The following is a 461,373-nucleotide window of genomic DNA, read 5'->3' on the forward strand; positions in this document are numbered from 1 at the left end:
CCTTCAGCAGCCGGTTTCCCTTGCGAGCGTTGCAGGACTCGCAGGCGGCCACGCAGTTGGTGAAGGTGTCGCGGCCGCCGCGGGAGCGGGGGAGGACGTGGTCGATGGTGGTGGCCTTGCCGCCGCAGTACGCGCAACGGTGCCGGTCGCGCTGGAGCACGGCCCGACGGGAGAATGGCGCGGTGCCGCGAAAAGGTACCCGGACGAAGCGCGTCAGCCGGACCACCCTCGGCAGCCGTACGGAACACCGCGCGCTGCGCAGTTCGCCGCCGGACTCGACTATTTCCGCTTTTTCGGCCAACACCAGGACGATCGCGCGCCGGGTCGATACGACGGTCAGCGGCTCGTACGTGGTGTTGAGCACGAGAGTGGTGTGCACGGTGTCCCTCCTTTCTGGCCGTCCGCGCCGGCGCCGGAAGCTGTCTTTGTCCGGCGCCGGCCGTTCTTTTTCAGGCAGCGCTTCGTTTTGGCTCGGTGAGCTGGCCGTCCTCGAACAGCAGGCCGCCCCACACTCCCCACTCGCGGTGGCACAGAGCCCACTCCCCGCAGGAATCCACGATCGGACAGCTCGCGCAGACCGTGATGGCCTCGGCGAACTGCGACGGAGAAATCGGGTCGAAAATCTCCGGGTCCGGGTGATCGCGGCACGCGCGGTGGCGGTCGTGGCGCGGGTCACGCAGCTCCTGGATCGGTGTCATGCCGGTCACCTCCTTCAAGGCAGCACTGAATCGCCGGACGTCCGGCGGGTTTTGGTGCGGAGCAACAAAAAAGCCGCTCCGGTCGGTCCGGAGCGGCTGGCGCGAGCCAGAAAACCTAGCTCGTGGACAGGCGCGTCCGGGTGATCGTCGGGTTGTCCTTGTGGCTGGACGACAACGGTCCCTGGCAGGCCAGGTGACCGAGCACGACGACATGGCGCCGATAGCGCTCCGTCGGTTTCGCGTACGCGGTCACGAGTGATCAGTCCTTAGTCGAAGGTCGGCCCCAACCGAGGCCGAAACCAACTGTACCGCGACCGCGCCAACCGACAACAGACTTTTCCACAGCCAAGATCAGAACGACCGCTGTACGGGATGACGGGCGACGACCCGACGCTGAGCGTCGGAGCCGTTTCGCTGCAGTGGCGCACCGAATTTCCGTGCGCGTACGGCCGCCAATGTGCGTTGAGCGCGCGCGTTGACCGCGGCCGTACGTTGTGACTCCTCTTCCGACAGCGGAAGGTTTGGCAGTTCTTCCTCGACATCGGCGTCCGGCCGTGCGTGCCGGCCGACCCGGGAGGTCGGGCGTGGGGCGGTTTTTTCCGGGTTTTTCAGGCCGACCGCGCGCGCGAGCAGGTCGTCCTGCGCGCTCAGCCGCTGGTCCATCCGCAGGATCAGCTCCTCGTTGCGCTTGAGCTGCTCGGCCTGCCGGTCGATGACCAGGGCCTGGTCGTTGATGATCCGCTGGTAGTTTTGCAGCGTCGCGTCCTGGCGCGCGATGATTTCGTTTTGCTGCTGGATTGTCTGTTGCAGCACGGCAATGTGTCCGGAGAACGCGTCGGGTTCCGGCTCGGCCGCGGCGGGCCTCGTCGCCGACACAGGACGCTGTTGGAAGCCGGCCGGCCATGCCGACGAGACGCCTGGCGCGGTGGCGGAGCCGGCGATCTCGTCGAAGGTCTCCCGCAAGTCGACTCCCTGGGTCGCGGCCCATCCGGTGACCGTGGTGGCCTGTTCGGCGTACGCGATGCCGTGCGGTTCGCCGACGATGTGGACGAAAACGCCGTGCACGCTTTCGGTGCGCAGGCCGGCCGGCAATGCCCTGACGTATTCGCGCAGCCCGCGCGGCGAGGCCATCACCTTCTCGCCGATTCGTTTCCACAGCGGTGCGGCGGCCGCGGCATGCCGCCGGTGCCGGCTCTGCTCCTCGAACGGCACCGTCACAGTGGCTCCAGGAAACCGCACCGGGCCGCGACGATCATCGGCACCGCGGCGGAGAACATCTGCGCCAGTTCTTCCAGCGTCAGCGGCGCCTCCTCGGAGCCGGACATCAGGCCGAGGTCGTACTTGACGATGTCGTCCCAGATCGACGAGGAGTTGTACGAACCGCACCAGAACGTGTAAACGTCCGGCACGACCTCCAGCAGCACCTCGCCGTTTTTGCCGATACGGAAGGTCTCCGGCTCCTCGGCGGTGTTGCCGAGGCCTTCGGCGGTCGGGAAAAGCCGGTGCGTACGCAGAAAATGCAGCGCCGACTCGGCGCCCGGCTCGTACTCGGCCAGTACGCGGCTGCTCAGCAGCCGCTCGACCAGCTCGGTGGTGCCGTCGCCGACCGACGGCTCGGCCAGCTCGACCAGCCGCTCACGGGTGAACGTGAGGTTGGCGTGCGACTCGATGTCGGCGTGCGCGGTCAACCACACCTGGTAAGCGTCGTGTGGCAGCGCGATCGACTGGTCGGCGCGCAGCACCTCGTAGAACTCCGGCTCGGGTCCGCTGCCGATCGCGAACCGGGGCCCGTTACCGAAGCCGACCGGCACGACGATCGCGGTCACCCGACCTCCCAGTCCGGACAAGCACCTGACCATATCCACGGTATCAGCGGGTATGCACGGGTCGGGCCCGAACAAAGCAGTCTGTGGAGGATGGCCGGTACCCTGAGCAGCGCGGGGCGAACCATGCGGGAAGGCGAAACGTGGCACTGGACGACAAGAGCGAGGAGCGGCTGGTCTGGGCCTTCGCCGGGCTGACCGTGTTGGCCATGCTGGCCTGGCTGTTCGGATTCCTGATCTGGGACTCCGGACAGCTCGCCGGCCTGGTGGCGCACGGCCGGTTTCCGGCGTCGACGCCGGGCGACGTGCCCGGCGTGCTGATCCGGATCTGGAGCACACTGGCGGACCCGGCGCAGGCGTGGCCGGTCAAGGCCAGAGCCGGCGTGGGACCCGCGGGCTTGCTCTACGTGTTGTTCGCCGTACAGCTGGTCGTCGTCATCGCGGTCATCCTGCTGATCGTCCGGATGGTGTTCCGGTTTCGCCGGCGCCGCAAGAGCCGCCGGCTGCGGCTCGGCTTCGCCTCGCCGGGTGAGATCGACCGGTTGCTCTCCGCGTCCGCCGTACAGAAGAAGGCTCCGTCCGTACGCCCGTCGATGCCGAAGGCCCGTCCGGGTGACGTCGGTTTCGCGATCGGGAAGGACATCCGGTCCAACAAGCAGTTGTACGGGTCCGTCGAGGACGTCTTCCTGATCGTCGCGCCGCCGCGGCAGGGCAAGGACGTGCATTTCTGCATTCCCTACACGATCGACGCTCCGGGGCCGGTGCTGATGACCTCGACGCGCGCCGACGCGTTCGGGGCCACCGTTTCCATGCGTGAGCGGGTCGGCCAGGTCTGGGTTTTCGACCCCAACAACATGACGTCCTGGCCAAACCGGTTGCGTTGGTCGCCGGTGCGCGGTTGTGAGGAGCCGCTGCGCGCGCTGTCCCGCGCGTCGGCTTTCGTCGCTGGCGCCGGTGTCAGCGAAGGCGTGACCAACGCGAGCTACTGGACCGGCGTGGCGACCTCGATCCTGCGCTGCTATCTGCACGCCGCCGCGCTGGCAAACCGCACGATGGCCGATGTCGTACGGTGGTCGACCCAGCCGACCAATCCGGAACCGGCGAACATTCTGCGCTGGGGCGAACAGCAGGGCATCGCGGCGCCGGGATGGGCCGGTGAGCTCGAGCAGGCCGCCGCGGCGGACTCGGAGTCGCGCGGAAACATGTGGAACGGCGTACGCCGTGCGCTGGACTGCTTCGCCGACCCGTCGGTGCTCGCGTCGTGTTCGCCGGGACCGGACGAATCCTTCGACGTGCAGGCGTTTCTCAACGGCCGCAACACGTTGTACGTGCTGGGCAAGGAAAAGAAGGCCGGCAGCGTGGCGCCGTTGGTGACCGCGCTGATGGAGGACATCTTCGACCAGGCGCGTGCGATCGCCACCCGGATGCCGAACAGCCGGCTCGACCCGCCGCTGACCGTCGAGCTCAACGAGGCCGCGCACATCGCGCCGATGCCCAACCTGCCCGGCTACATGGGTGACTCCGGCGGTTTTTCCATCGCCCTGCACGTGTATCTGCAGTCGCTGGCGCAGGCCAGGTCGCGCTGGAGCGACGACGAGGCGGCGGTCATGTGGGACACCGCCGCGGTCCGCGTCGTGATGGGTGGGTCGGGTCACGTCAACGATCTCGACGACATCTCGCGGCTGATCGGTGAGGTCGACGAGAAGCAGAAGACCAGGACGCGCGGCAACGACGGCCGGTCGGTGTCGGTGTCGCAGCAGGCGCGGCGCGTACTCACCGTCGACGAGCTCCGCACCCTGGAGTTTGGTCGCGCGGTCGTCGTCGCGCGGTCGGCGCGGCCGGTGGAGATCCGGTTGACGCCGTGGTGGAAGCGCGCGGACGCCGAGGCGATCAAGGCCGGTCAGCAGCGGGTGAGCGCGATGCTCGCCGAGCCGGAACGGCCGACGATGTTGCTGCCCGCGGCCAAGCCGAAGCCGGGTCTGCCGCCGGCCGGTCCGCGGCCCGAGTCGAAGCGGCCGGCCGGTGTGGAGCATCGCGGCTATCGGCCTGCGCTCGGCGGCATTCCGGCGTACGGCGGACCGCAGGGCGCGGCACCGTCGGACGAGCCGGCGCAGTTGCCGTCGTGGACCGACGTGCCGCAGATCCCGGGGCCTGAGCCCTCGGAGCCGTCCGCGGCTGCCGAAGCCGAGGTGCCGATCCACGAGCGCGAGACGACGCGGCTGCCGTACGGCCAGTCGAGTGCGGCGCCGGAGACGGCGGCTCCGGCATATCGCGGCATCGACTCGACCACCGAGTGGCGGATGCCGCGATCGGCGCAGCGTCCCGCGGACTCGGCGCCGGTGTCGGCCCAGCCGGCGGAGCCTGAGCCGGCGTCGAGCCCGCCGTACGCGAGGTCGGCGTCCGGCGCGCCGTATGACCCAGCTCAGCAGGCGTCCGCGCCGCCGCGGCCGGTGTCGGCTTCGCCATCGGCGCAGCCGGTGTCGGGGATGCCTTATGAATCGGGTCGGCCGGCGTCGAGCCCGCCGTCCGCGCGGTCGGCGTCCGGAACGCCGTATGAGCCGGCGCAGCAGGCGTCCGCTCCGCCTGAGTCGGCAGTGCCTCAGCCGGCATCGCCTCAGCCGGCATCGGCTCCGCCGTATGCGCAGCCGTCGTCGGTCACGCCATCTGAGCCTGCGTCGAGTCCGCCGTATGCGCGGCCGGTGTCGGCGCAGCCTGCCGCGCCGCCAGCCACGCCGCCGGTCGCAGAGCCGCCTGCGCCGGTCGCACCACCGTTCGGCCAGCTGCCTGCCGACCGACCGGCCCGGCGGGTTCCACCTCCGGTCGCTCAACCTCCGATTGCTCAGCCGCCGGTCGCTCAGCCAGCGCCGCCGGTCGTCCAGCCGGAGCCGCCGGTCGCCACGCCGGCTCCGCCGCTGGCCGGTCCGCTGAACCAGCCGTCGCCACCGGAGACGCACGAGCCGCCGGCGCCGCCGCCAGGCCAGCCGGCTCCGTTGTTCACGCCGGTCATCCCGGTCGAGTCCGGAGCGCAGCAGTCTCCGGAGGCGGCTACCACCGAGCTTCCGCCGCGTTCGGCGGAGCAGCCGGCGCCGCAGTGGGGACCGGTCGGGTCGGCCCGTGACGAGGCGCCGGTGCCGCCGGCGGCCGAGACCCAGCAGATTCCTCGGCCGGCGCCAGCTGCCGCGCAGCCAGCACCCCCTCAGTCCGCGGGGCCGGCATCCGTGCCTCCCGCGTCGGCAGCTCCTCCGGCGTCCGTAGCTCCGCCGGTCGCCTCTCCTGCGTCCGCGCCGCCGTTTCCGGCGCGACCGGCGTCGACACCGCCAGCCTCGCCGTATGTCGGCCAGCCGGTGATGGGACGGCAGGCCGCCGTCCCGCCGCCGGTACGGCCGGCGTCGGCTCCGCCGGTCGCGTCTGCGGCTCCACCGTTCGGCGTACGTCCGACGACTCCGGAACCGGCAGCCGCTCAGCCGGCGGCCGGTCATCCGCCGGCCGCCGAACCGCCGCCCGCGCAGCGGCCGACAGCCGAACCGCCGGCCACACCTCCGCCGCCTGTGCAGCCAACCGCGGAGGCGGCGGACGCGCCCCCTCCTGCCGCACCGCAGCAGCCGATCGCCCAGCCTCCGGCCAGCCAGCCTGGCGCCTCTACGGCTCCGGTGTCGCAGCCGCCGGCGGGTCAGCCTCCGATCGGTCAGCCTGCGATCGGTCAGCCCGCGGTCGCCTCGACTCCGGTGTCGCAGCCGCCGGTCGATCAGCCTGCGGCCGGCGAGCCTGGCGGCGCTACGGCTCCGACGCAGCAGCCGGCCGGTCAGTCTCCGGTCGCTCAGTCTCCGGTCGCTCAGCCCGGCGCGGTGCCCGCTCCGGCACCGTCTGAACAGCCTCCGGTCGCTGAGCCGGCCGCGCAGCCGGCGTCCGCGCCGCCGTTCGGTCCGCCGGCGTCGCTGCCGCCGTACGGCCGGCCGGCGACGCGTACGACCGGTCAGCCAGCTGACCGCACGCCTGGTGTCGCGCCTGGCTGGGGTCCACCGCCGGCGAGCCGCACGTCGTGGCCCGCCGACCAGGCCGACGAGTCGCCGGAGCCGGCGGCGGACGCGTACGAGTGGCCGGCCGAGGCCACGCCACCGGCGCACTGGGGTGAGCCGCCGACGATCCCCGGCTGGGGAGCCGAGCCGGCGCAGACCCCGGAGCCACCACCACCGTCCGGCCTGCCGTCGCGAGTCGTCGCGACACCGTCGCGTCCGGCGGGCGCGCCGAGCGCCGAGTGGGGACCGGCCAGCCAGCTGCCGTCGCGCGTACAGCGCGGACCGGCGCCGCAGAACCCGGCGGGCGGATATCCGGGTGAGCCGGCGGTGCCGGCACCGCCGGCGCGGGTCGACCAGCAGCCGGTCGCGCCATACCGGGTCGAGCCGGCGGCGCAGCCGGCGCCGTACCGCGTCGAGCCGGCCGAACCGGCGCCGTATCAGGTGCTGCCGGTGGAGGAGTCCAAGCCCTACCGGGTCGACCCGGAGGGCTGACCGGCGGACAGGGGTGGCGTCAGCGCGTCACCCCTGCTGCTCGGCCTGGACGGCACCTTCGCGGTTGATGGCGGCGTTGAGCTGCTGGCGTACGTCGTCAGGCATCCAGTGCGTCATCGCATGCGGCACGTGACCGTCGCGGCACGACGACAGCGCACCGGCGACCCGGCTGCGCGTACGTTCCAGCATGTCGTGCCAGAGCACCGGCTGGCCGGCATCGGCCGACGCGTCGTAGGCGATCTCGCGTGCCGAGAAGAGCGCGGTCAGCTCCTCGACCGCGTCGCCGTGCTGCCACCAGCACGGCAGGATCTCGCGCTGGAGGCTGTAGCGATAGACCAGGCCTTCGACGAACCGGACGAGCTTGCGCCAGGCCGTGCCGCGTTCCGGACCGGTCAGGGTGGCCCAGTCGACCGACTTGGGCGCGTCGGGTCGGTTGGCGCGCTTTTCCTCCAGCTCGTCGACGCGTTGCAGCAGCTGGTCGATGACCTCCTGCTGCACCTCGATGGTGTTGATCAGCGCCTGATAGCCGGAACGCAGGTCCATCGGCGGCAGCGCGTCGGGGTCGAGCACCAGGCCGTTGACGCTGACCTCGGGGGGTGCGGCAACCTGCTCCACGCCGTCGGACGCGTCGCCGTCGGGGCCGGTCATCGCACTCCCTCCTGCAGCCGGCGATCTTCACGGATGGTAGCCGACGCGGCCGACGGTCGTACGAACAAAGTCCGCCTTATGCCAACGAGATCGTGGCGCGCTGATCGCTCACTGTGACGTCCCCAGGTAGTCACCCCAGCCACCCTGGATCATCGTCTGGAACAGCCAGCGGCCGTCGCGCCGGACGAGTACGTCGGCATAGCGCACGCGCTGGACCTGGTCGCCGGTGGTGAAGGTGGCGTTGGTGATGACGACGACCAGGTTGCCGGTGAGGAAGATCGGCTCGCGGGTCGAGTCCATCGTCGTGCCGCCGGCGATGACCTGCGACATCGTGGCCAGGTATGTCTCGCGGTCCCACTGGGCGGCCGATCCGTTGCCGGACGGCCCGTCGCTGACCACGTTCAGGGGAAACATCGCCACGTCGGCGCTGGCCGCCGCGTCGCCACGCGCGGCCATCTTGTCGTAGTCGGCAAACCACGCCTCGACGCTCGCGATGTCCTCCGCCGACGGTGTGAAAGCCGCGCTGTCGGTGACCTGTTCTGGAAGCTCTGCCACGTGTCCCCAATCTCTGTACGTTGTACGGAGATTATAGACAGACTTTCCCTGGACCGTAAAGGCAGATAACCTATGCACAGATAATCTATGTAGAGGTTATATGGAGGACGCGATGTGGACGTACGAGCACAGTGTCGAGACGACCGCGCAGCCGGCGGCGATCTGGCGGCTGTGGGCCGACGTGGCGCACTGGGGTGACTGGAACGCGGAGATCGAGGCGGTCGAGATCCACGGACCGTTCGCCGAAGGCACCGAGATCGTCATGACGCCGCCCGGCATCCGGCTCACCCTCGCCGAGGTGGTCGAGAACGACCGCTTCGTCGACGAGGCGCGCGTCGACGGGATGGTGATCCGCACGATGCACCGGATCGGCGACGGCAGGGTCACGTATCGGATGGAGATCAGCGGACCGGCCGGTGCGCAGGTGGGGCCGCAGATCACCGCCGACTGGCCACAGACGATGGCGGCACTGGTGAAGCTCGCGGAGAACGGATGACGCTCAAGCCGGGTGAGAGCCCTGGTTTCCTGCTCTGGCACGTCACGCTGCGCTGGCAGCGCCAGGTGGTCGCCGCGCTGGCCCCGCTCGGTCTGACGCATGTCCAGTTCGTGCTGCTGGCCTGCACGTGGTGGCTCAACGAGAGCGGTGAGCATCCCAACCAGCTGGCGGTGGCGACGCAGGCGGGCACGGATCCGAAGATGACCTCGCAGGTCGTCCGTACGCTGGTCGACAAGGGCCTGGTGGAGCGCGAGATCGACCCCGCCGACACGCGCGCCAAGCGGCTGCGGGTCACCCCGCGCGGAGCCGAGCTCGCACCGCGGGCGATCGCGGTCGTCGAGCAGGTCGACGCCGAGTTCTTCCGAGGCGTACGCGCCAAGGACGCACTCGACCTGCTGACGACGCTTGCTCGCTGAAACTGTCGGTGGCTGCTGGAAGAATAAATTCAGGGGACCTCGTTCCCCCGGGGCCCCTGGAGGCCCCCCGAAATCAATTCTTCGCTTCGGGGCCGACAGTATCGCCGCGGACCACCGCCGGACGCACGCATGGTGGCCATGCGTGCGTCCCGGATCAGGACGGGATGTCGGCCTCGGTTGGCATCAGTGAGATCAGCGTGCGCCAGACCGCGCTCGGTGTGGTCGGCCAGACGACCGAGACGCCGACGGTCGGTTCGGTGATCCACAGGCCGGCGGCGGTGTCGAGTACGCGGATGCCGCGACCGCCTGGCGAGCCGTCCGGCGCGGTCCACTCGATCCGTACGCGCCAGCGGTGGCTCAGCCCGGAGCCCAGCGCCCGCGCGGCCTCGGCGGTGAGCTCGCGTTCGCCCTCTGGGGTCTCGGCGATCAGCGCGTCGACGGCCGTCGCGCGGACCGACTCGTCCGCCGACAGCAGCTCGTCCAGCAGCGTGTTGCGGACCTGCAGCGGCATGGTCGCGGTCCGCGGCCGCGGACCGAGCCGCACGACGCGAGCCAGCGCGGCCGGCAGGAACGTCGGATGTACGGTCACGAACTCGTGCAGCTCGTCCGGCAGGTCGAGCAGCAGCGCGGCGGCGTCGTCGCAGACCCAGCCGCGACCCGACTCCACGTTCCGGCCGGCGTCCTCGATGGTGATCTCGACGGTGCACAGCGGCTCGCCGACCGCGACCAGGCCAGGCATCAGCAGCTCGTGTGGCCGGCCGCGTACGATCACGCCGGCCGCGCGCAGCGGCTCCAGCGCCGCCGGCGTGGTGTCGTGACCGGTCACCCAGCCGGACAGCACGTCGAAAGAGCCCGCGTCCAGCCGCAGCCGCCCAGAGGTGGCGTCGAACAGCACCGGCATCAGTCGTCCTCCCCGTCGAAGCGAACGCTGGTCGCGACATCGGTGAAGAAGTCGGCGCGGTACGCGTACTCCATCGTGCCGACCGACCCGGTCAGCGTGAACCCGCGCCCGGAGCGCAGAAACATCCACTGAGCCATCGTCACCGCGCCCTGGTCGGGCACCAGGTGGTGCGCCAGCCGATACATCGCCGGCCGGCCGCCGATCTCCACCTCGTCCAGGTCGATCAGCAGGAAGTCCGGCATCGCCTCGCGCATCATCGTCTCGGCGCCGGCCTGCCAACCACCGAGGTCGAGGCCCTCCGGCACCACGTCGACGCTGACCACCAGGTTGCAGCGGAAGACGCCGTCGCGGTCCGGCTCCAGCGCCACCAGCGCCACACCTGGCTGCGGATCCTCCACCAGGTCCCAGTTTTCCGGAAGTTTCAAGGAAAACTCGTTGGTCGGATGGTGATAGGTCACCAGCGTCTCGGTCACCGCGCAAGCCTCATCGTCGACTGGATGGTGGTGGCGGCCTGGTTCGCCTTTCCGAACGCCACCTCGAAAACATAGCTGTCCGCGGCCGTGTCGATCACCAGCCGGCGAAACGGCGAGCGATGGAGCACACCGCGCCGTGGCCGGCCGTCAGCTCCAGCGCGTGCCGGCACGACGCGTACGCCGGTGACGGCCGCCGACGGCAACACCAGCACGGTCGGATCCTCGCGCAGGCTGTCCTCCGTACGATCGGCGGCGAACACGACACCTTCAGCGAAGACCTCGACCCGGCCGGACACCGTGCCGCGCCTGGCCAGCGCGTGGTCACGCTCGGCGCGGTCCGGGTCGCGCACGTATCCACCGTCGTACGCGGCGACCGCCTGCGCCTTGGCGCCGAACCGTTCGGTCACCGCGCGCCGGGCCGCCTGCTGGCTGTCGACGCCGCGTCCGCCGACCAGGCTCGCACGTACGGCGGTGACCGGGTCGTCCAGATCCGAGTGCCGCCGCGACGCCGGCATCCGCCGATACCAGCGCGGCCCCCACCACCGCGGCTTGAAGACCAGATAGATCATCCCCATCCCGAACACCGCGAAGGCGACCAGGATGAGTGGCGCGGCGAAGCCGACGGCCGGCTCCGGCAGCATCGCGGCCACGCCGCTGGCGAACAGCACCAGGCCGAGACCGGGGAACAGGCCGAGGATCATCGAGTCCCAGCTGGTCCGCCGGCTCCACCGACGCGCGCGCGTTGAGCGGCCGGCCCAGCACCAGCCGGTGTACGCGAGCAGCGCCACACCGGCCAGTGCGATCCAGAAACCGGCCATGCCGCCATTGAACCAGCGGCGTACAAACCGGACCGCTCTACTCAGCGTCCTGCCAGGAACGCCAGAGGGCCGCGTACGAGCCGCCGGCGGCGATCAACTCCCGGTGGCTGCCGATCTCGCTGATCCGGCCGTCCTCCACGACCGCGACCCGGTCGGCGTCGTGCGCGGTCTGCAGCCGGTGCGCGATGGCGACGACCGTGCGGCCGCGCATGACCGCAGCCAGCGACTGTTCCAGGTGCCGCGCCGCGGTCGGGTCCATCAGCGACGTCGCCTCGTCCAGCACCAGCGTGTGCGGGTCGGCGAGCACCAGCCGCGCCAGCGCGAGCTGCTGCGCCTGTCCGGGCTCCAGCGTCTGCTCACCGGAGCCGACCGTCGTCCGGATGCCGTCTGGCAGTGCGTCGACCCAGGTGTCGGCGTCGACGGCGCGCAGGGCACTCCGCAGCTCGTCGTCGGTCGCCTCCGGCGCGGCCAGCCGTAGGTTGTCCGCGACCGTACCGACGAACACGTGATGTTCCTGCGTCACCAACGCGACGTGTGCGCGCAGCCGGTCCGGTGGCAGGTCGGCGATCGGTACGCCGCCGACGGTCACCTCGCCGGAGCGCGGTCGTGCGATGCCGGCCAGCAGCCGGCCGATGGTGGACTTGCCGGCGCCGCTCGGACCGACCACGGCGAGCCGTTCGCCGGGCCGCAGGTCGAGATCGACGCCGTGCAACACGTCACGGCCGGAGTCGTACGCGAAATGTACGGCGGAGAGCCGGATCCGCTCGTTGGTTGGCTCGGGACCGCCGACGGCTCGCGGCGCGCGCGACTGTGCGACGCCGACCAGCCGCGCCAGCGAAGCCGCACCGACCTGCACCTCGTCGAGCCAGGAGATCAGCCGGTCGAGCGGGTCGGCCAGCGCGATCACGTACAACGTCACCGCGGTCACCGCGCCGAGGCTGGCCAGGCCCCGCGCGTACAGCCAACCGCCCCAGGCCAGTGCGATGACGACCGGCGCGAGGAAGGTGAGCTCGACCGCCGGATAGAAGCGGGTGCGCAGGCCGAGCGTGTATTTCTCGATGTCGAAAGCGTTTCGGATGTCCTTCTCGGAGCGGCGGATCCGCCGGCGGTCGAGCCGCAGCTCCTCGACCGTACGCGCGCCGTCGACGGTTTCGTGGACTCCGGCCAGAAGCCTGGCGTAGAGCTCGCGTTCTTTGAGATATGCCGACGGAGCGCGCTTCAGATACCACCGCGTGGAGACCGACAGCAGCGGCAGCACCAACAGGCACGGCAACAGAATGTGCCAGCCGGCCAACGCGGCGGCCGCCACGGTGAGGACCGTCGTCACGGCCGCGACCATCACCTCGGGCACACCCCACCGGATCACTCGGTTGAGCGACCCGACATCGGTGGTCGCGCGGGTCAGCAGGTCACCGGAGCCGGCTTTCTCCACAGTGGACAGTGGCAGCTCGGTGACCCGCTCGACGAACTCCTCTCGCAGCTCCGCCAACACCTTTTCCCCCAGTGACGAGGAAAAATAGGTCGCGAAGCGGACGAGTGCGGTCTGCGTCAGCAGAAACGCGGCACCCAGCAGCGCGATGAGGTCGATGCCGATCTGCGTGATGCCGGTGCTGACACCGTCGACCAGCGCGCCGAGCAGCCGTGGCCCGGCCAGCCCGGCGATCGCGGCCAGGGCGTGCAGGGCCAGCATGCCGGCGATCGCCCGCGGATGGCGGCGAAACAGTCCGGCCGCGTACCGCCGAGTGTCCACAGTGGACGCGACCGGCAGGATGTGGCTCATGAGGTCCCTCGGGTGACGACCGCGCGATAGGCGGAGTTTTGCCGCAACAGCGCGTGATGGTTGCCGGTCGCGGAGGTTTTTCCGCCATCCGGCAGGAAAACCACCTCGTCGGCGGCGCCGGCCAGCAGCGGACTCGTGCTGAAGACGATGGTCGTACGGCCGGCGCGCGCCGCCGTCAGCCGGCCGGCGATCCGGCTTTCGGTGTGCGCGTCGACCGCGCTGGTCGGCTCCAGGAGGATCAGCACGTCAGGGTCGGCGACCAGCGACCGCGCCAGCACCAGCCGCTGCCGCTGCCCGCCGGAGAAAAACCGGCCCTGCTCGATGACCTCGGTGTCCAGGCCGTCCGGCAGTGCCTCGACCACGTCCTCGGCGTCGGCGACGCCGACAGCCGCCTCGATGGCGGCGCGGCTCGCCTGGCCGGTCGGGTCGAGTTCTTCGGCCAGTGGACCGGAAAACATGTGCGGATGCGGATCGGCGAGCAGGATCGCGGCGCGTACGGCGGCAAGCTCCAGCTCGGCCAGCGGCACGCCGCCGAAACGTACGTCGGCGTCGACGTAACGCGCCAGCCGCTCGGCCAACGCGTCCGCGTCGGCGCGCCGCTCGCACACCACCGCGGTGCGCAGCCCCGGCTTGAATTCCGCTCCGGACAAGGCATCCGCGAGCGTCGCGGTCGCCGGATCCGGCATCGGCAACGGATCCGCCGGCGAGACGATGTCGCGATCCAGCCGCAGCACCGCGATGATCCGCTTGGCCGCGACCACCGCCTTGGTGAGAACCTCTGCCATTTCCGCGAAAGTGCGCAGCGGCAGGACCAGGAAGGCGGCATACGCGTACGCGCTGACCAGTTGGCCGGCGCTGATCTGGCGGTCGAGCGCGAGCCGCGCGCCGAGCCAGGCGATCATGATGGCGAAAAGTCCCGGCAGCAGGATCTGCGCCGCTTCCATCATCGACGCGACCCTGGCCACCCGTACGCCGGCCTGTCGCACCTTCTGCGAGGCCGTTTTGTAGTTGCGTACGACCAAATCCTCGCCGCCGATGCCGCGCAGGATCCGCAGGCCCGTCACCGTGTCGGAGGCGATTGTCGTTGTTTCGCCGAAAAGTTTGCGCTGTTCGGCCTGCCGGCGCTCCAGTGGCCGCATCATCGGGCCGACGATGAGCATCAGGATGGGCGTGCCGACGACCACCACGATGCCCAGCACCGGCGTGGTGACGATCATCAGCGCGGCGACCCCGGCGAAGACCAGCACCGCGCCGGCCGTCCGGTTGGACACCTCGTACGCGTCGCCGATGTGTTCCATGTCGGAGGCGGTGACGGCCACCACCTCACCGGTGGAGATCCGCCTCGGCAGCACCGCACCGAGCCGTGCCGCGTGCTCGACGACCAGCTGCTCGACCCGGTAGGCGGCGGACAGCCAGCTGGACACCGCGAACCGGTGCCGCATCGTGCCGGTCGCCGTCTGGATCACCCCGCTCACCGCCAGCAGGCCGACCCAGAACGCCAGCGCGGCCGGATCGTGCGCGGCAAGGCCGGTGTCGATCGCCTTGCCGAGCGCCAGCGGCATCGCCGCCGCCGACGCCATCCAGAGCACACCCCAGGTCATCCCGCCGGCCGAGATCGCCGCCTGTTTGCGCCACATCCACAACAGAAAAACCGCCGGCGAGCTCAGCGGCGGCCGGCCGGCGTCGGCGTGGGGGAAGGTGCGCACGCGTTCATACGCTACGTCCGATCGCGCCGGCCTCCGAACGATTTTCCGCCCGGTTACCCGCTACGGCGCGAAACTGTCGTACCCCCGTGCCAATCTGGGCCCCCACCCAAAACGGGCGGGGGGTGGGTTCGCGTGGCTACTTGTACACGTTCGAAGTTGATCTTGGTGGGCGTACAGCCAGACTTGCGCCAGCCATGATCCTTCGCCGGGCGAGCGCAGACGGGGGCAGAATGCTGGAGGCCGCTGACGTTTGAACGCGCGCTCGTCGGGGTAACAAGAAAAAACGTCTGTCAGTGATGTTAATCGAGGCCGGAATTACCAACACAATTTCAAGATCATCAATTCCTGGGTGGACCTGTGTTTATGCGTGGTGAGAATCATTGCGTCTGGTGCGCCATTCCTGAAAGGCTGGGCGAGTGACCGACGACGTGTCGATGGGGCCGCTCAGCGAGGAGATCGATCTCGACCTGTGCCTGCTGGGTGACGCGCTGGCCGGCTGGTATCGCGAGGTCGACGCCGGCGAGCTCACCACCGTCGGCCGGCTGGCCGTGCTCAGCTCGCTCGGCGAGCCACTCGTCGACCGCGTTCTGACCGAATGGCACGTCGACCGGCTGGCCGGCTATCTCGTCGGCGAGTGGGCCGGCCTGCGGCTGGCGACGCCGATCGTGCTCGTCGAGCTGCTGCACCGCATGGTCGAGCCGGACGCCGACGGCGAGCCGACGATCGGCTATCTGGCCATCGACGACGCCAACACCAACAGCCGCCACCTGCTCGCGGTCGGTCCGCACGGAGCCGAGCACCTGGCCGAGATGCTCGGCGTCAGCGCCGAGATCGCGCGGGTCGAGCGCGCCGAGGCCACCACCGGCACGCTGCGGCCGGGCATGCGCGTACGAGTGCTCACCGACATCGAAGGCAACGGCCTCGGCACGGTGTCGCGCGTACGGACGACCCTGCGCGTCGGCACTCCGGAGCTGTTCGTCTACGACGTACGCCTCGACGACGGCCACGGCGAGCTGCTCCGCTTCACCGCCGACCGCCTGGAGCTCCAGCAGTAAGTCCGCATGGTCACCATGCGTGCGTCAGGCGCACGCATGGCGGCCATGCGACCATCACGTTCCGGTCAGGCGTTGGCGACAGCGGTCCAGAGGTCGCCGAAGCGCTTGACGAAGCCGTTGGTGTCGACGTCGATGTCGGCGCTGAAGCCGTCGGCGGAGTAGCGCCAGCGGTCCATGCCGATCCGGACGTACGACTGTTGTTGCATCGTCAGCTTCATCTCCGGAAACCGCAGCACGACGACGTTGAGGTCGGCGCGCAGGCCCATGTCGTCGGGGTGGCCGCGGATCAGCCGGCGGATCGGGAACGACTTGCCGATCGGTGAGAAGCCGAGGTCGGCGTCCACGCAGCCGTCGAAGGCCGGGGTGTCCTCGCCGTCGACCCACCAGTGGCCGTCTTCGGTCGCGAACATCGACAGCGGCGGGTGGTGCTCGGAGACGATCGCGACCGAGCGCGTACGCCAGCCGTAGTCGGTCTCGATCCGATAGCGCAGGTGCGCCGGCCTGCCGTCGATGGGGATCAGGACGACGCCGTTGAGCCGGTGGCCGCTGCCGTTGATCGCCATCTCGCAGTATTCACTGCTCGAGAAGCGATCGCCGCGCCACAGGATCGTCGCCATCCCTAGCCCCCAAACGGCCGTGCGAACCGCACGGCGCAATGAGCCGATAATAGGCGGTGACCGCTGGCTCAGGTGGCCGACTTTGGCGTGACCTGCGAAGGATCGGCCGCACCGGACCCGAAACTGACGCCGCGGGCCTCCTTGCCGACGGCCGCCAGCAACACCACCGCCAGCAGTACCGGAACGATCGTAACGATCAGAGCAAACGGGTACCCATGAGACGTGGCTAATGCCTGCTGGATCGGCAGGTTGAGCGCCGCGATCAAATTCCCCAGTTGATAGGTCACACCAGGATAAAAGCCGCGAATCTCGTCGGGGCTCAGTTCGGTCAGGTGAGCCGGGATGACGCCCCAGGCACCCTGCACGACGAACTGCATCAGGAAGGCACCGAGCGCGAGCGCGCCGAGAGTGGTGGAGAGCGCGAACAGCGGCACGATCGGCAGGCCGAACAACGCGGCGACGATGATCGTACGGCGCCGGCCGAAGCGCTCGGACAGGCCGCCGAGCAGCGTACCGCCGCAGATCGCGCCGACGTTGTAGATGATCGCGACCAGGATCGACTGGTTTGCGGTGAAATGCAGGCCTTCCTTGAGAAAGGTCGGATAAATGTCCTGCGTGCCGTGGCTCATCCAGTTGAACGCCGTCATCAGCAGGACCAGATAGACGAAGCGCCGCAACACTGCCGGGTTGAGGAAGACCCGGCCGGGGGTGACGTTGGTCTGGCGTACGCGCTCCCGCGTACGTTCCCACGCCTCGCTCTCCCTGACCTTCACCCGCAGGTAGAGCGCGATCAGCGCGGGGACGATGCTGAAGGCGAAAAGTCCACGCCAGCCGAGGAACGGGTTGATGACGAAGAACGCCACCGCCGCCAGCAGATAGCCGACCGCGTAGCCCTGCTGCAGCACGCCGGAGTAGAAACCCCTTTTCTCGGTGGGAATCTTCTCCATCGCCAGCGCCGCGCCAAGACCCCACTCGCCACCCATACCGATGCCGTAGAGCAGCCGCAGGATCAACAGGATGGTGAAGTTTGGCGCGAAAGCACAGAGAAAACCGACGACCGAATAGAACACGACGTCGACCATCAGCGGTACGCGCCGGCCGACTTTGTCAGCCCAACGACCAAAAACGAACGCGCCGACCGGTCGCATGGCCAGTGTCGCCGTAGTCAGGAAGGCGACGGTCGTCAGCTCGACGTGCAGCGACTTGTGGATCTCGTCGTAGACGAGCACCACGATGAAATAGTCGAACGCGTCCATCGTCCAGCCGAGCAAGGCGGCCAGGAAGGCGTTGCGCTGTTCGGGGGTCAGCCCGCGGGCCTGCTTGACGAGAGAAAAGGCCACGGCATGACGCTATGGCCCAGATCCCCACATCGCACCCAAAGCTTTATTTAAGTGTATTGAGGAAGGTCTCGATCGCGCCGGTGACCTGCGCGGCGTGGTTGTCGGTCAGCAGCGCGACGCCGTGGTCGGAGCCGGACAGGATCAGCACCTGCTCGGCGCCGGGATGCGCGTCGGCGAGCTTGCGAGTGTCCGCGGCCGGCGCGTAGCCGTCGTTTTCCGTGGTGATCAACAGCAACGGGCCTTTGAACCGCGCGATCAGCGTGGTCGTCTGGACGGCCTCGGTGTTCAGGTTGAGCTCGCCGCCGAGCGAGATGACACCGGCCGCCGGCGGCTTCATGTCCGCCGCGTACGCGAGCGAGGTCGCGGCACCTTGCGATGCGCCCATCAGCACGATCGAGGTCGCGCCGGCCTTGCGCAGCGTGTCGTACGCGCTGGCGACGATCTCCTTGTACGGCGAGGCCCACTCGTAGATCGCCACGTGATAGCCGAGCTTGACCAGCTTGCGCGCGTACGGCATCCACTGGCAGATGTCGCCGTCGCTCTGCGGACCGAGCACGACCCCTTTCGGGCCGCTGCCCAGCACCAGCACCAGCGCGCTCCCGCCGGACGGCAGGTTGGCCACCTCCGGCTTGCCTTCGCCGGCCAGCAGGCACTGCGGCGCCGGCAGCGGGTGGCCGCTCCGGTCCGTCAGGTCTGGCAGTTTCACGTACGACGGGCTGGGGGAGGCGACCGGCTTCGGAGCCGAGCCGCAGGCGGCGGTCATGAGCAGCGCGGATGCTGCGACGATGGTCGCTAAGGTCGTTCCGATCCTGTGCACCGCCGCAGAATAGACTCGGCTCCACCGGCCTGACCGGCCATTTGAAAGGATTTGAAAGTCGTGACCAGCCAGCCGACCGACCGACCGGTCCTCGTCGTCGACTTCGGCGCGCAGTACGCGCAGCTGATCGCTCGTCGAGTCCGCGAGGCGCGGGTCTACTCCGAGATCGTCCCCCACACGATGCCGGTCGCCGACATGCTGGCCCGCCGGCCGGCGGCGATCATCCTGTCCGGCGGGCCGTCCAGTGTGTACGCCGACGGCGCGCCGAGCCTCGACCCGGCGCTGTTCGACACCGGCATACCGACTTTTGGCATCTGCTATGGCTTTCAGGCGATCGCGCTGGCGCTCGGCGGCACCGTCGCGCACACCGACAGCCGGGAGTACGGCCGGACGGCGCTGAGTGTCAGCGCCGGCGACTCGGCGCTGTTCCACGGCCTGCCACCGCTGCAGTCGGTGTGGATGAGCCACGGCGACGCGGTGACCGAGGCGCCGGCCGGCTTCCGCGTCATCGCCTCGACCGACCGCGTGCCGGTGGCGGCGTTCGAAGACACCGACCGCGCGATCGCCGGCGTGCAGTTTCACCCCGAGGTGCTGCACTCCGAGCACGGCCAGGCGGTGCTGGAGCACTTTCTCTACGAGGTGGCCGACATCCGTCCACAGTGGACGACCGCGTCGATCGTGGCCGAGCAGGTCGAGTCGATCCGCGCCCAGGTCGGCGACAAGCGGGCGATCTGCGCGCTGTCCGGCGGCGTCGACTCGGCGGTCGCGGCCGCGCTCGTACAACGCGCGATCGGCGATCGCCTGACGTGTGTTTTCGTCGACCACGGCCTGCTGCGCGCCGGTGAAGCCGAGCAGGTGGAGCGCGATTTCGTTGCGGTGACTGGCGTACGGCTGAAGGTCGTGGACGCGAGCGAACGGTTTCTGTCGGCGCTGGCGGAGGTTTCCGACCCTGAGGACAAGCGCAAGATCATCGGCCGCGAGTTCATCCGGGTTTTCGAGCAGGCCGCGCGCGAGGTCGTCGACGAGGCCGGCGCGTCCGGTGACACGGTCGAGTTTTTGGTGCAGGGGACGCTTTATCCGGACGTGGTGGAGTCCGGCGGCGGCACCGGCACAGCCAACATCAAGAGCCACCACAACGTCGGCGGCCTGCCGGAGGACCTGCAGTTCGCGCTGGTGGAGCCGCTGCGGACGCTGTTCAAGGACGAGGTGCGCAAGGTCGGCCTGGAGCTCGGCCTGCCGGAGGCGATGATCTGGCGGCAGCCCTTCCCCGGCCCCGGCCTGGCGATCCGGATCGTCGGCGCGGTGACCGCCGACCGGCTTTCGTTGCTGCGCCAGGCCGACGCGATCGCGCGCGCCGAGCTGACCGCGGCCGGCCTGGACCGCGAGATCTGGCAGTGTCCGGTGGTGCTGCTGGCCGACGTACGCTCGGTCGGCGTGCAGGGTGACGGCCGCACGTACGGCCATCCGATCGTGTTGCGGCCGGTGTCCAGCGAGGACGCGATGACCGCCGACTGGACGCGGCTGCCGTACGAGGTGCTGGCGCGGATCTCCACGCGGATCACCAACGAGGTGGCCGGCGTCAACCGGGTCGTCCTGGACGTGACCAGCAAACCGCCAGGCACCATCGAGTGGGAGTAGCCGCACCCCGGCCGTTACCGGCGGGTAACGACGCAATCGGATTCCGATCGAGTCGTCGCTGGCCCGTTGACCTGCAGTTCTGTCATAAGAAGTGACAATCGGACACAGGGAGGCCGACAAGTGACGCTGGTAGCCGGTGTCGACAGCTCCACCCAGTCGACCAAGGTCGTCGTGGTCGACGCCGCCGACGGCCGGATCGTCCGCACCGGCGGCGCGCCGCATCCGGACGGCACCGAGGTGAGCCCGCAGGCCTGGTGGCAGGCGTTCACGACCGCGGTCGGCGACGGCCTGCTCGACGGCGTCGAGGCGATCGCGGTGGCGGCGCAGCAGCACGGCATGGTCACGCTCGACGCGGCCGGCGAGGTGGTACGCCCGGCGCTGCTCTGGAACGACCTGCGCTCCGCGCCCGCGGCGGCCGACCTGATCGCCGAGCTCGGCGGTCCCGACAGGTGGGCCGCCGCGACCGGGTCCGTACCGGTGGCCAGCTTCACCGTCACCAAGCTGCGCTGGCTGCGCCGCCACCAGCCGGAGCTGGCCGACCGGGTCGCCGCGGTGCTGCTGCCGCACGACTGGCTCACCATGCGGCTGAGCGGCGGCGAGCGGGTCACCGACCGCGGGGACGCCTCCGGCACCGGCTATTTCGATCCCGCGACCTCGACCTACCGGCCGGAGATCCTGGAGCTCGCCTTCGGCAGCCGGCCGGAGGTGCCGCGGCTGGCCGCGCCAGGCGAGGCGGTCGGCCGTACGCCCCAAGGCGCGGTGATCGGCGCCGGCACCGGCGACAACATGGGCGCTGCGCTGGGGCTTGGCCTGCGCACTGGCGACGTCGTCGTCTCCATCGGCACTTCCGGCACGGTGTTCGCGGTCGCCGAGCATCCCACCGCTGACGCGTCCGGCGCGGTGGCCGGCTTCGCCGACGCGACGGGCCGCTATCTGCCACTGGTCTGCACGCTCAACGCGGCGCGCGTGCTCGGCGCCGGCCGCGAGCTGCTCGGCGTCGAGCCGGCCGAGTTCGACGCGCTGGCGCTGGCCGGCCCGTCCGGCGCCGGAGGCCTGACCCTGGTGCCGTATCTGGAAGGCGAACGCACGCCCAACCTGCCGTCCGCCTCCGGCCGGCTGGTCGGGCTGCGGCTGGCGAACACGACACGCGAACATCTGGCGCGTGCGTTCGTGGAGGGGATGCTGTGCGGCCTCGCCGATGGTCTGGACGCGTTGCGTGCGCAGGGCGTACGGCCTGGTCGCGTGCTGCTGACCGGAGGTGCCGCGCGGTCGGCGGCCGTACAGCGGATCGCCGGCGAGCTGTTCGACGTACCGGTCGAGGTGCCCGAGCCGGCCGAGTACGTGGCGGTGGGCGCGGCGCGGCAGGCCGCGTGGGCCTTGTCCGGCGCCGAGGCGCCGCCGGACTGGACCATCCAGTCGCGTGCCGTCGAGGCGACGGCCGGTGCCGCCGGCGAGGTGCGGGCCGCGTACGCGGCGGCGCGCGACCACCTGGCCGCTGAGTTGCCGGACTGATCCGCAAGGTCATCCGCGCGGCGATCCGGTGTCGATTAGGTGATCGGTCCGTTACGTCCCGCCTACTTGATCGTGCGAGAGTCCGATTTCGGACTCTTCCCGCGGAGTGAATCGCGGGTCCACCGGGTACGGAAGATCAACCCGGTATGGCATGGTGGTCATTCGCACCCGGGAGTCCCGCCGACCGGCGGATAACGTGACGAACCCGGGCAGGAGGACGTAAGTGCAAGCACGACCCTGGCGTCGGGGCACCGTCGACCGTCCCCGACCACTGGGCCGGCGGTGGCGGCGGGGGCTGCGTCAAGGCGGCGTACTGGCGCGGCGGGTGCTGATCCGCCGGCCGGGCTCCGGACGTGCGTTCAGCTGGAACTTCATGTCACCGCGCGGCCGCTCGACGGTCCTCGAACGTGCCGCGGACGCGGCCGTGGAGGCGCCGCCGAGCAAGCCGAAGAAGGTGCTGCCGGAGGCCGATGCGCCGGTGGTCGTACCACTGCTTCCCGGGCCACAGACGCTGACCCGCAAGATCAGCTTCCTGGCCGTCACGGCCTGCTCGATCGCCAGCCTGGTCTTCGGTACGAGCGCCGTGCTGGTCGCCTTCAACGGCCTGCCGCGGCTCGCCGCGATGCTGCTGATCGGCTCGGTCATCTGCGACGGTCTGGACGGGCCGATGGCGCGCAAGTTCGGCGTCGCGACGCCGTTCGGTGCACAGCTGGACTCGCTGGTCGACATGTGCTCCTTCGGCGTGGCCGCGCCGGTGATCTGCTACGTGTGGCTGACCCAGGCCGGCGCGCCGGTCCTCCTGGTCGGCCCGGCCTGCCTGGCCGTCGCCGCCGGTGCGGCGCTGCGGCTGGCCAGGTTCAACGTGTCGCCGAAGAACTCGGCGTACTTCTGCGGCGTACCGACCACCCTGGCCGCCGGCATCCTCGCCGTCTTCGCGCTGCTGGTGCAGCACCCGGCGTCGATGTGGTGGCTGTCGCTGCTGGTCATGATGCTGGCGATCCTGATGGTCAGCACGTTCCCGTACGCGAAGCTGGCGCGCGTACTGCGGCTGCCGCCGTGGCTGTGGCTGGCGGTCGTGGCCGGCGCGGTGCTGGTGGATGTCACGGTGACGTTCATCGCGCTGGTGACGGTGTATCTGGTGTCAGGTCCGGTGCTCTGGATGCGGCAGCACCACCAACGCGCTGCCGCCGCTCGCTAGTCGCTGTTTGCGCCTGGCTTGGCCGCGCGGCCACCCTACGTGCGGCGGCTTGGCCGCGGGGTGACCCTACGTGCGCTGGCCGCGCGTAGGGCCACCTTGCGTGCGGCGGTTTGGTCGTAGGGCGACCCTGCGTGCGTCTCAACCGGAACCAAGATCAACTTTCGTACTTATGTAAGTAACCACGCGAACCCACCCCCCACCCGATCTGGGTGGGGGCCAAATTTCGCAGGGGGGTGCGACAGTTTCGCGCTGTAGCAGGTAATCAGAGCCAGCGGGCGATGAGGGTCTCGCCGCCGGTTACCCGGTCGCCTTCGGTGACCAGGGGACGCGCGGCGCCGGCCGGCAGGTACACATCCGTACGGGAGCCGAAGCGGATCAGGCCAAACTTCTCGCCGCGCGCCAGCAACGCGCCGGGCCGCGACCGCTGTACGATCCGGCGCGCGATCAGGCCGCTGCGCTGCGCGACGACGACCGGACCGTGAGTCGTCTCGAGCACGGTGTACTTGCTGTTGTTGTGCTCCGCGTTCGGATGCCGTGCGTCCGCGTAGCCACCCGGCTCGTCGATCACGTCGACGATCCGGCCGGCGACCGGGCTGCGGTTGACGTGTACGTCGAGCACCGACAGGAAGACCGAGATCCGCAGCCACTCGGCCGAGGCGGTGCCGAAGCCGTCGTCGGTCACCTCCTCGACGGAGAGTACGACGCCGTCCGCGGACGACACGATCGCGTCGGCCTCGGCGGTCTCGTCCGGCAGCAGGCGGCGAGGGTCGCGGAAGAACGCCGCGACCGGCAGCGCGGCGGCGGCGGGCAGCAGCCACACCGGCCGGCGGAACAGCCGCTTGGTGAGCAGCGTCAGACCAGCGACCGCCGCGACCGCGACGACACCGTTGACGTCGATACGCATGTCGCGGGTCACCGGGATCCGGGTCGGCGAGTACGCCGGCGCCATCCGTTCGGCCAGCGCCGCCGGCGCCTCGCCAAACCGCAGGTGGTGGACGCGCAGCGGCGGAAGGTTTCTGACGACCGTCTCGGTGCGGAACGCCGACGCCTGCGCGAGCCGGCCGATCTCGGTCGCCGCACCGCCAGGCGCCGGCGGTCCGAGCGGGGTGGCCAGGCTCAGCACGCCACCTGGCACGAGCTTCTCGCGAGCCTGCTCGACCAGCTTGTCGGCACCGGCGCCGTCCCCGGAGAGCGGCTCGGCGATCACCACGTGGTCGTATGTCTCGATCTCCGGCGCGATGTCCGCGTCGAGCACCTGGACGCGGCCGCTCAGCCGGGTCAGCGACCGCTCGCCGGTCAGCCGCCGGCGCAGCCGGTCGGTCCAGTCGGTGCGCGGGCTGGTGACCACCAGCCGGTCGGCCGGCATCAGGTGGTCGAGCACGTGGTCGACGACCCGCGGGTCGATGCCGATCACCAGCACGCGCTTGGGCTCCGGGTGCCGGGTGACCTCGCTGGTCAGCGTCGCGGCGGCGATCCTGCCGAGCGGACGAGGGAAACTGCGCATCAAGCTGCTGCCTTATACGTCGAAAACAGGAGTCCGCAGCCAGAGTAGGTCAGCCGGCGTCCGGTCCGATGTCGGGGCAGCGCGTGCCGTCGGCCGGCGCCGCGAGGCTGAGCAGGTAGTGGTCGACGGCCGCGGTGACGCACGGATTGTCCGGGCCGTAGTTGCCGTGTGCCGAGCCGTCGTACGTGAGCAGCACCGACCGCGAGATCCGCCGATGGACGGCGACGGTCCAGTCGTACGGCGTGTGCGGATCGTGCCGGGCGGCGACCAGCAGGATCGGCGGCGCGTCGGCGACCCGTAACGCGTGCTGCGGATTGCGGACCGCGATGCCGGCACCGAGGCAGTTGACCAGCGAACCCCAGGCCACCGTCGAGCGCCGGATGTGCGACGCGACCCTGGCCAGCTCCGCGCGCCAACCGGTGAGCTGGTCGAAGCCGGACACGGTCAACTGCCAGTCGGCGCAGAAAATCGCCTCGTCCGGATGAAATGTCGGGGCACCCCAACCGCCTGGACCGGTCGGCTCGCTCGGCGCGGTCCGCGGCGGACGGCCGGTGTCCAGGGCCTTGAGCCACTCGGCCAGATAGAGGAAGTTTGGCTCGTAGTCGGCATAGTACGCGGCATTGCTCAGGTCGTCGGGAGCGACCTTCTCGCCTTCGTGCATCGGATCGGTGAGCGTGCCAGCCACCGCTTTGTCATACAGTGACTGGAAAATCCGGCCGACATCCTGTCCGTGCAACGCGCAGGTGGACGACTTGTCGCACCACTGCAGGAAAAACTGGAAGGCATCCTCGCCGGCGACGGTCTGCGAGCGGAGAAATCCCCAGCCGTCCAGGCTGTGGTCCATGTTGCTGTCGAGGACGAAAGTCCTTATCCGGTGCGGAAACAGCTCCGCGTACTGCTGGCCGAGCAGCGTGCCGTAGGAGGTGCCGAGAAACGACACGGTCGGCACGCCGAGCGCGGCGCGTACGGCATCCATGTCCCGCGCCGCCGTCATCGTGTCGGCCTGGTCGAAGACCGGACCGGACAGCCGCCGGCAGTTGTCGGTCAGCTTTTCGTTGTACGCGAGCAGCTTCGCATACTGGCCGGCATCGGCCGGCACGGTCGGCGGTTGCTGACCGAGCAGGTCGCCGTCGCATGTCACCGCGTACGCCTCGCCCGTGCCGCGTTGGTCGAAGCCGACGATGTCGAAGCGTTTCCTGATGTCCGGGGAAAAGTTCTCGTAGTAGTCCTGGTCCCGCAGGTCCTGTGCCGGCGAACTGCCGGGACCGCCCGGGTTGAACAGCAGCACGCCGATCCGCGCGTCCGGATCGGTGGCCGCGCGCCGTGCCACCGCCAACGACATCTTCGGTCCGTCGGGCCGGTGCCAGTCGACCGGTACGGCGACCGTCGCGCACTCGGCCGGCGACTGTCTCGCGCACGGCCGCCAGTCCAGCGCCGGCGCTGGTGGCAGCGGGATTGACAGCGGAATCAGCGTGGTCGCGGCCAACGCGATGGCGAACAGTGATCGCACCCGTCGCAGCCTAGGCTGATCGGCGCCGCCGCGCCTCGCGAGAGCAGGCCGCTATGCGTCGTCGTGCTTGACCAGGTCGACCGGGGTCGCCTCGGATGGCGGCGCGACCGGCGTACGGCGGCGGGGGATCGCGGTCAGCAGGCCGGCGATGCCGATCACCACCAGGGTGATCGCGGCCGCCAGGCTGATCGGGATGCCGGAGCCGCCGACCACCTGGTAGATGGCCCACCAGCAGGCGACCGCCACGAACAGCAGGCCGAAGACCAGCGACAGCCCGTCGAGCTCATGCCGCTTCACGGGTCACCTCCATCTCTCCGGCGCCGACGCTCAGCCGCAGGTTGAGCCTGCCGCCGCCAGGCCCGTCCGAGCCGTGGTCCTGGAACTCGCTGTTGATGTCCAGACCGTCGTACTGACGGCCGAACAGCTGCGCGGACCCGGCGCTGACCTGCGCGTCCAGGTCGACGTCGACCTTCTCCGGCAGCAGGATGCGCAGCTCGCCGGCCGACACGTTGATGCTGGTCGTCACGGCCTTGCCGGTGAAGTCGACCTGCCGCAGGTCAAGCGTCGCGTCGCCATAGCGGCCGCGGTAGGTGGGGCTGATCTGAGCGGTCGTCGTCGGCGTCCAGTGGACCGGTGTGAGCTGCGAGGTCGGCGGCAGGTCCGGCACGACCTGGTTGATGCCGGCGCCGATCAGCAGCGCGACGCTCAGCAGCAGGCCGATCGGGATGAGCCAGCGGGCCCGGCCGTAGCGGCTGCCGATCAGCAGACCGACGCCGATGATCCCCAGCGGGATGGCCAGGTACGCGGTCCAGTCCAGCCGGGTGGTGGCGACGAGTACGGCCACCGAGCCGACCGCGATCAGCGCGAGGAAGAACACCACCCGGCCGAGCCGCGACGGCTCTTTCGGTGGTTTCGGTGGGCGGGACGGCATCGGCGGCGGTGGCGGAGGAGGTGGCTCGAAAGGTCCGTGTGGCGCGTACGACGGCGGCGGTGTGTACGTGGGGGTCGTCATCTGCGGTTCTTCCTGGTCGGTTGCGACGACCGCGATCCGCTCGGTCACCGCGGTGGAGCTCGGCTCGGCGGCCGGTGGAGGCGCGGCGACCGGCTGCGGGGTGCCAGGCGGCCGGCGCAGCAGCAGCGCGAGGCCGATGACGGCGGCCGCGGCCAGCAGCATCGTGCTGGCGCCGCCGTACAGCATCGCGATCGCGAGCAGTCCGGCGACGATCGTCAGCAGGATCGTCCAGGCGGCGTGCAGTGACGCGCGGCCACGGCCGACCAGCGACTCCAGCGGCGACACCTCGTCGCCTTCCTCGGCCAGCAGCAGGATGCCGAGCAGATAGAAGAGCACGCCGACGCCGTTGAAGAAGACGAGTACGCCGAGAATCACCCGCCACAGCAACGGATCGGTGTTGGTGGCCTTGGCCAATCCGGCACATACGCCGAAGAAGATGCGGCCCTGCTTGGGCCTGGTGATGCCGACATGGTCGGAGAACGTGGCGGGCCGCGGCGGCGCGGCTGGCGGCGGTGTGTCCGCGCCGGTGGTGCTGTCCATGCCGACCATCGTCGCGCTCGGCCGGCGGTCCCACTATCCGGTACGACCCTGAGCCGACCCTGATTCGTAACGGTGCGAAAGATCCGTGGCGTGCCCGGTGTCCGGCCGTACGCTCGCGTGTGACCATCGTGGTACGTCCAGGAAACGAGAGGTCCACCGCCAGTGTCCAGCCCCTCCGTCGAGCCGCGCCGGCTCCATCGGCAGCCGCGCGGCTGGCTGATCGCCGGCGTCGCGAGCGGCATCGCCGAGCACCTGAACGTGCCGGTGATCGCCGTACGCATCGCGTTCGTCCTGCTCACGGTGCTGGTCAGCGGCGCTGGAGCGCTGCTCTACGTGGCGTGGTGGATCTTCGCGCCGCTGGCGCCGACCGAGCCGGACGAGCGCCGGCCTCGCGACTTCGGCCAGCTGGCCGCGTTCATGCTGCTCAGCCTCGGTCTGGCCGTCGTCGCGGCGGGAGCCGGCCTGCTCGCCTGGCTGGTCTTCGTACTGCCGGCGCTCGTCCTGATCGTCGGCGCGACGCTGCTCTGGCGGCGGTCGGACCCGGAGCGGTGGCGGCGGATCGTCGCACGGCTGCCGGGGCCGGCCTGGCTCGAGGAGCTGGCCACCAGCCGCGGCTGGCTGCCGCTGGTGGCGCGGATCGGCATCGGCCTGGTGCTGGTCGTGCTGGGAATGGCCGGCTTCCTCACCATCAGCGGACAGCTGCAGAACGTCCAGAGCAGCCTGGTCTTCGGGCTCGTCCTGATCGGCGGCTGCGCGGTGGTCGTCGCGCCGCTGCTGTGGCGGATGTTCGCCGAGCTGCGCGCCGAGCGGGCCGAGCGGATCCGGTCGCAGACCCGCGCGGACGTGGCGGCGATCGTGCACGACCAGGTGCTGCACACGCTCGCGCTCATCCAGCGCAACGCCGAGGACGCGCGCGAGGTGAGCCGGCTGGCGCGCGGCCAGGAACGGCAGTTGCGCAACTGGCTCTACAAGCCGATGGGGTCGCCCGACGAGCGGCTGGCGGCGGCGCTGGAGGAGGCCGCCGCCGAGGTCGAGGACACGTACGCGGTGAGCGTCGACACGGTCATCGTCGGCGACTGCCCAGTCGATGAGCACGTACAGGCGCTGGTGCAGGCGGCTCGTGAAGCCCTTGTGAACGCTGGAAAACACGCGAAGGTCTCGACGGTGTCGCTCTACGCGGAGGTCGAGGACGGCACCGCGAGCGTGTTCGTCCGCGATCGCGGCACCGGCTTCGACCTGGATACGGTGGCAGACGATCGGCACGGCGTCTCCGGGTCGATCGTGGACCGGATGCGGCGGCACGGCGGCTCGGCGGAGATCCGTACGGCGCCGGAGTCCGGCACGGAAGTGAGACTGAAGATGGGATTGGCGCGCTGATGTCCGAGCCTCGGGTTTTTCTTGTCGACGACCACGCGATGTTCCGCGCCGGCGTACGCGCCGAGCTCGGGCGGTACGTCGACCTGGTCGGCGAGGCCGGCACCGTCGCTGAGGCGATTTCGGCGATCCAGGCGGCCAAACCCGATGTGGTGCTGCTGGACGTACACATGCCCGACGGCGGTGGCCGTGCGGTGCTGGAGGCCGTACGCAAAAGCGACTCGTCGATCCGCTTTCTGGCGCTCAGCGTGTCCGACGCGGCTGAGGACGTGATCGGCCTGGTACGCGCCGGCGCGCGTGGTTATGTCACCAAGACGATCTCCGCGGCCGAGCTGGCCGACGCGATCCGTCGCGTTGCCGATGGCGACGCGGTGTTTTCGCCGCGGCTGGCCGGTTTCGTGCTCGACGCGTTCACGCAGCATCCGACCGCGCCGATCCGCGACCCCGACCTGGACCAGCTGACCAACCGGGAGAAGGAAGTGCTGCGGCTGCTGGCGCGCGGCTACGCGTACAAGGAGATCGGGTCGGAGCTCTTCATCTCCGTCAAGACGGTCGAGACGCACGTGTCGTCCGTGCTGCGCAAGCTGCAGATGTCCAACCGCTACGAGCTGTCCCGCTGGGCCGTCGACCGACGCCTCATCTGAGCAGATGGCCGCATGGCCACCATGCTTGCATCCGACGCAAGCATGGTGGCCATGCGAACTTCCGAGCGTTACTTGAGGATCTTGCGCTTGACGAAGAAGGGCCGGATCTTGTCGGCGGTCTGCTTGCCATAGAGCGCACGCGCGGTCGCCACGACGTTGTTCGCGGCGGCGGCGAAGGACGTGTCGGGCGCGTAGTAGAACTGCGACTGGATGATCAGCTTGTCGGCCTTCGTACGACCCAGCGCGCGGTTGATGTCCCAGAGCGCTGCCGACCAGATCTCGCCGTCGTCATGCACCTCACCGGTCTTGTCGTCGACTGTCTTTTTGGTGTCGACGCGACGCAGGCAGTGTGGAGCGTCGGTGTAGGAGGTGGAGTCCCAGTCCATCACGCACGCCGGGTCGTAGCCCTTGCCCTGCGGCAGCGACAGCGTGACGGCCAGGTAGTCGCCGAAGCCCTCGCCGATCGCGCCGGCCTCCTCGCTCTCGCCGAAGCCGGGGACCTGGTCGTCCTGCACGGCGTGGCCGTACTCGTGCTGCACGACCTCCACGTCCTCGGCGTCGTCGACGCCGCCGGTGCCGGTGGTGATCTGGTCGACGCTCGGGTCGTAGAAGGAGTTGTCGTCCGGGATCGTGTCGGTCTCGATCTTCTGCGGCTCGGCGTTGACGTCGGTCAGGCCGAGGCTGCGGATGTAGCGCTGCGCCGTGGTGATGGCGTAGTACGCGGACACCTGCTCGAAACCGGCCTTGTCGCGCGTGTAGACGAAAAGATGCGACCTGGAGCTGACCGCGTCCTTGTTGACGATCTTGGCCCATTTGCCGACCAGGTGCGTCTTGTCGGTCAGGTCAGGCAGGAGCTTGAACTTGTACGCCTTGTGGATCGCCGGGTAGTCGGCGTTGTCCTGGTCGGTGAGCGACTGGTTTTCCAGCGCCACCACGGGATTGGGGTCGAAGACCTGGCCGATGCCGTCGTAGTTGTCCGACAGCGGCGCCACTTTCAGCGTCTGCTTGGTGGTCGCGTCCACCAGCGTCTGGATGCTGCCGCCGGTGCCGCGGCTGGTGACCTGCCAGACCAGCCGCGACCCGGGTCCGCCGACCACGCCGAGCCTGGTCGACACGGCGGTCTGCTTGGCCGTCTTGCGGCCGCCGGTCTTGTCCGCCGCACGCGCGTACTGGGTCGCCGCGTCCTGCGCGGTCTGCGCCGCCTGGCCGGCCGGCACGGTCGCGCTGACCGCGACGTTGGCCGGCACCTGCTTGCGCGCGTCGGTCACCGACGACAGGTGGCCGTCCTGGTCCAGGTGTTTGGCATACCAGCCGTTGACCACCGGCAGCCCGCGATAGGTCTGCTGGAACCACTGGTGCGTGCCGAGCAGCGACGTACGGCTGCGGATCAGGGTCAGGCCGTCGGTCGCCGGCGGCGCGGCCGCGGCCGGCAGGCCGCTCGCGACCAGCGCGGACACGGCCGCCGCCGCGACGACGGCGACGCGGCGGGCAGTGGGTGGACGCATACGGTTTTCCTCTCGGCAGCGGACGGTCAACGCACTTTATCCGCCGGAGGACAGGACAAAGGTTAAGAATTCCAAAAATAACGTCATGAGACGGGGACCGACGCCGGCCATCCGGGCTGAACGGATGGCCGGCGCCGGGGCTGGTCAGCGGACGGTGAAGTCCGCGGTCAGTGCGTCGACGACGACCTGGTAGCCGCCGGGCAGGACGCGTGGCACGCCGGCTCCGTCGACATCGCCGGTCGTCACCGCCAGCTGTTTCGCGGCGAACGGCACGGTCACGGTCTGCGCGGCACCGGGGTCAAGGGTGACGCGCGCGAAGCCGATCAGCTGCCTGGCCGGCATCAGCACCGGACTGACCGGACGGTGCAGGTAGACCGGCACCACGGCCGTACCGGCCCTGGACCCGGTGTTGCGTACGGTCACCGACGCCGTCGCCGTGCCGGTGCGCGAGATCGCCGGGGTGACCGTGAGTCCGGACGTGGCGAAGGTCGTGTATGACAGGCCGAAGCCGAACGGATAGGCCGGGTCGTAGGTGTTGGTGCCGTTGGCCGGCAGGGTCTGGTAGGACATCGGCTCGTCGGCGGCGACCTTCGGCCAGGACACCGGCAGCTTGCCGCTCGGGTTGGCCTTTCCGTACAGCACGTCGGAAATCGCGTGTCCGCCTTCGGTGCCGGGCAGCCACGACTGCACGATCGCGTTGGCGTCGGCGACCGCGCCGAGTGCGCGCGGCCGGCCGGTCATGATCACCACGATCACCGGTTTTCCGGTCTGCTGCAGCGAATCCACCAGCTGCTGCTGTGCCGTCGACAGCGACGGATCGCGTACGTCGCCGGGGCCTTCGGCACCGGGTTTCTCACCGAGCACGACCACCGCCGCGTCGGCGCTCGCCGTCTTGCTGACCGCGTCGGCCGCGTCGGGCGCGTACGTGACGTTGTCGCCGGCGGCCTCTTTGAGCGCCTGCAACGGCGTCACGACCGGCGGCTTCGGCGTGTTGTCGTCGGGGATTCCCTGCCAGCCGATCGTCCAGCCACCCATCTGCTGGCTGAGGTTGTCGGCGCTGTCGCCGGTCAGCACGATCTTGCTGGACACGCTCAGCGGCAGCACGTTGTTTTGGTTGCGCAGCAACACAATTGACTCGGTCGCGGCCTTGCGGGCGAGCGGCCGGTCGGCGTTGAGGACGGTCTGGTTGGCGGTGTTGGGGTCGACGTACGGATGGTCGAAGAGGCCGAGCGTGAACTTCAGGGTGAGGATGTGGCCGACCGCCTCGTCGATCCGCGCCTGGCTGATCCTGCCGGCGTTCACGTTGGCGATCACGCCTTGCGTGAAGGCGGCCGCGTCGGCCGGCTCCATCGCCATGTCGACACCGGCGTTGACCGCCACCGCGATGGCTTCCTGGTAGGTCGAGACGATGTGATAGCTGCTCGCCAGCTGCGCGATGTCGTTCCAGTCGCTGATCACCACGCCGCGGAAACCGAGCCGCTGGCGCAGTTGGTCGGTGAGCATGTATTTCGAGGAATGCACCGGAATGCTGTTGACCGAGCCGGAGTCCGGCATCACGGTGTCCACGCCGGCGTCGATCTGCGCCTGGAAGGACGGCAGGAAAACGTCCTGGAGATAGCGGATCGGCAGCTGCGCCGGCGTACGGTCGTGGCCGCTGCGCGGTTCGGAATAACCGGCGAAGTGCTTGCCGGTCGCGGTCAGCTCGCCGCTGGACTGCATGCCGGTGACCGCGCCCGCGGCGAGCTGGCCGGCGAGGAACGGATCTTCCGAGTACGTCTCGTAATAGCGGCCCCAGCGTGTGTCGCGTGCGATGTCGGAGACGGGCGCGAAGTTCCATTTCACGCCGGTGGCGACCATCGCGTTGGCGGTCGAGACGCCGAGGTCGCGGGTCAGCGCCGGATCCCAGGTCGCGCCGAGCCCGATCTGGTGCGGGAAGATCGTCGCGCCGGAGACGTCGTTGTGGCCGTGTACGCCGTCGGCGCCGTAGATGATGGGGATCCGCAGCCGGTTGTGCGTCAGCGCGTACCGCTGGATCGCGTTGATCGTCTCGGCCCACGCTTTCGGGCTGTTGTCGGGAAATGCCGTGTCGCCGCCGCCGGACAGGATGGAGCCGGCGTGGTTGGTGGCGAGTACGTCGGCCATGCACGAGTCGACCAGCGGCCCGTTGCCGTAGTCGCAGTTGCCGCGCAGCTTGCCGACCCGGATCTGCACCATCTGCCCGGCCTTCTCGGCCAGCGTCATCCGCTTCAGCAGATCAGCCACCCGCGCCGCGACCGGCGCTTTGGCATCGGTGTAGGCGACCGGCGCCGCCGTGGCACCGCTCATCCCGGCGGTGGCCAGCAGGGCCGCGGTGACCGCGGCGGGCAGCAACAGGCGTCTGTTCACGCTCGACATCGGGCCTCTCCCGGCGATGGTGGAAGCAATAGCCGACCGCAATGTGCAACAGTGATCTAGGTTACGTCAATACCTGACGGAAAATCGGCCCGAATGTCGCTTTCTGCGTTCGACTCTCAACTGAAGCGGTTCAGGCTGCCGCAACTACCCGCTGCAGCCCAAAACTGTCGTACCCAGGTGCCAATCTGGGCCCCCACCCAGATCGGGCGGGGGGTGGGTTCGCGTGGTTACTTAGATAAGTTCAAAGTTGATCTTGAAGTTGCGCCTCACAGAGCTCTTTGACCACTTTGGTCTCTTTGGTCACGCTGGCCACACGATCTCATGCACGCAAGGGGGCCTTGCGTGCGCTGGGCGCACGTAAGGGGGCCTTACGTGCATCGACCAAGCCGACAAAAGCTGCATTTAGCGCTCAAACCATGGAACCAAGATCAACTTTTGATGTACGTAAGTAACCACGCGAACCCACCCCCCACCCGTTGTGGGTGGGGGCCAAAATTGCCAGGGGGGTACGACAGTTTCGGGTTGTAGCGGGTAGTTCAGTGCTCGAAGGGCAGTCGTTCGGCGTGTTGTAGGGCCAGGGCGAGGGCGCCCAGAGCTTCGGCGCGGTTGCCTAGTTGGGTGGTGACGACCTCGGCGAGGGAGGCGGCGCTGGGGATGGCATAGCGGCGGACGACGGTGCGCAGGGGGTCGAGGAGGAGGTCGCCGGCCTGGGCGAGTTCGCCGCCGACGACGATGACCTCGGGGTTGAGGAGGTTGGCGAGGTTGGCGGCGGCGACGCCGATGTGGCGGCCCGCGTCGGCGAGTACGCGGACGCAGCCGGGGTCGCCGGCCTGGGCGCGCGCGATCGCCTCCGGCAGGGTCAGCGCGCGACCGTAGGCCTGCTCCAGCAACCGCAACAGGATCGGTACGCCGGCCAGCATCTCCAGGCAGCCGCGGTTGCCGCAGCGGCAGACCGGGCCGTTCTCGTCGATCGTCGTGTGGCCGATCTCGCCGGCGGTGCCGGCCAGGCCGCGAAACAGCTCGCCGGCGATCACCAATCCAGCGCCGATGCCCGTGGAAGCCTTGATATAAGCCGAATCCCGCTTGCCGGCGCTGGCACCCCAGGTCATCTCGCCCAGCGCACCGAGGTTGGAGTCGTTGTCGACCACGACCGGCAGGCCGAGCCGGTCGCGCAGCACGTCCTCGGCGCGTACGCCGACCCAGTTCGGCAGGATCGACGACGAGCCGACCTCGCCGGTACGCACGTCGACCGGCGCCGGCAGGCCGAGCGCGACGGCGGCCAGCCGGTCGCGTCCCGACTCTCGCAGCGCCTCCTCAAGCAGCCGTACGGCCGTGTCGATGCCTTCGACAGCGCTGAGATCCGCGTCCACCTCGACGAACCGCTCGGCCAGCACCGACCCGGACCCGACGACGACGCGGATGTGCCGGTGGTCGAGGTCGATGCCGGCGGCCACCGGACCGCTGCCGAGCCGCACTTCGTGCGCTCGCCGGCCGTTGCTGGTGCCGATGCTGACCTCGACGGACCCGGTCGCGGTGAGCGTGCGTACGATCGCCGACACCGTCGCCGGCGCGAGACCGGTCCGGCGGGCCAGCTCGGCCTGGCTGGCCGGACCGCGGCGCAGCGCGTCGAGCACGCGGCGAGCGTTGGCGGCCCGCAGGGCGGCGGTCGACGCCGGCATCTCGTTCACCTCGTACGCAGCACGACGAAGGTCTCGGCCGCGCGATCGGACCCCAGGATCGCGGCTCGCTCGCGTACGCGCGCCTCCATCGCATCCGGGTCAGGCAGCTGCGACACATGCGACCGCAGCGCGGCGATCTTGGCGTCGAGCGTGTCGGTGATGTCGACGACGAAGTCCGGGTTGGGCGCGTCCATCAGCCACAGCTCGGACACCGTCCACGGCGGCAGGCCGAGCTCCGGATGCGCGAAGGGGTTGCGCGCGTCCGGATAGATCGCCGCGAAGGCCGCCTCGCCGACCGCCTTGTGGTCCGGATGCGTGGTGCCGAGCCGTGAGTAGTCGCGCTCGATCGCCGGCGCCACTACGCGCTGCGGTCGCACCTGCCGGATCACCCTGGTCAGGTCGCGGCGCAGCTCGTGCGTGACGTAGACGGCGCCATCGACATAGCCGTCCAGGAAACGCACGTCCGTCACGCCGACCGCCGCGGCCGCCGCGCGTTGCTCGGCCTCGCGGATGGCCGGCATCCGGTCGCGCGGCGTGTCGTCAAATCCGCCGGAGTCGCCGCGGGTGACCAGGCAGTACGTGACCTCGACGCCGGCCTTGGTCCATCGCGCGATGGTGCCGGCGGCGCCGAAGTCGATGTCGTCCGGATGCGCGGCGATGGCCAGCACCCGCCGTACGTCCGCGCTCGGCTCGGCGGACTTCGGATAGCTCATGCGGACGAGCGTATGCGGTGGTTACAGCGGGCCGCGGCCGGCTTCCAGGACGAGCATCGCGAGCCGTACGCCGATCGCGCCGACGCCTTTGCGGTAGCGCTCCAGGATCTTCTGCTCGCGGGACAGCACCAGCCGCGGTCCGCCGGCGGCGCGTCTGGCCAGTCCGACCTCGGCGGAGATGGCCGCGCGCTCGTTCCACAGCTCGATGATCGCCGCGTCGATCTGGTCGATCCGCTCGCGCCACTGGCCGAGCTGGTCCTGGTAGGTGGTCTCCTGCGTGTTCACCGGTTCTCCTGTCGGGTTGGTTTCCCCTGGCCCGGCAAGAAAAAGCCCCGGGCCGATGCAGCCTGGGGCGGGTGGTCTGTTCGCGCGTCAGTCCACGGCGGCCGAGGCTCGGTCGCCGTAAAAAAATCGTGCACAGTGCGCGCGCATGCCGTCAGTCTGCCACGAAACCGGCGACTCGCGGAACAGGCGTCCCACAGTGCAGGAAACCGCTGGCCAGCGGCCCGCGCGAAACACGTGCTCCTCCTCGAACGTGTGTCCGGCTCCGGCGCCTACACTGGACGGTGATGAGCACCCTTTTCGAGGTTCCGGTCGCTGCCGAGGAGAAGCCCAAGCGCCGCGGGCTCGATCCGGAGCGGCTGCTGGACGGCCTCAACGACGCGCAGCGCGCCGCCGTGACACATGCCGGTGGTCCGCTGCTGATCGTGGCCGGCGCAGGCTCCGGCAAGACCAGGGTGCTGACCCACCGCATCGCCTATCTGCTGGCCGCGCGCAAGGTGCATCCCGGCCAGATCCTGGCGATCACCTTCACCAACAAGGCCGCCGGCGAGATGAAGGAGCGGGTCGGCGGCCTGGTCGGCAACCGCGCCAGGGTGATGTGGGTGTCGACGTTCCACTCCGCGTGCGTACGGATCCTGCGCGCCGAGGCCAAGACGATCGGCATGAAGAGCAGCTTCTCGATCTACGACGCCGACGACTCGCGGCGGCTGATGACGCTGGTGGCGCGCGAGCTCGACCTGGATCCGAAGCAGTATCCGGCTCGTTCGCTGATCGCCAAGGTCTCCAACCTCAAGAACGAGCTGGTCGACCCGGAGACGTTCACCTCGCAGGCGGCCGGTCCGGCCGATCGTGCGCTGGCCGAGGCGTACGCGGCCTACCAGCGCCGGCTCACCGAGGCGCACGCGCTGGACTTCGACGACCTGATCATGACCACGGTCAACATGATGCGCGCGTTTCCGGCGGTCGCCGAGCACTACCGGCGGCGGTTCCGGCACGTGCTGGTGGACGAATATCAGGACACCAACCACGCGCAGTACGCGCTGATCCGGGAGATCGTCGGCGGCCCTGGCGACGGCATCAAGACCGAGGACGGCGAGGAGCTGTCGCCGGCCGAGCTGTGCGTGGTCGGCGACGCCGACCAGTCGATCTACGCGTTCCGCGGCGCCAGCATCCGCAACATCATGGAGTTCGAGCGCGACTATCCGGACGCGAAAACCATTCTGCTGGAGCAAAACTATCGTTCCACCCAGACGATCCTGTCTGCGGCCAACGAGGTCATCACCAGAAACACCGAGCGCAAGCCGAAAAACCTCTGGTCGGACTCCGGCGACGGCGAGAAGATCCGGCTGTACGTCGCCGACAACGAGCACGACGAGGCGGCCTGGGTGGCCGGCGAGGTCGACCGGCTGTGCGACCAGGACGGCGTGCGTCCCGGCGACGTGGCGATTTTCTACCGTACGAACGCACAGTCGCGAGTTTTCGAGGAAGTCTTCATCCGGGTCGGCCTGCCCTACCGGGTGGTCGGCGGCGTACGTTTCTACGAGCGCAAGGAAGTCCGCGACGCGCTGGCCTATCTGCGCGCACTGTCCAACCCGGACGACACGGTGAGCGTGCGGCGGATCCTCAACGTGCCCAAGCGCGGCATCGGCGACCGCGCGGAGGCGTGCGTGGCCGCGCTGGCCGACCGCGAGCGCATTTCTTTTGGTGCGGCGCTGGAAAAAGCGATCGAGGCGCCGGGCATCTCGACGCGCGCGGTCAACGCGATCGGCGAGTTCGTCGACATCATGGCGCGGGTACGGTCCAAAGTGGACAGTGAGCCGCCGGCCGAGCTGCTGGAGGAGCTGCTGGCCGGCACCGGCTACGTCGCCGAGCTGGAGGCGAGCACCGACCCGCAGGACGAGTCGCGGGTGGAAAACCTGCAGGAGTTGGTGAGCGTCGCGCGTGAGTACGCCGACCGCGCGGCCGCCGCCGGCGACGAGGTGTCGCTGGCCGGCTTCCTGGAACAGGTCGCGCTGGTCGCCGACGCCGACTCGGTGCCGGACGCGCCGGAGGACGGCGAGTCCGGCCGCAGGGCCGGCATGGTCACCCTGATGACCCTGCACACCGCCAAGGGCCTGGAGTTTCCGGTGGTGTTCCTGACCGGCCTGGAGGACGGCGTCTTCCCGCACCTGCGCTCGCTGAGCAACATGAAGGAGCTGGAGGAGGAGCGCCGCCTCGCGTACGTCGGCATCACGCGCGCGCAGAGCCGGCTCTATCTGTCCCGTGCCTTCACGCGTACGGCCTGGGGGCAGCCGCAGTACAACCCACCGTCCCGGTTCCTGGAGGAGATCCCGACCTCGCTGATGAAGGTCGATCGCGAGGAGCCGACCCGCGAGGACCGGTCCAGGTGGAACGGCAACAGCGCGCAGCAGCGGCTCGCCAACCGGGGCATGACCTCGTCGTACGCGCGTCCGGCGCGGTCCCGGTCGGCGTCGGCCGGCCCGGGTGGCCGGGAGATCCCGGTGCTGGAGGTCGGCGACCGGGTCACCCACGACAGCTTCGGGATGGGGACGGTCGTCGGCCTGCGCGGCGCCGCCGAAAAGCAGCAGGCCGAGGTCGACTTCGGCAGCAGCGGCAAGAAATGGCTCCTGCTCCGCTTCGCTCCACTGGAGAAGATCTGAGCTGCTACACCTGCGACCAGGAGGTGGCGCTGGCGACCGCGCCGCCGCGTGAGCGGATCGCGTACGACGGACACTGGCGGGTCGCGCACGTGATCACGTCGTCGTTGCCCGGCTGGCTGGTGCTGATCCCGCGGCGCCACGTCGTCACGGTCGCCGAGCTGACCGACGGGGAGGCCGCGTCGCTGGGCACGTGGCAGGTGCGCGTGTCACGGGCGCTGCACGAGGTGGTCGGCTGCGAGAAGACGTACGTGGCGCAGTTCGCCGAGGCCGCCGGCTTCGGCCATGTGCACTTCCACCTGATCCCGCGGATGCCGGGGTGGGCCGCCGGCGAGCGTGGACCGCAGGTCTTCCGCCGTCTGGGCGTGGCGGCCGCAGATCACGTGCCGGAGGCGGAGATGGACCGGCTGTCCTCGCGACTTGCCGCCGCGCTGGTTTGAGCCGTCGCGTACGCGGGTATCCACCGAACGCGATGGTGACCGAGAGGAGTTCTCAGAGGTTGGTGTTCTCGCCGTCCTTGGCGAGGTTGAGGCCGCGAGCGCGCAGCCACGGGATCGGGTCGGTGGGCGTGCCGTCGACGCGGACCTCGAAGTGGCAGTGCGGGCCGGTCGAGTCACCGGTGCTGCCGACCAGCGCGATCGGGTCGCCGGCCTTGACGCGCTGGCCTTCGTGCACGAGCAGCTTGGAGTTGTGGCCGTAACGCGTGCTGATGCCGTTGCCGTGGTTGATCTCGACCAGGTTGCCGTAACCGCCGTACCACCGGGCGATGCTGATCACGCCGTCATGCGAGGCGACCACCGTGGAGCCGAACGGAGCGGCGATATCGGTGCCGGCGTGCAGGACACCCCAGCGGATGCCGAAGCCGGAGCTGAGTGGGCCCTGTGCCGGCTTGAGCCAGAGATCGGCGGCCTTTGGCTTGGGGGCCGCGGTGCGGCGCTGCGAGCGCGAGGCGCGGTCGACGCGCGTGCTGCTTGGCGCCTGGACCGTCGTGTTGGCGTTGCCCGCGTGTAGGTCGACGTTGGTCGGACCGGCGGCGTTGGTGCTGCCGATGGCCGGCAGAGCAGAGCCCGCGCTGAAGGCCACCACACCGGCGCCGACGACGGCGCTGGTGACCACGATCGCGTACCTGCTCCGGGTGTCGATCGGCGCACGATGGCTGCCGCGATGACGTCCGTGTGGTTTGCGATGGTGCACGTGACACCCTTCGTTCCTCACCCGCTCGGCGTTACAGGTGCGTGCGGGCCCATTTCACGCGCGGCCGTGCGGCGTTAACCGTCTGAGCCGGGGGAAGTCGCGGCGCCGGCCCCTTTCACCGGCACCGCGAAACAGTAGCACTCGTCACCATCCGGACCGTCGCGGGCCGTCGGCGTGTCCGGAAAATCCCTGCCTGACCTGCGATATCGGCATGTCAGCGCAGGCATGTCGAGCAAGATCAACGATCATGCGCGTATCGCATCATCGGCAATGTGAAGAAGTCCTGCGGGGATTCCGCATGTGGCCAATGCCATCCGGCTCGCTGAACGCTCGTTAAGCACGTCGCCGTACCGTTAGGCTGGCGTTGCAGGGACTGGCTGGGAGGTGCGCGATGGCCACGGAGTTGCGGAGCCGGATCCGGGTGGTGGTCGCCAAGCCGGGCCTGGATGGCCACGACCGAGGCGCCAAGGTGGTGGCGCGGGCGCTGCGCGACGCCGGCATGGAGGTCATCTACACCGGCCTGCACCAGACGCCGGAGCAGATCGTCGAGACGGTGATCCAGGAGGACGCCGACGCGGTCGGCCTCTCGGTGCTCTCCGGTGCGCACATGACACTGTTCACCAGGGTCACCGAGCTGCTCAAGGAACGCGGCGCCGACGACGTGGTCGTCTTCGGCGGCGGCATCATCCCGGACGCCGACATCGCCGAGCTGCAGCGGCTCGGTGTCGCGAAGGTCTTCACGCCTGGCGCGGCCACCATGACCGAGATCGTCGACTGGGTCCGCGCGAACGTCGCCTCGCCGGTCGGCTGACCCGGCTCGGGCAAATCGCAGCCGTACGGTCGTGGCTGGGGCGATACTCGGCTCGGAGGAGCCGACGATGCCGGGGATCGAGAAGCCACCACCGCCACAGCCATCGCGCGACGCACTCGTGCTTTTCGCGGGACGCCAGACGCCGCAGTCCATCGCGCTGGCCACCGTGGGTGGCGTGCTCGTCCTGGCGCTCGTCGCGTTCACGCTCGGCGATTCGAGTCGCCCGTGGATCTTCCTGGTGTGCGCGGCGGTCGCCGTCGTCTTCGTCGGCGTGATGGTGTTCCGGGCCAGCAGGACCAAGGCCGACCCGGTGCCGGTCTTCGCCGCGGACCGGCGCGGCGTCTGGTATCGGACCAGCGGACCCGAGCTGGAACACGCGCCGTGGCACGCCATCGGGTCGATCACCGCGTACGGCCGCTATCTGATCCTCAACCCGGCGGCCGGACGGCTGCCCGGCAGCGGCATGTCCGGCCAGGTCACCGTCGCGGTGTGGAACGTGACCTGGGGAGGCGTGCCCAACCCGAGCATGCGGTCGGTCCGGTATGCGCTGCGATATCTCGCCGGCGACCGGGTGGAGATGCTTGGCTGGTGGTGACGAGTGCAATCGGCCACAGGACGCCGGTCGCGTGTCGTACGCCCGATGGCGTGTCGATAGTCTCCGGAACAGTCACCGGCGATGAGGACGAGGCGGTACGGCAGTGGATCTGTACGAGTATCAGGCGCGGGACCTGTTCGCCAAGCACGGCGTACCTGTGCTGGACGGCGCGGTGGCCGACACCGCCGCGGAGGCGAAGGCGATCGCCGAGCGGTTCGGTGGTCAGGTGGTCGTGAAGGCGCAGGTGAAGACCGGCGGCCGCGGCAAGGCCGGCGGCGTGAAGCTGGCCGACGACCCGGCCGACGCCGAGGCCAAGGCGGGCCAGATCCTCGGCATGGACATCAAGGGTCACACCGTGCACCGGGTGCTGATCGCGCAGAGCGCCGAGATCGCCGAGGAATACTACGTCTCCTTCCTCCTCGACCGGTCCAACCGTACGTTCCTGGCGATGGCCAGCGTCGAGGGCGGCGTCGAGATCGAGGTCGTCGCGGCCACCAAACCGGAGGCCCTCGCGAGGATCCCGGTCGACGCGCTGAAAGGTGTCGACGAGGCCAAGGCGCGGGAGATCGCCGAGGCGGCCAACTTCCCCGCCGAGCTGGTCGAGCCGGTCGCCGCGGTGCTGGTGAAGCTGTGGGAGGTGTTCACCACCGAGGACGCGACGCTGGTCGAGGTCAACCCGCTGGTGAAGACCAGCGATGGCACCGTGTTGGCGTTGGACGGCAAGGTCACGCTGGACGACAACGCCGACTTCCGGCAGCCGGAGCACGCGGCGCTGGTCGACAAGGCGGCGACCAACCCGCTGGAGGCCAAGGCCAAGGAGCTCAACCTCAACTACGTCAAGCTGGACGGCGAGGTCGGCATCATCGGCAACGGCGCCGGCCTGGTCATGTCCACGCTGGACGTGGTCGCCTACGCCGGTGAGAAGCACGGCGTGAAGCCGGCGAACTTCCTGGACATCGGCGGTGGCGCGTCCGCCGAGGTGATGGCCAACGGCCTGTCGGTGGTGCTCGGCGACGAGGCCGTACGCAGCGTCTTCGTCAACGTCTTCGGCGGCATCACCGCCTGCGACGCGGTGGCCGACGGCATCGTCAAGGCGCTGGGCATCCTCGGCGACCAGGCGACCAAGCCGCTGGTCGTACGGCTGGACGGCAACAACGTGGTCGAGGGCAGGAAGATCCTCACCGACGCGGCGCACCCGCTGGTGACGCTGGTGGACACGATGGACGACGCGGCCGCCAAGGCCGCCGAGCTTGCGGCTGTGGGGGCCTAGGTCATGGCGATTTTCCTGAATGAGAACAGCAAGATCGTCGTCCAGGGGATGACCGGCTCGGAAGGCATGAAGCACACGCAGCGGATGCTTCGCGCCGGCACGACGGTCGTCGGTGGCGTCAACCCACGCAAGGCCGGCCAGAAGGTCGACTTCGAAGGCAACTCGCTGCCGGTCTTCGGCACGGTCGCCGACGCGATGGCCGAGACCGGTGCGGACGTGTCGGTGATCTTCGTACCGCCGGCGTTCGCCAAGAGCGCGGTCATCGAGGCCATTGACTCGGGTATCGGCCTGGCCGTCGTCATCACCGAGGGCATCCCGGTGCACGACTCGGCGGCCTTCTGGGCGCACGCGGTCGCGACCGAGGCTGAGTCTCCGGGGACACCCCGAACCCCGAGGACGCGGATCATCGGCCCGAACTGTCCCGGCATCGCCAGCCCCGGCAAGTCCAACGCCGGCATCATCCCGGCCGACATCACCGGCCCGGGCTCGATCGGCCTGGTGTCGAAGTCCGGCACGCTGACCTACCAGATGATGTACGAGCTGCGTGACATCGGCTTCTCGACGGCCGTGGGCATCGGCGGTGACCCGGTCATCGGCACGACGCACATCGACGCGCTGCAGGCCTTCCAGGACGACCCCGAGACCGAGTCGATCGTGATGATCGGCGAGATCGGCGGCGACGCCGAGGAGCGGGCGGCGGCGTACATCAAGGAGCACATCACCAAGCCGGTCGTCGGTTACGTCGCCGGTTTCACCGCGCCGGAGGGCAAGACGATGGGCCACGCCGGCGCGATCGTATCCGGCTCCTCCGGCACCGCGCAGGCCAAGAAGGACGCGCTGGAGGCGGCCGGCGTCACCGTCGGCAAGACCCCGAGCGAGACCGCCCGCCTGCTCCGCGACCGCGTCAAGGCTTAGAGGCCGCGCGAATAGGGGAACGACTTCTTAACCTTCTTGTACGGCGCGAAAGTGTCGTACGTGGTTGGTGGAATGGCCCCCACCCAGTGACGGGTGGGGGGTGGGTTAGAGGCCTTTCGCCATGACGAAAATTTTGCGCCATGGGCGTGCCTCTCGACCCACCCCCGCCCCGAGCACTGGGTGGGGGCATTTCGTGCGGCACGTGGCGAGCGCCGGCATTTGTGTGGGGCTCGCCGAGTGACGTTATTTGCCCGGCGTTCGCCGAGCGACGCCTTTTCTGTGTCGCTGAGCGGTGAACGACGTACATCAACCGGCGGTCAACGAGCGCCGGCATTTGTGTGGGGCTCGCCGAGTGACGTTATTTGCCCGGCGTTCGCCGAGCGACGCCTTTTCTGTGTCGCTGAGCGGTGAACGACGTACATCAACCGGCGGTCAACGAGCGCCGCACATTTCTCGGCTCTCGGTGAGTGGCGACGTTTGTCCGGTGGTCGCGGCCGTGGCGACATTTGGGCGGCTCTCGGTGAGTGGCGCCGTTTCTGTGACGCCGAACGCCCAACGACGGACGTTAGGCGGCAACCGGCAACCGGCAACCGGCAACTGGCGAGGGCCGGACATTTGGTCGGTGCGTACGACAGTCTCGCGCCGGAGCGGTCGGTGGGAAGGCTGCCAACGGCGTGTCCGGGCCGGGACCGGGGGATGTGGCTGTCAGAGTGGATCGAGTGACGGACGTGCTGGAGCCCGGGACCGAGACCGGCGAGCTGCCGAAGCCGGATCCCGACCGCCGGCCGGTGCCGCTGTGGCTGGCCGCCGCCAGCACGACCGGTTGGGCCGTGCTGACCAGCATGGGGCCGCTGCTCGCGGTCGTCCTGCTCACCTGGGTCGTCGACGCCGGCAACGGCACGAAGGCGATCGACGCCGTACGCATCGGCATCGGCATCTGGCTGCTGGCACACGGCGCCAGCCTCAAGATCGGCGGCCTGCTGGTCGGCCTGGCGCCGATCACGGTGACCGCGCTGACCTGCTGGCAGCTGGTACGCGCCGGCACCAACGCCGGCCGGGCGGTCGGCGCCGACAACCTCAAGCTCGGTGCCAAGGTCGTCGCGACGGTCGCCGCCTGCTACACGCTGGCCGGCGCGATCGCCGCCGCGGTGGTCCTGGGCGGTCCGGCCGAGGTGCCGATCCTGCCGGCGGTCGCCTCGGTCGCCACCCTCGGCCTGCTCGGCAGCGCGCTCGGCGTGCTGCGGCTGGAGCGCGTACGCAAGGACCTGCTCTCGCGGTTTCCCCGGCCGGCGCTGGTGATCGGCCGCGCCGGCCTGGCCGCCGCCATCGCGGTGCTCGGCGCGGGCGCGGTGGCCGCGGCCGCCGGCCTGGTCCTGCACTGGCAGCGGACGGCCGCGCTGATGGGCAGCCTCGACGGCGGTCCGGTCGGCGTGATCGGCCTCAGCCTGGTCTGCCTGCTGTACGTACCGACCGTGTCGATCTGGGGTGCCGCCTATCTCACCGGCCCCGGCTTCATGGTCGGCGCCGGCACGCACGTCGGCCTCTTCGGCGTCAGCCTCGGACCGCTGCCGGCGATCCCACTGCTCGGCGGCATTCCGTCGGCGGCCGCACCCTGGCCGGCATACGTCCTGCTGGCGCTGCCGGTCGCGGCCGGTGTCGGCGCGGCGCTGATCCTAAAGCGGTCGACCGCATGGCCGCGGGAGTGGTCGTGGCGATTCGGTTACGCGGCGCTCACCGGTCTGGTCTCCGGGGTGCTGCTCGCGGCGGCGGCGCTGGCCGCGGCCGGTCCGCTCGGGGCCGCGCGGCTCGCCGCGATCGGTCCGTCCGGCTGGCAGGTCGGCCTGTCCGGTGGCCTGGAGATCGCGCTTGGCGCCGCCGGCCTGGTCGCCTACGACTACGGCCGCGAGTGGTGGCTGGAATATCGGCAGGAGCGTGCCGAGCAGCTCACCGAGCCGCTGCAGACAGAGCCGGCCGCCGAGGACTCAATCACCGAGGACTCAATCACCGAGGACTCAATCACCGAGGAGCCAGCCACCGGGGACCAGTCGACCGAGGCGCTGCCGGCCGAGTCACCGGCCGGCACCGATAGGCCCGACGAGCCGGAAAACTGAAACCGGCCGCGGCCCGAGTCGGGGCCGCGGCCGGCGGGACCAGCGTGCGTGCTGGTCAGTAGCTACTCGTTGCGGCCGAGCCGGCCAGGATGACGACGAAGATGATGTAGAGGATCGTGCACAGGCAGATCAGGCCGTACCAGCACGAACCGATGATGATGTTGATCTTGGCGAGCCGGTTGGCGTTGGCGAACGCCTCCTGCGCGCCGGCCGCGTTGCCCTGCAGTGCGGCGTTCTTGCCCTCGTTGTTCTTGATCAGCACGAAGATCGCCATCGGCCAGAACAGCAGGAAGCAGGCGACCAGCTTGCCGACGCTGACCTCACCACTCGGGCCACCCGGCTGGCCGGAGCCGCCGTAGCCACCGCCACCGGAGTACGGCGGCTGGCCACCGTACCCACCCGCGCCGGACGGCTGGCCGTAACCGCCTGGCTGTTGGCCGTAGCCGCCCGGCTGCTGGCCGTATGGATCCTGGCCGTATGCCATTTCGCAAACTCCTTGGCGGTCTCGACGACGACCCCGTCGGTCGCTCGTCAGTTATCCCTTTACCGGCCGCAGCGTACAGGCCGCTGGCCACCCCCCGTCACGACGGGGCTCGGTCCTCCGCACACCAGTGCACCTGCGGGGACACAGCGTAGCCGCACTGACACCGGTCATCTGACACCGACACACTGGCGAACTTTCTGCGGGTTGTCGCCAGCGGCGGTGGCGCACTGGCCGGCCGGAGTGTTCATGAACAGGAACAGCCCGCCGACAAGTACGGCGCTGACCAGCAGCGCCATCGCGCCGAGAGCGACGCCGGCCAGGGCCCTGCCACGTCCGCGCGCGCGGCCGGCGGCGACCTGCCGGATGCCGAGCACACCGACGACGATCGCCGGTACGCCGAAGTAGAACCCGCCGAACACCAGCGATGTGAGCAGGCTGACTATGCCGAGGAGCACAGCCAGTATGCCGAGCGCGGAGGATGGGCGACGGGTGTCCGAGATTGGCTGCGGCGCTGGCTGTGGGGCTGATTGTGAGGCTGGCTGTGGGGCTGGCTGTGGACGCGGCGGCGTTGAGACCGGCATGCCGTATGCCGACAGCGGCACCCCGGACACCGGCGGTGTCGCGTCCGGTGGGGTGGGGGTGAACGCCGGCGGTGGTACGGGCCGCGCGCTTCCTCTGGCCGGAAGTCGCTGCGGCAGCGGCGGTACCTCGTCGGCTGCCGGGGTCTGGCTCGCCGGTGGTGCGGAGGTCGGTGGCGGCTCGGAGGTAGGTGGAGGTGCGGAGGTTGTCGGTGGTGCGGAGGTTGGTGGAGGCGTGGAGGTTGTCGGTGGTGCGGAGGTCTGTGGCGGCGTGGAGGCTGGTGGTGGCGCGACTGGTACGGCGGCGACGGCGCGGGTGGGCGGTCGCGGCGCTTCTGTGGCTGGTGCCGAGCCTTTCGCCGGATCCGTCGGCGCGGTCGCGACGGGCTGTGTCGTGGACGGCGACGGCGTACTCGTCGGTTCAGCGTCATCCGCCGGCGCTTCGATCGCTGACGTGGCCGGCGTCGGTGCGGCGAGCGTCGGTGCGTCTGCCGGAACTGTGGCCGAGGGTGCGGCTGGCGTTGTCGGTGGGGCCGTGGCCGGCGATGCGTGTGGAGTTGTCGCTGGTGGCGGTGGTACGGCTGACGGCTGCGCTGATGTCGTAGCCGCGGCTGGGGTCGTGTCCGGAGCCGTAGCTGGAGGCGGTGCTGTGGTGGTTGGTGGTGGCGCCGGCTTTGCCGCCGACTGAGATGCGGTCGGCGGTGTGGCCGGTGGCGGTGTGGCCGGAGGGGGAACCACGGCTGGCGACGGGGCTGGCGACGCAGCTGTCGTTGGAGGTGCGGTTGTGGCTGGCTCCGCCTCAGGCGTTGTCGGCTGCGGCTGTGCGGTTGGCTGCGCGGCAGTCGGACCTGCGGTTGGCGACGTGGCCGGAGTCGCGGCAGGCGGAGGCGCGGCTGGAGGGGATGCGGCTGCCGCTGGTTCCGCGGCCGAAGGTGGGGTGGTTGGAGGTGGCGCTGTCGGCGACTCGGTGGTCGCCGGCGGTGTCGCGGCTGGCTGCGAGGTCGCAGGTGTGGCCTCCGGAGTTTCGCTCGCCGCAGGCTGAGTCGCGCTCGGAGGCGTAGCTGTCGGTGGTGCGGTTGGTGGCGCGGCACCAGTTGGAGCCGACGACGCGGGAGGAGCCGGCGGCGTATCCGTCTGCGGCGCCTCGGCTGCTGCTGGCGCGGTCGCCGCTGGCGACGCGGATTTGGCGGCCGTCGTGGGAGGCTGCGGCTCCTCAGCTTGCGGTCGCGCCGTCGTCGGTTGTGTAGGCGTCGGCTGTGTAGCCGAAGCCGGCGGCTCCGAGGTTGCTTGCGCGTCTGATGCCGCGACGCCTGATGACGCAGCGGTCGGCCATGCTGGTACGGGCTGCGCCGCGGCCGGTGGCGTGTCCGCCGGTTCCGCCGGCGACCCGCCGACCGGCGTGACCGGCTCGAACCACGAGGCCGTCGTAGCCGTCGGTGGCGGCGCGCCGGCGGGCAGCACCACGGTCTCCTCCGGTGTACGCGGAGGTGTCGGGCCGGAAGGGATCTCCCACCAGCCAGGTGGACCGGCCGCGGCGGGATCGGGACGTACGACGGTGGTCTCGTCCGCGGACGGGGACGGCTGGTCGGGTTTTGGCGCCGGCCGATTCGGATCGGTCATCGTCGTCTCAAGATCCCTTCCACCGCCACACAAAAGCCGCGACGCGGACGCTACTGCATCCGGGTCGCGGCTTCGCGTACGGCCGTCAGCTGGTCGGCACGGTGGGCCCGAAGGCGATCACGCCGGCGATGTTCAGGATGAGGCCGATGATGTGCAGCACCAGGAAGATCGCGCCGACGATGATCGCCGCCTGCGGCAGCTTGGTCTGCAGGCCGGAGCTGGCTGCCTGGCCCTTCGAGACGAAGCCGAGGATCAGTCCGGCGATCGGCCCGATGATGAAGCAGATGATCGAGACGACGATGCCGATGATCGCCAGGACGTTCGGCGTGTTGCTCTGCTGCGCCGGTTGTGCGTTCATTGCTTCCCTCTCCATTGATGGGTTCCCCGCGTCGCGCGAGCGGTGCGAAACCTCCGCTGCCGACCGCGACGACGGCACATCGTGTCGTGAGCTGTTGTGCCGGTCAAGCGTTGGCGACGGGTTCGGCGAAGGGTTGGGATGAACGGCGGTCAAGTCGACCCGTATGGAGGGCCTGCCGGATCGGACGTTAATCTGAAAGCTGCGGGTTCGGCATTCGGAGGAGCAGCCCTGACCGCGCGACTGGTCGTTCTCGTGTCCGGCTCGGGCACCACTCTGCAGGCATTGTTGGATGCGTGCAGTGATCCGGCGTACGGTGCGCGGATCGTCGCGGTCGGTGCCGACCGGGACGGCATCCAGGCACTGGACCGGGCCGAGCGCGCCGGAGTGCCGACTTTCACCCACCGGCTCAAGGAATTCCCGTCCCGGCACGACTGGGACGCGGCGCTGGCCAAGACGGTGGCCGAGTTCAGCCCCGACCTGGTGGTGTCGGCCGGGTTCATGAAGCTGGTCGGCGAGCCGTTCCTGGCGGCGTACGGTGGCCGGTTCGTCAACTCGCATCCGGCGCTGCTGCCGGCTTTTCCCGGCATTCACGGCGCCAGGGATGCGCTCGACTACGGCGTGAAGATCACCGGCTGCACCCTGTTCGTGGTGGACGCCGGCGTGGACACCGGCCCGATCCTCGCGCAGCGTGCGGTGCCGGTTATGGACGATGACGACACCGAATCCCTGCACGAGCGGATCAAGGTGGCCGAGCGCGAGATGCTCGTCGACACGGTCGGCCGGATGGTGCGGGTGGGGTGGACGGTGACCGGACGAAAGGCAACGATCCCATGACCACCTCTGTGACTGCCGCGCAGAGCCAGCGAGTGCCGATCCGGCGCGCCCTGATCAGCGTGTACGACAAGACCGGGCTGGTCGAGCTGGGCCGCGGGCTGGCCGAGGCCGGCGTACAGATCGTCTCCACCGGCTCCACCGCGGCGACCCTGGTCGAGGCCGGCGTCCAGGTGACCCCGGTCAGCGACGTGACCAACTTCCCGGAGTGCCTGGACGGCCGGGTGAAGACCCTGCATCCGGCGGTGCACGCCGGCATCCTGGCCGACCGGCGCAAGGAGGAGCACCGCCGACAGCTCGCCGAGCTGGACATCGCGCCGTTCGACCTGGTGGTGAGCAACCTCTACCCGTTCCGTGAGACGGTCGCCTCCGGCGCGCGCGGCGACGACGTGGTCGAGCAGATCGACATCGGCGGTCCGGCGATGGTGCGCTCGGCGGCGAAAAACCACGCCAGCGTCGCGATCGTGACCGAGCCGGCCGCGTACGACAGTGTGCTCGCCGCCGTGCGGGCCGGCGGTTTCGACCTGCCGGCGCGCAAACAGCTGGCCCGCAAGGCTTTCTCGCACACCGCGTCCTACGACGTGGCGGTCGCCAGCTGGCTGGCCGGCGAGGAGGTCGACGAGCAGACCGGTCCCGGCGCCAACTGCTGGCCGGCGTTCGCTGGCGTGACCGGCGAGCGTGCCGCTGTCCTGCGATACGGCGAAAATCCGCACCAGGCGGCCGCACTTTACGTCGACCACAACGCTCCTGACGGCATCGCGCAGGCCGAGCAGTTGCAAGGCAAGGAAATGTCTTACAACAATTACGTCGACGGCGACGCGGCCTATCGCAGCGCGTACGACTTCGCCGACCCGTGCGTGGCGATCATCAAGCACGCCAACCCGTGCGGCATCGCGGTCGGCGCCGACATCGCCGAGGCACACCGCAAGGCGCACGCCTGCGACCCGGTCTCCGCGTACGGCGGCGTGGTCGCGGCCAACCGGCCGGTCACCGCCGACCTGGCGCGTCAGCTCGACGGCATCCTCACCGAGGTGATCCTCGCGCCGTCCTTCGACGCCGAGGCGCTGGAACTGTTGGCGAAGAAGAAAAACTGTCGCCTGCTGATCGTGCCGGAGCGCAACGTCAAGCCGGTGGAGCTGCGGCAGGTCTCCGGCGGCATCCTGGCGCAGACCGCCGACCGGATCGACGCTCCCGGCGACGACCCGGCCAACTGGCAGCTGGCCACCGGCGAGCCGGTCGACGAGAAAACGTTGGCAGACCTGGCATTCGCGTGGCGCGCGATCCGCTCGGTGAAGTCCAACGCGATCCTGCTGGCCGCCGACCGGGCCGCTGTCGGCATCGGCATGGGACAGGTCAACCGGGTCGACTCGGCCCGGCTCGCGGTGTCGCGTGGCGGCGACCGCGTTGCCGGATCGGTGGCCGCCTCCGACGCGTTTTTCCCGTTCTCCGACGGTCTTCAGGTGCTGCTGGAGGCGGGCGTACGAGCGGTGGTGCAGCCCGGTGGATCGATCCGCGACGACGAGTCGATCCAGGCCGCCAAGGAGGCCGGCGTGCCGATGTATCTCACCGGGACCCGGCATTTCTTCCACTGACGACGCCGTGCTGTCCGGAGTGGACTGGTCACTGTCCACTCTGGACGGTGACAGCTGGACCGACTGTTCCTTTCTGCAGTCCGATCTTTCCGAGCTGACCGCGCGTCGGTGCGTGTTTTCCAGGTGCGACTTCACCGGCGTACGGTTCAACGGCTCGAAGTTCACCAGTTGTGCCTTTCTGCACTGCACTTTCCGCCGCTCGTCGCTGTTCGCGGCCGAGCTGGTCGACTGCAAGATGACCGGCTCGATCTTCGTGGAATGCTCGATGCGGCCGATGAAGGTCGACGGCGGCGACTGGCGTTACGTGGATCTGCGTGCCGCCGACCTGTCGCGCGCGGACCTGCGCGGTCTCAAGCTCGCCGAGGCCGACCTGTCCAAAGCCGACCTGCGCAAGGCGGACCTGCGTGACGCCGACCTGTCGTACGTGCGGGTCGAGGGCGTCAAGCTGGCCGGCGCCGACCTGCGCGGGGCCAAGCTCGACGGCGTACGGCTGGCCACCATCGACCTGCGGGACGTACGCATCGACATCATCCAGGCCGCACTGGTCGCGCAGGCCTACGGAGCGCACGTTAGTTAGAGTCCCAGGCGTGAGTGCGACGATTCTGGACGGCAAGGCGACCGCGGCTGCGATCCGCGGCGAGATCAAGGCGCGGGTGGCGGAGCTGGCGGCGACCGGCCGTACGCCCGGCCTCGGCACCATCCTGGTCGGCGACGACCCGGGATCGGCGGCGTACGTGGCCGGCAAGCACCGCGACTGCGCCGAGGTCGGCATCGCCAGCATCCGCGTCGATCTGCCTGGCACCGCGACCGAGGACGACATCAACGCGGCGGTCGACGCGCTCAACGAGGATCCGGCCTGCACCGGCTACATCGTCCAGCTGCCGCTGCCGGCCGGCGTCGACTCCAGCCGGGTGCTGGAGCGGGTCGACCCGGCCAAGGACGCCGACGGCCTGCATCCGACCAACCTCGGCCGGCTGGTGCTCGGCGCCGACGGACCGCTGCCGTGCACGCCGCGCGGCATCGTCGAGCTGCTCCGCCGCTATGACGTGGAGATCGCCGGCGCGCACGTCGTGGTCGTCGGTCGTGGAGTCACCGTCGGCCGGCCGCTTGGCCTGCTGCTGACACGCAAGTCGGAGAACGCCACCGTCACGCTCTGCCACACCGGCACGCGCGATCTCGCGTCGTACGTCCGGCAGGCCGACATCGTCGTCGCGGCGGCCGGAAACCCGGGCCTGGTCACCGCCGAGATGGTCAAGCCCGGCGCGGCGGTCCTGGATGTCGGCACGACCCGTGCGCCTGGCGAAGGTGGCAAGACGCGGCTGATCGGCGACGTGACCAAGGACGCGTACGAGGTGGCCGGCTTCGTCGCGCCGATGCCCGGCGGCGTCGGGCCGATGACCCGCGCGATGCTGCTCAGCAACGTCGTCGAGGCCGCCGAACACGGCCGTTAGAGTCCGGCCTCTTGTCCGATTGTCACCCTGTTGACCTGCTGAACCGATCTAGCCGGTCAAGAAGGTCACAGCCGGGCGCCGGATCACGTGTCCGATTGTTCCCTCCGCGGGTAAAGCCGCAGCTCAACCCACGTCCGTCGACGCAATCGGATTCCGATTGTCTTTTGGCTGGGCCGGACCCCAGGCGAGGCGGCACGGGTGTACGGCATAGCCTGGGCTGACAGAGCAGAGACCTGCTGAAAGGGAGTCCAAGTCGTGGGTAAGAAGGTCACCGTCGTCGGTGCCGGGTATTATGGCGCGACCACCGCGCAGCGCCTCGCCGAGTACGACATCTTCGACACCGTCGTGCTGACCGACATCCTGGAGGGCCGGCCGGAGGGCCTCGCGCTCGACCTCAACCAGTCGCGGCCGATCGAGGGCTTCGAGACCAAGGTCGTCGGTGTCGGTGGCGGGTCGTACGACGGCACCGAAGGCTCCGACATCGTGATCGTCACCGCCGGCCTGCCGCGCAAGCCGGGGATGAGCCGGATGGACCTGCTCGGCACCAACGCCAAGATCGTCCGCGAGGTGTCCGGCAAGATCGCCGAGAAGAGCCCCGACGCGGTCGTCATCGTCGTCTCCAACCCGCTCGACGAGATGACCACGCTGGCCGCCGAGGCCACCGGCTTCCCGCGCGAGCGCGTGTTCGGCCAGGCCGGCATCCTGGACACCGCGCGGTTCACGCACTTCGTCGCCGAGGAGCTCGGCGTCAAGATCGCCAGCGTGAAGACCCTCACGCTCGGCTCGCACGGCGACACGATGGTGCCGGTGCCGTCCCAGTGCACGGTCGACGGCAAGCCGCTGGCCGACGTGCTGCCGCAGGAGAAGATCGACGAGCTCGTCACGCGTACCCGCAACGGCGGCGCCGAGGTCAACAACCTGCTCAAGACCGGCTCGGCGTTCTATGCCCCATCGGCCGCCGCGGCGCGGATGGCCAAGGCCGTCGCCGAGGACTCCGGCGCGGTCTTCCCGGTGTGCGCGTGGCTGACCGGCCAGTACGGCATCTCCGACGTCTACCTCGGCGTCGAGGCCGAGCTCGGCGCCGGCGGCGTCAGGAAGGTCGTCGAGACCAAGCTGACCGACGACGAGCTGGCCGGCCTGCAGGCCGCCGCGGACGCGGTCAAGTCCAAGGCCGCCAGCCTCAACGAGCTCTAGCCCTCCATTCGCCGCAACGCCTCGTTACTGGCAGAAAATGCCAGTGACGAGGCGTTGCGGCGTTTCACCGCGGCGGATAGGGCTGCGGCGGGTAGGGCGGATACGGCTGAGGCGGATACGGCTGAGGCACTGGCACCGGTGGTGGAGGTGGCAGCGGCGGGTACGGTCCGGCCGCCGGCATGATGCCGCGCGCATACATCCGCCGGATCTCCCACAACGACAATCCGGTCAGCACCAGCGCGGCGACGACTCCGGACAGGACGTCGAGCCACACCGGCCGTACGCTGCTCTGCCAGATCAGCCGCTGGACCGGGATCCACCAGCCGAAAAGTGTCGTGATGACCGGCGGCAGCAGCAGGTTGGCGTCGATGGCGTTGAGCAGGTGGCGCAGGACCAGATAGATCGTCTGGATGAAGTAGATGATGAACCAGAGCAGGAAAAACGCGAAGAGCAGCTGCGAGACCACCAGGCGGTCGCGGTCGACGTGGAAGGTCGGCAGCTGCGCGGCGATCCAGGCGACCACACCGAACGAGACCGCCAACGGGATGAGCGTCGTCAGCGTCGGCCGCAGCATCAGCCGGATCGCGTCGCCGCGCCACCGCAGCGGAGTCAGCAGGACCACTATCGCGGCCGAGATCAGATAGATCGGCACCAGCGCGATGGCGGTGTTCGGAGCGTCGCCGGCGAACGCGTCGAGATAGACCCAGAAATCCGGGTGCGTGATGTACGGCAGGGTGGTGGCCAGCGCGCCGACGATCGCCACCCACGTACGGATCCGGTGCATGCGCTCGATGACGTGGTCCGGCTTGCCGAGCCGGTAGTCCGGGGTGAACAGATAGAGCGGCAGCATGAACGGCAGGAACGACAGCCAGAGATAGACGCGCTTGCGCTGCCTGCGGCCACGCGGTTGGTACGCGCCGGCCCTGACCAGCCGAGCGCCTTCGGAACCAGGCATCTTTTCCTTCAGTTGACCGGATAAGGACCAGGTGGTGGATACGGCGGATATGGCTGCGGAATCGGTGGTGGCGGCGGCACGGGGACCGGCGGATAGGGTCCGCTGCGGAAGCTGATCCCGCGCTGCGCGAGCCGGCGGATTTCCCACAGTGACAACGAAGTCATCACGAGCGCGGCGCCGAAGGCGAGCAGCAGGTCCAGCCACAGCGGCTTGAACTCGTTGCGGAAGATCAGCCGTTGGATGATCTGCCACCACGCCACGACGGTGGTGAAGATGGGTGGCAGCAGCATGTTTCCGTCGACGGCGTTGAACAGGTGCCGCGCGGCCAGAAAGGCGCTGCTGATCAGGAAAACGATGTACCAGAACAGTGCGAGAATGATCAGCAACGTGACCAGTGGATGAAAGCTGGTCATCTTGTCGATCAGGCCGAAACCCATGGCCGTCCCGAAGATCACGTACGTCAACAGGAAGGCGCCCATGGCCCCGAGCGGCCGGCGCAACTCGCGCAGTGTGTCCGCGCGCTGCCGGTAGTTGGTGACGCCGACCAGGATGCCGCAGGCCACCAGGAACAGTGGGATCAGGAACATCCCAGTGGTGAACAGGTCGCTGAGCATGTCGCTGCCGACCTGCTCGACCTGCGGCGCGCCGATGTAGGGCAGCAGCGTCGAGAAGCCGATGACGACCGCGAGGACCGTACGCCAGCGGTGCGCACGTTCGATGACGTGATCGGGTTTGCCGAGTTTGTAGCCCGGACTGAACAGGTAGAGCGCCAGCATCGGAGGCAGGAAGCACAGCTTCAGATAGAGCCGCTTCCGCTGCCGACGACCCGGTGGCTCGTACACCCCCTGCTTGACCAGCTGTGCACCTGACGGTGCCGACATCCACCACCCATCTTCCCACCTACCCGTGACCAAGATGTCATAACTGGACAACCCAGTTGGTGGCGAGGTCCTGCTCACCCTGGCAGGACGCGCCGGCGGCATTAGCAGTACGCTCGTACCGTTGGGTAGCCGAGTGGAAATGGACGAGTTTCATGGCCAAGATCAAGGTCGAAGGAACGGTCGTCGAGCTGGACGGCGACGAGATGACGCGGATCATCTGGCAGTTCATCAAGGACCGGCTGATCCATCCGTATCTGGACATCAACCTCGACTACTACGACCTCGGCATCGAGCACCGTGACGCCACCGACGACCAGGTCACCGTCGACGCGGCCAACGCGATCGCCAAGCACGGCGTCGGCGTGAAGTGCGCCACCATCACGCCGGACGAGGCGCGGGTCGAGGAGTTCGGCCTGAAGAAGATGTGGCGCAGCCCCAACGGCACCATCCGTAACATCCTCGGCGGTGTGATCTTCCGCGAGCCGATCGTCATCTCCAACATCCCGCGGCTGGTGCCCGGCTGGACCAAGCCGATCATCATCGGCCGTCACGCGCACGGCGACCAGTACAAGGCCACCGACTTCAAGGTGCCCGGCCCCGGCACGCTGACCATCTCCTACCAGCCGGCCGACGGCGGCGAGCCGATGGAGTTCGAGGTCGCCCAGTTCCCGGAGGGCGGCGGCGTCGCGGTCGGCATGTACAACTACCGCAGGTCCATCGAGGACTTCGCGCGCGCGTCGCTGCGTTACGGCCTGGAGCGCAACTACCCCGTCTACATGTCGACCAAGAACACGATCCTCAAGGCGTACGACGGCATGTTCAAGGACGTCTTCCAGGAGATCTTCGACGCCGAGTTCAAGGCCGACTTCGACAAGGCCGGCCTGACCTACGAGCACCGGCTGATCGACGACATGGTGGCCGCCGCGCTGAAGTGGGAAGGCGGCTATGTCTGGGCCTGCAAGAACTACGACGGTGACGTGCAGTCCGACACGGTCGCGCAGGGCTTCGGCTCGCTCGGCCTGATGACCTCGGTGCTGATGACGCCGGACGGCAAGGTCGAGGCGGAGGCCGCGCACGGCACGGTGACCCGGCACTTCCGCCAGCACCAGGCCGGCAAGCCGACCTCGACCAACCCGATCGCGTCGATCTTCGCCTGGACCCGCGGCATCGCGCAGCGCGGCAAGCTCGACAGCACGCCGGAGGTCACCGCCTTCGCCGAGACGCTGGAGAAGGTCGTCATCGAGACCGTCGAGAGCGGCAAGATGACCAAGGACCTCGCGCTGCTGATCGGTCCCGACCAGCCGTGGCTGACCACCGAGGAGTTCCTCGCGGCGCTGGACACCAACCTCGCCGCTCGCCTCGCCTAGCGCTTTTCGGTCGCATGGCCACCATGCGTGCACTGGACGCACGCATGGTGGCCATGCGAACTTTTCTCGATGGGGACCTACGAGCTGACGTTCGACGGATCGACGACGTTGTTGGCTGCTCTGCAGCCGCTGGCCGGTGCGTACGCGCTCAGCGTCGGTCCGCGCAGGACCGCCACGATCGCCTATCTCGACACCGCCGACCGCCGGCTGCGAAAACGCGGCCTGACGCTGTCGTACGAGCGCTCCGCTGGCACCGGTGCGTTGGTGCTGGTCGACGCCGACGGCGCGCGTACGGTCACGCCGTTGCGCCAGGCGCCGACGCTCCCGGCGCTGGTCGACGCGTTGCCGGCTGGCCAGGTCCGGGACCTGGTGGCCGACGCGATGTGGATCCGCGCGGTCGCGCCGGTCGCGCGGTCGAAGCGGTCGTCACGGCAGGTCGCGGTGCTCAACGCCGACCAAAAGACGGTCGTACGCCTCGAATGGGTTGAGTCGAGCGCGGTCGAGCCGGTGCAGGCGCCGATGCCGCCGCGCGTCGAGATCCGGCCGCTGCGCGGCTATGACCGAGACGGCGACGCGGCCTCGCGGCTGCTGTTGTCGGCCAACGGCGCCGGCGGCTTCCGGCCGGCCGAGTCGACCGCCTACGACGACCTGCTCCGCCTCGCGCCGGCCGCCGCCGCGCGGCCGTCGCTGGAGCCGGGGATGCCGGCTGACCTGGCCGTCGCGACCGCGCTCCTCGGCTTCCTCGACGACCTGGAGGCCAATGTCGAGGGCACGATCGACGACGTCGACACCGAGTTTCTGCACGATCTGCGCGTCGCCGTGCGGCGTACGCGGTCGCTGGTGAAGCTGGCCGGCGACGTGTTGCCGGCACGGTTGGTGGCCCGCTGCGGTCCGGGTTTCAAGTGGCTCGGCGATCTCACCACGCCGACCCGCGATCTGGACGTTTACCAGCTGGAGATGCCGAAACTGTCGGCCAGCCTGGCCGCCGGCGATCCGGCGGATCTGCGGCCGTTCGCGGCTTTCCTGCACCAGCAACGCACGTTCGAGTGGCGGAAACTGGTGCGCGGCTTGAAAACGCAGCGCTTCGCGACGTTGTGCGCCAGCTGGCGGTCGGGCCTGGCAGCGATCGGTGGGGCTGGTCGTACGGTCGACGAGCTGGCCGTCGAGCGAGTCGGCCAGACTTTCAAGCGTGTGCTGAGAAAGGCGCGTGCGATTACGCCTGACTCGCCATCGGAGGACGTGCACGCGTTGCGCAAGCGCGGCAAGGAATTGCGTTACGCGCTTGAGGTTTTCGGTCCGTTGCGGGGCGCCGACGCGACCAAGGAGGTCATCAAGGACCTGAAGCTGGTCCAGGACACGCTCGGCGAGTTCCAGGACGGCGAGGTGCAGGCCGCCGCGTTACGCGATTTCGCCGGCAGGATGCCGAACCCGCCGGCCGTCACGCTGCTCGCGATGGGTGAGCTCGCCGCCGGTTTCGCGGCTCAGCAACGAAAAGCGCGCGCGGAGCTGACCGACCGGCTGGCGGCGTATCTCGGCGGTCGTACGCAGGCGCGCATCAAGGCGCTGCTGTCGTGAGAGTCGTCGCGTCGTACAACGTCAAAGGTGGCGTCGGCAAGACCTCCGCCGCGGTGAATCTTGCCTATCTGGCGGCCCGCGACGGCCGCCGTACGCTGCTGTGGGATCTCGACCCGCAGGGCGCGGCGACCTACCTGTTCCGGGTACGTCCGCGGGTCAAAGGCGGCAGCGGCAAGCTGGTGGCCGGCTCTCGCGCCATCGCGGCCGGCCTGAAAGGCACCGACTTCGACGGTCTGGACCTGCTGCCGGCCGACTTCACCTACCGCAACATGGACATCGACCTGTCACACGAGAAAAAGTCGACGCGCGTGTTACGCCGGCTGCTCGACGGGGTCGCCGACGAGTTCGACCTGGTTTTCCTGGACACGCCGCCAAGCCTGTCGCTGGTCTCGGAAAACGTGTTGCACGCGGCCGACGTCGTGCTGGTGCCGATCATCCCGACCGTGCTCGCGGTGCGGACGTACGACCAGCTCGTCGACTTCGTGGACTCCTTCGACGGCCGGCGACCGCGCGTGCACGGATTCTTTTCCATGGTGGACCGGCGCAAAACCCTGCACCGCGAGATCATCGGCACGCTGCCCGCCGACCGTCCGGACGTGAGCGCGACCGGCATTCCGGCCCTGTCCGCGGTCGAGCAGATGGCGGTGCACCGCGCGCCGCTGCCGACCTTCGCGCCGCACAGTCCGGCCACTCGTGCGTACGAGCAGCTGTGGCGCGAACTTGTGCCGCTGCTGTAGGGAAAACCCTACCGCGTCTTCGTCGGCTGACCCTACTCGTCGCCGATCTTTGCCCGTGCCACGCTCCTTTCCGGGATATCACTGCGAAAGGCCTGACACATGTTAAAGGAAATAGCGGTCGCCGCTGTGCTGAGCTTGGTGCCGGCGTCGGCGCCACCGCAGCTGCCGCCGCTCAACGATGCCGTGCTGCGCAAGGCGATCGCCATCCAGCCGACCGACAGGGTGACCGGCGTACAGCTGCGGATCACCGGCACCGCCGGCCACTGGTCCGGCACCTCCGGCGTCGGCGACGTACGCACCGGTGCGCCGGTGCCGGCCAACGGCCGTTTCCGGATCGGCAGCATCAGCAAGGTTTTCACCGCCGCCGTCGTGCTTCAGCTGGCTGCCGAACACAAAGTCGACGTCGGCCAGACCGTGCAGCACTATTTGCCCGGCCTGTTGCCTGACAACATTGCGCCGGTCACCGTCGGACAGCTGCTCGACCACACCAGCGGCCTGCCCAATGACGACAGCCCGTACGAGACGACCGGCGACGCGGCCTGGTTTGTCCAGCACCGCTTCGACAGCTGGACGCCGGCGCAGATCATCGCGATCGACACGCGGCACCCAATGCGGTTCACGCCCGGCACGAAACAACAATATGCCGGCATCAACTACTATCTGGCCGGCCTGCTGATCGAGAAAATCACCGGCGACACGTACGCACACGCCGTCCAGGCGCGGATCATCACGCCTCTCGGCCTGCGCGACACGTCCGTGCCGGGGATGAACGATCCGCGGATCCCCGGACCGCACTCGCACGGATACGTTGAAGTCAAAGGAAAACTCGTCGACATCACCGAGCAGATCCCATGGCCGTGGGCCGAAGGTGGGATGATCTCCAGTGCCGCCGACCTCGACCGCTTTCTCGGTGCGCTGTTCACCGGCCGCGTCGTGCCGGCCAGTGAGCTCGACCGGATGTTCACCCTGCCGGACGTGCCGTACGCGGACAACACCAACTGCCCGGGTGGACGTGCCTGCTTCAGCATGGGACTGATGAAGGCGACGCTGCCGGGCACCGATCTTTTCGCCTGGGGCAAGACAGGATCGAGGCCTGGCTACACGTCCGGGTTTTTCGCCACGCGCGGCCTGGAGCGTCGAGCCGTCTACGTGCTGAACTCGACCGGCAACAAGGACGGCTCGGACATGCCGTTCGTACTAAGGATTGCTTCGGCCACTTTCCTCGGCAAGTGACTGGACGGCCTTCGTGAAGCCGGCCATCGCCGCGCGATAGAAACGCGGTCCGTAGGACACCCTCGCCACCCCCAGCTCCCGCAATGTGGCCAGGTCGAGGTCGTCGCTGGTGTTTCCGTTGACGGGACAGGACAACTCGGTGACCAGGGTGGCGATGGTGTGCTTGTCGCGTACGCCGATCGGATAGACGCAGTCCGCTCCGGCGTCCCGATAGAGCCGTCCGCGTCGTACCGTTTCCTCGATCCGCTTCTCTTCGGAGATGCCGCCGCTCGGAAGGAATGTGTCGACGCGCGCGTTCACCACGATCGGGACGCCGGCGTCGCGCGAGGCCGAGCGTACGCCGGCCAGCCACTCGGCCTGCTTTTCCGCGTCGCGCAGGCCACCTGCCAGGTGGTCGGTGTCCTCCAGGTTGCAGCCGACCGCACCGGTGTCGAGCAGCCGGTCGACCAGCTCGCGCGGCCGCATGCCATAGCCGCCCTCGGCGTCGACCGTGACCGGCACCGGCACGGCTCGCGCGATCCGGCTCGCCGCGGCGAACATCTCCTGCCACGGAGCCTGCTCGCCGTCGGGATAGCCGAGCATCGCCGACACGGCGGCGCTGGCGGTCGCCACCGCCGGAAAGCCGGCGTCGGCCACGATCTTCGCGCTGGTCGCGTCCCACACGTTGGCCAGCACGAGCATTTCGCCGCTGTGCAGTTCGCGAAGCCGGTCCGCGCGTGCCGCGAGGTCGTCAGGCATGTGTGTCCTCCAAAGTTCGGTGTCTCATCACGGGCAGACACCATCGCCGTCGCAAACTAGTCGGTCCGCAGCGTCGACGCGAGCAGGCTCACGGCCTCGGCCATCGATCTTTCGGTGACGTTGGCGTAACTCAGGACGAAACCGCTCCTGCCGTCCGTGTCGCGGCGATAGCGTACGAGGGGAGTCACCGCGAGGCCGCGGGACAGCGCTCTGGCCGCGATCGCGTATTCGTCGAGCTGCCTGGCAAACTCGACCACCAGGTGCAGGCCGGCGGCGACGCCGCGTACGGTGGCGCCCGGCAGCTGCCGGGCGATTTCGGCGACCAGAGTGTCGCGCCGGCGCCGATAGGTGGTCCAGGTGCGCCGCAGGTGGCGGTCGTACGCGCCGGACTCGACCAGCCGGGCGAAGGCCAGCTGCTCCAATGTGGACGGTCGGCTGCCGTCGCGCAGCAGCCGGTCTGTCACCGCCGCCGCGATGGTGGCCGGCGCGACCAGCCAGCCGATCCTGATGGCCGGCGACAGTGTTTTGCTGACAGAGCCGACATAACAGACCCGACCTGGATCCTCCGGCTGGAGCGCGCCGACCGGTTTGTTGTCGAAGCGGTATTGCGCGTCGTAGTCGTCCTCGATCACCAGGGCGCCGGTCTTCCTGGCCCAGGCGACAATGTCGTCGCGGCGTCGGCGAGAAAGCACGACACCTTGCGGAAACTGATGCGCGGGTGACACGATCACCGCCGCTTCGTCGCCGAGTTTGCGCACTCTGAGGCCGTTTTCGTCGACCGGCACCGGATGGGTCGCGAGGCCGGCCTCCGTCACCGCCGCCGGCAGCCGCGGCCAGCCGGGATCCTCGATGGCGACAGTTTTGGCTCCATTGTTGGCAAGCACGTGCGAGAGCAACGACACGGCATGGGTGACCCCGGACGTGACGACCAACTCGGCCGGCCCGACACGGACGCCGCGCGTACGGGCCAGATATCCGGCCAGCAGGTGCCGCAGCTGCGGACTTCCGGCCGGATCGCTGGACCGTAACGTGCCGCGCGGTGTCCCCGACAGAGCCTCGCCCATCGCGGTCAACCAGGCGGCCCGCGGAAAAGCCGTCAACTCCGGCACTCCTGGCCGCAGGTCGAAACGCGGCTCGGTCCTGACCGGTGTTCGCGGCGGTGCGGCGGCGTTTCCGGTCGCCGCGACGCGCGTGCCAGATCCGACGGTCGCGGTCAGCACACCTTCGGCCAGCAGGACCTGATATGCCTCCGTCACGACCCACCGCGAACACGCCAGGTCGGCAGCGAGCGTACGCGTGGCGGGCAGCCGCGCACCGGCCGGCAGCCGGGATTCCGTTATGGCGCCACGAATCGCTTCCGCCAGCCGGAGGTGCAGCGGCCGCCTGTCCCGCGCGATCCGCAGAAAAACCTCGGTCGGCCCCGCCGAAAGCCGTACGTCGCGAGTCAGCTCACACCTCGCTACATGAAGTTTCGGGTGTGCAGCGCGGAAAGCTCGGCGGCCTCGTCGGCGGGAAAGCCCAGATGCACCAGTCGCCGCTGCCGGCCGTCGTCCATCTCGGCCTGAAGTTTGCGTACGGCGTCATAGCCCTTGGCGATCGCGGCCGGTGTCCAGTCGCCGGCGGCGAGGACGACCAGCGAGTCGAACACGTCCTGGTTGAGCCCGGCCGTGTCGACCAGCGCGGCATATCGGCGCTCCACGGCGGCGCGCATGCGCGTACGCACCGACGGGTCTTTCTCGGCCTGGTATCGCAGATGTGCCACACCAAACGCGACATGCCTCGCTTCGTCCCGCCGGGCCAGCCGGGTGATCTGGCGGGTGACCGGATCCGGCGCGTGGTCGTCCAGGAATTCCAGCAGGTTGAGGAAACTTCCCTCGCCGAGCACGGAAAGCAGGAAGGAGGCCATGGAAAACTCGGCCTCGGTGAGCAGGGTGGCGAGCGACTCGCGGCCGCTCACCGACGAGGTGCCGAGCTCGCCGCCGCGCAGCAGCGCCCGCCGGGTGAAGACCTCCAGGTGACGCGCTTCGTCGGCGGCCTGCACGGCCAGCAACTGCAGGACTTCGCGGAAATGCGGATGAACCCTGGCCAGCAGCTTGGCCGGGATGACCAAGGCCGCCTGTTCGTTTTCGATCAGGTAGGTCATGACCTGGACGACAGCGCGCTCGATGTCGTCCTGCAGCGCGAAATCGGCGCGCCAGTCGACCGCCGCGTCCGGGTCCCACTGCGCCGAGGCGGCGTGTGCGTAGAGTGCCGGCGCTATCTCGGCCCACACGAGGTCGCGGTCGGCGATGTCGAAAGGCGCCGATGGTCCGCCGGACTCGACCAGAGCGCCGCGCACGGCCAGACCCCAGTCCGCGCGCGGCTTCGCGACGATGCCGTCCGCTCCGGGACCGCCGGCACGTTGCGCGTCGGCCCACCGGTCGACATCGGCGCGTCCACGGACGATCCGCGCGCGTACGCCCGGCTCGTCCACGTCATGTGCCTGGTGGCCGGCCTGCCGGCACCAGGCTTTCAGGTGCATCGTCAACGCCGGATCGCTGCCGGTGACCCGAAGTTCGTCACCGGGGGCGAGGCGCTGGAGCGCGCGCTGCACCAACAAATGAGCGCCCTGCTCGAAACCGAGGCCCTCCAGGTCGAGAATCACGGTGCGTATTCCACCGCCGTCACCTTTCCGTCCTTGTCGTAGAAGCCTTCTTCGTCGACCGCGGCATCCAGGAGCCCGTAGCCGCTCCTTCGCCCGTCCCGCCAGGCGGTCAGGCCTTCCAGGTCGAGCAGCGGACGGACCTCGGGATCCGCGTACGACATGGAAAGCAGCAGGTCGCCGAAGGTCGTCACCAGCTCGGCCGGAGCCGTGTCGATCACCGTCAGGTTGCAGTGGTCGTACGAGCCGGTCTGTGCGATCACCCGCGTGCTGCCGGCCGGAATGGTGCCTTCGCGGCCAAACAGCAGGTGGTTGCCGTCGATCACGGCGGCCGCCTCGACCTCGCCGGCCAGCAACGCACGCACGGCATCGCGCTCGCCACCGATGTGGTCGCCGTGCAGGCCGACACCGACGTCGAACCGCCGGACTTTCAGTTGGTCGCCAACCGCCTGGCGCAGGTGCGAGCGGGGGATCAGGGTGGCCTGCGGCGAGTCGACCGCGCCGAGGCCCACCACCCGACCGGCCAGCTCGGACGCCGCCTGATAGCTGGAATCGTTGCGTACCAACACAACCGAGGTCAGGTCGCGGTCGGTGTCGCGCATCACCAGCGGCCGCACCTCGCGGCCGGCGGCCTTTGCCAGCCGGTCGGACCGCAGCCAGGCCAGCGGCGAGTTCCAGGCCGCGTGGATGCGGCCGGTGACCAGATCCTCGGCCTGCCGCTCGTAATGCGAGTAGAGGACGAAGTCAAACGGCAGGCCGCGGCTGCGCAGCCAGGCGCGGAAGCCGCTCCAGATCGTCACCACCTTCGGGTCGTACGCGACCGCACCCATCAGCAGCGTCATGAATTATCCCTTCAGGACAACGGAAGCCCGAGGTTAGCCCGGCCGGTGAGGCCGCGCCACGCTCCAAGCTGCCTGCCGGGATTGTCGGCCGACGGGACACGCCGTTGATGCGCATAATTTGTGTGGATTGGCCGAATTCGGTAGCTTTTGCGGCGCACTTACCGTCCGTGAGTGCGAGCGGACTGACTGGATTCGGGGAGCACGTGCGAGGCGACGCGGCAGTGAGCGGAGGTGCGCGACCGCGCCTTCCCATCGCGTTGCTGCGACTCGCGATCCTTGCCGGCCTGGCGCTTGGCGGCTGGCTGCTGATGAGTACGGCCGCCGCGTACGCCGACACAGTCACGCACGATGACGCGCCGCCGCCGATCGACCTGTCCGGAGCGGCGGCTCGGGCCGTACGCCTCGCCGCGGAGATCGACCGGGGACCGCGGGCCAACCAGCTGATCAGCAGGATCACTCGCGAGCTGCCGACGGACGTCGTGGACACCGTGCTGGGGCCGAAGTCGCCGGTGCGGAAAGTGCCGGTGGTCGGGTCCGTGGTCGGCGCCGTGACGCCACCGATCGCCGACCAGCCGGCCAAGCCGGCGCCGCCGACGACCAAACGCCCGGCAACGTCGACGCCGATCGCGCAGCCGGTCAAGAGCTCGTTCGGCGAGCGGTCGTACGTCTCGTTCGTCCAGCGGCCAGTGCCGCATCCGGCGCCTCACGACGCGGCCGCGCCAGTGCCGGCGCCGCCGCACGCCCCGGAAGGTCCGCCGTGCGCGGCCCCGATCGGCACGAGTGCGCCGGTGGTCTCCCCAAACGGTCCGGTCGCGGTCACCGAGTCCGCGCTGCATCTGCTTCCCGCGTCCAGCTGCCGCCATGTCGCGGCGCCAGACCGGCATTCGCCGGCCGACGCGACCCGGCCGGCCGTCTCGCCGGACTAGCGGGCAACGGATTTCCAAGCAGCAGACCGTTTCCTGGCGCGTACGCCAGGCTTTCCACCGATCTCAAAGGAGAGATTCGTGAACATCTGGGTTCGTCGTTCCATCCAGGCCATGATCCTGACCGGCGGCTTTGTCGTACTCGGCGCCACCGCGGCGCAGGCGCACGAGCTGGCCGCGACCGACACGCCGTCGGTGCAGTCGGTCGTGCGGTCCGTCTCGCAGATCGCGCCGGTCAACCTGCCGGCCGCGCACAAGCCGGCGGCGGTCACCCGCAGCCACGGCGGGGGTGGCGCCACCGCGACCGGCGTGACCAGCGGCGCGCACTCGATCCTGGGCGGCAACCAGATCCAGGCGCCGGTCAACGCGCCGGTGAACATCACACACAACGCGGTCGCGGCCGGCGGATTCGCCGCTGCGCCAGGCGGCAGGGCCGCGAAGACGCAGATGGCCGCTGGTGGCGGCGGTGGCGCGACCGCGACCGGCGTGACCGACGGCACCGGTTCGATCGGTGGCGGCAACCAGGTCCAGGCTCCGGTGAACGCTCCGGTGACGGTCTGCGGCAACGCGATCGCCGTCATCGGCAAGGCCATCGCCGGCTGTGACACCGGCAGCGGTGGCGCCGGCAGTGCGACGGCAAAGGGTACGACCAGCGGCGCGCACTCCATCGTCGGTGGCAACCAGGTGCAGGCCCCGGTCAACGCGCCGGTCACCGTATGTGGCAACGCGATCGCCGCGGTCGGCGGCGCGCTGGCCGGTTGTGAGGTGCACGGCGGCAGCGGCTCCGGCGGCGCGATCGCCGACGCCAAGAGCGACGGCACCGGTTCGATCGGTGGCGGCAACCAGGTGCAGGCTCCGCTGCCCGTACCGCTGCCGGTCAACGCCCCGTCCACCACCTGCGGCAACGCCGTCGGCGCACTCGGCAAGGCGGCGGCTGGCTGCAAGGTGAGCGGCTCCGGCAACGGCAGCGCGGTCGCCAAGGCCCAGACCAGCGGCAAGGACTCCGTGGTCGGTGGTAACCAGGTGCAGGCCCCGGTCAACGCGCCGGTCACCGTATGTGGCAACGCGATCGGCAACGCGCTCGCCGGATGCAAGACCGGCGGCGGCTCCGGCGCCGGCGCGGTCGCCAACGGCAAGACGGACGGAACGCACTCCGTGGTCGGTGGCAACCAGGTCCAGGTGCCGGTCAACGCTCCGGTGACCGTCTGCGGCAACGCCGGCGCGGCGCTCGGCAAGGCGCTGGCCGGCTGCAAGGTCGGCGGCGGCAACGGCGGCGCGACCGCGACCGGTGACACCAGCGGCACCGGCTCGGTCGGTGGCGGCAACCAGGCGCAGGCTCCGGTCAACGCGCCGGTCACCGTGTGCGGCAACGCCGTCGCCGCGATCGGCAAGGCGATCGCCGGCTGCCTGACCGGCAAGGGCAGCGGCAGCGGCTCCGGCCCGGCCCTGATGGCGACCTCCTCGACGACCTCCTCGGTCCCTGGTGTCGCCGCTGGCGTGGTGGCGCTGCTGGCGCTGGTCGGCAGCGGGCTGACGACCTCCGTCGTACGCCGCTTCAAGCGGGCCTGACGGCTGGTCGATAGAGAGGAAAGGCCCGGCGCGCGCCGGGCCTTTCCGTGTCTCAGAAGGCGGTGGCGATGGTGACGAGGCCGCCGGTGATGATGACGCCGAGTACGATCCGGCGGAACACGACCGCCGGCAGCCGCGGTCCGATCCAGTTGCCGAGCGCGTTGCCGGCCAGCGCCGCGACGCACCAGAGCGGCAGCTCCGGCCAGAAGACGCCGGTCGCGATCTCGCCGCGCGCGGCCAGGATCACCAGCGAAGCCACGTTGGAAACCAACAGAAAAACCGCCAGGTCGGCGATCATCGTACGCGCCGGCGTACGCTCGTGCGTCAGCAAGATCGCCGGCAGTGCGCCGTTGAGCGACGTGGTCGTGCCGAGGAATCCGGCGACGAGTCCGACCGTCGTCACGCTCGTACGCGGTGGCGGCGACCATTCACCGCTGCCGCCGAAAGCCAGCAACAGAGCCAATGTCACGATCGTCACGCCGGCCAGGATTTTCGTCGCCGACAACGGAAGAAAGCCGATGACCTCGGCGCCGATCCAGCCACCTGGCAGGCTTGCCAGGCACAGCAGGAAAACGCGCCATCGCACGACCTCGTCGCGAAACCTGACCGCGATCACCAGCCGCGTGACGATGCTGACCGCCAGGTTGACGGTGACGATGTCGGCGATCGGCATGCCGAGCAACAAAAGAAACGGGATCGCCGACAGCGCCGCGCCAAAGCCGGTGGCACCGCCGACGACCGCGGCGAAGGCGAGGACGACCGACACCAGGCCGAGATAGGTCATGAGCGGCGGCGGTGAGCTGCGACGCGTACGCGCGTGGCGCAGCGTGAGGAGCAAAACCGGCGCGGACTGCCGTTGCCGGCGTTCACGTATGGCCGCTCGCAGTCGGGCGCGGCGCAGACGCCGCCAGGCAGTGCCTGGTGATCGGCGAGCAGCACGGCCAGCCCCCAGGCCGACGAGGTGATCAGCCAGCGACCCCACGGTCCGTCGTCGTCATCGGCGTCGATGTGGATGTGCCAGCCGGTGTTGCCGTGCGCGGTCAGCCGCGGCGGACCGGCGTGGCCGGCGAACAGGTCGTTCAGCACGCCGGCCGCCTCGTCGACGGTAGCCGACCGGAAAATCCGCGCCAGCCTCACGGACGCGTCGCGCAGCTCGTCGATGTCCTTGTCACTCAAGGAAATCGGACCGACCTCGCCGTGTGTTTCAAGCAGCGCAACGAGTTCGTCGGCCGTCGGCTGACCGCGAAACGCGCCCACGAAGTCGGCGGCGCGGCGGGCCGCGTGCAGCGGGGACGAGCCGGAGGTGACAACTCGGTCGACGGATGACATGCCAACATTGTAACGTGATCTGGATGAGAAGCCGTTACAGACTCGCCGCGTACCTGTCCGGCGCCACCTCGGCGCGGATGGGCGACGAGATGTCCGGACCGGCGTTGTTGCTGCTCGCGCTGGCGATCACCGGGTCGCCGGCGCAGGCGTCGCTGGTGCTCGCGGGCCTGACGATCTCCACCGCGATCGGCGGTCCGGTGCTCGGCGCGGTGCTCGACCGGTCGCGCCATCCCGGCCGGATGCTGGCGTTCGCGCTGGTCTATTACGCGGCGATGGTCGGCATTGTCGGCCTGCTGGTGGGAAAAGTGCCGCTGGCCCTGGTCGTGGCGATCGGTGTCGCCGCCGGGTTCGCCGGACCGGCGCTGACCGGCGGCTGGACGGCGCAGTTGGCCAAGGTCGTGCGGAAAGGTCGGCTGACGCGTGCGTACGCGCTGGACTCGACGACGTACAGCGTCGCCGGCCTGGTCGGTCCGGGGCTGGCCGGCATCGTGGCGACTTGGCTCGGCGTCGGTTGGGCGGTCGTCGCGGCAATCGCGCTGATCGTCGTGGCCGTGCCGATGGCGGTCGGATTTCGGTCCGTACGGCCAAAAACCGCAGCCGCCGAGCCGCTGGCGAAGGCGTTGCCGGCCGGTGTGAAAGTGATCGGCGCGCGCCGGTCGCTGCTCGCCGTCACCATCATGTCGACGGTGTCGTTTCTCGGCACCGGCGCGTTTGTCGTCGCCGTGCCACTGATCGGCGTACAACTGACCGGTCAGGCCGCGCTCGGGACGACCCTGTTGTCGCTGTTCGCGGCGGCGGCGCTGGTCGGCACGGCGATCATGGCGAGAGTCACGCCGCCGATCGGTCCCGACCGGCTGGCGCAGCTGCTGACCGGCGTTTTCGGCCTGGCGCTGTTGATTCCGGTGCTCACCAGCTGGCCACCGCTGGTGGTGGCGGCGTTCGCGCTGGCCGGCCTGGCCGACGGCCCGATGTTCGTCGCCGTACTCGCGGTCCGGCATCGCGAGGCTCCGGAGCATCTGCACGCTCAGGTCTTCACCACCGCGGCCAGCCTCAAGACCGGCATCTTCGCGGTCGGCGCCGCGCTCGGTGGCCTGCTGGCTGTCCATTCCGTGGCGGCTTGTCTGTTGTTGGCGGTCGGTTGTCAGGTCGTCGCTGTCCTCGCCGCGCTAGTCGCTCGGGTCGGCGAGCGTCAAGAGGTCGATCGCGAAATGGCCGTAACCGGTCGTAGTTGAACCTTCTAGTACTTCCTCCCGTGTAGCCATGAAACGCCATAAGACGGCCGACACTGGAGGAAAAGATGGCAAGCATTGCTAATGACGAGCTCACCGAACGGTCGGGGGTGGTCCGCTCGACCGGTCTGCTGGTGTTGCGCGTCATGGTTGGCTTGACATTGCTCGTCCATGGCATCCCGAAGCTCGGCCGGCCCGGCGCGTTCATCGAGACGGTCGCCGGTCTCGGCGTACCGCTGCCGACGGTGGCCGGCATCCTGCAGATGGCCGGCGAAGTCGGGCTCGGCGTGGCGCTGCTGGTCGGCGTGCTGAGCCGCGTGGCCGGCGTACTGGTCGCCGTGATGATGGCGTTGACCTGGGCCATCGTGCACGCGCCGGAGGGTTTGCTCAGCAAGAGCGGCATTTCCGGTGAGAGCGCGGTGCTGCTGGGGCTCGGTGGCGTGGTGATCGCGCTGCTCGGTGCCGGGGCGTACAGCGGTGACGCGTTGTTGGCGAAGCTCCGCAAGAAGGCCTGATCGCCGGCCGGGTAGCGTTGGCGCGTGCTAGTCGCGACTGTGAACGTCAACGGCATCCGCGCCGCCGTACGCAAAGGCTTCGACCGTTGGCTGCTTGAGCGCAAGGTCGACGTGGTGTGCCTGCAGGAGGTGCGCGCGCAGGACGCCGAGATCCCGCCGGAGATCCGCGACGGCTGGCACATCGCGCACGCCGAGGCCGCCGCGCGCGGACGCAACGGCGTGGCGGTGTTCAGCCGGATCGAGCCGACGGCCGTACGCACCGGCATCGGCTCGAAGGAGTTCGACCCGCAGGGCCGCTACATCGAGGTCGACCTGCCGGGGCTGACCGTGGCCAGCCTCTACATGCCCAAAGGCGAGGCGGAGACCGACCGGCAGGTCACCAAGGAGCGGTTCATGAAGCCGTTCCTGCCGTATCTGCGCGCGCTGGCGCGGCGGGCTGAGGCAGCGGACCGCGACGTGATCGTGGCCGGCGACTGGAACATGGCGCACCGCGAGGTCGACCTGAAAAACTGGCGGGGAAACCAGAAAAACTCCGGTTTCCTGCCGCAGGAGCGGGCCTGGCTGGACAAACTCTACGGGCCGCGGTCGGCGTACGTTGACGTCGTACGCAGCCTGCACCCGGACGCGTCCGGACCGTACAGTTGGTGGTCGTATCGGGGCCGTGCCTTCGACAACGATGTCGGCTGGCGGATCGACCACCTCGCGGTGACCCGCCGGCTGGCGGCTCGCGCACGCTCGGCCGAGGTGGACCGCGCGGCGACCTGGGACACGCGCTTCAGCGACCACTCACCAGTAGTCGTCGACTTCGACGTGCCGTAGAAAGACGCAATCGGATTCCGATTGCGGCGTTTGTCGACGGGTCAAGGATCTGGGGGGCTGCGATGGCCGGTTACTCGGCGACGCCGCTGGCGAAGAAGCTTGGCGTCAAGCCGGGCCACACGCTGGTCCTCGAAGACGCGCCTCCGGGATGGAGCGTCCCCGACCTGCCCGACGGCGTGGACGTACGCACCGACGGCGCCGCCGATGTGATCGTCGCGTTTGTCTCCGAGTTGGCCGGCCTCGACCTCGAGCCGCTCGGCGAGCGGATCTTCCCGGACGGCATGGTGTGGATCGCGTGGCCGCGCAAGGCGGCGGGACATGTCAGCGACATCAACGAAAACGCCATCCGCGACGCGGCGCTGGCGCTGGGGCTGGTCGATGTCAAGGTGGCCGCGCTGGACCACGACTGGTCGGGGCTGAAGCTCGTGTGGCGCAAGGAGAACCGTCTTCTACGTCGTGTAGTAGATTGACCGGCGTGACGCCGACTGTCTGGTCCGTGGTGATCGTCCTCGCCTTCGCGATGGCGCTCTGGAGCCTGGTGCTCGCCGCGCGCGACAAGCCGGCCGGCCGCATCACCGTGGCCGGCGTCGCGGTCGTCGAGCTCGCGCTGGTCGTGCAGCTGGTGGTCGCGATCGTGCTGCTCAGCCAGGGCCACCAGGTGCCGCAGTTCTGGACCTTCGTCGGCTATCTGGCGGCATCGCTGGTGGTGCTGCCGGTCGGCACGGTGTGGTCGCTCGCGGAGCGTACGCGCTGGGGAAGCGTCGCGCTGGCGGTCGCCTGCGTCGTCATCCCGGTGTTGGTGCTGCGGCTCAACCAGCTGTGGGGTGGCGGTGCCTGAGCGTCGCGCCACCCGGTCCGGACCGGGCCGGGTTCTTGTTGCCGTGTATGGCATTTTCGCGCTGTCGGCGACCGCACGCGCGACCGTGCAGATCCTCACCAAGTTCTCCGTGGCGCCGCTGGCGTTCTCTTTGTCAGCGCTGGCAGCCGTTATCTACATCCTCGCGACGGTTTCGCTGGCGTTGGACGGAAAAATCTGGCGCCGGATCGCGTTTTCCTCCTGTGCCACCGAGTTCGTCGGGGTGCTCGCGATCGGCACCTACAGCCTGCTCGACCCGGCCGCGTTTCCGGAGGCGACGGTCTGGTCGGATTATGGCCAGGGTTACGGCTACGTGCCGGCCGTGTTGCCGCTGATCGGCCTCGGCTGGCTCTTCTACACGCGCGCACGTCGTGTATAGCACGGCCAGGCCGGGTACCCGCCGGTCATGCCACGTTCAGGGACCGGGGACGAGGAGGCCGCCACCGTCGCGGTGACGGCGGTCGTACGACCGGGCAAGGAGCGCCAGTTCGCCGAGTGGGCCGACCAGATCGACCGCTCGGCCGCGGAGTTTCCCGGCCATCTCGGCGGTGTACGGCTGCACGACGCGAGCGGCCTCAACCACCTCGTCTACCAGTTCGACACCAAGGCGCACCTGCGCGAGTGGGAGGAGTCGCCGCAGCGCAAGGAGCTGGCCGAGAAAGGCGAGGCGTTCTCCGACAAACGGCGTACGGTCGTCGGCGGGCTGGACCGCTGGTTCGAGGTCCCCGGCTCGGATGCCAGCCAGCGCTGGAAAACCTTCCTGCTCACCTGGGTCGCGGCCTTTCCGATCCTGCTGGTCGTCAACACCACGCTGACCTGGCTGTTTCCGGCCCTGCCCAAGCCGGTGTCGCTGGCGTTGACCTCCGGCACGCTGACCGCGCTGCTCACCTTCGTCGTGCTGCCGTTCCTCAACCGCCGCGCGCGGCCATGGTTGTTGCGTGGCGCCAAAGCGGAGCCGTCAGAGGAGTCTGGTGGCGCCGGCTGACGGGACAGCGGTGAACCACTCCGGTGCCGCGAAACCCTTGGCGGCAAAGGCATCTTCGACAGCCCTGGCGGTTGACCCGGCTTTTTCGGTGTCGGTCAACGCGATGATGCAGCCGCCGAAGCCGCCGCCGGTCATCCGGGAGCCGTACGCGCCGGCCCGCAACGCCGCCTCGACGGCGGTGTCGACCTGCGCGACGGTGATCTCGAAATCGTCGCGCATCGACGCGTGCGAGGCGGTCAGCAGCGGTCCGGCCTCGCGTACGCGACCGGCGCGGAACAACGCGACCGCGTCCTGGACGCGCGCGTTTTCGGTGACCACATGGCGAACCCGGCGACGGACCACGTCGTCGTTGATTTTCGCCAGCGCTTCGGGAAGATCGGCGACACCGATGTCGCGAAGCGCGCGTACGCCAAGGATTTCCGCGCCGCGTTCACACGACCGCCGCCGCTCGGCGTACTCACCGTCGGCGTGCGTGTGTGGCGTGTTGGTGTTGAGCACCAGCAACGCCAGCCCGTCGCTGGCCAGGTCGAGCGGCACCTGCTCGACCTCCAGGCTGCGGCAGTCGAAAAACAGCGCGTGTCCGGCCGTGCACAGCAGTGACGCGGTCTGGTCCATCAGGCCGGTGGCGGCGCCGACGTAGACGTTTTCCGTACGCTGCACCAGCTTGGCGGCCTCGATGCCAGGAATGGAGAAGTCGCCGAGACCTTCGACGGCGGTCAGGACCGCGCACTCGAACGAGTGCGACGACGAGAGTCCGGCGCCGAGCGGCACGTCCGACTCCACCGCGAAATCGCAGTCGGGTATGGCGAAACCGGCGTCGACCAGGGCCCACAGGACACCGGCCACATACGCGGCCCAGCCTTTCACCGCGCCGGGCGAGAGGTCCGACCGTCCGATGTGGACGGTCTCGCCGGTCAGCCGCGACCGGACGGTCCAGCCTGGCGCCGCGCGGCGGCCGGCGGCGACGACCGTACGCTGGTGCAACGCGAACGGCAGCACGAAACCCTCGTTGTAGTCGGTGTGCTCACCGATCAGGTTCACCCGTCCCGGCGAGGCCCACACACCGTCCGGTTGCCGGCCGTACGTCTCAACGAAGAGGTTCATGCGGTCAGAAACTCCCAGGCGTCGGTGACCATGCTCTCCAGCGACGCTTTCTCCGGAACCCAGCCGAGATCCCGCCGCGCCGCCTCGGAGGAGGCGACCAGCTCGGCCGGATCGCCGGCGCGCCGGCCGGCCTCCACCACCGGCAGCGGCTTTCCGGTCACCTTCTCGACGACGGTCAGCACCTCGCGGATGCTGAAACCGTTGCCGTTGCCGAGATTGTAGATCGCATGCTCGCCTGGCGTGAGTTTTTCCAGTGCCAGCAGGTGTGCGCGAGCCAGGTCAGCGACGTGGATGTAGTCGCGGATCGTCGTGCCGTCCGGAGTCGGATAGTCGGTGCCGAAAATCGAGAACTCCCCGCGTTTTCCGGCTGCCGCTTCCAACGCCAGCGGAATGAGGTGCGTTTCCGGCGTGTGCCGCTCACCCATCACCAGGTCGCCGCGCCGGTAGGAACCGACCACGTTGAAATACCGCAGGCTCGTCGCCGCGATGCCGAGCCGCGCGACCTCGCCGGAGAGCATGAAGTCCACGGCGAGCTTGTTCTCGCCGTACGGGCTGGTCGGTGCGACCGCAGCGGTTTCCCGGATCGGCACCTCGACCGGGTTGCCGTAAACCGCCGCGGAGGAGGAAAACACGATCCTTCGTACGCCGGCCGCCCGCATCGCGACCAGCAGCGACAGCGATCCACCGGTGTTCACATGCCAGTAGAGACCGGGTTTCTGCACACTTTCGCCGGCGGCGATCAGCCCGGCGAAATGCATGACCGCGTCGAAGCCGGCATCCGGCGTCAGGACGCGCGCGACGTCGGAGATGTCGCACTGGACGAACTCGACACCCTTGGCCACACCGGAGGCGTCCGATGTGGACAGATCGTCGATCGCCACCACGTGGTGACCGGCGTCGACCAGCATCGCCGACACGATCGAGCCGATATAGCCGGCTCCGCCGGTGACCAGGATCCTCATCGGGTTGTCGCCTCTCTGAGCAGCGCCGCGGACCGCTCGGGCGGGATGTCGTTGATGAACACGCCCATCCCCGACTCCGAACCGGCCAGGTATTTCAGTTTCCCGGCCTCGCGCCGGATGGAGAACAGTTGCAGGTGCAGATACGCCAGATCGCGGTCGACCCGCGCCGGTGCCTGGTGCCAGGCCGCGATGTACGGCATTTTCGCGTCGAAAAGCGCGTCGAAGCGCTGCAGCACGTCCAGGTAGATGGCCGCGAAATCGTCGCGCTCGGCGCCGGAAAGCTCCGGAATGCCGGCGACCTGGCGGTGCGGATAGAGATGCACCTCGAACGGCCAGCGGGCGAAGGCCGGCACGAAGGCGGTCCAGTTGTCGTTGCTGGCCACCACCCGCTCGCCGGCGCGCTCGTCGGCCAACACGCGCGCGAAGAGATTTTCGCCGGTACGCTCGCGATGCCGCCGCGCCGAGTCGAGCATCCGGCGCGTACGCGGGGTGACAAACGGATAGGCATAGATCTGGCCGTGCGGATGCGCGAGCGTCACGCCGATCTCCTCGCCGCGGTTCTCGAAGCAGAAAACCTGTTCGACGAACGGCAGAGCGCTCAGCGCCGCGGTCCGGTCGGCCCACACGTCCACCACCGTACGAGCGCGTGCCGGTGTCAGCTCGGCAAAAGAGGAGTTGTGGTCGGAGGTGAAGCAGACGACCTCGCAGCGGCCGGCGCCGGGCCGGCGCGTCACCAACGTGCCGTCGTCGCCGGGCACCGGCTCGTCGGCGGCGCTGCTGGTAAACGACGGAAAGCGGTTCTCGAAGACGACCACGTCGTACGACGAGGACGGGATTTCGGTCAGTCTGTCCGGTGTGGACGGACACAGTGGACACTGCGAGGTCGGCGGCAGGAACGTACGACTCTGCCGGTGCGACGCGATCGCGACCCATTCGTCCAGCAGCGGGTCATAGCGGATCTGCGAGTTTGTGTGTGCCGGCGGCAGATCCCGCTTGTCGGACAGCTCGCGTACGGCGTCGTCGGTCTCGTCGAAATAGATGATCTCCCGGCCGTCGGCCAGCAGGGCTGCGGTTTTCTTCACGGTTGCAGGTCCTCCGCCGCTCCCGATGCCGGCACGATGATCAGCTCTCCCACCTCCGCGGACAGCGTCTCCTGCGCCTCCGCGGGAAGTCCGTCGTCGGAAATCAGCACGTCGGCGTGCGACAGCGGCGCCATCGAGCTGATCCCCACCAGTTCCCACTTGCTGTGGTCGGCGAGCACCACCAGCCGCCGGCCGGCCGCGATCAGCGCGCGGTGCGTGTCGGCCTCGGTGATGTTCGGCGTGGTGAAGCCGGCCACGCTGTCCATTCCATGCACGCCAAGGAAAACCAGGTCCAGGTGCACCGACTGCAGCGCCGCGTTGGCAAACGGGCCGACCAGCGCGTCCGACGGCGTACGCATGCCGCCGGTGAGCACGACCGTCTGGTCGGCGCGTCCCATCGTGTGCAACGCGTCGGCGACCGGGATCGAGTTGGTCACGATGGTCAGGCCGGGGACCGCGCACAGGTGGCGGGCCAGCGACCAGGTGGTGGTGCCGGCGCTGATGCCGACCGCGCTGCCCGGCGTGACGAACCGCGCGGCCCGCGCCGCGATGGCCTCTTTTTCCTGTCGCTGCCGCGAAGACTTCACCGCGAAGCCGGGCTCGTCGGTGCTCCGCTCGGTGATCGCGGTCGCGCCGCCGTGCACCTTCTCCAGCAGGCCGCGGTCGGCCAGAGCGGACAGGTCGCGGCGTACGGTCATGTCCGAGACCTGCAGCATCTCGACCAGCGCGCTGACGGTGGCCCCGCCGTTGCGGCGGACCTCCTCGAGGATCAGCTGTTGGCGCTGGCGGGCTAGCACCCGTCCAGGCTTGCATACCGCCTGAACGCGAGTCAACATTAATCAACAACTTACAACGTTGAAGGGCAACAACACCCGACTGATTCGTACCATTTAAGCGGGGTACGCTATGTTGACTCCGTCACTTTCCTGACGGGTTACGGACGAATCGACAGCTTTTTCTCGCGTTTTGTCGCGAGTCTTGACAGCCCATAGGCCACGGGGTGCAAGATTGGCGAATTCTGGTTGGCTTCGTGCGAACGTGTTCGAAGATTGTGCGACGCTGATCGGGTGAGCGCGGCACCAGGAAGGTCCGATTCTCGGGAGGAACCCATGTCCCTGCAGGAGCCACGAATCGGTGGGGTGAGTCGCCGGAAGCTGCTGGCCGGCAGCCTCGGCGTCGGTGGTGCGCTCGCGCTCGGTGGCGGTCTGGCCGGCTGCGGTGGCGGCTCCGGCTCCGGAAGCAAGACGATCACGCTGGGGTCGAGTGCTTCCGACGCCGTACCGAAAAAGGCCACCGCGGCGATCATGGCCGACTTCGGCAAGAAGAACGGCTACACGGTCAAGATCAACACCGTCGACCACAACACTTTCCAAGAACAGATCAACAACTACCTGCAGGGCCGGCCGGACGACGTGATGACCTGGTTCGCCGGCTACCGGATGCGGTTCTTCGCCAAGAAGGGCCTGCTCGGCGACATATCCGACGTGTGGAGCCAGGTCGGCGGCCAGTTCAGCGACGCGATGAAGAAGGCCTCCACCGGCGAGGACGGCAAGCAGTATTTCATTCCGCTGGACAACTACGCGTGGGCGATCTTCTATCGCAAGAGCGTTTTCCAGCAGCACGGCTATCAGATCCCCAAGACCTGGGACCAGTACGTCGCGTTGTCCAAGCAGATGCAGAAGGACAACCTGCCGGTCGCGTTCGCCGACCAGGACGGCTGGCCGGCGTTCGGCACGTTCGACTACCTGAACATGCGGATCAACGGCTACCAGTTCCACATCGACCTGATGGGTGGAAAACAGGCCTGGGACGGCCCGAAGGTCGCGAAGGTTTTCGACACCTGGAAGCAGATTCTGCCGTACTACCAGACCGGTGCGCTCGGCCGCACCTGGCAGGAGGCGGCGCAGGCCTTGCTGCAGAAGAAGGCCGGCATGTATCTGCTCGGCGGGTTCGTCGCGCAGCAGTTCACCAACAAGGCCGACCTGGACGACCTGGACTTCTTCCCGTTCCCGGAGATCGACTCGACGGTCGGCACCGACGCGGTCGAGGCGCCGATCGACGGTTACATGATGGCGAAGCGGCCGAAGAACGAGGACGGCGCCAAGAAGCTGCTGACCTATCTTTCCAGCGCCGCGGCCGAGGAAAACTACCTGAAGATCGACTCCAGCAACATCGCGGTCAACAAGGGAGCCTCGACCGCGTCGTACAACCCGCTGCAGAAAAAGCAGCAGGAGCTGATCGCCGCCGCGAAGTCGATCTCGCAGTTCCTCGACCGGGACGCCGACCCGACCTTCGCCTCGACGGTGGCGATCCCGAGCTTCCAGGAGTTCCTCAAGAACCCCAACAACATCGCCTCGACCCTGAAGAAGATGGAGCAGCAGAAGAAGTCCATCTACAGCGAGTAAAGGACGCGTACGGTGGTATCGACAACCGCCGAGGCGGACGGTCGCAAGGCCGTCCGCTCGACGGCGCGCTCGAAGGTGCGGCGCTGGAGCCGGCGCGACACGATCGTCGTCGGTTTCATGCTCGGCATTCCGACGATTCTCAACCTCGCGTTCGTCTGGCTTCCGGCGCTCACCTCGGTCGGGCTTTCGCTGACGTCGTGGGACGGCATCGGCCTCGACCAGATCAAGTGGGTCGGCCTGAAGAACTACACCGAGATCTTCACGATCTATCCGCCGTTCTGGCCGGCGCTGGAGCACAACGTGCTCTGGCTGGTGTTCTTCGTGCTGATCCCGACGCCCATCGGCCTGCTGCTGGCGGTCATGCTCGACCGGCAGATCCGCGGCAGCCGGTTCTACCAGGGCGCGATCTATCTTCCGGTCGTGCTGTCGCTGGCCATCGTCGGCTTCATCTGGCAGCTGATCTACTCCAACGACCAGGGGATTCTCAACGAGTTCCTGAAAGGCGTCGGCCTCAACCCGGTCAACTGGCTCGGCGACTCGCACGTCAACCTGTGGGCCGTGCTGGTCGCGGCCAGCTGGCGGCACGTCGGCTACATGATGATTCTCTATCTGGCCGGCCTCAAAGGCGTCGATCCGTCGCTGAAGGAGGCCGCCGCGATCGACGGTGCCAACGAGTGGCAGACGTTCGTACGCGTCGTCTTTCCGTCGCTGCGGCCGGTGAACATCGTCGTCGTGGTGATCACCGTGATCGAGTCGTTGCGCGCCTTCGACCTCGTCTACATCATCAACGGCGGATTCAACGGCCTGGAGCTGCTGTCCGCACTGGTGACGCAGAACATCATCGGTGAGGCCAGCCGGATCGGCTATGGCTCGGCGATCGCGGTGATCATGATGCTGATCTCCACGGTGTTCATCGTCATCTACGTCACCAGGATCATGAAAGAGGAGACACAGTGAGCGCGCCGACCGTCGCCGCGCCACGCAGGGCCGGCCACCGGGCGGGAAAGACCGCAGGACAGCCGAAGAAAAAGCCGATCAGGCCGGCCAGGATCGCGCTGCACGCGTTTCTGATCCTGGTCACCGTGTCGTTTCTTTTCCCGCTGCTGCTGGCCTTCTACACGTCTTTCCGTACGCACGGCGACACCGACCTGCACGGCTATTTCTCGTTGCCGGAGGCGTTGACGCTCGACAACTACGTCAACGCCTTCGTCAACGGCAACATGCCGTTGTATTTCGGCAACACCATCCTGATCACGATCCCGGCGATCGTGCTGATCCTCGGCCTGTCCTCGATGGTGGCCTTCGGGCTGGCGCGGTTCCGGTTGCCCGGCCGCAAGGTGTTGCTGGTGGTTTTCGTGGCCGGCAACCTGTTGCCGCCGCAGATCATGCTGACGCCGCTCTACCGGATCTACAACCTGATCCCGCTGCCGGAGTGGATGAGCGACTCCCAGGTGCTCTACGACTCCTACTGGGGTGTCATCGCGATCCACGTGGCCTTCCAGATCGGTTTCTGTACGTTCGTACTGACCAACTACATGGAAGTGCTGCCGAAGGAGCTCACCGAGTCGGCGCTGGTCGACGGCGCCGGCGCGTGGCGGCAGTTCACCTCGATCATCATGCCGTTGTGCCGGCCGCCGCTCGCGGCGCTGGCGACGCTGGAGTTCACCTGGATCTACAACGACTTCCTGTGGGCCCTGGTGCTGATGAGCAGCGGTGACAAGAGACCCATCACCTCGGCGCTGAACAACCTCAAAGGCGAGTTCTTCGTCGACAACAACCTGCTCGCGGCCGGGTCGCTGATCATCGCGCTGCCGACCATGATCGTGTATTTCGCACTGCAGAAGCAGTTCATCAGCGGACTCACCCTGGGAGCCAACAAAGGATGACCGAGGCTGGCCTTTTCCACCTTCGCGGCGGCGGGACCAGCGTGCTGGTCGAGGCCGGGATCGGCGCCACCACACGGGTTTTGTGGTGGGGTGCCGATCTCGGCGAGGCGGAGCCGGCCGAGCTGCGCCTCGCCACCGGTTCCGCGACCGCGCACGGTGGCGTCGCCTCGCCTTGTCCGGCGCTGCTTCTGCCGAGCTACGCGGAAGGCGACACGGCTCGGCCAGCGGTCGCCGGCCATCGGCTCGGTGCCGATTTTTCGCCGCTGTTCACGGCAAACAGTGTGGACTTCCAGGACGGTCGGTTGGTCGTCGACGCGGCGGACTCGTCCGCCGGTCTGCGGCTGCGCAGCGAGGTGGAGATGACGCCGTCCGGCGTCGTACGACTGCGGCATTCTCTGCGCAACACCGGCGATTCCGCCTATGTGGTGGACGGTGTGGCCGCGTCGCTGCCGATCCCGGGCGTGGCCGTCGAGGTGCTGGACTTCACCGGCCGGTGGGTGCGCGAGCGCTCGCCGCAGCGGCGTGCTCTCGGGGTCGGCGCGATCGTACGCGACAGCCGCCGGGGCCGCACCGGACACGACGCGACCACGTTGATGTGTGCCGGCACACCAGGTTTCGGCTTCCGGCATGGACAGGTGTGGGCCGCGCACACCGCGTGGAGCGGCAACCACAGCAGCTATGCCGAGCGTACGACCTCCGGTCTCGGCCGACTCGGCGGCGGAGAGCTGTTGCTGTCCGGCGAAGTCGTCCTCGCTCCGGGCGAGGAATACGCGTCGCCGTGGCTTTACGCTGCCTATTCGGACGCCGGTCTGGACGGCATCGCGTCGGCGTTTCACAAATGGATGCGCGCACGTCCGCAACATCCGGCCTCACCGCGGCCGGTCGTGCTCAACACCTGGGAAGCCGTCTATTTCGACCACGATCTGGCCACGCTGAAGCGGCTGGCCGACACCGCTGCCGAGATCGGCGTGGAGCGGTTCGTGCTGGACGACGGCTGGTTTGGCAAGCGGCGCGACGATCACGCCGGTCTCGGCGACTGGTATGTCTCCGAGGACGTGTGGCCCGACGGCCTGACCCCGCTGATCGACCACGTACGCGGACTGGGCATGGAGTTCGGCCTGTGGGTCGAGCCGGAGATGATCAACCCGGACTCCGACCTGGCGCGCGCGCATCCCGACTGGATCATGCGCGCGGCCGACCGGATGCCGGCCGAGATGCGCAACCAACAGGTGCTGGACATCGGAAACCCGGCCGCGTACGCGCACATTTTCCAGCGGCTGGACGCGTTGCTGGCCGAAAACGACATCAGTTTCCTGAAATGGGACCACAACCGTGACCTCGTCGACGCCGGACAGTCCGGCGGCGATCCGCACAACCGCGCCGGCGTACACCGGCAGACACTCGCGATCTATCGGCTGCTGGACGAGCTGCGCGCGAGACATCCGGGCGTGGAGATCGAAAGCTGCTCCTCCGGTGGGGCGCGGATCGACCTGGAGATTTTGCGGCGTACGGACCGAGTGTGGGCCAGTGACTGCAACGATGCCCTGGAACGCCAGGCAATCCAGCGATGGACCGGTCTGCTGTTGCCGCCCGAGCTGATCGGCGCGCACGTCGGACCGACCACTTCACACACGACCGGCCGCGTCCACTCGCTGTCTTTCCGCGCGACGACAGCGACTTTCGGTCATCCGGGAATGGAGTGGGACATCGCCTCGGCGTCCGCCGAGGACCAGGAAGCCCTGCGGTCGTGGGTTTCCTTCGTCAAGCAGCGGCGGGATCTGTTGCACAGCGGCGATGTCGTGCACGCCGACTACCCGGATCCGGCCGGCTGGGTCCACGGTGTCGTCGCCACCGACCGGTCGTCGGCGTTGTTCGCGTACGTCCAGATGGCGTCGACGCCGTACGAGAAGCCGCTGCCGGCGACCCTGCCCGGCCTCGACCCCGATCGTAGGTATCGCGTGACAGCCGTTTATCCGGCCGGAAAACCGGGTGCCGTACAGCGTTTCCAGCCGGCCTGGCTGGACGCCGGCGAACTCACCCTGCCTGGCCGCGTGCTCGCCTCGATCGGTGTCGCGTTGCCGACTTTGCAGCCGGAGCAGGCTCTCCTGCTGGAGGTCACGGCCGTTTAGCGGTCAACAGGGCGGCCAGGTCGTGCAGCGTACGGCCGAACCGCTCGGCTTGGCCGTTGCGGATCAGGTGGATGACGACCTCGTCGCTGAGTGACCGCAGCAGGATGTGCGCCTGCAGGTCGGCGTCCAGATCCGGGCGCGCCTCGGCGATCAGCTCGGTCACGTGTTGGTGCCAGCGCTGGTAAACCGGCTGCTCGTGATGTTTGCCGGCGACCGCGGCGCGCTCGTGTGCCGCGATCAGGCCGGAGTTGCGGCTGACCAGGTCGAGCGCGGCGTCCAGAAACGCGGTCAGCCGCTCGGCCGGCGTGGCGCCGGGACCCAGCGGCGGTGGTCCGCTGGTGAACGCCTGCTCCAGCGCGGCGGCGCGCTGCATGACCAGCGCGCGCATCAGGCCATAGCGATCGCCGAACCGGCGAAACACCGTCCCCTTGCCGACGCCGGCGGCCGCGGCGACCCGGTCGATCGACACCTCCTCGGCCGGATGCGCGCTCAGCAGCTCCTCGGTGGCACGCAGGATCGCCACGCGGTTGCGCGCCGCGTCCGCGCGCTCGTGTCGCTGCTCAGCCACGCCGCAACCGTACTTCACCCCCGGTTTTTGGACCCCCCGAGATCGAGCCTGCCATCGGTCACCGACCAAACCGGCGACCGCGACTAGACGGACCGATGGTCCGGATAGTACGGTGAAGCGGACTGTTAGTCCGATTGTGAGGAGTCAGATGAAAGGCGTTGTGTTCCGCGAGCCCGGCGGCCCCGAGGTGCTGCGGGTCGAGGACGTGCCGAAGCCGGTGCCGGCCGACGGTCAGCTGCTCGTACGCACCGAGGCCATCGGCATGAGCTACTACGAGACGATGCTGCGATCCGGCGGTTTTCCTTTTCCGGTGCCACTTCCGGTGGTGTTCGGCTTCGAGGCGGCCGGCATCGCCGACGGGCGCCGGGTCGTCGCGTTCGACATGACCGGCGGTGCGTACGCGGAGTTCATGGTGACCTCGGCGGACAAGGTGACCGACGTGCCCGACGGCCTGTCCGCGGCCGACGCGGTCGCGGTGGCCGGCCAGGCGTCGACCGCGGCGGTCGTACTCGAACACGCCAAGCTGACCGGCGGCGAGACGATCCTGATCGAGTCGGCGGCCGGCCCGGTCGGCGGCTATCTCGCGCAGTTGGCGCGGCGCGCCGGCGTGGCGCGGATCATCGGCACGGCCGGTGGTCCGGCGAAGATCGAGCACGCGCTGAAGGTCGGCTTCGACGAGGTCGTCGACCACAATGTCGAGGGCTGGCAGTCGCGGTTGTCCGGCATCGACGTGGTTTTCGAGTGTATCGGCGGCGAGTCGGCCAAGAAGACGTTGTCGGTGCTGAAAAGCGACACCGGCCGGATGGTCGGCTATGGCCTGATCAGCGGCTCTTTCCCTGACATCGACGAAAACGATCCGCGTTATTCGCGTGCGTCGATGGACAATCTGCCGGCGCGCGAGATGCTTGAGCTCGCGGCAAACGGTGACCTGACGCCGTTGATCGACAGCGTGATGCCGCTGGAGAAGGCCGCCGATGCGCATCGCCGCTACGAGAATCGGCTCGCCACCGGCAAAATCGTGCTGGTGCCGTGATGCGCGCGATCGTGATGCGCGAGCCGGGTGGACCGGAGGTGCTGCGGCCGGCGGAGGTGCCGACTCCGACGCCGGGTGACGGGGAGGTGCTCGTACGCACCGAGGCGATCGGCGCGACGTATTCCGAAACGCTTCTCCGCAACGGCACTTTTCCGTTCGCCGGCACGGTGTTCGGCCTTGAGGCTGCCGGCACCGTGACGGCCGGCGCCGAGGAATGGATCGGCCGCCGCGTCGTCGTCATGGACCCGAGCGGTGGCGCGTACGCCGAATTCATGGCCACCAGAACGGAGTTCGCGTCGATCGTGCCGGCCGGACTGTCCACAGTGGACGCGCTCGCCGTGCACGGCATGGGGGCCACCGCGCTGGCGCTCGTCGACGAAGCCGAGCTGACCGGCGGCGAGACCGTACTCGTCGAGTCGGCGGCCGGCGCCGCCGGCGGCTATCTGATCCAGCTGGCGCGTCAGCGCGGAGCGGGTCGGATCATCGGCGTGGTCGGCGGCGAGGCCAAGGCGGAGATCGCGGTCCGGCGCGGCTGCGACGAGACCGTCGACCACCGCGAGGACGGGTGGCAGTCGCGGCTGTCCGGCCTCGACGTGGTCTTCGAGTGCATCGGCGGCGAGTCGGCTCGGCTGCTGCTCGGCGCGATGACCCCGGGCACCGGCCGGATGCTGGAGTTTGGCCAGCTCAGCGGTTCGTGGCCGGCCATCGCGCGGGAGGACCTGGACGCGCGCGGACTCCGCCTGATCGACTGCGCCCGGCGTGCCGGCTGGTTCGATCGCGTGCTCGCGGCACGTACGCCGGTGCTGGAGCTCGCGGCCTCCGGCGCGCTCACGCCGATCGTCGACCGTACGCTGCCACTCGCCGAGGCCGCGGCGGCGCACCAGCTCCTGGACACCCACCGGGCCGCCGGCAAGATCATCCTCACCCCATGACCGTTTTAGCGCTCATCAGGTCGCCGCCGACCGGCAAAACGTCACCCTCGCGGCGGTTTGGCCGATGGCAGTACGCGCGTCACGGGAAGGGTGAGGGAAGCGACGGGCCGGGCATGGCGGCCTGACAGAATGTCGATATGGCCGACATCCGTCCCCGCGTCTTCTCCGGCATCCAGCCGACCGCCGACTCGTTCCATCTCGGCAACTACCTCGGGGCCGTGCGCAACTGGGTCGGCATGCAGGAGACGTACGACTGCGTCTACTGCGTGGTCGACCTGCACGCGATCACCGCCGGCCACGATCCGGAGACACTCCGCAAGCGTACGCGCGTGTCCGCGGCGCAGCTGCTGGCCGTCGGCATCGATCCGAAGCGGTCCATCCTGTTCGTCCAGTCGCAGGTGCCCGAGCACGCGCAGGGCGCCTGGATCCTGTCCTGCATCACCGGCTTCGGCGAGGCCAGCCGGATGACGCAGTTCAAGGACAAGTCGGCCAAGGGCGGCGAGGCGCAGTCGTCGGTCGGCCTGTTCACGTATCCGATCCTGCAGGCCGCCGACATCCTGCTCTACGACACCGACGCGGTGCCGGTCGGCGAGGACCAGCGCCAGCACCTGGAGCTGTCCCGCGATCTCGCGCAGCGGTTCAACAGCCGCTACGGCCAGACGTTCGTGGTGCCCAAGCCACACATCGTCGCCGACACGGCCAAGATCAACGACCTGCAGGACCCGACCGCCAAGATGAGCAAGTCGGCATCCAGCCCCAACGGCATCATCGACCTGCTGGAAGACCCGAAGCGGTCGGCCAAGAAGATCCGCTCGGCGGTCACCGACTCCGAGGCCGAGGTGCGCTATGACGCCGACAAAAAGCCGGGTGTGAGCAATCTTCTGCGCATTTACGCGGCCCTTTCCGGCCGTTCCATCGCCGATCTGACCGACAGCTTCGCCGGCCGCGGTTACGGTGACTTCAAGAAGGCACTGGCAGAGGTGGTGGTCGAGACGGTGACTCCGATCCAGCGGCGTACGGCCGAATACCTGGACGATCCGGCCGAGCTCGACCGCGTCCTGGCCGACGGCGCCGCGGCCGCGCGGGAGATCGCCGGTCCGGTGCTGGCGCGCGCGTACGACCGGCTCGGTTTCCTGCCGGCCGGCGGGGCCAAAGAGTGACGCAGGCGACCGCACAGCGGACCATCGGCGTCGCGATCAGCATCCCGGAACCGTGGGGGGCCCTGCTCGACGCCCATCGAGCGGCCTCCGGTGACCCGCTGGCGGCCAACGTGCCGGCACATGTGACGCTGCTGCCGCCGACCGAGATCCCGGAGTCCAGCGCCGAGCGCGTACGCGCCCACCTGCGCGGCGTCGCGGCCGCACACAGCCCGTTCGAGCTGCACCTGCGCGGCACCGGTACGTTCCGGCCGGTCACCTCGGTGGTGTTCGTCGGCGTCGCGCGCGGCATCAGCGAGTGCGAGATGCTGGAGTCGGCGATCCGGCTCGGTCCGCTCAACCGCGAGCTGCATTTTCCGTATCATCCGCACGTCACGGTGGCGCACGACGTCGACGAGGCGTCACTGGACCGGGTGTACGAGAAGCTGGCCGACTTCGACGCGCGCTTCCGCGTCGACGGTTTCACGCTCTACACGCACGGCACCGACGGCCGCTGGCGACCGGAGGAGCACTTTCCCTTCGGTACCTAGTGTCGGGGCACTAGCAGAGCAGCAGGGCGGCGTCCCAGTCGGTCGCCGGCGCCTGGCCGTACGCGTGCAGGGCCAGCGCGATGCCGGCCGCACCCTCCAGGAAGCCCGGCCGGTCGGCGGGCCGCGTCATCCCCGGATACCCATAGCGGAAGCCGAAAACCGTGTCCGGGTCGAAGCCGTCGATGATCCGTTGGGCGAGCGGCTCCGGCTCGCCCACCCCGGTGCGCAAGGTCAGCTGCAGCAGCCCGGACCAGCCGTGGCACAGCGCGAAGTCATGGACCCGCGCCGGGTCGGTGCTGGCGAGCGCGCCGAGCATCGCCGCCTCCGCGTCGGCGGCCAGCCGCGGCTCGCCGGCCGCGGCGGCGGCGAACTGCAGGATGCGGGCCAGGCCGGCCGAGCCGTAGCACCACATGTCCCGGCCGCGCCGTCGGACCTGGCCCGGCCGCTCGACGACCGCCGGCCAGTACGGTCCCGCGGTGTCCTCGCGCCTGACCGAGTCGAGGATCGCGACGAGCGCACCCATCGCCTCCTGGTGCGCGTCGACGCGTACGCCGGCCAGCCAGGCGAGCGACAGCAGGCCGAGCGGACCGCCGACACCGTGCGCCACCCCGAGGTTGAGATGTCCGCCGGGGCTGTCGACGCCGCGCAGGTGGCCGTGGCCGACCCACCACGGCGTACGCTCGCCGGCCGGCGCCAACGCGATCGCGACCAGGCTCGTCAGCACCTCACGCAGTGCCTCGTGCCGGCCCCGCGCCAACAGATAGCGACCGACTCCGGTCGGGCCGCTGACCAGGTCGTACGACGACCAGGAGAGCCGGTCGCGGACGGCGTGCGCCTGCTGGACCGCCGACTGCGCGATCACCTCGTCCAGACGCGCCAGCAGTGCCGGCTCGGCGCGGCCCCGGTGGGCCAGGTGGATCGCGAAAGCCAGTGCGATCACGCCGTCGTAGAGCTGGCCCGGCGGCGCGGCCGGCGGTTCGGCCAGGCTGGCCGCGAGATAGGCGTCGAGCTGTCGCCGATATGCCCGATCGGTCGCGGCGAGCTCGGCGAACAGCAGTGCGACACCGGGAAAGGCATCGGACAGGCCGAGCGGTGTCCAGATCCGGTGCGGTCCGTCGAGCGTGTTCACCGCGTCGTCGCTGGCGATCTCGGCGACCCGCGCCGGATCCGCCAGCCGCCGTGCGATCTCAGTGACCACATCGGCGGCGCGATCCCCGGTGGTCACCGTTGGTGCGCCGCGCGATCCAGGTGCGCCTGGACGACGCCGCGCGCGATGGCGTAGGCCCGCTGCTCGGTCTCCGGGTCGATGCCGGCCAACCGGTTGTGGTGCATGTGAAGCAGACCCGAGACCGCGGTGCGTGCGTCCCGCGCCGGCAGCGATCCGATGGCCTGGCCGTACGCCTCGATGGCCGGGCCGCGGCGCGACCAGATCTCGGCCAGCCCGGGCAGCAGCTCGTCGCCGTCGATCAGGTTGGCCTGCCGGTGCGCACGTACGGCCGCGTGCCGCGCCGGGTCTTTCTCGTACGCTCGCACGAGCCACTCTCGCCATCCCGGGCCGCGCAGCCGCCGCGTCAGGTCGATGACATTCGCGGCGGCCAGCAGTTCGATCGGCAGCTCGTCCCGGGTGGGCAGCGCGAGCTGGGCCAACGCGGCGACGGAGTCGGCGTGGAACGCGCGTTCGGCGGCCTCGATCGCGGCCGGACCGCCATAGCGCATGATCTCCGGCCGATAAGTGTCGACGACCAGGTCACCGAGCAGACCGGTGTCGACGAGGCCGGCGGCCCAGTCGTGCACGTCGGCCAGCCGGCCGCGGTGCAGGCGTAACCGCAGGTGCGGCGCGCTGTCCCAATAGCGCAGGAAAAACCACTGGCCGGTGTGCCGGGCGAGCAACTCCGGCAGCCGGACCAGGATCTCCGGCTGGCGATCGCGCGCGGCGTAGAGCTTCAGCGACAGCCACTCGCCGCCTGGCAGATGCACGGAACGGGTGGCGTGTCGCAGCGGTGGCGTGCGGACCGGCGCGGGATCGCGGTGCAGCAGCGGCACGACGATCTCGGCCGCGTGACCGTCGGCCCAACCGGTGCCGGGCCGTCCACCCGCCGGTTCCTCCTGGACGACCAGCCCTTCCGGCGCACGCAGCTCGGCGCGCAGGATGCGCAGGTCGGTGTCGCGGCGCAGGTCCAGCCGTACGCGCCGGTCGCCGACACAGGCCAGCACGACCGCCGGCACCGCCCAGTCGGCCCGCCACTGCCGCAGAACGTCTTTCCACGCAGCGGCATCCAGCCGCTGGTCGGACAGCCGGTGATCCGGTCGCCAGGTCGCCGACGACAGGATGACCCGGCCGACCCGTACGCGCGGCAGATACGGCAGCCGGGAGGCCGATCCCCAGTCCCAGAGCCGATAACGCGGGCTGCGGCTCTCTCCGATCTCGATCAGCAGCCGGACCGCGTTGGTCAGCGTGAGCGCGGGATACAGCGAGTTCAGTGCCAGCGGCACGACTTCCCGGCCGTCGCGGCCGGACACGACGAAGAGCCGGTCCCGGTCGGCGCCCACGAGCAGGTCGTCCAGCGCCAGCACGGCCGGATCGCCGCGGTCGGCGAAGACACCGGTGCGGATCGTCATGTCGACGACCTGTGGCACTCGTACGACGTTGACGTTGCGCGCGTGGACCGGCGCCGCCACGACCTGGACCGCCTGGTGCTCGCCGGCCACCGCCTGGGCGAGCGCACCGACGGCTGGAGCCAGGCCGGGCTCCAGCGACAGGAACCGGCCGAACAACGCGCCGGGCCGGTTGCGGTGCGCGTTTGGCGAGCCGACCAGCAGGAAGTCGCCAGCGGCCAGCCGGTCGGTGGAGTCGGCGAGCAGCTGGAAGCAGGCCTCCAGATAGCGGGGCCGGCCGTCGTCGGTGGCGAGCCGGCCGACGATCTCGTCGGTGAGCACGATCTCGCGCGTACGTTGCGCGGCCGCGCGCTGCGCAAGCTCCAGCAGGACGTCGTCGCGCTCGCCGGGGACGGCCGGCGGGACTTCACGGGTGCCGGGTGGCATCGCATAGCCGGCCGGCGGGCCGAGGCCGATCTGCGGGTCGAGCAGCTCGGCGACCGGCACCAGCGTGCGGCTGCCATAGCGGTCCAGGAACTCCGCTCGATAGCCGGCGAGGTGATCCGACCGGGTCGCCAGCGTCGCCGCTGTGGACACCGCCTGCTCCAGCTCGCTGGCGACCGCTCGCGGCAGCACGATGTCGGCGTCGACGCGCAGGTCGACCTGGACGGGATGGTCGGTCTCGCTCAGCTTGCGCATCGCGGTGGTCGCACGGCGCAGAGCCTCGGTGCCGCCGCCGTACGGAGTTTCGGCATACTGGCGGAGAAGATCGCGGACCCGCGCCAGCGTGGCGCGGTCTGGATGATCGCCGAGACGGTCGAGCAGGTGGCCGAGCGGATCGCCGGTCGCCGGGTCGGGCCGCAGGTCGGTGAGCAGCACGTCCTGCTCGACCAACCCGCTCAGCAGGCCGGTCACTGCTTCCCCGGTCACGTCCGGGAATTCCTTGCGCAGAGCCGAAACCAGGTCGCGGTGGCGGATCGGCGCTGTCGCCGCGGCGACAGCGACCCGGACCGCGCGGGTGTGCCGCACGGACCGCTCGCGGCCGTCGGCACCCCAGCTCGCGTCGTCCTTGCGGACGTACGGCACCACCAGCCGGTCGCCGCGCGCGAAAGCGAGGTCGTTGCGTACCAGCGACAACCCGCCGATCACCGCCGGGTGGCGCTCGTATCGGTGGACCAGCTCGTCGAGCCATTCGCCGTCGGGGAACACCTGGCGGCGGTGCGCCGATCCGAACGAGGTCTTGGGCTCGGCGTCGAAACGTGCCGCCGTCACTCCGGCCAGCAGGCCGAACGGCGTCGGCCGTACGGCCATCCTGGACAGATAGCGCGTCACCGAAGTTGTCGCCCGGCGCAAACGTTTGGGTGTCAGCCGGTCTCCGGCCGCCACTTTCTCCAACAGCGTGTCCAGTGCCGCGCTGGACACCGCGACCACCTCGCGCAGGACCGGATCCGCCGCCACCTCGGCCAGAAACGCCGCCATCGCGCCGGCGTCGTCGAGGTCGGCGGGAGGTGCCGGCAACCTGGCCGTACGTCCCGCGGCTGTCAGCCTGATCAGCGCGAAATCGGCCGCCTGAAAGAAAACATCGCCCACCATGATCCTCTCGTCCGCCCCGCCAGTGAAGCATAGTTAGCGCTAAAATCAAATGGTCGCGATCTTTGACAGCCGCGACCTCTGATGGGAATACTTGCCGACGGCGGCGCCGTCGTACATTCCATGACAACTCCTCAACCGACTGACAACTGGCCTGTTCTTTCGGCCCGAATTGGAAGGAGTGACCTCCCGGATGGATGACTTCAGCCTCGACGCGCGTGTCGACGGCACGGCGGGTTGGAACAACTATCTCAGCGGTGGCTGGCAGGCGGCCGCGGTCGTCGGCCGGCCGGTGCCGCCACCGCGGACCACCGGTGGTCCGCCGTGTATCACCGAAATCGGCAGCTGCGACGTCACCAGTTGCAGCTGCACGTCGTTGGCGCATTAACACTCTGGCCCACTGACAGCACTGCCTGCCGGCACGGCCGGCAGGCAGTGTTTGGCGACCGCCGGAATGCGGTATTCATAAGGGCATGACCCAGGTCGTCGAAAAGGCGCAGCGGCGCATCGAGCGGCTGCGGCGCGAGCATGGCTGGCTCGACCATGTTTTCCGCGCGGCCGAGCGGTTTTCCGCCGCGAACGCCGGTCGGCTGGCCGGCGCCTGCACGTACTATGGCTTTCTGGCCATTTTCCCGTTGCTGTTGTTGGCGTTTTCGGTGCTCGGCTTCGTCTTCGCCGGTCACCCGGAGATCACCGCGCAGGTGTCCAGGACGCTCAGCCAGAACCTGCCGTTCATCAGCGTCGACGACATCGTGAAGGCGCGCGGCACCGCCGGGATCATCGGTCTGGTCGGGTTTTTCTTCGCCGGCCTCGGCTGGGTCGACTGCACGCGCGGCGCGATCCGGGCGATCTGGCAGCGGCCGCAGGAGCCCGGCAACCCGGTCGTACGCAAGCTCGCCGACGCCGGCATCCTGCTCGCGCTGGGGCTGGTGCTGGGCCTGTCGTTTCTGGTCTCGGCCGTGCTGTCCGGCGGCACGCACCTGCTGCTGCAGGCGCTCGGACAGGCCGACTCGACGGCCGGATCGATCGCTCTGCAGGCGGTCGGCATCGTGCTCGGCCTGGCCGTCAACGTGGTCTTCTTCATCGCGCTGCTGTCCGGCCTGCCGCAGCTGCGCATCCCGTTTCGCGTGGTGATCTGGCCGGCACTGCTGTCAGCCGCCGGTTTCACGCTGCTGCGTACGCTCGGCGTGCTCTACATTTCGCGTACCCAGGCCAATCCGGCCTACCAGGCGGTCGCCGTGTCGGTCGGCATCCTGCTTTTCCTGTTCTATCTCAACCAGTTGATGCTGTTCTGCTCAGCGCTGACCGCGACCGACGACCGTGCCAGCGCCACCGAGGTCGATCCGTACGACGCTAAGACCGACGACGAGAAGACCGTCGTAACAACCAAAACAGACCACCAGCAGCAGCCACCGTCACCACTAGGAGCGAGCCCGCGATGAGCGCCGGCAGCGAGCCGGACGGTTGCTCGGCCAGCTGACGAGCGGCCCGGTGGTCGGCCGGCGTGGACGGTGTCGCGCTCGCCCGCGTGACCAGCGTGCCGACGCCTTTCGAGCTCTGGTGCGCGAAACCCCAGTCGAGCAGCCGCGCTCCCTGCTGCCACATCGGCACCGGCCGCTGCTCGCCGTTCATCAGCGTGACGACCAGCCGGTGGCCGCCGCGCTCGGCGACGCCGACGAAGGTGTGCCTGGCGACATCGGTGTAGCCGGTCTTGCCGCCGAGCGCGCCGTGGTAGTTACGCAGCAGCTTGTTGTCGTTCTGGATCTGGTAGCCGGGATAGCTCTTCGGCTTGCCGTGCTCGGTGACCACCTCGGTCGGGATCTGCGCCGTGCGGGTGGCGGTCAGCGCGCGGAAGTCGGCTCGGTCGAAGTCGGCGCGGGCGATCAGCGCCAGGTCGTACGCCGAGCTGAACTGGCCGGCGGCGTCCAGGCCGTGCGGTGTGCGCGCGGTCGTGTCCAGCGCGCCGAGCTGGTGTGCGTACGCGTTCATGTCGGACAGCGTCGCCGGCACGCCACCGGGGCCGCCGGCCAGCCGCGCGAGCATCATCGCGGCGTCGTTGCCGGAGACCAGCAACAGACCGAGCAACACCGTCTGCAGCCGGTATTTCCCGCCGGTGACCAGGCCGGCCGCGCTGCTGCCCGGCTCGATGTCGGTGTCCTGCGCGGTGGCGGTGACCATCTGCAGCGGATCGCCGAGCTTCGGCAGGACCGTACCGATGGTCAGCAGTTTGATGCAGCTCGCCGGCGGATGGCGCTCGTGCGGACCGCAGGCGGCGAGTACGACGCCGGTGTCGAGGTCGGCGACGACCCACGAGGTGGCCGAGAGGCCGGCCGGCAGCGCGCCGCCGTCCGGCGGCATGACCAGACCGGCGGACCCGAGCTGGTCGCCGCCGACCGTCGAGGGCGCGCGCGGCGGTGGCACCGGAGCCGGGGGATGCTTGGCGATCGGCGGGCTGGCCTTGGCGACCGGGCACGGCACCGGTGGCGGGGTCTCGGCCTGGGCCGCTGGTGGCACGGAGAGAGCGGCCAGCACGACCGCGATCAGGAAGGTGACGGCTCCGTACGCTCGCATCTCAGCGGGATCTGGCCTTTCGTCGTGGCCGGCGGCCGGGCAGCAGCGCGATGCCGGCAAGGCCGATGGCGCCGACCGAGAAGCCGCTCTGCAGCGTCACGTTGGGGCCCTCGGGCTTGGCCGGCGGTGCCGTCTGCTGCTCTGGACGACCGGCCATGCTGTTGGCTTTGGCCGCGTTCTGCGCCTCGATCATCGCCTGCCGGGCACGCTGTGCCGCCGCCACGTCGGCCGGCGCCGGGATCAGGCTGCCGACACCGGCGGCGGCTGGCGACACCGAGAAGCCCCAGTCGAGCAGAGCGGCCGCGTCGGAACCGGCCGGACGGTTGTCGTTGAGCATCGTGACGATGAGCGTACGCTCGCCTCTGCGCGCGGCCGCCACGAACGTGTGACCGGCCGGTGTCGTCCAACCGTTTTTCGCCCCGATCGTGCCGGCATATCCCAGATGCCAGAGCTCGTTCTGGCTCTCCAGCCGTCTGGTCGGGCCACCGACCGGTCCGAAGGCGTACGTGGTGCTGGCGAAGTAGCGGACGAACCGCGGGTCGGCCAGGCCCGCCTTGAGCACCAGCGCCATGTCGTACGCGGACACCGCCTGGCCAGGAGTGTTCAGGCCGGATGGGGTGAGCGCGTTGATGTCGTAGGCGCCGAGCGAGGCGGCGGTCGCGTTCATCATCTGCAGCGTCTTGGCGCGGCTGCCGGTCGCTGTGGCGAGCACGTTGGCGACGTCGTTGCCCGAACGCATCAGCAGCGCGTGCAGCAGCGAGTCGACCGTGTAGGACCGGCCGGCGGTCAGGCCGACGCAGGTGCACTCGACGTTGAGGTCGGCCGCGTTCACCACGACCTGCTTGTCCAGCGGCACGTTGCGCACGATCGTCAGCGTCAGCAGCGTCTTGAGGATGCTCGCCGGCTCGTTGCGCCAATGCGCCCGGTTGGCCGCGACGACCTTGCCGGTGGTCGCGTCGGCCACCACGTACGCGGTCGCGCCGACGCTCGGCGGTTGCGAGCCGGCGTGCACCTCGTTGGTGGTGCCCAGCTGCGCGCCGCCGATCGGTCCGGGCTGCGTGTCGGCGGTGGCCGGCCACGGGTAGGCGGCGGCCACCGCGCAGCAGAGCGCGGCCAGCAGCAGGATGGCCCGGCGCCGGTTGAGCCAGGGCTGTCGGGTCGTCATCCTGAGTCACAGTAGCCACTCTTGTCTCAGCGGTCCCGGAGGCGCGCTGTGCCGGGATTGTCCGGATGAAACTTTGGCTGCCTTCTGGATCGTTCCAGTGGGGCAACAAGGTCGCAATTGGAGGCCATGCGGCGTGTCCGAACGGGAGGTGTCGGAGAGGTCGTGCTGGTCGGAGGGGGTGGGACGACGCACTCGGATTCCGATTGCGTCGTCGCGGTTGTTCGACGCCGCGTAGAAGGTGGGCCGCGACGGCTGTCACACTGGGGACATGCGGCTCTCTCGTGGCTGGTCGGTCTTCCTGGTCCTGGTCGGCGTCTGGAACTGGGTCATCTGGCCGCGGTTCGCGGTCGCCATCTGGAACGACCCGCGATCGTTCAGCGGCGGCGCGCCGACCGGCTTCCTGCTCGTACACGTCGCGCTGATCGTCACCTCGCTGGTCGTCGGTACGGTCACCGGCGTCTACGGCATCCGCGGGTTCGTTGCCTCCGCCAAAGCCAAACGCTGACGCCTGTCAAGTACGTTCGTAACTTTTCCTGGAATCCGTGTTGAATTGGCGCGGACCGCGGGGATTCTTTGCCTTTCGGCGTAACCTGAGCGCATTCTTCCGCTCGGGAGCCTCTCATGGACGACCTGCTCGCTGTGGTGGCGATCGCCTTGGCCGCCGTTCTTATCGTCGCCGGAGCCTCGAAACTGGCCGCTCCGGGCCAACTGGCCGACAGTGCGCGCGCGGTGCTCGGCATGAACGCTGAACCGGTTTTGCTCGCGCGTGCCGCCGGTGCGGTCGAGCTCGCCGCCGCCGTACTGGTTTCGTTGCCTGGCCTGGCATTGCCGGGCGCTGTGCTCGGGATGCTCGTTGGACTGGGGATCGCCGGCTGGGTCGCCCTGGCGCTGCGCCGCCGGGTGACCGCGTCGTGCGGCTGTTTCGGTGGTAACTCTAGGAAACCGCTGGGGATGTCCAACCTGCTCGCCGGCCTCGGCATCGCCGCCGGATTCGGTCTGCTGATCGCGGCCGGTGGATTTGTGCCGAGCTGGGGTGCGGCCGCGCAGTTGGCCGCCGCCGCGACCTGCGCCTTGTCGACCGTACTCGTCATGCGGTTCGGCGATTTCTATCCGCTGCTGAAGAAGGGCTTGGGTGCTGGCCAATGACCGTCTTCGAGATCATTGTCGTCGTCGCGCTTTTGTTGCTCGTGGTCGGCATGATCGGCATGTTCGCCATGATGGGCGAGCTCAACGCGAGGGTCAGTACGGCGGACCTGCCGGAGGACCCGACCGCGCTGCCGATCGACGTACGCACCGGTGCCATGCCGGCGCGGTGGCCTGCCGAGCTCGCACCGCTGGCGGCGGAGGACATCGCGGTTTTGCTTGTCGTGAGCCCACTTTGCGCCGCGTGCGCGCGGATTGCGCCGACCGTCGGCACGCACCAGGCGGCCCGGCGCGACGACATCGGATTCGGCGTCGTCGTTTCCTGCTCCAGCACGGAAAACGGCGCGGACTTCGTACGGACGCACCGGCTGGACGCCGGCTCGCCGGTGGCTCTGGACGTCGATGGACGGTGGCTGACCGACGAGTTCGGCGTCTCGATGAGTCCGGTGTTGATGGTCTTCCAGCAGGGCCGTCTGGTCTCGGCTTCCACCATCGCCTCACTGGCAGCGGTGGATGTGGTTGTCCGGCAACTCCACGAGAAGGAGGAACAGGATGGCACGTCAGACACCGAAATCGCAGCTGCTTCGCACCCGCACGGGTAGGCGGCGGTTCATGGCCTGGTTCGGCGCCGCCGGGCTCGGTACGGCGACCGCCGTGTTCGCGCAGAGCACACCGGCCGCGGCGGCCGGACAATGCCTGTGCTGCAATCTCGCGCACTGTCCGGCGAACACCAGCATGAGCTATTGCCAGGCACACCAGAACTACGAGTGGTCGTGCCGGGTGTGCAGCGGCGGCGCATGCGTCACGTGTTTGTGCTGCGAGGCAAACGGAAACTCGCTGTCCGCACTCGACTGCCGGCCGACCTGAGGCCGGTGAGCGGAGTTGTCCGTCTGGCTGACGCTCGCGGTGCTCGGCGGGCTGCTCCAGCTGTTCAGCCCTTGAGGCCGCGCGATGGTCGGCGTGTCCGACCCGGAGCTGAAAGCGGACCGGACCAACGGGGTCCGGCTGCTCGGCGGCCTGACCGCCGGCTATCTGACGGCCACCGTGTTGATCGCCATTCCGCTGATCGGAGTCGCCGCGCTGTCGCAGCAGCTGGTGGATCCGCGGATCACCCGGATCGCCGTCCTTCTGGTCATGCTCGGGCTCGGCATCGCCGACCTGGCCGGACGTACGCCCTACCGGGATCGGCAGGTGCCGCAACGATTCGCGCGTGAGCTGGGCCCGCTGCCGCGCGGCCTGCTCTGGGGTTTCGACCTCGCTTTGCTGGTGACGACACAAAAAACCGCGTCGGTGCTGTGGGCCGCACTGCTCGGCGCCGTCTTCGTCGGCCCGGTGACGGCCGTACCGTCGGTCCTGCTGGCCGCCGGCGTGGTCTATCTGGGCGGTGTCAGCGTGCTGAGTTTCGCCGGAGCGGGGCGGATAACCGGCCTCTGGTTCGGCGTGACGCTGCTGCCGTGGCTCCAGCGAGGCGCCGGTCTGTCGCTGGTCGCGTTGGCCGCGGCGGGACTGATCATGGAGGCGTTCGGATGAGCGGCTTGCGGCGCGACGACGGACCGATCGCGCAACCCGGAGGCGTGGTCGTCGTCACGCTGTTCGACTGCCGGACCCTGCGCAACGTCCTGCGGGTCTGGTGGGCTCATCAGTGGGTGAAACCGGCGGTCCGCCGGCTCGCGCCGGCGTTTCTCGGCGTACGCCTCTACATCGACTGGCCGGCCCGTCGCGTACGTAGTGTTTCCCTGTGGTCGGACGGAAAAGGCCTGTTCGCGATGGGGGAGGTCGGCGAGCACATCCGGGCGGCGCACCTGGTGTCCGGTTGGGGTGTGGCGACCAGTGGCGGGGTCTTCGGCTATGCCGGCGACTGGCGCGAGGTCATGTTCGGCCCCGGCTATCGCACCAACTCTCCGCTCGTCGACGACATGACTGTTCAAGCGAAGGAGTAGTGACATGCCGATTCCAACAGACCGCGGTTACGTGCTGATCCGGCAGAATCCGGAAGGCACCGCCCAGGTCGAGATCTACAACGGCCGTCCGGTGAGCGGCTCCAAGCCGTACGCGGTGCACAGCCGCGTCGGCAAGGTGCTCAGGAAGACCAGCGTCGGCTTTTCGCCGTACCAGGGCGGGGAGCTGTCCCGGCAGCCGATCGAGGTGACCTGGTCGCAGGACGACCAGGCCGTCTATCTGATCTGAGTTGTTGGTCGCATGGCCACCATGCGTGCGCTCGACGCACGCATGGTGGCCATGCGGGCCTCAGGTCGTCAGCGCGGGATTGAACGCCACGATCGCGTACGTCCCGGCCGCCAACGCCGCCACGCTGAGCACGGCCACCACGCCATACCAAAACCGCGGAGCGCGCGCGTAGTCGCGGACGATGATCCGCATGCCGTTGGCGCCGTGCAGCAGAGCCAGCCACAGCATGACGCCGTCGTAGAGCTGCCACCACGGGTTGGACCAGCGCGCCGCCACCCAGGCGAAGCCGAGTCGCTGGACGCCGCCGCCGGACAGGTCGGTCTGGTAGAGGTAGCCGAGCACGAGTACGGCCAGGACGACTCCGGACAGCCGCATGAACACGGTCAGCCGCTGTTCGGTCACTTCGCCGTCCCGAAGATCGTCAGGACCGGATAGGCCAGCAGTTGGTACGCGGCGAACGCCGTGCCGACCAGCCACAGCGCCAGCACCACCTGCAGCGACAGCTTCGAGCCGGCGCCCACCCAGTCGATCAGCGCGATCCGGATGCCGTTGAGCGCGTGATACAGCACCGCGCTGATCGCGATCAGGTCGAGCACGAGCGTCACCGGATGCGTGTAGATCGCCGCGACGGTGTCGTACGACTCCGGCGACACGAGCACCAGCGCGCGGTCGGCGACGTGGACCAGCACCACGACGAAGATCAGGAAGCCGGTCACCCGGTGCGCGTACCAGGACCAGACGCCGTCGCGGTCGGCGTGTCGCGTACCGGCGAGGCTGGCGCGTTTCCAAAAAGCGGAATCCTGGTTCGACACGCCGCACCTCCTCCCGATTATCCGAGTCGGCCCACGGCGGGACCGTCAGTGCGCCACACTAACCTGCGTTACTGAGAGGCCTGGGGGAGCCCGCACCAGATCGATTCAGCAGAGACTGAGGAAAGTAACCGCGACATCACAAGTTCATGGTTTGGCTGTCCGGTGTTGCGGCGACCGCTACAGTCGCCACGGTTCATCCGGCCCACAACGTCGTCGGGTCGGTGTGTGAAGGAAGGAGACTCGGCGTGCGTCGAGCCAGGGGGATGAAGCTGGCCGCGGTGCTCGCGGCCGGCGTGTTGGCTTTGGCCGCGTGCGGTCAGGGCAGTGGCGGCACCGGCGGCGGTGGCGACAAGGAGGTCAAGGTCGGCCTCGCGTTCGACGTCGGTGGGCGTGGCGACAAGTCGTTCAACGACCTGGCCGCCGCCGGCCTGGACAAGGCCAAGACCGACCTCAAGATCACCACCAAGGAGCTGTCCGCCGTCGTCGGCGAGAGCGACTCGCAGAAGGCCGACCGGCTGAAGCTGCTCGCGCAGTCCGGCTACAACCCGATCATCGCGGTCGGGTACGCGTACGCGGCCGGTCTCAAGCAGGTCGCGCCGAAGTTCCCCAAGACCAAGTTCGCGATCGTGGACGGCGCCGCCTCCGACGTCTCCGGCCCCAACGTGACCAACCTGCTGTTCAAGGAGAACGAGTCGTCCTTCCTGGTCGGCGTGGCCGCCGCCAAGGCGACCAAGACCAAGAACGTCGGGTTCATCGGCGGCGTACAGACCCCGCTGATCCAGAAGTTCCAGGCCGGCTACCAGGCCGGTGTCGCGGCCGTCGACAAGGCGATCAAGGTGCAGGTCAAATACCTGTCGCAGCCGCCGGACACCACCGGCTTCAACGACCCGGCCAAGGCCAAGGTCACCGCGCAGGGCATGTTCGACGCCGGCGCCGACGTGGTCTACCACGCGGCCGGCGGCTCTGGCACCGGCCTGTTCGAGGCGGCCGCCGCGGCCAAGAAGTACGCCATCGGCGTCGACTCCGACCAGTACCAGACCGCCGCGGCCAACCAGAAGCCGTGGATCCTCACCTCGGCCACCAAGGGCGTGGACACCGCGGTGTTCAACTTCGTCGAGCAGGCCGGCAAGGGCACCGTCAAGGCCGGTGAGCAGCGCTTCGGCCTGAAGGAGGACGGGGTCGGCTACACCACCAGCAACCCGGCGATCAAGCCCTACCAGTCCGCGATCGACGGCTTCAAGCAGCAGATCGTCGACGGGAAGATCACCGTACCGACAACGCCGTCGGCTTAGAAAAAGTACGAAACAGTGGCTGGTCCAACCTGATCCGGGTTGGGCCAGCCCTTCGCTCAAAGAGGAGCGTCCGTCATTCCAGCACTCACGAAGTCGACCGACAGCCCGGCCGTCGCACCGACGGCGGTGGCGCTGCGCGGGATCACCAAGCGGTTCCCCGGTGTGGTCGCCAACGACGACATCAACATCGAGGTGCGGCGCGGCACCGTACACGCCATCGTCGGTGAGAACGGCGCCGGCAAGTCGACGCTGATGAAGATCCTCTACGGCATGCAGCGGCCGGACGCCGGCACCATCGAGGTGGACGGCGAGACGGTGCATTTCGGCTCGCCGCAGCAGGCCATCAAAGCCGGCATCGGCATGGTCCACCAGCACTTCATGCTCGCCGACAACCTGACCGTCACCGAAAACGTGGTGCTCGGCGCGGAGCGGCTCTATGGCATCGGAGCGCGCGCCAAGCGGCGGATCATGGAGATCTCCGAGGCGTACGGCCTGGGCATCAAGCCGGACCGGCTGGTGGAGGACCTCGGCGTCGGCGACCGGCAGCGGGTGGAGATCCTCAAGGTGCTCTATCGCGGCGCCAAGATCCTCATCCTGGACGAGCCGACCGCGGTGCTGGTGCCGCAGGAGGTCGACGAGCTGTTCGGCAACCTGCGTGAGCTCAAGGCCGAGGGCCTGACGGTCATCTTCATCTCGCACAAGCTCGACGAGGTGCTGGCGGTGGCCGACGAGATCACCGTCGTACGCCGTGGCACGACGGTGCGTACGGTCCAGCCGGCGGAGGTGAGCTCGCGGCAGCTGGCCGAGCTGATGGTCGGCAGCGAGCTGCCGGTGCCGACGTTGCGCGAGGACGCGGTCACCGAGACCACGCAGCTGGCCGTACGCGACCTGACCGTGCCCTCGCTCGGCGGCGGCCGGCCGGCGGTGGACGCGGTGTCCTTCGAGATCCGGCAGGGCGAGATCCTCGGCATCGCCGGCGTGGAGGGCAACGGCCAGGCCGAGCTGGTCGAGGCACTGATGGGGATGCGGCCGTCCACCGGTTCGGTGCGGCTCGGCCACGCGGAGATCTCCGAGTGGGACACGCGGCAGCGGCGCGCCGCCGGCATCGGCTATGTGCCCGAGGACCGGCACCGGCACGGCCTGCTGCTGGAGTCGCCGCTCTGGGAGAACCGCATCCTCGGCCACCAGAACCAGGAGCCCAACGTCTCCGGTCCGTGGATCAACCGCGCCGGCGCGCGCGCCGACACGCAGCGGATCGTCGAGGAGTTCGACGTGCGTACGCCTGGCATCGACGTGCCGGCCGCGTCGCTGTCCGGCGGCAACCAGCAGAAGCTGATCGTCGGCCGCGAGATGAGCCACGAGCCGCGCGTACTGATCGCCTCGCATCCGACCCGCGGCGTCGACGTCGGCGCGCAGGCGGCGATCTGGGAACACCTGCGGCGCGCGCGTACGGCCGGACTGGCCGTGCTGCTGATCTCCGCCGACCTGGACGAGCTGATCGGCATGTCCGACACGCTGGTCGTCATCCTGCGCGGCAAGATCGTCGCGACCGTCGACCCGTCCACGGTGACGCCGGAGGAACTCGGGTCGGCGATGACCGGTGCGACCGACTCAGCGGCCGGCTCGGCGGAGGAGCCGGGCGATGATTAGCGCGATCAGGCGGATGCTGCCCGGCGTGCTCGCGGCGCTGCTGGCGGTCGTGCTGTCGCTGGTCATCACCTCGGTCGTGCTGGCGGTCAGCGGCGCCGAGCCGTTCTTCGCGTTCGGTCAGATGGTGAGCTACGGCTTCCAGCCGGACAGCCTGGCCAACATCGTCAACAACGCCACGACCTACTACCTGTCCGCGCTGGCGGTGGCGATCGGCTTCAAGATGAAGCTGTTCAACATCGGCGTGGACGGCCAGTATCGGCTGGCCGCGATGCTCGCCGCCTCGGTCGCCGGCTTCCTGCCGCTGCCGCCGGTGCTCGCGCAGGTCGTGACGATCCTGGTCGCGGTGCTGGTCGGCGGCCTGTGGGCCGGCATCGCCGGGCTGCTGAAGGTGACCCGCGGTGTCAGCGAGGTCATCTCCACGATCATGCTCAACTTCATCGCCACCGGCATCGTCGCGTACCTGTTGCAGCGCGGCCGGCTGGCGGTGCAGGCCAGCGGCAGCAACAACATCGGTACGCCGACGATCCCGCCGTCCGGGCGCGTACCGGGCCTGTCGCTGATCCCCGGGACCGACACGCAGGTCTTCGGCCTGATCGTGCTGGCGGTCATCGTCGGCGTCGGCTATCACGTGCTGGTCAACCGCAGCCGCTTCGGCTTCGACCTGCGCGCCACCGGCCAGTCGGCGTCGGCGGCGATCGCCAGCGGCGTGTCGGTGAAGCGGATGACGGTCGCCACGATGCTGATGTCCGGCGCGCTGGCCGGCATGGTCGGCCTGCCGCAGCTGCTGGGCTCCTCGTACACCTACTCGCTGGACTTCCCGGCCGGCCTCGGCTTCACCGGCATCGCGATCGCGCTGCTCGGCCGCAACAACCCGGTCGGCATCGCGTTCGGCGCGGTGCTGTGGGCCTTCCTGGACCAGTCGTCGCTGATCCTGGACCTCAACAACATCCCCAAGGAGATCGTCATCATCACGCAGGGGACCGTGGTGCTCTGTGTGGTCGTCGCGTACGAGCTGGTGCGGCGGTTGACGCTGCGGCAGCAGCAGAAAGCGGTCGGCCGGCAGCTGGCCGTCGACTCCGGCCTGCCGGAAGGAGCCTCGGCATGAGCAGCACGGCTCCACCGGCCGGCGGCGCGGTCGCCGACGTGACGCTCTCGCCGTCGCTGGGGACGCAGGAAGGCACGCGGCTCGACTGGCGCCGCGGTCTGCTGCTGGCCGGCGGCCTGTTCCTGCTGCTGTGCCTGATCCGGACGTTCACCGGCGCGGAGGACCTGACCTCCGGCGGCCAGATCAACGCGGCCATCACGCTGGCCGTGCCGGTCGGCCTGGCCGCGCTCGGCGGCCTGTGGTCCGAGCGCGCCGGCGTGGTCAACATCGGCCTCGAGGGCATGATGATCCTCGGCACCTGGTCGGGCGCGTTCTGCGCGCTCAGCTTCCACAGCGCGTGGATGGGGTTGCTCGGCGGCATCGTCGGCGGCGCGCTCGGCGGCCTGTTGCACGCGATCGCCACCGTCACTTTCGGTGTCGACCACATCGTGTCCGGTGTGGCGCTCAACATCATCGGCGCCGGCGTCGCGCGCTATCTGGCCGTACTGGCCTGGACCGGCAAGGGCGGTGGCGCCACGCAGTCGCCGCAGGTGCCGGGGTTCGACACGGTCGGCGTTCCCGGCATCAGCGGGCCGCTGCAGTCGGTGGAGTCGCTGCACTGGTTCCTGATCTCCGACCTGGCCGGCCTGTTGCGCGGCGTGACGACCAACCTGACCTGGCTGACGATCATCGCCGTCCTGATGGTGCCGCTGTCCTTCGCGGTGCTCTGGCGTACGTCCTTCGGCCTGCGGCTGCGCTCGTGCGGCGAGAACCCGGTGGCCGCCGAGACGCTCGGGGTCAACGTCTATCGGATGAAGTACGCAGCGGTGATCATCTCCGGCGGCCTGGCCGGCATGGCCGGCGCGTTCCTGGTCAACGTCGCGTCGATCTATCGCGAGGGCCAGACCGGCGGCCGCGGCTACATCGGTCTGGCGGCGATGATCTTCGGCAACTGGCGGCCCGGCGGCCTCGGCGCCGGCGCGGCGCTGTTCGGCTTCACCGACGCGCTGCAGTCCCGGCAAAACTCGTCGGTACACGCGCTGCTGCTGTTCGTGGCGATCCTGGTGCTGGCGCTCGCGGCCTGGAACCTGTGGCGCCGGCGGTGGTTCCAGGGGATCGCCGGTGTCGTCGTGGCGGTGCTCGTGGTGGCCTGGTATTTCGCCAGCAACACGGTGCCGCAGGAGCTGATCGCGTACACGCCGCACATCACGACGCTGCTGGTGCTCTCACTGGCCGCGCAACGGCTGCGAATGCCGGCGGCCGACGGCGTCGTCTACCGCCGCGGCCAGGGCGGCTGACCACCGCGAGGGGTGACGCTTTGACGGTCGATCCGGCCGTACGGACCGTCAAACGTCACCCTCGGCCCGGTCGGATAGCGTGACAGGCATGTTTGCCAAGGACGGGCCGGACATCGACTGGCCGGCGCTGCGCAAGGCCGCGACCGAGGCGATGCGCAGTGCGTACGCGCCATACAGCAACTTTCCGGTCGGCGCCGCCGGTCTGGTCGACGACGGCCGGGTCGTGGTCGGCTGCAACGTCGAGAACGCGTCGTACGGCCTGGCGTTGTGCGCGGAATGTGGCGTCGTGTCGGCGCTGCACGCGAGCGGTGGCGGACGGCTGGTCGCACTGTCCTGTGTGGACGCCACCGGCGAGCCGCTGATGCCGTGCGGCCGGTGCCGGCAGCTGCTCATCGAGCACGGCGGGCCGGAGTGCCTGGTCGAGTGCGCGGACGGACCGCGTCCGATGGCCGCGGTGCTGCCGGACGCCTTCGGTCCCGACGACCTGGGGAAGGTGAGATGAGCTTCGCCGCGGTCGACGTCATTCGTACGAAACGCGATGGCGGCGCGCTCACCGACGACCAGATCGACTGGGTCATCGACGCGTACACCAACGGGCGGGTCGCCGAGGAGCAGATGTCGGCGCTGGCGATGGCGATCTTTCTCAACGGCATGACCGACGCGGAGATCGCGCGGTGGACCAGCGCGATGATCGACTCCGGCGACCGGATGGACCTGTCGGCGCTGACCCGGCCGACCGTCGACAAGCACTCGACCGGCGGCGTCGGCGACAAGATCACGCTGCCGCTCGCTCCGTTGGTGGCCGCCTGCGGTGCCGCGGTGCCGCAACTGTCCGGCCGCGGCCTCGGCCACACCGGCGGCACGCTGGACAAGCTGGAGGCGATCCCCGGCTGGCGTGCGTCGCTGTCCACCGAGGAATATCTCGCACAGCTGCGAAATGTCGGAGCGGTGGTGTGTGCGGCCGGTGACCGGCTGGCTCCGGCGGACAAGAAGCTGTACGCGCTGCGCGATGTCACCTCGACGGTCGAGTCGATCCCGCTGATCGCCAGCTCGATCATGTCGAAGAAGCTGGCCGAAGGCGCCGGCGGCCTGGTCCTGGACGTAAAAGTCGGCTCCGGCGCCTTCATGAAGGAGCTGCCGACCGCACGCCGGCTGGCCGAGACGATGGTGCGGCTCGGCGCCGCTCACGACGTGCCCACTGTCGCCGTGCTGTCCGACATGTCCACGCCGCTCGGCCGGACGGCCGGACACTCGCTCGAGGTTGCGGAGTCGCTGGAGGTCCTGTCCGGCGGTGGCCCTGCCGACGTCGTCGAGCTGACTTTGGTGCTGGCGCGGGAAATGCTCGGCCTGGCCGGACTGTCCGATGTGGACCCGGCCGACGCTCTGAAGGACGGCCGCGCGATGGACGTGTGGCGGCGGATGATCAGCGCGCAAGGCGGCGATCCGGACGCCGAGCTGCCGGTCGCGCCGGAGAAACACGTCGTCGCGGCCGGCGATTTCGGTGTGGTGACACGGATGGACGCATACGCGGTCGGGGTCGCGGCCTGGCGGCTCGGCGCCGGCCGCGCTCGTAAGGAGGACCCGGTCTCCACGTCGGCCGGCGTGATCATGCACCGCAAACCCGGCGACCGGGTGTCCGCCGGCGACCCGATTTTCGAGCTGCACACCGAAAACGCCGAGCTCATCGACGGCGCGCTGGCGGCGCTGGAGGGCGCCGTCGACATCGGTGCCACGTACGAGCCGGAGCCGCTGGTCCACGACCGCATCACGTGATCAGGCGAAAGACTCGCGCGCTTGCGGCGCAAGACGGCCATTTGGCGGTAGCTCAACCGCCAGGCCTTACCCTGGTCGACAGGCTGACCGGGTGACCGGGCGTCTTTTCACCGCCTGGCAGCCGGATTTTCGCCGGCCACCAGCTTTTCTCGCCGAGCAGCGTGAGCAGCGCCGGCAGGATCATCACGCGTACGACGATCGCGTCGATCAGCACCGACAGCGCCAGGCCGAAGGCGATCTCCTTCATCTCGGTCAGGCCGACGAAAAGGAAGCTGGCGAAGACCGACACCATGATGACGGCCGCGATCGTGACCACGCCGGCAGAGCTGGCGACGCCGTCGTACGCGGCCTGGCGAGTCGGCACGCCGCGCTGTGCCGCCTCGCGGATGCGGCTGACCACGAACACCTGATAGTCCATCGACAGGCCGAAAAGAATGACGAACAGGATCAGCGGCACGCGGTCGCTGATGAAGCCGACCGACTCGAAGCCGAGCAGCTTTTCGGCCCAGTGGTTCTGGAAGACCAGCACGACCGCACCGAGCGCCGCGGTGTAGGACAGCAGGTTCAGGAAAATGCCGGCGATCGCGATCGGCACCGAGCGAAACGCCAGCAACAGCATGCCAAAAGTGGCCAGCAGCGCGAAGCCGATCACCAGCGGCGTACGCTGCCGCTGGTGGCTCACATAGTCGAGCGCACGCGCGATCTCACCGGTAACACCGAAACTGCCGGTGACGCCGGCCTCCGGCAATAGTTTGGTACGCAGCAAGGTCAATGCCTGCGTGGCGCGCGAATCGTTGAGACCGTACGGTGCCGGCAGCGTCAGCGTGCTCGTGTCCCCGGCCGTACGGATTTCCGGTCTGCCGACGAACAACGGGTTTGCGCTGGTGAGCGTGGCGAGTTTCGCCAGGCTGGCGCGTGAGTCCGCGGCTTTCGCGACCACCAGGAAGGAATAGCCCTCGTCCGGGAAGACGGCGACCAGCTGGTGATAGTTGGCGATCGCCGGCAGCGATCTCGGATACGTGTCGGCGCCGGTCTGGCCGATCCGGAACGCGCCGAGTGGCAACGAAAGCGCCACCAGTCCGGCGACGGCCAGCGCGAGCGTGGCGACCGGACGGCGCATCACCGGTCGCAACAGGCCCGGCCAGAAGCCGTTGGCCACGCGGTGCCGGAAACGGCGCTGACGCGTGATGCGCGTGCCGAGTTTGGCCAGGATGGCGGGAAGAACGGTGAGCGAGCTGACCGCCGACACCAGGACGACCAGGATCGTGCCGGTGGCGACCGACGAATAGATCGCGTCGTCGGCGAGATACAGGCCGATCATGGTGACGACGATCGCCAAAGCCGACACCACAACCGCGCGCCCGGAGGTGGCGGCGGCGACCCGCACGGCCGTCTCGTGGCTGATGGTGTCGCCGGCTCGCTCGCGTTCCTCGCGTACGCGTTTGACGTAGAAAAGCGAATAGTCCACACCGACGGCCATGCCGAGCATCAGGACGATGTTGGCGACCGCGCCGCCGGCGTCGGGGAAGACGTACGACGCCGCCGCGTACAGCCCCATGGCGGCGAAAACCGAGGTCAGCGCGAGCACCATCGGCACGCCGGCGGCGAGAATGCCGCCGAAGACGACCAGCAGGATGACCAGCGTCACCGGCAGCGTGATCGTCTCGGCTCTGGCCAGGTCCTTGCCGAGCTGCTCGCCCGGCGCGCTCCCGGTGGAAACCGTGCCGGTCTCGGCGAGATCCAGTCGGGGAAACGCTCTTTGCGCGGCCGCGGTCTGCGCGAGCATCGCCGGCAGCTGTTTGGTGGCCGTCTTGCCGTGGACCCGGAGAGTGACCTTGACCAACAACGCCTTTTGGGTGGCGCGCGTGGTGATCGCGCCGAACGGCGCGAGCCGGCGGCTCAGGTCGGCCGCCGCGGCATCGGCGGCCGACCGGTCCCAAGCCCCGGTTTTCGCGGTGATCAGGACCTTTTCCACCGGCTGCGGGGTGAGACCGGCCGCGTCCGCCAGCGCGGCGGCGCGGCCCTGCTCACCGACCCAGCCGTCTTTTCCCTGCAACTGGTTGGTGCCGGTGACCGCGCCGAGACCGACACACGCGATGATCAGCGCGGCCCAGATCCCGATGGCAGGCCAGGGATGTCGTGCGCTCCAGTTGGCCACCCGTACGGTCGGGGCCGGTGATTTTGGCATCTGCCAAGGACATCAGCAGCGCGACCGAACGGGTAACCCGCTGGAGAGTGGCTGTCGGGACCAGCCGCGAGGACTAGCCAGGTCAGACCGCAGAGCTAGGAAACGTCCACACGGCACGGTTTCCAGGACCGACGACCAGAGTCGATCGGCCGATCTGCTCGCGGTGCTGTGTCGCCACCGGATGGTTGAGCGAGAACTCGACGCCGCGCATTCCGGCCTCGCCGACTGGCACCGTGTCAAGCTGGATGGTCGTGCCGCCACAGGTCGCGACGACACCGCTCGGGATGGTGCGTACGGCGAAACCGCCGGCGCGCAACAGCGGCGTGGTGTTGGCCAGATCGCGTGCGGTGACGGCGATCCGTACGCGCGTCACGTCACGCATCAGGTGCTTCTGGTAGTCGTCCGGCAGATAGCGCTCGCGGCTGACGTCGCCGGGGAAGCTCGGCGGCTCGGTCTTGTTGGCGCGCGGATCGGCGAAATACTCCGGCCGGTATTCCATTCCCCACGCGCCGAACTTGTCATACTGGTCGGTGGTGAACACGCCGTCGAACCACGGCACCGGCGGCGTACCGTCACCGAAGTCGCGAGTTTGCGTGAAGGTCAACGGATTCGCGACGCCGTCGGCGCGCAACCGGTCGACGACGGTGGCCAGCTGGCTACTGCGCTCGACCGACACGCCCATCCCGGCCGAGCCGAAGGTGTCGTCCGGCGCCGGCAGGTCACCGGCGCCAAACAGCTCGAGGTAGGTGTGCTCGCCGTAGACGTAACGGCCGGTCCAGGTGCCCTGGCTGCCGGTGGTCGTACGCACCTCGAAACTGGCGAAATCCCGCAGATAGGTCGAATGTTCGATCGCGTCGGCGGTGACGCGGTCGAAGACGCCGTATGCGTGGTTGAAGAAAAGCAGCTGGTGATCGTCATTTTCGGCCGCCCGCGCCTGGCCGGCGCCGACCGCGATGCTCGTGACCGCGACCGCGAGCACGACAAGAGTTCGGAAGATTCGCATCTGCCGGATCCTACGGTCCGATCGCCGCCAACCGGCGGCCGTTTTCCGAATCGACAACCAAGGCTTGTGCCGGTGCCGGAGTGCCGTGTTATCTTTCCCGTACGGCGTGACCCGCGCCGAACCTCGATAGGCCGTCCCCAGCGCGGTCTTGGTTGGAGGCAAAGGGACTTCTCGTCTCGGGTCGCTGTCGCCAGGTCCGTCCGTTTCGGACGTGCCGGTCGCTGGGGGATCGGAGTTCCGAGGCGTGGGAGACCGGATGACGGCGAACAGGAATTTCAAGCGCCTGGTGCGAGCCCGTGCGGCCAGGACCGGCGAGTCCTACACGGCCGCTCTCCGGCACTTCCGACCGACTCCACGAGGAGAGCACATGAGGTTGGCCGTGGCGCAGACGATCCTGCGCGCAAATCCGGGTGACCGCGCGGAAATCGCGGAGAGTGGACGCGGCGTACGCGCGTTGATGCGAGAGGCGCACGCCGCCGGCGCGCGGTTGGCGCACTTTCCGGAAGGCGCGACCTGCTGGCCGGACAAGCACGTGATGTCCAGCACCGACGGCGTCGGCCCGGCCGACTGGTCGCGTGCGGACTGGGAAGCGCTGCGCCACGAGCTCGCCGAAATCGCCGCACTGGCCGGGAAACTGCGGTTGTGGACGGTGGTCGGCGCGGTCCACCGGTTGACGCCGCCGCACCGGCCGTACAACAGCCTCTACGTCATTTCCGACCGTGGCGAGGTGGTGACGCGTTACGACGAGCGGCTGCTGTCCAACACCAAGGTGTCGTTCATGTATTCGCCGGGTTCGCAGCCGGTCACCTTCGAAGTCGACGGCATGCGTTTTGGTCTCGCCGCTGGCATGGAGGTGCACTTTCCGGAGATTTTCGGCGAATACGAGCGGCTGGACGTGGACGCGGTCCTGTTTTCCACCGCGGGGCCGCCAACCGACGAAACCACGGACGTGTTCGCCGCGGAGGCGTTGGCGCACGCCGCGATCAACAGCTACTGGGTCGGTTACGCGGGTCCGGTCGGCTCCGGCCTGATCTGTCCCGACGGTGAATGGCGCGCTCGGTGCCAGTCGAACGATCCGGCCGTCGCGGTCGCGGATCTGCTGACCACCGAGGAAAATCTCGCGCGGCCGTGGCGGCGGAAGGTGCGCGCGGGGATCTACGAGCCGCATTTGGTCAGCGACGACCCGCGCAGCGACGACCGCCGCGCCATCTGACCGACCCACGCACCTTCCGCGCAGGTCAGGAGGGGTCGACCTAGACTGGAGCCGTGAGCAAACCGGTGATTCCGAACGTCCTGGCCGCGCGCTACGCGAGCGCCGAGATGGCCATGCTGTGGTCGGCCGAGCACAAGATCGTGCTGGAGCGGCGGCTCTGGCTTGCGGTGCTGCGCGCGCAGGCCGACCTCGGCGTGCCGGTGCCGGACGGCGCGGTCGAGGCGTACGAGCGGGTCGTCGACCAGGTCGACCTCGCCTCGATCGCGGCGCGTGAACGGATCACCCGGCATGACGTGAAGGCGCGGATCGAGGAGTTCAACGCGCTCGCCGGCCAGCAGCAGGTGCACAAGGGGATGACCAGCCGCGACCTCACCGAAAACGTCGAGCAGCTGCAGATCGTCAGCGCGCTCAGGCTGGTACGCGGCCGGATGCTCGCGGCGCTGGCGCGGCTGGCCGAGCTCGCCACGACCTACGCCGACACCGCGCTGACCGGCCGCAGCCACAACGTACCGGCGCAGGCGACGACCCTCGGCAAGCGTTTTTCCAACGCCGGCCAGGAACTGCTGGTCGCGCTGCAACGCGTCGACGAGCTGGTCGCGCGTTATCCGTTGCGTGGCATCAAAGGTCCGGTCGGCACCAGCGCCGACATGCTCCAGCTGCTCGGTTCGCCGGAGGCGGTCGACCGGCTGGAGGCGGCGGTCGCCAGGCACCTCGGTTTCGACGACGCGCTGATCAGCGTCGGGCAGGTCTATCCGCGTTCGCTGGATCTGGACGTGGTCAGCGCGCTCGCGCAGGCCGCCGCCGGTCCGTCGTCGCTGGCCACCACGATCCGCCTGATGGCCGGCAACGAGCTGGTCACCGAGGGGTTCAAGCCGGGCCAGGTCGGCTCGTCGGCGATGCCGCACAAGATGAACAGCCGCTCCTCCGAACGCATCAACGGATTCGCCAACATTCTGCGCGGACATGTCACGATGGTGGCGGCGCTGGCCGGAGACCAGTGGAACGAAGGCGATGTTTCCTGCTCGGTCGTACGCCGCGTGGCGCTGCCAGACGCGTTTTTCGCGCTGGACGGCATGTTCGAGACGTTCCTGACGGTGCTCGCCGAGTTCGGCGCGTTCCCGGCCGTCATCGACCGCGAGGTGCACCGCTATCTTCCGTTCCTGGCCACCACGAAACTGCTCGTCGCGGCGGTCGGCGCCGGAGTCGGCCGGGAGACCGCGCACGAGGTGATCAAGGAGCACGCGGTGGCGACCGCGCTGGCCATGCGCGAGCCTGGAGATCCGGGAGATATCGACGGCTCGGCGTTGCTCGACCGGCTGGCCGCCGACGGCCGGCTGAAGCTCACCGGCGAGCAGATCCGCGCGGCGATCGGCGAGCCGCTGTCGTTCACCGGGCTCGCCGGCCGGCAGGTCGCGGCTTTTGCCGACACGGTGGCCAAACTCGTCGCCGCCGACCCGGCCGCCGCGGCGTACCGGCCGGCCGACATCCTCTGATCTCGCGGTGGTCAGGAAAAGGTGAGGCCGAACTCGCGGCGGTTGACGAAGTTGTCGTAACCGTTGGCGGTGAAGGCCTTGATGATGCCGGTGTTGCTGGAGTCGCAGTCACCGACGATCGTTTTTTCGCCCGCAGCCGCGAGAATCGCCGTGCCGCGAGCGACGATCGCGGTCGCGTAACCCTTCCGGCGATGCGCCGGTGTGACGCCGACGTGGCCGATGACCGCCATCGTCGCGTTACGCGCCGGCATGCTGACGCCGACCGGATCGCCGGCCTGGTCGAATCCGATCTCGTACCACTCGGCGGCGTGGTCGAAGCCCATCATGAGATCGAAGATCTTCTCGCCGGCACCGCGTAATCCGCCGGCGTCGGTCATCGCCGCCAGCTCGCTGTCCGCGCTGCCTTCCATGGTCGCGGCCAGGATGTCCACATAGGACTCGCGGCCGATCTCCGGCAGCGTACGGAAAACCAGCCGGTCGTCCGGCACCGGCACGGCTTTTTCGGCGGTCCAGCGCCATCGCATGCCGTCGCGCAGCAGGCCAAAGCCGGCGGCCAGGAATGCCGCCTCGCGCTCGGCCGGATGAGACATGAAACGCGGCGCCGACCGCGGCGTGTCGATCGCGTACGTCAGCTCGCCGGCACCGAGGTCACGCGCTCGGCCACTGACCGCGGCGACCACCTCGGCGGCCAGCGCCGGATCGTGCCACGGCGCCTCGATCAGCACGATCGAGGCCGGCGTCTCGCCACCGGGAAATGCCGAGAGGGCGGCGCTGCCGACCGGCGTGCCGTCGCGCTCGGCGAGCATGCACCAGTCGAGCGTCGTGCTGCCTTTGCGCAGCAGATCATCGAAATAGCCGCGAATGGTGACCGCTTCCGCGCCGTCGCCGGTCGCGCTGACCAACGACGTCTCGTCCGGGCCAATGCTGCGCAAACTGATCAAACGTGCTCCTCGATAGACGGTGTCGCCAGCCAAGCAGCGGCGATGCGCGGCGGTCAATCCAATAACGCCTATGATCTACAGACCGTGACCTCGCCAGCGACCCGTACGCCGCCTCGTGCCGCGGTCATTCTCGGTGGCCTGGCCGCGACGGTCATCGTGCTCGCCGGACTGTACGCCGCGTCCTGGCTGTTCGCGCCGCTGTTCCTGTCTCTGGTCATCGTCATCGCGATCAGTCCGGTGGCCAGCTGGCTGCGCCGGCATTCGGTGCCGTCGTGGATCGCCTCCACCGTCCTGATTCTCATGGCGTACGCGATCATCCTGGCCCTGGTCGCGGTGCTCGCGGTCTCGATCGCGCAGCTGGCCGCACTGCTGCCGTCGTACGTCGGCAGGGCCAACGAGCTGATCAACGAGCTTTCCTCGACCCTGGCGCGGTTCGGCGTGACACCCGACCAGATCCGTACGGCGGTGAGCGGCATCGACATCGGCAGTGTGCTGAGCTATGTCGGCACACTGCTGGCGACCGCGACCAACGTCGGCTCCAACCTGGTTTTCCTGCTGTCACTGCTGTTCTTCGTCAGCCTGGAGACCTCGAGCATGAGTGCCAGGCGAACGGCGCTCACCCTCGACCGGCCGGTGGTGGCCGACGTGATCACCACTTTTCTGCGCGACACGCGCAGATATCTCATCGTCAACACCATTTTCGGCGCGGCGGTGGCGATCCTGGACACCATCGCGCTGGTGTTCCTGGGGATTCCGCTGCCGCTGGTGTGGGGCCTGGTCTCCTTCCTGACCAACTACATCCCCAACATCGGACCGTTCCTGGCGATCGTGCCGCCGGCGCTGCTCGCGTTGCTGACCGGCGGCTGGCAGCTGATGGTCGTGGTGATCGGCGTCTATCTGGTCATCAACTTCATCCTGCAGACCGTCGTACAACCGCGCGTCGTCGGTGACGCGATCGGGCTGTCGCCACTGGTGACATTCCTGTCGGTCGTGCTGTGGGGTTGGGTCCTGGGACCGATCGGCGCGCTGATGGCGGTGCCGATGACCCTGCTCTGCAAGGCACTTTTCGTCGACCTGGACCCGAAAGCGTCGTGGGTGCGCGCGATGCTGGCCAGCGAGCAGGCGCTCAGCGCCCCAGGAACCGATCCGCCACGTACAGACAAAGACAGGGTTTAGGGCTCTTGCTCGCCGCTGTGGAGCCGGTCGGCCTCCTGGAAAACCTTGGAGATCAGTTGGCCCTAGAGTCATTGGCGCGGGCCTCTCCGGCGTTACGGCGTGATCGGGGTCGCTTCCGGTAGGCGGTCGCTGTCCGGTAGCGTTATGTAATGACAACGACGTCTTCCCGGCAGTCACAGCGTCCGACTGCCGACGACATCCGCACGGCGCCGAAAGTGCTGTTGCACGACCATCTCGATGGTGGCTTGCGGCCGGCCACGGTCGCCGAACTGGCTCGCGAACACGGCTACACCGACCTGCCGACCGAGGACGTCGGCCAGCTGCGGCGATGGTTTCGCGACGCGGCCGACTCCGGTTCGCTCGAGCGTTACCTGGACACCTTCAGCCACACCGTCGGCGTGATGCAGACGCCGGACGCGCTCGCCAGGGTCGCCAGCGAATGCGTCGAGGACCTCGCCGAGGACGGCGTCGTCTACGCCGAGGTGCGTTTCGCGCCGGAGCTGCACGTGGAGAAGGGGCTCGCGCTGACCGAGGTCGTCGAGGCCGTACTCGCCGGCTTCGAGGACGGCACCGCGCGCGCGGCGGCCGCCGGCCGGCAGATCCGGGTCGGCGCGCTGCTCACCGCGATGCGGCATGCCGCGCGGTCGTTGGAGATCGCGCAGCTGGCCATCGCCTTCCGCGACAACGGCGTCGTGGGTTTCGACATCGCCGGCGCCGAGGCCGGTTTCCCGCCGACCCGGCACCTGGACGCGTTCCAGCACATCCAGCGCGAAAACGGCCACTTCACCATCCACGCCGGTGAGGCCTTCGGCCTGCCGAGCATCTGGGAGGCGCTGCAGTGGTGCGGAGCCGACCGGCTCGGCCACGGCGTACGCATCGTCGACGACATCACCCCCGGCGCCGCCGGCGGCGCCAACGGCGCCCGGCTCGGCCGGCTGGCCGCGTACGTCCGCGACAAGCGCATCCCGCTGGAGATGGCGCCGTCGTCCAACCTGCAGACTGGCGCGGTGTCGTCGATCGGCGAGCACCCGATCGGCCTGCTGCGCGACCTGTATTTCCGGGTCACCGTCAACACCGACAACCGGCTGATGAGTGACACGTCGATGACCAAGGAGATGGCGCTGCTGGTGGACGCGTTCCACTACGGGTGGCGTGATCTGCAGTGGTTCACCGTCAACGCGATGAAGAGCGCGTTCATCCCGTTCGACGAGCGGCTGGCGATCATCAACGACGTGATCAAGCCCGGCTACGCCAAGCTGATGAACGAATCCTGAGACCAGCCCTGGTTATTTGACCCTTCAACCACCGCGTCGACGCAATCGGAATCCGATTGCGTCGTCTGCGGTGGAGTCGCGGTGACTGGGGTGGCGCTATTCGGACGGGATCATGATCCACAGGATGATGTAGACGACGAACTGGGGACCCGGCAGCAGGCATGAGAGTACGAACAGCGTGCGTACCAGCCCCGCCGGCATCCCGAACCGGTCGCCGAGGCCCGAACACACCCCACCGATCCACCGACGGTCGCGAGGTCTGCGAAGCGTTGACATGACTCCACGCTATTCAGGCCGGCCGCTGGCGGCCTCGGCGCCGGGGATGATCCCGACCGGTAGTGGTCTTAGGGGTTTTCACTGACTCCCACTCCGGCTTGGTAGCTTTTTTACAAAGGAGCACACCAGCAGAGGAGAAAGTCGCGTGACCGAACAACCCCTCGGCCTGGACGGCCGCACCTTCGCGGCCGAGGCGGTACGGCAGATCCAGCGGCTCGCCGACACCCAGTGGGACGCCATCACCGAGGCCGCCGAGATCGTCGCCAAGGTCGTACGCGCCGACGGCGTCATCCACGCGTTCGGCACCGGCCACTCGGAGGCCACCGCGATGGAGATCGCCGGCCGCGCGGGTGGGCTCGTCGGCACCAACAAGGTGTCGCTGCGCGACCTGGTGTTCGTCGGTGGCGTCGACCCCGACGCCGATCCACACCTGGAGCGCGACCCGCAGACCGGCCGCCGGCTCTTCGAGATCACGCCGACCAGTCCGCAGGACGCGGTGGTGGTCATCTCCAACTCCGGCGGCAACGGCTCGATCGTCGAGTTCGCGATCGCGGTCAAGGAGGCCGGCCTGCCGCTGATCGCGATCACCTCGCTGGCACACTCCAGCGGCATCACCTCGCGCCATCCGAGCGGCAAGCGGCTGTTCGAGCTCGCCGACGTGCTGATCGACAACGGCGCACCGTACGGCGACGCGATCCTCGACCTGCCAGGTGGCGGCAAGGCGGCCGGCATCTCGTCGGTCACGTCGGCCACCGCGGCCGAGATGATCAACGCCGAGGCGCTCGCGCGGCTGGTCCAGGACGGCGGTACGCCGCCGGTCTATCTGTCCGCCAACATTCCGGACGCCGACGAGCACAACCACAAGCTGGAGGACCACTACGCCGGCCGCATCCGGCGTGGACCGTTCTAACCTGCCTTATGGAGCCGATCGTCGTCGGTGTGGATGCCGGCGGGACCAACACGCGCGCGATGGCCGCAACGCTCGACGGCGATGTCATAGGCACTGCGGTGAGCACTGCCGGCAATCCGGTCGCCGTAGGACTCGACGTGGCGGCGAAGGCCATCCTCGACAGTGTCATACGCGCACTCGGCGAGACGCCCTTGGCGGCCGTACGCACCGTACTCGTCGGCGGCGCGGGCGGCGGCTCGGAGGAGTTTGACCAGGCGGTCCGCGACCGGCTGGTAGCCAGTGGCGTACGTGCCGAGTCGTTCGTCGGTCCGGACCTGGAGGCGGCTTTCGGCAGTGGTACGCCGGAGCCCGATGGCTATGCCATGATCGCCGGCACCGGTTCGACCACCGGTCGCATCGAGGGACACCGGATGGTGCAGTCGGTCGGTGGCTCCGGCTGGCTGCTCGGCGACGAAGGCGCCGGCTTCTGGCTCGGCCGCGAGGCCGTACGCGCCGCGCTCGAGGTCTGTGACCAGATCGGTCCGGCGACCGGACTCACCGACCGCGTCGTCGAGGCCTTCGGCGGCGCGTACGACCGCGAGGCGATCATCGCAGAGGTCTATCGCCGGCCGCCGATCTGGCTGGCCAGCCTGGCGCCGCTGGTCACCGAGGCGTCCGACTCGGTCGCACAGTCCATTATGGACAGAGCCGCGGACGCTTTGGCTCAGCTGCTGGGGTCCTTGCGTCCGGTGCCGGGAAAGCCGGTCGTGCTGACCGGCGGAGTGGTCGGTCCGGCGTCGCCGATCGGAGGGTTGCTGGACGCGCGGCTGCGTACGCTCGGCCTCGACCCCGTGGTCGTGCGCAACGGCCTGGCCGGCGCCACCTGGCTGGCCATCCTGCAGCACCGCCCGGACGCCGGCCCCGGCGTACACGCTCGCCTGGTCGCGCGCGTCTGACGTCCGCATGGCCACCATGCGTGCGTCGAACGCACGCGTGGTGGCCATGCGACCACGGTGCTACTTGCGGGAGCGGCGCTTCCTGGCGGCCGGCTTCTCAGCCTCGGCCGCGTCCTTGGTGTCGTCGTCCTTGGTGTCGTCGTCCTCGGACGCGGTCTCGCTGGTCTCGTCGGAGTCTGTGGTCTCGTCGGTGTCGGTCGTGTCGGCTTCGGCGGACTCGTCGTCCTCGTCCTCGTCGTCCTCGGGGATCTCGCCGTGCCACTCGACCACCGCGTCGACCTTGCTGATCAGGCTGCGCCAGGCGATCGCGGCCCGCTCCGGGCTGATCTTGCGCATCTTGCGCCTGGCCAGGAAGCCGTTGGCGCGCAGCGCCTCGTCGAGGTCGTCGAGCGGCGAGCCCGGCGCGAGCGCGGTGAGTACGTCGTCGAGCTGGCAGGCGAAGGCGATGTCGCGGGTCACCTCGCCGGCACCGATCAGCAGGTCCTGGTCCCACGCGTCGTGGCCGCCACGCAGGTTCTGCACCACCAGGTCCAGGCCGTACTCGTCCTCCTCGTCGACGACCACCCGCTCGACGGTCAGCGACTCGGCCATCTCCGCGTACGTCTCCAGCTCGCGCAGGTCGTGCTCGGCGTCGCTCTTCACATACTCGACCAGGTCCTCGGCGCTGCGGAACATCTGCAGCTTCTGGTCGTGCGCGAGGAAGACGGCCTCCTCGGCCTCCTCGTCGTCCTCGTCGGTGACCGTACGGTAGTGCCGCAGCGTGAAGCCGGTGCCGGACGGGAAGGAGATCTCGACCGGATCGATCTCGGCCTTCTCCCAGAAATCGTCGATCTCGTCGGTCCGCTCGGACTCGTCGTCCTCGTCAGCGGACTCCGCGCTGTCGTCAGCGTCCTTCTCAGCCGAGTCGTCGGAGTCCTTCTCGGCGCTGTCGTCCTTCTCGGCCGACTCGTCAGCGTCGTCCTTGTCGGACTCGTCCTTGTCGGAGTCCTCCGCGGCGTCTGAGTCCTTCCCAGCGGAGTCCTTGTCGTCCGCGTCGGCCGCTGGCTCAGCTTCAGCGGGCTCGGCCTCGGTCTCCGCGTCGGCCTTCTCCTCGGCCTCCGTGTCCGGCTCGGCCGGGGTGGTGTCGTCCACTTCGGGCACCTCTTCGGCGATGGTGTCCTCAGAGGTGTCCTTGCCGGCCTTCCCCCGCTTCTTCCAGAAAGCCACGGAACCCCTCCGCTGGTAGACGACAGTCGATGCGCCGAGCGTATCGGCCCGACCGTACGAGCCGACCGGTGGGCCGCCAACACGCGTGCGCAGCGGGACGCGGGGTGACCCCTCAATTAGACATAGACTCCGCCTTATGACTACGGTGACGAGCCCACTCGCCGAGGTCGCCGCCTCGGCGGCGTCGCTGCGGCGGTTTCTGCGCGGCCTGCCTGGCGTCGACCAGGTCGGCGCCGAGCAGCGCGCGGCGATGCTGGCCAGCCGGTCGATCAAGACCGACAGCAAGCGGCAGGCCATCGATCTGGCGATCCGGATGATCGACCTGACCACGCTGGAGGGCCAGGACACGCCAGGCAAGGTGCGCTCGCTGTGCGCGAAGGCCAGGCATCCCGACCCGAGTGACCCGACCTGTCCACAGGTCGCCGCGATCTGCGTCTATCCCGACCTGGTGCCGGTCGCGGTCGCCGAGCTGCGCGGCTCTGGCATCCACACCGCGAGCGTCGCGTCCGGCTTCCCCTCCGGCCGCACGTCGCTGGAAGTGAAGCTCGAGGACACCAGGAACGCGGTCGCGGCTGGCGCCGACGAGGTCGACATGGTGATCGACCGCGGTGCGTTCCTGGCCGGCGACTATCTCAAGGTGTACGAGCAGATCGCGGCGATCAAGCAGGCCGCCGGCACTGCTCATCTCAAGGTGATCCTGGAGACCGGCGAGCTGGCCACCTACGACAACGTACGCCGCGCGTCCTGGCTGGCGATGTTGGCCGGCGGCGACTTCATCAAGACCTCGACCGGCAAGGTGGCGCCGGCCGCGACACTGCCGGTCACCATGATCATGCTGGAGGCCGTACGCGATTTCCGCGCCGCCACGGGAAAACAGATCGGCGTGAAGCCGGCCGGCGGCATCCGTACGGCCAAGGACGCGATCCGCTATCTGGTCACCGTCAACGAGTCCGCCGGTCCGGACTGGCTCGAGCCCGACTGGTTCCGGTTCGGCGCTTCCAGCCTGCTCAACGATCTTTTGTTGCAGCGCCAGCGAATGGCGACCGGTCACTACTCCGGTCCCGACTATGTGACGGTGGACTGACATGCGATTCGACTACGCTCCGGCGCCGGAGTCGACGGCGATCGTCGACATCAGGCCGTCGTACGGCCTTTTCATCAACGGCGAGTTCACCGGCGGCAAGGACGGCTCGGTCTTCAAGACAGTCAACCCGGCCACCGAGGAGGTGCTGGCCGAGATCACCGCGGCCGGGCCGTCCGATGTGGACAGTGCGGTGAAGGCGGCGCGCGTGGCCTACGACAAGGTCTGGTCGCGGCTCAAGCCGGCCGAGCGCGGCAAATATCTGTTCCGCATCGCGCGCATCATCGCCGAGCGGTCGCGCGAGTTGGCCGTGCTGGAGTCGATCGACAACGGCAAGCCGATCCGGGAGTCGCGTGACGTCGACATCCCACTGGTCTCTGCACACTTCTTCTATTACGCCGGCTGGGCCGACAAGCTGTCGTACGCCGGCTTCGGTCCGGACCCGAAGCCACTCGGCGTCGCCGCGCAGGTCATCCCGTGGAACTTCCCGCTTCTCATGCTGGCGTGGAAAATCGCGCCGGCACTCGCGTGCGGCAACACGGTCGTGCTGAAACCGGCGGAAACCACGCCACTGACCGCGCTGGCTTTCGCGGAGATCTGCCAGCAGGCCGATCTGCCGCCGGGTGTCGTCAACATCGTGACCGGCGCCGGCGACACCGGTCGTACGCTGGTCGAGCACGCCGGCGTCGACAAGGTCGCCTTCACCGGCTCGACCGAGGTCGGCAAGGCGATCGCCCGTTCGGTCGCCGGCACGCCGAAGAAAGTCACGCTTGAGCTCGGTGGCAAGGCGGCCAACATCGTCTTCGACGACGCGCCGGTCGACCAGGCGGTGGAGGGGATCGTCAACGGCATCTTCTTCAACCAGGGTCACGTCTGCTGCGCCGGATCTCGGTTGCTGGTGCAGGAAAACGCGTACGACGAGGTGCTCGACTCGTTGAAACGGCGGCTCACCACGCTGCGCGTCGGCGATCCGCTCGACAAGAACACCGATGTCGGCGCCATCAACTCGGCGGCACAGCTGGAAAAGATCCGCGAGCTGTCGCAGGTCGGCGAGAGCGAAGGCGCTCAGCGCTGGTCGCCGCCCTGCGAGCTGCCAGACCGCGGTTTCTGGTTCGCGCCGACGCTGTTCACCGACGTGACGCAGGCGCACCGGATCGCGCGCGAGGAGATTTTCGGCCCGGTGCTGTCGATCCTCACCTTCCGCACGCCGGCCGAGGCGGTCGAGAAGGCCAACAACACGCCATACGGCCTGTCCGCCGGCGTGTGGACCGAGAAAGGCAGCCGGATCCTGTCGATGGCCAACAAACTTCGCGCCGGGGTGGTGTGGGCCAACACGTTCAACAAGTTCGACCCGACCTCGCCGTTCGGCGGCTACAAGGAATCCGGTTATGGTCGCGAGGGCGGCCGGCACGGTCTGGAGGCTTACCTCAATGTCTGACCGGTTGGCCGTACGCAAGACATACAAGCTCTACGTGGGTGGGAAATTTCCGCGCAGTGAGTCGGGCCGGAGCTACGTCGTGACTGACCACAAAGGACGGTTCGCCGCCAACGCCGCACTCGGCTCGCGCAAGGACGCCCGCGACGCCGTTTTGGCCGCACGCAAGGCCGTCGCCGGTTGGTCCGGCGCGACCGCGTACAACCGCGGCCAGGTGCTCTATCGCGTCGCCGAGATGCTGGAAGGCCGCCGCGCGCAGTTCGTCGAGGACGTCGTGACGGCCGAAGGCATCGCGCGGTCGAAGGCGGAGTCCACTGTGGACGCCGCGATCGACCGGTGGGTCTGGTATGCCGGCTGGACCGACAAGATCGCGCAGATCGTCGGCGGCGCCAACCCGGTCGCCGGACCGTTCTTCAACCTGTCGACACCGGAAGCGACCGGAGTCGTCGCGATCCTGGCGCCGCAGTCGTCGTCTTTGCTCGGCCTGGTCAGCGTTCTCGCGCCGGCGATCACCACGGGCAACGCCGTTGTGCTGGTGGCCAGCGAAAACCGACCACTGCCGGCGATCACGTTGGCCGAGGTGCTGGCGACCTCCGACGTGCCAGGCGGTGTCGTCAACGTCCTCACCGGTCGTACGGCCGAAATCGCGCCATGGCTGGCGTCGCACGCCGACGTGAACGCGATCGACCTCACCGGCGCGCCAGCGGAACTGGCCGTCGATCTGGAGGTTTCCGCCGCCGACACGCTGAAACGCGTCGTACGCCGGCCGTCCGCCGAGCCGGACTGGACGGCCGAGCCAGGCATCGACCGGCTGACCACCTTCCTGGAGACGAAAACCGTCTGGCATCCGATCGGCGTTTAGGATCCGAAACAGGCCCTAACAGCGGTCACGCAAGATGGCGACGCCGTCGCCTTCGAGGTCGTCGCAGAAAACTTCGCGTCCGGTCATCGCCATGATCAGCGCGATGGTCGGACCGGACACCAGCGGCCCGGAGCCGGTGGCGAAAGGACCGTCGGTCGCGGTGAGCTGGAGGCCGCGAATGCGTCCCTCGGCGAGCACGACCTGGTCGGAACCGCGGTAATAGTGGGCAAGCCGCGTCAGCGTGTCGATCGGATAGTCGCGGCGGATGCCGAGCGGCCGGCGGATGTCCTCGCCGTGCACGATCGTCTCGCCGAGCATCGCCATGACCGGCAGCGGCGGCATGGTGGTGCTGGTGATCACGCGCCGAAAACGCGCCAGCGTGTCGGCCGGTGATGTGCCGAGCTGTTCGGCGAGCCGCATTGCCACCTGTTTGTCGAAGTCGAACCGGCAGCGGATCACGCCGGCGATCCACCGCAGCGGCGTGAGACCGGCCGCCGAGGCGAGGTGCGCGAGCACTTCGCGTACGGTGAATTTTTCGCAAAGCGACCGTGTCGACCACTGCTCGTCGGTCAGCTCGGCCAGGTCGGCGGCCAGCGCGGCGCGCTCGGCGTGGATCAATGACCAGGTCATTTCGGTACGTCCCCTGTCGCATCGGCATCGCTCGTCAACGGTAGGACCGTGCGGATGCGGCAGAATCGTCGGTTGTGGACGAAGATCTCGAACTGGCACGCGACGGCGACGAGGCCGCCTTCACCCGGCTGGTGGAGCCGTTGCGTCGCGAGCTGCACGCGCACTGCTATCGGATGCTTGGTTCGAGCCACGATGCCGACGACGCGTTGCAGGACACGCTTTTGCGCGCTTGGCGGGGATTCGCGCGTTTCGAAGGCCGCAGTGCCGTGCGATCGTGGTTCTACACGGTGGCGACTCGGGTTTGTCTCGACGCGGTCGCCGCGCGCGGCCGGCGCGCGTTGCCGGTCGATCTTGGCCCGTCCAGCGAGGCGGCGGTGGTGGACGACGCGCCGCTGACGGAGGTCGCCTGGCTCGGTCCCTATCCGGACGCCGGCCTGGAGGCCGAGCAGCGCGAGGCCGTCGAGCTGGCCTTCGTCGCCGCTTTGCAACACCTGCCGGGAAACCAGCGCGCCGCCCTGCTGCTTTTCGAGGTGCTCGGTTTCTCGGCGGCGGAAATCGCGGGAATCATGAAGACGTCGACCGCGTCTGTGAACTCCGCTCTTGCCCGCGCACGCAGGGTCGTCGCGGAGAAGGCGCCTTCGCTTACGCAGCAACAAAACTCGCGTGAGATCGGTGACACCCGGATGCGTGCGGTCGTCGCCACGTTCAGCGCCGCGTTGGAGCGCGGCGACGCGGATGCGTTGGTGGCTCTGCTCACCGAGGATGTCACGTGGTCGATGCCGCCGCTGCCGCACTGGTACGGCGGCCGGCAGGCGGTCATGGACTTCGCCGTACGCGTGCCGCTGACCGCCTGTGGAGCCTGGCGGGTGCGGCCGGCCGGCGTGAACGGACAGCCGGCGGTTTGTTGCTATCTCCGGAAAAGTCCGGGCGGCGCGTACGATGCCTGGTCGGTCAACGTGCTGACGCTCCGCGACGACCGGATCGCCGCGATCACGTCCTTCCTGGAACCGAGCTATTTCCCCGACTTCGGGCTGCCGGCCGCGGTTTCCTGAGCCTGTGCCGCCGCATCGACCAGCGTACGCGCCAACTCGGCTGGATGGACCAGCGCTTTGAGGTGGCTGCTCCGGATCGCGCGTACGTCGAACGGATTGTCCGGCGTGAGCCGGTCGGCCTCCGCGATGAACCTGTCCTGCAGCGCGATCGGCACGTCTTTGTCTTCGGTGAGCCGCACGTACGTCCGCGGGATGCGTCCCCAGGTGCCGGCCTGGGCGCGGTCGTCGGCGCCACCAACGTCCAGGTTTTCGTCCGTGTCCATGACATTGATGAACGCCCGCACCTCGTCGTCGGTGCCGTCGGCGAACAATGCCGCTCGCAGCGCCGAAATCTCGTCAGGGCCGGCGGCGCGCCAGTTGATCCGGATCGCACCGATCTCGGCCGGATCCGCGGCGGCCAACGACATCACGCCGACCAGCGGATTGGGGCCGTGTTCCGGCTCCTGCTCGTACTCGCGTGGGGTGAGATCGACACAACACCATGCCGACACGTAGACGATCCGCGAAACCAGCTCGGGGACGGCGTTGCCGACACCGGTGATCGTGAGCCCGCCGCGGCTGTGACCGACCAGGACCACCGGCCCGTGTGCGGCGACCTGGCGGACGGTTTCCACGACGTGGCCGACATTGTCGGCCAGCCGTACGTCTGCCAGCGGCGAGGCGACGGTCGCGAGCACGGCCGGATCCTGCGGCACCTGATATGCCGCCGGTATGGCCGGCGGAAAACCGTGTCCCGGCAGGTCAACGGCGAGCGAACGGTGGCCGAGCAGTGCCAGCTCGCGTTGCAACGGCAGCCAACTGGCGGAATTGCAGAAAGCGCCGTGCACAAGGACAAAAATCGGTGTCATGCCGCCGATCCTATCCGTCGTGTTTCTCGGTCCGTACGGCCCGGAATCCGCGCCGGCGATAGTCTCCAGCAGCCGTCGATTCTCAGTGGCGTCGTGCGAAAAGAATCGCTCCTGGCGTGGGCTTGTCGGGATCCAGCAGCAGTTGCGCCTCGATCTGGAAGCCGGCGTTTCGCAGCCAGTCTGCCACTTTCTCCGGCGGTCGGTGATGGACGTCGATCCTCATCGGATGGCCGCCATAGCCCTGGGTCTTGTGGCGCGTCTCGTCGCCGACGTGAAACCCGATCTGCAGTGCGCCACCCGCGCGCAACACTCGGTGGAAATGTTTCATGACGATCGGCACCTCGTCGTCGGGGACGTGAATCAACGACCACCACGAGATCAGGCCGGCAACCGAGCCGTCGGCGAGATCCAGGTCGGTCATCGAGCCAACCTCGAACCGCACGCCAGGATGTTCGCGTTGTGCTGTCCGGACCATGCCAGGGGACAGGTCGATGCCGAACGCGTCGACACCGAGGTCGCGCAGGTGAGCGGTGATGTGACCGGGACCGCACCCGACGTCGGCGACCGGGCCGCCACCGTCTGCCAGCACTTTTTCCGCGAACAACGCCAAAGCCGCGCGCAGGTATGGCCGGCTGGCCATGGCGTCGCGGAGCATGTCGGCATAGCTCTCCGCGACCGTGTCGTAGGAGTCCCTCGTGTCGGTCAGCCACATGCCGGAAAGCCTAGCCCGGGTGTTTCACGCACCCCGCATGAAACACCCGGGCTAGTCGCCGCAACGCCTCGTTACTGGCATCTGGCGCCAGTAACGAGGCGTTGCGGCAGAATGATGTCAGGACAGGGTGATGTCGTCGGCGTAGTACGTGCCGGTGCCATACCAGCCGTGCAGATAGACGGTGACCGAGCCGGCCGAGCCGCTGTTGAACGACACGGTCAGCTGTTGCCACGCGCCGCCGGTGGTGGCCCAGGTGGACGCGCCTGCGGTGATGCCGAGATAGGTGTTGCTGCCGTTCACCCAGCCCTTCAGCGTGTACGCGGTGTTCGGCTGGACGGTGATGGTTTGCGTACACTGCGCGGTGTCGCTGCTGGTCGGCGTCGCGGACAGCGCGTACGTGCCGCTGTGCTTCGTCGTGTTTTGTACGCCGCCACCTGAACAGGTCCACGGCGACAGGCTGCCGCTCTCGAAGTTTCCGTTGGACAGCACGGTAACCGGCGGCGTCGGACTCGAGGTTGGACTGACGGTCGGACTCGGCGACGGACTGCCGGTCGGTGTTGGTGTCGGACTCTGCGTCGGCGGCGCCGAGCAGTTCGACGGCGCCGATCCGTTGGTCGCGGTCACCGCCGCGTTGAACAGCGTGGTCGCCGGATCCAGGTCATAGAGCGAGAACATCATCGTCCCACCCATTCCGTTGCAGTGCAGGTAATCCGCCTTCGCCTGGATCGACTGCTTGCTCTCGCCCGACCAGAAATTCGTGCCGTCGTAGAAATACGAGGCCTTCGCCGCGTCGTCCCAGTAGGTGACACTCGGATTGTCCACCACACCGGAAAGTTCCTTGTACATCCGGATGCCGGCGACGTTTCCGGAGTTGGGCGCGCCGGGCGCCGGACCGGACGCCGGTTGGAACAGGCCGTGGTTGCCGCCGGCCGCCACGCCGGTCCAGCCGCGGTAATAGAACGGCACTCCCATGTTGAGCTTGGCGGCCGGAAAACCGCCGGGAATGCCATATTGCGCGTCGCCGGCCGTGTACGCCTTGATCGCCTCGTCGATCGAGTATTTGGCGTTGCCTGGCGGCACCGGCGTCATCGGGTCGTTCGGTCCGGAATAGATCGGCGACTGGTGGTTGGTCGGACCGGTCGCCTCCCAGCCGCCGTGCATGTCGTAGGTCATGACATCGGCGAACGTGAGATATTGCCCGATCTTGTCGGTCTCCACGTTCCTGATTTTGTCCTGCCCGGCCGACACGGCCGCGGTCAGCGCGTACGTTTTGCCGTCAGCGGCGCCTTGTGCGTTGAGCTGCGAGCGAAACTCGGCCAGCAGCAAGGTGAAGTCTTGCTTGTCCGCGGCACTGGCGTGATTGCCGAGGTGTCCGCCGCCACCGGGATATTCCCAGTCGATGTCGAAGCCGTCGAACAGCCCCTTGGCCGTGCCGTCACCGCCATAGCCGCCCTGTGCCGGCAGGTTTCCCTTGATGAACATGGAAATGCACGACGACACGAGCTTCTTGCGCGAGGCGTCGGTGGCGGCGGCGTCGGAGAAGAACTTCGAATACGTCCAGCCGCCGAGCGACATCAGGATCTTCAGGTGCGGATATTTCTTCTTCAGCTTGAGCAGCTGGTTGAAGTTGCCGGCGATCGGCTGGTTCCACACGTCGCCGACACCATCGACGCTGATGTCCGCACCGAAGGACTTCTGGTAGTCGGCGAACGCGTCGCCGGCTCCGTCACCGGCGTTCGGGTCGTTTTCGTCCTGCGACGCCGCTTTGGTCGCCTCGAAACAGGTCAGGTCGGTCGGATGGACGTTGGCGAAGTCGTACAACAGATAGTCGAGCTTGCCGGCGATCCCTTGTGTGTCGAGGTTTTTCGGATAGAACGCGTTCTGGTAGATCGACCACTGGTCGAAGTAGGCGACCTTGATGCCGCCGTTGGTCGCCGGCGCTCCGGTGGTGTTGGCGGTCGCTGGTTTCGCGCTGCCCAAGACGATCGTCGTGATGGCCAGCAGCGCGGCGGCGCCAAACGCTGCCGTCGCGATGGCCATGCGTTTGTGCGTACGCATTTTCCGACCTCCTCTTCTCAGCAGGTGCCGTCGTCGGCCCAGACACCGGCGGGACCGCCTGGCGTGTCACCGTAGGTCCACCATTTCGCGTGCCATTTGTGGCCGTTGTACGAAACGATCGCTCCGCCGTTGTATGCGGTGGTCGCGCTCCAGGCCGCCGCGGTGCAGGTGCCGCCAGGCGGCTGCGAGGTCGGCGGTGCCGTCGTCGGTGGCGTGGTCGGAGGTGTGGCACCGGCGAACTGCGTCGAGAATTTGGTGAAGTCCCAGGGATTCTGCGTGACGCTGCTGCAGACACCGGAGGTCTGGCCGTTGTTGTCCGGCGGGTTGCACTGCCGGTCGCGGTTGACTGACCAGAAGGTGAAGCGTGCCAGGCCGTGGCCGGTGGCGTAGCTCAGTACGGACTGGAAATCGGCCTGCCGGAAGTACTCGCCGGTGTCGGACCGGCCGTTCATCAGCGACACACCTTCGTGCGCGTACGCGAAAGTGCTGTCCCAGCCCAGGTGCGACATGAGCAGGCCGTGGAAGTTTTCCGCCGCGGAGATCTGGTCGGCGGCGCCGTTGAAGCCGCCGTCGAACGGCATGATCGAGAAATTGTCCGGCGTGAACGCCAGACCCTTGGCCTTGTCCAGCAGTTGGGTGCCAAACCAGCCGGTCCCGGCCGCGGTGGCCGGCATCGTCACCGAGACGTAAAGGCCGGGGTTGTTGCGCTGCAGGATTTGTGCGGCGCCAAGCTCGTTGTTGACCGCCGCGTCGTTCTCGTACTCCGGCTCCTCCAGGTCGAAGTCGATCGCGTGCAGGCCGTATTTCGTGATCACCTGCTGGTACGCGGAGGCCGTCGCCGCCGGTGTGCCGCAGGTCTGGCCGAGCTTCGTGCCGCCGTATCCACCGATCGACACCGAAACATCTCCGCCTTTGCCGCGGATCGTGCTGATCACCGCACCGGCCGCGGTGTCGGTGGAAATCGGCGAGTTTCCATCCCACGACGGCGTGCAGCCGCCGGAGTCGAGGATGAACGCCAGCTGGAAAGCCTTCTGGCCGGTGGCGTCCATCACCGCGGCGACATCCGGCGGACTGTTGTCCTCCGGCATCACGTACGGCGCGGACGCATACCAGTTGCTGGTGAGCGCGGCGCTGGCCGGCTGGCCGAGGATGACGAGCGCGGTCGCGGCTAACGCGGCGGCCGAGCCCACGGCAGCAGTTTTCCATGCACGCATGGGCTGCTCCTTTGCGGTGGTCGAAGGGTCAGGACGAGTGGCCGCAGGAGTTGTCACAACCTGTTAAGACTGGATATGACAGGTCATACGATCGCACCGATGGCCCTGGTAGAGAAGGGTTCGCATGCTTGAATGGCCGGATCCGGCCAATCGGCCTGTCGCGGTGTCGTCAATCCTGGTGACGACGCGGCGGCATGGTGACTGTCACGATGCCGGCATGAGATTCGAGTCGAAGGTCATCCTCGTCACCGGCGGCAGTTCCGGAGCCGGAAAGGCGATCGTCGAGCGGTTGGCGTCCGAGGGCGCCGCCGTCGTGATCGGCGCTCGTCGCAAGGAAGCCGGCGACGCGCTCGCCGAGCGAATCCGTTCTGGCGGCGGAAAAGCCGTGTTCGTACCGGCCGACGTGACCGTCGAGGCCGACGCGCAGGCCCTGGTACGCGCCGCGATGGACGAGTTCGGACGGCTCGACGGCGCGGTCAACAATGCCGGCGGGGTCGAGGCGATGGGTCCGATCCCCGGCATCTCCGAGCGGGCCTGGCGCGCCGAGCTCGACCTGAACCTGACCAGTGTGTTTTTCGGCCTGAAACACCAGATCCCGGCCATCACGGCGTCCGGCGGCGGTGCGGTCGTCAACAACGCGTCGAGCCTTGCGGTCGTCGGCGCCGGCGGCATGGGTGCCTACACGGCGGCAAAACACGGTGTGGTCGGCCTGACGAAGGTGGCGGCGTTGGAGTCGGCGCCGTCGGTACGCGTCAACGCCATGATCACCCACGCCATCGACACGCCACTTTTCCGTGGCATGGCAGGCGGAAACGAGGAGGTCATCGCGCAGGTCGCGTCGACCATCCCGGCGCGGCGGCTCTGCGAACCGGCCGAGGTCGCGGCACTCGCGGCGTTTTTGCTGAGCGAAGAGGCGCCTTTCGCCACCGGTGCGGCGATTGCTGTCGACGGCGGCTACACCGCGGCCTGACGCAACCACATCTCGCGGGTGATCTCATACTCGACCTCGCCCTGCTCGGTCCCGGGCAGCGGGTCCTCGAAAACGGGGTAGTAGGTGCGTACGTATCGCATGCCGACGGCCTCCATCACGCCCCGCGATCCGGCGTTGACCGCCATCGTCTGCGCGATCACCCGCTGCTGGCCGACCGTGTCGAACGCGTGCCGCAGCAACTCCCGCGAGGCCTCGCTTGCCAAGCCCTGCCGCCAAAACCGCCGTACCAGCCGATAACCCAGGTCGCAGACGGCCGGATCGTCCGGCTGGTCGGGGCCGTGCGCCGGCGGCAGCATCATCAGCCCGACGAACTCGTCGTCCTCGGACTGGCCGCGAAACGCCATCCAGTAACCAAGGCCATCGACCTTGCCGGCCAGCTCCAACCGCCGCGCGTGCGACTCGGCGACCTCGTCCCTGGTCAGCGCCTGTCCGCCGAGATAGCGCTGCACTTCCGGATCGGAGTCGAGCTCGACCTGCAGCCCGAGATGCCGGTCCTCCAGCGGGACGAGAAGCAGGCGCTTGGTGCGCAGGATCGGTTGAGGCACCCGTCGACAATCACATGTCATCGGCGCGAGCGCGACCGAATTTTGCTACGGTGGCTGTCATGCGAACCAGTTGACGGCCTTCATCCGACCTGTGTTCGCCTTTCACGACGGGATTTCCCCGCATGTCAACCGAGCGTGTGCTCGCCTTCGTCAACCGCCGCCACCGTAGGGACTATCGCCTCGTCGGCAAGCTGCCTGGCGGCTTCCAGTCCGGCGCCTACCGGATCCGCGACGCCTCCGGCGGCGCCGTACTCAAGTGGACAACCAAAAAGTCGTGGGCCGGCCGCGTCGTCGGCGCCGCTCCGGTCGTCGCCGCGGCACGGTCCGCCGGGCTGGCCTGGTCAGCGAAGGGCTCGTCGCGGCGCTGCTTCCTCTCATCGAGCTGCAGGCCGGCCTGGCGCCGGATACCCACGCAAAGGTAAACGCGATCCTCGACGTGGAGTCGATCGGTCGCGGCAGCCGTTTCGTGGATGTGGCGAATCTGTTCATGCATTGCTGTTTCTGGGACAGTGAGCCTGGCGCCGCACGACTGCTGCTCGACTATGCCCGGTCGGCCGAGGCCGGTGAGTTCGAGGTTTCGCTGGCGATGTGCATGATCGACAACCTCAGCTTCCAGATCGAAAACGACCCGGCCGCCGCCGACGGGCTGCTGCGGATCGCGGCCACCATCCCCGATCGGTTATAGCGTGAGTGCGTCGGCGATCGCTTCGGCCAGCGGAAGGCCGAGGTCGATCGCGAAGCCGTCCCACCGTGCGCGCGGATCCACACCAGTGAACACCCAGCCGGTGGAGGTGATGGTGAAATGCAAGGCACAGAAGGAAAGGCCGGAACGCATCAGATACTGCCGAGCGCCAGCCGCGACGCCGGCGGGGATGTCGTCGAGCGCGACGTACCGCTCGCCGGACAGGCTGACGCCCGAACATCGTGCCGACGCGGAGGCCGTACAGGTCGGCGAGGTGGCCGTTGGTGGTCAGTATCGCCTGTACGGTGGGAAAACCGCAGCTGGCCGCGACCGCGAGCTGGCGCACCCTGTTGTGCGCCTCGACGGCGGCGGGATGGTTCATCCAACGGTACGCGCGCGACTCCAGGACGCCTTGGATGCCGGCCCGCAACTGCCGCTGGTCGAACCGCGCCTGTCTCGTGCCGGGGACGAGTGGTTCGTAGCTGTGGAAAAACACCGCCGTGATGTCCTCGACCGGCACGCCGTTCATCTCACCGTGCGGCGGCCGTCGAAGCCACTCGCTGAGCAACACGACGAACGGACCGGTCACGACCAGGTCAGGCACGGGCCGGAGACCCAGCCGCTGCCTGGCCAGGTCGCGATCCAACGCGGCCCTTCTTCGTAGTCCTCGTTGTCCGGGTCGGTGCTCAGATCCGCCACCAACTCCTCGACCTTGTCGGCGGTTTTCAACGACCAGCGCGCGATGAGACTCGTCGGCACGCCGATCCGGGACGCGCGATAGATCGCCATCATCTGCTCGATTTCCACGTCCTCCAGCACTCTGCTCAGCTCGCGGATGCGCCGCTCGAGACGATCGCGCTCGGTTGGTGGGGAGGCTGCCGAGTTGTCCGATTTGCTCATACCCGTAGAGTGACAGCATCAGAACGCGCCGTCAATATGATGCGTAGAAGTTACGCGTAACTTTCTGGAGGTTGTCGAAGTGCCCAAAGTGATCGGTCCCACCATCCCGCGCTGGCGGCTCGGTGAGGAGCTGGAGAAATTTCGCAAGCGCGCCGGCAAGACCTTCGACGACGCGATGACCGCGCTCGGCTGCTCGGAGTCGAAGGTCCGCAAGATCGAGGCCGGCGACGTGGGGATGAACCGCGGCGAGCTGATCCTGCTCTTCGACCTGTACGGCATCGATGACGCCGCGGTCCGTGAGCAGCTGCTTGAGCTGCAGAAACTCGGGAAGCAGCGGAGCTGGTGGTCGCAGTACGGCAGCGTACCGGCGCAGTTTGGCACCTTCCTCAGCTTCGAGTCCGCCGCCACCGCGATGCGTATCTACGAACCTCTGATGATCCACGGTCTTGTGCAGACCGAGTCGTACGCACGTGCGCTTACTGAGTCCATCGACGTGGACCCGACGCCCGAACATGTCGATCATCAAACCCGCATCCGGATGGCGCGTCAGGAACGTGTGTTGTCGGGCGACGAGATACCGAAGGTCTGGACAATTCTCGATGAGTGCGCGTTGGATCGGCCAGTTGGCGGCGCGGAAGTGATGAAAGAGCAGCTGAACCACCTCGCCGACATCGCGAAGCAGGTCAATCTGCAGATCCTCCCGCGTTCGCACGGCGGCCATGCCGGTCTTTACGGCGCTTTCACACTTTTCGGATTCGACGAGAACATCCACTCGCCAGTCGTCTATGTCGAGAGTCAAGCCGGCAATCTCTACCTGGAGAAGGAGGCCGATCTCCAGCGTTGCGGCGCGGCGTACGAACAGCTTCAAGCGGCTGCGCTGAGCACGAGGGAATCCGTTAAACTTCTGAGGAGTCTCATCGAAAAGATGGGATAGCCGACCTCAGGGGGAGCATCCCGCGATGAAAAGCGACCTGACCGGCGCAACTTGGCGAAAAAGTTCGCGATCCGGCAGCAACGGCGGATGTGTCGAGGTCGCCGCGCTGACCAGCGCCATCGCCGTACGCGACTCGAAGGACCCGTCCGGTCCGGCGCTGTTCTTCGAGCGTACGGCCTGGTTGACGTTCGCCGGTTTTGTGACAAACCGGGACTGACTGGCGGCGGTCCGCTGCTACCGTGATCGGGTGGCTGCCATCATCGTCCCCGTCGGCTTCGACAACGGCCCGCGCTATGACCCCGACACGCCTGAGCGCGGTCCCGAGTTCTACGCGGTCGTCGAAGGACGCAATGTCGTTGAGCTGCCGCTGGAGGCCTATGAGGTCTGGCAGTCCGCGCACGTCGATGTCCGCAGTCATGCGAGCGGTGACTTCGCTCGCGACCGGCTGATCCAGCTCGGCGAGCGCGAGGGACGTGACACCGCCGGCATCGTCGAGAGGCTTGTCAAGAGTGGACTGCTCGCCGAGTACGAGGTAGGCACGCCGTCGGCGATCCAGTTTCTGCAGACGCACCGCCTCTTTCCGACCGGTGAAGGCATTGGTAACTCGCAGGAGCATCCGGAGCTGTTCCAGATCGGCCGCAACGGCGACGTGTTGCTTGAGGTGGTCAGCGAAGTCTTCACCTTCTGGACGGTCGCGTTCGCTTATCCGTCGATGTGGGACGCGGTGCTCGAAGACGCCAGGACGATCCCGCCGGGTCTGCCGTACTCGAACGCCGAAGAGCTCGGCTATCTCCTCGCGGCTGCTGTGCCGATGATCGTGTCCACGCGCACGGGGATGTTAATGCCGCTATGACTGATCCCGGAGGCTTCGCCAAGTCTGGCGTCATCGGCCGCTACGGTCAGAAGAAGCCATCGTTTTGGCAGCGGCTGAAGAAGGCGCCTGTTGTCGGTACGGCGATCGGTACGACGCAGGCGTGGCAGAAGAAGATGTGGTTCGAGCTTCTTGGCCGGGTGTCGGCGATCGGTACGGTCGCTGGGGTGTCGATGACCGTGGTGCCGCACCTCCCGCCGGCCGCGCAGGCGATCGTCATCGGTGTGCTGTCGACCGGCGCACCGGCCGGTGCGCTCGGCAGCGCCAACTCCGAGGGCCTGAAAACCGCCTGGGACACCTGGCGGAAGAATCACCGCGCTCGCAAGGAGACCAAGCCTGTCCCGGAGCCTGCGGTCGACTCGGTGGAGCGGCGGTTGTCGCGGCTGGAGACGGCCGACATGGACATGCGGCTCAACAATGCCGCCGTACTGGCCGAGCTGGCCAAGCTACGCGAGCAAAACACCGCGCTGCAGCAGTCGAATCATGCCGTACGCTCGCAGAATGTCGAGCTTTTCGACGAAAACGCGCAGCTGCGGGACAAGGTCGCCTCGCTCTGGGAGGTGGTCCAGGCGCATTCGGTGATCCTCAAAGGCCAGGAAAGCCAGCTGGCCGACCACGACAAGACGCTCGGTCGTCAGGACCAGAGCCTGACCCGCCACGACAGCGCGCTGGCCGGTCACGGCGAGACGTTGCTGGGCCACGAAAACCGGCTCAACCAACACGAGGCGATGCTCCGCCGGCCACCGGAGCCACCGACCGGCCCGCCACCCCAGCCGACGCCGCCCTCCCCGGATCCGCTGGTCGACGCGCAACAGGCCTGGGACCTGAACGCCAAGGCTCACGAGTCCTTGGCACGCACCAAAAAACAACCCGAGGAAGAGTCGCTGGCATCTTTCGACCCCAACTATTTCCTCAACCCCAGGATCGACCCCAACCAGGGTCCGCAGCGCTGATCGAGTACGTAACAATTGCCTTGCGGCAAAACTCGTCTAGTGCTCAGGTATGCTGCGCTGCGCTTTCAGGTACGCGCCGCAGGCGAGGCCGATGACGGCGGCGATCAAGTGGCCGATGGTCACGAAGTCGGGGATGCCGGCCAGCCAGCTGCCGCCGACCAGCGGCCACACGAAAAGCAGTGCTATCACTGGGAAACGCCACATCCGCGGCAGGTGCAGCGCGCATGCGGCCAGGCAGGTCTGGGCGCCGTAGCTGATGCCGAAGTCGAGTGCCTCGCGGATGGTCGGCGGATAATAGCCGTCGGCGATGGCGTACGCGATGACCGGCGCGGTCAGCAGGGTCGCGCCGACGTGGCCGGCGGCGAAGGTGGCGACGGCGCGCAGCTGGCCATAACGATGTTCCAGCCAGGCAAGGCAAACCACGATGCCAAAGCCGAGCGTGATGATCGTACCAACGAAATCCAGCGTGTCGATGCCGGTCAGGGTGCCGTCGAAGAAAAACGCGCTGCCAAACAGTGAGCTGATCGGATGGTGGCGCAGGTTGTCGAGGTTGGTGCTGACGGCGAGCAGCAGGCGACGCGCGGTGTCCGGCTCGAGCGCGTGGTCGACGAAGACGTGGACGGCGACGAGCAGCACGAGAAAGCCAGCCGTCACCGGACTACGTCGCGGATAGCTGGCCAGCCGGCGTACGACCCGGAGCGGCACGACTTGAGTCTAGCGAGGATCTATTCTAAAGTTCGTTAGAATAGTGGGGGTGGCGATGGGATTCGTGGAGGAGCCGGTGTACGCGCAGCTCGCGCGGATCGGCAAGGCGGTGTCCTCGCCGGTACGCCTGCGCCTGCTCGACCTGCTTGACCAGCACGAACTCAGCGTCGAGCAGTTGGCCGAGGAGGCCGGCGTGGGGTTGAAGAACACCTCCGCCCAGCTCCAGCACCTGCGCGCTGCGCACTTGATCACCGCGCGCAAGGACGGCAATCGCGTGCTCTATCGGCTGGCCGATCCGGACGTGTCGGTCTTCCTCGGCCACCTCCAGGACTTCGCCGCCGGCCGGCTGGCCGACCTGCGCGACGCGGTCGCCGATCTGCTCGGCGAGCCGGGCGAGTGGCAGCCGGTCACCGCGGAGGAACTGCGCGGTCGCCTCGAGGACGTCGTGGTCGTGGACGTACGCTCGCCCGCCGCGTATGCCGAATGGCACATCCCTGGCGCGATTTCCATCCCTGGCAGCAAAATCGTCGACCGCATCGACGAACTGCCGAAAGGAAGGGACATCGTGGCCTATTGCTCCGGTCCGTACTGTGTCGCCTCACCGAAAGCCGTCCGTCAGCTGCGAGATCACGGCCGGCGAGCTCGCACTCTCGCCGGCGGTGCCACCCGTTGGCGCCGCAGCGGTCAACCCGTCGAAGCGTAGGAGGAGAAATGCGCGTCGTTGCTTTCGATCATCTCGTGCTCGTTGTCGCCGATGTCGAACGTTCTTTGGACTTCTATCTCGACAAACTCGGTCTTGAGCCGGTACGCGTGGACGAGTGGCGCGACGGCAAGGTGCCGTTTCCGTCCGTACGCGTGAGCCCGTCGACGATTATCGACATCGTCAAGGGCGAGCGGTCGGAGTCCAATGTGGACCATTTCTGCCTGGTCGTGGAACCGCTGGACTGGCAGGACGTTGTGGACTCCGGCACCTTCACGGTCGTCGACGGCCCCGGTCCGCGCTTTGGCGCGCGCGGCACGGCGCAGTCGCTTTACGTGCAGGATCCTGACAAAAACACCATCGAGCTGCGCTATTATCCCGCTTGACGCGATCGGCGGTCTCGCTGCTGAGGCTGACTAGCGGCAGCTGACCGGCACGACGGTCAACAGCTTGTCGAGTCCGGCGAAGTCGGCTGGATTGGTCGTATAGATCGGAAGCCGATGCGCGACGGCGACACTCGCGATCATCAGATCGGTCATCCGTCCGCGCGGCCGGCGTCCGGCGGCGAGCACCGCGGCGACGACACGGCCGAAAGCGCGCGCGGCCTCGGTGTCGAACGGCAGCGGGTCAAACTCGGCTTCGGCGCGCTGCAACACATCCAGCCGCTTGGACCGCTCCTCCGGATCGTCCGTGTGGTGCGGTCCGGCGGAAAGCTCGGCGAGGGTGACCGCGCTGATCGACATCGTGTCCGGCAGGTCGGCGTGGTCGATCCGCCGCCGCAGGATCAGGACGTTGGTGTCCAGCAGGCCGCTGCGCTCAGCCGGCATACGGATCGCGCACGTCATTGTCGACCGCCGCGTCCAGGTCGGCGCGGAACCGGTCGGCGTCGACGTACGCCGCGTTCACCGACATCGCGGCGAACTGCTCTCTGGTGACCGTCCGCTGGCGGCGCAGCGGGATCAGCTCGCCGATCGGCTTACCGTTACGCGTCACGACAAACTCCTGTCCCTGCTCGATGGCGTCCATGATCTCTCCCGATCTGTTGCGCAGGTCGCGCTGGCTGATCTCTTCGGCCGCCATGGCACTACGGTAGCACCGCGTGCTACTGCGTGCCACATGCCAGGCTGGCCGCCGATTTCGCGAAAATGCACGGTCGACATCGGACATATCCACTGGTGGGCGGGGCAAATTTGCGAAGTCAGGAAAGCGGTGCACCTCGGTACGAGGTGATGCCGCGCAAGCGTGGACACGGATTGCGTGGCGGGACGGTGACGTGCAGCGATCCGTCGTTTGTCAGCTCACGCGGCAACGGACCGCCGAAAAGGCGCAGCGCCGTCGTATGGCTGACCACCGTCCCGGCGGGAAAAGTCGCCACCAGCGCTCGCGCCCAGCTCCAGACGTCGGTGAGGTCGCACTCGAATGCGAGCTTTCCGTGTGCCAGTCGAGCAATCCGTCGGCCGCGGAGCTGCGCTCGGGTCACACCGTGCCGCAGTGCCTGCCGGCGGCTGAAGCCACCCGGGAGGTCCGGCGGCAGCGGCTTTTCCTTGGTCATACGGCAAGCTTGCTCGCTGCGAGCCGTACGACCACGACCACCGACCAAATCTGTGGACAGCGGATCGCTCTGTGGAAAAGCCGCCACCCGCGGGTTTTCGTGCTAGGGCATGCTTCGAAACAGACCCTAACCGTGGACCGTACGCCGTGGACCGAAGGTGTTGTCGTGGCTGAACGGCTTGCCGTCCAGGTTCCAGCTCCACGAGATCGTCGGCGTGATCCGGATGGTGTCCGCAGACGGAAACCGGCTCTGGCGCTCGACCAGGTCAGCGGTGCCGTAAATGCGTACGAACCGCGGAGCCCACGGATCGGTGGAGGCGAGGTCGTCGACGACCAGGCACACTTTTTCGTTGCCGGCGGCGATGTTCTTCCACTTGCGGGTGGTCGCCGGGTCCATGCCGCCGACATAGACGTACGGCCCGTCGACCTCGAAGCCCACCGGCGCGTTGTCGGGCTGGCCGTCTGTCGCGACCGTGGCGAGCCGGCCGAGTGGTTGCGAGCGCAGATAGGCGAGTTCTTCTTCGGTGAACGACATGCGCGCAAGAGTACAACGCTCGCGGCAACAGTTAAAACGCTAACTGCAAAGCAGTGCGGTCCCCAGCGGCGTACGGCTGTGCAGCATCGAGTTGCCGGCGCGGCGGCTGACGATCAGGCCGGCACGGCGCAGCACCGTGGCGTGCTGGCTGGCCGACGCCAGCGAGATGCCGAGGCGGCGCGCGAGCTCGCTGGTGCTGCAGCCGGCCTCGTCCAGCTGTCGCAGCACCTCGCCGCGCGTGGAGCCGACCAGCGCGGCCAGCGCGTCCTCCGAGCTCGCGACGCGCGAGTCCAGACCGGCGTCGTGCTCGACCGGATAGACCAGCGTCGGTGGCAGCGTCGGATCGAGCAGCGTGACCGGATAGTGCCAGCAGAAGACCGACGGCACCAGCAGCAGGCCACGACCACCGAGCCGCAGCTCCTGCTCGACCGGATATTCGACCTCCAGCGTCGGCGGCCGCCAACGCGCCATCGGTACGAGCGACTCGAGCAGGGCCTCGGCGCCGCCGTCGAGCAGCGCTCGCGCACGTATGGCCCGGTCGGCGTCGACGAGCGCGTGCATCCGTTGCGCGTACGGTCCGATGGCCGCGCGGTGATAGCTGGCGAGCGCGTTGGTGACGTTGTGCATGGTGTCCGCGCGCCAGGTCGGCAGGTCGCGCCGCATGTCGGCCGGCTGCTCGGCGGCGAGCAGCTCGACCTCGTCGGCGAAGCGCTGCCGAGGCGTGCGCGCGACCGCGGCCATCCCCTCGGCCACCGGCCCGCTGTAGGCCGGCGTCAGAAAGTCCGGAAAATAGCCTTGTGTCGGGATGAGCGGCCGCAGCGTACGCAGCACCTCGGGCGACACCGTCGACGCGACCCGCGCCGCCGTACGCTCGCGCCACCGCGCGAAGGTCGGTCCGCCCTGCCGCGTCCGCAGCATTTGCAGGCTGAGGACCGTCTCCCACAGTGCCTGTGGCTCCCGGGCCACGCGCAGTCGACCGAGGTCCTCGCCGTCGAACCAGATCCGCAACACGCCGCTCACCCGCCTCGTGGGGTGTTGACAAACCGCATCGGAGTTTTGGCCAGCGATGAAAGATGCGGCGCTTCCACCGCATCCGATCCCATTCTGGACGAAGCGTGATCACTGTAAAGGGGAAAGAGGGAGAAAAGTGATGATGCGACGAATGACAGCGGCGATCGCGGCGGCGGTCGGGCTCAGTTTGAGCCTTTTTGCCGGGCTGGATGCGGCCTCCGCCTTCGCCGTCACACCGACCGGCGCGGTGCTGAGTCCGGTGCCGGCCGCCGCGAAGACCCTCAGCTACACGTGGCAGGGCCAGGAGCGCTATTACTACTGCGGTCCCGGCGCCGTACGGATGGCGCTGAGCGCGCGCATCTCGCCACCGTCCCAGACCACCATCGGCGACTACATGGGGACGGACGAGAACGGCACCGACGACACCGCCAACACGGTGGCCGCTCTCAACCACTTCCTCGGCACCGGCTGGTACGAGCGGAAGCCGGTGAGCGATCCGCCCACCCAGGCACAGCGCGACCTGCTCAAGTATGACCTGGTCTTCGACGTCGACCGCGGCTACGCGATCGTCGCGAACGTGGTCAGCGGCTGGCGTCCGCCGGGTTACCCAGGTGGCACGATTTACCACTACGTCGCGGTGGTCGGTTATGCCGACGACGGTGACACCGCGATCATCGCCGACCCGGCCGGCGCCGGCGCCGGTGGCTCCAGCTGGGGCAACGTGCCGCAGCAGTACGCGATCAGCACGTACGACCTCGGCACCTGGATCGGCGTGAAGGCGTACGCCGCCTGACACAGCGAAAAGGTCCGGCTCGTCAACGCGAGCCGGACCTTTGCCGTCTACTTCACCGCGTACGCACGGATTATGGTGGCGCTGCTGGTGTTTCCGGCCGTGTCGACCGCGTTCGTACGCAGTGACACGAATCCGTTGGCCGGATTGTCGACCACGGTGACCCAACGGCCGTCGCCGGCCGGCACGGTCAACGCCTTGCGCCAGGTTTTTCCGTCATCCACGGAGTATTCGACGGTCGGCAGCGTGACCTTCGGCTTGCTCGCGCCGACCTGCCAGTTGAGGTTGACCGGCAGCACGAACCTGCCTTTTCGTGCCCGATCCACATCAGCTGCGAACCGCAACGTGAACAACGGCAGGAAAACGCCGCGATAGTCGGTCGTCTTCTGGGTTGTGAACGTCCAGGATGCGCGTACGTCCGTGGAGGTCGGGATGGCGGTCTGCGCCAGCTGCGCTTCCAGTCGGAAGCTGGCCTCACCCGACGGTCCCTCGTAGCCGAGGCCGTCCGCGCCGCGTTCGGCGATTTTCACGCCATTGCGGTAAAGAACGCTGGAGTCGGCGGTCGCGCCGGCCGCGATGCCGCCGTGATGCGGATCGCCGTCGGACATCATTTCCAGCGGCACGATCATGCGGTCCGGATAGACGCGGGCGCTGCGGATCGCGTCGGTGACACTCGGTCCCATGATGCCGCCGAAGAACGTCTCGTCGTGTTTTCCAGCCTGGTAAAGCTTTCCGTCGGTCCACTGCTGGAAGTCACCCTGTACGTCGTAGAGCAGCCATCTCATGCCAGGCGTCAGATACTGGACGTAGTCGGCCGTGGGGTTGGTGTCCTGCCCGAAAGACAGGCCGGCGGTGGTGAGCGTGCCGTCCGGGAACATCGCCGTCCCGGTGCGCGAGGTGTACGGATCGGCGCTGACCTTCTGTTGCCGGTTGTGGACGACCGCCAGTCGCGAGGTCTTCACATGCTGCGTGAACCCGTCGTACATCGTGCCATGCCGCTGGTCGCTCAGGTGATAGGCGTACGGCGAGTTGACGAAGTCGCCGTTGGGGCCCGGCTCGGCGAAGGTGGTGGACACCGCGGCCTCGAAACGGTCTTTCGGGCCGGCGCCGCCGAGGCTCGCGCTGCGCAGGCCGTCCAACGTGGCGCCCTGGGAACCGACGCCGACATCCAGCGCATTGGTCCGGAAAAACGCGTCAACCTCGGCCGAGGACAGGCGCGCCGTCGGGTTGTCGACGGTCACGTCGAGCGGTTTGGCCTGGCGCGCGTCGGCGTGCAGCGTGATGTCGTGGTCGAGGTTGACCACCGGTGCGGCGAAAACCGACGACGGATCGGGGGATCCCTTCGGTCCGACCAGGAACATGCCGAATCCGTAGGTGCCTTTCGGGACGCGTACGGTCATTTTCCCGGTCTCGATGGCGCTGGGGCTGAAAAAGCCCGGCTCGGTGGCGTTGTAGTCGGCGAGCACACCGACCATCGCGTACGGAGTCCTGCCGTGCACATCGATGCCGGTGACGGTCAGTGTGTATTTTTCGGCTTCCTTGTTGACCGCGATCGGTGTGCCTACGGTCTGGTCGCCACTGGTCGCGACGATCCGGCCGGTGTACTCGCCGATCGGTGCGTCGCCCCTGGTGTTGGTGGTGACGGTGACGCTGGCGTCGCCGCCGGCTGGCACCGTCAGGTTTGTGGTCGACAGCGCGAAAGTGCCGTCCGGTGCCGGCTGGCCGCCCGGGCTGGTGGCCTCGACGGAGAGCGTCAGCAGCAGCGGACTCTTTCCGTAGTTGTGATAGCTGACCTGACGATCGACCGGTGTGTCGTCGTTGTGTGGCCACAACTGTGTTGGTACGGAAACGCTCGGCGGACTGGCGACCAGGTTTTGGCTGACCGCCCTGCCGATGTCGACGCGCCCGGCGCCTTGGCTGAAAACGCCGATGCCGTCGAGGGTTTTCGCCGACGCCATCAACGCGGTCTTGATCTGCTGGCCGGTCCAGTCCGGATGCTCGCCGGCCAGGATCGCGGCCGAGCCGGTGACGTGCGGTGTCGCCATCGAGGTGCCGTCCAGCGACACGTACCGAGGATTGTCGGCCGGCGTGCCGATCACGCCGTTTTTGGCTCTGGCGGCCACGATTCCGACGCCAGGTGCGGCGAGGTCCGGCTTGATCGCGTCGTCCTCGGCGCGCGGTCCGCGGCTGGAGAAGTTGGCGAGCTTGTCCTGCTTGTCGACCGCACCCACGGTCAACGCGGCGGCCGCCGTGCCTGGCGAGCCGACGCAGCCGTCACAGCCGTCGTTTCCGGCCGCCACGACGAAAAGCGTGTGCGTGCTGGCGCTGAGATCGTCGACCGCCTGCTCGATCGGGTCGATGCCCGGTGAGTCGGAGCCACCGAGGCTCATGTTGACGACATCGGCGTGTACGGTCTGCGCGGCCCAGGTCATGCCGGCCAGGATCGCCGAGTCCTCGCAGTACTGGTCGCCGCAGACTTTGCCGATGGCCAGTTTGGTGTCTGGTGCGACGCCTTTGTATTTGCCGTTGGAGGCTGCGCCGGATCCGGTGATGATGGATGCGACGTGCGTGCCGTGGCCGACTTTGTCGTCCAGGGTGGTGTCGGTGAAGTCCTTGGTTTCGCTGATCTTTCCGGCGAAGTCCGGGTGGGTGGCGTCGATGCCGGTGTCGAGGATGGCGGTGGTGGTGCCTTTGCCGGTGAAGCCGGCGGCCCAGGCGACCGGCCCGCCGATCTGCGGCACGCTCTGGTCGAGGGTGACTTTTCGCTTGCCGTCAAGCCAGATCCTGGTGGCTCCGGACTTGTCGGAGGAGGACCAGAAAGTGCCGGTCTTGCTGGCGGTCGCGGCGGTCATGCCCAGCGCCGGCAGGTCGCGGCGTACGGTGGCGCCGGCGAAGCTGGTTTTCCGGTCGTGGCCGACGATCAACGGCAGGTCGGACCGGTGCGCGTCGTCGTATCCGTCCGCGACCAGGGTTGGCACGTCGAACAACCGCCGGTCGAGCGAGCCGCCGGCGATCATCGGCATCGCGTCATTGGGGATCACGTATTTGTGCTGGCCGGCGGTGATGGTGCCAAAACTCACCTTCTCGCGGCCTATCCCCGGCCGTACGCGCAACTGGCCGTTGGCCAGCACGGTGACCCTGTCGCCGGTGACGAGCGTGACGGTCTTTCCGTGGGAAGTGGCCGGTGGAGCGGCCGAAACCGCTCCACCGGTCATCGAAAGGGTGGCCGCGACGGTCATCGCCACCGTGGCGATGACCAGCGGCCGGCTGGTTCGATGTCGCATCCTGAAGTCGCTCCTTCGTCGTTGCCCCTAACGCAGACGCGTCGGCGAGGCAATCGCTTGCAGCGACGTCCGGATGCGGTCAGCCGATGGCGTACGCGCGGATGATGGTGGCCGCGCTGGTGTTTGCGGCAGAGTCGGTCGCGTTCGTCCGCAGCGACACGAATCCGCTGGCCGGATTGGTGACTTTCACCGTCCACCGGCCATTTCCGGCCGGCGCGGCGGCTGTCTTTTGCCAGGTCCTGCCATCGTCAGTGGAATATTCGATGGTCGGGTTGCTGACGGTCGCCTTCGCGGCGCCGTCCTGGCGGTCGACGGTCACCGGGATGGTGAACGCGCCGGCCGGTGCTTTGTTGCTGTCACTGAGTTTCGGCGTGAACCGCAGCGCGAACAACGGCAGCACGTCGCCCTGGTGGTTGGTGGTTTTCCTGGACGCGAAGGTCCAGGAGGCATCCACCGTCGTCGACACCGGCATGAAGTGCTGGACCTGGTGTGCCTCCAGCTTGTACGTCGCATCCGTCGCCGGTGCCTCGTAGGTCAGCAACGTGCCGTCGTCGCTGTGCGCGACTTTGGTGCCATCGCGGTAAAGCGTCGCGGTGTTGCTGTCAAACGTACGCGCCACACCGCTGTGGGTGAGGTCGCCGTCGGAAAGCAGCTGTGGCGCGGCGAAAATCCCGTTCGGGTATTGCACTGTGCGAGCGTCGACCGTGTGCGTCACGAACCGGAATCCCGGACCAAAGACACCGCGGTCGAAGTCCACCGTGTGCTCGCCACGCGGGTACGTCCGAGCCTGGCTGGCCTGCATGATGTCGCTGGACAGGTGGGACGCGCCGACCGTGTTGACCAGGCTCCACGGTGCACCGGGGGACAGGTACTGGTCGATGGTCGCCGGTCCGCCGTAGACGGTGCTCGAGCCGGCCGGAAGGCCGTCCGGCGTGGACAGCCACACGAAGCGATCGATGACCGCGGCACCACCGGGATTCAGTTCGCGGTTTTTCACGTGTGCCAGCTCGCTGGTCTTCGCGTGGATGGTGACGCCGTCGAACATCGCTCCGGCCTGCGCACGGCCGAGATGATAGGCGTACGGCGTGTTGGAGATGCCGCCGTCGGCGTCCCTTTTCGCGTATCCGGCCGAAACCGACGCGTAGTATTGCTTGCCGCCGCGTCCGTTGCTGCCGGTGAAAAGGCCGGCGCCGTCGCCGAAGCTGAGGATGCCAGATGAGAAATAGCCGCCGGCGTAGTAAAACTTGCCGCTGATGTCGACGCCGGAAGCCGAGGCGTCCGGCCGGTCGACGGTGATGTCGACCGGCTTCGCCTTCCGCGCGTCGATCGTGAGCACGGTGTCGCGGGTGAGGTTGATGACCGGCGTGTCGATGTCGGTGCCGGTGGAGCGGTCGGCCGGGGCGAGGTAGACACTCAGTCCGTACGTCCCCTTCGGCTGGCGGATCGTGAAGGTGCCGTCGCCGTCGGCATCTCCGCCGAACTGCGGACCACCGACCGCCGCGTAGTCGACCAGCATGGTGCTGACGATGCCCGCCGGAGCTCCGGTCCGGTCGACGCCGACGATCGTGAGGTTGTAGCTCTCCACCTCTTTCTCGACCGCGATCGGGGTGCGTACGGCCTGGTTGCCGCCGGTCGCCACGATCTGGCCGGTGTACCTGCCGTCCGGTCCGGCAACCCTCGTGTCGGTGGTGACCGTGACGCTCGCGTCGCCGCCGGCCGGCACGTCGATCGTCTTGGCGGACAAGGCAAACATGCCGGCCGGCGCCGGTTTCCCGCCCGGTCCGGTGACGGTCGCCGACAGTGTCAGCGATACGGCGCTCTTTCCGCCGTTGTGATAGCTGACCTCTTTCGCGACCGGCTTGTCGTCGTTGTGCGGCCAGTACTGTTTCGGCACCGACACGCTCGGCGGGTTGGCGGTCAGCTGCTGGCCGACCGCCTTGCCGACATCGACACGGCCGGCGCCCTGGCTGAAGACGCCGATGCCGTCGAGCTGTTTCGCCGACGCCATCAACGCCGCCTTGATCCGCTGGCCGGTCCAGTCCGGATGCTCACCGGCGATGATCGCGGCGGAGCCGGCGACGTGCGGGGTCGCCATCGACGTGCCGTCCAGCGAGACGTACTTCGGGTTGTCCGACGGCACCCCGATCACGCCGTTCTTCGCTTTGGCGGCAACGATGTTGACACCTGGCGCGGCGATGTCCGGCTTGATCGCGCTGTCACCGATGCGTGGCCCGCGGCTGGAGAAGTTGGCGAGCTTGTCCTTCTTGTCCACCGCCGCGACGGTCAGCGCCGAGTCGGCGCTGCCTGGTGAGTTGACGCAGCCGTCGCACCCGTCATTGCCCGCGGCGATAACGAAAAGCGTGCCGGTCGCGGCGCTGAGGTCTTCCACCGCCGTCTCCAGCGGGTCGAGGCCAGGAGTGTCGCCGCCGCCGATGCTGATGTTGACGACCTTCGCGTGTACGGTCTTGGCGGCCCAGGTCATGCCGGCCAGGATCGCCGAGTCCTCGCAGTACTGGTCGCCGCAGACTTTGCCGATGGCCAGTTTGGTGTCTGGTGCGACGCCTTTGTATTTGCCGTTGGAGGCTGCGCCGGATCCGGTGATGATGGATGCGACGTGCGTGCCGTGGCCGACTTTGTCGTCCAGGGTGGTGTCGGTGAAGTCCTTGGTTTCGCTGATCTTTCCGGCGAAGTCCGGGTGGGTGGCGTCGATGCCGGTGTCGAGGATGGCGGTGGTGGTGCCTTTGCCGGTGAAGCCGGCGGCCCAGGCGACCGGCCCGCCGATCTGCGGCACGCTCTGGTCGAGGGTGACTTTTCGCTTGCCGTCAAGCCAGATCCGCTGGATGCCGGCCGCCGTACGGCCAGAGGTCGTGGCGCTCGACCAGAAACCGGCCTTCTTGTCCGCGCGTACGGTCGTGAAGCCGGCCGTCGACCGGTCCTGTTTCACCGTGGCACCGGCCACTTTTGGCTGCGCGCCGGTGGTGTTTTGCAGGATCAGTGGGATGTCCGGCCGGTGCGCGTCGTCATATCCGTACGACCGCAGGGTCTGCAGGTCGAACAGACGCAGGTCGAGCGTGCCGGCGCTGACCATGCGCAGCGCGTCGGCCGGGATGACATATTGGTGGTCGCCGGTCCGGTCGTGGCCGGACCGGACCGTGAACGGCATCTTCTCGCGGCCCTTGCCGGGGCGTACGCTGACCCGCCCGCCGGCCAGCAGGGTCACCGTGTCGCCGGTGACCAGCGTTATCGTCGTCTTTCCGGTGGATTGCCTGGCAGGCGCGGCCGAAGCCGGGCCGGTCGACGCCGTCGCGGCCAGTGCCAGCACCGCGGTCGTCGCGACCAGTGCGCGATTTCTCAACCGATGACGCATATGTTTGCTCCCGTCTCCGGGACGGTCGTGCCGGTATGCCGGCAAAGTCCCGGTAACGACTCGACTTCGGCCGGGCGCGCCCGGGTTGCCCGTTGGCCGCAACAGGTCATTGCCGGCGGGACGGCCGGATGAAGTCTCGGCGAAGAGTCGGTGCCCGGGCCGGGCCCGGAGAGCGGACCGACGGCAGTGGCCGTACGGTGTGATTTGTCCGATTGTCCGTGCTGTCTGGAGCTTGCCGATGTCGTTGCGGATCGCTCACTTCACCGACACCTGGCTGCCGCGCCGCGACGGCGTCGTCACGAGTGTCCAGACCCTCGACCGGCAGCTGCGCGCGGCCGGCGAGCAGAGCCTGGTCGTCGTGCCGCGGCACCGGGACGCGGTCGCCGAGGTCGGCCAGTCGTTGCACACGCTGCGGTCGCTGCCGTGCGGAGTGGCCGGCCTGCGGCTCGCGACGCTGCCGGGACGGCGGCAGGCCGACGCGATCGGCGAGTGGTCGCCGGACGTGATCCACGCGCACACGGTCGGACCGGTTGGGCTGCTCGGCGTGTACGCGGCGAAGCGGCTCGGGTTGCCGTTGGTGCTGACCTACCACACCGATCTGCACGCGTACGCCGATGCTTATCGCGTGCCGACGCGCGCGTTGCAGGTCGCGGTCGCGGCCTACCGCCGGCGTCTGGGCGCTGGACCGCGGCCAGCCGCCGACTCGCGGCGGGCGCTCGTCGACGAAGGCCTGCGCATCCTTATGGAGCGCGCGGATGCCGTCGTGCTGCCAACGCGCGCGATCCTCGACCGCGTACGGCTGCCGGTGCCGGACGAGCGGCTGCACGTGCTGCCGACCGGAGTGGCCGGACGGTCCGTACGGTCGGCGGAGGTGGCGGCCTTTCGGCAGTGGCACGGCCTGTCCAGCCGCGACCGGCTGGTGCTGACGGTCGGCCGGGTGACCGCGGAGAAAGGCATCGACCTGCTGTTCCGGTCCTTCGGGCAGGTGCTGGCCACGCAGCCGCGCGCGCGGTTGCTGCTCGTCGGCAAGGTCTATGACCTGCCGGCGCTGGCCGAGCTGGTGCGGTCACACGGCCTCGGCCGGCGCGTCGTCTGCACCGGTGAGCTGCCGCCGGAGCGGGTCGCCGCCGCGTACGCCGCCGCCGTACAGTCCGGCGGAGCGCTGGCCTTCGCGTCGCAGACCGACACGCAGGGGCTCGTGCTGTCCGAGGCGGCACACGCCGGCCTGCCGTGCGCGATGGTCGACGCCGGCCTGCTGGCCGCTGGTCCGTTGGCCGGTGCGGCGTTGTGTACGCCGGCCGAGCCGGTGGCCTTCGGCGCGGCGATCGAGCGTCTGCTCGCTAACCCCGTGCTGGCGACCGCTCTGGCCGACCGCGCGCGTCGGGCCGTGCTGGCGCACACGCCACAGGCGTACGTGTCGTCGATGCTGTCGGTCTACGCCACTGCCTCCGGCCTCCGTACGCCCATCGCCGCCTGAAAGCCTGGAGGTGGCCCTGTTGCACGTGGGGAGTCCCCGCGGCCAGCCGGTCGGATACGGTGCACGTCGTGAGCACTGACATGGAGACCCTCGTCGTCGACCATCCGCTGGCCGCGGCTCGGTTGACCACGATGCGCGACGCGCGCACCGACTCGGCCACCTTCCGCGCGGCGCTGGACGAGCTGACCGTGATGCTGGTGTACGAGGCGACCCGCACGCTGCCGGTGGACCGCTATCAGATCCACACGCCGGTCGCGCGTACGAACGGCTATCGGCTGGCCAACCCGCCGCTGCTCGTACCGGTCCTGCGTGCCGGCCTCGGCATGGCGCGCGCCGCGCTCGGCCTGCTGCCGGAGGCGGCGATGGGGTTCGTCGGCCTGGCGCGAAACGAGGAGACGTTCCAGCCGCGTGCGTACATGGAGTCGCTGCCGGCCGACCTGACCGGCAAGCCGGTCTTCCTGCTCGACCCGATGGTCGCGACCGGCGGCTCGGTGGTGCACGCCGTACGCCTGCTGACCGACCGCGGCGCCGACGACGTGACGGTGATCTGCGCGCTGGCCGCTCCGGAGGCGCTGCACACGCTGGCCGACGCGAAGTTGCCGATCCGGCTGATCACCGCGAGCGTCGACGAGCGGCTCAACGACTCGGCATACATCGTGCCGGGTCTCGGCGACGCCGGCGACCGGCAGTTCGGCGCCGTATGAGAATCTTCGCCGCCGCCGCGATCGCGGCGGCGCTGTTGGCCGGATGTGCCGCGCCAGGACCAAAACACGTCGTCGTGCTGTCGGTCAGCGCGCAGGATCCGGACACCTCCGCGGATGTCACGTACGCGGTCGGCGCCGGCGCCGAGTCGCACCAGGAGTCCGATGTGGACACTCCGTGGACCGCCACCGTCGACGACACGTCGAAGGGCGTCGCCAAAATCGTACTGACCGCCGCGCTCGCGGCAAATCCCGACGCGGTCGTCGCCGGTACGGTTTTCACCTGCAAAGTGACTGTCGACGGCAAAGCCGTTGTTACCAGGTCTGGCAAGGACAAAGTCAGTTGCACGGTCGGCTAACATCTCGGTCGGGGTAGGCACGGACCGAGTGAGGAGCCAATGCGCAAACCGATCACCGCCGCCTGCCTTCTTGCCGCTTTGACGCTCGCCGGCTGCGGCGGCGGACCTGCGGGACCCGCTCCGGCGCAGTCGAGTGCGGCGGCCAAAAAACATACCGTCGTCCTGAGTTTGCGCGGATATCAGGCCGGCGACCACGCCGACCTCAACTACAGCGTGCTCGCCGGCGAGTCGCAGCAGGTCCACGACGCCGCGCTGCCGTGGACGCGTACGCTGCAAAGTCCGTTGGAAGCGCTCGATGATCCCGAGCTGACCGCGACCGGCGTCATCGCCGGCGGACACAATCCGCAGCTGGAATGCTCGATCAGCGTGGACGGCAAGGTCGTCGACAGCCACAACGCCGAAGGTGTGGTGTCGTGCAAGTACACGGTGCCCCTGGAGGGTGTGTCGCAGCCGGCTTCATAGTCCAAGAGCTGTCCCGATTTCGCCGCGCAGGCGCGTCATCGCGTCACCGGTGAGCTCGACGGTTTCCAGATATGCCTTGAGTTTCGGCTCGGTGCCCGATGGCCGGACGACGACGCGTACGCCGTCGGCGCGCAGCGTGACCACGTCGGCGTCCGGCAGCAGGTCGACGTTTCCGGTCACCGGCCGGCCGAGCAGGGCGGCCGGTGGATGGGCGCGCAGCCGTGCCATCGCGGCGGCGATCTCCGCGACATCCGTTACCCGTACGGAAAGCTGGTCGGTCTGGTGCCGGCCGTGCACGCGCGCCAGCTCGTCGAGGCGGTCCAGCAGCGTCGCGCCGGCGGCCTTCAACCGAGCCGCGAGGTCGGCGATCAGGATCGCCGCGGAAATGCCGTCCTTGTCGCGTACCAGGTCAGGCGCGACGCAATATCCCAGCGCTTCCTCGTATCCGTAGGCCAGCGGCTCGCCGGCGCGGACGATCCACTTGAAACCGGTCAGCGTCTCCGCGTACGGCTGGCCGGCCTTTTCCGCGATCGAGCGCAACATCTGCGACGAGACGATGGTGGTGGCGTACGTGCCGGTGCGGCCGAGCCGGATCAGGTGGTCGGCGAGCAGCACGCCGACCTCGTCGCCGCGCAGAATCCGCCAGGAGTCCGGATCCGACGCGGGACCGCGCGCCGGATCGGCCACCGCGACCGCGCATCGATCGGCGTCCGGATCGTTGGCGATCGCGATGTCGGCGCCGGTTTTCGCGGCCAGCGCGCGTACCAGATCCATCGCGCCGGGCTCCTCCGGATTGGGGAACGGCACGGTGGGGAAGTCGGGGTCGGGGTCGTGCTGCTCCGGCACCGAATCCGGCGGCCGGAAGCCGGCCTTTGCGAAGACCCGAGCCAAAGTCTCGGCGCCGACGCCGTGCATTGCCGTGTACGCGACGCGGAGGTCTTTTGGTGCGTCGGCGTCGACCAGCGCGGCGACGGCGTCCACATAGGACTCGACGAGCGACTCGTCGATGATTCTCCAACCGTGGCCGAGGCGTACGTCCGCGAGCGGGCCGACCGCGCGTATCGCGGCCTCGATGCCCCGGTCGACCGGCGGCACGATCTGTCCACCGCGTCCGTCCGCGCCGCCGAGATAGACCTTGTATCCGTTGTCCGCCGGTGGATTGTGGCTGGCGGTCACCATCACGCCGGCCGTCGCGTCCAGCGCTCGCACCGCGTACGCGAGCAGTGGTGTCGGCAGCAGTTTGGGCATCAGCAACGCTTCGCGGCCGCTGCCGGTCACCACGGCCGCGGTTTCCTCGGCGAAATCACGAGATCCGTGCCGCGCGTCGAAGCCGATCACCACCGGACCGGTGCGGCCAGCACTGTCCAAATAGGACGAAAGGCCGGCCGCGGCGGCGCGTACGACGGCGCGGTTCATGCCGTTGGGGCCGGCCCGCAGCACTCCGCGCAGGCCGGCCGTACCGAAGGCCAGGGGTTGCGCGAAACGGTCCTTGAGCTCGGCTGCGGTCCGCGGCAGGCCGTCGATCAGCGCCTGCAACTCGGCGCGCGTGGCCGGGTCGGGATCGTCGTCACGCCAGGCGGTCGCCGCTGCCGTCAGGTCGTCGTGCTGTGCCATGCTGCCATCGTGCCCGATGGCCTCAGGTGGCGATGATGGTGTCGGCGACCACAATGTCGAAGAGTGGTTGGTAGCGGCCGAAGTCGGCGTCCGGCGCCAGTGTGGCGAGCTGCCACGACTTGCCGTCCGAGGTCACCGCGCCGTAGAGCACGTTGTGCCGCTTGACGCCCTGGTCGAGCCAGGTGAACTCCCAGCGCGCACCGTTGTCCACCCCGGCGAAGCGCACCTTCTTGATGCTGACCAGCTGATAGCCGGACAGGTGGGAGCTGCTGCCGGTGTCGGCGCGCGCGTCGCTGCCGGCCTGGAACTCGTCGACCGCCGAGCCGCGTGCCTGGCCTGGCTGGGAGAACTGGACGCGGATCTTCTTGCTGTCCGGCTGGTCCGGCGGACCGTACGCGAACAGCTTCGGGTCGGTCGGTTTGCTGACCCAGCCGACCGGGACGGCGACCTTGAAGCCTCTGATGTCCTCCACCGTGACGGTCGCCGGTGGCGTACTGCTGGCGCTGCTGGTCGGGGTCTTCGGTGACGGAGTGCCGGTTGGGCCGGTGGAGCCGTGGCTGAGCGTCCAGACGACGGCCGTGCCTGCTCCGGCGGCTACGACGAGCGCCAGGACGATGACGACTATCGCGATCGGCCGGCGGCGTTTGGTCGGTCTCGGCGGCGGTGGTGGTGGCGCTGGCCGGACCGGTGGCGGCGGTGTGGCCGGTCGGCCGTACAAGGTGCCGGATCGCGGTGGCGTCGAGACCGTGGCGCGGCCGATCGGTGGGCTCATCGGCAGGACCTGCGTCTGGTGCACCTGCACGGTCGACGCTTCCGGTCCGGCCGGCGGTGGCGGCACCGGGATCGGGTCGGCCGGCGCCGGTGCGGTCGGCATGCTGGTCGCCGGCAGGGGTGCCGCGCCTTCGGCTGCCTGCTTGAGGGCTTTGAGCGCCGCGTCGGCGTCGAGGCGGCGGGTCTGGTCCTTGTCCAGGAGGCCGGCGAGCAGGGGTTGGAGGGGGCCGGCGAGGCGGAAGGGGTCCGGCGGCTCGTTGAGGATCGCGGCGAGCGTGGGCAGCGGGCCTTCGCGGTCGAACGGAGGCCGGCCTTCGACGGCCTGGTAGAGCGTGGCGCCGAGCGAGAACAGGTCGCTCGGCGGTCCGATGGTCTCTCCGCGTACGCGCTCCGGTGCGATGAACGGCGGTGAGCCGATCATCAGCCCGGTCGCGGTCAGCGAGGTCTTGTCCAGCTCGAAGGCGATACCGAAGTCGGTGAGGCTGACCGCTCCGTCGGCGCCGACGATGACGTTGGCCGGCTTGACGTCGCGGTGCAGCACGCCGGCCTTGTGCGCGGCGGTGAGCGCGCCGAGCAGCGCGATGCCGATCTCGGCCACCTGCGGCGCCGGCAGTGGACCGCCGTCCATCACCAGGTCGTCGAGGCTCCTGCCGTTGATCAGCTCCATGACGATCCAGGGGCTGTCGTCGACGGTGAGTACGTCGTACACGCTGACGATCGCCGGATGCCGCAGCCGCGCGCCGAGCCGGGCCTCCTTGAGCAGCCGGTCGGACATCTCCCTGCGTACCTCGGCCGCCATCGACGCCGGCAGCAGCAGCTCCTTGAGCGCCACCTCCCGATCCAGGATCCGGTCGCGCGCTCGCCACACCCGACCCATGCCGCCCTGACCGATCGCCGACACCACGGTGTAGCGATCAGCAATCACCCGGCTCTCGCCGGCCGGCGCCCCGACCACCCCGCCAGGTTAGGGCCCGACGCCACCACCCGTGAATCATCCAGCAGTCCACCACCCCACCCTTGCCCCAAAAGGCAACCGCCGACTACCCGCTACAGCGCGAAACTGTCGTACCCCCCTGCCAAATTTGGCCCCCACCCAGATCGGGTGGGGGGTGGGTTCGCGTGGAAACTTACCTAAGTTCGAAATTTGATCTTGAAACGTGCGTTGAGCGCTAAATGCCCTATTTGCGCAAATGTCAGATGCACGCAAGGCCCCCTTGCGTGCATCCAGCGCACGCATGGAGGCCATGCGTGCATGGCGCCATGTGTCAGGAGTGACTTCTGTGATCACAGTGGCCATTGAGTCACATGAGGCTAGCGACCAAGATCAACTTCTATGTATGTGAGTTTCCAACGCGAACCCACCCCCCGCCCGATCTGGGTGGGGGCCCAGATTGGCAGGGGGGTACGACAGTTTCTCGCCGTAGCGGGTAAGTCAGAGTTTGGCGACGATGGCGGCCAGGACGTCGCCCAGGGAGGTGGCGGCGGCTTTGCCGGCGGCGAGGACTTCCTCGTGGTTGGGGGGTTGGTCGCTCAGGCCGGCGGCGACGTTGGTGACCATCGACAGGCCGAGTACGTGCAGGCCGGCCGCGCGCGCGGCGATGGCTTCCAGGGCGGTCGACATGCCGACCAGGTCGGCGCCCACGGTGGCGAGCATGCGGATCTCGGCGGGCGTCTCGAAGTGCGGACCCGGCAGCGCGGCATAGACGCCCTCGACCAGGCTCGGGTCGATCTCTCGCGCCAGCGACCGCAGCCGTGGCGAGTACGCGTCGACCAGGTCGACGAAGTTGGCGCCGACCAGCGGCGAGCGTGCGGTCAGGTTGAGATGGTCGCTGATGAGGACGGGCTGGCCGACGTGGTAGCCGCGGTTGATGCCGCCGGCCGCGTTGGTCAGCAGGATCGTGTGACAGCCGGCCGCCGCCGCGGTGCGTACGCCGTGCACGACCGGCTCGACGCCGAGGCCCTCGTAGAGATGCGTACGACCGAGGAACACCAGCACGCGCTTGTCCGCCACCGTCACCGAGCGGATCTTGCCGACGTGGCCGAGCGCGGTCGGCGGCGCGAAGCCCGGCAGGTCGGTCAGCGGCACCTCTGCCTCGGCGGAGCCGATCCGGTCGGCGGCCGGAGCCCAGCCGGAGCCGAGTACGACGGCCACGTCGTGCCGGTCGGCACCGGTGGCGCGTACGAGTGCGGCGGCGCTGTCCGCCGCGAGCTGCGTGGGATTGGTGGTCACGGACGCCGAGGCTATAACAGACCCTAGGAGCCGAGCTTGAAGGTGGCGGCGACCTGGTCGAGCACCGGCCGCCGCGCGGCGAACTGGCTCTCCGGCGCGGACAGCGCCAGCTGATAGCTGCGGCCGTCCACCACGACGCCGCGATAGAGCGCGTGCCGCCGCTCCGCCTCGCCGTCGCGCTGGTAGGTCCATTCCCAGTCGACCGAGCTGAACGACCCCATCTGGGTGTTCTGGTAGCCGACCAGCTGATAGCCGGAAGTGCCGGCCACCCCGCGCTGCTGCCGCCGCGAGCCGGACTCCCAGACCTTCTTCTGCTCGGAGCTGCCGGCGTGTTCGGAGTAGACCTGGATCCACACCTTGCCGGTCGCGTCGTAGAACCGCACCGGGCTGTTGCCCTGCTGCTTCCAGCCGGCCGGCACCTTGACCTGGAAGCCGTCCTCGTCGGTGTAGAGCGTCAGCGGGATGGCCTGCGCGGACGCCTTTGGCTCCGGGTTGCCGCGGCTGAGGTTCATCCCGACGACGACGCCGGTGATGCCGATGACCAGCACGATCACCAGCGCCGCGACGCCGGCGAGTACGAGCGTGCGGCGGTTGCCGGGCTGTCGCGGCGACAGCGACGGCGCGGCCGGCGGCAGTGGGGGCGGCGGCCCGGACGGCGAGACCGGCGGGTGGTAGGTCACCTCGGTCGGCTGCTGCGGCGGCAGCTGGTATGCCGTCTGGCCCTGCGTCGTGTCGATGACCTGGTACGACCGCGGGTCGGCCACGCCGTACGAGAAACCCTGCTGAGGCGTGACCGGCAGCGCGGTCGTCGGCGACGGGGTCAGCTGCGGTTCCGGCGCCGGAGCCGCCGGCTCGGCGGCCGGCAGCGGCACCTGCATGGTCGCGTCCGGGGGTGTCTCTGATGGCGCGGTCTCGGCCAGCGGCGTCACGCCCGGCAGGACGGCCGGCACCGCCGGCACCTCGGTCGCGCTCGGCTGCGCGCCCGGCAGCGGCGACGGCGTGTGCTGCACGGTCTGCGCGACCAGCGCGGCACGCCGGGCCGCGTCGCTGTCGGTGTCGCTGTTCAGGCCGGTGCCGAGCACCGACAGCAGGCCCTTACGCGCCTGCGCGTGCGTGAACCGCTCGGTGGGGCTCTTGACCAGCAGGCCGGTCAGCACCGGCTCCAGCGGACCCGCCTGCGGCATCGGGTCGGGGTCCTCGCCGACCACCGCGGTCAGCGTCGGCAGCGGGTCGCCGCGATCGAACGGCGGCTTGCCCTGCACCGCCGCGTACAGCGTCGCGCCGAGCGAGAACAGGTCGCTGGCCGGCCCGAAGGCCTGGCCGCGTGCACGCTCCGGCGCGATGTACTGCGGCGAGCCGAGCAGCAGGCCGGTGCTGGTCAGCGACGAGTCGCCGGGCGCCGAGGCGACGCCGAAGTCGGTCAGGGTCGTACGGCCGTCCGGCGCGACCATCACGTTGCCTGGCTTGATGTCGCGGTGCAGCACGCCGGCGACGTGCGCCGCCTCCAACGCGCCGAGCACCGCCAGGCCGATGGCGGCGACCGTACGCGGCGGCAGCGGACCGTCCTCGCGGATGATGTCGGCGAGGCTGCGCGCCTCCAGCAGCTCCATCACGATCCACGGCCGGTTGTCGTCGTTGACCACGTCGAACACGCGGATCACCGACGGATGGTTCAGCGCGGCGGCCGCGCGCGCCTCGCGCAGCGTGCGCTCGCAGAGCATCTCGCGCTCGGCCTCCGGCAGGCCGGGCGGCAGCAGGACCTCCTTGACGGCGACGTCGCGGCGCAGCAGCTCGTCGCGAGCACGCCAAACGGTCCCCATGCCGCCGGCGCCGATCGTGGTACGCAGTACGTAGCGTCCACCGATGCGCCGCTCGCTCGTGGGGTTGCGGGTGTCCCGCTCGCCGGGGTGTGCGGTAGTCACTTCCATCCGTTCTACCCGATGCACCCTACCGTTAGCGAACCGGTCGGCGACCGCGAAACTCGGCCATAAAAGCCGCAAAACCGAAGATACACCGCAGTTGTCCGGCGTACTGCGCGGATTGCCGTAATTGACCGCATGAGTACGGTGTGCGGACAACGGGGAAAGGAAAGGCCGTGACTGGTCCGCCGACCCACCTGCGGCTGGTGGCCCGCCGGCGCGCGGTCGCGCCGCTGCAGAGTTTGGCTGCCGGGGCGGCGTTCTACGCGCTTCTGCAGGCGTATTCGGCCGACTACTCGACGATTGTCGGTCCGGTCGCGCTGATCGCGGCGGTCGTCCTGGTCGTGCTGGCGCTCGGGCTGGCGGGTTTCGCCGTGTTCCTGCCGAGGCCGGTGGTGACGGTGGAAAGTCGAGGCGTACGCGCGAAAGCGCCGTTCGCGGCGGAGCTGCGGATCGGCTGGGCCGGCGTCCACGGCTTCCGGGTCGTCCGTACGTTTTCCGGATCGCTGCTGGTTTTCGACATCTCGCCGGAATTCTGGTTCGTGCCAGGCGTGAAGCGGTGGGTCGGCCGTGGACCGTACGCCAACGCCATCACGATCGTGCCGGCCGGCATGGACGTGGCCACCGCCTTCGCGGCGACAGCGGAATTGGCGCCAGAGACGGTGGCGCGCGCGACGGCACCGGCTCCATCGGTGTGGACTCGCGCGCTATTCGCCGGACTTCTCGCGTTTGTGTGCGGACTGTTGTTCGCGGCGCAACCAGCGCTCGGCCTGTCGGTGCGCAAGCCGCCGGCCCAGCAACCTGCCGGCATCGCCGCCAATCCGTGTACGCGACTTTCCGCGCGTACGCTGCGCACCGCCGTCCCGGCCGCCGGAGGTGTCGTCAGCACCGGCAGACAGCAGCTCTCCGACTCGGTCAAGTGGACGTGCGGCGTGAGCTCGGAGAGCGAGCAGCCGTACGGCGAGCTGAACATCTCGGTCACCAGGCTCGGCTCGGCGTTCCAGCTCAGCGCCGAGCGGCGAGCCCAGGAGCAGTATGTGAACTATCGCAACAGCTATCTTGTCGACCTGACCAGCGACGGCCGGGCCATGGTGGTCACCGGTCTGGGCGATGAGGCGATCGGCATCGTACGCAACAGCTACGTCCATATTTTCGTGCGGCGTGGCGCCGATCTGGTCGACGTACGATACACCGCCTCGCCGTCCACTGTGGACAGGATGTTGGCCACCTCTGCCGCCATCGTCGGTGAAGTGTTGGCCGGGCTCCTGAGATAACGGGGAGGAAACCGGGTGGAGTGCGACTGGCCGGTCGCGGTTTTGGCGGACCGATGCGGCGGCTGCCCCACATCTTCCTCATTTTCGATGTGGCGCCACGGTTCTTGCCGATGCTGGCTATTCGTGGTGCGCCGGTGCGGAAGCCGGCCGCCATCGACGCCGGTCGAATCGGCCGAACGAAACGCTCGGGAGAAATACATCGAGGACGGCATTCGCGCCTTCGGTGCGACCGAGGTTGTCCGTACGGTCGCGGTCACGGGCATCGGCGACGAGGCCGTCGCCGCCGTGCGGGAAAACGGTCCGCGCACGTCGTCGTTCGCCGTGGGACCGACCTGGTGACCGTCGACTACAGCGCGGTCCCGTCCACCGCGGACGGCCGGCTCGCCGCCGCGGCCGGAATCGCTCGTGAGGTGCTGGGAGGTCTGCGATGATTCGCTGGCAGATCGTCGTCGCCGTCATCGCCGGTCTGCTGCCGGCGATCGTCCTGCTGGTTTTCGCGTGGAACGTGGGAAATCCCGATCCGTTGCCGACGCCGAGCCCGGTGTGGTCGACGTATCACGCGCCGGCACCAGGACCGGTGCCGGACCCGTTCGTGTCCGGAAAATGACCGCCGTGGCCACTGGGCGTCGACGCCGTGGCGCGTACGGTCCGGCCGGTCCGCCGGCGCGCGAAGACCCGGGAGACGGCTGGCCTCGTGCGGACATTTGGCCGATCTGCCGACCAGATCGCTGTGATGCCTGGCTCACTAACTGTCACGCACCTAGGCTTGTGTTCTCACAGACACCGGTGTGGCGCCCCGGCGCCGCGCTGGTGTCTGTAGAAATTCCAGCGCCTTGGAGGTCGCATGCGCATCGAGTTCAGCTCGTCACCGCGGGCCAGCCTCGGCGTGGAATGGGAGCTGGAGCTGGTCGACCTGGACACTCGGCAGCTGCGCTCCGGCGCCAGCGAGATCCTCGCCGAGATCCGGCCGGAGGGGGCCGACGACCACCCGAAGGCCAAGCACGAGCTGCTGGAGAGCACCGTCGAGGTGATCACCGGTGTGTGTACGACGGTGGCCGAGGCGCGCGCGGACCTGGCCGAGACCGTGTCGCAGGTGCAGGCCGCGGCGGCCAGCCGCAACCTCGGCGTGATGTGCTCGGGCACGCATCCGTTCACCGACTGGTCGACGCAGGACATCAGTCCGCACACGCGCTATCAGCGGCTCATCGAGTCGATGCAGTGGCTGGCGCGGCGGCTGCAGATCTTCGGCGTGCACGTCCATGTCGGCGTACGCGCGCCGGAGAAGGCCATCCCGATCGTCAACGCGCTGACCCAGTACATCCCGCACTTCCTGGCGCTGAGCGCGTCCAGCCCGTACTGGCTGGGCAAGGACACCGGCCTGGCCAGCGCGCGCAGCAAAGTCTTCGAGGGGCTGCCGACCGCCGGTCTGCCCTACCAGCTGTCCGGCTGGGACCAGTTCGAGGCGTACATGGAGACGCTGATCTCCACCCAGACCATCCAGACGATCCGCGAGGTCTGGTGGGACATCCGGCCGCATCCCAACTTCGGCACCGTCGAGCTGCGGATCTGCGACGGGCTGCCGACCTTCGACGAGATCGTCGGCGTGGCCGCGCTGTCCCAATGCCTGGTGGAGCGGCTGGATCGCGAGCTCGACCGCGGCTACACGCTGCCCCTGCCCAAGCGCTGGGTCGTCGAGGAGAACAAATGGCGTGCCGCGCGCCACGGGCTCGACGCGGAGATCATCGCCGACGAAAAGGGCACGGTCGTGCCGTTGCGGCAGGCGATCACCGACCTGCTTGAGGACCTCACGCCGGTGGCGCGCAGGCTCGACTGCGTCGCCGAACTGTCCACTGTGGACCGCATCCTGAAAGCCGGTGCGAGCTATCAGCGCCAGCGCGAGGTCGCCGCCAGGAACAACGGCGACCTGACCAAAGTCGTCGACGCGTTGCTCGGCGAAATGCGCGACGGCCTGCCGGCCTGACCCCGTCGTCCACAGCCCGGTGGACTATGCGCGCGTGGCATTTGCGACCGGAGTACGCTGGTTGGTCAAGGCCGTTGTGGCAGATTCACCCAACGGCTGGGGGGCCTCACCAGGGTCGGACCCACGTTTTCGTTGGGGTTGAGCGCGGCGACACCGCTCCCGGGGTCAGCGGGTCAAAAGGGGAGACGTGTGTCGTGAGCACATTCACAAGCAAGGGACGCGGTTTTTGTGACGACAACGCAGTCCGCCGGAAATAGCCGGTTGGTTTCGACAATGGCGTCGGATCAGGAGTTGCGTACGCAGCTGGACCGGTGGCTGGTCAGCCACGGTGCCGAGCTGGTGGCGCTGCGGCGGGACCTGCACGCGCATCCGGAGCTGTCCAAGCACGAGCTGCGCACCACCGCGACGGTCGCCGGCCTGCTGGAGGCGGCCGGCCTCAAGCCGCGGCTGCTGCCGACCGGCAACGGCATCATCTGCGACATCGCTGGCGATCCGGCCGGCCCGATGGTGGCGCTGCGCGCCGACATGGACGCGTTGCCCATTCCCGACGCCAAAGACGTGCCGTACAAGTCCACTGTGGACGGTGTGTGCCACGCGTGCGGCCACGATGTGCACACCAGCGTGGTGGTCGGCGCCGGCCTGGCGCTGGCCGAGCGTGGCGGACTGCCCGGCACCGTGCGCCTGGTGTTCCAGCCGGCCGAGGAGGTCTTCGACGGCGGCGCGCCGGAGATGATCGACGCCGGCGCGCTGGACGGCGTCTCGCGGATCTTCGCGGTGCACTGCGACCCGCGGATCGCCGCCGGCGAGGTCGGCGTACGGGTCGGTCCGCTGACCGCGTCGGCCGACTCGATCCGGGTCTCGCTGGCCGGTCCCGGCGGCCACACCGCCCGGCCGTATCTGACCGCCGACGTGGTCGAGGCGATCGGCCGGGTGATCACCGAGGTGCCGGCGCTGCTGGCACGCCGGACGGACCCGCGCTCCGGCGTGTCGCTGGTCTTCGGCGCCGTACACGCCGGCCAGGCCGCCAACACCATCCCGCAGGCCGCGTACGCGCTGGGGACGGTGCGGATCCTCGACCGCGAGGCGTGGGCCGGCGCTCCGGCGCTGATCAGCCAGCTGGTGCACGAGGTCGTGGCGCCCACGCGCGCCACCGCGGAGATCACGTACACGCGCGGCGTGCCGCCGGTCGTGAACGAGCCCGGCGCCACCGGCGTGCTGGCGGAGGCGGCTCGCGCCGGGCTCGGCGCCGACGCCGTGGTCGGCACGCCGCAGAGCATGGGTGGCGAGGACTTCTCCTGGTATCTGGAGCACGTCCCTGGCGCGATGGCCCGGCTCGGCGTCGGCCGTCCCGGCGAGCAGCTCGACCTGCACCAGGGGACGTTCGACGTGGACGAGCGCGCGATCGCGACGGGCGTACGGCTGCTGGCGCACACCGCCGTCGCCGCCCTGCGTACGTAAGTTCGCATGGCCACCATGCGTGCGCCCAACGCACGCATGGTGGCCATGCGAGCGGACCTCAAGTGGCCAACCCGATACGAGCCGTTCCTGATAACTCGACCGGTACATTCAGACATATGGGGCAAGGCCTTGATCGTCACGTTACGTAGTGTCTAGACTACTTAACGTGAACGAGAGTGCGGTAGTAGAACTCAGGGTGCACGGGGTGGCCGGCACGCCGCCGGACGAGCTGCTCGACCGGGCGCTGGTCATGCGGGTGGCCGGGGACAACCGCGCCGGCTTCTACCGGCCGGCGCTGGCCGACGAGAGCACCGACGACGCGCCCGGTGCCGTGCCCGGCTCCGGACCGCTGCTGGAGGGCTACAGCTGGGGCGGCCTCACCTCCGGCGCGGCCGCGCGCGCGTTCTGGCTGCTCCTGTTGCCGTTCACCATCGCCAATGTGGCGCCGCGGCTGCGGCCACCGGGACCGAGCCGGCTGCTGTGGTGGCTCTCGCGGATCTTCGCGCTCGGCCTGACCGCGCTGATGCTGCACACCGCGACCGGCATCGGCGCCGGCGAGATCGGCTGGCGCTGTGGCGTGCTGCCGGCCGGTGGATGTCCCGGCCTGCCGACCGTCGTCGACACGTTCGTACGCGCGGCGGCGCCCGGCGAGCGGCTGCTGATCGGCTCGGTCCTGCCGTTGCTGCTGCTGATCGTGCTGATGCTGCTCGGCCGGAGCACGGCCGGCCGGTACGAGCGCGCCCAGGCCGATCCACGCGCCGCGTACTCCGGCGACGACCCCGGTGGCGACCCGGACGTGCCGCCGCTGACCCATCCCGACCTCTGGCGCGGCGAGCACCTGGTGCGCCGCCTGCGCCGGCTGCACCTGCTGGTCGCCGCCGCGGTCTGCGTTTCGACCGTCGCTCTGCCCGCGTACGCCCGTGACAGCGGTGCGCTCGGCTGGTTGGGCGCGGCCATCCTCGTCGGTTGTGCGGTCGCCGTGGCCGGCGTGGCCGTGCTGCTGGCTTTTCCCGCGGTGACCAGCCGCCAGCCGACCACCGGCACGGCGGCCGGCCTCGCCGACCGCGCACACCAGCCGGCGTACGCACTCGCACTGCTGACGGTCGCCTACCTGCTGATCCCGCGGCCCGGCTGGCAGCCGGCCGGCGGCCTGCCCGGCTACAACGAGTTTTCCGTGCTGCTGTTCGGTTTTCTCGCGGTCGTCGCGCTGCTGTGCGCCGGCTCGGTCGCGCTGATGTGGCGATCGGCGAAGCTGCCGGACGGCCAGCCGAAGCCGGCGCTCGGCGGATACGGGTCGGTGTTCCTGACCGCCGCGGGCCTGCTGATCGGCGCGGGTTTCTCCGCCGGAGTCGCGATCTATTCCGGTGCGTTTCTGCACACTGGCAGCCTGCGACCCGGCTTCGACGACGTGCAGCGTGCCGTCGCCGCGCTGAACACCGCGCCGGCGGTGCGTACGGCGAGCCTCGCGTTTGCCCTGATGCTGGCCTGGCTGGCGGTCGTCGTGCTGGCCGGCGTCGCGGTGATCGCGTACCGGATGATCTGGCCGGCGAAATGGACCGGCGGCCGGCGGCTGCTCAACCAGCAGTATCCGGAGGTGCGCCGGACGGCCGCGCGCGACGAGCAGATCCTGCGCGCGTTCTGGCTCGGCCGGATCGCCGATGGGGCCGGCGGCTGGATCGTCGCGGTTTTGCTGCCATGGATGGCATTGGCCGCGGTGGCGACCGGTTTCGTACTGGCCGCACTGTTTTCCGTCGATGCCGCTCGGTTCTTGGCCGCACTGTTGGACAGCGCCGGCCCGCTGAGCACGCTCGGCGCGTACGGCACCGTCCTCGCGTTGCTGCTGTTGGTCGCCGTCGGCGCTGCCGCGTTCCGCGCTCGTAAGACTCGGCGCGTGGTCGGCGTGCTCTGGGATGTCGGCGCTTTTTGGCCCCGTGCGGCACATCCGCTGGCCGCGCCCTGCTATGCCGAGCGGACCGTGCCCGACCTGGTGCAGCGGCTGCGCTGGTACGCCGCCGGCGCGCCGGCCGGCAACCGGGTCGCCGAGGACAGTGTGCCGGTCGTCGTTTCCGGGCACAGCCAGGGCGGCGTCATCACCGCCGCGGTGGTGCTGCAGCTTGACCCGCCGGTCCGCGACCAGGTCGCCTTCCTGGCCGTCGGAACGGTTTTACGGCGGATCTACGCGCGCTATTTCCCGGCGTATTTCGACCTGCCCGCACTGGACGCGGTCGCCACCCGGCTGACCGGCGCGTCCGGGCGCCGGCTGCGCAGCCTGTGGCGTACGACCGACTACGTCGGCGGCGCGATCGGCACCGGACCGCGCGACACCGATCCACCGGCCCCGGCCGGCAGTCCACTCGCCGGCGCGGACCGGCAGCTGATCGACCCGCAATACGCGGCGCCGCCCGGCGATCCCGTGCCGCCGCCGGTCTACGCACACAACGACTATCCGGCGGATCCCATCTATCACAGCGAACTCGCCGATCTCGCACACCAACTGCCCAACCAGCCACCACGTCCAGAACGCCGCCTCCGGCTCATCCACTGACCGCTCAGGCGTACGTGCGGACCAGATCCAGGACGGCTTCGGCGTCTGGTCCTTCGGCGCGCAGGGCGACCTCGCTCGGCAGAGCGCGCCGGCCGGCGACGTTGCAGAGGTCCTCGGCGGTGCCGCGTACGACCGTGACGGCGTTGTCCGACGCGAAGGTCCACGGCTCGCCGGACGGACCGGTGAGCTCGAAGGTGACCGGACCGGTCAGCTCACGGCCGGCGCGGCCGAAGGCGTACGGAATGGTCCGCCAGGCCAGCCGCGCGATGTGCCAGAGCCGGTCGGTCGGTGCGAGCGGCTGGCCGATGGCGGCGGCGACGTCGCCGGTGTGGATCCAGCACTCGGAAATCCGCGTCGCGACGAGCGTACGCACGCTGAGCGTGCCGGCGACCCAGCTGAGCCGGCGCAGCGAGTCCGGGTCGATCGCCAGCAGCGCTTGCCGCAGCGCGACCGTCCCTGCTTGCCAGCGCTGGAAAATCTCCGCACCGGCCGGCCCGCGCTGGCGCGCGACCATCCGGTCGGCGGCGTCGTCCACGGAGCTGGCGGTGGAGTCGCCGAACATCTGCGCCGACACCTCGGCGAAGCGGTCGGCCGCGCTCGCGACCGCCAACTCGTCGGTCTGCGACAGGTGCAGGACAACGTCGGACACCGACCAGCCTTCGCAGCGCGTCGGCCGCGACCAGCCGGATTCGTCAAGCGGCGCAAGCAAAGTGGCGAGCTCGTCGTGCTGCGCCGCGAGCGCGCCGACGAGCGATCGCAGGTCGGACTTCATGCGGTCGGCCGGCTGCGCAGCTCGGTCACGTAGTCGTTGGGCGCGCCGCCGGCCTCGGCGGCCTCGGCGAGCAGGTTGAGATACTGCGGCGTCGGCAGGCCACCCTCGTACGACGGCAACACATACCACCAGGCCAGCTGCGAGCCCTCCAGCGTCTGTACGCGCACCTTCAGCTTCTGCTCCATGCCGGTCTCCGCCTTCTCCCAGGCGTCCAGCGTCGGCTCGTCGAGCGGGCTCACGTCGTACAACCCGACGAAGACCTGCGCGCCGGTGGCCTCCACGACCGTCGCGACCGCCGGGTCGCCGCCGAAGGTCAGCCGCCAGCCGGTGACCCAACCGGAGCCGGCCAGCGGCGACAGCGGGCAGCGCTCCAGCATGCGGGCCGGGTCGAGGTTCAGGCCGTAAGCGGCGTACAGCGGCATGCCGTCACCCTAACCGTTCGGCCCGGTCGGCCGGTCCGACCCGCCGGTCCGCCGGCGAGTGCGCGAGGATGGAAGCGGAAGCGGAACGAGCGAGGTGGGAGCCCGAGTGACCCGGATCGTGATCATCGGAGGGGGACCGGCCGGGTACGAGGCCGCGCTGGTGGCGGCGCAGTTGGGGGCCGAGGTCAGCATCGTGGAGGCGGACGCGATCGGCGGCGCCTGCGTGGTGGCCGACTGCGTGCCGAGCAAGACGTTCATCGCCTCCTCGGACGTGGCGACGACGCTGCGCGAAGGCGCGCCGCCGCTGGGCATCAAAGGCACGCTCGACGGGCGCGTCGAGGTCGACCTGGCGATGGTGCATGCGCGCGTACGCGACCTGGCGAAGGCGCAGTCGCGCGACATCGCCGGTGGCCTGGTGGCGCACGGCGTACAAGTGCTGTCCGGCACCGCGCGGCTGCGCACCGGCAACCCGCACCTCGTCGAGGTCGATGGCGGCGCGTCGTTGGAGGCCGACATCGTGCTGGTCGCCACCGGTGCGACGCCGCGCGTGGTGCCGGGCGCGGAGCCGGACGGCGAGCGGATCCTGACCTGGCGGCAGGTGTACGAGCTCAAGGAGCTGCCCGAGCACCTGGTGGTGATCGGCTCCGGCGTCACCGGCGCCGAGTTCGCGAGTGCGTACCTCGCCATGGGCGTGCCGGTCACGCTGGTCTCCAGCCGTGACCGGGTGATGCCGCACGAGGACCGCGACGCCGCCGAGCACATCGAGGAGGTGTTCGCGCGGCGCGGCATGTCGATCCTGTCCAACGCGCGCGCGGATGCGGTGCGCCGCACCGAAAACGGCGTACGCGTCGAGCTGCAGGACGGTCGCACGGTCGAGGCCAGCCACGCGCTGATGACCGTCGGCTCGGTGCCCAACACCGCGGGCCTGGCGGAGGCCGGTGTCGCGTTGGACGAGCGCGGTTTCGTTGCGGTGGACCGGGTTTCGCGTACGTCCGTGCGCGGCGTTTATGCGGCTGGTGACTGCACCGGCGTGCTGATGTTGGCGTCGGTGGCGGCGATGCAGGGCCGGATCGCGATGTGGCACGCGCTCGGCGAGGCCGTCCAGCCGCTGCGCCGGCAGACCGTCGCCGCCAACGTCTTCACCGACCCGGAGATCGCCTCGGTCGGCCTCGGCCAGTCGTCGGTGGAGGCCGGTACGGTGCCGGCGCGTACGGTCACGCTGCCGCTGGCCACCAACGCGCGGGCCAAGATGATGGGGCTGACCGACGGCTTCGTGAAGCTGTTCTGCCGGCCGGCATCCGGCCTGGTCATCGGTGGTGTGGTGGTGGCGCCGCGGGCGAGCGAGCTGATCCTGCCGATCGCGATGGCGGTGGAGAACCACCTGACCGTCAACCAGATCGCGCAGTCGTTCTCGATCTATCCGTCGCTGTCCGGGTCGATCACCGAGGCGGCGCGCCAGCTCATGCAGCCGGAGTTCGAGTGACCGAGGTGCCGCTGGTCGGTGGTTTCGTCAACGAGGTCGTACGCGTCGGCGACACGGTCCGGCGGGTGCCTGGTGAGCGGGCCGGCTTCGTACACCGGCTGCTGCGGCATTTCGAGGAACGCGGCTGGGAGGGCGCTGCGCGGCTGCTCGGCATCGACGAGCGCGGACGCGAGGTGTTGTCCTATGTGGACGGTCACGTCGCCTGGCGGTCGCCGACCGACGGGGTGGACGCGCTCGAGACGCTGGAGCAGGTCGCTCGGCTTGTACGCGAGTTTCACGACCTGACCGCCGGCACCGCGCTGGCCGGTGACCAGGAAGTGGTCTGTCATAACGATTTGTCGCCGCGGAACACGGTTTATCGCGGCCGTGTGCCGATCGTGTTCCTCGACTGGGACATCGCCGCGCCGGGGCAGCGTATCCACGACGTGGCGCATGTCTGCTGGCAGTATCTCGATCTCGGTCCGTCGGTGGCGGATGCCGGCGCGGCCGCGCGGCGCGTGCGCGCGATCTGTGACGCGTACGGCCTGGCCGACCGGAGCCGGCTGGTCGAGACGATCCTGTGGTGGCAGGACCGCTGTTGGCGCGGGATCGAGGCCAGCGCCGCCAACGGCAACGCGGCGATGATGCGGCTGCGCGACTCGGGCGCGGTGGCGTCCGTACGCGGTGCGTACGACTGGGTCAGCGCGCACCGGGCCGCGCTGGAGGCGGCGTTACCTTAGCCGCGCCGAAACTGTCGGTGCCTGCTGGAAGAATGAGATCAGGGGTGCTTCGTCCCCTTGGGGGAAAATGGCCCCCCGACATCAAGTCTTCCGGCAGGCACCGACAGTTTCGCGCCGTACGCGGTCACCAGCCGTGGCGGCGGGCCCGGCGTCGTTGGCGGCGGTCGCGGTCATCGCGGTCGTCGTCGTCCGGATACCAGATCTTGCCGGCGAAGGCCGACAGTCCGATCGGGATGAACATCAGCCACCACAGCGACCAGTGCGACACGACCGCGAGCGGGATCCACAGCATCCAACTGGCCGCCGAGATGCCGGTCACGATGCGTTTGGCCAGCTCGCCGCGCTCGACGCGAGCCACTGGCCGCTCCGGTCGCTTCGCCAGGTCGACGGCCGGCGCCGGCGTCTCGAGCGTCGGATGGGGTGCCGGCAGGTCCTTGAACAGCGCCAGCAGGTCGCCGCGGGTCGTCGCGCTGGTCGCCTCGGCGCTGCGCGTGCCGTACTCGTCCAGCGTGAGCCGTCCCGCGGACAGGTGCTCACCCAGCGCGGCGATGGCGGCCTCGCGTTCGGCGTCGCCGATCCGCAGCTCGTCAGTCATGAAACCGATGGTACGCAGCCGACCGGCCGGCATCCGGTACGAATGTCACGTCAGGACTTCTTCTTTTCCTCCGGCCACACCTGGCTGGCGAAGACGAAGAAGATCACCGGTACGAACACCAGCCACCACATGTTGCCGTGACCGGTGACCAGCAGCGCGAGCCAGCCGACGAAGCTGACCGCGCCGAGGCCGCGGACGATCCGCGGCGCCAGGTGGCCGGCCCGGCGAGCCGGCGCCGGTGTGTCCGTCGTCGGCGCCAACGGACCGGATTTCACGATTTCCCGGCCTTTACGCGGATCGGCCGCGGCCGGATGCGGTGCCGGCAGGTCCGCGAAAAGCGCCCGCAGTTGCTCGTTCGTACGCGCGGTGGTCGCTTTCGCGGTGCGCTCCCCGTATTCGTCCATGGTCAGCCGGCCGGCCGACAGGTGCTCACCGAGCGCACCGATGGCCGCTTCGCGCTCGGCGTCACCGATGCGAAGGCCGTGGTCGCGCGGCTCGCTCATCGCTGACCACGATACGGTCGAACGCGCCACCGTGACGGTGCTTTACGGTGTTGCGTGAAAGCTGATGGTTTGCCGTGCCATCAGTCGGCGATCTCGCAGATGACCGTGCCGCTTTGTACGGTGCTGCCCTGTTCGGCCGCGAGGCCACGTATGGTCCCGTCGCGGTGTGCGGTGACCGGGTTTTCCATTTTCATCGCTTCCAGCACGACGATGAGGTCGCCGGTCGAGACCTGGTCGCCGTCGCTGACCGCGACCTTCACGATGGTCCCCTGCATCGGCGCGGTCACCGCGTCGCCGCTCGCCGCCGCCGCGCCGCCACCTGACGACTTGCGCTTCGGCGCCTTTTTCGTCGCCACCCCGGCGGAAGCCGCCGCGAGGTTGCCAGGCAGCGAGACTTCGAGCCGCCTGCCACCGACCTCCACCACGACGGTCTGCCGCGGCTCGGCGTCGTCCTCGGCCGGTACGGCACCGGCGTACGGCGGGATCTGGTTGTCGAACTCGGTCTCGATCCACCGCGTGTGCACCGAAAACGGCTCGCTGGTGAAGGCGGGGTCGGCGACGATCGCTTGGTGGAACGGCAATGCCGTCGCCATGCCGTCGACGACGGTCTCGGCGAGCGCGCGCCGCGCGCGTTCCAGCGCCTGCCGGCGGTCGGCGCCGACGACGATCAGTTTTGCCAGCAGGGAGTCGAAATTGCCGCCGATCACGGTCGCCGTCTCGATGCCGCTGTCGACGCGTACGCCCGGCCCGGACGGCCACTGCACGGTCGTCACCGTGCCCGGCGCGGGCAGGAAGTTGCGGCCGGGATCCTCGCCGTTGATCCGGAACTCGATGGCGTGGCCGCGCGGCTCCGGGTCCTCGGTGATTCGCAGTTTTTCCCCGTCCGCGATGCGAAACTGCTCGCGTACCAGGTCGATGCCGGTGGTCTCCTCGCTGACCGGATGCTCGACCTGCAGCCGGGTGTTGACCTCCAGGAAGCTGATCGTGCCGTCCGCGCCGACCAGGAACTCGACCGTGCCGGCGCCGTGATAGCCGGCCGCCTTGCAGATCGCCTTGGCGGCGGAGTGGATCTCCGCGCGCTGCGCGTCGGAAAGAAACGGTGCCGGCGCTTCCTCGACGAGCTTTTGGTGCCGCCGCTGCAAAGAGCAGTCGCGTGTGCCGACGACGATCACGTTTCCGTGCGTGTCGGCCAAAACCTGCGCCTCGACATGCCGCGGCTTGTCCAGATAGCGTTCCACGAAGCACTCGCCACGGCCGAACGCGGCGGTCGCCTCGCGTACGGCCGAGTCGAACAGCTCCGGGATCTCCTCCTTGGTGCGCGCCACTTTCAGGCCCCGGCCGCCGCCGCCGAAGGCCGCCTTGATGGCGATCGGCAGGCCGTGTTCCTCGGCGAAGGCAAGCACCTCGTCGGCATCCGCGACCGGGTCTTTCGTGCCCGGCACGAGTGGAGCGCCGGCGCCGGTGGCGATGTGTCGCGCCTCGACCTTGTCGCCGAGCGCGCGGATCGCCTCCGGCGACGGACCGATCCAGGTCAGGGCGGCGTCGATCACCGCGGCGGCGAAGTCGGCGTTTTCCGACAGGAAGCCATAGCCGGGATGTACGGCGTCCGCGCCGGCCTTCGCCGCCACGTCGAGCAGCTTGTCGATGCGCAGGTAGGTCTCCGCCGCGGTGTCGCCGCCGAGCGCGAAGGCCTCGTCGGCGATCCGCACGTGCATCGCGTCGCGGTCGGAGTCGGCGTACACCGCGACACTGCCCAGACCGGCGTCGCGGCAGGCCCTGGCCACCCGTACGGCGATCTCGCCGCGATTCGCGATCAGCACCTTGTGCACCTTCGGCTCCTTCCGTTCGGTCGGAGTCTATGCGCGTACGGCTGAGTGCACCGTTTCGTGTGAGAAGGTGCGCAGTGACCTGTGTCTACTTGATAAGAGTCGCCAGCTCACGCCATTGCGCGCGTGGCAGTTCCTGACCCTCCGTGAGCACCTGGACGCAGACGTGGTCGGCGCCGGCCTGGTGGTGCTCGGCGATCCGCTTGGCGATCGTGTCCAGGTCGCCCCAGGCGATCGTGGCGTCCACCAGCCGGTCGCTGCCGCCGTCGGCCACGTCCTCCTCGGTGAAGCCGAGGCGCAGGAAGCTGTTGCGATAGTTGGACAGCTGCAGATAGAAGCCGAGCGTCTGACGGCCCAGTGCGCGCGCCGTCTCCGGGTTGGTGTCCAGGATGACCTTCTGCTCGGGAGCGAGCAGCGGACCGGCGCCGAGGATCTCGCGGGCCTGCGCGGTGTGCTCCGGCGTCGTGAAGTAGGGATGGGAGCCGCGGGTGCGGTCGCCGGCCAGCTTGGTGACCTTCGGGCCGAGCGCCGCGAGCGCCTGGTCCTCCTGTGGCACCTTCGCCGCGTCGACCTTGTCGAGGTAGTCGACCAGCGCGTCGTACGGCTTCTGGTATTCCTTCACCATCTCGCGGTGGCCGATGCCGATGCCGAGCAGCAGCCGGCCGGGATGCTTGGCGGCGACGCGGTGGTACGCGGCGGTGGTCACGTCCACCGGCTCGGTCCAGACGTTGATGATGCCGGTGGCCGCCACCAGGTTCTTCGTCGCGTCCAGGATCTGCTCCGGCACCTGCAGGTCGGCCTTGGCGGTGCCGAGCCAGAACGCGCCGTAGCCGAGCTCGTCCAGCTCGGCGACCGCCTCGTTGAGCGCACCGGGGTCCTCGCCGAGCGCGAACACCGACCGCCAAACCCCGATCCGACCCAGGTCGGCAACCATCGTCACGTACCTCCAGTTTTGTTCGTCACTCCCTCTCTCCCGATCCCAACTCCTGGCCCCACCGCGGTGTTCCCGGCCGGTCAGTTGGCCAGCAGCCGCACCTGTGTGCCGTCCGGATGCACTTTGGCGACATGCCAGAAAATCCTGCTCGGCCCACCGATCAGGCCGTTGTCGTCGAGGAAACTCCGCAGCTTCTCGAATCCTTCCGCGCGGATCTGCTTCAGGTGCGGGTTCTTCCTGGCCGCCCTACGAGCCTCGCGCACGTCCAAGCCGGCGCGTTCGTACATCTCCGGCCGCGCCAGCACGGTCTGCAGCAACACCGCGCCGACGGCCGCGACGATCCGGGAGAACTCGCGTCCCCACCAGGTCGTGGTCGTCATCCGGCGTACGGTGTCCTCGCGCGCATAGCGGATGTGCCGCGCCTCCTCGATGACGTGAATGCTCATCACCTGGCGTACCAGCGGCTGCAGCTCCTCGTCGTGCATCGTCGCGCGCTGGATCGCGTCGAAGATCTCCTCGCCGATCAGCGCGGCGACCCACACCGACGGTCCACGCAGCGTGAACGGCAGGATGCGGCCGAGGTTGTGCAGCACGAACCCCTGCCTGTATGGCTTCTCGCCGAGCCGGTCGATCAGCTTGCCGAACATCGTCATGTGCCGGCACTCGTCGGCCAGCTCGGTCAGCGCGTAATGCACGTGCTGGCGGGTCGGATCCAGCTCGTATGTCATGCGCAGCAACAGCTGGTTGAGGATGTTCTCGAACCAGATGCCGACGCTGATCGCGTTGACCGTCTGCTGGCGGGACAGCTCGACGCGCTGCTCGTGCGTCATCCGGTCCCACATCGGCGTGCCGTAGAGGCTCAACGTCTTTGGTGGCGCGAAAAACTTGCCTTCGACCAGCGGCGCGTCCCAGTCGATGTCGACGTCCGGGTCGTACGAGCGCCGGACCGAGCCGGTGAGCAGGCGCTGCGCGGTGGTTTCCCGATCTGCGACCATACGCCTCAGTGAAACGCATGTAACAAAGACAGTCAAGTTGTAAAGCAGTAATCTGGAGCGATGGCGGATGACCTGCTGCGACGGGCGTACGCGGCGGATCTGCCCACCGACGAGACCGCCGAGCGGATCCTCGGCGCGGCCATCCAGCAGGCCGAGGACTTCGGGTTGCGCCGGTTCACCATCGACGAGGTGGCCCGCCGGGTCGGCATCTCGCGGGTCACCGTTTACCGCTATTTCCCCAAGAAAGACCAGCTGCTCAACGCGTTGCTGATGCGCGAGCTGCGGCGCTTCCTGACCAAGGTCGACGCGGTGATCGCCGCGCAGCGTACGCCGGAGGACAAGCTGGTCGAGGGTTTGGTGTTCTGCCTGGATTTCCTGCGCAACCACCGCGTGCTCAACCGGCTGCTGCGCACCGAGCCGGAGCTGATCCTGCCGCTGCTGACCACCAAGGCCGGCAACGTCCTCGCCGCGGCCCGCGGCTGGATCGCCGGCCACATCCGCACCGAGATCGCCGCCGGCCGGCTGTCGATGCCGGACGAGGACGTCGAGGGGATCGCCGAGCTGATCGCGCGCAACGTACTGTCGCTGGTGCTGACGCAGGACACCACGCTGCCGATCGACTCACCGGACTGGCGGCAGCGGGTCAGTGACCTCTACCTCGGCCCGATCGTCCGAGCCCTGCGGCCCTAGGGTCTGTTTCAAAGTCGTAGCCACTCGTTGGTGGTCGCTATGTGGACTGTTGCCTCGTAGCGAACAGCGAGTTTGTCATAGCGAGTGGCGACGGCACGGTTGCGTTTGAGTCGGTTGATTCCGCATTCCACCGCGTGACGTTGCTGGTTTGCCAGGTGTGCGAGTGCCGGCTCGTGGCGGCGGTTCATGCGAACCGACGCGAGAGATGCCATTCCGACCGCGGACGAACACGTTTCCGGCTGCCGTAGGCAGCGATGTCCACCGTGAGCGTGATGTGCGACGCAGGGGTCGGCTCAGCATTTCATGCTGTAGCGCGCGTGCCGTATCGGCGTGCGGGTCGGGTCGATGAACGCTGGCGGGATGAAATACGGGATCCCGCCGCGCATTATGATTTTCCATTGCGAATGGTGCACGATTTGGTGATGTGCGAAGCACAGCAGCACGAGGTTGTGGAGCTTGGTTTCTCCGCCGAAACGGCCGCGTGTCATGCGGCAACACACCAGCACAGGTGATGCCATGGAGAATCAGCTCCGCCAACCGCCCATCATCATCATCGTCCTCCGGCGGCGGTGTTTCCTGCTCGATCCGATCCGCGATCACCTTGCCCAGCTCTTTGACATCCTCCGGGTAGCCCGACCGCGCCAACCCCGCCAACGACCGATCAAAACCCTCACGATCCGGCCAACCCGGCGGCACCACCGACATCGCCTTCACGATCTCCCGCACATGCCCCGGAGTGATCCCAACCTCAGCCAAAGCAACAGCGGTGGCCGGCAACTCCGCATCAGCGAAACACGAGCCGCCGGTAGCGCGCTGACTGGTCAACCGCGCGACCTTCACCAACCACCGGCAATCACCAAGCGACTGACGGGTCAACTGCTTCACCAACTGCGCCGTCTGCCGCGGCAGGTATCCATCCGCGGCCGCGATACACTGTCGGACAGCGCGTCGACCAGGCTGATCGCATCACCCATAGTCGAACGCATGTTCCCACGATATCACCCCGCGAACACCGACTCCAAATCGATTTTTGGCTCTCCGCCTCGAAAGGTCGACGGCTTGTGGGCCTCCGCCAGCTCATCGAATCGGTCTTCGACGCCGGCAAAGGTCAGCTCCCCCTGGAACACTACGGCCATGAACCCCGACGGCCTCTACGCGTCGGGACATTTGTTGTTGACCACGGGGTTTTCGCGCACGTCGAGGTCAAAACGTGCGTGATAATCCCATGGTCAACAAACGCGGATCTAGGAGCGGCGCGCGCGGCTGACTACGGCATGCGCGCGGTTGGCGCATCTGGTCGAGCAAAACTGGCGGCGGCCTGGCCGGCTGCGGTCCAGGAACACGTCCTCGCAGGGCGCCGCCGCGCAATGATGTACGCGATCCCAGTCGCCCGCCGCGGCGATCTCCAGCAACTCACGCAACGCGCGTACGCCGAGGCGAGCCGCCAGGTCTTCGGAGGTCGCGACCAGCTCCAGTCGCGGCACGTCGTCGCCGGCCACGACCGCGGCATGTGGCAGACCGGACGACAATCGTACGAGCGCGGCCGTCCGTTCCTCCGCCGACCCGATCACCGCCGGCCGCAGCCGATCGCGCAGCGCCCGTACGGCCTCCAGATCGCCGGCCGACACCACGGAAGGCTCGCCGAGCTCACGACAAAACCGCCGCAGCTCGACGTTGTTGGTCAGCCGCTCGGGGTCGGGCTCATACACGTCCCAGGTGTTGACGAGGTCCAGTGCCACCAGGCCGGTCTCGGCGAACTCTCGTACGTCCACACCGGCCATGGTAGCGTCAGGAGTATGAGCAAGTTAATCACTGACATGGCCATCCTCGACGCACCGTCCAACCTGGGCCTGCGGCCGCCGGCGACCGATGTCGTGCCGGGTTGCTACAAGGCGCCGTGGGCTCTCCGCGACGCCGGCATCCTCGACAAGCTCGACGCGCGCGACGCCGGAGCGGTGGTGCCGCCCCGGTACGTGGCGACGTGGCGGCCTGGCGACGGTGTCCGCAACGGCGAGGCAATTGCCGCGTACACAAGGAAACTCGCCGACCGGGTCGCCGAGATCCGTGCGGCCGACGAGTTTCCGGTGCTGCTCGGCGGTGACTGCTCGATCCTGCTCGGTCCGGCGCTCGCGCTGCGCCGGCAGGGCCGCTTCGGGCTCGCGCACGTGGACGCGCACTCCGACTTTCGCGAGCCGGCCAACTCCCCGCACGTCGGCGCCGCCGCCGGCGAGGACCTGGCGCTGGTCACCGGCCGCGGCCACGATTACCTGACCGACATCGACGGCCTCAAGCCGTACGTGCGCGACGCCGACACGATCCAGCTCGGCGTCCGCGACCAGGAGGACCTCGCCGACTTCGCCGACACCGGCATCCGCTATCTGACCAGCGCGGACATCCACTCCAAAGGCGCGCCCGCCGCGGTGGAAGCCGCCCGCGAGGTGCTGGTACGCGACGACCTCGACGGCTTCTGGATCCACCTCGACGCCGACATTTTCGACCCGTCGCTCGTGCCGGCGGTCGACACGCCGACGCCCGGCGGGCTCGACGCCGAGCAGGTGCGTGACCTGGTCCGCGGCCTGGCCCGGCTGCCTGGCGCCGCCGGCCTCCAGATCGCCATCCTGGACCCCGACCTCGACCAGGACGGCCGGCAGGCCGCGCTGATCGTCGACGTGCTCACCTCGGCGCTGGCCTGACATCTGTCACCAATCGCTGGCCGGCTTCGGCGTAGCGCGGCCAACATCTGGCGTTCCGGGATTTTCCACGGTTTTATACGTATCTCGGAAGGAGCGTCACGATGAAGTCGATGCTGCTGTGTCTCGCGGTCACCGCGACCGTGCTCGGCGCGACCGCGCCGGCCGTCCACGCGGCGACGGTCGGTCCGTCGCTGGTCATCAACCAGGACTTCCCCGACCCGGACGTTTTGCAGGTCGGGTCGACCTTCTACGCCTATTCCACCAGCAGCGGCGCCGGTCGTACGCCGGTGGCGTCGGCGCCGTCCGCGACCGGCCCGTGGACCATCCGCGGCGATGCCCTGCCGACGCCACCGAGCTGGGCCGGCGGCGGCGGATTCTGGGCTCCTGACGTGTCGAGGCGGTCCGACGGCACCTACCTGATGTATTTCACCGGACCGAGCGCGGCGGTCGGCCGCATGTGCGTTGGCGCGGCGGTGTCCACCAATCCGCTCGGACCGTTCACGCCGGTCGGCGACGCGCCTTTGGTGTGCGACGGCGGCGAAGGCGGCGACATCGACCCGTCGAGTTTCGTCGACACCGATGGAAAGCGTTACCTGCTCTACAAAAACGACGGCAACGCGATCGGGCAGGCGCCGGCGCTCTGGCTGCAGCCGGTCGCCGCCGACGGCGTCACCTTTACCGGCTCCCGCACGGCATTGCTGCGCGCCGACCGCGCCGACGAGGCCAACGTGATCGAGGCGCCGGTGTTGGTGCACCGGCCGTCGCAGTACGTACTTTTCTATTCTGCCGGCAATTACGGCGGCAGCGGTTACTACACCTCGTACGCGGTCTCGCCATCGATCACCGGCTCGTACTCGAAGGCTTACCGGCCGCTGATCACCACCGACAGCGTCGACGGCGCGGTCGTCGGACCCGGCGGCGAGGATGTCGTGGGGGACAGGATTTTCTTCCACGGCTGGCTCAACGGCGGGCGGGACGCGCGCGGCATGTACGTCGCCGATCTTGGCTGGGCCAACGACTATCCGGTCGTACGCGGCAGCCGCGTACGCTATGAGGCCGAGCGCGGCACGCTCAACGACTGCCGGGTGCGCACCGGCGCGGCCGGTGCGTCACAAGGTGCGGTCGCCGCGTACATCGACAACGACGACTCCTGGGTCGACATCACCGTTTTCGCTCCGACAGCGGGGAATTACACGGCCCACGTCGCGTACGCCGCCGGATATGGCGACGCACAACATCAGCTGACCGTCAACGGCTCGGCGCAGCAGGTCGTCGACTATCCGGACCATGGCTGGGACAACTGGACGCAGGTCGGTGTCGGCGTCGACCTCAACGCCGGCTGGAACACGTTGCGGTTCCAGCATCTGACGCGCTGGGCCGAGCTCGACTTCGTGGAGATCGCCTGACGGTGGCCGTGTCCTCGACGCCGAGGACACGGCCGGCTTTGTCAAACGATCGTGGTGAAATTGTTCCAACCGTGACCGATTTCGCTGTGTGCGCTGTAGGGCACGGCGTGGTTTGCCTTGTAGTTTCCGGGATATAGCTCCATCTCGCCGGTCGACCTGATGCCGAGCAGATCGGTGTAGCCGTCGCCGTTGGCGTCGGCGGCGACAATCCGGCTGTAGGCATTCCAGCCGTGGCCGATCTCGATGTGCGCGCTGTATGGCACGGCGCTGTTGCCGCGGAAGTTGTTGGCGTACAACGACATGTCGCCTGTGCTGGTGACGCCGAGCAGGTCGGTGTAGCCGTCGCCGGTCACGTCCGCGGCGATGATCCGGCTGTAGGAATTCCAGCCGTGACCGATCTCCAGATGTGAGCTGTACGGCGCGGCGTGGTTGGCCTTGTAGTTGTTGACGTACATCGTCATGACGCCGTCCGGCGTGAGTGCGAGTAGGTCGGTGTAGCCGTCGCCGTTGACATCCGCGCCGAGGACCCGGTCGAAAGCGTTCCAGCCGTGGCCGATTTCGCTGTGTCCGCTGTAGGGAATGCCGTCGTTTGCCACGTAACTGTTGGCATACAACAACATCGTGCCGTCGGTCTGGAAGGCGACCAGGTCGGTGTAGCCATCTCCGGTGACGTCGGCCGGCACCAGTCGTTTCATGTCCTGCCAGCCGTGGCCGATCTCCTTGACCACGCCGTACGGCACGTCGTTGATGAGGATGTTGTCGGGATACAGCAACATCGTGCCGTCGGACTTGACGCCGAGCAGGTCGGTGAAGTTGTCGCCGGTGACACTGTGACCGTCCGGCGAGCCGACGACGGCCCACACAGCGTTGGCGATCGCGATGCCGTCCGCCGTCGCGTCGTAATAGCGCTGCGGAAAGGCCGACCCCTGGACTTTCTGGCAGATCTCACCGATCGGCGCGGTCCGCCAGTCGCTGATCCGCAGCATGTGGTCGACGAACTGGTTGGTCGCGTAGATCGGATCCATGATCTGTTCCGGCGTACCCCAGCCGGCCGACGGCCGCTGCTGGAACAGGCCGAGGCTGTCCAGGTCGCCGTAGGTCAGATTCTGGATCAGCGACTCGACGATCACCGTGGTGATGGCGATGTGCGCCGCACGCACCGGCAGGCCGCGCTGGTGGATCCGGTTGGAGATGACTCGCGCGCACGACACGCGATAGGCGGTCATCACGCCCTTCATCGAACCGGTCAGGCTTTTGTTGAGAGAGCTGGCGATCGAGGCGTCCGAGGCGGTCGTGCCGGCCGGGTCGCACGGTCTGGTGCTGGCGGCCTGAGCCGGGGTGGCGCCGAGCGCCGCGGACGCCAGCACCACCGCGCTGGCCGCCACCGCCAGCCGGAAGAACAGTCTTTTCATGTCGTCACGGTTCCGTTCGGCTAGACGATGGTGGCGAAGTTGTCCCAGCCATGGCCGATCTCGCCGTGTGCGCTGTAGGGCACCGCGGCGTTGGCCTTGTAGTTTCCGGGATAGAGCTCCATCTCGCCGGTCGGCCTGATGCCGAGCAGGTCGGTGTAGCCGTCGCCGTTGGCGTCGGCGGACAGGATCTGGCCGTAGGTGTTCCAGCCGTGGCCGATCTCGGCATGTGCGCTGTACGGCACGGCGCTGTTGGCCTTGAAGTTGTTGGCGTACAAGGACATGTCGCCTGTGCTGGTGACGCCGAGCAGGTCGGTGTAGCCGTCGCCGGTCACGTCCGCGGCGATGATCCGGCTGTAGGAATTCCAGCCGTGACCGATGTCGATATGCGAGCTGTACGGTGCCGCGTGGCTGGCCTTGTAGTTGTTGACGTACAACGTCATCACGCCGTCCGGCGTCAGCGCCAGCAGATCGGTGTAGCCGTCGCCGTTCACGTCGGCGCCGATCACCCGGTCGAATGCGTTCCAGCCGTGGCCGATTTCGGTGTGTCCGCTGTAGGGAATGCCGTCGTTTGCCACGTAGCTGTTGGCGTACAACAACATCGTGCCGTCGGTCTGGAAGGCGACCAGGTCGGTGTAGCCATCTCCGGTGACGTCGGCCTGGACGAGTCGTTTCATGTCCTGCCAGCCGTGGCCGATCTCCTTGACCACACCGTACGGTATGCCGTCGTTGATCAGGATGTTGTTGGGATACAGCAACATCGTGCCGTCGGACTTGACGCCGAGCAGGTCGGTGAAGTTGTCGCCGGTGATGCTGTTGCCGTCGGCCGGACTGGTCGTTTCAAGGACGTTCTTGTAGCGCAGCGGCTTGTAGTCGCCGGTCGGATGGCCGGACAACGTGGCCTGGCTGAACGACGCGCCGGTCACCTTCCTCAGCGGCGTCGAGCCGAAGCTGTAATACCAGAAGGTCGTCTTCGCGCTGTTTTCCCAGCCGCCGAAGAGGATCGCGTGATAGGGATAGCCGCTCTCGTGGTCGACCGTGTCGTCGAGCAGGTCGCCGGGCAGCAGTTGAGCGCGGGTGATCGACGTGGTGTACGTCGAGTCGTCGAGCCCGCCGGTGTTCGGGTCGGCGCCCAGGTGCCAGGACATGTCGACATATCCCGAGCAGTCGCGGCGATACTGGCGCGAATGCGTGCCGTCCCAGGTGTAGGCGCTCTGGTCGTAGGTCAGGTCGGAGTCGTTGCGGCGCAGATACCAGTTGGTCGCGCGCTGGATGATCTCGGTGCGAGTGATCTTGCCGCCGATGGTCGAGGCGGCCTGAGCCGGTGCCGGCGCGACGGTGGCCACCAGCGCTGTGCTGGCCAGCAGTCCGGCGACGGCGAGCAGTCCGGTGACGGCGGACCGGCGCCGTCCTGAGCGAGTTCTCCGCATGCCGATCTCCATCTCTGTACGCGGAACGCGCACGTGTGGACGGCGGCTTTGGCCCTGGTCGGGACAAGGTCCGCCGAGATGCACGACGGTTGGTCGTGTGGAAGGGTCGGAACTCAGGCGTTCGCGCGACGCGCTGGTGAGCATGGCGACCGGCGCTATGTCGTCACTATGTCGTCACTATGCGTCCGTCACCCCAAAGCGGCCATCGTCGCATATGGCAACTTTCGTTACATATATCGAAAATCTAGGCCAACCGCCACAGATCGGTGATGCGTACGCCGACCTCGGCGAACAGCTTGCGCAACAATGGCAGCGAAATGCCCACGACGTTGTGCGGGTCGCCGTCTATCCCGTCGATGAACGTGCCGCCGAGGCCGTCGATGGTGAACGCCCCTGCCACCGCGAGCGGCTCGCCGGAGCCGACGTAGGCGTCCAGCTCGGCCTCGGTCGGTGTGCCGAACCGTACGGTCGTCGTCGCGGTCTCGGCGCTGGACTTGCCGGTCGACGCGTCGATCACGCAGTGACCGGTGTGCAGCAGGCCGGTGCCGCCGGCCATGATCGACCAGCGCGCCTTGGCCACCTCGGCGGTCCCCGGCTTGCCGTACGCCCGGCCGGCCAGTTCCAGCATCGAGTCGCAGCCGACCACCAGGCCATTGTCCACAGTGGACGCGACGGCCTCGGCTTTGGCGCGCGCCAACGCGAGGCAGAGCTGCGCCGGCGTCGGCTCGGTGAGCGTGGCGGCCACCGCGTCCTCGTCGACCCCGGAGACCAGCACGTCCGGCGCGAAGCCGGCGCTGCGGAGGGTGGCCAGCCGGGCCGGCGACGCGGACGCGAGGATCAGGCGAGCAGTCACAACCGTCACGCTAGTGGCTGCGCCGGACGGTGCCGTTACCGGTCACGCCAATAATTGCCAAGGCGAAGAACATGTCTGGACCTTTTTACCGGCCGCGTCTACTCTTGCGCTCGGTTTTCACCGGGGCAGGTCGGGAAAAGGAGGAACGGATGAGCTTCAGGCGGATCGCCGTGACCGTTTTCGCCGGTGCCGCGCTGGCCACCGGCGCGCTGGTCGCCACGGCCGCGCCGGTCGCCGCGTTGCCGGTGCCGGGTTGGGACACCATCGACTCGTATCCGACGCACGCGGAGTGCGACCAGGGCGCCATCGACCACGGCGTGCAGGACAACTACCGGTGCGTCTTCTTCGAAGGCGTCTGGGACCTGAACGTCCCGGCCTAGCGCCGAAAAGCCGCAGGGTCGCCCTACGCACGCAGCGCGACCCCGCGGCTGTCAGCGCGGCAGGCCCGATGCGCGCCAGGAGCCCTTGCCCGGCAGCAAAGGCGCGTGCAACAACGCCGTCCGGTCCGTCCACAATGGACGCGCGCGCGGCGGTGGCGGAGACGGCACAGCAGCGAGTGCCGCGACCACCGCCGTCACCGCGGCCAGCTCCTCGTCCGTCGGCGTGCCGCGTACGATCCGCAGCAGCGGTCGCTCGCTCACAGCGGGATGTTTCCGTGCTTCTTCGGCGGCAGCGTCTCGCGTTTTCCGCGCAGCGTACGCAAACCCCTGATCACCGCGGTACGCGTGGTGCTCGGCGGGATGACCGCGTCGACATAGCCGCGCTCGGCCGCGATGTAGGGGTTGGCCAGGTGGTCCTCGTATTCGGTGACCAGCCGCGACCGCAGCTCATCGGGCCGGTCCGCCTCGCGCAGCTCCGAGCGATAGAGGATGTTCACCGCGCCCTGCGCACCCATCACCGCGATCTGCGCGGTCGGCCAGGCGAAGTTGAGGTCGGCGCCGAGGTGCTTGGACCCCATCACGTCGTACGCGCCGCCGTACGCCTTCCGCGTGATGACGGTGACTTTCGGGACGGTGGCCTCGGCGTAGGCGTAGATCAGCTTCGCGCCGCGCCGGATGATGCCGTTCCACTCCTGGTCGGTGCCGGGCAGGAAGCCAGGCACGTCAACGAAAGTCAGCACCGGGATGTTGAACGCGTCGCAGGTGCGGACGAACCGCGCCGCCTTCTCCGACGCGTCGATGTCCAGCGTGCCGGCCAGCTGCAGCGGCTGGTTGGCCACCACACCGACCGAATGTCCGTCGACGCGGCCGAAACCGCAGAGGATGTTGGGCGCGAAAAGCGGATGGATCTCCAGGAAGTCGCCGTCGTCCAGGACGTGCTCGATCACCGTGTGCATGTCGTACGGCTGGTTCGGCGAGTCCGGCACGAGCGTGTCGAGCTCCAGGTCCTCGTCGGTGACCGAGAGGTCGCTGTCGACCTCGTACGACGGCGGCTCGTCCAGGTTGTTGCTCGGCAGGAATCCGAGCAGCTGCTTGACGAACTCGACCGCCTCGTCCTCGTCCGGCGCCATGTGGTGCGCCACGCCGGACTTGGTGTTGTGCGAGCGCGCGCCGCCGAGCTCCTCGAACTCCACGTCCTCGCCGGTGACGGTCTTGATCACGTCGGGACCGGTGATGAACATGTGCGAGGTCTGGTCGACCATCACGGTGAAGTCGGTGATCGCGGGCGAGTAGACCGCGCCACCGGCGCACGGGCCCATGATCAGCGAGATCTGCGGGATGACGCCGGACGCGCGTACGTTGCGGAAGAAGATCTCGCCGTAAAGCCCGAGCGACACCACCCCTTCCTGGATCCGCGCGCCGCCGGAGTCGTTGATGCCGATCACCGGGCAGCCGGTCTTGGCGGCCAGATCCATCACCTTCACGATCTTCTCGCCGAACACCTCGCCGAGGCTGCCGCCGAAAACCGTGAAGTCCTGCGCGAAAACCGCCACCGGGCGGCCGTCGACGGTGCCATAGCCGGTGACCACGCCGTCGCCGTACGGCCGCTCCTCGGCCATCCCGAATGCGGTCGACCGGTGCCGCGCCAGCGCGTCCAGCTCGACGAACGAGCCGTCGTCGAGCAGCTGCTCGATCCGCTCGCGCGCGGTCTTCTTGCCTTTCTTGTGCTGGCGCTCGATCGCGCGCTCCGAACCGGCGTGTACGGCCTCGTCGTCGCGGTGCTTGAGGTCCGCCAGCTTGCCGGCGGTGGTGTGGATGTCGATGCCGGCCGGCACTTCGGCCGCTCCGACCGCTTCGGCGGGGCTGTCCGCCACCGGTTCCGCGCTCACAGGCACCCCTTCCTACTCCGCGGTAAGACTAGTCGTGACCGCCAGCGGACGCGCCGGCCCGCGACTTTTGCCACACTCGCGGGGTGAGCAAGTACGCCGACCTGGATCGGCCGCCGCTGTCCGAGACAAACCTGCGCCGCGCGCTGCAGCGCGACTTCTGGACCGACGTACGCGTCGTCGCCGAGACCGGCTCGACCAACGCCGACGTCGCAGCGCTCGCCGACACCGGCGCGCCCGAGGGGTTGGTGGTGCTCGCCGAATACCAAGGCGCCGGACGCGGCCGGCGCGACCGTACGTGGGTCAGTCCGCCGCGCGCCGGCATCAGCGTCTCCATGTTGTTGCGGCCAGCCGCTCCGGCGCCGCGGTGGGGATGGCTGTCGCTGCTGGCCGGCGTCGCCGCGGCGCGGTCGGTACGTGAGGTCGCCGGCCTGGAGGTGTCGCTGAAATGGCCGAACGACCTGCTGGCCGGCGCGGGGAAGGTCGCCGGCATCCTGGCCGAGGCGCACGGCGCCGCGGTCGTGCTGGGGATCGGCCTCAACGTCACCAATACGGCCGCTGAGCTGCCGGAACGCGCCGGCGCACCGGCCAGTTCGCTGCGGCTGGCCGGTGCGACCTGCACCGACCGGGACACGATCGTGCGCGCGCTGCTGCGTGCGGTCGCCGAGGACTATCGCGACTGGTCCGACGCGCACGGCGATCCGGACGCCAGTGGCCTGCGGGTCGCCTACCGGACGATGTGTCGCACGGTCGGGCAGCGAGTCAGCGTCGAGCTGCCTACCGGCCGTACGTTGGACGGCGAGGCCACCGACATCGACGCCGACGGCCGGCTGGTCGTACGCACCGCCGACGGCACTCTCACCCCGGTCGCCGCCGGCGACGTCACGCACGTCAACCCGGCGCGAGGGTGAGGTCCTGACGGTGGCCGCCGGCGTGTCGACCGGCAAAACGTCACCCTCGCGGCGGTTGAAAAGCGTTAGCGTGGTGCGTGCGGTTTCCGGAGAAATTGCTGGATGAGGACGAGCGGCTGGTGCTGCATCTGCATCCGCACTGGAAGACGCTGGTGCCCGCGGTCTTCGTGCTGCTGCTGACCGTCGGCTTGGCGTCGTACGCGATCGCGGCCTGGCCGTACACCTCGCTGCGCGTGCTCGTCGCGATCATCGCGGCCGCGGTGATCGTCTGGTACGTCGGCCGGCGGCTCGTCCGCTGGCTCACGACGCACGTCGTCTTCACCAGCGAGCGGGTCATCGTGCGGGTCGGCCTGATCCGCCGGCACCGCTGGGAACTGCCGCTCGGCGCCATCACCGATGTCGCGTACGCCGGCTCGATCGTCGGCCGCATGGTCGGCTGCGGCACACTGATCGTGCAGGCCGCCGGTGACGACGAGAACGAAGGCGGCCAGCTCACCCTCGTCGATCTCCCGCGCGCTCGAGAAATCCAAACAATTCTTTATGAATTGATGGAGGAAGAAGACGAGCGCGCTTTGGCCGAGGATGAAGAAGAAGACCTGGGTGATAATGGTGACGATGAGTTTCCGCACTTCGGGAATCATCGCGGGCCTTCACCCGTCGTAAGGCTCGACCAACCAGAATGATCGGCGGAGCTTCCAATGATCACCTACGAACGTGGGGTGTGACCGTGTCCACCGTGCTGCTGGCGGAGGATGACGCCGCCATCGCTCAACCGCTGTCCCGTGCGCTCGAGCGCGAAGGACACGACGTCATCGTCCGGTCGGACGGTCCGTCCACGCTGCAGAGCGCGCTCTCCGGTGTCGCCAACCTGCTCGTCCTGGACCTCGGCCTGCCGGAGATGGACGGCCTGGAGGTCTGCCGCCGGCTGCGCGGCGCTCGCTCCACGCTGCCGGTGCTGATGCTGACCGCACGCCGCGACGAGGTCGACTATGTGGTCGGCCTGGACGCCGGCGCGGACGACTACGTCGGCAAGCCGTTCCGGCTGGCCGAGCTGCTCGCGCGCGTACGTGCGCTGCTGCGGCGCTCGGCGGCCGGCGAGCTCTCGGCCGCCGGCGTACGCGTCGACGTCGCCTCCCGCCGCGCATACGTCGACGGCGAGGAAGTGCACCTCACCAACAAGGAGTTCGCTCTGCTGCAGCTGCTGCTGGAGCACGCCGGTGAGGTGGTCGGCAGGGAGACCGTCGCCGAGCAGGTGTGGGGAGACGCCGGCGCGGCCTCCTCCAAGACCATGGACATGCACGTGTCGTGGCTGCGCCGCAAGATCGGCGACGACGCCAGCGCTCCGCGCCGGCTGGTCACCGTACGCGGGGTCGGCTTCCGGTTCGAGCGGGACGCGGAGAAGTAGCCTAGGAGCATGCGTCGGCGCATTGTCGCGGCCACTCTGCTGGTCGCGCTCGTTGCGATCGGCATCCTTGGCGTACCACTGCTGGTCATCACGCAGCAGGAGATCACCACCTCAGCGCAGGACCGGCTGACCACGGATGCCTATCGCTACGCCATCGCGATCGAGCCGTACGTGGCGGACGGGACGCTGACCGCCAAGCGGCTCGACGACCTGGTGACCGACACGCCGTACGTCGAGGTGATGCTGGCGGACGGCCGGCGGCTGGCCACCGGCGCGCGTCCCGGCGGCAATCCACTGCGGGCCACGATCAGCATGACCGGCGGCCGGCTGCTGGTCGAGCGCTCGCCGGGCGACTACTACACCGAGCGCGTGGAGTCCGCGGCCGTCGTCATCATCGCGGCTGCCGTCGCCATCGGCGTGGCCGTGCTGCTCGCCGGCCGCGTCTCGCAGCGGCTGACCACGCCGCTGTCCCGGCTGGCCGACGACGCCGGCCGGTTCGGCGACGGCGACCTGCGGCCGTCCGGTCAGCGCTATGGCATCCCCGAGCTGGACGATGTCGCGCGCGTGCTTGACGGTGCCGCGTTGCGGCTGTCCGACCTCGTACGCCGTGAACGCGAGTTCGCCGGTGACGTGTCGCATCAGCTGCGGTCCCGGCTCACCGCGCTGTCGATGCGGCTGGAGGAGGTCAGCACCTCTCCCGATCCGAACGCGGCCGGCGAGGCCAACCTGGCGTTGGAGCAGGTCGACCGGATGGTGTCGGTCATCGACGACCTGCTGGAGCAGGCACGCAACGAACGCGCGCGTTCGGCCGTACCAGTCAATGTGACCGAGCAGCTCGACAGCGTCTATCAGGAGTGGGCGCCGCAGCTGTCCAGCCTTGGCCGCAAGCTGCGGATCCTGCCCGCCGACGGACTGCGCGCACACGCCACACCAGGCCACCTGCAGCAGGCCATCGGCGTACTGGTGGAGAACGCCATGAACCACGGCGGCGGCACGGTCGACGTACAGGCGTTCCGGCACGGCGAGCACGTCGTCGTCGAGGTCACCGACGAAGGGCCTGGCATCGCCGACTCGCTGGTCGGCTCGGTCTTCGCGCGCGGCGTCTCCGGTCGCGGCGGCACCGGCCTTGGCCTGCCGCTGGCCCGCGCGCTGGTCGAGGCTGACTCCGGCCGGCTGGAGCTCGTACGGCCGAAGCCGGCCACCTTCGCTATTTACTTGCCTGGCCTGCCAAATGAGAACTGAATGAAAAAGGGCCGGATCTCCCGGCCCTTTCGTGATTCTCGTTTTGCTGGGTCTTTCTAGACCGGAGTCGGCTCTTTCTCTCGCTCCGCGGTTTCCTCGGCCGGCGGTGCCTGCAGGAACACGAATTTGCTGAAGGCCCAGAAGCGGAAGAACATCGCCACCGCGACGCCCATGATGTTGCCGAGGTTGGCCCAGAAAATATTGTCAAGTCCGAGCACGAACTTGAACATTCCGAGGAATCCCCACTGGATCAGCAGGCCGGCGGCGCTGAACACGATGAACAGGATCACCTCGCGGCGCCGGTCGTTGTCGTTGCGGCCGCGGAAGGTCCAGTGCTTGTTCATGAAGTACGAGCTGGACGCCGACAGCACGGTCGCGAAACCGCGCGCGGTCAGCGACGGGATGCCGAAAACCCCGTAGAAGAGGTTGAACAGCAGCAGGTCGAGGAGGAAATTGACGCCGCCGATCACACCGAATGCGGTGACCTCGTGAAGGCGACTCTGCCAGCGGTCATAAAGACTGCGAACGAGATTCACCCGACCGAGGATACGGACCGCGCGCACGTCGCCGTGCAGCGGCACGGCGAATTACGTTTTGTCCGGTACGCTCGCCGGCTCGCGGTCGCTCTCCGTCGACGATTCCTCGCTCTGCTCGTACAGCGCGTCATCGGGATGCAGGAAGACCCACTTGCTGTAGGTGACGAAACGGAAAAGCGTGCCGAGCACGAGTCCGATTGTGGCCGCGACGTTCACCCACAGTGGGGTGTCCAGATGCAGCACGTACTTGAACAGCCACAGCACCGCCGACGAGATGGCCAGGCCGATCGCGTTGAAGATGAAGAAGAGCGTGTATTCGCGCCGCATGCTGCTGCGCGCGCGGTGCCGGAACGTCCAGTGCCGGTTCATGAAGTACGAGCTGGTCGCCGAGATGACCGTGGCCAGGCCATTGGAGGTCAGCAGGCCGACGTGCAGCCAGAAGTGGAAGGCGTTCAGCGCGACGTACTGCACGCCGGTGTTGACCACGCCGATGATGCCGAACGCCGTCATCTCCTTGATGAGCCGGTGCCAGCGCTCGACCAGGCGGCGGATGAGTCGCATACGGCTCAGCGTACTGACGGCCGGGCGGTCGGCGTCGCCAAGGTCACCTTTGGTGGCCTTTCGGTCCGCAACTTGTCACCCGGATGCGCCCTCCTCGTGTCGGCTCTGTGACGCGCGACACGTGCCCGTTTTGATGTCTTGTCAAACTTGTATTGCACGGACGGACCGCCTCGCCTGTATCGCCAGTCACATGAGTCACAATTCCACCAAGAGTGTCCAAGATCGGTTTTGGGGCACGCTTGGCGTCCCGGTAAGTGGCGAGACGGTCCAGTATGTGGGACGAACTGACATGTGTAGCGATAAATGTCGACCTTGAGCGGTTTGCGAATGGTGTGAATGTCGAGTCACTAGCGCTGGACGCAAGGAACAAGGCCTTCATGCCGCCGTGATCATCGGATGCTGTGACGGGTGTGACTACTGAGGCTGACAATGCTGTTGTGACTACTGGCCTGCAACAGATGTCCGTTTTGATGTCTTGTTAAACAAGTATTACGCAGTCAGCCGCTACAGCACGATCGTTGGGCGTCCACGCCGACGGGTTGCTTCCCATACGTGACCTGGCTTGCTCGTTCTCCCCGTCGGCGGGCGCAGCCAACCACATTTTCGGAGGGGCCGCCGCCCACCTGACGCAACCACCCTCCCAAGCTCGGCGGCCCCTCCGAAAATGTGGTTCCCTCCGGGCGCCGACGGGGAGAACGAGCAAGCCCAGAAAACCCAGCCCCGCCCACAAACCGCCACCCGCACCCCCATGCACACCGATTGGCGTCCACGCGCCCCTCCCTTGAGGCCGCCCGCCGCGCAGGCGCGCCCGCCGCGCAGGCGAAAACCACCACCCACCCACGCAACAAACAAGAGACGCAACCACTCTCCCAACGCACCAATTAGAAGACTCAACTACTCGCCCAACGCACCAACCAGCAGACCCACCACTCGCCCTAACCAGAGCCGGCCCAGCCACCCCACCGCAGACGAAGAAGCCGCACCACCCGCCCGCCGCACAGGACCTTCAAGCCACCCCGCCGCCGCATTCGGACCCCGATTGCACCACCAAGATCAACTTCGAACTCAACTAAGGAAACCTCTCAGACCCACCCCCCACCCGATCTGGGTGGGGGCCAACATTGGCGGGTGGGTACGACAGTTTCGCGCTGTAGCGGGTAGGTCAGGACTGGTTGGCGATGGCGAAGGCCCCAAGCGTGACCGCGTCCTGCACGGATGTGCCGGCCAGGTCGGCCGTACGGTTCAGCTGGCCGCCGCTGGCCGTCCAGGCGTCGGTGCCGAAGGTGTTCCAGTTGCGTTCGACCGTGTCGTCGGCATGACTGCAGAAGGCGTTGTCGGCGCCGCACAGCCGGTCGCGGCCGGCCAGCGGGTGGCCGTTGATCGCCACCCGGTCGCCGGGCAGGCTCGCGTCGCCTTCCCAGGCCACGGCGCCGACGACGCTGTTCACGCCGACGGTCTCCAGCGGCAGGTGCAGGGTCGCCGAGCGGCGGCCGGTGCCGATGTCCAGGTTCACGTCGAAGACGGCGATCTGGCCGTACGGTGCGGCGGTGTCGCTGGTGACCACGATCAGGGCCCAACCGGCGTACGCGCGCACGCCTGGCGCGGGTCCGGTGTGCCAGCCGACCGTCCAGGTGCCGAAGCCGCCGGCGCGCACCAGGTGGGTCACGTCGGCGTAGGCCTGGAAGGTGCTCGGGCCGGCCGGTCCGTCGACCAGGCTCGGCGTGACCGGCGTACGGACACCGTTGGGGCCGCTCAGCAGCGCGGGCGGCACGCCACCGGCCGGCCGCGCGGACGCCGACCAGAACAACCCGGCATAGAGCACCTGTCCCGACCCCGCCACACGACCTGACGATGAGACGCGCGTGTAGCTGTCGTGGTCGGAGTCGTAGGGAAACATCTTCTGCCGGTCGTTGTCCACGCCGTACGGGTTGAGCTGCCGCTGCCGCGCCGCCGGACAGCCGGGCGCGCGCCACCAGCAGGTCATCAGCGTGTTGCCGGTGACCTGCAGCCGCGCCTTGCCGTTGACCGCGTAGAGCGTCCCCCAGTCCTGCTTGACCGGCGTCGGCAGGCTCGCGGACGCGCTGGTGGCCGCGCCGCCGCCGCCGGACACCGTCACCGGGATCCGGCCAGTCGCGTTGGGCGCCACGTTCACGCGGATGTACGCGGTGGTGACCATCCCGGGGGTCAGCGGACCGTGCGTGCACGTACGCCCGCCGACCTGGCAGAACCAGCCGTCCGCGGCGTCGGTGTTGCTGACCGTCAGCGCGTTGCCGAGACTGAGCGTCAGCGGGCCGGAGTCGAGCCGCGGGAACAGCAGCGGTACGGCGTTGCCGCGACCGCCGCCGGCGGCCGGCGTGGCGACCACCGCCTTGATGACCGCCGGCCGCCCCGGTGACAGCGGTCCCACGCTCGACACCGCCAGCGTCGGTCGTACGGCCGGCGCGCTCGGAGCGGGTCCGGACGTGCCACCAGGCTGACCAGCCGGACCGGTGCCAGGCGTAGCGCCAGGACCAGCGCCAGGACCAGCCCCGGGACCGGCCCCAGGACCGGCCCCAGGAGTGCTGCCGGGAGCGCTGCCCGGCCCAGGAGCGCCGCCACCGCCAGGAGCGCCGCCACCACCCGGCGTACCGCCACCGCCGCCGCCACCAGGAGCGGGTTTGTTCGGGCCGGCCGCTCCCGGTGGCTTCGCCGGCTCCTCCTTGCCACTGGTGAGGACGAAGGCGCCGGCGGCAGCGGCGATCACGACGACGAGGACGGCGGCCGCGGCCGCCATGCCGGACGGCTGCTTGAGGAAATCCTTGAGCCGCTGGAGGCCGGCGAGGATCCACTGCCACAGGCCGGCCAGGCCGCCGCCGACCGCGGCCACCGCGGCTGCTGGCTTGAGGAAATAGCCGCCGACCGCGGCACCGAGGATGAGCGGAGCCAGTACGCCGCGCAGGCCACCGTTGAGCTCGCCGAGCTCGGCATAGAGCACGCTGCACTTGGCACACTCCTGTACGTGCGCGTCGACCTTGGCGGCCTCGCGTTTGCTGAGGCCACCGCGTACGCGCGCGCCGAGCCGCTCGGCCGTCCAGCCGCACGTCGTGCCGGCGACCATGGTCGTCTGCGGCGCGTCGGCGACGTGTACGGACAGGTACGCCTGCCGCAGCCGCTCGCGCGCGCGATAGGCCAATGCGGCGACGCCGTTGGGGGTGAGGCCGAGCAGCGGCGCCACCTCGGCCGGCGAGTCGCCTTCGACCTCGGTGTGCCAGAGCACCATCTGCCAGCGCTCCGGCAGCGTCGCGAAGGCACGCGCGGCGAGCGTACGCTCCAGGCCCTCGACGACCGTGTCGGTGAACGCGACGCCGCGGTCGTGCCGGGTCATGTCGTCGGTGATCTCCAGCCGCTTGTCGCGGCGCGTGCGGTCGTAGAAGGCGTTGCGTACGACCGACAGGAGATAGGAGCGGAAGGCGAGGTCGGGTCCGCCGCCGGCGCGCAGCGTCGAGAGCACCTTGGCGAAGGCCTCGGAGACCAGGTCGTCGCGGTCGGTGGGGTTGCCGGTCAGGGTCATCGCGTAACGCTGTGCCGCCTCGGCGTGCCGGCGATAGAGCACCTCGAAGGCACCGGTGTCGCCCGCGCGCGACGCGGTGATGAGCTCAGCGTCGCTGGGGCCGGCCGGTGGCTCTCCTGAGCTCAGCTGCCGGCCGGCGCCGGTGCCGCCAGACATCTGCTCGAAACAACCCCAATCACGGACATTTCAGGCAATTCACGCGGTACGCGCAAACAAGTTGGAGAAAAGATTACGGATAACCGCGTCATGACTCCCGTACATCCGCGTCACTCTTGAATCCGCTGGTCAGAACTTCGACACGGCCGGCGACCGAGGAAGCGGGAGAGCCGAAGTGGCAGATGCGCGCGCCTTGTCACTGGTGCCGCAGGTGCAGCAGCGCACGAACGAGCCGCCGATGGACGACCGGGCGGACCGGCTGCGCCGGCGCTGGCGCGAGGCCAGTGCCGATGCCGGCTGGTCCTGGCCGGACGACTGGCAGTGTGCCGAGGTCGAGGCGGTGACCGAGCAGCTGGTCCACCCGACCGGGCAGTTCCTGCCGGCCTGCGCGCGGCTGGGACGCGCTCGCGCGGCCTCCGGCGTGTGGTTGGACGAGACCTTGGAGGATGTCGCCGCGCTGCTCGCGGTGACGCGGGAAGTAGTGCCAGTGTCGCCGGGGACGGTTATCCGAGCGGTGGCGGAAGCCTGGGCCGACGAGGGGGCAGCCCAGTTCCGCACGATCTCCGTCGAGGATCCGACCACCGGCCTGGCGACACTGGCCTACCTGCGTACCCGGCTGGCCGAGGTCTATCGGGAGGCCGACCGGTCCGGCGAGCGCGCGTCGGCCAGCCACGCCCTGGTCGTGGTCAACACAGGTGTCCGGCAGCAGCCGCAGAGGGGTCGGCTGCTGCGCGGAATGGCACTGGGGGAGTGCCTGCGGTCGGTGTTCTCCGGTGGGGAGACGCTGGCCGCCGCGGGGACGGAACGCGCGCTCGGGCTGGTCGCGCGTACGTCCCTGCTGCCCACCATGGTCCAGATGGTGCAGCGCGAGCTGAGCCGGCTGGACGTACCGGGTGCGACACCGCGGGCCTGGATCGAGCGGCTGCCGGAGGCGTTGCCGGCGGCCATCGACCTGGTCGCGGACCTGTCGCGCTGAAGTTCACCTACACGCGGGTGGGCTTCTGCAGTCGTGTCCGCGAACCGGCGCCGGCGTCGGTTCGCGGGCCGGGCCCGAGGGGGCCGGTGGTAGCTGGGCGAGGGGGCCGGCTGCCACTGGTGGGTCGCACGAGGCCGTACGGGCTGGACGGGCTGCCTCCGTCCGGTCCGTACGGCTGAAGCTCGGCCGGAAAATGTCGCAGGGGGCGAGGAAACTCGGATCGGGGGCGGCATTTGGCGGCCGTACGGCCGCATGGCCACCATGCGTGCGACCAACGCACGCATGGTGGCCATGCGACCACTTGAGGGCTACGGCTTGACCAGGGTGAAGTTCTTGGTCGTCACCTGACCCTGCTTGATCGACACCGTCGTCGTCTGCGGACGGAAGCCGTCCTTGGCGACGATCAGCGTCAGCGGGTTGTTGCGATAGTCCAGCCACAGGCCATAGTTGCCCTGCGCGTCGGTCTTCAGCGTGTACGACGCCGTCCAGCTGTCGACCTCCACGGTGGCCCCGGCCAGCGCGACGAGGTTGCCCGAGGCATCCTTCACCGTCACCTTGCCGGTCACCTTCCCCCAGGTCGTCGGCGGTTTCACCGTCAACGAGACCGGGACGGCGGCGTTGCCGTACGGCGTGTTGCCGTTGACCGCGAGACCGGCGGTCAGCGTGCCGGGCTGGGTGATCTCCTGGACGCTGGCGTCCAGGGTGACCGCGATCGTGGCGCTCTTGCCAGGTGCGAGCGTGCCGCTGGTCGCGCTCTCCGACAGCCAGGACACGTCCTGGTTGTCACCCTGGTCATAGCCGGGCAGCACCTCGGCGGTGGCCACCGGCGGCACGAACTGGCCACCGGGGTTGCCGCCGATCTTGTAGAACCCGAGCGCACTGCCGGTGCGATAGAGCGAGGTGTTCGAGTTGGGCAGCGCGGTCCAGGCGTTGGCGCCCGGGTCGTACGCGTAACCGGTGTTGGTCACCGTGGTGCTGCCGCTGACCACGCCACCGCTGACCACCAGCTTGCCGTTGGCCGCGGCGTAACCGGCACCCCAGAAGTCGTTCGGCAGGTCGGCGACGGCCGTCCAGCTGTCACTGCTCGGGGTGTACGCGTAGGTCTTCTTGCTGGTCGCCGAGCCGGTGTTGCCGCCGGCGCAGTAGAGCACGCCGCCGATGCCACCGCAGGACAGCCACGACGTCTTCTCCGGATAGTTCGCGGCCTTGGTCCAGCTGTTGCCGGCGATGTCGTAGACCTGCACGTCTTGCGCGCCGCACGCGGAGGCGGTGCAGCCACCGACGACGTAGAGCTTGCCGCCGAGCAGCGCGTGTCCCGATCCCGCGTACGGGGTCGGCATGGACGCGCCGGTCGACCAGCTGTTGGACGCGGTGTCGTAGATCGACGTCACGCCGAGCGGAGCGCCGGAGGCACCCCAACCGCCGGAGGCGTAGATCTTGCCGTTGAGGAACGCTCCGGCCGGTGCCTCACGCGTGCCGGCCGGCGAGGTGCCCAGCTTGCTCCACGACCCGGCGGTCGGGTCGTACGCGTAGAGGTCGGCGGTGTCGTCGCTGCCGGTGTAGCCGAACTCCGAGTAGAGCTTGCCGTTGCCGGCGACCACCAGGTTGTCCTGGACGGCGGTCGGATAGTTCGGCAGCCCGGTCCACGGCGCCGCGGACGGGTTGGCGTCCTTCGGCGTGGCGGCCTTCTTGCCCTTGGCGGCCGCCGCCTTCATCGACAGCGCCTGCGGCGTGGCGCGTACGTTGTGCACCGCCGCTCCGCCGGCCGTCTGCTGCGTGAAGCCACCGGGCGCCTCGGCGATCTTGTACGTCGCCGGAGCGGTGCCGGTGTTGGTGATCTTCACGTTCGCGGTCGCCTGGCCAGCCCACGGCACGGTCTTGTTGATCGCCGCCGGCGTCACCGTCAGCCGCGGCGCGGTGAGGGTGAAGTCGGCCTTGGTCACGCCGTCGGTGGCGATGTCGACGTTGCTCGACGCCGCCACGTAGCCGCCCTTGCCGGCGGTCACCTTGTGCGAGCCGGTCAGCGAGGAGAAGAACCAGTAGAAGCCGGCGCCCTGGTCGGCGTCGCTGGCCGTACCGGCGTTCTCCGCCGGCTTGTCCGTGCTGGTGACGGTCGCGCCGTCGACACCGGCGCCGGTGTTGGCGTCGGTCACGTGACCGACCACCAGGCCGCCGTGCGTCGCGACGCATGCGCGGTTGCCGACGAACACGTCATCGAGCTGCCAGTGGTAGGCGTAGGTGCCCTGGTAGTGGAACCGCAGCCTGACGTTGTTCTTGCCGGCCGCGGTCGCCAGCGCCTGGTCGATCTTCGCCGGTCCGAGCAGGCTGGCGGTCGTACGGTGCCAGATGTTGGTCCAGGTCGTGCCGCCGTCGACGCTCAGGTCGACGTCGGCGGTCGAGTTCGAATACGCCTTGTATTCGGTGTCCGCGGTGAGCACCGGGGTGGTGGCCGCGGTCAGGTCGTACGCCGGCGTGGTCAGCACGGTGTCCTGGTGCTTGCCGCTGCCGAGCTTGTCGGAGTCGATGATCGCGAAGGCACCGGTGCCACCGGTCTTGTTGCCGCGCTTGCCCGGGTCGTCGAAGACCCAGCCGCCGTCGGCGGTCGCGTTGGTCACCGTCCAGCCGTCCGGCGGCGCCGCCGTCGAGTCGAACGTCTGCGTCGTGCCGGTGGTCTGGAAGGTGTAGCCAGGAGCCGTGCAGTTGGCCGACGCCTTCAGCTGGATGTCCTTGTGCAGGTCGGAGCCGGCGACGGTGACCGGGATGTCGGCCGCGTCGTAGCCCGGGACCTTCGAGGTCACGTGCAGCGTGTACGTGGCGTTGGCCGGCAGCTGGACGCTGTAGCGCCCGGTCGTCGGGTCGGTGCTGCCGGACAGGGCCGTGCCGTTCACGCTGAAGCCGGCGTAAAGCGGCCAGCCGTGACCGGAGCCGTCGATGACGGTGCCGCTGACCGACACCTTCGGCACGGCCGCGAGCGCGAAGTCCTTGGTCACCTTGCCGCCGTCGGCGATGACCACGCCGGACGCCGTCTGCGTGGTGTAGCCGAAGGCGGTGGCGGTCAGGTCGTACGTCCCGGCCGGCACGGTCAGGTCGTACTTGCCGGCCGCGTCCGTGGTGGCGGACAGGTCGCCGGCGGTCACCTTGGCGCCGGCAACCGGCGCGCCGGAAGCGGTGTCGGTGACGGTGCCGAGCAGCTCACCGTGTGGGCCGGTGCCGAAGGCGCTGACCCCCTTCGGCGTGCCGAGGCCGGTCGGGCCGTCGTAGCCGGCGCCGGCGGTGCACAGGTATGCCGGTGTGCAGGTGCCGTTGTTGCCGGTCGTCACGTCGTTGAAGGCGGACGGCTTGGTGTAGGGGTAGGAGTTGGGGAAGCTGCCGGCCGCCGGGGCGCCGGCCACCGCGTACGCGCCGGCGATGATCGGTGCCGAGGCGCTGGTGCCGCCGTACACCTCCCAGCCACCCGCCTGGTAGGTGTTGTAGACCGCGACGCCGGTCACCGGGTCGGCGACCGCGGAGACGTCGGCGACGGTCCGCTTGGCGCAGCCGGTGTCGGTCTGGAACGCCGGCTTGGGCTCCACCGAGGAGCAGCCGCTGCCGGGGCCGCCGTACTGGTTGTGCCAGACGCTCTCCGACCAGCCGCGCGTGCTGCTGTCGCGCACCAGTGCGGTGCCGCCGACCGAGGTCACGTACTGGGACGCGGCCGGGTAGGAGACGCCGTAGTTGTCGTCGCCGGAGCTGGCCGTGATGGCCACGCCGGGATGCTTGTAGTAGAGGTCGTCCAGCTCCAGCTCGGAGGCGTCCTCGCCGTCGGAGCCGTAGCTGTTGGACACGAACTTCGCGCCCAGGTCGACCGCCTTGTTCACGGCCAGGCCCAGGTTGTCGAAGGAGTTGTCGTCGGCCTCGACGAGCAGGATGTTGGCCTGCGGTGCGATGGCGGACACCATGTCGATGTCCAGCGCGATCTCGCCGGCCCAACCGGCGTTCGCCGGCGGGTACGGGCCCTGGTCGCCGCGCTGGTTGACCTTCTTGAAGCAGCCGTTGGCGGTGGTGCACGGCGGCAGGCCGTACTGGGACCGGTAGACGGCGAGGTCGGCCTCGGCGTTGGGGTTGTCGAAGGCGTCGACGACGGCGACCGTCTGGCCGGCGCCGCCGTTGGCCGGGATCTGGTACGCCGAACCCAGGTCGGCCGGACCGAAGCCGCTTGGCGTGTCGGTCAGCGGCCGGATGCCTTTCTTACTCGGAATATCGGTACGCTTCAGCGCGAAGCACCGCATTCCGGAGATGCCTTTTCCTTTGGCCGTACTGCCACATAGGGCCGATACGGCCGGTTTTGTGCTTGCTGGCTTGGTCGGCGCGGCAGCGGCCGGCTGCATCACACCGAGGACCAGAGCCGCCGCGGCGGCTCCGGCTGCGAACAGGTTTCCTGGTCTGAACAGGCGATCGCGTCTTCTCGTCATGCTTCTCCCTGAACAGGACGGACGTCGGCGCCGACGACGTTATGGATCGGTCAGGTAATGCATAAGACGGGGAAACCCTTGAAATCCCCTTGCCGAGTTGGGGGGAATACGTCCCTATGTGGCCATCCAGTCGACATTGATGGGCCAGCGTTACCTGGACTCACCCTTATCAATCTTTTGGTGGGCATCATCGGCCAAACGGTCGTTGTCCCGGCCGAACCGGCAGACGAGCCTTAACACGTGTTTCCCGGCCAGCCCGTGGGGCGGACAGAGCTGCTTGAGCGGTGTTGGTCCGGGCTGTCCGCCGGGGGCCTGGTGTTGTACGGCCCTGCCGGCATCGGCAAAACTACGGTCGTACGCGCGCTTGCGAACGTTGTTCGCAGCGCCGATCCGGAGACGGTCGTCCTGCAGTGTGCGCCGGTCGAGCCGGATCGCCAGCTGCCGCTGGCCGCGCTCGCCGACCTGCTGGCCGGAGCCGATCACGGTGTGATGGCCGCGCTTCCGGCGCGCCAGCACGAGGTTCTGGACGCGTTGAGCCGCGGCGAGCTGACCGGCCAGGCCGACCGGCTGGCCGTACGGATCGCCGTTCGTGACTTCCTGGTGGAGCTCGGGCGCGCGCATCCTGTCGTGCTGGCGCTGGACAACGCGCAGTGGATCGACCCGGAATCGGCCGCCGTGCTGGAGTTCGCGATCGCGCGGATCGGTCCGGCCGGCCTGCGAGTGGTGGTCGCCGAGCGGGTCGCCTATGGCGGTGCGCCGGCAACGACGCTTTGTCCGGATGGCGGCGCCGAGTTGGAGGTGTCGCCACTGCCGGCCGGCGCGCTGATCGCGCTGGTCCGCGCGCGGGTCGGTGACGCGCTGCCCGGCTGGGCCGTACGCCGGATTTGTGCGGTGAGCGACGGAAATCCGTGGTTCGCGGTGGAGATCGCCACGGCCGCCGCGCAACGCGACCGGCCGCCACAGCTCGGCGAGCCGCTGCCGGTGCCGGCGCGGCTGCGCGGGCTCGTAGTGCCGCAGTTGGCCGCGCTTTCCGCCAGTACGCTGGAAACCCTGTTGTTCGCCGCCGCCAGCGATCGGCCGACGGTCGAGCTGTTGCGGCGTGCCGGACGTACGTGCGTCACCGAAGAGCTGGCCGAGGCGGCCGGTGCCGGAGTCGCCGATCTGGACTACGACGGCGTCGTCAGCTTCGCTTTTCCCTTACTTTCCGCGGTTGTCTACGACCGCGCGCCAGGAATCCGGCGCGCCGCCGTACACGCCGCATTGGCCGGCGTCGTCGATGATCCGGTCGCCCGTGCCCGGCATCGCGCGCTTGGCGACACGGCGAACATCCGCTTCGCGGCAGCTGAGCTCGATCGCGCCGCCGAGCTTGCGGCGGCTCGTGGCGCGCCGGCGGCCGCGGCTGAGCTGGCCGCGCTGGCCGCGCGTCGCACGTCCACAGTGGACACCGCGCTGGTCATCCAACGTGCGTTACGTACGGCCGAATTCGCCGCCAACGCGGCGATGTACGACCTGGCGCGGCCGGCCGCTGAGAACGTTCTCGCCATCGCCACCGCACCGGCCGACCGGGTACGCGCCGGCCTGGTGTTGCTCGACACGGTCGGCCAGGGACTCGTGCATGCCGCCGGACTTTTCAACCGGGTGCTGGTGGATGCCGGCAACGACCCGGTCTTGCTCGCGCCGGTGCGGGTGTGGGTCGGCATCCGTTGTCTGTTGGAAGGCCAGCTGACCGAGGCGCGGGCCGAGGCGGAGCGCGCGTTGGCGCTGGCGGAAGCGGCCGGCGACAGCACGGTTGGCGCCGTCGCGCTGCAGGTTTTGAGCATGGCGCAGCTTTATCTCGGCGATCCGACCGCCGAGCGTACGATCGAGCGCGCTTTCGTCGACACCGCTGGCACTTTTGGCGCGCGTGCGAAAAGAGCGCGGCTGTGGCTGCTGTCCGGCCGGCTCGTACCGGCGCGCAACGAGCTCGCGCAGCTGGCTGTCAGCGCGGACCGGTTAGGGTTGCCGAGCCAGTTGTGGCTGGTGTTGCCGGACCTGATCGATGCCGAGGTGCGACTCGGAAACTGTTCTTCGGCGCTGCAATATGGTGCGCGCGGTCTGCGGTTGGCCGACGAGGCCGATCTCGGTCGCGGCCCGGTGCTCTTCTCCGCGGCGCTGGCCGAGGCGGCCGGTGGCTCGTTGCAACGGGCCGGAGAGCTTGCGCGGAGTGCTGTCGCGGCGTCGGAGGCGGACGCGGATCGGTTGATGCAGCTGCGATCCACCGCGCTGCACGGTCACGTCTCGCTGCTGGCCGGCCGTCCGGCGGAGGCGCTGGTGCCGCTCCGGCAGGCCGCCAAGCTGTCCGAGTCGATGAGCTTGGCGGAGCCGGCTTTGAGCGGTTGGCAGCCTGATCTGGCTGAGGCGTACATCCGGCTCGGCAACGACGACCGCGCGCACACCGTCATCGAACGCGCGGTCGAGCAGGCCGAGCGGCTGGACCGGGCCGGCGTCCTCGCCGCCCTCGGCCGCGCCGAAGGCCTGCGCCTCGCGTCGATCGGCCAGCCCGACCGCGCCGCCGCCGTCCTGCAGGTCTCCGCCGACCGCTTCGGCACCCTGTCGATGCCCCTCGAACACGGCCGTACGCTGCTGGAACTCGCCCGCCTCGAACGCCGTCGCCGCCACCGCGCCGCCGCCGAACGAGCCCTCGGCGCCGCCGTGGAAATCTTCGACCGCGCCGGCGCGCAGGCCTGGCTGCAACGAGCCCGCTCCGAAGCCGGCCCCACCGACCCCAGCCCCTCCGCCGGCCCGGTCCTGACCGCCGACGAACGCCAAGTCACCGCCATGGCCATCGCCGGCGCCACCAACGCCGAGATCGCTCGTACACTTTTCGTCAGTGTGAAGACCGTCGAGGCTAAACTTTCCCGTATCTACCGGAAAATCGGCGTACGGTCGCGCCGGCAGCTGGCCCTGAAGCTGGGAAGCGCGGCCGGGGAGTCCGATGCCCTGGACACGGTCGCTGGATAGTGGTTGCGTTGCGACCTCAAGGGGAGGGGCGCGCGGGGTTTCGCTGTTGGTCCGGTTGAGTGCCGCGTGTGCGGTTGGGTGGGTGACCAGGAGTATGGCTGGGTCGCCGGAGGTGCCGCGGCGTCCCGGTGGGTGGCGTGAGGGTCCACTATGTGGGATGCGAAGGCATGTGGAGCGCTAAATGTCCGGCTTGCGAGTTCCGCGGATGGCATGAATGTCGAGTTACTTGCGCTGGACGCAAGAAACAAGGCTTTCATGCTGCCGCGATTACTGGAGGCTGTGACGGGTGTGACTACTGAGGCTGATAATACCGTTGTGACTGCCGAGCTGCAACAAATGTCCGTTTTGATGTCTTGTTAAACAAGTATTACGCAGCCAGGTCGCCCCACCGGCATTGCCAGCCACAGTAGCCACACCAGCACCACTCCGGACGCTGTGATTGGCGTGCATGCCGACGGGTTGCTTCCCATACGTGACCGAGCAAGTCTGGAGAACCCAGCCCCGCCCGCAAACGCGCAGCCGCACCCCCATGCACACCGATTGGCATCCACGCGCCCCTCCCTTCCTCCCCGCCGCACCATCCCCACTCCACCGCCGCCCCCTCCACCACCGCACCTCCACCCGCCCACCACGACCCCACCCGCTCCAGCAGCACCCCTTACCCCCTCCTGACCAGCCACTTCTAAACTGGACCCATGGATTCGCGGACCGGGCTGCCGGTGGTTGGCGTGGTGGGGGCCGGACAGTTGGCCAGGATGACCCATCAGGCGGCCATCGCGCTCGGGCAGTCGCTGCGCATCCTGGCAGCGCACCCCGACGACGGCGCGGCTCTGGTCGCCGCGGATGTCCACATTGGACACCACACCGACCTGGACGCGTTGCGGCGGTTTGCCAAGGGGTGCGAGGTGGTGACCTTCGACCACGAGCATGTGCCGCCGGAGCATCTGCGTGCGCTGGCCGGCGAAGGTGTGGTGGTGCTGCCGGGGCCGGAGGCTCTGTTGTACGCGCAGGACAAGCGCGCGATGCGCGAGAAGCTGACCGATCTTGGCGTGCCGGTGCCGCGCTGGTCGCCGGTGTCCACAATGGACGACCTGACCGGGTTCACCGACGGTCCGGCGGTGGTGAAGGCCAGTCGCGGCGGGTACGACGGAAAAGGCGTGTGGGTCATCGAAAAACCGGTGGACGCGGCCGAGTTGGTCGCGTCTGGTACGCCGCTGATCGTCGAGGAGAAGGTGCCGCTGAGGCGTGAGCTGGCCGCGTTGGTGGCGAGGTCGCCGTTTGGTCAGGTGTCGGCGTGGCCGGTGGTGGAGACCGTACAGCGCGACGGCATCTGCGTCGAAGTGCTGGCGCCGGCGCCGGGGCTGAGCGACGAGCGTGCCGTGCAGGCGCAGGAGTTGGCGATCCGGATCGCCAAGGAGCTCGGCGTGGTCGGCGTGCTGGCGGTCGAGCTTTTCGACACTGGCAACGACATTCTGGTCAACGAGCTGGCGATGCGGCCGCACAACTCCGGTCACTGGACGATCGACGGTTCGGTCACCAGCCAGTTCGAGCAGCATCTGCGGGCGGTGCTCGACTATCCGCTCGGCGCCACCAACGCGATCGCGCCGGCTGTCTGCATGGCCAACGTGCTCGGCGGCGCCGATGGCGGCATGCGGTTCGACGAGCGGCTGCACCACCTGTTCGCCGCGGAGCCGCGTGCGAAAGTGCACCTGTACGGAAAAGCCGTGCGGCCGGGCCGGAAAATCGGTCACGTGACGGTCGTCGGCGGGTCGTTCGAGGACGTGCGTCCGCGTGCCGCGCGTGCCGCTCGCTGGCTGTCCGACGGAGAGGGATGACGTGGCACCACTGGTTGGGATCGTGATGGGCAGCGACTCGGACTGGCCGACGATGCGCGCGGCCGCCGAGGCGCTGGAGGAGTTCGGTGTCGGGTACGAGGCGCAGGTCGTGTCCGCGCACCGCACGCCGCAGGCGATGCTCGACTACGCGACGGCGGCGGCCGGACGGGGGCTGCGGGTGATCATCGCCGGCGCCGGCGGCGCTGCGCATCTGCCTGGCATGGTCGCGTCGGCGACGGTGCTGCCGGTGATCGGCGTCCCGGTGCCGCTGAAACACCTGGACGGCATGGATTCGCTGCTGTCGATCGTCCAGATGCCGGCCGGCGTACCGGTCGCCACCGTCTCGATCGGCGGCGCGCGCAACGCCGGCCTGCTCGCGATCCGCATCCTGGCCAGCGACGACCTCGCGCTGCGGCAGAAAATGGCCGACTTCCAACAGTCCCTTGTGGACATGGTCGCGGCGAAGAACGCCGCCCTGCAGAAAGAGACGGGGAACCAGGTCGCGGGGTCGTGACTCATCCCCGGCATGGACGGTTCGAGCGAGCGTGACCAGCTCGAGGACATCTTCCGGACGTGCCACGCACGCCTGCTGGTGGCCGCGTACGCGCTGACCGGCGACGTCACCGAGGCGCAGGACGTTGTCGCGGAGGCCTTCATGCGTGGCGTGGCGCGAAAGTCGACGCTGCTGGCCGTCGACAGTCCGGAGGCCTGGCTGCGTACGGTCGCGCGCAACGTGGCGCGCCGCCGCTGGCGCCGCTCACGGCAACTGGCCACGCTCCTGCACAAAACCGCCGCCGGAGCGCCGAAAGCCAACCCCGAGCTGTCGCCCGACCGCGTCGCGATGATGGTCGCGATCCGCCGGCTGCCGGTCGCGCAGCGGGAAACCGTCGCGCTGCACTACATCGCGGACCTCTCGGTCGACGACGTGGCGCGTACGCTCGGCGTCTCGCCAGGCACGGTGAAGTCACGCCTGTCGCGCGCACGCGACACTCTTTCCACCTATCTGTCCACTGTGGACACCACGGCCGGACGGGAGGAGGCACGATGAACCCGACCGATTTCCGTGACGTACGCGACCAGATCACCGCGGCCGCCGAGGTGCCTGACCTCGACATCGTCTATCGGATGGGAAAACGCCGCCGCTCGGCCGTACGCACCGCCACCGCCTTGGCCGTCGTCATCGTGTTGGTCGCCACCGCGCTGATCGGCGTGAACCTGCTCGTCGGCCGGCAGGACCGGCTGCCGCTCGGCCCCCGGCCGACGCTGCCCGCGCCGGTGCACGGGTCGCTGCGCGGCAGCGTTTTCGATCTCGAACAGCCACCTCCGCTGTGGAAGGTGGCGACGGTCAACGCGTATCAGTCGTACGCGTTGATGATGAACAATGCCAGGCAGATGCCGGTCATCGCGCGAACCTTCGACGCCGGCAACAGCTGGCGGGCCTGGCGGCTGCCGTCGGTGATGACCGAGGTGACGGCCATGAGCCCGATTTCCGGCCAGCTGCTTTATGTCGCTGCCAGGACCGCCGACAACAGGTTCGCGGGCTACCTGAGCCGCGACGGTGGCGAGAGTTGGGCACCGATGCCGGCCGAAGGCAGCCGGATCGCCGTCGTGCCGGCGGGTTGGACCCTGATCCGCTATGGAAGCCCGACGGGCGGCGTCAGCAAGGACGACGCGTATTTCGGCATCGACCCGACAGGCGTACGACACCGGTTGCTGCGGCAGCCTCCGCAGCCGACGAAGGAACCCGGCCGATCGACCGGCGTCGTCGTTGCCACCGACGGATCCTGGTGGGTGCACGGCGGCTGCGCCGATCTCACCTTTCCGGCGGTCAGCCGCGACCGCGGCGCGAGTTGGCACAGCTTGCGGCGCCCGGTCCCGGTGCCGGACGTGTACATCGACATGAACGAGCAGGATCGGGCCTCGCCGGACGCCAATCTCGATGTCACCAGGACCGCCTGTGTCGACGGCTTCGACAGCCTGGACGGGCAAACCGGCTATGCGACGGCGGAAGTCGACACCCGGACCCATGAGACGACGGCGTCGAGGCTCTACGTGACACGCGACGGTGGAAAGTCGTGGACGTACGTCGCGCAGAGCCACCCGCGGCTGCTCGGCCCGGTCCTGGTGGCACCGGACGGCGCGCTGTTCGCGCTGGACCGTACGGACAGCAGGGCTCAGGTCGGATCTCCGGTCGGCCGGCTCGTGGTCAGTCGCGACGGCGGCCACACCTTCCAGACGGTCGACGGCATCGACCGTGCGCGGGACCTGCGCCGGTCGCCAACCGGCCAGCTGCTGGTCAACTCGATCTTCGGTGACAGCGCGAATGCGTACTGGCCGATGTTTTCGCGGGACGGCCTGAGTTGGTCGCGCGCGGCCATGCCGCCGAATGCTCGCTGGGTTCAGTGAAGCAGATCGCGGTAATAGGCGATTTTCTCGCGGATGTGGGCGCGCTGCGCCTGGAGCTCGGTGATCTGTTTTTCCACCGCCTCATCGTGTTCCTCGAGCAGCGCGATCCGCTCCGGCAGCGTTTCGTCGCCGCCGCGCGCCAAATCCGCGTACGTCTGCATGCGGCTGATCGGCATGCCGGTGTCGCGCAGGCACCGCAGGATGCCGAGCCAGCGGATGTCGGCGTCGCTGAAAACCCGCTGGCCGCCGGACGTACGGCCGATGTCGGACAGCAGCCCGATCCGTTCGTAATAACGCAGCGTGTCGATGCTGAAGCCGGTGCGTTCCACGGCCTGCGCGGGCGAATAGCGATCCATCTCCCCATCTAACCCTTGACCTGGAGCGCGGTCCAGATCGCAGGCTTTGTCGCATGACGATTTTCGTGTTGGGTGCGATGTTCTTCGGTACGAAGCTGGACGAGCGCACGTCCTTCGAGCTGCTCGACCGGTTTGTGGACGCTGGCGGGACGACGATCGACACGGCCAACTGCTATGCGTTCTGGGTGCATCCGGACGGTCACGGTCGTACGAGCGAGGAGCTGCTCGGGCGCTGGCTCAAGGCCCGGCCGGGGATGCGCGACCGGATCCAGCTGAGCACCAAGGTCGGAGCGGAGCCGACGACCGACAGCTGGCCCGCCGGCCGCGAGGGCCTCAGCGCGCCGGTGATCAAGGCCGGCATCGACGGCAGCCTGCGGCGGCTCGGCGTCGACCGCGTCGAGACCTACTGGACGCACATGGAGGACCGGTCGGTGCCGCTGGAGGAGACGGTCGGCGCGCTGAACGAGCTGGTCACGGCCGGTCTGGTCGGCCGGCTCGGCGCGTCCAACCATCCGGCCTGGCGGGTCGAGGCGGCCCGCCGGATCGCCCTGGCCAACGGCTGGAAGCCGTACGAGGCGGTGCAGCTCTGGCACACGTATCTGCAGCCCAGGCCGGGTGCGAAGGTGCCGGGCAAGGATCACGAGTTCGGTCGGACGACGCCGGAGGTGCTCGATCACGTCCGCACCGAGGGGCTGGAGCTGTGGGCCTACAGTCCGCTGATGGAAGGCGCGTACGCGCGGCCCGAGCGGCTGGCCGAGGCGTACGACCACCCTGGTACGACCGCCCGGCTGGCCGCTCTCGACGCGGTCGCCGCCGACCTCGACGCGACCCGCCACCAGGTCGTCCTCGCGTGGCTGGCCGCCGACCCGGTCATCCGCCCGATCGTCGGCGTCAGCTCGGTCGCGCAGCTCGACGAGGCCATCGGCGCGTGCGACCTCACCCTCACCCCGGACCACCTGACCCGGCTGTCCACTCCCACCTGAAATTAGCGGAGGGTGACGTGTGAGGGGTTGAGCTCCCCGACGGAGTTGACCCCGAGCAGAGCCATCGTGCGGCGCAGCTCGGTCGTCAGGATCTCGGCGGCCCGGTCGACGCCCGCCTCACCGCCGGCCATCAGGCCATAGAGGTATGCGCGGCCGACCAGCACCGCCTTCGCGCCGAGCGCCACCGCCGCGGCGACATCGGAGCCGGACGTGACGCCGGTGTCCAGGAAGACCTCCGTACGGTCGCCGACCGCCTCGGCCACCGACGGCAGCAGCTCCAGCGGCACCGGCGCCTTGTCCAGCTGCCGGCCGCCGTGGTTGGACAGGACGATCCCGTCGGCGCCGGCGTCGACGACCCGCCGCGCGTCCTCCAGCGTCTGGATCCCTTTGATGACAAGCTTTCCCGGCCAGGCGTCGCGGATCCAGTCGAGGTCCTTGAGCGTCACGGTCGGGTCGAACATGTGGTTGATCAGGTCGGCCGCGGTGCCCTTCCAGTTGGACAGCGACGCGAACTCCAGCGGCTCGGTGGTGAGGAAGTCGAACCACCAGTTGGGGTGCATCGCGCCGTCGAGGAAGGTCTTCAGCGTCAGCGACGGCGGGATCGTCAGGCCGTTGCGTACGTCCCGCATCCGCGCGCCGGCGACCGGCACGTCGACCGTCAGGATCAGCGTGCTGAAGCCGGCTTTCCGGGACCGCTCAAGCAGTTCCTTGCCGCGCTCGTGGTCGGACCAGATGTAGAGCTGGAACCACTTGTCCGCGTCCGGCCCGGCCGCGGCGACCTCCTCGATCGAGGTGGTCCCCATGGTGGACAGGGCGTACGGGATGCCCCATTTCTGCGCTACGCGTACGACCGCGCGCTCGCCTTCGGTGTGCATCATCCGGGTGAAACCGGTCGGTGCGAAGACGATCGGGTAGGCCGACGGCCGGCCCTGGATGGTGGTGGAGGTGTCGATCTTGGACACGTCGCGCAGGATGCTCGGGTTGAACTGCAGCCGCGCGAACGCGCGCCGGGCTCGCCACAGGCTGGTCTCCGCCTCGGCGGCGCCGTCGGTGTAGTCGAACGGCGCGGTCGGCGTACGCCGCTTGGCGATCCGGCGCAGGTCGGCGATGGTGTGCGCGGCGGCCAGCCGCCGCCTCGTCCCGTTCCACTCGAACTTCCTGGTCTGCAGCAGCGGTTTCAGCTCCGACCACCGCGGGATGCGTCGCGCAGTCATCCGGCGATCCTACAGAATATTGGCCGCCCGGACGGTGCTCCCCAGATCACACCCGCTTTACCTCGCTGGCACGATTAAGTTAGCATTAGACAACTAACGAATACGCGCTGCTGGAGGTCAATGCGGTGGCTGTGCAAGAGGTGACCCGGCATCGCGGTCCGCGCAAGGTCGAGGAGCTCGGCCCGCACTACAAGTGGATCGCGCTGTCGAACACCACGATCGGCATCCTGATGGCCACGATCAACTCGTCCATCGTGCTGATCGCGCTGCCGGACATCTTCCGCGGGATCAACATCAACCCGCTGGAGGAAGGCAACACCAGCTATCTGCTGTGGATGATCATGGGGTTCCTGGTGGTCACCGCGGTGCTGGTGGTCGGCTTCGGCCGGCTCGGCGACATGTACGGCCGCGTACGCATGTACAACATGGGTTTCGCGGTCTTCACCATTTCCTCGATCCTGCTCGCCGTCACCTGGATGCAGGGCGCCGCGGCGGCGTGGTGGCTGATCGGCTGGCGGATCATCCAGGGCATCGGCGGCGCGTTCCTGTTCGCCAACTCCAGCGCGATCCTGACCGACGCGTTTCCGGTCAACCAGCGCGGCATGGCGCTGGGCATCAACAGCGTGGCGGCGATCTCCGGCTCGTTCATCGGCCTGGTGATCGGCGGCGTACTGGCGCCGATCAACTGGCACCTGATCTTCCTGGTCTCCGTGCCGGTCGGCATTTTCGGCACTGTCTGGGCATACCTGAAGCTCCACGACACCAGCGAGCGCCGCAAAGCCAAGATGGACTGGTGGGGCAACGTCACCTTCGCGATCGGCCTGATCGTGCTGCTGATCGGCATCACCTACGGCATCCAACCGTACGGTGGCTCCAGCATGGGATGGACCAGTCCGCTGGTGCTGTCCTGTGTCGGCGCCGGTGTGGTGTTGCTGGTGATTTTCGGCATCATCGAAACGAAAGTCCAAGCACCGCTGTTCAACCTGTCGCTGTTCCGGATCCGCGCCTTCGCCTTCGGCAACATCGCCAACCTGCTCGCCTCGCTGGCCCGCGGCGGCCTGCAGTTCATCATGATCCTGTGGCTGCAGGGGATCTGGCTGCCGCAGCACGGGTTTTCCTTCGCCGAAACGCCTTTGTGGGCCGGCATCGCGATGTTGCCACTGACCGTTGGCTTCCTGGTCTCGGCGCCGGTCTCCGGCATCATCTCCGACCGGATCGGCTCGCGCTGGCTGACCACCGGCGGCCTGGTGATGACCGCGGTGACTTTCTTTTTGCTGGCCTACATCCCGGTCAACTTCGACTACTGGCAGTTTGCCGTGCTGTTGTTCGTCAACGGCGTCGGCATGGGCCTGTTCAGCTCGCCCAACCGCGCCGACGTGATGAACAGCCTGCCGGCCAACGCGCGCGGCGCCGGCGCCGGCATGACCGCGACCTTCCAGAACTCGGCGATGGTGCTGTCCATCGGCGTCTTCTTCAGCCTGATCATCGCCGGTCTGTCGCAGAACCTGCCGCATGCGCTGAGTACGGGCCTGCAGGCGCACGGTGTGTCCGCGGGGGACGCCACCCGGATCGCCGGCCTGCCGGCGGTCGCCGTACTCTTCGCCGCTTTCCTCGGCTACAACCCGATCCAGCAGCTGCTCGGTCCGGTGCTGAGCTCGCTGTCGCACGACCAGGCGGCGTTCCTGACCGGCCGCGGATTCTTCCCGCAGCTCATTTCCGGTCCGTTCTCCGACGGTCTCACCGCGGCCTTCTGGTTTGCCATCGCCGGCTGTCTGATCGCCGCCGTGGCGTCCTGGTTGTGCGCGCCGAGCAAGCGATCCAGCCAGCTGCCGAAGGAGTCGCTCGCCGCCGAGCTGGCCGAGGTCGCCGGCGAGCCGGTGACCGATCCCCAACCGGCGCCGGTCGCGGCGAAGGAGCAGAATGCCGTCATGACTGCATCGTTGTCCGGCGGCGTGCGTACGCCGGGTGGCGCGCCGGTCGCCGGCGCGGTCGTCACCGTGACCGGCCTGGACGGCGGCCAGATCGCGCGTGCGCAGGTCGACGCGAGCGGCACGTACGCGATCGCCAGCCTGCGGCCGGGGCCGTACACGCTCATCGGCACCGCGCCAGGTTTCCGTCCGGAAGCGGTCGCGGTGGTGGTGCGCGACGAGGTGCCGGTGACACAGGACTTTGTGTTGAGCGGCAATGGAACGGTGACCGGTTTCGTACGCTCGACGGCCACCGGCCAGCCGGTGAAAGGCGCCGCCGTGCTGGCCATCAACCCGCACGGCGACGTGCTGAGCCACGCCACCACCAATGACCTCGGCCATTTCTCGGTGACCGGGCTGCCGGCCGGTGACCTGACGATCACCGTGAACGCCGAGCATTTCCAGCCGATCGCGGCCGCCGTCGCGGTGTCGCTGTCCGAACCGTCCACTTTGGACCTGAGGATCGCGCCGGTCGGCGGACTTTCCGGCCATGTCTCGGCTCCCGGCGGTGGCACGGTCGAAGGAGCGATCGTGACGGTGATCGATCCGGCCGGCCAGGTGGTCGGCACGGCGCGTACCGACTCCGAGGGCTCCTACCGGATCCCGGACGTGCCGTCCGGCGACTACACCGTGGTCGCCAACCTCTACCAGCCAGCGGTCGCCACGATCCGCGTGAACGGCGGAGTCACCAGCGCCGATCTCGCGTTTTCCGCTCCCGCGCAACAGGTTTCGTAATGCCGGCGGCGGCGGTCGACCAGGACGTGGCCGGACGTCTGCGGATCGCGATCAGCCGGATCTCGCATCGCCTGCGGCTGCAGGCACAGTCCGACGACATGACGCCGACCCGGTTGTCGGCACTGGCGATCGTCGCGAAGAACGGGCCGCTGCGGCTGGGCGATCTGGCCGCGCGGCTGGGCACCAGCGCGCCGACCATGTCGCGGATCGTGGATTGGTTGCTGCAGCAGGGATTGGTGGATCGCTGGCCGGATCCGGACGACCAGCGCGCCGGGTTGATCGGCATGGCCGACCGCGGCACCGCCTGGCTGGACGAGATCCGTACTCGAAACACCGGTTATCTGGCCGAAAAACTCGCCATCCTGTCCGAACGGGAGCTGGCCGCGCTGGCCGCCGCGGTGCCGGTGCTGGAGAGGATCGCGGCCGAGTCGGAAAACAGCTGACCTTCGATCGAAAGCGAAACGCCATCGGTTCGCGTTTCGTTCGTTGACGCTTCGCCTTCGTGGTGATTAGGGTCACCGGAATGCCGGGGATCGCGGAACACGAGCGGCAGCAGGAGGTCCTGCGGCTGCTGGAGACCGACGGACAGGTGACCGTCGGCGAGCTGACCGAGCGGTTCGGCGTTTCCGCGGTGACGGCACGCAAAGACCTGGAGAGCCTGGAGCGCCGCCGGCTGCTGCGGCGCGTACGCGGTGGCGCCGTACGCTCACATGGCGCCGACGAAGGTGCCTTCGAAATGCGGCTGCGCCATCGCGCGGAGGCGAAACGCGCGATCGCGCGCGCCGCGGCCACGGTCGTAGGCGACGGCGACGCGATCGCGCTGGATGGCAGCACGACGTGTTATTACCTGGCACTGGAACTGCGCGAGCGGCGCAGCCTGATCGTTGTCACCAACGGACTGCGCACGGCCGACGTGCTGTCCGAATCGGATTCGATCACCGTCGTGTTGCCGGGCGGCACCGTGCGCCGGTCGTCGTGGTCGCTGGTCGGCGATTTCGGTGACGTGCTGGCCAGCCGTGGCCAACTCCAGCACGGGTTCTTCGGCGTCCGGTCGCTGTCGAGGCAGGCTGGCCTGATGGAGTTGTCCGTCGAGGAGACTGCTGCCAAGCAACGGATGGTCGCCGCCTGCAGACACGTCTACGGGTTGTTCGACTCGTCGAAGGTGGGTCGTTTTGCCTTGCACAGCTTCGCCGAGCCGGGTCAGGTGACGCGGCTTTTCACCGATGACGCGGCCGGTGACGACCTGGTGTCGGAATGGGGCGTGCCGGTGACCAGGGTGGCCGCCGATGGCTAGCCGCAACGTCGTCGCCGTCGACCTCGGCGCGGAGAGCGGCCGGGTGATGCTGGCCAGGTTCGACGGCTCGACACTGAGTCTTGAGGTGGCGCACCGGTTTGCGAACGGCGCGCGGATGTCCGACGGTCTGCTGCGCTGGGATGTGGCCCGGTTGCTGGACAACATCTCGGACGGGATTCGCCGTGCGGCGTCGCTGGTCGACCGCGTCGACTCGATCGGCGTCGACACCTGGGGTGTCGACTACGGTTTCTTCGACAGCGAAGGAAAACTGCTGGCCGAGCCGGTGTCGCACCGCGACGAGCGTACGCGCGGGATGATCGCGGCGGCGGCTGGCAAGGTCGGCCGCGAGCGGTTGTACGACAGCACCGGCATCCAGCTCAACGACATCAACACCATTTACCAGCTGCTCGGCGAACGGCAGACGCCCGCTGGCCGGAAGTTGCAGTCGCAGGCCGCGATGTTGTTGCTGATGCCCGACATCGTGCATCGGCAGCTGTGTGGGTCGAGTGTCACCGAGTTCACCATCGCGAGCACGACCGGCGCGTACGACATGGTCGACCGCAGATGGGCGACCGAGCTGCTCACCGATCTCGGCATTCCGCCGCATTTCCTGCCGGAGGTGGTCGATGCCGGCACCGACCTCGGGCCGCTGCTGTTTTCCGGCGGTGGCGCGCTTTCTCGTACGCGCGTGATCGCACCTGGTTGCCACGACACGGCTTCCGCGGTCGCCGGTGTGCCGTTCGCCGATCCGGCCGCCGCGTACATTTCCTCCGGCACCTGGTCGCTGGTCGGCGTCGAGACGCTGGAGCCGGTCATCACGCCGGTGACGCGCGCCGCCAACCTGGCCAACGAAGGAGGTGTGGCCGGCACGATCCGGCTGCTGTCCAACTGCACCGGACTGTGGATGTTGCAGGAATGCCGACGAAAATGGCACGAGGACGGCTCGTCGTACGACTATGCCGAGCTGGTCGGGCTGGCCAGGCAGGCTCCGGCCGGCGGCAGCCTGGTCAATCCGAACCACGGCGATTTCCTGCGGCCCGGCGACATGCCGGCGCGGATCGCCGACTACTGCCGGCGCACCGGGCAGCCGGTGCCGGACGGTGTCGGCGCGACCGTCCGATGTGTACTCGAGAGCCTCGCGCTCAGTTATCGGCTCACCGTCGAGAACATCGCCGCCGCCGCGGGCCGGCCGGCGCCGCTGATCCACGTGGTCGGCGGTGGCTCCAACAACGACCTGCTCAACCAGCTGACCGCCGACGCGGCCGGCGTTCCGGTGCATGCCGGTCCGGTGGAGGCGACCGCGTACGGAAACGCCTTGGTGCAACTTGGCGCGCTCGGTGAGCTCTCGGGGTTGGCCGAGATGCGTGACGTCGTACGCGCCAGCGACCGGCCGCGGGTGACCCCGCCGAGCGGGGATGCCGGCTGGTCGGAAAGATATCCGCAGTTCCGCGATTACGTACGAGCTGATGCGCTCACTTGAGTGGCCTCATTGGACAGTTGAGCCGCGCTGCGATTTGATGCACCGGCGAACAGGGAGGTTTGCAACATGCGATCGACGGTTTCACGTGGCATGGCGGTGTTCACGGCGGTCCTGCTGGTCGGCGCGGTCGCGCTGACCGGCTGCAGCAAGAAAAACGCCGGCACCGGAGCCGGCGGCGGCAAGAAGATCACCGTCGCGTTCGTGCCGAAGCTGCAAGGCATCCCGTATTTCGAGGCGATGAACACCGGCGGCAAGAAGGCCGCCGCGGCGCTCGGTGTCAACTGGATCTACAAGGGTGCCACCACCGCCGATCCCGGCGCGCAGACCGACATCGTCAAGTCGCTGATCCAGCAGAAGGTCGACGTGCTGGTGGTCGCGCCCAACGACCCCGACTCGCTCGCGCCGGTGTTGCAGGACGCCAAAAACGCCGGCATCCACGTGATGACCTCCGACACCGACGCGCCAAACTCCATCCGCGAGGTGTTCGTCAACCAGGCGACCGCAGAAGGCATCGGCATGAGCCTGACCGACAACCTGGTGAAGGCGATGGGTGGCAAGGGTGAGTACGCGATCGTCTCATGTGGACAGACGGCGGCCAACCTCAACTCCTGGATCGCCGTACAGAAGTCCTATGGCGCGCAGAAATATCCCAACGTGAAGCTGGACGGCATCGTCTACGCCGGTGAGGACCAGGCGAAGTCGGTGACGATGGCCAAGCAGCTGATGGCGGCGCATCCGACCCTGACCGGCCTGGTCGGCGAGTGCACCGCGTCCGCTCCCGGCGTGGCGCAGGCCGTACGGGAATCCGGCAAGATCGGCAAGGTGTTCACCGTGGGCCTGGGCACTCCGCAGTCGATGAAGCCGTTCCTGCAGGACGGTTCCAGCAGCAGTGCGATCCTGTGGGACGTGGAAAACCTCGGTTATCTGACCGTGTGGGCCGCCAAGCAGGTCGCCGACAAGAAGTCGTTCGCCGCCACCAACAACGTGAGCGGCGCGCTGCCCGCGGTGAAATACTTCGCCGACAAGAAGATGCTGCTGCTCGGTGACCCGCTGGTGATCACCAAGGCCAACGCGGACAAGTACAACTACTGATGGACCTGCTCGATGTGGCTGGCGTGCACAAGCGCTATGGCGGTGTGCACGCCCTGCGCGGCGTCGACTTTTCCGTACGCTCCGGCGAAGTGCACGCGCTGGTGGGGGAGAACGGCGCCGGCAAGTCGACGCTGATCAAGATCATCTCCGGCGCCGAGACCCCGGACGCCGGCCAGGTTTCGCTGGCCGGCGCGCCACTTTCGCTTGGTCGCACGGCGGCCGCGCTGGACGCCGGCATCGCCACGGTTTACCAGGAGCCGCAGCTTTTCGGTGAGCTCACCGTCGCCGAAAACGTGTTCATCGGCCGGGAGCTGCGCCGGTTTGGCCGCGTCGACTGGGGACAGCAGCGTTCCCGGGTCGCCTCCCTGTTGGAGCAGCTCGGCCTGGACCGGCGGCTCGCGGACGTACGCGTCGCGGACGTGCCGGTGGCAGAACAACAACTCGTGTCGATCGCCAAGGCTTTCGCACACGACGCGAAGGTGCTGATCCTCGACGAACCGTCCGCGATCCTCACCGACCGCGAGATCGAGACGCTTTTCTCGGTCGTCCGAGGCCTGCGCGACTCCGGCATGGGGATCGTCTACATCAGCCACCGGCTCGACGAGCTTTCGCAGGTGGCAGACCGGATAACCGTGCTGCGAGACGGCCAGGTGGTGGCGAGCAGGGCGGCCGCCGAGGCGACCGTGCGGCAGGTGGCCGAGCTGATGGTCGGCCAGCCTTTGTCGGAGCTGGCCGGCAAGTCCGCGACCTCGGTCGAGGATTCCGTGCCGGCGTTGGCGGTGAGCGGCCTGTCGCACGGCGAAGCGTTCAGTGACGTGAGTTTTGACGTACGATCCGGCGAAGTCGTCGCGCTGTATGGCCTGATCGGATCCGGCGCCGGCGATGTCGCGCGTGCGCTTTATGGCATCGACACGGCATCAGCCGGCACGATCAGCCGAAACGGCCGGGTCGTCGAGTTACGCGATCCGATCGACGCCGTGCGGCACGGGATCGCGATGCTGCCGGCCAACCGCAAGCTGCAGGGCGTGTTCTCGCCGCAAAGCATCGCCTTCAACATTTCCAGCGCGCACCTGAAACACCTGTCGCGGCTGCGGTTGTGGGTCGACCGCAAGCGCGAGCAGTCGGTGGCCGGCGGCCTGATCTCGCGGATCGGCATCAAGACACCCGGCCCGCGTACGCCGGTCGGCGCGCTTTCCGGTGGCAACCAACAGAAAGTCGTGCTCGCGCGGCAGCTGGTGGAGCGGCCGGACGTGCTGGTGCTGCAGGAGCCGACCCAAGGCGTCGACGTCGGCGCGAAAGAGGAAATCCACCGCACTATCGCCTCGCTGGCCGAGGCCGGCAGCGCCGTCCTGCTGGTTTCCTCGGATCTGCAGGAAGTCCTGCTGCTCGCCGACCGGTTGCTGGTCGTACGCGCCGGCCGGATCGCGGCGACGTTTGACCGTGATGCCGCACAGGCGGACGTGCTCGCGGCCGCCGCCGGAGAGGTGGACAGCGAGTGACCACCGTGGACATTCCGGTGCGGCGCCGACCGACCGTGCGCGCCATCGAGGGCCAGGAACTCGCGCTGGTCGTCGTCATCGCGGTGTTGTGCCTGGTCCTTTCCTTGACCACACGCACGTTCCTGACGTCGTCGAACCTGTCCAACATCCTGTTTTCAGTCGCACCGATCGCCATCATGGGGATCGGCATGACGGCCGTCATCGTGACCGCCGGCATCGACGTCTCGGTCGGCAGCGCGGTCGCGCTGGTGATGGTGATCGTCTCGCTCGCCGTACGCGACTCCGGCCTGCCGTTCCTGCCCGCGCTGCTGCTGGCGCTTGTCCTCGGCCTGATTTTGGGGACAGTCAACGGATTGCTCGTCGCGTACGGACGTGTGCATCCGATCATCATCACCTTCGGCACACTGAACCTCTATCGGTTCGCCTCGTTGCAGGTCTTCAATTCCAAGGACGTCAACGGCGTGCCGCCGACGCTGCAGTTTTTCGGCGGTGGAGAAGGTGGCAGCACGCTCGGTGTGCCAAACGCGTGGTGGCTCGCGATGGTGCTCGGCGCGATCATGTGGATCTACATGAGATATTGGGCCACCGGCCGGCATTGGTATGCGATCGGCGGCGACGCCGACGCGGCCCGACTGGCCGGCGTACGAGTGGCCCGGCGGCGGGTCGCGGCGTACGCGATCACCGGTCTGCTCGTCGGGCTGGCCGCGTGTTGCCTGATCGGCAGCGGCGGCCTGATCCAGCAGAACATCGGCACCGGCCTGGAACTCCAGGTCATCGCGGCGGTTGTCATTGGTGGCACGAGCATTCTCGGCGGTCGCGGCACGGTTTTGGGGACATTGCTGGGCGCGCTGCTGGTCGGCATCGTGTCCAGCGCAATCACGCTGCTGGGCTGGCCGAGCGAGCTCACCGAGCTGTTCATCGGCCTGTTCATCCTGCTGGCCGTCGGCGTCGACCTGGTCCGCCAGCGGCGCCGGCTGGCGGCACGGTTCGGACGCCGGAAGGTGGCCTGATGGCAACGCAAACCGCCGCGCGGACCGAAGGTGTCGTCGGCAAGGTCGTGCGGATCATCCTCACCGAACGAGTGGCGCTGCTGGCCATCCTGCTGGTGATCATGTTGGTCTGGCTGAAAATCCTGGAGGCTGGCGACTATCTGACCGCGCCGTACGACCTGGCCTACCTGGCGTCGGCGCTGGAGTCGGTGGTGCCGCTGTGCCTGCTCGCCATCGCCGAACTGGTCGTGATGGTCTCCGGCCGCGGCGGCATCGACCTGTCGGTCGGCGCGATGGTCAGCCTGTCCGGCATGGTTTTCGGCTTCCTGGTTGGCAAAGCCGGCTGGCCGGTGCTGCCGGCGATCGTCGTGTGCCTGTTGTGCGGCGCGGTCTTGGGGGCCATCAACGGCTTCCTCATCGCATACCTGCGTTTTCCGGCGCTCATCGCGACGCTGGCGACCTATTACGCATACAGCTCGATCGCGCTGGTCAGCAGCGGCAACGAGCCGATCTCGGACAAGCCGGTGCAGGGGCTGCACTCGCTGACGCAGGCGGTCGACCTCGGCTTCCTGCCGCCGTTTCCGTTGCAGGTGCTGACGTTTCTGCTGCCGTGTGTCGTCATCGCCTGGCTGGTGCTGAACCGCACGACGTACGGCCGCAAGCTCTATGCCGTCGGCACCAACGACGCGGCCGCGACGTACGCCAGCATCCGCGTCGCGAGCGTACGATTCCGCGCGTTTCTGGCCGCTGGCGTCATTTCCGCCGTGGTCGCGATCGTGACGGTCGGTCAGTTCGCCTCCGCTCGACCGGACGCCGGCACGGTCGGCAACGGCATGGCGCTGCCGGCGATCACCATCGCCGTACTCGGCGGCGTCGCGATTTCCGGCGGTGTCGGCCGGATCGGTGGTGTGGTCGCGGCCTCGGTTTTGGTGGTGTGGCTCAACGCCGGCATCCTGCTGATGTTCACCGGATCGCAGGGAAGCCAGTTCCAGCTGCTGGCGCTCGGCACGGTCCTCATCGGATCGGCTCTGCTGAACGCTTTCACCCTCCGCCGCTACGGCTCACTCCACTAGGGTCCATGCGACCATCCAGCGGCACGTAGGGCGGCCGAAAGGTTTAGGCCCTAGGCGGTGAGGATGGCCATGGCGGCGTTGTGGCCGGGGATGCCGCTGACGCCGCCGCCTCGGATCGCCCCGGCGCCACACAGCAGGATCCGGTCGTAGGAGGTCTCCACACCCCAACGGCCGACCTGAGCCGGATCTCGCGCGTACGGCCAGGAAAGGTCGCGGTGGAAGATGTGGCCGGCCGGCAGGCCGAGCTCCGTCTCCAGGTCGAGCGGCGTTTTCGCCTCGATGCAGGGATTTCCGGACCCGTCGCGGAGCAGGCAGTCCTCGATCGGCTCGGCGAGCACCGAGTTGAGCGAGGCGATGGTCGCGCGCAGAGCCACGGCTCGGGCGTTGTCGTTGTCGTCAGCGAAAAGCCGCGCCGGCATGTGCAGTCCGAAGAGCGTGAGCGTCGCGAGGCCGGCTTTCTGCTCGGCGGTGCCGAGAATCGACGGGTCCGTCAGCGAGTGGCAATAGATCTCGGCCGGCGGCAGCGTCGGGATCTGACCGGCCGCGGCCTGTGCGTACGCGGTCTCCAGCTGGTCGAAGGTCTCGTTGATATGAAAGGTGCCGCCGAAAGCGTCGACTGGATCGAGGTCACGCTGCCGCAGCCGAGGAAGTCGCGACAGGACCATGTTGACCTTGAGTTGCGCGCCTTCCGGAGCTTCGGCCGGCTCCTCGCCGAGCAGCCGCGCGAGAGTTTGCGGCGCGACGTTGGCGAGCACGTGGCCGCCGTGCACGACGTGTTCCTGATCGTCGTGCCGATAACGCACCTCGCCGTCCGGTGTGATCGACAGGGCCTCGGCACCGGTCACCAGCTCGGCGCCGGCCGACCGCGCGACAGCGGAAAGCGAGCCGGTGACCGCGCCCATGCCGCCGACTGGCACATCCCAGTCGCCGGTGCCGTTTCCGATGAGGTGATAGAGCAGGCAGCGATTCTGTTTCAGGCTCGGCTCGCCGGCGGAGGCAAACGTGCCGATCAGTGCGTCGGTCAGCACCACGCCGCGTACGGTGTCGTCGCCGAAGCGGTCCGTCAGCGTCTCGCCGATCGGCCGCTCGAAAAGCATCGACCACGCGTCCTCGTCGTCGATCCGAGCGCGCAGCGCGTCTCGACTCGGCAGCGGCTCGGTGAGCGTGTCGAAAATCCGCTCGGCGACTCGTCCGGTCTGCCGATATAACCGTTGCCACGCCGAGAAATCCCGGTCGGATCCGGTGATGGAGCGAAACGACGCGGCGGTCCGGTCGGTGTTCGCCGTGTCGACGAGCAGGCCGTCGTCACCGGTCGGCGTGTACGAGGAGATGCGTCGCCGGCGCAGCGTCACGTCCAGGCCGAGGTCGGCGATGACCTTGCGTGGCAGCAGGCTCACCAGATACGAATAGCGCGACAGTCGCACGTCGACGCCGTCGAAAGCGCGAAACGACACCGCGGCGCCACCGACGGCGTCTTTACGCTCCAGCACCAAAACCGACCGGCCGGCGCGGGCCAGATAGCTCGCCGCGACCAGGCCGTTGTGTCCGCCACCAACGATAACCGCGTCGTATCCAGTCATGTTTCGACAATAATCAGTGCATGGAGCGACTGGAAGGTGGCAACGCGGCGGGTGCCGTCCGCATCGGCGATACGGTACGCCGGCCGATCGGTCCGTGGACGCCGTCGGTGCACGCGCTGTTGGCACACCTCGAAGACAAGGATTTTCCCGGTGCGCCGCGCGTCCGCGGGATCGACGCGGAGGGCCGTGAGGTGCTGACCTTCCTCGACGGCGAGACGATCGGCGACCGGAAGCCGTGGCCGCGCTGGGTCCACGCCGAGGAAACGCTCGACCAGGTGGCGACCTGGCTACGTGCGTATCACGAGGCGGTCGCCGATTTCGTGCCGCCTGACGCGGCGATGTGGCGCTATAACCGGAAATGGCGGCCTGGCCTGATCGTCGCGCACAACGATGCCGCACCATACAACGCCGCCTGGCGCGACGACCGGCTGGCCGGCTTTTTCGACTGGGATTTCGCCGGACCGGTCAGCAGGGCCGCCGATCTGGCTTTCGTCGCCTTCAGCTGGGTCCCGCTGCACGCACGTCAGGTCGTGGCGGCGGAGGGCTTCACCGATTTCGCCGGTCGCCGCCGGCGTCTGGAGCGTTTCCTGCGATCGTACGGCTCGCCGTGGGAGCTGGCCGAGATCGTCGAGATCATGCGTCAGCAGATACGCGCGCACGCCGATGACATCGCGGCGGGCGGCGATCCGCTCTCGGTGAAGATGGCGGGTCAGGGCGTCGCGGACAACCTCAACCAGGCGATGGCCGAGCTCGACCAGCTCTGACAGGGTAGTTTTGGAGAGGTCTTGCGTATGTGAGAGGGGCGTCGGTGGAGGCGAGCAGCAGTCCGGCGTTGTTGCGGGAGATCAACAGTGCTCGAGTGCTGTCCGCCTTGCGTCAACACGACGCACTCCGGCTGACCGAGATCGGCGAGCTGACCGGCCTTTCCCGGCCGACCGTGGCGCACGCGGTGGAACAGCTCGCGAAAGCCGGGCTGGCGCAGTACGTTGAGGCCGAGCAGGGCCAGATGGGCCGGCCGGCTCGGGTCGTACGGTTCTGCCGGCGTGCCGGTTATGTGCTGGGCATCGACATCGGTCCGCACAAGATCCTCGCGATGCTGGCCGACCTGACCGGAAACGTGATCGCGCGCAACCGCCGCGACGACGACTACGCGCGCTCCGGCCAGGAGGTTTTGGCGGCCGTACGGCAAACCGTCACGTCTCTGCTGCGGGACGCCGACGTGGCGCGCAACCAGGTGTGGTCGGTGACGGTTGGCACGCCGGGCATCGTTGACACGCGGACGAAATCGGTGACCTTCGCGCCGAGTTTGCCGGACTGGAACCAGATCCGCCTCGCCGAGGTGCTCAAGCGGTCGTTTTCCGCGCCGATCCAGGTGGAAAACGACGTCAACCTCGCGGTGATCGCCGAGCGGTGGCGCGGTGTCGCGACCGGTGTCAGCACGGTCGTGTTCATCCAGTGGGGTGCGCGGATCGGTGCCGGCCTGGTGATCGGCGACCGGTTGCACCGCGGTGCCGGCGGGATGGCCGGCGAAATCGGCTATCTGAGCGTGTTGGACGGCCAGGGCGGCGTGACCCCGGACGAGTCCGGGATGGGGCCGCTGGAAAGCAAAGTCGGCGCCGGGGCGATCATCGACGCGGTCGGCAACCGGCGGCGGCGCGGCCGGCGAGCGGACCGGCGGTCGGAGGAGTTGGACGCCGCGGCGGTGTTCGCCGCCGCGCGCGAAGGGGATTCCGCTGCCGCACAAGCGATCGACGAGGTCGCGGCACGGTTGGCTCGCGGACTGTCGGCTCTGTTGCTGGTGTTGGACCCCGAGATGGTGGTGCTCGGCGGTGGCGTCTCGACCGCCGGCCAGCCGCTGCTGGCCGCGATCGAGCGGCACCTTGAACCGCTGGCATTGGCGCGGCCGGCGCTCGCCTTGTCGGCACTTGGCGACGAGGCGACCGCGCTCGGCGCCGTACGGATGGCCCTGACCGACGTGGAAAGCCGGCTGCTGCCGGCGATGCCGGCCAACCTGTCCAGCTGAGGTCACCGGCTTGACCCGCGTACGTGCTGATGGATGAATGACTTACGAAAGGTGTCTTCAATAGTCGGCGTTGGGGAATCGACATGCGCGCCAGGTCAGCGGTCATCGCTCTGTTTCTCCTGCTCTGCCTCGCGCCCGCCCCGGCCACGGCGGCGAGTCCGGCCGGTCCGGCCGCTCGCGCGCTCGCCCGGCTGGTCGGCGCCTGGCACGCCAGCCAGGTCGACTTCCGGCCGATGGCGAAAAGCAACGGCAAGGACGTCTTCCGGATCTCCACCAGCTATGGCCGGCTGGTGGTCGCCGGCAGCACGCCGGCCGTCCAGTTGACCGGCTTCGGCTGGTATCTCCAGCACGTGGTGCATGCCTCGGTTTCGCTTGAGGGCAGCCAACTCCGGCTGCCGGCGCGGCTGCCGCTGCCGGTCGCGCCGGTCGAACACGCGGCCGTCGTGGCGAACCGCTTCGCTCTCAACGACACCAACGAGGGTTACGCCAATCCGTATCTCAGCTGGCAACAGTGGCAGCACCGCATCGACGTGTTGGCGCTGCTCGGCATCAACGAAGTGCTGGTGTACGAAGGCCAGGAGGCCGTCTACCAGCGCGCGTTCCAGCAGTTTCATTACACCGCCGCGGAAATGCGCGGATGGATCCCGCAGCCCGGCCACCAACCGTGGTGGTTGCTGCAAAACATGTGTTGCGTGTCCAGCCCGATCTCGCAGCAGCTGATCGACCGCCGGACCGTGCTCGGCCGGCGGATCGCCGACCACCTCCGCGAGCTCGGCATGACGCCGGTCTTCCCCGGCTATTACGGCACTGTGCCGCCACGGTTCGCCGAGAAGAACCCCGGTGCGCGTACGGTCCCGCAGGGCACGTGGGCCGGACTGGAGCGACCCGACTGGCTCGACCCGACCAACCCGTTCTTCGCCAAGGTGGCGGCCGCTTTCTATCGGGCGCAGACACAGCTTTTCGGCGCCAGCGCGATGTACAAGATGGATCTGCTGCACGAAGGCGGCACAGCTGGTCCGGTCGACGTGGCGGCCGCGTCCAAGGCCGTCCAGCAGGCGCTGGAAACCGCGCATCCCGGCGCCATCTGGGCCATCCTCGGCTGGCAGAGCAATCCGCGCCAGGACACGCTGAAGGCGGTCGACAGATCGAAAATGCTGATCGTCGACGGTCTCTCCGAGCAGGCGAACGTGACCGATCGCGACCGCGACTTCCTCGGCACACCGTATGCCTTCGGCACCATCTGGAACTTCGGCGGGCACGCCAACCTCGGCGCCAGCCTCGCCGCGTGGAACCAGAAGTTCCACGCCTGGCTGGCCAAACCCGGCTCGGCGATGAACGGCATCGCGCTGATGCCGGAGGCGATCGACAACAATCCGGCCGCCGTCGCGTTCTTCGCCGACCTGGCCTGGCAACCCGCCGCCGTCGACCTCGACGCATGGTTTGACGACTACGCGACCTCGCGCTATGGCGGAGTCGACGCGCATGCCAGAGCTGCCTGGCGGATCCTGGAAAACACCGTCTACAGCATTCCTCCGGAGACCACGACCAAATATCCGACCGCGCTCTACGACGACGAGCCGAGCCTGACCGACACCGGCTCACCGCTCGGCTACGACCCCGACACGTTCGCGTCCGCGCTGACCGAGCTGCTGCAGGTCGCGCCGGAATTGCGAGCGAGCAGCGCTTATCGTTACGACCTCGTCGATGTCGGACGGCAGGCGCTGGCCAACGACAGCCGTGTCCTGCTGCCGAAAATCCGGTCCGCGTACGCGGCACGCGACCTGACGACATTCCGGCAGCTGACCGCACAATGGAACCAGCGCGTGCAGCTGATGGACAAGCTGCTCGGCACCGACCCCAACTTCCTTTTCGGCAGCTGGCTTTCCGACGCGCGGGCACAGGCGTCCTCGCCGCAGGAGGCGGCGACGCTGAACTACGACGTACGCTCGCTGGTCACGCTTTGGGCCTCCGAAACGGATCTGCAGGACTACGCGCGCCGTGAGTGGAACGGTCTGGTCGGCGACTATTACGCGAACCGCTGGAAGAAATACTTCGCCAGCCTCGAAGGCGCACTCACCTCCGGCCAGCCGCCGGCGAAGATCGACTGGCACGCGGTGGCCGAGCAGTGGTCACGCAGCTCGACGCGCTATCCGGACCGGCCGCACGGTGACGCGTACGCGCTGGCCAGCCAGGTCGCCGACATTCCCTCCGGTGCTTTGTCCCTGACCGCGACGCCCAAAGGCGTGGCGCCAGGCGGGTCCGTACGCCTCACCGCGACTTTCCAGAACCAGAGCCAACTTCGCGCCGCGCGGAGGGTCCAGCTGAAGATCGCCGCACCGGCCGGCTATGCGGTCACGCCGGTCACGCCGACCAGCCAGGACGTGCCCGTCGGCGGGACGTTCGCCGCCTCGTGGACGATAACCGTGCCGGCTGACGCAAAGGCAGCCGCGACGCCGACGATAACCGGCTCCGCGTCATGGACATCCGGTCAGCAGGTCGCGTCAGAATCCGCGTTGACACATCTGCTCGTCACCGGTGACCTCGGTCAGCCGTATGCCACGGTGTCGCACAACGACGCTGGTTTCGCTCAGTCCGCGGACGGTTTCCTGATCGCCGGCGGCGGCGCGGACCTGTGGCTCGACCGCAACGAGTTTGGCTCCATCTATCGGAAACAGGCGCTCACCGACGGCCAGGCGGCGATGACTCGGGTGACGGCACAGGAAAACACGTCTCCGTACGCTCGTGCCGGCCTGATCGCGAGCAATGACCTGGCCGGCGGCCTTTCCGGTGGTTACGCGAACATCGCGGTCACTCCGGAGCGCGGCTGCGTCTTCAGCTGGGACTCCGACGGAAACGGCACGCTGGACAAGCATCTGGAGGCCGGCGGTTTCACGGCGCCGGCGTACGTGCGGCTCGGCCGCAGCGGCGACCAGATGAGTGGTTCGTGCAGCAGCGACGGGAAAAACTGGACGGTCGTCGGGGTGGCGACGGTGCCAGGCGGTGCCGCCGCGGAAGACGTCGGCATGTTCATGAGCGCGGTCAACGCCGACACGAGACAGACCGGCATCGCGCAGTTCAGCGGCATCGACCTCGGGCCGTACGCGCCGCTGCCGACCACGCCGGCGACGGTTGTCAGCCTGAAGAAACCGGTGACCGCGCTGTCCGAGGAGGCCGGCAACCCGGCGGCCGCCGCGAACGACGGCAGCAGGTCCAACTATCCGTACTGGGGAAGCCGGCTGGAGTCGGACGGCACCTGGTGGCAGGTCGACCTCGGCACGGTTTCCGATGTCTCCAACGTCAACATCCGCAACTACGTGGACGGCAGGCGGTTCTACACCTACCAGGTGCTCGGCAGCCTGGATGGTAAGGTCTACTTTGTCATCGGTGGCAAGGAAAACACCGATCCGGCGACCGACGCCGGTGACACCTTCCGCACCGAAGCACACGCGCGGTATGTGAAAGTCGTCGGCCTCGGCAACTCGGCCAACTCCAGTTTCCATCTCACCGAGGTGACCGTGTCGGCCCGATAAGGCACCAAAACCAGTGCTGGCGCGCACCGCACTGGAAACCGTCCCCCCGCCGCTGCTACAACGGCAGAGAAGGGGAGACCATGAAATCCACACTTGTTCAGACCGCGCGCGCCCTGGTGCCGCTCCTGCGCGAACACGCGGCGGCCGCCGACCGGGATCGCCGGCTGGCGGCCGAAACCGTCGCGGCGCTGCGTGATGCTGGCCTGTTTCGGCTGGCGGTGCCACGAAAGTACGGCGGTCACGAGGCGGACATCCGGACGATCGTCGGCGTCACCGCCGAGCTCGCGCAGGGATGTGCGTCGGCGGCGTGGGTCACCATGATCCTCGCCGGTGCGAGCTTCGTCGCCGCGCATTTTCCGGCGCGTACGCGCGAGGAGATCTGGGCCGCCGGCGCCGACACCACGGTCTGCGCGAGCACGTCGACGACCGACGGCGTGGCTCGGCGCGTGGACGGCGGCCTGGTGGTCAGCGGACAGTGGCATTACGCGTCGGGTGTGCATCAGGCAACATGGGCCCTGCTGGCTGGTGCGTCGCTGAAAGGCACCGACGACCGCGTCGTCTCGATCGTGCCGGTTTCCGAGCTGCGGATCAAAGACACCTGGCAGGTCGCCGGAATGCGTGGCACGGCAAGCGACACGATGGTGGCCGACGAGATTTTCGTGCCGGAGCACCGGCAGTTTTCCTTCGCCAGGCTGATGGCCGATTACCTGGACGAATACGCCGACGAGCCGCTTTACCGTACGCCCACGCCGTCGTTGCTGGCGATCCTGCTGACCGGACCGATGTTGGGAATGGCCGAGGCCGCGCTCAGTCACGTTTTGGCCGCTGCCAAGACAAAACCGCTGATGTTGACGACGTACGCGCGACAGGCCGACGCGCCGAGCGTCCAGCTCGCCATCGCCGACGCGACCGCGCTGATCGACACCGCGCGGCTGCACGCGTTCCGGTCCGCCGGCGACCTCGACCAGGCCGCGCGCGACGGCGTACGCCTCGACACGGTCGTCCGCGCGCGAATCCGGATGGACACCGGCTATGCCGGCCAACGACTGCGTGACGCCGTCGACCTGCTCCTCAACGTCAGCGGTGCCGGCAGCTTCGCCGAGGCCAATCCGCTGCAGCGCATCTGGCGCGACCTGGAAACCGCGTCACGCCACGTGCAGGCCAACACCAACGTCAGCCGCGAGATCTACGGCCGCGCCCTGCTCGGCGTCGAAGAGAAAGCTGTCCTCGTCATCTAACGAGGGCCGTGCGCGGACCATTCGATGGCCGGACAGTGGTCCATCACCACGTCCAAGCCGGCGTCGAGCGCGCGATCGGCGGCGGCCTCATCGATGACGCCGAGCTGCATCCACACCGCCGCGGCCTTGATGTCCACGGCTTCGTCGACATGCGCGCCGGCATAGCGCGCATTCCGGAAAATGTCGACGACATCGACAGGAAACGGAATGTCGGCGAGCGTACGATAACCGTCCTCGCCGAGCACCGGCGCGCCGGTGGGATTCACCGGTATGATCCGCTTTCCTTGCCGCTGCAGGAAAGCCGCCACACCGTACGCGGCACGGCTGCGCGTGCCGGTCAGCCCAACCACGGCCCACACCTCACGCCGGAGCACCCGTTCGATCGTTTCCGCGTCACCTCTGGCCACGTACGACACAACAACGCAGGCCACGCCGGGATTCCGGTAGGGAATCGGTGCGGACTCAATTAGGTTGAACCTCATCATGGTGACTTCCGAACGCGTCGACAGAGCCAGCGTCGGGTTACGTTCGGAACGGGGCCCGGTCCTGCTCGCGGTGATGCTGAGCGTCGGCCTCGTCGCGATCGACTCGACCGTGCTGGCGACCGCGGTGCCGGCAGTGGTCAGGGATCTCGGCGGTTTCACCCAGTTTCCGTGGCTGTTCTCGATCTATCTGCTGGCGCAGGCGGTGTCGGTGCCGATCTACGGCAAGCTGGCCGACCTGCGCGGCCGCAAGCCGATGATGCTGGTCGGCGTCGGCCTGTTCGTGGCCGGCTCGATCCTGTGCGGGGTGGCCTGGACGATGCCGGCGCTGATCGCCTTCCGGCTGGTCCAGGGCCTCGGCGCCGGCGCGATCCAGCCGATCGCGATGACGATCGTCGGCGACATCTACACGGTGGCCGAGCGCGCCAGGGTGCAGGGCTATCTGGCCAGCGTGTGGGGCCTGTCGGCGGTGATCGGGCCGACGTTGGGCGGCGTGTTCTCCGACTACATCTCGTGGCGCTGGATCTTCTTCGTCAACATCCCGCTCGGGCTCGCCGCCGCCTGGATGCTGGCGCGCCGCTTCCACGAAAACGTCGAGCGTACGGTCTCGCACCGGATCGACTACGCCGGCGCCGTCCTGCTCGCGGTCGGCGGCTCGCTGCTGCTGCTCGGCCTGCTGGAAGGCGGCGTGATGTGGGCCTGGGACTCGCCGGTCAGCGTCGCGGTGCTGGTGACCGCGGTCGTGCTGCTGGTCGCGTTCATCCTGGTCGAGCGGCGCGCGGCCGAGCCGGTCATGCCGCTGTGGGTCCTCGGCCGGCGCGTGCTCAACTCCGCCAACGCCAGCGCGCTGCTGGTCGGCGTGCTGCTGATCGGTCTCACGACGTACGTCCCGTTGTACGCGCAGGGCGTCCTTCACACGAGCGCGCTGGTGGCCGGGTTCGCGCTCGCCGCGATGACGCTCGGCTGGCCGCTCGCGGCGTCGCTGGCCGGCCGGCTGTATCTGCGGCTCGGGTTCCGTACGACCATGCTGCTCGGCGCGGTCATCGTCACGATCGGTGCTGGCATCCTGCTCACCGTCACCGCGGCCAGCTCGGTGCTCCACCTCGCCTTTGCCTGTTTCGTCGTCGGCCTCGGCCTCGGCTTCGCCTCCTCACCGAGCGTCGTCGCCGCGCAGGCATCGGTCGACTGGCGGAGCCGCGGCGTCGTCACCGGCGCCAACATGTTCGCGCGGTCGGTCGGCAGCGCGGTCGGTGTGGCCGCGTTCGGAGCCGTCGCCAACAGCATGGTCGCGGCGAGTGTCGGCAGCGGCCATCCGCAGCTGGAGCACCTGTCCGGTGAGGTCCTCGCGCCGGCGGTCCACAGCGTCTATTACGGCGCGGCCGGTGCCGCGCTGGTGCTCATCGTCGCCGTCGCCTTCATGCCCAACCACCCGCAACGCGATCAGCCGGCCGAAGCGTCCTCGTAGTGTGACCACCTCATCAGATGACGAGAGTTTCGTGGCTTTCGTCGCCGAGCACTCGGCGGCGTTGCTGCGTACGGCGTACATGCTGGTCGGTGACCGGGGCAAGGCCGAGGACCTGTTGCAGACTGCGCTGACCAAGACCTACCTGCACTGGGGACGCATCCACGACCGCGGCGCTGCGGTCGCGTACGTACGACGGGTGCTGGCGAACACCGCGACCTCCTGGTGGCGGCTGCGGTCGTCGTCCGAGCAGCCGGTCGCGGTGTTCCCTGATCACGCGGCACCGGATCCGATCGGTGCGCGGGACGACCAGCTCGAGATGTGGCGGCACCTTCAATCGTTACCCCGACGGCAACGGACGGTGCTGGTTTTGCGCTACTACGAGGACATGACCGAGTCGGACATCGCCGACGCGATGGGGATTTCCCCCGGTGGGGTGAAAAGCCTGGCGTCGCGTGCGTTGGCCCGGCTGCGCACCCGGTTTGGCGACGCGAGCGCGAACCTCGTTCCCGGGGAGGTGTTCTGATGGCCGACAGGACGGAAACGTTGCTGCGTAACACGATGGTCGAGCGCGGAGCCGAGGTGGGCGGTCCGCCGCTGGACGGGCGGGACATCGTACGGCGTGGCCGGCGTGCGCGGAAAACGCGGATCTACGCGGCGATGAGCAGCATCGTCGTGCTGGTCGTCGCGGTTCTCGCCGGCGCGATGACGCTGGCCCCCTCCGGCGGCACGGACATCCAGCCGGCGCACCTGCCGCTCACCTCCAACCCGAAGATCGTCTCGATCCTGAAAGGCACGCTGTTCCTGCCAAGCGGAACCAAGGTGACACTGCCCGCGCAACAGCAGAGCGAGAGTCCCTGGGAGATCGCACCGGTCCGGGGCGGCTGGCTGGTCAGCTCCTCCAACCGGATTCTCCTGGTGGACACCGCGGGCAAGGTCAGTCCTTTCGCCTCCGGTCCCGCCGAGGTGTACCTGAACGCGGTCCCCTCGCCGGACGGACGTGAGGTCGCGCTGTCACAGGACAACGGGCAGGGCAACGCCTTCGTCAGGGTGTACGACGTCGCCACCCACAAGGTGCGAGGGGCCACCTCCGCCGATGCTCCGGTCTCGAATGGCTCTCGGGCGCATGTCTTCGGTTGGTACGGGGACTCGGTGATCCTCGGTGTCGCGCCGTACAAAGGACTGCCGCGCGTCGGTCTCTGGGATCCGAAAGCCGGTCCGTGGGACCGTACGATGACCGACCAGCACATCGGGATCGTCCAGGGCATCGCGGCCGGCAACCGGGTGCTTGGCTACACGTGGCAGCAGGACAACGGCACCGCCTGCGTCGGCTTTCTCGAGCCCACCAGCCAGGGGTTCGTCCTGTCCAACTCCGTCTGCATCCCGGATGTCGTGACGCAGGCCGATATCGCCCCGTTGGTTTACCTTGCTCCCGGCGGAAAACGGCTGGCCGTCACGGCGGTGTCGGAGTCGAAGGCGACGGTCGTGACCGTCGACGGTGACCGGCTGACCGTCGGGGAAACCCTGAGACTGCCGGACCGTTTCCAACAGACGAAGCTGGTCTGGGAGGACGGGACGGACCTGATCGCGCTGGGAAACCCAGCGTCGACGCCAAAAGACGCGGTGTGGCGGTGCTCCGGCGAGACGGGTCAGTGCGCGAGCGCGGGTGTCACGGTGCCGCCTGACGCCGACCTCGGTCAGTTCACCGCCGCTCCGGCCAGACCCTAGGGTCTGTTTCGAAGTCCCACGTGGATGAGAGCCGAGATCCAAACGCCGGCAGGCGGCCCGAGAAAGATGTGACAGCGGCTCGGCTGTCGCCGCGTGGGACTTCGAAACAGATCCTAGTAGTGTTGGGACGAGGTAAGGGTGGATGATGTCGTGTTGAACGGACCGCCGGCCGGCGTCGAGACCGCGTGGTGGTGGTATCGGATCGCCCGCGATCCCCTTGGCACGTACGGAAAACTCGCGCGCAAATATGGCGACGCGGTGCGGCTGCGATACGGCCTGAAACAGTCGGTGTTGCTGTTGTCCCGGCCGGAGTTCGCCGAGCACATCCTGGTCGCCAACCAGGACAACTACGTAAAGTCCTTCACCTACCGGCCGCTGCGGACGTTCCTCGGCTCTGGCCTCCTGACCAGCGAAGGTGAGGTGTGGCGCCGGCACCGCCGGCTGGTGCAGCCGGTCTTCGCGCACCGCCGCATTTCCGCGTTCGCGCCGGCGATGGTCGAGGCGACCGACGCGGCCGTCGGCCGCTGGCGGGCCGGGCAGGCGCTCGACTCCGCCGCGATGTTACGCAGGCTGACGCTCGACATCGTCGGTCGCGTCCTGTTCGGCGCCGATCTCGGCGGTCACGCCGACCGGCTCGGGGTGGCGCTCGGTCAGCTGCAGCACCGGGTTTTCGTCGCCATGTTCCTGCCGTCCGGTGCCGAGCCGGCGTTGCGCGCGGCGGCTCGCCGGCCGGCCGGCGAGCTCGACCGGTTGGTGCGTACGGTCATCGCCGAGCGCAAGCGCGACGGTGGCGGGGATCGCGCTCCGGACCTGCTCGACCTGATGATGTCGGCGGGGGACGGCGGTGGGCTGACCGACGCCGAGCTGCGCGACGAGGTGCTGACGCTGATGCTCGCCGGCCACGAGACGACGGCGGCCACGCTGACCTGGACTTTCCTTCTGCTGTCCCGATTTCCGGCGGCGCGCGAGCGGTTGGAGGCCGAGGTCGACGCGATCGGCCGGCCGCTGCGGGCCGACGATCTGGACAAGCTGCCGTGGACGCGCGCGGTGCTGTCCGAGTCGATGCGGCTCTATCCGCCGGCCTGGACCGTCGAGCGCGATGCCGTACGCGCCGATTCCGTTTCCGGCATTGACATCCCAGCCGGCGCGACGGTGGTCACCTCACCGTATCTGATCCACCGCCGGCCGGACCTGTGGCCCAATCCAGAAGGGTTCCAGCCGGAGCGTTTCCTTGAGAAAACGCCAAAATACGCCTATCTGCCGTTTGGTGGCGGCAAGCGGATCTGCGTCGGCGCCGGATTCGCGACGCAGGAGTCGATGCTGGTGCTCGCCACCATCGCGCGCACGCACCGGCTGGACCTGCTGCCAGGTGTGACGGTGACACCGCGGGCGGAGATCACCCTGCGTCCGGCCGGTCCGGTGCCGATGCGCGTCTTAGCTCGTTAGAGCTTGGGCAGCACCTTCGCTGCGACCGCTTTTTCGCCGGCCAGCTGGATCTGCGGATGCGCGGTCTCGCTGTATTTGACGGTCACCAGATACGTGCCGTGCAGCACCCGCAGGTCGCCGTCGCCGCCGTAGTACGACCCGTCGCCGAGGCCGTCGACCGGCTTGGCCGAGGAGTCGAGTTTCTGCGCCGAGGCAAAGGCTTCCTTCGTCGTGTGCGCGAGCGTCACGCGTACGACCAGGAAAGCCGGGTCGAGCGTCCACTCGCACGACACGATGTCGCCGTCGTTCGCTGGAAAATGCTTGGAGACCGGCTTGCCGACCGCGACGCTCACGTCGTTGTCGGTGACGAGCGCACAGGGGTCGACCGGGGCGGCCTGACTGGCCGACGACTGCGCCGAGGCCGGGCCGGTCTTGGCCGGCTGGGGGACCGCTTCCAGTGGTGGCTTTGGTTGCAGGAGGCCGCATCCGGCGAGCGCGACCGCGGCCGCGCCGACCAGGAGATGACGAGGTTTCATGACCGAAAACGCTAAGGCCGAACACCGCTCACCCGGCAAGCCAACGGTCCCAGCGGCGGGCACCTTCCAGGTCCCGGCAATCGCCCTTTCAGGCACCCGTACGCGAAAGCGCCCCTTCCCGTGCATCCAGTGCACGGAAAGGGGCGTTCGGAAAAGCTGGGGCTACGGCCGGCCGAGGCCGCGGTATTCCCAGTTGGCGGCCCGCCACAGCTCCGGGTCGAGGCAGTTGCGGCCGTCGACGATCCGCGGCTTGGCGACCACCTGAGCGAGCGCGACCGGGTCGGCGTGCCGGAACTCCTCCCACTCGGTGAGGACCACGACGACCTCGGCGTCCTTGGCGGCCTCGTCGAGCGATGCCGCGTACGACACCTCCGGCAGGTCGCGGCGGGCGTTCTCGTTGCCCTCCGGGTCGTACACGACGACCGAGGCGCCGGCGTCGTGGATCTTCCGGGCCACCGCGAGCGCCGGCGAGTCGCGTACGTCGTCGGAGTTGGGCTTGAAGGTGGCGCCGAACACCGCGACCTGCTTGCCGGCGAGCTTGCCACCGACCAGCTCGGCGGCCAGGTCGACGACCCGCTGCCGGCGGCGGTTGTTGATCTCGTCGACCTCGGACAGGAAGTTGAGCGCCTGGCCGACGCCGAGCTCCTCGGCGCGAGCGCGGAACGCGCGGATGTCCTTGGGCAGGCAGCCGCCGCCGAAGCCGACGCCGGCGCGCAGGAAGCGGTTGCCGATACGCGCGTCGTAGCCGATCGCGCGCGCGAGCTGCGTCACGTCCGCGCCGGCCGCCTCACAGACCTCCGACATCGCGTTGATGAACGAGATCTTGGTGGCCAGGAACGAGTTGGCCGAGACCTTGACCAGCTCGGCGGTGGCGAAGTCGGTGACCACGACCGGGACCTCGCGGTCCTCGGCGGCGGCCAGCTCGTACACGCCGCGGTAGGTCTTGTCGAGCATCTCCTTGGCCCACTCGGTCTTCACGCCGAAGACCAGCCGGTCGGGCCGCAGCGTGTCCTCGACCGCGAAGCCCTCGCGGAGGAACTCCGGGTTCCAGGCGACCTCGATCTCTGCGTGCTCGGGCGCGTGCTCGGCGATGAGCTGCTCCACCCACTCGGCGGTGCCGACCGGCACGGTCGACTTGCCGACCACCAGCGCGCGGCCGTGGATGTTTTTCACCAGAGAGGTGACCGACGCCTCGACATAGCGCAGGTCGGCGGCCAGCGACCCCTTCTTCTGCGGGGTGCCGACGCAGACGAAGTGCACGTCACCGAACCGCGCCGCCTCGGCGTAGTCGGTGGTGAACCGCAGCCGGCCGGTGGCCAGGTTGCGCTGCAGCAGCTCGTCCAGACCGGGCTCGTGGAAGGGCACCTGACCGTCGGACAGCTTGCCGATCTTCGCCTCGTCGACGTCCACGCCGAGGACGTCGTAACCCAGCTCCGCCATCGACACGGCGTGGGTGGCACCGAGATAGCCGGTGCCGAGGATGGTCAGCCGAGGGCGCTGGGGTGTGATGGGTGGCACGCTGGGGAACCTCCGTTGGCTTCAGCGTCTAGGGGAGCCTGGCGTGGCGGTTGTGCCGCTGCTGGTAGGCGCCGCTGGTTGGAACGTGGTGTCGCCGGACGAGGATAGACGCTGCCGCTCGAGCCATCCGAGCCCGGGAGTGTTACTTGCCGGTAGTCTGTGACCTGAGTCATCGACTTGTCGCACTGCGTGGGGCTTATCGTCACGCTAGTTTCAGATTCTCGCATATTGGTTGAAGAGGAGCCTCCCGTGGATCCGTCCTTCCCCACGTACACCCTGACCGACGACCACGAGGCCGTACGCGAGGCCGTGCGGGAGATCGCCGAGAAGGCCATCGAGCCGTACGCCGCCGAGGTCGACCGCGACGCGCGCTTTCCGCGGGAGGCGCTGGACGCGCTGACCTCGTCCGGCTTCCAGGCCGTGCATATCCCGGAGGAGTACGAGGGCGCCGGAGCCGACTCGATCGCCACGGTCATCGTGATCGAGGAGGTGGCCAGGGTGTGTGCTTCGTCATCCCTGATCCCGGCGGTCAACAAGCTCGGCTCGATGCCGGTGATCCTGTCCGCCTCCGAGGAGCTCAAGCAGGAGGTGCTGCCGCCGGTCGCGCGCGGAGAGGCGATGTTCTCGTACGCGCTGAGCGAGCGCGAGGCCGGTTCGGACGCGGCCGGCATGCGTACGCGCGCGCGTCTGGACGGCGACAGGTGGGTGTTGAACGGCACAAAGTGCTGGATCACCAACGCCGGTGTGTCGACCTATTACACGGTCATGGCGAAGACCGACCCGGACGCCGGCGCGCGCGGCATCTCGGCTTTCGTCGTCCACAAGGACGACCCGGGCTTTTCGGTCGGTACGCATGAGAGCAAGCTCGGCATCAAGGGCTCGCCGACCTGCGAGATCCACTTCGAGAACTGCGAGATCCCGGCCAACCGGATCATCGGTGAGCCCGGCACCGGTTTCGCCACCGCGATGCGTACGCTCGACCACACGCGGCTGACCATCGGCGCCCAGGCGGTCGGCATCGCGCAAGGCGCCATCGACGCGTCCATCGCCTACATCAAGGAACGCAAGCAGTTCGGCAAGTCGATCAGCGAGTTCCAGGGCGTGCAGTTCATTCTCGCCGACATGGCCATGAAGACCGAGGCGGCGCGGCAGCTGATCTACGTGGCGGCGTCCAAGGCCGAGCGGCAGACGCCCGACCTGACCTTCTCCTCGGCCGCGGCGAAGTGTTTCGCCTCCGACACCGCGATGGAGGTCACCACCAACGCGGTGCAGTTGTTCGGTGGATACGGCTACACGACCGACTTCCCGGTCGAGCGGATGATGCGCGATGCCAAGATCACCCAGATCTACGAGGGCACCAACCAGATCCAGCGCATGGTGATGGCCCGCCAGTTGCTGCGCAAGTAGCCCAACAAATCGAACGTCCTCGCGCTTCCGCATCTGCAACCACTTATGGTTTGATAAGTGCTCATCAGATCGTAAGCGAGGTGGGGCGATGGCTCATCCGACCCGGCTGCTGCAGGACCTGGTCCACCAGCGCGTACGCCTGGGGATCCTGGTCGCGCTCTCCGCCGGCCACCGCCTCGGCTTCACCACGCTGCGGGACATGCTCGGTCAGCCGGACAGCGGGCTGAGCCGCCACCTGGGCGTGCTCGAGGGCGCCGGGATGGTGGCCACCGAAAAGGTCATCGAGGACAACCGGCAGAAGACGTGGGTGTCGCTGACCGAGGTCGGACGGCATGCGCTGCGGGCGGAGCTGGCGGCGCTGCGGTCCATGATGGAGGGCATCGCGGAAACCCCGGAGGCCGGCGATTTGGAGCTTTTCGCGGCACTGCTGGGTGATCGTCCGCAACGGGAGCGAAAGCCTGGCCTGACGCCGGCGGAGTTGATCCTGCCCGATGGGCCGGAGGGCTTCGAGGTGCTCCGCGACCTGCCGATCGACGACCAGTTCCAGCTGTCCGGCGTACGTGACTGGGGCAGCGCCGAGGCACAGCGGCTCGCGTTTCGCAGCCACGGCCTGACCGGCGGGCACCTGCGCAGCTGGGTGCGCGATGGTGAGCGCAGCGCGCACATCATGTTGGTCGAGCTGGGAGGTGCGCAGGCGCCGCCGGCGATCGTCGGCTGTTTCGCACCCTCGACGCTGAATGTCCCGGACATCCCGGAAAACCGCGGCTATCTCCTGCATCGTGGCGGCCAGCTGCCGGTGGCGGCGGTCTGCTGGTTCTGGCATGGCCGGCACCTGCTGTGCGTGACCGCGCGCGGCGAGGAGGAAACGGCCAAGGCGCTCTGCCGGGAAACCGCGCAGCGCCAGTTTCGCCGTATCGACAACGCCAATCCATATCTCAAGGAGACGTGATGTGGCCGGAGGCCGACGGCTATTTGCACAGGGGCAACGGAAAACGGACGCTGGAAGCGGCCACCGGCAGCGGCACGCGCGCCATCGTGGTCGGCTCGACCGGCCCGTACGCCCAGCTGGCCGGCCGGAAAGTGCTGGAAACCGGCGGCAGTGCGGTCGACGCGGTGATCGCCACCTCGCTGGCGCAGATCGCGCTGGCCGCCGGCTCCTGGGTTTCCTACGCCGGCATCTTCAGCCTCGTGCATTTTGCTAGTTCCACCGGAAAAGTCGACTCGCTGAGCGCCGGCTTCCGGACGTTCGAAGGTGAGACCGAGCCGGCGACCATCCCCGGCCGGCCTGAGCCCAGCGGCCGTACGGCGCTGGTCCCTGGGTTCATGGCCGGCATCGCGGCGGCACACGAAAAGTTCGGCAAGCTGCCCTGGGCCGACCTGTTCCAGCCGACGCTCTACGTCGCAGAGCGGGGCTTTCCGGTCGGCTCCGACCGGCAGCGGCAGTTTGACCTGCGCGCCGACGTGCTGGCGCGTACGCCGGAAGCCCGCGCGATCTTCCCGAAACTTCCGCGTGACGGCGAGGTTTTCCGCCAGCCGGCTTTGGCCCGTACGTTGACGTCGATCGCCGCGGAAGGCGTCGGCTGGATGTACGACGGGCCGTGGGCGCGCGATTTCGTGCGGATCGTCAACCGTGAGGGCGGCCGCGCCAGCCTCGAGGACCTGCGCGCGTACGCGCCGATCTGGGCGGAGCCGGTGCGAGCTTCGGTGTACGGCCACCAGATTCACGCCGCCGGCCGGCCGGATCGCGGCGGTTTCCAACTGCTCGAAGCGTTGCAACTGGCCGAGGACGTCGGCGATCCGACCACCGATCCGGAGGCGCTCCACCGGCTGATCCAGATCACCAGGCACACCGGCAGGCCGGGCAGCCACTCGGATTTCGTGCTGGCCGTCGACCAGGCCGGCAATGTCGCGGCGGCCTGCCATTCCATCAACACCGGCCTGTGGGGATCGACCGGAATCTTCGTCGGTGGCGTGTCGATCCCGGACGCGGCCTGCTTCCAGCAGCGGACGCTGGCCGCGATCCCGCCCGGCGGACACCTGCCTTTCCCGGCGAATCCGGCGATCGCCATGAAGGCCGGCCGGCCGGTGCTGGCGTCGAGCAGCATCGGCGCCGGTCTGCACGTGACCACCCTGCAGTGCGTGCATGCCGTGCTGGCGCTTGGCAAAACCGTCGGCGAGGCGGCCCGGCGGCCGTTGTTCCACGGACCGGACTTTCTCGCCGGCGATTCGGTCAGTGGACCGGTGACCGACCGGCTCAACGGTCCGGGTGTCGGACCGCGGTGGACCGAGGCCGTGCGCAAAGCCCGCGACGCCGGCGTCCCGCCGGAGCGGATGTGGGACACGGTGATGGCCGGGATCCCGCAGGTCATCGAGGACCGCTTCGACCCGGATGTCCTTGCGGCGGTGGAAAAACGCGGCCTGCAGCTGTCCGTACGACCGCTCGACGACGCCACCATTCCGCGCGGCTACTGGGGTGGCATCGGCATCGCCGACGGCCTGCTCACCGGTGCACGTACGCCGTTCGTGCATGGCGAGGTCGAAGGCCTGTGACTCATGGAGTCTTTAGTGATGGCGGAGGAATTCCACCGCCACCTGCTTGGCCGCCTCGGAAGCGCTGATGTCGCTGGTGTCCACCACCAGATCGGCCACCTCGGCCATCCAGGCCCGGTTTTGCGCATATTGCTCAAGATGGGCCACCCGCCAGCGGCGTACGCCGGCGCTTGCCACCGGATCGTGCGGAAACTCCATGCTGTTGGCGACCCGCTCGGCCAGCACGTCGTCCTTCGCGTCCAGCAGCACCATGAAGGTCGCGACGCCTTCTTCCCGGAACCGGCCGAAAATCTCCCGGTGGTATTCCTCTCGCAGCAGCGTCTGCGGCACGGCCCACGGGCTGTGCGTGTAACGGGCCAGCTGGATGGCGCCTTCGGCGACCAGCGGACGCCACGGCGACCAGTCCTGGAAGTCGTCGACCGGCATGTCGGACAGCGTGCTGCGCAGCAGCACGCCGACCAGCTCCGGGTCGTAGACCCGGCAGTCCGGCAGCACCTTGGTCAGCTCGTTGGCGGTCGTCGTCTTGCCGGCGCCGAACGTGCCGTTCAGCCAGATCAGCACGCCTTCGACATTAGCCGCCGGCAGGCGCCGATGATCATGCGCGACGCGTTTGACGACGATTTCACGGCACCGGCCGCAACCGCGGATTCCAGCCGATGACGCTGGTCGTCACCGGTCCTTTCAGCACGGTCGTACGCCAACCGCGCGGCAGTGACGAAGCACACGACTCCGCATTCGCCGACACGCACAGCACCGCGTCGACATCGGCGTTTTCCGGTCGTACGGCTGGCAAGGCCGGGACACTGCTGGAGGTCACCACGATCTCGCGCTCGCCGCGGGACGCGCCGCTGAGCACCCACACGCCGAACTCCGGAAATTCCTCCCAGCCGGCGATGCCGATCCGCCGCGCGCCGGCCGCGGTCAGTTTTTCCACCGCTGTGGTGACATCCGGGCTCTGCGGCAGGACCTGCTGGTCGACCGGCCGGTCGCGAAACAGGATCGACAGCGATCGCGGCGAGCCGGCGGTCAGCGTACCGATGCCGACCAGTGCGACCAGGACCACGATGCCGCCGGCGATGGCGCCGCGGATGCTGGCGATCGCCGGCCAGCGCGACCGCAGCCGGGTGACGGCGACCGGCACCAGCGGTATGCCGGCCAGCACCGCACCGAGCAGCAGCCGGTTGATCCACGGCTGGTACGAGACGTACGAAACGAAGGCCACGCAGGAAAAAGCGAGCGCGACGGCGTACGCCCGATGCATGGCCAAGCCGATCGCCAGCAGCGCGAGGACCGCGCCGATGATCAGCAGCACCTGCAGCGGCGCCGGCGCGTAGGCTTCGTCGTAGCCGTAATTGCAGATGTAGCGGTTGTTGCCGAATTCGGTGCGCGGGTCGTAGACGTCGCGGTGCGCGAGCTTGTGGATGGCGCGGTTTCCGCCGCAGACCAGCTTTTTGCCGACCGGGCCGGGGACGAACAGCTCGGCGCTGGCCATCTTCGACGCGTTCATCGCGACGGTGACCGGGTCGTGGCTGTCCAGCGTGATCGAGTCGACCTGGCTCGGACCGAACGGCGACCCCCAGATCGCCGTCTCGATGGCCAGATACGGCCCGGCGACGGCGATCGCCACGGCGGCCGCCATCGCGGCGCTGCGCACCCCGGTCCACCGCCGCCGAAACAGGATCCACATCCACCACAGGCCAAACCCGGCGGCCAGCGGGATCGCCGTGCTTTTGGTCAGAACGGCCAAACCGAGCGCCGCTCCGGCGAGCGAGGCGAGCCACCAGCCGCCGCGCTCGCGCGACTCCAGGACCAGGCTGATGAACGCCAGCAGGAAAAACGCCGCGGTCAGGTCGTTGGAGGTGCCGGACGCCTGCAGCACGGCCATCGGCATGGTGCCGGCGACCACCGCGGCGAGCATCCGCCCGGCGCGGCCGGTCCCCAGCTGGCCGGCGATCCGATAGACCGCCGCCGCGCTGCCGATCCCGGCCAGCCACTGCACCAGCGGCGCGGTCCAGTACGTCCCGGACAGCACGCGCAGCGTGAAGCCGAGATATTCGGCGCCGGGAGCGAAGGTCACCTGCCGGTAAACCACGCTCGGATAAGGGAAAACCGAGCCGTTGGCCCACCAGTGCTCGATCCTGGCCAGGTGATAGGTCAGGCTGTCCTGCGTGTTTGGCAGCCAGCGCAACGCCACCGCCAGCTCGCCGGCCGCCAGCAGGACGAGCAAGGCCAGGCCGATCCATTCGTACGCCTGGAGGCGCGCCAGCCGCGGTCGCGGCCGTGGCCGGCCGGCGCGATGCCAGCGTACGACCAGAAAAGCGGCCAATGCCACGACCACCGCGGTCCACACCAGCGCCACCAACGGCTGTCTGGCCAACCGTGCCACCGACAACAGCTCGACGATGCCGACCGCGGTGACCGCGGTCAACAATGCGGCGTGAACCGCCTTTCCGACTGTGTCGGTTTTCGTGTTTGCGAACCAGAGAAAATAAAGTGCCCCCGCGACGGCAGGCAGCAATGCCTCAATCACGGGGGCGAGCGTAGCCGCGAATTCACCGGAAAAATATCAGCCTTTTTCCGTGCAACCTTTTCGCGCGCCAGCGCGTCATAACTCCCGCTTTTTCGCCTGACCAACAATATCGCGGAATTTCGGCGGCGGCCGCAACCTTTCTCAATTGATGGCGCGTCTTATTCTAATGGCCACATCACGTCTCTGAGATTCTGGATAAATCTCGACCGCTGCCGCAACCTTTTCGACCGTTCGTGCGTCCGGTCGCCCGGCCTTTGGGGAGCGGAAAAACTTTGGCCGTACGCGCAACCTTTCCGGCCACCCGGCGCGTCATCGGGTCATGACGCTGTTTATCGCGGGCTACGCGGCCAGTTGATGGTGTTCTCGCCGTCGTATCCGGTATTGCCCGGCATCCGCAACGTGTCGCCGTATTCCGGCTCCGCGGTGCCGGCCAGCGGCGAGCCGGTCGGACCGCCGACCGGCGACGGCTGTCCGCCGAAACCGGGGTCGGCCGCACCGCCGGCTGCCGGACGCGCGCGCCAGCGGCGCCACTGCGACGGGATCAGCACCGGCAGCACGCCGGTCAGTCCGATGATCAGCGCGGCGCCGCTGATCGCCAGCGACAGCAGGCCGGTGCTGACCGCCGGCCACACCGAGATCGCCTTGGTCAGCACCGTCGGGATCGCCACGAGTACGCCGAGCACCAGGAACGGCAGGCCGACCAGGAACGACGCGATCGGTGAGATCCGGCTGGCGATCAGCAGGGCGAAGACGATCGCGCAGACGAGCAACACGGCCAACGGCAGCCAGAACCTGGTCGGGTCGGAGAGGCTGAAGGCATACTGCGCGTACGCCTCGCTCACGCGTGTCGAGCTCCATCCCACGCCGATCAGGATCGCGGGAGCCAACAGGATTCCGAGGATCAGACCGATCACATGCCGCACAACGGGCCTCCAGCCAACGCCGGGTGTGGTGTGTGGCCGCGACCTTAGCAAGGTTGCGCTATGCGCGCGGATCGTCGAGCAATGCGGCCAGGTGCCGGAACTGGCCGCCGCGCAGCCACTCCTCCCAGCCCGGGCGGCTGCGTAGCTGCGCAAACGCCGATCTGGCCGAGGTCAGGTCGCCGCGCCTGGCCGCCTCCATCATCGCGTACACGTCCCGCGGTCCGTCCGGGCCGAGCAGCGCCAGCGTCGCCGAGTCGGACTGCTCGTACGCGCGCTGCAACAGCAACAGCCGGTGCAGCTCGCTGAGCGGGTCACGTGAGTCGTCGACCCGCAGGTCGATGCTCACCTCGTCCCACGGCTCACCGGTGCGCCGCGCGCTGACCTGCAGCAACGCGGCCGACTGCCGGCCGCGCAGGTCACCGCCGGCGCGCTCGCCGGCCAGCAGCGCGCCGACCAGCCGCTCGGCCAGGCCACCGGACTCCAGGCCGGACGGCGCGCTCATCGTCATCGCGTTGGCCATCGCCGGCAGCACGGTCGGGTTGGCCAGCATGTTGCCCTGCACCGACCAGCCGTCGCCGGTCAGGTGGCCGGCAACGGCCAGGCAGCCGGTGCCGGTGTGGACGGCCACGCGGCCGTCCGCGTCGACCATCGCCACCTGGCGTACGGCCGGATCGGGGTCGCGGTCGAGTAGCGTACGCAGGACCGTGTCCGGCGACTCGGCGGCCAACCCGTCCAGGCCGACCGGGCCATAGCCGCGGCGGGTCTGCGACTGGGTGGCGACCGCGCCGACGCCGGCTCTGGCCCAGCTCACCGCGCGGCCGACGGCGAGCACGCAGGACGCCACGGCGACCGCGAGCTCGCCGGTCACCGGGTCACGGGCGACGACCGAGTACGTCACCGGAGTCAGAACACCGGCCGGTGCATCGTGCAGACCGCGTCGGCACGTGCGTCGAAGGCGGCCATCTGCGCGAGCGTACGAGTGTTGGTCCGCGCCGGCGGCAGCTGGACCTCCTTCACCAGATACGGTCCGAGGCCGGCCAGGCCGGCGCAGTCGTACACCGAGACCCGCGCGATCGCGAACGGCGCGAGGTTGTGGTGCTTCTGCCACTGCGCGATCCGCTTCTGCGTCGCCGCCTTCGCGAGCGCCGGATCGGTGACCGCGAGTGCGTCCATGTTGGTGCCGTTGTGCGGCTCGTCCTGCAGCACGCCGGGTTTGCTGGTCGACTGGTATGGCCAGAGACCGGTCGCGGTGTCCAGCTTCTGCTTGTTGGTCGCGGCCATCGCGGCGGTCAGCTGGTCCTGGCCCGGCCGGTCGATGCCGGCCTTCCTGGCCTCGGTGAGAAACCAGGCGACGCCGGCCACCACGTTGTAGACGCACGGACCGACCGCGTCGTACTTCGACATCGAGTACGCCACGCAGGTGCCGTCCTTGATCCGCGGCAGCTTGATCACCGCGTCGACCAGCTTGACCAGCCACTCCTTCGGGATGGCGCCGGCACGGTAGGCGGCCAGGTAGAGCCGGCCGACGTGGTCGGTCGAGGTGATCGTGTAGGTGTCGTCGGCCGGGTTGAAGGTGCCGTCGCCGAAGGTGTCCGACTCCTGCCCGAGACCGAAGCCGCCGTCGGGGTTACGGCGCTGCTCGACCTGCTGGATCAGCGCCTTGACCTTGGCGTCCTTCCAGCCGTAGTAGGTCGCTCGCGCCAGCGCGACCAGCGCGTACGTCTGCGCCACGTCGGTGTTCTTGTCGGCCGCGAGGATCCGGTCGGTCGCGTACTCGGCCGCGTCGCGCAGGTCGTTGCCGGTGCTCTTGAACGGGATCAGCGCGGCCGTCGGGATCGGCTTGTCCTTGCGCTTCGGCGTCGACGTGCCGGAGCAGCCGCCGACCAGCAGGACTGCCGCGAGCCCCACGGCGACAGCCTGGAGGATGCGTGTGCGACGACGGTGGCTCACGCCTGCCGACTCTAGCCGTCGGTGGCGTCTGGTCCGTTTGCGGCCCGCGTACGCGGAGCTGAGGAGCGGCACACCATGTTTGACGCCTGCGGGGTGGGTCGAGGTTGCACGGGTCAGCACCTCATCAGCCTGGCGGTGGGTTGGGGACCGGCGGCGGCAGCTGCGCGAGGCAGCTGCGCCGGGAGGGCAGGCCGGTCGCCGTGCCGGTCGACGGACCCGGATAGAGCAGGTAGGCGCCGGTCTGCGGGCCGGCCGGCAGCGCGCGCTCGACGCGACCGTACGGCTTGAGGGACGCCGGCAGGCCGGCATCGGCGTACGGCCGGTAGTCGTGGTTGTTGATCACCAGCAGCCAGACGCGCTTGGCGCCGGACAGCAGTGGCTCGACCGGATGCGCGACGCAGGTCTCGTCCGGGGGCCGCAGATAGACCACCGCGCGGACCTTGGGGCTGTCCGGCGTACGCCAGTAGAGCCGCGTCCAGCCGTAGGCCCAGCTGTCCACCAGCACCACGTCACCGGGCTGCAGCCGGGCCTTGACACCGTCCAGCAGCGGATGCAGGTCGGGGATGACCGCGGCGCGTTTGGCCAGGTTGGCCGGCACCGTCAGCACGTTGTAGCCGACCGCGGAGAGCAGCAGGATCGCCGCGACCAGGCCGAGCAGCAGCCGGGTCGGCGGTCCGGCGACCTCCGGCTCGTCGAAGTCCGGCGAGTCGGCGTCCGTACGCGCGCCGCCGACGGCCGCGCCGAAGAGCAGCAGCACCAGCGGCACCGTCCACAGCGCCGCGCGTTCCCACAGCGGATAGATCCCCAGCACGGTCGCCAGCACGCCGGCGCCGAGCGGAGCCAGCACCAGCAGGCCGTCGAACGGTCGCCGCCACAGCAGCCGCGCGACGCCGAGGGCGGCCGCCAGCAGCACGGCGATCGGCACCGCGGCGTCGATCGGGTTCGTCGCGAAGTGCGAGAACAGGTTGCTCCACCACTGCGTGCTCATGCCGGTCTTCGGCGGAAAGGCGCCGAGATCCAGCCAGTACGTGCGCAGGTAGCTGTTGGCCGCACTGTGTCGCAGCGACAGCACGTAGTCCAGCGCCAGCGCGGCCCAGAACAGCACGCTGGTGACCGCGAACTCGGCCAGCCGGCGCCACTGCGAGCGCAGCACCAGCTCCAGCACGAGCACCGCGGCGATGGCCGGGATGGCGAAGACCGCGGCCTGGCTGAAGGCGAGCGAGATGGCCGCGAGGCCCCACCAGCCGAGCACCGCGCGGCGGTCCTCCGCCTGCCGTACGACCATCGCGGTGCCGACCAGCAGCACGGTGAACAGCGCCTCGAAGGCGTACTGCTTGACGTTGTAGGAGTAGTAGATCAGGAACTGGTTGGTGGCGCCGAGCGCGACCACGGTGAACGTGCCGGCCAGGCCGAACAGCCGATACGCGAGAACGCCGAGCAGGGCGAGACCGGCCAGGTCGGCGACCAGTTCGGGAGCGTGCATCAGCCGCTCGTTGACACCGCCGGAGATCTGGAGCAGCAGACGCTGCAGATACAGCCAGCCGAGCGGCGCGGACTGCAGCAGGTCGGGGCCGTGCTCGATCCAGCCGCGTACGCCGCCGCCGATCGCCGACCAGGCGATGCTCTCCTCGTCGGCGCTGAGGACGCGCGCGTTCCACCAGCCGTCGACGCGCAGCCAGAGGCCGTACGCGGCTGGCACCGCCAGCAGGATCCACAGCCAGCGGCCGACCGCCGGCGGGATCCGGAAGCGGGGTCTGACCGGCTCCGGCTCGACCTCGCGAGCCTGTCTGGTCGGCACCAGGCCCGCGCTCTAGCCGCGCTTGCGGGCTCGGATCTTACCGAGGATCCACAGCGCCTCGACGCCGTCCTTCCAGGTGATCTTCTTGCCCTGCTCGCGACCGCGGGCCTTGTAGGAGATCGGCACCTCGTACGGCCGGACGCCGCGCTTGAGCAGCTTGCCGGTGACCTCGGCCTCCATGCCGAAGCCGGGCTCGCGGATGTTGAGCTTGCGATAGAGCTCCAGCGGCATCAGCTTGAAGCAGGTCTCCAGGTCGGAGATGTAGGCGTTGTAGAGCACGTTGGCGGCCATCGTGACGCCTTTGTTGCCCATCACGTACCAGAACGAGTACGCGGAGTGCGAGCCGAACGTGCGGGTGCCGTAGACGACCTCGGCCTCGCCGTCGAGCACCGGCTCCAGCAGCGACGGGATCTCCTCCGGCGCGTACTCCAGGTCGGCGTCACAGATGATCATGTAGTCGCCGGTGGCGGTGGCCACGGCCGTACGGATCGCCGCGCCTTTGCCGCGGTTGACCGGGTGGTCGCGGCGTACCAGTCGGGAGTCGCTGATGTCGTCGAGCACCGCGGCGGTGGCGTCGCGGCTGCCGTCGTTGACCACGACCAGCTCGATCTCGCAGGGGTATTCGACTCCGAGCACCCGCTTGACCGCTGCGGCGAGGGTGCGTTCCTCGTTGAACACAGGCATCAGGACGGACAGCTTCATCTAGCTCGAGCTCCCTGGGTTTGTCGTCTCGGCACCGGACCGGAGCATATCGGCGTCCGGCCCCACCCCTGACCGCCGGCCCTGCGCACCGGCTGTGACAGTCGTCGTACGGTCCGCCTCTGAGGTTGTTTTTTCCTGCTGGCCGGCCGATTGAGGGGCATCGTCGTCGATGTCCGCCGCGCTATGCCGCTGCCGGCGGCTCAGCCAGCCGACCACCAGCGGGCTGCCGGTGATCGGGTCGCGGCCGAGCAGCTGCGCGCGGCTGAGCGTGATCGCGGCGGCCAGCAGGAGGAACACGGTCGCCGGCAGGAACAGCCGCAGGCGGGTCGAGTACGGCGAGAGCAGCAGCGTGCCGAGATAGCCGACCAACACGCTCGCGGCCAGCCACGGCACGATCGTGCGGCGCAGCGTGAACGCGCCGATGCCGGCGACCAGCACCAGCAGCAGCATCGCCGCGTCGCTGTTGAGCAGCCAGCGCCCCTCGCCGGCCAGTGCCTTGCCGAAGAACGCCGGATAGCGCAGCAGCGCGTCGTGCATGTTGGTCATGACCTGCGTGTTGAGCTTCAGGAACTGCCAGAGCGTGAGGTGCGAGATCAGGCTGCCGAACACCGTGGTGGCGACCAGTCCGGCGAACGACACGCCGAGCGCCTTCCACCAGTCGCGGCGTACGTCCTCGGTCTGCAGCCAGGCCCAGATCGCCACGAACACGATGAACGCGCCGGCGAACGCGATCAGCTGCCGCGTGACGCCGGCCAGCAGCATGGTGCCGAAGCACCAGCCGAGCCGCTGCCAGGTCATCACCGGACCGGTGGCCAGCCCGGAGCGCCACGGCAGGGTGAACAGCCAGCAGGTGATGGTGACCACGGACAGCGACTCGGCCAGCGGCATCACCAGATAGATCGCCGGCGAGCTGAACAGCAGCAGCGCCATCACCGCGACCGCCGGCAACGGCTGGACCAGCCGGCGCAGCAGCAGATAGACCAGCGGGACCATCGCCGCGTACGCCAGGAACGGCACGACCAGCAGGCCGTTGGGTCCCAGCAGCGCGACGAACGGCGCCGACACCAGCGAGAACAGTGGCCGGCCGCCGAAGGACGGATAGTTCAGCGCCTCCCACAGCGGAAACGGGGTGGGCAGGTTGATCACCGTCGCCGACAGCTCGCGCACCTGGTGGTCGGCGACGCTGGGGTCGACGCCGAGAAAGCGCAGGGAGAAGTAGAGATAGAACCGCGAGTCGGCCAGCCACAGGTTGCGGCCGGCGAACAGCAGAGAGCTCAGGTGGATGCCGGCCGACAGCACGCCGAGCGCGCTCACCAGCACCAACCAGGGAGCCTCGCCGCGCCTACGGCCGCCGCTCCTGTCTGGTTTCGCGGTCTCGCCAGCGGGGTTGCCGGCCAGTGTGCCGGCCTGGTCTGCCATCGGTGCGTCACACCCGTCTTCCGGCGGTGCGCTGCCGGGGGTCACCCGACAGCGCCGAACCGGGACGATGTTACCCAGCGACCTTCGTCAGAATCGCGGCCGCCTTGTCCGCGCCGCCGGAGCCGAGCGCCGCCTCCCGCATCTTCGCGACGCGTTCGCGGTATTCCGGCGTGTCCACCGTCGCGACCGCGTCGGCGAGCCGGTCGGCCGTCGCCTCCTCCGGCGGCAGGTGGATCCCCAGGCCGAGCTCGGCGACCCGTTTCGCGGTCATCTCCTGCTCGACCATCTGCGGCACGACCACCAACGGGACGCCGTTCGCGATGCCTTCCATGGTGCTGTTCATGCCGCCGTGCGTGACGAAGACCCGGCTGTGCTCCAGTACGCGCAGCTGCGGGACGTGCGAGGCGATCGTGAAGTTCGCCGGCACGTCAGGAAAGTCCGCGTCGCTGAGCCGGCTGCCATAGGACAGCACCACCGGACCGCTGTCGGCGAATGCCTTCATGGCCGTACGGAAAAACTCCGCCTGCTGGTTGAAGACCGTGCCGAGCGAGATCAGCAACGTGCCGTCCCGCACCGGGAAGTCGGCGACCTCCTGGCGGCCGGCGAAGGTCGGGCCGACGAAGTGGAAGCGCTCGCCGAGCTGGTCGCTGTCCGGGTGGAACTCCTTCGGCATGAAGACGAGGTTGGTTGGTGCCTGGTGGAAGAAAAACTCCATGGTGTTGTCGATGGAGACGCCGTATTTCGCCGCCACCGCACGCAACCGCTCCGGATCGACGACCGGGCGTCCCAGCTTTTCCGCCATCTGGCGCATCAGCCGCGCCGCCGACGAGCCGGGTGCCATCGCGTACGACGGATAGATCAGCGCCGAGCGGGCGCCGCTGTCCATGACCGCGAACTTTCCCCACAGACACATGCTCTCGTAGACGATCAGGTCGGGGTCCACAGTGGACAGGAAGTGCTGCAGGTCGTCGGCGACCTGCTCGGCGGTGTCGAGCATCCGCGTCATCAGCCGCTCGACCGGCGGCGCCGAGCCGGTTTGCGGCTGCCAGCTCTGCTCGGCCAGGCCGGTGCTGTAGCCGCGCACCTCGGCGCCGGTCGCCTCGACCGCCGCGCGGAAGGTCTCGTCGATGTAGTAGATGACGCGGTGACCGTCGGCGACGAGCTTGCCGGCCACCGCGAGCGTCGGATTCACATGTCCGTACGCGGGCATCGGGATGAACACGAACGTACTCACGTTTATCTCCCAAGTCGGTTTTTGACCTGTCGGCAGGTTAGGAAACTTACTAGCCGGCCGTCAAGGAGATATGTCCGCCTCCTCAGCTCACCCTCAGAAACCGGTCACTTAGGCTGGACGCTTGTCCAAAGCGCCGGTGAACGCATCCCAAAGCTCCGCATACCGACCGTTCGCCGCCAGCAGCTCGTCATGCGACCCGATCTCCACGATCTGGCCGCCGTCGAGTACGACGATGCGGTCCGCACGTGAGGCCGTGGTGAGGCGGTGCGCGACGACCAGCGTCGTACGCCGGCGTGCCAGCGCGTCGGTCGCCCGGTTCACCGCCGTCTCGCTGGCCACGTCGAGCGCCGCGGTCGCCTCGTCCAGCAGCAGGATGTCCGGGTTGACCAGCTCCGCGCGCGCGAGTGCGATGAGCTGGCGCTGGCCGGCGGACAGGCCGCGGCCACGCTCGCCGATCGGATGGTCATAGCCGCCGGCCAGACCCGCGATCATCCGGCTCGCCCCGACCGCGCGAGCCGCGCGTGCGATGTCCTCCTGTGTCGCCGACGGCCGGCCGTACGCGATCGCCTCGCCGACCGTGTCGCCGAACAGATACGGCTCCTGCGGCACCAGGCCGATCCGGTGGCGGTAGGCGGCCAGGTCCAGGTCGCGCAGGTCGACACCCTCGACGCGTACGGCGCCGCCGGTCGGGTCGTAGAACCGCGCGACCAGCTTCATCGCGGTCGACTTGCCGGCACCGGTCTCACCGACCAGCGCGACCGTCTCGCCGGGCGCGATCCGCAGGTCGACGCCGGCCAGCGCCTCGGTTTCCGCGCCGGCATAGGAAAAGTGCACCTTGTCGAAGCAGATCTCGCCGGTCAGCGCCGGCACCGGTCGCGGGTTTTCCGCCGCCGGCGTCGAGGTCGGCGTACGCAGCAGGTCCGACAGCCGGCGGATGCCGACGGCGGCCTGCTGGTAGGAGTCGAAGACCTGCGAAAGCTGTTGCACCGGCGCGAAAAACAGGTCGACGTAAAGCAGGAAAGCGATCAGCACGCCGGCCGTCAGCACATTGCTGTGCACCTGCGTGGCGCCGACCCAGAGGATCAGCGCGGTCGCCGCGCCGGACAGAAACTCCACGAACGGAAAGTAAATCGAGATGTAGCGTTGCGTACGCGCCCGCACCTGCCGGTATTCGTCGCTGCGTGACTGGAAAATCTCCATGTCGTACGCCTCGCGGCGATAGGCCTGGCTGACCGACAGGCCCGCCACGTCCTCGGCGAAGGCCGCGTTGACCGCGCTGACTTTCTCCCGCGCCAGCGTGTATGCCGGCACGCTGAGCCGGCGAAACCAGACCGTCGCGACCGCGAGCACCGGCAACGCTGCGGCCAGGACGTACGTCAGCTTGGCGTCCAGCGCCAGCATCGCGACCAGCACGCCGCCGAGGGTCAGGATGCTCACGAGTACGGTCGCCAGGCCCGCCTGCAGGAAGTTGGACAACGCGTCCACGTCGGTCGTCATCCGGGTCAGGATGCGGCCGGACAGCTCGCGCTCGTAGTAGTCCAGGCCGAGCCGCTGCAGATGCGCGAAGGTCTTGACCCGCAGCGTGTAGAGCAGCCGTTCGCCGGTGCGGCCGGTGATCCGCTGCTGAGCCGTGGCGATTCCCCAGTCGACCAGCACGATCACCAGGGCCGCGGCCGCGCAGGCGAACAGGACGGTCGTCGACTGCCGCGTCACGCCGTCGTCGACTCCGGTGCGTACCAGCGCTGGTACGAGCAGGTTGGCGACCGCGTCGGCGAGCACCAGCGCGAGGCCGGCGACCAGCGGCCAGCGCAGTGGCCGCAGCAGCCGGCGGAGCGTGAACTGTGGGTCCGCCTGCCGGGCCGCCGGCTCGTCGACCCTCGGGTCGGTCTCGGTCGGCAGCGTGGCCAGCCGCGCCGCGTCCGCGTCGTCCAGCGTGCCGGCCGCGAACAGGCTGGTCCGGGCCGGCCGCCTGCCGTTGCCGCTGGCCGCCACGGTGGGGCGCCGGCCGTTCGTGTCCGATTGGGCCGGTGCGGCCTCCGCCACGCCGGGAAATCGATTGCCGTCGACGCAATCGGAATCCGATTGCGTCGTACCCGTCAGTAACTCCACGAACAGCGGGCACCGCTCGTCCAGCTCCGCCTCGGTGCCGATGTCGACCAGCCGGCCGGCGTCGAGTACGGCGATGCGGTCTGCCAGCGCGAGGCTCGACCGCCGGTGCGCGATGACCAGCGTCGTACGGCCCTCCAGCGCCGGCCGCAGCTGCGCGTGGATGTCCGCCTCGACCGACGCGTCGATCGCGCTGGTCGCGTCGTCCAGCACCAGGATCCGGCTGTCACAAAGCAAAGCGCGCGCGAGCGCCACCCGCTGCCGCTGGCCGCCGGACAGCGTCAGGCCCTGCTCGCCGACGACCGTGTCATAGCCGTCCGGCAGCTCCCGGATGAAGTCATCGGCCTGGGCGACGCGCGCGGCGGCGACGATCTCGGCCTCGGTGGCGTCCGGCCGGCCGTACGCGATGTTGGCGCGGACCGAGCTGGAGAACAGGAAGCTTTCCTCGAAGGCGATCGCCATCGACCGGCGCAGCGACTCCATGGTCGTGTCGCGTACGTCCGTGCCGCCGATCCGGATCGTGCCGTGCTGCACGTCGTAGAACCGCGGCAGCAACTGCGCGATCGTCGACTTGCCGGAGCCGGCCGTGCCGACCAGTGCGAGCGTTTCGCCTGGTCGTACGGTCAGCGAGACGCCGTCCAGGACCGGCCGCCCGGCGTCGTACCCGAACCGCACGTCGTCGAGCTCGATGGACAGCGGACCGTCCGGCAACGGCTTCGCGCCGGCCGCCTCGGTCAGCGTCGGCCGCGTGTCGATGACCTCCATGACCCGCTCGACGCTGGCGCGGGCCTGCTGGCCGATGGTCAGCAGGGTCGCGAACATCCGCACCGGTCCGACGAACTGGCCGAGATACGTGGTGAAGGCGAGGAAGGTGCCCAGCGTGACCTGGCCGTTCAGCGCCAGCCAGCCACCGAGCGCCAGCACGCCGACCTGGCCGATCGCCGGCACCACCTGCAGGATCGGCGCATAGCGCGCGGTCAGCCGGATCGACCGCATCCGCGCGCTGAACAGCGTCTTCGCATGGTCGGAGAGCCGGTCGAGCTCGCGCTCCTCCTGGCCGAACCCTTTCACGACGCGCACGCCGGTGATCGCCGCCTCGACGACGCCGGCGACCTCGCCTTCCTCGTGCTGCGCGAGCCAGTTGGCCGGGAACAGGTCGCGGCGGCTGCGGTAGGACACGATCCACAGCACCGGCGCGATGGCCAGCGCGATCAGCGTCAGCAGCGGCGACAGCCAGAACATCGCCGCCAGCGCGACCACGAACAGCAGCACGTTGCCGATCACCATCGGCATGAACGCCAGCAGGCCCTGCACCATGGTCACGTCGGAGATCGACCGGCTGACCACCTGGCCGGTGTTCATCTGCGCCTGCCGCGCGCCGTCCAGTCGCTGCAGCGCCGCCAGCAGGTCGTTGCGCAGGTCATATTGCACGTTCAGCGACAGCCAGCCGGCGTGATAGCGACGCAGATACGCGCCGGCGAAGCGCAACGTGCTGGCGATCAGCAGCAGCACGATCCAGCCGGTCACCGAGACCGCCGCGACGCCTTTGTCGGCGACCACGGTGTCCACCACGTGTTTGGTGATGAGCGGCATCAACGCCGCGATCGCCGCCGCCGCCAGCGCGCCGCCGAGCGCCACGTACATCCGCCGGCGGTGCCGGAAACAGTACGCCAGCAGGCGCCTCAGCCAGCCAGATCTATTCCCCGAGGAGTCACTCACGCGGTAATCACGTAAGCAATCCTAACGAGCGCGTACGACAACTCCGGCCTGGTTTTCCGCCCGGCCCCGGCCGGTTACGGCAACGGCCGCAAGGACCCCTTGCGTGCGTCTGGCGCAAATGCCAGGAACCTGACGTCGGCCTCGGTTGGGTCGCGGTCCGGGGCCTGTGGTCGAACCCAAGGCGCGCACGTAAGGGGTCCTGACCCTGCGGCGGCCGGGACAATCGGGGCCCGAATGTAACGAGCTGATTTTGCCGCCCGGAGCCAGAGTCCTCGCCAGACCCTAGGTCCGACATTTTTCGGCTAGCGGCGTCAGATGATCGCGGCGACCTTCTCGTCGGCGGCCAGCTTCTCCAGTCGTTCGTCGTCGGCGTTGCGTACGACCACCACGGAGCCGCCGACCGCGAGCGGCGCCAGCAGCCATTCGGCGATCGGCGTCTGGTCGTGGACGGCCATGAGTACGCGCGCGCCGGCCCTCAGCTCGAACGCCGCGGCCCGCGCGCCGGCGGCCTCGACCAGCGCCGCGTGGCTCAGCTCCGGAGTCGCCGGATCGGTCGGCCCGACCGGCGCGACCGGCGCGAAGTGGTCGCCGTGCGTGCGCACCTCGGTGACGAAGTCCAGGCCGTCGGCGACCGAGCCGGTCAGCGAGTCAGGCGAGAACAGGTAGGCGCCGTCAGGGCCGGTCTCGGCGGCGAAGGTGACCTCGCCAGGAGTGCCGATCGACAGGCCGGCCGTCCAGGCGCCGAGCGCGATCGCGGCGTGCAGCCAGTGCGGCGGGCCGCTGATCGCGGCCTGGTCGCCGGCGCCGAGACCTTCGCCGTCGACCAGCAGGTTGGCGGTCTTGCTGACCCAGTTGTCCAGCGTGGTCGCGGACAGCTCGATGCGGAGGCCGGTGGCCTCGTCGTAGTACGTCAGGAACGGACTGCCGGGGTCGGCGGCGACGCGCGCGGCGAACAGGGACGGAACGGTCTGCGGGGTCATGCGTACAGCTTCGCAAACCTCCGGTTGACCGTTTTGTGGAGAGATGGTGCACTTGATGCTCGTGTGACCGGTGGGGAGGGTGACATGTATCGAGCCGTGGCCGCGCTGGTGTTGCTGGTGAGCGGCCTGCTGCCGGTCCAGAGCGAGCCGGCCGCGACACCGTCCAGCGAGGTCGACATTCCGCTCGGCGCCGTCAAACGCGCTGGTGCGATGCCGCCGACCGTGCACCTGACGCGCACCGGCCTCACGCCGTTTTCGCTGGTCGGCGTCACCTGGAGGGCCGATCCGGCGGTCACCGGTGTGTCGGTCGCGGTGCGTACGCGCGCCGGCGACGCGGCCTGGTCGGACTGGCAGACCGAGTCGGCCGAGGACGCCGGCCAGGTCAGCGAGCGCACCGGCACCGGACCGATCTGGACCGGCGCGGCGGACGCGATCGAGGTGGCGGTGCGTACGGTCGCCGGCCAGCCGCCGCGCGATCTGCGGCTCGCGCTGATCGACCCCGGCACCTCACCGGCGGACGCGAAACCACAGCCGACGCTGATGAAAGCGGGCCGGCCGGCGATCTATCCGCGCTCTGGCTGGCGCCCGGACCCGCGGCTGATGACCTGGCGGCCGAGCTTCTCGCCGCGGGTGAAGGCCATCGCCTTCCATCACACCGCGACCAGCAACTCGTACACGCGCGCGCAGGTGCCGGCGATCCTGCGTGGCATCTATCGCTATCAGGCCGTGACGCTGAAGTGGGGCGACATCGGCTACAACGCGATCGTCGACCGCTTCGGCCGGATCTGGGAAGGCCGCTTCGGCGGTCTCGACAAGGCCCCGATCGGCGCGCACGCCGGCGGCTTCAACTACGAGACGCTCGGTGTCGCTCTGCTCGGCGACTTCTCCAAGGCGGCGCCGCCGGTCGCGATGCGCAACGCGGCGGCTGCGTACATCGCCTGGGAACTCGGTCGCTATCACGTGAATCCGACCGGCACGACGACGCTGACCGGTGGTCCGAACACGCGTTACCGGACACGGGTGACCGTACGCGTGCCGACGGTTTTCCCGCACCGGCAGACCAGTGTCACCGAGTGTCCGGGTGACGGCGGCACGCGCGTCTTGCCAGGGATTCGTTACCAAGCGTCGCGCCGGATCGGATAGCACTCGGCGTTTACGCGTCAATGCGACGTCCGTCACCAATGCGCAGCGCAGTCGTCGTAGGGTGGGCCGTGTGGAGCCCACCAAAGAGCCATGGCAGACCTACGGCGCGGGTGCGTGATCGGCAGTGATTGAGTCGGCCTCGATGCAGGCAAGCAGTTTCGGCCGGGTCCTCATCGACGCGACGGCCGTACCAGCCGACCGAGGCGGTGTGGGCCGCTACATCGACGGTCTGGTGCCGGCGTTGGACGCCATCGGCTGCGATCTCGCGATCGCCTGCCAGCGCTCGGACGCCGAGCGCTATGGCCGGCTGGCGCCGGCGGCGACGGTCGTGCCAGGCCCGGCCGCGGTGAGCCGCCGGTCGGCGCGGCTGGCCTGGGAGCAGACCGGCCTGCCGCTGGTCGCGCAGCAGGTCAACGCGAAGGTCATCCACGCGCCGCATTACACCGCTCCGCTGCGGTCGGCCTGCCCGGTCGTGGTCACCGTGCACGACGCCACCTGGTTCACCGAGCCGGGTCATTATGAGCGCGCCAAGGGGACGTTCTTCCGGTCGGCGATCCGCACGTCGCTGAAGCGCGCGGCGCGCGTACTGGTGCCGTCCAAGGCGACCCGCGACGAGCTGATCCGGCTGCTGGACGCCGATCCGACCCGGCTGGACGTGGCCTATCACGGCGTCGACGCCGACCTGTTCCACCAGCCGTCCGAGGCCGAGCGTGCGCGCGTACGGTCGCGGCTCGGCCTGGTCGGGCCGTCGTGCCCGTCCGGCTATGTGGCCTTCCTCGGCGCGCAGGAGCCGCGCAAGAACGTGCCCAACCTGATCCGCGGCTGGGTGAGCGCGTGCGAGGGGCGCACGGACCCGCCGGCGTTGGTGATCGCCGGCGGCTCCGGTCATGACGGCGAGATCGACCAGGCGATCGCCGAGGTGCCGGCGCGGCTGCGGTTGCTGCGGCCGGGTTATCTGCGGTTCGCCGACCTGCCGGGCTTCCTCGGCGGCGCCGACGTTGTCGCGTATCCGTCGCACGGCGAGGGTTTCGGCCTGCCGGTGCTGGAGGCGATGGCCTGCGGCGCGGCGGTGCTGACCACGCCGCGGCTGAGCCTGCCGGAGGTCGGCGGCGACGCCGTCGCGTACACCGGTGAGGACGCCGCCAAGATCGGCGCCGACCTGGCCGCACTGCTGGACGACGAGCCGCGGCGGCGTAGGTTGAGCGAGGCGGCGCACACCCGCGCCGCGCAGTTCACCTGGGCGTCCAGCGCCGACGCGCATGTCGCGGCGTACGCTCGCGCGGCCGCCTCGTGAGTTTTCACGCGGTCATTCCGGCCGGCGGAAGCGGTACGCGGCTGTGGCCGCTGTCGCGCGCGTCGTCGCCGAAGTTCCTGCATCCACTCGGTGGAAGTGAGCGCAGCCTGCTGCAGTCCACTGTGGACCGTCTGCTGCCGTTGACCTCCGACATCCTGGTCGTCACCGGCGTGGCGCACGCGGCCGCTGTCGCGCGGCAGCTGCCGGACGTACCGGCCGGCAACATCCTGGTCGAGCCGTCGCCGCGCGACTCCGGTCCGGCGATCGGCCTGGCGGCGGCCGTGTTGGCGCGCCGCGACCCGGACGCGGTGATGGCGTCCTTCGCGTCGGATCACGTGGTCGTGGACCAGGCCGCCTTCGTCACGACGATCCGTACGGCGATTTCGTTGGCGGAGACCGGATCGCTGGTCACCGTCGGCATGACGCCGACGCGTCCGGAGACCGGTTACGGTTATCTGCGGCGCGGTGGTCCGCTGGCGGTCGACGGCACGTACGTCGTCGAGGAATTCGCCGAAAAACCGGCGCTCGAGGTGGCTCGGTCCTATGTGGACTCCGGCCAGTATCTGTGGAACGCCTCGATGTTTGTCTGGCAGGCCGCGGTTTTCCTCGCCGAGGTGGAGCGCGAGCTGCCTGACCTGCACGCTGGTCTGCTGGAGATCGCGGCGGCCTGGGACGGTCCGTCCGCCGACCAGGTCCTTGGTCGGGTTTGGCCGCAGCTCAAGAAAATCTCCGTCGACCACGGCATCATGGAGGCCGCCGCCGCGCGCGGCCGCGTCGCGACCGTACCGGCTGACTTCGGCTGGAGCGACGTCGGCGACTACGACTCGGTGGCCACCGTCTCCGCCGCTGGCGACGGTCCGGTCGTGCTGGGGGACGCCGACCAGGTGCTCACCATCGACAGCTCCGGCGCCGTCGTCGTACCGTCCTCGGACCGCCTGGTCGCCGTCCTCGGCATGCCGGACACCATCGTCGTCGACACCCCGGACGCCGTCCTCGTGTGCCCCCGGTCGCGCGCCCAGGAAGTCAAGACCATCGTGGAAACTCTCAAGTCCACCGGCCGGACCGACCTCCTCTAACTACCCGCTACAGCTCGAAACTGTCGTACCCCCCTGCCAATCTGGGCCCCCACCCAGATCGGGTGGGGGGTGGGTTCGCGTGGAAAACTTACATAAGTTCGGAGTTGATCTTGGTGCGCCGCGGTCTCCGCGCGCGAACTCGACGTTCTGGTGGTTTTACAACGATATAGACGACCAAAACGTCGAGTTCGTGAGTGCGCGTCTCCATCGGCGCATCGTGTAGCGCTAAATGCACCTTTTGCGCGCTTGGCGTACGCACGCAAGGCCACCATGCGTGCGCCAGACGCACGCAAGGGGTCCATGCGACCATCCGGCCGGTGGCTCGCGTGGCTCATGTGGCCAATGTGACTGACGGGGCCAAATTTTCGCGAAATTGCTTGCAACCTCTCAGACCCACCCCCCACCCGATAGGGAGGGGGCAATTTACCCACACACGTACGACAGTTTCGGGTTGTAGCAGGTAGTTGGAGGGGCGGCGGGGGACTGTCGGGGTCAGGCGGACAATGGGGGAGAGCTGAAGACGAGAGAGGATCGACCGTGCGGATAGCGACCTGGAATGTCAACTCGGTGAAGCAGCGGGTGCCGCGGTTCCTGCCGTGGCTCGACCAGCGGCAGCCCGATGTGGTGTGCCTGCAGGAGACGAAGCTGACCGACGAGGCGTTCCGCAAGCTGCTCGGCGACGAGATCACCGGCCGCGGATACGAGATCGCGTACGCCGGTGAGGTGCAGTGGAACGGCGTCGCGCTGCTGTCGAAGGTCGGCATGGAAGACGTGACGGTCGGCGTCGAGGGCGCTCCCGGCTTTCCGCATCAGGAGGCGCGCGCGGTCGCGGCCACCTGCGCCGGCGTACGGGTTCACTCGCTGTACGTGCCCAACGGCCGCGAGCCGGATTCCGAGCATTACCAATACAAACTCAAGTGGCTGGCGGCGCTGCGCGAGGTGGTGGCCAACGGTCCGGCGGAGGTCGTGCTGTGCGGCGACATGAACGTGGCGCCGGCCGACGCCGACGTGTTCGATCCGGCCGCGTACGTCGGCCAGACGCACGTCACCGAGCCCGAGCGCGCCGCCATCGCCGCCTTCGACCTGCATGACGTCGTACGCGACCGCTGGCCGGACGAGCGCGTTTTCACTTACTGGGACTATCGGGCCGGCATGTTCCACCGCGACCTGGGCATGCGCATCGACCTGGTGCTTGCCGGCGAGCCGGTCGCCGGCCGGGTGAAGGCGGCCTGGGTCGACCGGCAGGCCCGCAAGGGCTCCGGTCCGAGCGACCACGCACCGGTGATGATCGACCTGGACGAGGCGCCGGACGGCGACATCGGCCCGATGGTGCCGCCGCCGTCGGCGCCGGCCGCGCGCAAGGGATCGGTGAAGCTGCCGCAGTCCGCGTTAAAGCCGCCACCCGCCGGGTAACCCGTCCGCATACGGAGGTGATGCGGCATGGGTTCGACCGGCGAATACCTCGCTTTTCTCGCCATCGGCGTCGTTCTGGTGGTCATAGATGGCCAGCTGATCATGCGCAGCGGCAGGCAGTATCTGCGTCAGGCGTACGGTCCGGAGGCAAGCGCGGCCGCGCCGATCACGCGGTTGGTCGTTGTCCTGTTCCACCTGATCGTCCTAGGTGTGCTGGCACTGATCTCGGCCATCAACTTCGGTGGCTCCGATCCGCTGGTACGCGTCGTCAGCAAGCTCGGCATCATCCTGCTGCTGATCGCGGCGGCACACGGCCTGACCATCGCCGTGCTGACGCGGATTCGTGAGCGGCAGCGCCAGCTGCGGCTGCTCCAGGAGGTCACGCCGGACGAGGACGCGGCGCCGGAGATCGAGCCGGAGCCGGTGTCCCGGCGGCTCATTCCGCGGTCGCCGCACCGATATTCCGAAGACGACATCGAGCACGTCCAGCGCGTCTCCGACGACTAGCCCGCATGAAACACCCGGGCTAGCCAATGTCGGACGGGTGGCGCGCCAGTGCCGTCACCGTGATGCTCATGTACGGGAAAAGCGGCAGCTGCCAGAGAATGTCGTGCAGCTCGTCGACCGACTCCACGTCGAAGACGCTGATATTGCTGTAATGGCCGGCGATCCGCCACAGGTGCCGCCATTTTCCAGCCCGCTGCAGCTGTTGCGCGCGTACGCGTTCGGCGGCGACCAGCTCGTCGCGACGCGCCGGGTCGAGATCGGGTGGCAGCGTGACATCCATGCGTACGTGGAAAAGCATCTCAGTCCCTCGCCAACGCCTTGACAACGGTCATGTCGAGTTCGACGCCGAGACCGGGACCGGTCGGCAGGTGCAGCTCGCCGTCGGCATAGCGCAGCGGACTGGTCACCAGGTCCGCGGTCATCAGCAATGGTCCGAAAAGCTCGCTCCCCCAGGTCGCGGCCGGAGCGGTGCAGGCCAGCTGCAGCGAAGCGGCCGTGCCGACCGGTGTCTCGATCGACGTGCCGACATGGCAGGCGACACCGGCCGCCGCGGCGATGTCGGCGATGGCGCGAGTGTGCCGCAGACCGCCAGATTTCGTGGTCTTGAGCGAAAAAACGTCGGCCGCGCGGAGACGGGTCAGCAGGAGCGCGTCGCCGGGCGTACGCAGGCTTTCGTCCGCCATCACCGCGATCGGCAGCGGTGATGCGGGCGGCCTGCGAGCAGGCCGGTTTCACGCCGCGCGTACGACAGATCGTGCCGGACAGCGCCACGCTCGTCGCGCTGGTCGCCGCCGACCTCGGCATCGCGATCGTGCCGGAGTCGCTGCGGCAGCTCGGCGTCAATGGCGCGACTTTCCGGCCGTTACGCAGCCCGCGGATGACCGTACCGCTGGCGTTGGCCTATCCGGAGTCGGCCGACAATCCGCTCGTACGCCGTTTCCTGGAGACAGCGCACGCGGTCGCGGCCTAGACCGCCTTCGTGATGACCACCGGATGCTGGCGCGGATCGAGCCAACGCAGCAGCTGCACGATCGAGTCATGCGGTCCGGCAACGCAACCGGCGGTCGCGTTTCCGTTGGTGACGTGGATGAAAAACGCCGAACCCTTGCCGGGGATCGCCGGCCAGCGGTTGTAGTCCATCACCACCGCGTAGTCGTAGACCGGTCCGGCGTGGCCGAGGTTCTCGCTCTTGTCCGTGTCGAACGGACACTTCGACGCCTCGCAGTAGTACGGCTGGTTGTAATAGCGACTGTCCACATCGGACACCCACCACCAGCGGTCGGACGTGCCGACATAGCGATAGGGCAGCCGGCTGCCGGGATTGTGCTGGCGGCCGAAGGCCTCGGTCAGCGTGAACATGCCTTCCGGCGTGTAGCTGACGTATTCGCTGGCGTCCTTGGAAATCCCCGGCGGACCGACGCGCGCGTCGACGCTGGCCAGCCGCGACCAGCCGTGCCAGGTGCGCTGCCAGTACTGCATGGTGGCGTACGAGGAGCCTTTCGGTGCGGAGACGTACACGACCTGCGATCCCGGCACTGCCTTCGGATCGAACGGCGGCTGCGTGGCCGCGGCGGCCGGTGTGGCCATCGCCGCGAGCAGTCCCAGCAACGTGATCACCGCGGCGCCAACGGTCCGCAGCCTCTTCTGGCTCGTCATTGTCGGAATCTTGCCGGCAGTCGCAAGGCGCCGCAATTCATTGTCGCCGACTGGCCCGAATCGGCATCGGTCGTTCTGGCCGCCGGGCCACCCTGCGCGCACCGGGCTTGAGTTTAACCTCTGGGTTGCATGTAGCGCTAAATGTCTGCCTTGTGAGGTTTACCGGTGGGGTGAATGTCGAGTTACTGGCGCTGGATGCAAGAAACACGGCTTTCACGCCTGCGTGACCGTCAGCCTCAGTGGTGGGTGTGACTCCTGAGGTGAGTAATGCTGTTGTGAATGCTCGCCGGGCTGGGCTCGATGCCTGGGGTGCCAATTGCCCGGTTTGATGTCTTGTTAACCAAGTTTTACCCGGTCAGGCTGTCTCACCTGCATGGTTGGCCACAGCAGTCACATGCGGCTGCGGTCCTCCGGCACCGACCGCAAACAGACAGCCCCCGCGACCGCCAGAGCCAAACAGGTTAAAACTCAAGCCGGGCGCACGTAGGGGACCCCGCGGCGAGCCGCGCGAGGGCCGCGGTGACCAGCGTGCGTACGGACGCGTCGTCGCCAGGCAACGCGTCGACCGGCCACCAGCGCAGGTCGAGCGACTCGTGGCTGCGTACGGCCTCGGCGCCGGCCGGCGCGACCGCGACGAACTGCACGTCCAGGTGCCGTGTCGGCACGCCGAGCGAGCAGGTCACCGCGTGCGCGTCCAGCTGGACCGGTGCCGGGTCCAGGACCAGGCCGTCGATGCCGGACTCCTCGGTGGCCTCGCGCAGCGCCGCCGCGGCGAGCGTCGCGTCGTCCTCGCAATGACCGCCGAGCTGCAGCCAAGCGCCGACCCGCGGATGCAGCGTGAGCAGCGTTTTGCTGTGATCGTACGAGAAAACCGCGGCGCTGGCGGTCAGGTGGCCAGCCGCGCAGGATCGCCGCAACGCGTCCTCGCGACCGGCGAGAAACGCCAGGTAGCTCTGCCGCAACGACTCCTGCGCGTGCGACTCCGGGCGCCACTCGCCGAGTGTCGCCACCGCATCGGCATGCAACGCGGTGGTCACAGCTCGATCACGAAGTCGGCGGGGTCACGCGGCGGACGCGGCTTGGCCGGCGCGGCGGCGCGGCCGACCGCGACCGTGCCCATCGGTTCCCAGCCGGGCGGCAGGTCCAGCATCGAGCGCACCAGGTCGGCGCAGAACAGCGTCGAGGAGACCCAGCACGAGCCGAGGTCCTCGGCGGCCAGCGCGACCAGCAGGTTTTCCACGCCGGCCCCCATCGCGACGCTGAACATCGTCCGCTCGGCCTCGGCGCGCCGCGCGTCCGGATACGGGTGCGCGCCGTCGCGTACGACACATGGCACGATCAGCAACGGCGCGCGCCGCAACAGATCTCCGCGGCGCAGCCGCCGGGTGATCGCGGCCTCGTCGAAGCCGTCGCCGCGCAGGTCCTCGGCCCACTGGTCGCGCATCGCGTCGAGCAGCTTGAGCCGGCGCTCAGGATCGGTCAGCACGGCGAAGCGCCACGGCGTCGTGTGATGCGGCGCCGGCGCGGTGACCGCGGCGGCGATCGCGCGGCGCACGGCCGAAAGATCGACCGGCTCGTCGGTGTAGTCACGCACCGACCGGCGCAGGTGTACGGCCTCACGCCGGCCCTGAGCCAGCGCCTCGTCGGTGCCCAGCGAGAACATGTCCGACTCGATGTCGCGCACCATCGCCGACGCGCCCCGGCCATCGTCCACAGTGGACAGTCCGGAGATCACCGCGACGGGTACGCCGGTCGTCTTGCCCTTGGCCAGCTCCGCCGCGGACGCGATCTGGTCGGCGTCGGCCACCTCGGTCATCTGCAGCTGGTTGCCATAGCTGTCCGACTCGCCGCGGTGGTCGCGCAGCGGCGACAGGCCGGCGACACCGATCGCCACGTCGACGACACCGATCCGCCAGGCCCGTCCCATCGTGTCGGAGATGACGACACCGACCGACACGCCGAGTCTTTCGCGCAGTCCATCGCGCAGTTTCCGCGCCGAAGCGTCCGGATCGACCGGCAGCAGGGCGATCGCGTCGGTCGACACGTTGCTGGCGTCGACTCCGGCGGATGCCAGCACCAGACCGCGCGTGTCGGCGACGATCTTGGTCGGTCCGCGGGTCGCGACCACGCGTACGGTCTCGGCGTCGATCGCCGCCTGCCGAGCCCGCTCACGACCCCGCTCGTCGGCCGGAGTCGAGATCAGCCGGCCCTCGGCCTTGCTGATGATCTTGCTGGTCACCACGACGATGTCACCGTCGGCCAGCCACGGAGCGGCTTCGGCGATCAGGGCGGCGACGTCGTCGCCGGGCCGGACCTCGCCGAGGCCGGTGACCGGCCGGATCCGCAGTGGCGCCGGATCGCGGTCAGGCACCGCGCACCTCCTGAGCAAGCTTGATGGCCGCGCGCACCATCGCCGCGGTCGCGTCCACGTCGTGCATCCACAGCGGCACGGCCCGGACTTCTATTCCCTCGGCCGACGCGCCGGCGTCGGTCTCGTCGACCAGCCAGCCGTCCAGCAGGCCGCCGCCGCGCCGCGCGCCGTACAACCGCGCGACCCCGGCCGCCGACACCTCGGCACCGACCACCGGCAGGCACCGCTCGGCCATCCCGCGTACGGCCGCGCCGCCGATGATCGGCGAGATGCCGACGACCGGCGCGGAGGTCTGCGCCAACGCCGTACGGATGCCGCCGACCGACAGGATCGTGCCGATGCTGACGACCGGGTTGCTCGGCGCGATCAGCACCAGGTCAGCGGACGCGATCGCCTCGACGACCCCGGGCGCCGGCGCCGCGTCCTCGGCACCGGTCGGCACGAACTTCTCCGCCGGCAACTCGGCGCGGTGGCGGATCCACCACTCCTGGAAGTGCATTGCGCGCCGGTTGGTTCCGTTGTCGTCGTCGGCAACCACGACGTGCGTCTCGACGCGGTCGTCGGTCATCGGCAGCACGCGTACGCCCGGCCGCCACCGCTCGGCGAGCGCGTCGGTCACCGCGGACAGCGGATAGCCGGCGTTGAGCATCCGCGTGCGGATCAGGTGGGTCGCGATGTCCCGGTCGCCGAGGCCGAACCAGGTCGGCTCCGCGCCGTAGGCGGCCAGCTCGTCCCTGACCGTCCAGGTCTCCTTGGCCCGGCCCCAGCCGCGCTCCGGGTCGATGCCGGCACCGAGCGTGTACATCACGCTGTCCAGGTCAGGACAGATGCGCAACCCGTGCAGGGTCACGTCATCGGCGGTGTTGATAATGGCCGTCACCGGTTCGGCGGAACCCCCGGCGACGGCGCGTACACCCAGCAGGAAGCGGGACCCACCGATGCCGCCGGCGAGCACGACAATGCGCATGCGTCTATCCTCGCCGACCTCGCACCAAAGCCGCCGGCCGGGTCACGGGGTGAAGGGTTTTGCGCCATGTGACAGGCTTGCGGCCGGAAGACCTGGCGAATCCGAGGGGGAAACCCGTGAGCACAGAAAGTGACGCCAGTCGCCCAGCTGACGTCCGAGCAGATGTTTTGGGACCGTTTCGCTTACCGATCTGCTTCGCGTTGCTCGCGGTCAACGCGGTCGCGCTGCTGGTGGCGATCGAGCAGCTGATCATCCCGGCCGGCACCGGTTCGTCGTTCAGCTTCCGCGCGGTGAGCACGTTCGAGCAGTTCGTCGGCTTCGAGGTGCTCAGCCTGCCGCTGGTCGCCGTGCTGGTCGCCGCGTACGCCGGACCGAAGCTGCGGCTCACGCAGGTCATCGGCTTCGTGGCGCTCGGCGAGTACGCGCTGGCCGCGCTGTTCGGGCTGATCACCTTCGTCGCCGGCTTCTTCGCCGGCACCGGTGCCGGCGCGGACGGCGGCCCGGCCGTCTTCGACCTGCGTGCGACCGTCGAGACCGCGTTCCTGCACCTCGTACAGCTGGTGCTGCTGGCGGCGGCGATCCTGGTCGTCCTGAAGGTCGGTGGCTTGCTCGACCAGCAGAAGAAGGTGCCGTCCTCGGCTTTCGCGCCCCCCGGCTATGGCCAGTTCGGCCAGCAGCCGCCGGTGCAGGTCGGTGACCAGCAGCCGCAGCTCGACCAGTTTGGCCTGCCCGTACAGTCCGGCGACCCGCAGGCTGGCGCGTCCGTGTCCGGTGCGCCGTCGGCGCCGTCGTCCGGCGTGCCTGGTGCGTCGGTCTCCGGCGCGCCGGCTCCGGTCAGTGGCGCCGGCCAGGCCGTACCAGTCGTGCCCGGTCCGCCGAGCGGTGGTCCGGGCGGACCGTGGCCGTCCAGCGCGCCGCCAGTGAGCGGTCCTGGTTTCGGCGGTCCTGGCGGTGGCTCGGACGACCGCCCGGAGGGTGGCCGTACCGGTGAGCCGGTGGGGGCCGGCGCGTCCGGTGGCCCGTCCGTGGGTGGTCCTGGCTCCGGTGGTCCTGACGCTGGTGGCTTTGGTCCGCTGCCAGGTCCCGGCACCTTCGGTGCTGGTCCTGGCGGTCCTGGCTCGATCGGGGTGGCCGCTCCGCCGCCGGCCGGTCCAGGCGGTGAGCCTGGCGGCTTCGGTGGTCCCGGCGCGCCCGGCAGTCCGGTGAGCGTCGGCGGCCCGAGCGGTCCGCCCGCACCGGGTGGACCCGGCGGTCCGCCGCCGTATCCGCCGCCCGGCTTCGGCGGTCCGAGCGGCCCCGGTGCACCCGGATTCGGTCCCGGCGGTCCCGGCGGGTTCGGTCCCGGTGCGCTTGGTGGCCCGGCCGGTCCCGGTGGCCCCGGCGGACCCAGTGGCCCCGGTGGCTTCGGTGCTCCGCCGGTGCCGCCTGGCCCCGAGCACGGCGGTCCGTCCGGCTTCCCGCCGCAAGGCCCTCCGCAGGGTCCGCCACAGGGCTTGCCTCAGGGCCCGCCACAAGGCCCGCCACAAGGCCCGCCGCAGGGTCCGCCGCAGGGTCCGCCTCCTGGTGGTCCCGGCGGCTTCGGCGGTCCCGTTGGCCCTGGTGGACCCGGTGGACCCAGTGGACCCGGTGGACCTGGCGGTCCGCCTCCTGGATTCCCGCCGCCACCACCCGGCGGTCCGTACGGTGGTCCGCCGCCGGAGGGTCCGCCCGGATACGGTCCTCCGCCCGGTGGCCCGCCGCAGGGGCCTCCACCGGGCCCACATCAAGGCCAACCGCAAGGTCCGCCCCAGGGCCTACCACCAGGCCCGCCGCAGGGTCCGCCTCCTGGCGGTCCCGGGCGCCCGGCCGGTCCCGGGTTCGGCGGACCGGCCGCCGCGCCCGGCTGGGGTGCGCCGAACGAGCCGCGCAGTGGTCCACCGGTGCCGCCGTCCAGCGGTCCGCCCGGACCCCTACCACCGGCCGGCCCCGGCGGCCCGCCACCGACGCCGAGCTGGGGTCCGCCGCACTCGTCGCCCTATCCGGCGACGCCCGAGCCGCCGCGCGGTCCGAGCGACGACGACTCCAGCGCGACCCGGTTGTGGTCGGTGCCCGGCAGCGGTGGCAGCGCGCCGGAGCCGCCGAGGTACGGCGGTTCCACGCCGCCGTCACCGTCGCTGCCGCCTGGCCCGCCGCCGGGTCCGGCGCCGAGCTCGGTGTGGGGTGCGCCACAGTCCACGCCGGAACCGTCGTATTCGCCGACCGATGACGACGATGACCAGCACACGCAGGTCATCTCGCCGGAGATGCGTGACGCGGTCGAGCGGGCGCGCCGCGAGGCGGAGGGTCGCAACTCCGACTCGTGAGGCATATTCGCAGGTCAGAGGGCTGGTCGGCGGCGCGCCGGCCGGCCCTTCGGCTGGCCGTCGAGGCGGCCGGCCAGGGGTAAAGCTGGGCTTTATAGCAGATCTCGGCTTGACGTGGGGTGCATTACACGCGTGTAATTTGTTACGGGGACCAAGTGAGGCTTCCGCCGCAAGGGGGTCGCAGCACCGCGGAGAACGGACTCCGCCGGTGTCAAGGCGAGGAGGCAGAGTGACATGGACAGCAGCGAAGACGTAACGCAGGGCGGGATCGCCGAGGGCGGAGCGGAGCTGGAAGCGGCTCTGCTGGCCGAGACGTTCGTGGAGGACGTGCCGGAGTGGCAGGACCGCGCGCTGTGCGCGCAGACCGACCCGGAGGCGTTCTTCCCGGAGAAGGGCGGCTCGACGCGGGAGGCCAAGCGGATCTGCACCGGCTGTGAGGTGCGGGCCGAGTGCCTGGAGTACGCGCTGGCGCACGACGAGCGGTTCGGGATCTGGGGAGGCCTCTCCGAACGCGAGCGTCGCCGTCTGAAGCGCCGCGCGGTCTAGGTCTACTGCCCCGTGAGGTTGGGTGCGCTCTGACGCACCGCTGAACCTCACCCTCGACGTGGTCTACGGCTTGTTGTCGGGGCCGCGTTCGAGGTCTTCCGGGTTGATGCCGAGCAGGTTGGCCACCTGCTCCACGATGACGTCGTGCACCAGGTCCGCGAGGTCCTCGCGGTCCATCGCGCGCACCTCCAGCGGCCGCCGATAGAGCACGATGCGTGCCGCGCTGCGCCGGCCGCGGCTGGTCGGCACCGGTGGCAGCAGCCGGGCCAGCGGCACCTCGCCGTCCTCCAGCACGTCCGAGTCGTACGCGGGCAGCTCCGGCGGCACGTCCTCCACCGCGAACTCGACGCGGCGCAGCTGGCTGGACCACCGCGACTCCAGGTGCTCGACGGCGTCCAGCACCAGATCGTCGAACTGCTGTGAGCGGCTGCGGGACAGCGGCACCGACACCGGCGCGAGCAGTCCCCGCATGCCGCGGCCGCGCCGGTCGCGTCGAGCGCCGCGAGTCCGATGGCGGTGCGTGGCAGTCACTCCGGCAGTGTATTCCGTCCAGCCGACAGAGCAGCTAACAGAGACGCGCCATCCAGGTTGGCGTCGGACTGTCGGGGGGTGGTGGGAGGATGGGTAAGGCTCAACTCGACGGTTAGCGTGTGCGTGTCGGACGGCTGAGGTGTGCGAGGGATGACAGACAGGTCAGGCGGGATGCCGCTGACGTGCGGGATTGGTATCTGCGGCCGCGGCGGGCTAACGTGCCCGGCGTGAGGTCACACCGCAGCTGCTCGAGATCGGGCTGCCCGCTGCCCGCGGTGGCGACCCTGACGTACGTCTATGCCGACTCGACCGCCGTCGTCGGTCCGCTGGCCACCGCGCACGAGCCACACACCTACGACCTCTGTGCCGAGCACGCCAAGCGGCTCACCGCGCCGCGCGGCTGGGAGCTGGTCCGCCCGGACGGCGACTTCGACGCGCCGCCGGCGCCGACCAGCGACGACCTGTCCGCGCTCGCCGACGCCGTACGCGAAGCCGGCCGCCCGACGCCGCCGGCCGACCCGCCGCCGCCGGACCCGACCGACCCGCCGGGCCGCCGCGGCCACCTGCGCGCTCTGCCGACCCCTCCGTAGGCCTCAGAGGGCGTCTGGAAACTGTGGCAACCGATAGCCGAGCCCAAGACGCCGTCTGCCGGCACCGGACGAAAACCCACCATGGCGCTGTTGTTTGGGCTTTCGTCCGGCACCGGCAGAGCGACGTTTGGATCTCGACTCTCTGCCACCACAGTTTCCAGACGCCGTCTCACGGCACTTTCACACCGGCGCGCCGACAATCGACGCCGCAGACACAGGCTCGACACGGGATCCGAGGGACGACATGAGCCAGCAGGCCGGTGTGCCGACAGCAGTCCAGCCGTCCGAGCGGACCAGGTCGAGCCAGATCCTGGTCGCCGGCATCGTGCGTACGGCCGGCGTGCTGGTCGTCGGCGGCATCGGTGTCGCGATCTGGCGCGCGCTGGCCGCGGCCGGACCGACCGCGAGCGTACGCGGCGGCTCGGCACAGCCGGGATATTCGGTCGTCAACGGGGTGCCGGCGCTGCAGTTGGTGACCGAGCGGCTCGGCTCCAGCCTCGGCACGCTGGCGATCGCGTTGCTGCTCGGCGCGGTCATCGGGTTCGGCGCCGCTGGCCTGCGCACGATGCTGCCGTCCGATGCCGGCCGGGCCGGCGGTGCGGTCGGCTGGCTGATCGGCACGCTCTGGACGCCGCCGGCACCGGTCGCCCTGCCGATCATCCTGCTGGCGTCGAGCGCAGGCGCCGGCCTTGCCGGCGCTGGACGCGCGGTCGTCGTCGCGCTCGCGTTGGCCGGTGTCGTCGCGGTGCTGGTCGCGGTCGCGGCCGGCGAGCCGTGGCAGCGGCGGTCCTGGCTGCCGGGCTGGCTGGCCGGCGTGGGCGCCGCCGGCCGCGCGCTCGCGGCGTTGACCGGTGCGTTGGTGATCGTCGAGCCGCTGGTGTCGCAGCCTGGCATCGGTCAGCTGTTGGTGCGGTCGCTGGTCGGTCAGGACGGCGCGGTCGTCGCCGCGGCGGTGACGACGTTGCTGCTGTTCGCGCTGGTCGGACAGCTGCTCGGCGCGGTCGCCGGCACGCTCGCCGAATGGCTCGACCAGCCGGCACCGACGGCCGTCGCGGAGCGGTCCATACTGCGTACGGTGCTGAGCATCGCCGCGCCGGTGACGCTTGCCGTGCCGCTGCTGGCCCTGGTGGGCTCGTTGTTCGCCGGCAGTGGCACCTCGCTCGACATCTCGCAGTCCGCCGCCGGCCCTTCGCTGGGACACCTGCTCGGCACGGACATGCTCGGCCGTGACGTGCTCGCGCGGCTGGTGACCGGCTTTCGCAGCGCCTGGCTGGTGACGCTCGGCGGTGTCGCGCTCGCCGCGGCGGTCGGCCTGGTCTGGGGTGGCGTCGCGGTCCTGCTGGAGCAGCGGCTGCCGCGTGGTGGTCGTACGGTCGCCGAGGCGTTGTTGGTGCCTGGACGGCTGGTGACGGTCGCTCCACTGCTGCTGGCCGGCGTCACGTTGGTCGGCGCGGACCGCTGGCTGGCAGTGCTCGCGTTCGCGCTCCTGCTGGCGCCGCGGCTCGCGGCCGCCGTCGTCAGCGCCGCGCGGCCGCGGTTGGAGTCGCCGCTGTCGGCCATCCGGTCCGCCGGCGGTTTGCTGCTGGTCGCCTGGGGTGTGGCGCTGGCCGTGCTCACCGGCCTGCAGTTCGCCGGAGTCGGCGCCGAGCCTCCGGCGCCAGCACTTGGCGCGGTGCTCTCCGAGCTCACGCAGCGCCTGGTCATCGCCGCACCGACCGGCATCCTCACCGCGCTCGCGACGCTGGCTTTGACCGCGCCGTTCTTCCTGGCCGGCTGGTCGTTGCTGCGCCAGCCGCGAGCCGACGCGCTGGCGACGCTGGACACCTGATGTTGCTGCGGCAGCTGGAATATCTGACCGCGCTCGCGGCGAAGCGGCATTTCGCGCGCGCGGCGGCCGAGTGCCATGTGTCGCAACCGTCGTTGTCCGATGCGATCCGCAAGCTGGAGGAGGAGCTCGGCGTGCCGCTGGTACGCCGCAGCCGCCGTTTTGCCGGTTTCACGCCGGAAGGCGAGCGCGTTGTCATGTGGGCTCGCCGCATTCTCGCCGAGCGTGACGCGCTGCAGGACGAGATCGGCGCGATGCGCGAAGGTCTCACCGGCCAGCTGCGGGTCGGCGCGATCCCGACCGCGTTGAACGCGACGGCGCTGCTGACCACGCCGCTGTGCGTCGAGCATCCGCTCGCGCAGGCATCGCTGGAAGCGCTGTCCTCACGGGACATCCTGCGCCGGCTGGCCGACGCCGACCTGGATGTCGGTGTCAGCTATGTCGACGGCGAGCCGGTGCCGGGCGTACGCACCGTGCCGTTGTATGAGGAGCACTATCTTTTCCTCACCCCGCTGGACAGTGAGTTCGCCGGACGGACTTCGGTGACCTGGGCCGAGATGTCGCAGACCCCGCTGTGCCTGCTCCAGGACGTCATGCAGAACCGCCGCATCCTCGACTCGTTTTTCGCCGAGGCAGGCGTGAAAGCGTCGCCGACGATCGAGACCGACACGATCTCGGCGTTGTACGCGCACGTCGCGACGCATCGCTGGTCGAGCGTCATCGCGCACGCCTGGCTCTATCCGCTCGGCGTACCGGACGGCCTGCGTGTCATCCCGGTCGCCGGCCAGAGCTGGCTGCCGCAGGTCGGCCTGCTGGTCGCCGACCGTGAGCCGCAGCCGATGATGGTGACCGCTCTGCTGGACGTGGCCAGGCGTACGGACCTGCGCGGCCGCCTCTACGCCCTGGCCGCCCGCCACGGTGTCCTGCTTCCCCGATAACTGTCGTTCCGCAAATACCTGAGTGGGATGCCGGCCAGCCGGCGTAGATCCTGAGAGGGGGATGAGGCTGGACCGGCGGTTGAGGCCGGGCCCGATCCGGCGCGGGTACGCTCGGCGGCGACCAGAGCTGGCCAAGCAGCAAGAGGAGCGTACGTGCCGTCGCAGACCCGCCGCGATCTGTCCAGGACCGTGAAGGCGTACGACGTGCGCGGTGTCGTCCCTGACGACCTCGACGAGGCGGTGGCGACCGCGCTCGGCGAGGCGTTCGCGCGGCTCGTCGGCAAGGACGGCGCCACCAGGGTGGTCATCGCGTACGACATGCGCGAGTCGTCGATCCCGCTGTCCAGAGCCTTCGCCGACGGCGTACGCAAGCGCGGTCTGGACGTGCTCGACGCCGGGCTCGGCTCCACCGACATGCTCTACTTCGCCTCCGGCCACCTCGACGCGCCGGGTGCGATGTTCACCGCGAGCCACAATCCGGCGCGCTACAACGGCATCAAGCTGTGCCGCGCCGGCGCCGCGCCGATCGGCCAGGACAGCGGGCTCGCCGAGATCCGCGAGACCGCCGCCGAGCTGCTCGCCAACCCCGGCGACGACAGCAAAACCGGCACCATCGAGCAGGTCGAGATCCTCGATGCGTACGCGCGCCACCTGCGCTCGCTGGTCGACCTCGACGGCTGCCGGCCGCTGAGGGTCGTGGTCGACGCCGGCAACGGCATGGCCGGTCACACCGTGCCGGCGGTGTTCAAGAGTCTGCCGATCGAGATCGTCCCGATGTATTTCGAGCTGGACGGCGACTTCCCCAACCACGAGGCCAACCCGCTCGACCCTGCCAACCTCGTCGACCTGCAGAAACGCGTGCAGCAGGAGCACGCGGACGCCGGCTTGGCCTTCGACGGCGACGCCGACCGCTGCTTCGTCATCGACGAGCGCGGCGAGTGCGTGTCGCCGTCGGCGATCACCGCGTTGGTGGCCGTACGCGAGCTGGCCAAGCATCCCGGCGGCACGATCATCCACAACCTGATCACCTCCAGGGCCGTGCCGGACATCGTCAAGGAGCACGGCGGCGAGCCGGTGCGTACGCGCGTCGGCCACTCGTTCATCAAGGCTGAGATGGCGCGTACGGACGCGGTCTTCGGCGGCGAGCACTCGGCGCACTACTACTTCCGCGACTTCTGGCGCGCCGACACCGGCATGCTGGCCGCGCTGCACGTGCTGTCCGCGCTGTCCGAGCACGGGGGTCCGCTGTCCGCGCTGACCGCGCGCTTCGACCGTTACGCGAGCTCCGGCGAGATCAACTCCACCGTCGATGACCAGGCAGAATGCACCGCCAAGGTGGCGCTCGCGTACGAGGGCCGGCCCGGTGTGGTGACCGACCGGATGGACGGTCTGACGGTGACGCTGGCCGACGGCTGCTGGTTCAACCTGCGGCCGAGCAACACTGAACCCCTGCTGCGGCTGAACGTCGAGGCACCCGATGCTGACAGGATGGAGGTGCTACGCGACGAGGTGCTGTCTTTGATCAGGGAGTGACCGTGACACTGGACAAGACGCTGCTGGACATCCTGGCGTGTCCCGACGACCATGCCACGCTGGCGTACGACCCGGCCGCCGCGGGCGGTGCCGGTGAGCTGGCCTGCACGTCCTGCGACCGGGTCTACCCGATCACCGACGGCATCCCGGTGCTGCTGCTCGACGAGGCCCGCCGCACCGGCGCGCCGGCGCAGAAGTGAGCGCACCTGGCGCGTTCGTCGCCGAACGCCTGGACAATCCCGACGGCCTGCTGGAGTTTGACTCCGCGCAGCTGCTGCGCGGCATCGCCGGCGCCGGCGCTCAGCTACGCGAGGCCAGCCAGCTGACCGCCGAGGCCGGCCTGCACCAGCTCGGCGACGAAGGCCGGCCGCGATCCGTTGTCGTCGCCGGTGTCGGCACTGCGGCGCGTACCGGCGACATCCTCGCCGCGGTCGCCGGACCGCGCTGCCCAGTGCCGGTGTTGGCGCACCGCAGCGCCGGCATCCCCGGCTGGGTCGGTGCCGCCGATGTCGTCATCGCCGTGTCGGCGTCCGGTCGTGGCCCGGAGGCCATCGCCGCCGCGGACGCGGCGGCCGCGCGCGGTGCGCGGCTGGTGGCGATCGGAGCGCCCGACTCGGAGCTGCAGTCGTACGCCGAGCGTGCGCGCGCGCCGTTCGTACCAGTGCCGCGCCGCCGGCCCGCGTGGGTCAGCCTCTGGGGCCTGACCGCGCCGGTGCTGCTGACCGGCCGCGCGCTCGGCCTCACGTCCATCACCGAGACCGACATCGCCGAGGCGGCGACGCGGCTCGACGCCGATGCCGACCGCTGCCGGCCCACCGCGGAGACGTTCGTCAATCCGGCCAAGACGCTCGCGATGGACCTCGCCGGCACCATCCCGGTGGTCTGGGGCTCGTCGCGGCTGGCGACCGTGGCGGCCAGCCGGATGGCCGACTCGCTGGCCGCCAACGCGCGTTATCCCACGTCGTCAGGCGGTCTGCTGGAGGCCAGCCGGGGCAGGGTGGGCCTGCTGGACGGCATCTACGGATCGGTCGCCGGGCCGAAGGACATCTTCGCCGACCCGTTCCTGGACGAGGAGCAGAAGGGTCCGGACCCGACCCGGCTGCGGGTCGTGCTGCTGCGCGACGAGCCGGACGCCGGTGTGGAGCCCGAAGGTGCCGAGCCGGTACGACCGGACTCCGCTCGTGCGGACGTGGTCGAGGAGCTGGCGCGCGAGCGCGGCGTCGGCATCAGCGTCATCAACGCCGAAGGCGTGTCGCTGCTGGAGCGGCTGGCGTCGCTGGTCGGTCTCGCCGACTTCGCCTCGCTGTATCTGGCGCTCGGCCACGGCATCGACCCGGTGGTCGTACCAGCCGTCACCGAGCTCAAGGAACGGTCCGCGCGGAGGCCGGCATGAGCACCGAGGGCGGCGCACGCGCCATTGTCGCCGCGTTGCTGGCCAACCTCGGCATCGCGCTGACCAAGCTGGTCGCCTTCTTCCTGACCGGCTCGTCGTCGATGCTGGCCGAGTCGATCCACTCGGTCGCCGACTCCGGCAACCAGGTTTTGCTGCTGATCGGCGGAAAACGCTCGCGGCGCGCGGCGACACCGGAGCATCCCTTCGGCTATGGCCGCGAGCGATACGTCTACGCGTTCCTGGTGTCGATCGTGCTGTTCAGCGTCGGCGGACTTTTCGCGCTGTACGAGGGATATCACAAGATCGAACATCCGGAGCCGATCGAGTCGTGGCAGTGGGTCCCGGTGGTCGTGCTGCTGGTGGCGATCGGTCTGGAGGGTTATTCCTTCCGTACGGCCATCAAGGAGTCCAACCACACGCGCGGCAACGCGTCCTGGATCAACTTCCTGCGCCGTGCCAAGGCACCGGAGCTGCCGGTCGTCCTGCTGGAGGACACGGCGGCTCTCGTCGGTCTCGTTTTCGCGCTTTTCGGTGTCGGCCTGACGCTGCTGACCGGCAACGGCGTGTGGGACGGCATCGGTACGCTCGCGATCGGTGTGCTGTTGGTCACGGTGGCGGTTTTCCTCGCTGTCGAAACGAAAAGCCTGCTGCTCGGCGAGTCGGCGTCGGCGGAGGCGGTCCGCCGGATCGAGGACGCGATCGGCTCGGTCGAGCACGTGGAAGGCATCATCCACATGCGCACCATGCACCTGGGTCCGGAGGAGTTGTTGGTGGCGGCCAAAATCGCCGTGCGCCACGACGACACCGCCGCCGCGGTGGCGGCCGCGATCGACGCCGCCGAGGCGAAAATCCGCGCCGCGGTGCCGATCGCGCGGGTCATCTACCTTGAGCCGGACATCTCTCGTACGCCGTCGAAAGGCTGACGATGCAGCGACTGACCGGCCCGATCCGGCCGTACGACTGGGGCTCGCACGAGGTCATCGCGCGCGTACAAGGCCGCGATTTTCCCACCGCGGAGCCGGAAGCCGAGCTCTGGCTCGGTGCGCACCCGGCTGATCCGGCCACTGTGGACGGTCGCGGCCTGGACGCGGTGATCGCCGGCGATCCGGATGCCGAGCTCGGCGCGACGGTCGTACGCCGGTTTGGCGCCAAGCTGCCGTTCCTGCTCAAGTTGCTGGCCGCGCAACGGCCACTTTCGTTGCAGGTGCACCCAAACCTGGCGCAGGCGGCGGCCGGCTTCGAGGCCGAGGAAGCCGCCGGCGTGCCCGTCGACGCGCCGCAACGGCGTTACAAGGACGCCAACCACAAGCCGGAAATGCTGGTCGCGGTCGGACGGACGCAGGCTCTGGCCGGGTTCGCCGATGACGCCACGGTTTTCCTGCGCAAGCTGCAGTGGCCGCCGGGCCTGGGGTGGGCCGACCGGCTGGAGGCCGGCGATTTGCATGGAGTGGTCAGCGACATCCTGCGCGGCGCGCCGGATTTCGATGACCTCGCTGACCTGTGCGCGGCCGAAGGCTCGGCTCGCGCGCTGGCGATCGCCGATCTCGCCGCGCGTTATCCCGGCGATCCAGGCGTACTGGTCGCGATGCTGCTCAACCACGTCGAGCTTTCTCCTGGCGACGCGATCTACCTGGCCGCCGGCAGTCCGCACGCCTACCTTCGCGGCGCCGGCGTGGAGATCATGGCAGCGTCCGACAACGTGCTGCGCGGCGGCCTGACGAGCAAGTTCGTCGACGTCGACGAACTGCTGCGGATCCTCGCCTTCGAGCCGGGTCCGCCGCCGGTCGTGACGCCGGTCAGCGCCGGTCCGTCGACCGTACGGTGGCCGACTCCGACCGCGGAGTTCACGTTGTACGAGATCACCGTCGGCGGGTCGCCCGTCGCTTTGCCGGCAGTCGGCTCACCGCGCGTGTTGTTCTGCCTGGAAGGCGAGGTGCGGGCGGCGGACCTGTCGTTGCGAGGCGGCGAGTCGGCCTGGTCGCCGGCCTCCGACCCCGAGCTGACCGCGCGCGGCACCGGCCGTCTCTTCGTCGCCACCGTCGGAGGCTGACCCCAACCGGCGCGAAACTGTCGGACCCCCTCTCGACGCTGGAGGTGTCCACAGGACGCGAGACGGGAGGGGACATGGGGACGAAGGTGTGTCCGGGTTTTCCGGAGGAGCCCGAGAGGTGGCGGCGCGACGAGCCGGCCGGTGACCGGCCCGGTCCGGCCGAGTGCCTGCCGTGTTACGTGCACCGGATGCTGGCCGCGCACGACTGTGACCAGGACTTCCGCTGGGTGCGTTGCTGGCAGCGCGCGCACCGCGACCGGCCGGAGCTGGTCGGCTGGCTCAAGCGGCACGGCGCGTGGTGTGACTGCGAGGTCCTGCTCAACGTCTACGACCTCGACGCGGACGCGCCGCCGCGGCCGTGCGACCACGGCCCGGTCAACGGCCGTTAGCGGCTGATTTCGCGGTTGCCGCCGAAGTTCCTGGACGGCTCGGCGGCGACCGCGTACAACGTGAGCATCCACAGCGAGGGGAGTACGTATGCGTCGCGTGATCAGGGCCCTTGTCGCCGCGTTCCTGGTGGTCGCCTGCCTGGCCGCGCCGGCGCAGGCGGCGCCGGCCTCGACCACCTTCCGCAACCCGCTCAACGCCGGCCCTGACCCGTTCCTGACCTGGTACCAGGGCAACTACTACCTGTCGACCACGCAGGGAGACGCCATCCGGATCTGGAAGGCGCCGTCGCTCAACCAGCTGCTCGCGGCGCCGGCCAACACGGTGTGGCGGGACAGCGACGGGTCGCGCAACCAGCAGGTGTGGGCTCCGGAGTTCTACTTCCTCGACGGCCACTGGTACGTCTACTACACGGCCGACGACGGGGTCGACGCCAACCACCGGATCTATGTGGTGGAGTCCGACGGCACCGACCCGCTGGGTCCCTACCATTTCAAGGCCAAGCTGCAGCCGGCCAACCTCGACGTGTGGGCCATCGACCCGACGATCCTGCAGCTCGGCGGCCGGCTCTACCTCGGCTTCTCCAGCAAGCACAGCGGCAACAACTCGCTCTACATCGCGCCGATGAGCAATCCGTACACGCTCTCCGGCAACGGCGTCTACCTGCCGGCCAGTGGCTGCACCTCGGACACCGTGCGCGAGGCGCCGGAGTTCGTGCACAGCGGTGGCAAGACCTGGATGGTCTATTCGACCTGCGACACCGGCAAGCCGGACTATCAGCTGTGGGAGAAGTCGCTCAACGACGGCCTCGACCCGCTGGTGGCCGGCAACTGGGTCCAGCACTCTGGCGCGGTGTTCAGCCGCAACGACTCCACCGGTGTGTACGGCCCTGGCCACCACGCGTTCTTCACCTCGCCAGACGGCGCCGAGCAGTGGATCGTCTACGCCGCCAAGAACACGTCGGCCTACACATACGACGGCCGCACGACCCGAGCGCAGCGGATCGGCTTCAACGCCGACGGCAGTCCCGACTTCGGCAGTCCGCTCGCGGCCGGCGCCACCCAGAACCTGCCGGCCGGCGACCCCGGCAGCCAGCAGGGCTGGATCAACGACGACGGCCGCACCAGCGGCGACGGCGCCATCGCGTACGCCGGCGACGGCTGGCTGAGCGGTGGCGGCTGCGGCGTGCAGTGCTTCTGGAGCGACGACCACTGGAACGGCACCGCCGGCGCGACCGCGACGTACTCGTTCACCGGCACGCAGATCGCGCTGCTGTCGGTGCGCGACACCAACTACGGCTATGCCGCGCTGTCCATCGACGGCGGGCCGGAGACCACGATCGACCTGTACTCGTCGATCAGGATGGGAGAGCAGGTCAACTACGTCAGCCCGCGGCTCGCGGCCGGCAGCCACACGTTGCGCGTACGCGTCACCGGCGACAAGGACGGTGCGTCCAGCGGCACCCTGGTCGAGATCGACCGCGCCGAGATCTACGGCTAGCCGCAGCGCGAAGGGTGACGTTCTGTCGGTCGCGTGACCGACAAAACGTCACCCTCGGCGTGGCGTTACGGAGTGGCGGAGGAGGACGGCGCAGGCGTCGACGAGTCGGACGGACACGGTGCCGGCGACGACGGCGGCGAGGATGGCGGCTCACCGCTCGGACTCTCGGTCGGCACCGGGCTTTCCGTCGGGTCGGCGGCCACGGCGGCCTTGGCGACCACCGGCACCGGGCTGGCGGTCGGCGGCTCGCTCGACGGCGGCTCACTGGCCGGCGGCTCGCCGCTGGGGCTCTCGGTCGGTGCCGTCGAGCCGCTCGGCGTCGGACACGGGTTGCACGGCTGCCCGGTCGGCGCCGGCGACGACGGCTGTTCCGTCGGTGCTGAGGTCGGCTCTGAGGTCGGCTCTGAGGTCGGCTCTGAGGTCGGCTCTGAGGTCGGGTCTGCCGCTGGCGCGGCGCTGCCGGATGGCTCACCGGTCGGCGAGACCGTCGGTGTCGGACACGGGTCGTAGGCGGCCCCCGCGTGCGCCATGCCGGCGCCGACGAGTGCGCCGAGGACGACGACTGCTGATGCTGTGACGGCCACGGAGGCCAGAATCCGCGACCTTCTGTTCCCCGTAGCCTTGGCTTGCTCCGTCCCTTCCATCAATCCTCCTGTTGCCTAGTCCGTGAGCGCGTACGAGCAGGTCATCCGCGCTCTTGACCTGCCGAGAATCCCATTCGTCCGGTTATGTGGCAAGTTGACTGATTTGGGACTGGTGGGATCGGCGCGGGCCGGCGGCTGGTTTTGCCACGATGGACCCATGCCTGATCTGTTGCTCCGCCGCGCGCGCGTGCTCCGCCTCGCCGGTCCGGCCGGATCGGTCGCCGAGCCGGCCGACATCCTGGTCTCCGATGGCCGCATCCGCGTGATCGGCGACGCCAGCGCGTACGCGACGGGCGCGGAGCAGCTCGACCTCGACGGCCGGTATATCCTGCCGGGCCTGTGGGACCGGCACGTGCACTTCACCCAATGGGCCATCTCGCGCCAACGGCTTGACCTGACCGGCGCCGGCAGCGCCGCGGACGTCGTCGCGCTGGTCGCCGCGCGCGTCGCGGCCAGCGACGAGCCGGTGGTCGGATACGGCTTTCGCGACGGACTGTGGCCGGACCGGCCGCATCGCGACGACCTCGACAGGGTCGCGCCGCATGTGCCGGTCTTCCTGGCCGCCAACGACCTGCACAGCGGCTGGTGCAACTCGGCCGCGCTGCGGATCGCCGGCTTCGCCGGCCACCCGACCGGGCTGCTCCGCGAGACCGACTTCATGACGGCGCTGCGATCGGTGCCGGTGTCGGCGAAGCTCGACGCGGCCGTACGTGACGCCGCCGAAGCGGCCGCCGCGCGCGGTGTCGTCGGCATCGTGGACCTGGAGTTCGGCGCCAACCTCGACACCTGGATCCAGCGCCAGACTCCGCTCCTGCGCGTGGAATGTGGCGTCTACGCCTCGCAGCTGGACGACGCGATCGAGCGAGGCGTACGCACCGGTGACGTCCTGCCGGAGACCGGCGGCCTGGTGACGATGGGGCCACTCAAGGTCATCACCGATGGCTCGCTCAACACGCGTACGGCCTATTGCCACGACCCGTACGCGGACGGCGGCCATGGCGAGCTGATCGTGCCGCCGGACGAGCTCGTGCCGCTGATGCGACGCGCCGCCGCGCACGGCATCGACGCGGCGATCCACGCGATCGGCGACCACGCCAACCGTCTCGCGCTCGACGCCTTCGCGGCGGTCGGCTGCCGCGGCTCGATCGAGCACGCGCAGCTGCTCGCGCCAGCCGATGTCGGCCGGTTCGCCGAGCTCGGTGTCGTCGCCAGCGTGCAGCCACAGCACGCCGTCGACGACCGCGATGTGGCGGACCGTTATTGGCACGGTCGTACGCACCGCGCCTTTCCATACCGCGACCTGCTCGATGCCGGAGCGGAGCTGGTGTTCGGCTCGGACGCGCCGGTCGCGTCGCTCGACCCGTGGATCTCGGCGGCGGCCGCGGTCGAGCGCCGCGACGACGACCGGCCCGCGTGGCATCCGGAGCAGGAGATCACCGTCGCCGAGGCGCTGGCCGCGTCGACCAACCGGCGCCGGAGCATACGCGTCGGCGACTTCGCCGACCTGGTCATCACCGACGACAACCCGCTCGACGGCCGGCTTCGCGGCATGCCGGTTCACGGGACACTGTTAAGTGGACGCTGGACGTACGCACCGAAGTGACCACCCAGCGGAATGCGGCGGGCCAACCTTGACAATGTCCTGCTAAGGTTGAGGCGATGAACCTGCTCACCATCCAGGAAGCCGCGGAGACCACCGGTTGGTCGCCGCGGATGCTCCGCTACATCGAGCAGGCCGGCCTGGTGGCCGCCGGCCGGTCCGACTCCGGCTATCGGCTCTATGGCCCCGAGCAGCTGCAGCGGCTGCGTACGTTGCGCGAGCTGCTCAACGACTACGGCGTCAGCCTCACCGAGGTCGGTTTCGCGCAGCGGTTGCGCACCGATCGCGAGCTGGCCGCCGCCGTACACAACTGGTTCACCGCGGAGCCGGCCCGGCCGGCCGAGGTGCCGCCGGCCGACTGGCTGGCCTACGAACAGCGTAAACACCAGAACCTGCTGGAAAGCCTGGCGACCACGTCCTAGAGGAGAGCGCAGCTTTGACCACGACCACGGGTGACTTCAAGGTCGCCGACCTGTCCCTGGCCGACTTCGGCCGCCGCGAGATCAAGCTGGCCGAGCACGAGATGCCCGGCCTGATGGCGATCCGCGAGGAGTACGCCAGGACCCAGCCGCTCAAGGGCGCGCGGATCACCGGCTCACTGCACATGACGATCCAGACCGCGGTGCTGATCGAGACGCTGGTCGCGCTCGGCGCGCAGGTCCGCTGGGTCTCCTGCAACATCTTCTCCACGCAGGACCACGCCGCCGCCGCGGTCGCCGTCGGTCCCAACGGCACCGTCGACAACCCGCGGGGTGTGCCGGTGTTCGCCTGGAAGGGCGAGACGCTGGAGGAATACTGGTGGTGCACCGACCAGGCGCTGACCTGGCCCGGTTTCGACGGTCCGAACATGATCCTGGACGACGGCGGCGACGCCACCCTGTTCGTCCACAAGGGCGTCGAGTTCGAGAAGGCCGGCGCGGTGCCGTCGGCGGACGAGAACGACCCGGAGGAATACGGCATCATCCTGGAGACGCTGCGCAGGTCGCTGGCCGCCGACCCGCAGCGGTTCACCAGGATGGCTCCGGGCATCAAGGGAGTCACCGAGGAGACCACGACCGGCGTACACCGGCTCTACGAGATGCAGCGCGACGGCACGCTGCTCTTCCCGGCGATCAACGTCAACGACTCGGTCACCAAGTCCAAGTTCGACAACAAGTACGGCTGCCGGCACTCACTGATCGACGGCATCAACCGGGCCACCGACACGCTGATCGGCGGCAAGGTCGCGGTCGTCTGCGGCTACGGCGACGTCGGCAAGGGCTGCGCCGAGTCGCTGCGCGGCCAGGGCGCTCGCGTGATCATCACCGAGATCGACCCGATCTGCGCGCTGCAGGCCGCGATGGACGGCTACCAGGTCACCACGCTGGAAGACGTCGTCTCCGTCGCCGACATCTTCGTCACCACGACCGGCAACAAGGACATCATCACCGCCGCGCACATGCAGGAGATGAAGCACCAGGCGATCGTCGGCAACATCGGCCACTTCGACAACGAGATCGACATGGCCGGCCTGGCCAAGCTGCCCGGCATCAAGCGCGAGGAGGTCAAGCCGCAGGTCCACACCTGGACGTTCGCGGACGGCCACTCGATCATCGTGCTGAGCGAGGGCCGGCTGCTCAACCTCGGCAACGCGACCGGCCACCCCAGCTTCGTGATGAGCAACTCCTTCGCCAACCAGACCATCGCGCAGGTGGAGCTGTTCACCAAGGAGGGCCAGTACGCCAAGGAGGTGTACGTGCTGCCCAAGCACCTCGACGAGAAGGTCGCGCGGCTGCACCTGGACGCGCTCGGCGTCAAGCTGACCCAGCTGAGCAAGGAGCAGGCCGACTACATCGGTGTGCCGGTCGAGGGACCGTACAAGCCGGACACCTACCGCTACTAGGAAGTCTTCCCCTCCACAGGGCCTCCGTGCGTACGCATGGAGGCCCTGCGGCCGTCATCGCGCACGTACGCGGGGACAATCGGATTCCGAATGTAACCGCGGCAGGCGGGAAAGACCGCCTTCAGTAACAATCGGACAGGTGGGTGAGCCGGTGACCAGACAGCGGCTGCGGTCCGACATCGCCGACCCGGCGCTGGCCGACGACGGCGCGGCGCGGATCGCGCGCAGCGAGCGGTCGATGCCGGTGTTACGCGCCATCCGCACCGACTTCGCGCAGCGCCGGCCACTGGCCGGCCTGACGGTGGCGGCCTGCCTGCACGTCACCGCCGAGACCGCCAACCTGGTCGGCACGCTGACCGCCGGCGGCGCGAGCGTACGGCTGGCGGCCTCCAACCCACTGTCCACACAGGACGACGTGGCGGCCGCTTTGGCCGCACAGCGGGAAGTCGCGGTGTACGCGCGGCGGGGTGTGCCGCCGGCCGACTATCACGAGCATCTCAACGCCGCGATCGGTCCCGGTCCCGACCTGGTGATCGACAACGGCTGTGACCTGTCGGTGGCGCTGCACACCGACCATCCGGACCTGGCCGCCGGCGTACTCGCCGGCTGCGAGGACACGCCGACCGGCGTGCTGCGGCTGCGCGCGATGGCCGCCGACGGCGCGCTCGGCTATCCGGTCGTCGCGCTCGACGACACGCCGACCCGGCGGCTGGCCGACCACCGGCACGGCACCGGCCAGTCGTGCGTCGACGCGATCCTGCGGTCGACCAACATGCTGCTGGCCGGCCGTACGGTCGTCGTCGCCGGCTTCGGTTCGGTCGGACGCGGCGTGGCCGAACGAGCCCGCGGCATGGGCGCCAACGTGGTGGTCACCGAGGTCGATCCGGTGGCCGCGCTGGACGCCGTGCTGTCCGGCTATCGCGTGCTGCCGATGGCGTTGGCGGCTCCGGAGGCGGACGTGATCGTCACCGCGACCGGCAACCGCGATGTCGTACGCGGTGAGCACCTGGAGGTGCTGCGGTCCGGAGCGGTGCTCGCCAACGCCGGCCACTTCGACGTGGAGATCGACGTGCGGTGGCTGCGCGAGCACGCGGTCGGCGTACGCGCACCGCGGCCGGCGGTGCAGGAGTTCACGCTGGCCGGCGGCCGTACCGTGTCGTTGCTGGCCGAGGGGCGGATCGCCAACCTCGGCGCGGCTGACGGCAACCCGGCCGCCGTCATGGACCTGGCTTTCGCCGAGCAGGCGCTGACCGTCGCGTGGCTGGCCGGCCGCTCGCGGCTGGAGGTCGGCGTGCACCGGGTGCCGGCCGATGTCGGCTCACAGGTCGCGACGCTGGAGCTGGCCAGCCTCGGCGTAGGCATCGACGCGCTGAGCGAGGTGCAGCGGCGCTATCTGTCCGCCTGGCGCCAGGGCTCCTGGGACTCCTGAGCTGGCCGCGACGCCGGTTGCTGTCACCTGGTGCCGGTGACGAGGCGTTGCGGCCCTCAGGCGGCGGGGAGGTGCCTGCCTTCCAGCGTCCAGCCGGCCGGGCCATGCACCCAGTGCAGCTCGTCGGCCCACGGGCGGTGCGCGGCCATCATCCGGTCGTGCATCCGCACCTGCTGGGCCACCACGCCGCGAATCGACCGCAGGATCTTCGTGGTTGCCTTCATGACCTCATGATCGGCGCCTGGCCAGGTCATGTGAATGGCCAATCGATCGCCGGCGGCCCCCGTTTCCCGCGGATTCCTCGTCGGATCGGTGGTCAGGCTGGAGGTCGATAGCCGGTGGCGGCGGCCGGCTCGGTCGAGGCCGGCTTGGCCCACACCGCTGGATCGTCCGGCATCGCCGGCGTTTCCGGTGTGGCGGCGGGAAAAGCCGCGGCGGCGACTGCCGCGGTCTGCTGGCTGAACTTCGCAGCTGCCGCTCGGCGCTCGGCGCTGCGTTGGAGCGTACGGCGGCGCCGCTCCGCCAGCACCGACACCAGAAAGACCGCTGGTGGCGTGCCGGTCGGTGGTGGCGGCGCGGTCACCTCGGCGACCTCGGCGACCAGCTCGGCCTCCAGCTTCAGCAGTGCCGGCAGACGCAGGTCGCTGGCTCTGGTGATCAGCCGGCGCATGGCCAGCGCCAGCTCGTCGTCGAGTCGGGTCAGGTCGAGCGTCTGGGCCCATGGCTGCAGCTGCGGCGGCACGTCCGGGATGCGTACGCCGCGGTCGGGCAGCCGTTCCTGCAGCACGATCGTGCCGGCGGCGATGTCGCCGAGCCGTTTGGCGCGGCCGTTGAACAGCAGCGTGATCAGCCCGATGATCCAGGCGATGGGGCCGAGCAGGACGCCTGGCCACTCCAGCGCGAAGCCGACCAGGCCGCGTACCAGCGCCTGCCGGAACCGGATCGGCCCGCCGTCGTCGCGGACCACCCGCAGGCCGAGCGCGAACTTGCCGGGGCTCCTGCCGCGGGACAGCGTCTCGAAGGCGATCGGCCAGACCAGGAAGACCAGGATGATCGTCAGCAGCAGGCCGACCAGATATGCGGCGGTGTCGCCGCTGATCAGCAGGCCGGTCATGGCGAACTGCGCGACGTAGACCAGGCCGTACTGGCAGGCCGCGTCGATGGCGATGGCGAGCGTACGCGTGCCGAGCCTGGCCACCGGCAGCTCGATGGCCACCGCCTCGCCGGTGAGCAGCAGCCCACCGGCCGGAGTGCCTTCGGTCTGCTCGTCCGCCGCCATGCCACCAGTCTGCCAGGGCCGGTCTCGTGCGCGCGGTCGTTACGCTGGCCGGGTGGACATCGACGCGTTCGTCATGGAGCACTCCGGTGAGTGGGACCGGCTCGCGGCGCTGTCCAGGAAGCGGCGACTGACCGGCGAGGAGACCGACGAGCTGATCGGCCTCTACCAGCGCGCGGCGACGCATCTGTCGGTCGTACAGAGCCGGTCGCCGGACGCGGCGCTGATCGCCAGGCTGTCCCGGCTGGTCGCCGCCGGCCGCGCGGCCGTCACCGGCAGCACCGCGCCGGCCTGGTCGGACGCGGCGCGGTTCTTCACCGGCTCGTTTCCGGCGACCGTGTTCCGCGCGTGGCGGTGGTGGTGCTCGGTCGCGACGGTCTGCAGCCTGGTCGCCTTCGGCATCATGGCGTACGTCGTGCTGAACCCGTCGGCACAGTCGCGGCTCGGCACGCCGGAGGAGATCCGGCAGCTGGTCGACCACGACTTCGCCAGCTACTACAGCGAGCATCCGGCGCAGGTCTTCGCCGCGCAGGTGTGGCTCAACAACGCGATGCTGACCGCGGCGGCGCTGGTGGCCGGCATCCTGATCCTGCCGGTCGTCTATCTGCTGCTGCAGAACATCCTCAACGTCGGCATCGTCGGCGGTGTCATGATCGCCAACGGCAAGGCGGATGTGTTCTTCGGCCTGATCGTGCCGCACGGCCTGCTTGAGCTGATGTGCGTGTTCGTCGGCACCGGCATCGGCCTGCGGATCGGCTGGGCCTGGATCGCGCCCGGCCCGTTTCGTACGCGCGCCCAGGCGGTCGCCACCGAAGCGCGCGCCGGCGTCACCGCCGCACTCGGCCTGGCCGGCGTACTCGCCGTGAGCGGCGCGATCGAGGCCTTCGTGACCCCGTCGCACCTGCCGACCTTCGCGCGTATCGGCATCGGCGTGGTCGCCTTCGCCGGCTTCCTCACCTACATCATCTTCTTCGGCCGCCGCGCCACCCGGGCCGGCGAAACCGGCGACCTCCACGTCGGCGAACGCGAGGACTACGCCCCCGTCGCCTGACCGTTGCGACTGCTCACCATCTCCACCCCCTCACCCAAACTGTCGTATCCTCCCGCCAATCTGAACCCCCACCCAAGACGGGTGGGGGGTGGGTCCGAGAGGTCTTCTTACCTACATAGAAACCTCATCAGCCACAGAAGTCACACGGGTCACAGGCGGCGGTCGGCGGGATGGTCGCATGGCCACCATGCGTGCGCCAGACGCACGTAAGGGGTCCATGCGACCATCGGCGAGCCTCGCAAAAGGTGTATTTAGCGCTCCACTTCGCTCGTCGCCGCGTCCTGGCGGCCGATGGCGGCGTCACGCGCTCGCGAACTCGACGTTGTGCTCGTTTACATCGTTGCAAAACCACCAAAACGTCGAGTTCGCGATCCGGCGTGACCAAGATCAACTTCTAACTTGGGTAAGTTTCCACGCGAACCCACCCCCCGCCCGTTTTGGGTGGGGGCCCAGATTGGCGCAGGGGTACGACAGTTTCGCGCCGTAGCGGGTAAGTCAGAGGAGGCCGGCCGCCTTGAGTTCCAGGTAGGCGTCGGCGACCTTGGAGGCGAAGATGTCGGCCGGGGCGTCGACGACCTGGACGCCGGCGCGGCGGAGTGCGGAGACGATGCGGCGGCGTTCGCCGAGCGCGCGTTCGGCGGCGGCGCGTTGGTAGACGGCTTCGGAGCCGGCGCGCCGGCCGCTCGCCGGTTGGATCGGGCCGGCCATCGCGGCGACGGTCGGGTCGCTGGGGGTGGCGAGTACGACCGTGTGCCGCGCCGTCAGGCCGCCGAGCACCGGCAGCAGTCCCTGCTCGAGCGCGGCCGGCTCCAGGGCGGTGAACAGCACGACCAGCGAGCGCTTCCGCTCGGCGTGCAGCACTTCGCTGACCATCAACGAAAAGTCGCTCTCCGCCAGCCGCGGGAACAGCCGCGCCATCGCCTGCACCAGCGACGGCAGGATGTTCGCGCGGTGCGCGCCGGTCACCCGCGCCTGTACGTCGGTGTCGACGGCAAACATGTCGACGCGGTCGTCCGCGCGCGCCGCGACGGCGCCAAGAAGCAGGCAGGCGTCCAAGGATGCGTCCAGCCGTGGAATGTCGGCGATACGCGCCGCCGACGTACGACCGGTGTCGACAACGCACACGACCTTGCGGTCGCGTTCCGGACGCCAGGTGCGTACGACGACCGTGTCGCGCCGAGCGGTCGCCCGCCAGTCGATCGACCGCACGTCGTCGCCGTCGACATATTCGCGCAGTGAGTCGAATTCCGTGCCCTGACCGCGGCCACGCACCGCCAGCTGGCCTTCCAGCTGCCGCAGTTTCGACAGTTTCTCCGGCAAAAACTTGCGCGAGGTGAAGGGCGGCAACACCAGCAGTGTCCACTGTGGAGTGATCCGCCGCGCGGTTTTCCGCCTGGTCTGGCGAAAGGCCAGCCGCAGCGGACCGTAAGCGCGGATCGTCACCCGGTCGGTCCTCCGGTCACCGCGGCGGGTCGGCGTCAGTGTCGTCGTGACCGTGCCATTTTGGCCTGGCCGCAGCGAAATCCGGTGTGCGTACGGTGCGGCGCCGGCGGACGGGACCCACGCGTCGCGGACCATCCCGCGCAGCGGCCGCCTGCCGGCGTTGGTCATGTGCAGGTCGACGGTGACGGTCTCGCCGAGCCGCGTCTGCAGCGCGCCGTCGCGGTGCATCCGCACTTTCCTTGGCGCGGCGGCAAAAGACCAGTCGACCACGACAAGCACCAGCACCACCGCGGCGCAGATCAGGAGTCCGATCCACGGCGACGGCCACAGCGGCGCCGACAGCACACCGATCGCGAAGAGCGCGACCCCCCGACCGCTGATCATGTCAGCGTGGCGCCGGGACGCTGGCCAACACGGTGTCCAGTACGCCGTCGGCGGTGACACCTTCCAGCTCGGCCTCCGGACGTACGGCGACGCGATGCCGCAGCGTCGGCCGGGCCAGCGCCTTCACGTCGTCAGGCGTCACGTACGACCGGCCGGACAGCCAGGCCCACGCCTTCGAGGTCGCCAGCAGCGCGGTCGCGCCACGCGGCGACGCACCGAGCGACAGCGACGGCGACGACCGCGTCTGGCGGCAGATGTCCACCACATACGCGAGCACCGGGTCGGCGATCCGCACCTGGCGTACGGCCTCACGAGCGGCCGCCAGGTCCTCCACACCGGCGACCTGCTCGACACCGGCCGCGGCCAGGTCGCGCGGGTCGAAGCCGGCGTTGTGCGCCTGTACGACCTTCAGCTCCTCGTCGCGGGTCGGCAGCGGCACCGTCAGCTTCAGCAGGAACCGGTCGAGCTGCGCCTCCGGCAGCGGATACGTGCCTTCGTACTCGATCGGGTTCTGCGTCGCCGCCACCACGAACGGGTCCGGCAGCGGCCGCGGCTCGCCGTCGACCGACACCGTCCGTTCCTCCATCGCCTCCAGCAGCGAGGCCTGCGTCTTGGGTGGCGTCCGGTTGATCTCGTCGGCGAGCAGCAGGTTGGTGAAAACCGGCCCCGCACGGAAGGAAAACTCGGCCGTACGCGCGTCGTAGACCAGCGAGCCGGTCACGTCGCCAGGCATCAGGTCAGGGGTGAACTGGACGCGCTTGTGGTCCAGCCGGAGGGCGTGTGACAGCGTGCGTACGAGCAGCGTCTTCGCGACGCCCGGCACGCCTTCCAGCAGCACGTGTCCACGGCAGAGCAGGGCGATCACCAGGCCGGTCACCGTCGCGTCCTGGCCGATGACGACCTTGCCGACCTCGGCGCGCAGCCGGGTCAGCGCCTCGCGAGCCGCCTCGCTGTCGGCGGACTCCTCCGGAGGTTGCGCGTACGCGGTCGCCGGCACCTCGCCGTTGGAACTGGCCGGCTGTGGTGGCGGCACCGGCCGCGACGGCGGTGGCACCGGAGCTCCGGCCGGAGGCCGAGGTGGGAAGAACTCGAAGTTCTGGCTCACTGTGGGGTTCCCTCCGCTGTGGTGCCTCGACCGGTGCGGCCGGCCGTCAGATTGGCGAGATAGTCGTCGACCGCCTGGTCGAGGTCGGTGGCCAGCGCGACCAGACCCTGGTCGTCGGTCGGCGACGAACCGTAGAAGAGCAGCTGGAGCTCGTCGACGCCGCGGCCGGGCCGGCCGATCCGCTCGGCGAGCGCGATCGCCAGCGCGCGCTGGTCGGGATCGGGCCCGAGGCCGAGGCCAGGCGTGACCCGCGCGAGCGCGCCACCGCGCAGCGACGCGGCGGCCAGCTGGCGAGCTCGCGCCTTGCGATAGAGCCGGGCGCGGCCTTCGACGGTCTCCGCCGACCGTACGACCACCGGCAGCGGCTCCGGCACCGGCGTGCCGAGCCGGCGCGCGCGCCACAACGCCGCCAACCCGCCGGCCACGAGCAGATAGACGAAGGCGACCGTGACCCAGCGCGGAAACAGCGGCTGGCTGTCGGCGTCACCGGCCGGCGCCGTCTCCGACTCGTCGAGATAGAGCCAGTCGACGCGGTCGTGGGTGGAGAGCAGGTTGACGCCGAGAGCGGCGTTGCCGTTCTCGGCGAGGTGCCGGTTGGTGAGGATCTCCGCGTCGGCGATCAGGACGTACTGCGGACCGGTCGGCCTGGTGACCAGCAGGACGCCGCCGTCGTAGCAGCTGGTGACCGTGGCGTTCGTCAGCTCACTGGCGTCGTATCCGCGGCTCTGGATGCCGGCCGGACCGGCCGCGGTCGCCTCCGGCGCCGAGCACTTCGGCGACACCGGCGGCTCCGGCAGGTCGTCGCGGAACGTCAGTCGCGGCAGCAGGGCCTGGAGGGCCTGCGGGTCGGGTTCGGCGAGTACGACGCGGGTCGAGGCCGGCAGCGAACCGAGTGCGCGGATCGTCCGCAGCGCCAGCGGCTCGGTCGACGACACGAACAGCGTGTCGTCGCCGGCGCGCGCGGCTTCCAGCGCGGAGGCGCTGTCGTCGTGAGTGCGTACGGGCGTGCCGTACTTCTCGGTGATCACGCGCAGAGCGTTGGCGCCTTCGGGCCGGTAGGAGCGCGGGTTGAGTGTGCCGACCTCGCTGCTGCTGACATCGATCAGGAAGACGATGCTCGCGCCGAGCACCAGGACGACGACGATCAGCAGCGGCAGCCTGGCCCACCGCCAGGCGCGGCCGGTCGCGGCGCCGGCGCTCGGGTCTTTCAGCTGGCCAGGGGGTGGCGGTGGCGCGAGGGTCGTGGTCACTTCGGTTCTTCCGGCAGGGCCCAGCCGGCGGTGACCGGCTCCGGCTCCGCGTCGGCCGGTTTGGCTGCGGCGACCGCCTCGTAGACCTGGCGCATGGTCGTGTCGTCGCGGCGGCTGGCCACCTTCGTGCCATACCAGATGTCGCTGAAGAGCTGCGCGCCTTTGGTCAGCTGCGCGGTGGCATCGGGCAGCGAGCGGCGTACGGCGGCGACGATCTCGGTGACCGTACGACCTGGTCGCGGGTCGAGCAGGTCGCGCTCCTCCAGCGAGCGGACGATGGCTCGGAGGCGTTCGCGTACGGCCTCGGCATAGCGGCCGTCGGCGGCGTACTGGTCGGCGAGGTCGTTGTGGCTGGTCGTCGTGCCGGTGCCGAGTCGCAGTTTGGGTTCCGCGCTGGTCACTGAGCGGGACGGCAGGCCGAAGCGCCAGACCAGCAGGCCGATCAGCAGCAGCGCCGCGATGACCACGACCACGAAGCCCCAGTTGGCGCCGGCGTCGCCGCCGCTGAGTGCGTTGAGATGGCGGTCGATCCAGTCGAGGGTGTCGCTGGCCCAGCGCTCCAGCACGCTGTCCTGGTGCTGCTGGTAGGGCTGTTTGGCCAGCTCCTCGGCGGCCGACCGGCGCGCGTCGTCGCCACCGACCGGCGGACGCAGCAACAGCGTGGTGATCATGAGGCCCCCGTTTTCCGCGTACGGCGTCGCCGGCGGTTGGCCAGCAGCACCTCGATGTCCAGGCCCTCACCGCGCATCCGGCGGTCGGCGTAGAGGATGCCGGCGTTGTATGCGACGAACGGCGCGATCAGCGCGTTGGTCGCGAGCACGATGACCTCGAGCGCGAAGAGCAGGCCGAACAGCAGGCTGGTGGACGGGCCGAAGAGGCTGATCAGCAGGATCGCCGCGGCGCCGACGAAGCTGGTGACCGCCACCGTGAGCAGGGCCTGGACCAGGTAGGCGAGCAGCCGGATCAGCAGTACGCGGCCGCTGTCCTTGCCGGAGAGTTGGGTCGCGCGCCGGATCGCCGCGAAGGGCCCGATCTTCTCCAGCACGACAGTCGGACCGGTCAGTGCCACCACCGGCTGCACGGCGGCCCATCCGACGAACGAGAGCAGCAGGCTGGCGACCGTCTCGATCACGCCGACGATCGCGCTCAGGCTGAGCAGCGCCAGCCACCGGCCGCGCATGCTCTCGCGGATCCGCCGGAACGACGCCGTACGCCCGCCGACCGCGTCGTCCGCGACCGGCGCGAGCAGGCCGGACAGCGCGGCCGTGCCGATGTGGGTGAGCGTCTGCACCGCGTACGAGGTGGCCGCGAAACCCAGCAGGATCAGCAGCGTGCCGACCGCGCTCTGCGTACTGACCTGGCTCAGCAGCAGGGCGAACAGGGCGGCCAGCGGGATCGCGACGACCTGGATCGCCACCGCCACCGCGACCCCCAGCGACAGGCTGATCCGCGGCCACCGGCGCACCAGGTCCCAGGAGAAGTCGATCACCTCGCCGATCGCCAGCGGCCGCATCGGAATGCTCGGCGTACCCCCGCTCACCGGCACCTCGGCAGCATCGAGCCGCGAGGGGCTGACGGCATCCACGGCTGCGGCCATACCCGCCATCGTGTCACGCCCCGTCAGCACCCGACGGCATCCCTGCCTCCCCGGCCCCCCAACCGTTGCCCATGCTTCCCATCCGACACCCCACCGCCAAACTGTCGCACCCCCCTGCCAATCTGGGCCCCCACCCAGATCGGGTGGGGGGTGGGTTCGCGTTGGAAACTTGGATAAGTTCGAAGTTGATCTTGGTCGCCGCGAACTCGACGTAGTAGTGGTTTTGCAACGATGTAAACGACGACAACGTCGAGTTCGCGGGCGGATGGGGCCGCCACCGGGACCCCCGCTGCGCTATGGAGCGCTAAATGCTCCTTTTGTCAGACTTGTCGCTGGTCGCATGGCCACCATGCGTGCGTCAGACGCACGCAAGGGGTCCATGCGACCACCCGGTTGTGACGCATGTGACTGGTGAGTTTTCGATGTAGGTAAGGAAACCTCTCAGACCCACCCCCCACCCGATAGGGAGGGGGCAATTTACCCACACGGGTACGACAGTTTCGTGCCGTAGCAGGTAACTCGAGGACGTTCGTGGCGAATCGGCGTTGTGGGGTGGGGGCAGCCGATACGCTGCGGAAAAAGTGATCGGAGTGGGTGAATGGCGCTGACCGTGGTGGAGGACCACCGTGAGCTGCTCGAGCCGGTCGTGGCCGAGCTGGCCGCGGTGTCCGACTGGTCGTCCTGCTGGCGGCCGCTCGACCAGCCGTTCGGCGCCGAGTACGCCAACCGGGTCGCCGCCGAGACCGGATGGCGGCCGGTGCCGCCGGTCCAGGTGCTGTCCGGCCAGCCGTTGCGGTCGATGCGGTTCACGCTGGCCAGCGGCCGGCACGTCGTGGCGGCGCCGGCGGCGGTACGCCCGGCGCTGAGCTGGGTCTGGGCCGCCGAGCTCGACAAAGACGCCGGGCTGGCCAAAGAGGCCGCGGCAGAGGCACTGGTCAACGACGGACGCATGGCGGCGCGGCAGGCGCTGGACGACATCGCGGGCCGGCTCGCCACACAGCTCGGCAGGCCGGGCGAGCCGACCTGGGTGACACCGGACGACGACCCGCGGATGAGTCACCCCGGCTTCGTCGTCAGCTGGCCGCGCCACCGCGCGGTCGTGCAGCTGGACGTCTGGGAGGACGGCGGCTATCTGGCCGAGCCGTGGACCTGGGAGGTGCACCTGTGGGTCCGGCCGGAGGCGGCGCGGTGAGCTGGCACGGGTACGCCGGCTGGACCGGTGGCGTCGAGCTCGACACGTTCGGGCACCGGCACTGGCTGCGCGACAACCTGCCGTCGCTGGCGACCGTGTACGTGGCGGCGCTCAACGCCGCGCAGATCGCCGAGCCGGCACAGCCGCCGCCGGCGCGCATCGCGGCAGCGATCGCCAGGCTGCGTGCTCGCGGCGTGCTGGTCGGCAACCGCCGCGACCTGCTGGCCTGGCTCGCCGACGGCGTCGACGCCGGCTTCACGCTGACCGCGCCGCCGATGGCGACCCGCGTCTTCGCGACCGGCTGGCCGGCCGGCGACGGGCCGTACGTGCCGGCCAAACACCTGGCCGAGGCGGTCGCCGACCACCTCAACAACCTGCTGCCACCGGTGCCGGCGGTCGCGCTCACCAACCTTGCGGACGCGCAGCTCATCGACCGGCTCGACCTGTTCGCACCGGACGGCATCGAGGACGAGCTGCGCCGGCCGTTGCTGCGGCTGCTGGACGAGCGGCCGGAGCTGGCCGACCGGCTCGGCCGTCCGCAGCTCGCCGCCTTCGCCGCACTCGTCTGGCGTGACGGCGTCGCCAAGCAGTACGCGCGTGAGGCCGGCGGTGAGGTCGTGGTGGTCGCACCGGCACCGTACGAAGGTGAGTCGCTGATCGCCGTCGACCTCCCGGAGCTGGCGGCCAGCCGCGCCGTCGTCGCCGCCGAGATCGCCTGCCTCGGGTTCACCCACGAGCTCTACCGGATCGAGCACAAGCTGGCCGACGACCAGCGCGTACGCGAGGCCCGCCGGCATGCCGCCGCGGCCGGCCTGACCGGCGACGACGTACGCCGGGCCGGCACGGCCGCGCGCCGCGGACCGGTCGCGCTGCCGGTCGTGGAAGACCGCGCGAGCAGCTACCGTGAGGCCGTCGAGGCCGGCCACCTGCCGGCCGCTCGACCGAAGGCGGGTCCGGAAGCGGTCGTCCGCGGGTACGAAAGGTCACCATAAGGACGCGCAACACCGGCTTCGCAGCGGTTTGCTGCGCCTGACTGTGGCGAGAGTGTCACGATGTCGGCATGAAAGCACGCGTACTGGTGGTCGACGACGATCCCGCGCTCGCCGAGATGCTCGGCATCGTGCTGCGCAACGAGGGTTTCGTGCCCTCGTTCGTGGCCGACGGCGAGCGCGCGCTGGCGGCGTTTCGCGAGGACCGGCCGGACGTGGTGTTACTCGACGTGATGCTGCCGGGGATGAGCGGCATCGAGGTGTGCCACGCGATCCGCTCCGAGTCGGACGTACCGATCGTCATGCTCACCGCGCGCGGTGACACCGGTGACGTCGTACGCGGCCTGGAGTCCGGCGCCGACGACTACGTCGTCAAGCCGTTCAAGCCGCAGGAGCTGATCGCGCGCGTACGGGCCCGCCTGCGCCGTTCCGACGACGGTCTGCCGGAGCAGCTCACCATCGGACCGCCGGAGTCGCCGGTGATCATCGACGTGCCGGGCCACAACGTGACCAGGAACGGCACCAAGATCGGCCTCACGCCGCTGGAGTTCGACCTGCTCACCGCGCTGGCCCGCAAGCCGCGCCAGGTCTTCACCCGCGAGGTGTTGCTGGAGAAGGTGTGGGGCTACCGGCACGCCGCCGACACCCGGCTGGTCAATGTCCACGTCCAGCGGTTGCGTGCCAAAGTGGAACGGGACCCGGAGCGGCCGGAGGTCGTGCTCACGGTCCGCGGTGTCGGCTACAAGGCCGGCCCGCAGTGAGGTCCAGGCTATGAGGTTGTGAGTTGGGTCGAATCCGCCGCGCCGCCGGCCGGTTGAGCCACGCCGTGGGCGCGGCCGCCGGTGGCGTGCTGCAGCTGTGGCGGCGCTCGCTGCAGTTCCGTATCACCACGACGACGCTGCTGGTCTGTGGCGTCATCGTGCTCGTCCTCGGGTTCGTCCTGATCAAGCAGATCACCGACGGACTGCTGGAGAGCAAGGTCAACAGCGCCATCGACGCGGTCGAGAGCGGTCAGCGGTCGGCGGCCGCGCAGCTGGGTACGCTCGGCGGCTCCGGCGACCCGGAGCTGCAGTCGACGGTGCTGGAGATCGACGAGCTGCTGTCCGCGCGCACCGGCACGACCGGCGAGTTCGGTGTGCTGCTCAAGCCTGGCGACACCGACGTGGCGGCCGCCTCCTCACGCTTCCTGGACGGCATCAACGTGCAGATCCCGCCGGGTCTTGAGCACGAGGTCGTCGACAACAACAACCTGACCTACCAGTACACGCGGCTGACCGCGAAGCTCGACGGCAGCAGCGCGCCGTATCTGGTCGTCGGTACGCCGGTGGTGACAGACTCCGGCTCCTTCGCGCTCTACTACTACTTTCCGCTCGGCGACCTGCAGCAAACCGTGAGCCTGGTGCAAAACGCGGTGCTGGCGATCGGCGGCCTGCTGGTGCTGCTGGTGGTCGGCCTGGCGGCGCTGGTGACGCGGCAGGTGGTGCAGCCGGTACGGGTCGCGGCGCGTACCGCCGAACGGCTGTCCGCCGGCCTGCTCGCCGAGCGGATGCAGATCGACGGCGAGGACGACCTGGCCCGGCTGGCCACCTCGTTCAACCAGATGGCGGTCAACCTGCAGCAGCAGATCCTCGCGTTGGAGGACCTGTCCCGGCTGCAGCGCCAGTTCACTTCTGACGTGTCGCACGAGCTGCGTACGCCGCTGACCACGATCCGGATGGCCGCGGAGGTCCTGCACGACGGCCGCGCCGGCTTCGACGAGCAGACGCGGCGCTCGGCCGAGCTGCTCTACAACGAGGTCGACCGGTTCGAGCTGTTGCTGGCCGACCTGCTGGAGATCTCCCGCTACGACGCCGGTTTCGCCGTGCTGGAGGCGGAGCCGCACGATCTGCGGCAGCTGGTCAACCGCGCGGTCGGCACGATCGCTCCGCTGGCCGCGCGCGCCGGCAGCGTGTTGCGGATCGACCTGCCGCGGCAGCCCGCGATCGCCGACGTGGACGCCCGGCGGGTCGAGCGGGTCCTGCGCAACCTGCTCGGCAACGCCGTCGAACATGGCGAAGGCCGGCCGGTGGTGATCGCGATGGCGCAGGACGCGCACGCGGTGGCGGTGACCGTACGCGACAACGGCGTCGGCCTGGCGCCGAAGGACGCCGAGACGGTGTTCGAGCGGTTCTGGCGCGCCGATCCGTCGCGTGCCAGGCAGACCGGCGGCACCGGACTGGGGTTGTCGATCGCGCTGGAGGACGCACACCTGCACGGTGGCTGGCTGGAGGCGACCGGCCAGCTCGGTGTGGGAGCGGTGTTCCGGCTGACGCTGCCGTTGCGCGCCGGCGAGGACCTGCGGTCGTCGCCACTGCCGTTGGAGATGACCGATCAGGCGACGGAGGTGGCACGTGGCTAGGTCGCGGATTCTCGTCGCACTGGTGGCGCTGGTCGTGCTGCTGGCCGGCTGCGGCATCCCCGACTCCGGCGCGCCGATCGTCTATCGAGCGGTGCCGCCGGGCGGCGGCGACCGGCCGGACCCGCCGGACGCCAGGTCCAACCCGCAGGGGCCGCAGAAAGGCGGCACGCCGATCCAGACCGTCGAGGGCTTCCTGGTGGCGGTCGGCAGCAGCTCCGAGCGGTCGTACGCGACGGCCCGCACGTATCTCAGCGCGCCGGCGGCCTGGAAGCCGGCCGGCTCGGTGCGCGTCTTCACACTGAGCTCGGTCACCGCGGTCGGCCGGCCGGACAGTGGTCGGGTGCGGATCAGCGGCCAGCAGATCGGCCTGATCAACGCGGACGGCTCGTTCACACCGTCGGTGCAGGCGATCGACCGTACGGTCCAGCTCAGCCGCACCGGCGACGTGTGGCTGATCGACAACCCGCCGGGCGACATCCTGTTGCGCAGCGACTTCTTCAGCCAGATCTACGTGCCGGCGACGCTCTATTTCCTCGACCCGACGGCACAGCGGCTGGTGCCGGACATCCGCTACATGGACGCGTCCGGCTCGTCGACCGACCGGTGGACGGCGGCCGTACGCCTGCTGCTCGGCGGTCCGTCGCAGTCTCTGGGCGGCGCGGTGCGTACGGCGATCCCGGCGAACACGCGCCTGCACGGCAACGTCGTACAGGACAACCAACACGTGGTCGCCGACGTTTCCTCGGAGGCGCTGGATAGTCCGTCACTGTGGCCGGCGATGGTCGCGCAGTTCATCTGGACGATCAAGAAGGTGACCGGCGGCGAGGTGCGGCTGATGATCGACGGCCGCGAGGTGAGCACGATCGGCGCCAGCTCCGGTGCCAAGGTGGACGACATCGTCGACCAGTTCGACCCGGACGCGCTGACCGCCAACCTCAGCGCCTACCGGGTCGCCGGCGGTGTCGTCCAGCCGGCGCTGGCCGGTGGCCGCCAGGTGCCGGCCGCGTTCTCGGTGACCACCGGCGTGGTCGCCGCGTCGATGTCGGCCGACGGCGGTGCGGTCGCCAAGGTCGGCCAGGCCGCCGGCCAGCAGACGCTCTATCTCGGTCCGTCCGCCGGACCGCTCACGCCGGTGCTCACCGAGCCGAAAATCCTCACGCCGACCTGGGAGTTCGATCACGGCGGCGCGATCACCGCGATCAACGACCGCGAGCTGGTCTACGCGCAGCTGAACAGGCCGGTCACCCCGATCCGCTCGCCGGAGCTGGCCGCCATGCTCGGCAAACGCGGCCGGATCGTCTCGCTGCGGCTGGCGCCGGCCGGCGTACGGCTCGCGATGGTGATCAGCGACGGCTCCGGCGGCTCGCACATCGTGGTCGGCGTCGTCAAGCACAACGCCGGCGAGTCGGTGTCGGTCGGCAACCTGCACGTCGTCTCGAGCCAACTCATCGACGCCGCCGACGTCGCCTGGAACAACGACAACGGCCTGGTCACCCTCGCCGCGACCAGCCGCGGCGAGGTCGTGCAGTACCAGATCGCCGCCGACGGCTCCAACGAACAACAGTCGCCGTCTGGCCTGCCGACCGTACCGACCCGGATCGCCGCGGTCCCCAAACAAAGCAACCAGTCCACCCTGGCAGCCGTCGGCGGCCGCCTCTACCAGTTCTACAAACCCGGCTGGCGTCCCCCGGCCGGCCACAACGGCGAAGGCCTGGTCATCCCGGCCACCAGCGTCTTCTACCCCAGCTGACGGTTACCCGCTACGGCGCGAAACCGTCGTACCCCCGTGCCAATCTGGGCCCCCACCCAAAACGGGCGGGGGGTGGGTTCGCGTGGAAACTTACGTAAGTTAGAAGTCGATCTTGGTCGTACGGAGACTGGTTGAGCGCTAAACGCGGGCATCAGGCGCCGCGACTCAGGCCTCGGTCGAGGCCGCCAACCAGGTCTTGTCCGCGGTGAGCCAACGGATCGCGCCAAACCGGGATCGGCACAGCGCGGCGGAAAGGTCGTCCACGGACAGCCGGCGTGCGGTGAAGGTCTGCGTCCAGCGGTGCTGGTCGAGACCGTAGTGGACCTTGGCACGTACGGTCTCGGCTTGACGTTCCAACACCTCGATCGAGATCGACAGCCGGTCGCGGGTCGACGTCGACGGACGGAGGTTGTCGAACCACTCCGGTGGATGCCACTGGATGACAACGGATCCGCGCCGGCCCGTGTGGCGGCGGGCGACCTCCAGCATGGCCTGCCGGGCCACGTCGTCCGGAGTGTTGACCAAGGTGCTGGCCAGCAGGACGCAGTCGAAGGTCCGTCCCAGGTCGAGCGTCAGGATGGAGTCGCGGACGGTCGGCAACCGGCCGCGTGGCTGAGCATCTCGGCGGACTCGTCGACGCCGACCACGTCGTGTCCCATCGCCGCGAGCGGACGCAGAATCCGGCCGGTGCCACAACCCAGCTCCAGTACGCTGCCGCCGGGCGGGATCGCGGCGTGCACGATCTCGGGCTCACCGGCCGGTGGCAGCTGTGCGTATAGGTCGACGGCGCAACCGTCTGGCGTGATCGGGCCTTGACCGGTGCCGACATTGGCGGCTGTCATCCCAAAACGTTGGGCCTCGAATGTCGGGACGGCCAATCGCATAACACGAAGAGCCGCGATTTCGTGGTCGTCCACAGTGCGAGTTTCTGTCCACAGATTCCAGCGCTCCAGCCGAAACCGTACGGCACACGACGGAGAATGACGTCGTGGCCACGACCGCCCGGGACCTCGCACGGTCGCTCGCGGATCTGGTCCTGCCGGTACGGTGCGCCGGCTGCGGGTTGCGCGACGTGCCGCTCTGCGACGCGTGCCGGTGGTGGCTGGAGCGGCCGGCGCGTCAGGTCGTGCCGACGCCGTGTCCGCCGGACATGCCGGTGTGCTTCGCGGTGGCGCCGTACGCGGGTCCGCCGCGGCAGACGCTGCTGGCCTACAAGGAGCGCGGCCGGCACCGGCTGGCCAAGCCGCTCGGCGGCGCGCTGACCAGGGCCGTCGGCCAGGCCGGCGGCGGCCGGCCGGTGCTGCTGGTGCCGGTGCCCTCGACCGCGGCGGCGGTCCGAGCGCGCGGTGGCGACCATCTGCGGCCGCTGGTCGAGCAGGTGCTGCGCCGCGTCGACGGCCGGCTCGCCGAGGTGCTGACGGCGCGGCCGCGTCCCGACTCGGCCGGCCTGTCGTCGGCGGCGCGCGCGGCGAACCGCGTCGGCGCGTTCGGATTCCGTACGAAGGGCAGGCGGCTTCTCAGCTCCGCGGTACGCGATGGTTACGCGGTAGTAATAGTCGACGACCTCGTCACGACCGGCGCGACTCTCGCCGAGATCAACCGCGTACTCACCGCGGAGGGCGCACCGCCGAGCCATTCCGCCGTCATCGCCGCCACCGTCAAACGCTCCGCGCATATCCGGTCACCGGGGCGATCTCGCAGGTAGAAGGAAAGTGGCCAGCTATTGAACGTCGGGGACATGTGGATGACACTCGAAACGAACAGCGGATTTACGGCTAGGGGGTGACGTAGGGCCGAATACCCGTTAGCGTCATTTGTCCGGAACTACTTCAACCGGAGGTGCCACAAACCCCAATCCCCGCTGCGTGTTCCGGGGGGAGCCGCAACGTCTTTGCCAGAGATCTGGCACTTATCAGTTGGGAGGTCACGCGTGGACATTGTTGTCAAGGGCCGTAACGTCGAGGTTCCTGACCATTACCGCCAGCACGCCAGTGACAAGCTCGAAAAAGTCGCACGATACGACCACAAACTCTTCAGGATCGATGTCGAGCTGTTCCACGAGCGCAACCGCCGCCAGTCGGCGTCCTGCCAACGAGTCGAGATAACCGTCAAGTCGCGCGGCCCGGTGGTACGCAGCGAGGCCTGCGCCGGTGACTTCTATTCAGCCCTCGACCTGGCGATCGGCAAGCTGGAGGGACGGCTGCGCCGGTCCGCCGACCGCCGCCGCGTGCACCGCGGCCGCCGCTGTCCGGTCTCGGTCGCCGAGGCGACCGCCGGCGCGCGCGAGCTGCTGCCGGTCGGCCAGCCGACGGTCGGCCCGGACGCGAGCGCGTACGCCGCGGCCGGTTTCGTACCCTCCGCCAACGGATCCGGCGGCGTCGGCGTCATCGACGTCACCGACGACGACCTGGAACAGCCGGACGGCCCCGGCCAGATCGTGCGGGAGAAGGAGCACAGCGCCGAGCCGATGACGATCGACCAGGCTCTCTTCGAGATGGAGCTGGTCGGCCACGACTTCTTTCTCTTCCACGACAAGGATTCCGGCCAGCCGAGCGTGGTCTACCGGCGGAAGGGCTACGACTACGGCGTGATCCGCCTGGTCGAGCAGGCCGCCTACGCACCCGCCGGCCGGATGTAGCCGCGCCGGACGTACGCGCAGGTCAGCGCGCATCCGACGACGCAATCGGAATCCGAATGTAACGTGACGAGGCGCCGGTCCAGCCCGGTCGGCGCCTCGTCGCGACCGGTCAGTCGCGTACGCGCGCGCTCTGGCCAACGTCCCAGCGAGGGCCGTCTGGGTTCGGCAGATAGCCGCGCAGCACGCCCTCGTAGCGGAAGCCGGCTTTCTCGATGACCCGCAGGCTGGCCGCGTTGCCGACCACCGCGCTCACCTCGACGCGGCTGACCGCCGGCAGCGACAGGGCCCAGTCGGCGGCCAGCCGCGCCGCGCGCGTGGCCAGGCCGCGGCCGCGGTAGGCCGGGTGGATCATGTAGCCGAGACCGGCGATCCCCAGCACGGCCGACTGCAACCGGACCGTACAGTCGCCGCACGGCTGCCCGGACTCGACGTCCACCACGGTGAACTGCGCCTGCCGGCCGGTCAGCAGGTCGGCCTGGGTCCGCCGGACACGGTTGCGGACGAAGTCCACCGAGCGGGTCCTCTCGTTGGTCTCCCAGCGCCGGGTTTCCTTGTCCTGGAAGCATTCCACCAGCACCTGCAGATCGTCCTCGACGGACGTCCGCAGAGCGACCACGCCGTCGGTCAGGCGGCCGCCGGGCAGGTCGGGGAAGGTACGCGGCGACGGCCCGGCCGGGTCGTCCGGCAGCCGCCGCCAGACGAACATGTCGCCGCGGCTGCCGTCGCGCCGCCGGCCGCCGGAGACCTGGGTCGCCTCGTACGTGAAGCCGGCCGCGATCGCGGTCCGCTGGCTGGCGGTGTTCAGGCAGTCGGTCAGCAGCTCGACCCGTCCCGCTCCCTGCTCGAAGGCATAGCGCGCCGCCGCCGCGGCCGCTCGGCTTGCGACCCGCTGCCGGCGGGCCCACGGTGCGACCCAGTAGCCGACCTCGGCGACGCCGTTCATCGCCTCCCAGCGCGGCAGCCCGACGTTGCCGAGCAGCCGGCCGGTCGCCGCGTCCAGCACCGACCACGTCCGGCCACCGCGCTGCCACAGCTCCGGCGCCATCCTGGTGACGAAGTCACGTGCGGCGGCCTCGTCGTAGGGCGACGGCAGTCCCGGCAGCCACAGCTGCGTCGACGGGTCGGAGCAGCCGCCGACGATGTCCGGGATGTCGGCTTCGGTCGGTGCTCGCAGGATCAGGCCGTCGGTTTCGATACGTACGTCCTCCACCTGACGCATCCTGCACCCCAACGTCGGGCTTGTCGTGCGAGTTCCCGTCCGGTCCGAGTTGGGGCCGAATTGTCAGTAGGTTGTCCATCGGCCGTAGCCACGCGCCGCCTTCGGCATACGATGGGACCCGAGCGCACCCTCTGTCGGGGGTGCTGAGTGCTGTCCACGATGTGAGAGCTGAGCAACCCGTGCCAATCCTTGAGAGAATCCTCCGCGTCGGCGAAGGCCGCATCGTCCGCCGGCTCAAAGCCCTGGCCGACACCATCAACGCCATCGAGGACGAGTTCGTCGATCTCACCGACAAGGAGTTGGCGGAGAAGACCGACGAATACCGCGAGCGGTACGCGGAGTGCGAGACCGACAAGGAACGCGAGAAGTGCCTGGACGACCTGCTGCCGGAGGCCTTCGCGACGGTACGCGAGGCGGCCAAGCGGGTGCTCGGCCAGCGGCACTATGACGTGCAGCTGATGGGTGGGGCCGCGCTGCACTACGGCAACATCGCCGAGATGCGCACCGGTGAGGGCAAGACGCTGGTCGCCACGCTGCCGGCCTATCTCAACGCTCTGTCCGGCAAGGGCGTGCACGTCGTCACGGTCAACGACTATCTGGCCGCCCGTGACGCCGAGTGGATGGGACAGGTGCACCGCTTCCTCGGCCTGTCGGTCGGCGTGATCCTGGCACAGATGACGCCGGACGAGCGCCGCGCGGCGTACAACTGCGACATCACCTACGGCACCAACAACGAGTTCGGCTTCGACTACCTACGCGACAACATGGCCTGGTCGGGCGACGAGCTGGTGCAGCGCGGCCACAACTTCTGCATCGTGGACGAGGTCGACTCGATCCTGATCGACGAGGCCCGTACGCCGCTGATCATCTCCGGCCCGGCCGAGCAGTCCGGCAAGTGGTACACCGAGTTCGCCAGGATCGTGCCCAAGCTGCAGCGCGGCGAGGCCGCCGACAACGTCAAGAAGACGGTGGAGACCGGCGACTACTCGGTGGACGAGAAGAAGCGGTCGGTCGGCATCCACGAGTCCGGCATCGCCAAGGTGGAGGACCAGCTCGGCATCGAGAACCTCTATCAGGAGGACCTGACGCCGCTGGTCGGCTATCTCAACAACGCGCTGAAGGCCAAGGAGCTCTACAAGCGCGACCGCGACTACGTGATCATCGACGGCGAGGTGCTGATCGTCGACGAACACACCGGCCGCATCCTCGCCGGCCGCCGCTACAACGAGGGCATGCACCAGGCCATCGAGGCCAAGGAAGGCGTGGCGATCAAGGACGAGAACCAGACGCTCGCCACCATCACGCTGCAGAACTACTTCCGGATGTACGCCAAGCTGTCCGGCATGACCGGCACGGCGATGACCGAGGCGGCCGAGTTCAACAAGGTCTACAAGGTCGACGTCGTACCGATCCCGACGCACAAGCCGATGCAGCGCAAGGACAACCCGGACGTCATCTACAAGACCGAGATGGCCAAGTTCAACGCGGTCGTCGAGGACATCGTCGAGCGGCACGAGCAGGGCCAGCCGATCCTGGTCGGCACGGTCAGCGTGGAGAAGTCCGAGCTGCTGTCCAAGCTGCTGCTGCGCCGCGGCGTGCCGCACGAGGTGCTGAACGCGAAAAACCACCTGCGTGAGGCGTCGATCGTCGCGCAGGCCGGCCGGCTCGGCGCGGTCACCGTGGCGACCAACATGGCCGGTCGTGGCACCGACATCCTGCTCGGCGGCAACGCCGAGGCGCTGGCCGACGCCGAGCTGCGCAACCGCGGCATCGACCGCGACTCGGACAACTACGACGAGGCGTGGGAGAAGGCGCTCCGGCGGGCCAAGAAGGAGGTCACGCTGGAGGCCGAGGAGGTGCTCGAGGCCGGCGGCCTGTACGTGTTGGGCACCGAGCGGCACGAGTCGCGGCGGATCGACAACCAGCTGCGCGGCCGGTCCGGCCGGCAGGGCGATCCCGGCGAGTCGCGGTTCTATCTGTCGCTCGGCGACGACCTGATGCAGCGCTTCAACGCCAACGCGGTCGAGGCGATCATGGAGCGGTTCAACATCCCCGAGGACGTGCCGATCGAGTCCAAGCTGGTCACCCGGCAGATCCTGTCCGCGCAGACGCAGATCGAGCAGCAGAACGCGGAAATCCGCAAGAACGTCCTGAAGTACGACGAGGTGCTCAACAAGCAGCGCAAGGTCGTCTACGCCGAGCGTAAGAAGGTGCTCGACGGCGAAGACCTGCACGAGCAGATCCGCGGCATGATCGACGACGTCATCGAGGCGTACATCGTCGGCGCCACCAGCGAGGGCTATGCCGAGGACTGGGACATGGACGCGCTGCTCACCGCGCTGAAGCAGCTCTATCCGATGTCGGTCACGCTTGAGCAGCTGGAGGAGGAGGCCGGCGGTCCGGAGGCGCTGGACGCCGAGTTCCTGACCGCGCGCATCCGCGAGGACGCGCAGGCCGCGTACGACCGGCGCGAGGCGCAGATCGGCGAGGAGCCGATGCGTGAGCTGGAGCGCCAGGTGCTGCTGTCGGTCTTCGACCGCAAGTGGCGCGAGCACCTGTACGAGATGGACTACCTGCAGGAAGGCATCGGCCTGCGGGCGTACGCGCAGCGCGACCCGCTGGTGGAATACCAGCGCGAGGCCTTCGACATGTTCGCGACCATGATGGACGGGATCAAGGAGGACGCGGTCGGCTTCCTGTTCAACGTCGAGGTCCAGGTGCAGCAGGACGAGGCGGAGGCCGAGGACCGCAGCGAGGCCGGCCGGATCGAGGCGCTGAAGAACATCGCCGCGCCGCGGACGCCGCAGCGGCTGGAATACTCCGCGCCGACGCTGGACTCCGAGGCGCCGACGCAGATCATGCCGGTCATCCAGGACGAGCCGGCGGCCGGCGCACGCCGCAGCGGGCCGCGGTCGACGGTCGCGTCCGGGGGCAAGCAGGTCGCTCCCGGCCAGAAGGTCACCGGCAAGCAGACGCCGCGCAACGCCCCCTGTCCTTGTGGCTCCGGCAAGAAATACAAGCGCTGCCACGGCGCGACCGAGGCCAGCTGACCGTACGCGACCGTTGTCCGCATGGCCACCATGCGTGCGTCCAGTGCACGCATGGTGGCCATGCGGCCATCAGCTCTCGAAGCGATAGCCGAGGCCCGGCTCGGTGACGAAATAGCGCGGATGCGTGTGGTCGGGCTCGAGTTTTCGGCGCAGCTGGGCCAGATAGACGCGCAGGTAGTTGGTCTCGGTGCCGTACTGGGGACCCCAGACCTCGCGCAGAAGCTGCCGCTGGCCGACGAGTTTTCCCCGGTGGCGCACCAAAGTCGTGAGGATGTGCCACTCGGTCGGGGTCAGCCGCACCTCGCCGGCCGCGGTCGTCACGCGTTTCGCGGCCAGATCGATGGTGAAATGCGGCGTGGTGATGACTGGGGTTTCCTCGCCGGCCGCGCCGCGGCGTAGTGCGGCTCGCATTCGCGCCAGCAGCTCGTCCATGCCGAAGGGCTTGGTGACGTAGTCGTCGGCGCCGGCGTCCAGCGCGGACACCTTCTCGGCCTGCTCGGTGCGCGCCGAGAGCACGATGATCGGCACCGTCGTCCAGCCGCGCAGGCCGCGTACGACGTCGACGCCGTCGATGTCCGGCAGGCCGAGGTCGACGATCACCAGGTCCGGCTGCCGCTTCGCGGCCAGGTCGAGCGCGGTGCGGCCGTCCTCGGCGACCTGCACCTCGTAGCCGCGGGCCTTCAGGTTGACCCGCAGCGCGCGGCGCAGCTGCACCTCGTCGTCCACGACCAGCACCGTGTCCATGCCAGCCATTGTGCGCGTCACCAGAGCAAACGGCGCCAGTGGCCATCATCACCAGGGGCCCGGCGTACGCGCGGGCGCCGGTTAGGGCAGGCTTAGTTGGTGGCTACGGGTACGGAGCGGGACAACGAGTCGCTGGTGTCGCTCCTCGGAGGTCGTACGGCGTCGATCGACGCGACACTGCCGGTCGTCGCGTTCGTCGTCGGCTGGCTCGCCGGTGGCCGCTCGGTGTGGGTCGGCGCGATCGTGGCGATCGCCGTCGGCGTCGCCGTCGCGGTCTTCCGGCTGGCTCGCGGCAAGCGCCCGCGCGCCGTGCTGATCGGCCTGCTCGGCGTCTGCGTCGCCGCGCTTATCGCGCTCTACACCGGCCGTGCGGCCGACTTTTTCCTGCTGCAGCTGGCATCCAACGCGGCGAGCGCGCTCGTCTGGATCATCAGCATCGTGCTGCGCTGGCCGCTGCTCGGCGTGATCATCGGCTTCGTCCTCGGCCAGAAGACCAGGTGGCGCAAGGACCGTGCGCTGGTGCGCGCGTACTCGCTGGCGTCGTGGATCTGGGTCCTGCAGTATGCGTTGCGCGTCGCCGTCTTCGGTGTCCTCTATTACGCGAACGCCGTTGTCGCGCTCGGTGTCGCGAGGGTGGCGATGAGCTGGCCGCTGGTGGTGCTGTGCCTGGTGGTCAGCGGCTGGGTGCTGGCCAGGTCGCTGCCGGCCGGACATCCCGGCTTTCGGCGGCCACTAGATGAGCTGTAGGTAGGTGCAGCGCCAGCGGCCGTCGTAGCCTTCCAGGCGCAGTGCGATCGCGCGACTGCGGCCGTGATGCGTCACCACGGCGCAGGCCTCGGCGACGCCGTCGGCCGGCTCGTCGACCCGTACGGTGCTGACCTGTCCTGGCACGCGACTCTGTCGTGGCTGTCCCGGCACCGGTGCGGCCGAGGTGGCCGCGAGGCGGGTCAGCAGCGCGGCGTAGACGCGCTCGGAGGTCACCGGCATCAGCTGCTGGACCGGCCGGCGGCCGGCCATCACCTCGACGATGGCCTGGGTCAGCCGCTTGGCGACCGTACGCGGACACGGCAGTTGCCGTCGCGGTGTCGGTTGCGGCGCGAAGACCGGATCCTGCTTTGGCGTGGTCCGCGGCTCGTCGGTCTCGAACGGCAGGGGATCGGCGTACGCCTCGATCGGCGGCGCCGGCCGTCCGACCAGGCGCAGGTGGCGTTCTTCGAGGTGCTCGACCGGAGAATATGGCGGCTCGGTGCACGGCGCTCTGCGCACCTCGATGCGGCGCCGGTGCCTGGCCGGACGGCAGACCTGCGGCGCGGCGACCGCGCTGCTCGTAGTCATCTGGTCCTCCCCGGCCATGCCACCCACGGTTGCGTGTCCATCACAGGTTGGACGCGCGTGCTCGGCGGTGATGACGCGGAAACGCCGCTTTGGTCCGTTGTTCCGATCGATGCCTTGACCATGTTTACCCCCCGATTCATTCGTTTGCTTCCATTTGCATTTGTAAGCTATCGATGACGCTCGGTCAAGTGGTTCGCCGGAAAAGCCAGGTACGGTGTGTCTGTGCGCGAATCGGACGCGAGTCGCTGGGAGGGCTTGTTCGCCGACCTGGAGGCTCAGGCGGCCGCGCTGGGGCAGGCCGACGCTGATGCGGAGTTGGCCGATCTCGTCCGGTCGCGCGTCGGTGAGCTGCGGTTGTATGACCGGTTGCGTGCCGCGTGGGGACAGTCGATCGCGTTGACCGTCTGCGGCGCTGGCCGTGTCGACGGCGTGCTGCGCGAGGCGGGCGTCGACTGGTTGTTGTTGGCCGACGCGTACCGCCGCGAGGTCCTGGTGCCGGCAGCCGCGGTCACCTCGGTCGCCGGTCTCGGGCCGCATTCGCTGACGCCAGGCTCGGAGGGCCACGTCGCCGCGCGGTTGACACTCCGCTGGGCCCTGCGCCGCATCACGCGCGACCGCTCACCGGTGGCGGTCACCTTGACCGACGGCGGTCAACTCTTCGGCACGCCGGACCGCGTCGGCGCCGACTTCCTGGACCTCGCCGAACATCCCGCCGACCAACCCCGCCGCGCCACCGCCGTACGCGGCATCCGCGCCATCCCACTGGCCGCCCTGGCCCTGCTCCGCCGCGCTTGACCCCGTCATTTACCCGCTACGCCGCGAAACTGTCGTACCCAGATGTCAATCTGGGCCCCCACCCAGATCGGGTGGGGGGTGGGTTCGCGTGGAAACTTAGATGAGTTAGAAGTTGATCTTGGTAGCCGCCTCGGGTCGCGAACTCGACGTTTTGGTGGCTTTGCAACGATGTAAACGGCCAAAACGTCGAGGTCGTGAACATGTGCATCCGCCGGTCGGTGACTCATGCGGTCCTGTAGCGCTAAATGCCGCTTTTGTCGCACTCGTCATGCGCATGCATGGACCCCTTGCGTGCGTCAGACGCAAGTAAGGGGTCCATGCGATCGATCGCGCGACGCCAGGCTGTGACTCATGTGACCAATGAGGTCAGCGAGGCGAAATTTTTGCGAATTGCTTGCAACCTCTCAGACCCACCCCCCACCCGACAGGGAGGGGGAAATTTACCCACACAGGTACGACAGTTCGTGCGGGGAGTGGTCGTTGGTGAGCATGGCGAACGAGGTCAGGGGGACTCGGCGTCCTCGCGTTCGATGAGGGGGTTCTCGCGGACCCACTCGGCGGTCTGGGCGTACTGCCGCTCGATGTATTCCTCCAGCTTCGAGCGCTCGACTCGCCACTGCCCGCGGCCGCCGACCTTGATGGCGGCCAGCTCGCCGCTGCGGACCAGTGCGTAGGCCTGCGAACTGGAGATGTTGAGCAGGTCGGCGACATCGGACAGCAGCAGAAACCGTTCCGAACTCATCGCGTCACCACCTGACTGCCTTCGACAAGCTCAGTGTGCCAGTGTTCGCCACTGTTTGCGCGCACTGACGCGCGGCGATTTGCCTGGTGACGAGAAGGGGAGAAATACGGCAAAATGGCACGACGCGGTCAACTGGTCGCGCTGCGTGTCTGCCGAGGAGAGTGGATGACCGAGTCGCCGCCGGCCAGCCGGTTTCGCCGGCCGTCGTGGTTGGATCCGCGGCTCGTCGTCGGCGTGCTGCTGGTGCTGGTGTCGGTGCTGGTCGGCGCCCGTGTCATGGCGTCGGCCGACCAGTCGGTCGAGGTGTGGGCCGTGAGCGCGGATCTGGCGGCGGGTACGACGCTCAGCGCCGCCGACCTGCGGACCGTACGCGTGCAGCTCTACGAGTCGGCCGGCGGCTATCTCGCCGCCACGGCCTCACCGGTCGGCCGGACGCTCCTGCGTCCGCTGTCGGCCGGCGACCTGTTGCCGCGTGGCGCACTCGGAGGCTCACCGGCCGGCAGCCTCGTCTCGATCGCCGTGTCGCCGCAGCACGTGCCCATCTCGCTGCGCGCCGGCCAGCGGATCGACCTCTACGCCACGTCCAAGCCGGTCAACGGCGCGGCCGCCAAGACCGTGCGCGTACTCGCCGGCGTCCCCGTCCAGCAGGTGCGCGTGCCGGACGCCGGCGTGCTGTCGAGTACGGCGCAGGTCGCGGTGGTCGTACGCGTCGACGACACCTCGGCGATGACCGTGGTCGCCGCGATGCGTACGGCCGACCTGGACGTCGCCATCGCCCCGTCCGACCGGCAAGGCGCGGTCGCGACCGGGCCGGTGCCGGTGGCGCCGACACCGGAGCAGCCCGACTACGGGCCTCCCGAGCCGACCGAGTCACCGTCGGGCCAGCGGTGAGCCTGCCGATCGTCACGGCGGTCACCGACGCGGCCGTCGAGGCGGAGCTGGTCGCCGCGCTCGGCCGTGGCGACTACGGCGTCACCGTCGTGCGGCGTTGCGTCGACGTGGTCGAGCTGCTGACCGCGGCCGGCGCCGGCACGGCTCGTGCCGCCGTGGTGTCGGCCGACCTGCGCCGCCTCGATCGTGACGCACTCACCAAGCTGGCCGCCGCGCGAGTCGCCGTGGTCGGCCTGGTCGCGGCCGACGACCAGTGGCACCAGCAGCTCCTGCAACACCTCGGCGTGCGGTTCGTCCTGCCGGTCGACTCAAGTCCCGATGCCATCGCCGGGATGCTGCTGACAGCTGTGTCCAGCGCGGCGGCTGGACCGGCCGGCGTCGCCGATCCGTTGTCCGGTCACCGCGTGCCAGCCGTGCCGCAAAGCGATCCGGGACCGGCCGGCGCGGGACGGATCGTGGCGGTGTGGGGCCCGACGGGTGCGCCGGGACGGACGACGGTGGCGGTCGGACTGGCCGACGAGGCGGCCCGACTCGGCGTGGCCACCTTGCTGGTCGACGCCGACCCGTACGGCGGCGTGATCGCGCAGGTCCTCGGGATGATCGACGAGTCGCCGGGGATCGCCGCGGCCGTGCGGCTGGACAACCAGGGCCGGCTCGGCATGGCGGAGCTGGCCGGCCTGGCGCGCAGCCTGTCGCCGACCCTGCGCGTACTGACCGGGTTGGTGCGTGCCGACCGCTGGCCGGAGCTGCGGGGCGAGTCCGTCGGCGGAGTGCTGGAGTGTGCGCGCAAGCTGGCGCCGCTGACCGTCGTCGACTGCGGCTTTTGCCTGGAGGCGGACGAGGAGATCAGCTTCGACACCGTCGCGCCGCGGCGAAACGGCGCCACGCTGGCGGCGCTGGAGGCGGCGGACGTTGTCGTCGCGGTCGGTGCCGGGGATCCGGTGGGGGTGCAGCGGCTGGTACGCGGACTGTCGGAGCTGGCCGACGCGGTGCCTGGCGTCGAACCGATGGTGCTGGTCAACAAGGTCCGCTCGACGGTGATCCCCGGCAATCCGGAGCGCGAGATCGCCGCCGCGATGCAGCGCTTCGCCGGTGTGGCGCGGATCCGGACGTTGCCGTACGACCGCGCTGGCCTCGACCGTGCGCTGCCGCGCGGTCAGACGCTGGCGGAGGCCGCGCCCAAATCGCCGCTGCGGCGCGCGCTGGCGGAGGTGGCGGAGTCGCTGCTGCCTGTCGCCGTACGCGCGCGTTGAAGGTCGTTCTTTCTTATTGTATGTGGAGCCTCTCAACCCACCCCCCACCCGTTTTGGGTGGGGGTTCAGATTGGCGGGGTGGTACGACAGTTTCGCGCCGGACCGGGTGTTTTTGTGTCGTCGTACGCGGAAATCGACAGTTCGGCCGACTGCGGCGAGGCATTGACCGGCACCTGTCTGTGGCAGTAACTTCCTGCCGTCCTGTGGATGCGCGGTGAAAATTTGCGAATCCAGTCAATTCGGCTCAGACGGGAGGCGCCATGGCCGCGCCTAACAGATCCAGGCGACGCTTCCGGGTGGTGGCGGTCGCGGCGTCGGTCGCGATGGTGCTGACCGCGGCCGCTCCGGCGCAGGCGGCGCCGGGCGGTTCGGTCACCGACCTGGTGCTCAAGCAGCTGATCAAGCACATGACGCTGGAGGAGAAGGTCGGCCAGCTGTTCGTCACGCAGGCCTGGGGCGAGTCGGCGACCAACCCGTCGGACGCGGACAAGGCCAAGAACCAGGAGTACTTCGGCCTGGACACCGCCGCGCAGATCATCCAGAAATACCACCCGGGCGGTGTGATCCTCTTCCAGATCAACAACAACACCAACAACCCGCAGCAGATCGCCGGCCTGACCAACGGCCTGCAGAAGGCCGCCATCAGCAGTGGTACGCACCTGCCACTGCTGATCAGCACCGACCAGGAGCAGGGGATCGTCGCGCGGCTGCGCGAGCCGGCGACCCAGTTCCCCGGCAGCATGCCGGTCGGCGCCAGCCGTAACACGACCGACGCGTGCACCGCGGCGTCGATCACCGGCCAGGAGCTGCGCGCGGTCGGCATCAACCAGAACTACTCGCCGGACTCCGACGTCAACGACAACCCGGCCAACCCGGTCATCGGCGTCCGGTCGTACGGCGCCGACCCGGCGCTGGTCGCCTCGATGGCCTCGACGGCGGTCCGGTGCTCGCAGAAGTACGTCGCGGCCACCGCCAAGCACTTCCCCGGTCACGGCAACGCCGACAACGACAGCCACACCGGCCTGCCGATCATCCGGCGGACCGCCGACGACTGGCACAAGATCGACCAGCCGCCGTTCACCGCGGACATCGCCGCCGGCATCGACTCGATCATGACCGCGCACATCGAGGTGCCGTCGCTGGACCCGGCCGGTGACCCGGCCACGTTGTCGCAGCCGATCCTGACCGGCATCCTGCGCAACCAGATGCACTATGACGGTGTCGTCGTCACCGACGCGCTCAACATGGATGGCGTACGCATCAAGTACGGCGACGCGCGGGTGCCCGTACTGGCCCTCGAAGCCGGTGTCGACCAGCTGCTCATGCCGCCGAAATTCGACCTCGCGTACAACTCGGTGCTCGACGCCGTCCGCAGCGGTGAGCTCTCGGTGTCCCGGATCGAGCAGTCGGTCCTGCGGGTCCTGCGGCTCAAGCTGAAGAACCGCGTGCTGACGCAGCCGTTCGTCAACGAGCAGGCGGTCAGCCGTACGGTCGGCACGCCGCAGCACCTGGCCGCCGCGCAGACCGTCGCCGACCACGGCATCACCCTGATCCGCAACGACGACAAGGTGCTGCCGCTGGCCAAGTCCAAGAAGGTGCTGGTCACCGGCTGGGACAACGGCGTGACCTTCCCGACCAGGGCGATCGCCGCCGGGCTGACCAGCGCCGGGATAGCGGCGACCGCGTTGCCGACCGGTTCGGTGCCGAACGCGTCCGCCGTCGCGTCGGCTGTCGCCGCGGCGCAGCAGAACGACGTCACTGTCGTGGTGACCCGCAGTAGTCTCCTCGCGCTCGGTGCGAGCCAGGTGGCGCTCACCAACGCACTGATCGCCACCGGGAAACCGGTGGTCGTCGTGGCCGTGCAGAATCCGTACGACATCGGCTATGTGCCGACGGCCCGGAATTACGTTGCGTCGTACTACTACGGAGCTGTCTCAAGCGCATCGCTCGCGCGCGTTTTGGCGGGTACGGTGGCGCCGACCGGCAAGCTGCCGGTGCGGATCCCGTCGCCGGCCGACCTGAACACGACGCTCTATCCGATCGGCTACGGCATCGGTTACTGACCCCCGGAGGTTGGACTTGCTCGACGCGGCCGTAGCCGTCATCAACGCCGCGGTCGCGTCGAGCCCGGCGGTCTTCCCCTCGGCGGTGCTCGTCGTCCGGCGTGACGACGAGCAGCCGCTGCGCTATGCGACCGGCGACGCCGTACGCTTCGGCGTCGGGGGCAAGCTCCTACCGGCCGACGAGCGCGTGGCGGCGACCGCCGACACGATCTACGACCTCGCCAGCGTCACCAAGCTGTTCACCGCGGTCATCGCGATGCAGCAGGTCGAGATGGGGTGGCTCGACCTCGCCGCGCCGGTGGTGCATTACCTGCCGGCGTTCGCGACGCCGGAGATCACCCTCCAGATGCTGCTCAACCACACCTCCGGCCTGGAGCCGGAGCTGCCGCTGTGGCGCGACTGGGGAAGCGTCGACGAGCGGCTTCGCGCCGTACTGACGCGCGCGCCGGTGAACCCGCCGGGCTCGACGCACACCTACTCCGACCTGAACATGATCACCCTCGGCGTGGTGCTGGAGACCGTCGCCGGCCATCCGCTCGACGAGCTCGTACGCGCCGGCATCACCGAACCGCTCGGCCTGACCTCGACCGGTTTCCGGCCGGCCGCGGTCGACCGGGTGGCGGCGACCGAGGACGAGTCGTACGCCGGCCGCGGGATGGTGCGCGGCGAGGTGCACGACGAAAGCTCGTGGTCGCTCGGCGGCGTCGCCGGCCACGCCGGCCTGTTCGGCACCGCCGACGACCTCGCCACCTTCGGCCAGGCGATGCTGGCCGGCGGCGGGTCGATCCTGTCCGAGTCGTCCGTACACCTGCTGACCAGCGGCACCGGCGCGCACGGCCTCGGCTTCGAGCTGGCCGCGCGCCGCTACATGGGGGCTCTGGCCGACGGTGGCGCCTACGGCCACACCGGCTTCACGGGCACGTCGCTGGTGGTCGACCCCACCACGCGCGCCGTCGTCGTGCTGCTGACCAACCGCGTCCACCCGGACCGCCACGGCCCGTCCGTCAACCCGGTCCGCGCCGCCATCGGCGACATCGTCGCCGGCGCACTCCGCTGAAAGCCCGCTTGGCCGACGGCCGCATGGCCACCATGCTTGCGCTGGATGCACGCACGGCCACCATGCGTGCATCCGCGACCAAGATGGGGGCCGAGATCGACACCCAGGTACGACAGTTTCGCGCCGTAGCGGGTAAAGCTAGCCGGCCGTCAGGTGCTGGTAGGTGTCCGCGTCCAGCCGGCCGGCCGATCGCAGGGCCAGTGCGACCGCGCCGAGGGCCGCGTCCAGTGCGGCGACCGGAGTGACGCCGGTCAGCTCGGTCAGCCGAGCGCGTACGCCGTCGGCCACCGGCCCGTCGGTGGTCAGCACCGAGCCGCCGAGCACGACGGCGGGCACCGATGGCGAGCCGGCCCGCCGCAGCACCGCTTCGACGGCGAGCATCAGAGCCGACACGGCGTCGGCGCAGATCGACGCGGCGATCTCGTCGCTGTCGGCGAGGTCGCGTACGGCCGGAGCGGCGCGCCCGAGCTCGGCCGGCGCGGCGGCATAGACGGCCGCCAGGACGCGCTGCGCTTGTTCGTCCGGCCCCAGCGCGTCATCGGGTTCGTTGCCTGTTAGGGCAGAGATCACCGGAGTGGTCAGCGCGGTTTTCGGTCCACGGCCGTCCAGGCCGGCGAGTACCGCCTCGACGGCACGCCGGCCCTGCCAGACCGCCGAGCCGGCGTCGCCGAGCAGCCAGCCATAGCCATCGGCGCGGTGCCGCACCACGCCGTCCTCCAGCCAGGCGGTGATCGCGCCGGTGCCGGAGATCAGCAGGAGCCCGCGCTCGGCGGCCGTACCAGCCGCGTACGACGTCTCCAGGTCGGTGACCAACTCAGGCGTACGCGGAAGGCCTGATCGGCGCGCAGCGTCGGCGAGCGCGGCCAAAGCGGCCGGCCGACGGCCGCTGCCGGCACCGGCCATGCCGACCACCGCCGTGACGACCGCCGAGGCGGGTACGTCCGCGTCGGCCAGCGCGGCCGTGATGGTGCCGCTCAGGGCACCGGCCGGATCAGCGGACGACTGCGTACTCGCACCTGGTCCGCGGCCGCGGCCGAGCGGCCGGCCGTCGAGCGTGGTGATGACGCATCTGGTGGACGTACCACCGGAATCGAGCCCCAGGGCCACATCTGGACAATTGGTGGATCTTTCCCGGAAAGCCGTTTTCGGCCTATTCTCGGCGCTCTGAGCTGGCACGTTGGCTACCGTAGCGAACGGCATTGCCGGACGGTCCGATTGACGTTGTTACCGAAGTGCAAGTAACTTTCCGACGTGCCCCGTAAGACGGTAAGTCAACTGAGTGGCGACGCGGGCCAGTCGAGCCATGCCGCCACCGCTGTCCTGGTGCGTGCCTTGCTGCCGTCGTTGTCGCCGGCGGAGAGACGTGTCGCGCAGGCCGTGCTGGACGATGCCGCCGGCGCGTCGTCGCTGACCATCTCCGAGCTCGCCACCCGCGCGGACACCTCGGAGACGACGGTGATCCGGTTCTGCCGAGCGCTGGGTTTCTCCGGTTACCCGGAGCTGCGGCTCACACTGGCCAAGGAGGCCGGCCGAGCCGAGAGCGGCGCCGCCGGACGACGCATCGTCGGCAGCGACATCGGTCCCGGCGACGAGCTGTCCGAGGTGGTCGACAAGATCTCCTTCGCCGACGCTCGCGCGGTCGAGGAGACCGCGGCGCAGCTGGACGTGTCGGTGCTGGAGACCGTCGTCGAGGCGATCGTCGGCGCCGGCCGCGTCGACGTGTACGGCGTCGGCGCGAGCGCGTTCGTGGCGATGGACTTCCAGCAGAAGCTGCACCGCATCGGACGCGTCTCGTACGCCTGGTCGGACGTACACATCGCACTGACCAGCGCGGCACTGCTGCATGCCGGCGACGTGGCGATCGGCATCTCCCACACCGGCATGACCAGCGACACCGTCGAGGCGCTCACGGTCGCGCGCGAGCACGGTGCGACCACGGTCGCGGTGACCAACTTCCCGCGCTCGCCGATCACCACGGTCGCCGACCACGTGCTGACCACCGCCGCGCGCGAGACCACCTTCCGGTCCGGTGCGATGTCCAGCCGGATCGCGCAGCTGACGGTCGTCGACTGCGTGTTCGTGGGCGTGGCGCAGCGTACGTACAACGACACCCGCGCAGCTCTTGAAGCCACTAGGGACGCGGTGGCGCGCCGCCGCCTGTCGTCGCGGACAGGGAGACCATGATGACGGCAGCGCCTCGTATTGACCCTGAGGCACTGTCTTTTGCCAGTCCGACCGAAATGCGCAATCCGCGTACGGTCGACATCGACCGGCTCGAGACGCTGGACATGCTCCGGCTGATCAACAGCGAGGACGCGACCATCGCCGGCGCGGTCGCCGAAGTCTTGCCGCAGCTGGCCAAGGCCGTCGACTACGCGGTGGCGTCGCTGCGATCGGGACACCGCGTGCACTACGTCGGCGCCGGCACGTCCGGGCGCCTCGGCGTACTCGACGCGGCCGAGCTGCTGCCGACCTTCACGCTGGAGCCGGGCCGGGTCGTCGCGCACATCGCCGGCGGTCCGGCGGCGATGCTGCGGGCCGTCGAGGAGGTCGAGGACGACGCCGCCGCCGGTCGCGCCGACGTCGCCGGCGTCGAGCCTGGTGACCTGGTGATCGGGCTGACCGCCAGCGGCCGCACGCCGTACGTGATCGGAGCGCTGGCCGCGGCCGCCGAGGTCGGCGCCGGCACGGTGCTGATCTCGGCCAACCCGCTGGCCGACTACCGGGACAGCGTGGACGTGAACGTCGCGCTGGACACCGGGCCGGAGGTGATCGCCGGCTCGACACGGATGAAGGCTGGTACGGCGCAGAAGCTGGCGCTGAACGCCTTCTCCACCGCGGTGATGGTGCGGCTCGGCCGCACGTACTCCAACCTGATGGTGCACGTCGCCGCCACCAACGACAAGCTGCGGGGCCGGCTGATCCGGCTGCTCGTCCAGGCGACCGGGCTGGCCGAGGACGTGTGCACGGAGGCGCTGGAGACGACCGACGGCGAGGTCAAGACGGCGCTGGTGGTCCTGCTGACCGGCAGCGAGGTCGGGGCCGCCAGGGAGGCTCTGGGGACCGCGCACGGCGTCGTACGCGACGCGATCGCCGAGCTCACGCGCTGAGGCCCGCCGAGGCGGCTGCACGCATGGCCACCATGCGTGCGTTGGGCGGTCGCATGGCCACCATGCGTGCATCCGGCGCGGCGACCAAGATCAACTTTGAACTTGTGTAAGCAGCCACGCGAACCCACCCCCCACCCGATCTGGGTGGGGGCTCAGATTGACAGGCGGGTACGACAGTTTCGCGCCGTAGCGGGTAGTCCGTGACGCAATCGGGTCCCGATTGCGTCAGACGGTGGTGACGACCTCGTCGTGGTCCAGTCGGGGGCTGCGCGGGAACCAGGCGTTCTCGCCCGGCTTGCCGATGTTGACGACGACCAGGCTGCGGTGCCGGCCGTCCGGGAAGAACTCGCGGTCCACGGCCTCGGTGTCGAAGCCGCTCATCGGGCCGGCGGCCAGCCCTGCGGCGCGTACGCCGAGGATGAAATAGCCGATCTGCAGCGTCGCGTTCAGCCGCGCGTACGGCTCGCGGTCGATGCCGTCGAAGAGCTCGCGCGCGTCCGGCTTGTGCGGGAACGTCTTCGGGAACTCCTCGTGGAAGTCCAGGTCGGCGGCCAGGATGGCGACCAGCGGCGCGCTGAGAGTCTTGGCCTGGTTGCCTTCGGCCATCAGCGGCACCAGCCGCTGCCGGGCCTCCGGCGAGCGGACCAGCACGATCCGCAGCGGCTGCTGGTTCATCGACGTCGGACCCCATTTGATCAGGTCGTAGATGGCCTGGACCTGCTCTTCGGTGACCGGCTCGTCGGCGAAGGTGTTGGCCGTACGGGCCTCGCGGAACAGCAGGTCAGCGGCGTCCTCGCTGATCTTGAGAGGCGATTCCAGGGTGGTGCCGGACATGTCTAGGCTCCTCGGTGAGTGGTCCCAACTGCTTGATCGAACAATAGTTATCGCAGAAGTTGTTTCCATGGAAGATATGGGGTCGATCACAGATGCCTGACCGCTTGTCCGCGCTCGACGTGACGTTCCTCTACTTGGAGACACCGACGACCCCGATGCACGTCGGCAGCGTCGCGGTCTTCGAGCCGCCGGACAGCTTCGACTACGACCGGCTGGTGTCGCTGGTCGACCAGCGGATGTCCCTGGTGCCGCGCTATCGCCAGGTCGTACGGCACGTCCCCGGCCACCTGGCCAAGCCGGTGTGGGTCGACGCGCAGGACTTCGACATCGGCTATCACGTACGCCGGTCCGCGCTGCCGCGTCCCGGCACGCCGGACCAGCTCGCCGAGCTGATCGCACGGCTGATGAGCCGCCGGCTGGACCGCAGCCGGCCGCTGTGGGAGATGAACTTCGTCGAGGGCCTGGCCGACGGCCGGCTCGCTGTGATCACCAAGACCCACCAGGCGCTGGTCGACGGCGTCAGCGCGGTCGACATCGGCCAGGTGATCCTGGATGTCGACAAGACCCCGCGCGACGTACCCGAGCAGCCGTGGGTCCCGCGCCGCGAGCCGGGTCCGGTCGGCCTGCTCGCCGGCGCGGTCACCGAGTTGGTCAGCCGGCCGTCTGCGGTCGTCGACACGCTGCGGCTCGGCATGATGGACGCCGCCGCGACGGCGTCGTCGGTGGCCGGCGCGGCGACCGGGTTGTTCGCCGCCGTGCGTACGGCCGCGCGTCCGGCACCGGAGAGCCCGCTCAACGTGACGATCGGCGAGCAGCGCCGGTTTGCGATGGTGCGTACGGAGCTGGCCGACTTCAAGCGCGTCCGCGCACGGCATGGCGGCACGATCAACGACGCGATGCTGGCGACCATCGCCGGCGCGATGCGCGCGTGGCTGCTGACTCGGGGCGAGCCGGTGCGGTCGTCGTCGGCGATCCGCGCGATGGTGCCGGTGAGCGTACGCGCGGAGGGGACCGATCCGGACGAGGACGAGACGGCGGTGGCCGCCGCCAACCGCGTGTCGACGTATCTGGTCGACCTGCCGGTCGGCGAGCCGAGCGCGGTGATCCGGCTGCACCAGGTGTCCTTCGCGATGCAGGCGCACGCCGATGCCGGCCAGTCGGTGGGCGCGTCCGCGCTGATCCGCGTGTCCGGCTTCGCGCCGCCGACCCTGCACGCGCTCGGAGCCAAGGCCGCCAACGGCCTGTCCCGGCGGCTCTTCAACCTGGTGGTGACCAACGTGCCGGGGCCCCAGTATCCGCTGTACGCGGCCGGTGCGCGGATGGCCGAGGTCTATCCGGTCGTGCCGCTCGCGCGCGGCCAGGCGCTGTCCATCGGCATCACGTCGTACGATGGCGGGGTTTTCTTCGGGCTCAACGCGGACCGTGACGCGATGTCCGACGTGGACGTGATCGCCGACCTGGTGGTCGAGTCACTGGCCGAACTGGTGGAGACGACGCGATGAGAATCTACCTGCCGGCGACGCTGCCGTCGCTGCGCGAGTTTTCCGAGAGCGGGACGACGACCGCGCCGACCGCTTTCGCCGTCACGCCGGCGCTGCGCGAGTGGTATGTCGACGACGACGTCGAGGAGCTCGAATACGCCGCGTTCACCGAGGCGGCGCGTGCCTCGCTGCGGCTGATCGACCACGACCCGACAGCGCCGCGCCGCCGCGTGGTGATTTCCGTTGACGTGGACGAAAAAGCCGTCCAGTCGCGGCCGGAGCTCGACCGCGCGGTCATACGCGTCAACGAACCCGTTCCGTTCTCCGCGGTCGCCGCCATCCACGTCGACGGCGTGGCGGCGGTGGAAGACGTGACGGCCGCCGTGAAGGTCGTCATCGAGGCCGACCTCGGCGACGAGGACGCCCAGTTCGTCGTCGACGGTGCCGAGGGCCACGAGCTGGAGTGGTACGACGTCACCGAGATCGGCGACCTCGTCAAATAACCGCTACAGCGCGAAACTGTCGTACCCAGGTGGCAGTTTTGGCCCCCACCCAGATCGGGGTGGGGGGTGGGTCAGAGGCCTTTCGCCTTGACGAAAATTTGCGTCATGGTGAGCCTCTCGACCCACCCCCCACCCGACCACTGGGTGGGGGCAACTTTGGTCGAGGGGTACGACAGTTTCGCGCCGTAGCACCTATCGAGACGCCTCATAAGGTGGAGCCATGCATCCGTACGTGATCACCGACGTCTTCACCGACACGCCGCTGGAAGGAAACCCGCTCGCCGTCTTCACCGCCGGCGACCGGGTCCCCGAGGAGCGCATGCAGCGGCTGGCCAAGGAGCTCAACCTGTCCGAGACGGTCTTCGTGCTGCCGGCCGAGCGTGGCGGTGACGCGCGGATCAGGATCTTCACGCCGGCCGCCGAGCTCCCGTTCGCCGGCCATCCAACGCTGGGCACCGCGCTGTTGCTGGCCGACGGCCGCGACGAGATCACGCTGGAGACCGGTGCCGGCGACATCAGGATCACCATCGACGCCGGCGGCGAGGGACAGATGGCGCAGCCGATCCCGACCTGGCAGGCGTACGACCAGGCCGGCGAGCTGCTGGCCGCGCTCGGCGTCGGCCAGGCCGAGCTGCCGGTGGAGATCTACCAGAACGGACCGCGGCACGTGTACGTCGCGCTGCCGTCGGCCGACGCGGTGGCGGCGCTCGCGCCTGACCTGACCAGGCTCGGCCGGCTCGGCGCGATGGGGGTCAACTGCTTCGCCGGCTCGGCGCAGGAGTGGAAGACGCGCGTCTTCTGCCCGGGCCTCGGCGTGCCGGAGGACCCGGCGACCGGTTCCGCCGCCGGGCCGTTGGCGGTGCACCTGGCCAGGCACGGCCGGATCGGCTTCGGCCAGCGCGTACGGATCAGCCAGGGCGCCGAGATCGGCCGACCGTCGACGCTGTATGCGCAGGTGGACGGGTCCGGTGACGACATCGAGCGGGTGCTCGTCTCCGGTTCGGCGGTCGTCGTCGCTCGCGGCGAGTTTTCCTAGGCCCTAGGCCCGCTTCGGCCGGCTGATCGCGGCCACCAGGATGCCGACGAGCAGGCCGGTGAACGCCCCGATCAGGCCGTACATGGAAAACGCGAAGCCGGTGAAGAAGATGTCGATCGGCTTGCCGCCCTCGGTACGGAAGATCAGCAGCGGAATGCACGACAGGCCGGCCGAGACGAACCGGATCAGGCCGGGGATCACGCCGACCAGCACGCCGGCGCGGATCTCGTGGCCGCTCACCATGCCGGTCCGGATCAGGCCAGGCACGATCGCCGCCACCACGATCGCGGTCAGCACGATCTCCTCGGACGAGTTGAAGATGACCGCGAAGGCGATCAGCGCCGAGTCCTGCCACCCGAGACTCCAGATCAGCCAGTGCAGGACGACCTGGGAGATCAGCGTGTTGACGAACCGGATGACCAGCGCGACCACCGCGGCGGTCATGGCGGCGGCGATGAGCGTACGCGCCGGCCGGATCAGCACGAACAGCCCACAGAGCACCGATGACACCAGGACGGTCAGCATCACCGCGATGCCGTGCACCGCGTCGTCGTGGAAGATCACCACGCCGCCGGAGATCACCGCCGGCACCAGACCCGTGGCGAAGGACACCAACACGACCGCGACCGGCAGGGGCAGCTGCCGCAGCCGCGCCGCCACCAGCGCCGTCACCGCCACCGCCATGATCGAGGTCGCGCCGGCGATGCCGGCGACGCTGGTGATGGTGAGGTCGCGGTCGCTGAAGAACGGGAACGTGTAGAGCAGCAACAGCGTCAGCACCACGTTGAGCACCGAGAGCACCGTCGCGACACCGGCCGACCGCGAGGTCTGGCGCATCTGCCGCATGTCCGGCTTCGGCTGGCCGGGCGGCGCGCTGGCCGGATGGCCACTGACCGGATATCCACTGACCGGATAGCCGCTCACGGGATAGCCGCTGACCGGTGCGCCGGTGACCGGATAGCCGCTGGTCGGCGCGCCGGTCACCGGGCCGGTCGGCGGCTGGGCCGGATAGCCGGCTGGCGGATAGCCCGGCGCCGGTCCGCGGTTGGGCTGCTGTCCGTACGGCGGCATTCCACCGGTCGTCATCTATGGCCCCCAGTTCCTGGTCGCTTCGGCGAACGAGCGTACCGATCGTCAGCCACTCATCCTCCAGCGTGCCAGGATGGTGGGACAACTCGATCGAAGCGTCCACAAGACGCGCGCTGAGGAGGGGAAATGGACGCGGTCACGAACGTGCCGGTGCCGCACAACGAGCCGGTGCGGACGTACGCTGCGGGCAGTCACGAGAGGGCTACGCTGGCGCAGGCGCTCAACGGGCTCGCCGCCGAGCGACACGAGCTGCCGCACTTCATCGGAGCGCACGAACGCCACGGCGACGGCGCCGACATCGAGGTCGTGCAGCCGCACAAGCACTCACACGTGCTCGGCGTGGCACAGCAGGCGACGGAAAAGGACGTTGCCGACGCGGTGGCCGCCGCGAAGGCCGCCGCGCCGGCTTGGCGTGAGCTGCCGTACGACGAGCGGGCCGCCGTGCTGTTGCGCGCCGCGGACCTGCTCACCGGCCCGTGGCGCGACACGCTCAACGCGGCGACGATGCTCGGTCAGTCCAAGACGGTGCAGCAGGCCGAGATCGACGCGGCGGTGGAGCTGGCCGACTTCTTCCGCTTCAACGCGCACTTCGGCCGGCAGGTGCTGGACAACCAGCCGATCTCCTCGCCCGGTGTGTGGAACCGGTTCGACCACCGGTCGCTGGAGGGTTTCGTCCTGGCGATCACGCCGTTCAACTTCACCGCGATCGCCGGCAACCTGCCGACCTCGCCGGCGTTGATGGGAAACACGGTCGTCTGGAAGCCGTCGCCGACCCAGGCGCTGGCCGCGCACCACACCATGAAGCTGCTGAAGGCGGCCGGCCTGCCGGACGGTGTCATCAACCTCGTACACGGCGACGGTGCCGCGGTGAGCAAGGTCGCCCTGTCCGACCCGGACCTGGCCGGCATCCACTTCACCGGCTCGACCAGGACGTTCCAGCATTTGTGGCGTACGGTCGGGGAAAACCTGACCACCTACCGCACTTATCCGCGGCTGGTCGGGGAAACCGGTGGCAAGGACTTCATCATCGCGCACTCCAGCGCCGACCGCGCGGCGCTGGGCACCGGCATCATCCGTGGCGCTTTCGAATACCAGGGCCAAAAGTGCTCGGCGGCCTCGCGTGTGTACGTGCCGCGGTCGCTGTGGAACGGTGGTCTGCGCGACGACGTTGCCGCGACGACCGAGCAGCTGACCTACGGGAACGTCACCGATTTCGCCAACTTCGGTGGCGCGGTGATCGACCGGCGGTCCTTCGACAAGCTGGCCGGCGTGCTCGACCGCATCAAGAACGACGCGGCGTGCAACGTCATCGCCGGTGGCAGTGCCGACGACAGTGAGGGTTTCTTCGTACGGCCAACCGTCGTCGAATGCAGCGACCCGACCAACGACGTCTTCGTGTCGGAGTATTTCGGGCCGATCGTCGCCGTGCATGTCTTTGACGACACCAAATTCGACGATGTCGTCGGCCAGGCCGCCGACGTTTCGCCGTACGCGCTGACCGGTGCGGTCTTCGCCAACGACCGCGCGGTGATCGACCGCGCATCGAAGGCTTTGCGTTTCTCCGCTGGAAACTTCTACATCAACGACAAGCCGACCGGCGCGGTCGTCGGCCAGCAGCCGTTCGGCGGTGGCCGCGCCTCCGGCACCAACGACAAGGCCGGCAGCATCGGCAACCTGCAGCGCTGGGTCAGCCCGCGCTCGATCAAGGAAACCTTCGTGCCGCCGACCGACTACCGCTATCCGCACATGGCATAGCCCGGGCTAGTGACTGGTGTGCTGTTCCAGGTCGTTCAGTACGGCCTGGACCGGCCCCCAGCAAAGCCGGACGCTGTCCGCGTCGAAGGCCGGCTGCTCGGCAAGCTCCTTTCGTGGATGCACATAGTTGCGGTAGTCACGGACCTTGTGCATGAAGTCTTTCGCGTCGAGCTGGATGAGATTACGGGCGTGGGCCGTGTCGATCAGCTGTTCCAGCGTCGGACGGCTGGACGACACGGCCTTTCCGTTCCGGTCGACATACGTCTGGTCGGCCGGGCCGTGCTCCTGTAAGACCGCCATCAGCACACCCTCAATGAGACTGCCGATGCCGATGATGGCCATGGTGTGCGCGCCAACCTGTTCACAGGCGACCGTTTCGGCCGCCCGCCTGCTCAGGACGGCAACCGTTCGGTCGTCTCGGATGATCGACCGAATTCGTTGTTCCAGATCCGGTGGCGCTGAGAAGAACGGGGTCAAACCGTCGTGGCCGAGTTCGGCAACGACGGGCTGGCGACCGACAAAGACGACCGCCAGGCCTTCGAGCTCCAGAATGTCGTTGAGTACGTTACGGAATTCTTCCGCACTGGCCAAGCCGTCGTCGTACTCGCGTGGATCGCAGACTCGACAGAGCAGCCTCTCGACCAAAGCACGTTCGTCTCGCCGGCTGGCCAGTTCGTCGGCCAGCCACCGTACGCGCGCCGAGCCGTCGTATTCCACCGAAGCCGGCCAACCGGCTCGATGAAGCAACTGTTCCAGCTGCCATCCCTTCCGTTCGTACGAGCCGTCCGGATCGACGATCACGCGCGCCAGCCGTTCTTCCGTTGCCGGGTCGAGTGGAAACATCACGGTTCTCCACGGTCGGTCCGGCGCTGGGCGACTTCCGCGGCGCGGTCCAGGCGCTCGGCGATCCGCGTGCCTCTCCGGCGGAAATGAAGGTCCCGCATCGCCTCGTCGATCCGCGAGTCACGGTCTCGCTGCAGGCCGTCGCTCATCAACCACATCATGATCGAGATCAACTCCCCATCGCTGTACTCGGTGATTGGTTGGCCGGGTCGGACATTCGGTCGCGGGCCACGTCTTCTCGTGGCCGGTGGCGGTGTCACGACCGGCGGGACAGTGGTTCGTGGTTGGGCCGACGACCTCATGGCGGCCCGCCATGCCTCGACGATCCGCGCCGTCTCCGCCTCTGGATCGGAAAACCAGGACGAGGCCCACACGCGGTGGAATCGCCAGCCGAGCCTTTCCAGATGTTGTTGGCGAAGCCGGTCACGGTCGCGCGCACTCCTGCTGCGATGGTAGGCGTCGCCGTCCGCCTCGACGGCCATCACCATGCGGCCCGGGTCGTTTTCGTCGGCAAGCGCGAAGTCGATGCGGTAACCGGAAAAGCCCCATTGCGGATGTACGGGAATCCTGGCCTCGGTCAGTCGTCGGCGGATATCTTCCTCGAATCCGTTGAGCGGCACGTTAGAGCTTCGGCCAACCCGATCGACGTCGCCATCGTGGTCGATCATTTCCAGATATCGGCGCAGCATCTCGGTGCCGTTGGCCACCGGGCCCGGCGCGATCGCGGCGGGACCAAAGCAGCTGACCACGGTCATCCGCCGTCTGGCCCTGGTCACGGCGACGTTGAGCCGCCGTTCACTTCCCTCACGGTTCAGCGCGCCGAATCCGGTTCGCGACACGGTGCCGTTGGCGCGTCGCGCGACACCGAGACTCAGAATGATCGCGTCCCGTTCATCGCCCTGCACGGTCTCGATGTTCTTGACGAAGAAACGATGCGTCGGCCCGGTGTCGTCGGCGAAGAAATCGTCGAGCTCTGGCCGATTGGCGCGGGCCTGCCTGATCTCGTGCTCGACCCGTGCTTGATGTTTCGTCCCGAGAGTGATCACCCCGAGACTTTCGTGGGGACGCTGGCTGGCATGTTCCAGCACCAGTTCGGCGACCTTGCGGACCTCCTCCGGAGACGAGCCATCCTGACCAGGAGAGGCGGTGCCGTCGACGGGCACCAGTCGCAGCGGACTTTCCTTCTGCGTACCGGGAAAGGTGACAAGACCGCCGTTGTAGATCTCCTTGTTGGAGAACGCGATCAGTCGCTCGTCCTGGCTGCGGTAATGCCAGCGCAGCGGGTAGCAGTGGGGAATGATCGGCCGCATCGACGTGAGGATGGATTCGAAGTCGCTGAGCTGCGCATCGGAGCTGTCATCGGACGGATCGTCAGCCAGCATCCGGTTGAACCATCGAGACGGCGGCAGCTGTCGGTCGTCGCCGGCCAACACGAGCCGACGGCCGCGCATGATGGACGTCATCGCGTCGTGCGGCTCAATTTGGCTCGCCTCGTCGAACACGACGAGATCGAAGAGCTCGGTGGCCGGCAACATCTTGCTCGCCACCAGCGGTGACATGGCCTAACACGGGTGCAGCGCGAGCAATACGTTCGATGCCTTGCCGACGAGCTCACGCATCGGCAGGTGTCGAGCCTTCTTGCTGGCCTCGGTCTTCAGCAACCGTGCTTCCACCGGAAACTGGTCGTTGGCCTTCCGGGTGCGTACGGCCACCGCTCGACGAACTCGTCGAGCGTTGGCCGCGAGATGTTCCTCGTCGACGCGGCCAAACTCGTCGACCAGGCGGTCCTGCCGCTCTCCGGCGAAATCCCGCAACGTCGCGCTACCTAGCCGGAATTCCTCGTCCAGGGATCTCAGCCAGGCATACCGGAGTTGCCGAGCGGCCTGTTCGGAGGAGCAGTTTTTCCTGGCGATATCAGCGAGCAGATCGTCCAGGCCAAACCGGGAGAACGTGCGACGAAGGCGGGAGATCTCGGGAAGTTGGAAAAGCATGTCCCGATCGCCTTGCAGCTTTTCCAGGGTCGAGCGCACCACCGGCTGCGTCTGCTTTTGCAGGTCGGGGATCCTCGCGCACATGGCGACTGCGGCAAGCTGACGCCTCGCGGTCTGGTAGGTGGACATCACAGCGGCGAGTCCGGCAACCGTCCGCGGGCTGGAGTTCGCGCCACCGATCCTGTGCCATTCACGCTGTTGATGGACGATCTTGGTGAGTTCGGCGTGTAGGGCGGCTTTGGATCGAATGCCGAGGAGGCAGTTGGACCGCGCCAGCTTGACCAGCGCCCGTCGTTGCAACCATGGCAATCGCTGACCCAGCTTCGCGCGTTCACCACGCGATGCGGTAGCCGCGTGCATGCCGTTCACATCCAGCGAAAAGATCGCCTCGGAAAAAGTGCGTACGCTGTTCGCGACGCCGTCGAGCAGGGCGAGCAGATGGTCCCATCCCTCGATGGTCGTGGGTTCAGGCAGGCCGGCCTGCCCGGCGACGTAGCGGACCTGGTCGTTGCTGTCTTGCAACGATCGCCCGGCGAGCTCGTCGAGTTCGAGGAGCACAGACCGGATCGCATCTGTGTCTGGCAATTCAGCCCGCCACCAGGGCGTGTCCTCGCGGAGGACTCGAGGACCACCGATCTCCACGAATTTCCTGAGGTCGTCCTCCAGTTGGCCGATGACGTTCGCGTCGACAGCTTCCAGGTGCGGTTCGCGGATTTTCTTGCTGGTGGCGGCTGTTGGCCCAAGAGCCAGGATCCGCTCGCGCACCTCGAAGGCGCTGACGTTCCACGGCGGCCGTTTCTCGTGGAGTTCCTTGACGTGGTTGTTGAGTTGAGCTCTGCGATCGGCCAACCGTCGATGGCAGTCGGACGCGTCGACCGGCGGCTCCGAGGTCACTCGTTCCAGGCCGGTCAGCAGCCGCTTCGCGACGTCTCGCTTGCTCAGCCGCGATTGATGCAGGTCGAACACCAGGCCAGACAGCTCGACCGCGGCCAGTCGATCGGTGACGGCTTCGATCGCCGCTCTCTTCTCCGCGACGAAAAGGACACGTTTCCCTGTCGCGGCGGCGCCGGCGATGATGTTCGCGATGGTCTGGCTCTTGCCGGTCCCGGGCGGTCCTTCGATGAGTACGTGCTGATCGGCCAGGGCCGCGTAGATGGCGTGGTGCTGCGACGAATCGGCATCGTGGACGAGGAACTCGTTCTCCGGTCTGAGCCGGTCAGCGCCGGGTGGCTGAAAGCTCCCGGCGTCCGCGAACACCTGGTCGATCGCGGGTTGATGTCCGGCGATCGCCGCGATCAGGTCATGTCGGGCCAAGAGCGCTCGGCCGTCGACCGATCGCAGGTCGCGGACCATCGGGAGTTTCTCGTAGTTGAAGAGGCCGACCAGGACATCTCTGTCCACGTCGAGCCGTATTCCCTGCCGGGAGGCGATGTCTCGGAGCTCGGCGAAGACCCGTTCGACCTGTTCCTGCGGGTCGACTACCTCGGAGAGCAGATTCGCGATTTTGGCGGTGAACGCGTCGGAGTCCAACTCCAGGCCGTATTCAGTCTCCAGAGCGTAGAGCAGCACCTCGTTCAGCTCGGGATCCGTGCCGGCCTGCAGACTGAAGTCTGCCTCCGTGCTGCTCTTCGCGGTAATCGTTATGCCGCGAAGGAGAAGCGGAGCGTGCAGCTGCAACGTTGCTGAGCGGCCCGTTGAGCTTGGTGTGGTGACGAAACCAGCGGCCATGCGGCCGATCTCGATCCCCTGCTCCTCGGTGAACTCCCGGATCCTTCGACGCAGACCGCGAGCTCGCGTGCAGGCGTCGCGGTGCGCGGTCTCCTCCGGAAAGAGCCTTACGAGCCCAGTTTTCTGGCCGCCAAACAAACTTGTCATGCCGACGGCATCGGCGGTTGTCAGGTCGAGGCAGGTCGTCTTGGTGATCCGGAAGTTCAGCAATGTGTTTCTGCTGCTCAGATCGATCAGCTCATTGGCCCAGACGTCAACCATCCGGTCCATCAGCTCCGAGCGTCGAATATCGCTTCCAGGCATGACCGTCTCCCCTCGACGATGCTGCGCTGGCTTCCGTTACCGGCACCAGGCTCACCGATCGAGGCGAGCTATTTAGTATGCACAGGGAGTAGCGGCCGTGTCACCCTACAATTATCCAGTCCGGTAGGGGACAATGACCCGCTTCGGTTCGACCGAACGGTGAAAAGGTTGCTTTCCTTCCGTGGCGATCTGGGATTTTTCTCCGTTCAGCTGTGGGCGTCTGGGGTGAGGCGGTCGTTGAGGAACTGGAAGGTGAGGGCCCAGCGGAAGGCCAGCTGCTCGTTGTCGGCGGCGGCGCCGTGGCCGCCTTCGATGTTCTCGTAGTAGGACACGTCATAGCCGTGCTCGCGCAGCAGCGCCACCATTTTCCTGGCGTGGCCGGGATGTACGCGGTCGTCGCGGGTGGAGCTGAGGAACAACACCGGCGGATACGGCTGGTTGGCGCGTACGTTCTGATAAGGCGAGTACGTGCTGATGAAATCCCAGTCGGCCGGCTCGTCCGGATCGCCGTACTCGGCCATCCACGACGCACCGGCCAGCAGCAGGTGATAGCGCTTCATGTCCAGCAGCGGCACGGCGCAGACGATCGCGCCGAAATGCTCCGGATAGCGGGTGAGCATGACCCCCATCAGAAGCCCGCCGTTGCTGCCGCCGTTGATGCCGAGCCGGTGCGGCTCGGCGATGCCGCGCTCCCGCAGATCCTTCGCGACGGCGACGAAATCCTCGTACACCTTCGGCCGGTTCTCGCGGATCACCGACTGATGCCACTGCGGTCCGTACTCGCCGCCGCCGCGGATGTTGGCCACCACGTACGTGCCGCCTCTGGCCAGCCAGCCGCGCCCGATCACCCCGCTGTAGGCCGGCCGCATCGAGATCTCGAAGCCGCCGTATCCGCTGAGCAGCACCGGACCGGTCGGAGCTCCAGCCTTTCCCACCACGAAATACGGGATCTTCGTGCCGTCGGCCGAGGTGGCGAAATGCTGGCGTACGGAAATGCCGTCGGTGTCGAAGAACGCCGGGGCCTGCTTCAGGACCTCCGGATTTTCACCGACCCGGCCGTAAAGCAGCGTCGACGGTTGTGTGTATCCGGTGGAGTTCAACAGAAACTCGTCGTTGTCGTCCGGGTTGGTGTCCATCACGTCGATGCTGCCGGCTTCGGCAAGGCCGGACAGCGGCTCGCGTTTCCAGCCGGATTCCGACGGTGTCAACACCTCGATGCGGGTTTTCACGTCCGACAAGGTGGTGAGCAGGAGGTGGTGGCGGGTCCAGGAATGATAGGTCAGCGACGTGTTCGGTGTCGGTTCGAAAAGCATTTCCAGGTCGCGTGAGCCGGCCATGAAGTCGTCGAACCTGGTGACCAACAACGCGCCGGCTGGAAAGGTCATCCAGTCCGTACGCAGCTGGATCGTCAGCCATTCGCGATGCACGTCGATCTCGGTGTCGTCGGGGACCTCGATCTTGACGAGATCGTCCGGCGTACGAAGGAACTTCTCGCTGGAATAGAAGTCGGTCGAGCGGATGACGAAATCCCGTTCGAAGCCCTCGGTCGGATCGTGGCTGGCACTGACCGCGATGTCCTCCGGCTTGCCCTCGAAGACGGTGACCGCCTCCGACAGCGGGGTGCCGCGCCGCCATTCCTTGACGATCCGCGGATATCCGGAGGCGGTCAGCGAGCCGGTGCCGAAGTCGGTGCCGACGTACACCCGGTCGATGTCGATCCAGCCGATGTTGCTTTTGGCCTCCGGCAGGGTGAAACCGTCGGCGACGAACGTACGCGCGTCGAGGTCGAACTCGCGCACGACGACGGCGTCGGCGCCGCCGCGGGACAGCGAGACCAGTGCGCGGCGGTAGTCGGGTTTGAGCAGGTCGGCACCCTGCCAGACCCATTTCTCCGACTCGGCCGCGCCGAGCGCGTCGACGTCGATCAGCACGTCCCAGGCCGGCTCTGCCTTGCGGTATTCGGCCAGCGTGGTCCGCCGCCACAGGCCACGTGGATGGTCCTCGTCCTGCCAGAGGTTGTAGACATGGTCGCCGCGGCGCCGCACGTACGGGATGCGGTCCCTGGCGTCCAGTACGTCGCGGATCTCCCGGTTGAGCGCGTCGAAGCCGGGGCGGCCGGTCAGCGCGGCGGTCGCCTCCGCGTTGCGCTCGCGTACCCAGTCCAGCGACCGGTCTGCGGTCAGATCCTCAAGCCAGAGATGCGGGTCAGTCATGCCGAAAGTCTGCCTGCCAACGCCCCCGAACGGCAGCGCGGGTCGCCAACTACCCGCTACGGCGAGAAACTGTCGTACCCCTGTGGCAATTTCGGCCCCCACCCAGATCGGGTGGGGGGTGGGTTCGCGTGGTTACTTACATAAGTTCGAAGTTGATCTTGGGTTCGCGATGTAACGCTAAACGCCCCATATGTACGATTGTCGGATGCACGCAAGGCCCCCTTGCGTGCGTCCAGCGCACGCATGGCCCCCATGCGTGCATGGAGGCTGTGGCGGCTGAGACCCATGTGACTGGCGGGGCTGTTGTTTTTCGCCATTGCTTGCAACCTCTCAGACCCACCCCCCACCCGGTCTGGGTGGGGGCCAACATTGGCGGGTGGGTATGACAGTTACGGCGCGGGGGTGCGGTTGGTCAGCATTGCCAACGGTCAGGCGGCCGGGGTGGTCCAGTCGACGCTGTCGAGGAGTTCGGTGACCACCTCGATGATCGCCGGCTCGAGTTGGTCGGTCGGTGTGTCCTTCATGCTGAAGCGGCTCAGCTGTACGGAGAACAGCGCGACCCGGATGCGCAGCTTGTCGGCGATCGACGCGTCCGGCGGGGTGAGGGTGTTGACCAGTTCGATGAGCTTGTCGCGCATCTGCTCGCCGACCTTGAGCTCGCGCATGGCCGGCTGGTTCTCCTGGTAGAGCCGCATCACCAGGGTGCCGCTCCTGGAGTTCTGCACATAGCGCTCGGCGATCGCGCGGCGGCCTTCGCGGGTGCGCGGCTGGTCCTTGGCCCATCGGACGAAGTCGTCCATGCCGTCGTACATGTCCTCGAAGACGGACGCGACGATCGCCTCTTTGCTCTTGAAGTGGTAATAAAGCGCGGCCTTGGTGACACCGAGCCGCTCGGCGATCTCGCGCAGCGACGTCTTGTCATAGCCGTACTCACCGAACAGCTCCAGCGCGACCTGCTGGATCCGCTGACGGGTGCCTGACCGCGTCGCGGTCGACGTGTCGTCTGTCACCACACTCACCTTACTTACTTGACGACCGGCTAGTAGCAGCTTACCGTACGACTAGTAAGTGAGCTAGCCGGCCGACAAGTAAACATCGTCTTTACTGGAGAATACTGATGACAGCCAACACCACGCACGCGGCGCCGCGACGCCGTGGTGGCGCACACGAAGCGCCGGAGGACGCGACGCCACCCTCCAGGGGGCGGATGTACGTCATCCTCACCGGCGTCATGCTAGCGATGCTGCTGGCAATGCTGGACAACATGATCGTCAACACCGCGCTGCCGCGGATCGTCGGTGACCTCGGTGGCCTCAGCCACCTGTCCTGGGTGGTGACCGCGTACGTGCTCGCCTCCACGGTGGCCACGCCGATCTGGGGGAAGCTCGGCGACCTCTACAGCCGCAAGGGTACGTTCATCGCCTCGATCCTGGTCTTCCTGGCCGGCTCGGTGCTCTCGGGCGCGGCGCACAGCATGTTCGAGCTGATCGCCTTCCGCGCGCTGCAGGGGCTCGGTGGCGGCGGCCTGATGGTCGGCGCGATGTCGATCATGGGTGCGTTGGTGCCGCCGCGTGAGCGCGGTCGCTACCAGGGTCTGATGGCGGCGGTCATGCCGCTGGCGATGATCGGCGGTCCGCTGCTCGGTGGCTTCATCACCGACCACCTGGACTGGCGCTGGGCCTTCTACGTGAACATCCCGGTCGGCATCCTGGCCCTGGCGGTCGTGGTCCTGACGCTGAAGCTGCCGAAGTCGACGGTCAAGGCCTCGATCGACTACCTCGGCGTCGCCGTACTGAGCGTCGGCATCACCGCGTTGGTGCTGCTGACGACGTGGGGTGGCACCGAGTACGCGTGGGGCTCGTGGCAGATCATCGGCCTCGGCGTCCTCGCGGTCGTGTCGCTGGTCGCCTTCGTGTTCGTCGAACGGCGCGCGAAGGAACCGATCATGCCGCTCAGCCTGTTCCGCAACCGCAACTTCGCGCTCGCCTCGGTGCTGGGTTTCCTGGTCGGCTTCGCGATGTTCGGCGCGACCACCTTCCTGCCGCAGTATCAGCAGATGGTGCAGGGTGACAGCGCCACCCAGAGCGGTCTCGCGCTGATCCCGCTGATGCTGTCGTCGGTGATCGTCGGCCTGATCGTGGGCCAGGTGACGACGCGTACGGGCCGCTATCGCGCGTTTCCGATCATCGGTGGCGCGGTCATGACGATCGGCATGGTGGCGCTGGCGCAGCTGACCGTCGACACGACGCACACCATGGCCAGCCTGCTGATGATCCCGCTCGGCCTCGGCATGGGTTTCCTGATGCAGACGACGATGCTGATCACGCAGAACAGCGTGTCGGTACGCGACATGGGGGTCGCCTCCTCGGCCGCCACGTTCTTCCGGCAGATAGGCGGCTCGATCGGTGTGTCCCTGTTCGGCGCGATCTTCAGCTCGCGGCTGACCGCCTCGCTGACCGACAGCGTCGGCTCGGCGACCGCGGAGAAGCTGACCGGCGGCGGTGCGCGGCTCAGCCCGGCGCTGCTGGACAAGCTGCCGGACGCGATCCACCACGCGTACAGCGCGGCCATCGTCGACGGCGTGCAGACGCTGTTCTGGTGGGCCGTGCCGATCACCGCGATCGCCTTCGTGGTGGCGTGGTTCATCAAGGAGGTCCCGCTGCGCGGCGGCGACGCTCCGAAGGCGCCGGCGATCGTCAAGCAGCGCGAGCCAGCCGACGCGCTCGTCGCCGCCGTCGACTGATCGTCGGCCGCAGGGTCGCCCTACGTGCACCAGTCGCACGCGGGGCGACCCTGCGACCGAACCGCGGGTGACGGACTGTTGTCTTTACGCATTCTTGACAGATAGGTTGTTACGCGACAAAAGAGACAGGCGGCTACGGGGGCGTGGCGGTGGACGCGGCGACCGGGATCCTCGGTACGGAGGTGCGGGAGCTGGTCCGCCGCCGCGGCCTGGATCCGGTCCGCGAGCCGGCCGCGGTACGCCGACTGATCGAGGAAGCGCTGTCCGACTACGCCGACCGCGCGCTTTCCGGCGGGCTGCCGCCGCTGCTGGACGCGCCGGCGGCCGCTCGTACGATCTTCGACGCGGTCGCCGGAATCGGTCCGCTGCAACGGTTTCTGGACGATCCGGAGATCGAGGAGGTGTGGGTCAACGGCCCCGGCCGGGTGTTCGTCGCGCGCCGCGGCCGCAGCGAGCTGACCAACACGATCCTGTCCGCGGGCCAGGTCCGCGACCTGGTCGAGCGGATGCTGAAGGGCACCGGCCGGCGGATCGACCTGTCGATGCCGTTCGTGGACGCGACGCTGGTCGACGGCTCGCGGCTGCACGTCGTCATTCCGGACATCACACGCGAACACTGGGCCGTCAACATCCGGAAGTTCGTCGTACGGGCCAGCAGCCTCGAACAACTGTGCAGCCTCGGCACGCTGAGCGCGCCGGCGGCACGTTTTCTGGAGGCGACGGTCGCCGCCGGCCTCAACGTGATCGTCAGCGGTGGTACGCAGGCCGGCAAGACGACACTGCTCAACTGCCTGGCGGCCGCGGTTCCGGCCAGCGAACGGATCATCAGCTGCGAGGAGGTCTTCGAGCTGAAGTTCTCCGCCGCCGACTGGGTCGCTTTGCAGACACGGCAACCCAATCTGGAAGGCACCGGTGAGATTCCGTTGCGGCGGCTGGTGAAAGAGGCGCTGCGGATGCGGCCGAGCCGGATCATCGTCGGCGAGGTGCGCCAGGCCGAATGCCTCGACCTGCTGATCGCGCTCAACAGCGGCCTGCCCGGAATGGCCAGCATTCACGCCAACTCCGCGCGTGAGGCGGTGACCAAGCTGTGTACGCTTCCGTTGCTGGCCGGCGAAAACGTGACGACCGGTTTCGTCGTGCCGACCGTCGCGGCCTGTGTCGACGTCGTTGTGCACATCGAGTCCGACGGCAGTGGCCGGCGGCGCGTACGCGAGATCGTCGCGGTGACCGGCCGCGCCGAGAACAGCGTCGTGGAAACGGCGGAGTTGTTCGCGACCTCGGACGGGCGGCTGACCCGGTCGAGCGGTTATCCGCCGCATCCGTCCCGATACGCGCGTGCCGGCTTCGACCTGGTCCGGCTGCTTGGCGCCGGCTGATGGCCGCGCTCGGCGCGTTTCTCGGTCTGGTGCTGGGGATCGGCATCCTGTTGTGCTGGCGCTCCGGCCGGCGCGCCCCGGCTCGGCGGCGCCGGTTTGCCGGCTGGCTCGACCGGCGTACGGACGTGTTGCGGCAGGCCGGCATCGACGGTGTGACCGGCGGACAGCTCCTGGCGATCCAGCTCGGCGCGGCCGTTTTCACGTTTTTGTTGGTGTTGCTGACAAGTCGCAGTTTCTCCATCGCCGCGTGTTTCGGTGTGTTCGCGTTTTTCGGTCCGGTGGCGGTCGTACGACGGTCGCGCAACCGGCGGCAGGCCGAGCTGCGCGAGGTGTGGCCGGAGGTCGTCGACCACCTCACGTCTGCCGTACGCGCCGGAATGTCGTTGCCGGAAGCGGTCGGCGCGCTCGGCTCTCGCGGACCGGAACAGCTGCGGCCGGCTTTTGCCAGGTTTGCCAGCGACTATCGGGCCAGCGGCCGGTTTTCCGAGTCACTGGACGCATTGCGGGAGGCACTGGCCGATCCGGTCGGCGACCGTGTGCTCGAGTCGTTGCGGATGGCGCGCGAGGTTGGCGGCACGGAGCTAGGCACGTTGTTGCGTACGCTTTCGGCATTTTTGCGAGAAGACGCGCGTACGCGCGCCGAGCTGGAGACGCGCCAGTCGTGGACGATCAACGGCGCCCGGCTGGCCGTCGCGGCTCCGTGGATCGTTTTGCTCATGCTGGCAACGCAAAGCAGCACATTGTCCGCGTACGACTCGACCAGCGGGCGGCTGTTGTTGGCCATCGGCGCCGCACTGTGTTTTGGTGCGTACCGGCTGATGCTGCGGATCGGCCGGCTGCCGGTGGAGAAGCGGGTGCTGCGATGATTTTCGGGATGCTGCTGGGGCTTTTCGCCGGCTGCGGGCTGGTTTTGGTGCTGGCTGGTGGAATGCGCCGGGTGCGGCTGGTCGACCGGCTGACGCCGTATCTGCGTGACGCGCCCCGGCCGTCGCGACTGCTGGAGGTGAAGGCGCCACTTGGCGCGCTCGGCCGGTTGCTGCGGCCGGTTTTGCTGGAGGCGGCGGGGTTTGCCGATCGGCTGGTCGGCGGCAGCCGGTCGGTGCGGCGGCGGCAGCTCGCGCTCGGCCGGCCGGCCAGTGTCGAGGAGTTTCGGGTCGAGCAGCTGCTGTGGGCCGCGATCGGTGCGGTAGCCGGGATTCTCGGTGGTGTCGTGCTCGGGCTGTTGGCCGGTCAGGTGTCCGCGATCGCGGTGGTGTTGATGGCCTTCAGCGCCGCGCTGGCCGGTTTTCTCGGCCGTGACTGGTGGTTGTCGGTGCAGGTGCACCGGCGGACCGAGGCGATCCTGGCGGAGTTTCCGGTGGTCGCCGACCTGCTCGCGCTCGCCGTCACGGCCGGCGAGGCCCCGGCGCCAGCGCTGGAGCGCGTGTGCCGGATGTGCCGCGGCGAGCTGAGTGCCGAGCTGTCGCGTGCGCTGGACGAGGCACGTGCCGGTGCGTCGTTGCCGGCGGCGCTGGAAAATTTGGCGCAGCGTACGACCATCGACGCGCTCGGCCGTTTCGTCGACGGCGTGCTGGTCGCTCTGGAGCGCGGTACGCCGTTGGCGGCCGTGCTGCGCGCTCAGGCCGACGACGTACGCGAGGCGCGCAAACGCGCGCTGCTGGCAGCCGGCGGCCGGCGCGAGATCGCCATGCTGGTGCCGGTCGTTTTCCTGGTCCTGCCGGTGACGGTGCTGTTTGCGCTCTATCCCGGCCTGGTGTCGATCACCCTGCTGACACGGTGACCGTGCACGAACAGGCTTTCACGCCGTCGCGATCACCAGAGGCGGTGACGGGCGTGACTACTGAGGCTGACAATGCTGTTGTGACTGCTCACCAGACCGGATCGGACTCCGCCGACACCAAACGTCCGTTTTGATGCCTTGTTAAACAAGTATTACGTAGTCGTCCGCCTCATCTGCATTGTCAACCACGCCAGTCACACCAGTACCACCCCGGCAGCCGCTCAATGTTCGCAAGGCCCCCATGCGTGCGTCAGGCGCACGTAAGGAGGCCTTACTACCAGAACACAAACCGGCAAGACGGACATGCAGCGCTACAGCAAAGATCGTTGGCGTCCTTGTCGACGGGTTGCTTCCCATACGTGACCGAGCAAGCCCGGAAAACCCAGCCCCGACCGCAAACCGCCGCCCGCACCCCTATGCACACCGATTGGCGTTCCCGCGCCCCCTCCCTTGAGGTTGCCCTCCGCGCAGGAGCGCCCGCCGCGCAGGCGAAAAACCCAACCACCCACCCAACGGAACAAGGGAAGACGCGCCACCTCCCGGACGCACCAAACGGACGAACCCCACCACCTCCCCGGACCGCACCCAAACAGATGAACCCCTCATCTCCAACACCCCAAGCTGTGGATAACTAACAGGCATCGATGTCCGATTTCCCGCTAATTAACACCATTGGCACCAGCACCTATCCCCAGATCCATCGAGTTGTCCACAGCTTCACTCACTTCCGATTCAGAAGGTGAAAGAAGCGCTACCCTAGGTGATAAGGGGACAAAACGGGGAGGATGCCATGGCGGTCTGGGCCTGGCTCTGCGTACGGCTGGTCGATCTCCGTGACGAGGCGGGGGACGTGCCCGGCTGGGTGATGGTCACCGTGATGACGGCCGGTCTCGTGGTCGCGCTGTTCGCGGTCTTCCGCGGCGCGATCATCGGTGCGGTGCAGGACGCGATCAGCAACGTGGTGTCCAGCACCGGAGGCTGACGTGCGCGACGACGAAGGCGCCGCGGTCGCCGAGTTCGCCTTGGTGTCGGTGCTGCTCATCTTCCTGTTTCTCGCGGTCGCGCAGGTCGCCGTCTATCTGCACGTACGCAACGTCGTGACGGCCAGCGCCGCCGAAGGTGCGCGTTATGCGGCCAACGCTGACGTGCCGCCCGAGGCAGGGGGACCGCGAGCGGAAGCGCTCATCCGCGCGGCGGTCAACCAGGACATCGCCTGTACGTCCAGACCGCAGGCGCCGGTCGTGGTCGTCGAGTGCGCCGGCGCCATCCCGGTTTTCTTCGCGCCGCTCGGCCGTGTCATTCCGTTGCGTACGTCGGCGCGCGCGATCGAGGAGGGGACGTGAAATCCGACGATGGCTCGACGGTCGTCGAGTTCGTGTTTCTCGCCGTTGTCATCCTCATCCCGCTGATTTACGTCGTGCTCGTCGCGTCCGCTCTGCAGCGCAATGCCTTTGGTGTCACCGAAGCGGCGCGACAGGCCGGCCGCGCGTACGCGACCGCCGGAGACGAGACCAGTGCGCGTTCCAGAGCCGCGTACGCGATGCGGCTTGCGTTGGAAGACCAGGGATTGTCGACGGATGCTACCCAACTGCGGTTCGTTGCGGCCGGAAACGACTGCCAGGGACCGGAAACCACGCCGAGCCTGGCGCCGGGATCAGCGTTCGCGGTGTGTGTCGTCCGCGCCTTCCGGCTGCCGGCCGTGCCGTCCTTTGTGGACGGTGGACACAACACCGTGACCGGTGTTTTCGTTGTCAGGATCGACCGTTTCCGCGGCGCATGAGATCCGACGACGGCAGTTCCGTGCCGCTGATCCTGCTGTTCTTCCTGCTCGGCCTGGTCCTGGTCGCCGGCACGGTCGCCGCGTCGGCCGCATTCCTGGCGCAGCGCGACCTGCAGTCCGACTGCGACGGCGCGGCGATCGTGGCCGCCAACGCGCTGGACGCGGCCGGTTTCTACGGCTCCGACCACGCCGGCGACTCCCTGCCGCTCGCGGCCGGTGCCGCGCAGTCGGCGGTCGACGCTTACGCCGCCGACGCCGCCCTGGCCGAGACCTCGTTCGCGGTCGCGGTCGCGGCCGGCCGGGCGCAGGTGACCTGCTCACGGGTCGTACGGCTGCCGTTCGGCCCCACCTTCGGCTATGGCGACGGGCTGCGGCGTACGGCGGTCAGCGACGCCCGGTCGCCATACCAACGGTAAATGCTGGTACAGATTTAACGACCGTACTAGTACGCTTGGCTCATGTGGGTTGCGCCCGAGCATGCCGTCAGCGATCCGGAGCAGCTGCGCCGGCTGGTCCGCGACCATCCGTTCGCCACCCTGCACAGCGCCGGTCCCGTCGGCCAGCTGGCCTCGCACCTGCCGATCGTCATGGACCCGGACGGGCCGGCGCCCGGCGAGGCCGTCACGACGCGGCTGGTCGGGCACATGGCCAAGGCCAACGAGCACTGGAGGGCGATGCCGGCCGGTACGCCGGTGCTGGCGATCTTCACCGGTCCGCAGGCGTACGTCACGCCGACCTGGTACGGCCCCGGACCGAGCGCGCCGACCTGGGACTACACCGCGGTCCACCTGCATGGCCGGATCACGCTGATCGACGACCCGGCCGAGGCGTTGCGCATCATCGGCGTGACGATCGCGGCTCTGGAAGGCGGCCGCGAGCCGGCATGGGACCCGGCGCCGTCGGCCGATTTCCACCGCAAGCTGGTGGCCGGCATCCGCGCCTTCCACATCGAGGTCGGCCGGCATGAGGCGATCTTCAAGCTCAGCGGCAACAAGCCACGGGAGGTGCAGCGAGCCGTACGCGACGCGCTCGCCGCCAGCGCCACCGGCGGCGACCGCGACCTGGCCGCCTTCATGGAGCGCGAGCTGCCGCTTCCGTAGCCGCGTCAGCCGGCGCGGGTGGCGCGTGCGCGTACCGGCGCGGCGGTCGCGTTGAGCACAGCGGCGACGTGGTCGGCCAGCTCGGCGCCGTCGGATGGGTCGAGCGCGGCCGTGGTGACGCGGATGAACGGCCGCGAGGCCAGTCGGTAAGGCTCGCCGGCCTGTACGGCCCAGCCGCGGTCGAACAGCTGCCGCACGACCGGCACCTCCTCCGGCACCGGCACGTAGACGTTCAGGCCGGACCGGCCACGCGCTGGCACACCACGAGCGGCCAGCGCGGCCAAAAACGTCTCGCGCCGCTGGGAATACGCGCGCTGCGCCGCACGCAACCGGTCGGCGGTCGACTTTTCCCGCCACAGCTGGACGGTCAGCTCCTGGATCAGGTGGCTGACCCAGCCGGTGCCGACCTGCTGCCGGCCCTCGACCCGGCTCGCGGTGGTCGGATCGGCGCCGATCATCGCGATCCGCAGATCGGGCCCGAGCGACTTGCTCATCGACCGGATCAGGGCCCAGCGCGGCCGCTCGCCGAGCACGCTGACGTACGGCGCGTCCGCGGCACCGCTCGCGTGGTCGTCCTCCACGACCAGCAAATCCGGATGTGCGGCCAAAACCTCGGCCAGCTCGGCACCGCGCGCCGCGTCGATCGCCGATCCCATCGGATTTTGCGCGCGTGGCGTGATGATGCAGGCGGCGATCGGCCGCACGAGCGTTTCCGCCAGCGCGTCCGGCAGCATGCCGGCGTCGTCGATCGGCACGCCGACCGGCACGAAACCCATCGCGCGCAACAGGTCCAGAACCCCGGTATAACCGGGATCCTCGACCGCCACCTGGTCGCCGGGCTTGAGATAGGCCGAAAGTACCCGCTCCAGGCCGTCCATCGCGCCGCCGGCCAGGCAGATCTGGCCGCGGCTGACCGGCACCGGATGCAGCTCGTGCACGGCCATCTCCAGCAGCTCCGGCAACACCGTCGCGTCGGTGTAGAGATAATGCCTGCGGTGCAGCCTGGCGGCCACTTCCGGCAGCGACGGCAGGAAGGCCGGATCCGGGTTTCCGCTGGCCACATCGCGTACGCCGGCCGGCAGGGGAGTCAGCGACCGGCCGGTCAGCGGCGGCCGCGGACTGACCCGCGTACGGCTGCCGGCGCTGCTGGTCAGCACGCCGCGGTTGCGCAAAGTCTTGTATGCCGCGGCAACGGTCGCCGGGCTGAGGTGGATGGCGCTGGCCAACGCGCGTACCGACGGGACCGCGTCGCCGGGCAGCAACCGGCCCTTGGCCACCGCCAGCTCGATCGCGGCGACGATCCCGGCGGCGTTCGGCTCGGTGACGGTGAACGGCGCATCCACCCCACCACTGTACTAGAACAGTCTGGGCGGCGACGGAAGATCCGCGCAGCCGAGGCGAAACGCCCGGCCGGTTGATCACAAGCGTGCTAGTACGGCCGGACAGTCCACAAGGGACGGTCGGCACCCTCCACAGTGGACACGCTGGCACTACTACAAAACGTCACCGCCGGCGGGCAGAAAGTCCACATTGGATCGCCGGATTCTCTGGACCCCGGCTGAGATACATGGCAACGTCATCTGCTATGGCGGAAACAGCTCTCAACGCGACCGCGGCGGCACTGCTCGGACTGCTGCACGACGGACCGAAAACCGGGGGCCAGCTGGTCGCGGAGGCGACCGGCCGGCTCGGTCCATTCTGGACGACCACCCGCTCCCAGGTGTACAGGGAACTGCCCAGCCTCGCGGCCAAGGGCTACGTACGCGCCGGAAAGGCCGGCGCGCGTTCGGCCCAGCCGTACACGGTCACCGCGACCGGAAAGCGCGCGTTCTCCCGCTGGCTCGGCGAGCCGGCCGGCCACGACCAGTTACGCAATCCGTTGATGCTGCGGGTCGCTTTCGGTGGCCTGCACGGCAAAGGTCAGCTGGACGAGCTGTTCACGGAAAAGCGGAAGGAACACACCGAGGCGTTGGACGTGGCCCGCGAGCGGCTCAAGGAAGCCAAGCGGGACGGCGACAAGTACGCGGTCGCGACGCTCGACTTCGCGGTCACCTACCACCGTGCCGTGCTCAAGTGGCTGGACGCGGCCCCCGACGCGTGACCGACCGGCCCGGTAGGCTCGACCATTGTGGCTGATGTAGATCTGCGTGGCCGGCTGGAGGCCCTGAGCGCCAAACTGCGCACCATCGAGTCGGTGCTGCGGCCGGACGCGATGCGCGAGGAGCTGGCCAGCCTCCAGGAGCAGGCGTCCGCGCCGGACCTGTGGGACGACCAGGAGAAGGCGCAGGAGGTGACGTCCCGGCTGTCGTTCGTGCAGAGCGAGCTCGGCCGGCTGGACGGCCTGCGGCAGCGGGTCGACGACGCCGGCGTACTGCTGGACCTGGCCGAGGCCGAGGACGACGCCGGCACGCGTGCCGAGGTCGGCACCGAGGCCGACCAGCTGACCAAGCTGATCGACGAGCTGGAGGTCCGCACGCTGCTGTCCGGCGAGTACGACTCGCGGGAGGCGGTGGTCACCATCCGCGCCGAGGCCGGCGGCGTCGACGCCGCGGACTTCGCCGAGATGCTGCTGCGGATGTATCTGCGCTGGGCCGAGCGGCACAAGTACGGCACCGAGGTCTACGACACCTCGTACGCGGAGGAGGCCGGCATCAAGTCGGCGACCTTCGCCGTCCACATTCCCTACGCGTACGGCACCCTGTCCGTCGAGCAGGGGACGCACCGGCTGGTGCGCCTGTCGCCGTTCGACAACCAGCACCGCCGGCAGACCAGCTTCGTCGGCGTCGAGGTGCTGCCCAAGGTCGAGCAGGCCGACCACATCGAGATCCCCGACGACGACCTGCGCGTCGACGTCTACCGGTCGTCCGGACCCGGCGGCCAGGGTGTCAACACGACCGACTCGGCCGTACGCCTCACCCACCTGCCGACCGGCATCGTCGTCTCGTGCCAGAACGAGCGCTCGCAGCTGCAGAACAAGGCGACCGCGATGGCCGTCCTGCAGGCCAAGCTGCTGGAGCGGCGCCGGCAGGAGGAGCAGGCCAAGATGGACGCGCTCAAGTCCGGCGGCTCCAGCTGGGGAAACCAGATGCGGTCGTACGTGCTGCACCCGTACCAGATGGTCAAGGACCTGCGCACCGACCACGAGGTCGGCAACCCGCAGGCCGTACTCGACGGTGACATCGACGACTTCATCGAGGCCGGCATCCGGTGGCGCCGGCAACAGGAGAACCCGGCATAACGGCTCCTTTGGTACGGCCGCGTTAACGGCAATTGCCGGTAAAACGGCGCCAATCTCACGGTCGCGGTGTGTTGTCAACCGGACGTCAACGGTCGGCCACCCAACCGGCGGCGGTAGACTCGGCGGCCGTGATGAGCCAGCAGCAAAGTCCCATGCCGGTGATGAACCAGGCAGGCGGCTCCAGTGCGATCACCATGGAGCACGTCACCAAGAACTACTCCAGGTCCGGCCGGCCGGCACTCGACGACATCAACGTGCGGGTCAGCAAGGGTGAGTTCGTCTTCTTCATCGGACCCACCGGCTCGGGCAAGTCCACCTTCATGAAGCTGCTGCTGAAGGAGGAGAACCCGACCCGCGGCAAGGTCACGCTGGCCGGCCGGGACCTGTCGCAGGTGCGCGGCTGGAAGGTGCCGCGGATGCGGCGCAGCGTCGGCTGTGTGTTCCAGGACTTCCGGCTGCTGCCGACCAAGACCGCCGCCGAGAACGTGGGCTTCGCGCTCGAGGTGATCGGCAAGCCGGCCAACGTCGTACGCCGGGTCGTACCGGAGGTCCTGCAGCTGGTCGGCCTGGAAGGCAAGGAGGGCCGGCTGCCGCACCAGCTCTCCGGTGGTGAACAGCAGCGCGTGGCGATCGCGCGGGCGTTCGTCAACCGGCCGCTCGTCCTGCTGGCCGACGAGCCGACCGGAAACCTCGACCCGGACACCAGCATCGAGATCATGCGGCTGCTGGACCGGATCAACCGGACCGGCACCACCGTGGTGATGGCCACCCACGACTCCAACATCGTCAACCAGATGCGCCGGCGGGTGGTCGAGCTCGACCGCGGCCGGATCGTCCGCGACCAGGCACGCGGGGTCTACGGGTAGATCTCCCGGCTCACCCGTTGCTCAGCGACCCCACGTTCTGAGGAAGAAATGCGCGCGAAATTCGTACTGTCCGAAGTCGGCGTCGGCTTGTTCCGCAACGTCACCATGACCATCGCGATGGTCCTGACGACGGCGATCTCGCTCGCCCTGCTCGGCGCCGGTGGTCTCATCTACAACCAGGTGGGTGAGATGCAGGACTACTTCTACACCCGGCTGGAAGTCTCGATCTTCCTCAAGGACGGCGTGACCCCGGAACAGCGCAGCACGCTGGAGAGCGCGCTCAAGAGCGACGCGCTGGTGGAGAACAGCATCCACGAGACCAAGGCCGACGCGTATTCCCGCTTCCGTGAGCAGTTCAAGGACTCGCCGGAGCTGGTCGCCAACGTACGGCCGGACGCGCTGCCGGAGTCCTACCGGGTGAAGCTGAAGGACCCGGCGAAATACCAGGCGGTCGCCGACAAGTACAAGACCTTCGCCGGCGTCGACCAGGTGGTCGACCAGAAGCGGCTGGTCGAGCGGCTGTTCAACGTACTGGACACGTTCAGAAACGCGGCACTGCTGGTGGCCTTCGTCCAAGGCATCGCGGCGCTCCTGCTGATCGGCAACACGATCCAGGTCGCCGCGTACTCCAGACGCCGTGAGGTCTCGGTCATGCGGCTGGTCGGCGCCTCGAACTGGTATATCCAGCTGCCGTTCGTCCTGGAGGCCGCGATGGCCGGCCTGGCCGGCGCGGTGGTCGGCTGGCTGACCCTGCTCGGCGCCAAGTTCCTGCTGGTCGACAAGCTGCTCGACTCCGGCACGTTCGTCGGCGTCATCCCCACCTGGGACATGCTGTCGATGATCAACATCCTCGGCATCATGGTCCTGGTCGGCATCGTCCTGGCCTCGGTCGCCGGCTGGTTCACGCTGCGCTTCCAGATCAAGTACTGATCTACCCGCTACGGCGCGAAACTGTCGTACCCCCCTGCCAATCTGGGCCCCCACCCAGATCGGGCGGGGGGTGGGTTCGCGTGGTTACTTACCTAAGTTCGAAGTTGATCTTGCATGAGGCGTTTAGCGCTAAATGCCTCATTTGCCGGAATGGTGATCGCAAGCATGGCCCCCATGCGTGCGCTGGACGCACGCATGGGGGCCATGCTTGCAACCGCCGAGTGACGCATGTGACTAATGCGACCCCCGAGGCGCCAGATCAAGATCATTTTCGATGTAGGTAAGTAAACCTCTCAACCCACCCCCCGCCCGTAATGGGTGGGGGAAATGTACGCCTACACGTACGACAGTTTCGCGTTGTAGCGGGTATTTGGGTGCCGGATGTGACACGCTGATACTGCTGTGGCGTTTGTGATTTGCGCATAACAGTCGTACCCTCACCCTCGACTTGAGATTGAGGGAGTGCGTTATGCGGCGCGCACAGGTGGCGGTGGTGGCTGCGGTGCTGGTCATCGCGGCGATGGTCTGGACCCAGCCGGCGCTCGGCGACAAGAAGCCGACGCCGAGCGACAAGCAGGCGGTCGACAAGCAGCTCGCGCAGGCGGCGGCGGTGCTGGAAGGCGTCACCGGCAAGGCTCAGCAGGCCGCCGCAGCGCTGGCCAGGGCCAACGCGATGCTTCCCGGCGCCAAGTCGGCCGTCGCGCGTACGCAGGGCCAGGTGGCCGCCGCGCAGGTGGTGTCGGCCGCGGCCCAGCGTGCGGCGGCGCAGGCCAAGGCGGCCCTGGCGGCCGCGGCGCAGCAGGTCAGCGCGGCCGACAAGGCGGTGACCGACGCGCGCGACACGGTCGGTACGTTCGCGGCCGACGCATACAAGGGCATCAGCATGGTCAACCTCGGCGCCATCCTGGAGGCCGAGTCGCCGTCGCAGCTGGCGACCAACATCGCCTATCTCGACCAGGTGTCGGCCAAGCAGCGCCGCGCGCTCAACGCGGCCACACAGGCACGGCAGTCAGCGACCGAGATCCGCAACGCGTACGCGCTCAAGAAGCAGGCCGCCGACGCGGCCGCCAGCCAGGCAGCGGCGGCCGTGACGGCCGCGCAGGCGGCGGCCGCGGCGGCGACAGCGGCGCAGACGCAGGTGCAGACGCTGATCACCCAGCAGACGAGCGCCACCCAGGCCGTCAACGCACAGCGTGCGAACGTGTTGGCGCAGGTCAACCGGCTGCAGGCGGAGTCCAACCGGATCGCGGCCCAGCTCAACCTGGTGCCGACCTCACCGATCGGCCGCGGCGTGAGCGGCGGTGGCTCGCTGCTCTCGTGGGGTTACCTGATGAAGCCGGTGAACGGCTGGAAGTCCAGCGACTTCGGCTATCGGTACGACCCGTACTACCGCGTCTGGCAGCTGCACGCGGGCACCGACATCGCCGCGCCGCACGGCACACCGATCTACGCCGCGGCTCCAGGACGGGTGGTGCGCGCCGGCTGGAACGGCGGCTATGGCAACTACACGTGCATCTATCACGGCCGGCTGCGCGACGGCCGCGGCGTGACCACCTGCTACGGCCACCAGTCGGCGATCCTGGTCGACACCGGCGACTACGTACGCCGTGGCCAGGTCATCGGCCGGGTCGGCACCACCGGCGCCTCGACCGGCAACCACCTGCACTTCGAGGTGCGCCTCGACGGCACGCCGGTCAACCCGCTGCGTTACCTGGCGATCTCATAGCTGGAGATCGAGAAACAGGCCTCGTCGTCGATCGCGTTCGCGTTCTGGTCGATGGTGATCCGTACGGGATGGCCGTCGGTCGGGTCGTGGTCGATCGTGGCGACATGCGCGCCGTGCTGCCGCGCACGCGCCAGCTCGGCGAGCAGCCCGCCGATGGTCGGCACCGGATCGCCGTGCGACGGATGCGCCACCGCATAGCGGCCCGCCTGGTCCAGCCCGGTCGCACGGGTGACGTGGTGACCGGCGACCTCCACTCGAAACCGTCCGAACAGCGGTCGCTCGCCACAAGTCGAGTCGAGGACGTATGCATAGCTCGCCGGCTCCGTCCACTGGCTCGGTGACGGGGTCGCGCGTACGAGCTGCTCCGGCTGGTGAGCGCAGCCAGCCAGCAGGGCGACCGACAGGAACATGGCAGCTTTCATGGCCGTTGGATGTGGCCGGCGGTCGTACGGTTCCCAAAAAATCGTTTCGGCGGCTCACGTAAACTTGCCGTTCGGATCATCTGGAGGTGTGCTGTGCCGCGCGAGACAGGTCGCAAGGTCATCGCGTCCAACCGCAAGGCGCGGCATGACTACGCGATCATCGACACGTACGAGGCCGGTGTCATGCTGACCGGCACCGAGGTCAAGTCGCTCCGGCTCGGCCGTGCGTCGCTGGTCGACGGCTTCGCATTGATCGAGGACGGCGAGGTCTGGCTGCACGGCGTCCACATCCCCGAATACCTGCAGGGGACGTGGACCAACCACGCGCCGCGCCGCAAGCGCAAGCTGCTGTTGCACCGCGGCGAGATCGAGAAGCTGATCGGCAAGACCCGCGAAGGCGGGCTGACGCTGGTGCCGCTGTCGCTCTATTTCGTCGACGGGAAGGTCAAGGTCGAGCTGGCGCTCGCGCGAGGCAAGCGCGCGTACGACAAGCGCCAGGATCTGGCCCGCCGCGACGCCGACCGCGAGGTGCTGCGCGCGCTCGGCCGGCGCACGAAAGGGATGGGTTGACCGAGCCGCCGGCCATCGACGCCGACATCCCGGCGTACTGGCGGTCGCTCGGCCTGCCGGGCCTCATCGACACCCACACGCACTTCCTGCCGCGGCGGATGCAGGAGAAGGTGTGGGCCTACTTCGACCGGGGCTCGGCCAACTACGGCACCGAGTGGCCGGTCGTCTACCGGCTGCCGGAGGCTGCTCGCGTCGAGTTGCTGCGGTCGTGGGGCGTACGCGCGTTTCCCTCGCTGCCCTATCCGCACAAGCCGGGGATGGCCGCCTGGCTCAACGACGAGGCCCTGAAGTTTGCCGCCGGAGTGCCCGAAGTGCTGCCGTCGGCGACGTTCTTTCCGGAGCCTGAGGCGCTGTCGTACGTGACGGCCGCGCTCGACGCCGGCGCGCGGATCTTCAAGGTCCACGTGCAGATCGGCGGCTTCGACCCGCGCGACGAGGTGCTGGCGCCGGTCTGGGGCCTGCTCGCCGAGGCATCAGTGCCGGTCGTCGTGCACTGCGGCTCCGGTCCACTGCGTGGCGCGTACACCGGCCCGGGACCGTTCGGCGAGGTGCTGGCGGCACATCCGGCGCTGGTGGCGGTCATCGCGCACGCCGGCATGCCGGACTACGGCGCGTTCCTCGACCTGGCGGCGGCGTACCAGCGTGTCTACCTCGACACCACGATGGTGGCGACCGACTTCACCGAGTCGCTGATGCCGCTGCCAGCGCCCGTAGCCGCACGTTATGCGGACTTCGGCGACCGCATTCTGTTCGGCTCGGACTTCCCGTCGATCCCGCACTCGTACGCCCACCAGCTCGCATCCATCCACCGCCTCGGCTTCGGCTCCGCGTGGCTGCGCGCCGTCCTCCACGACAACGCCGCCGCGCTCTTCGGCATCGGCTGAGGACTAATTCGCTTGGCCGACGCGTTATGCTTGGTGTCTGTCCGTACAACCAGGGGGTGAATGGTCTCGACTCCGGACGTCGAGTCAGGGGAAGCGTGTCGAGGAAGCCGACGATCATCTCGTTAACGACTAACGTCGGAAACCAATAAGCGCCGCTCCTAAGCAGCGCCAGCTCGCTCTCGCCGCCTAGGCCAGAGCGACTGTGTCAGACCGGGGATGTCTCCGACCCGGATCCTGGCATCGACTAGGGGACTCACCGGTCCAGCCGGCCACGGGTTGGATCGGGACATCGCACAGTGGCTGGGCCTGTCGCACCAGCTTGCTCGCGTGACTGGTGAGGCCAAGTAGGGACACCGCGAGCTGCACACGGAGAAGCCCTGGCAAGCCGCCGGAGGACCCGGGTTCAATTCCCGGCACCTCCACTCCTGGATGGCTCGTGCTCGCGGAGAGCACGAGCCATCGTCGTTTCGGTATCGCCATGGGGGCGGAGCCCCCAGACCCCGGCCCGGGGGGCAAGCCCCCGGACCCGCAGGTGTGGTGACGTCGTTCTCGTGTGTTGCGCTGCGTGTGGCGTCGTACGCTCGGCGCATGTTTCATCTTGATCATCTCTGCCTCGGTGTCCGCGACTTCGAAGACGGCGTCCGCAGAGTGCACGAGGAGACCGGGCTCGCCCACTACTACGGTGGCGTCCTGGCTGGCAGCATCGCCAACACGATCTTTCCGCTCGGCGAGGACGTCTACCTGGAGGTCGAGGGTGTGACCGGTCCCGACGCGTCCAGCTCCGAGGCGGCCGGATGGTTCGACGGGCTCCTGGCCGACGGCGCCGACCGCTGGATGTTCTGGAGCTTGCGCGCCGACACCCTTGAGGAGATGACCGCGGTCGCGCAGCGGCTCGGCGGCGAGGTGGCGCGGGTTCCCGGTCGCGTCCAGCCCGACGGCACACAGCGCATCATCACCACCGCACCCGGCCCCGGCCGCGTCTTCGACACCTGTTGGCGCCGCGGCCTGCCAAACTGGTTCTACCGGGACGACCCGGCAACCAACCCGGACCGTGCGGCGGCCGCGCACGGTGAGCGTGGGAGGGTCGTGACCCGGCTGGAGATCGGCGCTGACGCGGAGAAACTGCGCGAACACATCGGCGCCGAGACCTTCGACCGGCTGCCGTTGTCAGTCGTATCGGGCCAGCCAGGCGTGCACGCGGTCACGGTACGCACCGCGTCCGGCCGCGAGGTCACGCTGCGCAGGGATCCGGCCGACCTGTAGAAGTCCCGATGACTTTTGGACTCGGCTCGAGTCGACATAGTCGACACCCGTACGCCGAAGGGACACCCATGAGCGCACTACCGCCTGTCGTCGACGCGGAGACCTGGCAGCGACAGCTCGACGACCTGCGAAAGCGGGAGAAAGCCGCCACCAGAGAGCTCGACGCGATCGCCGCGCAGCGCCGCCACCTGCCGATGGTCGAAATGCCGGACTACACGCTGGAAGGCGAGAACGGTCCGACGCGGCTCGTCGACGTGTTCGACGGCAAGTCGCAGCTGATCGTCTACAACCACATGTGGTCGCCCGGCGAGGAATGGCAGTGCGGCGGCTGCACCAGCCTGACCTCGCAGTACACCCGGCTCGACTTCCTGGCCAAGTACGACGCGCGGTTCGTCATCGTGACACAAGGGACGATCGAGGAAGCGGTTGCGTACAAGCGCAAGGTCGGCAACACGATGGCCTGGTATTCGACCGCCAACAGTCCGTTCGGCGCGGATGTCGATGCGCCGGCCGGCGGCGGTTTCGCGGTCAACGTGTTCCTGCGCGACGGCGACACCGTCTATCGGACCTGGCACACCAACGGCCGCGGCACCGAGCAGCTGGCCTACACCTTCGCGCTGGTCGACGTGCTGCCGTACGGCCGGCAGGAGGAATGGCAGGACTCGCCAGAAGGTTGGCCGCAGTCGCCGACCTACAGCAGGTGGAGCAGCTCGCAGGAAATCGCCGCGCTATACGGAAAAGCCTGACGCGACATCCGGCGGCCGGTGGCCGGCCGCCGGATATCTCACGTCAGGTGTGCCAGGCGCCGGACTCCGCGCAGTCGTCCGGCCAGTTGTTCACTTCGGTGCAGACCTTGACGAATATGTACGGATGCGTGTTTTCGTCGAAGTCGAAGTTGTATGTCTCCGGCGCGCCGGCATATCCGTTGTAGTTCCAGTGTTTCGGATGCCAGTCACCGTTGGGGTAGCGCCACTGGAAATAGGTTGGATGGCCGTCTGCGGCCAGGTCGTGGAGCACGAAGATGTCGCCGGTCTGGTGGAAGTCGACACGCGCACTTTTCGCGCTGTTCCACAGATAGTGCACGGTGTCCGCGCTCGCCGGCGTGCCGGTGGCGAGCATTGCCGCGCCGGTCGCGCCTGCGACGGCCGCGCAAGCGATGCGGCGTAACGAGTGGGTCATGTCAGGTCCTCCTTGTACGGTCAGGTGGTCGAGTCGAGGTAGTAGAGGTTGGCCATCCGCTTTCCGGGATGTGTTCCGGAGGCGAGTCCGATCGCCAGCCGCGCCGGTTTTCCGCCGGCCGGCAGCCAGATCGACAGGCCCTCCGGTTCGCGGTATTTCCGGCCGCTGCCGGCTGTCATCGGCACGTCCTGGACAACCGCTCCGCCGGCTTCCAGGTCGAAGGAGAGCAGCCGTGGCGGATCCGACGTGTGACCGCTGGCGTCTTCGCCGCGTCCGGTCAGGTAGTAGCCGTAACGGCCCAGTACGGCCCATCCCTGCGCCAGTCGCGCTGTGGTCGTGCCGGCGACTTTCGGCGTCGGCATGGGTACGTTGCGGTAGATTGGCGCGCCGAAGTCGCCGGCACGTGCACGAGTCAGGTCGAAAACCGATATGTCAAAGGCTTTCACCGCCGGTCGGTAACAGCGTACGAACAGCCGGTTGTTGACCGGATCTATGCCAGGAGTGAATTGCTCGGCTCCGGTCACCGGCAGGTAATGCGGCAGTCCTGCCGAGCTCCTGGTCAGCGTTTTCCCGGCGCTGAACCGGAATCGAGTGATGCGCGTGCCACGGCCGGTTTTCTTGCCGTCACTGGTCTTCACCTTGTTGTCGATCTCGACCCACAGATACGCGCCGGTGCCGGCCGGCTCCACCGCGATGCTGGCGCCGTGGCCGAATCCCTTGAGCAGCATCCAAGCCGCGCCGGTCCGGTGCGGATCGGCCAGGTCGACCCTGGTGATCGTCAGGTTGCCGGCTTCTTCGTCCGCTGCCGCGGTGTCCGCGACCTGCGCGGTGTAAACGTGGTTGTTGGTGCTGTCGAAGGCGAAACCCTGCATGACGGAGCCGGCGTGCAGGTGCACCTTCTCGAAGACGGTGTGCGGCTGGCCGGCCAGGTCGAAGCGACCGGCCGCTTCTGGCTTGGCAAAACCAAACGCCGCTCCGGCGGCCAGGCCGGCGCCGGTGGTCAGCAGTTCACGTCTGCTCAGCGTCGGCATCGTCACAGCTCCGGGCTGCCGTGGACGTAGACGGCGCCGAGCCAGCTTTTGCCGTCGTTGTTCTTGTTCCAGTCGAGCCAGCCATCGGTGGTGAGGCCGGCGGTGCTGCTGGCCCTGTACGTGACCTCGCAGCTGACGCTGCCGGACGCTGCCGCGTTGACCGCGGCCTTGGCGGAACAGCCACCTTCCACGACCGTACGATCGACGTGCTGGATCTGGACGTGTGTGCTGAACCCGTCGAACTTGGCCGTGCCGATGGTCTGGCTGTCGTCGCTGCCGGTCGACGGCTTCCAGCTGAGCACCAGCCAGCCGTGCAGCGTGCCGGCGTCGTCGCGGATGCACGTCACCGTCGTGATGTCGAGGTTTCGTACGCCTTTCAACGAAATCGTACGCGCCGGCGTGGTGGCGCAGTGGTCGCCGGCCGCCAGCGTGCCAGCCGTGCCGGCGGTGGCGTCCATGATTTTGTTGTAGCGATAGGCGTCATAACCGGAATAGCTGCTCAGCGACGCGGTGTCGTGGTTCATGTCGGTGGCTGTGCTGCCTTCGCTGTAGTAGGTGAACCGCGTGTGCGCGCTGTCGGCCCAGCCGGCGAAAAGCACGGTGTGGTGACCCGGATCGTCCAGGATGTCACCGGGCTTGAGGTTGGCCTTGCTGATTTTCGTGGCGTACTCCGGCAGGCTCACGGTTGTCGGCGAGCCGAGACCGGTTTTGGCCAGGTGCCAGGCCATCGAGACGAAACCGGAGCAGTCGGTGCGGTAGGTGTGTGCGCCATCCGGGTCCGTGGCGGTGGCGCTCTGGCTGTACGGCACGTTGCGCGCGAACCAGTTTTCCGCGCGAGCGATCACCTCGGCTCTGGTGATGTACTTGCCGGGCTGGTCGCCGGCCGCCTGCGCCGGACCGGTCAGCGCCAGCGCGCCGACCGCCGCCGCGGCGGCGACAACCGCGACCAGCCGTGAAATCGAGCGTATTCGCATGTGCTGTGATCCTTTCTGCTGCCCGGTCACAGGCCGGGATCGGTGTAGGAGCGGTGATAGGTGCTGCTGGCGTCTTTGGCGACCGCGACCACGGGAGCCGACGAGGACGGCGTCGGCGACGCTCCGCCGCCGGCGGAGTCGTACCAGGAGAAGACCACGGCCGACGGCCGGCCGCCGCTGCCGTGGCTGGCCGCGAAGTCCAGGTGGTCGCGGACCCAGCGTGCCTTGTGTCCGGCGTCGTTCGGGTCCTCCTTCGCGCCGATTTCGTAGACACCCCAAGGAATGTCGTGCTTGACCGCGTACGCGTAGACGCCGCCGTACTGGCCTGGTGCCGCCGCGACCGGCCAGTCGTCCTCGCCGTACGCGTCGACCGTCACCGCGTCCAGCACTCCGTCGCCGGGCCACAGCGACTCCGGCTCCGGACCGGCGTTGTTGGTCTTGTTGAACAGAAACCCGGTGACGTTCATGACCAGATACACGTGCGGATGGCCGTGCGCCCGCGCCGCCCGCACGATCGGCGCGTACGACCGGATCATCCGCACGTAGTCGGCGGCGGTCAGCTGACCGCGCCGCACCATCGCGTCAATCTCGTGGTCTGGTGTGAGAAACGCGGTGTGGCCGCTCGGAATCGACGCGACCAGGCTGCGAAACGCGGCCGTGCTGTCCACGCGAGGCGCCGGGTGGAAGCTGTAGAGCGACGCGCGGCTGCCGACATCGGAGGCCGCCGGCGTCTTGGCGAAGTCAGTCGGCACGCCGGCGCCCGGCGTCGAATAGCTGCGCCGCGCGGTCAACGGACCATAGCGGCTGTTCGCGGTCCGCCACTGGGCATCGGCGTTGCCGCCAGCCTCGGCGTCTGGCGCGGCGCCGATCAGGAAGGCCGGCGTCGCCGCCGCACGCAACGCCGCCGCCGGATGCAACAGCGACAGCACGACGAGCGCGGCCATCACGAGTTTGTGCATGGAGGTCCTTTCCGCTGCTGACCCGGCCGAGATTGCCGCCGCGGCCGCCGCGCGGACCAGGGGTTTCCCGTTGCCAACCGGAACGGGAAACCCCGAAACGGGGATATTCCGACGGGAATTGCCGGATTCGTCTACGCTCGCGACGGGGCAGGTCAACCACGGGTTTCGGCGCCGGTCACGGCGACCGATCGGACGGGGGTGACCGCTCACATGGACGGCGTACGGACTGGCGACGGTGAGCCCGCGGTCGGCGCGGAGCTGCGCCGGCTGCGTACGGATCGGCAGCTCTCGCTGGCGCAGCTGGCTCGCCAGGTGCACTACAGCAAGGGCTATCTGAGCAAGCTGGAGACCGGCGAGAAGCGCATCACCCCCGACGTGGCGCGCCGCTGCGACGAAGTGCTCGACACCGGAGGCGCGCTGGCCGCGCTGGTGCCGACGCGTACGCGCCGGTCGGAGCCGATCGGTGAGTGTCCGTATCGAGGCCTGGCGGCCTTCGGCGAGCGCGACGTGCGGTGGTTCTTCGGCCGCGAGCGGGCCACCGCCGACCTGTTGTCGCTGGTCGCCGACCGTCTCGGTGGCGGCGGGCCGGTGGCCGTGGTGGCGCCGTCCGGCGCCGGCAAGTCGTCGCTGCTGCGCGCCGGTCTCCTGCCGGCGCTCGCTCGCGGCGCGCTGCCGGGCTCGGCCGACTGGCCGGTGGCGGTGTGTACGCCGACCGCCGAACCGCTGGCCGCGCTGCGGACCGTGCTCGACCGGCTCGCTGGCTCGGAGCGATTCGCGCTGGTCGTCGACCAGTTCGAGGAGACGTTCACCGACTGCCCCGACGAGGACGAGCGGCGCGCCTACATAGACGCACTGTGCGCGGTGGCCGAGCGTCCGCACGCGGTCGTCGTGCTCGGCGTACGAGCCGACCTGTACGGGCGCTGCCTGGACTATCCGCGGCTGCTGGCCGGACTGCGCGCCGGCCAGCTGCCGCTGGGACCGATGACCGCCGACGAGCTGCGCGACGCGATCGTACGGCCGGCCAAGGCCGCCGGGATCGAGCTCGAACCAGGCCTGGTCGAGCTGCTGCTCAGCGATCTCGAACCGTCAGGAGCGCTGCCGCTGCTGTCGCACGCGCTGCTGGCGACCTGGCAGCAGAGCGACGGACGGCGGCTGACGGTCGACGGCTATCGGCGCACCGGTGGCATCCGGCAGGCCGCGGCGACCACCGCGGAGCGCGCGTACGGCCAGCTGGACGCCGAACATCGACGCGCGGCCAGGCAGCTGTTGCTGCGGCTCGTACGCGTCGAGGAAGACGGCGAGCACCTGCGCCGGATCCACCGCGACCGGCTGCTCGGTGGCGCGACCGAGCAGGTGCTGGAGGCTTTCAGCGCGGCTCGGTTGCTGACTGTCGACGCCGACCACGTGCGGATCGCGCACGAGGCGATGCTGCGCGCGTGGCCGCGGCTGCGCGAGTGGATCCAGGCTAACCGCGCCGACCTGCGTACGCACCAGCAGCTCGCCGACGCCGCCGAGGAATGGCGGCACGACCAGGCGATGCTCTATCGCGGTGCGCGGCTGGCGCTGGTCCGCGACTGGATCGCCACACCGCCGTCCGAGATCGAGCTCAGCGCCGCCGAGCGCGCGTTTCTCACCGCGTCGATCGACGCTGACGAAGGCCAGCGCCACGCTGAACGCCGGCGTACGCGGCAGCTGCGTCGGCTGGTTGCCGCGCTCACCGTCCTGCTGGTGATCGCCGTCGCGGTTGGCGGGCTGGCCGTCTACCAGCGCGACGAGCTCGGACAGCAGCAGCGCGCGGCGCTGGCCAACGCACTGGCCGCACGCTCGGCGGCGCTTGCGGCGAAGCAGCCGGACGCGGCCATCACGCTGGCGCTGGCCGGCTATCGGCAGGCGGCGACGGCACAGGCGCTGAGCGCGTTGCTGAGTGCTCAAGGGCAGTATTTCGCCGGCCGGCTCGCCGGCCACACCGCGAGCGTGCGCGACGTGGCGGTGAGCGCTGAGGGGCGTACGGTCGCCACCGCGAGCGACGACGGCACCATCAGGCTGTGGAATCCGGTCGATCACCGCCAGACACGGTTGATCGCGCCGCATGCCGGTCGCGTGCGCGCGCTGGCGCTGCGGGGATCGACGCTGGCGGCCGCGACCGAGGACAACGTCGTGCGCCTCTGGGACCTGCGTACGCAGGCGGCGCCGGTGGTCGTACGCGCAGCGGCCAACGACGTCGAGCTGTCGCCGGACGGCACGCGGCTGGCGACCGCCGGCCGCAGCGGCACGCTGACCTTGTGGAGCACCGCTGGCCAGCAGATCGCCGTCGTCGGCTCGCAAGGCGCGCCGGTGACCTCGATCGCCTTCAGCCCAGACGGCAGGAGCGTGGCCACCGGCGGCAAGGACGGCACGGCGCGCGTCTGGAAGGTCGGACAGCCGCTCGTCGTCGACGCGCACGCTGGCTGGATCCGTGCCGTCGCGATCAGTCCGGACGGTCGTACGCTCGCGACCGGCGGACCGGCCGTACAGCTGTGGGACCTGGCCAGTGGTCGCCGCATCGCCACGCTGACCGGCCACACCGCGGACGTGACCTCGGTGGCGTTCAGCCCGGACGGCCGTACGCTCGCCAGCGCCAGCCTGGACGAGACCGTGCGGCTGTGGGACCTGCCCTCGGCACAACCGGTCGCCACGCTGACCGGCCACGGCCAGGCCGTCAACGCGGTCGCGTACGCGCCGGACGGACGCACCGTCTTCAGCGCCAGCGGCGACGACACCGTGCTGCTCTGGGACCTCGCCGGCGCCACGGTCACCCCGCGGCCGGTCGACCAGCGGTTCGCCGTCGATCTCAGTCCGGACGGTCGGCTGCTGGCCAGCACCGGCGGCGGACCGACCGTGACGCTGACCGACGCGCTCCGGCATACGCAGGTCGCCGTGCTGTCCGGCCACACCGACCGGGTCGGCGCGGTCGCCTTCGCACCCGACGGCCGTACGCTCGCGACCGGCAGCTGGGACCGCACGATCAGGCTGTGGGACGTGGCGACGCACCGGCCGGTCGCGGTGCTCGCCGGCCACACCGGTCGCGTGCGGTCGCTCGCGTTTTCGCCTGACGGTCGTACGCTCGCCAGCACCGGAGCCGACGGCGCGCTGCGGTTGTGGAACCTTGCCAGCCACCAGGCCAAAACCGTGTTGTCCGGCATCGACGTGGAGCGAGTGGCCGTCAGCCCGACGGGCCGTACGCTCGCGGTCGCCGCCGCTGACGGCACCATCCGGCTCGTCGACACCGCCTCCGGGCGGCTCGTCGCCACGATGGCGGCGCATGTCGCCTCTGGCCGGCTCGCGTACGTCGACGAAGGGCTGCTCGCCGCGAGCGGACCGAACGACTCCGTCCAGCTGTGGTCCCTCACGACACATCGCGTCGTCGGCACACTCGCCGGCCACGCCGGTGTCGTCAACGCGATCGCGGTCAGTCCGGATGGCCGGGAGATCGCCACCGGCGCCAAGGACGACAGCACGCAGATCTGGGATGTCGGGTCGCGCACACTCGTCGCGACTCTCACCGGGCCGACCGCGCCAATCTCCGATGTGGTCTTCGGCCATGACGGCCGTACGCTGGCCGCCACCAGCAGCGACACGACCGTACGACTGTTTGATCTGGACGCGGCGCGGGTGGCGGCGCAGCTGTGTCAACGTATCGATCCGATCCAACCGGGCCGGGTGGCCGACCTCGACCTCGGCCAACAACTCGATCTCTGCTGAGTTCGCGGATGGATTTACCTCTCCGACCACGTTGCGCACGTGCACCTGCATATGCATTATTCATTGGAGGGATAGAAAATCCAGCACGAGGGCTTCCGATTCGGCGGGTGGCCTTGCTATGGTCGCAGGACATCGGCGCGCTGGCCGATGCCCCGGCTAGAATGTGTTGGCCTGGGGAAATGGCGATGGGGCTGACACTCAGGGGTGTGTTGTGCCCAAGCTCGTTGTTCCTGTCGGGTTCGAAAACGGCGCGCGTTGGCGCGACGGCGACCTCACCCATGAGGTGATGTTGCCGAATGCCGCCGCACAGCTCCCACCGGACACGCACGCGGTGTGGCTCGCCGCGTTCACCGATGTCGATGCGGTTTCCGAGCTTCGGTTCACGCTGGCGGAGCTGGTCGGATTCTGCAAGCGTCTTGGCGTCGCCGGTGTCGACGAGATTGTCGGCAACCTTCTCGAGTCGGGCCTGGTCGCCGAATTCGATCCGGACGCGCCGGAGGATTTCTTTGCGCGGCACCGGTTCTATCCGTCGGCGGACGCGCTGGGCAACAGCGAGGATCGGCCGACCGTGTTTCGTATCGCCCGTGAAGGCCGCGTGTTGTTCGAGGTCAACGTGCATGTCTTCGGCGTATGGTCGACCAGCGTGTACTTTCCCTCGTTGGCGGAGGGAATAGCGAAATACGCCGCTGGCGTCGACATTCCGGCCGCGGAGATCGGGCGCAGGTTTGCCCTGTCTCTGCCGGCACTTGTCGCCAACAGGTGTGGCTTTCTCCAGCCCGCATGAACTACCTCGGCGACCAGTTCGCCAGGTTCGGGGACAGGACGCTCGACGGTGCCGGCGTCCACGAAACCGCTGCCAAGAAAGGGCTGATCAAGCAGACGCGCGACGGCGTCGCCAATTTCGTACGGGTGACCATCGGTGGTGCGATAGCGCAAACTCTTTTCACGCCGAGTGTGTGGACCGACGTACATGCCAATCTCGCAAGCAGATTCAACGATGCTTTCGCGAGCGGCGTACCGCCGATGGTCGGCGGTGCCTTGGCCGGCTACGCGATCCTGGTGGCTGAAGACATCCGCGGTGCGCGGAGAACGTCTGCGAAGAACGAGCGGCTGCGCCAGTTGGGCATAGAGCCGGAAGCGGATCCACTCGAGGAAATCAAGAAGGTCAAGGACAATGCCGCGACACTGGACGACCTCGCGAGTCTCGCCGCCGAGGTTCGTAGTGGGATCGCGAATATGAAACTCGGCGTACATCAGGCAAACGCCCGGGCGGACGCGGCAGTGCACCGCGCCTTGGTTGCCGAGCAACGTACAGCCGCAGTCGAAGCCGTTTGCGAGCAGCTGACCAGCCGTTTGGCGCGGGCCGAATCCGTTATCAACAACCTGCATTTTGGGCTGCGCGACGCTCACGACCGGCAGGATCATCTGGATCGCGTACTGGCGACCAACCAGGAAACCCTGAGCCGCCACGGCCAAGACCTGGCCGAGCACGACCACATCCTCAACGACCACGCCACCCGTCTCGACGAAGACGTCCAACTGCTGCGGGCCCGCCGCCGCCCAGCCGTACCGGACACTCGAGCCGGCCCTGCCGCACGCCCAACCCCGCCACCGACTCCAGCACCACCGCAACCTCCTTCCGGGTCCGGACCAGCGCCAGGCTGGGGACCCGCACAAGGCGGCGTACACGGCCCACTACCGCCTCCGACGCACAACAGCCGGTCGCCGGCACCGCTGCCAGACCAGTCCCATTCTCGTACGCCTCAACGCCGCCAAGGACCCCGCCGCACCTGACCGAACGCGACTACACGGACGATTTCTGGGTGCCCGCGACGAAATCGAAACCAAGCTCGCCGCACGGATCGAGGCTTTTGGCGGTCGCTTCGCTGAAGCGTTGTTGAAAGTGCCGCCTGGACCAGGGTGTGTTTCTGTTCGATCCTGGGCGGCTGCTAGCCGAACAACACTCTTGTGGTGGCAACATCGACATGCATCCGGTGCTTGTTGCTCTGTCACCAGATGTGATCGAGCCGCAGTGTGGTATGACCATACTGTCGGCTCGACGATGGGGATCGGACAGAGCTTGCGCTGGTGGTCGGCCGTGCTATTTGCGCGGCACTACAGGCGTACGCCCGCACACCACTAGCCCCGACCGCGAGCAAAGAGGATCGCGAAGGGGACGCGAGGTATGGTCGGTCAACTGTCTGCAGCAGGCATCGTCGACATCGATCTGGCCCAATCCAGGCTATTGGGGATGCTGGATGTATATCGGTATGCGCGAGGCGCCAGCCCGGTCCAGTTCCTCGTCGATGGATATCCCAACTATCATTACGTCACTGCGGTTCCTGGCGGCAACAAGCCAAAGTTGATGCTCGAAGCTGGCATCAATCCGTCTGCGGTGGTCAAACCTTCAGATGGACCGCGATGTCCGGTGATCGCCATCCGATCTAGTCCGTGGAAGGCCGGCCACGCCTCCAATCCTTGGCACGATGAGTTCGACCTCGATCACGGACACGTACGCTATTACGGCGACCACAAACCAAGCACAGTCGGTTTGCCTGGTGCGACGCCGGGAAATCGAGCGCTCATCGATGCCTGGAGATATCACGCTGGGACCAATTCGTCCATCCGTGCAATGGCCCCGCCTTTGCTGCTCTTCCGATCCACTACGGTGAGCAGAGGTGGCCGAAATCTCGTAAAGGGCCACGTCCAGTTTTGCGGGCTCGCACTGATCGAACGCCTTGAGCATGTTGTGCAACGTGATACGAAGACGGGTCGCAGTTTTCCGAACATCGTGCTGGACCTCGCCGTGCTGGACTTGGCCGACCGCGGCGACACGCTTGACATGCAATGGATCGATGATCGACGCAATCGCGCCTACACTGCGGTCCAAGCGAACCAGCGTGCGCCGCGATCCTGGCAACAATGGATTGCGGAAGGAAGAGCTGCCATCCCGAGAGTTCGACGTCGGGTGGTTTCCTCGCGCGTCAAAACGAGTGCGGAACAGGCGCCACCCGTCGACTCCACGGAGGAACTGGAACTTGCCCGCCTGTATCAGTTCTTCGATGGCAAGAAACATGCCTTCGAGCTCCTTGCCGCCCGCGTTGCCGCCCAATTGTTGGGCGTGTCCGGTGCAGTTTACAGAGAAGGCTGGTTGACCAGATCAGGTGGCGACGGCGGGATGGATTTCGTCGGTCGACTCGACGTTGGCTCGCCAGGCTCGACAACCCCGCTCGTCGTTCTGGGGCAAGCCAAATGCGTCCAACCCGGCACGTCCATCAGTCCCGACCAGGTGGCCAGGGTTGTCGCGCGACTCCGTCGAGGTTGGATCGGGGTTTTCGTCACGACAGGAACATTTTCGCGACAGGCCCAGATTGAAGTGATCGACGATCAATACCCGCTCGTGCTGGTAAGCGGTCGCACTTTGATCGACCAAGTGCTCAAGATGGCAGCCGCGGACTATGACGGAGACCTCGACGCGCTTCTCCAGGCAATCGCAGCTGGTTATGAAGCCTCGGTGACACACCGGCGGCCAGAGGAAATCCTCTTCGATTAGCAAGTTTTACCTGGCCGTCGGTCATGGTTTGGCGCCGCTCAGGTCGGTCAACAACGTGTCCAGGACGAGGTCCTCTTCGACGGCTTTTCCGGCCGTACGCATGACATCGGCCAAGTCGGGGTCCCAGGAGGCGGCGACAGGCGAGCCGCTGAGCGGATGGCCGGCGGAGCAGACGGAGACGTACGTGGCGGTGTCGAACTGCCACGGTTGTACGGTCAGGCGGCCGAAAATGGTGTTGGCGATGCGGATGCCGCCCCAGTCGAAATCGCCGTGATAGTGCAGCTGCGCGCCGGCGGAAGCGAGCAACCGCAACAGAACCATGACTGCGGCGCGGGGTTGGCCGTTGGTGCAGACCAAAGGCGGGCAGGAGGAGCCGAGGCGGTCGGCGGCGGCGGAGACGACGGCGGGGTTTTCGCAGATGTAGACGGCGGAAGCGGACAGCGCCGGCGGGTTTCGTACGAGCTGGCGCAAAGTGAGGACGACCGGCTGACCGACGGACTGCCAGGCGGTGAGTGCCCGGCCGCAGGCGGTGAAGGCGTCGCCGGGCAGGCCCAGGGTGAGCACGGTGCTGGCCACGTCGTCACGCAGCAACCCGACCGAGGCCCAGACCTCGCAGCGCCATTCGGCGCCTTCGCCGTCTGGCAGGTCTGACAAAGCGCGGGCCGCGCTGAGGACGAGTGTCGACAGTGGACGGTTGTCGTCCAGGGCGTCGGCGCTGCCGGCGACGCGTTTGGCGAAGCTGCCGATCGGTTCGCCGGAGGCCGGCAGCCGGGCCAGTACGGCGGCCAGGGCGGAGAACAGCTCGGACGACGGCGACCCGGCGAGGCGGCGGAGCAGACCGGAGGAGCGTACGCCGGCATACCAGTCGGCATATTCTGGCTGCCGCTCGACAAACTCAGTCAGCGGCGCGAAAGCGTCCTCCCAGGCGGTGCCGAGGTTGGTGGATCGCGCGGCGATCGGTCCGGTGAGTGCGATGACGGCCGCGCCGAGACCGTCCGGTGACACGCCGGTACGCCGCAGCATCTCGTCGATCGCCGGCAAGGACACGCTGACCGCGGCGCCAGGCCGGGAGCGGCGGCCGAGGAGCTGCGCGACGGCGGCTCGTTGATAGGTGGTGGCGTCGGGCAGGGTGACGGTGATGTCCAGCGTCTCGCCGCGCTCCAGGCGCTTGCGTACGCGCGTCACCAGCCACGCCAGATCAGGACCGCCGAGCACTCGGCGAAGCCGGACGGTGTCCACCTATGACCACCGATCCTGTGTGAGCGGCTGGCAGTCCGTCGTCACCGTGCTCCTTCCCTCTGGCAGAGGTTACGGCAGTGGCCTGGTCGTTCCGCGCACCGGCCCAGGCATGTCGGCATACGCGCGCGATCGGGTCTCGACCGGCCGCGTGATCTGCGCGGAATCGCTGGCGAGGCCCATTTGTCACCTTGTTGACCGGTTTTGCCGCTGGACTGGGCAAGAAGGTGTCAATCGGACGCCGAAGTTGGTGTCCGATTGACACCTCCGGTGGAAGAAGCGCAGGACACAGGTCGTTGGTGGGACTTCGAAACAGACCCTAGGGTGGCGGAGGTGACGGCCACCGCGATCGACACCCGTGAGCGCATCCGGCGCCGGCCCGTACGCACCATCGCGATCCTCGCTGGCATCTCGGCGTTTGGTCCGCTCACGACCGATGTCTATCTGCCGGGTCTGCCGCAGGTCGGCCACACGTTCGCGACGACCGCGTCCAACGTCCAGCTGACGCTGACCGCCTGCCTGGCCGGCCTCGCGCTCGGACAGCTGGTCGCCGGGCCGCTCAGCGACCGGTTCGGCCGCCGGCGGCCGCTGCTGGTCGGGCTCGCGCTTTTCGTGGTGGCGTCCGTCGCGTGTACGGTCGCGCCGACGATTTATGCCTTGGACGCGGCGCGTTTGGCGCAGGGGCTGGCCGGCGCGGCAGGCATCGTGATCGCGCGCGCGATCGTACGAGACTTGCACACCGGCAAGGCGGCCGGACGATATTTCTCCGCGCTGGCCGCCGTTGGCGGTGTGGCGCCGATCGTCGCTCCGCTGCTCGGTGGACAACTGCTGCGGATCATCCCGTGGCAGGGGATTTTCTTGGTGCTGGCGGCGATCGGGGTCGTGCTGTTCGTCGCCGTCGCGGTCGCCATCCCGGAGACGCGTGCTGCCACGCAAAAGGCCGCTTTCGTGGTATTGCTGAAAGATCGCCGCTTCGTCGGCTACGTGCTCGGCGGTGGGCTCGCCTTCGCCGCGATGTTTTCCTATATTTCCGCGTCTTCCTTCGTGTACGAGGGCCAGTTTGGCGTCTCACCACAGGTCTACAGCCTGCTGTTCGGCCTCAACAGCCTCGGCCTGACGATCGCCAGCGTCCTCAACGGCCGGCTGCTCAGCCGCTTCAGCATGACCAGACTGCTCGCCGTCGGCCTGGCGATGACGGCCGGCGGTGGCATCGCGCTGCTGGTGTGCGTGGTCGCCGGAGCCGGCATCGCCGGCATCGTGCCGACGTTGTTCGTCGCGGTCTCCGGCATTGGCATGATCTTCCCGAACAGCGTGGCATTGGCGATGAGCGCGCACGGCGAGCGGGCCGGCAGCGCGTCCGCGGTGATCGGTGTCGTGCAGTTCACCTGTGGCGCCGCGATCGCGCCGGTGGTCGGCATCGCCGGCGTGAGCGCGGTGCCGATGGCGGTCGCGATGGCCACGCTCGGGATCGCCGCGATCGTGGCCGTACGGCTCGGCGAATTCGCCGCCAAACGCGGATAGGCCTTGTCCGATCGCCGCGACTGGCATACCGTGCGGCGGCGGTTTCCTTCCGAAGGACGGATACGATGAGGCTCGCGGTCGCGCTGTCGGTTTTGTTGTCCTTGCTGGTCACTCCGGCGTACGCGGACGCCGCGCCGGCGCCGTTGATCGCTCGGGACTTTCCCGATGCCGACGTGTTGGTGGACGGCGGCAATTACTACGCGTACTCGACGAACAGCTCGTACGGCGGCCGGTTGGTGAACGTGCCGATCGCGACGGCGGCGAGCGCGGCCGGGCCGTGGACGGCAAGCGGCGCGGATGTGTTGCCGACGCTGCCCGGCTGGGTCACCACGGATCCGTCCAACGGTACGAAAAACGTGTGGGCTCCGGACGTTTCGCGCCGCGACGACGGCGTTTTCCTGATGTATTACACGGCTCGGCACAGCAGTGGGCTGCAGTGCATCGGCGCGGCGACCGCGTCGACGCCGACCGGCCCGTTCACCCCTGTCGGAACGCAGCCGCTGGTGTGCAACTCTCCCGATCACGGTGACATCGATCCGTCGAGCCTGGTGATCGACGGCCATCGCTACCTGGTCTACAAGGACAACGCCAACAGTGCCGGCCAGCCGGCTTCGGTGTGGATCAACGAAACCGCCGCCAACGGCATCAACTGGGTCGGCGACCGATTCCAGCTGCTGACCGCCGACTCTGCCGGCGACGAGCACACCGTCCTGGACGCGCCGACGATCGTACGGCATGACTCGCAATACGTGCTGTTCTATTCGGCGGACGCGTGGAACGCCAGCTATCACGTGAAATACGCGGTGTCGTCCACGCTCACCGGTCGATACACGAAACAGGGCACGGTCCTGGACTCGGCGACCTGGCCCGGTGTCGTCGGCAATCCCGGCGGCCAGGACGTGGTCGGCGACCGGATGTTCTTCCACGCCTCGAAAAGCAACGGCCGGAACCTGTACGCGGCGCCGCTGAGCTGGCCTCATGGCGTGCCGACGGTAGCAACCGCAACGATCCCCGCTGGCGACTATGTGCTGACAGCGCAACACAGCGGCCAGTCGCTCGACGTGTTCAACGGGTCCACTGTGGACGGTGAACGGGTCATCCAGTGGCCGTATCACGGAAAGACAAACCAGGAGTGGCACTTCGCGCCGCAGGCCGACGGGTCGTACGCGATCACCGCGTCGCACAGCGGACTCGCGCTGACCGCCACCGACTCGCAGGTCGTCCAGTCCGCCGATCGCGGGCTTTCCAGCCAGCGCTGGTATCTCGACGAGGATCTGGCCGGCGGCTGTCGCATCGTCTCGGTCGCGACAGGCAAGCTGCTCGACGTGTACGACGCGTCGATGGACAACGGCGCCAACGTCATCACCTGGCCGAACAACGGCGGCGCCAACCAGCATTGGAGACTGGAGAAAGTCGCGTCGATCATGCCGCTCGGCGACTCGATAACGTACGGCAACGGCGACGCCAACGACGCGACCTCCTATCGCACTGGCCTGTGGAACCGGTTCATGGCCGCGCCGGGCGTCAAGCCGGACTTCGTCGGATCGGTCCTGTGGGGAAACATTCCGGACTCCGACAACGAAGGCCATCCAGGTTGGCGGATCGATCAGATCGCCGATGGCATCGCCAACTCTGGTTGGCTGGCCAGCCAACCGAAATACGTGCTGCTGCACATCGGCACCAACGACGTGAACCAGGATTATCAGCTGCCGACCGCGCCGGATCGGCTGCGCGACCTGATAAATCTCATCAAGTCCAAGGACCCCGGTGTGACGATCCTGGTCGCGTCGATCATTCCGGCGCGCGACGCCACGCTCAACGCGCGGGTCAACGCCTACAACGCGGCGATCCCCGCTATTGTCCAGCAGGCCGGCGCAAACGTACGGTTCGTCGACATGAACGCGCGGATCACCATCGACGACCTGTCACCGGACGGCATTCATCCGTCCGACGCCGGCTATCTGAAGATGGGTGACGTCTGGTACGACGCTTTGTCACCGGTTGTTCGCTAGCGGAATGCTGACCTCCATGCCGACCGCCTGACCGTCCTCGATCACGCCGATCTGCCGCAGCCGCGACAGGTCGAGGTCGACACCACGCCGCTCGGCTTCGGCGAGCAGAGCGATCACCGGCGGATGCGTCGCGCCGTCGACGACCGGCATCGGATCATCGTGCCGCCAGCGCACCGCCGGCTCCGGACCGGCCGGAGTCTCGCCGACCGTGACCGTCCACTGTGGAATCGACCAGTCCGGCGGTAACGCGCGGGGCACTGGCCAGCAACAGAGCAGCTCCACGCGATCGCCGTTCGCGGACGTACGCATGGACGACCAGAACGGCCCGATCGGTGCGTTTTCCGCCGCTGACAACGCTTTCCAGAGCGCCGCGAAGGCGTCGTTGGCCTGGTCGGTGTCGGCATCGACCGGCAGCACGACGGCCACCCACGGTTGCGCGCTGACCGTACGCTCCACGATGTCCCAGCCGGCATCGTGTTTCATCATCAGCTCAAGTGCCTCCAGCGCCGCGTCCTGCCGTGCTCGCTCGGCGGCCAGCCGTTCGCGTTGGGTGGCCACAATGGACACCTCCCCGCGCAGCACCTGGTCGGCGTCGGCCAGGCTGATGCCGGCGGCCCTGGCCGCCTTGAGGCGTACGGCCGCGTCCAGCTGGCCGGCGGCATAGCGGCGATAGCGCGACCATTCGTCCACCTCGGCCGGCCGCAACAGGCCCTGCTCGTCATAGATCCGCAACGCCTTGTTGCTCAGCCCGCTGAGCTGCGAAAACTCTCCTGTGGTCAACATGGCTCAAGTGTGGACCCGGCCCCGGGGGCGAGGTCAAACCGGACCTGGCGCTGTCCGTTAAGGGCCACTCGACTGGTCCACTGCATACAGTTGACGGACACTGCTGGTCAGCACTGGGAGGGTTCATGAGCCTGCGTACGGATGCCGCCGAGCTGAGCGCCGAACTGGTCGCGCTGCGCCGCGAGTTGCACCAGATCCCGGAGATCGGCCTGCGGTTGCCGCGTACGCAGGAAAAAGTGCTGGCCGCGCTGGACGGCCTGCCGCTGGAGGTCACCACCGGCAAAAACGTGTCATCGGTCGTTGGTGTTCTCCGCGGCGGCAAACCCGGTCCGGTCGTGTTGTTGCGCGGCGACATGGACGCGTTGCCGGTCACCGAGCGCTCCGGCGAGCAGTTCAGCTCGCGGCACGAGGGCGCGATGCACGCGTGCGGACACGACCTGCACGCCGCCGGCCTGGTCGGTGCGGCGCGGTTGTTGGCCGCCCGCAAGGAAGAACTCGCCGGCGACGTGGTTTTCATGTTCCAGCCCGGCGAAGAGGGCCACGACGGCGCGCGGCACATGGTGGAGGAAGGAGTCCTCGACGCGGCCGGACGGCCGGTGGAACGGGCGTACGGACTGCACGTCATCTCCAACGAATATCCGCTCGGCGCGTTCCGCACTCGGCCGGGTTCGCTGATGGCGGCCTCCGAAGGCCTGTTTGTACGCGTGATCGGCGCCGGCGGGCACGGCTCGAGTCCGCACCGCGCCAAGGATCCGGTGCCGGCGGCTTGTGAGATGGTCGGCGCGCTGCAGACGATGGTGACCAGGAGCATCTACATCTTCGACCCCGCCGTGCTGACGGTCGGCTATTTCCGTGCCGGTACGCGCCGCAACGTCATCCCCGACGACGCCGTCTTCGAGGCGACCATCCGGTCTTTTTCCAGGGATGCCAGGGAAACCATCCGGGCCGAGGCGGTGCGCGTGTGCGAGGGCATCGCGGCGGCGTACGGCCTGGACATCGAGGTGCGCTGTGAGGGGGAGTATCCGATCACCGCCAACGATCCGGCCGAGTACGAGTTCGTCGCCCAGACCACGCGCGAGGTCTTCGGCGAGGATCGCTTTGAGCGGCTGGAAAACCCCGTCGCCGGCTCGGAGGACTTCTCCAGGGTGCTCGACCGGGTCCCCGGCGCGTTCGTCTTTCTCGGCGCGACCACGTCCGCGGATCCGTTGACGGCACCAGGAAACCACTCGCCGATCGCGGCCTTCGACGACAGCGTGATCGCCGACGGCGCCGCGTTGTTGGCCGAGCTCGCCACGCGAAGGCTCAGGTAAACCGGGAGGCGCTGTGCGTCCGTACTATCTCATCCCCGCTGTGCCGGCACTGGCACTGGTGTTGACGCCGGTGCTGCCCTTCCTGAACACCACCGGACTGTGGCTGGGGATGCCGCGGATCATGGTCTGGTCGGTGGTCTGGGTGGCGCTGCTGACCCCGGCGCTGTTGCTCGTCGAGCGGCTGACGTTTGCCGGAAAGGACGAGAAATGATCCTCGCGTTCACGTTCGCCGGAATCGTCCTGATCGGCGTGCTCGGCTTCGTCGGCCGCCGCCGGCCGGCCGCGGATCTCACCGAATGGACCGTCGGCGGCCGGAAAGTCGGCGCGGTCAGCATGTGGTTTCTGCAGGCCGGCGAGATCTTCACGACCTTCACCTTTCTCGGCATGGCCGGCCTGGCGTTCACTGGCGGTGTGGCGGCCTTTTACGCGCTGCCGTACGTGCCGATCGCTTATGCCGTGCTGTATTTCATCGCGCACCGCCTGTGGTCGCTCGGCCGCGAACGCGGTTATCTGACCCAGGGCGACTATCTGGAGGACCGGTTCCAGAGTCGTACGCTTGGCACGCTGTCGGCCGTGCTCGGCGTGATTTTCGTGTTGCCGTATCTGCAGTTGCAGATCACTGGCCTCGGCCTGATCGTCAAGCTGGTCACCGGCGACGCGGCGTCGAGCACGCTGAGCATGGTGATCGGCTTCGTGCTCGTCGTCGCTTTCGTGCTGTGGGCCGGATTGCGCGGCGTCGCGGTCACCTCGTATTTCAAGGACGCCATCATGCTGGTGGTGCTCCTTGTCCTGCTGATCGCGATCCCGGTGCATTTCGCCGGTGGCATCGGCGCGATGTTCGAGCGGATCCAGCAGCTGCACCCGGACAAGCTGGTCCTGCACGCCGGTCCAAACGACCAGGCGTGGTTTGCCAGCAGCATGATCGTGAGTGCGATCGGTGTCGCGTTGATGACGTTGCCGCACCAGTGGGCTCCGCTGCTGTCGGCGCGCGATCCCAAGGTGTTGCGCCGAAACTACACCTGGATGCCCTTGTACGGTCTGTGCATCGCGTTTCCGATGGTCGTCGGCTTCGCGGCGCTTTTGGTGCTGTCAAAGGACAGTTCCTCCAACGCGGTGCTGTTGACGTTGACCAAGCAGGTGCTGCCGGGGTGGGCCACCGGGTTGATCGTGGTCGCCGCGATCGCCACCGCGATGGTGCCGGCCGCCGGCATCCTGATCGGCATTTCCTCGCTGGTGGCGCGAAACATCGCGCGCGTACGCAACGAGCGTGGCCAGTTCTGGATCAACCACGGCACGATCGTCGGCGCCTGCGGATTGGCTCTGGTGCTGGCGATCGTACGGCCGGACCTGCTGGCCAACCTGCTGCTGCTGACCTACAGTGGCACCGTGCAGCTGGCGCCGGCCAACCTACTTGGCTTGCTGCGCAAGCGATGGGTGAGCAAGGTGCCGATCCTGGTGGCGTTGGTCGTCAGCGAGATCGTGGTCATCTACCTGACGTTCTGGGCTCCGCACCTGTTCGGCAACGTCAACATCGGCATCGTCGGGCTCGTCGTGAACCTCGTCGTGTTGGTGGTCGCCGGCGTCATCGAGCGAGCCGTCGGTCGCGCGCCGTCGGCGTCACCGGTGCCGGCGGCTGAGCGTACGCCGTCGTAAGAATCAGTGCGCCGGACAGGATTTGGCGACTGGCACGTTGGCGACACCGGCCTCGGCGGCGGTGACTTTGTTGTCAGCGCAGACGATGTTGCCCGGCCCTTTCGCGTCGATGCGAAAGCCATAGCCGGTCGCGTCGCCGAGATCCGCGGTGTTTCCGGTGAAAACATTCATCCGGCCGTAGGCGCCGGCCTTGTCGACCACGTGGGTCTGGAATCCGTCCCCGCCGTCCGGCAGTGCCGGCAGATAGCTGCCGCGGTTGGCCGCGATCACGTAGGCGTTTCCTTTGACGTCAATCCAACTGTCCGCGTGGTTCTCACCGGCGATGCCGTGCCCGTCGAAGGTGTTGCCGCGGATCTCGCCGTTGGACGTGCCTTCCTTGATGTCGATTCCTTCGGCGCGTACGTCCGGTCCGATGTGGTTGCCGATCACGCGGTTGCGCAGCGAGGCGTCCGGCTGTCCGCCACTGATCTTCTTCCAGTTGCTTTCGGCGGAGCCAAGGTAAATGCCTTCGCCGAAGGCCGCCCGCCGCAAGCCGGTGTCGCTGACCGACGAGCCTTGGACGACGTTGTCGGAGCTGAAATCGCGCAGGTGGATCGCTTCGTCGCCGATGTGTCGTACGGTCACCGCGTCGATCGTGCTGGACGACGTGTGGTCGACGACGATCCCTTTCTGTGCGTTGGTGACGGTGAATCCCTGCAACACGACGAAAGCGCTGTCCATCAGGTGAAATCCATAGCCGCTCTTGACGCCACCGCCGTCGAGCACGGCTTTTGCCGAGCCGGTGACGACGATCGGCCGCTGGCTGGTGCCTTTCGCGCTGAGGACGAACGTGCCCGCGTACGTGCCGTCGGCCAGCCGGATCACGTCACCGGCTTTGGCGTTTTTCAATGCAGCCGTCAGGCCGCGGCTGTCGCTTACGGTCACCGTCGGCTGGTACGACCGCTGCGGCATCGCCGCCGGCACGGCGTGGCCGGCCGTGGAGCCTTTCGGCTCTGTCGCCGTACATCCGGCGACGAGCAGTGCGGCACACAGCAGGGCAATCGTCGGAATCCGCATGCTTGGCAGCGTAGAATCACCGCGCAAGGTCTAGTGGTGTGTTTCCGAACCGGCATCCCATTCCAGAAACACACCACTAGGATGCGGCTTATGGCCAGGATCAACGATGTCGGCGGCATGCAGGGGTTCGCGCCCATCGACACCAGCGACGACGGCGAGCCGTTCCACGCCGACTGGGAGGCGCGGGTCTTCGGCCTGAACAGCACGCTGGTCCGCCAGGGCGTCTACAACCTGGACGAGTTCCGCGACGCGATCGAGCAGTTACCGCCGCGGCTCTATCTGCGCTCGTCCTATTACGAGCGCTGGTATCATGCGATTTGCGCGCTGTTGCTGCGAAAAGGCGTCGTGTCGGCCGGTGAGCTCGATGGCTGACCGGTTCGCGCCAGGCGCGCGCGTACGGACCCGCGCCGTCGATCCCGCGCACCACACGCGGCTGCCGCGTTACGCGCGCGGTCAGTGTGGTGTCGTGGTCGAGCGGGAAGGCCGCCATCCGCTGCCGGACGCGCGCGCACAGAGCCTGCCGGACGCGCCGGTCGAGACGGTCTATGCCGTACGGTTCACCGCAGCCGATCTGTGGGGCCGCGGCAACCACAGCGTTGTCCTTGATCTGTGGGAAAGTTATCTGGAGGAGGCGACGTGAGCGGCGACCACTCCGATGCCGAGATCTCGCGCCGGGTGCGCACTTTGGAGACGCTGCTCGAAGAACGTGGCCTGGTCGACGGCAGGGTGCTCGACGAGGCGCTGGACGCCTACCTGAAACGAGCGACGCCCGCCAACGGCAAGAAGCTCGTCGCGCGTGCCTGGCTCGACGAGGGTTTTCGCACGCGGTTGCTGGCAGACGGCAACGCGGCGATCGCCGAGCTGGGGATGTCGATGGGTGGCGGCCTGCAGGACCAGCGGCTCAGAGTCGTTGCCAACGACGAAAAAACCCACAACGTCATCGTTTGTACGCTGTGCTCCTGCTATCCGATCGCGCTGCTCGGTCCTTCGCCGAGCTGGTACAAGAGTGAGGCCTACCGGTCGCGGGTGGTCCGCGACCCGCGCGGCGTGCTCGCCGAGTTCGGCACCGACCTGGATCCCGGTGTGGAGGTCACGGTTTGGGATTCCAGCGCGGAAACGCGCTATCTGGTCGTGCCGCGCCGGCCGGAGTCGACGGCCGGTTTCTCCGAGGAACAGTTGGTCGACGTGGTGACCCGCAACGGTCTCATCGGCACGGCGCTCGTCTGAGTCAGCGGCCGGCTCGTGCCGCGTACGACCGCAACGCGCGGAGAAAGTCGATCTGCCGGAACGCCGGCCAGTATGCGTCGCAGAAGTAGAGCTCGGAATATGCCGACTGCCACAACAGGAAACCGGACGAGCGCACCTCGCCGCTGGTGCGGATGATCAGCTCCGGGTCCGGCCGGCCGGCGGAGTAGAGATAGCGGCCGATGTCCTCGGCGGTCAGCGTCTCGGCCAGCTCGGCAAGCGACTTTTCGCTGTCCAGCAGCAATGCCCGTACGGCGTCGACGATCTCCAGCTGGCCGTCATAGCCGACCGCGATCGTGACGTGGCCGGCGTCGGCGCGGTCGCGGGTCGCGTCGACGGCGCACTTCAACGCGTGCGCGGTCGAGTCGGGCAGTGCGTCGACCCGGCCGGCGATGTGCACCTGCCAACGGCTTTCCGGACGCGAAAGCAGGTCGGCGACCACGGTTTCGATGAGCTCAAGCAGATATCTCACCTCCGCGTCTGCGCGTGAGGTCAGATTGTCAAGCGAGGCGACGAAAACCGTCACGTGGTCGATGCCCAGACCGGCGCACCAGGCCAGCAGGTCCTCGACGTGCTCGGCGCCGTAGCGGTGACCGACACTCGGGTTGTCGAAGCCGGCCTGCCTGGCCCACCGCCGGTTGCCGTCCATGATCAGGCCGACGTGCCGCGGCAGCGGACCGCCGGAAAGCTGCCGCAGCAACCGTCGCCGATAGATCTCGTACGCCGCATCCGTCAGGCCCATAAACCAAACCCTAGCTATGAGGCCGTCCAAAAGCTGTGGCGGCCGATAGCCGAGCCCAAACGCCGCCTGCCGGCACCGGCAGACGACGTTTGGATCTCGACTCTCGACCACCACAGCTTCCGGACGGCCTCTAAGGTCTGATCATGGAGCTTGGACTTGACGGCAAGGTGGCGCTGGTCGGCGGCGCGTCCAGCGGCATCGGTCTCGGCATCGCGACGGCGCTCGCGGCCGAAGGCGTACGCGTGGCGCTCGGTGCGCGGCGAGCGGACCTGGTGCGCGCCGAGGCGGAGCGGCTCGACGGCGCGATTGGCGTCGACCTGGACGTACGCGACGCGGCCAGCACGAGCGCCGCGGTCACCGAGGTCACCGACCGGCTCGGACCGGTCGACATCCTGGTCCTCAACGGCGGCGGACCGCCCCCGGCGACCGCGCTCGAGGTGACCGAGGAGATGGCGCGCGATGCCGCTGAGCTGCTGCTTTACGGCCATCTGCGGCTGGTGGCCGGTTGCCTGCCGGGCATGCGCGAGCGCGGCTGGGGCCGGATCGTCGCGGTCAGCTCCACCTCGATCGACCAGCCGATCGAGAATCTCGCGACCTCCGGCATGTTCCGCAGCGCGCTCGCCGCGTACCTGAAGATGCTCGCCGACCAGCTGGCGACCAGCGGCGTGACCGTCAACCTCCTGCTGCCCGGCCGCATCTCCACCGCTCGTGTCGACGACATGGACAAACGCGCTGCTCAGGCGCACGACATCACGGTCGAGGAGGTGCAGTTCCGGTCGCAGCGGTCGATCCCCGCTGGCCGCTATGGGACCGTCCAGGAGTTCGCGTCGGCGGCCGCCTTCCTCTGCTCGGCCTCCGCCGCGTACATCACCGGCCAGCGTCTGCGCGTCGACGGAGGCCTCGTACGCGGCGTCTGATTTCAGTTGTGACTGAAACTTGTAGCGACTAATGTAAGTCGGGTGGGCGAACCTGACCTCGAAGAGTTGCGCGCGTGGTCCGAGCAAGTGGCCACGTTCTTCGCCAGCATGGCCGGCTGGCCGCCGATCACCGGCCGGGTGCTCGGCTGGCTGATGGTGTGCGACCCGGCCGAGCAGTCGGCCGCCGACATCGTCGAGGCGACCGGCGCCAGCCGCGCGTCGCTGACCTCGACCATGCGGATGCTGGTCGCGTCCGGCATGGTGCGGCGGCTGACTCGCGCCGGCGGCCGTACGACGTATTTCCGCATCGACGACAACGCGTGGTCGCAGGTCCTGCGTCAGCGTTTCCAGTTGGTCGCGGCTTTCGCGAAAATCACCGGCGACGGCGTCCAGCTGCTCGGCGAGGGCTCGCCGCGATCCGCGCGCGTACGCGCCGCCCACGACATTTTCCGTTGGTTTGACCAGGAAATCGAACCGCTGTGGCGGCGTTATGAGGCAGGTAGATGAAAATCGTCATCGTGGCGGTTGGATCGCGTGGCGACATCGCACCTTTCACCGGACTGGCCATGCGGCTGCGATCGGCCGGCCATGACGTGGCGATCGCGACGCAGCGGATCTTCGCCGACACCGTACGCGCGACCGGATGCGAGTTTCGCGTTATTCCTGGCAACATCCAGGAACTGCTGGCCGCCAACGCGGAGTGGGCCGAGGCCGGCGGGGGACTGCGCGGCATAAAGGTGAATCTCCAGCTGAGCCGGCAGTTGATGGACGACGTGGCCGCCGGCATCGTGCCGGCCTGCGAAGGCGCCGATGTCTTGTTGCTGCAGCGGGCGGCGCAGGTGCACGGCTATCTGGTGGGTCGGGCGATGAGCATCCCGACGATCGGGCTGGAGCTGTTTCCGGGAGCGCCGACCGAGGAGTTCGCGCCGGCCGCGTACGGTGCGCGTTCGCTCGGAAAATGGGGAAACCGATCGCTGATTCGGCTGCTCGCGCGTATTCCCAACAATCTCGACGGACCGCTCAAGGATTTCTGCCGTACGCTGGGACTTCCGGCTCGCGGCGTCGGCGCGGTCCGGATCGAGATGACCGACGATCGGCACTGGCCGCTGCTGCATGGTTTCAGTCCCGAGATCGTGCCGCGACCGGCGGACTGGCGGCCGGGGATAGAGGTGGTCGGCTATTGGTGGCCGGCCGAGTCGTCATGGACGCCGCCGGCCGAGCTGGTTTCCTTTCTGGCCGCCGGTCCGGCGCCGGTCTTCGTCGGTTTCGGCAGCATGGCTGGTGGTCACGGCGGCAGCATCGGCGAAGTCGTTGCCGCGGCGGTGAGATCCGCCGGCGTGCGCGCCGTCGTCCAGGCTGGCTGGGCCGGGCTGGATGTGGCTGGCGACGACATCCTGCGGATCGGCAGTGCGCCGCACGACTGGCTCTTTCCACGGATGGCGGCGGTCGTGCACCACTGCGGTGCCGGCACGACCGGAGCCGGCGTACGGGCCGCGGTGCCGGCCGTCGGTGTGCCGGTGATCGCCGACCAGCCGTTCTGGGCCGCACGGCTCGGCCGGTTGGGGGTCAGTCCCGGTGCCATCCGGCTCAGGGACCTGACCGCCGAGCCGCTGGCCGCGCTGATCCGGCAGGCTGTCGAGGATCCTTCGTACGCGGTCACGGCAAAAGCGCTGGCGGCGCGGGTCACCGCCGAGGATGGCGCCGCGGCGGTCATCGCCGCGGTCGACCGGGTGACCGCCGCGGCCTAGAACGGTCGATCCTATTGCCTATCGGATCTTTCCGATCGAAGATGGCTCAATGGTGTCTCGGCGTACGTTCCTCGGTGCGACCTCCGCGCTGGTCGGTGTGGCAGGCGCTGGCCTGCCGGTGCGCTGGCCAGCCGGCGTACACGCCGACATTGTGGCCGATGCCGCGATGGTCTGGAAGCGGCCGCCGGCCAGCTGGCAGGATGCTCCGTTTCTCGGCAACGGTTTGCTCGGCGTGCAGGTCTATCGAGGTGCCGGCAACAGCCTGACTTTCATGCTCAGCCACACCAAAGTCATCGACCAGCGCCCGCAGTGGGTCGCCGCCGTCGGCCTGTCGCGGCTGCCGATCGGCTCACTTGCTCTCATTTTCCAGGGAAGCATCACGGCGGTCGACTGGACCCTCGACCTGTGGAATGCCGAGCTGACCGGCACGGTGACCACGACGCGGGGAAGCACGTCTTTCGCGGCACTGGTGCAAAACGACCGCGGCATCCTGCTCGTCGAGCTGGTGCCGAGCGATGGCGAACGAGACGCCGCGTGGACGTTCACGCCGTTGCCGGCGGCCACGACCCGCAACCCCAAGCCGCCGGACTATGCCGGCAATCCGCCGGTGAATCTCGGCGACGGCTATGCCGAGCAGCCGCTGTCGGCTGGCGGCGGCTACACGACTGCTTGGCAAGAAAGGCAGATCGGTACGCGCCGCCTGCTGGCCGCGACAGTGAACTACGGGTTTCCGTCCACGACAGGCAAAGCCCAGGCGATCGCCAGCGTACGATCAGCGCTTTCCACGTACGAGCCGCTGATCGTCAAGCACCGGCGTTGGTGGAACGCCTTTTACGTGCGCAGCCTGGTGTCGGTGCCCGACAAGAAGATCCAGCGGTTCTACTGGATCCAGCTCTACAAGACGGCCGCGGCGACCAGAGCCGATGCGCCGGTGGTCACCGAGTGGGGACCCTGGTTTCCGGCCAAAGGCAACAACTGGACCGCCGTCTGGTGGAATCTCAACGTCCAGATCGCATACTGGCACATCCAGGGCTCCAACCATCACGAGCTCGACGCGGTCACGAACACGCTGTACCGCTCGCGCGAGAACCTGGCGCTGTCGGTGCCGGAGGAATATCGCGACGGGCAGTCCTACGCACTCGCGCATCCGTCCGACTGGCTGCTGCGACCCGGCGCGAAGACCGTCGGAATCCCCGGTACGAGCACGAAAACCGACAACACCGGCAACCTGATCTGGGCTGTGCACAACGTCTGGCTGACCTATCGGCACACGATGGACCGGCGGATCCTGGGTGAGATCATCGTGCCGATCCTGAGCAAGGCGGTGAACTTCTACGCGCATTTCCTTTCCCCGCAGGCAGACGGATATCTGCATTTGGCGCTGACGAGGTCGCCGGAGTACGCCGACGCCGAGGACTGCACGTACGACCTGTCGCTGATCCGCTGGGCCTGCCGGACATTGGTGGCCGCTGGCGCTGAGCCGATCCAGCGATGGCGCGACATTCTGGTGAAGCTGGTGCCATATCACCGCGACGCGACCGGCGTGATGATCGGCAAGGACGTACCGCTGTCGAGCTCGCATCGGCATTTCTCGCATTTGTTGTGGCTCTATCCGCTGCAGGAGGCGAGCGATCCAGCGCTCATGCGGCAGAGTTTCGACCACTGGGCCGGCATGCAGAGCCTGTGGCACGGCTACAGCCTGGCCGTCGCATCATCGATGGCGTCGGTGATGAACTCGCCGGAGGAAGCACTGCGATATCTGCGTGCCTTCATCGACGGCACGGTCATCGGCGACACACAGATCACGCCGAACACCATGTATCGCGAGGGCAACAACTTCGCGCTGGAGAGTCCCCTCACCGGCGCGCAGTCGCTGCTGGACATGGTGTCGCAGAGTGCACACGGCGTCGTGAAGGTCTTTCCGTCGATATCGGCGAGCTGGCCGGAGGCCAGCATCCAGAACATCCGCTGCCAAGGTGCGTTTTTGCTGGATGCGTCGAGGAAAGCCGGCGCTACGGAGTGGGTCAGGATCCGCAGTGAGGCCGGCGCAGCGCTCGTCCTGCAGCACGGCATAGCCGGCGACATCGACGTACGCGACGAAAACGGCCGCCGCCTGCCGTGGAAACCGGCTGGCGACGGCCGGATTTCGGTGCCGCTGCGGCAAGGCCGCAGCGCGGTTGTCAGCCGTCGAGGCGAGCGGCCGGATCCGCGACCCCGTGACGTGCCGGCGTCGGAGCCGGCGCCACCGTGGGGCCTGCCGTAGCGACGAAGTCCTTCGTACGGATCAACCCGAAGGCGGCGACGCCGCTGACGACGGCCACGACGCCGCTGGTCAGCAGAAGTTCGTTGAGAGCGGTCGGAAAACCGCTGCCGGTGCGCATCGAGGCCGAGAACATCGTGCCGTACAAGGCAATGCCGACCGCGATGCCGAGCTGTCGGAAGGTCTGGTTGATGCCGGAGGCCATGCCGGAGCGGTGCACCGGCACCACACCGACGGCGGTCGAGCTGAGCGGCGGCGCGACCAGACCGATGCCGACGCCGGAAATGACGAGTCCTGGCACCAGATGTGTCCAGTCGGAGCGCGCGTCCAGGCCGAGCATCGCCAGCAGGCCGATGCCTTCCAGCACCAGGCCCGGGCCGATCAGCCAGCGCACCGGCAGCTGGCTGGACAACCGGCCGGCGACCGTCGCGGCGATGACCGAGCCGGCCGACACGATCAGCAGCCGCAGGCCGGTGCCGAACGCGCTGATGCCGAGGCCGCTCTGCAGGTAGAGGACGATGTAGAGAAACATCGCGTTCAACGCGCCGTTCATGGCGAAGGCGGCGACCGAGCCGCCGAGAAATGTGGGCGTACGCAACAAAGACAGGTCGAACATCGGCTCGCGTACGCGCGACTGGATCACCACGAAGGCGGTCAGGAAGACCGCGGCCAGGCCGAAACAGACGATTACGCCGGCCTCGGTCCAGCCGGTGTCGGTGGCGCGGATCAGGCCGTACACGAGGCTGAAAAGGCCTGCGGTGAAGGAAACCACACCAGGCCAGTCGATCCGCGCGGCGTGCGGCGAACGTGACTCGTCGACCATGAACGCCGCGATGGCGATGGTGAGGGCACCGATCGGCAGGTTGACGAGGAAAATGCCACGCCAGCCGATGCCGGTCGCGATCGCGCCGCCGACGAGCGGACCGAGCGCGGTGGCCATGCCGGCCACCGCACCCCACACACCGAAGGCCATGCCGCGTTCTTTACCCTGGAACGTGCTTGCCAGCAATGCCAACGAAGTCGGAAACACGATCGCCCCGCCGACACCCTGCACCGCACGCGCCGCGATCAGCATCAACGGACTGCCGGCGACGCCGCAAATCAACGACGCCAGTGTGAAAATCGCCAGCCCGACAAGGAAAACTCTGCGCCGGCCACACCGGTCGGCGAACGAGCCGGCGGTCAGCAGCAACGCGGCCAGTGTCAGCGCGTACGCGTCGGTGACCCACTGCAGGTCGCTCAGCTTTGCCGTCAGGCCGTGCTGGATGTCCGGCAGTGCGACATTGACGATCGTGACGTCGAGCAGCAACATGAAAGACGCCGCGCAGACGACCGTCAACGTCCACGATTTGCGGCTCATTTGGCTTCGATGCTCCACAGCCGGCCGTCCGGGTCGCGTACGGTCATCCGCTTGGCGCCGTAATGCGTGTCCTCGAACGGCGTCACCACGTCCACGTCCGGCTGGAACGAGCCGGGATCGGTGACCTTCAGCACGAGCTGCATCTGCGGTTGCTGACTTTCCGGCACCTCGACCAACACCAGGTAGGGCGCGGTGCCGTTCTGCAGCACGCCGGAGCCGTCGTCGGACGAGAACCGCACCTCATAGCCGAGCTTCTGGAAGAACTTCGCCGACTTTCCCCAGTTGTGCGTCTCCAGGAAAACGCCTTCGATGCCTTCGGTGGTCATGTCATTTCTCCTTGTTCGAGGTGGTGGCGAGATAGCCGCGAAGAGCGTCGGTGACCAGCGCGGAGAGTGACATCTCCGCCTCGATGGCGTGGTGCTTGAGCTGCTTGATCAGCTCCACCGGCAGATACACCTTGAACTGCTTCACGTCCTCGGTCACAAGGTCCAATGCTAGCATCCTATGTCAGTACCGTAAACGGGGCGGCGGGTTTCCGGTCGCGTTGGGACTGATCGAGGCCGGCGCTACGACGGTCGCTCGGCGCCCGTGGGACTCGGCCCGAGGTTGCGGGGAGGTCGTCGAATTTGTCCAGTGCAGGTGTCAAAAGCGGAAAGTCGTGGTGGAGCGCGCCGGCCAGAATCCGGTCCAGCGGAACGCGCCAGCCATTCACGCTGGTACTGGGCAGTCAAGCATTACCTGATCACGACCGCCTATGGCATGTCAGGATCGCCGTGTTGTGCGCATGACGATAGGCCGGCCGTGGATGCGCCGCTGGCGTACCAGTATTGAGGTCGCCAGGTGTGCAACGGGACTGGCTGGTGGCGGTGGCTACCGAGAACCGACGCGAGGGGTCGCTTTTCGGGTGCGGACAGGCGCAGGCAAGATGCTGGGTCGGCTCAGCATTTCATGCTGTAGCGGGCGTGCCGTATCGGCGTGCGGGTCGGGTCGATGAACGCTGGTGGGATGAAGTACGGGATCCCTCCGCGCATTTTGATTTTCCATTTGCGAATGGTGCACGATTTGGTGATGTGCGAAGCACAGCAGCACGAGGTTGTGGAGCTTGGTTTCTCCGCCGAAACGCACAAAGCGTACGTGGTGGCCTTCGCACCAGTGCGCCTGGCGATCGCACCCCGGGAAGGCGCATCCGACATCGCGCAGGATCAGTGCGCGCCGTAGCGCGGGGCTGATGGTTCGTGTGCTGGTGCCGATGTCCAGCGGCATGCTGCGTCCGCCGATCACCGCCGGGTCGACCAGGCTGATCGCATCACCCATAGTCGAGACGCATGTTCCCATGATATCACCTGCAAACGGTGATTCCAAACCAGGTTTCGGCTCTCTGCGTAAGAAAGTCGGAGCGGTTTTGGTTTTGGCCCACTTTCCGAGATGGATTCCGGCCCTACAGCCATTCCCTGGAGGAGATCGAAGTTCGCCAGAATCGACCCGCTCTCTAGGCGCCACCGGTTGGCCACCTGCACCGCTGTTGGAGCCCTCGTCCTCGCGCCGCAGCGTACGCGCCGGCGGTCTCTGCAGATCAGTTCGGTCCCAGGGTGTTTGCGCATCCAGTCGGCGAATGTATCCGCTTCCCGGTCAGGAAGCAGATCGACCGGCATCCCCAGTGTGTCGGTGAGCCGGGCTCTGGCGCAGTAACGGTGTCGACGCAGGTCCGCGCCGGACAATCGTTGTTGTCACAGAAGACCAGGCACCCCCGGCTCAGGCTGCCTCCAACGTCACTTGCGGGCGGCGGGAGTGGGATTTGGCGGTTAGTGGTACGAGACGGTGGTGTGCGTGCCGAGGTTGACGGTGAGCGTACGTGCGTCGGCGTTCCACTGCCAGGCGGTGGTTGGCCGGCCGTCGACGAGCACCAGTCGTGGAGCGGTCGCGCCGAGAAAGCGTACGGTCCAGGTCCGCTGCCGCGCTGGCGCGATTGTCAGCCGGTGTGCGGCATCCGCGTACGAGACGGCGGTCGTCGCGCCACCGTCCTCGGCGAGCGCGTACCTCCCGTTCGCGCCGACGGCCACGTCGAGGGTTGCCGCGGTCAGCGGGTTCTGTACGTCATTGGCCACATTGGTGCTGCGCAACGAAAGAATGCCGCCAGCGCGTACGAGCACCGGCATCGTCGACCAGTCCGTCTTGACGTCCACTGTGGACGGTCCGGTGTAGGTCCTGCCGGTGAAATAGTCGGTCCAGCTGCCTGGCGGGACCCACACCGAGGTCGTCGCGGTCGTCCCCGGATCGGTCGCCGGCGCCACCAACACGTCCGGGCCGTAGAAATACTCGCCGCCGGCCGCCGCGTAAGCGTCGGGATCGTTGGGATACTGCAGATACGTCGGTCGTACGATCGGCACGCCGGTGCGGTTTGCCAGTCGTGCCAACGAATAGGTGTACGGCACCAGCCGCTCGCGCAGGTTCATCGACTTCTCCACCGAAACCCGCGCCGCGTCGCCATATTCCCACGGCAGCCGGTTGCTGTGGTTGCCGTGAAATCTGAAGATCGGCTGGAAGACCGCCAGCTGCGACCAGCGCACGTAGAGGTCGTCCGGCAGGTTTGCCTGGTTGGCGTTGAAACCGCCGATGTCGTGGCTGGTCGCCGACAGGCCGGTGGACGCCGCCTCGCCAGGTGTGTAGCCGACCTCGAACCGCAGCGTGTCCCAGCTCGACGTGGTGTCGCCGGTGAAGTGTACGGTCGTCCGCTTGTCAGCCCATGGTCCGGTCGGCAGGCCCTGCTGGCCACTGTAGCCACCGGCCTGCAACGAGCCGAAGGCACGCGAGAAGGCGAAACCGTTGCGGTTGGCGTATTGGTAGTTGATCCAGGCGTCCGGTGTCACGCCGGCGGCGGAATACCGCGACGGCTCGCAACACCAGTCCAGCCACCAGAAGTCGACGCCCTGCCGCTCCATCCCCTTGTGCAGGTCGAAATACGCCTTGAGCTGGTCGGGATCGGACCAGTCGAAGACATAGCAGTCACCCTGGTGTGAGGTGTCGGTGTAGCAACCGGAGGCGGCCTTGGTGAGTTTTCCTTTCGCCGTGGCCATCGCCTGGGCAAACTGCGGATCGGTGCTCAGTACGCTCGGATGGATGTTGATCGTGTTGTGCAGTCCCATCGACGCCGACCAGTCGAAGAATCCGGTCGGATCGGGAAACTTCGTGGTGTCGATCTGCCAGCCGTCCCAGGTGTCCGGCGACTTGATGTCGGTGTCGGTGACGAGTACGTCCAGCGGCACGCCTTCCGAGCGAAACTTCGCCAGCATCGCTCGATAGTCGCTTTCGTGGTAGTCGTAATATTTCGAATACCACACGCCGTAGGCCCAGCGCGGCAACAGGATCGACGGTCCGGTCAGCGTGGCGAGGTCGCTCAGACCATGCTGGAAATCCGTGCCGTAGCCGAAAAGATAGCCGTCCTGGTATGGCGTGCCGCCGTGACCGGGTCGTGGACTGACCGCCGCGCCGTCGAAGATGGCCGACGCGGTGTCGTCGAGGAGATACCAACCGTCCTGGTAGAGCAGGCCGGGCGTGGTACGCGCCGAGCCGTTCACCCCGTCGAGGCCACGCCGATATCCGCCGAGTGGCGCGTGCGGCAGCAGCTGTGCGGCGCCGGCTGTGGTGACCGCCACGGTGTCGAGGTTGAGGTGGCACGAGTCGGCGTCAGGACAGCCGATCGTGACGGTGTTGTCGCCTTTTCGCAACGAAACCGGCACGGACACGATCCGCCACGAGTCCCAGCTGCTGGTCGGCGCCAATGTGACGCGCGACTGGTCGACGGAAACAGAGCGCGGCGTCCCGACATTCGCATAGCGCAGCTGCAGATCGTACGCGCCATCCGCCGGCAGGCCGGTGATCCGCACGGCATCCGAGGCGCCGGCAACCGTCAGGCCAGCCGCGAAACCGTCACCGGAAAATCCGTTGTGGTCGGTCTGCGCCGACGCGCCACCGGAAAGATTTCCGTTCTCCGCCTCGCAGATCGCGCCGTACGTGCACGACTTGACCAGTTGCCCAGGAGGATATCCGGCATCTGGCGCGGTCACCGCCAGGCTGTCGAGGTTGACATGGCCGGAGTCCGCGGCGGTTTTGCTGACCGAGATCGAATGTTTGCCCGCCGTCAACGACAGGTCGGCGCTGGTGAAACCCCAGGTGTCCCAGCTGCCGGTGACCGGAAGCGTGAGCGTGTGCGCGGTGCCGTCGACCGTCAGTGTGAGCGTACGCGTGACGCTCTGGCCATCGCCGCCGACCGCATTGGCATAGCGGGCGCGGAAAACGTACGGGCCGGCGGTCGCGACCTTGAGCTGGTAGGTCAGCGAGCCGCCGTTCTGCTCGAAGCCGGCGACAAACCCGCTGCCGGTGTAGCCACTGTGGTCGGCAGCGACCGAGACTCCGTCGAGGCTGGCGTTTTCCGCCTCGCAGAGCGCGCCAGCCGCGCATTCGGCGGCGGCGGGAAAGGTCGGCCGCGCGGTCACGCCGTTGGCCAGCCGCACGGCGACGTTGTCGGCGGTGAACGGACCGGAATCGAGCTTGTATCGCAACGAAAGCGCGCTCGTACGGATCGTCAGCCAGCCGTCTTTGCGCTCCGTGCTGAAAGCGGGAGGCCGAAAGCTGGCCCGACCGATCGCGTTGAAGGTCGCCGCGTCGACGAACTTCGCGTCACCGGCGTATTCCATCCGTACGAGCGTCGGCGACAACACCTCGAAACGCGCGTCGCCAGCGACGACAGACGCACGATCTGGCGGTCGTGCCACGACCGGTGTCGGATAAAGGAGAGCCAAAGCGGTGACGGCGGCGGCGATTCGAGTACGCATGCAGACTCCTCGCGCAGACGGCAAAAGGACTCTACAGCGGCAATATCGCCAATTCGTGGCCGAAACAGGTCAGCGGGTGACCAGGCCGGCGTCGTAGGCGAGCAGGCCGGCCTGCGTGCGGTTGGCGCAGTCCAGCTTCACCAGCATCCGCGACACATAGCCTTTGACGGTCGCCTCGGACAGGAAGAGCCGCTCGGCGATCTGCGCGTTGGACAGCCCTTCGCCGAGGCAGGTGAGCACGTCGATCTCGCGTTCGGTGAGGCCGCGCACCAGTTTCCGGGCCCGGTCGCGCACGTCCTGCTCACCGGCGGACGCGGCGACGAGCCGGCGCGCGGCCGCCGGAGACAGCACGGTGTGACCGTCGGCGGCGACGCGTACGAGACCGATCAGGTCCTCGGGCGGCGTCGATTTCACCAGGAAACCGGCCGCGCCGGCGCGCAAAGCCCGTACGACATACTGGTCGGCGTCGAAGGTCGTCAACGCGACCACCGCTGGCGGATCCGGCAGCTGTTTGATCCGTTCGATGGCGGTCAGGCCGTCGACGCCGGGCATCCGCAGGTCCATCAGCACGACGCGCGGCCGCTCCCGTACGACCGACTCCACCGCCGCGGCGCCGTCGTGCGCCACGTCGACCACCTCGATGTCATCGGCCGAGCCGAGAATTGTCCGCAGGTGCGCACAAACCATCGGCTCATCGTCGACCACCACCACGCGGATCATGCCAATTCCTTCACGTCGATACGCAAAACGCCGATCATGTCTCGCAACTCCTCAAGTGCCTCACAGCCGACGGTACGCAGCCGCTCGGCCGCTTCGCGCACCTCCGGGTCCACAGTGGACATCCGGATCGCGCCAGCCTGCAACACCATCAGGCTGATCCGGTGCGTGACCACGTCGTGCAGGTCGGAGGCGAGCCGCATCCGCTCCTGCGCGCGGGCCAGCTCGGCCGCCTGCTCCTGGTCGCGCTCGGCCTGCTCGGCGCGCTCGCGCAGCTCCTGGACGAGCCGGCCGCGCGCGGCAAGGTACGCACCGACCAGCGCTGGGGCGCTGATCAGCGTGAGACCACCATAGACAGAGCCAAAATGTGGATCCCACGGCCGTGCCGCGACGACCGTGACCACGGCGAGCAGTCCCCAGATGATCCACACTCGGCGCGTACGTTTGCCGTAATGCACCATGCTGTTGACCGTCACGCTGGTGGAAATCTGCATCCACACGTTCACCGACAGGAAAACCGACAGCTGGCCGGTCTCGGCCGGCGGTGACAGCAGCACGGCCAACAGCGATCCGAGGGTGCCGACGACTCCGGAGAGAATCGGGATTTCCTTGCGCCACAGGAAAATCGGCGAGATCATCGCCTCGATGGCGAGCGCGATCCAGGGTCCTGGCGTGTCGAAATGGCCGACCCACGGCAGTGCGCCGACAACGCCGGTCGCGACAACGAGGACGAGCAGGACGATCACCGAACCGATGTCCCAGCGGTCGGCCGGCGGCGGCCACCTCATGCGTGTGCCGCCGTCGGTACGTACGCCGGCAACGTCACCTCGACGGCGAACCCGCCTTCGCCGTCGGGGCCGGCGTGGAAGGCGCCATGCACCAGCTCGACGCGGTGGCGCAGGCCGGTCAGTCCGGAACCAGAGCCGCTGCGGCTGAGCGCCCTGTCGGGCGACGCGGCGCTGTTGCGTACGGTCAGACGCACCTGATCGGCGCCGTAGTGCACACGAATACGCACGTCAGCGTCCGGAGCGTGCTTGTGGACGTTGGTCAGGGCCTCCTGGACGACGCGATACGCCGTACGCGCGACCGCCGGTGAGGTCATGAGCGGGTTGCCGGCCTCGGTCAGCGTCACGCGTACGCCTGCGGCTTCGGAGTCTGCCACGAGCGCCGACAGATCAGGCAGCGAAGCCGGCGTCTCCGGTCGTTCCGGCTCCTCCATGCGGGCGGTCTGCAGCACGCCAAGGAGCTCGTGCAGCTCAGAGAGCGCCTGGCGACCGGCTTCGCTGAGGTCGGTCGCGGCGGTCCTGGTCGCCTCGTCGGCGGCGACACTCAACGCGCCGGCCTGCAACACCATGAGGTTGACGCGATCGCTGACGACGTCATGCATCTCCGAGGCGAGACGTCGGCGTTCCTCCGCGCGCGCTTGCTCGGCGAGCCGGTGTTGCTCGCGTACGGCCCGCTCGGCGCGGTCTTTCAGCGCCTGGATCAGCCGGCGGCGCGCCGACACGTAAAGGCCGAGCAGCGCGGGGATCGCGGTGAAGACGAGGCCACCGGCGATCGCGTTGACCCCCGGCTGCCATGGACGTACGGCGATGATCGTCATGATCGCGATCGATCCCCACGCATATGCGCGCTTGCGGCCGCTGGTGTACGCGATCGCGGCGTAGCAGACGAACGGCGCCTCGAGCGTGGCCCATGCGCCGTTGAGCGTGTCGCCGGAGACGATGAGCGTGCCGGTGGTGACCAGGAAGTATGCCGGTGTGAACAGGAAGGCGATCAGCTGGAGGCCGCACAGCAGCACCGGCACGCGCCGGCGCAGGAGCAGCGTCGCCGACTCGACCACGTGCGTGACCAGCAGAAACCACGGAATTTCCAGGACCAGACGCTGCTGGTCGGCATGCCACGAGACGATGCCGATCAGCACCGGCACGCCGAGCACCGCAACGCCGGCGGCCAGCAGGATGTCGGTGACCGCATCCCGGCGCGAGTCCCAGAACGGCCGCCTGAACATGTGCTTCACGCTAGCCGCGGCGCGTACGCCAACGACAGCGCTGTGCGACGACACGATACGAAAGTCGCACCGGTTACCTACGTACGCAACTGCGACCTCTCAACTCTCGCGCAGGTCGGCGCGGGACCGGGCGCCGGACTTGTGCAGCACCCGCGCCACGTGATGCTCGACCGTACGCGGAGACAGGAACAGCACCTCGGCGATCTCGCGGTTGGAGTGGCCGCGCGCGAGCAGCCGCGCCACGTCCTTCTCGCGCGGCGACAGCTCGTCGCCGTAACCGCGCCGGCCGCGCCGGGACCGTACGACGTTTCCGTGGCCGCGCAACGCATGCTGGCACCGTGCCGCGTCGCGTGTCGCACCGAGAGCGGTGAACGTCTCGGCCAACGGCCCGAGCTCGTGCGCCGCGTCCGCGCCGCGTACGACCACCGCTCGCTCCGCCGCCAGCGCGGCGTCATAGGGCGCGGGCAGCGCCGCGTAGGCGTCGGCCGCGGCGGTCAACCGCGCGACCGCCGCTCGGCTTTCTCCTGAGTACGAATGCAAAATCCCGAGCCCGTGCAGCAGGCCGGCGTGCGCGAGCGGCGCGCTGCGGCCGACGATGCCGCTGCCGTACGAGTCGACCAGCACGCGTGCCGCCGGCACGTCCCCGGACCGGCAGAAGGCCTCGACCGCGACCGGCAGCAGCTCGGCGGCCCAGACCCACACGCCTTTGCGGCGAGCCAACGAAATCGCGCCGCGTACGGCCAGAACGGCCTCCGCCACCTCGTCGCGGGACAGGTGCAGCCGCGCTCGCGCCGCCGCCGCGCTGATGACCATCGGCGCGCACGACTCCGCCGCACTGCGCAGGCCCGGCCGGTCGAGCCGGGTCAGCGCGCTGTCCCACTCGCCGGCCGCGATCGCCAGCGACGCCAACACCAACGACAGCTCGTCGGCGACGATCTGTACGTCGATGTAGCGCTCAAGCAGGTCCTCGGACCGCTGGCTCAACCCCTGCCACTGACCAGTCCACCAGTCCAGGTGCGCGCCGGTCGCGTCGCTGACACTGCACACGTACGGCACCCCGCCGCCGGCGTCGGCCAGCTCGCGGCTGATCCGTAGAAACCGCCGCGCCGGACGGAAATAGCCGACCCAGCCGCATGCGTCGGCAACGTTCGCATGAGCGCGCGTCAACGCTCGCCGTTCCTCCGCGTCAGCGGCCCGCTCCGGCAAGTCCGCTGCCAGGTTGAGGCCATCGGGGTCGCCGAGCTGGATCAACGTGTGCATGTGGTTGGCCGAAGCGCTGAACCGTACGGCCAGATCTGCCGTTTCCTGGATGCCCCGCGCGACCTTCGGCAGCCACCGCTCGGCCTCGCGCGCCGGAGTCTCGCCAAACTGGGCCACCGCGAGCACCGACATGCCCAGCAGCGCGGACGCCGGGTTGGAGTCGGCCATCTGTGCGACCGCCTGCTCCAGGTCGGCGCGGCCGGCGTCCAGGCTGCCGGATCGCCGCAGGGCCAGCAGGCCACGGTGAAACCGCAGCTCACCGCGGGTCGGACCGGTCAGTCGCGGGTCCTCCAGCAGCTGGCCGAGAGTGGCGATCATGCCGCCGCTGCCGACCATCCCCAGCGCGTACGCGCCAAGGGACCGCGCGACCCGGTTGACCTGGTCACCGGAGATCGTCGGCTCGTCGATCAGCTCCAGCAGCAGCTCACACGCCAGCGCCGAGTCGCCGTTGTCGTGTGCGGCCGCGGCCGCGCGCTCGGCGGTCGCGAGCCACTCGCCGATCTGCTCGGCGGCGCGCAGGTGCTTGGCGATCTGTACGAGCGGCAGCTCCGGCTCGCCGCGCAGCACCGACGCCGCGCGCGCGTGCAGGCCGCGGCGGTATGGCCCGTCGAGCGCGTCGTACACCGCCTGCCGCGCCAGCGCGTGCCGGAATCCGTATCGGTTGGGCGAGGCCTCGACCAACACGCCCGCGCGCAACGCGGCGACGATGCCTTCGTCCGTGTCCATTTCCGACAGGTCGGCCACCGCGCCGACCAGCGCTGCCGACGCCGGCACCGCGAGCACGGCGGCGGCCTGCGCGACGAGTACGGCCTCCGGCGACAGCCGGTCGAGCCGGTCGGCCATGCCTTGGCGCAGCAGCGTCGGCACCTCGACGCTGTCCAGCAGCGACTCGGCGGCACTGCCCGTGCTGCGTACGGCTCCGGCCGGATCGCGCAGCGCGTGCAGAGTTTCCTCGACGACGAAAGGAATTCCGGCCGTACGGTGGAACAGCCGGCCGGCGAAGTCGGAGGAGACGTCGGGTTCGCCGACCAGCGCGGCGGTCAGCCGCGAGACGTGTCCCTCGTCCAGCGGCGCCAGCCGGATCACCGCGGACGTCGTGCCGGGTCCCTGCCGGTGCGCGCCGGTCAGCGGCACCGCCGCCGGCTCCTCCGGCCGGTAGGTGGCGAGCACGCAGACGTTGTCGGCCGGCTGCGCCACCAGGAAGTTGAGCACGTCGCGCGTGCCCTCGTCGGCCCAGTGCAGGTCCTCGACGACCAGCAGGGTGGGGCCACATGTGGACAGAAGCTCGCGGATCGCGCGGAACATCCGGTGCCGCTCGGCGCGCGCGTCGCCCAGCGACTCGGGCATCGGTGGCAGCTGGTCGGCGATCTCGTCGAGCAACGGACGCAGCGCGCCGACGACCGGATTGAGCGTACGGCCGGCGCGTTGCAGCCGGTCGAGCTGCTCGGCCGCGTTGCCGAGCGCGTCGACGATCGGGCCGTACGGGAAGGGCTCGCGCAGCGGCTGACACCAGCCGACCGCGGCCCAGTGCCGGCGCAGCTCCGGCTGCTGGAGCAGCTCCTGGACCAGCCGGCTCTTGCCGATGCCGGCCTCGCCTTCCAGCAGTACGACAGCGGGCGGCTGGCTCGCCACGTCGACCAGCGCACGCAGCTCGGCGGACCGGCCGACCAGCACCGGCGACGTGGCACGCACGACGATCGCCGAGCTACCGGTGACCAGACCGGCCGGGCCGGCAGCGTGCGGTGCTGCGATGACCTGCTCCTGGTGCATATAGCGTCCTCGTTCGGTCGGAAACGAGTGGCCGATGCTGGACTTTGCGTGACACCGGCCGTTTCGTACGCGCGGCACATTTGGCGATAAAAGGCGTGTTACTACCCAGTATAACCCCGACTACGTCACGGAAGGTAACGGTTTGCCGAACCGGCTTCCTGGCTGGCGGAGGTATCGCATCAATTCCTACCAATTCGGACGACGATCGCGGGATGAGCTGTCCTGTCCATCAATAGTGCCGGATGATCCCAACCTCCGCAGTCTGGCGAGAGCCGGCATGCATCCACCAATACGCGGCAAAAAGACAGCATTAGTCAAGCATTAGTTAGGTGGGGCCTACGCATTGTTTCGGCGGCGGCCGGCACCGAAGGTGATGGGAACGCGGCCGCGTGATCTTGATTCCCCGCTCCGTACGCCGACCTGCCCGGAAACCGGATTTCCGTGCGCTCGGTCGGTTACGGACAGTGACCTCGCGTGCCCCAAGGAGGCAGCCGTGAAACCGATCGCTCGACGCCTGTTACTCGCTGCCGTGGTGGCCGCGACGGCCGCAGGCACGTCCCTGGCCGCTGTGCCGGCGCACGCCGCCGGCGACCGCACCGCTCCGGCGCCGTACACCGCGCACGGCGCGAAAGGCGTGGCCGGCGCGTACATCGTCAAGGTCGCCAACGGCAGCGACCCGGCCGCGGTGGCCAGCTCGCTCGGCGTCAAGCCGGACCACGTCTACTCGGCGGTGCTGCACGGTTTTTCCGCCCACCTGACCGACAAACAGCTCAACAGTGCGCGAATGAAGCAGGCCGTCGCGGCGGTCAGCCAGGACGCGAAGATCAAGGTCACCGACGTGGCCTCGTGGGGCCTGGACCGGATCGACCAGCCGAAACTGCCGCTGGACAACTCGTACAAGGCCACCTCGACCGGTGAAGGCGTCAACGCGTACGTCATCGACACCGGCATCGACACCGCGCATCCGGACTTCGGCGGCCGCGCCTCGATCGCGTACGACGCGACCGGCGGCGACGGCAAGGACTGCAACGGCCACGGCACGCACGTCGCCGGCACCATCGGCAGCACCACGTACGGCATCGCCAAGAAGGTCAGCCTGCACGCCGTACGCGTGCTCGACTGCAACGGCTCGGGCACGTACGAGAACGTCATCGCCGGCATGGACTGGGTCGCCAAGAACGCCAAGAAGCCGGCCGTCGCCAACATGTCGCTCGGCGGACCGAGTGACTCCAATGTGGACAGTGCGGCCACCGCGCTGGCCAAGTCCGGCGTCTTTTTGGCCGTGGCGGCAGGAAACGACGGCGCCGATGCCAAGGGCCACTCGCCGGCCGAGGCCGACGGCGTGTTCACCACGGCGGCCAGCGACAAGACCGACAAGAACGCGAGCTTCAGCAACTTCGGCTCGCTGGTGGAGGGCTACGCGCCAGGCGTGGACATCAAGTCGACCTGGCTCAACGGCGGCACCAACACCATCTCCGGCACCTCGATGGCCACCCCGCACGTCGTCGGTGTCGCGGCGCTTTACAAGGCCGCCAAGGGAGACGCGTCGACCGCGGACGTGATCAAGTGGCTGCAGGACAACGCGTCGAAGGGTGTCATCTCCAACGCGCCGGCCGGCACCACCAAGGATCTGTTGCAGACCGCGGGTTTGTAGGTCCCTCCTGGGGGATGCCGAGGCGCCGGGCGAGCCTTCCGTCCGGCGCCTCGGTTTTTCATTCGACAGAGCGGAAAGCGCGGCGATAGTCGGTCGGTGTGGTGCCGACGACGGCGGTGAAGTGCTGGCGCAGGTTGGCGGCCGAGCCGAGGCCGCTGCGCTCGCTCACCTGGTCGATGGACAGCGTCGTGGACTCCAGCAGCTCGCGGGCGCGGTTGAGCCGCTGGCTGAGCAGCCACTGCCGCGGTGTCGTGCCGGTCGCCTCGCCGAACCGCCGGACAAACGTCCGCTCGCTCATTTTCGCCTGCCTGGCCCACAAACTGACGGTCACCGGCTGGTCGAGCCGGGCCAGCGCCCAGTCCAGCACCTCGCCGAGCCGTTCGGTCGGTGGCAGCGGCTGGGCCACATACTGTGCCTGTCCGCCGGACCGGTGTGCCGCGACGACCATCGTACGCGCCAGGGAATTCGCCACGTGCGCACCGAAATCCTGGCGTACGACATGGAGGCAGAGGTCGAGCGCGGCGCTGCGGCCGGCGCTGGTCAGCACGTTTCCGTTGTCCACATAGAGAACCGACGGATCCACTCGTACGGCCGGATGGCGGGCCGCGAGCTTCGCGCATTGCTGCCAATGCGTGGTCGCGCGCATTCCGTCCAGCACGCCGGCGGCCGCGAGCACGAACGCGCCACTGCACAGCGACACCATCCGAGCGCCCGCCGCCGCGGCCGCCGCCACGGCCTTGACCAGCGGCGCCGGAATCGGCCGGTCGGCCATGCAGGCATGCGGCAGCGCGGGGATGACAACCGTGTCCGCCTCGGCCAGCGACCGCAGCGGATGTCCCGGCCGTACGGTGAAACCCGACTCGATACGGACGCGGCTGGCTCCGCACAGCCGCAGCTCGTAGAACGGCTCGTAGAACACCTCGCAGGCGATCCCCAGCTCGTACATCGGCATGTCCTCGACCACCGCCACGGCCACCGTCCTCATGCCGCCAGCCTACGGCAGGAAAGTTGCGGACATCGGCAGATCCGCCACTCGATCGCCGGCCTTCCGGTCGCCATGCTGGGACGCATGAGCGAAGTCGTGGAACTCCGGCAGTACACCTTGCGTCCCGGCCAGCGCGACACGCTGACCGAGCTGTTCCTGCGCCATTTCGTCGACAGCCAGGAAGCGGTCGGCATGCGGATCCTCGGCGTCTACCACGACCTGGACCGTGACGACCGCTTCGTCTGGCTGCGGAGTTTTCCCGACATGGCCGTACGAAAGTCCGCACTCAACCGCTTCTACTTCGAGAGCGAGGCGTGGAAGACGTACGGTCCGGCCGCCAACGCCACCATGCTCGACGTGTCGGACGTGTTGTTGCTGAATCCCCTGACCGCACTCGACCTGCCGCGAACGCCGCGACTGGTCGCGACGATCCATCCGCTGGAGACCGCTCCTGACGTAAAAGCCGCTGTGTGGCTGGAAACCGATCCGTCCGAGAACGACTTCCCGCGGCTGCCGGTGCGCACCGACGGGCGGAAAGCGGTGTGGTTCAACGGCTTCGAGACGGACGCGGACGTGGAGGCGTACCTGACCGAGCTCAACCTCAACCGCACCTGGTCGATCCGCCTGAAACCAGTTGGCTAGTAGTACTACTAGGCCGTGTTTGAAACTGTGGCGGTTATCGTTGTGTCGCTGGTGTGTCCGAGCTGTTAAACGACCGCGGGTGGGCCGCCGTGGTGGGCGGCACCGGAAGTTCGCAGACAGAACACCGATTCCGCTCGATGGACGGCGTCCGCCGCGACCGCCGTGTGATCCGGTCCGTTTACCCACTGGTGATATCTGAACACCGTGAGTGGCAACAGCGTCGGCCGACTATCGTGACTATGGAAAACGAGGATTCAAGGAACAGAGTGCCGGGCGCGACCCGGAAGGCGGTCGAACTCGCGGCGATCTTCCTGGCCGCGGGCGCCGTTCATACCCTGGTCAGCGTCGCCGGAGAACAGGCCTACGGGCCGCTCGTCCTCATTGTCATCGGTCTGGCGACAGTCGTCGGCGCCTTCGTCTTCAGATGGCGTCCGCGTCGACACCTACCACCTCCGCGACAGGGAAACCTGTGGCTCGTTCGCGCGACCATCGACGACCGACCGGGCCGGCTGGCCGTGCTCGCCGGTGCGATGGGTGCGCTTGGTTGTGACATTCAGTCGCTGGACGTACAACCAAGCCCGGCCGGCGTGGTGGACGAGATGCTGGTGGCGGCTCCTCCGAACACCGCTGAGAGCGCCATCGAACGAGCCGCTCGCAGCGCGGGTGGCCGCGAGATAAGCATTGCGCCGGCCGACGTCCACGAGTTGACCGATCCGTCGTGTCGATCGCTGGTCCTGGCCAGACAGCTTGTCTCCGGCCAACTGGAGCTCCCCGCGGCCGTTTCCGCGTTGCTGAGCGCGGACGTACGCTGGCAGGCCGAAGCGAATCCGTTGCGTCGACCCGGTTTCACCCATCGCGAACGGCTCCTGCTCAATCATCCACGCAGCGGGATCATGGTCGTACGCCGGCCGCATCGTCCGTTCACCGCGACAGAATACGCACGCGCCCGTTCACTGACCGACGTCGCCGCCGCGCTACACAGCAAGGATTTCGCCGAACCAGACAGGCAGAAGTGAGACGGCTGCCGTAGGTCTGCTCCGAGAGTCGATCCGGCACGCACGATGCGTGACGGAGGGCCGATCGTGTCGTCAGCGGGCCTGCAGGGCGGCTGGAGCGTTGGTGGGGACGGCTGGTGAACGGGGAGCGACGAACGGCACCGGCTGGTACGGCGCGTCCTGTGGCGGACGCTGGTCGGCCTCGCCTTTGTTGGGCCACATGGAAAACGCGCGCTCGGCCTGCGCGGTGATGGTCAGCGACGGGTTCACGCCGAGGTTGGCGGTGATCGCCGAACCGTCCACAATGGACATCGTCGGATAGCCGAAAGCGCGGTGATACGGGTCGATCACGCCGTTGTCCGCGCTCGTGCCGATCGGGCAGCCGCCGATGAAATGCGCGGTGAGCGGGATGTTGAACAGCTCACCCCAGGTGCCGCCGGCCTGTCCGTCCATGTGCTCGGCGGCCAGGCTGGTCGCCTGGTACGCGGCCGGGATGAACGCCGGGTTCGGCTCGCCGTGGCCCTGCCGTGAGGTCATCTTGCGGCCGAGCAGCCCGCGTTTGGTGTAGGTCGTCAGGGAATTGTCGACGCTCTGCATCACCAGCAGGATGACCGTCCGCTCACTCCAGCGGTGCACGGAAAACAGCCGGAGCGTCTTGATCGGATGCCGGCCGAGGAAACTCAGGAACTGTTTCCACCGCGGCACGTCCGAGTCGCCGTCGGTCGCCAGCGTCTGCAACATTCCCATGGCGTTGCTGCCGGGGCCATAGCGTACGGGTTCGATGTGCGTGTGGTCGTCGGGGTGGATCGACGAGGTGATCGCGACGCCGGAGGAGAAATCCTCGGACGGGTCGACGGACGTACGGCTGGCGCCGGTGATCGCCTCGGAGTTCGTCCGCGTCAGCTCACCGAGCCGCGGCGACAGGCCGGCGAGCGCGCCGGAGTCCTTCATCCGGTGCAGAAGTTGCTGCGTGCCCCAGGTGCCGGCGGCCATCACGACGTGGCCGGCGGTGAACGTACGCCGGTCGCGGCGCAGCTTCGAGCCGGTACGCAGCACGTCGATGACCCACGAACCGTCGTCCCGGCAACGAAGATGGGTGACGGTCGTCAACGGCATCACCCGCGCGCCGGCTTTTTCGGCCAGATAAAGGTAGTTCTTCACCAGCGTGTTCTTGGCGCCGACGCGGCAGCCGGTCATGCAGGAGCCGCACTCCGTGCAGCCGGTACGCGCCGGCCCGGCGCCGCCGAAATACGGGTCGGGCACGGTTTCGCCTGGCTTGCCAAAGAAAACGCCGACCGGCGTCGGATGGTAGGACTCCGCCACACCGAGGTCGGCGGCCACCTTGCGCAGCACCTCGTCCGACGGTGTGGTCGTCGGATTCGTGACGACGCCGAGCATCCGGCTCGCCTGCGCGTAATGCGGCGCGAGCTCGCTCTCCCAGTCGGTGATGTGCGACCACTGCGGATCCTGGTAGAACGGCCGCAGCGGTCGATACAGGGTGTTGGCGTAGACCAGCGATCCGCCGCCGACGCCGGCGCCGGCCAGCACCATCACGTTACGCAGCAGGTGGATACGCTGGATGCCATAAAGCCCCAAATCCGGCGCAAACAGATAATTGCGCAGATTCCACGACGTACGCGCGAAATCGTCGTCGGAGAACCGCCGGCCGGCCTCCGCGACCGCGACCCGATAGCCCTTCTCGGTCAGCCGCAGAGCGGCCACGCTTCCGCCGAAGCCCGACCCGACGACGAAGACGTCAAAGTCGTGAGCTTTGTTACTCGCGAGTTGGGACATGGAGGACAGATTAGGGCTACGCCGCGTATCACACCAGGTGTGCGAACGTTTTCCCAGTCAGGGGGCCAGTTGGCCTCCGGCTTAGGTGGCCCTATCCTAAGGCAGGCTTGCCTTGCCTTAGGAGATGGTCATGCTTCCCACGTTCGTGATCGGACTGCGTGAGGGCCTCGAAGCTTCCCTGATCGTCGGCATCATCGCCGCTTTCCTCGTGCAGAGAGGAAAACGCGACGCGCTGCGGTCGGTGTGGATCGGGGTCGTCATCGCCGTGCTGATCTGCCTCGGCATCGGGATCGCGCTGCAGGTGATCACCGCGGAGCTGCCGCAGGCGCAGCAGGAAGGCCTGGAAACCGTCATCGGGCTGGCCGCTGTGGTCATGGTCACGTACATGATTGTCTGGATGCGCCGGCATTCGCGCGATCTCAAAGGCGAGCTGGAAGGCTCGGCCGGCGCCGCGCTGGCCTCCGGCTCGGCGTGGGCCCTGATCGCGATGGCCTTCCTGGCCGTGCTGCGCGAAGGCTTCGAGACCTCGGTCTTCCTGCTCGCCGCGTTCCAGGCCAGCTCCTCGGCCATCCTGCCAGGCATCGGCGCGCTGCTCGGCGTGCTCGTCGCGGTGGCGATCGGCTATGGCATCTATCGCGGTGGCGTACGCCTCAACCTGAGCCGGTTCTTCCGCGCCACCGGTCTGGTGCTGGTGTTCGTCGCGGCCGGCCTGGTGATGAGCGCGCTGCACACCGCGCACGAGGCTGGCTGGCTCAACGTCGGCCAGCAGCAGGTGGTCGACCTCACCTGGCTGGTCGGGCCGGGCACCATCCAGGCCTCGCTGATCACCGGCGTGCTCGGCATCCAGCCGCGGCCGGTGGTGATCGAGGTGATCGGCTGGCTGGTCTACCTGATCCCAGTCGGCATCTACGTCGCGTGGCCAGCCGCCAAGCGCCAGAAGGCCGTCCCAGCAACCACAAACGCATAGGGAGAACGCACAATGCGCACAGTCCGCTCACCTCTCGCGCTGGCCGCGGTGGCAGTCGCGGGTCTCGCTCTGATCGCGGGCTGCGGAGGATCGCCGGCGGCGACCGGTGGCGCGTCCTCGAACAAGATCAAGGTGACGCTCACCGACGACGGCTGCACGCCGGACCGTACGACCGTGCCGGCCGGCTCGTACGTCTTCTCGATCACCAACCAGAGCGCGACCAAGTCGACCGAGGTCGAGCTGCTGGACGGCGAGCGGATCATGGGGGAGAAGGAAAACCTCACCCCGGGACTGTCCGGCGAGTTCACCCTGGCGCTGACCGCGGGCACCTACAGCCTCTACTGTCCCGGCGCGAAGACCGACACCGTCAAGTTCACCGTCACGGGCGCCGCCGCCGGGTCGAAAGACCAGGCCACCGCTGCGCTGCTGAAGACGGCCGTGCAGCAGTACGCCGCGTACGTGAAGACCGAGGTCGGTGCGCTGGTGACCTCGACGAAACCGTTCGTCGACGCGGTGAAGGCCGGCAACGTGGCGCAGGCCAAGCAGCTCTACGCCGCCGCGCGCGTGCACTACGAGCGCGTGGAGCCGGTCGCGGAAAGCTTCTCCGGTCTCGACCCGGCGATCGACGCGCGCGAAAACGACGTGCCGGCGGCGCAGTGGACCGGCTTCCACAAGATCGAGCAGGCGTTGTGGGTCAAGAACTCGACGGCCGGGATGGCGCCGGTGGCCGACAAGCTGCTGGTGGACGTACAGAAGCTCAACACCCAGGTGGCGGCCGCGACCTACCAGCCGGCGCAGCTGGCCAACGGCGCCGGCGAGCTGCTCAGCGAGGTGTCCAAGAGCAAGATCACCGGCGAGGAGGAGCGCTATTCGCACATCGACCTGGTCGACATCCGGGCCAACGTCGATGGCGCGAAGCAGGCGTACGCGCCGCTGGTGCCGGCGCTGAAGCGGGTCGACGCGACCCTGGCGAACACGGTCAGCGCCAAGTTCGCCGCGGTCGACACACTGCTGGACAAATACAAGGACGCCGGCCAGCCGGGCGGCTACAAGCTCTACACGCAGCTGGCGCAGACGGACACCAGGGCCATCGCGCAGGCGATCGACGCGCTGGCCGAGGCCGAGTCGAAGGTGGCGGGCAAAGTTGTCGGAAAGTAGGCGGATCTCGCGGCGCGGACTGCTCGGCGCGGCCATCGGCGGCGGCGTCGCCGTCGGCGCTGGTGGTTACGCGCTCGGCCACACGCTGAGCTCCACCGCCGCGGCGGCCTCGACCGGCTCGCCGGCCGTACCGTTCTACGGTGAGCACCAGGCCGGCATCGCGACCCCGGCGCAGGACCGGCTCGCGTTCGCGGCCTTCGACCTGACCAGTACGAGCCGCGACGACCTGCGTGAGCTGCTGGTCACGTGGACGCAGGCGGCGGTGAAGATGACCGCCGGCCAGCCGGTCGGGCCGACCGAGACGCTGCCGGACGAGCCGCCGGTCGACACCGGCGAGGCGATGGGCCTCGCGGCCGGCGGCCTGACGCTCACCATCGGTTTCGGACCGTCGCTGTTCGACAAGCGCTTCGGCCTGGCCGCGAGGAAACCGGCGGCCCTGCAGCCGCTGCCGCCGCTGCCCGGCGACGAGCTGCGGCCGGAGATCAGCAACGGCGACATCGGCGTACAGGCCTGCGCCGACGACCCGCAGGTGGCCTTCCACGCCATCCGCAACTTCGCCCGGCTGGCCCGCGGTGTGGCGGTGCTGCGCTGGTCCCAGCTTGGGTTTGGCCGTACGGCCACGACCAGCAGCAGCCAGGCGACGCCGCGCAACCTGATGGGTTTCAAGGACGGCACCAACAACATCAAGCTGGAGGACGACGCCGACCTGCGCGACTTCGTCTGGGTCGGCGACGAGACCGACCAGCCGTGGCTGCGCGGCGGCAGCTACCTGGTGACCCGGCGGATCCGGATGCACATCGAGTCGTGGGACCGCGACCGGCTCGGCGACCAGGAGGCGGTCTTCGGCCGGGTCAAGACGACCGGCGCGCCGCTCGGCGGCAAGGACGAGTTCGACCCGGTCGACCTCGGCAGCCAGTCGCGGGTCGCCGCCAACGCGCACATCCGGCTGGCCGCGCCGGCCAGCAACGGCGGCCGGAAGATCCTGCGGCGCGGCTACTCCTACACCGACGGCATCGACGCGCGTACCGGTGAGTTGGACGCCGGCCTGTTCTTCATCTGCTACCAGCGGGATCCGGCCAAGCAGTTCGTTCCCATCCAGCGCAAACTCGGTGCCAACGACGCGCTGAACGAATACATCACGCACACCTCCAGCGCCGTCTTCGCCTGTCCGCCAGGAGCGTCCGCCGGCAAACCGTGGGGTGCCGACCTGTTCCGGTAGGCCTTTAGCGCTAAATATGTTATTGGTACTCACGAGTCGGGAAATTTTCCGCCGCTGCCGGCTCGCGTATTGCGCCGCCAACCGGCGGCGGCTACATTCCGCGCTGTCTCCACCCGGGTACGCCGCCGGCAGCGTACCCGGGCTCATCACGGCATCCTGACGAAGAGAGCTGATGGCATGGTGGCAACGATCAGGGACAGAATCGAGCGGCTGAGCGACCGGATGCTCGGCCGTCTCGTTCCGAAGATGACCGCGGACGCGGTGGTGTGTACGTGGGCGAAGTGCGGCTGTGGCTACGGATTTCCGCCGACGATGTATCTCCGGCAGGCCTACCAGCTGCGCGACGAGCTCCACGACACCGCCTGCGGTGACTGCGCGCTGAGCAACGACCGCTGCTGACCGAGGTCCGACGATCGCGGTGGTGCCGATTCTTCGGCATCACCGCGGCTTTTCCGGTGTCCCTTTCTCGACGAGGCGGAACTGATGGCCGTATTGATCGCGATCGTGGTCCTGGTCGGTGCGCTGTGCCTGCTCGACCTTGTCCTGACTTTTGGTGTGGTGCGGCGGTTACGTGAGCACGCCGAGACCCTCGAGCGGCTCCTGGAACGGCGTAGCAGCGCGAATGTCCCGGCGGCGGGCCGGTCGGTCGGTCAGCTCACCGCCGCCACGGTCGACGGCGAGCGGCTGTCGTTCGTCGGCGCCACGGCCGTGGTTTTCGTGTCCCCGGAATGCGAAAGCTGTCGTACGGACCTGCCTGACCTGGTGGCGTGGGCCGGCGACCGCGACCGTGAGCGCGTACTCGTCGTGGTCGACACGACCTATTCCGACGGCGCTGATTTCGTGGCGGCGTTGGAAAAAGTCGCGCAGGTCGTGCTCGACGGAGCTGACTCGGGAATTCGCGAGACCTTCGGAGTGGAGGGCTATCCGATGTCCTGCGTCGTCGTGGACGGCGTGGTCACCGAGTTCGTGCCGCGCTTCTCCCGACTGCCGGCATTGGTGTGACCGCCGCGTTCCGGCTGACCGGCCTGGTCTGGCGGTCGGCTCCATGGCATGCCGTCGCGTACCTGCTGGTGACCCTGCTCGGCGGCCTCACGCCGGTGTTCGTGGCGTGGCTGACGAAGCTGGCACTGGACCGGTTGGTGAGGCCAGGTCCGGTCGGTGTGCTGCTCGCGCTGGCAACCGGCATCGCGGTCTGGGGACTGGCCGGCGCGCTCAACCCGCAGATCGCCGACTATCTGCGCGCCGAGCTCGACCGCCGCGCGAGCCTGCGTGCCAAGGACACGCTTTTCGCTGCCGTGGAACGGCTTTCCGGCCTGTCGAGGTTGGAGGATCCGGAGTTCCTGGACCGGCTGCGGCTGGCCGAGCAGAGCGTGATTAACCCGGGTCAGCTGATCGACTCGACGCTCCAGCTCGGCCGCGGCGGCATCACCCTGATCGGATTTGTCGGCTCGCTCGCGATCGTCAGTCCGTGGTTCACCGCCGTCGTGCTGGCCGCGGCCGCACCGGCTCTGCTCGTCGAGCTGCGGTTGGCCAGGCAGCGTACGGACATGATGCTCGCCCTTACCCCAATCCAGCGCCGCGAGCTGTTCTACGCGACGCTGCTCGGTGCGGCGCCGGCGGCGAAGGAAATCCGGCTCTTCGGCATCGGCGCGTTCCTGCGCGAGCGCATGATCGCCGAAGTGCGGCGCGGCAACGCCACTCGTCACCAGATGGACCGCAGGGAACTGGTGCGCCACGGCGCACTGATCGCGCTCGCCAGCACGATCGCCGGTGGCGGTCTGCTGTGGGCCTTGTTGTCGGCCGGCCGCGGCGAGCTCACCGTCGGCGACGTTTCGTTGTTCGTCGCGGCAACCGCCGCCGTGCAGGGGGCCGTGACCGCGATGGTGAGCGCGGCCGCGCGTACGAGACAACAGGCGTTGCTTTTCCAGCATTTCGACGCTGTCGTGTCGGCCGGACCGGACCTGCCGGTGTCGTCGCGCCCGTGCGAGATTTCCGAGCTGCGCAACGGAATCGAGCTGCGGGATGTCTGGTTTCGTTACTCCGACTCGCATCCCTGGGTCCTGCGCGGTGTGAACCTTTTCCTGCCGCACCGGTCGACGGTCGCGCTGGTCGGTCTCAACGGTGGCGGCAAAAGTACGATCGTGAAGCTGCTGTGCCGGTTCTACGATCCGACGCGCGGTCAGATCCGCTGGGACGGCGTCGATGTCCGCGACCTTCCGGTCACCGAGCTGCGCGGCCGGATGGGGGCCGTTTTCCAGGACTTCATGGCATACGACCTCAGCGCGACCGACAACATCGCGGTCGGTGACCTGTCCGCGATCGCCGACCCGAGCCGGATCGAACTCGCGGCTCGACGCGCCGGCGTACACGACGCGATCCAGGCTTTGCCGCGCGGCTATGACACGTTGTTGACCAGGGCCTTCTTCAGCGCATCCGGCGACGGCAAGGAGACCGGCGTGATGCTGTCCGGCGGTCAATGGCAACGTGTCGCGCTGGCCAGGGCGTTTCTGCGTGAGGATCGCGACCTGGTGATCCTGGACGAGCCGAGCGCGGGCCTGGACGCCGAAGCCGAGCACGAGGTGCACTCGCGGCTGCGCGAGATCCGGTCGGGACGTACCAGCCTGCTGATCTCGCACCGGCTCGGCACGATCCGCGACGCCGACCTCATCGCCGTACTCGCCGACGGCGTCATCGCCGAGCAGGGCACGCACGCCGAGCTGCTGGCGGCGGGCGGCGCGTACGCGCGGCTGTTCAACCTGCAGGCCGAAGGGTATGCGGCGGCGACCGCGTGATCGCCGTCGTCGCGTTGCTGGCGTTGGCGGTCGGCGGAGTTTTCTGGCTGCGCGCACGATATGCGATGATCACCGTACGCGGCCAGAGCATGAGTCCCGCGTACGCGCACGGCGACCGCCTGCTCGTAGTGCGCCGTAAGCGCTGCGGCGTCGGCCAGTGCGTGGTGTTCGCCGACCGGCGGCGTGAGGGCCGTAACGGCTGGATCCTGAAGCGCGTCGCCGCGGCGCCAGGTGATCCCGTGCCCGCGCAGGTCCGCGCGGCCGTACGCGACGAGCGGGTGCCAGCCGGACAGCTGGTCGTACTCGGCGACAACGCGGCTCACTCCACCGACTCGCGGCAGTTTGGCTATGTGGCGGTCAGCCGCGTACTCGGAGTCGTGCTGCGGCGGCTGTGACGCCGTGGCTTAGTACGGTGTACGCAGAGGAGGACGCGTATGCCGGACAACCAGGTCCCGTCGGTGTGGATGCGACCGGAGAAGTCCGGCCGCGGCCCGCATCCGGGGCTGAGCCGGGCGGAGATCACCGCGGCCGCGATCCGGCTCGCCGACGCCGAAGGTCTGGAGGCGGTCTCGATGCGCCGCGTGGCGGCCGAGCTCGGCTCCGGCACGATGTCGCTCTATCGGTACGTACGCCGGCGGGACGAGCTCGTCGAGCTGATGTACGACGAGGTGCTCGGCGAGCACGAGCTGCCGGCCGAGCCGTCCGGCGACTGGCGCGCCGACCTGCGGCGGCTCGCTGTGCAGAGCCGGCTGGTCATGCTGCGTCACCAGTGGATGGCCGCCCTGTTCATCGCCCGGCCGTCGATCGGGCCGCGGTCGCTGCGGCTGATGAACTTCGAGTTGTCCACTATGGATAGCCTTGGCCTCGATATCGACAGGGTGATGGGTTTCGCCGGCATGGTCAGCGCCTTCACGCGCGGGTTCGTGCAGGCCGAGCTCGCGGAGTCCGAGGCGGTACGCCGGACGGGGCTGACGGAGGACGAATGGCGGACGGCGACGGCGCCGTACATCGGACAGGTGATCACCCCCGACCGCTATCCGGCCCTCTATCGCTTCATGGTGGAGGCCGACGACAACCCGGATCTGGACCAGGCTTTCGAGGCCGGTGTCGACATCGTGCTGGACGGGATCGAGCTGGCCATCCAACGTCACTCTCGGTAGTGACAGATGTGACCAGTCGGGCCAATGTGGTGTACTCTCTGTACATGAGAGGCGACGGACAGTGACGATTGACTGGTGGCGGCGTAACTGGCTGACGCTGACCCTCACCGCGGTGGGTGTCGGCGCGGCGGTCGGCGCCTTCGTCATCGGCATCCAGGCCGGCGCCGCCTCCGGCCTGCGGCAGGTCCTGCTGGTCACCGCCGGTGCCGTGCTGACCGGCCTGGGGATCGTCGTCGCCGCGCTGGAGAGCTATCGGCGCGAGCGCGCGCGGCGCAGTGCCGAACAGGTCGCCGAGGCAGCGCAGGAAAGCCTCATGCTCACGCTCAACGGCACGCTGGCGCCGATCACCAGCTATCTCGGCGAGCTGGCCGTCACCCGCGACAAGTCCGACCGGCGGTTGCTAGTCGGTCAGGTGCTGCAGGCGGCCGTCGATGCCGCCGTACGGCTCACGTCGCCCAACGCGCGCAGCACGTACTACGAGTACGACCCCGGCCACAACGTGCTCACCAGGGTCGTCTGGGGTGGCCGGTCGAGCCAGCCACGCGAGCGTTTCCTGCCCGGCACCGACGACGGTGACCTGGTGCTTGGCCTGGTCCGCAGCGGCGACATGGTGTTCGTCAGGGACATCGACGCGGAGACGACCGTGCTGCCGCGGTCGGACTATCGCACCCTGATCGCCGTGACGGTGACGGCCGGGCCGGCTCGGCTCGGTCTGCTCACCGTCGACTCGCTCATGCCGGGTGAGCTCACCGAGATCGACAAAGAGCTGGTCAGAGTGCTGGGGAACCTGCTCGCCGGCGGTATCGCTCAGGTCTGATGACGAGTAAACTCGTGGATCGGGTTTGTGAGGGGGAGTCGGATGGTCCGCGAGAAGGTCTCCCAGGAGTCTGGCCGGCGCTGGATCAAGGGCGAGCTGCCGGCCGCGGAATACTTCCGCAGAGCGAAGAATGTCGCCGCCGAGACCGCGAAGAAGACCGTGCAGGCACGGATCGCGCGTACGTCCAAGCTGTCGCTGCTGGCGTTTTGGCGCTAATCACACTTGAGTCTCCAGTAGCTGGAGAGTGCACGGTGGTCGCATGACCTCTGGCGACACCCTGTACTCGATCGGCGAGCTGTCCCGGCGTACCGGCCTCACGGTCCGGACGATCCGGTTCTACTCGGACGAGGGCCTGGTGGAGCCGACCGACCGGACTTCCGCCGGTTACCGCCGTTACGACATCACCGCGATGGCGCAGCTGGACCTGGTCCGCACCCTGCGTGAGCTCGGCGTCGACCTCGACACGATCCGCGGCCTGCTGGCCGGCGAGCGGACCGTCGGCGAGGTGGCCGCCGCGCACGCCGAGGCGCTGGACGTGCAGATCCGTACGCTGCGGCTGCGGCGAGCCGTGCTGCGCGCGGTGGCCGCGCGGGGGTCAGCACCCGAGGAGCTCAAGCTCATGCACAAGCTGGCGCGCCTTTCCGAGCAGGAGCGCAACCGGATCCTGACCGACTTCATCGACGAGGTGTCGGAGGTGGCGCCGACCTCGGACTTCGCCACCATGATGCGTACCGTCACGCCGGACCTGCCGGACGACCCGACGCCGGCGCAGGTGGACGCCTGGGTCGAGTTCGTCGACCTGGTCTCCGACCCGGACTTTCGCGCTCGTATCAAGGGAATGTTCGTACGCGGCGCGACGAACCCGGACGCGCCGAAGGTCTCGGCGGAGGCGCAGAAGGCAGTGCTGGAGGCCGCACACCTGGCCCGGCAGGCGATCGCCGACGGCATCGCCCCGGAGTCGGCCGAAGGCGGCCGGCTGGTCGGCGGCATGGTCGTACGCATCGCCGGCGACGACTCCGCCGAGGTGCGCGCGAAGCTGCTCGACGACATGGCCGCCGGCACCGACGCACGCGCCGAGCGCTATTGGCAACTGCTGGCGGTGATCCGCGGACAGCAGCCATGGCCGGAAACCACGCCAGCCGCCACCTGGATCATGGACGCCATCCGCGCGCATCCGCAGCCGTAAGCCCGCTGCGCGGCCGGCGGTCTCGGCGATCAGGGGTCGCCGAAACTGTCGGCCAGCGCTGCCGCCTCCGACCGACATTTCAGCGCCGGCCGGAATATCAACCGGCCGGCGATGTTGGACGGGACATGAGCGAAGACGCGCTGACCAAACTGATCGCCGGGTCGCACCACGGCGTACTCGTGACGCTCAAGCGGGACGGCAGGCCGCAGCTGTCCAACGTCTCCTACGCGTACGACGCCGGCGTCATCCGCGTGTCGGTCACCGACGACCGGGCCAAGACGCGCAACCTGCGCCGCGACCCGCGCGCCAGTTTTTACGTCACCAGCGGCGATTTCCGCTCGTACGTGGTGGCTGAAGGCGACGCCGAGCTGTCCGCGGTCACCACCGACCCGCACGACGCGGCGGCCGACGAGCTCGTCGAGGTCTATCGGTCGATCGCCGGCGAACATCCCGACTGGGACGAGTTCCGCGCGGCCATGGTCGAGCAGCGCCGGCTGGTCGCACGCATCCCGGTCGGCCGCGTGTACGGCATGTGAGTCGAGGCCGCCGCGAGGCAGCGCGGCTAGCCTGCCAGCCATGTGGGATGACGACGTAGCCGGCGTGTACGACCTCGTCTACCAGGCTCGCGGCAAGGACTATCGGGCCGAGGCAAAGGAAATCGCCGACATCGTACGCGGCCACAACGCGGCCGCCGACTCACTGCTCGACGTGGCCTGCGGCACCGGAGCGCACCTCGCCGCGATGGCCGAGCTGTTCGGCCACGTCGAGGGACTCGAGCTGTCGGAGGGGATGCTCGGCGTCGCCAGGGCAAAGCTGCCGCAGGTGGCGATCCACGCCGCCGACATGTGTACGTTCGCGCTGGACCGCGGTTTCGACGCCATCACCTGCCTTTTCAGCTCGGTCGGCTATCTGCCGTCTCTCGACGCGCTCAACGCCGCGATCGGCCGGATGGCCGCGCATCTCGCGCCAGGTGGCGTGCTTGTCGTGGAGCCGTGGTGGACGCCGGACCGCTACGTCGACGGCTACGTCTCCAGCCAGCTGATCCAAGAGGACTGGGGATCGATCGCGCGGCTTTCCCGCACCCGACGCGAAAATCAGCGTTTCGTCCGGATGGACCTGCATTTCCTTCACGCGACAGCCGATGGCATTCGGCATTTCCAGGAAAACCACCGCATCGCGCTGTTCAGCCAGGCCGAGTATCTGGCCGCCTTCGACCTTGCCGGTTGTCCGGCCACTCTGGTCGAGGACACCTCGACCTACCTCGGCCTCTACGTGGCGGTCAAATCCGGCTAGCCTGCTGTCCGATGAGCAGAACACGCCAGCCGGGCACGTTTCCGACCGACAACGGGACCGCCGAGCTGTCCAAGGACCTGGATGTCGCCGACGGCTGGCTGCTCCGCCTCGACGGCGTCCCCAACTCCTACGTCGACCTCGACGATCCGACCCGGCTGGAGTTCGAGTACGTGCGGTGGATCGGCGACGTGCTCGACGCACTTCGGCCGGCCGGCGAGTCGCTGGACACCGCGCATCTCGGCGGCGGCGGCTTCACCCTGCCGCGATATGTGGCCGCCACCCGGCGAAACTCGATGCAGGTGGTGTTCGAGTACGACGAGCAGCTGGTCGCCCTGGCGCGATCGGAGCTCGGACTGCGTACGACTCCACGGCTGCGAGTGCGGGTCACCGACGCGCGCCGCGGCGTCGAACGGCTGCCGGCGGCGCGCTATGACGTGGTGATCCGCGACGCGTTCGTGGGCGAGCTGGTGCCGGATCACCTGACCACGGTCGAGTTCGCCGAGCAGGTACGCCGGGTGCTGCGCGCCGACGGCACCTACCTGTGCAATGTCGCCGACCGGCCGCCGCTGCCGGTCGCCCGCCGGGAAATCGCCACGCTGCGCGCGGTTTTCGAGCACCTGCTGGTGATCACCGAGCCGGCGATCCTGCGCGGCCGGCGATACGGCAACCTCGTGCTGGTCGGCTCGAACGCGCCGCTGCCGGAGCAGGCCGTGACGCGCGCCGCCGCTCGCGGCGCCGTCGCCGGCCGCGTGCTGGGGACCGAGCGTGCGATGGAGCTGGCGGGCTCCGCGGCCGTACTCACCGATCCGCTGGAACCCGCCTGACGGTCCGCTCTACCAGCGGTCGCGATGGATGATCGTCTCCACCGGCGGCCGCTTTGCCGGCTTGAAGGTGTCGCCGGTGTAGTACGCGGTCGGCAGCAGCACTCCGGTGTAGATGTTGTCCGGGATGCCGAGCAGCTTCTTGATGTCCTCCTCGTACGGGAGGTGCAGCGTCGTCCACGCGGTCCCCAGGCCGCGAGCGCGCGCGGCCAGCGCGTACGACCATGCCGCCGGCAACAGCGAGCCCCACAGACCGGCCTGGGTGCCCGGCGGGAGCGTGCCGCCCGGCACGTGGATCGCGGCGATCACCAGCGCCGGCACCTCGTGCATGTGGTCGGCCAGGTAGGTCGCGCTGTCGACGACCCGGCCCTGCTGCGCGATCCGGTCGTCGTCGCCCTTGTAGAGTTCCTCGGCCGGCTTGCCGGCGCTTCGGTAGGCGTAGAACGACTTCCGGTAGTAGTCGGCGATCTGCTTGCGCAGCTCCGGATCGGTCACGACGATCCAGTGCCAGCCCTGCGAGTTGGAGCCGGTCGGGGCCTGCGTGGAGATCTCGATGCATTCCCTGATGAGCTCTTCGGGCACCGGCCGGGTCAGGTCCAGCCGTTTGCGTACGCTGCGCGTCGTGGTGAGCAGTTCGTCCAACGTGAGTTCGCTCGTCATAAGCCCCATCCTGACCGCTGATCGACGTTTTGTAAGAAGCGGTCGAGATGCATTCGGCGGCCGGCAGGACACAGGGCCGTCCCGCTTGGCATGATCTGGACCATGGCGGACAGACAGCTGACGGGACGGCTGCTGGTCGCTACGCCTGATCTGAAGGATCCGCACTTCGAGCGTACGGTCGTGCTGCTGGTCGCCGACGAGCCAGGCGGCACGCTCGGCGTGGTGCTCAACCGGGCGACCGAGGTGCCGGTCGCCGACGTACTCGACAAGTGGGCTCACCTGGTCGGCACGCCGCCGGTGCTCTTCGAGGGTGGTCCGGTGCAGCCGGACGCGGCGATCTGCCTCGCGCTGGCCAACCCGGAGGGCTCGCCGTCCGACGGCTTCACGCGTATCGACGGACCGGTCGGCACCGTCGACCTGTCCAGCGACCCGGACGACCTGGCAGCCGGCGTACGGCAGCTGCGGGTCTTCTCCGGCTATGCGGGCTGGGAGCCCGGTCAGCTGGAGCGCGAGATCCGCGAGGGCTCGTGGTTCGTACTCGACACGCTGCCGGGCGACGCCTTCGTGGAGGCGCCGGACGACCTGTGGTCGATGGTGCTGCGCCGGCAGGGCGGCATCATGGCCGCGGTCGCCGTCTATCCGTCCGACCCGACACTCAACTGACACTGGTCCGGGATTTCCGGCCGAAACTGGCGCGGTTCAGCAGACCAGATCGTGCGTACGGTCGACGCATGACCACATTGACAACACTGCTTCACGAGGTGCCGCCCTTCCTGCCGGACAACGGCGAGGTGATGACGGCGATCATCGAACTGCCGCCAGGAGACTCCGGCACACCACCGCACCGGCACAGCGGACCGGTCTTCGGATATCTGCTCGAAGGCGAGCTGCTCTTCGAACTGGAAGGCGAGGCGCCGTACGTCATCCGCGCCGGCGAGGCCTTCTGGGAACCTGGCGGCGACGTCATCCACTACCAGGCGGCCAACAACCTGCCGGACGCCTGGACACGGTTCGTCGTCGTCATGGTCGGCATGCCAGGCCAACCGATGCTCACCCTGGTCGACGAGGCCGAGCTTCGCGCGCGAGCGGATCGGCGGGTCGTACGGTGAGGCGGTGCACCGTGGACGACGCTTCGTACTGACCCTGTCGTGTCCCGACCGAGTCGGCGTGGTCGCCGAGGTCGCCGGCCTGCTCGCGCGGCACGGCGGCTGGATCGTGGAGGCGAGCCATCACTCCGACAGCGAGTCGGGACGCTTCTTCATGCGCCAGGAGGTGCGCGCCGACTCGCTGCCCTTCGACGCCGATGGCCTGCGTGCCGCGTTTGAGCCGGTGGCCGCGCGATTCGACATGGACTGGCAGGTCACCGACACCGCGCGTCGCAAGAAGATGGTCGTACTCGTGAGCCGGCAGGAACACTGCCTCTACGATCTGCTGGCCAGCTGGCGCTCCGGCGACCTGGAGGTCGACCTGGCCGCGGTGATCAGCAACCACGACGTGCTCCGCGGCGTCGTCGAATGGCACGGCGCGCCATACCACCACCTGCCGATCGCCGACAAGGCTCAGCACTTCACGGCGATCGGCGACCTGCTCGAACGCATCCAACCGGACTGCGTCGTGCTCGCGCGCTACATGCAGGTGCTGCCGGAGTGGCTCTGCCGCGCGTACGCCGGCCGGATCGTCAACATCCACCACAGCTTCCTGCCGTCCTTCGCCGGCGCGCGGCCGTACCACCAGGCATACGAGCGCGGCGTCAAACTGATCGGCGCGACCTGCCACTACGTCACCGCCGACCTCGACGCCGGCCCGATCATCGAGCAGGACGTCGTACGCATCGACCACTCCGACTCGCCGGAGGACTACGTACGCTATGGCAAGGACGTGGAGCGTACGGTGCTGGCGCGCGGCGTACGGCTGCACCTCGAGGACCGCGTGCTGCTCAACGGGAACCGTACGGTTGTCTTCAGCTGACCCCCTCTCGTACGGGGGGCGTACCGGTGCATGTAAGCTTTCTCTTGCGTGTCCGGCCGGTGAGGCCAGGCATGGGGCTGTGGCGCAGCTGGTAGCGCACCACACTGGCAGTGTGGGGGTCAGGGGTTCGAGTCCCCTCAGCTCCACAGAGGTAGGACCTTTGACAAGCGGCATTCCCGCAGGTCAGAGGTCCTTTTCTGCTTCTAAACGATCTTGCTAACTGTCCACAGTAGACACTTAGCAATGCTTTGTTCATATTTTTGGGAGGATTCATGGGAGCGAAAGGTGTGGGGGTCACCCTCTCGCGCAGTGATCTACATCACGCCGCGTCGCTGATCTCTCGCAACCTCCGTCAACTGCTCTGAACGGCACCCAACGCCTTCAGGTTTTTCCTCGCGAGCAGCGCCCAGTCGGAGTTCGTGGCACCAGATCTCCTTGAGTCGATGACGCCGGGTCTGGGGGTCACGACGACCGCGCTCGCGTGCAGTCGCTTTCGCGGCCGAGAATGGGCGCCGATGATGAACGATGAGTGCATGAGCGGATCATCGGAGCCGTGGGTTTACGACGGCCGCTACTACCAGGTCGTCAAGTTCAGTGATGTCAACGATCGGGACGGGTATGGGTGGGAACTGGAGGATCTGGCCCCATCGCCGGTTCGGGGTCCTCTGCTTGAAGTCTTCCTGGATGACACCAGTCGTGCATTCACCTTCAGAGCCTTCACCGACCAGCCGTTGCCGGTCGACCTCGTCCATCGCCTTGTCACCGAGGCCATGCGCGACGTCTCATTGATGGAGTGATTGCTAGCTTCGCTCGGTCGACCTCCGCCGTTTGGGCACCCTGTCGGTAAGCCCGCCAGGTCAGAGACGACATCGGCGTAGGGTCCACCGCATGGAGAGCGTTGTCGGTAGCGCGTCCGAGAAGGACGGTTGCCAAAGTAGCCGGCCGTGGTGACCGGCGCGCCGCCAGCGAGTCCGGCCGAGGCTGCTCAATTGGCGGGTCGGCACGGCAACCAGGTTGGCCGACTATTGGTGAGTGAGTCACGAGGTCATCATGCACCCGGAAAATGCGAATGGGACCTCGTGGCAATGGTTGGCCTCTCCGCCGACCGTCGCAGCGCAGTCGCGTGGATAATCGCAGAGGCGATCATGGAGTTCCGATGTGGAAAGTCACGGGCGTTTCCTTGTTGGCGAGCCGCAGCCCTGTCCGAGAACGCGGTATCCGTCGATGATCGAGAGCTCGTCTTATCATTTGTCGCATCTGTTTTTGGCCGACCCGAAGCGGTTGAGCCCTGCGACGCCGAGGTAAAAAAGAGCAAGAGTCACAACCATCTAGAGGGGTTCGTTGCGGAGTGGTTGTGGCATCTCATTATGAAAGAACAGCAGGCTGCACATCGTGAGCGTAGATACCTGAGTGAACCGAGTTACTCTGTAACAGAACAAGGCGAAGATGGCTTCGTGGTTTATGCACCGCCAGGCGCGAACGTATCGCTCTTCTTCAGGCTATGGGAGATAAAGAAACACAATACAGAAAATACAGCAGTCACTGCGACCGTGCGGCGCGCTTCGGACCAGCTCAATATTAGGGGTCTGCAGTATCTTGCCAAGCTCACCAGCGCTCATCGCCAGACAGACGGTGATCTCGGGCGGCTCTTCGCTGAACTGGGTGATCTGTGGATCAACGCAGACCCACGAGCGGGAGCCGGGGTCGGGGTTGCCACGAACACGTTAACACCTCCCGCTACGTGCTTCTCGCCGCTAGAGACCACCCTCGATCGGTTCGTCAATGCAGGGCAGCTTGAAGGGCTGCTTTGCGTGATCGAAGACTTCACGGAGTTCGCCGACGAAGTCAGGAGGATGGTATGGAGCGCGCTCTGAACCTGCCGGACCTCGTTGAGGCGCTTGGTGAACACCAGACGGACGTCTTGCCCTCGCCGCAAGAGTTGGCGAGTCTGATCGCCGACGTCGAAATACGGGCCTTCCGGGGAGATTTCGCCGTTGACGAGAGCCTCGAACGTGCCGCGTGGTACCTCCACGCTGTCGCCTCGGCAGCGGAAGCCGCCGAGCTGTACACACCTGCACGACAACGTCGGGCTTTCGCCGTAAGCGCACATGTCTTCGACTTGACCTTGGCAGACCCCCGTCATGATGCACGTCAACGCCTGAATCTCGCTTTCGGTGCACAGGTCGGCTACCGGCGGGCGGACCTCGACCCGAACGCGACAGCCGTGTATCGCCGTGTCTCGGATCTGCTGATCCGCAACGCTCCACTGGTCGATCACGTCGACACGCTGGCGATCGAGGCCGGTGTCGCCTTCCTCGGCCTCGATACGAGATTCCTGTTCCCCCTACTTCGCAGTTGGCGACGCCAACTCACCGAACTCGCCGCGACAGTCGAACTCGACGACCTGCAGACGACGATGTTTGGTCCGGCACAACAGATAGTGCGCGCGGTGTGGTCGCTGCTTCACTTCCTGGCGTTCGGCACCAGCAGCCAGCTTCCCGTAGCGCGAGCGGCCTTGGTGTCCGTCCTGGACGGTACTGCGGGAACCGGAGACCTCGACGCTCGCTGGGTCGCCGCGCACCTGTTGTCGATAGCCGATGGCCTTGAAACTGGCAGTCTCTACTCGATCCTTCCTCCCGGAACTCCGAACGCGGTGGCGCAGGCGTTTTGCCTCGCTGACCCACCGGTCCTGACTCTGTGGCCGCCTCAAAGGGAACTGCTTGAGCGGCCAGGAATGAATCCTTTGGATTCAGCCACCCGCCGGCTGCTCTTGTCGGTACCTACCAGTGCTGGGAAGACATTGCTCGCGCAGCTGATCATCTGCACTCACATCGCAACGCAGCCGGGTGGAGTCTGTTACGTCACGCCGTTGCGCAGCCTTGGACGGGAGATGCGGAAGGCGCTGTCGGCACGGCTCCGGGTCCTTAACCGCGAGTTGAGTGATGACAGCGACCTGTTCGACATCTCGTCCTTCTCGCACGACCCCTCCGATGTCGAGGTCACGACCCCCGAACGACTGATGCACTTGCTGCGCCATGACGCTGACGCCGTCATGCAGCGCTTTTCATTGTTCGTCATCGACGAAGCACACCTACTCGCGCAACCGGGGCGGGGGTTCACCGTCGAAGGACTGCTCACGTACCTCATGGCGGCAGACGTAAATCCGCGGATCGTGCTTCTGTCCGGCGTACTCGGGAATGCCGCCTCGCTCGCGTCCTGGCTTGACGCCGAGCGCCCAGAAGTACTGTTCACGTCTGATTGGCGGGGACCTCGCCGCCTCCATGCACTACTGAACACTCAGCCAGTCTGGGAAGCTGAAGTACGGAGTTCTCGCAATTCGGCCCAGTGGCCCATACGCGTTACTGTGCCACAGGTAGCGCAGTTCCGACTACGTCCCGCCGAGGCTGGGCCAGTTACAACACTGACGACGCGCCCTGAAGACCCACTTGGAAACTTGGTCCTCAAAGAAGACCTCCGCGGCAAACTAAGCAAGGACAGCGGTGGCACACCGGCGTACAAGATCTTCGCCGCAGCAGCATCAATACTGACGCACGCAGGCAGCTTGCTGATGATCGTCTCGTCGCGGACGATGGCTCGTGATGCCGCCAAGGCTTTGACAGACTATCTACCTCCGCGTGAATCCACGCGTGAGCTAGTCGAGTTTCTTCGCGAGCGGCTAGTACTCCAACCGCACTTCGTGATTTAGGCCTGTAGCGCCTGTTGTCGCTGGTAGTGGGCTTGCTTGGCGGTGGCTTGATGGTGTCGACGCCAGAGTGACCAATGGAGAACTTCGTTGACTGTTTGGCGGATGTGGATGACGAACGCGTTGAAGAGGCGGCGGATCTCGGCAAGTGTTAAGGGAATGACTGGCTTTCCGTTGACGATCGGCGACTGGGGAGCGGTTGCCGCGAGCGCGGTGAGGAATGCGTGCGCGAGCATGACCAGGACTGTCCATCGGTACCAGGAGATCCAGTGCCGGACCTGGTGGGCGTCCAGGCCGGTTTGCCCTTTACTGGTTTGGAAGTTCTCCTCTATTGGCCAACGCTGGCCGGCGACACCGACCAGAGTGGCCAGTTTGACCGGACGTGGTGAATAGCAGTGGTAGTAGGCCAGTTCCCCGGTGCTGATGCTGCGACGCACCAGCAGCCATTGGTGACCATCCTCGGCGGCGATGGGGACTCTGGCCCAGTCGTAGAGGCGCTGCCCTTTGGCGCCATCACCGGCCGAGTAGCGACCCCACCTGGAAGCGTCGAGGCCGGCGATCAGCGCGTCAGCGCGAACTCGCCGGCCATCTCCGGTATCTGCGTCAGTGGTCGGCACCAGATAGGAGCACGGCACGGCGAGCACGTAGCCGATCCGGGCCGCGGACAGGGTCTCACGCAGACCAGGATTTTGCCCGTACACCTCATCCGCTGTCGCCCATTTCGCCAGAACACCGGCATCCAGCGCGGCCAGGATCATCATCCTCGCCAGCTCCGGCTTGGTGGCGAACTCGATGTCCTCGGGAACCCCGGCGACAGCTCGACGGCCCTGGCAGCTGGGATCGTCGTCCATCCAGCTGCGCGGCAGATACAGTTCGCGATCGATGAAAGCGTGCCCACGTTTGGTGACGTAGCTGAGATAAACGGCGATCTGGCAGTTCTCGATCCGTCCCGCGGTGCCGGAGTACTGCCGCTGCACCCCGACTGTCTTATTGCCCTTCTTCAGATCTCCAGTCTCGTCAACGACCAGCACCGCGTCGGCATCAGCCAACCGGTCCACCACATAGGCACGCAGATCATCACGCACGCCATCCTGATCCCACGCCGCGTTGGCCAGCAGCCGTTGCATCCCATCCGGCCCCGTCTCACCTGCATGCTCGGCGATCGTCCAGCAGTTCTTCACGGGCATATCCGACAACAAACCAGCCAGGAACCGTTGGACCCTCAGACGAGGCTCCACCCGAAAGAACCGCGGCCCGATACTCGCGACCAGCTCATCGAACTCCGCCTGCCATCGGACCGGGTCCACCCCGTGTTCTACGCTGTGACCAGCGGCCACCGCAAAATCATTGGTTGTCTTCACAAACACTGCATGATCACGCGGTGGCCGCGCCATCTCACCACGCCACGCCGACGGCCCTCAAACCAAGATCACGAAGTGCGGCTGGAGTACTAGGTGACCAGCATCCGCTCATTTCCTGCGCGAAGCACGGCGTCGCCTACCACCACGCCGGGCTGCCTATAGATGTCCTTGACGCGATCGAGGAGGCGGTCCGGACCGAGATCGTCTTGGCGATCGTTTCTACGAGCACGTTGACCGACGGAGTAAACCTGCCGGTTCGGACCGTCGTGATCGCCGAGACTCGATTCGAAGGTCAGCATCCCGGAGCTCAACTCGGCGCCGCACGGCTCATGAACGCCATCGGACGAGCTGGGCGAGCCGGCCGCGAGTCCGAGGGCTGGATCGTGCTTGCGCTGCAGAAGCAGTCCGACCTCAAGGATTTCGACGAGCTCCGCCCCAACGACGAGGCACTCGAAGCCAACTCGACCCTTTTGGCAGAGGAGTCCCTTGCTGCACTGGCTGGTGCCGAAGAGCTCGTCGCCACCACATCTGACGCGATCTTTCGCCTCGCGCCGGACACGGCTGCGTCTGACTTCGTGTCGTACACCTGGTTTGTTCTGACGATGCTGCAGCCACTGTGGACACCGTTCGACGATCCCATCCAGATGGATATTGTCATCGGCAACCTTCTGGCCTTCCAACAGATGGACCCCGTGCTGCGGCAACGTTGGATGCAGCTCGCCGAGCAGGTTCGAGCCACGTATGAACGTACGAGCCCGGAACAACGGAGGCGTTGGACAGCCGCTGGGACATCGCTCGGTACTGCGGCGCGGCTCGATGCGATAACCCGCGAGGTAGTTGACGCGGTAGCCACGCGCGAAAGCGAGCTTCGCCAACTCGGGTCTACCATGCTCGATGACGTGTGGTACTGGCCGCTTAATGACACTATCCGTCTGCTGTCACAACAAGAAGTGCTCACGCGGCTACTGGCGCAACCGGAAGCAGGCAACTGCTGGAAGTTCTGGTCAACGAGAGCCAAGGGAGATGGAAACCTTATCCGTGTGTCCATTGTGGATGGACTGACGGGATGGGTAGATGGTCTTGACGTCCCCGCCCTTGCTGAACGGATTCTTCCGGGCCTGGCCGTCGAATGGCAGCTGGAACAGACTGTCGATGCCATCAGTTCGACATTCGAACACTACTTGGCTTGGACTGTCGGGGTGCTCATAGAACAAGCCAACGCTCGCCTTCATGAGATCGGTCTGGTAAGCCGCATTCGGCCAGACACTGCATGGTGTATCCGACACGGCGTCAACACCCCACATGCCCTGGCACTGCTCAATAAAGGAGTGCGTTCTCGTCGACTGGCGCATGTCATAGGAAGTGAGGCGCAGCGCCAAGGTGTCGAAGTCGACGACATTCGGTCCTGGCTTGCAGATATGCATATCCGAGGATGGCGAAGCACATTTGGCGCGGCGGCGCGCGAGGTGCTCGATCTCTTGCAGTTCATCCGGGCTCGCCGTAACAATGTTCTGCGGTCCCTGCTTGAGACAGGACAGGCCCAGGTGACGCTTCGCAGCGATCTTTCAATTGCCTATCAGACGCCGGAAACCGTCTATATTTCGCCAACGACCGACACGACCTCCGAACTGCAGATCGTAAGTGACTCTGGTCAAGCGGTCGCAGTTGTCGATGTCGATCTACATGCAGATGTCGATGCTGTCCTCATGAGCGGGCTTGACATCGTCATAACCATGCAAGGCCATGACCTGAACTTTATGGCTTCTGAGATCGTGGCGTCCGACTAGCAGGTGAGGAGGTTGATCGTTGATCGTGAAGAACCTGGCAAAGGGCAACTGTCCCTGCGGGGTCGCAGCATGCCGCAGCGACTGCAAGTCCGCGGTCGGTACGCTCCACAGCATTGGGCGCGCGGCGATTTCCTCCGTGTGCATGTCCGGTCGCGTGGACCTGGCAGCTTCCACCGAGGGCGGCTCACGCTCGACCTTTTCTCAGGGTGCACGATGAGGGTCACGGTGAAGACGGCGTACTCGTCGAGTCAGGTGAAACCGATCGCATTGACGCGACCGGCTGGGCCTGATGCTGTATCCACTTGCTGGTCCGGGGCTGGGGTCTGAGATGACAGCCGACCCGACTGAGGGAGATATCGATACTCACGACCTGGTCAGAGAGCTTGTGTCAAGTCTGCACCATCTCCGGCACGTCGACCTGGACGCAGTCGGGCCGGCGTTGGGGCTGGCCATCCCCCCGCAGCATCCGGATCCGTCGCAGGCCGGTGAAGTGAAGTCGTTGTCCAAACAGGAGCGGCTCGACCTGGCATTCGACGCTCTCGCACAGAATAACCACGAGGCCGTGTGTGCTCGCTTCCTCCAGCGCAGCGATCTGGCCATCGAATTGAGGCACCGAGTCGAGGATCTAATCTGGGAGCGAGAGAACTGGCCGCAGATCACCACCCGGACACGCCGCGACATCGCCGAAGCGCTCGACGCTTTCGATGCGATCTGGTTGGAGGCCGACGGGCTTCTCAACCTGGTCAAGCGGCACTGGGTGCCGCGCTCGCACGAGTGGTCGTTCGACCCCAAGGACCCTTACGAGCCGGTCGTGCGGCACATGTTCCGTTTCCCCAACGACTGGACGACGGTCGAGTTCTTCAAGGAAATCGGTGCTCTCGACGGTGGAGATCGCCGGTTCGCGCTGTTCCTGGAGGGATTGCTGTCCGGCTCGGTGAACCCGAGCGAGGCGCGACAGCGGAAGATGGCCGCGGCGATCTCGCCAATCCTTGCCCGTGCGGGCCTAAAGATCACGGAGTCCGGCTCGACTGACGGCTACCCAGCATTCGCGATCGTTGCCGCGGGAACCCGACCTCGGCCGGCTCAACTCATCCTCTTTGCCAGCCGGCACGGCAAGCCTGCGCTGCGACTGCGCGATGTGCTCGATCAGAGCATCGAAGTATTGACTGGAGATGACACCGTGCTCGCCTACGACGTCCCCGTCAGCGACCGCGGCCTGACCTGGCGGGACGTCGAGTCGTGGTGGTCGCACCGCAAGGGCATCTCCGCTGACCAGGCCAAGCTTGAGCTCTGGCGGCGCCTGGTGACAGTTTGCGCTGACGTGTCCCCCGTTCAGCATGCTCTCTTTACCACGTATTACGACTACGCGAAGGACCATGACCCACTGTTCGCGCTGCTGCCGGAGGTTTGGCTGCACTGGGACCCGGTCTCACGACGACAGCGCGGGGAGAACGCCTTCCTTGACCAACGCATGGACTTCCTAATGCTGTTGCCGGGGCTCAGACGAGTCGTGCTTGAGGTCGATGGGGAACAGCACTACGCGACCTCCTCCCGCCAACCAAGCCCCCGTATTTACAGCGAGACCACTCGCGGCGATCGCGACCTTCGCCTGACCGGATACGAGGTCTACCGCTTCAGTGGATACGAACTCAGCGAAGATCGAGCCACCAACACCGTCGCGGAGTTCTTCAACCGGCTCCTGGCTAGAATATGAACGGAGCATCAACGACCGGTTTGCTTTGCACAGCAGCCCTCTTTAACCCGATGACCTTGAGGAAGCGATCCAGGCAACGGATCACAAAACCGTGGCACAGCACGCCGAAGGACAGGGCATGACCTGCGGAAACGTCAACGCGATTCGATGTTGTGCCCCCAAATTCCGGGAAATCGACTCCGCATGTGCTCGAGCCAGCCGCCCTAACGATAAGTGATGGACGCCGATTCGCCATTTTCGCCTTGAAACAACCGCATCAGGTGTCTAACTGCGCTGAACGGCGGCGTGAAATCGCTACTCGATGTGATATCGGCAGGGCAATGGACTTTTAATCCGTTCAGGTAGGTTCAGGTACGTTGAGCGAACTCACGATCAATCTCCTGACCTGCGATTATGTGTCTCCGGTTATATATCCAACTCTGCTCGGTGTGCTCCGTCGCCGAGCAGTAGGCGGTGGCGTGAGTGCCGCCTTGTGTCGGGCAGTGTCGCTGAGGCGCCAATCATCTTCGCTGGACAGGTGATAGGGCCGGTGCTGTCGTGACGGAGAGCGCAACGGATTCTTCGGGATCGGAATCCGTTGGTGTGGGCTGAATGTAGTGCGGCACTTGCGCTGCCATAAGTTCGGCTGCCTGGATTGCGAGGTCGGGAATCGTGGTGCCGTAGCAGTCTTCGGTGAAGGCGTAGGTGGCGTGGCCGAGCAGTTCTTGGATCTGCCGGGTGTCGACGCGTGCTTCCCGGTTGCGGGTGGCGACGCCGTGCCGTAGGCCGTGCAGGCGGATGGGCGGCAGTTCGGCGGCGTTGGTGATTTCGTGGAATCGGATGCTGACTTTGGCGGGGGAGAGGGCGGTTCCGTCGGGTTGGGTGAAGACGAGGCCGGTGTCGGTCCATTCGTTTCTCGTGGTGCGTTGGCGTTGTTGGATGTGATGGCGACGTCGGAGGGCGGTGTGTGCGGCGGGGCCGAGGGGGATGACGCGTGCGCCGGCGCGGCTTTTGGGGGTGTCGATGATGATGGTGGAGCCGTTCTGGATGATCTGCTGGCTGATGGTTGCGGTCTGAGCGGTGTCGTCGATGTCGATCCAGCGCAGTCCGCAGGCTTCACCGCGGCGCAGGCCGCGGTAGGCGAGCAGGACGAACAGTTCGTACAGCGGGTCCTCGCGCGCGGCGTCGAGGAATCTTCCGGTGTGTCGCGCGGTCCACGTCATGACGGGCCCGGGAAGAGTTCTGGTTTGCTGCCAGGCACGGACACGCTCTGCGGTCCATTCCAGAGGTTTGGCTGGTGCGGCGGATGGTAGCTCGATGAGGGTGGCGACGTTGACGGTGATGAGCCGGTAGACGCGGATAGCATCGTTGAGTGCTTTGCGCAGGGTGGAGTTGATGCGGTGCATGGTTGCCGGCGCGGTGGCTCGTTGACCGCGGACGGCGGCCTTCTGCTCGGGTGTCCCGTTGGCTCGGACGCGTCGGACGTAGTCGCTGTGTTCGGTGATGGAGTCGAACATGGCCATGAGGTGTTCGGGTTGGAGCGTGTCGAGGAGATAGTGGCCAAGGTGAGGGATGAGGTGTACGCGGATGTGGCTGCCGTAGGAGGTTCGGGTGTTTTCCTTGATACGGCGCCGGTTGGCGATCCACATGCGTAGGTATGCCTCGACGGTGACGGAGGCGTTCAGCGCGGCGCCGGTGCTGACGCGGCGGCGTAGCTCCTCCACTGTCGGCAGGACCTGGCGCCGGCGTAGTCGTTCCTGGACGGTGTCGGCGATGGCGAGCGCGGTGGCGAGGTCGTTGGTGCCGAGTCGGAGCAGGGCGATGATGTGGTCGCGTTGTTCGCGTGCGGCGTCGGCGATGGGGAATCCGCATCGCCGCTCGTAGCGGCGCTTGCCGCCCATGCTGTGCGGGAGTTCGAGTTGGTAGCCCCAGCTTCCGTGAGCGCGGCTCCATCCGCCGCCTGGCCGTCGTAGCTTCGGGCATCGTGCGCCGAGCGGGATGCCGGTGGTCGCGTTGCAGCAGCCGCACTTTTTCATGATCGATCCGGGCGCCACCGAGTACCTCTGTGGCGCTGCAGATGTCGCGTACAGCAGTGTCGAGGCAGGCGGCGGAACGGCAGCCATCGTATGTGGAATCGCCGGCGTCGACGCTCGGGCTGGTTTGATGCGATTGGAGCTAGTCAGTTTGGTTCCGTTCCCTGAACGGTCGCGCGGACTCGATGTCGTCTTGTGGGTGCGAGTAGTGCGTGTTTCATGCTCGGGGCTGAAACGTGTCGACGATGAGACCGCTGCTTGCGGCCGGAGATGAGGATGGTGTGGTCGGTGGCGCCGGTTCGATGCCGATTGCCTGGAGGAGCGAGGGTACGGATACGCGGTATTTCCGGCTGAAGCGCAACACGGCGGCCGGGAATTGGTTGGTGCGGGCCAGTTCGTAGGCTTTGGTTTGCCCGATGCCGAGTATTTCGGCCGCGGTCATGAGGTCCGTGGTGACGCCAAGGGCGGTAATTCGGTCGATTGTCCAGCGCGGGACTTGGTCGGTCGGTGAGATGCCGGCTGTGGGATCAGGCATTGGGGTGAGGTGACTGCTGGTGCGTGGCATGGCGATTTCTCTTTCGTAAGAATAGATACAGGGTCGGCGCGGTCGGGATTGAGCATGTGCGTTGCTGGGGGTGCCGCGCGTTGTGGTCGTGAGAGATCCATTTGCGGCACCGTTGGAGACAATGAGGTTGATTCAATGTGCCGCCACGCGGGGCCTGCAGAATGCGAACCGCAGCGCCTGCGCGGCTCCACAACATTCTGGTGACGTGGCCGATATGCATCTGCGTTGACCCGATGGGGTTCGCCGACGGGTCATTCGCAACACGCCCTTCAACGTGATGATGCCACTGGTGAGCCGCTGCCGCAAACAGTGTTCCGGATGTAGGGCGACCACTGACGTGCCTGTACGCGCCGGGGAGGGAAACGGCGATACTGGACGATACGAGACGGCAGTAGTCGGCTTTTCTGTTTCGATACAGAACAAATCCGGTATTTTTTCGCTTTCTAAATCGCGGATCCGATCGCTATTAGGTCAGTGTCCGGGTCCTTACCCATGAGGAGTGACATTGACTATCACCACCAACCCCAACGTCCAATCCCGCATCGCCCCTGCGACGAGAGCAGCTACTCAGGCCGCGCGAGCAACCGTCGCGCGACGCTTCCACGGCGGCAGGTCGCGTAGCCGGTCCGTGCTCAGCCCGACAAGAGTCGACTGGTGACGCCGCCGCAGCGCCGCTTCGAGGACCATCCCGACGCTGAAGGCCGCCCGGCCGCGGCGACAGGCGGCGCCGACGAATCGGGTCTTGCTCCAGTGTTGCTGTTGCTGCCTTCTGAGGCGGCGCAACGACTGCGCGTGCTGGAGTCGTGGCTGCGCAGAAAAGCGGCCGCTGGCGCTGTCCCGTGCACGTTCGTGGGTAAGCATCTTCGGTTCTCCGAAGCCGACCTCCGCCAGATCGCCGCTTTGGGAGCGCGCCCCGCGCGGCCGGGTCGCGGGCGACCGCGGCAATGTGACCTGCCGCGTTGACGTTGACAGAGGTTGTCTGGTGGCTCGCATCGGTCGACTTGATCTTCGCCGCCGAGTTGAGCTGGATGGACGGCAACGCCCGGCCGGTTGGCCGACGTGTGAAGGGCAGCAGCGAACGGAGGCTGGCGGTCGATGGGCTGGGCTGAAAAACGAGGTCCAGGAAGCTATCGTGCCCGGTACACCAAGCCCGACGGCACACTTGGCTCCAAGAGCGGTTTCCGCACTCGTGGCGCGGCGCTGGACTACGCCAACGGCAGGGACAACCCCGCCGCAGGGGACGACGACCGTGACGACACCGCTGATCGGTTGCTGGTCCGGGTTTCCCGTCCTGCCAACAACAGGGAGTCGGTGATCCTCACGTTGGCCGAGTGGGCTCCGACCTGGCTGGACTCGATGGACGTGGCGATTCGGACCGAGGAAGGCTACCGGACCCGCCTGAAATGCCACATCCTGCCGGACTGGGGCGATTACCCGCTTGACGCGATCACCAACAGCGGCGTACGGGCCTGGGCAAAGAAACTCCGTGTCGCCGGGTACTCCCCGGTCACCGTCTCTGGGCTGACCAAAGCTCTTCGGTTGATGCTCAGCGACGCCGTCGACGAAGGCATTTTGAAAGCAAACCCAGTCCAACTGCGCCGCCGCGGTCGCCGGGAGCACGTATCCGTGACCGAACGCGTCTGGGCTACACCCGAGCAGGCGATGCGGTTCGCCGTCAACGCTGCGATGTTGGACAGCCCGACCGCCGGCGTGTTGGCGCTGACGGCTGCCTGGACTGGCGCGCGTTGGGGCGAACTCGCCGGGCTACAGCGAATGAACGTCCATCTCGACGAGGACGGCAGTGGTCGCATCGTGATCGATCCCAAGATCGGTTCGCTCCATGAAACCGACTCCGGCAGGCTCATGCTCGGCCCGCCCAAGACCGCCAAATCGGCCCGTACGATCGCCTTGCCACCCACGCTGGCGAAGGTGCTTCGCAACCACCTTGATATGTGCCGAGGCAGTTTCGTTTTCACTGGCCGTGACGGCGGGTTGTTGCGGCGCAGCAACGTCTCACGCCGGGTCACTCGTCCAGCAGTTGACGGCACCCTGCATCTCACGCGTCCCCGTATCAAGATCGAGGGCGCCTGCCCTGGGCTGACCATGCATGGTTTCCGACATGGTCACAAGACATGGATGATCGCCGACGGCATACCCGAGGCCGCGCAAGGCCTGCGTCTCGGTCACGAACAAGCCGACCAGATCCGCGAGGTCTATTCACACGTCGAAGAAGCCATCGAACAAAAGCTGCTCGACTGCCTAGAAAACCGGTGGAGCAGGGCCATCGCGGCTCTTGGCGAGAATATCAATCTCACTCATAGATGGCTCAATGCCGCCTGAATATCTGCTCGCGCCGCTCCGGTGCTTCGACGTTTCGGAATCAGCCAAAGCTTTGTCCTGCACGGAGCGGTGTCCTCGAGGCCATGGTGAAACATGACGGCTCTAGGCTGGGGCGTATGGCGATGACGGCGCGGGAACGACTGGCGCGAGAGCTCGGTGGTTCCGAACAGGCTGGGTCGTTCAGCGCACAAATGCTGGCACCTGCTCATCTTCTGCAGCTTCAGGTGTCGGGTGTCGGGCCGGTTAGTCTTCCGATCCGAGCGGCTCTGGCGAAGAAGCTGATCGCGGCGGCGCGACCGGCGATGTTCGGGCGGGGAGAGGAGACGCTGACTGACACCAGTGTCCGCGATACGTGGGAGCTCACCCCCGATCAGGTCGCGCTTGGCGGGTCTGATTGGGCGGCGTTGATGGCTCGTGCGTTGGAGCATTTTCGTGATGAGCTTGGCCTTCCTTTGACGACTCGCTTGCGGGTCGAGCTGCACTCGATGTTGGTTTACGGCAAAGGGCAGTTCTTTCTTCCCCACCAGGATTCGGAAAAAGACGATGCCATGGTGGGCACGTTGGTGGTGTCGCTGCCATCTGTCCATACCGGCGGTGAACTGGTCATCGACCACGCGGGGGAGCGCAAGACGTTTCGCGCGTCGAAGGAGGAGTTGACCTTCGTCGTGTTCTACTGTGACTGTCGTCATCAGGTGATGCCTGTCCGGTCCGGGTATCGGGTGACGCTGACATTTAACCTTCTCGCTGATGCCAGGGTGCCGGCCGCGGAGGTTGGCCCGATCGCCGAGGTGACGCATTGCCTGACCGAGCACTTCAGCGGGCCGGCGACCCCTTCGTACGGAGGCCGCGACCTTGCCCCACCGAACCGGTTGGTCGTACTGCTCGACCATGAGTACACCCAGCGAGGGTTGAACTGGCGCTGCCTCAAGGGCGCCGACGTGGGACGTGCTGCTCTGCTGCGAGCGGCAGCGGAGCAGGCCGGGTGCGACGCGGTGCTGGCGCTGGCCGAGGTCAAGGAGACCTGGGACGCCCTGCCCGTCGGCGACGATCCATGGGATGGGTCATGGGATGGGTCATGGGATGGTGACTACGACGAGACCGAGCCAGGCGAGGGCGCCGATGACTTCGAGCTCAATGAGCTGATCGACGACGAGATCACCCTCACGTGGTGGACCGCCCCGGACGGCGCCGGAGGCGAGCCGATCTCGCTGTACGTCCCCGACCACGAGGCGTGTGCTGCCACCTCAAGCGCGCATCTGGAGCCGTATCAGTCGGAGTACGAGGGTTATATGGGCAACTACGGCAACACGCTGGATCGGTGGTACCGGCGGGCCGCGATTGTCCTGTGGCCGCGGGAACGGGCCTTCGCGGCGCGCGCCGAGGCCAGCTCGCTGTGGGCTCTGCAGCAGCTCCGCGACCGCATCGAAGCCGGAGATCTGGAGGGTGCGAATGCGGCCGCTGAGTCGCTCGCGCCGTTCTGGACAAGGACGGCAGCGCAGGCCGGCCTACTCGGCCTTTGTCTGCAGGTAGCGGCGGGCTTGAGCGTTGCCGAGACGGCATCAATGCTGCTGGAGCCGTTCCACATTGAGATGATCACGCACGAGCAGGTGGCCGGACTGGTAGCGGTGGCCCGCCGATACGGCGATGAGTGGACGCGGAACGTCGTCGATGGATGGTTCGGGACGCACCGCTACTACGGAGCCGACCGTGGCGAGTGGGTCAACAAAAAGTTGGCGGAGCTGTGCGCGACGTTGCGTACGGCCGGCAGTCCGGGCGTGGCGCGGCTGCTGGGTGCCGGTGCGTGGCGCTGGATGGATCGCGAGCTGCGGCGCTGGACGACCACCGCGGGAAGCAAGATCCGGCAGCCGCAGCTGGAGATGCTGAGCACGCCGTTTGCGCGACTGGTGGAGGCGGCGGACGACAAGCTACGCGACGAGATCATCGGCGCGCTGCGCGAGTACGACGACAGCGTCCTGGAGTGCACGTTTCCAGCGCTGCGGCTGGCCGGCGCGTCGCCAGCTGTCGGGCTCGACGCGGTTGCGCGGGACTGCGCGGGTCGGCTCGGCAAGATTGTCGCGCGGCCGCTACGTGAAGACGACGATTGGTCGATCGAATGGACCGGTTGTGGGTGTGAGCTCTGCGCCACGCTGGCGACGTTCCTCGGCTCTCGTACGCGCCAGACGCTGGAGTGGCCGCTGGTCACAGCTGGACGCCGGCATGTGCATTCTCAGATCGACGCGGCAGAGCTGCCGGTGCGGCACCAAACCCGGCGGCAGGGGCGACCGTACACGTTGGTTTTGGTGAAAACCGACGAACTGTTCAGTCGGGCCGTGGAGGCGCGGCATAAGGCGGTAATGGACCTGGCGTGGCTGGCCTCGACCTGGGACAACGCCACGCTGCGGACGTAACCACGGCTCAAGCGTGCCTCTTGGGTGGGTTCGTTCAGGTGACGAGCGGGTTTCGTACGGCAACGGCGGTGCTGAAGCGCCCGAAGTCGCGGTCGGCTGACCACAGTTCGCGTACGCCATGCGCGGCACAGAGCGCGGCGATCCTCGCGTCGTGAACCATCGGGCCCACGACCTTGCCGTTGGCGAGCAGGGCCTTCAGCTGTTTCCAGTACCCCGCGGGCTCGGCCAGCAGCGTCAGTGTCGGTGCCGCCAGCCAGGCGTCGAGTTGGTCGATGGCCTGGTCCCGCGTGCTGGGTGGGTCGTAGATCTTCGGATGGGTGGCGATGGCGAAGAACTCGTGCACGCACGGCCATGGGATGGCCCAGCCGGATCGTCCTTCGGCGAGGCTTTTGACCAGATCGGCCGCGGCGGCGTGGAAGTCGGAGTCGCAGCGATGCGCGTAGACGAGGATGTTGGTGTCGACGGCGATCATGCCGGCTGCTGGTAGATCTCGTCGCGGATTTGCTCCCAATGCGCGCCGCGGAACTCTGGCTGCAGGCCGCGGCCATCCACACTCGCATCCGTCAAGACGAATGGCGGCTCGCCGGTGCGCTGCCTGATCACGGTGCGCAGTCCAGCCTCAATCAGCGCCTTCAGTGTCGTGTGCTGCCGTTGCGCGAGCTCCTGCGCCTCCCGTATCAGCTCATCCGGCAGGTTCACGGTCGTCTTCATATGGCGGACCATACCATGACAGCCGTACGCCCATACAGCTGTCAGATGCCTCGACGTTAGCGTCGATTTCTTCGAGTACGCCTTGGTCTTGTTTGAAATCGACGAGCTTTCAGCCGCGCTGTGGGCGCGCGGCGCAGGCCGATGCCGCCCCTGCGTGGCTGACCTCGACGTGAGGCGGCACCACGCTCCGAACCTAGCCATGGCCAGGCCTGATGGCGCGCCCTCGCCTCTGTTGTTCCGTCCAGCGGCGTGAACGGCCCGGTCATGAACGGCAGCAGATCTGCCGCATGGTGGACTGGCGCGTCATGGTCGACACATCAAGTGCCGGGAAGCAAGGTCACGTGAGCCGCACGCACGCTAAGTTATGAGCGAAGAGTGACCGGGCGAGTTGAATGAGTGTTGGAACGAGGAGCGACAAGGCGCATGAGCGGTCCACCCGCGCAAATAGGCCGTTACCTGGTGGAACGTCAACTGGGTTCTGGCGGTATGGGCGAGGTCTACCTGGCGTACTCACCAGCCGGCGATCCGGTCGCTGTCAAGTTGATTCGGACTGATCGATTGGACCCTGTCACGCGGGCACGATTCGAGAAGGAGGCTCAGATCGCTCGCACCATCATCGGTACGAACCGGGTAGCCAAGTTTCTCGACGCGGACCCGTACGCCGATCGTCCGTGGCTGGCAATGGAATACATCGCCGGCGACACGCTGCTTGCTCATGTCGACGCACATGGTCCACTGTCAGCACCTATGATCGCGAGCTTGGGAGCCCTGCTCTCCGAAGGACTGGCCGCGGTCCACGATGCCAAGCTGTTGCACCGGGACATCAAGCCGCAGAACGTAATCATGGGTGAGTACGGCCCGATTCTGATCGATTTCGGTCTCGGAGCGTTCCTGGATGCGGGCAAGGAGTCAATTGCCAGCAGCGGCATGATCATCGGAACCGTACGTTGCATGGCTCCTGAACAGGCAACTGGCAATTCGAGCGACGTCACCACTGCCGCAGACGTGTATGGCTTGGGTTCCGTCTTGCTCTACGCGGCGACCGGACACTACCCGTACGAAGGTCTGCGTTGGGAGGCCATCGTCGCCCAGGTGCGGGACCCAACCGAGCTCCCCGACCTGCATGGGCTACCAGACCCGCTGCTGCCGATCGTTTCTTCGATGCTTGCGTACGACCCGGATAGTCGGCCTCACCTGGCTGCAGTCACCAGCGAATGCGCGAGGTTGCTCACGGAGTTCGGGATGTCGCCGGCAGATGCCCGCTACGCCTTGCTTGACCGGACGACCAAGGGGCCGGGAGCCGAGACCCGGAACTCCCCATCGGCAGCGCTGCCAGAACGACTGGGCGTACCCGCGATTGGCCTCGCCGCCGCGGTGAGCATCGACAGCCCACTCGATCGTCCGGTCCAAGCATACGAGGATGCCGACGACGCGACATCGGTCGACGCCCTCATCGAAAAAGGAGCGCCGAGAGACGTGGTACGGGGCGAACCGGAGCCGTTCGCGGCCTCGGACTCGCGCCGCCGCAGGCAACCGGCCTCGGAACGTGTCGCAGAGGAACTGCGGAAGAAGTACGACGTACAGCCTGGCTTGTAGGAAAAGTCCGATCTCCAGGTCCGGCGGTCAGGTGAACAGGAGAAGCCGTGCGTTGCGGCTGGTGAGGAGCACAGCGGGGTGACGGGGCATACGGAGACTCACATCGAGCGAGACGTTGCCGAGCATAGGGGCGGGGACATGCATGCGGTCGGCGGAGCTCCGCCGTGTGCGCCGGGTGCTCAAGTTCGAATCCGGGACGAGCAGTGGTTCGTCAAGAAGATCAGCCAGGTTCGACCCGGCAGTTGGATGCTCGAAGTTACGGGCGTCTCCGCTTTCGTTCGAGGAATTGACTCCACCTTCTACGACGAGCTCGACGAAATTGAGGTGTTGGATCCGGAGAAGACCCGGCTGGTCGGCGACAACTCACCGAACCACCGCCGTGCCCGTTTGTATCTCGAGGCGATGATCCGCAAGACCGCTCTGCCGCAGACCGAGCACGGGTTGGCACTCGCAGGTAGCTTTCTGATGGACCAACAGACCCACCAGCTACGTCCGGCAGAGCTCGCTCTATCAATGAAGAACCCGCAGCCGCGCATCCTCATCGCAGACGTCGTCGGCCTCGGTAAGACCTTGGAAATAGGCCTGCTGCTCGCCGAGCTCATCCGAAGGGGACGCGGGGAGCGGATTCTGGTCGTCACACCGGCGCACGTACTTGAGCAATTCCAGCGAGAACTGTGGACCCGCTTCGCCATTCCGTTGGTACGGTTGGACTCTACCGGCATTCAGCGTGTCCAACAGGACATTCCCGCCGGCCGCAACCCCTTCGCCTATTTCAAGCGGGCCATCATTTCGGTAGATACGCTCAAGAGTGACGTTTACGCGCACCATCTGGACAGCACCGACTGGGATGCCGTTGTTATCGACGAGTCGCACAACCTGGTCAACCGCGGCACCCGCAACAACGCGCTCGCTCGGCTACTCGCACGACGCACGGATGCGCTGATCCTGGCCTCCGCGACCCCACACAACGGCAACGCCGAATCCTTCGCGGAGCTGGTCAAGCTGCTCGACGAAGCCGCGATAGCTGATCCTTCAAACTATGCTGTAGAAAACCTTGAGCACCTCTATATCCGTCGTACAAAGGCCTCCCCGGAGGTCCGGGACTCCCTCAAGGGCGCGTGGGCAGACCGAGGCCCATCTCTGCCAATTGAAGCCAAAGCGACAGCCAAAGAGCTGGCCGTCTTCGAGGAGCTCGCGTCCAGCTGGATTCCCCGCGACCAGGACGAACGGTCCGTCAGTGGCCATCAACTCTTTCCGTACACGCTCTTCAAGTCCTTCCTCTCTTCTCACAAGGCGATGCAGGAGACGATTGCGACACGCCTTCGCACCATAGATAGGCAGGCGGCCGGCAAGGAGTCGCCCCGTAAAGCCGAGCAAGAGGCTCTGCTGAGCCTGCAGAGCCTGGTAAGCGCCATTGATGACACGGACTCTGCGAAATTGAAGGAACTTCTGGTTTTACTGCGCCAGATCGGAGTCGGACCCAAATCCAGTACCCGAGTGGTGGTATTTTCCGAACGCATTCCGACCCTGAAATGGCTTGCGGAAGTGGTGCCCGCAGAACTGGGGTTCCGCAAAGGCGGCAGCGAGGACAGGAACAAGCCTTGGCTGGCGTACGGCGGTACCGTCCAGGTGATGCATGGTGAAGCCACCTCTGACGATGAGCAGAAGAACATCGTCGAGAAGTTCGGCCTGCGAGATGACCCTGTCCGCGTCCTCTTCACCGGCGATGTCGCGTCCGAGGGTGTGAACCTGCACCAGCAGTGCCATCACCTTGTCCATTACGACCTGCCGTGGTCACTCATCAGGATCGAGCAACGCAACGGTCGTATCGATCGCTACGGGCAACGTGAAGCACCGGAGTTTCGAGCGCTAATCCTCTGTAGCGACGTCGAATGGCGCGATGACGAAACCGGGCAGGCGCGTACGTTGGACGACCGCTTGGTTGGAGCCAAGTTGTTGCGACGCGAGGAGGAAGCCAACCAGATTGAAGGGTCGGTGGAGACCGTCACCGGCCTGTACCGGGCGGCTGAGGAGGAGAACCGGCTGACCAGGGACATACTCGCGGGTCGCACCGTCGAGCAGTCCATCAAGCAGTCACGCCAGGAAGGCGACGGCTTCCTCGCCAACCTGATGGGAACAGTTGGCACGGTGTCCGCGCGAACCGAGGTGGCAACCGCGTCCGTCCCCACCCTCTTCGAGTCGAAGGCCGCCTATTTCGATGAAGCCTTGCGGCAGATTTGTCCCACGAGCCCGGAGAACGATCTTTCCCTCCGCCGCGACGAGAACGGTACGATCGCCTTCGACCCGCCCGCTGACCTGCAGTACCGCCTGAAGGCACTTCCTAAATCGTACTTGGATGAGCAGGGCATTCTGACCAACCGGACGCGTCCTGGTCGGCTTCGAATCACCTTCTCCAAGGATTTGGCGGAGAAGCGCCTCAAGGCCGCGTTGGACTCCTCCAAAACCCAATGGCCGAACGTCAGCTACGTGTCCGACGTTCATCCAGTGCTGGACTGGGTGACTGACAAGGCCTTGGCGTCCCTCCGGTACGACGAGGCATTCGTCTTGGCGTACGCGCCAGATCTGGAACGAGTCGGCGAGCTCGATAGGTCGCTTGCGTCGTACCTCAACTACCCGATCTTTCTTATTCAGGGCAGCTACAGTAACGCGCTTGGCAGACCCACTGTGGTCGAATGGATGGCGGTCCTCGGACTCTCCGACAAACCCTGTGTGGTCGCAATGGATGGACGTTTCCTGGATATCTGCGGGGTAGGACCGAAGATGCCCGGCCGAACGGCAGCGGCACAGGATCTCGAGGAACTGCGGAAGCTCGTGCCACGCGCAATCTACGAGGCGCGGCGGCACCTGCAGAACCGTAGGGGCGAATACGACGAACGCACGAGGCGGATTCTCGAGCCGTATAGCACCCGAGTGCGGAAATGGCATCAGGATGCCCTGATCGCACCAGGCCGTCCGGATACAAAGGCTGTGAACCAGACGGCAAGTCGTCGTCAGGATCTGGTCAACTCACTGGAAACATCGGGAGCACCGATGCTACGTCTGCTGGCCGTTCTCCAGCCTCAGTTCACCGTCGGAGATAGTGTCCAATGACTGCTGACTTCGATTCGTTCACCAACCGCGGTGAGTACATTGCCGCACACTATTTCGCCGACCAGCTTGACACGGATCTGAAGAGGGGCATCTTCGACAAGTGGGCGGTTCGTGAAGGCGACAAGCACGACCCGCGAAGAACTCCTCGACAGCTACTCCGTGACCTGCGGGGCGACTACCTTTCGGGAAAGTTCCGTAGCTATTTTGCCGAATGTGCCGATTTCGACATATCGGAGGACGCTGCGAACAGCCAGAACAGGCTAAGGCTACGGACGTACAACAACCCTGATTGGGTCGGGCGTCTCGGTGAATGGCATGGGAAGGTACTAACCGCTCTCGGCTTCGAAGCTGAGTCGACCGAGCCACTCACACTCTCCGTCCGGCACGCTGGACGGGACAACGCGGTGACTGTCGCTTGGTCCGGCGATGGAATCGTGGCCATCGAATGTGGGTGGGCCGCGGTCACCGACACGACACTGGACGCCGACGGCTCAGGACGGCTGCTCCACCCGCTGAGGATCAGTGCCAGCGAGGCGTACGAGACTGGGCCAGCGCTGGCTACGTGGCTCTTCCAGAGCGAGATTCACGATCTCGGCGACGTGCCGCCGCGCTTCATTCTGCTGCTGTGCGGTGGAGTTATCGTGCTCGCAGACCGCCAGGCGTGGTCCGAGGGCCGCTTCCTGGCGGCGAACCTCGATGCGGCGCTGGAGCGCAACGATCGCCGGCAGCTCGGTGAGCTAGCCAGCATTGCGGCTCTCTTCAGCCGCGAGATGTTGGCTCCCAGCGATGACGGCAAAGGGTCGCCAATCGACGCCATCCTCAAGGCTTCCCGTGACAATGCCGTCGGTGTCTCCGGAGACCTTCGCGACGGGCTCCAGCGTTCGGTGGAGATCATCGCCAACGAGGTGTTAGCTCGGCTCGACGACGCCAAAATCTCGCCGCGGCAGATCGAGGATCCTAAGCTAGCCGTTGAAAAGGAGCTCACGCGGGAATGCCTGCGGTATCTCTATCGCATCCTATTCCTTTTGTATGCAGAAGCGCGGCCGGAGCTAGGTATCCTGCCGGCGGATGACGGCACCTATGAAGCCGGCTATTCGGTCGCTCGGCTGCGGGAACTGGTTGAGCGTGACGAACAGCTTGTCGAAGAGGAAGCCAGGAATGGCTTCCACCTGTTCGCTTCGCTGGAAGTCCTTTTCGACAAGGTCAACAACGGCCACCGTCCCTACGGCACGGAAGCTGATGACGTACGTCTCGAAGATGACGAGGAGACCCGAAAGCTCAAGGAGAAACTTCGCAGCGAGAACCGCGGCCTGCGATTTGAACCGCTCCGGAGCGAGCTCTTCGAGCCCAAGGCCATTCGGCTCATCGGTCGCGAGGTCGTCGACCCCCGGTCCGAGGAGAACGGCAACGTCCGCCACCTAGATCTGCGACTACGCAACTCCGCCCTGCACGAGGTCTTGCGCCTGCTGACCATGAAGAAGGGGGCCAGGTCCGGTGACCGCGGCGGCTTCATCTCTTATCGCAACCTAGGGATCAACCAACTCGGTGCTGTCTATGAAGGCCTAATGTCGTACACCGGCATCATCGCCACAGAAGAGTTGTGCGAGGTGGCCAAAGGCGGCGATCCCGAGAAAGGCTCCTGGCTGATCCCTGCCCACCGGCAGACGGCCTATCCGGAGAACACCGTCGTGATGTACGACGAGGTGGACATGCGTAAGGGTCTACGTGGTCCGAAGCGGTATAAACCCGGCTCATTCGTCTATCGACTGTCCGGCCGCGACAGGGAGACCTCTGCCTCGTACTACACGCCAGAGTCGCTGACCAAGGTCACGGTCGAGCTAGCACTTAAGCATAGGCTCGATCAGGAACACGACAGTGATGGCAATGTCATCAAGACGCGCGCATCGGAGCTTCTCAACTACAAGATCTGCGAGCCAGCCCTCGGTTCGGGTGCCTTCCTCAACGAAGCCATCAACCAAGTCGCCGAGGAGTATCTTCGCCGTCGCGAAGGCGAGCTTGGCACCTCGATTCCGACGGCCGAGGCCTTGACTGAGAAACAGCGAGTCAAGGCGTACATCGCCCTGCACAACGCCTACGGCGTGGACCTGAACGAGACGGGCGTTGAGCTGGCCGAGGTCTCGCTGTGGCTCAACACCATGCACCCCGGGATGCGGGCACCATGGTTCGGTCTGCATTTGCGCCGTGGCAACTCGCTCATCGGTGCTCGCCGAGCGGTTTACGCGGGCAAGGACGTCTTTTCAAAGGCCAAGGCGTGGCAGAAGGCCAGTGACCCTCTTGGGCCGACGCCCCTGCCGTTCCTATCCGACGGCAACGAACAGCTGCTGCCGACGGACGCGGTCCACCAGTTCCTCCTGCCAACACCGGGCTGGGCCGCCGTCGCACGATCGACCGAGGCCAAGAAACTCGCACCTGACGAAACGCGGACGCTTGGGGCGTGGAAGAAGGGCCTTCTCCATCGCCCTACGACGGCCCAATATGCGCGGCTGCGGGCAGCTGCCAAACGGATAGAGTTCCTCTGGTCGCTCGTGGTCAAGCGCATGGAGCTCTCGGAAGCAGCGATCTCCCGCAAGATCGATGTGTGGGGTGCGGACCCGACCGATCCCGAGTACTCATTCCTGCGACAGCCAGATCAGCCTGAGACGAAGGAAAAGGTCTTCGAAGATCTTTTCGACGCCGTGGACACCCCGTACTGGCGGCTGAAGACTGTCATGGACGCGTGGTGCGCCCTGTGGTTCTGGCCAGCTGACAAAGCCCCACTGCTCGACGGCTCCGACACCGTGTATGACAGCTCTCTGATGCCGACGGGAGCGGACAGCCTGAGCGCCCTACTCGACAACGCACCCGTGCTCGACTCCGACGAACTTGGCAACCCACACGAATTCCCTTCGGCCAACGCCACAATCCCGCCGACGCAAGAGTCGCTGTTCGGCTCTGACCTCGACGTCGCGCCGCGCAATAATGAGTCGTCCGTGGGCCGCCCACAGCGCCAAAAGAACCCGCCAAAGTCGAAGCGCCGGCTGCTTCGGCAACACATTCCACTGAAAGACCTCGATGACTGGCTGGACTTCCTAGAGGCAATGGTTGGAACCAGCGAGGTCGACGCGGATCAGCTCATCGAGCACTTCAACAGCCTGGACGCCCTCAAAGACTACGAGGATGCGCTCCCGAAATTCATGGGCATGGACACCATGGATCCAGAGCAACGCTTCCCCTGGCTGCACACGGTCCGCAACATCGCTGCGGAACAGGGCTTCTTGCATTGGGAGCTCGAATTCGCCCTCATCTTCGCTCGCACCGGCGGCTTCGACCTCCAAGTCGGCAACCCGCCCTGGGTCCGACCCCGCTGGAACGAGTCCGAGGTCTTTGCTGAATACGAACCCTGGTTCGAACTACAAGAGAAGGCATCCGTCAGGGAAAAGGAGAGCAGACGTCGCGAACTCCTGCAGAACCCCACGGCGTTTGGGGGCGCACTCCAAGAACTAACAACAACAAGTGCGCACGTCGGATTGTTTGGATCGCCGCAGGTTTACCCTCTTTTAGTTGGAACCCAGCCCGACCTCTATCGGGCATTCATGTGCCAGACTTGGACACACAGTGCGCCTTCAGGAACTGGTGGTCTTCTGCACTCTGATTCGCATTTTTATGGCGATAAGGAGGGTGCGCTGCGAGAAGCTGCGTATCAAAGGCTTCGTATTCATGGAGACTTCGTCAACTCAGGTCAGCGTTTCTTCCCTGAACCTGTTGGTCACGCAACCCATTTCGGAGTGCACATATATGGCGCTTCGAAAGATGTCGGGTTTGACCATCTTTCTTGGTTGGTCTCTGCAGATGCACTGCGATTCTCTGGAAGTCATGATGGCTCAGGCGAGGTGCCGGGCGTTCGATATAGAAATGCAGAGTTTGATGAACGACCGCATCGGACCAGAGTCATCAGGGTTGACGATCGAGTGCTCGGCGTTTGGCAACGGCTATTGGGTGAGAGTGATCAACCTGTCACGCAAGCTCGCCTTCTATTTCCCGTGAGCACGGCTGAAGCCTCTGCAATCGCGGCACTGGCTGACTATCCTTTGCGTCTAGCAAACCATGAGATGCAGATCTCTGCTGGTTATCATGAAAGTGGTTCAAAACGAGTCAATATTATTGACTATAATCGCCGCGACGAATTGACGGGCCGCGAATATCAGCCGAACCATTGGAAAGACGTGATACTTAAAGGTCCACAGCTAAGCGTTGCTACCCCAGTCTTTAAGCGCCATGATGCCAACAGCAACGATACTTATGGCGCTGACTTAGTCAGTCTGTCGGTGAATTTTGTGCCAGACACTGCGTACGTCCGAGTGGCGAGCGAGACCCGTTCATATTTGGCGGCGCAGGATCGGTGGATAAATTTCAAGATTCTCAATCAGCTACGAGTCGACTCTAATGTGGTGGCACGAGCTCGCTCCACCATTGCCGAAGTCGAGCAGATTCCCGAAGAAGATGTCGCCCCGGAGAAGGTGGACGAGGCCCTGGTCTTACGCTCGCGTAGACGGTACACGACATTTACACGCCTTGCGTGGCGTAGGATGATCTCGCCGAACAGTGAGCGGGCTCTGTATGCGGCACTTTTTCCTCCCGGGCCTGCACATATCCACGCAATCCATAGTATGGCCATGCCTGACAACCTGCAGACAGCTATTGTGGCAGGATTCTGGGCGTCGTTACCTCTCGACTATTTCCTCCGGACGACTGGACGTGGCGATCTCCAGGTTAGCGGGGCCAAGGCGATGCCTGCCCCGGGCCTAGTAGATCATCCTCTGGCATCCAGTCTGCTCATTCGCACACTACGTCTGAACTGCCTAACGCAAGCCTACTCTAAGTTGTGGGCCGAATTGTACGACCCGGGGTGGTTGAGATTAGAGGGATGGGTATGCGATTGGCCTGGGCTCGGCGCACTTCAGGATGTAGCCGCGGAGTGGCAGCCTGAAACACCGCTGCGGTCTGAGCGTGCAAGACGGTCGGCGCTCGTAGAGATTGATGCATTGGTGGCCGTATGGGTTGGTATGAGTGCTGACGCCCTCATCGCGGCGTACCGTGGCCGGTTTCCGGTGCTACAGAAGTACGAGGCAGCGACCTGGTTCGACGCTGATGGTTGGAAGATTGCGAGCTACGCACGGACATTCGGTCAACGCCAAACAAAGGCAAGTTGGGTTCAGTTCGAGGCCTATCGCGAGGATCCGGAGAATGTTCCACCGCCAGATGGATACACCGCGCCGTTCTATAAGGCGGATCGGGAGAAGGAGATGCGGGAGGCGCACGCTGTTTTTAAGGCTCGGTTGGATGCGGCGGTAGAGCGTGGCGAGTGGGATCCGGTCAAGCAGGAGGTGTCGAACGCATGAGGCCGACGCTGGAAGCGCAGGGACTCAAGGAAAGCCTCCTGCAATACCTGTCAACCACGTACGCACTGACCGACGAAGGCGCGCGCGAGTCGCTACACCGGTTCCTGGGGGACGAGACCGCTGGCATGTTTCGCGGTCCCTTCCTCCGTATCCGCGCGCCGTTTGTTACCGCCGACGCCAGCTGGCGTGACAGCCTGGACTGGCGGCCAGACAACTGGACCCCGTACGCGCACCAAGCCGCCGCCTTTGCCCGCCTGACTTCGGCACACGACCACACTCCACAACCGACACTCGTCACCACCGGTACGGGATCAGGGAAGACGGAGGCGTTTCTATATCCGGTCCTTGACCACTGCATACGTGAAAAGGCGGCCGGCCGGGACGGAATCAAGGCGGTCATCCTCTATCCCATGAACGCTCTGGCCGCTGACCAGGCACAGCGTCTCAACGATCTACTCGTCGAGCACCAGGAGTTAGCCCGACTCCGCAGCGGTCTCTACATCGGCGAAAAGGCAGCGACGACGTACGAGAAGGTTTACACAAATCGCTCGGACATGTGGCTGTCGCCGCCAGATATCCTGCTCACTAACTACAAGATGCTCGACATGCTGCTTCAGCGCTCATACGACGCTCCATTATGGACCGACGCTGATCTGCGCTATGTCGTTGTCGACGAGTTCCATACATACGACGGTGCGCAAGGTACCGATGTGGCAATGCTGCTTCGACGGCTGGCGGCCGCGGTCGGAGCATCCGAGCCCGGTCGGCCACTCGGCCGAATCTGTCCGGTGGCGACGTCCGCAACACTGGCCTCCGGTAGGAGTCAGGATGATCAGACCAATCTCCTCGAAGTCGCGACCCAGATTTTCGGCACCGAGTTCACCGCTGACGCCGTCATCGGGGAAGACCGGCAATCTGTCGAGGAGTTTATCCCAACCGAAGGGTTCGACCCACTTCTTCCAATGCCGTTGCCCGAACAATTAGCTGCGCTGCCCGATCCATCGAAGAACCCAGATGCAGCCGCCGATCTCGTCGAAGCGGTTACAGGCGAACGTGGCTTGGACCCGTTCGAGCTTGGCAAGAAACTGAAGAAGCACGTTCTTACCTCCGCCGTCCTGCATTCCCTCACAGATGGAGTGCGGACTAACGCGGAGATATTGAATAGAATGTGGCGCGCCAACGCGCAGTCGTGGGTGCAGACGATCACTCGCCAGCCTGACGTGGCGGCCACAGCTTTGGCTCGCTTCGTGGCATTACTTTCAATAGCTCGCGATCCCGCCTCCAAAGCGGAACATCCGCGACCATTCGTTCACGTTGAGGTCCATCAATGGGCGCGGTCGGTGTCTCGACTGGTACGTGGGGTTCAACCCTGGCCCGAAGCCGAGTTCCGATGGGACTCGCCGGGAGCTACCGATCTGCAGAGCTCGATCCACGCCCGTACGACCCCGGTCACCGTGGCGACCTCCGGCCAACCAGCAAACCTGTTCCTCCCGGCGATCTACTGCCGGGAGTGCGGCCGCTCCGGTTGGGCAGTGTTCTCTCCGGAGAGCGACGATCAGGAAGTCGAGTTCGACACGCACAAGACTCGGCTGGCGTCGACTGGTCGTGACAAGGTCCGGGTACGGAACTTGATCGCGGCAACCAACCACGAGGCGCGTGAGGTCTTCACAACGGCGCCAGTCACCGGACGAAGCGATACCGGCGCACTTGGGCAAGGCGCCGGCGGTGCACTGATGGTGCTGGATGGTCTACGCCACAGGCTGCGGCCACCTGATCCGGGCAATGACTACAGCCCGCAAGGCGAGCCGCGGCTAGCTGCCCGAGACTCAACGTTCGTTCTGGTCAACCTCGGCCCGACAGCGAATACGGCAGCGTCGCAGGACTGGTGCCCTGCATGCGGTGAACACAATGCGATCCGCTATCTCGGCACCGGCGCCGCGGCGCTCGCCGCGGCTTGTGTTACTCAGCTCTTTACGGGCGGCGAGCTCGACCCTGAGCTGGGCGAGGAAAAGACGCTGATGTTCAACGACTCCGTGCAAGACGCCGCCCACCGGGCGGGGTTCGTCGCAAGCCGCTCATACACCTTCTCCCTCCGCGCGCTCTTCAAGAAACACCTCTTCGAGGAAGATCAGACCCCACTCAATGACCTAATTGCCGATGTTGTTGCGGCAACAACAGACCCTCAAACGTTACGTGCCGTCGTGCCGACTGATCTTCACGACCTCAGAGGTGTCAGCAAGCTGCTTTCCGGACAGGGTGGTGGCCGCAACCTGCCCACCTGGCGGCTCGTCGGTGAACGGCTCGCTTTCGAAGCCCTGATGGAGTTCGGCTTTCGATCGCGCAATGGCCGCACGCTCGAGTTGACGCGTACCGCGGCCGCGCACGTACGTATCCCCGACGCCGAGCTTGCGATCGAGCTTGTTAAAGCCACACACCTAGAACCGACAAAGGCCGACGTGCCGCTGATCATGCAGGACGACGCTCGGTACCTAGCGTTTCTCCGCGTATTCCTGGAGCGGCTGCGGACGCGCGGTGCGGTCAAGCATCAGTGGCTAGCGAACTACCTACGCGAAGCTGGTACCAGTCGATACCACATCTGGGGCGGCAGGCCCGAGGGCATGCGGGCCTTTCCTCGGGGGATCGCCGCTCCTATTTTCCTCATCAATCAGCCCAAGGCGGGAAGCGAGTTCGATTTTGCGACTGGGAGGCTCTCTTGGTACGAGCGCTGGACCCAACGCTGCCTGGAACTGCCGCGCGAGATGGTTCCTGACTTCTGGAACCGCCTGCTCCCGCAGCTCGCTACCGCGGGGGTGCTGTCGGTTGCCACACCCAATGACAGCTCGGTTCGGATCTACGGCCTACAGCCTGGCAACATCGGCATTCAGCTGTTGACGGATGACGCGGTAAACGTCGCGTTCGTACGTTGCCCGGTCTGTTTTTGGGAACAGACGGTGCACCCAACGCTGCTCGACCAGTGGCATGGCCAGCCTTGCCCCTCATACCGGTGTCGTGCTGGCCGGCTGATCGCCGGCGACCGGCCTGAAGAGCTAGGAGTCCACCACCGGGACCGAGACTACCGCAACGACTACTACCGGCACCTTTACCGGAAAGCCGGCACGTATCAAGTCATCACCGCCGAGCACACCGGCATGCTCAGCCGTGCGGAGCGGGAACGCGTGGAGGCGGCCTTCAGACACGGCACCGGATTCAGGGATCCTAATGTGTTGTCCTGTACGCCGACCCTCGAAATGGGTATCGACATCGGCGATCTGTCTGCCGTGGTACTGGCCGCGCTGCCACGGCGGCCGGCAAATTACGCACAACAGGTCGGACGGGCCGGTCGTCGTACCGGCAACGCCTTCTTGCTAACGATTCCCGACCGCCGGCGCCGAGACCTGTACTTCCTTGAGCAACCTCAAGAGATGATTGCGGGACAAATCATTCCTCCTGGCTGCTATCTGTCTGCGATCGAGATCCTTCGCCGTCAGTATCTTGCACACCTGCTGGACCTGGCCGCTCGTGGACGGCTCATACGCGGCGACGGCATTCCGTTGCGCGCCCTTCCCTCGCACGCACCCGCGCTTTTCGGTCCGTCTGGGTATCTGAGGGACCTCGTCGAGCTGGCCGTTGCCCAAGGAGATAGGCTCGTCGAAGATTTCCTCGGGCTCTTCCCTACTGGAGTGACCGATGAAGCTAAGGCGGACCTACACGCATTTGCCACCCGAGGGCTTCGCGGCAAGGTAGAGGAAGCTGAACGTGCATGGCGCGACGCAGAAGAGGTCCTGCGCACCAGGCTGAAGTTGATCGACGAGGCGCACGATGAGCTCCACGACTCAGATCCAGAGCAACTTCAGCAAAAGAAAGAACTAGATGGCGAGCGCCGAGCAGTCAGCAAGAAACTTACGGGATTAGGATTGACACTTGCCCAGAACGCGATGTGCGATTTAGGACTGCTGCCAAACTATGCGTTGATCGATGCCGTAACGACCTTGAATGCGACACTCTACTGGCCGGAGGTCAACGAGCGAACTGGAAAGAATTGGTACACCTCCGCGCTCCGCTCATACAGCCGACCGCAACGCTTTGCGTTGTCCGAACTCGCGCCTGGCAATACGTTCTACGTGAACGGCTACAAGCATGAGATAGGCGGTTTGGAGATCGGTACGGCTGCTCGTCCGCAATGGCGGAACTGGAGGTTCTGCCAGGACTGCGGCTACGTCCGAACGGAAAATGCAGTCGACGACCGATCACCATGCCCACGCTGCAACAGCACTCGAATCGCCGATGACGGTTCGTGCCTGCACAAGGTTGTCGAACCCTCGATTGTTACCTCACGCGACAAGCGCGAGGACGCTCGGATCGGAGACGACCGGGACGACCGAGATCAACGGCTGTTCAGCGTCATCGATGCGGTCGACATTCCGCTAGAGGCGATCGACCCGGGTACGTCCTGGCGACACGCAACCCAAACATTCGGCGTTGACTATTGCCGTACCACTGTCATTCGACGGGTGAACGTGGGCGAGGCTCGATTCGACCGGCAGGTAGAAGACGATCTCGCCGGCCAGTCCGTTCGGTTGAGCCCGTTCTATGTCTGCACCGGTTGCGGCGCAGCGACGGCGGACGGAAGGCCGGTCTTTGACCACCATCCGGACGCACTGAACTCCTCAGCAGCCAGGAATCCGCAGCTCAAACATCATCTGCCTTGGTGCAGGTTGCGACGAGGAAAGAGCCCAGAGAGTGTTCCTCAGGAACCGGTCCTGCTCGCTCACGAACTGCGTACGGAGGCCCTACGGATCCTGTTGCCGGCCGTTACCGTTCTGGTAGAAGAGAAGGTCCACTCGTTCCGCGCCGCTCTGCGACTTGGCGTTGACAAGCATTTTGGTGGTGACCCACAGCATCTCGACACCACGCTAGCCTCCATGCCGGACGCGGCCAGCGGTGAACGGCGCTATTTCCTCGTCCTCTACGACCGTCTTCCCGGCGGCACCGGCTATCTGCACCGGCTGACCGGAGCGGACGCGATGAAGGCGACGCTGTTAGAGGCGCGTCGGGTCCTCCTGAATTGCCCCTGTCAAGACGAAGGGCGCCGCGCCTGCCATCGCTGTTTGCACCGCTACACCGACGAGCGCTACCAAGACATTGTCTCGCGTCGTGAGGCTCTGGAGATCCTGAACGACCTGCTGGGACCCATCGACGAGCGCGGCAATGTGCTGGACGACACCTGGGTGACTGACAAGGTTCCCACCACCGACCTGATCGGATTGGACGGCCAGGTCGAGTCGGACCTCGAAGCACGCTTCCTTGCGGCTCTGCGGCAATGGGTCACGACTGACGGCACCGCTGCGCTGGACGAGGATGGCAGAGCCAGCGGCTACCTGCGGTTCGCCGACTCTGCCGGCATCGTGAGCTGGAGGTTAACCGCACAACGGAGCCACGGGTACACGCGCACTGACTTCACCTTCGAGCGTACCGACGGCCCAAGGCAGACGGTAACCGTATACGTGGATGGCTACAATTTCCACGCAACCGGCGAGCGGAACCGAGTCGCAACCGATGGCAATAAGCGCAATCAGCTTCGTGCTGACGGAGGAATAATCTTCCAGGTGACCTGGACGGACCTTGACCTTTTCGAGAATCGGAAGACTGACGCTGAACCGGTCTGGCCGCCGTACCGGGGCAACGCCCAGAACCAGGCCAAAGACGTGTACGAACAGCTCGGCGGACGGCGGGCAGACCTGGCCGATGCTGTGTTCGTCAACCCGATCGAAACGCTCTTGGCGTACTTGCGCCAACCCGATGGCGCGATCTGGGCGCGAGGAGCGAAGGCGCTCGTTTCTGGCTTGATGACATCTGCGTCTCCGATTGCACAAGGTGTGAACCGCACTGGCGCGCGTCAGGCGCTACAGGCCGAACTCGCCTCCAATAGAGGCAATTCCCCGGCGAAAGCGCTTGAAGCGAGCAACGGTCCTGTTCATATCATGCGTAGCACTGACCTTCACGGCCTGTCACTCGTGTTCACTCTCGACTCGGCAAATGGTACGTCCGCTGCTGACGTGCGTTGGAGCGCCATCGCCATTCTTGATGACACAGCTGACGCAATGGATGCCGACGACTATCGGCTGCGTTGGCGTTCCTGGCTCTACTGGTCGAACCTGCTGCAGTTCCTCGGCTATGCCGGAGGTGACGGGATCCAGCTGGCCACAAGCAGTGCCGCCGGCTATCCGGTCGAAGTCCTTGCCGTATGCGGTGGCGTCGGCGAGCTCGGATCCTTTGTCGACAAGGTTAAGCCGCGAAGTCCGGCTGGGCCGGCGGGTGGGTCGAAGCGCCGACTATCGGAGGTCGCGAGTATTTCGGCCAGCGCCGAGCCCGTGTTGCGTAGCCTCGTTCGGGACTCCCGTTGGGACAAGGAAATCTTGCCCATCCTTGAAGTGGATGAGCCCGACTCTGAGCTCACTGAGCTCGCGAGGGAACTCGCCGCGCAGGGCAAGCAGGCACCGGTCTTCGGCTACGAGCTCGGCGAACGAGGCTGGCAGGTGGACTTTGGTTGGGAAGTCTTGAAAGTCGCTGTGGTTCCGAAGGTTCACGAGAGTCCGGACGAAGAAGCGCGCAAGCGCGACGAAGCGTACGAAGAAGCAGGGTGGACGGTCCGAACAGCCGCCGACTGGCTGGACGACTTCGACATGCTTCTCCAGCTGCTTCCCGACGCGGAAGGGACTGTATCCCCATGACAGCTCGCCTCAGTCTCTACCAGAAAGCCGAGCAGGAGCTATACAAGCTCGACCGCACCGTGAAGGCCAAGTTCTACGACTTCTGTCACCTCTTTCGCGATAATCCTGACCATCCCGGCCTTGATCTCAAGCCACTCAAAGGCGACAAGCGAGTCTTCAGGGCCAAGGTCGACCAGTCCTACCGTGCCCTGCTCGCTAAGACCGGCATCGATGCGGACGGCCAGGAAAGCTGGCTCGTCATCGCCGTACGTCACCGCAGACACGTCTATGAGGAGCTGTCGGTCGCCATCAACCGGATCACCGGGGAGATCGAGTTCGTGGACCTGGCGGTAGTCGGGGGCAGTATTCTGCAGCGTGCCGGCATCACGCTCACGCCGACCGAGCCTGAGGGCGAGGTTCACACTGAGTCCGTGCCGTCACTGCAGGTATCGACCAAATCCGTCCCGCTCCTGGCTGATGTCACGGCAGCGGATCTACGTGCTCTCGGTGTCAACGACCAGCTCATTGATCTTGCGTTGACGGTTACCGATAGCGATGAGCTCTATCAGCTGGTTGATGGTGCGCCATTGCTTTCCAAAGATGTACTCATCGGGCTCGGCGCGGGCATGAGCATTGCGGAGGTACGAAAAGAAATCACCGCTCCGGTCGAGATCGAGTTCGACAAGGACGACACCGAGAATCTGGCTGCAGCGCTCTCGAGGACCACCGTTACCACCGTGGACAAGGACATAAAGTCCGTCCTCGAAGAGGGAGACTTCCGTGCATGGAAAGTCTTTCTTCATCCGACCCAAGCTAAACTCATCAGTCGTAACTACAACGGTCCAGCCCGCGTGTCCGGCGGTCCAGGCACCGGCAAGACGATTGTGGCCTTGCATCGCGTAAAGCATCTCGCAGAACAGTTGCCACCCGGTCCCGGTATGCCGATTCTGCTGACGACCTTCACCAAAAACCTCACGACAGACCTGCGTGCTCGCCTAGCATCTCTACTCGAGCCAGACCTGTTAGCTCGCGTAGAGATCACGCACATCGACCAGCTCGCTGCGCGCGTACTCAGCGAAAACGCCACCGGCAGCAGCAGGCAGCGTATTTACGACACTGTCGCGCTCGACCACCTGCGTAATCTGCTCGCAGAAACCGGGCCCTCCCGGTGGTCACCCACCTTCCTTCTTGAAGAATGGGACCAGGTCATCCTTGGGCAGTCCTTAAGCAACCGTCGGGGCTACTTCGAGGCCCGGCGCGCCGGCCGTGGACGTTCACTTACCCGTCCTGAACGGCACCAGATCTGGACATTGCTGGAACAGTTCACCGCACGTCTGGAGAAGGACGGTCTTGAAACCTGGGGTCAAGCTGCCGAGCGCGCCGCCCGGTTGGAAATGGAACGGGCAAGAAAGATTGAGGAACGACGGACGCATTCGGCGGCGGGTGACAGGCGAAGCGTTGACGACGACAGTTCCAGTGTCCAGTATGCCGACTACCGATACCGGCACGTTGTTGTAGATGAGGCGCAAGACCTGCGCGCCGCGCACTGGAAGATGCTGCGGGCAATGGTTCCGCAAACCTCGAGTGATCTGTTCATAGCCGGCGACACGCATCAACGTATCTACGATCACCAAGTCACCCTAAGTACGGTCGGGATTAGTATCCGCGGCCGATCGTCACGGCTGACTCTTAGCTATCGCACGACCCGGGAGATCCTTGCCCGTGTCGTAGGTATCGTTGCTCCCGAGCAAATATCGTACGATAATCTCGACGACGGAACGGACACCCTTGACGGTTACCGCTCCGTTCTTCATGGCTCCGCCCCTGAATTCGTTGGCTTCGACTCGCTGGACGATGAGCTTGCTGAGCTGGCCGGCGCTCTGCGGCGTTGGCGTGAGGAGATCTCCAACGCAAGCGATGGCACCCGGCTGGATCCTCGCGGCACGATGGCCGTTTGTGTGCCGGACCGGGATACAGCCGCGAAGGTCGTACATTACCTTTCCGCGAAGGCCGGTATCACTTGCGCCGAGCTTACGAAAGACGGCCCTAAAGGCGATGGTGAGGTTCATGTCGGGACCATGCACCGGTTCAAGGGCCTGGAGTACCAAAAACTTGCCATCGTCGCTGCGAGGGATGGCCTCATCCCTCGCGCCGGGCTCATTGAGTCCTACCGGAAGGAGGATCCTCAACGTTACGCCCGCGAGGAGCGTAAGGCCCGCTCCCTGCTGTTCGTCGCGGCCACCCGCGCTCGTGACACTCTTCGTATCAGCTGGCATGGTAAACCCAGCCCGTACCTACCGGTGTGATCCGCAAAGAGGCACCAAGACCTACACGCACGCCCGAACGGACCATTTCGCTAGATGGCGGTCCCAGGCAAGATGATCGGAATGACGAACGCTGGGGAGAAAGCGCAAGTGGCCATGAACGAGACAGGGCGAGGGCTGTTTGATGGTTACGAGGCGTATCAGACACCCACGGACGCCGATTTCCGGAAGGTTTTGATCAACGGGATCGTCGTCGTCGACACAAATGTTCTCCTAAATCTATATCGCTATAACCTGCAGGCGCGCGACGACTACCTGGCCGTTCTCATGAAACTGAAGCCGAATCTCTGGATCCCGGCCCAGGTTGTTCAGGAGTTCTGGAAGAACCGCGAGGCCATACTCATGGATCCGCGTAAGACCAGCGAAACCGTCCGGCTGCTCGGCGAGCAGCGAGGCAAAGCACTGGTCCAAATCAGGCAATGGGCCAAATTGGTATCCCTTTCACGTGCCGGACTTGCCGACCTGACGCGCGTTCTCGATGACGCGTTCGAGGCTGTCACGGCTAGCGTAGAAGAGCACGAAAAGAACGAGTTCGAAGTATTCGTCAAAGACACAAACCAGGACACGATACTCGCTCGGCTAGCGCGGATCCTGCACCATCAGGTCGGTCCGGAGTTCGACGAGGACGAACTGGCGAGGCTGACAATGGAAGGCACTCGACGCATCGAGGCGGAGATTCCACCTGGATTCGCTGACGTCCGGAAGAAGGGGGTCGACGGCGCTCTTGGTGATTTCTTCGTGTGGGAACAGATCCTTCGGCAGGCAGAGAGCCGGCGACTGGATATACTTTTTGTGACGGCGGACAGTAAGCCCGACTGGTGGCGGACCTCGCGCGGGGAGCTTCGCGGACCACGTCGCGAACTCGTCCGAGAGCTTCGTGACCGAGCAGGCACCATGCTGTACATGCTGACACCGGACCGGCTGCTCGAGCATGCGAAGGCGGCGCTCAAAGTCGCCGTAAGCGATGAGTCGGCGGCGTTCGTAGCTCAAGTAGGAGACTCCCTAGCTGCACAAGATGACCTGTCGGCAGGTGGCTGGGATGAATCTGGAATGGCAACGTTGTTAGGGCGGCTAGCCACGGAGGCGCCAGTTCAGAGACTAGCCGTTACGCATGCTGCGCGGCATAGCGGATTCGTCAGCCGCGATGCTGTATACGCGCTTGGGAACTATGACCCAACTCGCAAGCTGGTGGGTTTCACCAGACCTGTCAAACGCATTGCTCAGGAACTCCGCGACCACGGCGCGGTTGCGGAAGAAGCGATCGAAGTATTCGAGACCACCTACGATGGTGCTGACCAGTACGGATGGGCGACCGGCTTCTCAGTGCCCAAGACACTGATCCCGCTCATCCTCAGCCAGGAAGGATGACTCGTCGAGCGGCGCTGGGACTTGGGTATAGGGAGCGTCGGGTCGTCGCCACATCGCAGGGAACAGTCGCATCGGTGGTGCGTACAGATGTAAGCACTCCTTGAGAACCTGCTCAGCGATACTTAGCGCGCTCGAGGATATTGTATACTCTTTTCCGCTGGCAAAGAGCCATGTCGAGGCGTCATCCGCGGTTGTGGCACCGGTGCTCCAGCGGAACTGAATCTGCTGCCACGGAATGCTGCGGTAGTTCTCACCGTCGTGGGTCCTCACATCAGCGACTGAGATTGGCTGTGTCGCTCGGGGGCGACGAGTTTTCGCACCTTCGGGATCAAGCCAGGTTGCGCGCCGACGATCGGCGTACGGGGCGGCAATGTAGCCGTTCGGCAGCATTCCGAGTAGGACCTTTTGAACTCCGTTGGTTGGTTGTAGGTTGGCATTATGGCAATTGCTGCCGTCACCATGGCGGCGGGCTGATGGGTCGCGCGGGTCGCGCGGGTGGCCTGCCGCTGATAAGCTGCTAGGTTTGCCCGAGGCAGGCATCCACGGTGCGGTGGGGGTGCTCGTCAGACACGGGGAGATGGATGATGGCCTATTTTCTCGGCGCTGCATTCGTTGTCGCAGCTGACGTTGCGATTGACGGCGTGATGCACATGCGTTCGGTTGCCAGGCAGAATCGCGCGATCGCGCTCTGGAATTCGCCGCTGAGCCGGCTCGGCCGCTGTGGCATCTACAGTCTCAGGGCGACGACAGCAGTCGAGGAGGCCTTGACGGAGATATACGAGATCGAGCCGTACGGCTGGACGTACACCAACGGGCTCTACTTCGCCGGAAGCCGCGTTCCTGAGCGAATCGTGGTGTTCGCCTCGGCGGCGGTGGCGGTCATCGATGTCATCTTGTATGAGGACTACGCCTTTGCGGTGCGATACGTGGATGAGGCGGCTCTGGAGCTCACGGACCGCCTGTGTCTTCCTCGGATTCCCGTTTTTGGCTTCGTCTGTCGCGCGGGCCTCGATGAGGAGCCGCGTTATCTCCCTGCGGCCTCGGGGCGCCCGGTGGGGGTGACTGGCCGGCCGTGGCTTCCAGGCCTCCTGCGGGCTCGTCTTGGGGACAGCGATGAGGGCTCGTGCCTTCCTGATCACTTCGAGCCTGCCTTTCAAGCCGCCTCATGGGCGTATGAGCAGCAGTCCAATCTTTTTTGGGACATGTTGCGTGAGTTTCCACATTGGTGGACGATCATGAATCTTCGCCTCGACGATGAGCAAGATGAGACCGTGGATCTCGTCTGCGCTGGCCCTAACGCGGTCTTCGCGATAGACGTGTCCAACGTGGATCCTGACGGTAGCGTTAAGCGGATCTCACGACACATTCATCGGCTCCGCGCCTATTTGCCCTGGGCAAATTTGGTTCCAGTCATCATCACTGACTCGGTGCGGCGAATGGAGTTTGGCCCGCACGTCGATACTGCCGGCAACAAGATCGCCTGGATTAACCCGGACTGCTTCACCGAGTTCGCCCGGAAGGTTCGGCTCCGCGGGCTGAGTGCAGCCGAGATCGCGTTTCTCAACGCACCTGCTCCAGGGTGGAGGCGGACGGTCGGCTTCGGTCCCGATGGGCCTGAGGTGAGCTGGGGCTGGACCGACGAATGAACGATCCCGCAAGGCGTGCCGCGCAAGTGGGCGACAAGGATTGACGATTTGTATCCGTCATTGCGATCGGGCCGCTATTCTGCCCTGTTCGGTCAACCCGATCTCTTAGGTGAGTCATGAATGAAGAGTTGTCAGCACTGGTGGACGCCTCGCCGAACTTTCGTTTCATCGCTGAGCCGGAGCTGCTGTTAGCGGGCGACGCCGCGCTCGCTGAGCGATACGTGGACTCCGATCCGGACGGTGCCATGTTCAAGGCCCGCCACTTCGGCGAGACGCTTGCGAAGATTCTCGTCCGGCAAGCGGCGATCCAATATCCGGAAAAGGCTAACCAGTTCGGTCGAGTCGCCGCGCTGGTCAACGAAGGAGTGATCCCGGGGCGCCTTCGGCCGGTCTTCGACACCCTTCGTAGCGAGGGAAACGAAGCCGTTCACGGTTTCTCCGGCGACAGGCAGAAGGCAAGGACGTTGGTGAAGGCGTGTCATCGGCTCGCTGTGTGGTGGTACGAGAGACAAAGCGGCAAGCCGCATCACCACCCGTTTCAGCCTCCGCAGGCAGAAGAGAGCACGTCGCTGCGGGACCTGTTTGAAAAAGTGGAAGAGCAACTCCAATCGCTGCAGACTGTGTTCGACGGCGCCGTTGGTCGGCCCGAGCCGAGGATCGTCATCAAGACGGCTCAACCGGATGCGCACGACTGGCGCGGCGGCTCGACTGTCGTCTGTGGACAGCGGTCGTACCTTGTCCACCACCCGGTACAGACGATGGAAGCCGATGACCGGTCCTGGAAGCTGATGCAAGCACGCGCTCACAGCCTCGATTCCCACGCTAACCAGGTTTGGTTGCGCGGTCTGCTCATCGCATCAGGCAGCCGAGGACAGGTGGCCGAGATGGTCGACGGGCTGGCTGCACAAGCCTCATATTTGACCGATGCACGCCACCGAAATCGTTCGGCGGCAGGTTCTTCGCTGCACAAGGACGGCGATCTGCACGTTCTGGTGACCGCACTGCCGACGGGGTCGAGCTGGACCGAGGTGTTTGGGCCTGGAGACTGCCCGCTCGACCCGCTCGTACTCCCGCGGGTGCTGGAGGTCCTCGTCGCGGTGGCGGAGGTGCTTGCCAACCTGCACCGCGCTGGCCAAGGGCATCGTGCCTTGGACGGCGAGTCGATCCTGGTATCCAAGACTGGGAGTAAGGGTGCGTTGCGTGACCTCGGCCTGGCGTGGTGGCCGCGGCTGACTCACGAGGGCCGGCCGTATCAGGCTCCCGAGCAGCAGGCGATTGCTCGTGGGCTGCCCGGACCAGCAACGGACGTGTTTCAACTCGCGACGCTGCTTCAGCATGCGTGCGCGGGGTATCGGCCCACTGCGGGCATGACGATCGCGCTCAAGGCGTTCATCTCAAATTTCCCGGAGCGGCTCGACGAGCTGCTGGGACGGGCTCTTGATCCGAATCCGTCGAACCGCCCGGACATCGCCACTTTTGCTGCGGAACTGAGGCTTGGAAAACAGCACCTTGTCACGGAGGCAAACGCATGGCCGTAGGGGAGGTCGCGGTCGGCGGCCCGATCACGCTCATCTACTCGAACAGATTCCTGACGGACATAGACAACCGGGTCACGCCGTTCGTCCAGGAGATCAGCCAGCTGGCCGGGATGGGGCAGCTGCCGATCACCTTGGAGGTGATGGATCGTGATCCTGGCTGGCGTATGGCCGTCTATTCCAGCCGATACGTGGCATGGTTGTATCCGACCAAAGGCGGCGATGTCTACAATCTTGGCCACGCCGCGCGGCGGCAGTTCCGGGACGAGGACCGTCTGGTCAAGGGCGCCCTGCTGTTGCGTTGTCCGTACCAGCTTCGGTTGTTCCCTAACCTACCCAGCTTCAACCAAGCAGTGCGAGCGGGGCATACGCCGCGCACGTCGTCCCATGCGGACCTGCTTTGGCGGGCGTGGCATGGCCTTCCGGCCATGGACGGCAAGCGCGCGCGACCGCCGTCGTTGCTAACACCTCATACCGACTATCTGGATCTGCTGGATACGGTGGTCGAGGCGAGCCGCCAGATCGAGACTGACCGGCAGACGTCCATGCCACCGCAGCATTATGTCGCTCGCGAGGCCGCCAAGGAGAAGCGCTATTCGGCACGCGGTGTCTACCGTTTCCGCCTGGCTGGGCGCGGGGAGCTGACCGCGAACACGATGGTCTGCCTTGGGGAGTACGCCGAAGCGCGGGGCAGGGTGATCCGCGCCGATGGCAACACCGCGACTGTCCGGTTCGAGCCCGGCACAGATTACGACCGTATCCCGGCTCAGGGAACGCTGAAGATTCTTCTGAGCGACCGGGTCTTTCGTGCGCAAAAGGACGCGATCGCGGTGCTGCGCAACGGGCAGTCGAGCAACCCGAGACTGCTGGACAACCTGGTCTCGACTACCTTCCTGCCGTACCAGCCCACAGCGTCCGGCACGCCGAAGCCGTCCCTCGACCTCGATCCCGACCAGCTGGAGGCATTCCGGCGCGCGCTCACGGTGCCGGATGTGCTGTGCGTTCTTGGTCCACCCGGCGCGGGCAAGACCACCACCATCGTCGAGGTGGTGCAGGCCAGTGTGGCCCTTGGTCGCCGAGTCCTGATCACGTCGCATACCCACCGCGCGGTGGACAACGTGCTGGAAAACCTGCCCTCGGACGTCAACGCGGTCCGGATCGGCAACGAGGACAACATGAGCAGCCGGGTGAAGGCGATGTCCGCGGAGAGCCGGGTCGAGGAGGTACGCGCTGGAATCGTTGCTGGCTCAGGCCTTTTCGACACGCTCCAGGAGGTGGCGCGGCAACGACCGTTGCTGGATAGGTATCTCAGCCATCTCTCATCGAATCTCGACGCGGTGGAGGCGGCGCAGCGCGAGCTGGTCGGCATCACGCCGCCCCTTGCCGAGGCGGTCAGGCGGGCCAGCGCCTCGATCCAGCCGCAGCTTCGCCGGGCCGAGGTGATGCTGGCGCGGCAGCAGTCTGTAGTCGTCAAACAGGACTCCGTTGCGGCGCGCCGCCGCCAACGGCTCAGTGCCGCGGAGTCAAGAGCCGCCTCGGGCTCCGCGACTGCTTTTGTCCACCGCTGGGTCGCCGGCTGGCAACGCGGTCGGCTCGCCCGGTTGGGGCAATTGTTACCGACTGCGCGTACGGCGCTGGAAGCGGCTGAGTCTGCCGCTGCATCCCTGCGGGACCAGGCCGAGGCGATGGCGGCGCACGATCCGAGGGTCGTCGAGCTGATCGCGCGGCGCGACACCGCCAAGCGCAAGCTGGAGGGCGGATGGCCGGATATGGAGCGGATCGGTGCGCTGATCGAGCAGATGCTGCGGCCGGCGATCTCGATCGCGCCGCCGCTACGGCACGAAGTGGTGGACTGGGCCGAGTTTCACCGCCGATGCGTTGCGGGGCTTGGGCTCCTGGAGAACCGGCGTGCACTGCTCGCCGAATGGCGGGAACGGATCAGCGACTTGAGTGCGGGGCTCGAGCGCGAGATCGCCCGCTATTCCGATGTCGTCGGTGCCACCTGCGTTGGCACGGATACTTCGGCGCTGATTTCGGGCCTTGAGTTCGATCTTGCGATCGTCGACGAGGCCGGGCAAATCTCCACTCCGAATCTTCTGATACCCCTCGTACGCTCCGAACGCGCGATGCTGGTCGGCGATCACAAGCAGTTGCCGCCATTCCTGGACGAGGAAGTCAGGAAGTGGGCCGATAGTCTGATCGGGCAGCAGACCTCGCTGACCGCGCAGGGTGTCGCCGATGTGAGTGCGCTGCTGGCCAAGAGTGGCTTCGAGTTGCTGTTCCCGCGGGCTCCACGGTCGAACGCGGTGTGGCTGAAGACTCAGCGGCGGATGCCCGAGCAGATAGCGAAGTTTGTTTCTGACACGTTCTACTCTGGACAACTGCGTACCGCGCATCGCGGTGTCGCGCCGAATTCCTTCTTCCTATCTCCGTTCGCAATGGTGGACACCTCTGACCGGCCGACCGGCGAACGCAAGGAAACCGCTATGCGTCAACTAAAAGGTGCACAGCGGCACGGCTACCGCAACGACCTCGAGGCCGCGATCATCGTCAGCCTGCTGCAAGCCCTCGCCGGGCAGTATCGCGACTGGGCGGTCATCGTGCCGTTCAACGCACAGAAAGAGCTGCTGATCGAGCGCCTCTCGGCCGCGAGGAGCACCTCAACGCAGGTCGCTGACCATGTTGGGAGCGTAGATTCGTTCCAGGGAGGGGAACGGGATCTCATCATCTTCGGGTTCACCCGCAGCAATCCGAACGGCGATATCGGATTCCTCAAGGAGTTGCGGCGGTTCAATGTCGCTATTACCCGCGCAAAGCAGCAGTTGGTACTCGTCGGCGACCTCATGACCTTGTGCAACGCGAAGAATCGAGATTTCCAGGACACCATGGTTGCCATGACCGAGCACCTTCGACGGGTTGGTCACCTGCGCCGGTCGGGGGACGTGATGGCGGCGCTTTCGACCGAGAGCCGGCGTGCGTGATGAGGCGAATCATCTATCCGGCCACTCGAGCCGTGGAGAGTGTGAAGGCACTCCCGGGCATTACGCCCATCAGGATGTTCCCGGTGCTGTGGCCGCTGTGGCAGGTCGATACCAGCGCTGAGATCTATGACCGGCAGGAATTCGAGATAGTCGACCACTTCGTGGTCCGCGCCATCGAAGAGGCGCAGATCCGCGAGAGCGGCGAACTCGCCCGTTTCCTCAACGTGCCCGCAGGCCTGATTGACCGGTGCCTGGCCTTCCTCAGCCTGATTGGCCATGTCACTACGTACGGAAAATTGCTCCAGCTGACTGAGCTCGGTCAGCGGTCGGCTCAGGATGGTGTGCGGTACGTGGCCTCCAAGAGCAGGCAGACCATTCTGATCGAGCGCCAGTCGGGGTCGCCGCTGCCGCGCGAGTATTACGATGCCAACGTCCCGGTGCTCGACACACCAGAGATTGAGGAGGGGCAACTAGCTGACCGTACCCGCTTTCTGCGAGTCTTCACCACCGCCCCGTATCGGCCTGAAGTGCTGCGGTGGCTGGAAAGCAACCCGGAACGGGTCAAGTACAACCTGCCCAGTCAGCTGCGCAACCTGACCGATGAGGGGCACCGCGAGGCTTTCCTGCCCAGCTACCTGATTGAGACGGCCGATCACAGGATTCTGGCCTTCACCAACGCTTCCGAGCAGCGTGACGAGTTCTTGGAGCGGCTCTGCACTCGTACGTCAATCGAAAATCTTATCGAGGCCAGGGGAGTCAGCCGCCCAGAGCAGATCTGGCGCAAGTGGTTGGCGCAGTCGAAAACCTTCGGCAAGGGTCGGCTTCAAGAGTCCGCAGGGGGCTGGCGGGTGGTCCTTGACGCCGACGCCTTCGGTGATTCGCCGAAGCTTCCGTTCCGTCGCCTGGGGTCGTACCAGTTCTACGACAACCACTTCATTCAGGTGTGGTGCGCCGATACGGCCGTGCGCCGGCGCGCGCTGATGGAGCGCTCGCTGGGCATCGCCACTCTTCCGGAGGTCACGACCGAACGGGATCTCCAGAAGAGGATCCGGCAGCTGGCGGGCAGTCTTCGGGTTGCCGAGTTCGCCGTCGCCGACCTGCGCGCGCACGCCGCGAGCACCGGCGACCAGGACCGGCTTCATCGGCTAGAAAACCTCACGTAGAGGCGGTGACTTACGCTCTCATTGGCGAACGCCGGCAGTCCTCAGCAATTGATGTGTTACCCGTAGCGAAATCGTGATGTCGATAAGGCCCGATAACGCGATCCGCGTGAGCCTCCGAATTGGGTAGGGCCGCGAATGTATCGGTCGAGTCGGTCGACATGCTGGCCGATGGATACCTGCTCGACGGCGTCTGAGTGATGCGGCTGTCGATCGTGCCGGTGCCGGTGCCGGTGCTAGCGGCTACCGCTCAACGCGGCCAAGAGAGTCTCTTGGACGTATGTCCACGGTATTCGTTCCTGTTCCAGTCGCAGCGGGTTGCCGTCGTTCCTGAGCGCGGCGAGCGTTTCGCGCTCTGGGTTGGTGAGCGTGCGGTCGGGTGGGTCGACGCGACCGGTGGGGTCGTTGACGGCGAGGCTGATGTACTTATCGAGCGTGTTGGAGTCCATCATGATGGAGGTGATGTCGAGAATGCGGGTTCGTGCCCGGGATAGCAGGGTGAATCCGGCGCGGTCGAGGTCACCCCAGTACCAGGTCTGTGCTGCGGATACCCACGGGATGGCGGAAAGCGCGCCGAGGTAGTTGCCGAGGGAATGTATGACGATCAGGCCGGGTAGATCGGCGATCGGTAGTGCTGATTCTTTGTTCTCGACGATGAGTACCTGGTGAGGACGCAGCGGGAGGTTGGCGATCTCTTCCAGCGGTGCGTTGAGGTGGCGAATGCCGGCGAGTCGGTGCTGGTCGCATGGATCGGTGAGGATGACGTTGATGGTAATTGGCAGCGGTCGTAGGCCGAGCAGATCAAGGTCGCGGTCTGTTAGCTCAACGTGTCCGATCGCCGTTTCTGGCGGTGCGCTCTGATCGCTGCTGATGCGCAGGAGGGCATGGACGAGTCCGCGGTGACGCGCGAGCCACTTGGTGTGCATGCCGACGACGGGAACCTGGCGGATGGTCAGTTCTGACCGCGGGTTTTCGTTGAACCATCGGATGACGCGCAGGAGCAGCGCGAAGTCGTCGTCGCTGAGGTTGGTGATGGCCTGGAGATGCGGCTTGAACTGTTCGCGCGGACCACCAAGGTCGACCAGCCGCGGATAGCGACGTGTCGCCGTGTGCCAATGCGCTTGGGTCTCAGGATCGACGGCTGCCAAGGCGTTGGCGTCGGGCAGGTCGAGGTGGGTGTAGATCTGCTGTGGTCCGATCACTGTCCGGCGAGTCGCGGTGCGTAGGCGGATCGTCGGATGGGTTTCCACCCAGGAGCGCCACGTTCGCAACCATGCTGCGACCGTCGTTGCGTCACGCGCGATTGTCTGAGCATTCGGAGGTGCGAGCGGGAAGGAGAGGCCGTCGGGAGGCGATGTGAGCCAGTCGCGCCAGGAATATTCATAGCGCGTTCGGATCTGGCCCAGAATCTCGTCCGGGGTACGCATCAGGACGCTCTCTCGTCATCGAGTTGGAGCGCTTCTTCGATGGTCATCGGAAATATTCGCACGCTGTCACGGTCGTCCGGGTCGGAGTTGATGTACGCGACGGTCTCAACGTAGTCCTCGAACGCGGTTGCCTTTTCGCGCGGCGCGGCGACGATGAGCTGGAATCCGAGAGCGCGAAGTGCGGCCAGGGATCGTCCGGTGTAGTCGCTGTCGGCTTTGACGAAACCCTCGTCGAGGAGGATGGACGCGTAGGTGGGTGGGCCGTCATCGCCTTCGCCGAGCCGGTAGCGCAGCGCAGCGCCGAGGATGAACGCGATCAGCTCTTGGCCTTCTCCGCCGCTCATCCCCGAGACGCCTTCGTGAATGAGCTCCGTTCCGTCAGTCTTTGTCTCGATGGCTCGGAATTCCACCTGCTCGCGGGCGTCGAACACGCGTCGTCGCCAGGCTTCACCAGTGCGGGAGAGGTCATCCAGACGCTCGAGGCTGCGGTGGAGGCGGACAAACGACTTCTCGATCTGTTCGGCATCGCGTGCGGGGTCCTGCGCGACGGTATTGCTGGTGTAGCGGCTGATGATATCTCGAAAATCCTTGTGGTCTGAATTGGGCCGGTCGGAGGAGTCGATGGCCAACGTCGAGCCTTCCCGGAAAGAGACTCCTTTCAGGACCGTGTTGATCGGTTTCAGGCCATGTCGGATCTGGCGTCCGTCCTCCTCGATCTGGACCAGGACAGCGTTCAGCTGGCGGTTCATATCCTGGTCAACTTTCTGCAGCCATTTTTGTTTGGCGCGAGGCAGATCGTCGTCAAGGAGCTGCTGATGGATCGCCAGCAACGCGGGCAGGCTATCGATCGTTCCATCGATCTCGCGTTCGGTGCGATCGTCGATGTTCCGGTAAGCCTGAATCGTAGCGAGCACGGATTGCTCGTGTGCTTCGCGGTCCTTTCGGTGTTGCTCTATTTGACCACCGAGATCAACTTCGGCGCCGCGTCGGCTGGCGTTGACGGCTGTGTGGTCGGGGCTGGTGGGTACCTTGAAGGGCAGGCTTGCGAGGGCTCCGCGTTCGTCGTCATCAAGCGGCGGCTGGCTGTCGACCAGCGTGGTCGCGGTGTCCTGGATCTCGATGAGGCGCTCCCACAGTCGGTCGAGGTCTTTTTGCCGTTCTTCAAGGCTTGCGGCAGCCGCGCTCGTCTTGCCGGCGTTGGTACGTGCCTGTTCCAACTGCTCTCGCAGTTGGCGTGCCTGCGGCGTGTCGGCACGGGCCAGCTCTTCCTCTAGCTCATGCACTCGTTCTTCGAGCGGTGTCGTATCGATGCTTGACCACGTTATTTCCTCGCCCAGATTCGTGAGACGTTTGATGCGGTCGCGGCATACGTCGCGTGCGTCGGTCGCCGCCTCAGCCTTGGACTCGAGCGAGGGCCGTTCGCGCATGAGGGAGGCGATCTGGTCGGCCAGTTCGGCGCGCAGTTGTTGGTTGTCCCAGCCGATCCACTTGTAGGGGCTCCTACGGTCGTTCTTGATGAACCTGCCGCGGGCGCCGGTGCGCATGCCGGCGCGTGTGACTGCTCCGATGGTCGCAGCGGGTCGGTGGGACTGCAGCTCGGAGTCGCGCTCTACGCACCAGTATGAGAAGTGCTCGATGAGCTCCTTGCTGAGCCAGTCGGCGTAGGGCGACTCGGCGATATCGAGAAGAGCGGGGATCGTGTTGTCGATAGGCCGGGCGCCTCTTCGGGTGTCCGGTACGCCGACCAGGGTGATTCTCTCGCCCATGTCGTGGTCGTTGACATAGCGACGTACGGCGGGCAGGTCCCGTTCGGCGACCAGGAGGTCGCTGGCGAGTCCGCCCAGGACGCTGAGCACCGCGGGCTCCCAACGCCGATGCTCGGGTTTGACCTGAATGAGCTCGCCGGCGTAAGAGAGGCGGTCGGTGGGAACGCCGGTGTCGCGGGCGATGCGGGTGCGGACGGCGTCGGCGGACGGCGGTATGTTGCTCCGGCGCTGCTTGAGCTGTTCGATCTCACCAGCAAGAGTCTGGATGCGGCGCTTCAGATTGACAAACTCCGCCTGCTTGTCGTACGCAGACTGATCAAGGTCATGCTTTTCGTTTTCGAGACCGTTGCGGACATGCTTCATGCTCTCGTGTAACAGGGTCAGATCCCCTTGAGAGGTGGGAAGGCGCATCTCGAACTCTTCTAATCGGCGCGCCAAAGCCTCGCGGTGCTTCTCAAGTGCGTCGAGGTCCTTTTTCTCCCTCTCCAGCTGAACGGTCAGCGTTTGGGTCGGATCGCCACCGGCGGCGGTCAACCTGTTCAGGATGTCGTCAAATCTGTTCTGAGCCGTATTGTCGTCCCGCTTTGCTTCCTGCAGCTGTTCGTCCAACTCGGCGCGGTCGAGCCTGTTGGTGTCGATCTCGTGGTCTGCCCACTCGTAGAGCTTTTCGGCATGCCAGATCGCCAACCGCGACGGCTGATCGGTAGCGGGAAGGTCAAGTAGATGTTGCTTGGCGACATAGTCATTCCCTGCCGTCCTGTATTTCTCGGCGAGGTCGGGCAGGCGGGTGAGCGTGCTCAACCGCTGCCGGGCGTACTCGAACTCGTGGTAGAGCCTGGAGGCCTCTCGGTAGGCGTCCAGTGCTGTGTCCCATCGGGTCAGCGCAAGCGGCTCGGTGAGGACGAACTCCTTGAATAGGGTGTTGATGTTGAAGATGCCTTTCGATGCATGGGCGCGGCGCAGCAGATCCATCGCCAGCTGCTGGGACTCGTCGGTGTGTCCCATGTGCATGACGGTGCGCATCTTGGCGTGGATCCGGCTCTGCGACGGGTCGATAATGTCACCGCGCGCAGCGTCGATCAGCCCGCCGAGGGTTGCCTTCGATATTGGCGGGGCTCCAGCTCGTACGCTGGACAGTCCGTTTAGTCGCGTCAGGTCGAAAAAGCCGTGTACGAATCCGTACACGGTGCTTGCCGCGATCGCGTCGGCACCGATCGTGTCCGGGCCAACCCAGGCGAGGCGAAGAGCGGTTACTCGGCGGCCAGCCTCATCGGCCCATGTGATCGCGGCGCCGCTGGCGAATCCTCGCCCACCAGGTGGCCGTTTGTAGCTTGCCGTGCCGGAACGTTTGTTCTCGTCTCGCCGTTGGTCGGTCTTCCCACGCGCATAGCTGTAAACCGTGCGCTCTCGCTTCTTCCCCTTGTCATCCCGGGCCGCCTGATTGAACTCCTGCGGATTGGGCATGATCACCGACGCCATCGCGTCAAGCAGCTGCGACTTCCCGCGACCTGACGGACCCAGGATCGCGGTACCGGCGCGGCCCACATGCATCACCTGAAGACCGGCGTACCCGCCCCAGTTCAGGATCTGGACCGTATCGATGCGGAACTGCCCGCGAGCGTCGCCTACCATGCCTACGCCTCCCTCTCCACCCTGTCGTTCTCAAGATCCGGCGGCGCTGAGCCGACCATGTCCAGCTCGCGGCGGTACGCGGCCTCGAGACGAAGGACCTCGTCGACACCGATCAGCGGAACGACCACGGGCGAGACCGTGAACAGATAGTCGGCGTCCGGGTCGACGGTAAGCAGTTGCAGATCTGCGAGAGCGCGGATCGCCGCGTTCACGCGGCTCTGAAAACGTGCCCCGTCGCCATCACCCTCCTCCCGGTAGGCGCGCAGAAATTCGTCGACCTGCGATCGGTTAACCACCACCGGCCCGTCAGCGGCGTCGGTGTAGGCATATTCTTGACGCAGGAACAGCAACACAAAGGACGCGTCGCGAGACAGCGGCTTCTCACGTCGCAACAGCCGCGGGACGTCCTCCTCAACCTCCTGCCGCTTGAACGCGACCTCCAGGTCCCTATCGATGACGAGCCGTAGGAACAGGTCCGCGAGCCGTTCACGGATCTCCTCCTCATACGCGAGGAGCGCATCCCATACCTGCCTCTGCCGGGCCCGCGAGACGAACCGGGACCTGAGCAGCGACACCAAAGCCCGCCTGGCGTCCTCCGGCAGCCCCGGCTGGTCAGCGTCGGCTCCATCCAGCCCATCGACATCTGAGGACTCCTCGTTGTCCCATTCCGCGTTCACGATGCCTCACCACCCTCGATCGGACGGTCGAAGATCAAATGCGGGAGCACGACCCGCAAAGCCTGCTCACGGTCACCAGCGAGCGCGACGTACTCGCGGACATCAAGCCGTACGTGCCCGTGGTCGATCGCCAGGTCGAGCAGGGACACCACGGCGCCGAGTCGTTGGAACTCGGTCGGGGTCGCCGCGAACACCTCCGCCGCGGTGACGATATGCCGTCCTCTCAGCAGTGTATTGACCGTCCGCGCCATCACCCGCCGGCTCGTACCCGCTGCCAGGCGCAACGCAGCCCGATCCGTCTCCGGAAGGACCGTCGCCTGCGGGACCGCCTCAACGATCACTCGCTGTGGCCCCAGGTCCCGCCACAATTGAGTCTGCGAGATGTCCGCGACCGCGATCCGGCCGATTCCCAGCACGTCATCGTCGATGCTGCGCGCACCGGGGGAACGTTCAACCCACTCCGCGCCGGCATGCAATGCCCGCTCCGCCAATGTCACCAGACGACGGTGTCGAGCGTGCGCGGACCGGGTGAGGAATCTGCGCAACGACGCAGTCCAACGCAAGTACACCTGCTCGACCGCAAGCTCAGCCCTCATCAACGTCGAGAGCATCGTCTCCAACTGCTCACGTTGCGCCACCGTCATATGATCGCCGGCGAAGTCTTGGGCGAGGATCTGCTCGATATCCTCGCTGATAGAGCGTGCCTGCTGCGAAGAGGCCAGCATGCGCGAAAACCCCTGATAAGCAATCCCTTCAGGCGTACGTGCGAGCAGATCATTCTCCTGCAAGTACTCCTCGACCAAGTCGGCTTTGCTCGGACCGTCCGCCATCGCACGCCGCGCCACTTTCTGGTGCCGGTCTTCCACTAAGGTGCGCAACTGCCGGAAGTCTGCCGGCAACGAACGCGTCATCGCCAGAATTTCGCGTAACTGCTGCCGCATCTCCTCCACGGTCGCCAAACGCGCCCGCCCGGTAGCGATTTCCTTTCTGCGGTTGCGCAGCTCCGCTATCTGCGCGTCGATCCGACGCACTTGTATCTCGCGATCCGGGTTCGTCATGTCAGCCAAGAGGCGGACGGCATGGGCAATGCTCCCCAGCCTCGCACCGGAAACGCTACTCTCTCCCTCAACGATCTCCCGCACGATTCGCAATGCGCGCAATGAGTACGGCGACAACCGATAACGCAGCCTTCCGGCCTCGATCTCCGTCTCCAGCCAACGCGCCTCGACCCACCTGCGGCAATGCTCCGCAGGAGAACGGTCACCGTGCCAGTCTGGATTATTCTCAAGAGCCTCAGCGATGCGCTCGTGGAACCATTCCGCAGACACCGACTCGTCGACCGCCTCCAAATGCTCGGCGAACAACGGAAGAACCCAGTCACGGCTACGGGCGCTCAGCAACCGTAGCGTCGCGTTGCCGAACAGGGCACTCTTGATCTCGCTCGGGGTCACTCCTGCGGCCATGGACCTCACCTCCCCGCTCAACGCGGCGAGCCAACGACGCTCTGGATGTCCTCGATCGCCTACGATCGAAAGAATCCTTCGCGACGCGATCGGCTCGCGTGAATATTCCAGTCGACAAAGCCTCCTGCGCTCACCGATACGGTACGGCGAAGGTGCGCCAAAACCGTGCCTGTCGGACCCGCATCGGCTGAACAGCCCGGCTAGCATCACCGACTGGCCATCGTCGCTCACCTGGACAGATCCTGGACAGATCAGATACATCGACCAAGACATCGCATCTGTAGGTCGGGCTGGTCGACCGTTATTGGCGATGAGTTTCACGACGAGATCACCAGCAATCCAAGGGCGTTGACCACGATGCGCCCTTGAGCCCGGCGTCGGCGTCCTGGTGACCAAGGAGGCTCGGATGTACGACTGCGGCGCTGACGGCCCGCAGGGGTGAAACCTCATACGCCACGTAGCAGCCAAGGCCGTACCAGATCTCGCCCCTAGCATGCCGGCGCGCCTGATCGCAGGCGTTTGAGGGTCCTGTCTGCCCTAATCGTGCCGTCAGTTGTCCGCTTCGCATGGGAGTATTGGTGGGAGCAACTGGGAGCAGAACTGTGTCGAACCGGTCTTAACCGCCTTGAATGGCTCCCACGTGACCTGTGGAAACGGTGTTTGTGCTGGTCAAGGCCGATACATCGACTGGACTGGCAGTGTGGGGGTCAGGGGTTCGAGTCCCCTCAGCTCCACAGAGATAGGACCTTTGACAAGCGGCATTCCCGCAGGTCAGAGGTCCTTTTCTGTTTCTAAATGATCTTGCTAACTGTCCACAGTAGACACTTAGCAATGCTTTATTCATATTTTTGGGAGGATTCATGGGAGCGAAAGGTGTGGGGGTCACCCTCTCGCGCAGTGATCTACATCACGCCGCGTCGCTGATCTCTCGCAACCTCCGTCAACTGCTCTGAACGGCACCCAACGCCTTCAGGTTTTTCCTCGCGAGCAGCGCCCAGTCGGAGTTCGTGGCACCAGATCTCCTTGAGTCGATGACGCCGGGTCTGGGGGTCACGACGACCGCGCTCGGCACTGGCCGAGCAGGCTGGGCTGTCGGATTTGACCCAGCGGAACGTCAAAATCACTGATGCGCCGATCGCCTCGACGGGAGCGAACCCGGCAGGGAAGATTCCCGCGATTGTGGCGGGAATGGTCACCGGCGCTGATTGCATCGATGACTTGGACGTGATCCGCCACGGCGGCATGAAACACCTGTTCTCGGACGTGTACGCACCTTCCACGTTGGGATCGTTTCTGCGCGCGTTCAGCTATGGACACGCGCTGCAGCTGATCACGGTGTTGACCGGGATGTTGGTCACATATCGCGGATCTATTCGCGATCGCGCACGTGCCGCTTCCTGATGGACTCGGTCCAGTGGACCCGAAAGCTGGGTGGATCGTCCCCAGGATCGTCCGGATTGCCATGCGACTCCCGCGAGAGCGAATCATTCAGTTACGCCATGATGTTCAGTCAATGCCTCGCCTTGCCGGCCCGCCATCAACGATCAAGCTGCCAAGCCGAGAGTACCCACCCGGTAGCGGCGCCGTATTGTTGGCAATGCTCGGGAACCGAAACCTAGACCGGTCGGACTCAGCAAAAGTACTCTCTCGAATGGGTGGTATTCATCTCGCAGCCTCAACGATCGGAATGATCGGCGACGGGCGCAAAGATCTGACCAGTGACTTGCTTGCGGCCTTCGGGACAGTCTTCAACATCTATAGGTAGTTTCGTCGCTACACGGATAACGTTTCTCCGTAAGCGTTTGCCCAGCCGGCGCGCGCACAGGCGCCCCGGCGACGGACCACCCCTACGGGCGTGAGGACGACACCCCCCGGGACTGGCCCAGCGCCCCTGATCGGACCACCCCCACGGTCGTGGGGACGCCCGACGCACTCGGCCTGTCCGTTGCTACGTGAGCGGACCCACCCCCACGGGCGTGGGGACGACGGGTGTCCCCGGTCCAGTCGCCAACCTTGAGAAGGACCACCTGGTATTTCGGCTGGATCGCCGGCGTCGCCGCGGTCATCGCCACCGTGCTGCCGCTGACGCTGGACGTACCGTTCGCCAGCAGGATCGCCACGGCGATGATCAACCTCTCGGTGGCACTCGCGATCGGCATACTCACCAGCAGCGGCGCGCGAGCGGCCCGGCGCGATCGCGAGCCGTGGCCACCGACGTTCGAAGATCAGGACCTGGAGGAGAAAGCGCCGGACGTGCCTCCCATCCGCGACCAACGGCACGCCGGCGGCAGTCGCTGATCCCCACCGGTCGTCGCGTCGGAATCTTCACGGTACGGGTCCAACCCGAACGCGGAAACGGCGTGGTTAGGCGAGCAACGCCGGATCACCGAGCAGTTCATCGCCGCTTGCGCCGGCGGCGACCTGGAAACTTTGGTACGGCTGCTGGATCCTCAGGTGGTCGGCGACGCGGACGGCGGCCCCTCGGTGCCGGCGGCCCGCATCAGGGTCAGCGGCCGGGACCGGATCGCGAGGGTGGGTCTCGGTTACTGCCGCCGAGCCGGCACGACGGTGACCGGCGCGACCATCAACGGCGAGCTCGGTGTGGTGATCAGCCAGCGCGGCACGACCCTGGCCGTCCTGTCACTGACCACCCGAGATGGCGTGGTGCAACGGATCCGCGCCATCGTCAACCCGGACAAGCTCCGGCATTTTTCAGGCACTGCCTTCGGCGAGCTTTCCTAGTACACCGATTTTTCGTTGCAGCGCCTGGAGTTCGCTGCGCGCGGAGGTCGCGCCGTTCGGGGTGAGCCGGTAGTAGCGGCGCGCCGGCCGGCCGGCGGCGGCCGGATCGACGTCCTCCCAGTGCGCCTCGACCCAACCGGCGTCCTGCAGGCGTACCAGGATCGGATAGAGCGTGCCGCTCGGCAACCCGGTCGCTCGCATCAGCTCAAGACCGTAGTGACCTTCCTCGGGATCGGCCAGAAAGGCCGCGAGGACCGATGCGACCGACGTGGTGATCCGCATGGGTTTCCTCTCGTTCATGCCGGCTCGGTCCCCGCGATCGAAACGGTCCGCGGCACCCGCAAACGTCGTGCCAGGCCGCGAAAGGTGACGGTGAAAAGGAATGCTACGCCGGCGCTGACGATCACCGAGCCGGTCGCCAGGGGTACGCCGTCGGCACCGTACGCATATCCGGCGATCCGCATCAAAGCGGGGCTCACCAGGGTCGAAACTCCGAAGACGATCATGAGCGCCGGCGTCGAGCCGACCACGACCGCCGCCACCAGACCGATACGCGCGAGGACGACCCGTACGCCTCTCCACGACGACCACCGCGCCAGCGCGAAGAAGTACGTGGCAATCACCAGTCCGCCGTAGAAGATGAACACCAGCCACCAGGCTCCGCTCGAAAGCTTCGCGGTCACCGCCGAGCAGCCGTACAAAATCACCGGAAGTACCGCGAGGAGCGTCGGTTTCCATGTCATGGCAACGGGTCTGGCCAGCAGCGCGCAACAGGAGGCGAGGACGAACAGAGCCGCGCCGACGACGTACGTGCCGGCCAGCAGGTCCACTGGAATCGCCGATACCGGGGCACTGCTGACATTGAACAATGTGATCGGCGCGCAAAACCCGGCGACCATGGCGACCCTGGTGAATCGCGCCGCGCCGTTCGCCTGCTCGGCGCTGCCGAATCCGGCCCGCCGGCACAGCTGGACCGCGGCGAGCACGAGCGCGGTGGCGAGTGCCGCGGCGAAGACCAACGCCGGCCAACCCTCCATGTTCACCCGGTCAATCAATAAATCGGCCACGAAAATCGCCGCGGCGACCAGTGCAGCCGCCGGAGCGGCGCCTCGATAACGCCGCAATGCCAACGAAAGACCGAGACCGACGAGCAGGATCGCGAGCTGCCGGATTTCCTGGATCCACAGGTGTACGGTGTCCGGCGCGTCACCGGCGGCCGCCTCCACCC

414 protein-coding genes, 1 tRNA gene and 1 other RNA gene (2 of these 416 running past the window's edge) are annotated in these 461,373 nt (G+C 67.9%); 248 read left to right on the top strand and 168 right to left on the bottom strand.

Features of this window, described 5'->3' with window-relative positions:
* The 5 genes from GNX95_RS18285 to GNX95_RS18305 all read right to left on the bottom strand — a co-directional run.
* Positions 1-379, bottom strand: the 5' portion of a protein-coding gene (locus GNX95_RS18285; protein WP_246281669.1) for an HNH endonuclease. 110 nt of this gene lie to the left of the window's left edge; only the first 379 of its 489 coding nucleotides appear in the window; it begins with the start codon at positions 377-379; its stop codon lies off the left edge, out of view.
* Between the two features lie 70 nt (positions 380-449).
* Positions 450-698 (bottom strand): WhiB family transcriptional regulator, encoded by a 249-nt coding sequence (locus tag GNX95_RS18290; RefSeq protein WP_163508618.1) that lies wholly within the window; start codon positions 696-698, stop codon positions 450-452.
* A gap of 115 nt (positions 699-813) precedes the next feature.
* Positions 814-951 carry a hypothetical protein gene (locus GNX95_RS18295; protein ID WP_163508619.1) on the bottom strand — a complete coding sequence of 46 codons (138 nt, stop codon included), beginning with the start codon at positions 949-951 and terminating at the stop codon, positions 814-816.
* Between the two features lie 98 nt (positions 952-1,049).
* Complete coding sequence (locus GNX95_RS18300; RefSeq protein ID WP_163508620.1) at positions 1,050-1,916, bottom strand: hypothetical protein; 867 nt, start codon at positions 1,914-1,916, stop codon at positions 1,050-1,052.
* Positions 1,913-2,524, bottom strand: a complete 612-nt coding sequence (locus GNX95_RS18305; RefSeq protein WP_163508621.1) for a hypothetical protein — start codon at positions 2,522-2,524, stop codon at positions 1,913-1,915. Before GNX95_RS18305 ends, GNX95_RS18300 begins: the two co-directional genes overlap by 4 nt.
* Positions 2,525-2,664: 140 nt before the next feature.
* Between GNX95_RS18305 and GNX95_RS18310 the strand changes: the two genes are divergently transcribed.
* Positions 2,665-7,029 (top strand): type IV secretory system conjugative DNA transfer family protein, encoded by a 4,365-nt coding sequence (locus GNX95_RS18310; RefSeq protein ID WP_163508622.1) that lies wholly within the window; start codon positions 2,665-2,667, stop codon positions 7,027-7,029.
* A 27-nt stretch (positions 7,030-7,056) separates the two neighbouring features.
* Here GNX95_RS18310 and GNX95_RS18315 read toward each other — a convergent pair whose 3' ends face one another.
* On the bottom strand, positions 7,057-7,677 hold the full coding sequence (locus tag GNX95_RS18315) for a hypothetical protein (RefSeq protein WP_163508623.1): 621 nt from the start codon (positions 7,675-7,677) through the stop codon (positions 7,057-7,059).
* Between the two features lie 108 nt (positions 7,678-7,785).
* Positions 7,786-8,232, bottom strand: coding sequence for a nuclear transport factor 2 family protein (locus tag GNX95_RS18320; protein ID WP_163508624.1), 447 nt, complete (start codon positions 8,230-8,232; stop codon positions 7,786-7,788).
* A gap of 112 nt (positions 8,233-8,344) precedes the next feature.
* Between GNX95_RS18320 and GNX95_RS18325 the strand changes: the two genes are divergently transcribed.
* Both GNX95_RS18325 and GNX95_RS18330 read left to right on the top strand, forming a co-directional pair.
* Entirely contained in the window at positions 8,345-8,728 is a 384-nt protein-coding gene (locus GNX95_RS18325) for an SRPBCC family protein (RefSeq protein ID WP_163508625.1), read from the top strand.
* Complete coding sequence (locus GNX95_RS18330; RefSeq protein WP_163508626.1) at positions 8,725-9,144, top strand: MarR family winged helix-turn-helix transcriptional regulator; 420 nt, start codon at positions 8,725-8,727, stop codon at positions 9,142-9,144. The genes GNX95_RS18325 and GNX95_RS18330 overlap by 4 nt, the downstream gene beginning before the upstream one ends.
* 154 nt (positions 9,145-9,298) lie before the next feature.
* On the opposite strand, the gene GNX95_RS18335 is transcribed toward GNX95_RS18330, so the two are convergent.
* Genes GNX95_RS18335 through GNX95_RS18355 form a run of 5 tightly spaced genes read right to left on the bottom strand, consistent with a single transcriptional unit; the run spans position 9,299 to position 14,822 of the window.
* Complete coding sequence (locus GNX95_RS18335) at positions 9,299-10,045, bottom strand: hypothetical protein (RefSeq protein WP_163508627.1); 747 nt, start codon at positions 10,043-10,045, stop codon at positions 9,299-9,301.
* Positions 10,045-10,518 (bottom strand): DcrB/PsbP domain-containing protein, encoded by a 474-nt coding sequence (locus GNX95_RS18340; RefSeq protein ID WP_163508628.1) that lies wholly within the window; start codon positions 10,516-10,518, stop codon positions 10,045-10,047. The genes GNX95_RS18335 and GNX95_RS18340 overlap by 1 nt, the downstream gene beginning before the upstream one ends.
* Positions 10,515-11,336, bottom strand: a complete 822-nt coding sequence (locus GNX95_RS18345; RefSeq protein WP_163508629.1) for a hypothetical protein — start codon at positions 11,334-11,336, stop codon at positions 10,515-10,517. Before GNX95_RS18345 ends, GNX95_RS18340 begins: the two co-directional genes overlap by 4 nt.
* 37 nt (positions 11,337-11,373) lie before the next feature.
* Positions 11,374-13,116, bottom strand: coding sequence for an ABC transporter ATP-binding protein (locus GNX95_RS18350; protein WP_163508630.1), 1,743 nt, complete (start codon positions 13,114-13,116; stop codon positions 11,374-11,376).
* Positions 13,113-14,822 carry an ABC transporter ATP-binding protein gene (locus tag GNX95_RS18355; protein ID WP_222853737.1) on the bottom strand — a complete coding sequence of 570 codons (1,710 nt, stop codon included), beginning with the start codon at positions 14,820-14,822 and terminating at the stop codon, positions 13,113-13,115. The genes GNX95_RS18350 and GNX95_RS18355 overlap by 4 nt, the downstream gene beginning before the upstream one ends.
* Before the next feature lie 416 nt (positions 14,823-15,238).
* Between GNX95_RS18355 and GNX95_RS18360 the strand changes: the two genes are divergently transcribed.
* On the top strand, positions 15,239-15,877 hold the full coding sequence (locus tag GNX95_RS18360; RefSeq protein WP_163508631.1) for a hypothetical protein: 639 nt from the start codon (positions 15,239-15,241) through the stop codon (positions 15,875-15,877).
* Between the two features lie 65 nt (positions 15,878-15,942).
* On the opposite strand, the gene GNX95_RS18365 is transcribed toward GNX95_RS18360, so the two are convergent.
* From GNX95_RS18365 to GNX95_RS18375, 3 genes are all read right to left on the bottom strand, one after another.
* The gene (locus GNX95_RS18365) at positions 15,943-16,494 is read right to left on the bottom strand and encodes a putative glycolipid-binding domain-containing protein (RefSeq protein ID WP_163508632.1); all 552 of its coding nucleotides are present in this window, start codon (positions 16,492-16,494) and stop codon (positions 15,943-15,945) included.
* Between the two features lie 68 nt (positions 16,495-16,562).
* Positions 16,563-17,834: an MFS transporter gene (locus tag GNX95_RS18370; protein WP_163508633.1), complete on the bottom strand. Its 1,272-nt coding sequence runs from the start codon at positions 17,832-17,834 to the stop codon at positions 16,563-16,565.
* Positions 17,835-17,877: 43 nt separating this feature from the next.
* The gene (locus tag GNX95_RS18375; RefSeq protein WP_163508634.1) at positions 17,878-18,651 is read right to left on the bottom strand and encodes an alpha/beta hydrolase; all 774 of its coding nucleotides are present in this window, start codon (positions 18,649-18,651) and stop codon (positions 17,878-17,880) included.
* Positions 18,652-18,711: 60 nt separating this feature from the next.
* Between GNX95_RS18375 and guaA the strand changes: the two genes are divergently transcribed.
* From guaA to GNX95_RS18390, 3 genes are all read left to right on the top strand, one after another.
* Positions 18,712-20,289: a glutamine-hydrolyzing GMP synthase gene (gene guaA / locus GNX95_RS18380; RefSeq protein WP_163508635.1), complete on the top strand. Its 1,578-nt coding sequence runs from the start codon at positions 18,712-18,714 to the stop codon at positions 20,287-20,289.
* 120 nt (positions 20,290-20,409) lie between these two features.
* On the top strand, positions 20,410-21,801 hold the full coding sequence (gene xylB, locus GNX95_RS18385; protein ID WP_163508636.1) for a xylulokinase: 1,392 nt from the start codon (positions 20,410-20,412) through the stop codon (positions 21,799-21,801).
* A 223-nt stretch (positions 21,802-22,024) separates the two neighbouring features.
* The gene (locus GNX95_RS18390) at positions 22,025-22,999 is read left to right on the top strand and encodes a CDP-alcohol phosphatidyltransferase family protein (RefSeq protein WP_163508637.1); all 975 of its coding nucleotides are present in this window, start codon (positions 22,025-22,027) and stop codon (positions 22,997-22,999) included.
* 262 nt (positions 23,000-23,261) lie between these two features.
* Here the strand turns inward: GNX95_RS18390 and GNX95_RS18395 are convergent, their stop codons facing one another.
* The 4 genes from GNX95_RS18395 to GNX95_RS18410 are packed head-to-tail and all read right to left on the bottom strand — an operon-like array spanning position 23,262 to position 27,565.
* Entirely contained in the window at positions 23,262-24,503 is a 1,242-nt protein-coding gene (locus GNX95_RS18395; protein ID WP_163508638.1) for a phosphatidylserine decarboxylase, read from the bottom strand.
* A gap of 49 nt (positions 24,504-24,552) precedes the next feature.
* On the bottom strand, positions 24,553-26,013 hold the full coding sequence (locus GNX95_RS18400) for an alpha/beta hydrolase (protein WP_163508639.1): 1,461 nt from the start codon (positions 26,011-26,013) through the stop codon (positions 24,553-24,555).
* A 51-nt stretch (positions 26,014-26,064) separates the two neighbouring features.
* A complete protein-coding gene (locus tag GNX95_RS18405) occupies positions 26,065-26,310 on the bottom strand; it encodes a hypothetical protein (RefSeq protein WP_163508640.1) in 246 nt (81 codons plus the stop codon).
* Positions 26,297-27,565, bottom strand: coding sequence for a PspC domain-containing protein (locus GNX95_RS18410; protein WP_163508641.1), 1,269 nt, complete (start codon positions 27,563-27,565; stop codon positions 26,297-26,299). Before GNX95_RS18410 ends, GNX95_RS18405 begins: the two co-directional genes overlap by 14 nt.
* Positions 27,566-27,727: 162 nt before the next feature.
* Between GNX95_RS18410 and GNX95_RS18415 the strand changes: the two genes are divergently transcribed.
* Positions 27,728-28,942 carry an ATP-binding protein gene (locus GNX95_RS18415; protein ID WP_163508642.1) on the top strand — a complete coding sequence of 405 codons (1,215 nt, stop codon included), beginning with the start codon at positions 27,728-27,730 and terminating at the stop codon, positions 28,940-28,942.
* Entirely contained in the window at positions 28,942-29,583 is a 642-nt protein-coding gene (locus GNX95_RS18420) for a response regulator (RefSeq protein WP_163508643.1), read from the top strand. The genes GNX95_RS18415 and GNX95_RS18420 overlap by 1 nt, the downstream gene beginning before the upstream one ends.
* 68 nt (positions 29,584-29,651) lie before the next feature.
* Here the strand turns inward: GNX95_RS18420 and GNX95_RS18425 are convergent, their stop codons facing one another.
* From GNX95_RS18425 to GNX95_RS18445, 5 genes are all read right to left on the bottom strand, one after another.
* Positions 29,652-31,088, bottom strand: a complete 1,437-nt coding sequence (locus GNX95_RS18425; protein WP_163508644.1) for a M36 family metallopeptidase — start codon at positions 31,086-31,088, stop codon at positions 29,652-29,654.
* Between the two features lie 144 nt (positions 31,089-31,232).
* Entirely contained in the window at positions 31,233-33,473 is a 2,241-nt protein-coding gene (locus tag GNX95_RS18430) for a glycoside hydrolase family 3 N-terminal domain-containing protein (RefSeq protein ID WP_222853738.1), read from the bottom strand.
* Positions 33,474-34,018: 545 nt separating this feature from the next.
* The gene (locus GNX95_RS18435) at positions 34,019-35,161 is read right to left on the bottom strand and encodes an ROK family transcriptional regulator (protein ID WP_163508646.1); all 1,143 of its coding nucleotides are present in this window, start codon (positions 35,159-35,161) and stop codon (positions 34,019-34,021) included.
* 5 nt (positions 35,162-35,166) lie between these two features.
* Positions 35,167-35,874 carry a PIG-L deacetylase family protein gene (locus GNX95_RS18440; RefSeq protein ID WP_163508647.1) on the bottom strand — a complete coding sequence of 236 codons (708 nt, stop codon included), beginning with the start codon at positions 35,872-35,874 and terminating at the stop codon, positions 35,167-35,169.
* Positions 35,875-35,895: 21 nt separating this feature from the next.
* Positions 35,896-36,159 (bottom strand): chorismate mutase, encoded by a 264-nt coding sequence (locus GNX95_RS18445; protein ID WP_222853739.1) that lies wholly within the window; start codon positions 36,157-36,159, stop codon positions 35,896-35,898.
* 284 nt (positions 36,160-36,443) lie between these two features.
* On the opposite strand from GNX95_RS18445, the gene pcrA reads away from it, so the two are divergent.
* Both pcrA and GNX95_RS18455 read left to right on the top strand, forming a co-directional pair.
* A complete protein-coding gene (gene pcrA, locus GNX95_RS18450) occupies positions 36,444-38,816 on the top strand; it encodes a DNA helicase PcrA (protein WP_163508648.1) in 2,373 nt (790 codons plus the stop codon).
* Complete coding sequence (locus GNX95_RS18455) at positions 38,777-39,253, top strand: HIT family protein (protein ID WP_222853740.1); 477 nt, start codon at positions 38,777-38,779, stop codon at positions 39,251-39,253. Before pcrA ends, GNX95_RS18455 begins: the two co-directional genes overlap by 40 nt.
* A 52-nt stretch (positions 39,254-39,305) precedes the next feature.
* Here GNX95_RS18455 and GNX95_RS18460 read toward each other — a convergent pair whose 3' ends face one another.
* A complete protein-coding gene (locus tag GNX95_RS18460) occupies positions 39,306-39,929 on the bottom strand; it encodes a M23 family metallopeptidase (RefSeq protein ID WP_163508649.1) in 624 nt (207 codons plus the stop codon).
* Positions 39,930-40,398: 469 nt separating this feature from the next.
* Here GNX95_RS18460 and icmB point away from each other — a divergent pair, with 469 nt between their 5' ends.
* The 5 genes from icmB to GNX95_RS42215 all read left to right on the top strand — a co-directional run bounded on the left by icmB (position 40,399) and on the right by GNX95_RS42215 (position 45,709).
* On the top strand, positions 40,399-40,818 hold the full coding sequence (icmB, locus tag GNX95_RS18465) for a coenzyme B12-dependent isobutyryl CoA mutase small subunit (RefSeq protein WP_222853741.1): 420 nt from the start codon (positions 40,399-40,401) through the stop codon (positions 40,816-40,818).
* A gap of 67 nt (positions 40,819-40,885) precedes the next feature.
* Positions 40,886-41,413, top strand: coding sequence for a hypothetical protein (locus GNX95_RS18470; protein ID WP_163508650.1), 528 nt, complete (start codon positions 40,886-40,888; stop codon positions 41,411-41,413).
* 103 nt (positions 41,414-41,516) lie between these two features.
* Positions 41,517-42,683 (top strand): ADP-forming succinate--CoA ligase subunit beta, encoded by a 1,167-nt coding sequence (sucC, locus tag GNX95_RS18475; protein ID WP_163508651.1) that lies wholly within the window; start codon positions 41,517-41,519, stop codon positions 42,681-42,683.
* 3 nt (positions 42,684-42,686) lie between these two features.
* Positions 42,687-43,598 carry a succinate--CoA ligase subunit alpha gene (gene sucD, locus GNX95_RS18480; protein ID WP_163508652.1) on the top strand — a complete coding sequence of 304 codons (912 nt, stop codon included), beginning with the start codon at positions 42,687-42,689 and terminating at the stop codon, positions 43,596-43,598.
* A 719-nt stretch (positions 43,599-44,317) separates the two neighbouring features.
* Positions 44,318-45,709 (top strand): cell division protein PerM, encoded by a 1,392-nt coding sequence (locus GNX95_RS42215; protein ID WP_187369662.1) that lies wholly within the window; start codon positions 44,318-44,320, stop codon positions 45,707-45,709.
* A 55-nt stretch (positions 45,710-45,764) separates the two neighbouring features.
* On the opposite strand, the gene GNX95_RS18490 is transcribed toward GNX95_RS42215, so the two are convergent.
* Together GNX95_RS18490 and GNX95_RS18495 are read right to left on the bottom strand one after the other, a co-directional pair.
* The gene (locus tag GNX95_RS18490; RefSeq protein WP_163508653.1) at positions 45,765-46,193 is read right to left on the bottom strand and encodes a CD225/dispanin family protein; all 429 of its coding nucleotides are present in this window, start codon (positions 46,191-46,193) and stop codon (positions 45,765-45,767) included.
* A 167-nt stretch (positions 46,194-46,360) separates the two neighbouring features.
* Positions 46,361-46,648, bottom strand: a complete 288-nt coding sequence (locus GNX95_RS18495) for a DUF4190 domain-containing protein (RefSeq protein ID WP_163508654.1) — start codon at positions 46,646-46,648, stop codon at positions 46,361-46,363.
* A 404-nt stretch (positions 46,649-47,052) separates the two neighbouring features.
* Here GNX95_RS18495 and GNX95_RS18500 point away from each other — a divergent pair, with 404 nt between their 5' ends.
* Positions 47,053-47,376, top strand: coding sequence for a hypothetical protein (locus GNX95_RS18500; RefSeq protein ID WP_163508655.1), 324 nt, complete (start codon positions 47,053-47,055; stop codon positions 47,374-47,376).
* A gap of 39 nt (positions 47,377-47,415) precedes the next feature.
* Complete coding sequence (locus GNX95_RS18505) at positions 47,416-47,832, top strand: hypothetical protein (protein WP_163508656.1); 417 nt, start codon at positions 47,416-47,418, stop codon at positions 47,830-47,832.
* Between the two features lie 152 nt (positions 47,833-47,984).
* Here the strand turns inward: GNX95_RS18505 and GNX95_RS18510 are convergent, their stop codons facing one another.
* A complete protein-coding gene (locus GNX95_RS18510; RefSeq protein ID WP_163508657.1) occupies positions 47,985-48,284 on the bottom strand; it encodes a hypothetical protein in 300 nt (99 codons plus the stop codon).
* Positions 48,285-48,476: 192 nt separating this feature from the next.
* Positions 48,477-48,749, bottom strand: coding sequence for a hypothetical protein (locus GNX95_RS18515; RefSeq protein ID WP_163508658.1), 273 nt, complete (start codon positions 48,747-48,749; stop codon positions 48,477-48,479).
* A 228-nt stretch (positions 48,750-48,977) separates the two neighbouring features.
* Here GNX95_RS18515 and purN point away from each other — a divergent pair, with 228 nt between their 5' ends.
* The 5 genes from purN (at position 48,978) to mdh (ending at position 53,817) form a co-directional block, all read left to right on the top strand.
* Positions 48,978-49,583: a phosphoribosylglycinamide formyltransferase gene (gene purN / locus GNX95_RS18520; protein ID WP_281356955.1), complete on the top strand. Its 606-nt coding sequence runs from the start codon at positions 48,978-48,980 to the stop codon at positions 49,581-49,583.
* Positions 49,580-51,172 (top strand): bifunctional phosphoribosylaminoimidazolecarboxamide formyltransferase/IMP cyclohydrolase, encoded by a 1,593-nt coding sequence (gene purH / locus GNX95_RS18525; RefSeq protein ID WP_163508660.1) that lies wholly within the window; start codon positions 49,580-49,582, stop codon positions 51,170-51,172. Before purN ends, purH begins: the two co-directional genes overlap by 4 nt.
* 7 nt (positions 51,173-51,179) lie before the next feature.
* Positions 51,180-51,749: a pentapeptide repeat-containing protein gene (locus tag GNX95_RS18530; RefSeq protein WP_163508661.1), complete on the top strand. Its 570-nt coding sequence runs from the start codon at positions 51,180-51,182 to the stop codon at positions 51,747-51,749.
* Between the two features lie 10 nt (positions 51,750-51,759).
* Positions 51,760-52,623, top strand: a complete 864-nt coding sequence (locus tag GNX95_RS18535) for a bifunctional methylenetetrahydrofolate dehydrogenase/methenyltetrahydrofolate cyclohydrolase (RefSeq protein ID WP_163508662.1) — start codon at positions 51,760-51,762, stop codon at positions 52,621-52,623.
* A 255-nt stretch (positions 52,624-52,878) separates the two neighbouring features.
* On the top strand, positions 52,879-53,817 hold the full coding sequence (gene mdh / locus GNX95_RS18540; protein WP_163508663.1) for a malate dehydrogenase: 939 nt from the start codon (positions 52,879-52,881) through the stop codon (positions 53,815-53,817).
* Between the two features lie 64 nt (positions 53,818-53,881).
* Here the strand turns inward: mdh and GNX95_RS18545 are convergent, their stop codons facing one another.
* Together GNX95_RS18545 and GNX95_RS18550 are read right to left on the bottom strand one after the other, a co-directional pair.
* Positions 53,882-54,772, bottom strand: a complete 891-nt coding sequence (locus tag GNX95_RS18545; RefSeq protein WP_163508079.1) for a hypothetical protein — start codon at positions 54,770-54,772, stop codon at positions 53,882-53,884.
* Between the two features lie 8 nt (positions 54,773-54,780).
* Positions 54,781-55,653 (bottom strand): hypothetical protein, encoded by an 873-nt coding sequence (locus GNX95_RS18550; RefSeq protein WP_163508080.1) that lies wholly within the window; start codon positions 55,651-55,653, stop codon positions 54,781-54,783.
* A 152-nt stretch (positions 55,654-55,805) separates the two neighbouring features.
* Here GNX95_RS18550 and GNX95_RS18555 point away from each other — a divergent pair, with 152 nt between their 5' ends.
* The 4 genes from GNX95_RS18555 to GNX95_RS18570 all read left to right on the top strand — a co-directional run bounded on the left by GNX95_RS18555 (position 55,806) and on the right by GNX95_RS18570 (position 60,565).
* Complete coding sequence (locus tag GNX95_RS18555) at positions 55,806-57,020, top strand: NADP-dependent isocitrate dehydrogenase (protein WP_163508664.1); 1,215 nt, start codon at positions 55,806-55,808, stop codon at positions 57,018-57,020.
* 69 nt (positions 57,021-57,089) lie between these two features.
* Positions 57,090-58,595, top strand: coding sequence for a CYTH and CHAD domain-containing protein (locus GNX95_RS18560; RefSeq protein ID WP_163508665.1), 1,506 nt, complete (start codon positions 57,090-57,092; stop codon positions 58,593-58,595).
* Positions 58,592-59,332: a ParA family protein gene (locus GNX95_RS18565; RefSeq protein WP_163508666.1), complete on the top strand. Its 741-nt coding sequence runs from the start codon at positions 58,592-58,594 to the stop codon at positions 59,330-59,332. The genes GNX95_RS18560 and GNX95_RS18565 overlap by 4 nt, the downstream gene beginning before the upstream one ends.
* Positions 59,333-59,431: 99 nt before the next feature.
* Positions 59,432-60,565: a serine hydrolase domain-containing protein gene (locus GNX95_RS18570; RefSeq protein WP_163508667.1), complete on the top strand. Its 1,134-nt coding sequence runs from the start codon at positions 59,432-59,434 to the stop codon at positions 60,563-60,565.
* Here GNX95_RS18570 and GNX95_RS18575 read toward each other — a convergent pair.
* From GNX95_RS18575 to GNX95_RS18590, 4 genes are read right to left on the bottom strand one after another with little or no spacing between them, the layout of a single operon-like run.
* Positions 60,530-61,303: an isocitrate lyase/PEP mutase family protein gene (locus GNX95_RS18575; RefSeq protein ID WP_163508668.1), complete on the bottom strand. Its 774-nt coding sequence runs from the start codon at positions 61,301-61,303 to the stop codon at positions 60,530-60,532. The genes GNX95_RS18570 and GNX95_RS18575 overlap by 36 nt on opposite strands.
* Positions 61,304-61,359: 56 nt before the next feature.
* Positions 61,360-62,751, bottom strand: coding sequence for a MocR-like pyridoxine biosynthesis transcription factor PdxR (pdxR, locus tag GNX95_RS18580; protein ID WP_343034984.1), 1,392 nt, complete (start codon positions 62,749-62,751; stop codon positions 61,360-61,362).
* Between the two features lie 11 nt (positions 62,752-62,762).
* Positions 62,763-63,947: a ferritin-like domain-containing protein gene (locus GNX95_RS18585; protein WP_222853742.1), complete on the bottom strand. Its 1,185-nt coding sequence runs from the start codon at positions 63,945-63,947 to the stop codon at positions 62,763-62,765.
* Positions 63,944-64,786: a phosphate/phosphite/phosphonate ABC transporter substrate-binding protein gene (locus GNX95_RS18590; RefSeq protein ID WP_163508670.1), complete on the bottom strand. Its 843-nt coding sequence runs from the start codon at positions 64,784-64,786 to the stop codon at positions 63,944-63,946. Before GNX95_RS18590 ends, GNX95_RS18585 begins: the two co-directional genes overlap by 4 nt.
* A gap of 221 nt (positions 64,787-65,007) precedes the next feature.
* Between GNX95_RS18590 and GNX95_RS18595 the strand changes: the two genes are divergently transcribed.
* Positions 65,008-65,712: a hypothetical protein gene (locus tag GNX95_RS18595; protein ID WP_163508671.1), complete on the top strand. Its 705-nt coding sequence runs from the start codon at positions 65,008-65,010 to the stop codon at positions 65,710-65,712.
* Positions 65,713-65,790: 78 nt separating this feature from the next.
* The gene (locus tag GNX95_RS18600) at positions 65,791-67,278 is read left to right on the top strand and encodes a chaplin (RefSeq protein WP_163508672.1); all 1,488 of its coding nucleotides are present in this window, start codon (positions 65,791-65,793) and stop codon (positions 67,276-67,278) included.
* A 52-nt stretch (positions 67,279-67,330) separates the two neighbouring features.
* Here GNX95_RS18600 and GNX95_RS18605 read toward each other — a convergent pair whose 3' ends face one another.
* Together GNX95_RS18605 and GNX95_RS18610 are read right to left on the bottom strand one after the other, a co-directional pair.
* Complete coding sequence (locus GNX95_RS18605) at positions 67,331-68,062, bottom strand: sulfite exporter TauE/SafE family protein (protein ID WP_163508673.1); 732 nt, start codon at positions 68,060-68,062, stop codon at positions 67,331-67,333.
* Entirely contained in the window at positions 68,059-68,607 is a 549-nt protein-coding gene (locus GNX95_RS18610) for a CGNR zinc finger domain-containing protein (RefSeq protein WP_163508674.1), read from the bottom strand. Before GNX95_RS18610 ends, GNX95_RS18605 begins: the two co-directional genes overlap by 4 nt.
* A gap of 23 nt (positions 68,608-68,630) precedes the next feature.
* Here GNX95_RS18610 and GNX95_RS18615 point away from each other — a divergent pair, with 23 nt between their 5' ends.
* The 7 genes from GNX95_RS18615 to GNX95_RS18645 all read left to right on the top strand — a co-directional run bounded on the left by GNX95_RS18615 (position 68,631) and on the right by GNX95_RS18645 (position 73,011).
* Positions 68,631-69,839: an MFS transporter gene (locus tag GNX95_RS18615; protein ID WP_163508675.1), complete on the top strand. Its 1,209-nt coding sequence runs from the start codon at positions 68,631-68,633 to the stop codon at positions 69,837-69,839.
* A 65-nt stretch (positions 69,840-69,904) separates the two neighbouring features.
* Positions 69,905-70,351, top strand: coding sequence for a DoxX family protein (locus tag GNX95_RS18620; RefSeq protein WP_163508676.1), 447 nt, complete (start codon positions 69,905-69,907; stop codon positions 70,349-70,351).
* A gap of 24 nt (positions 70,352-70,375) precedes the next feature.
* Positions 70,376-71,170, top strand: coding sequence for an exodeoxyribonuclease III (locus GNX95_RS18625; RefSeq protein ID WP_163508677.1), 795 nt, complete (start codon positions 70,376-70,378; stop codon positions 71,168-71,170).
* A gap of 62 nt (positions 71,171-71,232) precedes the next feature.
* The gene (locus GNX95_RS18630; RefSeq protein WP_163508678.1) at positions 71,233-71,640 is read left to right on the top strand and encodes a DUF3052 family protein; all 408 of its coding nucleotides are present in this window, start codon (positions 71,233-71,235) and stop codon (positions 71,638-71,640) included.
* 5 nt (positions 71,641-71,645) lie between these two features.
* On the top strand, positions 71,646-72,008 hold the full coding sequence (locus GNX95_RS18635; protein WP_222853743.1) for a hypothetical protein: 363 nt from the start codon (positions 71,646-71,648) through the stop codon (positions 72,006-72,008).
* Positions 72,001-72,405 (top strand): hypothetical protein, encoded by a 405-nt coding sequence (locus GNX95_RS18640; protein ID WP_163508679.1) that lies wholly within the window; start codon positions 72,001-72,003, stop codon positions 72,403-72,405. Before GNX95_RS18635 ends, GNX95_RS18640 begins: the two co-directional genes overlap by 8 nt.
* A gap of 27 nt (positions 72,406-72,432) precedes the next feature.
* A complete protein-coding gene (locus GNX95_RS18645; RefSeq protein WP_163508680.1) occupies positions 72,433-73,011 on the top strand; it encodes a putative antibiotic biosynthesis monooxygenase in 579 nt (192 codons plus the stop codon).
* Here the strand turns inward: GNX95_RS18645 and galK are convergent.
* From galK to GNX95_RS18665, 4 genes are read right to left on the bottom strand one after another with little or no spacing between them, the layout of a single operon-like run.
* Positions 72,985-74,115, bottom strand: a complete 1,131-nt coding sequence (gene galK, locus GNX95_RS18650) for a galactokinase (RefSeq protein ID WP_163508681.1) — start codon at positions 74,113-74,115, stop codon at positions 72,985-72,987. The genes GNX95_RS18645 and galK overlap by 27 nt on opposite strands.
* A complete protein-coding gene (gene galE, locus GNX95_RS18655; RefSeq protein WP_163508682.1) occupies positions 74,112-75,077 on the bottom strand; it encodes a UDP-glucose 4-epimerase GalE in 966 nt (321 codons plus the stop codon). The genes galK and galE overlap by 4 nt, the downstream gene beginning before the upstream one ends.
* Complete coding sequence (gene galT, locus GNX95_RS18660; protein ID WP_222853913.1) at positions 75,074-76,138, bottom strand: galactose-1-phosphate uridylyltransferase; 1,065 nt, start codon at positions 76,136-76,138, stop codon at positions 75,074-75,076. Before galT ends, galE begins: the two co-directional genes overlap by 4 nt.
* 17 nt (positions 76,139-76,155) lie before the next feature.
* Entirely contained in the window at positions 76,156-76,956 is an 801-nt protein-coding gene (locus tag GNX95_RS18665) for a DeoR/GlpR family DNA-binding transcription regulator (RefSeq protein WP_163508684.1), read from the bottom strand.
* Positions 76,957-77,268: 312 nt separating this feature from the next.
* On the opposite strand from GNX95_RS18665, the gene GNX95_RS18670 reads away from it, so the two are divergent.
* Genes GNX95_RS18670 through GNX95_RS18685 form a run of 4 tightly spaced genes read left to right on the top strand, consistent with a single transcriptional unit; the run spans position 77,269 to position 82,579 of the window.
* Positions 77,269-78,564 carry an ABC transporter substrate-binding protein gene (locus GNX95_RS18670; protein ID WP_163508685.1) on the top strand — a complete coding sequence of 432 codons (1,296 nt, stop codon included), beginning with the start codon at positions 77,269-77,271 and terminating at the stop codon, positions 78,562-78,564.
* A gap of 12 nt (positions 78,565-78,576) precedes the next feature.
* Positions 78,577-79,521 (top strand): carbohydrate ABC transporter permease, encoded by a 945-nt coding sequence (locus tag GNX95_RS18675; RefSeq protein WP_246281671.1) that lies wholly within the window; start codon positions 78,577-78,579, stop codon positions 79,519-79,521.
* The gene (locus GNX95_RS18680) at positions 79,518-80,450 is read left to right on the top strand and encodes a carbohydrate ABC transporter permease (protein WP_163508686.1); all 933 of its coding nucleotides are present in this window, start codon (positions 79,518-79,520) and stop codon (positions 80,448-80,450) included. The genes GNX95_RS18675 and GNX95_RS18680 overlap by 4 nt, the downstream gene beginning before the upstream one ends.
* A complete protein-coding gene (locus GNX95_RS18685; RefSeq protein ID WP_163508687.1) occupies positions 80,447-82,579 on the top strand; it encodes an alpha-galactosidase in 2,133 nt (710 codons plus the stop codon). The genes GNX95_RS18680 and GNX95_RS18685 overlap by 4 nt, the downstream gene beginning before the upstream one ends.
* On the opposite strand, the gene GNX95_RS18690 is transcribed toward GNX95_RS18685, so the two are convergent.
* A complete protein-coding gene (locus tag GNX95_RS18690) occupies positions 82,566-83,147 on the bottom strand; it encodes a TetR/AcrR family transcriptional regulator (protein WP_163508688.1) in 582 nt (193 codons plus the stop codon). The two genes, GNX95_RS18685 and GNX95_RS18690, sit on opposite strands and share 14 nt — an antisense overlap.
* 148 nt (positions 83,148-83,295) lie before the next feature.
* On the opposite strand from GNX95_RS18690, the gene GNX95_RS18695 reads away from it, so the two are divergent.
* The 4 genes from GNX95_RS18695 (at position 83,296) to GNX95_RS18710 (ending at position 86,799) form a co-directional block, all read left to right on the top strand.
* On the top strand, positions 83,296-84,180 hold the full coding sequence (locus GNX95_RS18695; RefSeq protein ID WP_163508689.1) for a quinone oxidoreductase family protein: 885 nt from the start codon (positions 83,296-83,298) through the stop codon (positions 84,178-84,180).
* The gene (locus GNX95_RS18700; RefSeq protein WP_163508690.1) at positions 84,180-85,112 is read left to right on the top strand and encodes a quinone oxidoreductase family protein; all 933 of its coding nucleotides are present in this window, start codon (positions 84,180-84,182) and stop codon (positions 85,110-85,112) included. Before GNX95_RS18695 ends, GNX95_RS18700 begins: the two co-directional genes overlap by 1 nt.
* A gap of 137 nt (positions 85,113-85,249) precedes the next feature.
* The gene (gene trpS, locus GNX95_RS18705) at positions 85,250-86,272 is read left to right on the top strand and encodes a tryptophan--tRNA ligase (protein ID WP_163508691.1); all 1,023 of its coding nucleotides are present in this window, start codon (positions 85,250-85,252) and stop codon (positions 86,270-86,272) included.
* Positions 86,269-86,799, top strand: coding sequence for a 2'-5' RNA ligase family protein (locus tag GNX95_RS18710; protein ID WP_163508692.1), 531 nt, complete (start codon positions 86,269-86,271; stop codon positions 86,797-86,799). The genes trpS and GNX95_RS18710 overlap by 4 nt, the downstream gene beginning before the upstream one ends.
* A gap of 10 nt (positions 86,800-86,809) precedes the next feature.
* On the opposite strand, the gene GNX95_RS18715 is transcribed toward GNX95_RS18710, so the two are convergent.
* Together GNX95_RS18715 and GNX95_RS18720 are read right to left on the bottom strand one after the other, a co-directional pair.
* Complete coding sequence (locus GNX95_RS18715) at positions 86,810-88,024, bottom strand: lanthionine synthetase C family protein (RefSeq protein ID WP_163508693.1); 1,215 nt, start codon at positions 88,022-88,024, stop codon at positions 86,810-86,812.
* The gene (locus GNX95_RS18720) at positions 88,021-90,987 is read right to left on the bottom strand and encodes a lantibiotic dehydratase (protein WP_163508694.1); all 2,967 of its coding nucleotides are present in this window, start codon (positions 90,985-90,987) and stop codon (positions 88,021-88,023) included. Before GNX95_RS18720 ends, GNX95_RS18715 begins: the two co-directional genes overlap by 4 nt.
* A 190-nt stretch (positions 90,988-91,177) precedes the next feature.
* Here GNX95_RS18720 and GNX95_RS18725 point away from each other — a divergent pair, with 190 nt between their 5' ends.
* Positions 91,178-91,372, top strand: a complete 195-nt coding sequence (locus GNX95_RS18725; protein ID WP_163508695.1) for a hypothetical protein — start codon at positions 91,178-91,180, stop codon at positions 91,370-91,372.
* 85 nt (positions 91,373-91,457) lie between these two features.
* Positions 91,458-92,426 (top strand): YihY/virulence factor BrkB family protein, encoded by a 969-nt coding sequence (locus GNX95_RS18730; protein WP_163508696.1) that lies wholly within the window; start codon positions 91,458-91,460, stop codon positions 92,424-92,426.
* On the opposite strand, the gene GNX95_RS18735 is transcribed toward GNX95_RS18730, so the two are convergent.
* Positions 92,338-93,555: a D-alanyl-D-alanine carboxypeptidase family protein gene (locus GNX95_RS18735; protein ID WP_163508697.1), complete on the bottom strand. Its 1,218-nt coding sequence runs from the start codon at positions 93,553-93,555 to the stop codon at positions 92,338-92,340. The two genes, GNX95_RS18730 and GNX95_RS18735, sit on opposite strands and share 89 nt — an antisense overlap.
* A 1-nt stretch (position 93,556) precedes the next feature.
* Positions 93,557-94,720 (bottom strand): D-alanyl-D-alanine carboxypeptidase family protein, encoded by a 1,164-nt coding sequence (locus GNX95_RS18740; RefSeq protein ID WP_163508698.1) that lies wholly within the window; start codon positions 94,718-94,720, stop codon positions 93,557-93,559.
* A gap of 268 nt (positions 94,721-94,988) precedes the next feature.
* Between GNX95_RS18740 and GNX95_RS18745 the strand changes: the two genes are divergently transcribed.
* The 7 genes from GNX95_RS18745 (at position 94,989) to GNX95_RS18775 (ending at position 98,050) form a co-directional block, all read left to right on the top strand.
* Positions 94,989-95,225 (top strand): SCO4848 family membrane protein, encoded by a 237-nt coding sequence (locus GNX95_RS18745; protein ID WP_163508699.1) that lies wholly within the window; start codon positions 94,989-94,991, stop codon positions 95,223-95,225.
* 116 nt (positions 95,226-95,341) lie between these two features.
* A complete protein-coding gene (locus GNX95_RS18750; protein ID WP_163508700.1) occupies positions 95,342-95,866 on the top strand; it encodes a MauE/DoxX family redox-associated membrane protein in 525 nt (174 codons plus the stop codon).
* Positions 95,863-96,465 (top strand): hypothetical protein, encoded by a 603-nt coding sequence (locus GNX95_RS18755; protein ID WP_163508701.1) that lies wholly within the window; start codon positions 95,863-95,865, stop codon positions 96,463-96,465. The genes GNX95_RS18750 and GNX95_RS18755 overlap by 4 nt, the downstream gene beginning before the upstream one ends.
* Before the next feature lie 10 nt (positions 96,466-96,475).
* Positions 96,476-96,730 carry a hypothetical protein gene (locus GNX95_RS18760; RefSeq protein ID WP_163508702.1) on the top strand — a complete coding sequence of 85 codons (255 nt, stop codon included), beginning with the start codon at positions 96,476-96,478 and terminating at the stop codon, positions 96,728-96,730.
* An 84-nt stretch (positions 96,731-96,814) separates the two neighbouring features.
* Positions 96,815-97,393, top strand: a complete 579-nt coding sequence (locus tag GNX95_RS18765) for a hypothetical protein (RefSeq protein ID WP_163508703.1) — start codon at positions 96,815-96,817, stop codon at positions 97,391-97,393.
* On the top strand, positions 97,390-97,803 hold the full coding sequence (locus tag GNX95_RS18770) for a hypothetical protein (protein WP_163508704.1): 414 nt from the start codon (positions 97,390-97,392) through the stop codon (positions 97,801-97,803). Before GNX95_RS18765 ends, GNX95_RS18770 begins: the two co-directional genes overlap by 4 nt.
* Positions 97,804-97,807: 4 nt before the next feature.
* On the top strand, positions 97,808-98,050 hold the full coding sequence (locus GNX95_RS18775; RefSeq protein ID WP_163508705.1) for a hypothetical protein: 243 nt from the start codon (positions 97,808-97,810) through the stop codon (positions 98,048-98,050).
* A 60-nt stretch (positions 98,051-98,110) separates the two neighbouring features.
* Here the strand turns inward: GNX95_RS18775 and GNX95_RS18780 are convergent, their stop codons facing one another.
* Both GNX95_RS18780 and sdhC read right to left on the bottom strand, forming a co-directional pair.
* Entirely contained in the window at positions 98,111-98,452 is a 342-nt protein-coding gene (locus GNX95_RS18780) for a succinate dehydrogenase/fumarate reductase transmembrane subunit (RefSeq protein WP_222853744.1), read from the bottom strand.
* The gene (gene sdhC, locus GNX95_RS18785; RefSeq protein ID WP_163508706.1) at positions 98,449-98,862 is read right to left on the bottom strand and encodes a succinate dehydrogenase, cytochrome b556 subunit; all 414 of its coding nucleotides are present in this window, start codon (positions 98,860-98,862) and stop codon (positions 98,449-98,451) included. Before sdhC ends, GNX95_RS18780 begins: the two co-directional genes overlap by 4 nt.
* A gap of 245 nt (positions 98,863-99,107) precedes the next feature.
* Between sdhC and GNX95_RS18790 the strand changes: the two genes are divergently transcribed.
* The 6 genes from GNX95_RS18790 to GNX95_RS18815 all read left to right on the top strand — a co-directional run bounded on the left by GNX95_RS18790 (position 99,108) and on the right by GNX95_RS18815 (position 105,959).
* Positions 99,108-100,154, top strand: a complete 1,047-nt coding sequence (locus GNX95_RS18790; protein ID WP_163508707.1) for a BMP family lipoprotein — start codon at positions 99,108-99,110, stop codon at positions 100,152-100,154.
* Between the two features lie 126 nt (positions 100,155-100,280).
* Positions 100,281-101,804 (top strand): ABC transporter ATP-binding protein, encoded by a 1,524-nt coding sequence (locus GNX95_RS18795; protein ID WP_246281672.1) that lies wholly within the window; start codon positions 100,281-100,283, stop codon positions 101,802-101,804.
* Positions 101,797-102,909: an ABC transporter permease gene (locus GNX95_RS18800; RefSeq protein ID WP_163508708.1), complete on the top strand. Its 1,113-nt coding sequence runs from the start codon at positions 101,797-101,799 to the stop codon at positions 102,907-102,909. Before GNX95_RS18795 ends, GNX95_RS18800 begins: the two co-directional genes overlap by 8 nt.
* Complete coding sequence (locus GNX95_RS18805) at positions 102,906-104,186, top strand: ABC transporter permease (RefSeq protein ID WP_163508709.1); 1,281 nt, start codon at positions 102,906-102,908, stop codon at positions 104,184-104,186. The genes GNX95_RS18800 and GNX95_RS18805 overlap by 4 nt, the downstream gene beginning before the upstream one ends.
* An 88-nt stretch (positions 104,187-104,274) precedes the next feature.
* Positions 104,275-104,688, top strand: a complete 414-nt coding sequence (locus tag GNX95_RS18810; protein ID WP_163508710.1) for a cytidine deaminase — start codon at positions 104,275-104,277, stop codon at positions 104,686-104,688.
* Positions 104,685-105,959, top strand: coding sequence for a thymidine phosphorylase (locus tag GNX95_RS18815; RefSeq protein WP_163508711.1), 1,275 nt, complete (start codon positions 104,685-104,687; stop codon positions 105,957-105,959). Before GNX95_RS18810 ends, GNX95_RS18815 begins: the two co-directional genes overlap by 4 nt.
* 52 nt (positions 105,960-106,011) lie before the next feature.
* Here GNX95_RS18815 and GNX95_RS18820 read toward each other — a convergent pair whose 3' ends face one another.
* The gene (locus GNX95_RS18820) at positions 106,012-108,147 is read right to left on the bottom strand and encodes an MMPL family transporter (protein ID WP_163508712.1); all 2,136 of its coding nucleotides are present in this window, start codon (positions 108,145-108,147) and stop codon (positions 106,012-106,014) included.
* Positions 108,148-108,229: 82 nt separating this feature from the next.
* The gene (locus tag GNX95_RS18825) at positions 108,230-109,150 is read right to left on the bottom strand and encodes a DUF5829 family protein (protein WP_163508713.1); all 921 of its coding nucleotides are present in this window, start codon (positions 109,148-109,150) and stop codon (positions 108,230-108,232) included.
* Between the two features lie 367 nt (positions 109,151-109,517).
* Between GNX95_RS18825 and GNX95_RS18830 the strand changes: the two genes are divergently transcribed.
* Complete coding sequence (locus GNX95_RS18830) at positions 109,518-110,363, top strand: carbon-nitrogen hydrolase family protein (protein ID WP_222853745.1); 846 nt, start codon at positions 109,518-109,520, stop codon at positions 110,361-110,363.
* Positions 110,364-110,416: 53 nt separating this feature from the next.
* The gene (purB, locus tag GNX95_RS18835; RefSeq protein WP_163508715.1) at positions 110,417-111,856 is read left to right on the top strand and encodes an adenylosuccinate lyase; all 1,440 of its coding nucleotides are present in this window, start codon (positions 110,417-110,419) and stop codon (positions 111,854-111,856) included.
* Positions 111,857-111,867: 11 nt separating this feature from the next.
* On the opposite strand, the gene GNX95_RS18840 is transcribed toward purB, so the two are convergent.
* Positions 111,868-112,797 carry a GNAT family N-acetyltransferase gene (locus GNX95_RS18840; protein WP_163508716.1) on the bottom strand — a complete coding sequence of 310 codons (930 nt, stop codon included), beginning with the start codon at positions 112,795-112,797 and terminating at the stop codon, positions 111,868-111,870.
* Positions 112,798-112,881: 84 nt separating this feature from the next.
* On the opposite strand from GNX95_RS18840, the gene GNX95_RS18845 reads away from it, so the two are divergent.
* Positions 112,882-113,973, top strand: a complete 1,092-nt coding sequence (locus tag GNX95_RS18845) for an AI-2E family transporter (protein ID WP_222853746.1) — start codon at positions 112,882-112,884, stop codon at positions 113,971-113,973.
* Positions 113,974-114,122: 149 nt separating this feature from the next.
* A complete protein-coding gene (locus GNX95_RS18850) occupies positions 114,123-115,247 on the top strand; it encodes an adenosine deaminase (protein WP_163508718.1) in 1,125 nt (374 codons plus the stop codon).
* A 96-nt stretch (positions 115,248-115,343) separates the two neighbouring features.
* Here GNX95_RS18850 and GNX95_RS18855 read toward each other — a convergent pair whose 3' ends face one another.
* Positions 115,344-115,523 carry a PspC domain-containing protein gene (locus GNX95_RS18855; RefSeq protein ID WP_163508719.1) on the bottom strand — a complete coding sequence of 60 codons (180 nt, stop codon included), beginning with the start codon at positions 115,521-115,523 and terminating at the stop codon, positions 115,344-115,346.
* A 145-nt stretch (positions 115,524-115,668) separates the two neighbouring features.
* Here GNX95_RS18855 and GNX95_RS18860 point away from each other — a divergent pair, with 145 nt between their 5' ends.
* Positions 115,669-116,433, top strand: coding sequence for a sugar isomerase domain-containing protein (locus GNX95_RS18860; RefSeq protein ID WP_222853747.1), 765 nt, complete (start codon positions 115,669-115,671; stop codon positions 116,431-116,433).
* An 8-nt stretch (positions 116,434-116,441) separates the two neighbouring features.
* Complete coding sequence (locus GNX95_RS18865) at positions 116,442-117,368, top strand: N-acetylglucosamine kinase (RefSeq protein ID WP_163508720.1); 927 nt, start codon at positions 116,442-116,444, stop codon at positions 117,366-117,368.
* A 60-nt stretch (positions 117,369-117,428) separates the two neighbouring features.
* Here GNX95_RS18865 and GNX95_RS42555 read toward each other — a convergent pair whose 3' ends face one another.
* On the bottom strand, positions 117,429-118,574 hold the full coding sequence (locus GNX95_RS42555) for a hypothetical protein (protein WP_222853748.1): 1,146 nt from the start codon (positions 118,572-118,574) through the stop codon (positions 117,429-117,431).
* 136 nt (positions 118,575-118,710) lie between these two features.
* On the opposite strand from GNX95_RS42555, the gene deoC reads away from it, so the two are divergent.
* The 3 genes from deoC to GNX95_RS18885 are packed head-to-tail and all read left to right on the top strand — an operon-like array spanning position 118,711 to position 121,952.
* Positions 118,711-119,658, top strand: coding sequence for a deoxyribose-phosphate aldolase (gene deoC / locus GNX95_RS18875; RefSeq protein ID WP_163508721.1), 948 nt, complete (start codon positions 118,711-118,713; stop codon positions 119,656-119,658).
* 1 nt (position 119,659) lies between these two features.
* The gene (locus GNX95_RS18880; RefSeq protein WP_163508722.1) at positions 119,660-121,093 is read left to right on the top strand and encodes an aldehyde dehydrogenase family protein; all 1,434 of its coding nucleotides are present in this window, start codon (positions 119,660-119,662) and stop codon (positions 121,091-121,093) included.
* Positions 121,086-121,952 carry an aldehyde dehydrogenase family protein gene (locus tag GNX95_RS18885; protein WP_163508723.1) on the top strand — a complete coding sequence of 289 codons (867 nt, stop codon included), beginning with the start codon at positions 121,086-121,088 and terminating at the stop codon, positions 121,950-121,952. The genes GNX95_RS18880 and GNX95_RS18885 overlap by 8 nt, the downstream gene beginning before the upstream one ends.
* Before the next feature lie 15 nt (positions 121,953-121,967).
* Here GNX95_RS18885 and GNX95_RS18890 read toward each other — a convergent pair whose 3' ends face one another.
* The gene (locus GNX95_RS18890) at positions 121,968-122,582 is read right to left on the bottom strand and encodes a maleylpyruvate isomerase family mycothiol-dependent enzyme (protein WP_163508724.1); all 615 of its coding nucleotides are present in this window, start codon (positions 122,580-122,582) and stop codon (positions 121,968-121,970) included.
* Between the two features lie 74 nt (positions 122,583-122,656).
* Here GNX95_RS18890 and GNX95_RS18895 point away from each other — a divergent pair, with 74 nt between their 5' ends.
* On the top strand, positions 122,657-123,634 hold the full coding sequence (locus GNX95_RS18895; protein ID WP_163508725.1) for a sigma-70 family RNA polymerase sigma factor: 978 nt from the start codon (positions 122,657-122,659) through the stop codon (positions 123,632-123,634).
* Here GNX95_RS18895 and GNX95_RS18900 read toward each other — a convergent pair.
* From GNX95_RS18900 to GNX95_RS18915, 4 genes are all read right to left on the bottom strand, one after another.
* On the bottom strand, positions 123,595-124,482 hold the full coding sequence (locus GNX95_RS18900) for an alpha/beta hydrolase (protein WP_163508726.1): 888 nt from the start codon (positions 124,480-124,482) through the stop codon (positions 123,595-123,597). The genes GNX95_RS18895 and GNX95_RS18900 overlap by 40 nt on opposite strands.
* Before the next feature lie 82 nt (positions 124,483-124,564).
* Positions 124,565-125,194 carry a class I SAM-dependent DNA methyltransferase gene (locus GNX95_RS18905; RefSeq protein ID WP_163508727.1) on the bottom strand — a complete coding sequence of 210 codons (630 nt, stop codon included), beginning with the start codon at positions 125,192-125,194 and terminating at the stop codon, positions 124,565-124,567.
* 117 nt (positions 125,195-125,311) lie between these two features.
* Entirely contained in the window at positions 125,312-127,252 is a 1,941-nt protein-coding gene (locus GNX95_RS18910; protein WP_163508728.1) for a glycosyl hydrolase family 18 protein, read from the bottom strand.
* Positions 127,253-127,269: 17 nt separating this feature from the next.
* Complete coding sequence (locus tag GNX95_RS18915; protein ID WP_163508729.1) at positions 127,270-128,466, bottom strand: chitinase; 1,197 nt, start codon at positions 128,464-128,466, stop codon at positions 127,270-127,272.
* 217 nt (positions 128,467-128,683) lie between these two features.
* On the opposite strand from GNX95_RS18915, the gene GNX95_RS18920 reads away from it, so the two are divergent.
* Positions 128,684-129,436 carry an SDR family NAD(P)-dependent oxidoreductase gene (locus tag GNX95_RS18920; RefSeq protein WP_163508730.1) on the top strand — a complete coding sequence of 251 codons (753 nt, stop codon included), beginning with the start codon at positions 128,684-128,686 and terminating at the stop codon, positions 129,434-129,436.
* On the opposite strand, the gene GNX95_RS18925 is transcribed toward GNX95_RS18920, so the two are convergent.
* The gene (locus GNX95_RS18925; protein WP_163508731.1) at positions 129,421-130,002 is read right to left on the bottom strand and encodes a GNAT family N-acetyltransferase; all 582 of its coding nucleotides are present in this window, start codon (positions 130,000-130,002) and stop codon (positions 129,421-129,423) included. The genes GNX95_RS18920 and GNX95_RS18925 overlap by 16 nt on opposite strands.
* A 122-nt stretch (positions 130,003-130,124) precedes the next feature.
* Here GNX95_RS18925 and GNX95_RS18930 point away from each other — a divergent pair, with 122 nt between their 5' ends.
* Together GNX95_RS18930 and GNX95_RS18935 are read left to right on the top strand one after the other, a co-directional pair.
* Positions 130,125-130,424, top strand: coding sequence for a hypothetical protein (locus tag GNX95_RS18930; protein ID WP_163508732.1), 300 nt, complete (start codon positions 130,125-130,127; stop codon positions 130,422-130,424).
* A gap of 14 nt (positions 130,425-130,438) precedes the next feature.
* Positions 130,439-130,687 carry a hypothetical protein gene (locus GNX95_RS18935; RefSeq protein ID WP_163508733.1) on the top strand — a complete coding sequence of 83 codons (249 nt, stop codon included), beginning with the start codon at positions 130,439-130,441 and terminating at the stop codon, positions 130,685-130,687.
* Here the strand turns inward: GNX95_RS18935 and GNX95_RS18940 are convergent.
* Positions 130,682-130,837 (bottom strand): hypothetical protein, encoded by a 156-nt coding sequence (locus GNX95_RS18940; protein ID WP_163508734.1) that lies wholly within the window; start codon positions 130,835-130,837, stop codon positions 130,682-130,684. The genes GNX95_RS18935 and GNX95_RS18940 overlap by 6 nt on opposite strands.
* Before the next feature lie 432 nt (positions 130,838-131,269).
* Positions 131,270-131,584: a hypothetical protein gene (locus tag GNX95_RS18945; protein WP_163508735.1), complete on the bottom strand. Its 315-nt coding sequence runs from the start codon at positions 131,582-131,584 to the stop codon at positions 131,270-131,272.
* A gap of 79 nt (positions 131,585-131,663) precedes the next feature.
* Here GNX95_RS18945 and GNX95_RS18950 point away from each other — a divergent pair, with 79 nt between their 5' ends.
* Genes GNX95_RS18950 through GNX95_RS18965 form a run of 4 tightly spaced genes read left to right on the top strand, consistent with a single transcriptional unit; the run spans position 131,664 to position 134,342 of the window.
* Positions 131,664-132,518, top strand: a complete 855-nt coding sequence (locus GNX95_RS18950) for a helix-turn-helix domain-containing protein (protein ID WP_163508736.1) — start codon at positions 131,664-131,666, stop codon at positions 132,516-132,518.
* 25 nt (positions 132,519-132,543) lie between these two features.
* Positions 132,544-132,735, top strand: a complete 192-nt coding sequence (locus GNX95_RS18955; protein ID WP_163508737.1) for a DUF397 domain-containing protein — start codon at positions 132,544-132,546, stop codon at positions 132,733-132,735.
* Positions 132,736-132,765: 30 nt separating this feature from the next.
* The gene (locus GNX95_RS18960; RefSeq protein ID WP_163508738.1) at positions 132,766-133,371 is read left to right on the top strand and encodes a hypothetical protein; all 606 of its coding nucleotides are present in this window, start codon (positions 132,766-132,768) and stop codon (positions 133,369-133,371) included.
* Positions 133,368-134,342, top strand: coding sequence for a hypothetical protein (locus tag GNX95_RS18965; RefSeq protein ID WP_163508739.1), 975 nt, complete (start codon positions 133,368-133,370; stop codon positions 134,340-134,342). Before GNX95_RS18960 ends, GNX95_RS18965 begins: the two co-directional genes overlap by 4 nt.
* Positions 134,343-134,378: 36 nt before the next feature.
* Here the strand turns inward: GNX95_RS18965 and GNX95_RS18970 are convergent, their stop codons facing one another.
* Positions 134,379-135,047, bottom strand: a complete 669-nt coding sequence (locus GNX95_RS18970) for a rhomboid-like protein (RefSeq protein WP_163508740.1) — start codon at positions 135,045-135,047, stop codon at positions 134,379-134,381.
* A 55-nt stretch (positions 135,048-135,102) separates the two neighbouring features.
* Between GNX95_RS18970 and GNX95_RS18975 the strand changes: the two genes are divergently transcribed.
* Complete coding sequence (locus GNX95_RS18975) at positions 135,103-135,750, top strand: ArsR/SmtB family transcription factor (protein ID WP_163510108.1); 648 nt, start codon at positions 135,103-135,105, stop codon at positions 135,748-135,750.
* 8 nt (positions 135,751-135,758) lie between these two features.
* Positions 135,759-136,133, top strand: coding sequence for a VOC family protein (locus tag GNX95_RS18980; protein WP_163508741.1), 375 nt, complete (start codon positions 135,759-135,761; stop codon positions 136,131-136,133).
* Positions 136,134-136,163: 30 nt separating this feature from the next.
* Here GNX95_RS18980 and GNX95_RS18985 read toward each other — a convergent pair whose 3' ends face one another.
* The 5 genes from GNX95_RS18985 to GNX95_RS19005 all read right to left on the bottom strand — a co-directional run bounded on the left by GNX95_RS18985 (position 136,164) and on the right by GNX95_RS19005 (position 138,853).
* Positions 136,164-136,574 carry a type II toxin-antitoxin system VapC family toxin gene (locus GNX95_RS18985; RefSeq protein ID WP_163508742.1) on the bottom strand — a complete coding sequence of 137 codons (411 nt, stop codon included), beginning with the start codon at positions 136,572-136,574 and terminating at the stop codon, positions 136,164-136,166.
* Positions 136,564-136,827, bottom strand: a complete 264-nt coding sequence (locus tag GNX95_RS18990) for a type II toxin-antitoxin system Phd/YefM family antitoxin (protein ID WP_163508743.1) — start codon at positions 136,825-136,827, stop codon at positions 136,564-136,566. The genes GNX95_RS18985 and GNX95_RS18990 overlap by 11 nt, the downstream gene beginning before the upstream one ends.
* A gap of 118 nt (positions 136,828-136,945) precedes the next feature.
* A complete protein-coding gene (locus tag GNX95_RS18995; RefSeq protein WP_163508744.1) occupies positions 136,946-137,299 on the bottom strand; it encodes a hypothetical protein in 354 nt (117 codons plus the stop codon).
* 126 nt (positions 137,300-137,425) lie between these two features.
* Positions 137,426-137,833, bottom strand: coding sequence for a PPOX class F420-dependent oxidoreductase (locus tag GNX95_RS19000; RefSeq protein ID WP_163508745.1), 408 nt, complete (start codon positions 137,831-137,833; stop codon positions 137,426-137,428).
* 39 nt (positions 137,834-137,872) lie between these two features.
* Entirely contained in the window at positions 137,873-138,853 is a 981-nt protein-coding gene (locus GNX95_RS19005; protein WP_222853749.1) for an ArsR/SmtB family transcription factor, read from the bottom strand.
* A gap of 142 nt (positions 138,854-138,995) precedes the next feature.
* Between GNX95_RS19005 and GNX95_RS19010 the strand changes: the two genes are divergently transcribed.
* The gene (locus GNX95_RS19010; protein WP_163508746.1) at positions 138,996-139,637 is read left to right on the top strand and encodes a C39 family peptidase; all 642 of its coding nucleotides are present in this window, start codon (positions 138,996-138,998) and stop codon (positions 139,635-139,637) included.
* 47 nt (positions 139,638-139,684) lie between these two features.
* Here GNX95_RS19010 and GNX95_RS19015 read toward each other — a convergent pair whose 3' ends face one another.
* Both GNX95_RS19015 and GNX95_RS19020 read right to left on the bottom strand, forming a co-directional pair.
* The gene (locus GNX95_RS19015; RefSeq protein WP_163508747.1) at positions 139,685-142,918 is read right to left on the bottom strand and encodes a S8 family serine peptidase; all 3,234 of its coding nucleotides are present in this window, start codon (positions 142,916-142,918) and stop codon (positions 139,685-139,687) included.
* A 79-nt stretch (positions 142,919-142,997) separates the two neighbouring features.
* Positions 142,998-146,285: a S8 family serine peptidase gene (locus GNX95_RS19020; protein ID WP_163508748.1), complete on the bottom strand. Its 3,288-nt coding sequence runs from the start codon at positions 146,283-146,285 to the stop codon at positions 142,998-143,000.
* Positions 146,286-146,523: 238 nt separating this feature from the next.
* On the opposite strand from GNX95_RS19020, the gene GNX95_RS19025 reads away from it, so the two are divergent.
* The 4 genes from GNX95_RS19025 (at position 146,524) to GNX95_RS19040 (ending at position 149,284) form a co-directional block, all read left to right on the top strand.
* Entirely contained in the window at positions 146,524-147,762 is a 1,239-nt protein-coding gene (locus tag GNX95_RS19025; protein ID WP_163508749.1) for a glycosyltransferase, read from the top strand.
* Between the two features lie 80 nt (positions 147,763-147,842).
* Positions 147,843-148,466, top strand: a complete 624-nt coding sequence (gene upp, locus GNX95_RS19030) for a uracil phosphoribosyltransferase (RefSeq protein ID WP_163510110.1) — start codon at positions 147,843-147,845, stop codon at positions 148,464-148,466.
* Positions 148,463-148,822 (top strand): immunoglobulin domain-containing protein, encoded by a 360-nt coding sequence (locus GNX95_RS19035; protein WP_163508750.1) that lies wholly within the window; start codon positions 148,463-148,465, stop codon positions 148,820-148,822. The genes upp and GNX95_RS19035 overlap by 4 nt, the downstream gene beginning before the upstream one ends.
* A gap of 39 nt (positions 148,823-148,861) precedes the next feature.
* Positions 148,862-149,284, top strand: a complete 423-nt coding sequence (locus tag GNX95_RS19040; protein ID WP_163508751.1) for an MmpS family transport accessory protein — start codon at positions 148,862-148,864, stop codon at positions 149,282-149,284.
* Here GNX95_RS19040 and GNX95_RS19045 read toward each other — a convergent pair.
* The 4 genes from GNX95_RS19045 to GNX95_RS43240 all read right to left on the bottom strand — a co-directional run bounded on the left by GNX95_RS19045 (position 149,279) and on the right by GNX95_RS43240 (position 155,827).
* The gene (locus tag GNX95_RS19045) at positions 149,279-150,898 is read right to left on the bottom strand and encodes a phospho-sugar mutase (protein WP_163508752.1); all 1,620 of its coding nucleotides are present in this window, start codon (positions 150,896-150,898) and stop codon (positions 149,279-149,281) included. The two genes, GNX95_RS19040 and GNX95_RS19045, sit on opposite strands and share 6 nt — an antisense overlap.
* A gap of 22 nt (positions 150,899-150,920) precedes the next feature.
* The gene (locus GNX95_RS19050) at positions 150,921-152,624 is read right to left on the bottom strand and encodes a serine/threonine-protein kinase (protein ID WP_163508753.1); all 1,704 of its coding nucleotides are present in this window, start codon (positions 152,622-152,624) and stop codon (positions 150,921-150,923) included.
* Between the two features lie 477 nt (positions 152,625-153,101).
* The gene (locus tag GNX95_RS19055; protein WP_246281673.1) at positions 153,102-153,899 is read right to left on the bottom strand and encodes a purine-nucleoside phosphorylase; all 798 of its coding nucleotides are present in this window, start codon (positions 153,897-153,899) and stop codon (positions 153,102-153,104) included.
* Positions 153,900-153,922: 23 nt separating this feature from the next.
* On the bottom strand, positions 153,923-155,827 hold the full coding sequence (locus GNX95_RS43240) for a serine/threonine-protein kinase (protein WP_163508755.1): 1,905 nt from the start codon (positions 155,825-155,827) through the stop codon (positions 153,923-153,925).
* A gap of 167 nt (positions 155,828-155,994) precedes the next feature.
* Between GNX95_RS43240 and GNX95_RS19065 the strand changes: the two genes are divergently transcribed.
* The 6 genes from GNX95_RS19065 (at position 155,995) to GNX95_RS19090 (ending at position 163,076) form a co-directional block, all read left to right on the top strand.
* Positions 155,995-157,092, top strand: coding sequence for a hypothetical protein (locus tag GNX95_RS19065; RefSeq protein WP_163508756.1), 1,098 nt, complete (start codon positions 155,995-155,997; stop codon positions 157,090-157,092).
* A 123-nt stretch (positions 157,093-157,215) separates the two neighbouring features.
* Positions 157,216-157,431 carry a hypothetical protein gene (locus GNX95_RS19070; protein WP_163508757.1) on the top strand — a complete coding sequence of 72 codons (216 nt, stop codon included), beginning with the start codon at positions 157,216-157,218 and terminating at the stop codon, positions 157,429-157,431.
* An 88-nt stretch (positions 157,432-157,519) separates the two neighbouring features.
* Positions 157,520-157,699, top strand: a complete 180-nt coding sequence (locus GNX95_RS19075; RefSeq protein WP_163508758.1) for a hypothetical protein — start codon at positions 157,520-157,522, stop codon at positions 157,697-157,699.
* 237 nt (positions 157,700-157,936) lie between these two features.
* Positions 157,937-159,073: a glutamate--cysteine ligase gene (locus GNX95_RS19080; protein ID WP_163508759.1), complete on the top strand. Its 1,137-nt coding sequence runs from the start codon at positions 157,937-157,939 to the stop codon at positions 159,071-159,073.
* A 291-nt stretch (positions 159,074-159,364) separates the two neighbouring features.
* The gene (locus tag GNX95_RS19085; RefSeq protein ID WP_222853914.1) at positions 159,365-160,531 is read left to right on the top strand and encodes an amidohydrolase; all 1,167 of its coding nucleotides are present in this window, start codon (positions 159,365-159,367) and stop codon (positions 160,529-160,531) included.
* 166 nt (positions 160,532-160,697) lie between these two features.
* Positions 160,698-163,076, top strand: coding sequence for a hypothetical protein (locus GNX95_RS19090; RefSeq protein ID WP_163508761.1), 2,379 nt, complete (start codon positions 160,698-160,700; stop codon positions 163,074-163,076).
* A gap of 4 nt (positions 163,077-163,080) precedes the next feature.
* On the opposite strand, the gene GNX95_RS19095 is transcribed toward GNX95_RS19090, so the two are convergent.
* A complete protein-coding gene (locus GNX95_RS19095; RefSeq protein WP_163508762.1) occupies positions 163,081-163,848 on the bottom strand; it encodes a maleylpyruvate isomerase family mycothiol-dependent enzyme in 768 nt (255 codons plus the stop codon).
* The gene (locus GNX95_RS19100) at positions 163,845-164,270 is read right to left on the bottom strand and encodes a gamma-glutamylcyclotransferase family protein (RefSeq protein WP_163508763.1); all 426 of its coding nucleotides are present in this window, start codon (positions 164,268-164,270) and stop codon (positions 163,845-163,847) included. The genes GNX95_RS19095 and GNX95_RS19100 overlap by 4 nt, the downstream gene beginning before the upstream one ends.
* Positions 164,271-164,376: 106 nt before the next feature.
* On the opposite strand from GNX95_RS19100, the gene GNX95_RS19105 reads away from it, so the two are divergent.
* Complete coding sequence (locus tag GNX95_RS19105) at positions 164,377-165,753, top strand: NAD(P)H-quinone dehydrogenase (RefSeq protein WP_163508764.1); 1,377 nt, start codon at positions 164,377-164,379, stop codon at positions 165,751-165,753.
* The gene (locus tag GNX95_RS19110) at positions 165,750-166,472 is read left to right on the top strand and encodes a phosphotransferase (protein ID WP_163508765.1); all 723 of its coding nucleotides are present in this window, start codon (positions 165,750-165,752) and stop codon (positions 166,470-166,472) included. The genes GNX95_RS19105 and GNX95_RS19110 overlap by 4 nt, the downstream gene beginning before the upstream one ends.
* Before the next feature lie 124 nt (positions 166,473-166,596).
* Here the strand turns inward: GNX95_RS19110 and GNX95_RS19115 are convergent, their stop codons facing one another.
* The 5 genes from GNX95_RS19115 to GNX95_RS19135 form a co-directional block, all read right to left on the bottom strand.
* Entirely contained in the window at positions 166,597-167,067 is a 471-nt protein-coding gene (locus tag GNX95_RS19115; protein ID WP_163508766.1) for a DUF1707 SHOCT-like domain-containing protein, read from the bottom strand.
* Positions 167,068-167,117: 50 nt separating this feature from the next.
* Positions 167,118-167,570 (bottom strand): DUF1707 SHOCT-like domain-containing protein, encoded by a 453-nt coding sequence (locus GNX95_RS42560; RefSeq protein WP_222853750.1) that lies wholly within the window; start codon positions 167,568-167,570, stop codon positions 167,118-167,120.
* Between the two features lie 80 nt (positions 167,571-167,650).
* A complete protein-coding gene (locus tag GNX95_RS19125) occupies positions 167,651-169,399 on the bottom strand; it encodes an acetyl/propionyl/methylcrotonyl-CoA carboxylase subunit alpha (RefSeq protein WP_163508767.1) in 1,749 nt (582 codons plus the stop codon).
* 85 nt (positions 169,400-169,484) lie between these two features.
* Entirely contained in the window at positions 169,485-170,330 is an 846-nt protein-coding gene (locus GNX95_RS19130) for an LLM class F420-dependent oxidoreductase (protein ID WP_163508768.1), read from the bottom strand.
* 80 nt (positions 170,331-170,410) lie between these two features.
* Positions 170,411-171,325, bottom strand: coding sequence for an AurF N-oxygenase family protein (locus tag GNX95_RS19135; protein WP_163508769.1), 915 nt, complete (start codon positions 171,323-171,325; stop codon positions 170,411-170,413).
* 60 nt (positions 171,326-171,385) lie between these two features.
* Between GNX95_RS19135 and GNX95_RS19140 the strand changes: the two genes are divergently transcribed.
* Entirely contained in the window at positions 171,386-172,015 is a 630-nt protein-coding gene (locus tag GNX95_RS19140; protein WP_163508770.1) for a TetR/AcrR family transcriptional regulator, read from the top strand.
* Positions 172,016-172,308: 293 nt separating this feature from the next.
* Here GNX95_RS19140 and GNX95_RS43250 read toward each other — a convergent pair whose 3' ends face one another.
* Positions 172,309-172,533 (bottom strand): hypothetical protein, encoded by a 225-nt coding sequence (locus GNX95_RS43250; RefSeq protein ID WP_187369703.1) that lies wholly within the window; start codon positions 172,531-172,533, stop codon positions 172,309-172,311.
* On the opposite strand from GNX95_RS43250, the gene GNX95_RS43255 reads away from it, so the two are divergent.
* Positions 172,532-173,233, top strand: coding sequence for a hypothetical protein (locus GNX95_RS43255; RefSeq protein WP_187369704.1), 702 nt, complete (start codon positions 172,532-172,534; stop codon positions 173,231-173,233). The genes GNX95_RS43250 and GNX95_RS43255 overlap by 2 nt on opposite strands.
* 26 nt (positions 173,234-173,259) lie before the next feature.
* On the opposite strand, the gene GNX95_RS19155 is transcribed toward GNX95_RS43255, so the two are convergent.
* On the bottom strand, positions 173,260-173,787 hold the full coding sequence (locus GNX95_RS19155) for a CGNR zinc finger domain-containing protein (RefSeq protein ID WP_163508772.1): 528 nt from the start codon (positions 173,785-173,787) through the stop codon (positions 173,260-173,262).
* Between the two features lie 24 nt (positions 173,788-173,811).
* Here GNX95_RS19155 and GNX95_RS19160 point away from each other — a divergent pair, with 24 nt between their 5' ends.
* On the top strand, positions 173,812-174,708 hold the full coding sequence (locus GNX95_RS19160; RefSeq protein WP_222853752.1) for an arginase family protein: 897 nt from the start codon (positions 173,812-173,814) through the stop codon (positions 174,706-174,708).
* Positions 174,709-174,809: 101 nt separating this feature from the next.
* Positions 174,810-176,114 (top strand): family 43 glycosylhydrolase, encoded by a 1,305-nt coding sequence (locus GNX95_RS19165; protein WP_163508773.1) that lies wholly within the window; start codon positions 174,810-174,812, stop codon positions 176,112-176,114.
* A 41-nt stretch (positions 176,115-176,155) separates the two neighbouring features.
* Here the strand turns inward: GNX95_RS19165 and GNX95_RS19170 are convergent, their stop codons facing one another.
* The 3 genes from GNX95_RS19170 to GNX95_RS19180 all read right to left on the bottom strand — a co-directional run bounded on the left by GNX95_RS19170 (position 176,156) and on the right by GNX95_RS19180 (position 179,806).
* A complete protein-coding gene (locus GNX95_RS19170; protein WP_163508774.1) occupies positions 176,156-177,526 on the bottom strand; it encodes an FG-GAP-like repeat-containing protein in 1,371 nt (456 codons plus the stop codon).
* Between the two features lie 20 nt (positions 177,527-177,546).
* A complete protein-coding gene (locus GNX95_RS19175) occupies positions 177,547-178,953 on the bottom strand; it encodes an FG-GAP repeat domain-containing protein (protein WP_163508775.1) in 1,407 nt (468 codons plus the stop codon).
* A 244-nt stretch (positions 178,954-179,197) separates the two neighbouring features.
* Positions 179,198-179,806 carry a Maf family protein gene (locus GNX95_RS19180; RefSeq protein WP_222853753.1) on the bottom strand — a complete coding sequence of 203 codons (609 nt, stop codon included), beginning with the start codon at positions 179,804-179,806 and terminating at the stop codon, positions 179,198-179,200.
* Between the two features lie 149 nt (positions 179,807-179,955).
* Here GNX95_RS19180 and GNX95_RS19185 point away from each other — a divergent pair, with 149 nt between their 5' ends.
* Positions 179,956-180,186, top strand: coding sequence for a hypothetical protein (locus GNX95_RS19185; RefSeq protein WP_163508777.1), 231 nt, complete (start codon positions 179,956-179,958; stop codon positions 180,184-180,186).
* 51 nt (positions 180,187-180,237) lie between these two features.
* Here the strand turns inward: GNX95_RS19185 and GNX95_RS19190 are convergent, their stop codons facing one another.
* Both GNX95_RS19190 and GNX95_RS19195 read right to left on the bottom strand, forming a co-directional pair.
* Positions 180,238-180,447, bottom strand: a complete 210-nt coding sequence (locus GNX95_RS19190; protein ID WP_163508778.1) for an acyl-CoA carboxylase epsilon subunit — start codon at positions 180,445-180,447, stop codon at positions 180,238-180,240.
* Positions 180,444-182,060 (bottom strand): acyl-CoA carboxylase subunit beta, encoded by a 1,617-nt coding sequence (locus tag GNX95_RS19195; protein WP_425483915.1) that lies wholly within the window; start codon positions 182,058-182,060, stop codon positions 180,444-180,446. The genes GNX95_RS19190 and GNX95_RS19195 overlap by 4 nt, the downstream gene beginning before the upstream one ends.
* A gap of 98 nt (positions 182,061-182,158) precedes the next feature.
* On the opposite strand from GNX95_RS19195, the gene GNX95_RS19200 reads away from it, so the two are divergent.
* The 4 genes from GNX95_RS19200 (at position 182,159) to GNX95_RS19215 (ending at position 185,630) form a co-directional block, all read left to right on the top strand.
* Positions 182,159-182,983 (top strand): biotin--[acetyl-CoA-carboxylase] ligase, encoded by an 825-nt coding sequence (locus tag GNX95_RS19200; protein ID WP_163508779.1) that lies wholly within the window; start codon positions 182,159-182,161, stop codon positions 182,981-182,983.
* A gap of 77 nt (positions 182,984-183,060) precedes the next feature.
* Positions 183,061-183,666, top strand: coding sequence for a PH domain-containing protein (locus tag GNX95_RS19205; RefSeq protein ID WP_163508780.1), 606 nt, complete (start codon positions 183,061-183,063; stop codon positions 183,664-183,666).
* A 44-nt stretch (positions 183,667-183,710) separates the two neighbouring features.
* Positions 183,711-184,388 carry a response regulator transcription factor gene (locus GNX95_RS19210; protein ID WP_222853754.1) on the top strand — a complete coding sequence of 226 codons (678 nt, stop codon included), beginning with the start codon at positions 183,711-183,713 and terminating at the stop codon, positions 184,386-184,388.
* Positions 184,389-184,397: 9 nt separating this feature from the next.
* Positions 184,398-185,630, top strand: coding sequence for a sensor histidine kinase (locus GNX95_RS19215; protein ID WP_163508782.1), 1,233 nt, complete (start codon positions 184,398-184,400; stop codon positions 185,628-185,630).
* A gap of 56 nt (positions 185,631-185,686) precedes the next feature.
* Here GNX95_RS19215 and GNX95_RS19220 read toward each other — a convergent pair whose 3' ends face one another.
* The 3 genes from GNX95_RS19220 to GNX95_RS42570 all read right to left on the bottom strand — a co-directional run bounded on the left by GNX95_RS19220 (position 185,687) and on the right by GNX95_RS42570 (position 190,433).
* Positions 185,687-186,166 (bottom strand): GtrA family protein, encoded by a 480-nt coding sequence (locus GNX95_RS19220; RefSeq protein WP_163508783.1) that lies wholly within the window; start codon positions 186,164-186,166, stop codon positions 185,687-185,689.
* Between the two features lie 51 nt (positions 186,167-186,217).
* Positions 186,218-186,727: a GtrA family protein gene (locus GNX95_RS19225; RefSeq protein ID WP_163508784.1), complete on the bottom strand. Its 510-nt coding sequence runs from the start codon at positions 186,725-186,727 to the stop codon at positions 186,218-186,220.
* 1,162 nt (positions 186,728-187,889) lie between these two features.
* Positions 187,890-190,433, bottom strand: coding sequence for a sigma-70 family RNA polymerase sigma factor (locus GNX95_RS42570; protein WP_222853755.1), 2,544 nt, complete (start codon positions 190,431-190,433; stop codon positions 187,890-187,892).
* Positions 190,434-190,608: 175 nt separating this feature from the next.
* Here GNX95_RS42570 and GNX95_RS19235 point away from each other — a divergent pair, with 175 nt between their 5' ends.
* A complete protein-coding gene (locus GNX95_RS19235) occupies positions 190,609-191,409 on the top strand; it encodes a hypothetical protein (RefSeq protein WP_163508785.1) in 801 nt (266 codons plus the stop codon).
* Between the two features lie 308 nt (positions 191,410-191,717).
* Here the strand turns inward: GNX95_RS19235 and GNX95_RS19240 are convergent, their stop codons facing one another.
* Complete coding sequence (locus GNX95_RS19240) at positions 191,718-195,860, bottom strand: carboxypeptidase regulatory-like domain-containing protein (protein WP_163508786.1); 4,143 nt, start codon at positions 195,858-195,860, stop codon at positions 191,718-191,720.
* Positions 195,861-196,118: 258 nt separating this feature from the next.
* Between GNX95_RS19240 and GNX95_RS43835 the strand changes: the two genes are divergently transcribed.
* The 5 genes from GNX95_RS43835 to GNX95_RS19265 all read left to right on the top strand — a co-directional run bounded on the left by GNX95_RS43835 (position 196,119) and on the right by GNX95_RS19265 (position 203,101).
* Positions 196,119-198,860 carry an AAA family ATPase gene (locus tag GNX95_RS43835; protein ID WP_163508787.1) on the top strand — a complete coding sequence of 914 codons (2,742 nt, stop codon included), beginning with the start codon at positions 196,119-196,121 and terminating at the stop codon, positions 198,858-198,860.
* 695 nt (positions 198,861-199,555) lie between these two features.
* Positions 199,556-200,695 (top strand): 5-(carboxyamino)imidazole ribonucleotide synthase, encoded by a 1,140-nt coding sequence (locus tag GNX95_RS19250; RefSeq protein WP_163508788.1) that lies wholly within the window; start codon positions 199,556-199,558, stop codon positions 200,693-200,695.
* A 25-nt stretch (positions 200,696-200,720) separates the two neighbouring features.
* Positions 200,721-201,209 carry a 5-(carboxyamino)imidazole ribonucleotide mutase gene (gene purE / locus GNX95_RS19255; RefSeq protein ID WP_222853915.1) on the top strand — a complete coding sequence of 163 codons (489 nt, stop codon included), beginning with the start codon at positions 200,721-200,723 and terminating at the stop codon, positions 201,207-201,209.
* Between the two features lie 12 nt (positions 201,210-201,221).
* On the top strand, positions 201,222-201,743 hold the full coding sequence (locus GNX95_RS19260; RefSeq protein WP_163508790.1) for an RNA polymerase sigma factor: 522 nt from the start codon (positions 201,222-201,224) through the stop codon (positions 201,741-201,743).
* Positions 201,740-203,101 carry a beta propeller repeat protein gene (locus GNX95_RS19265; RefSeq protein WP_163508791.1) on the top strand — a complete coding sequence of 454 codons (1,362 nt, stop codon included), beginning with the start codon at positions 201,740-201,742 and terminating at the stop codon, positions 203,099-203,101. The genes GNX95_RS19260 and GNX95_RS19265 overlap by 4 nt, the downstream gene beginning before the upstream one ends.
* Here GNX95_RS19265 and GNX95_RS19270 read toward each other — a convergent pair.
* The gene (locus GNX95_RS19270; RefSeq protein ID WP_163508792.1) at positions 203,095-203,457 is read right to left on the bottom strand and encodes a MerR family transcriptional regulator; all 363 of its coding nucleotides are present in this window, start codon (positions 203,455-203,457) and stop codon (positions 203,095-203,097) included. The two genes, GNX95_RS19265 and GNX95_RS19270, sit on opposite strands and share 7 nt — an antisense overlap.
* Before the next feature lie 53 nt (positions 203,458-203,510).
* Here GNX95_RS19270 and GNX95_RS19275 point away from each other — a divergent pair, with 53 nt between their 5' ends.
* Positions 203,511-204,440: an aldo/keto reductase gene (locus GNX95_RS19275; protein WP_163508793.1), complete on the top strand. Its 930-nt coding sequence runs from the start codon at positions 203,511-203,513 to the stop codon at positions 204,438-204,440.
* 2 nt (positions 204,441-204,442) lie between these two features.
* On the opposite strand, the gene GNX95_RS19280 is transcribed toward GNX95_RS19275, so the two are convergent.
* Positions 204,443-205,654 (bottom strand): alpha-hydroxy acid oxidase, encoded by a 1,212-nt coding sequence (locus tag GNX95_RS19280; protein WP_163508794.1) that lies wholly within the window; start codon positions 205,652-205,654, stop codon positions 204,443-204,445.
* Between the two features lie 230 nt (positions 205,655-205,884).
* Between GNX95_RS19280 and GNX95_RS19285 the strand changes: the two genes are divergently transcribed.
* The 8 genes from GNX95_RS19285 (at position 205,885) to GNX95_RS19320 (ending at position 215,783) form a co-directional block, all read left to right on the top strand.
* Positions 205,885-208,356, top strand: coding sequence for an MFS transporter (locus tag GNX95_RS19285; RefSeq protein WP_163510113.1), 2,472 nt, complete (start codon positions 205,885-205,887; stop codon positions 208,354-208,356).
* Positions 208,356-208,799: a MarR family winged helix-turn-helix transcriptional regulator gene (locus GNX95_RS19290; protein ID WP_163508795.1), complete on the top strand. Its 444-nt coding sequence runs from the start codon at positions 208,356-208,358 to the stop codon at positions 208,797-208,799. The genes GNX95_RS19285 and GNX95_RS19290 overlap by 1 nt, the downstream gene beginning before the upstream one ends.
* 80 nt (positions 208,800-208,879) lie before the next feature.
* Entirely contained in the window at positions 208,880-209,650 is a 771-nt protein-coding gene (locus GNX95_RS19295) for a DeoR/GlpR family DNA-binding transcription regulator (protein ID WP_163508796.1), read from the top strand.
* Entirely contained in the window at positions 209,643-211,130 is a 1,488-nt protein-coding gene (locus GNX95_RS19300; protein ID WP_163508797.1) for a rhamnulokinase, read from the top strand. Before GNX95_RS19295 ends, GNX95_RS19300 begins: the two co-directional genes overlap by 8 nt.
* 66 nt (positions 211,131-211,196) lie before the next feature.
* A complete protein-coding gene (locus GNX95_RS19305) occupies positions 211,197-212,222 on the top strand; it encodes an autoinducer 2 ABC transporter substrate-binding protein (protein ID WP_163508798.1) in 1,026 nt (341 codons plus the stop codon).
* Entirely contained in the window at positions 212,222-213,721 is a 1,500-nt protein-coding gene (locus GNX95_RS19310) for a sugar ABC transporter ATP-binding protein (RefSeq protein ID WP_163508799.1), read from the top strand. The genes GNX95_RS19305 and GNX95_RS19310 overlap by 1 nt, the downstream gene beginning before the upstream one ends.
* Positions 213,718-214,731 (top strand): ABC transporter permease, encoded by a 1,014-nt coding sequence (locus GNX95_RS19315; protein ID WP_163508800.1) that lies wholly within the window; start codon positions 213,718-213,720, stop codon positions 214,729-214,731. The genes GNX95_RS19310 and GNX95_RS19315 overlap by 4 nt, the downstream gene beginning before the upstream one ends.
* On the top strand, positions 214,731-215,783 hold the full coding sequence (locus tag GNX95_RS19320) for an ABC transporter permease (RefSeq protein WP_163508801.1): 1,053 nt from the start codon (positions 214,731-214,733) through the stop codon (positions 215,781-215,783). The genes GNX95_RS19315 and GNX95_RS19320 overlap by 1 nt, the downstream gene beginning before the upstream one ends.
* Positions 215,784-215,833: 50 nt before the next feature.
* Here GNX95_RS19320 and GNX95_RS19325 read toward each other — a convergent pair whose 3' ends face one another.
* Positions 215,834-217,363 (bottom strand): phytoene desaturase family protein, encoded by a 1,530-nt coding sequence (locus tag GNX95_RS19325; RefSeq protein WP_163508802.1) that lies wholly within the window; start codon positions 217,361-217,363, stop codon positions 215,834-215,836.
* Positions 217,364-217,383: 20 nt separating this feature from the next.
* Here GNX95_RS19325 and GNX95_RS19330 point away from each other — a divergent pair, with 20 nt between their 5' ends.
* The 4 genes from GNX95_RS19330 (at position 217,384) to GNX95_RS19345 (ending at position 224,154) form a co-directional block, all read left to right on the top strand.
* Positions 217,384-218,127 (top strand): phosphotransferase, encoded by a 744-nt coding sequence (locus GNX95_RS19330; RefSeq protein WP_163508803.1) that lies wholly within the window; start codon positions 217,384-217,386, stop codon positions 218,125-218,127.
* A 44-nt stretch (positions 218,128-218,171) separates the two neighbouring features.
* Positions 218,172-219,386: an ROK family transcriptional regulator gene (locus GNX95_RS19335; RefSeq protein ID WP_163508804.1), complete on the top strand. Its 1,215-nt coding sequence runs from the start codon at positions 218,172-218,174 to the stop codon at positions 219,384-219,386.
* 83 nt (positions 219,387-219,469) lie between these two features.
* Positions 219,470-222,916, top strand: a complete 3,447-nt coding sequence (locus tag GNX95_RS19340; RefSeq protein ID WP_163508805.1) for an alpha-N-acetylglucosaminidase TIM-barrel domain-containing protein — start codon at positions 219,470-219,472, stop codon at positions 222,914-222,916.
* 80 nt (positions 222,917-222,996) lie between these two features.
* On the top strand, positions 222,997-224,154 hold the full coding sequence (locus tag GNX95_RS19345) for an acyl-CoA dehydrogenase family protein (protein WP_163508806.1): 1,158 nt from the start codon (positions 222,997-222,999) through the stop codon (positions 224,152-224,154).
* On the opposite strand, the gene GNX95_RS19350 is transcribed toward GNX95_RS19345, so the two are convergent.
* Entirely contained in the window at positions 224,151-224,504 is a 354-nt protein-coding gene (locus tag GNX95_RS19350; protein WP_246281674.1) for a CoA-binding protein, read from the bottom strand. The genes GNX95_RS19345 and GNX95_RS19350 overlap by 4 nt on opposite strands.
* Positions 224,505-224,637: 133 nt before the next feature.
* On the opposite strand from GNX95_RS19350, the gene GNX95_RS19355 reads away from it, so the two are divergent.
* The 4 genes from GNX95_RS19355 (at position 224,638) to GNX95_RS19370 (ending at position 229,272) form a co-directional block, all read left to right on the top strand.
* Positions 224,638-226,101, top strand: a complete 1,464-nt coding sequence (locus GNX95_RS19355; protein WP_163508808.1) for an MDR family MFS transporter — start codon at positions 224,638-224,640, stop codon at positions 226,099-226,101.
* Position 226,102: 1 nt separating this feature from the next.
* A complete protein-coding gene (locus tag GNX95_RS19360) occupies positions 226,103-226,624 on the top strand; it encodes a SigE family RNA polymerase sigma factor (protein ID WP_163508809.1) in 522 nt (173 codons plus the stop codon).
* Positions 226,624-227,826 carry a hypothetical protein gene (locus tag GNX95_RS19365; protein ID WP_163508810.1) on the top strand — a complete coding sequence of 401 codons (1,203 nt, stop codon included), beginning with the start codon at positions 226,624-226,626 and terminating at the stop codon, positions 227,824-227,826. Before GNX95_RS19360 ends, GNX95_RS19365 begins: the two co-directional genes overlap by 1 nt.
* A gap of 138 nt (positions 227,827-227,964) precedes the next feature.
* Positions 227,965-229,272, top strand: a complete 1,308-nt coding sequence (locus GNX95_RS19370; RefSeq protein ID WP_222853757.1) for a cytochrome P450 — start codon at positions 227,965-227,967, stop codon at positions 229,270-229,272.
* On the opposite strand, the gene GNX95_RS19375 is transcribed toward GNX95_RS19370, so the two are convergent.
* Together GNX95_RS19375 and GNX95_RS19380 are read right to left on the bottom strand one after the other, a co-directional pair.
* Entirely contained in the window at positions 229,269-229,787 is a 519-nt protein-coding gene (locus GNX95_RS19375; RefSeq protein WP_163508811.1) for a DUF3558 family protein, read from the bottom strand. The genes GNX95_RS19370 and GNX95_RS19375 overlap by 4 nt on opposite strands.
* A 162-nt stretch (positions 229,788-229,949) precedes the next feature.
* Complete coding sequence (locus GNX95_RS19380) at positions 229,950-231,275, bottom strand: UDP-glucose dehydrogenase family protein (RefSeq protein WP_163510115.1); 1,326 nt, start codon at positions 231,273-231,275, stop codon at positions 229,950-229,952.
* A 279-nt stretch (positions 231,276-231,554) separates the two neighbouring features.
* Between GNX95_RS19380 and GNX95_RS19385 the strand changes: the two genes are divergently transcribed.
* The 3 genes from GNX95_RS19385 to GNX95_RS19395 all read left to right on the top strand — a co-directional run bounded on the left by GNX95_RS19385 (position 231,555) and on the right by GNX95_RS19395 (position 235,262).
* Entirely contained in the window at positions 231,555-232,712 is a 1,158-nt protein-coding gene (locus GNX95_RS19385; RefSeq protein ID WP_163508812.1) for an acyl-CoA dehydrogenase, read from the top strand.
* An 88-nt stretch (positions 232,713-232,800) separates the two neighbouring features.
* Entirely contained in the window at positions 232,801-233,661 is an 861-nt protein-coding gene (locus tag GNX95_RS19390; RefSeq protein WP_163508813.1) for a transcriptional regulator, read from the top strand.
* A complete protein-coding gene (locus GNX95_RS19395; RefSeq protein ID WP_163508814.1) occupies positions 233,661-235,262 on the top strand; it encodes a gamma-glutamyltransferase in 1,602 nt (533 codons plus the stop codon). The genes GNX95_RS19390 and GNX95_RS19395 overlap by 1 nt, the downstream gene beginning before the upstream one ends.
* Positions 235,263-235,274: 12 nt before the next feature.
* Here the strand turns inward: GNX95_RS19395 and GNX95_RS19400 are convergent, their stop codons facing one another.
* The 11 genes from GNX95_RS19400 to GNX95_RS19450 all read right to left on the bottom strand — a co-directional run bounded on the left by GNX95_RS19400 (position 235,275) and on the right by GNX95_RS19450 (position 250,623).
* Positions 235,275-235,823: an AAA family ATPase gene (locus GNX95_RS19400; RefSeq protein WP_163508815.1), complete on the bottom strand. Its 549-nt coding sequence runs from the start codon at positions 235,821-235,823 to the stop codon at positions 235,275-235,277.
* A 61-nt stretch (positions 235,824-235,884) separates the two neighbouring features.
* Positions 235,885-237,792, bottom strand: a complete 1,908-nt coding sequence (locus GNX95_RS19405; RefSeq protein WP_163508816.1) for an ArnT family glycosyltransferase — start codon at positions 237,790-237,792, stop codon at positions 235,885-235,887.
* Positions 237,793-238,121: 329 nt separating this feature from the next.
* Positions 238,122-238,715, bottom strand: coding sequence for a hypothetical protein (locus GNX95_RS19410; protein WP_163508817.1), 594 nt, complete (start codon positions 238,713-238,715; stop codon positions 238,122-238,124).
* Between the two features lie 58 nt (positions 238,716-238,773).
* Positions 238,774-239,613, bottom strand: a complete 840-nt coding sequence (locus GNX95_RS19415; RefSeq protein WP_163508818.1) for a DUF1028 domain-containing protein — start codon at positions 239,611-239,613, stop codon at positions 238,774-238,776.
* Between the two features lie 5 nt (positions 239,614-239,618).
* Positions 239,619-240,623 carry a hypothetical protein gene (locus tag GNX95_RS19420; RefSeq protein ID WP_163508819.1) on the bottom strand — a complete coding sequence of 335 codons (1,005 nt, stop codon included), beginning with the start codon at positions 240,621-240,623 and terminating at the stop codon, positions 239,619-239,621.
* Positions 240,624-240,789: 166 nt separating this feature from the next.
* Positions 240,790-242,463, bottom strand: coding sequence for a hypothetical protein (locus GNX95_RS19425; RefSeq protein ID WP_163508820.1), 1,674 nt, complete (start codon positions 242,461-242,463; stop codon positions 240,790-240,792).
* 12 nt (positions 242,464-242,475) lie between these two features.
* Positions 242,476-243,165: a glycosyltransferase family 2 protein gene (locus GNX95_RS19430; protein ID WP_163508821.1), complete on the bottom strand. Its 690-nt coding sequence runs from the start codon at positions 243,163-243,165 to the stop codon at positions 242,476-242,478.
* A complete protein-coding gene (locus GNX95_RS19435) occupies positions 243,166-244,584 on the bottom strand; it encodes a hypothetical protein (RefSeq protein WP_163508822.1) in 1,419 nt (472 codons plus the stop codon).
* A gap of 70 nt (positions 244,585-244,654) precedes the next feature.
* Positions 244,655-245,818, bottom strand: a complete 1,164-nt coding sequence (locus GNX95_RS19440) for a macrolide family glycosyltransferase (RefSeq protein ID WP_163508823.1) — start codon at positions 245,816-245,818, stop codon at positions 244,655-244,657.
* Positions 245,819-245,926: 108 nt separating this feature from the next.
* A complete protein-coding gene (locus tag GNX95_RS19445; protein WP_246281675.1) occupies positions 245,927-249,643 on the bottom strand; it encodes an ABC transporter ATP-binding protein in 3,717 nt (1,238 codons plus the stop codon).
* 311 nt (positions 249,644-249,954) lie between these two features.
* Positions 249,955-250,623 carry a TIGR03089 family protein gene (locus tag GNX95_RS19450; RefSeq protein ID WP_163508824.1) on the bottom strand — a complete coding sequence of 223 codons (669 nt, stop codon included), beginning with the start codon at positions 250,621-250,623 and terminating at the stop codon, positions 249,955-249,957.
* An 84-nt stretch (positions 250,624-250,707) separates the two neighbouring features.
* Here GNX95_RS19450 and GNX95_RS19455 point away from each other — a divergent pair, with 84 nt between their 5' ends.
* From GNX95_RS19455 to GNX95_RS19475, 5 genes are all read left to right on the top strand, one after another.
* On the top strand, positions 250,708-251,766 hold the full coding sequence (locus tag GNX95_RS19455; RefSeq protein ID WP_163508825.1) for an N-acetylmuramoyl-L-alanine amidase: 1,059 nt from the start codon (positions 250,708-250,710) through the stop codon (positions 251,764-251,766).
* 142 nt (positions 251,767-251,908) lie between these two features.
* Positions 251,909-253,060, top strand: coding sequence for a glycosyltransferase family 4 protein (locus GNX95_RS19460; protein WP_163508826.1), 1,152 nt, complete (start codon positions 251,909-251,911; stop codon positions 253,058-253,060).
* Entirely contained in the window at positions 253,057-254,136 is a 1,080-nt protein-coding gene (locus GNX95_RS19465; RefSeq protein ID WP_163508827.1) for a mannose-1-phosphate guanylyltransferase, read from the top strand. Before GNX95_RS19460 ends, GNX95_RS19465 begins: the two co-directional genes overlap by 4 nt.
* A 537-nt stretch (positions 254,137-254,673) precedes the next feature.
* Positions 254,674-255,549 (top strand): exodeoxyribonuclease III, encoded by an 876-nt coding sequence (locus GNX95_RS19470; protein WP_163508828.1) that lies wholly within the window; start codon positions 254,674-254,676, stop codon positions 255,547-255,549.
* Positions 255,550-255,576: 27 nt separating this feature from the next.
* Positions 255,577-256,056, top strand: a complete 480-nt coding sequence (locus tag GNX95_RS19475; RefSeq protein ID WP_163508829.1) for a DUF2157 domain-containing protein — start codon at positions 255,577-255,579, stop codon at positions 256,054-256,056.
* A 19-nt stretch (positions 256,057-256,075) separates the two neighbouring features.
* Here GNX95_RS19475 and catC read toward each other — a convergent pair whose 3' ends face one another.
* Both catC and GNX95_RS19485 read right to left on the bottom strand, forming a co-directional pair.
* Positions 256,076-256,354 (bottom strand): muconolactone Delta-isomerase, encoded by a 279-nt coding sequence (catC, locus tag GNX95_RS19480; RefSeq protein ID WP_163508830.1) that lies wholly within the window; start codon positions 256,352-256,354, stop codon positions 256,076-256,078.
* A gap of 1 nt (position 256,355) precedes the next feature.
* Positions 256,356-256,742, bottom strand: a complete 387-nt coding sequence (locus GNX95_RS19485; protein ID WP_343034899.1) for an enolase C-terminal domain-like protein — start codon at positions 256,740-256,742, stop codon at positions 256,356-256,358.
* A 17-nt stretch (positions 256,743-256,759) separates the two neighbouring features.
* On the opposite strand from GNX95_RS19485, the gene GNX95_RS19490 reads away from it, so the two are divergent.
* Positions 256,760-257,026, top strand: coding sequence for a LysR family substrate-binding domain-containing protein (locus GNX95_RS19490; RefSeq protein WP_163508831.1), 267 nt, complete (start codon positions 256,760-256,762; stop codon positions 257,024-257,026).
* Here GNX95_RS19490 and GNX95_RS19495 read toward each other — a convergent pair.
* The 4 genes from GNX95_RS19495 to cofD all read right to left on the bottom strand — a co-directional run bounded on the left by GNX95_RS19495 (position 257,023) and on the right by cofD (position 261,050).
* On the bottom strand, positions 257,023-257,712 hold the full coding sequence (locus tag GNX95_RS19495; protein WP_163508832.1) for a L,D-transpeptidase family protein: 690 nt from the start codon (positions 257,710-257,712) through the stop codon (positions 257,023-257,025). The genes GNX95_RS19490 and GNX95_RS19495 overlap by 4 nt on opposite strands.
* A gap of 461 nt (positions 257,713-258,173) precedes the next feature.
* A complete protein-coding gene (locus GNX95_RS19500) occupies positions 258,174-258,749 on the bottom strand; it encodes an NUDIX domain-containing protein (protein WP_163508833.1) in 576 nt (191 codons plus the stop codon).
* A complete protein-coding gene (locus tag GNX95_RS19505) occupies positions 258,746-260,083 on the bottom strand; it encodes a coenzyme F420-0:L-glutamate ligase (protein WP_222853759.1) in 1,338 nt (445 codons plus the stop codon). The genes GNX95_RS19500 and GNX95_RS19505 overlap by 4 nt, the downstream gene beginning before the upstream one ends.
* Positions 260,076-261,050 carry a 2-phospho-L-lactate transferase gene (gene cofD, locus GNX95_RS19510; RefSeq protein ID WP_163508834.1) on the bottom strand — a complete coding sequence of 325 codons (975 nt, stop codon included), beginning with the start codon at positions 261,048-261,050 and terminating at the stop codon, positions 260,076-260,078. Before cofD ends, GNX95_RS19505 begins: the two co-directional genes overlap by 8 nt.
* A 167-nt stretch (positions 261,051-261,217) precedes the next feature.
* On the opposite strand from cofD, the gene GNX95_RS43840 reads away from it, so the two are divergent.
* Positions 261,218-263,392 (top strand): hypothetical protein, encoded by a 2,175-nt coding sequence (locus tag GNX95_RS43840; RefSeq protein WP_163508835.1) that lies wholly within the window; start codon positions 261,218-261,220, stop codon positions 263,390-263,392.
* 234 nt (positions 263,393-263,626) lie between these two features.
* A complete protein-coding gene (locus GNX95_RS19520; RefSeq protein ID WP_246281676.1) occupies positions 263,627-263,938 on the top strand; it encodes a WhiB family transcriptional regulator in 312 nt (103 codons plus the stop codon).
* Positions 263,939-264,001: 63 nt separating this feature from the next.
* On the opposite strand, the gene GNX95_RS19525 is transcribed toward GNX95_RS19520, so the two are convergent.
* Positions 264,002-264,469 carry a metallopeptidase family protein gene (locus tag GNX95_RS19525; protein ID WP_246281677.1) on the bottom strand — a complete coding sequence of 156 codons (468 nt, stop codon included), beginning with the start codon at positions 264,467-264,469 and terminating at the stop codon, positions 264,002-264,004.
* Between the two features lie 227 nt (positions 264,470-264,696).
* Between GNX95_RS19525 and GNX95_RS19530 the strand changes: the two genes are divergently transcribed.
* From GNX95_RS19530 to ahcY (GNX95_RS19600), 15 genes are all read left to right on the top strand, one after another.
* The gene (locus GNX95_RS19530; RefSeq protein WP_163508836.1) at positions 264,697-265,059 is read left to right on the top strand and encodes a DUF3499 domain-containing protein; all 363 of its coding nucleotides are present in this window, start codon (positions 264,697-264,699) and stop codon (positions 265,057-265,059) included.
* A 244-nt stretch (positions 265,060-265,303) separates the two neighbouring features.
* Positions 265,304-266,887 carry a hypothetical protein gene (locus GNX95_RS19535; RefSeq protein WP_163508837.1) on the top strand — a complete coding sequence of 528 codons (1,584 nt, stop codon included), beginning with the start codon at positions 265,304-265,306 and terminating at the stop codon, positions 266,885-266,887.
* Entirely contained in the window at positions 266,887-267,822 is a 936-nt protein-coding gene (locus tag GNX95_RS19540) for a LysR family transcriptional regulator (protein ID WP_163508838.1), read from the top strand. The genes GNX95_RS19535 and GNX95_RS19540 overlap by 1 nt, the downstream gene beginning before the upstream one ends.
* A 153-nt stretch (positions 267,823-267,975) precedes the next feature.
* Positions 267,976-269,355 (top strand): phosphomannomutase/phosphoglucomutase, encoded by a 1,380-nt coding sequence (locus GNX95_RS19545; RefSeq protein ID WP_163508839.1) that lies wholly within the window; start codon positions 267,976-267,978, stop codon positions 269,353-269,355.
* A 2-nt stretch (positions 269,356-269,357) separates the two neighbouring features.
* Positions 269,358-269,555, top strand: a complete 198-nt coding sequence (locus GNX95_RS19550) for a Trm112 family protein (RefSeq protein WP_222853760.1) — start codon at positions 269,358-269,360, stop codon at positions 269,553-269,555.
* Entirely contained in the window at positions 269,552-270,748 is a 1,197-nt protein-coding gene (locus GNX95_RS19555) for an SIS domain-containing protein (RefSeq protein WP_163508841.1), read from the top strand. Before GNX95_RS19550 ends, GNX95_RS19555 begins: the two co-directional genes overlap by 4 nt.
* The gene (locus GNX95_RS19560; RefSeq protein WP_163508842.1) at positions 270,745-271,671 is read left to right on the top strand and encodes a cation diffusion facilitator family transporter; all 927 of its coding nucleotides are present in this window, start codon (positions 270,745-270,747) and stop codon (positions 271,669-271,671) included. Before GNX95_RS19555 ends, GNX95_RS19560 begins: the two co-directional genes overlap by 4 nt.
* Positions 271,672-271,673: 2 nt before the next feature.
* On the top strand, positions 271,674-272,798 hold the full coding sequence (manA, locus tag GNX95_RS19565) for a mannose-6-phosphate isomerase, class I (protein WP_163508843.1): 1,125 nt from the start codon (positions 271,674-271,676) through the stop codon (positions 272,796-272,798).
* Positions 272,799-272,872: 74 nt separating this feature from the next.
* Positions 272,873-273,187: a DUF2695 domain-containing protein gene (locus tag GNX95_RS19570; RefSeq protein ID WP_163508844.1), complete on the top strand. Its 315-nt coding sequence runs from the start codon at positions 272,873-272,875 to the stop codon at positions 273,185-273,187.
* An 88-nt stretch (positions 273,188-273,275) separates the two neighbouring features.
* The gene (locus GNX95_RS19575) at positions 273,276-274,685 is read left to right on the top strand and encodes a glycoside hydrolase family 43 protein (protein ID WP_163508845.1); all 1,410 of its coding nucleotides are present in this window, start codon (positions 273,276-273,278) and stop codon (positions 274,683-274,685) included.
* Positions 274,686-274,718: 33 nt separating this feature from the next.
* A complete protein-coding gene (locus GNX95_RS43275; protein WP_246281678.1) occupies positions 274,719-275,195 on the top strand; it encodes a hypothetical protein in 477 nt (158 codons plus the stop codon).
* Positions 275,196-275,486: 291 nt separating this feature from the next.
* Positions 275,487-276,932 (top strand): amidohydrolase, encoded by a 1,446-nt coding sequence (locus tag GNX95_RS19585; protein WP_163508847.1) that lies wholly within the window; start codon positions 275,487-275,489, stop codon positions 276,930-276,932.
* Between the two features lie 56 nt (positions 276,933-276,988).
* Complete coding sequence (locus tag GNX95_RS19590; protein ID WP_163508848.1) at positions 276,989-277,351, top strand: MerR family transcriptional regulator; 363 nt, start codon at positions 276,989-276,991, stop codon at positions 277,349-277,351.
* Positions 277,352-277,365: 14 nt separating this feature from the next.
* Positions 277,366-278,811 (top strand): adenosylhomocysteinase, encoded by a 1,446-nt coding sequence (gene ahcY, locus GNX95_RS19595; protein WP_163508849.1) that lies wholly within the window; start codon positions 277,366-277,368, stop codon positions 278,809-278,811.
* Between the two features lie 151 nt (positions 278,812-278,962).
* A complete protein-coding gene (ahcY, locus tag GNX95_RS19600) occupies positions 278,963-280,240 on the top strand; it encodes an adenosylhomocysteinase (protein WP_222853761.1) in 1,278 nt (425 codons plus the stop codon).
* Between the two features lie 56 nt (positions 280,241-280,296).
* Here the strand turns inward: ahcY (GNX95_RS19600) and GNX95_RS19605 are convergent, their stop codons facing one another.
* Positions 280,297-280,464 carry a hypothetical protein gene (locus GNX95_RS19605; protein WP_163508850.1) on the bottom strand — a complete coding sequence of 56 codons (168 nt, stop codon included), beginning with the start codon at positions 280,462-280,464 and terminating at the stop codon, positions 280,297-280,299.
* Positions 280,465-280,556: 92 nt separating this feature from the next.
* Complete coding sequence (locus GNX95_RS19610; protein ID WP_163508851.1) at positions 280,557-281,519, bottom strand: RDD family protein; 963 nt, start codon at positions 281,517-281,519, stop codon at positions 280,557-280,559.
* A gap of 52 nt (positions 281,520-281,571) precedes the next feature.
* Between GNX95_RS19610 and GNX95_RS19615 the strand changes: the two genes are divergently transcribed.
* Complete coding sequence (locus tag GNX95_RS19615) at positions 281,572-282,567, top strand: stage II sporulation protein M (RefSeq protein WP_163508852.1); 996 nt, start codon at positions 281,572-281,574, stop codon at positions 282,565-282,567.
* A 495-nt stretch (positions 282,568-283,062) separates the two neighbouring features.
* Here the strand turns inward: GNX95_RS19615 and GNX95_RS19620 are convergent, their stop codons facing one another.
* The 5 genes from GNX95_RS19620 to GNX95_RS19640 are packed head-to-tail and all read right to left on the bottom strand — an operon-like array spanning position 283,063 to position 288,346.
* Positions 283,063-284,394 (bottom strand): DUF58 domain-containing protein, encoded by a 1,332-nt coding sequence (locus tag GNX95_RS19620; protein WP_163508853.1) that lies wholly within the window; start codon positions 284,392-284,394, stop codon positions 283,063-283,065.
* Position 284,395: 1 nt separating this feature from the next.
* Entirely contained in the window at positions 284,396-285,499 is a 1,104-nt protein-coding gene (locus GNX95_RS19625) for an AAA family ATPase (RefSeq protein ID WP_425483905.1), read from the bottom strand.
* Complete coding sequence (locus tag GNX95_RS19630) at positions 285,496-286,749, bottom strand: DUF4350 domain-containing protein (RefSeq protein WP_163508854.1); 1,254 nt, start codon at positions 286,747-286,749, stop codon at positions 285,496-285,498. Before GNX95_RS19630 ends, GNX95_RS19625 begins: the two co-directional genes overlap by 4 nt.
* Positions 286,746-287,420, bottom strand: a complete 675-nt coding sequence (locus GNX95_RS19635) for a DUF4129 domain-containing protein (RefSeq protein WP_163508855.1) — start codon at positions 287,418-287,420, stop codon at positions 286,746-286,748. The genes GNX95_RS19630 and GNX95_RS19635 overlap by 4 nt, the downstream gene beginning before the upstream one ends.
* Complete coding sequence (locus GNX95_RS19640) at positions 287,417-288,346, bottom strand: hypothetical protein (protein WP_163508856.1); 930 nt, start codon at positions 288,344-288,346, stop codon at positions 287,417-287,419. Before GNX95_RS19640 ends, GNX95_RS19635 begins: the two co-directional genes overlap by 4 nt.
* Before the next feature lie 598 nt (positions 288,347-288,944).
* Here GNX95_RS19640 and GNX95_RS19645 point away from each other — a divergent pair.
* The 5 genes from GNX95_RS19645 (at position 288,945) to GNX95_RS19665 (ending at position 294,675) form a co-directional block, all read left to right on the top strand.
* Entirely contained in the window at positions 288,945-289,538 is a 594-nt protein-coding gene (locus GNX95_RS19645; RefSeq protein ID WP_163508857.1) for a hypothetical protein, read from the top strand.
* Positions 289,535-290,530, top strand: a complete 996-nt coding sequence (locus tag GNX95_RS19650; RefSeq protein WP_163508858.1) for a hypothetical protein — start codon at positions 289,535-289,537, stop codon at positions 290,528-290,530. The genes GNX95_RS19645 and GNX95_RS19650 overlap by 4 nt, the downstream gene beginning before the upstream one ends.
* Positions 290,531-290,598: 68 nt before the next feature.
* Complete coding sequence (gene mtrA, locus GNX95_RS19655) at positions 290,599-291,288, top strand: MtrAB system response regulator MtrA (protein ID WP_163508859.1); 690 nt, start codon at positions 290,599-290,601, stop codon at positions 291,286-291,288.
* Between the two features lie 23 nt (positions 291,289-291,311).
* A complete protein-coding gene (mtrB, locus tag GNX95_RS19660; protein ID WP_163508860.1) occupies positions 291,312-292,925 on the top strand; it encodes an MtrAB system histidine kinase MtrB in 1,614 nt (537 codons plus the stop codon).
* Positions 292,918-294,675 carry an LpqB family beta-propeller domain-containing protein gene (locus GNX95_RS19665; protein ID WP_163508861.1) on the top strand — a complete coding sequence of 586 codons (1,758 nt, stop codon included), beginning with the start codon at positions 292,918-292,920 and terminating at the stop codon, positions 294,673-294,675. Before mtrB ends, GNX95_RS19665 begins: the two co-directional genes overlap by 8 nt.
* Before the next feature lie 165 nt (positions 294,676-294,840).
* Here GNX95_RS19665 and GNX95_RS19670 read toward each other — a convergent pair whose 3' ends face one another.
* Positions 294,841-295,275, bottom strand: coding sequence for a hypothetical protein (locus tag GNX95_RS19670; RefSeq protein WP_163508862.1), 435 nt, complete (start codon positions 295,273-295,275; stop codon positions 294,841-294,843).
* Positions 295,248-295,517 carry a class I SAM-dependent methyltransferase gene (locus GNX95_RS19675; protein WP_163508863.1) on the bottom strand — a complete coding sequence of 90 codons (270 nt, stop codon included), beginning with the start codon at positions 295,515-295,517 and terminating at the stop codon, positions 295,248-295,250. The genes GNX95_RS19670 and GNX95_RS19675 overlap by 28 nt, the downstream gene beginning before the upstream one ends.
* Positions 295,518-295,663: 146 nt before the next feature.
* On the opposite strand from GNX95_RS19675, the gene GNX95_RS19680 reads away from it, so the two are divergent.
* Both GNX95_RS19680 and hpf read left to right on the top strand, forming a co-directional pair.
* Positions 295,664-296,380, top strand: coding sequence for a ComF family protein (locus GNX95_RS19680; protein ID WP_163508864.1), 717 nt, complete (start codon positions 295,664-295,666; stop codon positions 296,378-296,380).
* Between the two features lie 186 nt (positions 296,381-296,566).
* Positions 296,567-297,313: a ribosome hibernation-promoting factor, HPF/YfiA family gene (gene hpf, locus GNX95_RS19685; RefSeq protein WP_222853762.1), complete on the top strand. Its 747-nt coding sequence runs from the start codon at positions 296,567-296,569 to the stop codon at positions 297,311-297,313.
* 109 nt (positions 297,314-297,422) lie between these two features.
* Here the strand turns inward: hpf and GNX95_RS19690 are convergent, their stop codons facing one another.
* Positions 297,423-298,523, bottom strand: coding sequence for a GNAT family N-acetyltransferase (locus GNX95_RS19690; RefSeq protein WP_163508866.1), 1,101 nt, complete (start codon positions 298,521-298,523; stop codon positions 297,423-297,425).
* A gap of 194 nt (positions 298,524-298,717) precedes the next feature.
* Here GNX95_RS19690 and secA point away from each other — a divergent pair, with 194 nt between their 5' ends.
* Positions 298,718-301,582, top strand: a complete 2,865-nt coding sequence (gene secA, locus GNX95_RS19695) for a preprotein translocase subunit SecA (protein WP_222853918.1) — start codon at positions 298,718-298,720, stop codon at positions 301,580-301,582.
* Positions 301,583-301,651: 69 nt separating this feature from the next.
* Here the strand turns inward: secA and GNX95_RS19700 are convergent, their stop codons facing one another.
* Positions 301,652-302,326 (bottom strand): response regulator, encoded by a 675-nt coding sequence (locus GNX95_RS19700; RefSeq protein WP_163508868.1) that lies wholly within the window; start codon positions 302,324-302,326, stop codon positions 301,652-301,654.
* A gap of 99 nt (positions 302,327-302,425) precedes the next feature.
* Here GNX95_RS19700 and GNX95_RS19705 point away from each other — a divergent pair, with 99 nt between their 5' ends.
* Positions 302,426-303,073, top strand: coding sequence for a DUF3159 domain-containing protein (locus tag GNX95_RS19705; RefSeq protein ID WP_163508869.1), 648 nt, complete (start codon positions 302,426-302,428; stop codon positions 303,071-303,073).
* On the opposite strand, the gene GNX95_RS19710 is transcribed toward GNX95_RS19705, so the two are convergent.
* The gene (locus GNX95_RS19710; RefSeq protein WP_163508870.1) at positions 303,059-303,661 is read right to left on the bottom strand and encodes an Rv3235 family protein; all 603 of its coding nucleotides are present in this window, start codon (positions 303,659-303,661) and stop codon (positions 303,059-303,061) included. The two genes, GNX95_RS19705 and GNX95_RS19710, sit on opposite strands and share 15 nt — an antisense overlap.
* A 222-nt stretch (positions 303,662-303,883) precedes the next feature.
* Here GNX95_RS19710 and GNX95_RS19715 point away from each other — a divergent pair, with 222 nt between their 5' ends.
* Positions 303,884-304,456 (top strand): hypothetical protein, encoded by a 573-nt coding sequence (locus tag GNX95_RS19715; RefSeq protein ID WP_163508871.1) that lies wholly within the window; start codon positions 303,884-303,886, stop codon positions 304,454-304,456.
* A gap of 502 nt (positions 304,457-304,958) precedes the next feature.
* Here the strand turns inward: GNX95_RS19715 and GNX95_RS19720 are convergent.
* Positions 304,959-305,198, bottom strand: a complete 240-nt coding sequence (locus GNX95_RS19720; RefSeq protein ID WP_163508872.1) for a helix-turn-helix domain-containing protein — start codon at positions 305,196-305,198, stop codon at positions 304,959-304,961.
* Between the two features lie 165 nt (positions 305,199-305,363).
* On the opposite strand from GNX95_RS19720, the gene GNX95_RS19725 reads away from it, so the two are divergent.
* The 4 genes from GNX95_RS19725 (at position 305,364) to GNX95_RS19740 (ending at position 310,462) form a co-directional block, all read left to right on the top strand.
* Positions 305,364-306,089: an SAF domain-containing protein gene (locus GNX95_RS19725; protein WP_163508873.1), complete on the top strand. Its 726-nt coding sequence runs from the start codon at positions 305,364-305,366 to the stop codon at positions 306,087-306,089.
* A complete protein-coding gene (locus GNX95_RS19730) occupies positions 306,086-307,342 on the top strand; it encodes a CpaE/TadZ family protein (RefSeq protein ID WP_163508874.1) in 1,257 nt (418 codons plus the stop codon). Before GNX95_RS19725 ends, GNX95_RS19730 begins: the two co-directional genes overlap by 4 nt.
* Before the next feature lie 260 nt (positions 307,343-307,602).
* On the top strand, positions 307,603-309,405 hold the full coding sequence (locus GNX95_RS19735; protein ID WP_163508875.1) for a glycoside hydrolase family 3 protein: 1,803 nt from the start codon (positions 307,603-307,605) through the stop codon (positions 309,403-309,405).
* A gap of 10 nt (positions 309,406-309,415) precedes the next feature.
* A complete protein-coding gene (locus GNX95_RS19740) occupies positions 309,416-310,462 on the top strand; it encodes a serine hydrolase domain-containing protein (protein ID WP_163508876.1) in 1,047 nt (348 codons plus the stop codon).
* A gap of 138 nt (positions 310,463-310,600) precedes the next feature.
* On the opposite strand, the gene GNX95_RS19745 is transcribed toward GNX95_RS19740, so the two are convergent.
* On the bottom strand, positions 310,601-311,569 hold the full coding sequence (locus GNX95_RS19745) for an N-acetylglucosamine kinase (protein ID WP_163508877.1): 969 nt from the start codon (positions 311,567-311,569) through the stop codon (positions 310,601-310,603).
* A 144-nt stretch (positions 311,570-311,713) separates the two neighbouring features.
* Here GNX95_RS19745 and GNX95_RS19750 point away from each other — a divergent pair, with 144 nt between their 5' ends.
* Both GNX95_RS19750 and murQ read left to right on the top strand, forming a co-directional pair.
* Positions 311,714-312,646, top strand: a complete 933-nt coding sequence (locus GNX95_RS19750) for a MurR/RpiR family transcriptional regulator (RefSeq protein WP_163508878.1) — start codon at positions 311,714-311,716, stop codon at positions 312,644-312,646.
* A complete protein-coding gene (murQ, locus tag GNX95_RS19755; protein WP_163508879.1) occupies positions 312,646-313,572 on the top strand; it encodes an N-acetylmuramic acid 6-phosphate etherase in 927 nt (308 codons plus the stop codon). Before GNX95_RS19750 ends, murQ begins: the two co-directional genes overlap by 1 nt.
* Before the next feature lie 225 nt (positions 313,573-313,797).
* Here murQ and GNX95_RS19760 read toward each other — a convergent pair whose 3' ends face one another.
* On the bottom strand, positions 313,798-314,406 hold the full coding sequence (locus GNX95_RS19760; RefSeq protein ID WP_163508880.1) for a malonic semialdehyde reductase: 609 nt from the start codon (positions 314,404-314,406) through the stop codon (positions 313,798-313,800).
* Positions 314,407-314,498: 92 nt separating this feature from the next.
* Here GNX95_RS19760 and GNX95_RS19765 point away from each other — a divergent pair, with 92 nt between their 5' ends.
* The 3 genes from GNX95_RS19765 (at position 314,499) to GNX95_RS19775 (ending at position 317,426) form a co-directional block, all read left to right on the top strand.
* Positions 314,499-315,908, top strand: a complete 1,410-nt coding sequence (locus GNX95_RS19765) for a WS/DGAT/MGAT family O-acyltransferase (protein WP_163508881.1) — start codon at positions 314,499-314,501, stop codon at positions 315,906-315,908.
* Positions 315,905-316,390 carry a DUF6912 family protein gene (locus GNX95_RS19770; RefSeq protein WP_163508882.1) on the top strand — a complete coding sequence of 162 codons (486 nt, stop codon included), beginning with the start codon at positions 315,905-315,907 and terminating at the stop codon, positions 316,388-316,390. The genes GNX95_RS19765 and GNX95_RS19770 overlap by 4 nt, the downstream gene beginning before the upstream one ends.
* A 220-nt stretch (positions 316,391-316,610) precedes the next feature.
* On the top strand, positions 316,611-317,426 hold the full coding sequence (locus GNX95_RS19775; RefSeq protein WP_163508883.1) for a PhzF family phenazine biosynthesis protein: 816 nt from the start codon (positions 316,611-316,613) through the stop codon (positions 317,424-317,426).
* A 3-nt stretch (positions 317,427-317,429) separates the two neighbouring features.
* On the opposite strand, the gene GNX95_RS19780 is transcribed toward GNX95_RS19775, so the two are convergent.
* A complete protein-coding gene (locus tag GNX95_RS19780; protein WP_163508884.1) occupies positions 317,430-318,512 on the bottom strand; it encodes a YML083C domain-containing protein in 1,083 nt (360 codons plus the stop codon).
* Between the two features lie 129 nt (positions 318,513-318,641).
* Here GNX95_RS19780 and pruA point away from each other — a divergent pair, with 129 nt between their 5' ends.
* Positions 318,642-320,270 (top strand): L-glutamate gamma-semialdehyde dehydrogenase, encoded by a 1,629-nt coding sequence (gene pruA / locus GNX95_RS19785; protein ID WP_163508885.1) that lies wholly within the window; start codon positions 318,642-318,644, stop codon positions 320,268-320,270.
* 6 nt (positions 320,271-320,276) lie between these two features.
* Here pruA and GNX95_RS19790 read toward each other — a convergent pair whose 3' ends face one another.
* From GNX95_RS19790 to GNX95_RS42580, 3 genes are all read right to left on the bottom strand, one after another.
* Positions 320,277-320,987 (bottom strand): hypothetical protein, encoded by a 711-nt coding sequence (locus GNX95_RS19790; protein WP_222853763.1) that lies wholly within the window; start codon positions 320,985-320,987, stop codon positions 320,277-320,279.
* A gap of 125 nt (positions 320,988-321,112) precedes the next feature.
* Positions 321,113-322,645 (bottom strand): AAA domain-containing protein, encoded by a 1,533-nt coding sequence (locus GNX95_RS42575; protein ID WP_222853764.1) that lies wholly within the window; start codon positions 322,643-322,645, stop codon positions 321,113-321,115.
* Positions 322,646-322,675: 30 nt separating this feature from the next.
* Entirely contained in the window at positions 322,676-324,361 is a 1,686-nt protein-coding gene (locus GNX95_RS42580) for an AAA domain-containing protein (protein WP_246281679.1), read from the bottom strand.
* An 18-nt stretch (positions 324,362-324,379) separates the two neighbouring features.
* On the opposite strand from GNX95_RS42580, the gene GNX95_RS43285 reads away from it, so the two are divergent.
* Positions 324,380-324,790, top strand: a complete 411-nt coding sequence (locus GNX95_RS43285) for a hypothetical protein (RefSeq protein ID WP_246281680.1) — start codon at positions 324,380-324,382, stop codon at positions 324,788-324,790.
* Between the two features lie 551 nt (positions 324,791-325,341).
* Here the strand turns inward: GNX95_RS43285 and GNX95_RS19800 are convergent.
* Together GNX95_RS19800 and GNX95_RS19805 are read right to left on the bottom strand one after the other, a co-directional pair.
* Positions 325,342-327,348, bottom strand: a complete 2,007-nt coding sequence (locus tag GNX95_RS19800; protein ID WP_163508887.1) for a prolyl oligopeptidase family serine peptidase — start codon at positions 327,346-327,348, stop codon at positions 325,342-325,344.
* Positions 327,349-327,776: 428 nt separating this feature from the next.
* The gene (locus GNX95_RS19805; protein ID WP_163508888.1) at positions 327,777-328,358 is read right to left on the bottom strand and encodes a TetR/AcrR family transcriptional regulator; all 582 of its coding nucleotides are present in this window, start codon (positions 328,356-328,358) and stop codon (positions 327,777-327,779) included.
* A gap of 107 nt (positions 328,359-328,465) precedes the next feature.
* Here GNX95_RS19805 and GNX95_RS19810 point away from each other — a divergent pair, with 107 nt between their 5' ends.
* From GNX95_RS19810 to GNX95_RS19850, 9 genes are all read left to right on the top strand, one after another.
* Positions 328,466-330,091, top strand: coding sequence for an MDR family MFS transporter (locus GNX95_RS19810; RefSeq protein WP_163508889.1), 1,626 nt, complete (start codon positions 328,466-328,468; stop codon positions 330,089-330,091).
* Positions 330,092-330,240: 149 nt separating this feature from the next.
* Positions 330,241-331,467: a TadA family conjugal transfer-associated ATPase gene (locus GNX95_RS19815; protein WP_163508890.1), complete on the top strand. Its 1,227-nt coding sequence runs from the start codon at positions 330,241-330,243 to the stop codon at positions 331,465-331,467.
* Positions 331,467-332,333: a type II secretion system F family protein gene (locus GNX95_RS19820; RefSeq protein WP_163508891.1), complete on the top strand. Its 867-nt coding sequence runs from the start codon at positions 331,467-331,469 to the stop codon at positions 332,331-332,333. Before GNX95_RS19815 ends, GNX95_RS19820 begins: the two co-directional genes overlap by 1 nt.
* The gene (locus tag GNX95_RS19825) at positions 332,330-333,247 is read left to right on the top strand and encodes a type II secretion system F family protein (RefSeq protein ID WP_222853766.1); all 918 of its coding nucleotides are present in this window, start codon (positions 332,330-332,332) and stop codon (positions 333,245-333,247) included. The genes GNX95_RS19820 and GNX95_RS19825 overlap by 4 nt, the downstream gene beginning before the upstream one ends.
* Positions 333,248-334,037: 790 nt before the next feature.
* Positions 334,038-334,229 carry a hypothetical protein gene (locus GNX95_RS19830; protein ID WP_163508892.1) on the top strand — a complete coding sequence of 64 codons (192 nt, stop codon included), beginning with the start codon at positions 334,038-334,040 and terminating at the stop codon, positions 334,227-334,229.
* A 1-nt stretch (position 334,230) separates the two neighbouring features.
* On the top strand, positions 334,231-334,590 hold the full coding sequence (locus GNX95_RS19835; protein WP_222853767.1) for a TadE family protein: 360 nt from the start codon (positions 334,231-334,233) through the stop codon (positions 334,588-334,590).
* Complete coding sequence (locus GNX95_RS19840) at positions 334,587-335,027, top strand: hypothetical protein (RefSeq protein WP_163508894.1); 441 nt, start codon at positions 334,587-334,589, stop codon at positions 335,025-335,027. The genes GNX95_RS19835 and GNX95_RS19840 overlap by 4 nt, the downstream gene beginning before the upstream one ends.
* Complete coding sequence (locus tag GNX95_RS19845) at positions 335,024-335,443, top strand: pilus assembly protein TadG-related protein (protein ID WP_163508895.1); 420 nt, start codon at positions 335,024-335,026, stop codon at positions 335,441-335,443. Before GNX95_RS19840 ends, GNX95_RS19845 begins: the two co-directional genes overlap by 4 nt.
* 42 nt (positions 335,444-335,485) lie before the next feature.
* On the top strand, positions 335,486-336,127 hold the full coding sequence (locus GNX95_RS19850; RefSeq protein ID WP_163508896.1) for an FMN-binding negative transcriptional regulator: 642 nt from the start codon (positions 335,486-335,488) through the stop codon (positions 336,125-336,127).
* 5 nt (positions 336,128-336,132) lie between these two features.
* Here GNX95_RS19850 and GNX95_RS19855 read toward each other — a convergent pair whose 3' ends face one another.
* Positions 336,133-337,470, bottom strand: a complete 1,338-nt coding sequence (locus GNX95_RS19855) for an aminotransferase class I/II-fold pyridoxal phosphate-dependent enzyme (protein WP_163508897.1) — start codon at positions 337,468-337,470, stop codon at positions 336,133-336,135.
* A 242-nt stretch (positions 337,471-337,712) separates the two neighbouring features.
* Between GNX95_RS19855 and GNX95_RS19860 the strand changes: the two genes are divergently transcribed.
* The 5 genes from GNX95_RS19860 (at position 337,713) to GNX95_RS19880 (ending at position 342,887) form a co-directional block, all read left to right on the top strand.
* Positions 337,713-338,228 carry a PadR family transcriptional regulator gene (locus tag GNX95_RS19860; protein WP_163508898.1) on the top strand — a complete coding sequence of 172 codons (516 nt, stop codon included), beginning with the start codon at positions 337,713-337,715 and terminating at the stop codon, positions 338,226-338,228.
* A 27-nt stretch (positions 338,229-338,255) separates the two neighbouring features.
* Positions 338,256-339,365 (top strand): peptide chain release factor 2, encoded by a 1,110-nt coding sequence (prfB, locus tag GNX95_RS19865; protein ID WP_163508899.1) that lies wholly within the window; start codon positions 338,256-338,258, stop codon positions 339,363-339,365.
* A gap of 161 nt (positions 339,366-339,526) precedes the next feature.
* Positions 339,527-340,231, top strand: coding sequence for a cell division ATP-binding protein FtsE (ftsE, locus tag GNX95_RS19870; protein ID WP_246281681.1), 705 nt, complete (start codon positions 339,527-339,529; stop codon positions 340,229-340,231).
* A gap of 48 nt (positions 340,232-340,279) precedes the next feature.
* Complete coding sequence (ftsX, locus tag GNX95_RS19875) at positions 340,280-341,161, top strand: permease-like cell division protein FtsX (protein WP_163508900.1); 882 nt, start codon at positions 340,280-340,282, stop codon at positions 341,159-341,161.
* A 469-nt stretch (positions 341,162-341,630) separates the two neighbouring features.
* Entirely contained in the window at positions 341,631-342,887 is a 1,257-nt protein-coding gene (locus GNX95_RS19880; RefSeq protein ID WP_163508901.1) for a M23 family metallopeptidase, read from the top strand.
* On the opposite strand, the gene GNX95_RS19885 is transcribed toward GNX95_RS19880, so the two are convergent.
* Positions 342,869-343,309, bottom strand: a complete 441-nt coding sequence (locus tag GNX95_RS19885) for a DUF6174 domain-containing protein (RefSeq protein WP_163508902.1) — start codon at positions 343,307-343,309, stop codon at positions 342,869-342,871. The two genes, GNX95_RS19880 and GNX95_RS19885, sit on opposite strands and share 19 nt — an antisense overlap.
* A gap of 93 nt (positions 343,310-343,402) precedes the next feature.
* Here GNX95_RS19885 and smpB point away from each other — a divergent pair, with 93 nt between their 5' ends.
* The 5 genes from smpB (at position 343,403) to GNX95_RS19910 (ending at position 346,772) form a co-directional block, all read left to right on the top strand.
* Positions 343,403-343,879, top strand: coding sequence for an SsrA-binding protein SmpB (gene smpB, locus GNX95_RS19890; protein WP_163508903.1), 477 nt, complete (start codon positions 343,403-343,405; stop codon positions 343,877-343,879).
* Positions 343,876-344,763, top strand: a complete 888-nt coding sequence (locus tag GNX95_RS19895) for an amidohydrolase family protein (protein WP_163508904.1) — start codon at positions 343,876-343,878, stop codon at positions 344,761-344,763. The genes smpB and GNX95_RS19895 overlap by 4 nt, the downstream gene beginning before the upstream one ends.
* A 52-nt stretch (positions 344,764-344,815) precedes the next feature.
* Positions 344,816-345,188, top strand: a transfer-messenger RNA (tmRNA) gene (ssrA, locus tag GNX95_RS19900).
* Between the two features lie 163 nt (positions 345,189-345,351).
* Positions 345,352-346,026 carry a VOC family protein gene (locus GNX95_RS19905; protein ID WP_163508905.1) on the top strand — a complete coding sequence of 225 codons (675 nt, stop codon included), beginning with the start codon at positions 345,352-345,354 and terminating at the stop codon, positions 346,024-346,026.
* Positions 346,027-346,094: 68 nt separating this feature from the next.
* The gene (locus GNX95_RS19910) at positions 346,095-346,772 is read left to right on the top strand and encodes a DUF899 domain-containing protein (protein WP_163508906.1); all 678 of its coding nucleotides are present in this window, start codon (positions 346,095-346,097) and stop codon (positions 346,770-346,772) included.
* 43 nt (positions 346,773-346,815) lie between these two features.
* Here the strand turns inward: GNX95_RS19910 and GNX95_RS19915 are convergent, their stop codons facing one another.
* Genes GNX95_RS19915 through GNX95_RS19930 form a run of 4 tightly spaced genes read right to left on the bottom strand, consistent with a single transcriptional unit; the run spans position 346,816 to position 350,169 of the window.
* Entirely contained in the window at positions 346,816-347,205 is a 390-nt protein-coding gene (locus GNX95_RS19915) for a hypothetical protein (protein ID WP_163508907.1), read from the bottom strand.
* 20 nt (positions 347,206-347,225) lie between these two features.
* A complete protein-coding gene (locus GNX95_RS19920; protein ID WP_163508908.1) occupies positions 347,226-348,236 on the bottom strand; it encodes a phage baseplate protein in 1,011 nt (336 codons plus the stop codon).
* 2 nt (positions 348,237-348,238) lie between these two features.
* Positions 348,239-349,210: an NlpC/P60 family protein gene (locus GNX95_RS19925; RefSeq protein ID WP_163508909.1), complete on the bottom strand. Its 972-nt coding sequence runs from the start codon at positions 349,208-349,210 to the stop codon at positions 348,239-348,241.
* A gap of 26 nt (positions 349,211-349,236) precedes the next feature.
* Complete coding sequence (locus GNX95_RS19930; RefSeq protein WP_163508910.1) at positions 349,237-350,169, bottom strand: glycoside hydrolase family 26 protein; 933 nt, start codon at positions 350,167-350,169, stop codon at positions 349,237-349,239.
* A gap of 210 nt (positions 350,170-350,379) precedes the next feature.
* Here GNX95_RS19930 and GNX95_RS19935 point away from each other — a divergent pair, with 210 nt between their 5' ends.
* The 4 genes from GNX95_RS19935 to GNX95_RS19950 all read left to right on the top strand — a co-directional run bounded on the left by GNX95_RS19935 (position 350,380) and on the right by GNX95_RS19950 (position 357,463).
* On the top strand, positions 350,380-353,910 hold the full coding sequence (locus GNX95_RS19935; RefSeq protein ID WP_163508911.1) for an nSTAND1 domain-containing NTPase: 3,531 nt from the start codon (positions 350,380-350,382) through the stop codon (positions 353,908-353,910).
* Between the two features lie 166 nt (positions 353,911-354,076).
* A complete protein-coding gene (locus GNX95_RS19940) occupies positions 354,077-354,694 on the top strand; it encodes a hypothetical protein (RefSeq protein ID WP_163508912.1) in 618 nt (205 codons plus the stop codon).
* On the top strand, positions 354,691-355,704 hold the full coding sequence (locus GNX95_RS19945) for a hypothetical protein (RefSeq protein ID WP_163508913.1): 1,014 nt from the start codon (positions 354,691-354,693) through the stop codon (positions 355,702-355,704). The genes GNX95_RS19940 and GNX95_RS19945 overlap by 4 nt, the downstream gene beginning before the upstream one ends.
* Before the next feature lie 391 nt (positions 355,705-356,095).
* Entirely contained in the window at positions 356,096-357,463 is a 1,368-nt protein-coding gene (locus tag GNX95_RS19950; RefSeq protein WP_163508914.1) for a restriction endonuclease, read from the top strand.
* A 21-nt stretch (positions 357,464-357,484) separates the two neighbouring features.
* Here GNX95_RS19950 and GNX95_RS19955 read toward each other — a convergent pair whose 3' ends face one another.
* Positions 357,485-358,702: a TIGR02679 family protein gene (locus tag GNX95_RS19955; protein ID WP_163508915.1), complete on the bottom strand. Its 1,218-nt coding sequence runs from the start codon at positions 358,700-358,702 to the stop codon at positions 357,485-357,487.
* 330 nt (positions 358,703-359,032) lie between these two features.
* Between GNX95_RS19955 and GNX95_RS19960 the strand changes: the two genes are divergently transcribed.
* Positions 359,033-360,220, top strand: a complete 1,188-nt coding sequence (locus tag GNX95_RS19960; protein WP_163508916.1) for a multidrug effflux MFS transporter — start codon at positions 359,033-359,035, stop codon at positions 360,218-360,220.
* A gap of 65 nt (positions 360,221-360,285) precedes the next feature.
* The gene (locus GNX95_RS19965) at positions 360,286-362,232 is read left to right on the top strand and encodes a family 43 glycosylhydrolase (protein ID WP_163508917.1); all 1,947 of its coding nucleotides are present in this window, start codon (positions 360,286-360,288) and stop codon (positions 362,230-362,232) included.
* On the opposite strand, the gene GNX95_RS19970 is transcribed toward GNX95_RS19965, so the two are convergent.
* Positions 362,215-363,015 (bottom strand): MerR family transcriptional regulator, encoded by an 801-nt coding sequence (locus GNX95_RS19970; protein WP_187369664.1) that lies wholly within the window; start codon positions 363,013-363,015, stop codon positions 362,215-362,217. The two genes, GNX95_RS19965 and GNX95_RS19970, sit on opposite strands and share 18 nt — an antisense overlap.
* Positions 363,016-363,140: 125 nt before the next feature.
* Between GNX95_RS19970 and GNX95_RS19975 the strand changes: the two genes are divergently transcribed.
* The 3 genes from GNX95_RS19975 to GNX95_RS19985 are packed head-to-tail and all read left to right on the top strand — an operon-like array spanning position 363,141 to position 365,978.
* Positions 363,141-364,325, top strand: coding sequence for a M20 metallopeptidase family protein (locus tag GNX95_RS19975; RefSeq protein ID WP_163508918.1), 1,185 nt, complete (start codon positions 363,141-363,143; stop codon positions 364,323-364,325).
* Between the two features lie 13 nt (positions 364,326-364,338).
* Positions 364,339-364,536 (top strand): hypothetical protein, encoded by a 198-nt coding sequence (locus tag GNX95_RS19980; RefSeq protein ID WP_163508919.1) that lies wholly within the window; start codon positions 364,339-364,341, stop codon positions 364,534-364,536.
* Positions 364,533-365,978, top strand: a complete 1,446-nt coding sequence (locus tag GNX95_RS19985) for a sodium:solute symporter family protein (RefSeq protein ID WP_163508920.1) — start codon at positions 364,533-364,535, stop codon at positions 365,976-365,978. Before GNX95_RS19980 ends, GNX95_RS19985 begins: the two co-directional genes overlap by 4 nt.
* Positions 365,979-365,981: 3 nt before the next feature.
* Here the strand turns inward: GNX95_RS19985 and GNX95_RS19990 are convergent, their stop codons facing one another.
* The gene (locus GNX95_RS19990; RefSeq protein ID WP_163508921.1) at positions 365,982-367,034 is read right to left on the bottom strand and encodes a right-handed parallel beta-helix repeat-containing protein; all 1,053 of its coding nucleotides are present in this window, start codon (positions 367,032-367,034) and stop codon (positions 365,982-365,984) included.
* Between the two features lie 90 nt (positions 367,035-367,124).
* Between GNX95_RS19990 and GNX95_RS44060 the strand changes: the two genes are divergently transcribed.
* From GNX95_RS44060 to GNX95_RS20005, 3 genes are read left to right on the top strand one after another with little or no spacing between them, the layout of a single operon-like run.
* Complete coding sequence (locus GNX95_RS44060; RefSeq protein WP_163508922.1) at positions 367,125-367,406, top strand: SH3-like domain-containing protein; 282 nt, start codon at positions 367,125-367,127, stop codon at positions 367,404-367,406.
* A complete protein-coding gene (locus GNX95_RS44065) occupies positions 367,399-367,674 on the top strand; it encodes an SH3-like domain-containing protein (protein ID WP_187369665.1) in 276 nt (91 codons plus the stop codon). The genes GNX95_RS44060 and GNX95_RS44065 overlap by 8 nt, the downstream gene beginning before the upstream one ends.
* Positions 367,671-368,261, top strand: coding sequence for a nitrile hydratase subunit alpha (locus tag GNX95_RS20005; protein WP_163508924.1), 591 nt, complete (start codon positions 367,671-367,673; stop codon positions 368,259-368,261). Before GNX95_RS44065 ends, GNX95_RS20005 begins: the two co-directional genes overlap by 4 nt.
* 1 nt (position 368,262) lies before the next feature.
* On the opposite strand, the gene uppS is transcribed toward GNX95_RS20005, so the two are convergent.
* A complete protein-coding gene (gene uppS / locus GNX95_RS20010) occupies positions 368,263-369,021 on the bottom strand; it encodes a polyprenyl diphosphate synthase (protein WP_163508925.1) in 759 nt (252 codons plus the stop codon).
* A 143-nt stretch (positions 369,022-369,164) separates the two neighbouring features.
* On the opposite strand from uppS, the gene GNX95_RS20015 reads away from it, so the two are divergent.
* From GNX95_RS20015 to GNX95_RS20030, 4 genes are read left to right on the top strand one after another with little or no spacing between them, the layout of a single operon-like run.
* The gene (locus GNX95_RS20015; RefSeq protein WP_163508926.1) at positions 369,165-369,938 is read left to right on the top strand and encodes an SDR family oxidoreductase; all 774 of its coding nucleotides are present in this window, start codon (positions 369,165-369,167) and stop codon (positions 369,936-369,938) included.
* Positions 369,939-369,980: 42 nt separating this feature from the next.
* Complete coding sequence (locus GNX95_RS20020; protein ID WP_163508927.1) at positions 369,981-370,445, top strand: GbsR/MarR family transcriptional regulator; 465 nt, start codon at positions 369,981-369,983, stop codon at positions 370,443-370,445.
* Positions 370,442-371,686 carry a glycosyltransferase gene (locus GNX95_RS20025; RefSeq protein WP_163508928.1) on the top strand — a complete coding sequence of 415 codons (1,245 nt, stop codon included), beginning with the start codon at positions 370,442-370,444 and terminating at the stop codon, positions 371,684-371,686. Before GNX95_RS20020 ends, GNX95_RS20025 begins: the two co-directional genes overlap by 4 nt.
* Positions 371,687-371,735: 49 nt before the next feature.
* A complete protein-coding gene (locus GNX95_RS20030; protein WP_163508929.1) occupies positions 371,736-373,949 on the top strand; it encodes a glycosyl hydrolase family 95 catalytic domain-containing protein in 2,214 nt (737 codons plus the stop codon).
* Here GNX95_RS20030 and GNX95_RS20035 read toward each other — a convergent pair.
* From GNX95_RS20035 to GNX95_RS20045, 3 genes are read right to left on the bottom strand one after another with little or no spacing between them, the layout of a single operon-like run.
* A complete protein-coding gene (locus GNX95_RS20035) occupies positions 373,867-375,306 on the bottom strand; it encodes an MFS transporter (RefSeq protein ID WP_163508930.1) in 1,440 nt (479 codons plus the stop codon). The genes GNX95_RS20030 and GNX95_RS20035 overlap by 83 nt on opposite strands.
* Positions 375,303-375,632: a VOC family protein gene (locus GNX95_RS20040; protein WP_163508931.1), complete on the bottom strand. Its 330-nt coding sequence runs from the start codon at positions 375,630-375,632 to the stop codon at positions 375,303-375,305. The genes GNX95_RS20035 and GNX95_RS20040 overlap by 4 nt, the downstream gene beginning before the upstream one ends.
* A gap of 1 nt (position 375,633) precedes the next feature.
* A complete protein-coding gene (locus GNX95_RS20045) occupies positions 375,634-375,807 on the bottom strand; it encodes a ribbon-helix-helix domain-containing protein (protein ID WP_163508932.1) in 174 nt (57 codons plus the stop codon).
* Between the two features lie 504 nt (positions 375,808-376,311).
* Here GNX95_RS20045 and GNX95_RS20050 point away from each other — a divergent pair.
* Positions 376,312-376,524, top strand: a complete 213-nt coding sequence (locus GNX95_RS20050; RefSeq protein WP_163508933.1) for a hypothetical protein — start codon at positions 376,312-376,314, stop codon at positions 376,522-376,524.
* 584 nt (positions 376,525-377,108) lie between these two features.
* Here GNX95_RS20050 and GNX95_RS20055 read toward each other — a convergent pair.
* The 5 genes from GNX95_RS20055 to GNX95_RS20075 form a co-directional block, all read right to left on the bottom strand.
* Positions 377,109-380,138 carry a TIM-barrel domain-containing protein gene (locus tag GNX95_RS20055; RefSeq protein WP_163508934.1) on the bottom strand — a complete coding sequence of 1,010 codons (3,030 nt, stop codon included), beginning with the start codon at positions 380,136-380,138 and terminating at the stop codon, positions 377,109-377,111.
* Positions 380,139-380,207: 69 nt separating this feature from the next.
* Positions 380,208-380,858 (bottom strand): response regulator, encoded by a 651-nt coding sequence (locus GNX95_RS20060; RefSeq protein ID WP_163508935.1) that lies wholly within the window; start codon positions 380,856-380,858, stop codon positions 380,208-380,210.
* The gene (locus GNX95_RS20065; RefSeq protein WP_163508936.1) at positions 380,855-381,643 is read right to left on the bottom strand and encodes a sensor histidine kinase; all 789 of its coding nucleotides are present in this window, start codon (positions 381,641-381,643) and stop codon (positions 380,855-380,857) included. Before GNX95_RS20065 ends, GNX95_RS20060 begins: the two co-directional genes overlap by 4 nt.
* Positions 381,640-382,866 carry a sensor histidine kinase gene (locus GNX95_RS20070; RefSeq protein ID WP_163508937.1) on the bottom strand — a complete coding sequence of 409 codons (1,227 nt, stop codon included), beginning with the start codon at positions 382,864-382,866 and terminating at the stop codon, positions 381,640-381,642. The genes GNX95_RS20065 and GNX95_RS20070 overlap by 4 nt, the downstream gene beginning before the upstream one ends.
* 99 nt (positions 382,867-382,965) lie before the next feature.
* Positions 382,966-385,896, bottom strand: a complete 2,931-nt coding sequence (locus GNX95_RS20075; protein ID WP_163508938.1) for an ATP-binding protein — start codon at positions 385,894-385,896, stop codon at positions 382,966-382,968.
* A gap of 493 nt (positions 385,897-386,389) precedes the next feature.
* On the opposite strand from GNX95_RS20075, the gene GNX95_RS20080 reads away from it, so the two are divergent.
* A complete protein-coding gene (locus tag GNX95_RS20080) occupies positions 386,390-387,550 on the top strand; it encodes a S8 family peptidase (protein WP_222853770.1) in 1,161 nt (386 codons plus the stop codon).
* Between the two features lie 58 nt (positions 387,551-387,608).
* Here GNX95_RS20080 and GNX95_RS20085 read toward each other — a convergent pair whose 3' ends face one another.
* Positions 387,609-388,535: a helix-turn-helix domain-containing protein gene (locus tag GNX95_RS20085; protein WP_163508940.1), complete on the bottom strand. Its 927-nt coding sequence runs from the start codon at positions 388,533-388,535 to the stop codon at positions 387,609-387,611.
* Positions 388,536-388,619: 84 nt separating this feature from the next.
* Here GNX95_RS20085 and GNX95_RS20090 point away from each other — a divergent pair, with 84 nt between their 5' ends.
* Together GNX95_RS20090 and GNX95_RS20095 are read left to right on the top strand one after the other, a co-directional pair.
* The gene (locus tag GNX95_RS20090) at positions 388,620-389,177 is read left to right on the top strand and encodes an NIPSNAP family protein (RefSeq protein ID WP_222853771.1); all 558 of its coding nucleotides are present in this window, start codon (positions 388,620-388,622) and stop codon (positions 389,175-389,177) included.
* 266 nt (positions 389,178-389,443) lie between these two features.
* Positions 389,444-390,193, top strand: coding sequence for an ACT domain-containing protein (locus GNX95_RS20095; protein ID WP_163508942.1), 750 nt, complete (start codon positions 389,444-389,446; stop codon positions 390,191-390,193).
* Positions 390,194-390,265: 72 nt separating this feature from the next.
* Here GNX95_RS20095 and GNX95_RS20100 read toward each other — a convergent pair whose 3' ends face one another.
* Positions 390,266-391,966, bottom strand: coding sequence for a GMC family oxidoreductase (locus GNX95_RS20100; RefSeq protein ID WP_163508943.1), 1,701 nt, complete (start codon positions 391,964-391,966; stop codon positions 390,266-390,268).
* Between the two features lie 130 nt (positions 391,967-392,096).
* Here GNX95_RS20100 and efeU point away from each other — a divergent pair, with 130 nt between their 5' ends.
* The 14 genes from efeU (at position 392,097) to GNX95_RS20170 (ending at position 403,382) form a co-directional block, all read left to right on the top strand.
* Positions 392,097-392,933, top strand: coding sequence for an iron uptake transporter permease EfeU (efeU, locus tag GNX95_RS20105; RefSeq protein ID WP_163508944.1), 837 nt, complete (start codon positions 392,097-392,099; stop codon positions 392,931-392,933).
* A 12-nt stretch (positions 392,934-392,945) separates the two neighbouring features.
* A complete protein-coding gene (gene efeO / locus GNX95_RS20110) occupies positions 392,946-394,091 on the top strand; it encodes an iron uptake system protein EfeO (protein WP_163508945.1) in 1,146 nt (381 codons plus the stop codon).
* A complete protein-coding gene (gene efeB / locus GNX95_RS20115; protein ID WP_163508946.1) occupies positions 394,078-395,310 on the top strand; it encodes an iron uptake transporter deferrochelatase/peroxidase subunit in 1,233 nt (410 codons plus the stop codon). The genes efeO and efeB overlap by 14 nt, the downstream gene beginning before the upstream one ends.
* A gap of 177 nt (positions 395,311-395,487) precedes the next feature.
* Positions 395,488-395,709 carry a hypothetical protein gene (locus GNX95_RS20120; RefSeq protein ID WP_163508947.1) on the top strand — a complete coding sequence of 74 codons (222 nt, stop codon included), beginning with the start codon at positions 395,488-395,490 and terminating at the stop codon, positions 395,707-395,709.
* An 84-nt stretch (positions 395,710-395,793) separates the two neighbouring features.
* Positions 395,794-396,312: a thioredoxin domain-containing protein gene (locus GNX95_RS20125; protein ID WP_163508948.1), complete on the top strand. Its 519-nt coding sequence runs from the start codon at positions 395,794-395,796 to the stop codon at positions 396,310-396,312.
* Positions 396,309-398,102, top strand: a complete 1,794-nt coding sequence (locus GNX95_RS20130; protein WP_222853772.1) for an ABC transporter ATP-binding protein — start codon at positions 396,309-396,311, stop codon at positions 398,100-398,102. Before GNX95_RS20125 ends, GNX95_RS20130 begins: the two co-directional genes overlap by 4 nt.
* Positions 398,099-398,497 (top strand): S26 family signal peptidase, encoded by a 399-nt coding sequence (locus GNX95_RS20135; protein WP_222853773.1) that lies wholly within the window; start codon positions 398,099-398,101, stop codon positions 398,495-398,497. The genes GNX95_RS20130 and GNX95_RS20135 overlap by 4 nt, the downstream gene beginning before the upstream one ends.
* A gap of 39 nt (positions 398,498-398,536) precedes the next feature.
* On the top strand, positions 398,537-399,262 hold the full coding sequence (locus tag GNX95_RS20140; RefSeq protein WP_163508949.1) for a TetR/AcrR family transcriptional regulator: 726 nt from the start codon (positions 398,537-398,539) through the stop codon (positions 399,260-399,262).
* A gap of 61 nt (positions 399,263-399,323) precedes the next feature.
* On the top strand, positions 399,324-400,079 hold the full coding sequence (locus tag GNX95_RS20145; protein ID WP_163508950.1) for a GAF domain-containing protein: 756 nt from the start codon (positions 399,324-399,326) through the stop codon (positions 400,077-400,079).
* A 42-nt stretch (positions 400,080-400,121) separates the two neighbouring features.
* Complete coding sequence (locus GNX95_RS20150) at positions 400,122-400,295, top strand: hypothetical protein (RefSeq protein ID WP_163508951.1); 174 nt, start codon at positions 400,122-400,124, stop codon at positions 400,293-400,295.
* Positions 400,296-400,338: 43 nt separating this feature from the next.
* A complete protein-coding gene (locus GNX95_RS20155; protein ID WP_163508952.1) occupies positions 400,339-401,265 on the top strand; it encodes a MerR family transcriptional regulator in 927 nt (308 codons plus the stop codon).
* A 125-nt stretch (positions 401,266-401,390) separates the two neighbouring features.
* Positions 401,391-401,801, top strand: coding sequence for a PPOX class F420-dependent oxidoreductase (locus GNX95_RS20160; RefSeq protein WP_163508953.1), 411 nt, complete (start codon positions 401,391-401,393; stop codon positions 401,799-401,801).
* 40 nt (positions 401,802-401,841) lie between these two features.
* On the top strand, positions 401,842-402,558 hold the full coding sequence (locus GNX95_RS20165) for a class I SAM-dependent DNA methyltransferase (RefSeq protein WP_163508954.1): 717 nt from the start codon (positions 401,842-401,844) through the stop codon (positions 402,556-402,558).
* Positions 402,559-402,569: 11 nt separating this feature from the next.
* On the top strand, positions 402,570-403,382 hold the full coding sequence (locus GNX95_RS20170; protein ID WP_163508955.1) for a spermidine synthase: 813 nt from the start codon (positions 402,570-402,572) through the stop codon (positions 403,380-403,382).
* 9 nt (positions 403,383-403,391) lie between these two features.
* Here the strand turns inward: GNX95_RS20170 and GNX95_RS20175 are convergent, their stop codons facing one another.
* Positions 403,392-404,039, bottom strand: a complete 648-nt coding sequence (locus GNX95_RS20175; RefSeq protein ID WP_163508956.1) for a nitroreductase family protein — start codon at positions 404,037-404,039, stop codon at positions 403,392-403,394.
* Positions 404,040-404,141: 102 nt separating this feature from the next.
* Between GNX95_RS20175 and GNX95_RS20180 the strand changes: the two genes are divergently transcribed.
* The 7 genes from GNX95_RS20180 (at position 404,142) to GNX95_RS20210 (ending at position 409,713) form a co-directional block, all read left to right on the top strand.
* Positions 404,142-404,702, top strand: a complete 561-nt coding sequence (locus tag GNX95_RS20180) for a YqgE/AlgH family protein (protein ID WP_222853774.1) — start codon at positions 404,142-404,144, stop codon at positions 404,700-404,702.
* A 68-nt stretch (positions 404,703-404,770) separates the two neighbouring features.
* Positions 404,771-405,148, top strand: coding sequence for a cupin domain-containing protein (locus tag GNX95_RS20185; RefSeq protein ID WP_163508958.1), 378 nt, complete (start codon positions 404,771-404,773; stop codon positions 405,146-405,148).
* 4 nt (positions 405,149-405,152) lie between these two features.
* The gene (purU, locus tag GNX95_RS20190; protein ID WP_163508959.1) at positions 405,153-406,007 is read left to right on the top strand and encodes a formyltetrahydrofolate deformylase; all 855 of its coding nucleotides are present in this window, start codon (positions 405,153-405,155) and stop codon (positions 406,005-406,007) included.
* Positions 406,008-406,080: 73 nt separating this feature from the next.
* A tRNA-Ala gene (locus GNX95_RS20195) sits at positions 406,081-406,153 on the top strand.
* Between the two features lie 297 nt (positions 406,154-406,450).
* Positions 406,451-406,804, top strand: coding sequence for a hypothetical protein (locus GNX95_RS20200; RefSeq protein ID WP_163508960.1), 354 nt, complete (start codon positions 406,451-406,453; stop codon positions 406,802-406,804).
* Positions 406,805-407,374: 570 nt separating this feature from the next.
* Positions 407,375-407,881, top strand: a complete 507-nt coding sequence (locus GNX95_RS20205; protein WP_163508961.1) for a hypothetical protein — start codon at positions 407,375-407,377, stop codon at positions 407,879-407,881.
* Entirely contained in the window at positions 407,866-409,713 is a 1,848-nt protein-coding gene (locus GNX95_RS20210) for a DEAD/DEAH box helicase (RefSeq protein WP_163508962.1), read from the top strand. Before GNX95_RS20205 ends, GNX95_RS20210 begins: the two co-directional genes overlap by 16 nt.
* Here the strand turns inward: GNX95_RS20210 and GNX95_RS20215 are convergent.
* Complete coding sequence (locus GNX95_RS20215) at positions 409,710-411,047, bottom strand: IS701 family transposase (RefSeq protein WP_425483885.1); 1,338 nt, start codon at positions 411,045-411,047, stop codon at positions 409,710-409,712. The two genes, GNX95_RS20210 and GNX95_RS20215, sit on opposite strands and share 4 nt — an antisense overlap.
* 44 nt (positions 411,048-411,091) lie before the next feature.
* Between GNX95_RS20215 and GNX95_RS20220 the strand changes: the two genes are divergently transcribed.
* Positions 411,092-412,858, top strand: coding sequence for a helicase-related protein (locus GNX95_RS20220; RefSeq protein WP_163508963.1), 1,767 nt, complete (start codon positions 411,092-411,094; stop codon positions 412,856-412,858).
* A 328-nt stretch (positions 412,859-413,186) separates the two neighbouring features.
* Positions 413,187-414,572 carry an AbiJ-related protein gene (locus tag GNX95_RS20225; RefSeq protein WP_163508964.1) on the top strand — a complete coding sequence of 462 codons (1,386 nt, stop codon included), beginning with the start codon at positions 413,187-413,189 and terminating at the stop codon, positions 414,570-414,572.
* A gap of 500 nt (positions 414,573-415,072) precedes the next feature.
* Here the strand turns inward: GNX95_RS20225 and GNX95_RS20230 are convergent, their stop codons facing one another.
* On the bottom strand, positions 415,073-416,605 hold the full coding sequence (locus GNX95_RS20230) for a site-specific integrase (RefSeq protein ID WP_163508965.1): 1,533 nt from the start codon (positions 416,603-416,605) through the stop codon (positions 415,073-415,075).
* Between the two features lie 196 nt (positions 416,606-416,801).
* Entirely contained in the window at positions 416,802-417,149 is a 348-nt protein-coding gene (locus GNX95_RS20235) for a MerR family transcriptional regulator (protein WP_246281682.1), read from the bottom strand.
* 1,095 nt (positions 417,150-418,244) lie between these two features.
* Here GNX95_RS20235 and GNX95_RS20240 point away from each other — a divergent pair.
* A complete protein-coding gene (locus GNX95_RS20240; RefSeq protein WP_163508966.1) occupies positions 418,245-419,489 on the top strand; it encodes a tyrosine-type recombinase/integrase in 1,245 nt (414 codons plus the stop codon).
* A gap of 116 nt (positions 419,490-419,605) precedes the next feature.
* Entirely contained in the window at positions 419,606-421,897 is a 2,292-nt protein-coding gene (locus GNX95_RS20245) for a 2OG-Fe(II) oxygenase (protein ID WP_163508967.1), read from the top strand.
* A gap of 34 nt (positions 421,898-421,931) precedes the next feature.
* Here the strand turns inward: GNX95_RS20245 and GNX95_RS20250 are convergent, their stop codons facing one another.
* Entirely contained in the window at positions 421,932-422,369 is a 438-nt protein-coding gene (locus GNX95_RS20250; RefSeq protein WP_163508968.1) for a type II toxin-antitoxin system VapC family toxin, read from the bottom strand.
* Positions 422,366-422,608 carry a type II toxin-antitoxin system VapB family antitoxin gene (locus tag GNX95_RS20255; protein WP_222853775.1) on the bottom strand — a complete coding sequence of 81 codons (243 nt, stop codon included), beginning with the start codon at positions 422,606-422,608 and terminating at the stop codon, positions 422,366-422,368. Before GNX95_RS20255 ends, GNX95_RS20250 begins: the two co-directional genes overlap by 4 nt.
* A 423-nt stretch (positions 422,609-423,031) precedes the next feature.
* Between GNX95_RS20255 and GNX95_RS20260 the strand changes: the two genes are divergently transcribed.
* The 10 genes from GNX95_RS20260 to GNX95_RS20305 all read left to right on the top strand — a co-directional run bounded on the left by GNX95_RS20260 (position 423,032) and on the right by GNX95_RS20305 (position 450,441).
* On the top strand, positions 423,032-424,204 hold the full coding sequence (locus GNX95_RS20260; protein ID WP_163508970.1) for a serine/threonine-protein kinase: 1,173 nt from the start codon (positions 423,032-423,034) through the stop codon (positions 424,202-424,204).
* Between the two features lie 138 nt (positions 424,205-424,342).
* The gene (locus tag GNX95_RS20265; protein WP_163508971.1) at positions 424,343-427,315 is read left to right on the top strand and encodes a DEAD/DEAH box helicase; all 2,973 of its coding nucleotides are present in this window, start codon (positions 424,343-424,345) and stop codon (positions 427,313-427,315) included.
* Complete coding sequence (locus GNX95_RS20270) at positions 427,312-432,714, top strand: hypothetical protein (protein WP_163508972.1); 5,403 nt, start codon at positions 427,312-427,314, stop codon at positions 432,712-432,714. The genes GNX95_RS20265 and GNX95_RS20270 overlap by 4 nt, the downstream gene beginning before the upstream one ends.
* Positions 432,711-439,445, top strand: a complete 6,735-nt coding sequence (locus GNX95_RS20275) for a DEAD/DEAH box helicase (RefSeq protein ID WP_163508973.1) — start codon at positions 432,711-432,713, stop codon at positions 439,443-439,445. The genes GNX95_RS20270 and GNX95_RS20275 overlap by 4 nt, the downstream gene beginning before the upstream one ends.
* The gene (locus tag GNX95_RS20280; RefSeq protein ID WP_163508974.1) at positions 439,442-441,730 is read left to right on the top strand and encodes a UvrD-helicase domain-containing protein; all 2,289 of its coding nucleotides are present in this window, start codon (positions 439,442-439,444) and stop codon (positions 441,728-441,730) included. Before GNX95_RS20275 ends, GNX95_RS20280 begins: the two co-directional genes overlap by 4 nt.
* Positions 441,731-441,784: 54 nt before the next feature.
* Entirely contained in the window at positions 441,785-443,116 is a 1,332-nt protein-coding gene (locus tag GNX95_RS20285) for a PIN-like domain-containing protein (protein WP_163508975.1), read from the top strand.
* A 581-nt stretch (positions 443,117-443,697) separates the two neighbouring features.
* On the top strand, positions 443,698-444,762 hold the full coding sequence (locus GNX95_RS20290) for a hypothetical protein (RefSeq protein ID WP_163508976.1): 1,065 nt from the start codon (positions 443,698-443,700) through the stop codon (positions 444,760-444,762).
* A 116-nt stretch (positions 444,763-444,878) separates the two neighbouring features.
* Positions 444,879-446,300, top strand: coding sequence for a protein kinase family protein (locus tag GNX95_RS20295; protein ID WP_163508977.1), 1,422 nt, complete (start codon positions 444,879-444,881; stop codon positions 446,298-446,300).
* Complete coding sequence (locus GNX95_RS20300) at positions 446,291-449,278, top strand: DEAD/DEAH box helicase (protein WP_163508978.1); 2,988 nt, start codon at positions 446,291-446,293, stop codon at positions 449,276-449,278. Before GNX95_RS20295 ends, GNX95_RS20300 begins: the two co-directional genes overlap by 10 nt.
* A gap of 74 nt (positions 449,279-449,352) precedes the next feature.
* On the top strand, positions 449,353-450,441 hold the full coding sequence (locus GNX95_RS20305) for a hypothetical protein (protein ID WP_163508979.1): 1,089 nt from the start codon (positions 449,353-449,355) through the stop codon (positions 450,439-450,441).
* Between the two features lie 233 nt (positions 450,442-450,674).
* On the opposite strand, the gene GNX95_RS20310 is transcribed toward GNX95_RS20305, so the two are convergent.
* From GNX95_RS20310 to GNX95_RS20325, 4 genes are read right to left on the bottom strand one after another with little or no spacing between them, the layout of a single operon-like run.
* Entirely contained in the window at positions 450,675-451,865 is a 1,191-nt protein-coding gene (locus GNX95_RS20310) for a Wadjet anti-phage system protein JetD domain-containing protein (protein ID WP_163508980.1), read from the bottom strand.
* Positions 451,865-455,263, bottom strand: a complete 3,399-nt coding sequence (locus tag GNX95_RS20315) for an ATP-binding protein (protein ID WP_163508981.1) — start codon at positions 455,261-455,263, stop codon at positions 451,865-451,867. Before GNX95_RS20315 ends, GNX95_RS20310 begins: the two co-directional genes overlap by 1 nt.
* 2 nt (positions 455,264-455,265) lie before the next feature.
* Positions 455,266-455,940, bottom strand: a complete 675-nt coding sequence (locus GNX95_RS20320) for a DUF4194 domain-containing protein (RefSeq protein WP_222853776.1) — start codon at positions 455,938-455,940, stop codon at positions 455,266-455,268.
* Positions 455,937-457,403: a DUF3375 family protein gene (locus GNX95_RS20325; protein WP_163508982.1), complete on the bottom strand. Its 1,467-nt coding sequence runs from the start codon at positions 457,401-457,403 to the stop codon at positions 455,937-455,939. Before GNX95_RS20325 ends, GNX95_RS20320 begins: the two co-directional genes overlap by 4 nt.
* A 1,098-nt stretch (positions 457,404-458,501) precedes the next feature.
* Between GNX95_RS20325 and GNX95_RS44330 the strand changes: the two genes are divergently transcribed.
* The 3 genes from GNX95_RS44330 to GNX95_RS20340 all read left to right on the top strand — a co-directional run bounded on the left by GNX95_RS44330 (position 458,502) and on the right by GNX95_RS20340 (position 460,145).
* A complete protein-coding gene (locus tag GNX95_RS44330) occupies positions 458,502-458,804 on the top strand; it encodes a hypothetical protein (RefSeq protein WP_187369666.1) in 303 nt (100 codons plus the stop codon).
* Positions 458,805-459,416: 612 nt separating this feature from the next.
* Positions 459,417-459,701, top strand: coding sequence for a hypothetical protein (locus tag GNX95_RS20335; RefSeq protein ID WP_163508983.1), 285 nt, complete (start codon positions 459,417-459,419; stop codon positions 459,699-459,701).
* A 156-nt stretch (positions 459,702-459,857) separates the two neighbouring features.
* Entirely contained in the window at positions 459,858-460,145 is a 288-nt protein-coding gene (locus GNX95_RS20340; protein WP_163508984.1) for a sigma-70 family RNA polymerase sigma factor family protein, read from the top strand.
* Here the strand turns inward: GNX95_RS20340 and GNX95_RS20345 are convergent.
* Both GNX95_RS20345 and GNX95_RS44335 read right to left on the bottom strand, forming a co-directional pair.
* Complete coding sequence (locus GNX95_RS20345) at positions 460,116-460,427, bottom strand: PadR family transcriptional regulator (RefSeq protein WP_163508985.1); 312 nt, start codon at positions 460,425-460,427, stop codon at positions 460,116-460,118. The genes GNX95_RS20340 and GNX95_RS20345 overlap by 30 nt on opposite strands.
* A 14-nt stretch (positions 460,428-460,441) precedes the next feature.
* Positions 460,442-461,373, bottom strand: partial view of an RNA polymerase sigma factor gene (locus GNX95_RS44335; protein ID WP_425483906.1) — the 3' end only. Its footprint extends 1,459 nt past the window's final position; the window shows 932 of its 2,391 coding nt (coding positions 1,460-2,391); its start codon lies beyond the right edge, outside the window; it ends in the stop codon at positions 460,442-460,444.

It is taken from the genome of Fodinicola acaciae, assembly GCF_010993745.1.
Classification (GTDB): Bacteria; Actinomycetota; Actinomycetes; order Mycobacteriales; family HKI-0501; genus Fodinicola; species Fodinicola acaciae.

What these genes read in the sequence shown, in the direction of transcription:
- GNX95_RS19475 (WP_163508829.1), top strand. Translation starts at nt 255,577, where the DNA reads ATGGGTTCGACCGGCGAATACCTCGCTTTTCTCGCCATCGGCGTCGTT.
- GNX95_RS18395 (WP_163508638.1), bottom strand. Translation starts at nt 24,503, where the DNA reads ATGCGCAGTTTCCCTCGTCCGCTCGGCAGGATCGCCGCCGCGACGCTG.
- GNX95_RS19710 (WP_163508870.1), bottom strand. Translation starts at nt 303,661, where the DNA reads ATGACTACGAGCAGCGCGGTCGCCGCGCCGCAGGTCTGCCGTCCGGCC.
- GNX95_RS18620 (WP_163508676.1), top strand. Translation starts at nt 69,905, where the DNA reads ATGGCAAGCATTGCTAATGACGAGCTCACCGAACGGTCGGGGGTGGTC.
- GNX95_RS18490 (WP_163508653.1), bottom strand. Translation starts at nt 46,193, where the DNA reads ATGGCATACGGCCAGGATCCATACGGCCAGCAGCCGGGCGGCTACGGC.
- GNX95_RS19300 (WP_163508797.1), top strand. Translation starts at nt 209,643, where the DNA reads ATGGCTAGCCGCAACGTCGTCGCCGTCGACCTCGGCGCGGAGAGCGGC.
- GNX95_RS19560 (WP_163508842.1), top strand. Translation starts at nt 270,745, where the DNA reads ATGAGCACCGAGGGCGGCGCACGCGCCATTGTCGCCGCGTTGCTGGCC.
- GNX95_RS20325 (WP_163508982.1), bottom strand. Translation starts at nt 457,403, where the DNA reads ATGGCCGCAGGAGTGACCCCGAGCGAGATCAAGAGTGCCCTGTTCGGC.
- GNX95_RS19025 (WP_163508749.1), top strand. Translation starts at nt 146,524, where the DNA reads ATGTCGTTGCGGATCGCTCACTTCACCGACACCTGGCTGCCGCGCCGC.
- pruA (WP_163508885.1), top strand. Translation starts at nt 318,642, where the DNA reads ATGGACGCGGTCACGAACGTGCCGGTGCCGCACAACGAGCCGGTGCGG.
- GNX95_RS18750 (WP_163508700.1), top strand. Translation starts at nt 95,342, where the DNA reads ATGGACGACCTGCTCGCTGTGGTGGCGATCGCCTTGGCCGCCGTTCTT.
- GNX95_RS20265 (WP_163508971.1), top strand. Translation starts at nt 424,343, where the DNA reads ATGCATGCGGTCGGCGGAGCTCCGCCGTGTGCGCCGGGTGCTCAAGTT.
- GNX95_RS43255 (WP_187369704.1), top strand. Translation starts at nt 172,532, where the DNA reads ATGGAGAATCAGCTCCGCCAACCGCCCATCATCATCATCGTCCTCCGG.
- GNX95_RS20045 (WP_163508932.1), bottom strand. Translation starts at nt 375,807, where the DNA reads ATGCTAGCATTGGACCTTGTGACCGAGGACGTGAAGCAGTTCAAGGTG.
- GNX95_RS20240 (WP_163508966.1), top strand. Translation starts at nt 418,245, where the DNA reads ATGGGCTGGGCTGAAAAACGAGGTCCAGGAAGCTATCGTGCCCGGTAC.
- GNX95_RS19725 (WP_163508873.1), top strand. Translation starts at nt 305,364, where the DNA reads ATGACCGAGTCGCCGCCGGCCAGCCGGTTTCGCCGGCCGTCGTGGTTG.
- ftsE (WP_246281681.1), top strand. Translation starts at nt 339,527, where the DNA reads ATGAACCAGGCAGGCGGCTCCAGTGCGATCACCATGGAGCACGTCACC.
- GNX95_RS19720 (WP_163508872.1), bottom strand. Translation starts at nt 305,198, where the DNA reads ATGAGTTCGGAACGGTTTCTGCTGCTGTCCGATGTCGCCGACCTGCTC.
- GNX95_RS18930 (WP_163508732.1), top strand. Translation starts at nt 130,125, where the DNA reads ATGTCAACCGAGCGTGTGCTCGCCTTCGTCAACCGCCGCCACCGTAGG.
- GNX95_RS20075 (WP_163508938.1), bottom strand. Translation starts at nt 385,896, where the DNA reads ATGCACCAGGAGCAGGTCATCGCAGCACCGCACGCTGCCGGCCCGGCC.
- GNX95_RS18955 (WP_163508737.1), top strand. Translation starts at nt 132,544, where the DNA reads ATGAAAAGCGACCTGACCGGCGCAACTTGGCGAAAAAGTTCGCGATCC.
- GNX95_RS19375 (WP_163508811.1), bottom strand. Translation starts at nt 229,787, where the DNA reads ATGAAACCTCGTCATCTCCTGGTCGGCGCGGCCGCGGTCGCGCTCGCC.
- GNX95_RS18770 (WP_163508704.1), top strand. Translation starts at nt 97,390, where the DNA reads ATGAGCGGCTTGCGGCGCGACGACGGACCGATCGCGCAACCCGGAGGC.
- GNX95_RS19975 (WP_163508918.1), top strand. Translation starts at nt 363,141, where the DNA reads ATGAGCCTGCGTACGGATGCCGCCGAGCTGAGCGCCGAACTGGTCGCG.
- GNX95_RS19945 (WP_163508913.1), top strand. Translation starts at nt 354,691, where the DNA reads ATGAACTACCTCGGCGACCAGTTCGCCAGGTTCGGGGACAGGACGCTC.
- GNX95_RS18700 (WP_163508690.1), top strand. Translation starts at nt 84,180, where the DNA reads ATGCGCGCGATCGTGATGCGCGAGCCGGGTGGACCGGAGGTGCTGCGG.
- GNX95_RS20085 (WP_163508940.1), bottom strand. Translation starts at nt 388,535, where the DNA reads ATGAGGACGGTGGCCGTGGCGGTGGTCGAGGACATGCCGATGTACGAG.
- GNX95_RS18910 (WP_163508728.1), bottom strand. Translation starts at nt 127,252, where the DNA reads ATGCGTACGCACAAACGCATGGCCATCGCGACGGCAGCGTTTGGCGCC.
- GNX95_RS20300 (WP_163508978.1), top strand. Translation starts at nt 446,291, where the DNA reads ATGGCCGTAGGGGAGGTCGCGGTCGGCGGCCCGATCACGCTCATCTAC.
- galK (WP_163508681.1), bottom strand. Translation starts at nt 74,115, where the DNA reads ATGAACCTCTTCGTTGAGACGTACGGCCGGCAACCGGACGGTGTGTGG.
- GNX95_RS20090 (WP_222853771.1), top strand. Translation starts at nt 388,620, where the DNA reads ATGAGCGAAGTCGTGGAACTCCGGCAGTACACCTTGCGTCCCGGCCAG.
- GNX95_RS20245 (WP_163508967.1), top strand. Translation starts at nt 419,606, where the DNA reads ATGGCGATGACGGCGCGGGAACGACTGGCGCGAGAGCTCGGTGGTTCC.
- GNX95_RS19570 (WP_163508844.1), top strand. Translation starts at nt 272,873, where the DNA reads ATGGGGACGAAGGTGTGTCCGGGTTTTCCGGAGGAGCCCGAGAGGTGG.
- GNX95_RS18570 (WP_163508667.1), top strand. Translation starts at nt 59,432, where the DNA reads ATGTTAAAGGAAATAGCGGTCGCCGCTGTGCTGAGCTTGGTGCCGGCG.
- GNX95_RS19170 (WP_163508774.1), bottom strand. Translation starts at nt 177,526, where the DNA reads ATGAAAAGACTGTTCTTCCGGCTGGCGGTGGCGGCCAGCGCGGTGGTG.
- GNX95_RS18975 (WP_163510108.1), top strand. Translation starts at nt 135,103, where the DNA reads ATGGGATTCGTGGAGGAGCCGGTGTACGCGCAGCTCGCGCGGATCGGC.
- GNX95_RS18825 (WP_163508713.1), bottom strand. Translation starts at nt 109,150, where the DNA reads ATGCGAATCTTCCGAACTCTTGTCGTGCTCGCGGTCGCGGTCACGAGC.
- GNX95_RS18945 (WP_163508735.1), bottom strand. Translation starts at nt 131,584, where the DNA reads ATGAGCAAATCGGACAACTCGGCAGCCTCCCCACCAACCGAGCGCGAT.
- GNX95_RS19275 (WP_163508793.1), top strand. Translation starts at nt 203,511, where the DNA reads ATGACGATTTTCGTGTTGGGTGCGATGTTCTTCGGTACGAAGCTGGAC.
- GNX95_RS19990 (WP_163508921.1), bottom strand. Translation starts at nt 367,034, where the DNA reads ATGCGGATTCCGACGATTGCCCTGCTGTGTGCCGCACTGCTCGTCGCC.
- icmB (WP_222853741.1), top strand. Translation starts at nt 40,399, where the DNA reads ATGGCCACGGAGTTGCGGAGCCGGATCCGGGTGGTGGTCGCCAAGCCG.
- GNX95_RS19345 (WP_163508806.1), top strand. Translation starts at nt 222,997, where the DNA reads ATGAAATCCACACTTGTTCAGACCGCGCGCGCCCTGGTGCCGCTCCTG.
- GNX95_RS19910 (WP_163508906.1), top strand. Translation starts at nt 346,095, where the DNA reads ATGAGCGCACTACCGCCTGTCGTCGACGCGGAGACCTGGCAGCGACAG.
- GNX95_RS18630 (WP_163508678.1), top strand. Translation starts at nt 71,233, where the DNA reads ATGGCCGGTTACTCGGCGACGCCGCTGGCGAAGAAGCTTGGCGTCAAG.
- GNX95_RS18575 (WP_163508668.1), bottom strand. Translation starts at nt 61,303, where the DNA reads ATGCCTGACGACCTCGCGGCACGCGCGGACCGGCTTCGCGAACTGCAC.
- GNX95_RS19495 (WP_163508832.1), bottom strand. Translation starts at nt 257,712, where the DNA reads ATGACGAGCCAGAAGAGGCTGCGGACCGTTGGCGCCGCGGTGATCACG.
- GNX95_RS20065 (WP_163508936.1), bottom strand. Translation starts at nt 381,643, where the DNA reads ATGAGGTGGCCGCCGCCGGCCGACCGCTGGGACATCGGTTCGGTGATC.
- GNX95_RS19520 (WP_246281676.1), top strand. Translation starts at nt 263,627, where the DNA reads ATGGACAGCAGCGAAGACGTAACGCAGGGCGGGATCGCCGAGGGCGGA.
- galE (WP_163508682.1), bottom strand. Translation starts at nt 75,077, where the DNA reads ATGAGGATCCTGGTCACCGGCGGAGCCGGCTATATCGGCTCGATCGTG.
- GNX95_RS18315 (WP_163508623.1), bottom strand. Translation starts at nt 7,677, where the DNA reads ATGACCGGCCCCGACGGCGACGCGTCCGACGGCGTGGAGCAGGTTGCC.
- GNX95_RS43250 (WP_187369703.1), bottom strand. Translation starts at nt 172,533, where the DNA reads ATGGCATCACCTGTGCTGGTGTGTTGCCGCATGACACGCGGCCGTTTC.
- GNX95_RS19175 (WP_163508775.1), bottom strand. Translation starts at nt 178,953, where the DNA reads ATGCGGAGAACTCGCTCAGGACGGCGCCGGTCCGCCGTCACCGGACTG.
- GNX95_RS18745 (WP_163508699.1), top strand. Translation starts at nt 94,989, where the DNA reads ATGCGGCTCTCTCGTGGCTGGTCGGTCTTCCTGGTCCTGGTCGGCGTC.
- GNX95_RS18880 (WP_163508722.1), top strand. Translation starts at nt 119,660, where the DNA reads ATGCGATTCGACTACGCTCCGGCGCCGGAGTCGACGGCGATCGTCGAC.
- GNX95_RS18800 (WP_163508708.1), top strand. Translation starts at nt 101,797, where the DNA reads ATGATTAGCGCGATCAGGCGGATGCTGCCCGGCGTGCTCGCGGCGCTG.
- murQ (WP_163508879.1), top strand. Translation starts at nt 312,646, where the DNA reads ATGACGGCAGCGCCTCGTATTGACCCTGAGGCACTGTCTTTTGCCAGT.
- GNX95_RS19635 (WP_163508855.1), bottom strand. Translation starts at nt 287,420, where the DNA reads ATGATCACCACGCTGTTGCTGCGTCCGCCGGTCGGTGGCGACGACGCG.
- GNX95_RS19225 (WP_163508784.1), bottom strand. Translation starts at nt 186,727, where the DNA reads ATGCGACTCATCCGCCGCCTGGTCGAGCGCTGGCACCGGCTCATCAAG.
- GNX95_RS19920 (WP_163508908.1), bottom strand. Translation starts at nt 348,236, where the DNA reads ATGCCGACGCTGAGCAGACGTGAACTGCTGACCACCGGCGCCGGCCTG.
- GNX95_RS18885 (WP_163508723.1), top strand. Translation starts at nt 121,086, where the DNA reads ATGTCTGACCGGTTGGCCGTACGCAAGACATACAAGCTCTACGTGGGT.
- GNX95_RS19460 (WP_163508826.1), top strand. Translation starts at nt 251,909, where the DNA reads ATGCAGGCAAGCAGTTTCGGCCGGGTCCTCATCGACGCGACGGCCGTA.
- GNX95_RS18345 (WP_163508629.1), bottom strand. Translation starts at nt 11,336, where the DNA reads ATGGCCGGTTTCTGGATCGCACTGGCCGGTGTGGCGCTGCTCGCGTAC.
- GNX95_RS19605 (WP_163508850.1), bottom strand. Translation starts at nt 280,464, where the DNA reads ATGAAGGCAACCACGAAGATCCTGCGGTCGATTCGCGGCGTGGTGGCC.
- GNX95_RS19355 (WP_163508808.1), top strand. Translation starts at nt 224,638, where the DNA reads ATGGTGACTTCCGAACGCGTCGACAGAGCCAGCGTCGGGTTACGTTCG.
- GNX95_RS20295 (WP_163508977.1), top strand. Translation starts at nt 444,879, where the DNA reads ATGAATGAAGAGTTGTCAGCACTGGTGGACGCCTCGCCGAACTTTCGT.
- GNX95_RS18815 (WP_163508711.1), top strand. Translation starts at nt 104,685, where the DNA reads ATGAGCTTCGCCGCGGTCGACGTCATTCGTACGAAACGCGATGGCGGC.
- upp (WP_163510110.1), top strand. Translation starts at nt 147,843, where the DNA reads ATGGAGACCCTCGTCGTCGACCATCCGCTGGCCGCGGCTCGGTTGACC.
- GNX95_RS18965 (WP_163508739.1), top strand. Translation starts at nt 133,368, where the DNA reads ATGACTGATCCCGGAGGCTTCGCCAAGTCTGGCGTCATCGGCCGCTAC.
- GNX95_RS18335 (WP_163508627.1), bottom strand. Translation starts at nt 10,045, where the DNA reads ATGCCGGTGCTGTTCGACGCCACCTCTGGGCGGCTGCGGCTGGACGCG.
- GNX95_RS19100 (WP_163508763.1), bottom strand. Translation starts at nt 164,270, where the DNA reads ATGCCGCTGTACGCCGCTTACGGCCTGAACCTCGACCCGGCCCGCATG.
- GNX95_RS19280 (WP_163508794.1), bottom strand. Translation starts at nt 205,654, where the DNA reads ATGACTGCGCGACGCATCCCGCGGTGGTCGGAGCTGAAACCGCTGCTG.
- GNX95_RS19915 (WP_163508907.1), bottom strand. Translation starts at nt 347,205, where the DNA reads ATGACCCACTCGTTACGCCGCATCGCTTGCGCGGCCGTCGCAGGCGCG.
- GNX95_RS42570 (WP_222853755.1), bottom strand. Translation starts at nt 190,433, where the DNA reads ATGTCTGGCGGCACCGGCGCCGGCCGGCAGCTGAGCTCAGGAGAGCCA.
- GNX95_RS19290 (WP_163508795.1), top strand. Translation starts at nt 208,356, where the DNA reads ATGCCGGCGGCGGCGGTCGACCAGGACGTGGCCGGACGTCTGCGGATC.
- GNX95_RS20030 (WP_163508929.1), top strand. Translation starts at nt 371,736, where the DNA reads ATGGTGTCTCGGCGTACGTTCCTCGGTGCGACCTCCGCGCTGGTCGGT.
- GNX95_RS18900 (WP_163508726.1), bottom strand. Translation starts at nt 124,482, where the DNA reads ATGACACCGATTTTTGTCCTTGTGCACGGCGCTTTCTGCAATTCCGCC.
- GNX95_RS20155 (WP_163508952.1), top strand. Translation starts at nt 400,339, where the DNA reads ATGACCTCTGGCGACACCCTGTACTCGATCGGCGAGCTGTCCCGGCGT.
- GNX95_RS20290 (WP_163508976.1), top strand. Translation starts at nt 443,698, where the DNA reads ATGATGGCCTATTTTCTCGGCGCTGCATTCGTTGTCGCAGCTGACGTT.
- GNX95_RS19295 (WP_163508796.1), top strand. Translation starts at nt 208,880, where the DNA reads ATGCCGGGGATCGCGGAACACGAGCGGCAGCAGGAGGTCCTGCGGCTG.
- GNX95_RS20050 (WP_163508933.1), top strand. Translation starts at nt 376,312, where the DNA reads ATGAAGTACGGGATCCCTCCGCGCATTTTGATTTTCCATTTGCGAATG.
- GNX95_RS19340 (WP_163508805.1), top strand. Translation starts at nt 219,470, where the DNA reads ATGCGCGCCAGGTCAGCGGTCATCGCTCTGTTTCTCCTGCTCTGCCTC.
- GNX95_RS19585 (WP_163508847.1), top strand. Translation starts at nt 275,487, where the DNA reads ATGCCTGATCTGTTGCTCCGCCGCGCGCGCGTGCTCCGCCTCGCCGGT.
- uppS (WP_163508925.1), bottom strand. Translation starts at nt 369,021, where the DNA reads ATGGGCCTGACGGATGCGGCGTACGAGATCTATCGGCGACGGTTGCTG.
- GNX95_RS20285 (WP_163508975.1), top strand. Translation starts at nt 441,785, where the DNA reads ATGGCGGTCCCAGGCAAGATGATCGGAATGACGAACGCTGGGGAGAAA.
- GNX95_RS20125 (WP_163508948.1), top strand. Translation starts at nt 395,794, where the DNA reads ATGGCCGTATTGATCGCGATCGTGGTCCTGGTCGGTGCGCTGTGCCTG.
- GNX95_RS19115 (WP_163508766.1), bottom strand. Translation starts at nt 167,067, where the DNA reads ATGACTGACGAGCTGCGGATCGGCGACGCCGAACGCGAGGCCGCCATC.
- GNX95_RS18865 (WP_163508720.1), top strand. Translation starts at nt 116,442, where the DNA reads ATGGAGCCGATCGTCGTCGGTGTGGATGCCGGCGGGACCAACACGCGC.
- GNX95_RS20250 (WP_163508968.1), bottom strand. Translation starts at nt 422,369, where the DNA reads ATGATCGCCGTCGACACCAACATCCTCGTCTACGCGCATCGCTGCGAC.
- GNX95_RS18720 (WP_163508694.1), bottom strand. Translation starts at nt 90,987, where the DNA reads ATGGTGGGCGATGTTTTCTTTCAGGCGGCCGATTTCGCGCTGATCAGG.
- GNX95_RS18365 (WP_163508632.1), bottom strand. Translation starts at nt 16,494, where the DNA reads ATGGCGACGATCCTGTGGCGCGGCGATCGCTTCTCGAGCAGTGAATAC.
- GNX95_RS18325 (WP_163508625.1), top strand. Translation starts at nt 8,345, where the DNA reads ATGTGGACGTACGAGCACAGTGTCGAGACGACCGCGCAGCCGGCGGCG.
- GNX95_RS20165 (WP_163508954.1), top strand. Translation starts at nt 401,842, where the DNA reads ATGTGGGATGACGACGTAGCCGGCGTGTACGACCTCGTCTACCAGGCT.
- GNX95_RS19885 (WP_163508902.1), bottom strand. Translation starts at nt 343,309, where the DNA reads ATGAAAGCTGCCATGTTCCTGTCGGTCGCCCTGCTGGCTGGCTGCGCT.
- GNX95_RS19770 (WP_163508882.1), top strand. Translation starts at nt 315,905, where the DNA reads ATGAGAATCTACCTGCCGGCGACGCTGCCGTCGCTGCGCGAGTTTTCC.
- purH (WP_163508660.1), top strand. Translation starts at nt 49,580, where the DNA reads ATGACCACCTCTGTGACTGCCGCGCAGAGCCAGCGAGTGCCGATCCGG.
- GNX95_RS19700 (WP_163508868.1), bottom strand. Translation starts at nt 302,326, where the DNA reads ATGGACACGGTGCTGGTCGTGGACGACGAGGTGCAGCTGCGCCGCGCG.
- GNX95_RS18775 (WP_163508705.1), top strand. Translation starts at nt 97,808, where the DNA reads ATGCCGATTCCAACAGACCGCGGTTACGTGCTGATCCGGCAGAATCCG.
- GNX95_RS19820 (WP_163508891.1), top strand. Translation starts at nt 331,467, where the DNA reads ATGGCCGCGCTCGGCGCGTTTCTCGGTCTGGTGCTGGGGATCGGCATC.
- GNX95_RS20175 (WP_163508956.1), bottom strand. Translation starts at nt 404,039, where the DNA reads ATGACGAGCGAACTCACGTTGGACGAACTGCTCACCACGACGCGCAGC.
- GNX95_RS42560 (WP_222853750.1), bottom strand. Translation starts at nt 167,570, where the DNA reads ATGAGCGAGCCGCGCGACCACGGCCTTCGCATCGGTGACGCCGAGCGC.
- cofD (WP_163508834.1), bottom strand. Translation starts at nt 261,050, where the DNA reads ATGCGCATTGTCGTGCTCGCCGGCGGCATCGGTGGGTCCCGCTTCCTG.
- GNX95_RS19135 (WP_163508769.1), bottom strand. Translation starts at nt 171,325, where the DNA reads ATGGTCGCAGATCGGGAAACCACCGCGCAGCGCCTGCTCACCGGCTCG.
- GNX95_RS19035 (WP_163508750.1), top strand. Translation starts at nt 148,463, where the DNA reads ATGAGAATCTTCGCCGCCGCCGCGATCGCGGCGGCGCTGTTGGCCGGA.
- GNX95_RS18350 (WP_163508630.1), bottom strand. Translation starts at nt 13,116, where the DNA reads ATGAGCCACATCCTGCCGGTCGCGTCCACTGTGGACACTCGGCGGTAC.
- GNX95_RS19535 (WP_163508837.1), top strand. Translation starts at nt 265,304, where the DNA reads ATGAGCCAGCAGGCCGGTGTGCCGACAGCAGTCCAGCCGTCCGAGCGG.
- GNX95_RS20210 (WP_163508962.1), top strand. Translation starts at nt 407,866, where the DNA reads ATGGAGCGCGCTCTGAACCTGCCGGACCTCGTTGAGGCGCTTGGTGAA.
- GNX95_RS18555 (WP_163508664.1), top strand. Translation starts at nt 55,806, where the DNA reads ATGGCCAAGATCAAGGTCGAAGGAACGGTCGTCGAGCTGGACGGCGAC.
- GNX95_RS19130 (WP_163508768.1), bottom strand. Translation starts at nt 170,330, where the DNA reads ATGGTTGCCGACCTGGGTCGGATCGGGGTTTGGCGGTCGGTGTTCGCG.
- GNX95_RS19880 (WP_163508901.1), top strand. Translation starts at nt 341,631, where the DNA reads ATGCGGCGCGCACAGGTGGCGGTGGTGGCTGCGGTGCTGGTCATCGCG.
- GNX95_RS19455 (WP_163508825.1), top strand. Translation starts at nt 250,708, where the DNA reads ATGTATCGAGCCGTGGCCGCGCTGGTGTTGCTGGTGAGCGGCCTGCTG.
- GNX95_RS19015 (WP_163508747.1), bottom strand. Translation starts at nt 142,918, where the DNA reads ATGCGACATCGAACCAGCCGGCCGCTGGTCATCGCCACGGTGGCGATG.
- GNX95_RS19590 (WP_163508848.1), top strand. Translation starts at nt 276,989, where the DNA reads ATGAACCTGCTCACCATCCAGGAAGCCGCGGAGACCACCGGTTGGTCG.
- GNX95_RS18560 (WP_163508665.1), top strand. Translation starts at nt 57,090, where the DNA reads ATGGGGACCTACGAGCTGACGTTCGACGGATCGACGACGTTGTTGGCT.
- GNX95_RS20200 (WP_163508960.1), top strand. Translation starts at nt 406,451, where the DNA reads ATGACGCCGGGTCTGGGGGTCACGACGACCGCGCTCGCGTGCAGTCGC.
- GNX95_RS19160 (WP_222853752.1), top strand. Translation starts at nt 173,812, where the DNA reads ATGAGCAAGTTAATCACTGACATGGCCATCCTCGACGCACCGTCCAAC.
- GNX95_RS19930 (WP_163508910.1), bottom strand. Translation starts at nt 350,169, where the DNA reads ATGCACAAACTCGTGATGGCCGCGCTCGTCGTGCTGTCGCTGTTGCAT.
- purE (WP_222853915.1), top strand. Translation starts at nt 200,721, where the DNA reads ATGGGCAGCGACTCGGACTGGCCGACGATGCGCGCGGCCGCCGAGGCG.
- GNX95_RS19075 (WP_163508758.1), top strand. Translation starts at nt 157,520, where the DNA reads ATGATTCGCTGGCAGATCGTCGTCGCCGTCATCGCCGGTCTGCTGCCG.
- GNX95_RS18645 (WP_163508680.1), top strand. Translation starts at nt 72,433, where the DNA reads ATGCCACGTTCAGGGACCGGGGACGAGGAGGCCGCCACCGTCGCGGTG.
- GNX95_RS19935 (WP_163508911.1), top strand. Translation starts at nt 350,380, where the DNA reads ATGGACGGCGTACGGACTGGCGACGGTGAGCCCGCGGTCGGCGCGGAG.
- manA (WP_163508843.1), top strand. Translation starts at nt 271,674, where the DNA reads ATGCAGCGACTGACCGGCCCGATCCGGCCGTACGACTGGGGCTCGCAC.
- GNX95_RS19905 (WP_163508905.1), top strand. Translation starts at nt 345,352, where the DNA reads ATGTTTCATCTTGATCATCTCTGCCTCGGTGTCCGCGACTTCGAAGAC.
- GNX95_RS19000 (WP_163508745.1), bottom strand. Translation starts at nt 137,833, where the DNA reads ATGTCGTTCACCGAAGAAGAACTCGCCTATCTGCGCTCGCAACCACTC.
- GNX95_RS44065 (WP_187369665.1), top strand. Translation starts at nt 367,399, where the DNA reads ATGGCTGACCGGTTCGCGCCAGGCGCGCGCGTACGGACCCGCGCCGTC.
- efeU (WP_163508944.1), top strand. Translation starts at nt 392,097, where the DNA reads ATGCTTCCCACGTTCGTGATCGGACTGCGTGAGGGCCTCGAAGCTTCC.
- GNX95_RS18740 (WP_163508698.1), bottom strand. Translation starts at nt 94,720, where the DNA reads ATGACGACCCGACAGCCCTGGCTCAACCGGCGCCGGGCCATCCTGCTG.
- GNX95_RS19010 (WP_163508746.1), top strand. Translation starts at nt 138,996, where the DNA reads ATGACAGCGGCGATCGCGGCGGCGGTCGGGCTCAGTTTGAGCCTTTTT.
- GNX95_RS18605 (WP_163508673.1), bottom strand. Translation starts at nt 68,062, where the DNA reads ATGACCTATCTCGGCCTGGTGTCGGTCGTCCTCGCCTTCGCCGCGGTC.
- GNX95_RS18440 (WP_163508647.1), bottom strand. Translation starts at nt 35,874, where the DNA reads ATGAGCTATCCGAAGTCCGCCGAGCCGAGCGCGGACGTACGGCGGGTG.
- catC (WP_163508830.1), bottom strand. Translation starts at nt 256,354, where the DNA reads ATGCTTTTCCACGTACGCATGGATGTCACGCTGCCACCCGATCTCGAC.
- GNX95_RS19365 (WP_163508810.1), top strand. Translation starts at nt 226,624, where the DNA reads ATGGCCGACAGGACGGAAACGTTGCTGCGTAACACGATGGTCGAGCGC.
- GNX95_RS18735 (WP_163508697.1), bottom strand. Translation starts at nt 93,555, where the DNA reads ATGCGAGCGTACGGAGCCGTCACCTTCCTGATCGCGGTCGTGCTGGCC.
- GNX95_RS18915 (WP_163508729.1), bottom strand. Translation starts at nt 128,466, where the DNA reads ATGCGTGCATGGAAAACTGCTGCCGTGGGCTCGGCCGCCGCGTTAGCC.
- GNX95_RS20345 (WP_163508985.1), bottom strand. Translation starts at nt 460,427, where the DNA reads ATGCGGATCACCACGTCGGTCGCATCGGTCCTCGCGGCCTTTCTGGCC.
- GNX95_RS20120 (WP_163508947.1), top strand. Translation starts at nt 395,488, where the DNA reads ATGGTGGCAACGATCAGGGACAGAATCGAGCGGCTGAGCGACCGGATG.
- GNX95_RS18290 (WP_163508618.1), bottom strand. Translation starts at nt 698, where the DNA reads ATGACACCGATCCAGGAGCTGCGTGACCCGCGCCACGACCGCCACCGC.
- GNX95_RS20185 (WP_163508958.1), top strand. Translation starts at nt 404,771, where the DNA reads ATGACCACATTGACAACACTGCTTCACGAGGTGCCGCCCTTCCTGCCG.
- GNX95_RS20310 (WP_163508980.1), bottom strand. Translation starts at nt 451,865, where the DNA reads ATGCGTACCCCGGACGAGATTCTGGGCCAGATCCGAACGCGCTATGAA.
- GNX95_RS19165 (WP_163508773.1), top strand. Translation starts at nt 174,810, where the DNA reads ATGAAGTCGATGCTGCTGTGTCTCGCGGTCACCGCGACCGTGCTCGGC.
- GNX95_RS19325 (WP_163508802.1), bottom strand. Translation starts at nt 217,363, where the DNA reads ATGACTGGATACGACGCGGTTATCGTTGGTGGCGGACACAACGGCCTG.
- GNX95_RS18470 (WP_163508650.1), top strand. Translation starts at nt 40,886, where the DNA reads ATGCCGGGGATCGAGAAGCCACCACCGCCACAGCCATCGCGCGACGCA.
- GNX95_RS19925 (WP_163508909.1), bottom strand. Translation starts at nt 349,210, where the DNA reads ATGCGAATACGCTCGATTTCACGGCTGGTCGCGGTTGTCGCCGCCGCG.
- GNX95_RS19845 (WP_163508895.1), top strand. Translation starts at nt 335,024, where the DNA reads ATGAGATCCGACGACGGCAGTTCCGTGCCGCTGATCCTGCTGTTCTTC.
- GNX95_RS18855 (WP_163508719.1), bottom strand. Translation starts at nt 115,523, where the DNA reads ATGTCAACGCTTCGCAGACCTCGCGACCGTCGGTGGATCGGTGGGGTG.
- mtrA (WP_163508859.1), top strand. Translation starts at nt 290,599, where the DNA reads ATGAAAGCACGCGTACTGGTGGTCGACGACGATCCCGCGCTCGCCGAG.
- GNX95_RS19735 (WP_163508875.1), top strand. Translation starts at nt 307,603, where the DNA reads ATGGCCGCGCCTAACAGATCCAGGCGACGCTTCCGGGTGGTGGCGGTC.
- GNX95_RS43240 (WP_163508755.1), bottom strand. Translation starts at nt 155,827, where the DNA reads ATGGAAGTGACTACCGCACACCCCGGCGAGCGGGACACCCGCAACCCC.
- GNX95_RS19285 (WP_163510113.1), top strand. Translation starts at nt 205,885, where the DNA reads ATGGCCACGATCAACTCGTCCATCGTGCTGATCGCGCTGCCGGACATC.
- GNX95_RS18435 (WP_163508646.1), bottom strand. Translation starts at nt 35,161, where the DNA reads ATGCCGGCGTCGACCGCCGCCCTGCGGGCCGCCAACGCTCGCCGCGTG.
- pcrA (WP_163508648.1), top strand. Translation starts at nt 36,444, where the DNA reads ATGAGCACCCTTTTCGAGGTTCCGGTCGCTGCCGAGGAGAAGCCCAAG.
- GNX95_RS18330 (WP_163508626.1), top strand. Translation starts at nt 8,725, where the DNA reads ATGACGCTCAAGCCGGGTGAGAGCCCTGGTTTCCTGCTCTGGCACGTC.
- GNX95_RS20260 (WP_163508970.1), top strand. Translation starts at nt 423,032, where the DNA reads ATGAGCGGTCCACCCGCGCAAATAGGCCGTTACCTGGTGGAACGTCAA.
- GNX95_RS20235 (WP_246281682.1), bottom strand. Translation starts at nt 417,149, where the DNA reads ATGCCACGCACCAGCAGTCACCTCACCCCAATGCCTGATCCCACAGCC.
- GNX95_RS20280 (WP_163508974.1), top strand. Translation starts at nt 439,442, where the DNA reads ATGACAGCTCGCCTCAGTCTCTACCAGAAAGCCGAGCAGGAGCTATAC.
- GNX95_RS20040 (WP_163508931.1), bottom strand. Translation starts at nt 375,632, where the DNA reads ATGACCACCGAAGGCATCGAAGGCGTTTTCCTGGAGACGCACAACTGG.
- GNX95_RS19430 (WP_163508821.1), bottom strand. Translation starts at nt 243,165, where the DNA reads ATGAAGCTGTCCGTCCTGATGCCTGTGTTCAACGAGGAACGCACCCTC.
- GNX95_RS19645 (WP_163508857.1), top strand. Translation starts at nt 288,945, where the DNA reads ATGGCGCTGACCGTGGTGGAGGACCACCGTGAGCTGCTCGAGCCGGTC.
- GNX95_RS18590 (WP_163508670.1), bottom strand. Translation starts at nt 64,786, where the DNA reads ATGACGCTGCTGATGGGTGCGGTCGCGTACGACCCGAAGGTGGTGACG.
- GNX95_RS20055 (WP_163508934.1), bottom strand. Translation starts at nt 380,138, where the DNA reads ATGCGTACTCGAATCGCCGCCGCCGTCACCGCTTTGGCTCTCCTTTAT.
- GNX95_RS20015 (WP_163508926.1), top strand. Translation starts at nt 369,165, where the DNA reads ATGGAGCTTGGACTTGACGGCAAGGTGGCGCTGGTCGGCGGCGCGTCC.
- GNX95_RS19825 (WP_222853766.1), top strand. Translation starts at nt 332,330, where the DNA reads ATGATTTTCGGGATGCTGCTGGGGCTTTTCGCCGGCTGCGGGCTGGTT.
- GNX95_RS18725 (WP_163508695.1), top strand. Translation starts at nt 91,178, where the DNA reads ATGGATGACTTCAGCCTCGACGCGCGTGTCGACGGCACGGCGGGTTGG.
- GNX95_RS18985 (WP_163508742.1), bottom strand. Translation starts at nt 136,574, where the DNA reads ATGCCGGCTGAGCGCAGCGGCCTGCTGGACACCAACGTCCTGATCCTG.
- GNX95_RS19040 (WP_163508751.1), top strand. Translation starts at nt 148,862, where the DNA reads ATGCGCAAACCGATCACCGCCGCCTGCCTTCTTGCCGCTTTGACGCTC.
- GNX95_RS19540 (WP_163508838.1), top strand. Translation starts at nt 266,887, where the DNA reads ATGTTGCTGCGGCAGCTGGAATATCTGACCGCGCTCGCGGCGAAGCGG.
- GNX95_RS19305 (WP_163508798.1), top strand. Translation starts at nt 211,197, where the DNA reads ATGCGATCGACGGTTTCACGTGGCATGGCGGTGTTCACGGCGGTCCTG.
- GNX95_RS20025 (WP_163508928.1), top strand. Translation starts at nt 370,442, where the DNA reads ATGAAAATCGTCATCGTGGCGGTTGGATCGCGTGGCGACATCGCACCT.
- GNX95_RS19140 (WP_163508770.1), top strand. Translation starts at nt 171,386, where the DNA reads ATGGCGGATGACCTGCTGCGACGGGCGTACGCGGCGGATCTGCCCACC.
- GNX95_RS18990 (WP_163508743.1), bottom strand. Translation starts at nt 136,827, where the DNA reads ATGGCGGCCGAAGAGATCAGCCAGCGCGACCTGCGCAACAGATCGGGA.
- GNX95_RS18515 (WP_163508658.1), bottom strand. Translation starts at nt 48,749, where the DNA reads ATGAACGCACAACCGGCGCAGCAGAGCAACACGCCGAACGTCCTGGCG.
- GNX95_RS20255 (WP_222853775.1), bottom strand. Translation starts at nt 422,608, where the DNA reads ATGAAGACGACCGTGAACCTGCCGGATGAGCTGATACGGGAGGCGCAG.
- GNX95_RS19810 (WP_163508889.1), top strand. Translation starts at nt 328,466, where the DNA reads ATGACAGCCAACACCACGCACGCGGCGCCGCGACGCCGTGGTGGCGCA.
- GNX95_RS18670 (WP_163508685.1), top strand. Translation starts at nt 77,269, where the DNA reads ATGTCCCTGCAGGAGCCACGAATCGGTGGGGTGAGTCGCCGGAAGCTG.
- GNX95_RS19575 (WP_163508845.1), top strand. Translation starts at nt 273,276, where the DNA reads ATGCGTCGCGTGATCAGGGCCCTTGTCGCCGCGTTCCTGGTGGTCGCC.
- GNX95_RS19800 (WP_163508887.1), bottom strand. Translation starts at nt 327,348, where the DNA reads ATGACTGACCCGCATCTCTGGCTTGAGGATCTGACCGCAGACCGGTCG.
- GNX95_RS18615 (WP_163508675.1), top strand. Translation starts at nt 68,631, where the DNA reads ATGAGAAGCCGTTACAGACTCGCCGCGTACCTGTCCGGCGCCACCTCG.
- GNX95_RS19985 (WP_163508920.1), top strand. Translation starts at nt 364,533, where the DNA reads ATGATCCTCGCGTTCACGTTCGCCGGAATCGTCCTGATCGGCGTGCTC.
- efeO (WP_163508945.1), top strand. Translation starts at nt 392,946, where the DNA reads ATGCGCACAGTCCGCTCACCTCTCGCGCTGGCCGCGGTGGCAGTCGCG.
- GNX95_RS19395 (WP_163508814.1), top strand. Translation starts at nt 233,661, where the DNA reads ATGTGGCCGGAGGCCGACGGCTATTTGCACAGGGGCAACGGAAAACGG.
- GNX95_RS20140 (WP_163508949.1), top strand. Translation starts at nt 398,537, where the DNA reads ATGCCGGACAACCAGGTCCCGTCGGTGTGGATGCGACCGGAGAAGTCC.
- GNX95_RS18455 (WP_222853740.1), top strand. Translation starts at nt 38,777, where the DNA reads ATGGCTCCTGCTCCGCTTCGCTCCACTGGAGAAGATCTGAGCTGCTAC.
- GNX95_RS18980 (WP_163508741.1), top strand. Translation starts at nt 135,759, where the DNA reads ATGCGCGTCGTTGCTTTCGATCATCTCGTGCTCGTTGTCGCCGATGTC.
- GNX95_RS19320 (WP_163508801.1), top strand. Translation starts at nt 214,731, where the DNA reads ATGGCAACGCAAACCGCCGCGCGGACCGAAGGTGTCGTCGGCAAGGTC.
- GNX95_RS19640 (WP_163508856.1), bottom strand. Translation starts at nt 288,346, where the DNA reads ATGGCCGCAGCCGTGGATGCCGTCAGCCCCTCGCGGCTCGATGCTGCC.
- GNX95_RS19675 (WP_163508863.1), bottom strand. Translation starts at nt 295,517, where the DNA reads ATGACAGCCGCCAATGTCGGCACCGGTCAAGGCCCGATCACGCCAGAC.
- GNX95_RS18760 (WP_163508702.1), top strand. Translation starts at nt 96,476, where the DNA reads ATGGCCTGGTTCGGCGCCGCCGGGCTCGGTACGGCGACCGCCGTGTTC.
- GNX95_RS20035 (WP_163508930.1), bottom strand. Translation starts at nt 375,306, where the DNA reads ATGAGCCGCAAATCGTGGACGTTGACGGTCGTCTGCGCGGCGTCTTTC.
- GNX95_RS19095 (WP_163508762.1), bottom strand. Translation starts at nt 163,848, where the DNA reads ATGAAGTCCGACCTGCGATCGCTCGTCGGCGCGCTCGCGGCGCAGCAC.
- GNX95_RS18810 (WP_163508710.1), top strand. Translation starts at nt 104,275, where the DNA reads ATGTTTGCCAAGGACGGGCCGGACATCGACTGGCCGGCGCTGCGCAAG.
- GNX95_RS43285 (WP_246281680.1), top strand. Translation starts at nt 324,380, where the DNA reads ATGTCCGGCGATCGCCGCGATCAGGTCATGTCGGGCCAAGAGCGCTCG.
- GNX95_RS18850 (WP_163508718.1), top strand. Translation starts at nt 114,123, where the DNA reads ATGACAACGACGTCTTCCCGGCAGTCACAGCGTCCGACTGCCGACGAC.
- GNX95_RS18545 (WP_163508079.1), bottom strand. Translation starts at nt 54,772, where the DNA reads ATGCCTGGTTCCGAAGGCGCTCGGCTGGTCAGGGCCGGCGCGTACCAA.
- GNX95_RS18755 (WP_163508701.1), top strand. Translation starts at nt 95,863, where the DNA reads ATGACCGTCTTCGAGATCATTGTCGTCGTCGCGCTTTTGTTGCTCGTG.
- ftsX (WP_163508900.1), top strand. Translation starts at nt 340,280, where the DNA reads ATGCGCGCGAAATTCGTACTGTCCGAAGTCGGCGTCGGCTTGTTCCGC.
- GNX95_RS19950 (WP_163508914.1), top strand. Translation starts at nt 356,096, where the DNA reads ATGGTCGGTCAACTGTCTGCAGCAGGCATCGTCGACATCGATCTGGCC.
- GNX95_RS19850 (WP_163508896.1), top strand. Translation starts at nt 335,486, where the DNA reads ATGTGGGTTGCGCCCGAGCATGCCGTCAGCGATCCGGAGCAGCTGCGC.
- GNX95_RS19045 (WP_163508752.1), bottom strand. Translation starts at nt 150,898, where the DNA reads ATGGCACAGCACGACGACCTGACGGCAGCGGCGACCGCCTGGCGTGAC.
- GNX95_RS20275 (WP_163508973.1), top strand. Translation starts at nt 432,711, where the DNA reads ATGAGGCCGACGCTGGAAGCGCAGGGACTCAAGGAAAGCCTCCTGCAA.
- GNX95_RS19860 (WP_163508898.1), top strand. Translation starts at nt 337,713, where the DNA reads ATGGCGGAAACAGCTCTCAACGCGACCGCGGCGGCACTGCTCGGACTG.
- GNX95_RS19310 (WP_163508799.1), top strand. Translation starts at nt 212,222, where the DNA reads ATGGACCTGCTCGATGTGGCTGGCGTGCACAAGCGCTATGGCGGTGTG.
- GNX95_RS18410 (WP_163508641.1), bottom strand. Translation starts at nt 27,565, where the DNA reads ATGGACAGCACCACCGGCGCGGACACACCGCCGCCAGCCGCGCCGCCG.
- GNX95_RS20270 (WP_163508972.1), top strand. Translation starts at nt 427,312, where the DNA reads ATGACTGCTGACTTCGATTCGTTCACCAACCGCGGTGAGTACATTGCC.
- GNX95_RS19775 (WP_163508883.1), top strand. Translation starts at nt 316,611, where the DNA reads ATGCATCCGTACGTGATCACCGACGTCTTCACCGACACGCCGCTGGAA.
- GNX95_RS20070 (WP_163508937.1), bottom strand. Translation starts at nt 382,866, where the DNA reads ATGTTCAGGCGGCCGTTCTGGGACTCGCGCCGGGATGCGGTCACCGAC.
- GNX95_RS18890 (WP_163508724.1), bottom strand. Translation starts at nt 122,582, where the DNA reads ATGACCTGGTCATTGATCCACGCCGAGCGCGCCGCGCTGGCCGCCGAC.
- GNX95_RS18805 (WP_163508709.1), top strand. Translation starts at nt 102,906, where the DNA reads ATGAGCAGCACGGCTCCACCGGCCGGCGGCGCGGTCGCCGACGTGACG.
- GNX95_RS18940 (WP_163508734.1), bottom strand. Translation starts at nt 130,837, where the DNA reads ATGCGTTCCGGCCTTTCCTTCTGTGCCTTGCATTTCACCATCACCTCC.
- GNX95_RS19610 (WP_163508851.1), bottom strand. Translation starts at nt 281,519, where the DNA reads ATGGCGGCGGACGAGCAGACCGAAGGCACTCCGGCCGGTGGGCTGCTG.
- GNX95_RS19965 (WP_163508917.1), top strand. Translation starts at nt 360,286, where the DNA reads ATGAGGCTCGCGGTCGCGCTGTCGGTTTTGTTGTCCTTGCTGGTCACT.
- GNX95_RS19760 (WP_163508880.1), bottom strand. Translation starts at nt 314,406, where the DNA reads ATGTCCGGCACCACCCTGGAATCGCCTCTCAAGATCAGCGAGGACGCC.
- GNX95_RS18730 (WP_163508696.1), top strand. Translation starts at nt 91,458, where the DNA reads ATGACCCAGGTCGTCGAAAAGGCGCAGCGGCGCATCGAGCGGCTGCGG.
- GNX95_RS19620 (WP_163508853.1), bottom strand. Translation starts at nt 284,394, where the DNA reads ATGATCAGCGGTCGGGGGGTCGCGCTCTTCGCGATCGGTGTGCTGTCG.
- GNX95_RS18695 (WP_163508689.1), top strand. Translation starts at nt 83,296, where the DNA reads ATGAAAGGCGTTGTGTTCCGCGAGCCCGGCGGCCCCGAGGTGCTGCGG.
- GNX95_RS19020 (WP_163508748.1), bottom strand. Translation starts at nt 146,285, where the DNA reads ATGCGTCATCGGTTGAGAAATCGCGCACTGGTCGCGACGACCGCGGTG.
- GNX95_RS18830 (WP_222853745.1), top strand. Translation starts at nt 109,518, where the DNA reads ATGAGGTTGGCCGTGGCGCAGACGATCCTGCGCGCAAATCCGGGTGAC.
- GNX95_RS20205 (WP_163508961.1), top strand. Translation starts at nt 407,375, where the DNA reads ATGAAAGAACAGCAGGCTGCACATCGTGAGCGTAGATACCTGAGTGAA.
- GNX95_RS18920 (WP_163508730.1), top strand. Translation starts at nt 128,684, where the DNA reads ATGAGATTCGAGTCGAAGGTCATCCTCGTCACCGGCGGCAGTTCCGGA.
- GNX95_RS18610 (WP_163508674.1), bottom strand. Translation starts at nt 68,607, where the DNA reads ATGTCATCCGTCGACCGAGTTGTCACCTCCGGCTCGTCCCCGCTGCAC.
- GNX95_RS19765 (WP_163508881.1), top strand. Translation starts at nt 314,499, where the DNA reads ATGCCTGACCGCTTGTCCGCGCTCGACGTGACGTTCCTCTACTTGGAG.
- GNX95_RS19330 (WP_163508803.1), top strand. Translation starts at nt 217,384, where the DNA reads ATGGAGCGACTGGAAGGTGGCAACGCGGCGGGTGCCGTCCGCATCGGC.
- GNX95_RS19435 (WP_163508822.1), bottom strand. Translation starts at nt 244,584, where the DNA reads ATGGCAGACCAGGCCGGCACACTGGCCGGCAACCCCGCTGGCGAGACC.
- GNX95_RS20060 (WP_163508935.1), bottom strand. Translation starts at nt 380,858, where the DNA reads ATGATCCGCGTGGTGGTGGTCGACGATGAGCCGATGGTTTGTGCGCAC.
- GNX95_RS19270 (WP_163508792.1), bottom strand. Translation starts at nt 203,457, where the DNA reads ATGGATCGCTATTCGCCCGCGCAGGCCGTGGAACGCACCGGCTTCAGC.
- GNX95_RS20305 (WP_163508979.1), top strand. Translation starts at nt 449,353, where the DNA reads ATGTTCCCGGTGCTGTGGCCGCTGTGGCAGGTCGATACCAGCGCTGAG.
- GNX95_RS19215 (WP_163508782.1), top strand. Translation starts at nt 184,398, where the DNA reads ATGCGTCGGCGCATTGTCGCGGCCACTCTGCTGGTCGCGCTCGTTGCG.
- GNX95_RS18550 (WP_163508080.1), bottom strand. Translation starts at nt 55,653, where the DNA reads ATGTCGGCACCGTCAGGTGCACAGCTGGTCAAGCAGGGGGTGTACGAG.
- GNX95_RS19260 (WP_163508790.1), top strand. Translation starts at nt 201,222, where the DNA reads ATGGACGGTTCGAGCGAGCGTGACCAGCTCGAGGACATCTTCCGGACG.
- GNX95_RS18685 (WP_163508687.1), top strand. Translation starts at nt 80,447, where the DNA reads ATGACCGAGGCTGGCCTTTTCCACCTTCGCGGCGGCGGGACCAGCGTG.
- GNX95_RS20150 (WP_163508951.1), top strand. Translation starts at nt 400,122, where the DNA reads ATGGTCCGCGAGAAGGTCTCCCAGGAGTCTGGCCGGCGCTGGATCAAG.
- GNX95_RS19780 (WP_163508884.1), bottom strand. Translation starts at nt 318,512, where the DNA reads ATGACGACCGGTGGAATGCCGCCGTACGGACAGCAGCCCAACCGCGGA.
- GNX95_RS19080 (WP_163508759.1), top strand. Translation starts at nt 157,937, where the DNA reads ATGCGCATCGAGTTCAGCTCGTCACCGCGGGCCAGCCTCGGCGTGGAA.
- trpS (WP_163508691.1), top strand. Translation starts at nt 85,250, where the DNA reads ATGGCCGACATCCGTCCCCGCGTCTTCTCCGGCATCCAGCCGACCGCC.
- GNX95_RS18905 (WP_163508727.1), bottom strand. Translation starts at nt 125,194, where the DNA reads ATGTGGCTGACCGACACGAGGGACTCCTACGACACGGTCGCGGAGAGC.
- GNX95_RS19250 (WP_163508788.1), top strand. Translation starts at nt 199,556, where the DNA reads ATGGATTCGCGGACCGGGCTGCCGGTGGTTGGCGTGGTGGGGGCCGGA.
- GNX95_RS20180 (WP_222853774.1), top strand. Translation starts at nt 404,142, where the DNA reads ATGGCGGACAGACAGCTGACGGGACGGCTGCTGGTCGCTACGCCTGAT.
- GNX95_RS18425 (WP_163508644.1), bottom strand. Translation starts at nt 31,088, where the DNA reads ATGCGTCCACCCACTGCCCGCCGCGTCGCCGTCGTCGCGGCGGCGGCC.
- GNX95_RS20170 (WP_163508955.1), top strand. Translation starts at nt 402,570, where the DNA reads ATGAGCAGAACACGCCAGCCGGGCACGTTTCCGACCGACAACGGGACC.
- GNX95_RS19185 (WP_163508777.1), top strand. Translation starts at nt 179,956, where the DNA reads ATGAGCTTCAGGCGGATCGCCGTGACCGTTTTCGCCGGTGCCGCGCTG.
- deoC (WP_163508721.1), top strand. Translation starts at nt 118,711, where the DNA reads ATGACTACGGTGACGAGCCCACTCGCCGAGGTCGCCGCCTCGGCGGCG.
- GNX95_RS18765 (WP_163508703.1), top strand. Translation starts at nt 96,815, where the DNA reads ATGGTCGGCGTGTCCGACCCGGAGCTGAAAGCGGACCGGACCAACGGG.
- GNX95_RS19830 (WP_163508892.1), top strand. Translation starts at nt 334,038, where the DNA reads ATGGCGGTCTGGGCCTGGCTCTGCGTACGGCTGGTCGATCTCCGTGAC.
- GNX95_RS20160 (WP_163508953.1), top strand. Translation starts at nt 401,391, where the DNA reads ATGAGCGAAGACGCGCTGACCAAACTGATCGCCGGGTCGCACCACGGC.
- GNX95_RS19390 (WP_163508813.1), top strand. Translation starts at nt 232,801, where the DNA reads ATGGCTCATCCGACCCGGCTGCTGCAGGACCTGGTCCACCAGCGCGTA.
- GNX95_RS18820 (WP_163508712.1), bottom strand. Translation starts at nt 108,147, where the DNA reads ATGCCAAAATCACCGGCCCCGACCGTACGGGTGGCCAACTGGAGCGCA.
- GNX95_RS20315 (WP_163508981.1), bottom strand. Translation starts at nt 455,263, where the DNA reads ATGGTAGGCGACGCTCGCGGGCAGTTCCGCATCGATACGGTCCAGATC.
- GNX95_RS20225 (WP_163508964.1), top strand. Translation starts at nt 413,187, where the DNA reads ATGACAGCCGACCCGACTGAGGGAGATATCGATACTCACGACCTGGTC.
- GNX95_RS18995 (WP_163508744.1), bottom strand. Translation starts at nt 137,299, where the DNA reads ATGACCAAGGAAAAGCCGCTGCCGCCGGACCTCCCGGGTGGCTTCAGC.
- GNX95_RS19970 (WP_187369664.1), bottom strand. Translation starts at nt 363,015, where the DNA reads ATGTTGACCACAGGAGAGTTTTCGCAGCTCAGCGGGCTGAGCAACAAG.
- GNX95_RS44060 (WP_163508922.1), top strand. Translation starts at nt 367,125, where the DNA reads ATGGCCAGGATCAACGATGTCGGCGGCATGCAGGGGTTCGCGCCCATC.
- GNX95_RS18420 (WP_163508643.1), top strand. Translation starts at nt 28,942, where the DNA reads ATGTCCGAGCCTCGGGTTTTTCTTGTCGACGACCACGCGATGTTCCGC.
- GNX95_RS19265 (WP_163508791.1), top strand. Translation starts at nt 201,740, where the DNA reads ATGAACCCGACCGATTTCCGTGACGTACGCGACCAGATCACCGCGGCC.
- GNX95_RS19450 (WP_163508824.1), bottom strand. Translation starts at nt 250,623, where the DNA reads ATGACCCCGCAGACCGTTCCGTCCCTGTTCGCCGCGCGCGTCGCCGCC.
- sucD (WP_163508652.1), top strand. Translation starts at nt 42,687, where the DNA reads ATGGCGATTTTCCTGAATGAGAACAGCAAGATCGTCGTCCAGGGGATG.
- GNX95_RS19240 (WP_163508786.1), bottom strand. Translation starts at nt 195,860, where the DNA reads ATGACGAGAAGACGCGATCGCCTGTTCAGACCAGGAAACCTGTTCGCA.
- GNX95_RS19490 (WP_163508831.1), top strand. Translation starts at nt 256,760, where the DNA reads ATGCGGGCGGCCTGCGAGCAGGCCGGTTTCACGCCGCGCGTACGACAG.
- GNX95_RS20100 (WP_163508943.1), bottom strand. Translation starts at nt 391,966, where the DNA reads ATGTCCCAACTCGCGAGTAACAAAGCTCACGACTTTGACGTCTTCGTC.